Source organism: Pedobacter sp. Leaf194 (assembly GCF_001423945.1).
In the GTDB taxonomy this organism is placed as follows: Bacteria; Bacteroidota; Bacteroidia; order Sphingobacteriales; family Sphingobacteriaceae; genus Pedobacter.
This window is the reverse complement of the sequence record NZ_LMPU01000008.1, coordinates 57,672-519,044: the sequence shown is the minus strand read 5'-3', so window position 1 is coordinate 519,044 and position 461,373 is coordinate 57,672. Positions and strand designations below refer to the sequence as shown.

Below are 461,373 nucleotides of genomic sequence, written 5' to 3'. Positions count from 1 at the left end.
TAATTTATTAAGATTAATTTTTACCGGGCAACAAAGTAACTTTTGTTTAGCAGAACCCGCGTAAGCATTTAATTTGGAAGGTGAAATTTATTTGGAAAGCAATTGCAGTAGCGCTTAGCTTTGGTTCGGTCCCGCTAATGTTCCAAGCACCGACGAAAAATCGGTGACTTTCCACGAATATCGGGTTTAGGTGGCAACTACAGAATATCAATTCCGCTCTAATATCCAGTTCTAATTTTTGGCTGTAGTCCTTTCGAGACACGAAGCCATCTTGATAGTGCGGTTCGTGGTCTTTAACGATTCTTAAAATAAATCTCAATAGCGAGCGCATTAAGATTGCTTCGTGCCTCGCAATAACGAATTCCTAATTATTTTCTTTTAAGCACCTCAAAAGTATAATCATACTTGTTTTTTTCATCCGCTTTGTGAGTTTCCGAACTTATCGTGTCCCATTCGCTTCTATCAATTTCAGGAAAGAAAGTGTCAGCATCGAAAGTGTGGTGGATTGTAGTTAAATATAAGGTATCGGTTTTCGGTAAAGCCTGACGATAAATCTCGGCGCCACCAACTATAAAAACTGGCTTCTCTTCGTTTTTAGTAGCTTCTATAGCCTCTTCCAAACTGGTTACAACTTCAACGCCATCAATTTTTAAGTTGCCGTCCCTTGTAATCACAATGTTCCGGCGGTTCGGTAGGGGCTTGCCAACAGAGTCGAACGTCTTGCGGCCCATTACCACGGTGTGACCAGAAGTGGTTTGTTTAAAAAACTTTAAATCAGCTGGCATATGCCACAAAAGCTGATTATTTTTTCCGATAGCGAAGTTCTCGCCCACGGCAACTGCGATAGCTACCGAAGGGCTGGTTTGTTCATTAGTCATTAGTTTATTAGTCATTGGTTCGATAGTTCATTAGTTCATTCGTTCAGTCGTTCATTGGTTCAATAGTTCATTAGTTCATTGGTCCGGTCGTTCATTGGTTCAATCGTTCATTAGTTCATTGGTCCGGTCGTTCATTGGTTCAATTGCGATCAGTTCATTTGTTTAATAATTTACTAGATCGTCAGTTCGATAGTCATTAGTTTATTAATGCAACAGTCATTTGTTTAATGAGCCATCCGTTTGCGGTTTTGTGGCCGTCGACTTTGTTCCGATATATTTTAAATAAGCATTAAGCTTAATGTGTATGATTTCAAGTCTGTTGAAAAGGTGGTTGTAAATTTCTTCGCTGACCAAACCTCTATGGCGCATTTTTCTCAAAAAAGATTTAGTTTCCAGAACCGAACCCCTGCTGTAATAACAGAAATTTTTATTTTCCTTGAAATGAAAACGCCCGTAACCTTCAGCAATGTTAGCGCTAATGGAATCTGCAGCTCTGCAGATTTGTTTCCCTACAGTTTCCTTAGCAAAAAAATCCCATCTTATCACAACATTCCAAATTTCATTTGATAAATCTTCAGCAAGCATGTATACCTCTAGATCTTCAATTCGATTATAACTCATAATTATTTTGTTTACACATTAATTATAAGGGATGACTTAAAATCGAGATTTCGCTAATTAAAGCTTTGAATAATATACTCCGTGAACCAATGACCAGTGAAACCAATGACCAGTGAAACCAATGAACTATTGAACAAATGAACTATTGAACAAATGAACAATTGAACAAATGCTAAACCGCAACTATTCCTTTAATATGTGGATGTGCCTCGTAGTTCTCCAACGTAAAGTCTTCAAATTTGAAATCGAAAATGCTTTTTACATCAGGATTGATCTTCATGGTTGGAAGTGGTTTCGGATCTCTGCTTAACTGCAAATTAGCCTGTTCTATGTGGTTGTTATACAAATGTGCATCTCCGAGAGTATGTACAAAATCGCCCGCTTCTAAACCACAAACCTGTGCAACCATCATCGTTAATAATGCATAAGATGCTATATTAAATGGCACGCCTAAAAAAATGTCAGCACTGCGTTGATATAGTTGACAACTTAATTTTCCATCGGCAACATAGAATTGAAAAAACGCATGGCAAGGTGGCAACGCCATGTTTTCAATCTCTGCAACGTTCCATGCAGAAACAATAATTCTACGCGAATCTGGATTATTTTTTATGGTATTGATGATATTTGTAATCTGATCGATGTGCTGCCCGTCTGGTGTTGGCCAGCTCCTCCACTGCGAACCGTAAACCGGCCCTAAATTTCCATCTACATCTGCCCACTCATCCCAAATTCTTACACCATTATCTTTAAGGTACTTGATGTTTGTATCGCCGGTTAAAAACCAGATTAATTCATGAATTATAGATTTCAAGTGCAGCTTCTTGGTGGTTACCATCGGGAAGCCCTCCTGCAGGTTAAATCGCATTTGATAGCCAAAAACGCTAATCGTTCCTGTTCCTGTACGGTCGTGCTTTTGTGCGCCATTATCCAGCACATGCTGCATTAAATCTAAATATTGTTTCATATATTCCTTAATCCCGAAGCCATCGGAACTTTCAAATTAAAAAATTAATTAACTACAAATATGTGAAAAATCTCCATCACGGAATCTTTTAGTTTTATAAATTAACTGATTTTTAAACAAGCCTGACTTTTGTATGTTTGCGCAGTGATGTCTCGATTGCAAAAAAGTCCTGATAGTCGCTCCTAATTAATACTAAAGAGATGTTATCCTTTCCGAACGCAAAAATTAATCTTGGCTTAAACATTACAGAAAAACGCGAAGATGGTTACCACAACCTGGAAACTATCTTTTATCCGGTTAATATTAAAGATTCGGTCGAAATTACCGACGCGGCTTTTACTTCATGCAAAATCCACGGTATCGCTGTTCCCGGAAATCCAGACGACAACTTGTGTTTAAAAGCATATAACTTAATTAAAAAAGATTTTGATATTCCTGCGCAGCAGATAGATTTACTGAAAAATATCCCTGTAGGAGCAGGCCTGGGCGGAGGTTCTGCCGATTGTGCTTTCTTAATTAAGTTGTTAAACAGCAAATTCAACCTCGGGTTATCTATAGAAACAATGCAAAACTATGCCCGGCAGCTCGGTGCCGATTGTGCTTTTTTTATTGAGAATAAACCTGTTTATGCATTTAATAAAGGAGATGAGTTCGAAAAGACTGATATCGACCTGTCATCCTGGTTTAAAGTTTTAGTTAAACCACCTGTGCACGTTAGCACTGCTGATGCATACGCACTTGTAAAACCTCAAAAGCCTTTGCAATCGATAAAAGAAATCATACATTTGTCGCCAACAACATGGAAAAATAAGGTTATCAACGATTTCGAGCCATCGGTTTTCGCAAAGTATCCCCAAATTCATCAAATAAAAACCAGTTTATACGATGCAGGCGCAACATTCGCTTTAATGAGTGGTAGCGGCTCGTCGGTTTTTGCAATTTTTAGCAAACCTGTTAATCTGCCGGAACTGGAAAAAGACAATTTAGTTTTTTACAACATTTAAACTGGGCTGAAAGTAAAAGCTGACAGGCGAAAGCAATTTCTCTGGCAACTTACACTGCCACCCGTACTGACTATAAAAAAAATGAATATAAATCTCATCCGCAAAAGCGGGAAATTTAATTTCGAAGCTGAAAACGAGAACGGCTTTACCGTAGAACTAGATGCTAAAGCTGCAATAGGCGGCGATGGGAAAGGTTTTAGGCCTATGGAAATGCTTTTAATTGGCCTTGGCGGTTGCAGCGGCATAGACATGGTAAATGTTCTAACTAAGCAAAAAGAACCACTCGCCGATATTAAAATTGCGATTAATGCTAGTCGTAAAGATGAAGAAATGCCGCCGATTTTCGACGTTATCGATATTCACTTTAATTTATTTGGCGATTTAAACGCATCCAAAGTAGAAAGGGCTTTGGAAATGACTTTTAACAAATATTGCTCTGTGTCGAATATTTTAGGGCGCTCCGCAAAAATTAATTTTACATACGAAATAAACAACAGCATTTAGCAGGTATCGAACAGCAAGACGCATTCTCAATATTCGATGCGCAAAAACTGTTGCTGATATTAAAATCTTGAAATTTAACAATGAAATCCAACAACTTTGAAACCATAGCCATACGCACGCAAACGGAACGCAGCCTGCACAAGGAGCATTCAGCGCCAATTTACCTAACATCAAGTTACAAATTTGATGATGCTGAAGAAATGCGTGCTTTATTTGCAAACGAGAAAGAGGGCAACGTTTACAGCCGTTACTCAAATCCAAATACCTCAGAATTTATAGAGAAAATGTGCCTGCTTGAAGGCGCCGAAGATGGTTTTGCCACTGCAACTGGTATGGCCGCCATCTTTACAACCTTTGGCGCTTTCTTAAAAGCTGGCGACCATATTGTTTCCAGCCGATCCGTTTTCGGTTCTACGCATCAACTTTTAACCAATGTTTTCTCTAAATGGGGCGTAACTTTCGATTACGCAGATTTAGATAAGCCTGAAGATTGGGAGGCTCTGATTAAGCCAAATACCAAAATGATTTTTGTAGAAACGCCATCAAATCCTGGAATCGACATTATCGACTTGGCTTTTCTTGGCGAGTTGGCGAAAAAGCATAATCAACTTTTAGTCGTTGATAACTGTTTTGCAACCCCGTACCTGCAACAGCCGATTAAATTAGGTGCACATCTGTCTATCCATTCGGCTACTAAATACATCGACGGACAAGGTAGAGTGTTGGGCGGAATTGTTTTAGGAACAAAAGCATTAATCGCAGAAGTTATTGGCTTTGCCCGGCACAGCGGACCGGCATTATCGCCTTTTAACGCCTGGATTTTATCAAAAAGCTTAGAAACTTTGGCTGTACGTATGGATCGCCATTGCGAAAGCGCTTTAAAGGTGGCCGCCTACCTGGAGAAACATCCAAAAATTAAGCTGGTAAAATACCCGTTTTTGCCGTCGCACCCACAATATGAAATTGCAAAAAAGCAAATGAAGCAAGGTGGTGGCATTGTAACTATCGTTGTTGAGGGTGGTGTAGAAGGCGCCCGGAAGTTTATGGATGGCCTACAAATGTTCTCTATCTCCGCAAACCTTGCTGATACACGCTCAATTGCAACGCATCCTGCTACCAGTACGCACAGCAAGTTAACAGAAGAAGAACGTAATATTGTTGGTATCGAGCAAGGTTCTATTCGTTTATCAATTGGTTTAGAGCATATTAATGATATTTTAGCCGACATTGAACAAGCCTTGAGTTAAACTTTTTTTATTGAGTTGCGAATATATTTGAGGAACACTATTACATTTCAGGTTTAAATAAGAATAATTTATGCGAAGCTTTTTATTGTTGCTGGTGAGTTTCTTTTTATTTTCCTGTAACCAAAGTGGCAAAGATTTATCAACTCTGCCGAAAAAAGGATTAAACATGGAGAAGATTGATTTCAAAGAAAGGCCACTGGAAATCTTGAAATCAAAAATAGATTCGACCGTAAACTACGATGCAGAGTTTATAAAAAAAGGATACTCAGAACCCTTCGATTATCCTGTAGGTTACAAGTTGGATTCCTGGAACGGAAAGGATTCGTTTTACGGAAAGGCATATTACAGTAAAGTAGAAGATAGCATTGCCTACTACCAAAATATATACTTTAATAGAATTGCTTTTTTATCGCATGACAATAAAACGGTAGCAATTTTAGCTGATGCAGAACTTAAATCTGACACGGTTTATAACGATTTAGTTAAACAACTGACAAAGCAATTTGGACCGCCGACTTTCAGGCCGCAGACTACAATGGATGTCTTCTATGAATGGTCTACTCCTGACAGGCGCATCCAGGTAGACTACTCGAAAGGTGGGTCAATGACTGCTGTTTCGGGTAAAGCCGTCGAATATTTAGAAACGTTTAACTTGCAAATGCTTATTTTTAACAAGGCTGAAGCGAAGCGTATCGATGAAATTCAGCAACGGAATTATGCAAAAACAAAAAACTATAAAATACTGGAAGGCGATTTTAAATTGTATAAAAATGACCCTCAAAAAAATATAGTTTTAATGGATAGCATTCTGAACGAAAAATTTAAATAACGACCGTTAGCCCAACGGGGTTTTCGGTGTCGATTTTCGATTTAAATCACTAACCTCAAGCTTTCTTAACCTACATCAATGCACAGGTTTAAAACCTGCAGTAAATTTGTATCATAAACAAGAAAGGAAATTTATGTCACAATTTATTTTGCACAAAGAAAACACCAGAGGCCATGCAAATCATGGTTGGTTAAACGCTCACCACTCCTTCAGCTTTGCAAATTATTACAATCCTGAAAGAATGCATTTTGGAGTTTTGCGGGTTTTAAATGATGACTTGATTGATGGTGGAATGGGTTTTGGAACACATCCACATGATAATATGGAAATCATTACGATTCCATTAGCTGGAGCCATAGCACATAAAGACAGCATGGGCAACTCGGCCGTAATTAAAAGTGGAGAAATTCAGGTAATGAGCGCCGGTACTGGTGTTAGCCATAGCGAATTCAATGCTTTGCCAGATCAACAATTGAATTTGTTGCAAATTTGGCTATTCCCTAACAAGAAAAATGTTACGCCGCGTTACGACCAGCAGAATTTAGACGTTGAGGCCATGCACAACAACTTCCAACAAATTTTATCGCCAAATCAGGATGATGCCGGCGTTTGGATTCACCAGGACGCATGGTTTTCATTAGGCAAATTTGATAACGGCTTTGAAACTGAATACAAAATTAAAAAAGCAGGAAACGGTGTTTACGCCTTCGTAATTAGTGGCGAAGTTACAATCGATGGACAAACATTAAGCAAAAGAGATGGTTTAGGTATCTGGGATGCCGAAAGCATCAGCTTTAAAGCAAATACTGCAGACGCTGAAGTTTTGTTAATGGATGTTCCAATGGAATTTTAAATTAAGCTATTGTAAATGGTTGCAGGTTAAAAGCTCAAAAGCTTAGCCTGCAACTTTTTATTTAAGCTTTTAACTCAAAAAAATATGCAAACTAAAATTCTTTATATCGGCAGGGATACGGAAATTACGATCGTTATGAAGCGCTTGCTCAATGCCAGACCAGAATGGAAAGGTATTTGCGTTTGTTCTGACGATGAGGCCATATCAATTTTAAAAATGCAGGATATAGATTTGGTACTTTTGGGTAATGGAATAACGCCAGAGTGTGAAAAGGTGCTAAAAGCGCATATAACAGGGCTCAAGCCTAATACAAAAGTTATTCAACATTACGGCGGAGGAAGCGGGTTACTTTACGGGGAAATAATGGGCGCTTTGAATTAAGCTTTCCTATGCTTACCGCCTTTAAAATTCTCTATAATCTTCAAGCCCAAGCTTGCAATAGTTTATTTAGCAGATTTTAACTCAATAGCATAAAAGTGCGACATTGATATCTGCGAAAATTTTGGTCTTTAAAACTTTAGCCCGGACTAATTTTCAAATACAAAAAATTTGAAAACACTGCTAGAGCAATGTTTTCAATAATTATGAAATATATTGTTGTATCCGAAGATTCAATCTTCCTGCAGTTTAAATTTCGAAATCCTTCAAATTTGGAAGGTAAGTTCCTTCGCTCTTAACTGATGTAATCCCTGTCCTCGTCGCTCAATTCCTTTTTACCCGAAACTGGTTGATGCTTCTCAATTTCTGCATCATAACTGCTGAGCGTTTTTCTTGGTCGCCCGGCAACAAAACCGATAATAAAACCAATAACAATGCAAACACCGATAACCAGGAGTTTAGAAACGGCAACTGTTGTTACCAGGAAGTTGAAATCGACAGCCTCTGTATTTACCATCAAAAATATGGTTAATAATGCCGTTAAAATGATAATGAAGATGGTTTTTCCGCTCATGGGTTAAAAGCTATAATTAAATGAAAATTCTAATATCGGATTTTGATTGTAAATTTTGTTAACGAAAACCAATCTCGCCCCGACATCAACAACAGGTTGATACCGTAAAATGTTTAAGCTACTGTTCAATTCTATACCATAAGTTTTTGGCTCAGTCAGTTTGGTTTCCAATCCAATATTTTCGTAGTGGCAAAATAAACCCGCCCTGAGGTTCCGCACATACGCAAGCGAGCCAAGCTCCCAATCGGGAAAAGCAAAGGGAAAACGATAGTTGAAAAGCATGCTGTTTTCTAGCTTGCTCCTGGCGAGGATATTATTATAGCCGTAAACGGTAGCTATTTCTGTGGCATACTGGTTAACTCCGTTTGCGCTCTGGTAATTGAAACTAGCCAAAAAAGAGTGGTTTTTTGCAAAACCAGGCAAGTAAAAAAAGCTTTCTAAAGCCATAATTTCCCCTCCAAGGTTCTTATCAAAAGGCTGGTGGTTGTAAGTAAACCTGAAAACCTGTGCCCATTTAGGCGCAATATCGCGTTCGCTTGTTCTTACGCTGTGGTTAAACGTTACATTATATTCCATCGGAAACTTCAGTTTTCGAACAAAATTACTTGGCATACTTTCAGCCATATACCGTTGGGTAAAACTGGTGGCTGCGTTTATCGTTAAAGCATAGTTCTGATTACGGACGTTGAATGATAATGGCACCGCTGCATTAAGTTTAACATAATTCTCCCGCCAATCGCCCTGCTGCGTGGTATTTTTAGCTCGATAGAACGTTCTTTTTGGTCTATTGCGGTATGCAACACTCAAAACCGGGTAAAGGGCTTTATAGCTAATATCTGCGGTGTATTCAAAACGGCTTAAATCTCGGTGGTATTTTGTGCCGGCATAAAAATCCATTGTGTTTAACAAATTATTTGATTGCAGTTCGAGACCAAAAACATATTCGTTATCAATAACCGGAATAATGCTATGAACATTGATTAGGTTTAAACCCTGGCGAAAGCGTTTTGAATGGAAGTTGCTATCTGGAATGTTTTCGAAAACGTTGCCGGTATGTTCTTGCTTTTCTGCCGCCGTAGAAAAATCAATAAACGTATTTTTACCAACAGCTTTTTCTGAGATCGGTTGCTCCGAAATCTCATAGCCATTTACCTTGTAATCATTAAAAATAATTTTGCCGCTTTCAGTTTGTGATGCGTTGAAGGCGCCGTATTTTGAATTGCTGAGTGCGCTGATTTTTTTCGATTTTAAATCCACACTGTACACATTATCGATACCGTTAAAATGCGCATTGAATACAACTTTGTCATTGATAAAAACGGGCCGGCTCAGTTGCTGTCTGCTGTTTGCAATCAGTCGTGTTTTTTTGCCGCCCGTTAACAGCCACAAACTTTTTCCTTTCTCGCTAACGCTGATGTAAGCAATTCGATTCCCTGTACTATCAAACCCCGGCGTTTGCAAAATTTCGTTTTCCGGGTTTGCGTAGGTTTTTAAAATTTTACCGGAAACCGCATCAATTTCCACAATGTTAAAGTGATTGCTGAGGTCGACTGTTGCGGCAACTATTTTTGTGCCATCTGCTGACAGGCTCGGTGAGAATAGGCGACTCTTACTTGTTAGCTTTTTAATTTTTTTTGTCTCGAAATTATAGGAACAAATTACACTGAAGCTCCGCTGCTTATACCGTGGGTCATAACGAATTTCATCCCAAACCAAAACGTTATTTTTGTAGCTGAACCAGGGCTGTTCCTGGTATCCAATTCCGAATAACTTTTCTTCTGTTTTATCTTGCCTGATGATGATGAGATGAGGCGCTTCCTGTTTGCTTTCTTTGAGGGCTAAAATTGCATTGTTCTTTATACGAACTGGTAGAAAATAGTTTGTTGCAACCTCCGTCTTTTTGTTTAAAGTTTCATAGTTTTCTGTGCGGAGATTCTGCCGCTGAACAGCCCAATCTTTCTTTAATTTTTCTTGTGTGGTGCGGAAATATTCTTTGGTGTTTTTGCCGGTAAATTTTCTTAAACTTTGAGCAAATGGGTATAACCGGAAAGGCCTCCTTCTGATGTCACCCAATAAGCTGTCCGAAATGAACCGTCCATATTTTTCTTTCATGTCGGCAACCATTAAATACCCGGTTTGGTAATAACCTGGAGTTACATCTTTGTTCGAACCAAAATACGCTTTGCTGTACGAAAATTTTTTTCCTTCTAAAAGTGAAGTCCGGAAAGGCATAATCCATCTTGGTTGTCTGCCCCGGCCAGAAGCTGTCAGAGCTGTTTCATTTACTACTGCATCTCCCTCAAAATACCAGGTTGGTATCGCAGCACCAAAGTAGGCGAAGTAAAATAGCTCCGGAAATGGATGCGCCTGCTTACCTGTCAATTTGTCAAACTGAGCAACATGTCTCAGTTCATGAACAGCGAGGTTGTTAAGCCAATCCTGACTGTCGAAGTTTTGTGGCGGGGTTGCGTAAAATTCAGATTTCTTAGGGGCGAGCTGAACAAAACCATTTGCAACCGTTCCGCGGTTCTGAAGCAGGAGCGGGATGGAAGTATTTTGTTGTCGCAAACCCAAGCCGATTTTAGGGTAGATTAATGGTAAAGTGTTAGCCATTCTTTGCGCTTCTTTCTCTAACTCTTGGGGATAAATGATTTTGAACCCGCCTGATTGAATATAGTTCCATCTTACACTAAGTGGGTTCTGCGCAGTGCTGAATATTTGGCCAAAAACTGATACCGAAACAAAACTTGATGTCAATATTATTAAGTACCTGATATACAATGTTATATTTATATTAAAGAGATTCATTAAATGTTATTGCTAAATTTTTTAGTTTTATTTTGATTTTATCACAAATTTCATGTAAAATTATTATTCAATATGTAATGCTTAAATAGTTGATTGTTAATGCTATATTTAACTTAATTTATTTGTGCATTCACCTAATTTCACAACTTTAAGTGCCCTTTATTTATACTGTCGACATTAAATTTTTGGCTTTCTAAGTACGATAATCTAAGGTTGTTAAATTACACTATTTAATCTAAATTTATGACTTAAATTTTTATCAAAAATGATTTTTGTGTACGGATTTCTTAGATTGTTGCCGTGAGTAATTCCTCACTTTGCTTTGCCTTTCTTGGCTCTAATATCCCTTTGTTCGATGAAATTTGACTCAGCAATTTCGAATATTGCGATGGAAGATCTGCTTGACTTTGCTTGGCTTTAAAAGGGGGTTAGCGCTGTAAAGTCTGTCTACAATTTGAACCATCTATTAGTGCCGAAGCAGATATTACAAAACTTAGCTCAGAGGGAGCTTTTATAGTCATGACAAAATGGCGTTGTGTTAGCTATTTTTCTTCCTTCCGATTCGGTGCTCAAAGTCAACCCGGAAAGATTCTTTTGTTGTCAAAATGAAAAGTGCATGATTTTAAACATTTAAAAAAATCAAAAACTAGGTGAAATTTTCTCTCTTAAACTTAGAAATGAAGTCGGGATTTTGCTTTACGAATAGGATTTTGCCCTGCAGATTTCTTTGAATTTTGCTCAGAAATATCAGTTTTTCTGTGCTAAATCTCTCAGATAATAGGTTTAGAATCGCATAAATGACTTCGAAAGTAAAAGATTTTTAAAATCCACAAATTTCTTGTTTGGATACAAAAATGCCCTTTCAGGCTATTTAAACAAGCTTTTGACAAGCATTGGCTCAGTAATGTTATAGATAACCAATTGTATCGAAATTTCGGTTTGGCAAGGTTCTAATTGCCTAAATCGTGTTGTGTTCAGGTAATTTTAGAACCGATTTGAGCTTCTTTTCGGGTCTTATTTTCGGTTCTGATGATCCGCATTTGCACTAGATTTAGTTGACTTCAAACTGAGATTTATTACTCTAATCGGCCAAGCATTTTCACGCAAAAAGTCATCAATTATTTGCTAAATATCGCTATATGTACACCACCAAAAAAGGTCTGAATTGTTTCGACTTTTAAAGATGATTTTTGCGGTTTTTATAGATTGGATAGAGAAAAACTGATGCTAAAATTATGACTGCTCCAAGATAAAATCCACCGGTCATTTGTTCTTTATCCTTGAAGAAAATGAAGGCTAGAAAGATGCCATAAACAGGCTCGAGATTGGTTACCAAAGCGGTTCTAAAAGCAGATAAAGTTCGCATAACAGACACGCCAGCAACGTAGGCAACAGACGTGCAGAGCGTCCCTAAAATTGCAATGTAAAACCAATCATTGGTACTTAGATTAAATGGCATATTTAGCAACGAACCATCATATAAACGGTAAAGCGTGATCCAGAAAAAACCGCCTACCAGTTCGTAGAATCCGATTATGGATGGTTCACTTTTTTGAACAAAAGTTGAGTTAATTGTTGAGAAAAGACTTGATGCAACTGCGGCAGATAAGCCAAAAATAATGCCTAAAGTGTACTGACTTTCAAACTTAAATATCATGTAAATTCCAGCAATAATAAGTAAGCCCACCAAAATATCACCCAAAAAAATTGGCTGCTTTTTTATGAGCGGTTCCAGTATTGCGGTAAATAATGTGAAGGAGGAAAGGCAAACAAGCGTAACAGAAACGGTTGAAACTTTGATGGCGTAGAAGAAAAATATCCAGTGAATGGCCACGATTCCGCCTGTTAAAAAGAACTGGATAAATTGCTTTTTTGTTATCTTGATGTTCTTCCCGGTTAAAAGAAACCAGGCAAATAATGTTACGCTGGCAATCAAAACCCGGTACCAAACCATTGGCACAGCATCAATCGATATTACCTTTCCGAGCACTCCTGTAAAGCCCCAAACAAAAACGGTAAGATGCAGAATTAAAAGGTTTTTTTTATTAGCGTCCATTACTATTTTGGGGCACGTTTAAGCAGGTAAAAGCCCAATAAGCCGAACACAATTGTTGGCGATAAAACGGCGATAAAAGGTGGCAAACCACCCTTTGTAGAAAACATTTGTGTAAATTGATTAAATACAATATATGCAAAGCTGATAAAGATGCCGATACCTAAAGAAACGCCGACACCGCCACGAACTTTTCTTGAAGAGAGTGCGACACCTATCAGGGTTAAAACGAACGCTGATAAGGGGTGAAGATAACGCTTATAACGTTCAAACTGAAGGTCGTTCATGATGCCGGTTCCCCGGATTTTTTCTTTTCTGATTTTCTCCGCCAATTCAGTAGTCGAAAGGTTTTGTACTACATTATCATAAGCCGAAAAATCGTCCGGGCGCATGTCCAGAATGGTATCCTTTAACTTTCCGCTACCATAAATCATGGTTTCTTTTAAACCATTAATTTTCCTTATCGAGTAATTGCTCAATTGCCATTTCCGCTTTGTTGAATCCCACTTAATGTTATCTGCAATAATCTTTTTAGTCAGAACATCGCCATTAAAATTATCCAATGAGAACCTGTAGCCATAATTCGTTTTATTGTCGAAACTTTGAATATATATGTAAGTTTTATCATCCAGTTTCATGTGGATGTTTGCCTTCGTAGAAGGATCATTGCGTTTTACATAGGTATTTTCGAAGCTGTTTTTTAATGTATTTGTATAAGGCAGTATGTATAAATTGGATACTAAATTGGCCGAAAAAATGATGCTTGCTGAGATAAAGTAAGGCCATAAAAACCGGTTAAAACTAACGCCACCGCTTAAAATAGGGACAATTTCAGTCTGGTCGGCCATTTTAGCCGTAAAAAAGATTACCGCAATAAAATTTATTAAAGGCGACAACATATTGATGTAAAAGGGAATAGAACCTGCATAATACTTGGTGATTACGCCCCATAGGCTCAAGCCACTTTTCAAGAAATCATCGAGCTTTTCCGATAAATCGAACACGATTATAATGATAACAAAGATAGCCAGGGTATACACAAAGGTTCCCAGGTATTTGCCAATTATATAGCGGTCAATAATTTTTATGTTGCCCTTAATTAAATTCATTTTATAGCTTATTGCCCAAAACTTTTACCATTTGGTTTTTCCAGTCGTAGAATTCGCCGCTAATAATTTTTGCTCTTGCTTCCTGCACCAGCCAAAGATAAAAGTGTAAGTTATGCAAGGTAGCAATTTGTGCGCCAAGCATCTCTTTGCTATGAACGAGATGTCGCAAATATGCCTTACTGGTTACTAAATCTACGTGTAAATCGCTGTCTGCTTCAATTGGAGAAAAATCATTTTCCCACTTTTTGTTTCGGATGTTTATGATGCCATTCTTCGTAAACAGCATGCCGTTTCGGGCATTTCTTGTTGGCATTACACAATCGAACATATCAACACCAAGGGCAATATTCTCCAGAATATTAATCGGAGTGCCTACGCCCATTAAATAACGTGGTTTTTCGTAGGGCAAAATGTCGCAAACAATTTCAGTCATTGCATACATCTCTTCTGCCGGTTCTCCAACAGATAAACCGCCAATTGCATTACCATCTCTGCCCATGCTGGCAATAAATTCTGCAGATTTTATCCTCAAATCCTTATATACGGAGCCCTGGACTATTGGAAATAAGGTTTGCTCAAAACCATATTTCGGTTCGGTGCTGTCGAAGTGTGTGCAACACCGCTTTAACCAACGGTGAGTCATCTTTATTGATTCTGCAGCATAGGTGTAATCGCATGGATATGGTGTGCATTCATCAAATGCCATTATAATATCAGCGCCAATGGTACGCTGAATATCCATAGCGTATTCGGGTGTAAACAAATGTTTGGAACCGTCTATATGAGAGTTAAAGGTAACGCCTTCTTCTTTAATTTTGCGAACTTTACTGAGTGAGTATACCTGATAACCGCCACTATCAGTTAAAATTGGCCTGTCCCATCCTATAAATTTATGTAAGCCGCCAGCTTGTTCCAAAGTTTCGAGTCCGGGCCTTAAATAAAGGTGATAAGTGTTGCCAAGTATAATCTGCGCATCTATATCTTGCACAAGCTCCCGCTGGTGAACCGCTTTTACTGTTCCCGCTGTTCCAACAGGCATAAAAATAGGCGTTTGTATATCTCCATGGGCAGTGGTAACTGTTCCGGCCCTGGCTTTAGAAAGCGGATCGTTCGCCTGTAAAGTAAATTTCATATGGTGTGTGTCTCGTCACAAAAATCAGCCAAAAGTAAGAAAATATGAGGGTTTATTTATGTTTAATTTTTTATCAACATAAAACTGTATTACAGATTAAAAATGAGAAATTTGCGCCTGTTTATTTTAACGTTGTGATATTGAACCTGCTCGAAATCTGTCTGATTTCTTTTTTAACTTTTTGTTTGCTCGTACAGCTTTATTATGTGCTGTTTGTGCACTTAAAGCTTGCTAATACCAAAATAGAAAGCGTGCCCGAGCTTGCAAAATCTCCGCTTAGTGTTATCATTTGTGCGAGAAATGAAATTACAAATCTCGAACAATTTTTGCCCTCAATCCTGGCGCAAAACTATCCTGAATTTGAGGTAGTTGTTGTGAACGACAGGTCTTGGGATGGTACGGAAGCTTTCCTAGAAAAACTTGAAAAAGAACACAGTAACCTCAAAATAGTAAAAATTTTAGACAACGATAAGTTTATTGCTGGTAAGAAATTCGCTGTTACAATGGGAATTAAGGCTGCAAAACATGATTGGCTTGTTTTTACAGATGCAGATTGCAGACCCGAAAGTACAAATTGGCTGATGTGCATGCAGCAGCCTGATAATGAAAAGACTGAAATTGTGCTAGGGTACTCACCGTATTTTAAGAAGAAAAGCTTATTAAATGCATTAATCCGGTTCGAAACTTTTTTTACGGCTGTTAACTACCTCGCTTTCGCCTTAAAGGGTATGCCGTATATGGGTGTAGGCCGAAATATGGCTTATAAAAAATCTCTGTTCTTTGCGAAAAAGGGCTTTGCCGCACACATGCATATACCTTCAGGTGATGACGATTTATTTGTGAATGCCCACGCAAATGCTGAAAATACCGAAATTAGAATTAACAAAAATAGCCATGTTTGGAGCGAACCCAATAGAAGCTGGGCTGGGTATCTACGCCAGAAAAAACGTCATTTTGGCGCCGGAAAATTCTATAAATCCAAACACAAGTTTATTTTGAGTGTTCAAATCATATTTCAATTCCTTTTCTATGTTAGTTTAGCGGCTTGTCTGTTTGTCAGTTTAGAAACGAGATATATCGCTGCAGGAATCTTTGTTTTGAGCGTCATCATCAAATGTCTGGTTTATCCCAAATTGCTTAGCCGGTTAAATTATAGCGATTTACGTTGGTGGTTCCCATTTTTAGATATACTTTTGTTCTTCTTTTTGATGTTGAATGGCTTTTTATCCGTGTTTGGGAATAAAAAAGTTAACTGGAAGTAAATACAATTGTAATAACCATGTCTGAAGTAAAACCTGATATCCTGTTAAAATATTTTCCTAATTTATCAGAAAAGCAAATTTCCCAGTTCGCTCAATTATTTGATTTATATAGTTTCTGGAATTCACAAATCAATGTAATATCCAGAAAAGATATCGAAGAACTCTACGAACGTCACGTTTTGCACTCCTTGGGCATTGCCAAAGTTTGTTCGTTTAAAGCAGGAGAAACTGTTCTGGACGTGGGTACCGGTGGCGGATTTCCAGGTATTCCGCTAGCCATTTTATTTCCTGAAACGGATTTTTACCTTGTAGATTCGATTGGGAAGAAAATCAAAGTTGTAAAAGAGGTTGCATCGGCACTTGGACTCGAGAATTTGAAAGCCGACCATCTAAGGGCTGAGCAAATAAAAGAGAAGTTTAATTTCATAGTTTCGCGAGCAGTTACGCGTTTGGGCGAGTTTTACCCGTGGATTCAAGGAAAGTTCAAAAAGGAATCTCTAAATGCAATTCCAAATGGAATTCTTTATTTAAAGGGAGGCGACCTGGCAGAAGAGATTAAAGAATCAAAACTGAAAGCAGAACTCTATCCGCTTTCAGCTTACTTTGAAGAAGATTTTTTTGAAACTAAGTATGTGGTTTACGTTCCTCAATAACTAGATGATGGTTAGGTACCCTTTTTTTGCATCATTTGGTTGCTTATCTTTTTTAGTAATCAACACAACATAAACATATTTTCCGGCCGGTATCGTTCTGTCTTTTAACATTTGAATGTTTGATAGTTTACCATCCCAGTCATTCACATAATTAAAGGTTGCGTATATGCGCTTGCCAGATGAACTCAATATCTGAACAGATTTTCGTCCGGAACTCATTTCCCTTGTTTTATTATTGCGTTTGAATATAAATCTAGTACACCATAAGTTTTAGTAAAAGCCATAGTTGATAGCCCTAACATGCCAAAGATTATTGGCAATACGAATAACATTTTGAGTTTAACCCATCCTGCTGTTTTATTTTGATTTAACATGGATATTCTTTTTTTTAAGAGTGATGAATTAAATATTTGGTTTGTAAGCGTTAAGTTTTGAAGATTAATTGATCGTTTAATGAGAAACATGGCATAGTCGTATTTTTTCATCTCTGAATCGGTTACCTCCAGGTCGGCCAAATACTCATGAATAAGCTTTATATCCTTTTTCAATAGATAAACGACTGGATTAAACCAGTTTATTGCACCGATAAGCTCATAGAATAGGATGTCGAAGCTATGGCCTTGTTTAATATGGGCCATCTCATGTTTTCTTATAGTGCTTTGGTTTTCTAATTCGGGATCGATAAATAGCAGGTTGAAAAAGGAAAATGCAGCATTTGATTTTTCAAGATGCATGATTCTGATGCCGTTTTTAATTCCGTATTCATTCAAGCCTTTAATTTTCATTATAGAAATGAACCCTTTTGTTAGCCTGAATATGAATAATAAGGTAACAACCAGATAAGCCGTAAAAATGAAAGAATTTAAAGTAAAAGCAGATTCGACAATTTGCGGATGTTGAATCATTGTGACATTTGTAGTAATCTCCTGCTGGGTATAAGCAGTGTTCTCAACCACATTTATTACTTCTTTGCTCCAAATTCCCACTTTAAAAAATGGCATTAAAAAGGAAATAAGTGTCGAAAAAATCAAATAGTATCTATTTAGACTGTAGAATGTGTCCTTATTCAGGAAAATTTTGAAGAAGCAATAAAATATAATTAAATATAAGTTTGCTTCGAGTAGATAAAATAACCAGCTCATAAGTTTTGATTGAGATACTATGCCAATTGATTTATTTGCTAAACTCTACTATCTAGTGTTACGATTTGTTAATTAGCCATTGCAACCTTTGTACGGGCATCTCTAATTTCTTTCGTAATTGCATCTTTAACCTGCAGCGAAATTTTTGCCGATGCCGATTTTGCGTCAGAGGACTTTGTAGCTTTATCACCATGCTTATCGGTTGGCTCAGGCGCTACCTTCGTCTTTTCAGTTATCTTGTATCCCTTTACGATAACTGGAGTGAGTTGACCGTTAGATTTTAAAGGTTGCGCCTTTGATGGCCCGCTTTTACCAGGGTATCCATTTACAACACGTTCTGTTAAATCGGTATTTTTGGCATCGCCTGGTTCTGCCGGCGGCGGTGGCGGCGGTAATTTAACACCTTTTGTTTTCTTGCTTACCGGAGGTGCAACGGGCGGCGGTGGGGGCGGAGCCAATTTCACGCCCTTAACTTTTTTACTTACCGGAGGTGCAACGGGTGGCGGTGGGGGCGGAGCCAATTTCACGCCCTTAACTTTTCTACTTACCGGCGGTGCAACAGGCGGCGGTGGAGGTGGGGGTAATTTGGTGCCTTTTGCTTTATTAGCCGGTTGTATCGGTTCCGAAATCACAATTTCTTTTACAGCTGACTTTTTAGCCTTTTGAACGGGTTCGGCAATTCGAATTTCTTTTGCTTTAACCCTTTTCGTAGTATCCTGCAGAAAACTCGACACGTTGCCTTTTGGATATAAATCTACTACTCCATAATCTTTTGTAAAAGCCATTGTTGAGGCGCAAAGCATGCCACTCACAACAGGCAGTATTAGTAGCACCCTGAGCCTGGCCCATTTTGCTGATTTCTTTTGATTTAGCATGGTTATTCTTCGTTTTAAAATGGATGAATTAAATATTTGGTTAGTAAGCTGCAAAGTTTGTTCGCCATAGGAGTTTTGAATTAGAAATAGCGCATAATCATACTTCTGTATGCCTTCCTTAGTTGCATCTTCATCGGCGAGATATTCGTGGATAAGCTTTATATCCTTGCGCAGCAAATGAACAATTGGGTTAAACCAGCTGAAGCTCCTTACCAGTTCGAAAAATATAATATCAAAACTGTGTTTCTGCCGGATATGAGCCATTTCGTGGGTTAAAATTGTATTTTTATTAGGCAATGCCGGGTCGATAAATAGCATATTAAAAAAAGAGAAGGCCGTTTTGGTGTTTGCCAATTCAACTATTGTGACACCGTTTTCAACAACCTTATTTGGTTTTTTCAGTAGTTTAAAAATGTGCCTGAACCCCCAAACTATTCTTGAAATAAATATTAAAGCGATGGAAGCATAGATAAACAGCAATATGTTTTCAGTACTTAGCAGGGGTTTCTCTACTACAATTTGCTGGTAAACCGGTTCTTCTATTATCACCATCTCTTTTATCAAAAAACCCAATTGAAAAAACGGAATTACGAAAGCTAAAAACGTACTCAGCAAGAGGTAATATCTGTTGAGCGAGTAGAATGTTTCATTGTGCAACAGTATCCGGTAAAACCCGTAAAAAATAATCAGGTATACGTTTGCTTCGAGTAGGTAGTATAGCAGGTTCATCACTTATCTTTTTTAAGTTTTTCGGCAAGTTGAATAAGTTCATTTAATTCTTCGGCGCTCATACTTTTCTCGTTTACCAGAAAGGAAACTAAGCTTTCATACGAATTCTCGAAATAGTTGGTCATTACTTTGTTCAACGCAAAACGTTTATAATCGGCCTCGTTTATTATTGGGAAGTATATATATGTGTTTCCCACTGCCTTATGATCTACAAAGCCTTTACTTTCCAGCACCCTGATTACCGTTGAAACGGTATTATAAGCGGGTTTTGGTTCGGCCATTTTTTCAATAACATCTTTCACCAGGGCTTCTTTCATTTCCCAAAGGATAAGCATGACTTGTTCTTCCGCTTTTGTGAGCTCTTTTATCATAGTAACTATTTTTATAGTTCGGTTATATGAAGTTACTACTATATTTATAGTTTGCAAACTATTTTCATAGTTTATTTAATAACTAATTGATTAACAACGTAATAATTTTATTTCTGACAATGTGAACGCATAAAAAAAACCTGCCCGGGGGGGCAGGTTTGATTGTTGAGGTATTTTATCTGGTATTGAATACTAAAATTTCTGAGATTTTCCCGGGCTATCAATCATTATCATTTTATCTTTCAATGATTGCTGTATACCACTTTGCTTATCAATGCTTTTAACAACCTCCAGTACTGCATTGGCTGCGTTGCTGAAGAATTGTTTAGTAATGGTAGAGTATTCATCTGTAGCTTTATGATAATCTTTATGATCTTCTACGCCAAAATATAAAAACGGGATGTTTTTTGCATTGAAAGCGCCCTGGTCACTTTGGTTTGTCCAGTCATCATGACCAAGTTTGGGGTCGTCATGGCCTAAAATAACTTTGATATCCTTTCTTGTGGTATCAACATATTTCTTAAGGTTAGGATACTTGAACGTTCCTGCCACGTAAAGTTCGCCCTTATCGCTGTGGCTTATCATGTCCATATTTAAATCAACTGCAATGGTATTAATATTAACCGGTGGATTTGCCACGAACGCTTTTGCACCTTGTAAGCCCATTTCTTCAGCATCAAAGGCAGCAAAAATAATGGTATTGTTCGGCTTGTTTTTGGCAAAATACTCCGCGATTTTTAATAACCCGGCTGTACCCGAAGCATTATCATCGGCGCCGTTAAAAACCTGGTCTTTCACTACACCTAAGTGGTCGTAATGCGCTGAAACCACAACAACATTTGTGCTCTTGCCTGGTAGGTAGCCAATTATATTTGTACCGTTTACTTTTGCACCACCCCGGGCGTTAAAGTTAAATTCCTGGGCATAATTTACATTTTGCGGGTAAGATTTTAAGCCTAATTTCTGAAATCGATCAACGATGTAAGCTCTGGCCATTTCAGCACCCTTAGTGCCGGTTTTTCGGCCCTGATAGGCATCAGAAGATAATATTTCGACATCTTTTAATAGCTGGTTGTCCAACTTATTTGAACTATCAGCGTGCTGGTTTTTAACTGTTGAACAGCCACCTAGCATTATGGCTAAGGAAACGATATATAGGATTTTCATATTTTTTATTTTCGCCACAATGTATTTTAAACAAATGATAACTTGTTATTTGCTTATAAAATCGCCATGGCGTGATTTTAAATTATGCTTAAAGATATTAATTCTTGGGATATTGAAAGGAAAACGTTGTTCCATTTGCTGTATTGCGTACATAAACCTGATGGTAATGGTTCTGGTTTTTCATCGGAAATAATGGACAGCAGGACTGAAAACCTCCAAAAGCTGTTCCTCTCATTTTCGAAAAAGAATGATGCGGATTATGCTTCCTTTTTCGACGAAACTACGCCGCAACCTCTCTTAAATCTACTGCAACAACTCTCGAAACTCCTTGTTCTACCATGGTAACGCCATAAATTATGTCGGTACTGGCAATAGTTCTTTTATTATGAGACACGATAATAAATTGCGACTGGTCTGAAAACTTTCTGATGATGTTGTTGAATTTATCGATATTGGTATCATCCAGGGGCGCATCAACCTCATCAAAAATACAAAACGGAGCCGGTTTTAGTAGATAAAGCGAGAAAAGCAGGGCGGTTGCCGTGAGCGTTTTTTCGCCTCCGGATAACTGGTTGATGGAAAGCGGTCTTTTTCCTTTAGGCCGTGCAACGATGTCAATATCCGCCTCCAAAGGATTGTTTACATCGGATAAGATTAAATCGCAGCTATCTTCTTCGTTAAAGAGTGACCTAAAAACAACGATGAAATGTGATCGGGCCTGCGTAAAGGCCTCCATAAACTTGTCTTTTGCGGTGTTATCAATCTCTTTGATGGTTTGTAACAAGTCGGTTTTTGCGGCGGTAAGATCTTTTTTCTGGTCCTGGATAAAGGTATAACGCTCTTCCATTTCTCTAAAAGCTTCCATTGCCATAGAATTTATTGCGCCGAACTCCTCGAGCTGGCGCTTCATTTTTTCTACTTTTTGGCGTATTTCGAACTCTGTTTCCGATGCCTCTGACGCTACTTCGGTTTCTAAAAGGTCATTAATATCGATATTAAATTCTACAGCCAACCGCTCTTTTAGCGAGTTCAAATCAATTTTTAGCGCATTCTTTTTGTCTTTAAGTTCGGTTAAAAGGAAGTCAGTTTCTTCCCTTCTTTTTCGCATCGCACTCAACATATTCTCCGCCTCATTGATGTCGCCTTTACGCTGAAAATACTCTTTTTCTACCTCAGCGAGGCCTTTTTCTAAGTCTTCCCGTTGTTGGTACATCTCTAAAAGTGTATCATCACTTAGATCGGTATGTTGTAGCGTTTCGGTAATTTGGGTAAGCGTTAGCTGCAGTTCTTTTTCATTTTCGGTAACGCGTTTATTAAGTGCCTCTTCCTGTACAAAACGGTAATCTAAATCTTTTTCTAAACCCGACAATTTGTTCTGCTGTTGGTGGAAACGAATGTTATCCTGGTTATATTTTCCGGCTGATTCATTTACCTGCTCTGCCAGTTCCTGATAATTTAGTTGCTGTTCTTGCAGGTTTACATGTTCTTGCTGTTGTTTTTTCTGCAATTCGATCAGTGCAGGCAGCTTTTCGCTGAGTGATTTTTCAATTGAAACAATCTTTTGCGCAATGTCAGTTTTTCGGTTTTCGCTGGTCGTAATAAATTCCTGGTATTGGTCGCGGCGTGTTTGAACGGAAATTTGTTCGTTTACAAGACGGTTTAATTCTTGTTGGAGCGCATTAATCTGATTAATTTGTGAAGCTTCCTTTAAATTGAAAATATTATCTGTTTCTGCAGAAATGGCTGTATCGTATTGATTAATAAGGGATTCTGACGTTTTCATCTCTTTCGCTAAGTTTTCTAAATTCTTTGCCCGGCCTATTCTTTTTCCCTCAAACAATCCAACTGAACCGCCAGCTAAGGTAAATCTGGTTTGTGCATATTTTCCGTTTTTCGCCAGGATGGTTATGCCTTCTGTTGGTGTAGTTTTGAAAAGGTGTTCTTGCTCAGTAATGGCGATATACACGTTTTGCAAAAGTAGGCTGCAAAGACTTTGGTATTTTTTATCAACCTCGGTAACCGATAGTGCAGGAATTAAGCCGTCGTACTGGCCTGCCGTAGCATTTTTATCGGGAATGTTTTCCAAAACAAAAAAGTTAGCCCTTCCACGACTAGCATCTGTCAGCAAATTAATCGCCTGTACTGCATCTGCATATTTATCAACAACATAGTGATTCATAACAGGTTCCAGATAATTTTCAATGGCAATCCGATAATCCTCATCACAAAAGAGAATATCAGATAGGAGCAAAGCGTTTTTTGAAAAGGCACTATTCTTTTTCAGGAAACGGATAGATTCTGGAAAACCTTCCAAACTATCTACAAGCGACTTTGTAAGGTTGTATTCGTTTTGTTTAGCATCTTTTTTTCTGTTCTCTGCAGTGAGTCGCTCTTTGTTTGCATTTAAATTAATTTCCGATGCCGTCAACTTTTCTTTCAACAACTCTTCGGCTTCTTTGAGTTGTTTAATTTTATGCTGTCTTTCTGCAACCTGAATGTTTAACTCGGCCAAAGCGTGGTCGAAAGCTTTTAATTCGGAGGTCTTTGTTTCGGTATCGTCAATATTTCTATTGCTTTCCTGTAGCAAAGCGTCCTTTTGGATGTTTAAAATGTCGATTTCCTTTTGCGACTGGTAAACCTGACTTTGAATTTCATTTACCGATTTCGAAAGATTATCGATGCGGTTTTTCTCAATTTGTTGTTGTTCGCGAAGCGAATCAAGTGAAGACTTAAGCAATTTCAAATCAGACTCAATTTTATTGAAGACGTCTGTTTCGGTTAAAATTTCTTCGTTTAAGCGCTTTATGTTGTATTTTATGTGGTTTAGCTGATTTCTATCTTTCTCGAGTTCGCCAGATAAACGTGTTTCTTTCTCCTGCAGAAAGCGCATTTGCTCATTTTTAACTTTCTTTTCGCTTTCATAGGTTCGAATCTTCGAAACCAGTTCGTTAGTCGCTTTTTGTTGTATCGAAAGATTCTTTTCCTGGTTAATGCTTTCGAATTTTAATTTTTGTATCTGTGCTTCCTGCGTATCAATGTTTGCACTTAACTCGGTTCTTAAAACCTGCTGACTTTGTTCCTGACTTTCCAGGGCGTTCAAATCGGTTCTAAAAAACGCAATGCGATGGGTTGCCAGCTGAACGCTCAATGCTCTATACTGCTCTTTCAGCTTATAATAGCGCTCGGCTTTCCGGGCTTGATTTTCGAGTGTTTTCAGATTCTTTTCGATTTCAAAAAGCAAGTCTTCCACACGTTCCAAGTCGGTTTCTGTGTCTTTTAACTTGTTAAATGTCTGTTTCTTACGTAATTTATACTTCGAAATGCCCGAGGCTTCTTCAAACAAAGAACGCCGGCTATGTTCTTTGTTCGTGATAATCTCATCAACCATTTTAAGTTCGATAATAGAATAACTATCCGAGCCAATTCCGGTATCGAGAAATAAATCTGTAATGTCTTTTAATCTGCATTGCACATCGTTTAAGCGATATTCGCTATCGCCGTTCCGGTACAATTTCCTGGTAACGGTAACTTGTGAATAGGCCGTTGGAAGGATGTTTTTTGTGTTGTCGAAACTTAAGGAAACCTCTGCTAACTGCGCTTGCTTGCGGTTTTTGGTGCCGTTAAAGATGATGTTTTCCATCTTTTCGGAACGTAAGGCTTTTGTGCTTTGCTCACCTAAAACCCAACGCATGGCATCAATTATATTGGATTTGCCGCAACCATTCGGTCCAACAATAGCGGTAACTCCCTCATTAAAATTGATGGTGACTTTGTCGCCAAAGCTCTTAAATCCTTTAATTTCTAACCGGGTAAGTTGCATGGTTTTTTAACACGGGAACCGAACTCAATATTAAGGATAATTTTGGGGTTTTTCAAACGCAAGTTCTACGTTTAATCGTAAAGGAATGAAAGCTTTTTGCGAAGAAATTGAGGCGTTTTGCCACAGAGGAGCGGAGTTTTTTCGGAGTAGCGAACAAAGAGCCTCACCCTATGAAAGTTTGTGGTTAGGCAAATTTGGAAGCTGCCCTCTCCTGAAAGAGAGGGTTTTGCGGGGACCGCTTCGAACCTAATGGTTTAGAGCCTCACCCTGTGAAAGTTTGTGGTTTGGCAAATTTGGTAGCTGCCCTCTCCTGAAAGAGAGGGTTTATTGGGGAATGCTTCGAACCAATGGTTTAGAGCCTCACCCTATGAAAGTTTGTGGTTAGGCAAATTTCGTAGCTGCCCTCTCCTGAAAGAGAGGGTTTAATTGGTAGTGCTTCGAACCTAATGGTTTAGAGCCTCACCCTATGAAAGTTTGTGGTTTGGCAAATTTGGTAGCTACCCTCTCCTGAAAGAGAGGGTTTTGCAGATATTGCTTTGAACTTTAATGGTTAAAATCACCGCGTGTTGTTTCCCTCTCCTCTGGAGGGATTGCAGAGGAACATGATATATTTCTACCATCAATAGGGCGAGGCCCCTCTTACCTAACAATCATTAACTTAGCAAACTTAAGCAGCAACTGCTTGTTGCCCAACCCTTGAAAAAACACAGTCGCTTTAACGTCCGGTAAATTACCTTCGAGACTAATAATTTTGCCAAAGCCGAATTTTTCATGTTCTACTTCCATACCGCCTTGAAATTCGTGCGGCTGCGAAGGTGCAAAACCAGGTGTTGGAACGTGGGCTTTGGCCAAAAGCGAGGTCGTTTTCGGACGGGGCGGTGGGGCAGAGGCAGTACCTGCAGGTTTCGGCTTACTAAAGAAATCACGTGGTTGTGAAGTCCAGGTTTTGCGTTCATCATCAAAGTTGCCTTCAAACACATTGCTCTTGGCAGGTTTAACATCTAACTCTAAAAATTTAGGGTTAATTTCATTAATAAAACGACTCGGTTCGCAATTCGTTAGCGTCCCCCAACGATAGCGTGAGGTTGCGTAAGTTATCGTCAGCTTTACTTCTGCCCGAGTAATAGCAACATAAAATAACCGGCGTTCCTCTTCCAAATCAGCACGCGAATTAACCGACATCTGAGATGGGAAAAGATTTTCCTCCAAACCTACAATAAACACATTTTTAAACTCTAAACCTTTAGCAGAGTGGATGGTCATCAAAGAAACTGTATCTTTATTTTTATCGCCATCCTTATCATCATTGGTTAAAAGCGCAACATCCTGCATAAAAATGTCGAGGCCTTTTTCTTCTATATCTTCACGCTCCGCAAACTCTTTTATACCGTTTAACAACTCCTGAATGTTTTCATATCTTGCCCGGCCCTCCACACTATCGTCAGTATATAGTTCCTTCAAAATACCCGCATGTTGGGCAATAAACAGCGCAGAATCGTATGCATCAAGCTTTTTAGCTTCTGCCTGAAAGCTTTGAACCATCATCGAAAAATCGTTTAGCTGGTTCGCTAAACGTCCGTCAACATATTGATGGGCATTGGAAATTACATCCCACATGGTAATGTTGTTCTGGTCGGCAGCAACAATTATTTTATCTATTGATGTATCTCCAATTCCCCGCTTCGGATAGTTAATTACCCTCTTTATTGCCTCCTCATCTTTCGGATTAAATGTTAGGCGGAAATACGCAATCAAATCTTTTATCTCTTTGCGCTGGTAAAAAGACGTGCCGCCATAAATTCTGTAAGGAACATTAAGTTTGCGCAAACCTTCTTCCATCGCCCTGCTTTGCGCATTTGTGCGGTACAAAATTGCAAAATCATGGTATTGGTAACCCTTCAAACTGCGCTCCTGAATAATCGATTCTGCAACTAACTTACCTTCTTCGTTATCAGTAAAGGCTCGCGATACTTTAATTCTATCACCCTCAACATTTTCAGAAAATACATTTTTTTCCAGCTGATTTTTGTTGTTGGCAATGATGCTGCTTGCGGCATCAACAATATTTTGGGTAGAACGGTAATTCTGCTCTAATTTATAAACTTTCAGGTCGGGATAATCGCGTTCAAAATTTAAAATGTTTTGAATATTAGCCCCACGAAACGCATAAATACTTTGTGCATCATCGCCCACCACACAAATGTTCTGGTAAGCAGCAGCCAGTTTTTTTACAATCGTATATTGCGAAAAGTTAGTATCCTGATACTCATCAACCATTAAATACCTAAATTTTTGTTGGTATTTGTTCAAAACATCAGGGTGTTCTTTAAGTAAAATATTCGTTTTGAACAGTAAATCATCAAAATCCATCGCACCTGCTCTAAAACAGCGCTTGGCATATTGTTCATAAATCTGCCCCAGCAACGGGCGTTTATTCTGAATATCTTCTGCCTGAATTTGGTCGTTTGCCTGATATTCGCCCCAGGAAATCAGGTTGTTTTTAGCAGATGAAATTCGGCCATACACAAAATTAGCCGCATATAATTTATCATCTAATTGCATTTCTTTCAAAATGGCACGGATAACGCTCTTGCTATCGTCGGTATCGTAAATGGTAAAGTTGTTTGGATAACCAATTTTTTCAGCCTCAACACGTAAAATTTTTGCAAAAACAGAGTGAAATGTGCCCATCCAGATATTCTTCGCCTCGGCGCCAACAACTTTAGAAATACGCTCACGCATATCCTTACTCGCCTTGTTGGTAAAGGTTAAAACCAAAATGTTGAACGGATCTGTACCGGTTTGAATCAGGTGTGCAACACGGTAGGTAATTACGCGTGTTTTACCCGAACCAGCACCCGCAACAATCATTACCGGTCCTTTTGTATTCTCTACTGCTGCTCTTTGTTGTGGGTTTAATCCTTCTAAATAGTCCAAATCGGCTCCTGTTTTTTTGAGGCTCAAAAATAACAATTCAAAAGTTTTTTATTGAATTTGTGGAGAAATAGAACGCTGTTTTTTTTGAAAAGCGAAACCTTTGTATCAGTACATAGCCGGTCCTTTGCTTCGCTCATACGGCTGCAGGCCTTAGGCTCAGGGCCGGTATCCGCTGCGCCAAGGTTTAAAGAAATTAGTTTCCTGCTACTTACAGCGGTTGGGTTCGGCGCCTCTACAATTCATTGCTGTGCCTAACCGAAAAGCCCAAAGGCGTAAACGTTTTTTTTAAGCATACTCCATGTGGTTACTTTAGCGGTTGCAACCGCTGGGCAGTGTCTAATCATTTCTCTGCCAAAATTTCACTTTATCTGTTTAGGAATAGAAATTGATATATAGTTATCATCATGGAAGAGAAAAAAATTAACAAAAAAATCGAATTTACAGATATTCCGGAAGGAACAAGCACCGATATTTATGCAAATTTAAAAGAGAAATTAGAAAGCGTAGAAAAGTTTCCTGGCGTGTATAACTTCAAATTTATAATTACCGGCGGACGCGAAAAGATAGATGAATTACGCACCATTTTACCTTATGACGAATTTATCGAACAGCCCTCAAAAACCGGCAAATATGTTTCTATAACTGTAAAAAAACAAATGCAAAATGCAGATGAAGTGATTGCTATTTACAAATCGGCTGGAAACATTTCGGGCATAATGACACTTTAATTTTAAGTTTCTAAGTGGCGAAACAGGAGATTCAAAGCAATTAAAAGTCTGGGTGTTTCTTATTTCGCCACAATGAACTTTTTTACGGCATTAAACCGTCCGGAATCGGAAGATATTTTGAAGAAGTAAATTCCAGGTACAAATGTGGTGGTATTAATTTCCAAAGTATGTTTGCCGGTATTAAAATATTCGTTTACAACCGTTTTAGCTAAACGTCCCATTAAATCGTAAATCTGCACATTAATTTTATCTGCCTCAGGCAAAACAATATCAATAGATGTTTGGGTAGATGCCGGGTTCGGGTAATTTTGCGAAACAACAAACAATAAGAATTTATCAAAAATTGCCTTGTTAATTGCATCAAAAATCACGTAACTTATTAATCTATAGCCTCTCGCATTTGGATGGTAAGGATCCTGATATAGCGAAAAGTCTCGTCTCATTGCTGCGTTAACATCCGCAAGGTATAATTTGTATTCTGTTACCAATCGTCTGTAAACAGCATTAATCTGTCTGATAGTGGTATTAACAGCCACCAGGCTTGTATTCGTTCTATCGTCTACATTTTGAAGCGTACAGATTATCGGCACCAAATTTTGCTTTAAACTTGTGGTAATCAGCAAGCGCATATTCGATTCAGTTTCTGCCACGCTGCCTCTCCCGGCGGCAATTGAAAGCGCATCGTTTATGCCCATATCTATCACGATGAAACCGGTTCGATCCTTAATCGCTTTGTCAATCCGCAGTAAACCCTGAAGCGTTGTTTGTCCGCCGATACCTTGATTGGTAATGTTTATAACTTTGCCAGTATAACAGTTTGTAAAATTGCTTTCAAGCATTGTTTGGAAACCAAGCCCTTTAACGCCTTCAACAGTACTGGCTCCAAAAGTTACAATGTTAATGCTGTCTTTAGCATAATATTGCGCAGCCTCCGGACAACTAACTTTTACGTTAGTTTGAGAAAAAACCAAAACTGGTGTTAAAAATGAAAACAGCAGCAGAATATGCGATACAATTGCGCTTAATTTCATTGATAACTTTCTTACTTTGAGGTTTCTATGTTGTGTTTAAAGGGCGCAATTTAATAAAAAATCGAAACAAAACTTCCCGGGGAAATATTTATTTTCAATATTCATCAGTTAAATTACATAAACCAAAATTCTAAAACCTGTAGCTTTACTAATACAGTTGTATAATCCGTATTTATACCATCTGATTTTGTTCATTTACACGCGAATATGTAAAGGCTTTTCTTGTAAAACCCTATATTTGCCCAAATTCATTTGTTATGCAAGAGATTAAAAATTATGTAGAAACACATAAGCAACGTTTTTTAGACGAGTTGTTCGAATTACTGCGTTTCCCATCGGTAAGTGCCGACCCAAAGTATAAAGCCGATGTATTAAAAACTGCAGATTTTGTGGCCCAAAAGCTTAAAGATGCGGGCGCTGAGAATGTGGAGATTTGTACAACTGCGGGTTATCCTATTGTTTACGGTGAAAAAATTATAGACAGTTCGTTACCAACCGTTTTAATATATGGTCATTACGATGTTCAGCCTGCAGACCCGTTAGAGCTGTGGCATACACCGCCCTTTGAACCAACCGTTCGCGACGGAAAGATTTATGCTCGGGGCGCCTGCGATGACAAAGGACAGTTTTACATGCATGTAAAAGCATTTGAGCTGATGATGCAAACAAATACTTTGGCCTGTAACGTTAAGTTTATGATTGAAGGCGAGGAGGAAGTTGGATCTGCAAACCTGGGTATTTTCGTAAAAGATAATGCGGAGCGTTTGAAGGCTGATGTTGTCTTGATTTCTGATACTTCAATGATTAGCATGGACAACCCATCGATTGAAACTGGTTTACGTGGGCTTGCATACATGGAAGTAGAAGTTGTTGGTCCGAACCGCGATTTACATTCTGGAGTGTATGGGGGGGCAGTAGCAAATCCGGCAACCATTTTGTGTAAAATGATAGCATCGTTACACGATGAAAATAATCACATCACCATTCCGGCTTTTTACGATAAGGTTATCGAACTGACGGATGAAGAGAAGAAAGCTTTAAATTCTGCTCCTTATAATGAAGACGAATATAAAAAGGATTTAAACATTGAAGAAGTTTGGGGTGAAAAAGGTTACTCAACATTGGAGCGGACTGGTACTCGTCCAACTTTAGAGGTGAACGGAATATGGAGCGGTTACATTGGCGAAGGTGCCAAAACCGTATTGCCTAGTAAAGCGAATGCAAAAATTTCAATGCGTTTGGTGCCAAATCAAAGCTCAGAAGAAATTGCTGAAATCTTTACAAAACATTTTGAAAGTATAGCGCCTAAAAATGTAAAAGTGAAAGTTATGCCACATCATGGTGGGGAGCCTGTTGTAACGCCAACGGATAGTGTTGCGTACCGTGCTGCGGAAAAGGCGATTGAAGATAGCTTCGGCAAAAAAGCCATCCCAACTCGCGGCGGTGGCAGTATTCCTATCGTAGCCTTGTTTGAAGATGTGTTAGGGATTAAATCGGTTCTTTTCGGTTTTGGTTTAGATAGTGACGCTTTGCACTCTCCAAACGAAAAATACGACATCTATAATTACTATAAAGGGATAGAAACCTTGCCACTCTTCCATAAATATTTTGCGGCTTTGAGTAAGTAATTTCTGGATGATTCTTATAAGATCTGCAAGTGGGATGAACCGCTTGCAGATTTTTTTTTGAAGATGCTTCTTTGGGTTGAAGTTTTGTTTTTTAATTAAAACTATTGCTATTAAGCAAGCTAATCAACTCTGGAGAGATTGAAAAAGTCAAATCAATCCCCGAAAATCAATTAAATCAGCGGCTACTCTTTTTGAATTCTCCTCAGATTACGCTCATTACGCAGATTACTATTTTGTTACTATAATTCGAAATCAATTTGCTGAGATCAATTTGATCTTCCGGATACCTTTTTGAATTATCCCGCTAATTTTCTTAAATTGTCGACATGAAATACATATGCTCATATCTTTTACTTTTTGTAGCGGCTACTTCCTTTGCTCAAAGTACTAAAACGATTAATCAGTCTGGAAACCCTATTTTTAAGGGATGGTACGCCGACCCCGAGGCGGCAATTTTCAATAATCAATACTGGGTTTACCCAACATATTCTGCCAGATACCGCGAGCAGGTTTTCTTGGATGCTTTCTCATCTAAGGATTTGGTGGAATGGAAAAAACACCCTTATGTATTAGATACCGCGGCAATAAAATGGGCAAATAAAGCAATGTGGGCGCCTGCAATTGTAGAAAAAGACAAAAAATACTTTTTGTTTTTCGGCGCTAATGATATTCAAAGCGACCAGGAAGTTGGCGGAATTGGCGTGGCCGTTGCAGACAAGCCTGAAGGCCCGTTTAAAGATCACCTGGGAAAACCACTGGTGGATAAGTTTCATAATGGTGCGCAACCGATCGATCAGTTCGTTTTCAAAGATAAAGATGGGCAGTATTATCTAATTTACGGAGGATGGCGCCATTGTAATATAGCAAAACTGAATAATGATTTTACGGGTTTCCTACCATTTGACGATGGTACGATTTTCAAAGAGATAACACCGGATAAGTATGTTGAAGGCCCTTACATGTTTATCAGAAATGGTAAATATTACTTTATGTGGAGCGAGGGCGGCTGGACTGGGCCCGACTACTCTGTAGCCTATGCAGTTGGCGATTCTCCATTCGGACCATTTAAAAGAGTAGATAAAATTTTGAAGCAGGATGCAACAATCGCAACGGGTGCAGGCCATCATTCCATTATAATCAATAAGAAGAAAGATAAATATTATATTGTTTATCACCGCCGGCCTTTAGGTGATAAAGATGGTAACCATCGCGAAACCTGCATTGATGAGCTCAATTTCGATAAAAATGGAAACATCCTTCCTGTAAAAATTACGACAGAAGGTGTAAAAGCTCAGAAAGTAAAATAACCAATACTCAGCCGGATTTTAATTTCCGGCTGATTCTAATTTGCTTCGATTATTGGCTCCGCTTTTTTCGCATTCAACAAGCTGAAAGTGTATGCACATAACAATAACATGCATGCCAGACCGAGCCAAAGCCAGTTATAACCAAAGTGCCTTGCAATGAAAAATCCGGCCAGCGGTCCTATAACTTGCGCAAATGACCAACTTAAGGTATACCCGGCAGCATACAGGCCGCGGTTATGTTCGTTGCTTCTGCTAATTACAATCGTGTTTATGAAGGGCAAGGCAAACATTTCACCACCGGTAAAAATTACGATGGTAAGCACTGCTGCGGCAAGGTGATAACTAACCGGCGCACTTAAAATTAAATAAGATGCGGCAAATAATATCGAGCCGATAACGATAAAGTACATTGGCGAGCGTTTCTTCTCAATCTGGTTAATCATTATCATTTCAAAGAGTGCAATTATAGCTCCATTTAATCCGATAATTATTCCAATTTCAAACTCATCTATGTGCCACTGTTCCTTGAAAAATACTGGAACTACCCTAAACATCAGGAATGCACAGGTGATAAAAACTGTTGTGAGCAGAATGAATTTCACATAGAAAATATCCTGCCATGGTTTTTTAATCACCATGCTGTTTGCCCTTGCTTTGGCCTGTTTAATGAAATCTTTAACTTTTGGTAAAAACGAAAGGATTAGTACGCCAACTATTATACTTACTCCGCCTTCAACGATAAATAACAACTTATAATTTATTGATGCAATAATCCCGGCAAGGCTAATCCCTACAGACCAGCCAATATTTACTGCGAGCCGGTTTAGCGAATAGGAGCGGGTTATGGTATCTGGCCCGGCATAATGCGCAACTGCTGTAAAGTTAGCCGGTCGAAATGCTTCGGAAAAGAAGCTGATTACAACGGCTAAAATACATAAGGTAGAAAAGTGGGTTATGGTCGAAAATAGAATGAATAGCAAGCCACCGATAATAGAAGATAAGATTTGAACAGGTCTGAAGCCGATGATATCTGTAAGTTTACCGCCTATTGCCGAGCCAAGAATTGAGCCTACACCAAACAGCGTAATAATTAGCCCGGCGTCCATTTCCGACCGATGCAGACTTTGCGTCACATACAAACCCATAAATGGAACGGCCATACTGCCGCAACGATTAAACATCATCACAATACTTAAAAGCCAGGTTTCCCTACTTAATCCACTAAAAGATGTTCTATAAGTATTATAAATGAGTTTAAGCATGCCAGCGTCTTGATTTGCGAAATTACCAAAAACAAAAAGACTTTACTCAACGGCAGTTGATAAAAAACTAACTGATAGGAACCTCAAACATTCATTTTTTTTATCAAATTTGTGCCTGAAATCAATTTAATGCCGCCAGTAAAAAAGAAACCAACCGTGAGAAAAAGCCCGGTGCGAAAGAAAAAGTCAAAAGCTTTTTCAACGCAATGGAAGGTGGCCATTGCCGGGTTAATCTTGATTTTATGCTCTCCGTTTTATTACGGCTACGTTGTAAAAGGATTTGTTGCAAGCTGGCGTTGGGTTAAAGATTGGGGACAAGACCCCAATTATCGGGTTTACGAGAGCTTCAATATCAAAATCCCAAAAAAATACTCAATTCATGGTATTGATGTCTCTTATTATCAGGGTAAAATAAACTGGCAAAAAGTTAAATCGATGAAAGATGATGATGTGAGCATTCGTTTTGCATTTATCAAGGCCACTGAAGGGCTCTTACTTGTTGATCCATATTTTCAGCGAAACTGGCGGGAGGCACCTAAGGCCGGAATAATTTGTGGGGCTTATCACTTTTTCAGACCTAAACGCGATGGAAAAAGCCAGGCGAAGTTTTTTCTTCAGGTTGTAAATGTGGAGAAAGGAGATTTGCCGCCTGTTGTCGACATTGAAACGCTTGATGGTGTTTCACCCTTGAAAATGAGGGCCGAGCTTGCTGATTTTCTAAATTATGTGGAAGTAAAAACTAAAGTTCGCCCAATAATTTATACTGGTTTAAAATTTTACGAAGATTATCTTCAGGATAATTTTGATGAGTATCCACTTTGGATTGCGCATTATTAGCAGCCTAAACTTAGGTTAGATCGTAGCCGATGGAAGTTTTGGCAACATTCTGACAAGGCCAAAATCAATGGAATAGGCCATGTTGTAGATTTTAATGCATTTAACGGAGATAGCACTGCACTAGCTGAAATGCTCGTACGCTAAGTTGAATTTTTTAAATTGTAATAATTCACTAGCCAAAGCACTCAATACTTAAGTAATGACACCGGCACTAACATAAGTTTTATGCGCAGCAACCAATAATCAATTTCCAATAAACTAATGATTGCTAAGCGAATAAACTAATGAACTAATCCCTAATGAACTAATGCCCAATGAACTAATGAACTAATGAACCAATGCCCAATGAACTATCGGCCAATGAACTAATGAACCAGTGCCCAATGAACAAAATAAACCAACACTAAACCACCCAGCTTTCGCATTTTTCCAGAAAGAATTCGTCTGCTTCTGCGCCGATTCCTGGTGTGTCTTGTACATCAAGAAAATAGCCGTTATAAGTTAACCCATCTATAACCGGATCTACTAAATGGCCAAGTAGGGCGGTGTCTAAATCAAAAAATACAATGTTAGGGCTTGCAAGCGCGAAATGGAGGTTAGCACTCAAGGCGATGCGGCTCTCAAGCATACTTCCAATCATACACTTTACGCCTGTCTGCAAGGCCTCCTCATGAATTTTTTGCGCTTCTAAAATTCCGCCCGATTTTGAAAATTTAATATTTAAATAAGAAGTAGATTGACTGTTAATTAATTTTCTGGCATCGTGATGGTTGTAACAGCTCTCATCAGCCATCAGTTTAATGGGAGAATTCACGTTCAGTTCGGGTAGCTTGTCATCGTACCACGTTCTCATAGGCTGTTCACAAAATTCGATATTATATTGCTCCAGCTGTCCTAAAGCAAATAATGCATCGTCAAAATTCCATCCTTGGTTGGCATCCAGCCGTAAAATTGTGTCTGCACCAACAGCCTCACGAATACATTTAACCCGCTCGATGTCTTCATGAACTTGCTTACCAAGTTTTATTTTTAAAATTCTACAGCCTTTGTCTTTGTAAGTCATTGCGGTTTTAGCCATACCCTCAGGTGTGTCTATCCCAATGGTCATATCAGTTTCTATTGTGCGCTTGTTTCCACCTAAAAATTTATATAGTGGCAAACTAGCATCTTTAGCGGCAATATCGAACAAAGCCATATCAAAAGCACTTTTAATCGTGTTATTATGGTCGGCATATCCGAGGAGGTCATTCATCCTTTCCGGAATTTCCAAAGGATTTTTACCCTTCAAAATCGCTGCAAAATCCTTAGCCATGGCAATGCAGGTTTCCTGCGTTTCTCCAACAATCATCGGGAAGGCTGAGCATTCACCAATACCGTGAATGCCGCTATCAGTATGAATTCTAATCAGCACATTTTGCGCAAAATGCATCGTCCCTGTGGCAATAACAAAGGGTTCCATAGGGATACTAAAGCGAAAAATTTCGGTATGTGTAATTTTCATTTTACAATTTCAATTTTAGAACTAAAGTATAAAAACAAAACTAAAACAGATTAGCATTGTAGATATTTTATAGCTTTATTGTTTCATTATTCATATCATATTTCCATGTCAAACGTACATTCAGAACCGAACAGTTTAATAAATGCTTCGTCGCCATATTTACTGCAACATGCCTATAACCCGGTGCATTGGCACGAGTGGGGGCAGGAGGCTCTAGAAAAAGCAAAGGCAGAAAATAAATTAATTTTGGTAAGTATAGGTTACTCGGCTTGCCATTGGTGCCATGTTATGGAACGTGAATGTTTCGAAAATCATGAGGTTGCCGAAGTTATGAACAGACATTTTATCTGCGTTAAAGTGGATAGGGAAGAGCGCCCGGATATTGACCAGATTTACATGTATGCCATACAGTTAATGACTGGAAGTGGCGGCTGGCCGCTTAATTGCATTTGCCTGCCCGACCAACGACCAATATATGGCGGCACTTATTTCCGTAAAAACGATTGGATAAATATTCTTGAAAACGTAGCCGACCTTTGGGCGAAGGAACCGGAAAAGGCAATTGAATATGCTGAACGCCTGACATCAGGCATCCGCGACAGCGAAAAAATAATAGCTGTAGATGTAAAGGAGGTTTACACACAGGAGCACTTAACGGAGATAGTAGAACCCTGGAAGCGGCATTTCGACATTAGTTTTGGCGGCTACAACCGTGCACCTAAATTTCCCTTGCCAAATAACTGGCTTTTTTTACTGCGCTATGGTTTCCTTAAAGATGACGAATCTGTGTTTACTGCCGTCTGCCAGACGCTTGAAGAAATGAGTCGCGGAGGAATTTACGACCAGATAGGAGGCGGTTTTGCCCGCTACTCCGTTGACGACAAATGGCATGTGCCGCATTTCGAAAAAATGCTTTACGACAATGCGCAGCTGGTAAGCTTGTATGCTGAAGCTTATCAATGTACCAAGTTTGATTCCTTTAAACAAACACTAGTTGAAACCATCGACTGGGTTTTCAATGAAATGACTTCAGCTGAAGGGTTGTTTTATTCGGCACTTGATGCGGATAGTGAAGGGGTTGAAGGTAAATTTTATGTGTGGAACAAGGCCGAATTTGATGATGTTTTAGGTGATGATGCCTCATTAATTGGCGAATATTATAATGTTACCGAAGATGGCAACTGGGAAGAGGAGCAGACAAATATCCTCAGGAAAACCATCCTCGATGATGATTTAATTGCAAAGTATGGCATCGATGCTGAGGCACTTTACGATAAGGTAAAATCAGCAAAGGCAAAGCTACTAGAGAAAAGAACTAAAAGAATCAGGCCCGGCCTTGATGATAAGTGCTTAACTGCCTGGAATGCAATGATGATAAAAGGCTTGGCGGATGCTGCCACGGTACTAAATCATGATCTGTATTATCGGGGTGCAGCAAAAGCAGCAGATTTTTTACTCAATAATTTAAAAGCACCCAATGGTGGGTTGTATCGAAACTATAAAAATGGAAAGGCTTCTATTACAGGATTTTTGGATGATTATGCCTTTTTAATTGACGCGTTAATTGCGCTGTACGAATATGATTTTGATGAAAGATGGTTGGAGGAAGCGAAAGACTTTGCAGATTATGTGCTGGCTAATTTCTCGGATACAGATTCGCCTATGTTTTTTTATACCTCTGCAGAGAGTGAAAGTTTAATAGCCCGCAAGCACGAAATAATGGATAATGTAATTCCGGCGGCAAATTCTGTAATGGCTCAAAACCTAAAAAAATTGGGTTTGCTTTTCGATTTGCAAAATTACCATGAAAAAGCGTCAGAAATGCTTGCCGCTGTACATCAGAAGATAAAAACCTATGGCTCTGCTTATTCCAATTGGGCGGTTCAGCTGCTTAATGAGGTTTATGGATTGAATGAAATTGCCTTAACAGGTTTAGAAACCGACCTGGTTAAGCTTGAACTGAGCAATTATTATATTCCAAATAAAATTACATTAGGCGGAACAAAAAGTAACTTACCCTTGTTAAAAGGTAAGCAAAGCGATGAAACAAAAGTTTATATTTGCCGAAATAAAGTATGCCAGTTGCCGGTTAAAACTGTTGAGGAAGCATTAGAGTATTTACAATAAAAAAATCTGAATGAATATTTCACCAAACTCAGTAGTTGCATTAACTTATGAACTGCACACTACTAACGAAGAAGGACAACAAGTTTTTGTTGAAAAAGCTGATGAGCAAAATCCTTTAGTATTTTTATATGGCGTTGGCATGATGTTGCCTAAATTCGAAGAACATTTAACTGGTTTAAAAACCGGCGATGAGTATGGTTTCGAATTATCTGCTGCTGATGGTTATGGAGAATTAGATCCTGGTGCTTTCGCCGACTTACCAAAATCGATGTTTACCGAAGCTGGTGGCGAAGTTCCAAACGTTGGAGACGTTATTCCTTTGCAAGATAACCAGGGAAACCAGTTTAGAGCAGGTGTGACTGCCGTTCACGATGAAACTGTAGCCGTTGATTTAAACCACCCGATGGCTGGTAAAAACTTAATGTTTGCCGGAACTATTCTTAACGTTCGCGAAGCAACACAAGATGAGTTGGCACATGGTCATGCACATGGTGCTGATGGTCATTCAGGTCATTAGTTAGCATTTGCGACAAAATATAATGAGCCTCAGATTAGTTTCTGAGGCTTTTTTATTTTCAATACTTTATTGCTTTCCTTTACGATGGTTTGCGTTTTCTTAATGCCCGCTTTTTTTAATCAAGAATAAAACATGCATTAATACAAACTAACATCACCTTTAAAAATCGAACTTCAATTTAATGCCACCATTGGTTAGATTAAGTTTATCGGTAGAAAACGTTTTCATCGGCAGCCGCAAAAACGGCTCGACCGCAAAGTTATTCTTCTTTGAAATTTTTTGCTTGTAACCTAAAGAGAAGTTGTAAAAGCCAATCAATTTGTCGGTAGCGTTCGTTTCTGTCGGTGCTTCCGAAACTCTTTCTGTAACGATAAGCATTTTTTGTTCTGTAATGCCAAAAGTATTTGCCACTGCTGTATTCCGGGCACTGCTAACCACATAATTATTGTTTTGTTTATTGTTGGTAATGGCAAGTGCCGATACCCCAATGCCGGTATAGAGTTTACTGCTTATGTTATATTTCAATTCTAAAGGAATATTAATCCCCCGCACATTTGCATTAATAGATTCCAAACTTTTGGATGCGCTAACATATGCAACCGCCTTCGCAGCCGACGGCGCATTTGCAGCGCCATCATTCAGGCTTTCGCTACTGGCTGAAGGATTTGTTGTCGTGCTTAACGCTCCATAGGCAATTCCAGAACTTATCGATAATTTGTCGGCAAGATTGTAAGATAACGAAAACCCATAATTCATATTTACTTTATTATCGTTCCCAATTGATGGCGCAACAAAAAGGCCAGGCTCCCACTTTGTTAAGGCTTTATTTTTCGAGGTCTTGGCAATATTGTCGCGATGGCTGTCTTGTTCTAAAAGTTGTTCGAAAGTCAGTTTAGACTGCGGAATTTTTTTCTTCTCCGGATTGATTAGAACTAGTTTGACCTTAGAACTGGATTCAATTTTTTCTGAGTAAATAGTACCCGACAATGTTGACTGACTTGCTACCTCATTTCCGGTAACATTATTATCGGATATTTTCGTTTGGTATCCTTCGAGCTCATGATCTGTTTTTCTTACAGTCAGCAGTTTATCATCATCTGAATTATTGTTTTCGATAAGGTCCGGTTTCCGCGACCTAGTTAAATTGTTTTCCTCCACCCGAGCCGAAGCCTTAGTTAAATCGCCGGTGGCAACCTTTTCTAACGATTTTTCTACTTGCGGATTCCTTAGTTTTTTAGGGAAGGATTTAGAAGTTTTTACGATTTGATTCGTGTGATTGGAATTTTCCTTACGCAGGACAAAGAAAGCCGTAACAACCAAAATTATTGCAGCCGCAGACCATAGCGGCCAGTAAACGATACCTCTTTTCTTTTTTTCTTCGGGCACATTAAAACGCTCCCAAGCACCAGGGGTGTAGGTTTCTTCATGCGCCTGAAGGTTATGTTTTATATGGTCAATTAATTCTTTATCCATTTTTCTCATACGAATTAACCAGTGTTTTCAAATACAAGGTTCGCAGCTTATTTTTTGCCCGGGTCAAATATACTCTACTCGAACTTTCGGGTATATTCATCATTTTCGAAATTTCATCATGGGCAAATCCTTCAATTTCATAAAGGTTAAAAACCAGTCTCTGCGTATCTGGCAGGTTATTTAACAACTTTAAAATATCCTGAACATCTAAATCAGACGTTACCGAAACCGTGCTAACCGGATGTTCACTTTCTGATAAATCATCAACATATGATTGATTTTTTAGTGTACGGAGTTTGTCAATTGCCGTTCTCGAAGCAATTTTGGCAATCCAACCCTTAAAGGTTTTATGTAAATCTGCAGGATTATTTGGCGGTTGAAAGCCTTCAATATTTTTAAAAATTTTTATGAAACAATCATTAACAAGCTCTTCGCCATCATAACTATTGTTAACATATCGCAAAACAATACCCATCAGGTAGCCGTAAAATGATTTGTACATCATTTCTTTACAGCTGTTATCGTTCTTCTGGCAGCCTTTTATAATTTCCTCAATGCTGAGTATTTTTTTTATCAACCTTTGCGAACTTAATAGAGATTAGCTTATTGCGATGCAAATTTAATGAAAATGACACCATCTGATTTAAAGATGGTGCCAAATTCGTTTCATATGTAGGTGTTATTTGTTCGTAAGTATCGATAGTCCGAATTTTGTGCTATCTGTTTTGCTCTTCAGGCCCTTTGCCCATAAGGTGTAAATTTTTCCAGCCTCAATTTTGGTAGCAGGCAAAGTGGCCGTTACATTATTGCTTTCTTTAATTTGGAAGGTATAGGCAGCTGCAGGATCGATTGAAATGAAAGGAGAAGTTTCTTTATAAGCTTTTCCGGTTACTAAAGCAGTAGCATTTCCTTCTACTGCTAAATCCAATGCTGGTGCATCAGGACTTAAATTGATGAACCTAATCTTTGCTTTTCCTGTTGCAGGCGCAGTTAAATCATCCTGAATTACCAGAATTTTTGGCGATGGCAACACATCGATAACAAATGCAGAGTAGAAAAAACCCGACTGTAAATTTACGTTAGTGGTTGAAAGGTATTTTACCGAATCTTTCTTCGCAATGCCGAATAAGCGTGTGCCTGGGTAGGCGCCAAAGTAACCTAAATCATTTGTGTACTTAAATTCTCTATTGTTGGCCCTTTGATTATCTACAATAAAATCTAAAGCACCTGTACCTGGCGATGCATGAACAAAACCAATTCCGGCAACCGTTATAGAATTCGAATCGCCCCAATCTTTTTTGCAGGCAGAAAGAAATAAGGTAACAGCAAGGAGCGCAAATATAGTTTTAGCAGTTGTTTTAAAGTTTTTCAAAGTAGTTTTCATTTTAATGTAAATCAATTTTCGAATAAAACTGGTAAATGGCCATTAACAATTTTTGGATAAAACGGGCATGGCTTTAGAAACGCTACATTAAAATTCAAAATTTATCTATTCTACGATAATTTTACTTTCGTAAACGATTATGCTTGCCACTTTTCTGCCGTTTAATACGGCAGGGGCAAATTCTAGATCTTCCGCTCTAAGCTTAGCAAGATCTACCACGTCGATTTTATTGTAATTGAGGGATGCAATTTTTGTTTCAAACTTGATGAGCTTGCCAGTTTCATCCAAATTAAAAATATAAAACAAATCATAATTGCCTAACGACCTCCTCAGCTCATACGGAACTTTAAATACGTTAAGTAAGTAGTACATGGCATAATTTACGCCACCTATTTTTATGGGGTAAATTACTTTGTCTCCAGTTTTTAATGAATCAATATAATAAGATAAATGTTTATCCCTTAAATTGAATTCAACCTTTTTAGTTGTATAATTATAAACTTGCTCCAAGCTGTCTTTAGCATTGAAAAAGCTCCATCTTCCGTAGCGTAAGTCGTCTTTGTATAAACCAGAGGCAATAATTTTTCGCTCCGAAATTATTTCAGCTGCACCATTTCTAACGTACCTTTTAGATTTTAATTCAGTAGCATGTTCAATGGTACCTCTAATTATTTTGTAATAAGTTCTGGTAGAATCGCTTTTTTGTGCGTTTGCCGAAAAGCATATTAATAACAAGAAGAGTAAGTGGAGCGTTTTCAAGGGATTGAGATTAGTTATATAAAGAAAAAGCGTTTTGATGTAATATCAAAACGCTTTTCAAAATATATTTCGCCAAATGTTTTAAGCGTACATTTCCTCGCGGAGTTTTGCAACATCAGCATTGTTAATGTATTCATCATATGCCATTAGTTTATCTATTGTACCTTTTGGGGTAATCTCGATAATTCTGTTTGCAACAGTTTCTGTTAACTGGTGATCTCGTGAAGTGAATAAGATTGCACCTTTAAAATCTTTCATACCATTATTTAACGCTTCAATAGATTCCAAATCAAGGTGATTCGTTGGTTCATCAAACATCAACAAATTTGCCTGCTGCAACATCATTCTAGAGAACATACAACGCATTTTTTCGCCCCCTGAGAGTACTTTTACATTCTTCAGTACTTCCTCGCCAGAAAATAACATCCGGCCTAAAAAGCTCCGTACAAATTGCTCATCGGCATCTGTACCTGAATATTCCCTCAACCAATCAACCAAATTTTCGTCCTTGCCGGCAAAATATTCTGAGTTATCATTCGGAATATCAGCCGTACTAATGGTAACACCCCATTTAAATTCGCCTTTATCTGCAGGCGTTCTACCAGTTAAAACATCGTAAAATGCTGCCGTTGCTAAGCTATTTTGAGACAAAATTGCAATTTTATCGCCTTTGTTTACCATAAAGGTAACCTTGTCGAACAAAATTCCATCATTGCCAGATTTGCCCAGGTTTTCTACCTGTAAAATCTGGTCGCCCGCCTCACGGCCGGTATTGTTAAAAATAATTGCCGGGTATTTACGGCTCGAGGCCTTAATTTCAGTAATGTCGATTTTATCAAGGGCTTTTTTACGTGAAGTTGCCTGCTTGGATTTCGATGCATTCGCACTAAATCTGCGTATAAATTCCTGTAGCTCCTTCACTTTATCCTCCATCTTTTTATTCTGGTCGCTACGTTGTTTCAACGCTAACTGACTAGATTCGTACCAGAATGTGTAGTTACCCGTGTAAATACTCATTTTCGCGAAGTCGATATCCACAATATGCGTACACACTGCATCTAAAAAGTGCCTGTCGTGACTAACAACCAATACAATATTCTGGTAATCGGCCAAAAAGTTTTCCAGCCATGCAATCGTTTCAATGTCCAAATCGTTGGTTGGCTCATCCAGTAACAAAATATCCGGATTACCAAACAAAGCCTGGGCCAATAACACCCTTACTTTTTGCGTATTATCAAGCTCTTTTAACAGTTTGTAATGATTATCTTCTGTAATACCCAGGTTGCTAAGCATGGTAGCAGCATTACTTTCCATGTTCCAGCCGTCCATTTCAGCGAAAAGATTTTCAAGTTCTCCGGCACGTTCACCATCTTTCTCCGTAAAATCTTCTTTCATGTAGATGGCGTCTTTTTCTTTCATAATCGCGTAAAGCTCCTTATGGCCAATCATCACCGTTTCTAATACCGAAAACTCATCAAATTCGTAATGGTTTTGCTTTAAAACAGCCATCCTTTCGCCAGGCGTAAAAGCCACACTGCCAGAAGTTTGATTCACCTCACCCGATAAAATTTTTAGGAATGTAGACTTACCTGCGCCATTAGCTCCAATTACGCCATAGCAATTGCCTTGCGTAAATTTAAGGTTAACATCTTCAAATAAAGTGCGTTTGCCGTATCGTAATGATAAATTAGAAACTGAAATCATATTAAATAGAAATAAGCCGCAAAGATAGGCAAAAAGGTTGAGGGTAGAAAGATAGAAGCGAAAACCTGTACCATTAAGAATTTGAAAATGAGCGGTTCTGTTTCATTGTTTTTGTAGTCCCGCTTTCAATTCAATCTTTTTAGTGAAGGTTGGCGGAAGCACGCAAGTAACTGCCTCAAAAAGTATTTCATTTCAATCGGGTTTATTTAACAAAGTATCCTCAAGGCACGCAGCTTAAAAACCCAGGCACATTGTTGGCAAAAACCACTTTGTATCTTTCATTAGCGCCATTGGTTAAAACCAAGGCAATGAACTGGCTATTTGCTTATCCAACTTCCTATTCATTGCGTCTGCTTCAGCAGACGAATAATGTTCATTTAAAAAATTAGCAATTAGCCTGTTCATCGACGCCTGCATCATCACAATGAAAATGTTCATTTCAACACCAAGAAATTTAAGCACAAAATATCGAGACATAAAAAAGTCAAAAGCCTGATGTTTTAGCAACTTTGATTTGGGCATTTAGCTTTATCTTTCACCTTTTCGCTACTTTTACACCATGAGCAATTATGAAATCTTATCACAAGTTATAAAAGAACGCCGCAGTATTTTTCCGGCCAGTTATATAAAGAAAGAAATCCCGGTTGAGGTGATAAAACAGATTCTGGAAACTGCAAATTATGCCCCGACGCATAAACTAACACAACCCTGGCGTTTTACGGTTATAAGAAAAGGTGGCTTGGCCAGGCTCGGCGAAGCGCTAGGTAACTTGTACAAACAGCATGTGTCTCCACAACAGTTTCTGCAAAAAAAGTTCGATAGCTTTGGCGAAAAAACAAGTCAGGCAGATTGTATAATTGCCATCAATATGCAGTTAAGCGGTAAAATACCAGAGTGGGAAGAATTGGCAGCTGTATCGTGTGCCGTTCAAAATATGGCTTTAACCGCAGAAAGTTTAAAGGTTGGTGCTTATTGGAGCTCACCTCCTCTAATCGATAATTTAGGTGGGTTTTTAAATTTAGGTGAAAGCGAAAGATGTATCGGGCTTTTTTACATGGGCTATCACAACGAAAAACCTTGGCAGCCAAATCGCACGCCAATAGAAGAAAAAGTAAAGTGGATAGAAGAGTAGTCTCATAATAGCTCATATTTGCTTCTGCTAGAATTAAAGGCTCGTGCGCTTAGTAATCCAATTCAAAAACCATTCATCATTATTCCAGGTATTTGCCATAACATATGTCTAACTTAAAATCTCAACTTTTCCAGCTTTGCGCAACTTTCATTCAGAATAGGATAGAGAACATTGAATATGCCCTTCTACAAGCCCGGCAGGCATCAAACGATGATACAAAAAGCAGTGCTGGCGATAAGTATGAAACTACCCGCGAAATGATGCAGCAGGAAATGGATAGAAATAGTAAGCTACTATATGAAGCCGGACAACAAAAAATTGCGTTGCAACAGCTGGAAAATGTCGAGGCTGCTGGAGAGGTTAAAAACGGTAGTTTGGTTTTAACAACAAGCGGAAATTTTTACATTAGCATTAGCGCAGGCGAATTAAAGCTAGATAATCAGATTTTTTTCGCAGTATCACAAGCGTCGCCAATTGGCAAGGCTTTTATTGGCAAGCACGTAGGCGAACAATTCAGCTTTAACGGGAAAGTTTATCTATTGAAAGAAATTTTATAACCCTATTTACTTAAGGCCAATTCTAGATGCGAAAGCGGGCACCACATATGGTTTAAGTTCAGTAAAAGGGATAAATATTACAATCTGGCCCTGGGCATAACTGGCAATTTCGTAAGGATTGTACATAAAAGCGAGGCCGTTGCTATTGAAATAGAAGTTGTTATTTGGCTTCAAAAAATCATCAAACAGCACGGTGCTTATCTTTTCTCCCGGCTTAATATTATACTGCTTGCGAAGATTTTTTTCTAGTATAGATTGAAGCGTATTAGAATCTATTTTTACTACATCGCTTAACACCATCTGTTTTTTATTTTCCACATCCAGACAATACATTGTGCTGCTGTAATTTCCATGAGCGCCACCCGTATAAGCATCTGCAAGAAAATCGATAACCACAAAGCCACGATCATTGTAAACAATAGTTTGCTGGCTGTCGTCCGTGTAGTTCATCCATCCCAGAAAACCACGGTCAGAATTATTTTTTTCTTCTTCAACAACCTCATTCCTGTAATCATCGAAATATGTATCCGCAATTTCCCTGAAAGCAATCTCTCTGCTTACATTTCCTTTTTTAATTCCCGAAATTCGTTTAAGCTGATTGTCCAGCCAGCTACCTTGTTCGGTGTTCGCCTTTGCTTTTAAGTATTCAAATCCTATTTCTGCAACCGGTGATTTTGGCTTATCAGCAAATGCCTTTACCGAGTCCTTGAAAATACCCGTCGTAAATTCATAACTCCCTTCGGGATATTTTTCTTCCAATAAAACAGGATAGGTTTTGGCCTTATCACCACTCATCCAATTCCCTTTAAAGCCATTTCCCGTCCATTTAAACGATAACTTAGCCTGGTTTCCATTCTCATTAAAATAGTAATCGTTAAAACTATGCTCTGAGAAAACAAGACTGTCCTTGCCAATCAGGGTGTCAACCATTAGGTTTAACCATGAGCCATTGTAGTAGTAATTGCCATCTACTTCGCCGTTAAGCTTTTGCAAATGCATGACAACGGTTTTGCCCGCAATTGTACCTTCCAGCCGCTTATAAAAGTTTTCGGTTAACGCAGCATTTGGCTTTTTCGTATTAACTGATTTTTCAGTTTTGGTGCTCTTGCCGTCGCGATTATTGCAGGCGGCAAAAAACAGAAGCAAGAAAAGTGAGGCCAGGATCGGGTTTTTCATAAAATTGGGAGTTCGCTTAGTATTTTACACTTAAACCTATGATTTTGTTTTATTAAAGCTCTTATTAATGCTATAATAGAGGTTTCTTGCTGTATACCTTCCCGGGTCAATAATTCTCCTAACAGTAAATAAAGGGAAATTTTCGTCTCTTGCTGTCGATAAAATAAAGGCGGCTTTAAAGCCGTGTTCTTTCAGCTTATGCAATGCTGAAGATTTAAAAACACCATAAGGAAAAGCAAAGTATTCAACCTTCTTACCAGTTATTTCTTCAAGTTTTTTAGTGGGTTCGTCTATCTGTTTTGTCCAGTCATCATCATTAAACTGAGCGAAATTTTTATGGTCATAAGTGTGACTTGCAATCGTATTTCCTTCGTCAGATAGTTGCTTAATCTGTGCTTTAGTCATGTAGTTAATTCTGCCTTTTCTACCGATTGAGACCGTCATGATAAAATAAACACCTTTGAAGCCGTATTTTTTTAATGTTGCGGCGCCAGTGGTAAATTGATCCTCATCCGTATCATCAAACGTGATCATGATGGGTTTTTGAGGCAATTTAGCGCCATAAACCAGGTAATTGAAGAGTTGAGGAGGTAAGATGCTGTGGTAGCCGCTATCTGCCAGCATTTTTATGTGGTCTTTAAATTTATCCGGACTAATAATATCATCGTGCGCTCTTTTGCTGTCGCTGGCAATGTTGTTTCTAATTTGATGGTAGCACAAAACCGGGACTTCGCGTCGGGCCAATATCGTTTTATTGTCTGCCGGTTTAGCATGCACCTGGGTCGAATCTGCAATGTTGACTTTCGTTAGGACATTGTCTGAGCCATTGCTTTTCGCAGCCCTGCCGGAGCACGCGGTTAAAAAAATTCCAAAAAGTGCAATTGAGATTAGGGTATGAGGCTTTGATTTTAGATCTAGGTTCAAGTTTTTGAGTATTTATTTAATTAAAGATACTGCGTTTTCAGCTAAAATATAGTCTTTCTCATAAGTATCCCATTCGGCTTTGCTGATGCCGGATTTTAGCGCATTGCGCTTGAAAAAATCGTAATCTGTTAACTCGTTTTTCGTTGTTAAGCAGGTATTTAAGAACTTAAACATTCGTTTCTCGCCAATCATCTGTTCCAAACCTCTCAATAAAAATGGCCCATAAGTATACCGGTAGGTTCCTGAAATGCTGTTCATATCCTTGATCTGATTCAATGGAATTGCTTTAAAATCTTTGAGTTGTTTAGCCCTGCTTTGAAAATATTTGGCGGCAAAGGGTTTACCGAATTTTTCTTCGGCGGCCTTAACCGAAAGGTACTCGGCGGTTGATTCCAGAAAAAACCAGAATAAAGTAGCGTTTGGCTGTAACACGTTGCCGAAATAATAATGCCCGATCTCATGGGCAATGAAAGGATAATTAGTAGAATCTTTCAGTTTTGAATGTTCCTCATCAACCATATCGCCGAGCTTTAGACCAGCAAATGCAATTACAGGAAAGGAAACAAAGCCCCAGCTGCGACCCTTGTTAAATTTTTCTACAGGCGAATGTTCTATAAATACATTTTTTGTATCGTAAGGAATTTTTAATGATTTAGAATAGTACGCCTTAATCTCAGCAATATTGTGCTCAAATACAGCCAGTTGCTTATCACTCATTGCTGTATTTAAAAACAGCGCATTATTCGTTTTTTGTATGCCATAATCGCCTGCAAAAAGCAGTGGCGCAACGGCAATCGCAGATTTAAAGCTGGCAACCGGCCCAGTTTTTGGCAAATCGCCATTTACGAAAATGGTTTTCGAATCTTTGCTCGTTACTTCAATATTAAAAGTCATTTGCTCAATTTGCCTGTCATTTTTGATATCGTAAATGATTGGATACCATTTGGATTGGTCAGTAGCTCGAAGGGTTTTCCCATTGAAAGCAATTAGCCCTTTAAAATCAACAAAGTTTAATGTATCGGTATAAATTGGAAACGCTCCTGTATAACTTATATGCAGCTTTTTCGGGTTTTGCAATACATCATTTCCGTTTTGCGGAATGTATGTTAACCCTTCGCCACGCATTTTACCATTATAAAAGCCGTCGTAACTGATAGTGTTGTTAAGTGAATCTTTAATTGCTTTTACATTGAAACCCTTGTTTAATAGAATTTGATAGTCTTTTCCCAAATCGGGAATGTTGCTCAAAACAAAATCGCAGGTAATTTGCCCTGTTGCCATTACAACCTCAACTTTTCCACTTAAATGTGGCCCTTGTGCTTTAAGCAAAAAGGAAGCGGAAACTAAAATTAAAAGCGTTAAAATTTTTTTCATGAAGTTTATTCTGGAAAGTTAAAAAAACAAAACCCCGATAAATATCGAGGTTTTGCGGTGTTTTAAAAACTATTTTTTATGCTGTTGCTTAACGTTTTAGGGCTCCAGTAACCGCTTGCAATAATTCTGCGAATTGTGAAAAGCGGATCGTTTTCATCGCGTTTAGTCGATAATTGGTATGCCATTCTAAAACCACGTTTCTTTAGTTCTGGTATTCCTTCTGCATTCCATAAACCGAATGGATAAGCAAATTCGGTCATCTGTTTGCCTGTTATTTCTTCCAGTTTTTTAGTCGGCTTATCTAACTGTTCTTCCCAATCTTTTCCAGCGTATTTTTTGAAGTTTTTGTGGTCATAAGTATGCGAACCAATCACATTTCCTTCATCAGAAAGTTGCTTAATTTGCTCCTTATTCATATAGTTAACGAACTTTCCTTTTCTGCCGATAGAAACAGTCATGATAAAATAAACTGCTTTATAACCGAGTTTATTTAGTGTTGGGCGAACAATTGTAAACTGATCTTCATCAGTATCATCAAAAGTTAGCATAATTGGCTTACTTGGTAACGCGGCACCGGTATTTAAGTATGCATAAAGCTGGTCTGGCAAAATGGTATGGTAACCGCTATCAGCAAGCATCTTCATCTGATCTTTAAAATTCTGAATTTCAACGATATAATCCTTACCTACTTTACCATCTGTAGGTTTCCAGTTTCTTACCTGATGATAGCATAAAATCGGAACCTGCTTTCTTGCTAAAATTGTTTTCGCATCTGCCACTTTAATTTTAGACACATCTATTTTGCTAACCGCTGTTTGTCCGTTTTGGGCAGTTAGCGCTGTAGAATCTGTGGTATTTTCGCCATTGGGCTGCGATTTAGATTGGCAGCCTGCAAATAAAATTAAACAAGCCGAAAAAATCGTTAAAAAATTGAATTTCATAAATAAGTATTTCGTACAAAACTAAAAATTCTATCAAAAATTAATAGCTAAATATATCCTTGTTGATAACTATTTCAGGCGATGGTTTTTTTGATAAACTATCGCATTTATTACATGTTTAATGCACCTCATTGCAGTTAATTGAATAATTTAGTCAGCTCAAAAATCAGGCATTAATGAATAAATTTTACAAACTCGTTTTATGTGCACAACTTTTATCGTTTGCAGTTGCCGCACAAACCAAAACCTTTACAATAACTGAAAACGTAGCAGCACAACCGAAAGCAAATTACCAGCTCGCATCGAGGTTTTCGCCGAATAAGTTAAAGAAAATGGTTTACTCAACTTCGGTAGATCCCCACTGGCTGAAACTTAGTAACAGGTTTTGGTATACGTTCGAAAGTCCGAAAGGCAAATTCTGGTATTTAGTAGATCCGGCAGTGAAATCAAAAAAGCTGATGTTTGATAACGCTCAGCTTGCCGCTGAGATTACGCTGATTGTTCGCGATCCTTTTGATGCGGAACATTTGCCACTCGAGAATTTGAAATTTGCTGCTGATGAAAAAAGCATCACCTTTGAAGTAAAGAGCACCATTGAAGAGCTTAAAAAGGATAGAAAGGATAAAAAAGCTGCAGATTCGATGCAGAAGAAAATTTATTCGTTTAAATATGATTTAGCAACCGCCAAGGTCAGCGAGATTCCAAATTTTAGCAAGCCAAAACCAAAGCCAATGTGGGGCTCAGTCGCTCCAGATTCTTCGGCAATTGTCTTTTCACGCAATTACAATTTGTATTGGATGGATAAGGAAAATTATAAAAAGGCTGTTAAAAATGAAGACGACAGCACCATTGTAGAGCATCAGCTAACGAAAGATGGCGTTAAGTTTTTTTCTTACGGAAGCGATGGTGATGGCGAAAATAATGTTGAAAACGAGAAAAATAATAAAAAACGTAGAGGCGCTTATGTTTTATGGTCGCCAAATTCAAAATATTTTGTTTTAGACAGAACCGATTCCCGTAAGGTAAAAGATTTATGGGTTATAAACAGTGTAACGCCAGGCCGCCCCACTTTAGAAACTTACAAATACCAAATGCCAGGAGAAGCGGAAGCACCTCAGGATGAAGTTTTGCTTTTTGATTTTGCAGCTAAATCTTACAAAAAACTAAATGTTTCGGCTTTTAAAGATCAAAGTATTTCTGTCTGGAGTAAACCATCCCTGGCTAAAGATAGAGATAATGAGTTTCGTCCATCGGTTTGGCTGGGAAATGACAGCAAATTTTACTTTTCACGCACCAGCCGTGATTTAAAACGAATCGACATTGGTACCGTCGAAATTGCTACGGGCAAAGTTACGCCTTTAATTGATGAACGCTTTAATACCTACGTTGAAGTAAACAGGCCGGGTCTGGTTAATGATGGTAAAGAATTAATTCACTGGAGCGAACGCGATGGATGGGCGCATTTTTACTTGTTTGATGGTGATGGTAAACTTAAAAATCAGATTACCAAAGGTTCATTCCATTGCGAAAGCATTGTAAATATCGACGAGAAAAATCGAGTATTGTATTTCACCGCCAACGGTCGGGAAGGGAAGGAAGACCCATATTACCTGCATTTATACAGCATCAACTTTGATGGCTCAAACATGAAATTGCTTAACGCCGGCGATTTCGACCATGCATCGAGCCTGAACGACAACAATACTTTTTTTGTTGATAATTATTCGCGGGTTAACACAGCGCCAAAATCAACCGTTTACGATAGAAACGGTAAGAAAGTAATGGACCTTGAAACAACCGATTTGTCTTTATTGATGGCATCGGGCTACAAATTCCCTGAACCTTTTAAAGTGAAAGCAGATGATGGCGTAACCGATTTATATGGTGTAATGTATAAGCCATTTGATTTCGACCCGACCAAAAAGTACCCGATTATTGAGTATGTTTATCCTGGTCCACAAACAGAAGCTGTAAATAAAGCTTTTAGCAAAAGCATGGATCGTACCGAACGTTTGGCTCAGTTCGGTTACATTGTAATCACTGTTGGCAACCGGGGCGGTAATCCATCCCGCTCTAAATTTTACCATACCTATGGCTACGGAAACCTACGCGATTATGGATTGGCAGATAAGAAAACGGCTGTAGAACAACTTGCGGCAAAGTATCCGTTTATTGATGATAATAAAGTCGGCATTACCGGTCACTCTGGCGGTGGTTTTATGTCTACAGCAGCCATGTTGGTTTATCCGGATTTCTTTAAAGCTGCGGTTAGTAATTCGGGAAACCATGATAACAGTATTTACAACCGCTGGTGGAGCGAAAAACATCATGGCGTTAAAGAAATTATTAGTCCGAAAGGGGATACCACCTTTAAATATAATATTGAAAAGAACCCGGATTTAGCTAAAAACTTAAAAGGGCATTTACTTTTGATGACCGGCGATGTGGATAATAATGTTCACCCGGCAAACACGATACGTGTGGCGAATGCTTTAATTAAAGCAGGAAAACGTTTTGATATGCTTATTGTGCCAGGGCAGCGCCATGCTTATGGCGATTTAACTGAATATGCTTTCTGGAAACTTGCCGACCATTTTAATAAATACCTAATCGGTGATTTCTCTGACCCAAGCGATGTGGATTTAGTTGAAATGGATAGAGATATTGAGCAGAATGGAAAGTAACTAAAAGTTTTGATGCCTGACTAAAGGCAATTGTTTACAATGGCTTGCATTTATGCGGGCCATTGTCGTTTTATATAGCTACAGCGAAATCTTTATTTCCGGTAAGCGGAAAACTGAATATTCCTTATCGGTGGGTAATAGCTGATCAGGATAAATATGATCACATCGGAAATAGACAAATCGAATTGGTGATGTAAATCCAAATCCTTAAAAATTTCATAAATTACAAGTCAAATCAAATTTTATGAAGAAAAGCTTATTTTACCTATCTGCGCTCGCTGTTTGTTTTTCTGCATGCAAAGAATCTGCAGAAACTACGGCTAATGGTCCTGATTCCTCCGCCATTAAGGCTATAAACGACTCAAGCATCACGAAATATCTATCGGTTATTGCCGCTGATAGTTTGACAGGCAGAAAGCCATTTACGGCTGGCGAAACGAAAACAATAAATTATTTAAAATCAGAATTTGAGAAATTGGGCTTAAACCCAGGCAATGGCGATAGCTTTTTCCAGGAAGTGCCAATGGTAGAGATTAAGTCTACCCCTGATGACAGGATGATTGTAAAGGCGGGTTCGAAAGAACACTTTTTAAACTACCTTACCGAATTTGTAGCCGGTTCACGTCGCGTGCAGGATGAAGTGAGCATTAAAAATTCGCCTTTGGTTTTTGCGGGCTACGGAATTGTTGCACCAGAATACGGTTGGAACGATTACAAGAATCTGAATGTGAAAGGTAAAACAGTTGTGGTTTTGATAAATGACCCTGGTTTTGCCGACTCGACTTTGTTTAAGGGGAAGAACATGACTTACTACGGGCGCTGGACTTACAAATTTGAAGAAGCATCAAGACAGGGCGCCGCGGGTGTTCTAATTATCCACGATACAGAGCCTGCAGCTTATCCGTGGACGGTGGTGCGCAGCGGCTGGTCTAAATCAAAACTTCAGTTGCAATCGGAAGATAATGGCATGAACAGAACCGTTGTGGAAGGTTGGATCGGCTTGGATGTGGCGAAAAAACTATTCGCATTGGGCGGACAATCTTTCGACGCCCTGGTTACAAAGGCCCGTAGAAAAGATTTTAAGGCAGTAGATTTGAAATTGACAACCTCATTAACAGTGAAAAACAAAATTAAAAAATCAATTACCTACAATGTGCTGGCTTCCATTCCAGGAAATAAGCTTAAAGATGAAGCGATTATTTATTCTGCGCACTGGGACCATTTAGGCGTTGGCGAAAAAGTTCAGGGCGATTCAATTTACAACGGAGCGGTTGACAATGCGACGGGTGTAGCTTCCTTATTTGAGATTGCTTCGGCTTTTAAAAAATTGCCGAAGAACCCAGCCAGAACAATCCTGTTTATTTCCTACACAGCAGAGGAGCAAGGTTTGCTCGGTTCTGAATATTACGCCAAACATCCCGCTTTTCCATTGGCGAAAACTGTTGCCAATATTAATATGGACATGATGGGGCTTGCCGGAAAAACAAAAGATATTGTCGTTTATGGCTACGGACAATCAGAGTTGGAAGATTATGCCGCAGTTTCTGCCAGGAAACAGAATCGGGTATTGGTTCCAGATCCAGTTCCATCGTCAGGTTTATATTATCGCTCCGACCATTTTAATCTGGCAAAGGTTGGAGTTCCTTCATTATTTACCGGTTCCGGCCTGGATAACATCGTTAATGGAAGGGCTTGGGGACTAAAGCAGGTAGCCGATTTTACCAAAAACCGTTACCACTCGCCGCAAGATAATTTTGATGCAAAAACATGGGATTTATCTGGCATCGTTGAAGATGTTCGCCTGCTTTTTGATATGGGTTATCGGTTAAGCAATGAAAGCACATACCCGAAATGGAAAGATGGCTCGGAGTTCAAAAAGATAAGAGAAAAGGAATAATTTCGATTTGCTAAAAGGGCTTCGCAAAGACAGGCAATCATTTTGGCCGAGGTGCAGAACCCGCGAACCCAAAGTTTGTGTGCGCTTAAAAAGTTTCGTCTGGTAAACCCTAAGTACTGCTCAAATGCTTTTAAATGATAAAGCCACAGATTTGCAGATTGATTAAGCAACTGCAAATCTGTGGCTTGTAACCAGAATTTCTAATGCTTAGAAGTGGAACATCACTCCTAATTTTGGCGCAAAAGTATCAGCCTCTAAACCGAAAGAGTTTGTAGTAACTTTATTTCCGGTTGCTTCATTTTTAGTCTGGAAGTTTTGGTAACCTAAACCATTAACGGAAACTTCGATGCCGATTCTTTTAGTAGGAAAGAAAGCAAAACCTGGTGCTACATTAACACCGATAGACGTAGTAGATCCAACTTTAGCACCTGTATCACCATTTGGGGCAACTACTTTGTTAGAACCGAAAGCCATAGGAACCGATAACTGGCCGAAAAACTTGAATTGATCTGATAAACCAACATAATAACGACCGAAAGGCGCAACTACGAAAGCTTCATTCTGATTTAAACCACTTACTTGTTTGTCGTATCTATAGCCAACGCCTGTACCAATAGCAAAATTATCAGCTACAAAAAAACCAGCACTTGGAATAATATTGAAGCTAACATCTGATTTCGCAGCACCTTCAACTTTTGAAGAGTTGAAGCCAACACTACCACCTAAAATCAATTTTCCTTTTTCTGTTTGTGCCTTTGCACCATAAACTAAACCCGCAACGGCTACTAACGATAATAATAGTTTTTTCATTTTTTTTAATATTTATTTGTTTAAAAATTAGTCAGATTTTACTTTTTTAATTTCTGACTATATTAGCCTAAAAGTCAACACTTGTGCCAAAAAACTTTATTTAAGTCATTAAAAAATCAGTTTAAGGTTAAGTTCCTTATTAGTAAACAGATAAAAATTTGGTGTTAAATCAATATTATTTTATGGTGACTAAAAATTAATCGAGCGATTAATTTTATCAGTATGCCAGATTGGCAATTGCAGTTTTTGGGCATTGTTGTCAGTCATTTTTACTGAAAAACTGACGCATTTTAGGGGTAGGTGAGAAGGAGAGATGGAACATTAAAGACCATCTCTAATTTTAAATTCGGGTCTGTACCGAGGTTAATTAAATTATACTTTGCAGGCCGACAGCAAGTTTTCGAGTTTCTTTTTTATAATTCCAACTGCGGCTTCATCAGTCAGGTTGCCTTTTTCATCGAATTTATTTTGTGCCTGGGCAACAAGAACTTCAGGTTGTAAAACCGGATTCATGTTCAAGAAAGTAAATACCGGCAGAAATGCGGCTTGCATTCTTACTGTTCCCCACATACCCTGTGTAGCGCCCATTACGGCCACCGGCTTGTGCATTAGCGGAGAATCTTTACCGCGGCTGGCCCAATCTATCGCGTTTTTTAGTCCGCCGGGGATAGAATAATTGTATTCTGGAGAAACTATTATGAACGCACTGGCTTTTGCAAGCTCATATCGAAATCTGACAACGCTTTCCGGGCGTTCTGCTACCTCAGGAATGTCTATATCTGCATTGTAAACCGGAATGTCATCGAATGAAATAATTTCGAAATCAACATCTTGTGGGAGCAAAGTGCCAGCTAATTTTAATAGCATTGCATTATATGAGCCTTTTCTCAGGCTGCCACATAAACCAACAATTTTTTTATTTTCCATTTAGAATAAACCAGCACATAGTGAAAATGTTTGGCCTGGTAGGGATTGTGACTTAGCTAATGGCGTTTTTCAACATTCGGGATTCATTTTATTTCAATCTTCATGGTTTTGTAACCGAGATTACCTGCCATGTCTGAACCCTCAATCCAGACGGTGTAACTTCCTTTCTTATCTGCAGAAAAGAAGGAAAAGCTGGCAAGTCCGGCTTCATTCGTCAACACGTTAGGGTTCCAGTATATAGTTGACCGAAAATCGGGTGTTGCACTATACCTGGTTATAGCAGTATATTTCGGGCTATAGAAAGTTTTGTTATCGCCATATTTTAAGTTAAAAAAAAAGAGGCCGTTTGTTAACAGCCTCTTTACAAATCATTTATTTGAACTTATGCGTTTTGATTAAGGAAAACGAAGTTGTGATCAAACATATCCAGTTTAATCTTACTATCCTTCTCAACTTTTCCGGCAAGTATTTCTTTAGATAACTCATTTAAAATACGTTTTTGAATCACCCTTTTCAAAGGCCTTGCACCAAATTGAGGATCGTAACCCAACTGTGCCAGCCAATCTAAGGCTTCATCACTAGCATCCATTTCAATACCCATTTCCGCAAGTGTTTGCTGTACCTGTTTAAATTGCAAAGCAACAATATCTCTAATTTCGTTGCGGTTTAGCGGTGTAAACATTATCAGTTCATCAATTCGATTTAAAAACTCGGGCCGAATTGTTTGCTTCAATACCTCGAACAGTTCGTTTTTGGTTTTCGCGATTACTTCGTCTCTGTTTTCATCACGCAAATCTTTAAAGTTATCCTGAATTAAGTGTGCACCAATGTTCGAGGTCATGATGATGATTGTATTTTTGAAATTCACCGTTCTACCTTTGTTATCAGTTAAGCGGCCATCGTCTAAAACCTGCAATAAAATATTAAAAACATCCGGATGCGCTTTTTCAATCTCATCAAGCAGAACAACAGAATATGGTTTACGCCTAACGGCTTCGGTCAATTGTCCGCCTTCATCGTAGCCCACGTATCCTGGAGGCGCACCAATCAGGCGTGAAACTGCATGGCGTTCCTGGTATTCACTCATGTCGATTCTGGTTAGCGCATTTTCATCGTTAAATAAAAACTCAGCCAGTGCTTTTGCCAGCTCGGTTTTACCCACGCCGGTTGTACCTAAAAAGATGAAGGAACCGATTGGTTTCCGCTTATCCTGCAAGCCTGCACGAGAGCGACGGATGGCATCTGAAATGGCCTCTATAGCTTCATCCTGACCAGCAACCCGCTGATGCAATTCTGCCTCCAGGTTGAGCAGTTTTTCTCTTTCACTGGCGATCAGTTTTGTAACAGGAATGCCAGTCCAGCGGCCCACTACGCCTGCAATATCATCGGCAGTTACTTCCTCTTTCAGCATTCTGCTATCGCTCTGCTGATTTTCCAAATCTACTTTGAGCTTTTCAAAAGTGTCTTGAGCCTCTTTAATTTTTCCATACCTGATTTCGGCAACCTTGCCATAATCTCCGGCTCTTTCAGCCTGTTCAGCTTCAAGTTTATACTGCTCAATAAGCTCCATTTGCCTGTTCAGGCTATCAACTAAACTCTTTTCGCTTTGCCATTTTGCTTTCAACTCATCGCGTTCTGCTGAGAGGTTCGCAATATCCTCTGAAAGTTCTTTTACTTTTTTATCGTCCTTTTCCCGTTTGATCGCTTCACGTTCAATTTCAAGCCGCATAATTTCACGGTCAAGAGCGTCAACATTTTCCGGTACGCTGTCCATTTCCATGCGCAGTTTTGAAGCAGCTTCATCCATCAAATCTATAGCCTTATCCGGCAAGAAGCGGTCAGAAATGTACCGCTGACTCATCTCAACTGCCGCGATTATAGCTTCGTCTTTAATCCTAACTTTGTGGTGGGTTTCATAGCGTTCTTTTAGCCCACGAAGAATAGAAATCGCATCCTGAGTATCAGGCTCTTCAACCATTACCTTTTGGAAACGGCGTTCGAGCGCTTTGTCTTTCTCTAAATATTTTTGGTACTCATCTAGCGTAGTTGCGCCTATAGCACGCAATTCGCCACGGGCTAAGGCAGGCTTTAAAATATTTGCGGCGTCCATGGCACCTTCTCCACCGCCAGCGCCAACTAAAGTGTGTATTTCATCGATAAACAGCACAATATCGCCATCACTTTGCGTAACCTCTTTTACTACGGCTTTTAAACGTTCTTCAAATTCACCTTTATATTTCGCACCGGCAATTAAAGCCCCCATATCCAATGAATAAACGGTTTTGCTCTTCAAATTTTCAGGTACATCACCTTTAATAATTCTAAAGGCAATTCCCTCTGCAATCGCCGTTTTACCAACGCCAGGTTCGCCAATTAGTATTGGATTGTTCTTAGTTCTACGAGATAAAATCTGAATAACACGGCGGATTTCTTCATCACGTCCGATTACCGGATCTAACTTACCACTCTCGGCATACTCATTTAAATTACGTGCATATTTTCCTAAAGCCTGATACGTTGCCTCCGCATTTTGGTCCGTTACGCGATTATCGCCGCGTAGCTCGGTAATTGCTTTTTTAAGGTCTTTTTCGTTAACGCCCTGTTCTTTCAATAATTTTGATGTACTATCATTAACGGCTAAAATACCTAACAGCAAGTGTTCCACAGATACAAACTCATCTTTAAACTCTTTTAAAAATGACTGTGCCTTTTGAAGTACATTATTTGTGTTTGATGACAAATAGACATTACTTCCGCTTACTTTCGGGAACCTCGAAATTTCTGTATCTAGATTTTGACTTAATAAATTAAGGTTAACATTCAGTTTCTTTAACACATAAGAAACCACGTTTTCATCAACAGTAAGCAAACCTTTAAGCAGGTGTGCCGTTTCAATAGCCTGTTGCTGGTTGCCTTGGGCTATCTCAGAAGCCTGTTGAATTGCTTCCTGGGCTTTTATTGTATAATTGTTGAAGTTCATATAACGGTTTTAATCAAAACAGATGCCATAGCAGTTTTACTTTTACGATCGGAAATTTTGTCTGCCCAAAACATTACAGACTGACTAAAATACTGATAACTAGTAATTTGTGCTGAAAATTTGTCGTATTTTTTGGATGCGGGGGTATTCAAAATGAAAATCATTTATTGAAGGTGGCAAAGATCAATTCCAATGTATAAACTCCTGCATCCTGTAACGAAAAAAAGATAATGCACAAAAAAAAGCATCTGCCAGAAGGCAAATGCTTTTTTTTATGATCGATTTGGAACAGTTTAACGGTTTCTTGAAAACTAACCGTATGTTTATCCCAAAATCTCTTTTAATTTTTCTGTTTGGTGATCGGCAAGTTTTTGCAGCGGACCGGAGGCTAGCATTTTCATCATCATATTTAAGTCTGCAGAGATGATGTGTTTCGCAGTAGTAGTCCCGTTTCCATTGTCTTCAACTGTCCATTTCAATTCTACTTCAAAGGGTGCTTTTTCTGTAGGAATGGCGGTTAACTCCTGGTTTTCTACGCGATTGGAAATTTTAATAGCTAGTTTAGCCATGTTTTGGATGGTAAAACGGGCTTCATCTTCAGTAGATTCCCAATTGTAAATATTTTCGGGCATCAGTTGCTGATGGTTGTTCATGTTTGAGAGAAAAGTATAAACCTCCGAAACAGGTTTATTTACTTCTACAGCGCTTTCGATAATCGTCATTATGTATTTTATTAGAGTTATTCTAAATTCAAATCTAAGATTCGGGACTTTCTACTTGTCCCCATTCTGATGGATTTAATCGCCACTTGCTCAGCAATTCCATATCGCTTTTGGCAATAATGCTGTGCTCGGCAGCGTAATCAATCAGCGCCCCGTAATTTGATAAGGTTAAGTAACGGCATTTTGCTGAGGTAAAGTTTTCATCTGCCTTTTCAAAGCCGTAAGTAAAAATTGCGGCTAAACCGGCAACCGATAAACCGGCCGCTCGAAGCGCTTCAACTGCTTGTAAGCTGCTTTTTCCGGTAGAAATCAAATCTTCGATAACCACCACACGCTGCCCTTCTACAACTTCTCCTTCAATAAGGCTCCCGGTGCCGTGTTCTTTGGCTTTAGCCCTTACATAGATAAAAGGTAAACCCAATTCCTGCGCTACCAAAACGCCTTGAGGAATTCCGGCAGTTGCCACACCAGCAATAACATCAACCGAACCAAATTCTTCCTGGATGGCTTGTGCTAGTTTCTGACGAATGTAAGTTCTAACCTGTGGGTGAGAAAGTGTAATCCGGTTATCGCAATAAATTGGCGACTTCCAACCAGATGCCCATGTAAAAGGATTATTAGGTTGTAATTTAATTGCCTTTATTTGTAATAAAAATTCCGCTACCTTTAATTCAATATCACTTTTATTATACATGGCCCAAAAATACAGAATTTATATCAACGATAACACCCTCTTTATATCAGATGTTTTGCCAGAACAAAAGGAAAAAATTCAACAGCTTGAATTTCAGGATTTTGATTTGCAGACATTTTACAAAAAATTAAAAAATGGGTCGAAGAAGAGCTACATTTTTTTAACTAAAAACCCGAAGGAAACCTTTAAAAAGCTAAAAAAGAATTGTGAAATTATTAAGGCTGCGGGTGGCTTAGTGGAAAGTATTAATGGTAACTATCTTTTTATTTTTAGAAACAAGAAGTGGGATTTGCCTAAAGGAAAGCTTGAAGATGGTGAGAATATGAAAGAAACCGCCGTTAGAGAAGTAGAAGAGGAATGTGGAATTAAGGTTGCCAAGCGAGAGGAAAAGCTTTGTAAAACCTATCACGTTTACCCGATGGGTTCGAAAATGGTAATCAAAAAAACCAACTGGTACAAAATGAAGGTAAAAGGCGAACCTAAGTTGATTCCTCAAAAAGAAGAAGGAATTGATGAGGCCGTTTGGTTGGATAAAAATCACATCGGACCCGTTGTAAAAAACACTTTTCCATCAATTATGGATGTGTTAAGGGCCGGAGGAATTTTGTAAAAAACAAGGGTATTTTATAACCTTGGTGGCTTCAATTTCTTTCACAGCTATTGCAATTGTGGCAAAAAAATAGTGATTCTTAACTCGACGGCTAATTTTCGTAGTCAAGTTCATCAACAATTTTTTTCACCCTGTTCAGGTATCTTCCATAGTAAAACCATGCCCACATTTCAGTAATTGCCCCGATAACTAAAATCGAGATGAAACAGTTTAAAATTAGGTAAACAGGTGAAAGTTTAGTCAGGATTCTTGCAAAAACAGTCGATCGCTCAATGAAAAGATAAACAGCAATAAAGGCTAGCCCTATAAAAGCGATAATATAAGTAAGTGCTTTATAGAGTTCTATGTTTAATTTCATTTCGTAGAAAAACCAAAGTATACTCTTTCGACTATCCATCGTCATATCATAAGAGTTTTTATAAAACCGATAAAATTTGAAAAAGTAATAGGCCGTAAAACCGCAAATAACCGCGTAAAAAGTTAGGTACACGGTCGTCATGATTGCGGCAAAGCCGAAAAGATAGGGGATAGCGGCCATCAAAACCAGTGCAATTATCTGGTAATTAAACTCGTGTTTCATTTTTCTTCTGATAATGTCGACAGGCGTTCTGGCTTGCTTTATTTTAAGCATGTCTACAGAAATAGCAGTGTCTTCGATGCCATCAGCACCCCAATCATTTTTTATATCGTCAAAATTCATAACCGTTTTTCTTAATAATGAGTTGTAATTTTTCTTTCGTTCTATTGAGTTTAACCCTGGCATTTACCTCGCTAATCCCGAGGTTTTCAGCGATTTCTTTGTGTGATAAATTTTCGAGAAAAAGAAATATTAATGCTTTCTCTACTGCGTTTAATTCATGAACGGCTTTGTATAAATAAGCAAGTCTCTCTTCCTTGTGCTCGCCCTCATTAGTGTCGATAACATCGATATTATCATCTAAGGGCGTTTTATCTACTTTCCGGTTTTCTTTTTTAAAATAAACTAAAGCCGTATTTAGTGCTACGCGATACATCCAGGTAGAAAATTTGCTGTTGCCCTTAAAGGTTGGGTAAGCTTTCCAAAGCTGCATCACGATTTCCTGAAATAAGTCTCGTTGTTGCTCAGCATCATCCATATACATTTTCGCAACTTTATGTACAATTGCTTTATGCTGATTAATCAAGGCGAGAAATTTCGTTTCAATCTCTTTCATTTAGATCTGGTTGGGCTAAATGAAAGAAGTTTCTGAACAAACCGGCAAGTCTTCATATCGAGAAATATGCTTTCATAAATAATCGTTTACATTATAGGTATTCGATTTTTGAAAACGTTACAGACTTTTTTAAAAGAAAAAGGGAATTTTAGGTTTATTATAGAAAACGAAGTGCTTCTTTGGGTACAAAGGGACTAACATCCCCATGGTTTCTTAAAATATCTCTTACAATAGTAGAGCTGATTGCTGAGTATTCAGGCTTGCTCAAAAGTAAAATCGTTTCTACTTCAGGCATCATGGTTTGGTTAATTTGTGCGATGGCTCTTTCGTATTCAAAATCAGAAGCTGAACGAATGCCACGAACCATATAGGTTGCGCTTATTTTTCTGCAAAAATCAACTGTCAAGCCTTCATAGGTTCTAATTTCGATATTTTTATAGCCTTCGAAAACTGTTTCTAAAATTTGAAGTCGCTGTTCGGCAGTAAGAAAATTTTGCTTGGAACTGTTTAGTCCGATGCCGATAACAATCTTGTCGAAAAGTGGAGTAGCACGTTGTAAAATGTTTACATGGGCGATTGTGATTGGGTCAAATGAACCTGGAAACAGTGCTATTTTCATAACTCAAATATAAATTTTTAAGCTGAAAGGAAAAAGTTTAAAGTATAGAGCTTCACACCCGTCATTGCAGCAAACGACGAATCTTTAATGCTCGCTCGGAAAAATAATAGCGGAGTGAACTTATTAATATGTCGTTTTTCTTAATTGCTTTTGTAGAAAAAATACGAAAAAAAGATTGTAATCCTTAGCACCGAAAAACCGTTTTACTGGGTTTGTCTCGGCCTTTATAACCTAAAATCTATGCGATTTTCGGTTAACTAAATTCGAAAAAGCTAAACGATGAATTGCCATACTTCCTGGTATCGGTAAATCCAGGCTGGCTGTTAAGTTTCATGTTACTTTGATGTTCAACAACTAATAAACCGTTGGGTTTTAATAGCGCCTGTGTAGCAACCATTACAGGTATTTGCGGGATGTTAGGCATGTTGTAGGGCGGATCGGCGAAGATCAAATCGTAAGACCCTGTCATTTGCGTTAAGACCTTAAAAACATCACCTTTACGAACTTCTACCTGATCAAACTCAAGCTTTTTTGCGGTAGTTTTAACCCAGTTTACACATCCGTAATCCATATCAATTGCCAGGATTTTTTCAGCATGTCTGGAGGCAAATTCAAAGGTTAAATTGCCTGTTCCACAGAATAAATCCAGAACTGAGCAATTTTCGAAATCGAATTTGTTATTTAAAATGTTAAAAAGCGCCTCTTTTGCCATATCGGTAGTCGGGCGGACAGGCAGATTTGCGGGTGGCTGCAAACGAATTCCTTTTAGTTTTCCTCCAATTATTCGCATAAATCTAAAGCAAGTAAGCCGCTGAAATAGTGTTTAGGCATGTCGGCCAGTAAGTCACTGCTTTGTTTTCCAGCCGGAAGAAAGAAATAAAGGTTATTGAAGTATTTTAAAAGGGTGTTGTAATAATCATCATCCTCATTAATTATGCCTTGCAGATAAACAGAAACTGATTCATTTAAACCCAGTTGTTCGATAATCAGCAATAAAAAATAGTTGAATTCTTCGGCTGTTTCTGCGCTGTAATGATTTTGAAAGATGACCTTTTTGTCTTTTACAAATAATACGTTAAACGTCGAAGCAGTAAAATCAATCAATAATGCATCTTCAGACAAATTTCCAAATAAAGCAAACAAGGGAGATGATTGCGGGTAAAACCGAGTATCTTTAGGCAGTTTATCTTCTACTTTTTCACTGATTGAGAATAGGGTGTTGAAGCCTAGTTCAGTATGATGTTGAGTGTAAAACTTACCTTCCGAACCCAGAAACTTGGAATAAACTGATTGATTGTCGGCATCGAACCATTCGTGGGGAATAAAAATAAAATTTGAAGTGTACACTGCCGCCTTGATTGCACCATATTTTTGAGTTAGATGGGCATCTGTTTCAAAGGCTACTTTCAAATCCTGTTCTATATCTCCGGAATGCTGTTTGTCGAAAATCACATTCACTTGCCCACGCTCTTTGTTTACAACTGCATACGAAAAGCTATCGTTCGTTATTTTCAGTAGCAAGTGGCAATTAATTGATTCAGCAGTTTTAAAATTCGGGTCGATTAGTAAAAGGCTGTTATTAGTCATTGAAACAAAAATAGAGTTTTTTAGAGATTAACTACAACTGAAATGACAGAAAACAAAAAAAACGGATGAAACGTGTTTTACACAAATGTTTAAACGGTGTTCTGCGGATCGTCTGGCAATTTTTCGATTTTTATTTACAGATGCAGATGTTTTGCCACACAAAGACGGAATTTAATTGAAACTGATATTATTTTTTGTTTTATTACGCTCAAAACACGGTCTGTTTATAATTGTCGTCCAGTATTTTTGACACAGAAACACAAAATTTACAGAATCTGATATGTTTTGTTTCTTGATGTAGGCATGCTTTATTGGTGAATGTTAGATAGTATTCTGCCATACAATGCGGACTCTGTTAATTTCCTTATCGTATTTTCTGTGGGGGTGATATGGTAAAATCTTTTTACCAAAATCAAACCTTTGCATTATCTGAAATTCGAAATATTCAGCTTAAATTCGGAACATGAGTTATAAGCCTACTTATAAAGCTGCAAACACTGTTGCGGCTAAAATAGAGCAACATTTTATTAAGCTGCATGCTAATGCGGCTGCCCAGGGTGAGGTTGATTTGGCAACGCAGCCAGATAGAAAGACCATCGAGGCTTTGATAGATGTTGCTTTCTGGAGTAGTTTACGCAAAGAGGAGGGACATTCGCCCCGTATTTCGGTTGCTTTTTTACCGCCTTCGCAAACCTCTAAACCACTAAAATTTGCCAAACCACTGCCCCTTAACGCCAACACACTTACTAAAATTGCACCCGGCGTAGAACGCTCGGGAATTCACCTGGGCGTTTGGGAAGAAGATGGAGAGCTTTACATTTGGGGTACAACTTTAAATATTCCGAACTTTTGTTTTGTAGTTGATGTTTCTGAACCCGGCCTCATCGTAATTAAGCACCGCAGAATTTATGGGATTGGTAAATACACGAATGTTGCTGTTTTAAAAGGCGAGCAGATAAGAATCGTTGATGATACATCTTGTACAAATCGAGATTGTCCGCCGATTTTGAAGGCATTATTAGATTTAACCGTTTTGGCAAGCTGGAACGACCCGATAAATATTTTGATTCAGTTTTCGGTTTCTATGCGTAGCCATGGGCGGGGCGGGGCGTTGCTAATTGTACCCAAGGGCGATGAAAAGTGGGAAGATTCTATCATCCATCCTATACAGTATTTGGTTGAACCTCCCTTTTGCGGGCTATCAAATCTGGCAAAGCAGAGCGGCAACCAAAGCGAAATTTTCTCTCAGGGTGCTTTACGCCGAGAGGTAGAACATTTAGCAGGATTAACTGCTGTTGATGGCGCTACAATTATTAATGAACAGTTCGATTTAATCGCTTTTGGAGCCAAAATTGGTCGGGCGAAAGGCAAGCCAACTGTAGAACAAATTGCGTTTTCAGAACCAATTGTTGGTGGAGAAGATAAGATTTTGTATCCTGGTCAGCTGGGTGGAACAAGGCATTTTTCTGTTGCCCAATTCGTTAATGACCAACCTCAGGCAATTGGTTTAGTAGCCTCGCAGGATGGCCATTTTACAATTTTTAGCTGGAGTAAGCAGCAAAATATGGTGATGGCGCACAGAATCGAAACGTTATTATTGTAAGCTGTGATCCGTAATTTGTAGAGCAGATTTAGACGGAAGGGAGATAATCTTCTTCAAACATATTGTATTCGAAGCCAGGATGTTTGCATTTTTGCGGGTAAGACTTTAAAAATAGCTTATATCTTTGCCATCTAAACCGTATTGTAGCGTTATACTTTTTTGTAAGGAAGCCGATAACATTCGTGTTCCGTTCGCAAAAAAGATTTAGCGAAAAGACGGGCTGCCGAAACCTATTTGTAACGTAGTTGGTTTTCCAAATCTTAAGGCAAATACTTTTTAAAATTATTTTTCAATAAAACGATTCAACAATTCATGTATATCGACAAAAGTGAACTTATTGCCCAGGCTTACGCACACACGCCGACCAAAGAGCAATTGCTTTTTTGCGAACGGATGTCGAGGTTTTTGCAGGAAAGTGATGAGTACCGCTGTTTTGTGCTGAAAGGCTATGCCGGAACCGGTAAAACAACATCGGTGGCGGCATTGGTTAAGGTGTTAAATAAGTTTAATTTACGGAGCGAATTGTTGGCCCCAACAGGCCGGGCGGCAAAGGTAATGAGTCAGTATTCTTACCGCAAGGCATTAACCATACATAAAAGAATTTATAGGAAACGCTCAGCGGCATCGCCGGAAATGCAATTTCAGATAGCGCCAAATCTGGCTGAGCATACGCTTTTTATTATTGATGAGGCCTCGATGATTGCTGATGAATTTAATGAAACGGGTTCGTCTATATTGCGGGATTTGCTTGAATTTGTTTACAATACCAAGAACTGTTTTTTGCTTTTTGTGGGCGACACGGCGCAGTTACCGCCGGTTGGAAGTTTAGAGAGTCCGGCTTTGAACGAAAAATATTTGCAGGATAAATTTGCTTTAAGCGTGAGCTCTGTAGAGTTGAAAGAAGTGGTTCGGCAGGAGAAAAAATCGGGTATTTTGGCAAATGCGACAATGTTAAGAACGCAGATTTCTAAAAATCCTGAAAATCCTTTACCCAGGTTTTTGACTAAAAATTATAAAGACATTTACAATATGGCGGGCGCAAGGTTGGTTGAAGGCCTTGAATATGCTTACCGAAAATTTGGTATAGAAAATACGCTGGTGGTGTGCCGCTCCAATAAATCGGCAAACGTTTACAACCAGCAAATCCGGGCAAGGCTGCTTTATCGGGAAGAAGAACTTACGGGCGGCGACCAGATTATGGTGGTTCGAAATAACTATTTTTGGCTACCCGAAAATGAAGAGACTGCCTTTATTGCGAACGGCGACATGGCCAAAGTGATTCGGGTTCGCGGCGAAGAAGAACGCTATGGTTTCCGCTTTGCGGATGCCACATTGGAGTTTTTGGATTTCCCGGCGGCCGGCCAAATCAGTTGCAAAGTGATGCTTGATACCTTAAATCTTGAATCGGCAAACCTACCTTATGAACAAAATAAGAAGCTTTTTGATGGTTTAAACGAAGATTACGAACACATTGCCAACAAACGCGAACGCATGCTGGCCATAAAAGCCGACCCTTTTTACAATGCACTGCAAATTAAATTTGCTTATGCGGTTACTTGCCATAAGGCGCAGGGCGGGCAGTGGGATGCTGTTTTTGCCGACCAGGGTTATCTAACCGAAGAGATGATCGATTTGGATTTTCTACGTTGGTTGTACACCGCTGTAACCCGGGCAAAAAAGGAACTTTACCTGGTAAATTTTGCTCCGCAATTGTTCGCAAAAACTGCGCAGGAAGATTATTTTTAGAAGCTCGCCGCGAAGTTCAAGTTTGGATTGATGCGCATTTGAAATACACAGAAATAAAAGAAAATTCTGGTTCAAAGCCGAGTTCAATTTGCTAACAGCTTAATAATGCGTTTAACAAAAGCAGCAAGTTCTAGTGTTTAATCCCTTACTGCGCATCAGCATTTATTTAACGAAGTAAACAAAATTACAAGCTGTAAATGAGCTTTAATTCTTACATTGATTTTTTAACTAATTTGATATGAAATTTGCATTTAGCCTAAAAAACAAGTTGAAAGTAGCTTTCTTACTTTTTTGTATTATGTGTTGCACTCTACTCATCCGTTTTCTGGAGGATAAAAGTGTAAGCAAAATAAACGAATCTTTCATCTCGATGTACAATGACAGGCTGGTGCCCGCCACCGACTTGTACTTTATTGCCGAAAACCTCTACCACAAAAATGACATCATTCAAAATGCGTTGGCTGATAATGAACACTTATTAAAAAGCGTTTCGCGAATTGATAAACACAATCGTAAAATTGATTCGGTTGTTAATAAATTTGAGCTGACTTTGCTGGTAAAACAGGAAAAAACATTTTTGGAAGATTTAAAAAAGGCGTTAAAAATGCAGCGGGAAATAGAACGTAAAATTCTTGGTTTATCAGTTGACAACGCAAAAGAAACCTACAAAGTAATTGGAAGGAGCACTTCTGCGCAAACTTTGAATAAACTTTCCGCACTAATCAAAATTCAATCAAAGGTGGGTGATGAGTTGATTAAAGATTCAAAAATCTTCGTTTCGGGCACTAAAATTTACTCTACTTTTCAAGGAATTTTGGCTGTAATTATAGGCATCATGATTGTATCCATCATTTCGGCCTCAAATATTGTTAAAATCCAAAATGATAAATTCAACTTAAATTAAAAGATATGGATTTGAATACAGGCTTTTAAAAAGGAATGTAAGCTTAGTTGTACTTACATTCCCGATACCTTGAAACAACAATTATTCTGCGTCGTTGTCGGTTAATAGCCGGATGGAATCATCAGAAAGGACAATTAAACGCTCTTTGTAAAGCGAGCCAATTGTTTTTTTAAACGCACTTTTGCTAATTTGGAAACGATGATAGATTTCTTCCGGAGAACTTTTGTCGCCAAGCTCAATTACTCCACCTTCCTTTTTCAAAGCGGCTAAAATAGTCTCTTTCGAATCTAAAATATGACCGTAACCGCTCGGTTGCAAGGTTAAATCAATCTTACCTTCTAAACGGATTTTCTTAATCCAGCCCCTTCGCTGTTCCCCAATCTGAATGTTGTCAAAAACCTCGTTGTGATACAACAAACCGATGTAGGCATTATTTATTATTGCATTAAATCCTAAATCGGTTTCTTCGGTAATCAACAGGCTTACCTCGTCTCCTTCTTCAAAATCAAAGTTTTCCTCTTCAACAAAATCATACAATTTTGACGATGCCAGGAGTCTGTCGTTATTTTCATCCAGATACAAATACACCACATATTTGTAGCCTTTTTGCATCGGTCTCTTTTGTTCTTTCGTAGGCACATAAACATCCTTGTCGATGCCTAAATCCATGAAAACGCCCTCGTCGCCATCAGAAACAACTTTTAGGAACGCAAAATCGCCTACTTCGGCATATGCTTTCTGGGTTGTGCCGGTTAAGCGGCCATCTTTTTGAATGTAAACGAAAACGCTCACATTGTCGCCAATTTCTAAACCTTTTGGTACGTATTGGTAGGGCAAGATAACCAACTTATCGCCATCAGTTAAATTCAAACCGGCCTCAGTTTTACTTAATACCCTTAATTCGTTATACTTTCCTATTTCAATCATAATTTGGGCACCATTTTCTTCAATGGTTGTGCTGCAAAGGTAGCAATGTTTGTGTGGAATACGTTTTTAAATCTGCCGGAAATATTCAGGCTATCAATCGGCAATAGCTGCTCAAGTTATTATCATCAACATATATAAAAGTAAAAACCGATAATTGATTTAAAATTACCATGTCCCTTGTGGCTATACATCTGCACGTAAACCACAACATTACGTTTCTCAAAATTTAAATAAACAGTAGACTATTCAAATAAATGGGTTAAATTTGCGTTTTACAAAGCTCAGCGCAAAACATGGCAAAACCCAAAGAAGCTAAAAAACCGAGTGTTTTTAGCTTGCTTGCATCATACAAAGGCTTAATTTTCCTGTTGGTTTTTTTTGCATTATTAAGCAATGGAATTAATTTATTGCTACCCAAAATTATCGCCCACGGAATTGATTCATACACAAACAAAACGTTTAATTTAAATTCGATATTGGTTGAGTTTTCGTTGGCTATTGTGTTGGTTTTCATCTTCACATATCTGCAAAGCATTGTGCAAACCTACGCTTCAGAACGTGTGGCAAAAGATTTGCGTACAAAGCTTTCCGACCAGATTTCGCGACAGAGCCATGCTTATGTGATTCAGGCAAATCCGTCTAAATTACTCACAAACCTTACTTCTGATGCTGATTCTATTAAACTGTTTGTTTCGCAGGCAATCGTTTCCTTAGCTTCATCTTTATTTTTAATTGTAGGCGCCAGCATCTTGTTGCTTATGATAAACTGGAAACTTGCGCTTTGTGTTATTGCCATAGTACCAATTATTGGTGGTGCATTTTTCTTTGTATTGAAAAAAGTAAGGGTGCTTTTCATCAAAAGCCGTGAAGTTATCGATTGGTTAAACAAAGTAATAAGTGAAAGCATTTTAGGTGCTGCATTAATAAGGGTAATCAATTCGCAACAGCTCGAGTACAATAAATTCCTTGATGCAAATGCAAAGGCCCGCGATTTGGGTTTATCAATTCTACGCTTATTTGCCGGGTTAATTCCAATTATCGTTTTCGTAGCCAACTTATCAGGATTAACAATTTTGGTGCTTGGTGGTCATTTTGTTATTAACGGTACAATGACGTTGGGTGAGTTTGCTGCCTTTAACAGTTATCTCGCTTTAATTATTTTTCCGATTTTGGTCATCGGTTTTATGAGCAATGTGATTGCACAAGCCACCGCATCTTACCAAAGAATAGAAGCGGTTTTAAATGCCCCGGAAATTAAACATCCCGGAAAGTTGGATGATGAACTTATTGGAGATGTTGAAGCTAAAAACATATCGCTGTCGATCGGGCAAAAGCCAATTTTAAAAGACATTTCCTTTTCGGCAAAAGCCGGTTCAAAAACGGCAATAATCGGTCCGACGGCAGCTGGGAAAACCCAATTGCTTTACATTTTAACCGGCTTGATTAAGCCTACCAGTGGCGAAACGACATTCGACGGGAAGGAGCTTAATCAATACAACCAGGAAAATTTTCACAAACAGGTTGGTTTTGTTTTTCAGGATAGTATTATGTTTAACATGAGCATTCGGGAAAATATTGCCTTCAGCGATGCTGTTACGGATGAATCTTTAGCGAAAGCCATTCAAACTGCTGAGCTTAAAGATTTCGTAGATAACCTGCCGGATAAATTAAACACCATTGTATCCGAGCGTGGAAATAGCCTTTCGGGCGGGCAAAAGCAACGTATTATGTTGGCAAGGGCATTGGCCGTAAATCCGAAAATTTTATTACTCGATGACTTTACCGCACGTGTGGATACCAACACGGAGAAGAGAATTCTGGAAAACATACAACAAAATTATCCGGGTTTAACATTGTTATCAGTAACCCAAAAAATAGCATCTGTTGAAAATTACGATAAAGTTATTTTGTTGATGCAAGGCGAAATCGTTGCCGGGGGAACACATCAGGAATTGCTGAAAAGCAGTCCTGAATACGTTCAAATTTACAATTCACAACAGAGCACCAGCAATTATGAACTACAATCTTAACCAGCTACAATCAAAGCAGGAAAAGCAATCTACTTACCAGGCGCTTAAAAGATTGCTTAAATTCATTTCTGGCGAGCACAAAAACCTTTGGCTGGCTTTAGTAGCTATTTTAGTTAATTCCGGGCTGCTGTTACTGGGGCCACTGCTGGTTGGCCACACCATCGATGCCTATATTCGCACCGGGCAGTTTCATGGCGTTTTAGTTTTCGGCGGAATACTTTTGGTAATGTATATGATTGCAATGATTACCGGCTACACGCAAACAAAATTAATGGGCGGAATTGGTCAGCGAATGTTGTTTACCCTGCGGAATGCGATTTTTAACAAACTGCAGGAATTGCCGGTTTCCTTTTTTAACGAGAACAAGGCCGGCGACTTAATATCTAGAGTAAATAACGATACTGACAAGCTTAACCAGTTTTTTTCGCAATCATTAATGCAGTTTGTGAGCAGCATTATAACCATGATAGGTGCTGGAATTTTCTTACTATCCATTAATTTTGAACTCGGCGCTGCGGCGCTTTCACCTGCGGCCGTTATCGTGATTTTTACCATGGCCTTATCTCCGTGGGTTAAGCGTAAAAATGCCAAAAACTTAAAAAGCGTTGGCGGAATGAGTGCAGAGATTCAGGAAAGCCTGAACAATTTTAAGGTCATCATCGCTTTTAATCGCCGCGATTATTTTAGAAAGCGATTCGATGAAGCGAATCAGGAGAATTATAAAACTGCTATTGGTGCCGGATTGGCGAATAATATTTTTGTTCCGGTTTACGGTTTGCTTTCCAGCGCAGCGCAATTAATTGTATTACTTTTTGGCATTTACTTAATTTCTATTGGAAGTTTTTCTCTTGGCCTGTTGGTAAGTTACATTTCATATTGTACTAATTTTTATAACCCTTTGAGGCAGTTGGCTGCCTTATGGACTAGTTTTCAGGTAGCGATGGCGAGTTGGGACCGGATTTCTCAAATTTTAAACCTCGAAACAAATCTTAGTCTGACAGAAAACGATAACGCCCTGGGCTCAGATGCATTGCTTGAGTTTAAAAGTGTTCACTTCTCTTATGATGATTCAAAGGAAATCCTTCACAACGTTAATCTGAGATTTGAAAAAGGTAAAACATATGCTTTAATTGGTCCTACTGGGGGCGGGAAAACTACCACAGCCTCTTTAATCTCGCGTTTGTACGATACGACCAAAGGAACTGTTTTGCTGAACGGGAAGGATATCCGTTCCTTTACGGCTACGGAGCGCACGCAAAAGATTGGCTTCATTTTGCAGGAACCATTTTTATTTACCGGCACGGTAAAAGAGAATATTCTTTACGGAAACAGCCAATACAAAGATGTAACTGATAACGAATTGAAAAAAATTATACAGGATGCGAACCTCGGGGCACTACTGGCAATTTTTGATGAAGGATTAGATACGCCGATTACTTCAGGATCTGACAGCATCAGTTTGGGGCAGAAGCAATTAATTGCCTTTATGAGGGCGGTTTTGCGTAATCCGGAATTGTTGATTTTAGATGAGGCCACAGCAAATATCGACACCATTACCGAGCAACTTTTAGGCAGCATTTTAAATAAATTATCAAAAGACACGACTTTGGTAATTATTGCCCATCGCTTAAATACCATCGAAAATGCCGATGAAATTTATTTTGTGAACGAAGGTGAAGTACAAAAAGCAGGAACGCTAAATGATGCACTGGATATGTTATTAAAAGGCAAAAGGGTAAGTTAAAATATCATCATTTTTTTGCTAAGGGTTGTTTCTACACTTGAGCAGAAGCGAAATTATTTGAAACCGCGATTGCGTTAAGGCTGGCGGCACAAAAACAACTACACAAAATTTTTACTTGCAATCCAGAGGATTAATCGCCACTTTGTAAACGAAATATCAGCCCATGAAAAAATTATTCTTTCTTTCGATGTTCTGCATCAAGTGCCTTTTCAGTTTAGCGCAGACGCCAACCTTTGTACAGGATAGTTTGAAACTTATCTCTTCGCAATTTAAATTTACTGAAGGTGCTTCTGTTGATAAAGAAGGCAATGTTTTTTTTACCGACCAGCCCAACGATAAAATCTGGAAATATGGTACGGATGGAAAACTAAGTTTATATATGGAAAAATCGGGGAGGGCGAACGGAACTTATTTTGACAAGAAAGGAAATCTGATTGTTTGCGCCGATGAAAATAACCAAATCTGGTCTATCGATAAAAACAAAAAAATATCCATTCTATTCACTGATATTGATGGAAAGAAAGTTAATGGTCCGAATGATATTTGGATAGATAAAAAGGGCGGCATTTACTTCACCGACCCATACTATCAGCGAGATTACTGGACCAGAACGGCTCCTCAAATTGTTGGCGAAAAAGTTTACTATCTTCCGCAAGGAAAGAAAACTCCGCATGCCGTTGCAGATGGTTTTAAGCGGCCGAATGGAATTCTAGGTACGCCAGATGGCAAATATCTTTATGTTGCAGATCGGGTTGCTGATGTAACTTACCGCTACAAAATTAATGAAGATGCTTCACTTAATGAGCGGGAACTTTTACTTAAACAAGGTTCGGATGGGATGACGCTAGATAGCGAGGGAAATATCTACATCACCGGAAAAGGTGTTGATATTTACAGCAAAAGCGGAGCACATATTGGTCACATCGATGTACCTGAAAATTGGTGTGGAAATATTTGTTTTGGTGGGAAAAACAAGAATATTCTCTTCATAACAGCTTCAAAATCGCTTTATTCGATAAAAACGACTGCAAAAGGAGTAGAGTAAATAAGCAGGCTTTGGCGAAATGCCCTCAATGCGTTGCACACTTAATGAGGACATTTCTTTGCTGCCTTTTTTAGCCAAGTTTTCTACCAGTATTAATCACATTTACGCCATTAAAGCGGGTTGTTGCACTACCGTGTGATACGGCACTTGCTTGTCCGGGCTGGCCTTTGCCGTCAGAAAACGTGCCGCCCAAACGATAATCATTTTTGTCGCAGCGCTGAACGCATGAATTCCAGAATTCCTGAGTATTTGCCTGATAAGCCGCATCTTTAAACATGCCTACAATTTTTCCTTCTTTAATTTCGTAGGCGAGTTGCGCACTAAACTGGAAATTATAGCGCTGCTGATCAATCGAGTAAGAGTTCCTTCCGAACATATAAATGCCTTTTTCTACATTTTTTACCATTTCAGCTGCGCTTAAAGCAGCGTTACCTGGCGCCAGCGAAACATTTGGCATCCGCTGAAACTGAATGCTATCCCAGCTATCGGCATAGCAACAACCTTGCGAGGCCTTTAAGCCCAAAATATGTGCCTGATCGCGAATCGTTTGGTAGTTAACCAAAATTCCATCCTTAATGATATCCCAATTGCCACACTTGACGCCTTCATCATCGTATCCGACAGCACCCAGAGAGCCTCGTTCCGTTTTATCGGCGAGAATATTAACTTCTTTACTCCCGAAATTAAATTTCTTCGACTCCCATTTATCAAGCGTTAAAAAACTTGTTCCTGCATAGTTTGCCTCATAACCTAAAACCCGGTCTAATTCCGTAGGGTGGCCAACAGATTCGTGTATGGTCAGGAATAGGTGTGAAGGGTCTAACACCAGGTCATATTTTCCTGGCGCTATAGGTTTGGCTTTCAGTTTTTCATCAACATGCACAGCGGCTTCCCGCACGTCTTCCAAAATGTCGTAACGCTTTTTGTACATCGTAACCGGGCCACCTTTAATTTTTTCTGAATCTTTAGGTGTTAGGTATTCGTAACCCATGCCCATTGGAGCACTTAAAGCATTTCGTGTTTCGAACTTGCCACTTGCAGCATCGGTTTTAGTTAAAGTAAAGGTTGGCCAAATCCGATGGATGTCCTGGTCGATGTAAGAACCATCGGTGGATGCGAAATACTTTTGCTCGTTAATCATGAAAAGATTTGAGTTGATGAATTTTGCGCCACCTTTCATTGCCTCACTGTTTACTTTCAGCAGCAAATCTACTTTATCCTTAATCGGCACTTCAAAAGCGTTAACTTCTAAAGGTGTTTTCCAGCTAACCTCTCCAAATCCCTTTTGCGGAGCTAATTGAACTGGCTCTTCCATAAGCTTCGAGTTGCCTTTTGCAATTGCAACGGCTGCTTCCGCGGCTTTGGCAATGCTCGCATTGTCCAGGTTGTTTGTTGCGGCGAAACCCCAGCTTCCATCGGCAATAACGCGAACGCCCAAGCCGTATGATTCTGAATTGGAAATGTTCTCGACCCTGGTTTCTCTTGTGGCAACAACCTGATTTAAATACCTTCCAATGCGTACATCAGCATAGGTTGCGCCTTTGCTTTTTGCGGCGTTAAGGGCAACATCGGCCATCTTTTTCTTAAAAGCTACATCAACAGGTGTTAAAGATTCTTCAACAGAAATAATTTTGCCGAATGCCGGCATATTGGGTATCATGGTGGCGCCAAGGCCAACACCTGTCATATATAAAAAATCTCTTCTTCTCAATTTTTGAAATTTTGGAGTTAAAAAAACAGCGGTGATGTAATCGCCGCTGTTTAAATTAGTTAAATAGCATCTGATAAGGATGTGAAAGTAAAATCGCGGATTTTCATCGGCGGGATTAAACCGCTTGCAGTTCTTACAGGTTTACCCATTGCTTCAACATTATTAAGCATTATTACAGGACTTTCGTTAAACCTGAAGTTTTTAATCGGGAATTTTATTTCACCATTCTCAATATAAAAAGTACCATCACGGGTTAGGCCGGTAAGTAACAATGTTTGTGGGTCAACCGAACGTATATACCAGAAACGGGTTACCAGAATTCCTTTTTCTGTACTCTTGATAAGTTCGGCCAGCGATTGATTGCCGCCTTCAATGATTACACCACGGCTAAACGGAAGTGGCTCAACATTTTTTTGTGCGGCCCAATATCTCGAATAGGAGAGATTTTTAACCACACCTTTTTCAACCCATTGTGTTCTTTTTACAGGTAAACCATCTCCAGACCAAGTCGAGGATGGAATTTCTGGATTTAACGGGTCTGAATAAATATTTACGTTATCAGAAAATAGTTGTTCGCCTAAACGCGTACCACCGCCTTTCTTACTCATAAAACTTCTGCCTTCATCAGCACTGCGGGCATCAAAACCTCTAAACATGTTACCCAGAATATCACTTGCAGCAAGCGGCTCTAAAATGACCGTATATTTTCCGGGCTCAATAGCTTTTGCTCCTGCCGAACCATTGGCTTTGCTTGCCGCAATTTTACTGAGTGCAAGAGTATCCATCTTCGAAAGATCGTTGAAATCCTGCTCCACATAGCCCGAACCCGTTCCCTGCTTATTTCTCACTGTTACAGAAAAAGAAACATTTGTGCCTTTGTTGTAAGCGAATAAACCTTTTGAGTTCATCACGGCGTTGAAACTTGTAGAATTTTCTAAAAAGCCTGCAGCATCTAAGCCAGCTGCCTTTGATACGCTTAAACTTTTGCCTACCATTTCTGCCCTGGTATCTGGCGTCATCGCAGCGGTATTCTCATTAAATGTTTTCGATTCGGCGAAAGTTTGCGGCCCTAACAGCGGCATAAATTCCGGATTTTCCGGTGCAAGCATTGCCAGTTCTTCTGCTCTTCGTACAACTTTTTCGAGCGATGCATCATCAAATTCGTTAATTGTTGCAGAGCCAGTTTTTTTACCATAGGTTGAGCTAACACCCAAACTCATGGTGCTAATTTGGCCAGCTGTGGAAACGGCGTTACGAGCATAACGAATGTTTCCACCATCAGAACCTCTTAAACTTACCTCACAAAACTCGGCCTTTGAAAAGCCAACTACCTTTTTTAATATCGCCTGGGCTTCTTCTTTACTTAATATAGCCATAATTATATTTTTCTTGCTGTATTGATAACATTAACACCATTAAACCTCGCAGTAGAACTACCGTGAGAAACTGCACTACTTTGCGACGGCTGACCTTTTCCATCGTTAAATGAGCCGCCTAAACGGTAGTCACCATCGTCGCAAACGGCATTGCACGAATTCCAGAACTCCTGTGTATTGGCCTGATAGGCCACATCGTTCAGCATGCCCACAATCTTTCCATTTTTAATTTCATAGAAAATTTGTCCGCCGAACTGGAAATTATAACGTTGCTGATCGATTGAAAAACTGCCGTCACCAATAATGTATACGCCCTTTTCAACATTTTTAATCATATCGTCAACACTCAGTTTCTCTTTTCCTGGCTGTAACGATACGTTTGCCATGCGTTGAAACTGAACATCATCCCAACCCTGGGAATAACAGCAGCCTTGAGATTCATTTAAACCGATGATGTGTGCCTGATCCCGAATGGCCTGATAGTTAACCAAAACACCATCTTTAATTAAATCCCACTTTTTGCATTTTACGCCTTCATCATCATAACCAACAGCACCTAGTGAGCCAACCTGCGTTTTATCGGCTACAATGTTAACTTTATCACTGCCGAATTTGAATTTTTTTGATTCCCATTTATCTAAGGTTAAAAAACTCGTGCCTGCGTAGTTTGCTTCGTAACCCAAAACACGATCCAGCTCAGTGGGGTGACCAACAGATTCGTGAATTGTTAACCAGAGGTGAGACGGATCCAGAACCAAATCATATTTCCCCGGCTCAACGGATTTCGCTTTTATCTTTTCTGAAGCTACGCGGGCCGCTTCCTTAACATCTTCAAGCATATCGTAGCGACCTTTATAACGGGTAACGATGCCAGAAACTTTATCTTCCGGGCGTGCATGCATATACTCGTAACCCTTTCCCATTGGAGAACTAAGCGAATTACGGGTTTTGAATTGTCCGGAAGCCCTGTCTATCCTCGTAACATTAAAATTTGGATAGATACGATGCACATCCTGATCGATATATGAACCATCTGTCGATGCGAAATACTTTTGTTCATTTACTGCAAATATTACCGAATTGACAAAGTTGGCGCCGTTTTGCATGGCTATATCATTCACGTTCAACAGCAAATCTACCTTCTCTTTAACAGGAACTTCAAAGGCATTAATCTCGATAGGTGTTTTCCAGCTTACTTCGCCGTAACCTCTTTGAGGTGCCAGTTGAACCGGCTCGCCCTGAATTTTCGAATTGGCTTTTGCAACGGCAACCGCCTGTTCGGCAGCTTTGGCAACAGCATCTTTGGTTACATTGTTTGTTGCAGCGAAACCCCAGCATCCATTGGCTAATACGCGTATGCCTACGCCGTACGATTCAGTATTTGCTACGCCCTGTACCCGCTTTTCGCGGGTTGCAACGAACTGATTAAGGTAGCGGCCGATACGAATATCCGCATAAGTTGCTCCCTTAGATTTTGCGGCGTTCAGGGCAACATCAGCAAGTTCTTTTTTAATTTTTACATCAACTCCATCCAGCGCCTGCAGAGGGTCTATCGGAGTTCCGAATGCGGAAAGGTTGGGTAGCATCAAAGCAGACATACCCATTCCGGATAAATAGAGGAAATCTTTTCTTTTCAATTGGTTCAGTTTAGGGGTTTACGTTTCCAAGATAGCCATTTATGAGTTAATTTGGCACGCTGGTTTATAACATTTTAGTTTCAAACACTATTTAGCGTCGAGAATTCTCGCTTCGAACCATAAAAAAGCGGAGGCGAGTAAAAATCCTACAAAAAACCACCAGATTGATAGTTCTTCTTCGACATTAACAGCTGATTGTTTGATTTTTGATTCCTTAATTTTCGCTTTAGCTACAAACTGGCGGGTTGCCAATATTTTTTGCTGAATTTTTAATGCCTGCCAATCTGTTTTTTGGTATATGAAAAACGGTTCTGCAGACTGATTTACCACTAAATTATGCCATCCATTTTTTGTTGGATAAAAAACCGCCTCCCATTCGAAAGGGAGTTCGATATTTTGCAAGGGAGTCAAGCGGATACTATCAATGTTTAATGAAGGAATTTTTCCTGACGTCGGGATGTCGACAATTAATCTGGCTTTTTCATTTACAACAGGAAACTGTGGTAGAATTTTCAGAGATTGATTTTCATTTCTCTTTTTTACAGCGGCAGATAATATTGTAGACCAATATGTGGTAAAGTCGTTTTTTTTACCCGTTAGCAGCCAGTTAAAGGTAGATGGTAGTGAAGACACTAACACTTTCCCGGCGCCTTTAATTGTACTGTTCACCAAAACTTTGCCACCGCCATCGGTAAGCAAGGGCAGATCATTCTGGGTACTCCTTAAAAATAATTTTTGTTCTAAGGGTAAGCTGCTAAACTTGTGTTTTTCGTCTTTTAGCATCACTTTAAGCTCCTTTTCTTTCGTGTTCGACACTTCAAATCTGCCAAATTTACTACTTGCCGGTGTTAATGCTTTTAAGCTTGAAACCCTAATGAATAATCCCATCCCACCAGTTACAGCCGCATCAATAGCACTTCGTTCGCCTGCATTCATGGCTGCAAGTTCCTCTTCATCAATGATTAAAATATCAAATTTTTTAATGGAGTTTGTACTGATCTTGTTCAGGTTGATGCTATCCATAGCCAGAAATTCTGAACTGTATTTATCTTTACTTATCTGGCTTCTGAAAGCTAAAGGATAATGATTATCGTAAAGCCATTTTTTTAAAAACTTATACTCAAAGTCGGGAAAGGAAGCAAGTATCAATACCTTAAAAGGCAATTGCTCATCAACTAAAAAAGGAACGGGTTCTTTGGCAAGCGTATCTTTTCCGTCGAAAGAAATAAGGTTATAAACTGCTTTTCCGATTTGTTTTGGTTGGGTAGAAAATGAAAAGCTTTTACTGGATTTACCTTCAACAGAGATGGAATCAATTGAACTTCCCATTCCTTTAAACAAAAGTTTTACTTTTTCTTCGCTCTTGTTTTGATAAATTCCCTGAACCAATAATTGTTGCGTTGATTTTATTTGAGCCGGCCAGCTGGCAGAAATTATTCCAGTTATCCCTTCTGAAGGATGGAAGTTTAATTCGTACTCATGTAAGTTGCGCAATTCATGTTTTGATAATCCCTCGCCGTAGATGTTAAGTTTCCTAACATCTTTATGGTTTGCGAGGAAATAGGAGAGGTCGGGAATCGGCACTGCATTGTTAACTTTTGCATTTGATGCCCCTAGCACATATTTTGCTCCCCGAATTTTTGCCAGTTCATCTAAATCGGCGCCTTTGGTGAGCAAAATAATTTCGTTCGCATTGTTTTTAAAACCCGACTTATACTTAACCGGAATGATTAGCAAAGCAAAACAACTTACAGCAATTATACTGGCAAAAATCCTCCACAACAGTCTGGCCTTGCTTGCTCTTTTGATTTCTTTGTAGAGGAGGAAAATCAATAACAGTAACGATAATATGAGAACGGCATATTTAAATTCCATAACTATCGCCCTGTTTTATTTAGGTTATTAAAGTAATTTTGGTACAGTGTTGCTGCGGGCAGCGAAGTTTGTATTTGCGGTTTAGGCGAATCGCCTTTAATCATTTTTTGAATGGCCTGCTGAACAACATCGATGTCTTTTTGATGCAAAATCTTGTTAAGTGATAGTCGCCTTAAACTTGTTAATGCATTTAGGTAAGTTGCAGGATTATCGGCCGCGGCGCCAATCATATATTTTTCCGTCTCGCTTAACAAATATCTGTCACCTTCGGAAAACTTCTTGCCGGCTTTTCGACTTTCAAGTAAAGCTAAAGTAGTTTTCAAATTGGTTGTTCGTTGGTCTTTTTGCGCTGCAGACATGTTTTGAACAGGTTGCGTGATTTTATCAAGTTCGCCGCTTAATCGTTTTTCAGGTTTTAATGAAGCAGTTTTGACCGTAGTTTTAGCCACATAAGCCCTCGATTTTTGTTGCAAATCTTTCAGCATTCGCAACGCTTTATATTCGTATGGCAATGCTTCCTGTGGTTTATAGGTTCTCAGGCGCAACTCAGAATTCCACATTTCTGTTAAAACAGCCTTTAATTGGGCTTTCATTTCCGGCTCGAAAAAGGTTGCATCCTCCGCAATATCATGTTTGTGGGCATATTTATCCATTATTGCGGTCACATCGCCGAATTTTTCCTCCTCGCCACTGTGTTCTGCATGGTCATCATGGTCGCCTCCAATTTCTGTTTCATTTTCTTCCCCTAAAAACTGGCCGTAGCGCAGCCTCAAGAGTTTTTGATCGATTCCCAGTTCATTGCTTCGGTTTTTAAATGCGTCAGCAGCGAGCGAAGATTGCGCTTTTAATAACTTTTCAGTATCAATAATGATTTGCCGCTGACTCCTGAAATATTCAGGAACCAGATTAACGCCATTTGTCATTCCGGCCATGCTCATCAATTCAGTTGTATCAACTATGGAAACGAAATAAACATCAGAACGGCTCGATTGACCATGATTATCCATCGCTTTAACGAAAAAGTAGAGCTCATCACCGGGTTTCATTCCCAGGCTTTTCAAATCGATTTCCCTGTTTAATACCTTGTTTTTCTCGTTGTTAAAACGCGTATTGAAGCTCAATTTTTTTTCGGTGAAACTTACACCTTCACCTTTTCCACTTGCCATCGTAGCAGAGATAAAGGCGTCGTTGACGCCATAGTCATCCGTCAAAACGGTATTTAGATTAAATTTTTGAGGTTGCCCAACATCTATTGTTGTGTGTTGTTTTGACCGTGTTATTTTAATAATTACCGGCAAATCGGCAACTGCTTCGAGCTGGTACAAATCTGACTTTTTACCATCAATTTCCAACTGGTAAAAACCCGTTTTATCGAGAGTTTTAGAAAAAAGCCAGGTTGTTCGTTCTTTATTACTGGCCTTGAGGGAAACTGATTCTTTATCGTTAAACGTGATTTTTAGGCGCTCGACTGCAATGTTCGTTTCAATCTTCCAGTTTATTTTTGCTCCGGTTTCTGCCTTTATCGAAAACTGCTTTTGTTTACGTTCGGGTTTGCCTGTATAAGCCGGAGGAATTATGGTTGCGCTGAAATCTGAAATTTCCGGAAGGGTATTTTCCTTTATTGCAGGCAATGGGCGCAGAGCGTGCGACCCGGATTTATTGTTTTCTTTAATTTTGGGGATTTTTGCAATTGCGAAGCTGATTATTAATGCTGTCGCCAAAAGCGCTAAACCAGCGTACAGCTTTTTAACAGGCTCTTGTGGTGAACTAATTTCCGTAATTCTCTTTTCGATTTTTGAGCGTTGAAGTTGCTCAAGCAATGATAAACTGTCTGGGTTTTGAATTAACAAATCGGCGCTTTCTTCCAGTTCGGGGTATTTATTGTTGGCATAACGGCAAAACTCTTGCTGGCTGGTTTTCCATATTGGCTTGCGAAGCAAAGCAATAATTAACGCTAAAGGTAAAATGATGCAACAAACCAGCGGCGGCATGTGTAAAACGTAAATCAAAACCGCCGACAAGAGGAGGGCGACGGCCAAACTAATCACAAAAAGCCTAACTAAGTGTAACCATATCCACTTCATTCTTAGGTCGTAAATCCATTTTTGTCCTTCAGTTTTTATCATAAACATTTGCTTTTTTTCTGAATGATAAAATGCGTTCGGCGAGCAGAATAATAAATGCTGCGAGCCAAAATATGTGCGAAATTGATTCGTCCTGGTTTGCTTTTAAAGCAATTGCGCTTTCATTAGTTTGAGTGAATTTTCTTTGCTTTGGAGCAATTTGGCGCTGATCTGCCGCGTTTTCTTCGAAGCCAAACTCCCCGGCGCTTTTATCTACAATAACCATTGGCATTAATGCTTTAACAAAGACCTCGTTCCAAACCAATTGATTCCATTGTGGGTTAAAGCGGGTGTACAGGTGGAAAACCTTTAGTTTCTCCGTCTCTTGTAGCGACAAAATTGAATTGCCAAAACCATCAGTCCATTTTTTATCAAATGTTGTCGTCGCCTCAATTCGTTTATACAATGCAACCTTAATCCCATTTATATTTATAAAAGAACGCTCAGCAATTACTTTGCCTTTTGCGTATTCAAATAAAGTTCCGTTGGTATCAATTGCTGATTTAAAATTTGCTGAAACCGGTTCTTCAGAAAGCCAAAAGCCAATATCTGCTTTCCCCGCCGGGTTAAATATGATTTTTCTTCCGGAGAAGCCTGCAATTGCGTTCAACGCTGCTAGTAAATATTGTTTGTCTGCGTGGCCGGGAGTTTCATACACAGCTACCCTAAACGGCGATGAAACATCATTAACTGCTGTATAAATGGTGCTCGATGGAGTTGATACGGCCTGAAACTTCTTACCTGCATAATCGGTAATCCAGTTACTTGTTGTATCCGCACGATTGAGCGTTTTTAAAACCAGTTTATAGGAAACCGCTGGCAACTCATTTCCAAAATTTTTCAAACGGTTGTCGGTAAAAAGATAAACTGAACTTTGAGCTGGGACCAGAGCATTTAACTGATTTAACAGCGAGTTATGGTTCAGTAAATTCCCGGTCGGCGTGTAGGTTTTCGAAGTATCTTTTAGATCGATCAGATTAAATCCTAAGTTGAAATCATGAATCTGGTATCCAAGCTTCGTTAAAGAATCAATCGTTTTGCGATTGGTTTTAAATACCTTTGAAAAATTCGACCGTTCTATCAATATCCAGCCTGAATTTTTCGTTGATAAATTGTTTTTTTTAAAGGGCTGTGCAATGATAATCGCTAGCAGCGCTAACAGTAAACAGCGTAGTATAAATAGCAGCCAATCGTTTATTTTATAACTTTTCGAACTTGCACGAGCACTTTCTCCCAGTAAGGCAATACTGCCAATTTTCAGCGTTTTGCCTTGCTTAACATTCCACAAATGAATAATTATGGGAATTAGTACACTTGCAAGTGCCAGTAAACCTATGGGATATAAAAACTGCACAATTAAATTCTAAGTTTACTTCGTTGTTTTAAAAAATCTGTTAAAGCCAGGTCTAAAGGTTCGTCTGTACAAATGGTTCTATACGCGATTCTTCTGTCCAACATTTTTATCCGCGTTTCTTCCAGGTGGTTTGCAAGCTTGGTTTTATAAGCCAATCTTGCTTTTGTTTGGTCAATTTGAATGGTTTCGCCCGTCTCCAAATCTTCGAAAGTGCTGAAGCCTTTAAAGTCTAAATCGAGTTCGTTTCTTGCCACCACGTGGAACACAACAATTTCATGCCTCAGTGTATTCAGGGTATCCAGCAGGTCTAATATTTCGTCATTTTGCTGATAAAAATCTGTAACAAAAACCAGTAATTCCCTTTTCTGACCTCCTGTAAAAAGCTCTTTATAAAATATGGGCTTGGTAAAGGCACCATCTGGCCTTATCGTTTCCAGTTGATAAAACAATCTTGCCAGATGTTGAAAATCCTGCTTCGGCGTCATGGAGAAAATTCCAGCATGCTGAAAAACATATAGTCCGATAGCATCACCTTGTAAATTTGCCAGATAGGCAAGTGATGCGGCGAGGTATTTTGCGTAATCAATTTTGTTAAAATCTCCGTCGCTGTGGTTCATTGATGCACTGGCATCAATTAAAATGCGAACCGAAATATTTGTTTCAACTTCCGATTCACGGATGTAATACCGGTCAGAACGGGCGAACATTTTCCAGTCCAGCGAGCGTAAATCATCTCCGGGCTGGTAACTTCTGTATTGGCTAAACTCCAATCCGGCACCTTTAATTGTGCTTTTGTTGATGCCGCTCATAAACCCGTCTATCGTCATTTTTGCCGATAAACTCAGTTCCTTAATTGCCATCAACACCTTCGGATCGAGTAGTTTACTCATTATATATTGGCTTTTGGTTTTGAAATCGCTTTAATCAACTCCTCGGTAACCCTATCTGCTGATACATTCTCAGCCTCAGCCTTAAAATTCATTAGCACCCTGTGGCGTAGCACCGGATAAGCCATTGTTTGTAAATCTTCTAACACAACGGCATATCTTCCCTTAAACAAAGCCCTTGCCTTTGCGGTTAAAATTAGCGCTTGTCCCGCTCGCGGGCCAGCGCCCCACCTTACCCATTCTTTTACAAAAGCCACCGGCGTCGTATCTGGCCTGGTTGCTCTGATTAGATTACTAACATAGGTTATTAAATCATCGCTAATGCTTATTTCTCTTGTAATTGCCTGCAGTTCTTTTATTTCTTCGGCACCAATTACCGGGTTTACCGCTGCTTTGCCAGCGCCGGTTGTGCTGCTTAAAATCTTCGCCTCCTCTTGCGCTGTTGGGTAGCCAATTTTTATGTAAAGCAAAAAGCGGTCTAACTGAGCTTCAGGTAGGGGATATGTTCCAGCCTGTTCGATTGGATTTTGTGTTGCGAGAATAAAAAATGGGCGGTCGAGCGGGTAAGTTTGTCCGCCATATGTAACTTCAAACTCCTGCATGGCCTCTAAAAGTGCAGATTGCGTTTTAGGTGGCGTTCGGTTAACTTCATCTGCCAGAACAATGTTTGCGAACAATGGTCCTTTATTAAATTTAAAAAAGCGTTTACCTGTAACGTGGTCTTCTTCTAAAATTTCCGTCCCGACAATATCTGTAGGCATTAAATCAGGCGTAAACTGAATTCTGCGGAAGGATAAATCCAAAGCCTGCGACATGGTTTTTACCATCAGCGTTTTAGCCAGACCAGGTACACCTTCTAAAAGGCAATGTCCGCCCGCCATCAACGCAATCAACATTTCTTCAATAATTACATCCTGGCCAACGATAACTTTTTGTATTTCGCTTTTTAATGAGGAAATCTTCTCGATCAATATTTTTAAGCTGCTTTCTGAACGTTCCAAAACGACTGATTTTTTAAGTTAGTGAGATATTGTGCCTCAATATAGGCTTAAAGGCAGATATTTTTTAGCCGACGCTGAAGAATATCAAAAACTTTACATGATAATCGTGATAAAAAATCGAAATCATAAAAATTGACACTAATTTAGTGCTGTGCAAAGATCTAAATTCACATTTGCGAGATTAAAATATAATTCCGGAGACTGGGAAACCGATCAACGCATGCCTTCAAATATTTTAAATTCACTTTTGGAATACACAACTATTCCGCTGGATGAAGAAGAAAAGGTTATTGAACTGGGTAGCCGGGAGCTTTTTAAATACCCTTTCTGCTATTTAAGCGGACATAAATTGGTACAATTTACCCAACAGGAAGCCGTTAATTTCAAAACTTACGTTTATAATGGTGGTTTTGTATTTGTCGACGATTGTAACCATGATATTGATGGTTTGTTTGCCCGGTCTTTCGAAACACAAATGAGCAATTTATTTGGGGCAACCGCACTGAAAAAAATCCCGAACAATCATGGCATTTACAATTCATTCTTTAAATTTGAGAAAGGTCCGCCGACGACCTCATTTGAATTAAATGGATGGGGCGACGATTTGGTACATGATTACCTGAAGGCGATAACGGTAAATAACAGAATCGGGGTTTTATACAGCAACAAAGATTACGGTTGCGAATGGGACTATGATTTTAGAAATAAACGCTTTCTAGCCGAAGATAATACCAAATTCGGCGTCAATATTATTTTATATGCCATGGGTGTAAACAGTTAACACAATTAAAAATTAAATATTTTGAAATCTATCCTTACTAAAATCTTTTTTGCAACAGTAATTTTTACGATGCTGCATAGCAGTTTGTTCGCCGCTAAAAATCAGTATTATTATCAACTTAAAGTTTACCATTTAAAAACTGCCGCTCAGGAAGCAATGGTCGACACTTACTTGAAAGACGCTTTTTTACCGGCCGTTCACCGGGCAGGAATTAATAGCGTTGGTGTTTTTAAACCCATTGCGAAAGATACCCTAGAACAGCTCGTATATGTTTTCATCCCTTTTAAAAAGATGGATGATTTCCTTAAACTCAATGAAACATTAACAAAAGATAAACAATACCTGGAAGCGGGTTCTGCATTTTTGAGTGCCGCATATAATACGCCACCTTACAACAGATTAGAATCCATTATTTTAAAAGCCTTTTCGGCAATGCCTGAGTTTGCAATACCAAAGTTAACCACGCCAAAAAGCGAGAGGGTTTATGAATTGAGGAGTTATGAATCTGCCACAGAAAGCCTTGCATCGAATAAAATAGATATGTTTAACGACCACGAGGTGGCCATTTTTACCAAATTAAATTTTAATGCGGTTTTTTACGGCCAGGTAATTTCTGGAAGCAAAATGCCAAATCTAATGTATTTAACTACATTTAATAATAAGGCTGACCGAGATAAACATTGGACGGCTTTTGGAGAAGACTATAAAAAGATTAGTGGCTTGCCACAATATCAACACAACGTTTCAAAAAATGTGACACTTTTTATTTATCCGACAGACTATTCCGATTTGTAATTGATTTTTTTCAAAAATCTAAGCCATTTTTTGTATATTTGTAGCCTGTTTACGCCGCTTTTGAAGGTTGGCAAACAAAATGACTGGGGCCGTTCTTGGATTTGACAGGGTGGCGAAGGTTATGTTAGCATGCAGTGCGTTGTACGGAGAGCACTTAAAGTGAACGTTCAAATTTTAGTTGGCGAAAATACTTACGCCTTAGCTGCCTAGTTTAGAACTAGCATAGCTTTTGTCCCTCTAACTGCTGCATTGTTGGGTTAGAATCCGGGGCATCGAAACAACAAAGCTGGCCTTAAGGAGATACGACTTAAGGTGAGATAAAGTATCTAAGGATTTAAATAAGGTCGGTTTTCAGCCCGTTTATTTCCCGAAAATCAATTGAAAAATAAGCATGTAGAAGGTATAATTTATCTCACAACTGGACAAGGGTTCGACTCCCTTCGGCTCCACTGGAAACAGTAACAAAAAACATCAAAAAAAATTAAAAACCTGCAAATCAACGACTTGCAGGTTTTTTGTTTTTGGTATTGAGTGTCTTTTAGGCCAAAATATCGCATATGCGAGGTGCGTAAAGAGGTGCGTCAGCCTCTAATAGCCGGTAATCGCGGTGCAATGTTGTGCATGGTCGGGAGAAAAAGAAACCCTTATGTTTATGTATTTCACAATTAATTAAGAATTATTGATCCTAATTGGTATTAACTGAAGAAATTATTGGCTGTTGCATTTTACAATTTAACTGTAGAACAGATTCTCAATTATTTTAGAGCAGTAATTGCCTGCGTGATACCTTCTCCGGCAGTTGTAAAATAAGCCGGGCCAGCTAGCAACGTTATTTTTTGAATTGGTTTGAAGTTTGCCATCTTCTTCGCTTTTAAAAACACCTGGGTTCTGTAGGCATTAACAGCGCCGGTTACCCCATAGCCCGCAACTTCCGCAGTAGGAGAATCAATTCCCGCATCTTTAAGGTCAGTTGCGAATGCATATTTAGTAACTCCTAATCGCAATGCTTCCTCCATACCCACGCTAGCCACTTGCTTCATTAACTCGGGTGTAAATTTATTTCGATCGCCTAGGCCGATTAGCAATAGTTTTTTTGCTCCGATAGTTCCGGCTGGTGGCGTAATTTATAAGGTTTCCAAAGAATGGCCTGCAAATTTGCCTGATTTACGGATTTCAGTGATCAGCCCGTTCAGGCTTTTATCAAGATGAACCATTCCATTTACCGCTTCCGGCAGTGCTGGTGGAGAGTTGAAAATATCGCCTTCGGTATATTCAAAAACGCAGGCGATTTGTAGTGGCGTAATCTCGGTAGAAGGACCTTGAACCATCCCTTCAATGGAAATTCCATCTACAGCACCCCAAATTTTTGAGGTATTGGCCTTTGTAGTCGGTACGGAAGTTTGAGCCAGAGAAAATTGTACCATGCCCAATATCAGAACTAAGAACAAGCTGATGCGGGCTGTAATGCTAATTTTTGTCGTTTTCATAATCAATAGTTTAAATGGGGTTTGAAATTATATTTTAGGTTGAATAAAGATTTTTTCTGTTGGAAATTTTTCAATTTCTCCGTCTTTTAATCCGAAGTTAGTCACCACTACATCTTCAGGATTTCCAGCTAGCCATTTACTTAAATCAATAGATTGATAGGTTCCTCTGTCAAAGCCAATCAGGATTTTACAACTTGTATCTCCTGTATTTTTGATTATAGTGCCCTGCACCCATCGGCACATAGCCCACATCGCCGGCGTTAAATCGTTCGGTTATCACTGTGGATTCGGCCAGGAAAACCGACATCTCTGCCTGACCGGAAATGTAATATTGCCATTGGTCTGCATTTGGATGCCAATGCATTTCTCTTAGCGCACCAGGTTGCAATTCGATAATCGAACCCGAAATGGTACTGCTAATTGGGATGCCAATAGATGCTGGAAAATCAGTAACAGATGCACCTCTCGTATTTCCTACATCATTCTTGCGTGGTTCTTTTTTTTCCAGTTCATATTTAAAACTTAGTGGCGTTGTTTTCATAGTCGTAATTTTTTACTGGTCCCTGTTTTTTCTACTGTAAATCTAACTTGAAAACCTATTATTTTCATTTGCAGTTCGGTGAATGGGCGAAAGTAATCGTTGACATGAGCTGAAATAGATTTGAGAACTTGTTAAGGTTATTTAATGATTGGGTTTGTCAACTTAGGTCATGGTGGGTTTACAAAGGATTTCTTAGTAGAAAAATCAATACAGCGGAATCTATGATTGAAGAATTGTTCAGCGCTAAAAGATTTTTAGTTCTCAACAAACTACACCTTAGATGCAAACACTCGTGGACTCATGGAATACATAATCAATCCGAAAAATGTAAAGTAAAAAACTTGTTCTATCTTTAATCCGTTTAAAAAACATATATGAGCATCACCCACATTCACGAATGATTTAAACAATAGATTAAACGAATACCTGAAACAGGAAGGATGTATGAAAAATAACTTCTAGAACGATTATGAAAGAAAATATTTTCGAAAGAATAAAAACTTTTATTTTGAAAGAATCTGCTGTTGATATGGATATAACCAGAGATACAAAAATAGAAGATGATCTTGGTATTTATGGGGATGATGCGGATGATTTCATCATTGCATTTGGTAGAGAATTTGACGTTGATATCAAGCACTTTCCCCTAGGAAATTATTTCAGCGGTGAGGGAGATGTTATCCTTCCGTCAATCATCAGGTTTTTTACTAATGGAAAGAAAAGAGAGAGGAAAATTTTACAGTCGGTCATCTAGAAAAAGCATTAATCTCGGGTAAATTAGATGAGCATGTTATTAATATGTGATGCTTATATAATAAACTAGATAAAGTTCTAATATTCGATGCTTGTCTAGCTTCTATTCGAATGATAAGTATATCATTTCAGTTACCTTTTATGTGGTTCTCATCTATGATAGGAATTTATTCAAAATTCTACTCGTATCTTTTTCTAGTTAAGGCGGACTTAATTTTTCCATACTATACTTTTAGGTTATAAGATTAGCTATTTATGATTGATGTTGAGAATTTAAGTGCACACACGACACGCGTGTGCCAGGGAGGGGGTTCATTGCGCTCGAATATATATGTCTGAGACAATATCCTGTTTAACCATCTAATTAACTACTGGACTAAAAACAATATCAAACGTAAATACATAATCCAATTGCTTCCCGTCATTTTGAATTGGGAGCAGCAATTTCACTCTCTTGCCGACCAATGTCTTTGCGCCATTAGGATTCGAATATGGAAGCAGGTGCTTAGTTCTCCACCCGCCATAGTACCCTAGACTGTAAAAAACGTTATCAGTTGGGGTAGCAAAATCTGAAATTTTAGAACCACCTGCTATTGATGTCGGAGGGTAGTCCCCACTTCTAATGATATACTCCACCCCAACGTGCATTATTTTTCCTTTAGTGTTCGAGAAATCAATATAACAAGCCTCGTTCCAGTTAACTTTTATATTTTTCTCCGCCTTGTTAGTCAATTCAAAGGGTATCGATTGACCATTGTCAGTAAAAACAATATCGATCAAGCTATCCGTATAATTGCTTTTATAGAACACAATCTTTGATGGCTTAACACTGTCGATTTTTATAGTTCCTTTGCTTTCACCCTCAATGTCGACAGAGGATAGCTTAAGTACGTAACTACCTCTCTGCGCCAAAGCAAATAGTGGCAGAACTGACAGTAAGGTCAAAATATATGTTTTCATCGTTTCTTGTTTATTTTTGTACTATACTAAAATCTCTTCATTTTCCTGAAGCTTCAAATCGTTATCCTCGTATCCTGGATTGAGTGAATGGTAATTATTCCGGCCTTCAAATTAATTAGTTATGTTACTTACAACATCTCTGCTTAAATCTTTTGATTTAAAATATTGATAACAACTAACTCGTCTTTTCCGAAGTATTTCTACCGCCTTATCTGCTCTTACATCTCTCTTTTAGAGACAATCTCTTAAACTTTCTCCCTAATGTTCAGTCATTTATTGTTAATTGTAATTATAAGCAAATAATAATCTGCATCAGTAAGAATTATACTAATATGTATATCACACAAAAACAACCAAGGTAAATGTAGAACAACTAATTTAAATTTTGCCGATACTAGTGATGACCTTCCATGTGATACGATTGAAATGATGATATGTCCGGGTACCAATAAGGCCGGAAGAAAGCAAGGGTTCGATAGGTATTTTCCATCAGCGTGACCTTAATTTTCTAAAATCTGAAATAGCTACGATCAATGTTCTGTTAAGCCATTGATTAGCCTAGTTGTGAAAAATAAATTCTATAATTGAATTGCCTCGGAATTTGACTGAGGAATACAATAGGGAGGTCTCGTTAGTAGGGATGGGCTTAATGTTTGTTCGCACCGATGTAATGACACTGGGCTTTGTCTAATATGTACAAGCGGAAATGAAACTAATCGAAGAAAAGGTGGCTAAACGGCTGCACTAGCATCACCCACTACTCGACAATAATTTCTTTCTCCTCAGACTTACAATCCTCAACGATGATGCTACCTTCAGAACAATAGACCAATACTTCGCAGTTGTCGTCTTTGTCGATTAGCTTAACTTTAGTGTTTACCCGGCAAAGCTTATCTGAAAGTATATCCGCTACCTCTATAACTTGCTGCTTTAGCTTTTCAAGTTCATTTTGTCTTAATTCAAAGGCGGCTGCATCTTGCAGATATTGTTCGGCCTGGTCAGCGGTGATGAACTCTTTGGTAGAATGATCATCAAATTCTATTTCCGATATTTCTTTTTCTATTACATCAACTTCTTTGTTTAGCCTTTCGAAGTTATCAAAAAGTTCTTGTATGGTCAGGTTTTGCATTGCAATACAACCCGTGGAAAGGAATAAAGTTTGGTTAAGGAATTGGGGGTTAGCGGCAAGCTAAGTAAATTGAAATTAAATAATGCCCATTAGCTCGTTCGATAACGCAATAAAAATATTTATCTCAACACTGTAAAGACCGAACAATCATTAAACTTTTAAGCATCGAAGTTGCAATGGGTGGGACCAGGTATCCCTAATGGTATTTTGATTTAACAATCTGGTTACATTGAATTTTTTTATCTGATTTTTGAGGATTGTAAAAGATTTTAAATTACCTTTGGTGTATAGGTAAACACAATAAAATAAGCGAGTTATGCATGTTTTTACAGGTACAGATACACGAATAATTGACATGGACGGTACAATCATTATCGTTCAGGGCGTAAAGTCGAAACCGGATGTTTACAGAGTCATGATTGATGGCATATTCTGCGGGTTTCTTGAAAGTGTACACGACGTGCTTATTCCCACGCCGGGCAGTAAAATCAAAAGTATTTACATCGATAGAATTTCCCGGTTGAAAAATACAGGTTCTAAAAATGTGCAAGCCAGCGCATAAGCTATCTATAGTTCAACACAACACTCCATCTCCATTTCTCCAGATAAGCTGATCCCCTATTTTTTATAACACGGTTCATCAATTTGTCGATTTCAATTGCAATCGAAAACGCCTATCCAAACGGGAAATTTCCATTACTTTTATTGCAGTGAATGCCTATCCAGGCCAACAAATAATGGCTACTATATATTTTTAGCAGTTGAATTTGCGTGTGCTCAAACTAAATCCGGTTATACTGGTTATGTATATGTTCAATAAGGTGTTATGAAGAATCCATTTATCAAGTCGACAAGTTTGAACCCGCAAGAGGTATTAGCAGATAAGTTAAAGCGCTATCAGCAGGATAAATCTAAGCCGGGACTATCAAAAAAATCGTTCAAAGATTTGATGAATACCTTCATTGACGGTTATAAGTCAATTCGAAAATCTAAAAATACCGATAGTCAATAATTAGTCGCTTTTATCTTCATAATCTGAAAATAGTTATTTTAAAATGAACGTTGCCCAGGCATAATTCAGAAAAAATTGAGGCAGTTAGCAGAACGACAGTGCTGACGCTCAAAGTGTTTACAACTTACCTCATCAATGAAAAAATTTCTTTTAATACTTACATTCTTCGGCCTTTGTAGTGCTGGTGTATTTGCTCAAAAAAAACCAGCCTATTCGTTATTTAAGGCTGTACCGAAAGATAGTTTGAGGGAAATGGAAACAGACCGCCCCGATGTAACCGAAACGCCGCAAACTGTTGATGCGGGTCATTTTCAAGTAGAAACCGATCTCTTTAGATTTCAAAGGCAAGGTAAAGAAACCGGTAAAACAGATGAGTATTTTTTTAATCAGGCAAATTTGAAACTCGGGCTTACAGGTTCTACAGCGATTCAGGTAACGCTAGAGAGTTACGTTTTACAAAAGGAGTTTGATGGCGCCGGCAACATGGAGCAGCAACACGGTTTTGGCGATATAACCTTGAGGATAAAGCAAAATCTGATTGGCAATAACGACGGGAAATTTGCTATTGCTTTGCTTCCTTATCTGAAATTCCCGACATCCAGGGCTGATGACGAGAGCCAATATGAAGGTGGAATAATTATTCCTATGCAGGTTAAGTTTAACAAACAGTGGACATTAGGCTTTCAGGTAGAAGCCGACCGGCTTCAGGATGAGGAAGGCATGGGCCACCACAATGAAATTTTACAAACCGTTGCATTGTCCAATCACTTAAGTAAAAAACTGGAAGCCATTGTAGAAACTTATTATACTTATGAGTTTAAAGAAAAGCACATGAAAAACTTTTTGAACGCAGCGCTCCAATATGAAATTGCCAAGGATATGCTTTTAGATGGAGGTGTGAATTATGGCCTTCAGCACGAAGCAAAAAAGAGCTATTTCGTCGGCTTATCCTTCAGGCTTTAATTGATTTCGAGTTGAACGGTTTCTAAATATTACACTAGTTATTCAAGGCAATTTCAGTCAGGCGAATTCTATGGCGACTATTCCTGCTTCACGCATAATCCCTCAACGTCCAATTCACGGCGCTGAATTAAACCATGAAAAAGCCTCACTCATCTTCACATTTAATTTAAAAGGGTGCGGGGTTTTTAACATCGCCTGCTTAAACGTACCTTTACCCCGTCGGTTTTCAGTTTAAGAAATGTTGCAGTTGATAGGATTGCGTTATCCGGTTTTCTGCACCTAATGTTGAACCTTGAAAGCAAAACCGGCTCATTCATCCACTCAAAAATTTACTTTATATGGCTTGGTTAAAAAGCTTTTTCATCTTTGTTATCGTCTGTAGCTGTTATTTAAATGCTGTTGCACAAAGGCAGGAAATTTTACTGGATCAGGACTGGAAGTTTGCCAAAGGAAGTTTTGTTGATGCATTTACCACTAAATTCAATGATGCTTCATGGGAAACGGTCAGTGTTCCGCACGATTGGGCCATAAGCGGCCCTTTCGATAAAGAAATTGATAAACAGGTTATTGCAATAACTCAAAACGGGGAAAGCAAGCCAACTGAAAAAACAGGCAGAACGGGTGCATTACCATACATTGGAGAAGGTTGGTACCGCAAAAAACTCAATCTACCTACCATCAGTGCTAACCAAGAAGTGCTTTTGCAGATTGATGGAGCGATGAGCGAACCAAAGGTTTATTTAAACGGTAAGCTTGTTGGCCAATGGAATTACGGTTATAATTATTTCTATATCGACATAACGGATCACCTGAATAAGACTGGCAATCAACTGGCCATTCACCTTCAGAACAAGCCACAATCATCTCGATGGTATCCCGGTGCTGGTTTATACCGGAACATTCACGTAATTATCAAAGATAAGAAAAGTGTTGACCAATGGGGGATTACAGTAACCACGCCAGTTGTTAACACGGCATTTGCAAAGGTAAATGTTAAAACGAAATTAACCGGCTCGAACTTGCGTTTAGTTACGCAGATTATGGATGCTGCGGGTAGAGTGGTCGCCTTGGATACAGCGAAAACAATTTTCGGAAATGAAGCGGATCAAAATATACAATTGTCAAATCCAAAGCTTTGGAGCCCGGAAAGCCCATACCTCTACACGTCAGTTTCGAAGGTTTATGAGGGCAACGTACTGAAAGATGTAGTGAAAACAAGGTTTGGCGTCAGGTCAATCAGTTATGATGCAGGTCGCGGTTTTAGTCTTAATGGCAAAGTTAGAAAATTCAAGGGCGTTTGTTTGCACCATGATCTTGGTCCGCTCGGCACAGCCATAAATGTTGCTGCATTAAGAAGACAGTTAACTATTTTAAAAGATATGGGTTGCGATGCCATCCGCAGTTCCCATAATATGCCGTCGCCAGAACAGCTGGAATTGTGTGATGAAATGGGCTTTATGTTCCTTGCAGAAAGTTTCGACGAGTGGGCTAAAACAAAAGTAGAAAATGGTTATCATTTATACTTTGATACCGACGCTGAAAAAGATATCGTAAACCTGGTTAGCGCAACTAAAAACCATCCATGCATTGTTATGTGGAGTGCCGGCAACGAGGTTCCAGATCAGTTTGGTGCGGAAGGGGTAAAGAGGGCGAAGTGGTTGCAGGAAATTTTCCATCGTGAAGACCCTACACGTCCTGTAACAGTGGGTATGGATCAGGTTAAGGCAACCATGCAATCTGGTTTTGGCGCTTTGCTGGATATACCGGGATTAAATTATCGGGTTCATCTTTACGAAGAAGCGAATCAGGCCTTTCCGCAGGGATTTATTTTGGGCTCAGAAACAGCATCAACAGTTAGCTCAAGGGGTATTTATAAGTTTCCGGTAGTTAAAGGCTTCGATAAACAATATGCTGATTTCCAATCTTCTTCTTACGATATGGAATATTGTAGCTGGTCTAACCTGCCCGATGATGATTTTGTGATGCAGGATGACAAGCCCTGGATAATCGGAGAATTTGTTTGGACAGGCTTCGACTATTTGGGGGAACCTACGCCCTATGACAGCAGCTGGCCAGCAAGGAGCTCTTACTTTGGGATTTCCGATTTAGCCGGATTACCAAAAGATCGATATTATCTGTATAGAAGCAGATGGAATAAAACCTCGCCCACATTGCATATTCTTCCACATTGGAACTGGGAAGGACGGGAAGGGCAGACCACACCGGTTTTTGTTTACACAAGCTATGAAAGTGCCGAACTTTTTTTGAACGGTAAAAGCCTCGGTGTAAGAAGGAAAGATAAAACATCGCCACAAAACCGCTATCGTTTGATGTGGATGGATGTTAAGTACGAACCCGGAACGCTGAAAGTTGTGGCCTTAGATAGCAATGGAAAGGCAGTGCAGGAAGCACAGGTTTCCACAGCTGGAAAACCGCATCAAATCGTTTTGCAGGCAGACAGGAAGGAGCTTACAGGAGACGGAAAAGACTTATCATTTGTAACGGTTTCGGTGCTTGACAAAGCCGGAAACCTTTGCCCTACCGCGACTGATGAATTGCAATTTGATGTTAAAGGTGCCGGCAGGTTTCAAGCAGTTTGTAATGGTGATGCCACCTCACTCGAATCATTCGTAAAACCAAAAATGAAATTGTTTAGTGGTAAGCTTGTGGTAATTGTTCAGTCGGATGGAAAAGCCGGTGAAATCATTCTAAACGTTACCGGCAAAAACTTAAAATCTGGGAAAATCAACATTGTTTCTCGTTAAGCCGCAGGCGCAGGTTTGCTACAGTAAAAACGATATCGTTTTACAGTAAATTTTGTAATGTTAATTTTTACGCATCCTGAATAACAATTGCCGCTTTTTCAAATCCATGGCACAACGGCTTTTTTTGCTTACCTGAAGTTTTTATTCGCTATCGGCGGAGCAAATTCCTGTTAAGGTATACATGTCAAGCCAAACCTTCATAATTCGCACGGTCTAATCTGGCAATGATAGCCATTTGATCTGCCTCTTTTCCCGAACTAAAAAATTCCCGTTCAGGTTTAATATCAACTCTTGCAGCTGTGAAGGTTAGCGACGATAAATTTGTTGGTAAGGTTTGCGATGCAGCCGGGAAATCATCAGGCTTAATTTTACTCAAGAGGTTAAAGTAAGTTAATATTATGTTCATATAAGGGCGATATGTTTGCACCATTCTAAGGGACCCAGGAATATAACTAATACGGTTTACCACCGATAACTAATTATTTTAACTAATGAAAAAACCTCTACTGCTAACGCGGAAGTTTGCGCTATGTGCTTTAATAGCCACAGTTTTTACCGCCGGGCTTGCAATACCGTCTACCTCCTGTGCAAATTCTAAAGATGGACCGTCGCCAATCAATAATCAGCAATCGGGCACAATCAGCGGAAAAGTTGTTGATGAAAAAAATGAGCCTTTACCTGGTGCAAGCATTGTTATCAGGGAATTAAATAAGATTGTTCAGAGCAATCCGGATGGCACGTTTAAGATTGATGTTCCGGTGGGTACATACAATGTTCAGGTCAGTTTTATATCCTATACAACAGTAATTTTAAGTAAAATCGTTGTAAAAAACGCCGAGATTACGCCATTGAATGTTACCTTAAAGGGAGAAACCGGCAGTCTTAACGAAGTACTCGTTGTAGGCTTCGGTACGCAAAAGCGTGAAAACGCGACAGGAGCCGTAGACCAGATTACGTCGAAACGGCTAGAAAACAGACCAATAACAAACCTTACGCAAGGACTTCAGGGTTTGCTTCCCAACCTGAATTTGAAAATGCTTGATGGTAAGCCTACACAATCGCCAAGCTACAACATTCGTGGTACAACTTCAATTGGGCAAGGTGGAAATGCGCTCGTTTTGATAGATGGTTTTGAGGGCGATCCATCGCTTTTAAACCCTAACGATGTTGAAAGTGTTACAATTCTGAAAGATGCTGCATCTGCCGCAATTTATGGCGCAAGAGGCGTGTTCGGGGTGGTTTTAATCACCACCAAAAAGGCAGAAAAAGGCCGCACTAACATAACTTATTCATCGAACTATGCAATAAAAAGTCCGTTACAGGTGCCCGACTTCGTAACAGACGGTTACACCTGGGCAAAAATGTTTGCAGAAGCTTTTGTAAACGGTGACGGTGCTTTTCCGCAAAACGCCAATAAAACCCAGAAGTTTTCGCAAGCTTATCTTGATGAATTTAAGAAAAGGGCAGAATCTGGCCAGCCGTATAACCAGATAGAGGTAAACCCAACTACCGGCGAGTATACCTATTACGGCAGCACAGATTATTATTCAGAGTTGTATAAGAAAAATACTGCAGCCACCGAAAACAACCTCTCTGTTAGTGGAGGAAGCGATAAAGTTTCCTTCCTGGTGTCGGGCAGATATCTTAATCAGGATGGGTTATTTAAATACAACAGCGATGATTACGATATGAAAAACATTCGTGCCCGCGGTTCTGTGCAAGTATTTCCATGGTTAAGTATTGAAAACAATGCAGATTATTCTGTTATGAACTACCACAATCCAATCAATGTGGGAGAGGGTGGTGGCATCTGGCGGAACATTGCTGACGAAGGAAAACCAACCATGCCGATTTTTAACCCTGATGGGTCTTTAACTTTCGCTGCGGCTTACACGGTTGGCGATTTTATCTACGGCAAAAACGGTATAGATACTCGTCGCCAGGTGTTTAGAAACATTACCGGCCTGCGAACTAATTTTTTCAACAATAAATTTAGGGTAAATGCCGATTTTACGTTTAGGAACACCAATAACAATATCGAGCAAAAACGTGTGCAGGTTCCCTACAGTAACACCCGTGGCGTTACCGCTTATGTAGGTACTACAACAAATGACTTGCTTTTTGATAATCGTGAAACCCAATATTTGGCAACGAACATCTACGCTGAGTACGAAAACCGTTTCGGAAACGACCATTACCTGAAAGCGATGGCGGGTTACAACTACGAACAATCTACCTACAACCGAATTGCGGTGCAACGCAACGGAATCATTTTTGAAGATGCTAAAGATTTAAACCTGGCACTCGGACAGTCTATTAGTACCGGCGGTGGCTATGAGCAATGGGCAATTTTGGGCGGCTTTTCCAGATTAAATTACTCTTACAAAGATAGATACCTTTTAGAAGTTAATGCCAGATATGACGGATCTTCCAAATTTCCATCAAATCAACGTTATGGCTTCTTCCCCTCTGTTTCAGCAGGCTGGAGAATTAACAAGGAGTCTTTTTGGAACGTATCTGATAAATTAATTTCTGACTTTAAGTTAAGAGGCTCTTACGGTTCTCTTGGAAATGGAAACATTGCTTCTTACGCCTTTCAGGAAATTTTTAACATTAACCAATCAGGTGTTATTTTGAACGGCGTAAGGCCTCAAACCACACGAATTCCGGCTGTGCTACCCGATGGCTTAACCTGGGAAACCTCTACAACCACCAATTTTGGCTTGGATTTAACCATGCTTTCCGGTCGGTTAAGCTTTACCGGCGATGCTTACGTTCGTAAAACAACGGATATGTTTACCTTCGGATTGACACCGCCCGCGGTATTCGGCGCCGATGTGCCTAAAGGAAACTATGCAGATTTAACTACACGTGGCTGGGAAGTTTCCGTAAGCTGGAACGACAAAATCGGCCAGTCTGAAAAACCTTTCAGGTATAATGTGAGGCTAACTTTATCTGATAATAAAACCAAAATCGACAAATATAATAACCCCGATAAGTTGTTAAGCGATTACTATGAAGGCCAAACACTTGGCGAAATTTGGGGCTACGAAACTGAAGGATTTTTTATAGATGATGCTGATATTGCCTCACATGCAAAGCAGGATCCTCAAATGAGGGCATCACCAACAGGAAAATGGTTTCCGGGTGATATCAAATTGAAAGATCTGAATGGTGATGGTTTTATTAACGTTGGCGAAAACAAAGTTGGCAAATCAGGCGATAGAAGAATTATTGGAAACTCGGCTCCAAGGTATTTGTATGGAGTAAACCTGGGTGCAGATTGGCATAACTTCTCTTTTTCAGTGTTCTTTCAAGGCGTTGGAAAACAGCAATGGTACCCGAGTACAGAAACCGAAATGTTTTGGGGCCAGTACAACAGGCCATACAACAACATCCCAACCTTCCATTTGGGCAACATGTGGACGCCCCAAAATACCGATGCTTATTTCCCGAGAACCATGTCAAGGGCAGCTTCAAGCAATACCAACAGAACCCTCGGCGTTGCACAAACCCGTTATCTGCAAAATGTTGCTTATGTAAGGATGAAAAACCTCCAGGTTGGCTACAATCTGCCTTCAAAATGGATAAACCGAATCGGGATGAGAAGCGCAAAGGTGTTTTTTTCGGGCGAAAATTTATTCACTTACTCGCCAATGTACAAAATTGTTAAGCATACAATCGATGTGGAAAATGCCGTGCCTTCCGATCAGGATTTAAACTCGGGCAGTACTAATGGCGACGGATACAATTATCCGCTGATGAAAAGCTACTCTTTCGGTGTAAACGTTGGATTTTAAAATATTGACAAAAGAATCAAAATGAAAAAATTATATATATGGCTTGGCATGGCTTGCGTAGGTTTTGCCGCCTGTAAAAAACTCGATCAAAAACCGGAATCAACAGCCACAAAAGAAGCAGTTTTTGGAACCGAGAACGGATTAAAACTTTACACTAATTCGTTTTATAACATGGATTTCCTGCCGAAGAATTCCACAAGTCAGGATGCCATGTCTGATTACCTTGCTGTTAAGGCGGTACCCGATTTTGTTCGTGATGGTGGCTTTGCCGCCAACAACAGCTCTGGCTGGACATGGAGAGATTTGAGAAACATCAATTACTTCATTCAAAATTGCAACGACCCTGCGGTTCCGGTTGCAGTGCGCAACAACTATCTCGGCATTGCAAGGTATTTCCGGGCTTATTTTTATATGGAGAAGGTAAAGCGGTTTGGAGATGTGCCATGGATTGGCAAGCCCCTGGATATTGATGATCCTGCTTTAAACGCGGGTCGAGATACGCGATCGCTTGTGATGGATTCTGTACTCGCAGACATAAACTTTGCCTGTGCAAACATCAGCAGCACCAACGATGCCAGCCGCACAACGGTTACCAAATGGGTTGCATATGCTTATAAATCAAGATTATGCCTTTTTGAAGGAACATTTAGAAAATACCATACCGATTTGAACCTTAGCGCCACTGCAAATAAATGGCTTGATGATGCAGCTACGGCAGCAGATGAAATCATTAAAAAAGGTGGTTACTCACTAAATACTGCCGGTGGCGCAGGTGTATCTTATCGCCAGGTTTTTACCAGCAATACGCCGGTGGCAAACGAAGTACTGCAATCAGCCGTAGCCGATTTAAATTTAGGCGTGCTTAACGAAGCCAACTGGTGGTGGACGAGTGGAACTTATGGCGCAAAGGCCAGCTTTACCCGCACATTTATCAACACCTATCTTAAACTTGATGGCACTCCCTTTACAAATGACCCTGCCTATAAAACAATGCTGTTTAAAGATGAAGTGAAAAACCGTGATTTACGCCTTAAACAAACTATTCGCTTAGGCGATTACAAACGTATAACGAGCGGCCAACAGGTTCCTGCACCGCCGGTTTTTTCGTATACTTTTACGGGTTATCAACCTATTAAGTGGGCTCTGGATGATACCTATTACGACGCCGGCGCTTTAAACACGAATGCGGTTTCATTATTTCGTTATGCAGAAGTGCTGTTAAACTATGCTGAAGCTAAAGCAGAATTGGGTACATTAACGGATGCCGATTGGGTCCTCACCATTGGGGCACTGCGCTCGAGGGCAGGTATTACAGGTGGTTTAACCGCTAAGCCTACAACGCTTGATCCATACCTGGTAGCTAACTACTTTCCAGAGATTTCTGATGCCTCACTGCTCGAAATCAGACGGGAAAGGGGTATAGAATTGAGTTTGGAAGGCTTACGTTTCTCTGATTTATTGAGGTGGAAACGTGGTCCGCTTATGGAGCAGGAATGGAATGGCTTTTATGTTCCGGCACTTGCTACCCCGTTGGACTTGAACGAAGATGGCATTTTAGATGTCGCCTTTTATCAGGGCACGCGGCCAAGCCCTGCAGTTGCAGGTGTAACTTACGTAGATGTTTCAGCGAATAGTGGAACGGCAGTAAATTCGCAATTGCTAAAAAACGGCACTTCTGGCGAACTAACATGGATGAAAGAAATTCCAAGAAAATGGAACGACCGAAACTACTACTATCCAATTCCGCTTGCTGATTTACAACGAAACCCGAACCTGAAGCAAAACAAAGGCTGGTAGAAAGTAAACCCAATTATTGAAATGAACAAAAACAATTAATGAAAGCCTCGTTCCAATAATTTGCGCTACCAAGCCTGCATTAAAATAATACCATCTATGAAAAACAACAAATGAGCCTCCACCTTTCGGAGGCTCATTTTTCTTTGTTCATCAAATTTTTTCAAATTGTGTCGCGTTTCGCTAATTCGCACCGTTCAACTAAATAAAAAACATCATGAAAAGAGCGCTTTTGATTTTATTAACGATTTCAACGATTATTTACGCTTCCTGCAAAAAAAACATTGATGGGCCAGGTGAGATATATGGTAAATGGCGGCTAACGGAAACCTTAAACGACCCAGGTGATGGAAGCGGGCGATACGAGAAAGTGAAAGGACCTGCTAAATATTTAACACTTGATAAAGCCGGAAGGTTTGAAGGCGATGCAGTGCCCGAGTTGCAGACTTTTAAAGTTTTGGATTCTATTCGTTTGGAGGTTACATTAACAACGCTTTCCAAGCCCATTACTTATTATTACAAAGTCACTGCTACTACGCTTGTCTTAAATCCGCCATGTTTTGAAGGCTGCGGTTTGAAATTTGTAAGGCAGTAATCTTTTTTTGATGGAATAAGAGGCGTTTCAAGTTAATAATCAATAAGGAGACAGTCAAAAACCCAACACATCCAAAGTTAAACAGAGGTTAAGTTGATGGTTAATATTAACCTATTGATAATTTAATCTTATATTGATGTTGAGTTAACTTCGTCCCATGAAATTCCCGCTTTATCTCTATTATGAAATCCTGATACGTCTTGAAGAATTTGTTCCCAACATTGGAGATTACATGTCTGCGACAGAAAAAGAAAATGATTGCCTAATAAAAACAACTACAGGACAATTGCTCGTTCCAAAGGCTATATTGATGAAGCAGTTCGACGACCCAAACTTTATCTCCAAATCGGAGATGGTGCAGTTAGGCCAAAACTTTCAGCTGGGTGGGCGGTTATACAACAAGCTTTAATGTAAATAACTTACAGCTCAATTATTAGCGCATAAAAAAACTGATTTTACATTTTCAACAATTCTTGAAAACTTAACCTCCAGGTTGTTTTAAGTTAAGATGCCTTTGCCAGTTTTGCAGCATAAAACCACCATATGCAAAACACAACAAATACTACTTCAGATTTGCAACAGTTTATCCTAAAGTTTGAACCGAGTAAATTCAAACTCATGTCTTACGGAATCGAAATACGTGGGCTTTATGATTTGCATGGCAGCATGTTGCGGGCCAGGGATATTATCGAAAACCTCGGACTAAACCTAAAAGTAAATCATAATGCGGAAATGCTTAGCTATCGCGGGTTCGAGGTAAATATCGTTTAGCGGAAAAGCTTAACATGCATTGAACTATGTTTAACCTTAAATTTACAACAGCTATTTAACTTTGTTTTGGCCTTTGCTCGTTAGGCCCTTATTTGGTTATTAACGGATTGGTACAATTGTATCAGTCCGTTTTTTTTTGATTTGAAATCTGTAAAAATGTTCAAATGTTCAGCAAGTTTAGGTTCAAAATTTAAAAGCCTAGTAAGCATATCAAAATCGAGGAGATAATTTCAAACGATTGAAACTGACTTATAAGTTAGTTGTGGCTTTGCCAACATTTTGAGGTTCATTTTGCCGAATATTTTTGCTATAATGACTCAAACAAACCAAATATTCCGTGATATGAGTTTTCGATACGCATGGTGTTTGAGCCCCAACAAGCTTTTATTCCTCATTTTTACAGTGCTTTCTTTTTTCTACGCCCAAGCCGGTGCGCAGATTCCGGTTAAGATAGACGATAGCACTCCACATCAGCTATTTTCCTTTAACGAAATCGACATGCTCGAAGATGTTTCCGGAAAATTGACTTTTGGCGAAATTCTCACAAGTCAGGTACAAGGTAAATTTAAGCCCAACACCAACCGGATTCCGAAAAATGAACATCCGAGTTCAGCGTACTGGTACAAGTTTAGGATAGGACACAATGCTGCTTCGTCAAATAAATGGATGCTTGAATTTTTCGATCAGTCGATAACAAACTTGCAACTCTACATTCCCGATGGTTTCAACAGCTACCAGGTAAAACATTTTGGTACCGATTATAATTTTTCGGAGCGGGTTTACGCCCATAAAAACTTCACCTACGATTTGGAAAACAAATCAAACGATTTGTTAACCTATTACATTCGCGTTAAATCGCCCAACCCAGTGAGCGCAATTATTGTGCTTCGGGAGTTAAAATGGTTTGTTGGTTACGCGGTTAGCGAATATTTTATTTTTGGCCTTTTCTACGGCATGATTATCGTTTTTTGCCTCTACAACTTATTAATGTTTTTTGCTGTAAAGCGCAGGCAATATCTTTTCTATGTTTTGTATAACCTGGGTATTGGCCTCTACGAAATGTGTAACGATGGAATTGCCTTTCAATACCTTTGGCCAAACCATCCTTCGGCAAACATTTACGGTTTTGGCGTTGCCCTTTTTATAAGTAGCATTTTTGGAATGCTGTTTACGGTAAATTTTTTATATCTAAAATCCAAAGCACCGGGTTTTTACAGGGCGGTTCTTGTATTTATCGGTCTTCGTACCCTTTTCTTTCTGGCCTGTATTTACGATACCAGACTTTTCAATTTAAAGGTTATTGAGCTTTTGCCACTGATGTTGGTGTTTTCCGCTGGCGTTTATGTTTACCGTAAGGGTTTTAAACCAGCGCTCTTTTTAGTTATTGGCTATGGCTTTCTCCTTTCGGGATTTATAGTTAAAATATTGCTTCTGTTAAAGTGGATACCTTATGGAACGCTTGTTTATTATAGTTTAAGCATCTGTTTTGTAATTGAAATGGTACTTGTATCCTTCGCCATTGGGAGCAGCATCCGCAGCCTGCGTAAAAAGAAAACCACGGCACAAAAACGTATCATCGAACAATTGCGTATAAATGAAAAACTTACGCAAACATTAAATCATGAGTTAACGGCCATGGTAGAAGAGCGCACAGCGGAAATTAAACAAAAAGCCGAAATTATTGAAAAGCAAAATATCGACATCTCACTGATGAACTCTCTGCTTAAGAAAGACAATCTTGAACTTAACCTGAATATTGAAAAGGCAACCAGGGCCAGGCTGACCGCGAAGGTGCCAGATTTTGAGGAATTCAGCCGCATTTATCCCGATAAGGAGAGCTGCTTCAAATTTATTGCAGATCTAAAATGGCAGAAAGGCTTTAGCTGTAAAAAGTGTAATAACGAGAGTTTCCTTGCAGGGCAAACTTTATTTAGCAGAAGGTGTACGCGTTGTGGTTATGACGAATCAGTTATTACAGGAACGGTATTTCAAAATGGACGAATCCCAATTACGAAAGCGTTATATATGCTGTTTTTAGTGTACAGTTCAAAGGGAACGATTTCATCTTACAAGCTTGCTCAAATTTTGGATATACGGCAAAGCACCTGCTGGACTTATAACTCCAGGATGCAGAGGTTGTTTCATGAGCGTAAGGAAGAGCTTAAAAAAGCAGGTGAAGCAGGGTGGAGCCGCTTGGTTCTAGATTAGGCTTCGGGATAAGTATGCTTACCCAAGCTGAATCAAAAACTCTTTTTTTAAATTTTTCTTTTGTTTATAAAGCGTATTAGTTGTAAAAACTGAAAGCGCCTGCAGCGGATGCTGAAGCATTTTTATCATAAAGCGCTTGTTTACGAAACGTATTAACAATTATCGTAACTACTTATATATTAGATATTTACGTAATTTTTTATTTGGTATTTGAAAAGAAATGGAATAGGTTTGTATTCACTAATCAAATTTAACCAAGCAAAATATGAGAAAAAGACTTACGTTTCTTATCACATTGGTTTGCTTTACATTTTCACTCTGTTTTTCTCAGGAGATGAACGTAAGGGGAACCGTTAAAGACAAATCCGGAATCGGAATTCCGGGCATATCTGTTAAAGTGAAAGATACCCGAACAGCGGTATCTACGGGTGGCGACGGAAGTTTTTCCATAGCTGTTCCGCAAAATGCAGCACTGGTTTTTTCGGCTGTAGGTTATGCAAGTCAGGAGATTCCGGTTGGCTCTAAAACAACGCTTTCTGTTACGTTGCAGGAAGAATCCAAAAACCTTACTGACGTAGTTGTTATCGGCTACGGCACAACAACCAAAAGAGACGCAACAGGAGCCATTTCCAGTGTAAAAGCTACGCAGCTTGAAAATGAGAATCCTCAAAGTATTGCCGATGTTTTAAAGGGAAATATTCCCGGTTTATCAGTCGGCTTAAGCTCAAGCGCCAAAGGCGGCGGCGATTTACTGGTTCGCGGAAAATCTACATTAAGCGCCGGAACATCACCGTTAATTGTGCTCGATGGTGTCATTTATAATGGTCAGCTTGCGGATATTAATCCGAATGATATCGAAGCCATTGATGTGCTCAAGGATGCAAGTTCGCTTGCAGTTTATGGTGCAAAAGCAGCAACCGGCGTTATTGCCATAACCACCAAAAAGGGGCGTGGTGAATCGCCTACGATAACCTTCAATACTAATGTGGGGCTTGCGCAGCTTGCTAAAAATATGCGCCCTTACGATGGTGAAGGCTTTTTGGCATGGCGTGGTGATGTGTTGAGAAGTGGTGCAACAACACCTGAATATTTGTACAACGACCCTAGAAATTTACCGTCAGGCGTAACTTTAACGCAGTGGCTAAACGGCCAAACGGGTGATCCGGTTGATTTGTGGTTAAACAGACTTGGTCTTGTAGCCAATGAAAAAGCGAATTACCTGGCCGGCAAAACAACAAACTGGTATGATGATATTTTTAGAATTGGTTTCCGTCAGGACCACACCTTATCGCTTAGCGGTAAGAAACAGGAAATTACCTACTATATGTCGCTCAATTATCAAAAAAACCAAAATGTTATCCAGGGCGGAGATTATACAGCCATCCGCGGCCGGATTAACCTGGAAGGAGAGGCTGCGAAGTGGTTAACATTGGGGATGAACGTACAATTTGCCGATAGAGATGAAGCCAGAACCGGCGACGGATCAACCGAAGCAGACTGGACTCAGATTCTTAACTTATCGCCCTACGGTGATAAATATCTGCCAAATGGCGAATTAAGACGTATTCCGACAGATGATAGTGGATTGAATGCGAGAAACCCGTTTTTGAGCATGACCTACAACGAAAGGATGAATAAGCAAAACACTATTTTTGCAAGTCTTTACGGCAGGGTGAAATTGCCATTGGGTATCACTTATCAGTTAAATTTCAGTCCGGGTCTCGATTTTTACCGCACTTTTGATTACCGTTCGTCGAGAAATCCTGATGTTGTTACCCCTGGTGGTTCAGCCACACGTGCAAACGAAACACGATACAACTGGCAGATAGATAATCTTGTTAAATGGAATAAAACTTTCGCCAACATTCATAATGTTGATGTAACGCTACTTGCCAACGCCGAGAAATACCAAACCTGGTGGACTCAGGCTTCAAACGAAGGCTTCGTACCAAATGATGTGCTTAGCTATCACAACCTTTCCAGCGGTATAAAACCAGTTACAAATAGTGAAGATAAGGTTTACACTGGCGATGCCTTGATGGCCAGGTTAAATTACAGCTTATTGAGCAGGTATATTTTAACGCTTTCTGTACGTAGAGATGGTTATTCCGTTTTTGGTGTGAACTTTAAGCGTGCAACATTTCCGGCGGCAGCCTTTGCCTGGGTGTTTACTGATGAAAGCTTCATGAAAAACCAAAAATGGTTAGGTTATGGCAAGCTTCGCCTGTCATATGGCATAAACGGTAACCGGGATTTGCGTAATCCGGATAATGGCACGGTAGATCCTTATGCAGCACTTGCTCAGCTGGCAAGTGGAAAATACCAAACCGTAAACGGCAGTGGCGCTGCTTCTGATGTGAATACTGTTCAAATTGGCGCTAAGCTTGCAAACTCTAATTTGAAATGGGAAGAAACTACTGCTCTTAACGTTGGTTTGGATTTCTCTATCCTTAACGATAGAATCAGCGGCTCTGTTGATGCTTACAACAAAAAAACGAGCGATTTGCTTGTAAGACAAACATTGCCGAATGTAAGCGGATACTCTTCAGTTTACTCGAACCTTGCCCGGATTAATAATCGCGGTGGGGAGCTTAACCTGAATACCAAAAATCTGGTGGATGGAAACATCCGCTGGAACACGAATTTTAACTTCTCTTTTAACAGGAACAAGATTGTTGCACTGGCTTTGCCAACAGATGACCCCGGAAACGGCTGGTTTATTGGAAAAGATATCGACGTAATCTGGGATTATAATATTCAGGGCGTATGGCAACAAAATGAAATGGCTGAGGCTGCCAAATTTACTAAAGCGGCCATTAAACCAGGTGATTTTAAACTGGAAGATGTTGATGGAGATTATGCTTACTCGGATGCGGACAAGAAATTTTTAGGTTACCGTACGCCACGTTACTTTTTCGCCATGCGAAACGAGTTTAACATTTTCAAAAACTTCGATTTTTCATTTCAGTTACTTGCAAACTGGGGGCAGCTAAAGCAATATAATTCGGCTAAAAACCAACCGGGTAGTGTCGGCTTTGCACGTTCAACTTCCTATGTGCTTCCTTACTGGTCGCCAGCTAACCCAATTAATGATTATGCAAGGTTAAATTCAGGTTCGAGCGGAACAAGCTACAATGTTTACTGGGATAATTCATTCATCAGGCTTAATACGGTGGCGGTATCCTATTCTGTTCCTTCCAACTTGCTTACCAAACTTCGTGTTAAGAGTGCGAAAATATATGCAAACGTAAATAATGCAGGCTACTACGCACCTAAATGGACTTTCTGGGACCCACAAAATAATGGCCCAACGCCACGCTACTATACACTAGGCCTTAACGTTACGCTTTAATTTTTTAGCATCATGAAAAGAAAAAATCAAAATATAATTGTTTTATCAGCCTTTGCTTTAATGCTAGGCTGCGCAGGCTGCAAAAAAGCCTACCTCGATTCGGAGCAGCTGTCTGCATATTCTCCGGAAAATCTAAATAGCGTAACCGCAATGAAGGCGGCGCTTAACGGCCTCGGACTAGCAACCAGGAGGGAGTTCTTTGGCGATTCTGCCCCGTTGTTAACCGAATCAATTTTTTCGGACGTAGCAGTTGATGGTACGACCGATAAAAATACCCCTGCACAGGATCTTATTTCACGTATTACCCCAGATGCCAACCTGAATAGTGATGACTTTACCAAAATTGGCTGGTATTGGGATAATGAATTCATTGCTGTAAGGCAAGCCAACACAATTATTTCGAATATCGATAAGCCAAGCTATGCCTCTGATGCAGAGAAAAATGCAATTTTGGGTGCAGCTTATTTTTACCGGGCATTTTATTATTACAGGTTAGTACACCAGTTCGGCGATGTGCCTTTGCTTTTGAAAGATGTCGATGGTCCGAAAGCAGACTTCTACTCCACAAAAAGAGAAGTGATTCTTGCCAAAATGAAAACTGATTTGGAATTTGCTCAAACCTGGGTTTTGGATGGCGGGAATAAAGGAGATGTAACTAAAGGTGCAGTAAGTCACCTGTTAACCAAGGTTAACCTTGCGCTGGGTAAGTTCGACGATGCAATAACATCTGCAAGCAACGTGATTAATGGCGGAAAGTATGGAATGATGACAGCACGTTTTGGAAGCACAGCATCAGATTTAACCAAAAACGTTGTCTGGGATTTACACCGGATGGATAATAAAGCAATTGCTGCGAACCGTGAAGCTTTGTTCCTTGTTATAGACAGGGAAGCCTTCGCCGGCTTTACGGCGCTGGGTTCTCAGCTGATGCGAAATACTGTTCCTGCCTGGCATTTTGCCAATGTAAAAACGCCATCCGGCGCAACGGCAATAGTTGATGCGGTTACTGCAGAAATTCCTTTAACCAGAATGTACGGCCGCGGAATCGGAAGGTATCGCGGAACGCCTTATAGTACAAAATACATCTGGACAGATAATACCGATTACCGCCATGCAAAAGGCATGTGGATGGATATGACCGATCTGGTTTACAACAACCCTGCGTTAAAAACATCAACCAATGCCGCCGACCGTGCTTTATATGGCCAGCCTTTGCAAATGTATTCTGATGCAAACATTAAGCAACGTTTTACAAATGGCGCATTAGACACCATTCGTCACTGGTTCGGATGGCCACATTACAAAGTATTCATCAATTCGACTAATGCCTTGGCAAACGACCCATACTGGACTCCGCCACGCGGAACAAATACGGACTGGTATGTTTTCCGCCTGGCCGAAACCTATTTGCTACGTGCAGAAGCTTATTATTGGAAAGGCGATTTAGGCCTGGCAATGGCTGATTTAAACGTAGTACGGGCAAGGGCTAACGCAACTTTGTTAACCAATGCTTCGCAGATAACCATCGGGACAATTCTTGATGAGCGTGCCCGCGAATTGTACTGGGAAGAGCCACGCAAAACTGAACTTACGCGAATTGCCTATATTTTTGCCCAAACAGGAAAGCCTGCTTACAATGGTAAAAGCTATAGTCTGGCAACTTTTTCTGATAACAATTTCATGTATGACCGCGTTATGGAGAAAAACGATTTCTATAAAAATCAGGTGCCAACACTACAGGGCGTAAACTATAGAATTGCGCCATATCACGTATTATGGCCGGTACCTGCAAGTGCACAGCGCTTCAATACAGAAGGCCGGATAAATCAAAACAAAGGTTATGCAGGCTACGACCAAAATGTACCTGCACTCGATAAATTACCGTAACTGGTAGAAAGCGCTTACCATGTTTGTTAAATACATGGGTGGGTTAGTTGTTAGTGAGCAGCCCTTTAAATAGGGCTGCTTCCTTTAAGTTTACTTCGCTTTTTAATTAGAATGATAACTTTACCAGTCGTTAAAAACATTTCTCTATGAAGATATTAACTGCAGTTTTTTTGCTTTTAGTGATGCATTCCGTAGCAAGCTTTGGAACAACATACAAGGTGAAATCGGTTACTGAGTTTGAGCAGGTGTCAAAAAAACTTCAGCCGGGTGATGAAATTATCATACTGAAAGGCACCTACGAAAACTGGGCGGTAAACATTGATGCAAAAGGCACCGTATCAAAACCAATTGTAATTAGAGGCGAGGCGGAACAAGCTACCATCTTTTCTGGCATTCAAAATCAATGCATTTTCAAAATAACGGGTGCATATATCATGCTTAAAAACCTCCGGTTTGATAAAAATAAACTCGTTCGCGAAGATGGAAATTCCGGAACGCTTATAGAACTTAGCGAAAGCAATCATTGTTCGGTTGAGCACTGTTCTCTCATCGATAACGAATCCAAGGTTCAGTTTTTACCGCTTGTAATTATTTCGGGTAATGGTGCCCATAACTCGGTTGAAACTTGCGAGTTTCGCTCAAACATTAACAGCATCGATTTACAGGTTAAAATAACTGCAAAGTCAGTTCCACAGAACACGGTGATTAAAAACAACGTTTTCAGTAATAAGGCAAAAGTGAGCTGGCCAAATGGCAATGGTGGAGAATGTGTCCAGATTGGTCAGGACCCCATTTTGCTTGGCAACCAGGAAGCCTTTAGCCTCGTTTCAAAAAACAAATTTATTAACTGTAATGCCGAAAATGAGGTAATTAGTAATAAAAGCAGTAAGAACATTTATTTAAAGAATTACTTTGAAAATAATGACGGCGAATTGGTTATGAGAGGCGGGCATGACTGCTTAATTACTGGCAATGTTTTCAGGGGTGGAACGGGTGGCATTCGCGTGAATGGCACCGGGCATAAAATTACAAATAACGATATCCGAGGTATTAAGACGGCCATTCGCCTAATGTATGGCATGTCTGCAGGTAAAAATGAAACGGGTTTTTATGTGGCCGCAAGCGGATGTTCGATATCAAATAACAAAATTACCAACGCCCAAACGGGAATTCTTGAGGGCGATGGCAAGAACATAAACTGGACCGGGAAATTCGATGTTAAAAGATATCCGTCGCGGGTGCTTCAGGATGTTGCTCCGTTTGATAATACGCTTTCAAACAATAAGTTTTCCGGAGTAACTGTTCCAGTTTCTAAACAATAGCATTTTACAGACTGCTAAGTAACTTGATAATTTCAATCCGAAGAACTAAGGCCAGGATACAGACCATTTATCAAAGCTTCCAGATTTTTTATCTTCATCAGCTTCGCCTTTATCAGTGGGCGTATTACCGCTTTTGATATCTTCATTTTTCTGTGCTAAAGCTTCTATTAGCTCTTGTTCTAATGAGCTGTTTTCCTTTTTCGTATCCTTGTCTTTATCAAATGAATCGTTTTCAGTATTGTTCATATTAGTTTCTATTTAGTTTACGTTCACAACAAATCAACCCCGACAACAACTTTCACATACCTTCATTGAGATCTTTTCGGAAGCATTTTGTGCTCTTTCGTGACGACTACATTTGAAACCAATCTCTGGGCAGGTTGGTTTAGCCGTTATATACGTGAAATGAAGGTGTTAAAGTCCTGTCTTGATTGCGTAATAATCTTCCTGGAGCATTTATACGCATAATACCAAAGTAGCTTAAGTGTAAAGCCTGAAAAAACTGCCCGGTAATCGATTTATACTTGAAATTTCCTTAAACAGTGAACATTGAACTGTGCATGAGTCGATTTCTACGCTAGGTAATTTCGGTATTTAGCCCTGCCAAATGGGTATTTTTCAAGTCAACAAAGTCGATTCTAGACTGGTTGTTTAAAGGAATGGCATTTGGCCAGATTCATTTTCGCATGGCTGGTAAGTTGTATAAAGGGGTTTTGCAACAAGCGGCAGCCTTTTAAAAACTTGTGGCCGGTAAAGAGAAAGTGATTTATAGTTTATTCAATTTAATGAGAAGATTTAGCTAATGACAGAACCTATGGAAGATTTCAATTCGTATTTCAGCAGTGCTTTTTTAGGCAAAAAAATATTAATTACCGGCGGTAGTACCGGCATTGGAAGGGCTACGGCAATACTACTCGGCTCTTTAGGTGCCCAATGTATGATTTGTGGCCGGCACCAGGAGCAGGTAGATGAAACCCTGGCGGCCATCGAAGCGAAAAACCGATCCAATAGCATGGGTGTAGTTGTCGATTTATCCTCCAAGGAGGGTATCACCGCATTATTTGCCGCGGCAGACGAACAACTTGGCGGGCTCGATATTTTAATAAATAATGCTGCCCTGGGTTATGGAAGCATACTTGAAGGAGGGTATGAAGACTGGCAGTACATTTTGCACACCAATCTCTTAGCCTACATGGCATGCTGTCGGGAATCTATTGCACGTTTTGAGCAAAAGCGATCCGGACACATTATCAATGTAGGTTCGATGAGTGCTGATGTTAGAGAAGAAAACAGTTCCGTGTATGTAGCTACAAAATCTGCAATTCAAGGCTTTTCTGAATCGCTTAGAAAGGAAATAAACCCGCTGGGAATAAAACTTTCGCTCATTGAGCCTGGAGCTGTTGATACGGATATGCAAGAAGCCAGTATCGATGAAAAGCGTGAACAAATAAAAAATCATGAAATGTTGCGGGCAGAAGATATCGCCTGGGCAATTGCTTTTTGTATTGCCCAACCTCCAGCCTGCGATGTGGTAGACTTAAAAATACGCCCACGCTTGCAAATCATCTAAATTTTACAGACGTTTATGAGCGGCGAGGCAAATACAGCATTGTTTATCGGCAGTTATGCCATGGCAGAGCAAGATTCAATATTTCAGTATAATTTTAATAAGCAGAATGGTACGATTAAGTTTTTAGCCTCAGTTGGTGGCATCGAAAATCCATCATATATTACCTTGAGTCCGTCTTCTCAATTGTTGTTTGCGGTTAGCGAGCGTAAAGAAGGCAATCATTCGCAAGTGGCAAGTTTCAACATCAGCCATGCAAATAAACCGGAATTGCTAAGTCAGGTAAGCTTTGAAGGTGCTGGTGCATGCCATATTTCTATTCAAGATTACGGAAATTTTGCCATCACCGCCAATTACGGTGGCACTTTGGCGGTGTTGCCGTTTGATACAAACGGAAAGTTGTGGCAGGCCATACAGTTGTTCAAATATGAAGGATTTGGTGCTTACCAGGAACGGCAGGAGCAACCGCATATTCACAGTTCGATCTTCACCCCCGACCAAAAAACCCTTTTCGTTGCAGACCTAGGCACCGACAGGATTTACACTTATCATTATGAGAACGCTGATGTTCAGCCTTTTCAACCTACAGCAAACGCCTACGTTAGCCTGCCGGCTGGCGTTGGACCGAGGCAAATGGCTTTCCATCCTGGCGGAAGTTGGTTTTACGTTCTTTGCGAGTTCACCGGCGACCTTTTTGTTTTTCAGGAAAAAAACCTGGATAAGTGGCTATACCGGTATAACATAGGTATTAGCGAAATAAAAAATGGTGCAGAGGCTGGCGACATAAAAATTGACCAGGCTGGCAAATATCTCTACGCAAGCAACCGCGGCGATGTAAACGAAATTGTGATATTTTCAATTGATCAGAAAAGCGGTGCGCTCCAGGAGACACAAAGAATCCCTTCTGGTGGTAAAAGTCCGCGTTGTCTGGCATTAGACCCTTCGGGAAGATACCTGCTCTCCGCAAACGAGCAAGGCAATTCGGTCACCTCGTTTCAAATTATACCCGAAAATGGCAAATTGACTTATTTGGGCGTGGTAGCTGAAATAAGTTCGCCAACATGCCTGCAGTTTCTGGAAGAAAGTACTCGTAGTAGCCCTAATGATTAAATATTAACGTTAAAATTAATAGCATGAGCAAAAAGATGAAAGCAGCACTGAAAAAGCCGGATGGAACTTTCGATGTGCAGGAAGTAGATAGAGTGGAAATACCAGCGCAAGACTGGGTGCTGGCAAAAATTAAAGTCTCCGGAATTTGTGGAACCGACCTCAGGCATTGGAAGAAACATGAACCTGAACTGGAATGTAAGATTATGGGCCATGAGCTCGCCGCAGAGGTAGTGGAAGTTGGTAGTGCTGTAAAAAATGTTAAACCAAGCGATAGAGTAGTTGTAGAAACGCTATTGGGCGATGGTGATTGCGATTGGTGCCGCGTGCAACAATATAACCTTTGTCCGAATTTGTATAAAGTTAGAATGGAAACAATATCAAGGTCTTTTGCAGAATACCTGATTGGCCCGGCTACAAAGTTTCACATCCTTCCAGACAACGTGAGCGATGAGGAAGCAACGCTTCTCGACACTTTTGCAGTAAGTTTGCATGCGCAGCAGTTAAGCGGACTAAGCCTAAACAATAAAGTGGCCGTTATTGGCGGTGGTCCGATTGGTTTGGCTCAGTTACAGCTTGCAAAAGCATCAGGTGCAGATGTAGTTTTGTTCGACGTTGTGCCCAGTGCACTAGAAATGGCAACAGCGCTTGGGGCAGATGAAGTCGTAAATATCGAGCAGGAAGATGCACTTTCACGTTTAAAAACATTTACGCTGGGAAGAGGTGCCGACATTACATTTGAGTGTGCAGGTGGGCCCTCTATGCCAATAACATTACCACAGGCGCTATCTTTCACTAGGATTGGTGGCAAAGTGGTCATCGTTGGTGGTTTCGAAAACGGCGACGTTTCCATTTCGATGGATTGGCAGCAAGTACAGAAATCAGGGATCACAATAATCCCAAGCGCCAGTTACGGGTTCTGGGGAATTTATCCGGAAATGACCATTTGCCTGGACCTTTTGGCGAAAGGCAAAATCAACGCGAAGAAAATGATTACCCATACCTTCTCTTTAGATGAAATTAACAAAGCATTTGAAACCGCACAAAACAAGAAGGAAACCGGAGCCGTGTTTGTTGCCTTAACCATGTAAATGAGCAAGGAATGTAAAGCTTGATAAAATTTTCAAACACACTGGTCATCCGCTGATCAGTGTGTTACCCTTTACTGACTACCAGCTTATTTTAACCTTTTCATTTCCGGAAATGTTGTATTCGAGCATGTCTGAATTGCTCTTTACCGGCGAAACTTTTTCTTTCCTCACCAAAACTTCGAACCGGCTTTGCGCTGTTTCTTCAGTTTCCTGGAACAGAATGATTACTCTGCAGCTCAATCGGTTATCACCGCCGGTGTTGAAGGAGATAGATTTTTGACGATTTTGAAATTTCTGAATTGGATAGTCGCAAAAAAGAATGAACGATTCATTTTTAATCCTGAAATATTGGTTAGGAATTACCCCAAATGCAATGCCCGCTCCGTAAACCTCCTGTCCAACTTCCCCCGATTCTTCCCAGCCATCATGTAGATCTTCAAGCGCAATCCAAAGCTTTGGATCAATTTCTCCCGTTTTAATCTCCTTTGCCAGCATATCTGGCTTTAACATCGGTGGATAATAGTATGCCACACGGCCAACCATATGCCTGATAAACTCTGCTATAAGCAACCTTATGGAAGGAAGAATTTCTAAACCTTCCACTTCATCTATATAATCGTGCAGTGCGGAATAGACCTCCTGCTCTTCATAGGCGGCGGTGTAAGGAGCATCCTTAAGTGGAAAAACCCCGAAAAACGTAGGGAAGTTTTTAGCATTGCCATAATCACATTCCCAAAGCTGAACGTTATCAAAAAGGGCGGCTAAACACACGTAGCTTAATTCGAGAAAGGTTTTATCCTGAGTTTCTTTATACAGCCTAATCATGGCACCAGCCGAAAATGCGGTGTTATTTGCCTGGTAAAATAGCTCGAAACTCTTGCCCTGCAATTTGGCTGCGGCTTTCCTGGCCTCATCAAAAAACCTTTTCTCACCCGTGATTTTCCACATCCTTAACATCAAATCAGCATACGTGCCAGGCACATCTTTTTCGCCACCCTCACCATCAGCAGTTTCTGCCTCAATTATATCCAAAGTATCCATTTGGTAAAATACCGGCCACTCATAATTAAACTTTTTCGCCACCTTCATAGCGTATTCAACCGACTTGAATAAGATATCCTTTACATTTTTATCACCCCGCTCGCTAAGTCGGGCCAGATTCATCAAGGGATGATGAAGGTACCAGGCGTCCATCACCCTTGGTTTTTTTTGTTCCTCGGAGTGATCCAAGTTCTTCTCTGCCGCTGGCAACCACCTTACAATGGTGCCCATATCTTCCTGGTAAAAATCCTCCAGGCCAGCTCGCAGCTCATCCACCAGCACGTGGTTTTTTTCTCCCTTCCAATCGAGGTATTCGAGCATTGGCATTAGTACAGCCAGCTGAACCATCACCTCTGGTGGAGTTTTATAATCTGCCACATAAGCGCTTAAATAACTGTGGCCGCCCGCGAAAGTCCAGCAACCTTTATGGTAAGTGAGGTCTTTAAGCCCATTTTCTACCGTATCAAGCCAGTTGTGGTAAAAACGTTCGGGACGGGGAAGTTTAATGTAAATGTCTGCAAGCCGGTTTAAATATTCGGTTGCAATGTTAACCGGGTTATCTGGTTGCTGGTCTGACAGGCTTATGAAAGCATCGCTGAAAGTGTAAGTTTTACCCTTTTCTAAAGGTTCAGTTGTTGCTGGTAACGAAAAACCGATTTCCGGCCATGTACCTCCAACCGTCGCGCCTGCGCTACATTTTGCCGTTTCACAATAGGGATTTAATGCGGTAAGATTTTGAAAATAGAACACAGAGCCCGAATCGGAATCGTTAAAAAATAATATACCCGAACGCGTACCTCGTTGCTGTGTATGGATTTTGCAATCCTGATTAATGTTACCCTTTTCGTCGAAACTAAGGATATCTTTCGGCCAGTAGGGAATGAACAGCGGAATTTTTGGAGTTGCGCATACCGTATATCTAAAATACGGTGCTTCATCGTCATAGTGTACAGTTACTTCATGGATAATGGTAGAACAGGCTAACATGATCCTGACCTCATTTTCCTTGTGATCAATTTTTTTAATGCTGATTTTGCCTGAGGGTGAAAAAGCTGTACGGAAACCGATGCGTTTTCCATTAGGCCATTCTTTTACCAGCCAAAGTGTATCACTTGTTAAATACACAGATAAGGCGAGTGCCTTAGAAATCTCTGCTGCTGGTTCGAGTTGTTTTAGTTCTGACTGGGCATTTGCCGCCCAAATTGAAATTGGTTTCATCAGGATGTAAATATGATTAACAAAATGCCGGTAACCAGCCGAAGGCTTTTAACCGACAAACCTTATCAAGTTGTTACTCGAAATAATTGATAACATTTTAGCCTTTTTATAGGCTATGAAAATAACATTATGGTTGGCGATAAAGTTTTGTGTTGACGCGAGACCCTAGTCAATCGCTAAAGATGACTACCCATTAAAATCTTCATTAATGTTGGTAATTAGTGAGTTACTTTCACTTACAAAGCCTGCTACGATGGCAAATACGCCCATTAAAACGTGTGGCCAAAACACCTGCTGGTAAAAATCAAAAAGCCAGGGCGAAATTGCGAGTGTGAGGCCGAGCGCCATATCCATATCGAGATGGAAAGCCATTGGGAGCCTTTTCCAAACGCCGACTTCATAGTTTGTGAAAAGAGAGATGATTAAAGTACTTAAAGCTGCGATGAAAAAACATGCGGCTGCTGGCGTTACGCTTGCAAATCCCAACAAAAAAGGCATCTCAAACATCACAGTTGTCCACACGTAATCGATTATTCCATGTAATTTTCTAGGTATGATACTCATAGTAAAAGTTGAAGTTTTTAATATTTTTTTTTTCGCATTTGATAAGAAATGCATTCAACATCAGCTTCTGGCTAAAATCATTTTTTGTCTAATTGTTGCGTGCTAACGGTCTCAACCGGATTCTGCTCGCTGGGCACAACATTGTCTCCATCCTCTTTTAGTCCGCCAAGTTGTCCACCGCTTACGTCCTCCTCTTCCTCACTAAAGGCTTGTAAGCCAATATTTGCGTTCTTAACTTCTTCGTGGTCGTCTGCACTTTGTTGATCCTTTTTCATATTCATGGCATCTTAATTTACTAATTAGAAAAACCTGATAAATGCCGTCATGTTTTAGCAGTTAGAACATCAGGTATTTATGCTGTGGTATCCGCGTATTTTAGTCGCTGCTTGCATGCGCTAAATTCTGGTTTGTTTTGAACCCAGGTTATTTCGAAGCAAGAAGTGCAATCTTCAGGCTTTCGAAAGCGTCTTCTACCGTTATTTTTAGTTGGTGATCCTGATTTTCGATTTTTTTTGTGATGTCTAGAATGATTGACTGAACACACTTTCCGTAAACTTCCCCTTGGTTTGATTAATTTCAAAAGTGCCTGAAACCATCTCGTCTACATCATAGGTTATTCCGCCACAATTAATCGAATTGTGTTCTTCAGGAACATCGGTATCACCCCAACCTTCTGGCCTCGAAACATCTCTTAACGAACTCAACGGACTTTCAACTGTGGCGTTCCAGCCCGGAATAGCACTCAATTTATTTTTAGTTTCGTCATTAACTAAAGCTTTTAAAGATCCTTTCATCGGCATCCAGCCTTCAATTTCTATCCTTGCAAGGTCAAAGGCCAGCTGTATCGTTGTTTGTTCAAATAAACCCGGACCAGAAAAGGCATGGTAATAGCTCGCAATCAAGCCCTCATCATATAAAACTAAAGCAGCTACGCGGTCGGTTTGCTGTTCATTCCGAGAACTTGAGGAACCATAAACTTCCTTATATTGCTGGTTTCCAATTGCATTAACGATGTCAAAGAAATGCACCCCGTGCTCTACCAGTATGCCGCCTGACAGCGCTTTGTTCCAAAACCAGTGGCCTGCCGGTAGGGCTTCATCTTGGGCATAATTATTTACAACGACTTGTCTGAGCTTGCCAAATGCATTATTCCGGCTTAATTCCATGAAAGACTGGATAATAGGATTGTAACGGATCATGTGGTCAACCGTTATTACCTTGCCGGTTTCTTTTTGAGTTTCTATAATTTGGTTGCCACCCTCTTCGGTAATTGCAACAGGTTTTTCGAGCAGCACATGTTTGCCCGCTTTCATTGCCTCGCAGGCCATTTCAGCGTGTAGCCCCGGTGGCGTAACAATGCTTACAATATCAATTTCAGGATCGTTTATTAATTCTCTCCAATTCGAATAAATTCTGCAGCTGTTAGCGCTCTCGAAACCTTTTCCAGATTCGGCAATTGCGATAACTTCTACTTCATCAAGCTTTGACCACCAATAATGTAAAAACCTGCCGAAGCCGCCATATCCAATAATTCCAATCTTGTATTTTCTCATCTTGTATTATTTTTGTAAACACCGATTTTATGCGTTACTTAAATAACATTGTCTGGAAAACCAAGGTTTAAAAAAGATTTAGATTATTAATTTTAGGCCGTGTTTGCTTGAAACATCCGATGGATATTTTTTTGAAGCAATTAAGCGAACGCTTTTTCTATAAGCCCGAATAGTAATCGTAGCCCTGCTCTGCCCAATAATCATGTGGGCGACTGTTGCTGAATGACATTAACCCGATTCTTTTCAAATTCTTGATGCCATACTTAACTGGAATGATTAATCTTAACGGTGCCCCGTGTGCGGCAGTTATTGGTTGTCCGTTCATTTCGTAAGCCAAAATGGTTTGCGGATGCAACACGCTGTCACGCTCCAAACCAACGTAATAAGCACCATTGGGCGTTTCGAGACCCATATAGTTGTTTTCTGCAAGACCATCAAGCTTAAAATGTGTTAAAAAATCGCTAAGTCGAACGCCTCCCCAATGTTGTATCTGATCCCAGCCTTCAACACATTTAAAATCAAAAATGAGCTCGGTTTTAGGCAAAGCTTTTATTTCTTCAATGCCTATTTTAATTGATTGCAACGGCGAGATTTTTACTTCGAGTTTCCAGTTTTTTTCGTCAAAACTTTCGTCGTCTTCTATGCCGATAAGGCTATTTATACGAACTTTTTTTGCTGCCCTTTCTTTTGGATAAGTTTTTGCCAGGTGGCCATTGCTAAAAAAGTTGCGAAAGAAAAGTTCGGTTTTATTTAAAGCCCTTCTCAATGGTGCTTTTGCGCCTCCGGTAACGCCAGGTATTTCTTCGGGCGAGTGCAGCAGCCACTTCCAGCCTGCGAATGCACCACCGCCCAAGGCAAGAAATGTTGTAAAGGAAATAAAATTCCGGCGCTTTATTTTCTGCTCAACAGTAAGCGGCATCTTTACCTTTTCTTTAATGGGTTTTTCCATCTTCAGTATTATTTTCTTCTGTAATTTTTGAACCATGATCCACAACTTCAAAGCCCGAAATAACCGAGCGGAAATTGTTCCATCCTGCAAGCGCAACCTGAACAATATGTATTAAAAAGAACAATACATATCCAATAGTGAGCGTAAAATGAATTATTCTTGCGAAGTGGTAGCCCCCGCAAAGCCAGCAAAGCCAATAAAATTGCACTGGTTTGTAAATGGCGAGTCCGGTTATAACAGAACCAAAACCCATAACTATAATTGCGCTGTATGCAATTCTTTGTGCTGCATTGTATTTATTTTGCGGCGGTACAGTTTTTCTAATATGCAAATCATGCAGCAAAACCAGCCACGCTTCTTTAAATGATTTTTTCTGCGGAATAAGTTCTCGCCACGCACCAGAAAAAATGGTGTAAATGATGTAAAGCAAGCCATTGATGAAAAAGAACCACATAAACAGGAAGTGATAAGCCATGCCTTCTGCCAAACGCTGTGGTACGTGAAAATAGTTGTAAAACCATTCCGGAAAAAACTTAATAAAGGTAACGCCGAATATCGAAATTCCATAGGCATCGTTCGCCCAGTAGATAAAAATCCCACTCCAAATCATAACAGAAAGCACCGGGAAATTTACCCAATGAGTCCATCGCATTAAAAAAGCATGTTTTTCCTTGATTTCTTTCATTGGTTTTTATTAGATGTACGGAATTTTATCTCTGGATTGCCACCGCAGACAGTTCAGGAAATTAATTGTTTGCTTAAACATCAGCGCCATTTTACGCCTTAGTCGCAGCCTTGGCAAACTCCTTACAAAAAACAAAATATATTGTAAGGTATTCAAGTTTGGTGCGACTAAAAGGGTTAAGCATTATATTTATACAATGTAATCAAAAAAATGGCTCAAGAAAAACAAGACTTCATTGCGGGCGATAAAAATATTAGCGATCCTGTAAATTGGGTTGACACCTATGCTGATTACCTTTATCATTTTGCGGTTTCAAAACTGAGGGACGAGGAAATTGCCAGAGATATAGTGCAGGATACTTTTTTAGCTGCATTGCAGCAACTAAAGGTTTTTAGGGGAGAAAGTAGCGAGAAAACATGGCTAACGGCGATATTGAGGAATAAGATTGCAGATTTTTACCGGAAACAGGCTTCGAAAGGCTTACGTGAAATAGCGCATTCTGAAAGAGAACAACAGGATTTCTTCGATAATGAAAACGGGCATTGGAATGCTTTACATGCGCCGAAAGCTTTCGGTGTTGAAACAGACAACCCTTTGATGATGAAGGAACTCGGCGCCATATTAGATGGTTGCCTTAAAAAATTGCCTCCATTATGGTTCTCGGTTTTTTCCATGAAACATATGGATGATTCAGCATCGGAAAAAATTTGCCTTGAATTAAAAATTACAGATGCCAATTTTTGGGTAATTATGCATCGCACAAAACTAAACCTGAGGGCATGCCTTCAAAAATATTGGAACTGATGATGACCGGAACACTTAAAAAAATAATGTACAATTGCCGGCAGGCAACTTTTTTAATAGAGAAAAAAATGTTTGGGAAAATTTCTGCCGCAGAAAATCTACAGTTGCAGATACACCTTGCCGGATGTTCTGTTTGCAAAACGTACCAACACCAAAGCATGTTGGTTAATCGCTTGATTGCTGGTTTTGAGGCTAATAATCTCAAGCTTGATGACCAGTTTAAAATAAGTCTGAAGGAGCGAATTGAAAGCGAAATGAATAAAAATTAAAGGATTTGTAAGGAGTTTTGATGTACGGCGACTAAGCTGGAAACAAAAACTCAGTAACATGAAAAATCAATTCCTAAAAGCTACCATGAAGCTTTTCTTCTCAGCTCTGGTTGTTTTATCCGTTTCTTTACCAAGTTTTGCTTATGGTCCACAGCAAGAAAAAATGTCGAAGATGAGCAAAGACAAAGTGGAGAAGAAGAAAATGGAGAAAGGCAAAATGTCGAAAATGAAAGCAGATTCGAGCAAAAAAAACAAACGCAGGGAAATCTGCGATGTCGAAAGATAAAATGTCGAAAAGTAAAATGTAAAACAGGCGTGGGATTGAAAAATAATCCCCCGCTAATTTTTAAAATATATTATGAAAAGAATTGTACTAATTATTACGCTTTTTACCGCAACGGTATTAAATGCAAATGCTCAAAAGGGATTATCGGCCGGAATAAATGCCCCGGCTTTTAGTGGTGTAGATCAAAATGGTAAAAAGATTACGCTAAAATCCTTGCTAAAGGAGCATAAATCTGTCGTGGTGTTTTTCTACCGTGGTCAGTGGTGTCCATATTGCAATAAACACGTTAAGGAACTACAGGATTCGTTGCAAATGCTTACCGCTAAAAATGCTTATGTTATTGGTGTTACGCCAGAAACGAGTGAAAATATTGCGAAAACAATAAAGAAAACCAGTGCAGGCTTTTCGATTATTCAAGATAAAAACGACGAGATTATGAAAGCCTACGGCGTAAATTTTACGATGGACGACGCAACATTTTCAAAGTACAAAGGCTACGGTATCGATTTAGAAGCGAACAATGGCAACACGCGGCACACGCTTCCTGTCCCTGCAACCTACATCATTAATCGTACTGGCAAGATAAAATTTGTGCATTTTGACCCTAATTATCAGAAGAGAGCATCTATACAATCTTTATTAAAAGAGCTTTAACAGTTAACACCTTGAGAAATCGCGGGTTACGAACGATTAATGTTTTTGGCCTTTATTAATTTTGAAGAGATGTAATATTTGTGGAAAAAGGGCGTCGATTGTTTCTTCGACGCCGTTTTTTGAGCCTGGCAGCGTTAAAATAAGTGTTCCGCCAATAAAACCTGCAACGCCTCTTGATAACATGGCAAATGGCATACGTTCCTGGCCATAACGCCTCGCGGTTTCCATAATTCCATCAATTTTTTTGTCGAGAAGTGGTAGGATGGCTTCGGGCGTAACATCGCGTGGCGATAAACCTGTTCCCCCGCTAAAAATTAAAAGTTGATGTTCAGCGCCAGCCAGCGCATTTGCCTGCTTTCGAATTTCTTCAACTTCATCAGCAACAATTACATACTTAAGGGTATCAATCCCGAACTGATCGAGTCGTGCAATTACGGCTTTGCCCGATTGGTCTTCGCTTCGTTTTTCAAAAACAGAATCAGAGCAAACTACAACGGCAGCTTTAAGTTCTGGAAACTTTTTATGCTTCAAATCCGATTTTCCTCCAGACTTTTCCAGCAGTTTTACATTTCTTATTTCGATGCCTTTGTCAATCGGCTTTAGCATATCGTACATCGTTAATGCAGTAACCGAAGCGCCATGCATCGCCTCAACCTCAACTCCGGTTTTATAAATGGTATGCACTTCAACGAAAATTTGTATTTCTAAGCCGTTGATTTCGAATGTAATGCCTGTGTATTCTATAGGCAGGGGATGGCAATCTGGAATAACATCACTTGTTTTTTTTACCGCGAACAAGCCGGCCGCCCGGGCAAATTCGAACACATCGCCCTTAGGCACGGTTCTGTTAACAACCGCATCAATTGTTTCCTGTTTAGAAACGGATAAAGCTGCACTTGCAATTGCTTTGCGTAAGGTATTGGATTTTTTAGTGATGTTTACCATATTAAATGTTTTCCTTCCATTGATGCGATGAATCTGCAAAGATCTCTTTTCCCCAAATCGGCAGTTCGGCCTTAATTCTTTCTACAAGCTCGTTACAGGCATCAATTGCAGGTTTTCTGTGTTTTGATGAGGTGAATACAAAAAGGCAAATTTCGCCGGCCGTAATTTCGCCCAAACTGTGGTGTATGTGCATGCAACTGAGCGGATATTTGCTAAAAATTTCCTCCCTGATTTCGTGCATCTTATTTAAGGCCAGTGCTTCGTACGCGGTGTAATCTATTGCAGAAACCAGCTTTCCGTCTATTTCGTCCATCCGCACCTGGCCCATAAAAATGCTGTGACCACCAATACCTGTTTTAGAGCCGTGATTGGCGATACTCTTCGCAATGAAATCGGGCGTTATTGGCCCGGCTACAAATATGTTTTTAATTTTTTTTTCGCTCATCTTACTGGTTTAAAAAATAATTCCGCCATTTGGCAATGCCGCCTTTTAGGCTGAATATGTTTTTTGTTCCTTTATATTTTTGATGTAGGATTTCTGCTGCGCCTATACTGCGTACACCATGTTGGCAAATTAAAACAATGTTTTCTTCATTGATAACGGATGTTGCAAAGCTTTCGAACTCTGACATCGGTATTTGCCTGTACACACTAGTATTTAACCGCGGAAATTCGTGTCGCTCGCGAACATCGATTACCAAAGTTGAGGGACGAGTACGCAAAGCATTCATCTCATCCACATCGATCTCAATATAATTTTCGGTTAACTTAGGTTTGTGCACTTCGATAAAATCGGCTTCGGAGTTCATCTTTCTATATTCATCGGAGGGTGAAATCGTAATTTCATATTGTTGTTGAGTGAGCATGTTGTAATGAACCAGTCGGTTCGCCAGAGGTTTCCCAATTCCGGTAATTATTTTGATGATTTCGCCGGCAGCCATGGTGCCGATAACACCAGGAACTATGCCAAGAACCCCGTTTTCTGCACAATTTGGAATTTCTCCAGCCTTTGGCGGTACTGGGAATAAATCGCGGTAATTGGTATTAATTCCTCGTTCATCATCTAAGTTAAAAACAGCTAACTGCCCTTCAAAACCCGAAACAGCTGCAAACACCAAAGGCTTTTTTAATGCTGTGCAGGAATCGTTTATAATGTATCTGGATTCGAAATTATCCGTTCCATCAAATACTAAATCATATTTACTTATAATTTCCAGTGCATTTAATTTGTCGATTGAAATGGGGTAGAAATCAACTTTTACATCGGGGTTAAGTTGCTTAATCCGGTTGGCTGCTACATCAACCTTCAATAATCCGACATCCGCCAGGCCAAACAATACCTGCCGGTGAAGGTTGGAAATTTCTACAACATCATGGTCTGCAATGCCAATACAACCCACGCCGGCCGCGGCCAGATACTGCAGGGCAGGGCAACCCAAACCACCTGCACCAACGACCAGTATTTTTGCTTTGCTAAGCTTTTTCTGTGCCTCGTTGCCGAAACCCTTCAAAATAATTTGCCTTTGATATCTGTCTGTATTCATTTTAACCTCCCGAAAATGGTGGCATTATCGCAATGCAGTCGTGGTTTTTAAGTTGAGCATTTTGCTGGACAATGTTTTTATTTAAAGCCAGTTTGTATTTCATTTCTTTCAGGGCTGGATATTTTTTCTCCAGATATTGTTGCAGTTCATCAGTATTGCCAACGCCTTCAATTTCGATGGTTTGATTATCCATCAATTCCGAAATTTTTCCAAAGCTGATTATTTCTATATGCATTTTTTCTATTTTCAAATCAAGATTACGGTTACAACATCGCCGGCATTAAAACTTTCTTGTGCTTCGCGAAGCTCAATTAAACAATTTGCTATGGCAAACGAACTTAAGCGATAGGATTCTTGTGCAGCCAGGGGCGTTGCTTTACCATCGCGATAATTTCCTTTTAAGAAATGAGTTAGGCCACCGGGTTTTTTGTAATCATGAGTTAACACTGCTTTAATTTCCTTCAAATGAACTGCCTTACCCGAAAGCTTTTTTATCGCCGGTACCAGGTAGTTATAATAGCAATTTAGCACCGAAGACGGATTTCCGGGTAAACCAAAAACAATTTTCTGCGCTTGCCTGCCGAAAAATAAAGGTTTGCCCGGCTTTTGTTTCACTTTATGAAATAGTTGTTCTACTCCACAAGCTACCGAAGCCTGGAGAACAAAATCATAATCGCCCACGCTTACACCGCCGGTCAGCAATACAACATCACTAGCTTGTAAAGCTTTTTCAAACACATCAGTAAGTTTTTCTAAAGAATCTTCGGCATTTAAAATTTCGATATCCGTAATGCCTTCGTTCTTCAACGCAGCCGAAAGCGAGTAAGAGTTCGATTCGTAAACCTGACCGAATTTTAGTGGTCGTCCGGGTTTTTGCAACTCATTACCTGTTAGAATTATGGAAATTTTCGGCATTGGGAAAACCGTTACTTCATAAATTCCGATACCTGCTAAAAATGCCAATGCCGCTGGGCTGAGCACATTCCCTTTTTCAATGGCGAGTTCACCTGCTTTAATTTCTGCACCAACCGGCCGAACATTGGCGCCAGATGTGAGTTTTTCATCATTTACCTGGATTTTATTTCCAGTTTTGATAACTTTTTCCTGCATGATAACCGTGTCTGCGCCCTCAGGGAGTGGAGCTCCCGTAAAAATCCGGATGGCCTCGCCAGGTTTTAAAGACAGCATTTTTTCCGTTCCGGCGGCCATTTCTCCAACCAAATCGAGTTCAATTTTTGTACTTTCAAAGCTAATAGCGTAGCCATCCATAGACGATTGCCTGAAAGCCGGAATGTCATAAGCCCCGTACACATCTTCTGCAAGAACATGATTTGAAGCCTGACTGAGGGCTTTCACAATTGGTTTTAAATGCGGCGTATGCTCATTAATAAGCTTTTTTGCTTCTTCAACACTTATCATTTATCCTCCGATTGTGATCATGCTACGGTTTTTAATTGCTTCTGTATCAAGGTTTTCAAAATTCGCAACTAATTGTCCGCCGAGTTCTTTTTTCTTGCTCCATATTGAAGACATGATTAATGGAAGCACATCTTCTTTGTTTCTCAATGCGTGGAGCAAATCGGTTTCCCCATCGGAGAAAAGGCAGTTTTTTAACTTTCCATCGGCAGTTAAACGCATGCGGTTGCAAGTGCTGCAAAATGGGGCAGTCATGGTGCTTATTATTGCGAAAGAACCCTCGTGACCAGGAATCATAAAATGTTTCGCGGTATCGTTAGGAGAAGATTCTACAGGTAAAACCACAAAGCTTTTTTCTACAACGTCTAAAATTTCCTGCAATGAAAACATCTTGTTGCTTGTCCACTTATTTCCTGTAAAAGGCATAAATTCTATAAACCTAATCTGAATTGGATTATGTTTAGTCCAATTGATAAAGTCTTTAATTTCACCATCATTGAGGCCTTTCATCACTACCATGTTTATTTTTACGACTATTTTGTGCTGTAATAATAATTCTATATTGCTTCTTACCTGATGGAAAACATCGCGTCTGGTAATCATAAAGAATTTTTCAGGCTGGAGGGTATCCAGGCTGATATTTACCGTTTTAATGCCTGCTTCAATTAGCACTGGCAACATTTCTGCAATGCGGGTTCCGTTGGTGGTTATTACAAGCTCAACAGGAAGTTTTCCGAGTGCCGAGATTATTTCCGCGGCATCTTTTCGCACAAGTGGTTCTCCGCCGGTTAAACGAATCTTTTTTACCCCTTGTTCTACAAAAATCTTTGCAAGTGCAAGCACCTCAGCAGGCTGCATTAATCTTGAGGCTGGCGTAAAATCATATTCTTCTTCCGGCATGCAATAAAAACAGCGGAAATTGCAATTATCAGTTAATGATATCCGCAAATAATCATGCACTCTTCCAAACGAATCTGCTATCATTTATTGTTGATTAAATTGTTATAATCTGTTTCTGTATCAATGTCAACCGCACCTAAATCGAAAGGAATTGTAACAATATCATTCAGATTACGTTTTATTATACTTTTTGCACCATCCGAACCTTTTAAGTTGAGCAGTTCTTCGAAGTGTGTTCTATCAAATAAAGTAGGCGTTCCCTTTGTATGCAAATAGGCAGAAGCAATAATGCTACTATCGGTTTGCTGCTTTGTACTAACTAACTGCTCAAATATTGCTGCGTTCAGGTAAACCTGGTCGGCAACGGCCAAAATTACACTTTCGAGTTCAGCATTAGCCTTCAACGCCTCCTGTAAGCCAATTGAAATACTGGAAGACATTCCGTTTTCCCAGTTTTCATTCAATACAAATATAACGTCAGTTTCTATGGTCGCCGCCTTAATTTCGTTTTCGTAAGCACCAAGTACAACAATTATTGGCCTGAATTGTGTTTTCAGTGCTTCAGAAATGACATTATTCAGCAAAGTATTTCTGCCAAAAGTAAGCAGTTGTTTGGGTTTACCGAGCCGGGCAGAATTACCTGCCGCCAATATAATGATTGCTACACCCATTAATTCTGTTTCAAATCATAGATATGAATCGGACTTTTCTTCTCTTTGAGCATTCCTGCCGAAGCGCCTGTAAGCACTGCCTTAATTTCAGCAATAATGGAAATCGCGATTTCTTCGGCAGTTTCTGCGCCTATGTCTAATCCAATTGGTCCATGTACCCTAAATTCCTCTTCAACTTTATTAAGTTCCTCAAGCATTCTGATTAGCTTCTTTTTTGGGCCGAGCGTGCCAATGTACGGTGCATTAGTTTCCAGAAGTAACTTTAAAAGCGCTAAATCATAATTATAATTGTGCGTCATAAGTACGAAAGCGGTTTGTCCGTCCATTTCTATTTGTGGTAAAAGTTGCTCTGGTTTGACCACTAAAACTTGTTTTGCTTTAGGGAATCTTTGAGTTGAGCAATGTGTCTGTCGTCCGTCGGCTACAATCACTTCCCATCCTAATATATTCCCCATTTCGGCTAATGGTTGTGCATCGTTTCCTGCACCTGCAATAATAAGCTGAACAGGAGGAGGGACAAATTCAAGAAAGGCATCAAACTCATTTCCAGCGATTGAATAATTTTCGAACCGTGATATCTGTAGTTTCAAGACATCAAATGAATCATTTTTTACGGCTCCCGAAATTTCGGCAGGCAGTTTTTCCAGGCACCCATTTTCTCTAAATAATAGTGCAGTTCCCGGCTGCTCTTTTTGTTCAATGGAAAATAATGTCGCTACTACACAATTTTCCCTTCTACCGTTTGCGGCTTTCAAAACTTCGATGGGATTTATAGCCTCTTCGTTAAAAATTGGTTCGAAAAGAATGTGTACAATGCCATTGCAGCCCAGTTGAACACCAAATTTCGCATCATCTTCATCGGTTGTGTCGTAAGTAACGAGTTTATTTTTTCCCTGATGGATTGCAGACAATGCTTTCCGAAGTGCGTCGCCTTCCAAACATCCACCGCTTATTGCACCGGTTAAATTGCCATCGTCGGTGATAAGCATTCTTGCTCCCGGACGCCTGTAAGATGAACCTTCGACCTTTACAACGGTAGCCAGGGCCGCTTTTCGGTTTTCTTTAATGGCGTTTTTATTAGCGAGAATGATGTCTGCAATTTCTTTCATAGGGTAGTGTAAACGGGAAAAATAAATGCTCCGGTTAAAATTAACGTAAATAGTGCCGAAATCAAAGGTTGTTGTCTAATTTGTATCGATATAACAGGTTGCTTTATTGTAGTGTTTTAAATTCAATGCACTCCCGAATATAACACAACTAAAACTGGAATAGCCGGCCCAAAGTTAAAGCAAGAAAAAAAAGATTGTACCGCATGCTTTATTTTCCTTACAGATTTTACCTTTGCAAGGAAGCATATCTCAAATCTCCTCAATAATTCAACATGAAAAACCATTTCTCCTCTGCGATTATTACGCTATTCCTTATTTTGGGCACGGTTTCTATTGCCGTTGCACAAGAAAAAGGCAAAGTAAAAATTAGTGGGGCGCTTTCAAAACCGCTTTCTTTAGATCAGGCCGATTTAAAAAAAATGCCAAGAATAACGGTTATCAGGAAGGATAAAAATAATAAAGAACACCAATATTCAGGAGTTTTGCTCTCTGCGTTACTATCTGCAGCCGGGGCAAGCACAGGAAAGGAACTTCATGGGGAAAACCTGAAAAAATATGTTATCGCAACGGCCAGTGATGGTTATCAGGTTGTTTTTGCGCTTGCCGAGTTAGATTCTGACTTCACCGATAATAAAATTATACTCGCTGATACGATTGATGATGTGCCGCTCGAAACTTCTGAGGGACCCTTTAAAATTGTAGTGCAAAATGATAAAAGGGCGGCCAGGTGCATGAGGCAGGTTGTTAGCATGAAAATAGCCATCGCGAAATAACATAACCACAAATTTTATTGCCATGATAAAATTAAAATATCTTTGTTTCAGTATTTTTACGCTGGCTTTAATTACTGCAAGTTTTGATTCAGCTGCTCAGAAACTGCGTATCGCGGTAGCTGCTAATGCGCAGGGCGTAATTAAAAAATTGCAAGCCGATTTTAGAAAAAGAACCGGCATAGAAACTGAAGCAATTACTGGCGCATCGGGAAAACTAACGGCCCAAATTATGAATGGAGCACCTTACGAGGTCTTTTTATCAGCTGATAATGAATTTCCGAAGAAACTGTACAGTGAGGGATTGGGCGTTGCGAAGCCTAAAATTTATGCGTTAGGTAGTTTAATAGTTTGTGGTTTTGCCGGCGGCGATTTTAAAAAATGGCAAACAATGTTGGCGACTGAAGGGGTGAAAACAATTGCCATAGCAAACCCAAAAACTGCACCATATGGCAAGGCTGCAGCAGAAGCTTTAAAATATTACGGTTTGGACAACAAGGTTAATAAAAAGCTCGTATTCGGAGAAAGTATTGCTCAGGTAAATAACTACCTGCAAACGAAGGTTGCCGACATCGCTTTTACAACAGAATCGTTTCTATACGAAAAAACTGGTAAATCCGGGTTTCAATGGGCGAGGGTTGAGGCCAAAAGTTACAATGTAATTGAGCAGGGAGTTATCTTACTAAAATCAAGCGAAAAATCGGGCAATAGTCATGCAAAGAAATTTTACGATTATCTATCCTCAGCATCCGCACGAAAAATCATTTCGAATAATGGTTATCACCTTCCAAAATAATAACAGTTAACAGATGGAAATGGAGCCGATTTGGCTGAGCATTAAGCTTGCCACGATAACAACAATTTTTTTACTTTTTATCGGGATACCAGTTGCTTACTGGCTGTCGCGTAAACAAAATATTTTTAAGCTGATTATTGAGGCATTTATAACCATGCCGCTGGTTTTGCCACCATCAGTACTTGGTTTTTATCTGCTAATCGCGTTTAGTCCGAACAATGCATTCGGCATCTGGTTGCATCAGCATTTCAACCTGCAGCTCGTTTTCTCTTTTAAAGGCCTTATACTGGCATCGATTATTTATAGCCTTCCATTTATGGTCAGTCCGCTAAAGGCAGCCTTTTCTCACCTGCCAAAATCTATGTCAGAAGCGTCTTATGTTATGGGCAAATCCAAAATGAAAACCTTTTTTTACGTGCTTTTGCCAAACATTAAACCCGCTGTATTTACTGCCGCGGTACTTACTTTTGCGCACACGCTGGGAGAATTTGGCGTTGTTTTAATGATAGGTGGAAACATTCCGGGAGAAACAAAAGTAGCTTCTATAGCAATTTACGATGCCGTTGAAACGTTGGATTACAGCGCAGCCAACGCTTATGCGCTTATTCTTTTTGCAATAACTTTTATCATTGTAATTGGTGTTTTTGTGCTCAACAGAAATGCTGTTAAAAGTCCCTTCGAATGATAAATATTAATATCGAAAAACAGATCGGCGGTAGGTATGGTGGTTTCAGGCTTAAGGTAGATACGGCTTTCCGGCTAAATACCATTACACAAATCTCTGGCCCTTCAGGGATAGGCAAAACAACCTTATTAAAAATTATTGCCGGTTTAACCACCCCGGATAACGGAACGCTTTCAGTTGATGAAGAAGTTTGGTTTGATAAAGAAAAACAATTCTCGAAAAGAGTTCAGGAACGTGAGGTTGGTTTTGTATTTCAGGATTATGCGCTTTTCTCGAATATGACGGTTGAGCAGCATCTTAAATTTGGTACGAATGATGCCTCATACATGAGTAGTTTACTTGAACTTGGTGAAATGAACCAGTTCAGAAAGCGGTATCCAAAACAACTTTCCGGCGGGCAGCAACAACGTTTGGCCATACTCAGGGCCTTATCTACAAAACCCCGTTTTTTATTGTTGGATGAACCTTTTACAGCGCTTGATTCTGAATTGAAATTACGGATTACAACGCGGTTGAAAAGCCTGTTCGAGGAACAAAAAACGACGGTCATTTTGGTAAGTCATTTGCCCAATGAGTTCGGTAAAGGCGACTGCCATGTGTTTGCACTTTCCGGAAGCTAAGGTGATATAAGTTATGCTCAACAAAAAACAACTCTGAAAAAAGCGCTGAAATTTGAGCTTTTGCAAATAGAATAGCTTTCCTTTCAATCGGTATTTTATGCAAATTCTGCTATCTTTGCGGCTCAATTAAATATACTCATTTAGTGGTTAATGTAAATAATATTTCAGTTTCGTTTGGCGGAACTACGCTCTTCAGCGACGTAACTTTTTCTATAAACGAAAATGATAAAATTGCCCTGATGGGTAAAAACGGGGCAGGCAAATCAACCATGCTAAAAATTATTGCCGGTGCTACCAAACCAACTTCCGGCAATGTTACCGGCCCGAAAGAAGCTGTAATTGCCTATCTGCCTCAGCATTTGCTTACACAAGATAATGTTACTGTTTTTGAGGAAACAATGAAGGCATTTGAAGAGGTAAACCTGATGCAGAAAGCATTAGACGAACTGAATGAACAGCTTACCATCCGTACCGATTATGAAACGGACGACTACATGAAGCTTATTGAACGGGTATCGGAACTGAGTGAGAAATTTTACTCGATTGAGGAAATAAATTATGATGCAGAGGTAGAAAAAGTATTGAAAGGCCTAGGTTTCGAACGAAAAGATTTTACCAGGCAAACTTCCGAGTTTTCTGGAGGTTGGCGCATGAGGATTGAACTCGCAAAAATTCTGCTAAAAAAGCCCGATTTGATTTTACTTGATGAGCCAACCAACCATATGGATATCGAAAGTATACAATGGCTGGAAGATTTTCTCGTTAATTCGGCAAAAGCGGTTATGGTTATCTCACACGACCGTGCTTTTGTAGATAACATTACTAACCGCACCATAGAAGTTACTATGGGCAGAATTTATGATTACAAAGCGAAATACAGCCATTATCTTCAACTACGTGCAGATCGCAGATTACACCAGTTAAAGGCCTATGAAGAGCAGCAACGTTTTATTGCAGATAATCAGGAATTTATAGACAGATTCAGAGGTACTTATTCCAAAACTTTGCAAGTACAATCGCGGGTAAAGATGCTGGAAAAACTTGAGGTAATCGAAATTGATGAAGTGGATACATCGGCATTGCGTTTAAAATTTCCACCATCTCCACGCTCTGGTCAATATCCGGTAATGGTAGAAGAACTTACAAAAACGTATGGCAACCATACGGTTTTTGAGAAAGCATCGATGGTAATTGAGAGAGGGGAAAAAGTAGCTTTTGTGGGTAAGAACGGCGAAGGAAAATCGACAATGATAAAAGCCATAATGGGCGAAATTGACTTTGAAGGAGGATTGAAAGTTGGTCACAATGCTAAAATCGGCTATTTCGCTCAAAATCAAGCTGCTTTACTCGATGAAAGTTTGACGGTTTTCGAAACCATAGACCAAATTCCACTAAGCGATGGCACGATTAAAATTAAGGATTTGTTAGGTGCTTTTATGTTTAGCGGCGATGATACAACCAAGAAAGTAAAGGTGTTATCTGGTGGCGAAAAAACACGTTTGGCAATGATAAAGTTGCTGTTAGAACCCGTTAATGTGTTAATTCTGGATGAGCCGACGAACCATTTAGACATGAAAACTAAAGATATTATTAAGGATGCACTGAAAGATTTCGACGGTACACTGATTCTTGTTTCGCACGATAGGGATTTCCTTGATGGCCTGGCTCAAAAAGTATTTGAATTTGGAAATAAACGCGTTCGCGAACATTTCGAAGACATTAAAGGTTTTCTCGCTTATAAAAAGATGAATAGCCTTAAAGAAATTGAGCAAAGTTAGGTGTAAAGGCGGAAATTAATGTAACGACAATAACAATCGTTTATGGTGATTCGACTATTGTGGTTTCTCTATGCCGAGAAGAAAATATTCCAGAATAATAGGACTGTTAAATTAAATTTTAATTTTTTCCCGGAATAATCCTTCTAACTGCATGGCGTTAAAAGCGGCATAGGCTTTCTCATCGTTATCAAAATACAGGTACACATATTTGTTTTCTTTCAGCTGCTTACTGGCAAAATCCAGCCAGGTGTAGAGGCTTTGCAAATCGTAGCTTCCCTGGTACTTTTGGCCACTGCCATGCAATCTTATGTAAGTGAAATCAGCGGTGACGGCAAGTGGCGATTGATGTCCGGCCAAATGATAAATACAAAATGCACAATTATAAGCCTTGAGTGTATCATATACCTGATTGTTGTACCACGAAGTATCGCGAAATTCAAATGCATACCGATAACCTGCTGGCAACAAATTCAGAAATCTTTCTAAGCGTTCGATATTCAACTTCCATTTTGGTGGTAGCTGGAAAAGGATTCGGCCTAATTTTTCTCCAAGTACAGCGCATGATGCCACGAACCTTTCCAGGTCTACACGGTTTACATTCAGCTTTTTCATGTGCGTGAAAAACCGATTTGCCTTAACTGAGAAAATGAAATTTTTTGGAACAATTTCCCGCCATTTAATAAAATTTTCTAAGGTTGGCTGGCGATAGAATGAATTGTTTAATTCTACCGATGTAAAGTTTTGGGTATAGAAAGCAAGTTGCCCATCTTTGGTAACTTCCGGTGGATAAAATGTTTCCTGCCAGTGTGGGTAATTCCATCCAGAAGTGCCAACAAAATTCTTCCCTCTTTTCATTTTTGTTAAGCGGCAAAATAAATCAGTTGCGTTGTAGTTTAGGAACCGAAAGAATATGTTGTGGTGAAAACCTTGGAAGATTGTTTTTATATTCCTTTCTTATAATGTTGTTAATGGTATCAAGAAATTTCGAGAAAAACACCGGTTTAACCAGGTAGTGGTCGCCTCCCGCCTGGAAGGCATCCAATGCGAATTGATTGCAACCTGTAATAAAAACAATGTATTTCACTTTTGGTCTGAGGCTTACCGCAACATCCAGCCCTGAACTATTGCCCATTCTTATATCTAAAAACAAGAAATCTATATCTTCAAAACTATCAAAATCATCTATTGCCCTAACTGGGTTGAGGTAAAATTTTATTAATGCCAGTTTCGGTATTTCTTTTAGGTAGTTAGACAACAAAAATATAAAATTAGGGTCGTCATCAACGATTATACACCTGTAGTTTTTTCTACTTTGTTTCATAGCTAAGGTTCTGTGTATGTAGCAATTGGTTTATGTTATCTTGCAAACTGCCCGTCTGTTGCACACTTGAAGCGAGCTCGCTGATGATAGCAAGGTGTTTCTCGATCTGTCGTCTGAAAATTCTTTCTTTAATGCCCGAAATCGGATACATTAAGTCTTCGCTATACTTTAAAATTGTTTTATCGCCCAGTTGCGATGTTTGATAACTTACCAACGAAAAAACTTTGTTGCCCTGATTTACATCAAATTTGATGTAGGTGAACAATTCAATTGGCTTTATACGAAGAATTTTCCCGAAGAAATTTCCTCTTCCATCAGCATGATGCTCAATTGTACTTTATATTAGATGTTAGTTATCCAAAGTTTCCAAGGCTTCGTTATTAAACCTGTCTGCAACGAAGTGGTAGGCAACATCTGCATTTTCTTTAACAAACTCAGTAAAACCGGCAACTGGTTTTAACCTCGATGGACTCAGCAGTTCAGACAATTCGTTCTCCCTGTTTAAGATGAGATCGGTTAAGATTTCGGCTGATAGCGTACCGAAAATCATTCCGTTTCCGTTGAAACCTGTGGCAACATAAATGTTTTCTTCAGCGCCGGGGAGTTTACCAATGTATGGAAGCCCATCTACTGGCACGTAATATTGCGAAGACCATTTATAACTGATGGAATCGACGGCGAAATTTTGCCTCACATAAGTTTCCAATGCGGCAAATGCCTGCTCCGGGTCGTCGTGTCCGGTTTTATGGTCTTCACCTCCAACCAGAAGATATTTTTGGTCTTCAATTTCATGCGTCCGGAAATAATGGTAAGGTTCCTTCATATCGTATGAAAGACAAGCCGGATAATTTCCATCCGACAACTGCACAGCGAGTACATAGCTTCGGTAAGGTGCGTTCCGGAGCGATAAAATATTTATGCCCGGCGGAATGTGAGTTGCCCAAACGATATTCCTGGCGCTAAATGATTTATCTGCAGCTTTTACCTGGTGAATACCATCCAAAAATTTGGTATCAGAAACAAAGGTGTTTTCTAAAATTTGCCCGCCCAGCGCCTCAAAAGCCCTGGCAAGGCCATTGATGTATTTTAGCGGATGAAATTGCGCCTGATTACTAAATTTTACCGAATAGTCAAATGCTATCCCAACTCCATTGGTATCGGCTTCTTCAACTTCAGTACCGGCTTCTACCGAAGATGCAAGTATTTCTTTAAGTTGCTTAGTCTCCTTTTCATCCTGCGAAAATAAATAGCCATCACGAAAACTAAAGTCCGCATCAATTCCCAAACTATCAATATTTCCTTTAATTGCCAAAATCACACGTTTTCCGGCAGCTGCAATTAGTTTCGAGGCATCTTTGCCAAAGTCGCTATCTATTTCCGGGTAGGTAGCATCAAAAAAGGTATTTAAGTGTGCGCTAGTGCCTCCGGTAGTTCCAAAGCCAAGATTTTTAGCTTCGATGAGCAGACATTTTTTACCTTCACGCTGTAGGTTGAGTGCTGTGGTAATCCCAGTTATTCCGCCCCCAATAATAATAACATCAAAAATATCCGTCCCTAAAAGGCTGGAATTAGTAGTGATGCTTTGTTTTTCGGCTGTTTGCCAAATACTTTCTTTCGTGCCATCACGGCGAATGGATTGTAGATGCGTAGCTTCCATAATTATTTTACTGAATGTTTAAGTGAAGGGGCTTCTGGGTTATAGTATTTCGTTGCAGCGAACGGAGTGTTGTTCAAGCAGGGTTAAGCCTTCATTATTTCCCTGCATAGCTGCCAAATCGTAAGCGGTCTGGCCGCGGTTGTCTGCAATTGTTGTGTCGGCTCCGGCGGTCAGCAAAAAGCTTAACACGTCATTTCGGCCAAACATACTGGCAAACATCAATGCGGTGCCACCATTTCCGTGTTGTAGATTAAGGTCGGCTTTGTTGGCAACCAAAAGCTTTGCAATTGGGAGGTAACCCTTAAAACTAGCGCCCATTAAAGCGGTATTGCCTCCAAGGTCGGCTGCATTTATATCTGCGCCGGCTGATAATAAAAGTTCAGCCGCGTTGAGCTGGTTATTGTAGCATGCAATAATTAAAGGGGTGTATCCTTTTTCATCACGAAAATTGATTTCGACACCCCGTTCTATCAGTTCTTGAATAACTTCTATTTCGCCGAGCCTTGCAGCAGGGATTATCAGTTGATTGATGTTTTCCATAGTTAAGATAATGTTTTTGTTAAACCCGACTTTAAGTCCTTTAGTTTTACCAATTTTTTATTCGGCGCAATGGCGAAGCGTGGTGGTTATTTGTTGTTTAATTTACTTGCCGGTTTCCAGGTTTGGTGCATCAACCGGTTTTGATTCTGGCGAACCTTTCTGCCTTAAAAATATCGTAAGGATAACAATTGAAGCAACAGACAGAAACTCGCTTTGCCAGTTTTGAAAGGTTTCAAACCAAAAGTTTGCCTGGCCTAGGTAAGTCGACATATTTACAGAGGGCTTATGTTTAAGCATCAGTTCTACATTGTTGTCTTGCCAGCTTCCATAAAAATGAAGCACCCAGCTGGTAATGAAAAGCAAAGCGAACACTATTGAAAGGGAATTTGAATACAGTTTAAGTACCCAGCCGCCTTTTCTTACAGGCCACGGTGCCGCCGAATGAGCTTTCGGTTCGCGGTCTACGTCTTCAGCCTCATCAATTTTTTTAGATTCTGCAGAGCCAATTTGGCTGAGGGAAATAGTAAGCATTACATAGAGCGCCATTTGAAGAAATTCACTTTCAAAATTTTCGAATGTTGCCGAAATAAAATGACCGCTCGACAGGTATTTCGGTAAAGAAATCGCTTTTGCGCCAAGTTCTTCAAGCTCATTATTATGTTCGTTCCAACCTGTTAAAGCCTGGGCGGCGAGTGTGAGCAGAAATATCCCGATAAAGAATACCGAAAGACTATTGCGGTAGAGCCAGGTTTTACCTGTTCGTTTTAGTGCGCCCATCGTTAAGTTCTTAGGTTATCGTAAAGCAGTTCTGCACAGCGTTCAACACTTGCCTTTACAATATCTTCCTGGTCGCCGTTAAAATTCATTCGCTCAGAAAAAATGTGCTCCAGGTGTTTGCAGGCATAAATGAACATAGTGCCGACTGGTTTTTGTTCGGTTTCGCTACCTCCGGGACAAGTAAGTCCGGTGATGCCAACATAGATATCTGCTGGGATACGTTTATCGAGACCATAAGCTATGGCTCTGGTAACTTCCATTGATTCGGGGGTAAACCTATCGATAAGTTCGTGAGGAACATCTAAAAGACTTTCCTTAATTGCCGCATCGTAGCAAGCAATTCCGCCTTTTAGAAATTTTCCGGCATCATCTATCAGCGAAAATTCTGATGTTATCCGGCCGGCGGTAGCACTTTCGGCGAAGGCTACGGTTAGTTTGTTTTCTATGAGTAGCCTGCCCACCAAATGTAGTTTTTCCTTATTCATAATGGATGGGGTTTTTTGTTAAATGATAGTTCAACATAAACATTTTGTACAAAGGGATGTTTGTAGCCACTGCTAAAACCTTTAGTTGTAAATGGATTTTAAGTATTTACACGGCGGGGTAGGTATAAGTACCGTATTAATTCCCGTAGAAAAGTAAAACCATTAATGAAAAAAGGAGTTTTTTCTATAAACGATTAACAAAGAAAAGCACAGGCTTAAGCGGAATCAAGTTTGAGATGACGCCGGAGCCGTTCTGAAATAATCTTCCTAACAAAATATACCATGAAAAAACAAGAGACAGGTGCACCGAAGCTAAGCACCAAAACTAATGAAGCGACAATATCACCGTTAAAAGAACTTTTTATAGATGGTATTCGCGATTTATTCTGGGCGGAGAATCACCTCGTAAAAGCACTTCCAAAAATGATTTCTGCTACCACTTCACCAGAGCTGGCTGCCGCACTCGAAGCTCATTTAACAGAAACTAAAGGGCATGTTACCAGGCTCGAAGAAATTTTTACATTGCTTAACGAGCCAGCAATCGCTAAAAAGTGCGATGCAATGGAAGGCTTAACCAAAGAAGGTGAAGGTATTATAGAAGAAACCGACGCAGGAACAGCCACGAGAGATGTTGGAATTATTTTAGCTTGTCAAAAGGTAGAGCATTATGAAATTGCATCCTATAACGGACTTTTTCAGCTCGCCGGCACCTTAGCCTTAACTGAAGTGGCAGATATTCTAGAGCAGACCCTTGCTGAAGAAAAAACTGCGGATAGCAAGCTTTCTGACATTGCAGGAAATGAAATTAATTACAAGGCGAGCGAAGAAGTATAAGCAAATAACAATATGGCAAAAAAGAAAATAACCAACAACGGCGATGCTGTGCAGTTGGAGAATGAAAAAACCAGAAAATTAGAAGCCTTTGTAGCGGATGGTCCGGGCGAAAAGCTGACGACTAATCATGGCGTAAAAATAAATGATGATCAAAATTCGCTGAAAGCTGGCGACCGAGGTGCGAGTTTGCTTGAAGATTTTATCCTCAGAGAAAAAATCACCCATTTCGACCATGAACGTATTCCGGAGCGTGTTGTACATGCAAGGGGTTCTGGCGCACACGGCGTTTTTAAAGTGTATGAGGATTTGTCTGACTTAACCCGGGCAGCCTTTCTTTGTGATCCCGGCATAGAAACGCCTGTTTTTGTGCGTTTCTCTACAGTTGCAGGTTCCAGAGGTTCAACAGATTTGGCCAGGGATGTACGGGGTTTTGCAGTTAAGTTTTATACGCAGGAAGGGAATTTTGATTTAGTAGGTAACAATATGCCTGTATTCTTTATTCAGGATGCCATTAAATTCCCCGATCTTGTGCATGCCGTTAAGCCTGAACCTGATAATGAAATTCCGCAGGCAGCTTCTGCTCACGATACCTTCTGGGATTTTATTTCACAATTACCTGAGTCGTCACACATGATTATGTGGTTGATGAGCGATAGAGCTTTACCCAGGAGTTACCGCATGATGGAAGGTTTTGGCGTTCATACTTTCCGTTTAATTAACGCCAAAGGAGAGTCAAATTTTGTTAAGTTTCATTGGAAACCATTACTAGGTGTACACTCCGTAGCCTGGGATGAAGCACAAAATATTTCGGGTAAAGATCCTGATTTTCATAGGAGAGACTTATGGGATGCTATTGAGGCTGGTGCTTTTCCGGAATGGGAACTCGGCGTACAAATTGTGCCCGAAGAAGATGAGTTTAAATTCGATTTTGATTTGCTCGACCCGACGAAAATTATCCCTGAAGAGTTGGTGCCTGTGCAACGCATTGGTAAAATGACACTCAACAGAAACCCCGATAACTTTTTTGCCGAAACCGAGCAGGTTGCTTTCCACATTGGTCATGTTGTGCCGGGCATCGATTTTACAAACGATCCGCTATTGCAGGGCCGTTTGTTTTCATATACGGATACCCAACTTATTCGTCTTGGTGGACCAAACTTCCATGAAATTCCGATTAACCGCCCTGTTGTGCCGGTAAACAACAACCAGCGGGATGGCTACATGCGCCAAACCATTAACCGGGGAAAAACCAGTTATGGCCCTAATGGCATTGCATCTAATATGCCCCAGCAAACTACTGCAGCTGATGGTGGTTTTGTTAGCTATAATGAACGGATAGATGCCAGGAAAGTTCGGGCACGTAGCCGGAGCTTTTTCGACCATTTTTCACAGGCACGCCTGTTTTTAAACAGCCAGTCTGAGGCTGAAAAAAACCATTTAATCGATGCATTTAGTTTTGAACTCGGAAAAGTAAAGATGATTCCCATCAGGCAACGGATGCTGGGCTTACTTGCCAAGGTAGATAAGGCGCTGGCTGCGGCTGTAGCCTACGCACTTGGATTGCACGTTCAGGATATCCCGATGGAAGAATTAAACAACAGTGTGCCTGCTGATGCTAATATTGATGATTATACCCCGATACAAAAGGAGGGAAGTATAGCGATATCGGCGCCATTAAGCATGGCAAATACAGTAAAAGATACCATATCTACCCGAAAAATAGCCATTTTAGCTGCCGATGGTGTAAGTGGAAAAGCTTTGAACAATGTTAAAGATGCATTAGTAGCAAAAGGTGCAATTGTGCACATTATTGCTCCGAAGCTTGGTGAAATAATATCGGAAGAAGATCAAAAAATACAGGTAGATGAGAGCTTCTTAACGGCGGCTTCAGTACTTTATGATGCGGTTTATTTACCTGGCGGAATAAATAGCTCGGCTACTTTAGAAGCAGATGCGAATGCGGTACATTTTTTAAACGAAGCATTTAAACACTGTAAAGCCATTGCCGCCGATGAATCTGCGATGCAGGTTTTGGAGGCAACTTACTTCTATAAAAAACTTCCTGCCGATTATACGGAGGAAACGGTTTTGAAGGAGGGCATACTGGTAACTGATACCGTGTCGAAAATTATGACGTTGTTTGAGCGCATGATAGCTGCACACCGGTTTTGGGATCGCGAAGTGCCAAGGAAAATTCCTGCTTAATCTATAAAATAAAACCCGGGTTGATGCCCGGGTTTTATCTTTTAATATATTCAGCTGGTAATAGAGTTAACCTATATATTTCAGGTTCTCGTTGTTTTTTTCTGCTGCTTCGATGGGTGTATAATCCGATAAGATTAACGCTTTACCTTTTTTTACACAAACATCATGTTCAAAATGAACAGAGGCTTTGCCATCAACAGTTCTTACCGTCCAGCCATCTTTTTCTATAAACACATCTTTTTTGCCCAGGTTTATCATGGGTTCGATCGCTAACACCAGATTTTCTTTCAACAATAAACCCGAACCTCGCTTGCCGTAGTTAGGCACCTGAGGATCTTCATGCATGCTTTTCCCTAGTCCGTGGCCAACAAAATCCCGAACAACGCTAAACCCTTGTTTCTCATTGTGGTTTTGTATCGCAAAGCCAATATCGCCTAAGCGCTTGCCTACAACAGCTTCGTTAATGCCAACAAATAATGATTCTTTGGTTGTCTTTACGAGATTCAGAATCTCATCGCTTGCATCGCCAATTACAAAAGTATAAGCATGATCACCATGGTACTCGTTTTTTATCACACCAACATCAACGGTAAGAATATCGCCGTCTTTTAATTCTTCTTTACCAGGAAAACCGTGTACAACAACATCATTTAAAGAGGTAATAATGTGGTGAGGAAAACCTTGATAGTTATAGAATGATGGCACAGCGCCATTGTCCAAAATGAACTCATTAGCCAATTTATCAATTGCTATGGTTGTTAATCCCGGTCGTAAAATTTTTGCGATCTCCGAAAGTGTTTCGCTTACCAAAAGTGCACTGATTCGCATCAGCTCTACTTGTTCGTCAGTTTTATAAAAAATCATTGGCGCAAAATTACAAATAAGTTTTTCATTCTGAGAAATGAAGAAGCCAATAGCCTTACAAAACGGAGATTTGTATTAGAAAGTAACGAACTTTACGCCTAAACTTAACCAACGAGATGGTAGCGGGATGGCCCCAATCTCGACATAACTGGCGTCGAAAATATTCTGAGCGTCCAGGTAAATGGTAAAATGTTTAATGCCCTGACTAACCCTCGCGTCGCTAACCCAATAAGAAGGGCCCGTAATTCGCTGATTAAAACGTGTGGCCAGCAAAATAGAAAAACCCCGACAGCTGAAATCTACAGTGTTTGTAACCTGATGCTTTAACGATGATAACTGATATTTATAGGCTTTGCCCGCCTCCATGTCCTTAAACTTCGAATCGAGGTAAGCATAAGCTACACTTAAATTTATTACTGAATTTTCTGAAACGCTTAGGTTGTAATTGCCCCTTAAATTTAAACCATTTGTGGCCATTGTGCCAACATTGTTTGCCTCGAATGGATCGGTGGTAGCAACCCTGGTGTAGTCAATAAACCTATCAATGTTTCTGTAAAAAAGACTGGATGTAAAATTGAAATTACCCTTAAAGTACTTAAACCCAATTTCACTTTGAAATGCCTTTTCCGGCTCAACGTTAGCATTTCCTATATTTCCCGGCCGTTGGTTTAAATAAAGGTCTGTAAAAGAAGGAATGCGCTGACTTGTACCTATGTTTCCAACAATTTTAAACGCCTCGCTAAGAGTATAACTAGCATCTAAACCAGGGTAAAGCTGCCATTTATAAGCAGAGTTGTAATTCAGGTAGGTGCCTGCATTTACATTTAAATTGCTTAATAAATCCATCCGGTATTGTGCAAATATTCCAACATTTTCACGTTCGTGTTTCCCAATATTCGATGAGTTTATTTCCTCACTTCTCACTTCGGCACCAAGCGCCAGTTCGCCATTATCACTTTTATATGTACTGGTAATTTCTGCCGCGATGGTATTTGTGCTGTGTTTGCTCACGCCGGCATTCGGGTTTACGTTGCCAAAATAACGGTAATCATCAAAATTATATCTATAGCTTAATCGTGGCATTAAAGTCCATTTTGGCGATAATCTGTGTACCGATTGTAGTGCAGCAAGCGTAGTTTGTACTTTTTCCACTGAATTTTTATCACCAGGAGCAGCATAGAAGCCATTTGCGCCAAATTCGTTTTGGGTATAGCCAAGCGAGGCATTTAACTCATTTGAACCATCAAACTGAAAACCGCCCTGATATAATATTTTGGCGTTTTCGAATTGTGTATTAAAACGGTAACCATTGCTTTTATCGTAGGAACTGAAAATTGAATGCTGGTTATTTTTTTTCGCCAAGACTGCGCCGATTTGAATGCCGGCGTTATAAAATGTCTTCCCCGAACCTTCGTTGTCTTTTTCGAAATTTGAGCCGGCATGGGTATCCAAAAGCAATCCCGATTTTACAGGCTTTTTCGTAATAATGTTTATGGCACCTGTTAAACTATTAATACCATAAATTCTTGCAGCAGGTCCGCGGATGATTTCAATTCTTTCGATGGCCTCAATCGGGATTGGCAGGTTTAAGGTATTGTGAGCGGTTTGCGAATCGATTATTTTCGTTCCGTTTAGCAGCACAACGGTTTGCTCAAAACTACCACCGTCTATGCTAACATCGGCCTGGCCACCAAAAGGCCCCCGCTGTCTTAAATCTACTCCGTTTGCATACTGTAAAACTTCCTGAATGCTCCGGGCAGGAAGTTTTGCTATAGTTGCTTTATCAATCGTATAAACGTTTCGGTTTTGCTTCGATATTGGCGTACTGAAACCGTTTTCATTTATCACAACTTCTTTCATGGTGATAACAGTATCTTGCTTTTGTTGTGCCGCCAGGCTCGTACTCATCAATACCATCAGTGCGAGGTAGATTTTTCTCATGCTAAAATTTTTCTCAAAAGTAGTATATTGCCGTACTACTAATGTATACCAGTTCTGATAAAATGGATAGTCCGGTTCAAATTCCTTTTAATAGTTTCGTTACCATTGATAAAGCTGATGCCAACCCGGTTTATTTGCAAATTACTTTTAGTTTTATTAAGGCGATACAGTTAGGTTTATTGCCAGAGGGCACCAAATTACCCGGAACCAGAATTCTATGTAAGCTGATAAAGATTAACCGCAATACGCTCATCAAAGCGTTTCATGAACTGGAAGCGCAGGGATTTATCGAGATTTTTCCAAGCAGGGGCGTGTTCGTTTTGTCTAGCCAAAAACACGACAAAAGCGCTGGTGTGCTAAATCTTTCAAGGAAGATCGTTTCCTCACAAGCGAACGAATTGAGTTTTGTACGCTCAGCTTTGCTGGAAAACCCGACAGAAATCAGTGATTTGCCTTTGCAATTTAATGATGGTATGCCCGACCAAAGTTTGATGCTTTACGATACACTCGCCCGCCTGTATGTTTCGAAACTAAAACATCACAATCCGAAAAATAATAATTCCCAGCTGATACATGTTAATTTCAAAAAACAGCTATCAAATTTTTTGAACCTTTCCCGCAACCTGCGGATTTCTGCAGAGAACTTGTTCAGCACGAACAGCCATGAAATCTGCCTGTATTTGATTTTCAAAATACTAATTTCGCCGGGAGATAAGGTTGTAGTTGCTGCGCCAAGTTACTATTTATCGAACATGACCATATCAGATAGTGGCGCAGAAATTATTTCTGTTCCCGTTGATGATGACGGACTAAAAATTGAATCGTTAAGACAAATTTGTGCCGGCCAGCAAATCAAAATACTTTATCTTACCTCGGTTTACCATTACCCAACAACTGTGTCCTTAAATGCTAAAAGGCGAATTCAGCTATTGGAACTGGCTGAAGAATTTAGCCTAATCATCGTGGAGGATGATTACGAATTCGACTTTCATTTTGATAACAATCCCGTCTTGCCTTTAGCAGCTTTAAACACAAACAGCAATGTGATTTATGTAGGCTCCCTGGCACGTTCCCTGCCGGCAGGCTTCGGTTACGGCTTTGTTTCCGCACCCGAATCTTTTATTATCGAGTTAGAAAAGCATCACAAAATTTTATCGGCTGGTGTGGATAACATAAAGGAGCAAGTGCTTACAAGCTGGATAGAAAATGGTGAGATTCACCGCGTTCTAAAGAAGAGTAAGAAAATTTACAGGCAAAGGAGGGATTGGTTTGCAGGTTTACTCACCGAGCAGTTAGGAGCACACATTATGTTTATCACGCCATCCCGTGGATTGGCTTTTTGGATAGAGTGGGCAGACCACCCCAATTTGGCTAAGCTGAAAAAAAAATGCGCAGAAAATGGCCTTTTCCTCCCGAAAATAAGTTTGTACCAGAATAGAAATTTAACGGCTACAAGATTGGGTTTCGGTAACTTCGATTATGCCGAGATGAAAGCAGCAATAAACATACTGGCAAATTCAGTTGACAGTTTGGATAACTAGCCGGAATTAGTTTTGGCTTGCTAAAATATGGCCTAATGTTTGCAAATCGTAATCATTTCTTGAAATGTGTAATACTTGCTTAACAAATGGCGATTATATTTGTTGAGGTATAGTAATAATTAAAAGATATGATAGCAGCAAAAGGATATGCAGCACAAAGTGCTGAAACGGATTTAGCCCCCTGGAATTTTGAACGCCGAGAGGTTGGGCCGCATGATGTACAATTCGAGATACTTTTTTGTGGCGTTTGCCATTCGGATTTGCATCAGATTAAAAACGACTGGTTCCCGGGGATTTTTCCGATGGTTCCAGGCCATGAGATCGTTGGTCGCGTGGTAAAAGTGGGCGACCACGTTAAAAATTTTAAAGTTGGCGATTTAGCTGGAACCGGTTGTATGGTAGATTCTTGCCAGGTTTGCGAAAATTGCAAGCAGGATTTGGAGCAATACTGCCTGGAAGGAAATACACAGACATACAACGGTTTGGAAAGAGATGGTAAAACCCCAACTTATGGTGGCTATTCTGATAGCATTGTTGTTAGAGAAGAATTTGTTCTTAAAATCGCTGATAATTTAAATTTAGCAGCAGTTGCACCTTTATTGTGTGCGGGCATTACAACTTATTCGCCGTTACGCCATTGGAAAGTTGGTAAAGGACACAAGTTGGCCGTGTTAGGTTTAGGCGGCTTAGGGCACATGGCGGTTAAATTCGGCGTTGCTTTTGGCGCTGATGTTACTGTTTTAAGCACTTCGCCGAGTAAAGAGGAAGATGCTAAAAAATTAGGCGCACACCATTTTGTGGTCACTACTGACCCTGCTCAAATAAAAGAAGCTAAAGGCACTTTCGACTTTATTTTGGATACCGTTTCTGCAGAACACGATTTCAATATGTATTTGTCGTTGTTAAGAACCAACGGAACGCATATATGCGTGGGTGTACCACCAAAACCGGCAGAGATTGCTGCGTTTAGCTTATTAGGTGGCAGAAAAAGCCTTGCAGGTTCTGGCATTGGCGGCATTAAAGAAACCCAGGAAATGCTGGATTTCTGTGCGGAGAATGATATTGTTTCGGAGATCGAAATGATTGATATGAAAGACATCCATACGGCCTATGAAAGAATGCAAAAAGGTGATGTTCGCTATCGTTTCGTTATCGACATGGCAACTTTATAACTCGTTTTACAGTTATTCTTAAGTTTTTTACCGAAACCCTCGAAACATAGTTTTCGAGGGTTTTATTATTTAAAATTTTGTAATTAAAACGTTTTAGTTAAATTAGTTTACTAAAATTTAATTATGAGATATCTTTTTACTTTTCTTGCGGCTTTGCTTTTTAGCGCAACCTTTGCGCAAAGCAGATGGACAACCGAGCAGGCAAATGCCTGGTATAAAAAACAGCCCTGGATGACGGGTTGCAACTATCAGCCCGCTACAGCAATTAATCAACTCGAAATGTTTCAGGCTGCAACTTTCGACCCGGCTACAATTGATAAAGAATTGGGTTGGGCCCAGGAATTAGGATTTAATACCATGCGTGTATTTTTGCATCACATCGCCTGGACCTCTGACAAAGAAGGATTTAAGAAAAGGCTGAATCAATATCTCGATATTTCATCAAAACATAAAATTAAAACGATACTTGTGTTTTTTGATGATTGCTGGAACGATAAATATGCCGCCGGAAAACAACCCGAACCAAAAGCCGGTGTGCACAATAGTGGCTGGGTTAGAGACCCTGGCACTGATATTAGAAATAACCCCGACAGTTTGAAAATGTTGGAAGCCTATGTAAAAGACATTTTAAATGCTCATAAAACCGATGATAGAATTGTGATGTGGGATTTGTACAATGAGCCCGGGAACAGTAATTACGTGGATAAAAGCTTAAACCTTTTACAACTAACCTTTGATTGGGCAAAGGCTGTTAATCCCGCTCAGCCACTTACGGCCGGCATCTGGAGTTTCGGTTCAAATTTCGACAAGCTAAACAAATTTCAACTCGAAAATTCTGACATCATAACGTACCACCATTACGGGTATATAGACACCCATCAGAAAAAAATCCAGGAGCTGAGAAGCTACAACAAACCGCTCGTTTGTACAGAATACATGGCTCGTAAAAATGGAAGCCTTTTTCAAACCATTTTGCCCATGTTGAAAACTGAAAAAGTTGGTGCCATCAACTGGGGTTTTGTATCGGGCAAAACCAATACAATTTTTGCCTGGGATACACCAATTCCAGGTGGAAAAGAGCCCGAACTATGGTTCCATGACATATATCGAAAAGATAAAACCCCATTCAGCGAAAATGAAGTTAAAACCATCAGGTTATTAAATCAAAGAGAGTAACAAACTTTAAAAAATTGCCTCATGATAATCTTGAGGCAATTTTTATTTACTGTTCTCATCTTTTATACCTTTCAGCAGTGCATAAACTGCCATCGAATGGCCATGGCCGAGATTGTATTCTTCCTTAAGCCAATTTACAATTTCGCTGGCCTTAACTGTTGCTTTAAGTTTTCCGGCTTCGGTAAAACCCTTCTCATCTGCTTTACTTTTTAACTGCTCAGGGCCTAGTCCTGTTTTTTCTTTAATGGTTTTTAAATATCCCTGGAATGACATCGTCTTAATTAGTTTATGAATTAGCAGCCTTAAAAATAACCAGAAGTCGCCGTTACGGGCGATGCTAAACAAGTCAAAAAGCGGTTGCATTTAGGACAAAAAAACCCGTTACAATTTTGCAACGGGTTTCTCTTCAAATTAAGAAATTTATAAGGCTTTAATTTTAATATTTCTCCACTGACTAGAGCCTGGGTGCTCTTGCAAAGCAATTTTTCCTTTGGCTACCTTCGCAAAGTTTGAAAATGCTTTGTCTTTAAACTTGCTGTTTTCAACAAGTTTATTCCATTCTTCGCTTCCAATTTGCCCGTCAAAAGTTTTAACACCGTTTAAATAGAAGGTTAAATGGCCTTTGTTTTGAATTAATCTTACTTTATTCCATTCGCCTACTGGCTTCGGTTTTGAAACTGTTGCATCGCCAGACATGTCGTAAAGGCAACCTGCCAGGTGATTTTGTTTTTTGTTATCGTCAGCATCAATATTATCCAACACCTGCATTTCTGGTCCTGTTAAATAAGTTGCCCTAAATTTTGGGTCTTCCTGGATATCGAAAATAATTCCGCTGTTACCACCTTTTGATATCTTCCATTCCAGGTTAAGTTCATAGTTTTCATAGGCTTCGTTTGTTACAATGTCGCCTCCACCATTTCTTGGTTTGCTAGGGTCGAACACGATAGCTCCATTCTGCACCGTCCATTTCGAGCCTACGGTATCACGAAGGTAGGTATGCCAACCTTTGGTGGTGCTGCCGTCAAACAGTAATTTCCAACCTTGTCTCACTTCCTTTTTTGATAAAGTGTTAGGCGTTTGGGCCATACCTGCAGTACAAAATATTGTAAACAGCGAGAAAATTATTAATGCTCTTTTCATTTGATTTCAATTTTTATTTCGAAAGTAACAAATAGTTTTTGAATTTATTTATTTCTAATAAATTGCGTTTAAACTGTTACAAATCGTTTTAGTAATGGATAAATCTGAGCTTGGAGGCCGGAGATTTGGTCTTTCTGAAAAGGGTAGTAGCTGATGAAAATTAAACGTTTTCTTTTTGCAATAAAGCGGGAATTGTTTTCAGAATCAATTTAATGTCGTTAACGAAGCTTTGATTTTTTGCGTAAGTATTATCGAGCATTAGACGTTCTTCTTCACTCATATCGCCTTTACCACGCTTTTCAACCTGCCATAATCCGGTTATGCCTGCAGGTGCTGCAAACCTGAGTACATATTTATCAGTTGTTAATTTTTCTGCTTCGTATAGCGGAAGCGGGCGGTTACCCACAATACTCATATCGCCGATAATTACATTCCAGAGTTGAGGAAGTTCGTCGATACTGGTATTTCGTATAAAATTGCCCACTTTGGTAATTCTCGGGTCGTTTTTTATTTTGAAAAATGCAGATCCTGAACTTGCCATTTTAGCGTATTTGAAGTCTTTCTCGCACCACTGTATATTATCTGCGTAAAGCGGATACTGGCATTTCCCCTCTGCTGCACACTGGCTGCATAAACTTTCTTTAACAACGTTGTCACTTTCTTTTTTGCCCGAATCGATGTCATATTGATTTAAATGCATCAAATCTTTTATGCGCTGGTCTGCATTAACAAACATCGACCTGAATTTATAAAATTTAAAGACCTTAAATCCGGTTCCGGCACGTAAAGAATAGTAAAATACTGGTCCTTTAGATTCAAATTTTATCAGGATATAAATAATCAGAAAGAGGGGCGAGAGCAAAAATAATGCGAGGCCGGCAAAAAACACATCAAAGGCCCGTTTCGCAAAGGCTATGTTTTTTATTGGCGGTACATCAGGTTTAATATTGCCCTTTAATTGTGCCCAGCTATCAATTAAAAAAGTGACCCGCTTCTGAATTTTCGATGCCTTCAGTGGAAGTCTGAACACATCAGAAACACCGGCCGAAAGTGCCAGGGTGCGCAAATTTGGGTTAAAGTAATTTACCACTAAAAAAAACGGCACTAAAGGAAGTTGTTTCTTTTTGAGCGTTTCTACCAGCGCAAGTCCGGCAGGCGCCATAATTTCGCTGTAAGAAATAATCGCAACGATGTTAAGATTTTCTTCGAGCCAGGTTGAAGCCATCTTCATTCCATTCTCGAAATGTACAAGTTCACTTTTTCCAAAATCGCATTGCGCAAAAATTTCTGCAAATGCGTTTTCAAAACCTACAAGGGCAATAATTGGTTGTCCTGGGGAAGCATTAAGTTCTTCACTCATATATTAAGCGCTCAGTTTGCCCATTCTCCTTAAAACAACTCTAATTCTGGCTTCTAACTCGGCAGGGTTAAACGGTTTTACGATAAAATCGTCTGCCCCTGCATCTAAACATTTAATCCGTTTGTCCGAACTTTCTTCACCCGAAAGGATTACAATTGGCACGGAGTTGAAGAAATCGCTCACTTTAACTTGCTCAATTAGCTGGAGGCCATTAAGTTTTGGCGTGTTTAAGTCTGCAATAATCAAATCAGGAATATTCCCGTTTTGCAAAAAAGACAAGGCGTCCATTCCGTTCGATCGCATTTCGATGTCGTATGTTGAACTCAAAATCTCCTCGAGGATGGCTTGCATAAAAACGTCATCTTCAACAATTAAAATCTTGATTTTTCGTGTGCCTGACAAATTCATTTTTTGGAACGTTGTTTAAACAATAGCTATTATAACGTAAAAAGCGCCTGTTAAGTTTTTTAATAACGGATTATGTTTATTTTTTTGTGACCTAAAATGTCCGCGATAGCTGTTCATTATCGGAAAATGATGCAACCGTATAGCAAAAGTTTTGAAGCAGAAAGTTATGTTGAAAAGGCCCAATGCCTGGCAAGCGTAACTTTCGGAGTATTGTTTTCAGAATAGGGACAAAAATAGGGTTCATTTACTGTTTGGGATTTAACAAAAACCAAGTTCTATCTCTAAAATTACAAATGTATTTCTACACTTGTAATGCTGCCAGTTGAGGCAAAAAATTTAGAAAGCAAAAACAGGTGATGATATTTGTGCAATGATATAAAAAAGCTTGCTAAATACAAATCTATTTTCCTTAATAATAAGTATAAAATTTTTTTTTTTGACGAAATGCCTATTCATAATCCTTGATGCAACACTAACCAACCTTTATTTACGTTTTTTTAGACGAAATGGCCAAAAAACTTATTTAATATCGATTAGATGGGCCGAAAGTTATTCTCAGTTTATAAATTTAGATATTAAACACATATCTTTAAATTTCTTTTAACGCATTTGGATATTTGACTTGTGTTATTTGAAAGCATAACGATCATCACTAAATGTAAACTCTCTTCGAGGCCAGTCCTCGAACTATTAAATTATCATTGAAAATATGAGTGTGTCCCTGTTGCCAATTAACCAAGATCAATTAAACCGTCTTTTTCCTTATCACCTGATTATCAGTCAAGACCTGGTTGTAGAATCTTATGGAATCGGCCTGGAATCTTTCATTTTACAAAACATAAACCAACCGCTTTTCGAGCTGTTTTCGATAAATAATATCCATAGCACTCAAAACGAGGCCGAAGTTTTCAGATCATTTGTTGGCCGGCAGATAGAATTAATTTCAAAAGGAGATTCTACCTTATTGCTTTCGGGTTTTTTAGAGTATTTTGACAACGAAAAAACCTTTTTATTTGCAGGTAATAGTTGTAAAGATCTGGAACTTATCAACAGGCAAAAGCAAGCCTCGAAAGACCAAAAAGAGCAGCTCTTAATTTTATCTCAGATTGCTGAGGTAAATACAAATACCGTTATTATAACCGATAACAACGATATAATTACCTGGGTGAATCAAAGTTTCACCAATATGACGGGCTACACTTTTGACGAGGCCGTTGGTAAAAAAGCGGAGCATTTGCTGCATGGGCCGTTAACCAGTCAGGATACTTTAAATTATTTAAACGCCTGCGTTACCCGTGGCGAGGCCTTCAATGCCGACATTTACAACTACTCAAAATCCGGAATGCCGTATTGGGCAAGAATTAAAGGCCAGCCAATCCACAACCACAATCAGGAACTTACCGGCTTTTTTGCACTCATAGAAGACATTACAAACGAGAAAGAAGCTCAGGAACGACTCAAAGACTCAGAAAACCGGTTTAGGATAGCTTTAGAAAAAATAGGAAATGTTTGGGAACATGATTTTGTTACCGGAAAAACCTTTTTTTCAAAAACAAATAATGATTTCTGGGGATATACAGGCAATGAATTTGAGCAGGGCGACTCTAACTGGTGGGACAGGGTGCATAAAGATGATTTCCACCTGTTACTTTCGAATTTTAAACAATACAGACGCGGACAAATAGATTCGCACAATGAAGAATATCGTATTCTACATAAAAACGGCGACATAAAATGGGTGTTGGATCGTGGCGTTGTTATCGAGAAGGATGAGCAAGGCAGGCCGTTGCGTGTTGTGGGCACACACACAGACATAACGCCTATAAAGCAAACCGAGCAGGAACTGGAACAACGCGTTAAACAATTTAAATCGCTATCCGAAAATATTCCGGGTGTTATTTACGAATACGAATACCGGGCAGACGGGTCAGATGGTTTGCGTTATATAAGTCCGGCAATTAAACGGGTTTTTGGTATTACTCCGGATGAATTCTGGAATCAGAAATACATTGCGCCTTTGGATCAGGAGCGCATTAATATAAAGCAACAGCACAGTAGAAATACGCTTGAACCCTTTTATGATGAATCAGAAATCACCATTCCAGGTTTAAGCACCCGCTGGTATGCAGTACATTCCTCATATTCGTATACCGACCAGAATGATGCGAAAATTTTTACCGGCTTCATGGCTGATATAACAGAGCGGAAAAGTATTGAGGAATCTTTAAGAATCAACGAAGAAAAATATAGGAGCATATTAGCAAATATGAAGCTGGGCTTGCTCGAGGTTGATAACGACGGCAAAATTACTTACGCAAACAATAGTTTTTGCTACATGAGTGGTTATTCGATGCCTGAATTAATTGGCAAAAAATCTGCCGAGTTGTTTTTATTCGGCGATAATGCGAATTTGGAGCGGGACAAGCAAAAGATACGGGAAAAAGGCCTTGCAGATGCTTATGAGGTAGAAACAAGGGACAAGAACGGCGATACAAAATGGTGGCTCATAAGTGGCGCCCCACGTTATAACGATAAGGCAGAACTTGTAGGCTCGATAGGCATACATCTCGATATTACTGACCAAAAGACGCAGGAAACCGACCTGGTAGAAGCGAGGATAGAAGCAGAACAATCGGCACATTCAAAAGAGATATTTCTGGCAAATATGAGCCATGAGATTAGAACCCCGATGAATGCGATTATGAGTATGGCCAACCAGCTGGCAAAAACCAATCTCGAGCCACAACAGGAGTTTTACCTGGAAACCATACATACAGCTTCAAAAAGTTTACTGGTCATCATTAATGATGTGCTCGACCTTTCAAAAATCGATGCAGGAAAACTGAGTTTAGAAAATATCGGCTTTAATTTTATCGATGTACTGCAAAATGCGATGCAGGTAATAACGCATAAAGGCGAAGAAAAAGGGCTGGACTTAAATAACTTTCATTTCGACGGAAACATTGCACCTGTTTTAATTGGCGACCCTTACCGCCTCAATCAGGTGTTACTGAATTTAATGACAAACGCAGTAAAATTTACAGAAAAGGGTTCGGTAGATTTGATTTGTAGGGTTATTGCCGATAAACCAGGGTCTCAGGTTATACATGTATCGGTAGTTGATACGGGGATTGGTATGGACGCCGCCTTTGTGGAGCACCTTTTCGATAAATTTAGTCAGGAAAATGAATCTGTTAGCCGCAAGTATGGCGGCACAGGCTTGGGCATGAGCATTTGCAGAGAGCTTATTGAGCAAATGGGCGGAGAAATATTTGTAGAGAGCACGAAAGGAGTTGGTTCAACCATTTCGTTTGTTTTGGAACTGCAGAAAGGTGAGTCGGATGACATGCCGGAGAAAGCGGAGACCACGTTTAGCGAAGAGTTTTTAGTTGGTAAGAAAATTTTGGTTACTGATGACAACGACCTGAACCGGCTTGTTGCCTCTATTCTTTTGCTCGATTATGGTGCGACAGTTATGGTGGCAGAAAATGGAGAAATTGCTTTAGACATGGTTTCGCGGGAAAACTTCGATGTAATACTTATGGACATCCAAATGCCGGTGATGAATGGCTACGAAACCACAAAAAAACTGCGACAATCGGGTAATAATATTCCAATTATTGCATTAACGGCTTCTGCAATTAAAGGCGAGCGTGAAAAATGCATTGCTGCGGGCATGAACGATTACATTACGAAGCCGATTAACGAAGAACAGTTTCTAAAAACCATCGACAAATGGATTTTACCCGGCGGTGAACAGCAACCTAACAAAGTAGAAATGGAACAGGCACCAACACAACAGAATGAGACGCTCTACGATTTAGCAGGTTTAAGAACCATTAGTAAGGGTAGGGAACCATTTGTAAGAAAGATGGTAGATATGTTTTGCGAGCAAACACCTTTAACGGTGAAGGAAATGATTGATGCTTACCACGCAAACGATTTGGAGCAAATGGGTGCAATCGCACACAAACTGAAATCAAATATCGATAACCTGAACATTAGCCCGTTACAAAAGGTTATTCGTGATATAGAGCATGTGGGAAGAGAAAAGATTGATGATATTTCATTGCCTGCATCATTAAAACAAACAGATTTAGTTATACAGCAGGTTATCGCAAAACTAAGGGAAGAATTTCCTGATGAAGATGAAAACTAAAGAAAATGCTAAATGGGGAATTGATATTTTCATTTAGCATTTTAGCAATGTTGATATTACTCTGAATAAATTACTTTTCCTTTTTCTGAAAGATAATTTTTTACGCTTTCAAGGGCAGTGCTTCTACTTGCCCTAATTGCAGATTTTAAAGTTTCAATGCTTACCCCAAGTCTTGCGGCCCAATAGTTTCTATCCTGTTCTTCTGCTACGTAAATAAATTCATCATCGTGGTTTAGCGTGATTTTCTGGCTCATCATAATAAATTGGTTAATCTATTCTAGATAACATCGTGAAATCTCGTTTAGTTTCGAGCTTTCAGAAAAAAATTAAAAATATTTTCTTTAGTTGCCTTGTTATACTAAAACGATTTAATAGCTTTATTGTAAATCAAATATCCGTGTTATGAATATCAAATTTCCTTTTCTCAAAATTCTTGCCTTAGCTATCTTACTGTCCTCATGCAATTCAGAAAGCAAAAAAACAGGAGCAGATGGTGTCTCACATGATGCAAAAAAAATTGTTACGCTTGCCGCTGATTCATTTAATAGTGAAATTGATGGCGTAAAAGTTGGTTTATATACGCTGGAAAATGCCAACCATGCGAAAGCTGTTTTTACGAATTATGGAGGCCGTTTAATTAGTTTGCTTGTTCCTGACAAAAATGGGAATCTGACTGATGTTGTTGTTGGCTTTGGAAGCCTCAGCGGTTACGAAAAATCGACAGAGCCCTATTTTGGAGCGACTATTGGAAGATTTGGCAACCGAATTGCAAAGGGTAAATTTACGCTTGATGGCAAGGAATATAAGTTATTTACAAATAATGGCGCAAATACATTACATGGTGGCAAGAAGGGTTACCAGTATGTTGCTTGGGATGCTAAACAACTAAATGATCATGCAGTAGAATTTCATTACTACTCTAAAGACATGGAAGAAGGTTTTCCTGGCAATTTGGATGTGAAGGTGACCTACAGTTTAACAGATGATAACGAATTGAAAATTGATTATCTGGCAACAACAGATAAAAACACAGTGGTGAATTTAACAAACCACGCATTCTTTAATTTAAATGGAGAAGGCAGTGGAGACATCCTAAACCATAAGGTAAAAATTTATGCCGACGGCTACACACCGGTGGATTCTTCGTTGATTCCGACCGGAAAAATTGAAAAAGTTGCAGGAACGCCTTTCGATTTCACTAAAGAAAAAGCAATTGGTTTAGCTATAAACGAACAAAACGACCAGTTGAAAAATGGTAAAGGGTACGATCATAATTTCGTTTTAAATAAAACAGCTGCAGCAGGGATGTTTCACGCAGCCACGGCAACAGGCGATAAGTCGGGCATTGTTATGGACGTGTATACTCAAGAACCAGGCTTGCAGTTTTACAGTGGTAACTTCATGCAAGCTAAAAACACTTTTAAAACTGGCGCTAAAGACGATTTCAGAACCGCTTTTTGTATGGAAACACAACACTTTCCAGATTCGCCAAACCAGCCGCAGTTTCCAACAACCACATTAAAGCCAAAGCAGATTTATAAAACAAGTTCTATTTACAAGTTTTCGAAATAGGAGCTTAATGCAAAATTAAAGGCTATCAAAACATTTTGATAGCCTTTTTTATTATTTGCCTGATAAAATTGCATCAATTTTTGCAAGCTCCGCATCGCTGAACACAATGTTATCCAGCGCTTTGATAGAATCCGTGATTTGTTCAGGTTTACTGGCGCCAATTAATACCGATGTTACCCGTTCATCTTTAAGCAGCCAAGCGATTGCCATGTGTGCAAGCTTTTGATTTCTTGTAGCAGCAACTTCATTAAGCCTGGCAATTATTGCCAGCTTTTCGCTTGTTAAATTGCTTTCGTTTAAAAAAACGCCGCTCGTAGCCACGCGTGAATCAGCCGGTATTCCATGGAGATATTTATCGGTAAGCAAGCCTTGAGCTAAAGGCGAAAAGGGGATGCAGCCAACACCATTTTCTGCCAACACATCCATTAATCCATCTTCGACCCAGCGTTCGAACATTGAATATTTTGGCTGATGAATTAAACAGGATGTTCCCATCTCTTCAAGCATTTTAAATGCTTTTTGTGCATCGCTTGCCTCATAATTTGAAATGCCAACGTACAATGCCTTTCCCTGCTGCACCATCAAACTCAGCGTAGCCATTGTTTCTTCTAATGGAGTTTCCGGGTCGGGGCGATGGTGGTAAAAAATGTCGACATAGTCGATTTTCATTCTTTTCAGACTCTGATCGAGACTCGAAACCAGGTATTTTTTTGAACCCCATTCGCCATAAGGACCATCCCACATTTTGTAGCCTGCTTTTGAGGAAATAATCATCTCATCACGATAGCTTTTAAAATTCTCGTGTAAAATTTTTCCAAAAGTTTCTTCTGCAGAACCCGGAGGCGGCCCATAGTTATTCGCTAAATCGAAATGTGTTATGCCTCTGCTAAAAGCAGTTTCTATAAGTTTTTTGCTGTTCTCAAATACATTTACATGCCCGAAATTGTGCCACAAACCTAGCGATAGGGCAGGCAATTTTAGTCCGCTTTTTCCGCACCTGCGATAAGTCATTGATTCGTAGCGTCCCGATAAATCTATAGTGCTCATTTACTCTATGTTTTTTTTTACTTATTCCTTTTTCAAATTAAAGAAAATTTGAACGATAAATTTAATAAGTCGCTACTTACAATACTAAAATTTGAGGATTCGATGTTAATTCGTTGAGTTTAGCGTGAAGCTGAAGCTTGCTTACATTTCAATTCGATAACCGTAATTTCTGGCCAGATACCTACCCGCCCTGAAAAACCGAGAAAACCAAATCCACGATTAATGTTTAAATATCTATCGTTTTCAGTCTTTAAGCCAGCCCAGTGTTTGTAGCGATATTTCACCGGGCTCCATTTTATGCCGAAAGCTTCGATTCCAAACTGCATGCCATGTGTGTGTCCGGCTAGTGTTAATTGTATTTTCGATGGAAATTCTTTCACCTGCGCATCCCAATGCGATGGATCATGAGAAAGCAAAATTTTGAAGTCATTTGGTTCGGTATTCGAAAGTGCTTTCTTTAAATCTCCCCGTTCACCGAAACCGATGCCCCAGTTCTCTACACCTGCTAGGATAATCTTCTGACCGTTTTTAGTAAGTTCTACATGCTCATCAAGTAAGAGTTTAAATCCTAAATCGGCATGGTAAGCCTTTAGCTGCTGAAGATTTTTCACCTTATCTGCTTCTGTGGGCCATTTAATATAGTCGCCATAATCGTGATTGCCTAAAACTGAGTATTGCCCAAACGGCGCTTTAATTTGTGAAAAGTGCCCAATGTAAGGCACAATTTCTGATGAGGCGTTGTTCACTAAATCGCCCGTAAAAACGAATAAATCACTTTTTTGTGCATTAATTAAATCAATGCCTTTTTGTACCGCTTTTGGGTTGGTAAAACTTCCTGCATGCACATCCGATATCTGCGTAAGGGTAAAACCATCGAAGCTTTTTGGTAAATCATCAAAGTATAGTGTGTGTTTTATCACCCTGTAAGCATATTTACCACGCGTGATACCGTATATAAAGAGTAGAACTGTGAAACTAAACATCACCAAAGAAAAGTCTACCCAGGCGGTACTTCTGGCCAGCCAATTAAAACCGGCTGTTTGGAAATTTGAGGTAATCGCCAGCACGGTTCTGTAAATGTCCCCGATAAAGAGAAATATGGCAAAAATTAATTCGGCAACAAATACAACGAGGAACAAGTGGATAACAATTTGGAAGTATTTATCCATTCCGCCGCTTCCACGCACCCTTCTAATGGTTATCGCTAATGCCGCCACCAATAGAGCGATAAAAATCCAGAACACAGGTGTAAGAAGTTTGGAGTGGATTATGGTTTCAAGACCTGATAAAATGTAGGCGTTTATGAGTACAAAAAATGCGACAAATACTAGTATTGGCAGGATATTAAATCTCCGTTTCATCAAAAATTATTTTTGGTAAAAGTAAATTTAAAAGACAGGATAATTGGGCAGATGGTTTTGTAACCGATTTTTTTTACTGTTGCTTGATTATTTTAGGCTTTTTTTTTCCGCCTTGGTCCATTTTATCATCAGGGTACGGAGTTCATCCAGGGTAAAAGGCTTCGCTAAAAAATCTTTCATTCCTGCATTTAAACAGGTGTTTTTATCACTTTCCATGGCATTGGCTGTGCACCCGATTATAATTGGAGCCGGTAGGTTTTTAATTTCATAATGTCTCAGAATCTCAAGCGTTGCCGTTATGCCGTCCATTTCGGGCATTTGCATGTCCATCAAAACGATATTAAAATGCGATTCCTGAGCCTGCTTCACCGCTTCAATGCCGTTGCTCACGACCGCGAAATTATATCCGGATTTTTGCAGCATCTTTGATGTTATAACCTGGTTGAAGATATTATCTTCAGCAATTAAAATTTTTATTCCCGCATCCGGTATGATCTTTTTGTTTCTTATTGAATTACTTTTAACCGCCTCGTTCTCATTATAACTTTCAACCGGAATACGCAAAGTAAATTTAGAGCCTTTATCAATTTCGCTCGAGGCAGAAATATTGCCACCCATCATTTCGGCCAGTTTTCTACAGATTACGAGTCCTAAGCCGGCACCACCAAATTTGCGGGTTAGCGATGGGTTTATTTGAGAGAACGGTAGAAATAGCTTTTGCATGTCGTCTTTATTAATGCCAATGCCCGTGTCTGTTACCGTTGATGTTAGCAGTGCTTTTCCGTTAATGCTTTCGTACTTAACTTCTAAATTGATTTGACCACGTTCCGTAAATTTTATAGCGTTGCTTAAGAGGTTGATAAGTATCTGCTTGTATTTAATTTCATCAGTTATAATGGTTGAAGGCAAGTCGTTATCAATCGTAATTGAACAATGCAAACCCTTATTTTTTACCAACGGTTTAGTAATATTTTCAACGTCGGTTAATGATTTTCTTAAGTTAAACGGATGCCTGTGAATCTCCATTTTATTCGCCTCAATTCTGGAAATATCGAGCAAATCGTTCACAATGTCTACCATTATGCTATTGCTGGCCTGTAGCGTATTTAGCAATTGCGTTTGTTCATCATCAAGGGTAGTCATTTTTAAAAGTTCCGAAGCGCCGATTATGCCGTTAAGGGGCGTTCTAATCTCGTGACTCATATTCGCAAGGAAAATTGATTTCGCTGCGGTAGCTTCCTCTGCGGTATCTTTGGCAACAATCAGTTCCTGTTGCGAAGTTTCCAATCTTTGCTGAATTTTTAGAAGCAGGAGCCGTTCATAGTCGAGCACATTCCTGTATGCTAAAAGCATGAAAATCATCATAAAAGAGATGTTCAGAAAAGCAAAAATCAGATCCAGGTTTCTTGCCGAATCGCTGGGATAGGGCGTAATCAAAGTCGGAAAAAGGCTTTCAAGCAATATGCAGGAGCCAGCCGTAGTTATAAACAGCACAATAAACCAGGTTCTGAATTTATTACTCAGTGACAATACCGCAACGCTTAAGTAGAAAATCAGGAAAATCGGTGTAGAACCAACCGACCCTCCATTTAAAAACCAGGCGGGAAGCATGGTAACGCAATTAAAAATGAAGTAGAAAAACCGCCCACCCTCCGAAACTTTATCCTGCAGGGCATAATAATAAAACGTAGCGTGTACCAGGATGAAGAAAAAGATTGATAAATCGTTTAATAAAGTGAGGCCAATTATCAGGTTAAAAATTATGCTCGAAATAGATACGATAATTATGCAGAGGCACAACAAAGCAAATAACTTCGATTCAATGCTAATTTTACGGTTTCGAATATTAAACAAGTTAACACGCTGGAACATCAGGACTTTTTTCCTTAAATATAGGTATTTATAGCAAAATTATTTATTGGTAAAGGACGGGCTTTGGCAAAAAGCAGGCTGTTTTAATTATTACATTCTTTTATTAGCTTTGTAGGATATATGCTATCAAAAAAGACTAAATATGCCATTAAAGCACTAGTTGCACTTGGTAAAAACGTAGAGAAACCACCTATGCAAATCTCAAAGATTGCCGAGGAGGAGCATATTCCGAAAAAATTCCTCGAGCAAATTCTCCTTGATTTACGCAATGCAGGTTTCCTTTACAGTAAAAAAGGAGCGGGCGGGGGCTATAGCTTAAATAAAAAGCCAGAAGAAATTCTACTAGTACAGGTAATGCGGGTAACCGACGGGCCAATTGCGATGGTACCCTGCGCCAGCTTAAACTTTTACCACAAATGTGATGAATGTGTTGACGAGAAAACATGTGGCATTAGGAGTGCATTTATCGATGTTAGAGATGCAACCCTTAAAGTTTTAAGCGAAACCAGCATTGCTGATGTTATTGGTAGGGAAGACAGCCTCAAGCTAACAATCGATACCCTTTAACAAATTCCAAAGTTTTTACTGCTTTAAAATTAAATTCCGCCCAAACCTGGCTGGCTCATGCCTTTCCAGCTTAACTTGCTCTGCACTACTAAAATGCCAGCCTTTCACTTCCCTGCGCAGTAATTTCCAGCGCCTGTAGGTCTGCATCTTAGCATTAGATATATCTTTTTTAAGAAAAATTACTACTATTCCTATATACTTTATATATTTGGCAGATGAATAACAATTTTATTGCTGTTAAAACCGACGCCCGGATGATGTACTCTTGTTCCAAAACAAAGTAGAAGAGGGGTATTCTGATGATTTATAGGTATAAAATTGGATGCTTCTCATTTAAAAAGAGAAGCATTTTTTGAATAAAAGCTAACAACATATATGCAGAGTTTCAGAACAGAACTCGAAAATCCAATTGTCGAGCAGGACATTATAGATTTAGAGAATAAAATTAAAGCTTTTCGCGATGGAACCATTCACGACGAGAAATTCAGAAGTTTACGCCTTGCTCGTGGGGTTTATGGCCAAAGACAACCCGGGGTGCAAATGATTCGCATTAAACTACCTTTCGGAAAGCTAACTTTTAAACAGTTGTTGCGCATTGCAGACATTGCCGACGAATACGGTAGTGGTAATTTGCATTTAACAACCCGTCAGGATATTCAGTTGCATTATGTGAGTTTAGACAGAACGCCCGAACTTTGGGCTAAACTGGAGCAGGATGACATTACCCTTCGGGAGGCATGCGGAAACACCGTAAGAAATGTAACCGCATCGCCAAATGCTGGAATTGATATAGATGAACCCTTTGATGTTTCGCCTTATGCGCAGGCAGTATTCAAATACTTTTTACGAAATCCAATTTGCCAGGAGATGGGAAGGAAAATTAAAATCTCTTTCTCTTCCAGCGATAAGGATACCGCTTTTAGTTACATTCATGACTTGGGTTTTATTCCGAAAATTAATGAGCAGGGAGAAAGAGGCTTTAAAGTGTTGTTTGCCGGCGGTTTGGGTGCTCAACCATTTTTAGCGAGTCCTATTCACGAATTCTTACAGGAAGATCAGTTAATTCCCTTTACAGAATCCGTTCTTCGTGTTTTCGACCGTTACGGCGAACGAACCAACAGAAATAAAGCCCGCTTAAAGTATTTGGTTCAGAAATTAGGTTTAGAAGAAGTGTTGCGGTTGGTAGCCGAAGAGCGAACCGCAAATAAGGTGAAAAGCTTTGTGATTGATAGAAACACGGTTTCGCAACCGGAATTGCTAATAAACCATAGCTATTCACCAGTAGAAATCCTGAATGAGGCGCACTATAAACATTGGTCGGCGACTAACGTTGTTCCGCAAAAACAGGAAGGGTTCTATTCCGTATATGTGAAAATTCAGGTTGGAGATATAAAAACCGATAAGGCCCGTGCATTTGTTGATGCGATTAAGCCTTACGTTGCAGACGAAATAAGAATTACTCAAAACCAAGGGTTGTTGCTAAAGTTTGTTCGCAAAGAGGCTTTGCCATCTCTGTATGTGGCTTTAAATAAAATAGGTTTTACAACCGCTGGTTTCGATAGTTTAGCTGATATTACTACATGTCCGGGAACGGATACCTGTAACCTGGGAATCTCTAACTCAATGACTTTAGCTGAAGTGTTGGAAGAGGTAATTTATAACGATTTCCCTGAGTTTATTTATGAAAAGAATATCAAAATAAAAATAAGTGGTTGTATGAATTCCTGCGGCCAACATGGTTTAGCAGAAATTGGTTTTCATGGAAGTTCAGTAAAAGCAGACGGAAAAGTTGTGCCTGCAGTGCAGGTAATGCTTGGCGGTGGTACTGTTGGAAATGGCGTAGGCCGCGTGGCCGAACGCGTTATTAAAGTGCCATCGAAACGGGCCACCAGTGTTTTGCACTATATTTTGAACGACTTTAAAGCGAATAATGTAGGCAACGAGAATTTTCACCAATATTATGATAAAAAAGGGAAGGATCATTTTTATCAACTCTTAAAACCATTGGCCGATTTAACCAATCTTCAGGAAGAAGAATTTGTTGATTGGGGCCATGTAGAGCAATTTGCAACGGCAATTGGTGTTGGTGAATGTGCCGGTGTTGTAATCGATTTGGTGGCAACTTTACTTTTAGAAGCCGAAGAGAAATTTGGTTGGGCCGAACAAAATTTAGAAAAAGGCGCTTACGCCGATGCAATTTACCATACCTACAGCACCTTTGTTAGCGCTGCAAAATCGCTGCTCTTAGATAAAGGCGTAAACAGCAGCACGCAGGTTGGCGTAATAAGGGAATTTGATATTCACTATGTGGAAACAGGAGCGTTTAATCTGCCAACAAATTTTTCAGACTTAGTTTTACAGATTAACAAAAATGAGCCAACAGCAGATTTTGCCAACCAATATGTTAATCAGGCTGCGGAATTTTTGAAACAAATTAAGGAAACAAGGACAGTAAAGTAAGAAATGAAAGAATTGGTAAATGATATGTTGAATGATTGTGCGGGTCCGAAAATCGCTGGTAAAAACAATCCCTAATTTGAAATTCATTCATTCAAAAAATTAAAGTTATGATTAATCAAGATAAAGAGTCGAAAATAACGCTTTTAGGTGCTGGTCCTGGCGACCCGGATTTATTAACTTTAAAAGGTGTTAAAGCCTTGCGGACTGCAGATGTTGTACTGTATGATGCGTTAACAAATGAGGCATTGCTGGAACACGCACCTGCAAATGCCATAAAAGTTTACGTTGGTAAACGTTCTGGTGAACACTCGTATCCGCAGGAAACAATCAATAAACTGATGATTGATTATGCTTTAAACTATGGTCACGTTGTGCGCTTAAAAGGGGGAGACCCATTCGTTTTCGGTCGCGGCTATGAGGAATTGGATTATGCTGCATCATACAGTATACCTGTAGATGTTATTCCCGGAATTTCAAGTTCAATCGGCGTTCCGGCCTTGCAGCAAATTCCGGTAACACACCGTGGCTTAAGCGAAAGTTTTTGGGTGATTACAGGAACAACCACGTCTGGCGAAGTTTCTAACGACATTTATCAGGCAGCGCAATCAAACGCTACGGTTTTAATTTTAATGGGACTAAAAAAGCTTTCCAAAATTGTCGAAATTTTTAAAGCCGCTGGCAAACATAATTTGCCGGCAGCCGTGGTACAAAACGGGTCATCTTCCGAAGAAAAACTAATTGTTGGCGTAGTAGAGTCTATTGAGAAATTGGTGGAAAAGGAAAATGTTAAACCACCTGCGCTCTTAATTTTTGGCGAAGTCGTTTCTCTTCACCCATCATTTAAAAGCTTAGCCAAACACTATGCAAGTATCGCCTAAACAACCCGATAGTGATATACCTTACGTTGAAGAGCAGGGGAACCAGCTTTTTCCGGTTTTTATAAAGCTGAACAAGCTCCGTACATTATTAATCGGCGCAGGCAATATTGGTCTCGAAAAATTAACTGCGATTGTAAATAACAGTAACCAGGCGAAAATTACTATTGTTGCAGAGGCAGTTTCAGCTGAAGTTCATGCGCTTGTTTCGGCTAATCCGCAGATAAAAGTGAAGCAAAAAAGTTTTGATGTTTTTGATTTAGAGGAGATTGACATCGTTTTTGCCGCAACGAACAACAATATTTTAAATGAAGAAATTAGAAAAGTTACGCATGAAAAAGGTTTGCTGATTAACGTGGCCGATAAGCCTGATTTGTGCGATTTTTATTTAGGCTCAATCGTTCAAAAGGGCGATTTAAAAATTGCCATCTCTACAAACGGTAAATCGCCAACGATAGCAAAGCGACTGAAACAGATTTTGAACGAAGGGATTCCGGCAGAATTGGATGAAACGTTGCAAAACATGAATGCGCTTCGGCAGACACTAAATGGCGACTTCTCTGCAAAAGTAAAAAAGCTAAATAAGGTTACGCAAAGCCTTATAAATCCGCAGAAAAGCTTTGCGGAGCGTAACATAAAATGGTTAATCTGGCTCGCTGCGGTCTTGTTAATTGGCGCAATCGGCTTCTCGCTGTGGAATACAGAACCCGAGTTTCAGACTTTTTTAATCAATATCGACCCATTATTTTACTGGTTTTTGGGTGCAGGTTTTGTATTTGCATTGATAGATGGCGCAATCGGGATGTCGTATGGCGTAACAACCGCGTCATTTTCACTCGCAATGGGTCTGCCGCCCGCTTCTGCAAGCATGGCCATTCACATATCAGAAGTTATGAGTAATGGAATTGCTGGCTGGATGCATTACAGAATGGGCAATGTAAACTGGAAATTATTTAAAATTCTGATTCTGCCGGCCATTTTAGGAGCGGTTTTAGGTGCCTATATTTTATCATCTCTGGAGCATTACAGCGCTTATGTAAAACCTGTAGTGGCTGTTTACACGCTATTTTTAGGAGGTGTAATTTTAACGAAAGCTTTCAACATCAAAAGAAAAAAAGCAGAACAAAAAATAAAGAAAATCGGATTGCTGGGATTTGTTGGCGGTTTTATCGATGCCGCATTTGGTGGCGGATGGGGCTCAATTGTACTTTCCAGCCTAATTGCCGGAGGGCGGCACCCGCTCTTTTCTTTGGGGACAGTTAAGATAAGCAGATTTTTTATTGCCACCTTAAGTTCGCTAACATTTTTTACGATGCTTGGAGGCAAACACTGGGAGGCCGTACTAGGTTTGATAATTGGCAGCGCCATCGCGTCGCCAATTGCGGCAAGGGTTTCAAATAAGATATCAGCAAAAACCATTATGGTTGCGGTAGGCATCATCGTTATGCTGGTAAGTTTGAGAAGTGTTGTACTATTTATTTTAAAACTGATTTAGTGATGATTTTAGCAGAACTGAAGGCACAACTGGCAGGCTTAAGTGTTGTGGATAAGCTCAAATATCTTGCAGATAAATTTGCAGATAGTGTGATATTTTCAACCAGTTTTGGTTGGGAAGACCAAGCTATTACACATTTAATTTTTTCCAATAACATTCCGATTAAGGTATTCACGCTCGAAACGGGTCGCCTTTTGCCAGAAACTTATTATGTTTGGAACAGAACGCTGGAAATATACAACAAGCCGATCCATGGTTATTATCCGAAAAATGAATTATTAGAGGATTTGGTTAACACTAAAGGTCCGAATAGCTTCTACGAATCGGTTGAAAACAGAAAGGAATGTTGTTATATCCGCAAAATTGAACCATTAAAAAGAGCATTGCAGGGCAATGAGATTTGGGTAACCGGAATTAGGGCTGAGCAAAGCCAAAACCGCGAAGATATGCACGATTTGGAGTGGGATGAGGGTAACCGGTTAGTAAAGTTTCATCCGATCTTTGAATGGACTTTAGAAGATGTTAAGGCTTACATTAAGGAAAATAACATCGTTTATAATAGTTTACACGATAAAGGGTTTCCAAGTATTGGTTGTGCACCTTGCACCAGAGCGGTACAACCAGGTGAAGATTTTAGAGCCGGGAGATGGTGGTGGGAAGACCAAAGTAAAAAAGAATGTGGCTTACATAACACAGCAGAAAAAGCTGTAGCAAATAAAGGATAAAATAAAAATTCCGTTTGCCGCAATTTTAGAATAATTTCTTAAAAAAACAGCGGATATCGACTAATGAATAACGACAAAAAATGAGTACATATAATTTTGATTACCTGGACGAACTGGAAGCCGAAGCAATTCATATTTTACGTGAAGTTGCCGGCCAATTTGAGAAACCTGCCCTGTTATTTTCAGGCGGGAAAGATTCCATTACGCTGGTTCGTTTGGCAGAAAAAGCATTTCGGCCGGGAAAGTTTCCATTTCCGTTAGTGCACATCGATACTGGCCATAACTTTCAGGAAACCATCGAATACCGGGATAAAATGATTGAACGAATTGGCGAAAAATTAATTGTCGGTTCCGTTCAGGATTCTATCGACCAGGGTAAAGTTGTAGAACAAAAAGGTAAAAATGCGAGTAGAAATGCTCTTCAAACGGTAACACTGCTGGATACAATTGCCAAATACGAGTTTGATGCCTGTATTGGAGGCGCACGCAGGGATGAGGAAAAGGCAAGGGCAAAAGAGCGCATTTTCTCCGTTCGTGATGAATTTGGGCAGTGGGATCCAAAACGCCAGCGCCCTGAGCTTTGGAATATTTACAACGGCAAGATTCATAAGGGAGAAAATGTTCGTGTATTCCCGATCAGCAACTGGACTGAACTTGATGTCTGGAATTACATCCGCAGAGAAAATATAGAGTTGCCCAGCATTTATTTTTCGCATGAACGCGATGTAATTTTAAGAAACGGACAATTGATGGCTGCATCGCCATTTTTAAATATGGATGATGAAGATTTGGTTTTTCAAAAACAAGTGCGTTTTCGTACCGTTGGCGACATGTCTTGCACAGCGGCTGTAGAATCTGAGGCAATTTTGATTGATGATATTATTTCAGAAATCAGTGCTTCGAAAATTTCTGAACGCGGCGCCAGGATGGATGATAAGGTTTCGGAGGCTGCAATGGAAGACAGGAAAAAAGGCGGATATTTTTAACAAACGATTTTTGCTTTTAAGCAAGAAATGGAGAACGAAAAACGACAAACGAACAACGAGAAGAAATGAACATATTAAAATTTTTCACGGCAGGTAGTGTAGATGATGGTAAGAGTACCTTAATTGGCCGCCTGCTATATGATACAGATTCCATTTTAGCTGATCAGTTAGAAGCCTTGCAAAGCTCTAACCGAAAGAATGATGACGGAACAATAGATTTAGCCATTTTAACAGATGGGTTACGAGCAGAGCGTGAACAGGGAATTACCATTGATGTAGCCTACAAATATTTTCAAACCGATAAGCGAAAATTTATCATTGCAGACACTCCGGGGCACATTCAGTATACCAGAAATATGGTTACCGGGGCGTCGACAGCAAATCTTGCCATCATTCTAATTGATGCCAGGAATGGTGTTGTGGAGCAAACTATTCGCCACTCATATCTGGTTTCTCTCTTAGGAATTAAACATATCGTGGTTTGCATAAACAAAATGGATATGGTTGATTATAGCGAGAATGTTTACCAGGCAATTATTGATAAGTACAAAATTTTAGCAAAGCAACTACAACTTAACGATGTAAACTACATTCCCGTTAGTGCATTAAAGGGCGATAATATTGCTCAAAACTCTGAGCGTATGGATTGGTATGAAGGTGAAAGTTTACTGCACTTTTTGGAGCAGGTAGATACCGATAATCTGGACAAATCTCAGCTTGCCCGAATGCCGGTACAGTGGGTTATTCGTCCGCAAACGGCAGAACTACACGATTACCGTGGTTATGCCGGCCGCGTTTTAAGCGGAACCTTTAAGCTTAATGATAAAGTAACCGTTCTGCCATCAGGTGCGAGTTCGATAATCAAAAAAATCGAGTTTTTTGACCAAACTCCGGAGGCGGCGCATGCCGGACAATCAGTTACGCTTCATTTAAAAGATGATGTAGATATTAGCCGCGGGGATACGATTGTAAATGCTGCGGCTTTACCGCAAGAATCTAAACTAATTGAAGCCGATTTATGCTGGATGGACGGACGGGCTTTGGATACATCGATTACCTATCTAATTCAGCACAATAGCAAAGTAACCAAATGTAAAATCAGCGAAATTTTGCACAAGGTAGACATCAATACTTTAGAAAAACACCCTGCAGATGAATTTAAGTTAAATGACATTGGGCGTGTAATTGTTAAAACGGCTGACGCTTTAGCTTTCGATTTGTATGACGATAACCGGGCAAATGGCTCGGCAATTTTAGTTGATAGCAGAACCAATTTAACCGTTGGCGCTTTGATGTTTAGGGCAGCAGTAGAATAAAAGATAAATATAACCAAATATTATAGTGAAAGCTCTAAAAAGGAGCGAAAGCAATTTCAGCGGGGCATCGGTAACGATAGTCCCGTTTTTTCTTTTAACAAAATTTTATTTATGGAATTGATGGAAAACTATCATCGTATTTTTATATTTAGATAACGTAAATTTTAAAAATTAAATGATGAAGAAGAAATTCGCCTACCTTGTTTTTGCCATTGTTCCATTCGTTTACGCATGCAGTTCTTCAGATAAAAAGACGGAAACCACAAAGGCAGATTCAGTTATAAACCAAACCTGTTATGCATCTGCTTTTGAAAAAGACAGTGCAGCCATGATTGTAAAAACAATGGCTTCCGGCAAAGTTACCGGTTCATTGCTAATAAAATATGGAGATAAACCTCAGAATAATGGAGGGTTGGATGGCAAGTTTCATGGTGATACATTACTCGTTGATTACCGTTTTAATACAGGTGGCGATACCACCAAAGCGTTTACAAATCCGTTGGCTTTTTTGAAAAAAGACGGCAAATTGATAATGGGCGTAGCACAGATTGAAACTACATTAGGTCGTTCATATTTTGTAAAAGGCAAGCCAATTAACTACGAGGCAGGGAAGTTTACCTTCGTGGAAGTACCTTGTAAATAACCTTAAAATCAGCTTATCCGCATTGATGTCTTAGCTTTCCACTGAGACATTTTTGTTTGCGCATTATTAAAGGAAGTGTGACTTCTTGCAGCTACTGGGCAGGTATTTTAGCTTGCTTGAGTCAGCCAAAAGTTACTTCTACTTCCTGGCAACAAAAATATTTTAAAATAAATTACTACAATTTCTATAGACTTTATATATTTGTGTAGTTAACAAGTGTAATAAACGAGCTAATATTTTCTCTCATGATTTTAAGTAAAGTAGAAAAAGCGAACATTGAACCAAAGATTACGTTGATAGGTGCTGGTCCTGGCGACCCGGATTTATTCAGCTTAAAAGGTGTTAAGGCATTAAAAACAGCCGATGTTGTTTTGTATGATGCAAATGTGAACGAAGCTTTACTGTGTTATGCGCCAGAATATATTCCAAAAGTTTATGTTGGTAAACGTACAGACGATGAAGATTTTTCGCAGGATGCGGTTAACAAACTGATTATTGACTACGCTTTAAACTATGGTCATGTGGTGCGTTTAAAAAGTGGTGACCCGTTTTTCTTTGCCAAAGGTTATGAAGAAATTGATGCCGCAGAATCTTATAGTATTCCTACAGAGATTATCCCGGGGATTTCGAGTGCAACCGGTGCGCCAAGTTTGCAGAAAATCCCAATGATTTATAAAGACTTAAGCGAGAGCTTCTGGGCAGTGACCGGGACAAACTCAAAGGGAGAAATTTCTGAAGATTTATACATTGCTGCCAAAACAAAGGCTACAATTGTAGTTTTGAACGGCATTGAAAAAGTTAAAGAAATAGCCGCAATTTTTCAGAATGAAAACAAAGGTTTATTGCCCATTGCAGTGATTCAGAATGGTTCCGCACCTGATGAAAAAACTGCTGTTGGTATTGTTGATACCATTGCGGAGCTTGTTGCAGACAAAAAAATACAGGCACCCGCTTTATTGGTATTCGGAGATGTCGTTTCATTACATCCGAAGTTCCAACCTATCAGGGATTTTTACGAAATTATTGCTGAAGAGTTCTAAAGTAATCATTATAAATTTGTTTTGTTGTTTGAACCGCTGGCGAAAGCTCAGCGGTTTTTTCGTTTCAATAATCCACAGAGTTCACACCTGTTTTAGCAGAAATAAAATCACTTAGGTTATGCAATTTGCTGGAAACAGGCTGTAGTTAAATAAGCCTGATTAAAGTGGAAATATCCCGATTTTTCTTCGGGAATTGCAACGAAAAGCAGGGTTGCAATCGGCCAAAAACTACAAACTTTCACTTCCAAAAAATCACCAGTTAATTAGGAAATGGACAGATACCAGGCTGCGATAATCTTCTAAACCTGCGGAAAAATCTATCTACAAAAATAAATTTCCCATTATTTCTAAATCAGAAAACAATTACTAACTTAACAGAGTTATCTACACCAAATATTTGATGGAAATTATACATATAAGCGCCGAGTGTTACCCTGTTGCGAAAGTTGGTGGTTTAGCTGACGTGGTAGGGGCCTTACCAAAATACCAGAATAAAATCGGCCATATTGCCAAAGTGGTTGTTCCTGCCTATGATACTAAATTTGTGCGGGAAAGTGAATTTGAAGTGGCTTATGATGCCTGGTCTAATTACGGTAACCATCATTTTTCTTACCGCGTATTGCGGGAGAAAACCAATAAACTTGGTTTCGATTTATATATTGTTCATATTCAGGGATTAACAGACAGACCAAATGTTTACGGCTATGATGATGATACCGAACGTTTTGTTGCCTTCCAAATTGCCACTTTAGATTGGATTGCACAATGGGAACATCGTCCGGATGTAATCCACTGCCACGACCACCATACCGGATTAATCCCTTTTATGGTTTCGAACTGTTTGAAGTACAATAGTTTGATTAAAGTACCTACAATTTTAACGATTCATAACGCTCAATATCAAGGCCAGTTTGGCTGGGAAAAATTGTATTATTTGCCGGCTTTCGATTTATGGAAGGGTGGTTTGTTAGGTTGGGAAGATGCAATAAATCCACTCGCATCGGCCATTAAATGTGCATGGAAAGTAACCACTGTTTCGCCAAGCTATTTAGAGGAGATGATGAACAATGCCCGCGGCCTTGAAAGTTTGCTTAGGCAGGAGCGATGGAAATGTGTGGGCATATTAAATGGAATAGACAGCGAAGTTTGGGACCCTGCGACAGACCCCATGCTCGGAAAAAGTTACAATTTAAAAACAGTAGAAGCCGGAAAAACCGCAAACAAAAAGGCTTTGTGCGATGTTTTTCAATTAGACGCATCCAAACCACTGTTCACTTTTATTGGAAGATTGGTTGATGAGAAGGGTGCCGATTTGTTGCCTGACATATTTTACACTGCGCTTCAACAACATGGCGACAACATAAATGTGTTGGTTCTAGGTTCTGGAGAGAATTGGGTTGAGGGGCGATTAAATCAATTGAAAGATATTTTTGGAGGGCGGTATAATGCGTACATTGGCTACAACGAACAGGTTTCGCACGAAATTTATGCAGGCGCCGATTTTCTACTTATGCCATCGAGGGTGGAGCCTTGTGGCCTGAACCAGCTTTATGCATTGCGATATGGCACCGTACCGATTGTGCGGCGTGTTGGTGGGTTAAAAGACACAGTAATTGACATTGGGGATGGCGGCTTCGGTTTGTGCCACGACCAAACCAGCATTTGGGATGTTACACATGCCATTAATCGTGCTGTTGATTTATATAATGATAAAAAAGCTTTTAAAGCAGTGCGTAAAACCATGATGAAGATTGACCATTCGTGGGATAGGGCAGCAACGAATTACATAGAATTATACCAAATATTAAAATAAGCTTAAACATGACTGACAAAGTTTTAGGCGTTATCCTTGGCGGTGGCCAGGGCTCTAGATTATCGCCATTAACACAAACACGTTCTAAACCGGCAGTTCCGATTGCTGGTAAATATCGGTTGGTAGACATTCCAATTTCAAATTGCCTGAATTCTGGCATCCACCGTATGTTTGTGTTAACACAGTTTAATTCAGCATCCCTAAATAAACACATTAAAAACACTTATCACTTTAGCCACTTTAGTACGGCTTTTGTTGATATTCTTGCGGCCGAGCAAACGGTGCAAAACGCAGGCTGGTTCCAGGGAACTGCCGATGCAGTGCGCCAATGTATGCACCACATTGTTTCTCACGAGTTTGATTACATCCTGATTTTATCTGGTGACCAGTTGTATCAAATGGATTTTCAGGAAATGATCCAAAAACACATTGATGCAAATGCAGAAATTACCATTGCAACAATTCCGGTTACGGCAAAAGATGCTACCGACTTCGGTATTTTAAAAGCCGATGAAGAAAACATGATTACTTCTTTTATTGAGAAGCCGAAAACAGGGTTAGAGGATTGGGTGTCTGACACGGGAGCGGAAATGCAGAGCGAAGGACGGAATTTCCTTGCATCTATGGGTATTTATGTTTTCAACAGGGAGTATTTAATCAATATTCTGAATGAAAACGAAGAAGAAAAGGATTTCGGTAAAGAAATTTTGCCAAGGGCGATTACTGAGAGTCGTGTTTTAAGTTATCAATATGAAGGATATTGGACAGATATCGGTAACATTTCGTCTTTCTTCGAAGCCAATTTAGGCTTAACGGATGAAATTCCGAAATTCAATATGTTTGATAGCAACCACACAATTTTTACCCGTGCAAGGATGTTGCCGCCGTCGAAAATTTCGGGTACAACGCTAGAGAAAGCAATTATTGCCGAGGGTTGTATTGTACAGGCAAGTAGAATTGAACATGCCGTACTAGGCATCAGAGCCCGCATTGGAAAACATACCGTGGTAACCAATACTTATGTGATGGGTAGCGATCGTTACCAAACTTTGGAAGAAATTCAGACGGAAACAACCAAAGGCAATTCACTTATTGGCATCGGCGACCGCTGCTACATTAACAACGCGATTATTGATAAAAACTGTCGCATCGGAAATGATGTGAAAATTAATGGCGGCCCGCATTTGGAAGATGGCGATTTTGAACTTTATGCTGTTAAAGACGGAATCGTTGTAGTTAAAAAGGGTGCGGTTTTACCAAGTGGAACTGTAATTTAAAATCACAAGTTAGTATTCAAATTATTGAGCCAGTTTAAATTCGTTTAAACTGGCTTTTTTTTTGCCCAGGTTAAGCGAGGCGTAGTCTGATTACACCTAGAGAAACCGTTTCCGTAGAATTTTTGTTTAGCACCATTGTTCAGCTAGATTAGATGGTAAAATCGTTACTAACTCGAAATTTTAGCATTGACCTTTAGGCTTAAGCTGACACGATTTCTCTAACGCTTAGGTCATACAATTTCATTTCCTTTAACCAAATTAATCCCGCTCTATCCATCAACTTTTATCCAATATGGCTTAGCAGCCGTTTGTGTTTGCGAAGTACTTGTTTAAATCGTTAAAAATCCCCTTTTCCGCCAACATTTTTCGCATAAGCTTGTTAGTAGATAAACATTAAATGAGCTTATGGCCGAACAACACCTTTATCAAACAGGAATAATAGGAAACTGTGCTTTTCTGGCACATGTAAATAAAAATACAGATATCTCGTGGCTTTGCTGGCCACGTTTTGATAGTCCTTTCGTTTTCGGGAGCTTGCTGGACAAACAAAAAGGCGGTGAATTTTCAATTTTACCTCAGGGAGAATTCTCATCAACTCAATATTATATTGAAAATACCAACGTTTTAAGAACCGAAATTACCGCGGAAGACGGCAAATATCGCATTACAGATTTTGCTCCAAGATTCCATTTATACGAGCGGTATTTTAAGCCATTGATGTTTATCAGAAAGATTGAACCCCTGCAAGGCAACCCACGAATCACCATAAAATGTGAGCCCGTTTGCGATTACGGGAAAGGTAAAATGCGATCGAGCAGGGGCAGCAACCACATTGATTATATCGGTTGCGACGAAAACATAAGGTTAAGTACAAATGTATCTACTAGTTACATCTTAGATGAAAAAGCATTTGTATTAAACGAGGCAAAATACCTCATTATGACTTACGGACAAAATCTTGAAGCGCCCGTGGTAAGTACCGCAGAAACCTTTCTTCGGGAAACAGTGGCATACTGGAGGTTGTGGATTAAGCATTCATCTATAGCAGGTTTCTATCAACCTTTTGTGATTCGTTCTGCTCTGGTTTTGAAAATTCACCAGTATGAGGATACCGGGGCAATTATTGCCGCAAGTACAACCAGTTTGCCAGAATCGCCGGGCAGTACCCGAAACTGGGATTACCGCTATTGCTGGCTGCGTGATTCTCACTATGTGCTTACCTCTTTAAACCATATTGGGCACTTTGAAGAGATGGAGAAGTATTTTAATTACCTGTCTGATATTTCCCATGCTGAGGATACGAGATACCAACCGTTGTATGGCATAGCCGGAGAACGTGAAATCACGGAACGCACCTTGGACCATTTAGAAGGTTACAAAGGTGAGCAACCTATCAGGGTCGGAAATCAAGCCTACGAACATATACAAAACGATATTTACGGACAAGTTTTAATTTCAATGTTGCCGCTATATACCGACCATCGTTTCGTTTTTTCGGAGCGCAGCGATTCTGTGAAATGGATTGAAAGTGTATTATCTAAAATAGAGCGTACAATTGATGAAAAAGATGCTGGTATCTGGGAATTCCGGAATATTGCCAATGTGCATTGCTACAGCAATCTTTTTCAGTGGGCTGGTGCACAGGCGGCTTTAAAAATGGCAAAAACTATCGGTAATCAGAATTTTGAGGATAGAGCTCAGGTTCTAATTGACAAGGCTGCCGCCCATATCGAAGCTTGTTATGATCCGGAACGTAAGGTTTATACCAATGCCGTTGGTAGTCCGCATTTAGATGCGAGTACTTTGCAGTTGATTATGATGAACTACCTGGACCCTGCATCAGACCGTGCTAAAGACCATTTAGCTGCCTTGGAGCGAGAATTAAAAACTGAAGACGGGTTATTTTACAGGTACCTGCATGCTGATGATTTCGGAAAGCCAAAAACTACTTTCTTGATTTGTGCTTTCTGGTATGTTGAGGCTTTGGCTTGCGTTGGCAGAACTGACGAGGCAATTAAGGAGTTTGAAAATATTATCAAATATTGTAACCACTTGCTACTTTTCAGCGAAGATGTTGACGCCAAAACCGGAAGTCAATGGGGGAATTTCCCGCAGGCTTACAGTCATGTTGGTTTAATGAATGCTGCATATCGCATCGCCATCAAGTTGGACAGGCCAATATTTTTGTAGAATATCTCCCGCGGCTTACGGTGATTTTCGCTGATTTACTTCTGCGTTTATTACCGAAATCCGCGGGAAATTTAGTGAGCCTTATAAATTTGTTAGACCGGAACAGCTTTATCATGTTTAATGATTTCCGGCAAATTAATTGATTTCCGCTAGAGTAATTCCTAATTCATTACATTAAACACACTCATTGTATTTAAATCACCCTCGTTCTACAAATTCTTCTTTGACTAGGCTCCAAAGTAATTTTCTAACTTCTTTAAAATCATTAAGATAATATTTAGCTTCTGATAAATTATTACCTACTTTCACCGTTACTGCATCTTCCGGTAAAGCCCTAAAAATATCTTCGTCAGTGTGGTCATCGCCAAGCGCCATTATAAAATCAGGATTTTTATCATACAACCAGTTTAAAGCCGCTTTTCCTTTATTCACCTCAATATTTTTGAATTCTATCACCTTACTTCCGGGCATCAGCTGTAAACCCTTATCTGCGGCCAAAATCTTCATATGGCTAACGATTTCGCTGGCCCTCAATTCGCCCAAACCTTCTTCTGCCTTACGGTAATGCCAAACAAGTGAATAACTTTTCTCTTCTATGAACGAACCTGGAGTTCTATCTGTATAGGTCTCAAGCAGCGAGCGGATTTCACCCTTCCACTGGTCTGTTAATAGTGGTAAACAATTCCACTTTTCTCCCTGTGCTTTTTGCCATGCGCCATGTTCGGCAATCATATCTACTTTTAGGTGGCCAAACCATTTTTCGAGCGTTTCATTCCTTCTCCCACTAATTATAACTACCGTATTTGCGTTGTCAAGGGTCAGATTTTCAATCAAATCATATAATTCATCATCAGGTGATGCATCGTCTATGTTGCCGGTAAAATCTACCAACGTTCCATCATAATCAAGAAACAATACCCTGTTTTTGGATTCAGCATATTTTGCGGCGATAATTTCGTTTACGGCATTTACTGCATGTTTGGTTTGTAATGATTTTTGAGAATCTTTCACTTCGTTTAGTCTTAAAATAAAATTATTTTCCCAATGCTTTACATTGAATTTTTCTACAATAGCCCGCATGGCTTTCATACGGGTTTGTTGTTCTTCGAGAGGCATTTTTAAGGCGGTAACTATTGCTTCCATAATATCGCCCAGGTTATTCGGGTTTACCAGCAAAGCGTCGGTAAGTTCTTTCGATGCACCTGCCATTTCACTTAAAATCAGGACCCCATCTTCATTGTTTCTGCTCGCTACATATTCTTTACTCACCAGATTCATTCCATCACGCATGGGGGTAACCAGACAGATGTCTGCCGAGGCATAGAGTGCAGATAAAAATTCTATCGGAAAAGAGCGGTAAAAATAGTTAACGGGAATCCAGTCCATAGAGCGGTACCGTGCATTCAGGTTCCCAACAAACTGGTCAATATGCTCTCTAAGCTCGTTGTATTGTGGTACGGTATCTCTCGAAGGTACTACTATCATGAACATTTCGATTTTACCGATGAATTCCGGATGTATCTGCAGAAGCAATTCAAGCGCTTTTAATCTTTCGAGAATTCCTTTACTGTAATCCAGCCTATCAATGGAAAGAATAATTTTTGTTTCTTCTTTTCCCTGCCGGAAATTTGCGATTTCCCTTTGTACTTCATCTGTTGCCGTTAATGAAGAAAACTTATCAAAGTCGATACCCATTGGAAAAGCCTCGATTACAATCTGCCTTTCATTGCTGTTCAACACATTTGATGAGGAGTTAACCGGTAAAAGCCGTGTTGCTGTACTGATAAAATGGCGAACATCATCGTAGGTATGTAAACCGATTAAATCAGCACCGATCAATCCATTCAGCAGTTCTTCACGCCAGGGGATTAGCCTAAAAATTTCATAAGAGGGGAACGGAATATGCTGGAAAAAGCCGATGGTTGAGTTGGGTAACTTTTCTCGTAAAATACCCGGAAGCAGCAGTAACTGGTAATCCTGTATCCAGATTTTATCCCTTCTGTTGAGCACCTGCATAGCGCTCCTGGCAAATTTTTCGTTAACTGATTTATAACAATCCCAATAACTTTGCTCGTAATGTGCATAGGTAACGAGGTAATGAAAAACCGGCCACAACACCTCATTGGAAAAGCCTTCGTAGTAAAGATTAATTTCTTCTTGAGTTAGAAAAACGGGATATAGATTAAGTTCTCCTAGTTTTTCGATTACCTCTTCTTGTCTATCCAGAGGAACCTCTATTCCTGGCCAACCCACCCAAATTGAATTGCCATTTTTATACACGTCTCCCAGTCCGGTTGCAAGGCCGCCCTCACTCGGAATGAACGTATATTCATTGTTTTCTTCGATGATTTTAACGGGAAGTCTGTTCGATATTATAACTGTCTTCATGCTCATATTTGATGTATCCACATAAATAAAAGCCATTTAAACATAATTTGTTTGGATTTTGTTTCAAATCAAACATTGAGATGATTTTCCTGTAAACTATGATCACACCATAATTTAGGTACAGGGAGGGTTAAAATTGATGAAGATAGCTGTTTGTTTAATATCGCTTCAGACGTAATTAAACAATAGGGAAAATGTGGTTTGCTCATCAGGAGTCGAAATCACTTCGATACTTCCGCGGTGCATTTTCATAATATTACGACTGATGGTTAAGCCAATACCCGAACCATTTTTACGAGTGGTGTAGAAGGGAACAAAAATCTTTTCCAAATCTTCTGTTTCAATACCCTTCCCGTTGTCTGTAACATCAATATAAAGTTTCGTGTTTTCCAGGCGATGGCTTACCGTGATATGTGGTTTTTTTTGCTCTTCTACAGAATAAATGCTGTTTGTAATCAAATTAATCAACACCTGTTCTATTAATTTTAAATCGAGTTGAACGGTGATTTTTGACGATGTTTGCTCCACATCCAATACGACATTTTTAACTTTGGCAAAGGGTTGCATCAAAACTTTAATGTGTTTCAAAATCTCGCCAATTGTATGCGCTTCGAGACTCGGCGTTGGCAGCTCCGCAATTAAACGGTAATCTTTTACAAAATCCAATAAGCCTGTAGAACGCCGTTTGATGGTTTGGAGGGCAGTTTTCAAATCTTGCATTTCATCCAAATCCAGGTTCTCTTTATTGGTTACCATACTGTTTATCGTATCAGACAAAGAACTAATCGGTGTTATCGAATTTAGAATTTCATGAGAAATAACTCCGATTAACCGATTCCAGGCTTCGGTTTCCTTTTGCTCTATTTCATCTTTGATATTTTGAAAGCTAACAATGGTGTAGTTCTTTCCATATAGATTCAAAGGAATCACTTCTGTTGATAACTGAATCAGCTTTTCCTGGATTTTTAATTCCAAAAACCGCTTCCCACCTGATGAGATTTGTTCTACTTCATAAGCGAAGTTTGGTAAATGTTGCTTAAGACGATGCCAATACTTATAGGCAGGAACGCTCAGCAAATTCGACGCAGCCTGATTGAAAAAGGCAATTTCTTCGTTATCCTGAGCCGTTTTGGTATTGTTAATCACAATCACACCCACAGGAACTTGCTCCAAAATGGTTTTAATAAGCTGAAACATTGCTTCTTGTTCCATTCTTATCTGCTTATGTACCTGCAAAACCTCCCCGAAAGATTCATATAATTCAGGAAAACTTCCTTTTGTTGTTTTATTTTTAAAATTTAGGGTGTGGTCTCTTGTTTTAACCGCCAAAATAAAGCGCTTTATGTCTGACCGAATTTCATTTATGTAGTAGTAAAGCGAGATTATTGCTCCAAGCAGAATTAAACTTATACCGATAATCGTAAACCACAATTGTGTGTGCTTAACAAGGTAAAACAGCAGGTAGCCAAGTAAATTGATAATGACCAGCCGGGTTATTAAACGAAAAGTAAAGCGTTCGTAGAACATATTTTTAAAGCTAAAAAGCCAAAAGCGTAAAAATCAAAGCTTTCGGCTATATTCTTTCAATTTAAGCTCAAATTCCAAATTTTTCAATTCTTCTATACAGGGCTGCCCTTGTTAAACCGAGCTCAGCGGCTGCTTTTGAAATGTTGCCTTTGTGTTTATCGATGGCTTTTTGAACCATCATTTTTTCCATTTCGCCAAGTGCCATTTCATCCGGCATTGCGTTTTGGGCAAATCGCTGCGGACTTAGTTGCAAATCCTCTTCAGAAATTTCCTTTCCGTCGCTCATAATCACCGCACGTTCCAGCACATGCTGCAACTCCCGAACGTTGCCAGGCCATTTATAGCTTAATAAAACTTCTTCAGCTTTGTGGTTTAAACTTCGGATTTCTTTATGATATTTAGCGCTAAAAACCTGCATAAAATGATTTGCCAAAAGCAATATGTCTGTTCCTCTTTTCCGTAAGGGTGGCAGTACAAGTTCTACGGTGTTTATGCGGAATAATAAATCCTGGCGAAAAGTGTTTTTAGCCACCATCTCATTCAACGGCATATTTGTAGCCGTAATCAATCTTACATTTACTTTGCGTTCTTTGCTTTCACCGAGGCGGATAACCGTTCGGTTTTGCAAAACACTTAGCAATTTAGCCTGGAGAGGCAGGGTTAAATTCCCGATCTCATCTAAAAATATTGTTCCACCATCAGCCAGTTCAAAACGTCCGGGTTTGTCTTCTTTAGCATCTGTAAAAGCACCTTTAGCATAGCCAAACAATTCACTTTCGAAAAGATTTTCATTTAACGAACCCAAATCTACATGCATAAACACCTGGTTTTTGCGCTGCGAATTACCATGGATTTCATAGGCGAAAACCTGCTTTCCAGTTCCATTTTCCCCTAAAATTAAAACGTTTGCATCCGTTGGAGCCACTTTCAACAAAGTGTTTTGCAATTGTTTTATACCATCGGCCTCGCCAACAATATGTTCAAAGCCGCGGGTCATGTCTTTATGCAAGGAGGTATGGATTTTCTCTAGTTTCTTAACCTTTTTGGTCGATTCGCGAAGCTTTGAAGCCGCGGAAATCGTTGCAAAAAGCTTTTCATTTTCCCACGGTTTTAATATAAAATCAGTGGCGCCTTTTTTTATCGCTTTTACTGCAAGCTCAACATTCCCGAAGGCCGTCATCAAAATAACAACATAATCTTTATCGATTGATAAGATATGTTCGAGCCAGTATAATCCTTCCCGTCCATCACTTGCCCCTTTCTGGTAATTCATATCCAACAGGATAATATCTACCTCGTTCTTGCTTAGTAAGATGTTAATCTCCTTGGGCGATTTGCAGGTGATTACCTGTTTTACCTGTTGTTTCAAGAACAAGCGTGCACTTAAAAGGATGTCGTCGTCATCGTCGATGATTAATACTGTAGCGTTTAACATGATTTTAAATTTTAAAAAGCCTCACCCTATTAAAGGAAGAAGGATTTGTTCTTTTGTTCTGTCCCTAATTGAAGAGAGAGAAACAAAGGTAAAAGGTTGAACATTTTATTTTATATCCATTTCGTTTCTCTGCGCTTCGCCCCCTCTCTTCGAGGAGAGGGGATAAAGGGGTGAGGTTCTTTCACCAAATTTAAGAAAACTGTCCGCTCCCGCACATAAACTGTCCGATAATGAACATACTTAAAATAAAAAATCAAATAAAACTCTGTTTATCAGATACTTAAGTGTTGTAATTTGTTTTGGCACAAGCTTGGTTAATATGCAAACCGAACAGTACAACCGAACAATGGACAAGAAAATTGAGAAGAAAAGATTTAGCAAAAAAGCGATGATAATAATCGGTGGAGCAATTGCTTTTATATCGGTTGTAATCTATGGCTACACCTTATCACTAAAGAAAAGCTATAGTGCCGATGCCGACAAGCTTACCATAAGTAAAGTGAATTATGGCGATTTTGAAGATGTCGTTTTGTTGAATGCGAGTGTTGTTCCGCTCACTTCGGTAATTGTAAGTTCATCAGAAGGCGGAACGGTTGCCGAAATTTTAACTGAAAATGGTGCTTCTGTTATAAAAGGTACACCTTTACTACGAATCTCTAATTCAAATGCTATGTTGAGTTATACTTCGAGCCAGACGGCAGCCACCGAGCAGATTAACCAATTGCGTAAATCACGGTTGGACCTCGAACAAAATCAAAGAGTTCTAAATCAGGATGTTTTGGATGTAGAAAATAGTCTGCGGACTGCTGCCCGTCAGTATCGATTAGATAGCGCTCTTTTCGCAAAAAAGGTAATTACACTGCAGGAGTTTAACAAGTCGAGCCAGGATTATGAATATTACCAGGGAAAAATTAAAATTGTTCGCCAGGCAGTAAAGCAAGAAAACCAAAGTAGAAAAATGCAGCTTTCACAAATCGACCAATCTATGGGGCAAATGAACGAGAGTTTGGAAATGATTCGTAAAAATATCGAGAATATGACCATCAAAGCACCTGTTTCTGGTAAGCTTTCATCGTATGATCCGGTTATTGGAAAATCTTACAACTCAAATGAAATGATTGGGAAAATCGATGTTTTGCAGGGCTATAAATTGCAGGCGGGTGTAGACGAATATTACATTAACAGGGTTAAAGAAGGACAAACATCAACTTGTGAATTTAATGGTAAAACCTATAATCTGATGGTGAGCAAAGTTATTCCAGAGGTTACGGCTGGACAATTTCAGGTGGAAATGGTTTTTAAAGGCGCGGCGCCTGATGGTTTACGCCGTGGATTGTCGCTTCAAACTAAACTAAGTTTATCTGATAACAGCAAATCATTACTGCTAGCACAAGGCCAGTTTTTCCAAAGTACCGGTGGTTCGTGGGTATTTGTGGTAAACAATGGCAAAGCAGTTAAGAAAAATATCAAAATTGGACGAAAAAATTACTTGTATTATGAAATATTGGATGGTTTGCAGAAAGGTGATGAAGTTATCACCTCATCTTATGACCAATTTAATCAATATGATCAGGTAGAAATCAGTAAATAGCTTAAATAATATGAGTCGAATTTTAACAACATGCCTTTTAATTTGCTTTGCATTTTTAGGTTATTCGCAAGGCATTTTTAAAAAAGAAGCCAATTGGATGGATACAAAAAATGGCATCACATATGAAATGAATATTTACAGTAAACCGGTTAAAAGTAATAGTTCAACCTTGGCCAAGGTAAAATTTACTATTGTTGGGGACGTTTCCCTGCTGGAGAAAATCGAGTTGCTTCAGGAAAATAAATTGAAGTTTAACATGGAGCTAAAAGCAGAAAACACAGACATCAAATTACAACCCGGCGTTTATAAATTTAAAATTTATCATAAAAAACTTGGAGAGAAGGATTTCGAAGTAGAATTAAAAAATGCGCAAACCAATAACATCAAACTTACCATCAAATAAATTACTTCATGATTAATATAGAAAACTTAGAAAAGGTTTACAAAACTGAAGAAGTAGAAACCACGGCATTAAACGGAATAAATCTTCATGTTAAACAAGGTGAATTTGTTTCCATTATGGGGCCATCGGGCTGCGGAAAATCGACCTTGTTAAACGTAATGGGTTTATTAGATAAGCCTGAAAGTGGCAGCTACAAGTTCATCGATACCGAGCTTTTAACTTTAAACGACAGAGAACGTTCCAATTTTCGTAAAAGAAACATGGGATTCGTTTTTCAAAATTTCAACTTAATTGATGAGCTCACCGTTTTTGAAAACATCGAATTGCCACTCATATACAATAAAATAGCTGCCGGTGAGCGTAAGAAACTGGTTAACGAGATTATTGAGAGGATGAATATTGTAAACCGTAGCGGGCATTTTCCTCAACAGCTTTCTGGTGGGCAGCAACAGCGTGTTGCCGTCGCAAGGGCGTTGGTTACCAAACCCAAATTAGTTTTGGCCGATGAGCCAACCGGTAACCTGGATAGCTCGCACGGTAATGAAGTAATGGAGTTGCTTTGCGAGCTAAACGAAACCGGTACCACCATCGTAATGGTTACGCACTCCAGTCACGATGCGAGTTTCTCGAATAGAATCATTAACCTGAAGGACGGGCATGTAATTTCTGAGAAGATAAATAAAAGCAGAAACGAGGAATTAATTTAAGAACATAAACTCTATCCAACACATAATCCCTGTTTCGTAAGTGTTCAACCTTAAAAAATTAGTTTTAGTTTAATGATAGCCAGACCGAATCTTTCTGGATTGAAAGATTCGGGTAAGGCGCCTTAAAAGCTGAAAACTAAGGCAATAAGGGGAATCAAAAACAATGGAACTGGAAGCTAGAGGCGATTGCATGTTCTTAATACCTGAAAATAAATAACCGATACTACGATGTTCAAAATAAACTTAAAAATTGCTTTGCGAAACCTTTGGAAAAACAAAGGGTTTGCATTAATTAATGTAGGTGGATTGGCAATTGGCTTAGCCAGCTGTATGGTGCTGCTTTTGTACGTTGCCTATGAATGGAGCTATGATAAGCAATTTAAAGACAACGATAAAACATATGTAGTTTATCAAAGTGTTGTAGCAAATGGAAAGACTTTTAGCTGGAGCTGGACACCAAACGTTATGGCTGAAGATTTGCAGCAAAACTTTCCTGGCGTTAAATATGCTTCGCACTCAACCTATCCGCGGCAGAATTTGGTAACCGTTGGAGATAACAAAATAAAAAGTAAAGTCGTATTTGCTGATCAGAATTTTCTTAAAATACTGGATTACAAATTTATTAAAGGCAATCCTAAAAAAGCCTTAACGGATGTAAATACAATCATTCTTACAAAATCTTTTGCACAAAAATTATTTGGAAATGAAGACCCGATTAATAAAACCGTAAAGCTCGAAAACCAGGATGTTTTGAAAGTTGAAGCGGTGATAGAAGATGCGCCGGCAAACAGCAGTATAATTTTTGAGTGCATTATGCCTTGGGATTTATTTTTGAAAAGGGAAACCTGGGCGAAACAGAATAACTGGGGTAATAATATGTGCCTTACCCTTGTGCAGTTGAAAGATAATGCTGCCTTTGCTAAAGCCAATGCCGATATAAAAGATATTTACAAAAACCACGACAAGGAAATTAGCGCCAAGGCCTTGCTTCATCCACTAACGAAATGGCACCTGTATGGCGATTTCGAGAATGGCAGATCTGTAGGTGGTAAGATAGACCAGTTAAAAATATTTTTGCTGTTAGCCTTTTGCATACTCCTCATTGCCTGTGTAAATTTTATGAATCTATCCACAGCACGTTCAGAACGCAGAGCAAAGGAGGTTGGAGTTCGCAAAGCAATTGGTTCAACAAGGCAATCGCTCATCAGTCAGTTCTTTTTAGAATCTCTTCTTATAACATTTATTTCCACCGTTTTTGCTTTTATCCTGGTAGAAGTTAGTTTGCCATACTTTAATGGTTTGCTTGATATTAAATTAACAATTGACTACCAGAATAGTCTGTTTTGGGTTGTATTATTTGCTTTGATGGTTTTTACAGGCTTCGTGGCGGGGAGCTATCCCGCATTATATTTGTCGTCTTTCGAACCTATAAAAGTGTTAAAAGGTTTCAGTACAAAAACCGATTCATCGGTTTCGGTGAGAAAGGTACTGGTTGTGTTTCAATTTGTTTTCGCTGCCTGCTTAATTGTTTCCACGGTCGTTATTTACCAACAACTTAATTACATCAAAAATAAGCCCATTGGTTACAACCAATCAAACCTGGTTCAAATTGAAGTGCAGGGCAAAATGCGTGATAAAGGTAAAATTGAATTACTTAAAACACAGTTGATAAAATCTGGCGCTGCGGTAAACGCAACAACCTTTAGTTCGGAGTTTACGGAGGGTGGCAACAACACTACGGGCATATCCTGGGCTGGGAAAAACCCTAACGAACTGGTCTCATTTAACCACAGAGGAATAGGTTATGATTTTACCGAAACAGTTGGAACAAAGATAATTCGCGGTAGGGAATTCTCGTCGAAATTTTTGAACGACAGCAGTAGTGTAATGCTCAATGAGGCAGCCGTTAAGATGATGGGCTTAAAAAATCCATTGGGCGCCGTTATTACATTCTGGGGCAATAAGTTTACAAACGTAGGTGTAGTAGAAGATTTTGTGGTAGAAAGTGCCTATCAAAAAGTAGCGCCAATGATTTTCTATTTAAATAACCATGATAATACCAATGTAATCATTGCAAGGTTGAATCCTGATAAAAACATAAGTTCTTCTTTAGAAAAAATGGACGAACTGGTGAGCCAGATTGAACCAAATTATCCTGTAAACCGTAAATTTTTAAATGAATCTTTTGAACTAAAATTTCAAAACGAAAAACTTTTAGGTACGCTCTCAAACTGGTTTGGTGGCTTCGCAATTTTCATTTCATGTTTGGGCTTATTAGGACTTGCTTTATTTATGGCAGAACAACGTAAAAAGGAAATTAGTATTCGTAAAGTTCTCGGTGCCAGCACAGGCAACATTCTTACCCTGCTAAATAAAGATTTTATTAAACTGGTCGCCATTGCAAATGTGATTGCTTTCCCGGTTTCCTATATTATCATCAACAAATGGCTTTCTGGATATGAATACCGCGTATCAATTTCTGCAATGCCTTTTATAATAGCCATTGGATTGTCTGTTTTGATAGCCATATTAACCGTAAGTATTCAATCGGTTAAAGTAGCAAAGGCAAACCCGGTAGACGCACTTAAATATGAATGATTAGCCCCACCCAACCTCCCCGGAGGGTAGGAGTTGCAAAATTTTACACCTTTAAGCGAAGAAATAATGTCAGTAAAAATAAATTTTTTAACCATAAACAAAAATTCTTCCCTTCCCGGGAGGATTTAGGAGGTGCTCTATGTTCAAATTAAATCTAAAAATCGCTTTGCGCAATCTCTGGAGAAACATAGGTGTCACCACAATTAATGTTGGTGGCTTAGCTATTGCTTTGGCCGCGTTTATTCTGGTGGCAATGTATTTTACTTATGAAACCAGTTTTGATAAAACGAACCCGCATTACAAAGACATTTATCTTGTAGGACGCATTTATCCCGATTTCAAAACCAACTACACTTCGCCGCCATTGGCAAAAGCCATTAAACAAAATTTTCCTGATGTAGAAAATGCGGGCATTACAAAAAGAGGTTTTTTCGAGTTCACGATGAAAAACGGTAAGAATACACTATTTGCCAAAAATTTTATGCAGATGGATTACAATGCCGCTAAAATTCTCGATTTAAAACCCAACGCTGGTCTTGAAAAACCTGCCGGAAATGGCGACAGACTTTCCTATCTAAGTGAAGAAAATATGAAAGTTCTCTTCCCTGATAAAAAAGACAACAAGCCGGAAATGGTAGGAGTGGGTTCGAGCAGTCTTGGCATCACCAGCAAAATAAACGGAACAATCGCTAACAACCTGCATTCGAACACTACTTTTGATGGCGTTTCAATCGGTAATGAAATTGGCAGTGGCGAGAATTATGGTTATAATAATTACACAACTTATATACAGGTAAAACCCGGTACCGATGTTGCAAACCTTGAACAGAAAATTACCGGATTATATAGAAAAGAGCTACTGAAAGGTGAAACAGACAAAAAGACAATTGAAGAAATTAAAGGTGTTTCTACTTTTTTAGACCCATTAGCAAATCTACATTTGAGGCCGAAAGCCGGAAACGATTCGCCTTACAAAATTTTGATGGCGCTTTCTATTCTCGGAATTCTAATTCTCGTTATCGCTTGTATCAATTTTACAAATTTAAATATAGCCCAGGCAGCAAAAAGAGCAAAAGAGGTCGGTGTAAAAAAAGTGATGGGTGCTTACCGTTTGCAGCTTACCACACAGTTTCTAACAGAAATATTTATTCAGTGCTTCGTGGCTACGGCCTTTGGGTTAATAATTGCAGAACTTGCACTACCTTATTTCAATAACCTATTTCAAATTAATTTAGCCATCTGGAGTGTCGAAAATAATTTGTTTTGGCAATTACCCCTCGTTCTCGCATCGATAACACTTATCGCCGGAACTTATCCTGCCCTTGTTTTATCGGGTTTTAAACCTGCTCTGGTACTAAAAGGGAACTTTTCAACCAGTAAACAAAGTTCGTGGCTGCGCAACGGTTTGTTGGTTTTTCAGTTTAGCATTGCTGTAATTTTTATCATCAGTTTGCTGTTTATCAATTCGCAATTAAAGTACATGCGAACCCAGGATGTAGGTTTTACAGCGAATCAGGTGGTTTACATTAAAAATATTTCCTATTTCAATAAACCGGAGAAGTTTGCGCCTGTTCGGGATAAAATTCTAAAAATTGACGGAATAAAGTCGGCTACTGTGGCAACCGATATTCCGGATGGGGCAGAAAATGGTACAAATGGTTACACATTTGAAGGTATCCAATCTAATCTTGATTTTGTAGATGTGGATTTTGATTACTTCGAAACACTTGGCATCAGGTTGAAAGCAGGTCGGTTCTTCTCACCGTCTTTTAGCACCGATATCATAAATTCTGCAGTGATTAACGAGAGTGCCGTTGCAAACTATAATATGCAAAACCCTGTCGGAAAAACAATTAAAGGATGCAATACCGACTACAAAATTGTTGGCGTAATTAAAGATTTTAAAGCGCAGGGTTTCGAAAGCGCTGTTCAGCCCACCATTTATACCATTAAAAACCCATGTGGAAATTCCAAAACTCAAATCATGCTCAAAATTGAGGAAGGTAAAATGGGCGACGCATTGGCGGCATTAAAAACGCAGTGGTCGCAAATCAATCCAAAGGATGGAGAAGACTTTAGGTACGAGTTTTTGGATGAGCTCTATGGTAAACTCTTCAAAAAGCAGGAACAGTTGCAGTCGGTGTTTTTTGCCGCGGCGTTGCTAACCATTTTTATTGCTGTTCTGGGCTTGTTTGCCTTTGCAAAGTACATCACAAATGGAAAGATTAAAGAAATTGCGGTGCGCAAAATATTGGGTGCCAGTGATGTTCAAATCTTTAAACTGATTAACAGTTCGTTTTTCATCATGGTACTCCTCGCCAACATAATTTCCTGGCCGGTAGCTTATATACTTATTAAAAAATGGCTGGAAACCTTTGCCTACCGGATAGATTTATCGGTATTGCCATTTCTGGTCAGTGCCTTGTTCACAATTTTGTTAACCGTAGTTACTGTGAGCATTCAGGCAAAAAAAGCGGTTAAAGCTAACCCTGTAGATGCACTTAAATATGAATAAAGGGCTGATGTTTATGGAAGAAGGCGTAAGCTTTTAACGCCATAGCCCTGAAATGTACGCCCCCAATCTTATACCTTATGTTTAAATTAAACTTAAAAATCGCTTTGCGAAACCTGTGGAAGAATAAAACCTCGTCTTTCATCAATGTAATCGGTTTGGCTATCGGCCTTGCGGCCTGTTTAATGTTGCTGTTATATGTTTCTTACGAATGGAATTTTGATAAGCAAGCGAAAAACTGGCGAAATGTTTATGTAGCCATGACGAACGTTCCTGGTGAGCACAATAAAATCACCGCAACCTTTAATGGTACAACAACGGCTTTGGGCCCGCTTTTAAAAGAAAAACTCCCCGAAGTGAAATATGTTGCCCGCATGGATTACGGCAAAAAAAGCCTTATAGCGAATGGGCAAAACAGTTATAAAAAAGATTCGAAGTTTGCAGAAGCCGATATTCTTCACATGTACGATTATCAGTTCATTTCCGGAGACCCAAAAACGGCTCTGCAAAACCCACTCTCTGTAATTTTAACCGAGAGCACAGCAAAAACCCTGTTTGGAACCATCGATGTGTTGAATAAATCCGTTCGTTATCAGGATAAAAATGATTTGACAATAACAGGGGTGATTAAAGATTTGCCTGAAAACAGTTCTAACAAGTTTGATTTCTTAATGCCTTGGTCTTTCTACGAAATTTTAGATGAAAGCGCAAAAAGCATAAACTGGAATAATTACAGTTTCGTAACTATGGTTACCCTTAATGCAGATGCCGATATTGACCTGGTGAATCGTAAAGTGGAGGCTTTGGTAAAAGCGAATACACCGCAAAATCCTCAATCGCAGCCGCATTTTTTGTATCAGGCAAGCAAATTACATTTGTTCGGCAAATTTGAAAATGGTAAGCCTGCCGGAGGAGATATCGAACAAATATGGCTTTTTATGGGCCTCGCTTTCGGCATATTGTTAATTGCCTGCATCAACTTTATGAATATGGCTACTGCAAAATCAGAAAAGCGAGCAAAAGAGGTGGGCATTAAAAAAACAATTGGCGCCAATCGTACCTCTTTAATTCTTCAATTTTTAACCGAATCGATGGTGTTAACTTTTATAGCGGTAATACTGGCCATCGCGTTGCTGGAACTGTGTTTACCAACTTTTAATCAGCTTTTAAACATTAATTTAGGCATTTCTTATTTTAATTCTGCCAGCTGGGCAGGTATTTTAGGGATTGTAATCGCAACCGGTTTAATTGCCGGTAGTTATCCTGCTTTCTATTTGTCTTCTTTTAACCCAATTCAAACATTAAAAAGGAAAATAAAATCAAAAGGTTTTTTAACAGTCAGTTTAAGGCAGATTTTGGTTATTGGCCAGTTTTGTTTCGCGATAATCCTCATCGTTTCAACGCTCGTTATTTATCGGCAAATTCAATACATTAAAAATAAGCCTGTGGGTTTTGATGTAAATGCTTTGGTTGAGATTCCGCAAGAGGGTGAATTAAAAACGAAGTTCGATTTATTCAAAACAGAAATGCTAAAATCCGGAGCCATTACGTCCATGTATCAATCGTCGGTTAGTCTTTCTCACCGGGGCCGTAATTTTATGGATATAAAGTGGGAAGGAATGACGAGGCCAGAAAATACAGTGATGTTTAACCAGGTGGCTACCACTTACGATTTTATTAAAACTAATGGAATTAAATTGTTGCAGGGCAGGGATTTCTCGAAAAACTTTGCTTCTGATACCAGTGGCCTGATGGTGAGTGCATCTGCAGTAAAAGTATTCGGCTACAAGAACCCGATCGGTAAAAAGGTTTCGTTGTTCGGTTCCAACGCATACATAATCGGTGTTTTTGATGATTACGTTTGGGATTCACCCTACAAATCGAACAATCCACAAGTAGTGTTCCTGAATCCTAAGCAAACGGGCACAATAACCATGCGTTTAAACAATGCCAACAGTTTACAGAACAATATCGAAACCATCAACAGGATAACAAAAGCCTTCAATCCGGCTTATCCAACGGAGGTTTCTTTTATCAGTTCGCTGTATCTGGATAAGTATAAATCAGAGAAAAACCTCGGCATCCTGTCTAACCTTTTCGGCGGATTAGCGATTTTTGTATCCTGTTTGGGGCTATTCGGCTTGGTAGCCTACAGCGCCGAACAGCGCACTAAAGAATTTGGCGTTCGTAAGGTACTTGGGGCTTCGGTAAGTAATTTGATGCAGTTGCTTTCAGTTTCATTCATCAAAATGATTCTTGCGGCAATTATTGTCGCCGTTCCAATTAGCTATTTTGCGATGAAAAAGTGGCTCAGTAATTTCGAGTTTCACACCGAGATAAGTTGGTGGATAATTCCTGCAGCAGCACTTGGAACGTTGCTAATGGCCATAATTGCTGTGAGTTTTCAGGCTTACAAAACAGCAAAAGCTAATCCTGTTGATGCACTGAAATATGAATAAATAGCCCCACCCAACCTTCCCCAGAGGGGAGGAGTTGGCGCAGGCTTATCATTATAACATCACACTACGACTACTGAAATAAATTTTTAACCACAAACGAAATCCGCCCATCAGTGGAGGATTTAGGAGGAGCTTATGTTTAAACTTAACTTAAAAATCGCCTGGCGCAACCTTTGGAAAAACAAGGGTTATACATTCATCAATGTTCTCGGCTTATCAATCGGGATGGCTAGTTGTATTCTCATTTTTATTTTTATCCGTTATCAAATGAGTTTTGATGAAGGCTTTAAAGATGAAGACAGGATTTATCGCGTAGTTTCTACATTCGATTATGCTGATGGAAATCAATTTTACACTCAGGGCGTTCCGTTGCCACTAACGCCGGCAATGAGAAACGATTTTTCGCCATACATAGATAAAATTTCGGCAATTGAGCAAAGCGCCGGACTGATAAAAATTGCAGATGAGACCGGGAAAGAAAAGCTCAAAGTAATAGAAAGTGTGTTCTATGTTGAACCCGATTTCTTCGAAGTTTTTAATTACAAATGGCTGGCTGGTAACTACAATTCACTTGCCGATCCAAATAATGCCGTGCTTTCTAAAGAAATGGCCACTAAGTTCTTCGGCGATTGGAAGTTAGCCACAGGAAAAAGCCTTAATTTCGATGGTAAAACAAGCTATACTGTTAGTGGTGTAATTGATGATGTTGCCGAGAATAACTCGGTGCCTCTCAAGGTTATGCTTTCATACAAATCCTTCAAAAGTAGAAACCTAAGCAGATGGGGTTCGGTGGGCTCAAACTCCGAAAGTTATTTCAAACTCAAACCACAGGTAAAAATCGAAACGCTGGAAGGTCCGCTGAAATCGTTTCTTAAAAAATACTATGTAGAAGCAGCTCCAGGTAAGGAGGGGCATTTTTTTCAAGCTTTAAGTGATATTCACTACAATGAAAAGTACGGCAGTTTTTCTGGCAGAATTATGCCCAAAAAGCAACTTTGGGGTTTGGCCGTTATCGGTTTCTTCCTGATGATTACCGCATCAATAAATTTTATAAATCTCGCTACTGCACAGGCGGTAAGTCGTTCAAAAGAAGTTGGTGTTCGCAAAGTTATGGGTAGCCAGAGAGGCCAGTTAGTAGTGCAATTTTTAACTGAAACCTTAACAATTGTGCTTATTTCACTATTAATTGGAAGCGTATTAACAGAAATCGCTTTGCCGGGGATGCAGCGTTTATTCGATTCGAAAATTTCGTTCAGTATTTTTCAACACCCGATTATTTTGGTTTTCATGCTCATGCTGGTGGTTTTCGTGAGTTTACTTGCGGGTTTTTATCCCGCGGTTGTAATGTCAGGGTTTAATCCTGCGCTGGCCATAAAAAACAAAGTTTCGGCTAATACTGGCGGCTTAGGTTTACGAAAAGTGCTTGTGGTTGTTCAGTTCGCCATCACTGTTACGCTAATTATTGGCACGCTGATTATTCTTCAGCAAATGAAATACATCCGCGAGCAACCTCTTGGCTTTAATCCGACAGCAGTTGCGATGGTCGACCTACCGAATGATAGCTTGACGACGCAACGCTTCGCTACTTTTAAAACGCAGTTAAAGCAAATTTCGGGTGTTGAAGGAGTTAGTTTGTGCAGAACAGCACCATCTTCGCAAAATAATAACGGTAATACTTTTGCTTACAATGGTGGGAGAGATGCTGATTTCCAGGTGAATACAAAAAACGCTGATGAGGATTATTTAAAAACGTTTGATTTGAAACTTGTTGCAGGCAGAAACCTGGTAAAATCCGACACAACGAACGAATATTTGGTAAATGAAACTTTGCTTAAAAAACTTAATGTGCGCAACCCTAACGATGCGATTGGAAAAATGATTTCTTTGGGTGGCATGAAGGCGCCGATTGTTGGCGTTATCAAAGATTTTAAAAACAAGAGCTTACACGAAAATATCGACCCGATTTTAATAGGTTCCTTAAAACCAAGATTTTTTTATGCCGCCATTAAATTAAATGCTAAACAGATGTTGGCAACAATGAAAAACGTTGAACAGATTTGGAAGAATACTTTTCCTGAATCTGTTTACAACGAATCTTTTCTAAATGAAGAAATCAACAACTATTACCAGGGCGAAAAAATCATGGGAACGCTTTTTAAAGTTTTTGCAGGCGTAATCATTTTCATATCTTTTATTGGCTTATTCGGGTTGATTTCGTTCGTGGCAACACAAAGAACAAAAGAAGTTGCCATTAGGAAAGTGCTGGGTGCCTCAACCATCGAACTGGTAAAAATGCTCAACGGTTCATTTCTGGTAATGGTTTTTATCGCCAATTTAGTTGCCTGGCCATTGGCCTATCTTTTCGTTTCCAAATGGCTTTCCGGTTTTGCTTATCGAATCGATATCAGCATCTGGCCCTTTGCTCTGGCGATGGTCATTTCCATGGCAATTACGTTAATAACGGTATCCATCCGCTCTTATAAAGCTGCAGTTGCAAATACAATTGACGCACTTAAATATGAATAAAGCTGAAAAGATAAAGCTGAGCGCTTAAAGCTGAAAGAGTGAACCTTAATGCGATATTCGATACTAGAACTTGCTACCAAATACCTGATATTAATAAAATGATAGAACTTAAAAACATAGAAAAATACTACTCGAGCAAAGGCGTTAAGCATTATGTGCTGCGCCATGTAACCACAACCGTGAAACAAGGTGAATTTGTTTCCATTATGGGGCCATCAGGAGCGGGAAAATCTACTTTACTCAACATTTTGGGCATGCTCGAAGAACCCACATACGGCGCTTACGAATTTATGGGGGAAGATGTAGCAAGCTTAAATGAGCGAAAACGAATCGAACTCTACCGAAATCATATTGGCTTCGTGTTTCAGGCTTATCATTTAATTGATGAAATGACAGTTTACGAAAACATCGAGGCACCGTTACTTTACAAGAAAGTTGGGGGTTCTGAACGGAAAAGCCGCATTGCAGACTTACTGGACAGGTTCAACATGGTTGCTAAAAAGGATTTGTTTCCAAATCAGCTTTCTGGTGGCCAACAACAGCTCGTTGGCATCGCAAGAGCCCTGGCGGCGCAACCTTCAATTATTTTAGCTGACGAGCCAACTGGTAATTTACAATCGGCACAGGCTGAGGAAATTATGCAGCTTTTTCAAAAGTTAAATAAGGAGGAAGGCATAACAATTATTCAGGTGACTCATTCAGAAAAATGTGCGGAATATGGAAATCGTATTTTACATATTGCAGATGGTGTGGTTAAGGATGATGTGCAAATTTGAGTTGTAAGCGATGTGCTTCGAGGAATACATTTCAACTGAGCAAATTTTTATTTTACGCTTTTGTACAACTTTCTGCGCACAAATAAATCTTAACTTTGCTGCATGCAGAAATCTTTTTTAGATGGAATGGGTAGGGAAGTGATAGTAGATTTTCCGCCAAAGCGGATAATATCTTTAGTACCATCGCAAACAGAGTTATTATTTGATTTGGGTATGGACAAGGAAATTATCGGTCTTACGAAATTTTGCATCCATCCGATTGAGAAATTTGCGGAGCGCACAAAAGTTGGCGGAACAAAAAAGCTTAATATCGATTTAATAAAGGATTTAAAGCCAGATTTAATTATTGGCAACAAAGAAGAAAACACGCAAAGCGATATTGAAGAACTGGCAACACTTTTTCCGGTGTGGATGAGCGATATTTTCACGCTTGATGATGCAATGAAAACCATAACGGAAATTGGCAGCCTTGTAGATCGGGCACCAGAAGCCGCATATCTTAATCATTTAGTTGCTGCCGGCTTTAACGATCTTAAAACACTCGCCCTTCAAAACGGAATTAATAAAAAAGTAGCATACCTCATCTGGCGAAAACCTTTTATGGCCGCTGGTAAAAATACTTTCATTGATGATGTATTGCTAACCAATGGGTTGAATAATGTAATACATCAGCAGCGCTATCCAGAGGTGGATTTAGATCAGCTTAAGGTGCTTAACTGCGATTTTATTTTACTCTCATCAGAACCTTATCCTTTTAAAGAAAAACACATCGAGGAAATACAAAATGCAATTCCAACAGCGAAAGTGATTCTTGTTGATGGTGAGATGTTTAGCTGGTATGGTAGTCGCCTGGTGAAGGCTGTTCAATACTTTTTCGAATTTCAAAAGCAACTTTACTAGCCGATACCTCTTAATTTATTTTAGATTTGTATCATCAGCTAAAAATGTTTAAATCTCCTTATGAAAAAACTCATCATTTTATCGCTTTTTGTTGCCAGTATGTCTGGCTGTACATCATTCAAAGATTCGAATAGAGCAAAGCATGTTACCGCAACCGGTAAAATCCAAAAAATCGGAATGACAACTTATCAGTACGGAACACACTTGTTAAAAGGTGATCAGAAAACTTATGCGCTAAAATCTGGCTCAATAAATCTTGATTTATACCTCGACCGCACAGTTACCATTAAAGGTACAAAGGTTAAAGGATATCCATTAGCTGGTGGACCAGAATTTGTTGAGGTAACATTAGTAAAATACTAAAAAATTAATTTCGCTTAGCCTTAGTTACTTAGCGTTTTATTTCAAAAATATTTTACAAAATTTGGTAATTCCTTTTTGAAGTTTCATTCTAATTTCTATCTTTGCAGTCCTTAATACATCCTAACTGCGGAAGTGGCGTAATTGGTAGCCGCACCAGACTTAGGATCTGGCGCTTCACGGCGTGGGGGTTCGAGTCCCTTCTTCCGCACAATAAGATAAAGGCCGTTTCGATTTAAACATCGGAACGGTTTTGTTTTTTAAAACGTTGATTCAAAAGAAATGAATATTACACAGGAAAAAACCGGCAACTTAAATGCTGTTGTAAAAATCAAAATTGCACCTGCAGATTATACCGGCAAAGTAGATAAAGCAATAAAAGATCAAGCTAAAAAAGCACAATTACCTGGTTTTCGTAAAGGAATGGTGCCGGCGTCTCACATCAAGAGAATGTATGGTAAGAGTATTTTGGTAGAGGAAGTGAATAACTTGTTGAATGATACGCTATCTAATTACATTGCAGAGCAAAAACTGGAAATTTTGGGTCAGCCACTACCTAAAATAGACGACCAAAAGGAATTTAAATGGGATAATACCGATGATTTTGAATTTGACTATGAATTAGGTCTGGCTCCGGCTTTTGACGTTAACATCTCATCGAAAGATAAATTTACCCAATACGTTATCAAAGCTGATAACGAAACCTTAGAAGAGCGTATAAAAAATATCCGTCGTAGCTATGGCAAAATGTCCAACCCAGAGGTGTCAGCTGAAGGTGATGTGCTCTATGCAGATTTAGTTCAGCTGGGTAATGACGGTTCAATTTTCGAAGGAGGCATTAGCAATTCAGCAACACTTCGTTTAGACCAGGTTAACGATAAAAAAATTCTTAAAACTTTAGTAGGTTTAAAAAAGGATGATGTTGTAACTATAGATATTCAGAAAGCTTTCGGCGATGCATCAGTTATTGCAAAGGCTTTAAATATTTCTGAAGAAGATGCAGCAGAATTGAAGTCGAATTTCCAGTTAACAGTTAAAAATGTAAACCGTTTAGAGGAATCAGACCTAAACCAGGAGTTTTTTGATAAACTTTTTGGTGAAGGTACCGTTACCGACGAAGCTGGTTTTAGAGCAAAAATTACAGAAGAGGTTGAAAGCATGTTTAAACAAGATGCTGAACGTAAGCTATCAAACGATATTTATGAGCAACTTTTAGAAAAACACAATTTTGAATTACCTGATGAATTTTTACGCCGCTGGTTAAAAGCCACCAATGAAAAATTAACAGATGAGGAATTGGCAGAAGGTTATGATGATTTCGCTAAAAACTTAAAGTGGACGCTAATCGAGAACAAAATCATTAAAGATAACAGCATCGAAATTAAATATGAAGATGTTGTTGCGGCTGCAAAGGCAAAACTAGATGCTCAGTTTAGAATGTACAGCCCAAGTCCGCTTCCTGAAGATCAACTTGCGCAATATGCAGTTCAGTTCTTGCAGGAAAAGGAAAATGCAAACCGTACTTTCGAAGAGGTAAAAGCCCTTAAAACTTTCGAACAAATTAAATCAATTGTAACTTTGGAAGACCAAACTATTGATTACGATAAGTTTATCGCTTTAGACAAAAAATAACAATTTGGCTGACCAATTGTCAGTCTCTTTAATACTTTTAAAATGTGGAGCAACTCAATGAGTTGCTCTTATTTTATCCAAACTTTTTCTGATATTTTTAGTTATTTATATTCTTAAAGTGCTGGTTGATATAGAATTACAAATTTTTTAACGTTCGCCTTCTCAATTTGTTTTATCTTTAAAAAGCAAGATTTTCATTTCTGGTTGTGATTTGCCCTACATAATCAGATATTTAAATAAATTGGCATGGAAATTAACCAGCTATAGAAAATAATAGTTAAAATTACAGTCGATTGGTTTTAGAACACTAGGTTTTAAAGCCAAACGCTTAACCCTAATCAAAATATGAACATAGATTCACAAGAATTCAGAAAATTTGCCGTTAAACATCAGGGTATTGGCGGTTTGCATGTAGATAAATTTATTGCTCAGGCTAACATGAACCCACAGAACATGACGCCATATATTATTGAAGAACGCCAGCTAAATGTTGCACAAATGGATGTTTTTTCGAGATTAATGATGGATCGTATCATCTTTTTAGGTGATGCTATTTATGATCAGAATGCAAATATCATTCAGGCTCAGTTGTTGTTTTTGCAATCAACAGATGCAGATAGAGACATTCAGATTTACATTAACTCGCCAGGCGGTTCTGTATATGCAGGTTTAGGCATTTACGACACGATGCAATACATTCAGCCAGATGTTGCAACAATCTGTACCGGTATGGCAGCATCAATGGGAGCGGTTTTACTGGTTGCCGGCGCAAAAGGCAAACGTGCAGCGTTACCACACTCAAGAGTAATGATTCACCAACCATCAGGAGGTGCACAAGGCGTTGCATCTGATATGGAGATTAACTTGAGAGAGATGTTAAAATTAAAAAAAGAACTATACGATATTATTTCTGAGCATTCAGGACAAGATTACGACTGGGTTGAAAAAGCTTCAGACCGTGATTACTGGATGACTGCCAATGAGGCAAAAGGATTTGGTATGGTAGACGAAGTATTATCGAGAAACTCGAAAAAAGATGGCGAAACAAAATAAAGAATCCCGTTGCTCATTTTGCCATTCTGGCAAGCATGAAACTTTGATGTTAATTGAGGGCATGGATGCGTTTATCTGCGATAAATGTGTTACCCAGGCCAATCAATTGCTTGCTCAGGAATTAGGTACGAAGAACAGCAAAGGCATTCAATCAACTTTAACCTTACTAAAGCCGCTTGAAATTAAGCAGCATTTAGATCAATATGTAATTGGTCAGGATGATGCTAAAAAGGTGTTGTCGGTTGCGGTTTACAATCACTACAAACGTTTAAATCAAAAAATTGATAAAGACGAGATAGAGATTGAAAAGTCGAATATCATGTTGGTTGGCGAAACCGGAACAGGAAAAACGCTTTTGGCTAAAACCATCGCGAAAATTTTGCACGTTCCTTTTTGCATCTGCGATGCTACCGTTTTAACTGAAGCAGGTTATGTTGGTGAAGATGTTGAAAGTATCCTAACCCGTTTATTGCAGGCGGCAGACTATGACGTAGCCTCAGCCGAACGTGGTATTGTTTACATTGATGAGGTTGATAAGGTTGCCCGTAAAAGTGATAACCCATCAATCACCCGCGACGTATCTGGCGAAGGTGTGCAGCAGGCTTTACTAAAGATTTTGGAAGGTACGATAGTTAATGTTCCACCTCAGGGCGGCCGTAAACATCCGGATCAGAAAATGATTCCGGTTAATACCAACAACATCTTGTTTATCTGCGGGGGTGCTTTTGATGGCATCGAGCGTAAAATTGCAAACCGACTGCGTACTCAGGCTGTTGGTTACAAGGTGAAAAAGGATGATACAGTGTTAGACCTTAAAAACTTGTACAAGTACATCACCCCACAGGATTTAAAATCTTTTGGTTTAATTCCGGAGTTAATTGGTCGTATTCCGGTGCTTTCGCATTTAAATCCACTGGATAAAGAAACGCTTAGAAATATCTTAACCGCACCAAAAAACGCCTTGACAAAACAATATGAAAAGTTGTTTGATTATGAGGATGTAAAACTGGTTTTCGATGAGGATGTTTTAGATTTCATCGTTGATAAAGCAATGGAGTATAAGCTTGGGGCTCGTGGTTTGCGGTCAATTTGCGAGGCGATAATGCTCGATGCGATGTTTGATACGCCGACACAAAAAGATGTAAAGGAGTTACACATCAATCTCGATTATGCAATTGAGAAGTTTGAAAAGGCCGACTTTAAAAAGTTACAAGCCGCATAAAGAAAGAATCAAAATCCTCCCGAAAAAACCGGGGGGATTTTTTTTAACCATTATGTTTAGTTTTCTTGAGCGCTCTTTTTGTTAGGATGCCCTTAACAATTTGCTTAAATGGAATTTGTTAATTTGAAAATAAAGCCTTATATTATTGAAAGGAATAAAAATATATGAACGAAGAAAAAGACGTAAAAAAAGACGAGGCCATTGTAGAGAATTCAAAAAAAGTGAAAGAGGTTGAAAGCCCGGTTAAAGCCGGACTAAAATCGAAAGAAGAAATTGTTAAAAACTGGCTGCCCAGATATACCGGCAGGCCATTGGATCAGTTTGGAGATTATATTCTGTTAACCAATTTCAGTAAATATGTAAGCATGTTTTCTGAATGGAATGACAATGCGCCGATTATGGGTCTAGACAAACCTATGCAAAGTGTTACAGCAAACGGCATAACCATAATAAACTTCGGTATGGGAAGTCCGCTGGCGGCAACAATGATGGATTTGCTTACAGCCATTAAACCGAAAGCAGTTTTGTTTTTGGGGAAATGTGGCGGACTGAAAAAGAAAAATCAACTGGGCGATTTAATTCTTCCAATTGCCGCGATAAGGGGAGAAGGAACATCAAATGATTACCTTCCTGCTGAAGTACCGGCCTTGCCTGCCTTCGCGTTGCAGAAAGCAATTTCAACAACAATTCGCGATCATGGACGTGATTACTGGACAGGAACTTGTTATACCACAAACAGAAGAGTTTGGGAACACGATAAGGAATTTAAAAGGTATTTGAAAACATTAAGAGCAATGGCTGTTGATATGGAAACTGCCACTGTGTTCACTACTGCGTTTGCCAACAAAATTCCTGCTGGCGCTTTGTTGCTCGTTTCCGATCAACCGATGATTCCGGAAGGTGTAAAAACAGCAGAAAGCGATAGTTCGGTGACTGAAAAGTACGTAGAAACACATTTAAGAATTGGAATTGATTCTTTGAAGCAATTGATTAACAACGGTTTAACTGTTAAACACTTGTTGTTTTAGTACCAGTTGGGAATTGGCTTTAATTGAAGCAGCAAGCCGCTAACTGGATAGAGCGAGTAGAGGTCAGCAAGTGCTGATCTTTTTTTTGGTTTAAATTTAATTTCCAGGAGTTGGCAGGTAACCGTGAAGTACTAAATCTTCAGTACCTTCGATTCGGTAGTTGCAGCCATTATGAAGCAATACAACCCTGTCAGCAACGGCTAATATAGATTTATAATAGTGGTCGGTTATTAGAAAACCTTTAACCAGTTTTAACTTATTGATATGACACTTTAATTCATCAATTAACATCGGCGCTAATTGTGAAAATGGCTCATCTAAAAGGATAAAATCTGCATCGCTGTAAATTATTATCAATGCCTCCAGCAAACGGCTTTCACCACCAGAAAAATCTTGAAATTTTTTCCCTAAATTTCCAGCCACGAAATTAACTTTAAGTAGCTCACCTTTACGTTCTTTGCTGAATATTCCAATAGCTGCAGCAACTGTAAGTTTATTAGGAATAAAATTGTGTTGTGGCAAATAAGCTATCTTTCCCGATAAATAGCCTTTAGAAATTTGTTTATCATTAAGTTTTAAGTATTTAAAATCAGCTTTGGTAGTACCAAAAATGATTTCAAGAAGTGTCGATTTTCCGCTGCCATTTCTGCCAAGTAAACCAACAACTTCGCCAACCTTGCAATTGATGAACACACCGTTTAAAATTGCCCGTGTATCAAATTGCTTGGTAACACTGTCAATAAAAAGTTCCTGCATAGTAAAGAGAAGGCTATAACTAAAAATAGAATGATGATGTCATAAAGAATCAAGCTGCTGAGGATTTTTCGAAAACTAAATCCCATATTTCGATAAAAATACCTGTGTTTCTTCAGGAAGAACCGTTCGATAGCTATCGAAAATGTCCATCCTACAGGTTTCATAAAAATGGTCATTACGAAGCCGCCCGGTTTCTTATAACCATCGATGACAAAGAAAAAGCCTGCCAATAAACTTATCAGAATATTCCACAACAGCATCGGTTTGTAGATTATCATTAAGTTTTTGAAATTACTTGTGGGCATTTCTAAATATATAGAAAAATATCAAATGGCATTTAACAAAAAAAGTCAACCCATTGGTTGACTTTTATATGTCTTGAATATTTGAGGAATAATTTACCCTAAATAAGATTTTAATATTTTGCTCCTCGATGTATGACGCAGGCGTTGAAGCGCTTTATCTTTAATCTGTCTAACACGTTCGCGTGTTAAGTTAAATTTCTCACCAATTTCTTCTAATGAAAGCGGATGATTTGAACCTAAACCAAAGAATAAAACGATAATTTCCCTTTCCCGCTCAGTTAGCGTAGATAAAGAACGTTTAATTTCTTCTGATAAGGATTCGTTAATTAATGAACTATCAGTGTTTGGTTCATGATTTTCCAATACATCCAACAGCGTATTTTCTTCACCTTGAACAAATGGCGCATCCATTGATACGTGGCGACCTGAATTGCTTAACGTGTCAGAAATTTTATCAACTGTTGTTTCTAATATATCTGCCAGTTCTTCCGGAGAAGGCTCGCGTTCGTATTCTTGCTCTAATTTAGAGAAGGCTTTACTGATTTTACTTAATGAACCAACCTGGTTTAAAGGCAAACGTACAATACGGCTTTGCTCAGCAATTGCTTGCAAAATCGACTGACGAATCCACCAAACTGCGTAAGAAATAAATTTGAAACCTTTGGTTTCATCAAAACGTTTTGCCGCTTTAATTAAACCTAGGTTACCTTCGTTAATTAAATCTCCTAAAGTTAAGCCCTGATTTTGATATTGCTTTGCAACAGATACTACGAAACGTAAGTTGGTTTTAGTTAATCGCTCTAATGCAGCTTGATCGCCTTCACGAATCTTTCTTGCTAAAATTACCTCTTCCTCTGCTGTTATTAAATCTACTTTACCAATTTCGTGTAGGTACTTATCTAACGACTGACTTTCACGGTTGGTAATGGATTGCGTTATCTTGAGTTGTCTCATTTATACGTTTTGTGTGCTCTTAAATTATTGAAGTGTGCAAAGTTACGAAATTGTATAGCAATCCGAAAGGATAAAATACTGAAAATGTTGCTGTTTGCACACGTTTTTTATAGTTTTACTTACAACAAAAATCATTCCAATAATGTTTTTGGCAGTTCTCATGCCCGTTAGTGACTTATAACTGATAAGTAATAAAAATTTATTGATTTACAATAAATTATACTTGCAAAACAACAATTAAATTTTTATGTTTGGTTATTCAATATTATAAAATTATGACTTTTATAAAATTTCTTATTTGGAAGATCAAAAACACGAGCTCGAACTATTGGATGGTGCTGTTATTGAAAATTTTTATTAGAATATTTGGCATATTAACCTTTCTCAGTCTGCTAACCGGCATCAGTTTTTTTGATTTAACTGACCGATATAATTCAATTGGCTCGATATTCTATGTAATGTTTTTTGTGTTTCTCGATAGCATTGTAAAGGTATCGCCTCAGTTTTCTCTTTCAGAGAAGCTTGTTAAACCCCTTAACGCTTTAAAATGGCTTCCTTTGCTTACAGTTATATACCTGATATATTTGAAAATCGCAATTAATAAAGCTGCACTTTATTCTGTTGACTTTAGCAGTCCTGCTTTTCTTTTTAAAGAAATTTGGCCCCGCGTCATAATCCCGAATCTTGGTTTTATTATTATAACTTTAGTTATTTTTTATACCTCGGGAATCTTAAACAGGAATAAAAAGCTAAAAGAGGAAAACGATTTAACGATTTAACTTTACCTTCAAAGCTGCTCATGCCAATAATAATAAATTTAGATGTAATGCTTGCCCGTCGCAAAATGTCGCTTACTCAATTAAGTGAACAGGTTGGCATCACAATGTCTAACTTATCTATATTAAAAACGGGTAAAGCAAAAGCCATTCGGTTAGAAACGCTGGAAGCCATCTGCAAGGTTCTGGATTGCCAGCCCGGCGATATTCTGGAATTTCGCTCGCTTTAACTTACTAGGTTTAGAAAGGGCAGGAGTGTGAGGGGAGAAACTTCGTAAGTTTTGTCCTACTACCCATCCAACTTGCCAGGAAATTTTTTGCCACAGAAACAGATAAGCCACAGAAAAATTAATGGGTTTTAAAAATTGTGTGCTTTAAACAGGATTGTGTTAAATAAACCCGATAGAAATGAAAAGCCCCAATTTTCAATTGGGCTTGTAATGGAAAGCGGGACTATCGAAACCGAAGCACACAGGAACCTGCTTTTCAGATAATAGGAATTGGGGCTAATATTCCACAGCATAACAAAACCTGCGGTGCGCTAACTAAACAAAAAAACCTTCCAGTTCGCACTGAAAGGTTTTTATACTTTATAATTTCTGCTTTAAGCTTAAGCTATGCTTGTCCGGCCAATACTTTAGTTACTAAATCGGCTGCCTCTTTTAATGCAATTGCCGAATAAACTTTAAGGCCTGATTCGTCAATTAATTTCTTAGCTTCTTCTGCGTTTGTGCCTTGTAAACGACAGATAATTGGCACAGGGATATTGCCGATTTCGTTGTAAGCATCGATAACACCTTGGGCAACACGGTCGCAACGAACAATACCGCCAAAAATATTTATTAAGATGGCTTTAACGTTAGGGTCTTTTAAAATGATGTTGAAAGCCGCTTTAACGGTTTGTGCATTTGCAGTTCCACCAACGTCTAAAAAGTTAGCAGGCTCGCCACCAGCTAATTTAATAATATCCATTGTGGCCATTGCTAAACCAGCGCCATTAACCATACAACCAACGTTTCCATCAAGGTTAACGAAGTTTAAATTACTTGCGCTTGCTTCAACTTCCATTGGATCTTCTTCCGTAACATCACGCATTGCAGCGTAATCAGCGTGACGGAATAAGGCGTTTTCATCTAAATTAACTTTCGCATCAACAGCGATAACTTTATCATCAGATGTTTTTAAAACGGGATTAATTTCGAACATTGAAGAATCAGTTGCTTCGTATGCTTTGTACAAGGCAGTTACAAACTTCACCATTTCTTTGTGCGCAGCACCACTAACACCTAAATTGAAAGCAATTTTACGGGCCTGGAAACCTTGTAAGCCAACTTTAGGATCTATTTCTTCTTTGAAAATTAAGTGCGGCGTATGCTCAGCAACTTCTTCAATATCCATACCACCTTCGGTACTGTACATGATGATGTTACGGCCGGCAGCACGATCCAACAAAACAGAAATGTAAAATTCCTTAGTTTCAGATGCTCCCGGATAATACACATCCTGTGCAACCAAAACTTTACTCACTAATTTACCTTCAGGTCCGGTTTGAGGTGTAACTAGTTGCATACCAATAATATCGGTAGCACGTTGCTTAACTTCATCAAGGTTTTTGGCTAATTTAACACCACCACCTTTACCGCGGCCACCAGCGTGGATTTGAGCCTTAATTACAACCCAATCAGAGTTATAATCAGTTTTTAATTGCTTTGCAGCCTCTACAGCCTGCTCTGGAGTATCGGCAACAATTCCTTCTTGAACGTTAACACCGAAACTTTTTAATATTTGTTTACCCTGGTATTCGTGAATATTCATTTGCTACAAAATTTGCCCAAAGCTACAATTTCAAAGCCTTTAAACAAATAGAAATCACCGATTTTTTCTAGAAAATGAACGTTTTGTGTTTATCGGTAAAAGCAGTCCCGCTATCCTTCCTGCCGATAGAAAAAATCGGCATCCATACTATCGGGTTTATTTTTGAAGTTTGTACGCCCTGGCAAACCAATTTCCCTCATTTAGCTAATATTAGCTTCCTGCAATTGGCGAACCGAAAATACCTACAGCCATTTCTGCCCATATTAAAAACAACGCCAGTAGAATCACTAGAAATAAAACCGTTCTCAAAGTGCCTGTATGTACCTTGCGAATTACAAATTCGATTGCGAAACCCGCACTTAACAAGAGGATTCCGGCTGCAATAAAATCTTTAAAATCCCAGTTTACTTCGTTGGTAAATTGCATTGCGATTAACGGAATGCTTAAGATTAATGCAGTAACGACAAAAATGATGGTTACTCTCAGTTTTGATGAATTGATTTCTAATTGATTTTTCATGATGTTAAAAGTTAATATTTGTTTTTATGATTATGTTGTTTTTTTATTTGTTAATGTTAAAATACTGCGCTGTATTCCAATCCTGCAGATTCCATGATACCCAGGTTACTTGTTGGTAACGCTCTTTAAAAAAGCCAATCCGTTGGTTCAGTTTACTTTGATTTGCCAAAAGTGTTGCTGGTTTGGCAATTTCCATCCCATAATCGCTTCTCGATTCTGTATGCTGCAGTTTCATTCTGTTTTTATCTAGAACCGGCAATGTTTTGTCTGATAATGAGAGCAAATAATCGGCATCAACTGAGATGGATTCGGCATGTGAAAGGTTATATTTTACAATAAAAATATCCCAGTTGATTATACTAAAAGCAAGCAGCAACACAAACCATATTGTACCATTAACCTTAACCAAATAAAAGAACGTTTTTTGTTTAGCAACCTTAATGTAAACACTAGCTAAACCAATAATGCAGAGTAATGAAAATATGCAAACCCCAATTCGTTTGTAGGTTAGCCCGTAAAATTCGATGTAATAGCCAGCTCTAATTAAAACAGAGATAACCAAAATCGCATTTTGTATCATCCAGGCGAAGGCGAGGAGTTGCAATGTTTTGTTTTTGCTGTAAAAATTTAGGTTTCCCCTAAAAAAGTAGATAATAATTGCCATGGCCAAAGCAATACTGAAAATTAACGAATTTGTGCCATCATGCAAATCTGCAGAGAAATTGCCTACAGGTTTATAACCGAACCAAAGGGTTGTAATATCAATTAAATTTAAAAAGAGCAATAGTAAATTTAAAGCGGCGAATGAGATTAGCCCAATAATAAATTCAGTTTTTAACGCCAGCTTTTTAGTTAACAAGCTGCCACTAAAAACCTTTGCGGCTTCAAACCAAAGGGTTTTTTGGTTTGCACGGTTTCTAATTCGTACCAGTTGCTCTTTGCATTTAATTTCAATTTCTTGCAGGCTTTTATCAAAAAACGCGATTAGTAGGCCGGCTGTTACCGCCAAGCCAAAGCAGAAGTGCATAAACCGGCCGAAGCTTAAATCTTCAAAAATGAAGCCGAAAACATGCTCAAAAAAATCGCCAATATTAATCAGTGCTGCCTCAGCATAATGGGCAAATACACTGCTTGCAGCCGAATATAAGCAAGCAAATACCACCACAATAACGGCAGGAATAAAAACATACTTAACAATTTTGAAAGCCGGTTTTAAGTTGAAATTTCCAACGCTAATTGCGCTTAAATTCCTTAAAACGTTAAAAGGTGCAGTAAACATTTGCAGAATTGCCGCCATAATGGCCATAAAAACAGTCCTTAATTTTTGGTGATGGCTAAAACCTACACAAACAAGCAGACTTATATAGTACGAAACCTGTGTTAATGCTGAATTGTTTACCACAACCAAAACCGCAGAAAAAAGATGTGCAAATGCAAAAATGTAAAGCTTTTTACCCTTAACAACATCTGGATTAAGATATGTTATCCCGATTAAGTAAATGCTGTAAATAAGCAGGTTAAGGGCCAATCTTTCCTGCCAAAATAACAAGCTAAAGAGCAGTCCTCCGATTATTGCGGAAAGGATGAGGAAATTAGATTTATTTTTCATTTTTATTAGTTTAAAAGTGCTTTGTATTTCAAAGTATATTATCAAAAAAAATTTTATAGTTTTTTAATCATTTTTTCAAGTGCATCAAGGTGCGCTTTAAAAGCCTGTTTTCCTAAATCGGTAATAGAGTAGGTTGTACTGGTTTTTCGGCCGATGAAGCCTTTGTGTACTTTGATAAATTCGGCCTGCTCTAGTGTATTTAGGTGCGATGCCAGGTTACCATCAGTTAGTTCAAGCATTTGCTTTAAATCGTTAAAGGCAATCTCATTATTCACCACAAGTACAGACATTACACCCAGCCGAATCCGGCTGTCGAATATTTTATTTAAATCTGCTATCGGGTTTTTCATCTATTTGGCTCTTTCGTATTTAAAATACATTAAAAGACCATAAACAACGTGTAAAGCGCCAAAACCAATCGCCCAGAAAATTAGTCCGTAACCTACATTAAACATGCAGATTAAGCCTAATAAAACTTCCAGGTAGCCCAGGTACCGAATATCGCTGTAGGTATATTTACTTGCATTGATAAGTCCCAATCCGTAAAATATTAAACAGGTTGGTGCAATTATGCTGTAAGTATTTGGGTGGTTAAACAACAATGCGAAGATAAACAAACCGCCCGTTACAACAGGGAAGAAAAGATTTACAATCAGAGATTTTGAAGTTTTATCCCAAATGGGTAAATTATTTCGCTGGCTCTGCCTGTAGGTAAATAGAATTCCGCCTGCCAACGCTACAAACAGGATAATGAGCGCAAGCTTTATCAGGTTATATTCTAAATCAATTTCGCCCTGAACACCCATGCTGTAACCACGTCCGGTTAAAAACTTTTCTATCTCCTCATTGGCAAAATAAGCGCCTATCAAGGCAATTACACCTGCAAATACACCAGATAAACCACTTAACGAAATAAATCGGGAAGACCTATCCATCATTTGTCTGATATCTTTCAATGCATCTAATTGTTCTTCTTGAGTGCTCATTTTAAAAGTGCTTTGTTTTTCAAAGTTAGATAAGAAAATGATATTTACAAATTTTATTTTTATTTTCTATCTGGCGATGGCATTACAGTATTTCTTTTTAAAGAAGCGGTTTTTTACGGGAAACAATTTCCCTTGTGTATTGGTTAAGCTTTTTTATTAAATTTGAACCATGCTAAAAGCTACTGGACTAAGAAAATCGTATGGAAATTTACAAATATTAAAGGGTGTAAATTTCGAGGTGCAAAAAGGAGAAATTGTTAGTATTATTGGTCCTTCTGGTGCAGGGAAGAGTACGTTGCTGCATATTTTAGGTACGCTTGATAAACCCGATGACGGAACTGTGGAACTTAAGGGAACGGTGATAAACAAGTTAAACGGTGAAATGTTGAGCGCTTTCCGCAACCAAAATATAGGTTTCGTTTTTCAGTTTCATCATTTGCTCCCCGAGTTTAGCGCAATTGAAAATATTTGTATTCCGGCATTTATTGCCAAAACGAACAAGAAGCAGGCAGAAGCCAGGGCGCTTGAGTTGCTTGATTTGTTTGGTTTAAAAGACCGGGCAAACCACAAACCCAATCAACTATCGGGCGGCGAACAACAGCGTGTTGCCATTGCCAGAGCTTTAATCAATAATCCTTCAATAATTCTTGCCGATGAACCTTCGGGAAATTTAGATTCGGAAAACGCGGCGGCACTCCACCAGCTTTTTGTTAACCTGCGTGATAACTTCCAACAAACTTTTGTAATTGTCACGCACAATGAGCACCTGGCGAAAACCAGCGACAGAATTGTGACTATGAAAGATGGGCTAATCGTTTAAATCAAGAATTGATAAAATAGCTGGCAGAACATTTTTTAAAATCCTTTCCTGATAATCTATTAAAAAAAATTTTTTGAAAATACTCATCACAGGCGGAAACAACGCTAAAGCGTTAAAGCTATTAAAAGCTTTCCCCAGCCACTTTATATTATTTGCAGATTATGGCGATGTGCCGGGAATGCTGACAGAAAATTATGCGTTTTCTAGTTTAGGCATACTTAATACAGACAGCCTAGCCCACATTTTGTTAAATTTTTGCATCACCGAATCCATAGACAGCATTATTCCTTTACATCATTTTGAAATAGAACCGATAGCCAAATCGGCGGTTCTTTTTGGTGAATACGGAATTGAAGTGCTTTTGCCGCCATTTGAAGATTTGAACAGGTTTCTGGACTCAGGAAATGAATCTACCAACGATTTTAGCGTTTTCGTAAAAGGCGATTGTATTTTCTCATCAGCGGAGCGGCCTGATTTCAACAATTCGGATACGCTGAACGGTGTTTTTAAGATGGATAGTATTAAAGAACCCAAACTTTTTATCATTTAATAATGGATTCATATCAGTTTGCTAAAGATAAACAAATCGTATTTTTTGAGCTTGAAGACGTTTTGTTTCCATCAAAAGATTATCTGTTGCAGGTATATTACTTGTTTGCTCAATTTATGGAGTACAGCGAACAAAAAAACGCACAATCAATTTTAGATTTTATGCGGCTCGAGTATAAAAACGCGGGGGCAAACAACCTTTTTGAAAAGACTGCCCAACAATTTGAGCTTTCCAATACTTACAAACATAACTTCGACCTGCTGCACAAAAATGCCCGCCTGCCGTTGAAGTTATTACTGTATAAAAATATGCTCTTGTTTCTGCAGGAACTTGTGGTTAACAGAAAACAAATTGCCATAGTAACAGCGGGCGATCCGGAACAACAATTGAACAAAATTAAGCAAACAGAGTGGAATGGCTTGGAAAAATACCTTACCGTTTACTTTGCAGATGAACTCAATCAAACGAAAGCAGAAATTTTTCAGAACATCCTAAACAACAACAATTTATTGGTAAAGGACGCGTTAGTTGTTGGTGCAAATAAATTTGATGAGCAACAATCTAAATTAATTAATTTGCCGTATATTGTGTCACTAGAAATTTACAAATAAATATGATTAAAAAGTTTAGAGCGCAAAAGTTATTATTGTGCACTTTGATTGCTTTGCTTGGGTTTGCAACAGCATGTAAAAAATCTTCAGTTAATCCAGATGGTGCAAGCACTAGTCCTGCAAGTCCGGGCACCAGAGATGAATTAACCAAAGATTCAATTTATTTATATGCCCAGCAAACCTACTTCTGGAATACGGGCATGCCGAGTTATGCATCTTTTAACCCGCGACAGTATAATTCTAACGACGCTATTTTAGCTGCTATAAAGGCATTGCCATCTACAGGTGGAAAAGACAAATACTCTTTTATTGATAATGGAACCGTTGCTACTCAATTAGGCGGGGTAAGCGGCGATTTTGGATTTTCGATTTTCTTTAACTCAGCTAACGATTTAAGGATTAAATATGTTTATGCAACTTCACCAGCTGCTACACAGGGTTTAAAGAGGGGTTATCAGATTACAAAGATTAATGGTAGCACCAACATTAACACTTCCGATGCGGCAATTAATTCAATAGTTGATGCGATTTTCGGCAGTGCAGCTACAGTCTCTTTAACGGTAGTAAAACCTGATGGAACATCTCAGGATGTCGTTGTTACACGTGCTTCCTACAACATCAATCCGATTCTGTTCACAAATACTTACACAGTAGGTGCTAAAAAGGTTGGTTATATTGTATTCAACAGCTTTACAACAAATTCTACGTCGTTGCTAGATGCCGCTTTTACAAAGTTCGCTGCAGATGGGGTAACGGAATTAGTAGTTGATTTGCGATATAACGGTGGGGGTTCTGTTGGTACATCAGAAGCTTTTACAAATTTAGTTGCACCGGTTAATCAGAATGGAAAGGTAATGTATACCACGTATTGGACTCAATCCATGCAGGATGGAAATGCGACAATTCTTCAAAACCAAAAATTTTATGCTAAAGGCAATGATGGTGTAACAAGGCTGTATTCATATTTCGATTATTCATATAAACCAACTGCTGCTGCCGGCAACCAGGAAGTTTTCGCAAAGCGTGGAACACTTAACAACTTATCGAGAGTGTATTTTATCGTAACCGCTTCTACAGCTTCGGCGAGTGAATTACTGATTAATAACCTAAAACCGGTTATGGATGTTAAATTAATAGGTAAGAAGACTTATGGCAAACCGGTAGGTTTCTTCTCCATTCATATCGACAAAAGCGATTTATACATTCCACAGTTTCAAACCAAAAATCAGTTGAATCAAGGCGACTATTTCGATGGCATGACCGTTGATAAAGATATTGCTGATGACGTTACGAAAGACTTCGGCGACCCATCTGAAAGACTTTTGGCCCAGGCTTTAAATTATTCTGCAAACGGTGTTTTTACGTCTTACTTAAAAGATAATACACTGAGTAGCACAACCGGTTTGTCAAGAACCCAGGTTGATGATTTAACAGGGAAAATGGATCATGAATTTAAAGGAATGGTTGAAACCAGAAAATTGAAATTAAATAAGTAAACCAAATAATTAGTTTAGGCCGGTAGCTAACTACTACCGGCTTTTTTTATGTCAGTATTTTACAAAATCTGTTCTGTGAGTTGTTTTTTTTCTAAAATTTCGATAAGCTTGTTTAACATTAATCGTTAAAGAGATATCATGCCAATAGAAATTGTCGAAAAGGAACATATAAGCTACTTAAATATTATCAACGCAAAGGAAGACCATAGTTTAGAACTCAGAACAAAACTTGATGAAGCCCAACGACTTGGAAACGAATTCAAGGCTAAAGCAGTGATCACTTTTAACACTACAATTGGCCCAAAACGTGTTGACACGACTGTATGGGCGGTTACAGAAAAGTACATTCAACTCAAAAATAATATCCATATTCCAATTACTAGTTTAATAGATATCGATTTTTAGGTTGCGTTTTTAAGGAAATAAATCATCCCGAATTTATTAACCTTAGCCTAAAATTTGATGAGTACGCTCCATAAAATTGCCTTAACTTTCATAAAATCTGTTGGTCCGGTAAGTGCCAAAAACCTGCTGGCTTATTGCGGCAGTGCAGAAGCCATTTTTTCTGCCACCAGAAAGCAGTTACTACAAATCCCTGGCATTGGGGAAAAAACTGTTGAGGCCATTTTAAAAACCGATGCCTTAAAAAGGGCCGGGGAGGAACTTTTATTTGTCGAAAAACATGGAATAGACGTCCTTTTCTTTTCTGATGAGCAATATCCAAAGCGCCTGAAGAATTGTTTCGATTCGCCAATACTTCTTTATTTCAACGGGGAAGCAGATTTGAACCGCCAGCGCATTATTAGCATCGTCGGAACCAGGAATGCGACGGAATATGGCCGGAATCTTTGTAAACAACTTTGCCAGGTTTTAGCGCCATACAACGTTTTAATTGTTAGTGGCTTAGCTTACGGTATTGATGTTGCTACGCATAAAGAATGTATCGCGAATGATATTACCACAGTTGGTGTTCTGGGGCACGGACTGGATAGATTGTATCCTCAGGTTCACAAGCCGGTTTCCCAAAAAATGGTTTTAAATGGAGGGCTCCTTTCAGAATTTCCAACACTAACCAACCCCGACAGGCAGAACTTCCCCCAACGAAACCGCATTATTGCTGGCATTGCTGATGCCACAATTGTTGTTGAAGCATCTATTAAGGGTGGCGCCCTGATTACTGCAGAGATTGCAAATTCTTACAACAAAGATGTTTACGCTTTTCCTGGCCGAACAAATGATGTATTTTCTGAAGGCTGCAATTTCTTGATTAAGACTAACCGTGCGGGACTTATCAATAATGCTAACGACTTGATTTATTATTTGGGGTGGGATGATGAGGTGAAAGAAAAAAAGAAGCATAGTCAAACTACATTACAAATAAATTTAACAACTAATGAACAGAAAGTGGTTGAGGCACTACAGAAAGGACAACTTGCGATTGATGAGCTTGCAGTTGAGATAAATGTTCAGCAAAGTAAATTGGCAATTGTTATTTTAACTTTAGAAATGCAGGGCATTATCGTTTCGTTGCCCGGCAAGGTTTATAAGCTTGCGTAGCATTTTTTCAACTTTGACAGGCCATAACTCTTTCGGTCTAAACTTGGATTTTCCATCTATGGTGTTTTGACATATCTAGATAAACTCAGCTAAAAGCGCTGTGATATCAGCAACTTCAAAAAGATCGCTGCACACCCAATTATCAATCTATAAGCCCTATCATTTTGATAGATTAAGGAATATAATTCTAAATATTTATAATATATAAAATTTTGTTTCGAATAAAATATTGATTATAAAATAGTTAATGCCTTTGCGTAATTTTGCATCATGTGGTACAATAATATTTTAGAAACCATTGGTAATACACCATTGGTAAAATTAAATACAATTACGAAAGGCGTTCCGGGCACAATCCTGGCAAAGATAGAAACAACTAATCCCGGAAATTCAATTAAAGACCGTATGGCGGTTAAAATGATTGAAGATGCCGAGCGTAGTGGTAAGTTAAAACCGGGCGGAACCATTATCGAAGGCACATCTGGCAATACCGGCATGGGCTTAGCGATGGCTGCAATTATTAAAGGCTACAAATGTATTTTCACTACAACTGATAAGCAATCGAAGGAGAAAGTTGATGCGTTACGTGCTTTTGGCGCTGAGGTTATTGTTTGCCCAACAAATGTTGAGCCTGAAGACCCAAGGTCGTATTATTCTGTATCTTCCCGTTTAGAACGTGAAGTTCCGAACTCCTGGAAACCAAATCAATATGACAATTTAGCCAACACTGCCGCACATTATGAGCAAACCGGACCTGAAATTTGGGAACAAACTGAAGGGAAAATTACACACCTGGTTGTTGGCGTTGGTACCGGCGGCACAATTTCCGGAACAGGGAAATACCTAAAAGAGAAAAATCCAAACATACAGGTTTGGGGAATTGATACTTATGGTTCAGTGTTTAAAAAGTACAAAGAAACAGGTATTTTTGATAAAGACGAGATTTATCCTTACATCACCGAAGGTATTGGCGAAGATTTTTTGCCAGCCAATGTGAATTTTGATGTAATTGATTTGTTTGAAAAAGTGACTGATAAAGATGCCGCTTTAATGACCCGGGATATCGCCCGTAAGGAAGGCATTTTCGTTGGTAACTCTGCCGGAGCAGCAATTGGTGGCCTTATACAGTTGAAAGACAAATTAAAGCCTGATGATGTTGTTGTGGTTATTTTTCACGACCATGGTAGCCGTTACATGGGCAAAATGTACAATGAAGATTGGTTACGCGAACGTGGTTTTTTACAGGATGAAAAGCTTACTGCAAAATCAATCTTAGCTAAAAAAGAAAGCACCGAAATTGTAACCCTTGATAATACCAAAACTGTTTTGGAGGCGATAAACACCATTAAGTCGATGAACATTTCGCAAATTCCAGTAACCCAACAAGGCATGATTGTGGGTAAAATTGCCGAAAGCGATATTCTCTCTGCCTTACTGGAAAACCCGGGATTAAAATCGGCGCCAATTTCTGAAATTATGACCGCTACTTTTCCTTTCGTTGATTTGAATACATCGATTGATAAAATTTCATCACTAATCAATAAAGAAAACTCAGCAGTTTTGGTTGAAGATGAAACAGGAAAAATTGAGATTATTACTCAGTACGATATTATAAATGCAATATCGGGTTAGAGATTTCTAACACATTCGACATTGCGAGGTACTAAGCATGCGCTGGCCTTTCATAATAGCGAATGTTTCAAGATTCCTTCCTGACTAGCAATGGTGAGGATTTAAACTAAAAAACGCCCGAGAATTACCCGGGCGTTTTTTGCATTATACTTTTTTGCTTTAATCTTTAATCTTTAGCCTTTTACCTTCTTAATGGCTAGGTGCATCTGCATTTACACGCTTAATTTGCGCTCCTAATGCACGTAAACGCGTATCAATATCTTGATAGCCACGCTCAATTTGTTCAATGTTATAAATTGTAGATTTACCTTCGGCAGAAAGTGCTGCAATGAGCAACGAAACGCCTGCCCTGATGTCGGGTGAGGTCATGCTGATCCCGCGAAGCTTATATTTTTTATCAATTCCGTTAACGGTGGCGCGGTGTGGGTCGCAAAGAATAATTTGTGCACCCATATCAATTAATTTATCAACGAAGAATAATCGGCTTTCGAACATTTTCTGATGAATTAAAACGTTTCCTTTTGCTTGAGTAGCCACAACCAAAACAATGCTCAATAAATCAGGTGTAAAGCCCGGCCAAGGCGAATCAGCAATTGTTAAAATCGAACCATCAATAAAAGTATCAATTTCATAATGCTTTTGCGAAGGAACATAAATATCATCTCCTCTGCGTTCGAGCTTAATGCCCAACTTTTTAAAAACCTCAGGAATTACCCCAAGTTCATCGTAGCAAACATTTTTAATTGTAATTTCAGATTCTGTCATCGCTGCCATACCAATGAAAGAGCCAATCTCAATCATATCAGGCAACATGCGGTGTTCGGTTCCACCCAAAACCGTAACGCCCTCTATAGTGAGCAAATTAGATCCGATTCCGGAGATTTTTGCACCCATGCGGTTAAGCATTTTGCAAAGTTGCTGCAGGTACGGCTCGCATGCGGCGTTGTAAATAGTTGTGGTTCCTTTAGCCAAAACAGCAGCCATTACGATATTTGCTGTTCCGGTTACCGATGCCTCGTCTAGAAGGATATAAGCACCCTGAAGGTTCGTTGCATCAACGTTAAAAAAGGCTTTTTTGCTATCATAAACAAATTTGGCACCGAGTTTTTCAAAACCAATAAAATGCGTATCTAATCTTCTGCGGCCAATTTTGTCACCTCCGGGTTTAGGAATTGCCGCTTTTCCGAAGCGGGCAAGAAGTGGACCAACAATCATTATCGAACCTCGTAAACCACCACCTTTAGCTTTGAAAGTATCAGATTCGAAGAAGTTTAAATCAATGTTTTTTGCTTCGAATGTATAGGTGTCTTTGTTAATACGTTCAACTGTAACGCCCAAATCGCCAAGCAATTCAATCAGTTTATTAACATCTTTAATGTCAGGTATGTTGCTGATTGTTATTTTTTCTTCAGTAAGCAAAACTGCCGAAAGAATCTGTAAAGCTTCGTTCTTGGCGCCTTGAGGAGTAATTTCGCCCTTTAATTTAATTCCGCCTGTTATTTCAAATGCGTTCATATATTTTTTTGTATTGGTGGATAGGATCAAGTTATAATATCAAATATTAAGTATCAAAAAAAGAGAATCAAGTATCAAATACTGGTAATTAGTGTAAGCGAAGGTGTTCAAGATTAGGTTTTAAACCAACTTATATCAACTCAGCTCTAAAACTTTTCAGCCTTATCCGATGATTTTCAATTTAATATTTTGGTTTATTATTGTTATTTCGTCCGCGGTTATTGTTGTTATTATTGTTTTGACGGTTTTTGCCTCCGTTACTGTTATTGTTGTTATTGCGGCCCCGGCTATTGTTATTACTGCTCTGACGAGGATTTTGGGCTCTAAATTCAACTTTAGCCAAATTTACACCTTCATCAAGTGATAGCAAACCACCAGAAAGATATTTCAAGTCTTTAATAATCGTATCATCGCTCACATTGTCCTTATTCCAGGTTACGTAGGCCATTTTCATGAAGTTTGCAATACCCTGAACCATCGATTTCTTATGCTCTGGATTTTCCTCCCGCATCGCCTTTTCAATTAAATTTTCAACCGTTTTACCATAATGTTTATAGGTAATTCGTTGTTGAGGATAGGGTAGTGGCTCTGGTTTTTTAAAGGCGTTTTCGGGCAAAGGCTTCGGGTAAGGGCTTTCCACATCAATCTGATATCCAGAAATAATGTGTAAATGGTCCCAAAGTTTATGCTTAAAATCTGCAACATCACGTAAATGTGGCTGCAAAAATCCCATCAGGTCAATAACCGCCTGGGCGTATTTATTACGTTCTTCAATGGTCGGCAATTCGCAAATATACTTCACCATGTTTTGAACATTGCGGCCATATTCAGACAAAATCAAATGGCTACGCGTAGTATTATAATCAAAATTCATGTACAGATAATTTAATGGAAAATCTTCCGGCGATACGAATTATGAAATAACCAAAGGAGATTAGGTTATGAATTCACCGAAATGTCTATTGCCGGACTTTCGTTATGTAAAGTTCAAATATAGTTAAAATTACGATTTTAGGGTTACGATTTTAGATTTTATTTGGAAATGAAGGGTTGGTGGTTCTTTTGGTTTTTCAGCCCTGCTTTACATTACAAGCCCAATGAAAAATTGGGGCTTTTCATTCCAATCAGGTTTATCTAAGAAAGGGATGTACATTTTTGGAATCTAAGCGCAGAGAAAAACCTTTAAAAACTGAAAAGAATTTCTCCACTTCGGTCGAAATGACGATTTATTCTTCGGTGTTTCCGTGCCATAACCTTAAATTTCATCGCTATTTTTTGGATAATCGAAAAAAACCATTTCGCCGGTTCCCCTGCTCACCATCTTCCACGAATCAAAAGGGAAAGACATCAGTACCATTCCTGCTGTAGGGATATTGTAAAGTTCCGCATCGCTTAATTCGTTGGCCAAATCAGTAAAGCCCGGGTTGTGTCCAAACATGATTACAGTTTCGGCATCATCATCTAAATCGTTTATAACTTTCAAAAGCGCAGTGGTATTTGCCTCGTAAATTAATTCCTCATATCGAATGTTATCGAATTGATAAGCCTCAGCGAAAAACTTCGCGGTAGATTTTGCTCGCTTAGCCGGGCTACTTACCATCAAATCGAATTTAAAGCCCCGGTTTAGTAAACGCTCTGCCATTTCAGGCGCATTTTCCAAACCACGTTTGTTAAGCGGCCTGTCGAAATCCCTTAAGTTTGCGTCGCCCCAATCCGATTTTCCGTGACGAACCAATAATAACTGCTTAGCCATTTAGTTTCTCTTTAATTTTATTTACAATCGTTTCCGGATTAATCAAATCCATACAGGCTTCAACACCACACATACATGGTTTGTTTCCATAAATAGAATTTGGCCTGTTTGGATGGTCAATTTGTATACAATCGCTTTCGAGCTGTCCGTAGCCCAAAAAACCAGCATAAGGATGAGTTGGCCCCCAAACAGAAATGACAGGAACACCAACCAACGAAGCCATGTGCATACCTGAAGAGTCCATGCTTAACATTAAATCCAGGTTAGAAATGATTGCCAACTCTTCGGTTAAGTTATAATTTCCTATTAAATTATACGTGTCTGCATAAATTTTGGCCCATTGTTCAGCAATTGCCGTTTCTGTTTTTCCACCTCCAAAAATTAGCAGCTCATATCCTAAAGAAGCTAACATAGATATCACTTTCTCCATTTTTTCTAAAGGATATACTTTAAAAATGTGCTGTGCGAAAGGGGAGATGCCCAGTTTCTTTTTCGTTTCATCCTTAAATAAGTACTCAGCTTCTATCGGTAATTTCTTCGGCTTTTTTTTAAGCTTATGGCTCAGATTAACCTCAAAACCTAACTTTCGAAAAACATCGGCATAACGTTCTACAGTTTTACGCAAAGGTTTAAAAGCTTTATTTTTTGATCGTGTCAGGGCTTTCTTTTCTGCTCTGCCTTTATCAATTCGCCTAATTTTGATTCCTGCTAAGCGAAAGAAGGTAGAAATTATCCGGCTCCGCAAATTATCATGTAAATCAGCAATTGCGGTTGGTTTAAACTCTTGAAGTTCTCGGTAAATTTTGTACAGGCCGGCAATTCCTTTGTGCATGGCATTTGGGTAAATGGCATGGAAGGTTAGGTTTTCAATGCCCTCGAAAAATGGTTTGAAGGCATCTCGACTAACCATAACAAGTTCTACAGATGGGTTTTGTGCAGAAAATTCCTTTAAAACAGTCGCCACCATTGCCACATCGCCCATAGCCGAAAAACGTAAAACGATAATTTTTTCTGTTGATGACATGTTTTATTTATGCTTACTTGCGTAGCAAATTGTTTTATGAGGAATTGCCCTTTCGCCGCAATAATAACGCTGTAACTAAACTTTGTTATACAAAACCGGATTTAAGCTCGGGTCGTTATACATTTTCATTTGCTTATACACTTTCATGTATTTTTTGCCGGCCTCAATATCAGCCAGCAATTCATTTATACTGGTGGATAAGTCATCGCGTTGCGATAATAAAATATCGAGTTTGGTTTGGCATTGCTGGCGGTGTTCAGGCGATGCGCTTTCCCGCTCAGCCTCTTCATGCATGTGGTAAATTTTCAAAGCCAAAATCGATAGCCTGTCTATTGCCCATGCCGGACTTTCCGTATTTATTTTCGCATCCGGTAAAGGCACAATTCCTTGGTAAAGATTAAGGAAATAGCCGTCGATGAATTCTACCATATCCGTACGAACCTGGTTCTGAGCATCGATACGTCTCTTCCAGCTCAGTCCCTCAACCGGGTCTATTTGTGGATTGCGAACTACATCTTCCATGTGCCATTGAGCGGTATCAATCCAGTTTTTAAGGTAAAAAAGATGCTCCAAACTTTCGGCAGCGTAGGGGTTTTCTACGGGATGGTCGATTTCATCAAACTGATGATAATCTGCAATTACTTGATTAAATATGCGGTTGGCAATTTCACTTATCATGGGGCAAAGTTAGTTTTTTACTACAGATTTTCGCAGAGGGATGCAGAATTCGCCAGAACACATTCTTTGATGGCCCATGTCTTCGTTCATCATCTTAAAAAGCTGTTATCTTTAAAAAAAGTATTGTCGTGGTCTTAAGATAGTTAACGCAAAGCGATACTCTTTTTTTCGAAATGTTCGGTTATTTCTACTAGAGAGCATGCGTTTAAACATTTGGTAGCGCTTAACCCTCCTTTTCGGGCAACTAATATTCCATAACGCGTGTCATGGAAACCGTCTGTCCGGTGCGCATCAGGATTTACGGAAAGCAAAACGCCCTTTTCCAAGGCGTAGCGATGCCAGCGCCAATCTAAATCCAAACGAAGTGGGTTTGCATTAATTTCTATAACCACATTATTTGCAGCGCAGGCATCTATTACCTTTCTGTAATCGATGGGGTAGCCTGCACGACTCAACAATAAGCGGCCGGTTGGGTGACCTAAAATCGTTGTGTAAGGATTTTCTATTGCTTTTATTAACCGCGTTGTTGCTTTCAATTCATCCATTCGTAAATTACTGTGGACGGATGCAACCACAAAGTCGAAAGTTTTCAGCACGTCAGCCGAATAGTCTAGAGAACCATCACTTAAAATATCGCTTTCAATTCCTTTAAATATTTTGAAGGGCGCTAGTTTGTTATTTAGCTCGTCAATTTCCTGATGTTGCCCAAAAACCCTTTGTTCGTTTAACCCTTTTGCATAAACCGCAGTTTTTGAATGGTCGCAGATGCCAAAATATTCCAGGTTCAGAACGTCTTTACAATAAACAGCCATTTGTTCGAGGGTATGAACACCATCGCTCCAGGTAGAATGGTTATGTAAACTGCCTTTCAAATCTTCGTAGGTGATTAATGTTGGCAGTTTATTCGTTTTCGCCAGCTCAATTTCGTCTAGTCCCTCCCTTAACTCGGGCTCAATGAACGCTAAGCCAGCTGCGCTGTAAATAGCCTCTTCGCTTGCAAAACTACCCTGGCCGGCCAATTTTAGCACTTCCTCTACATGTTCATTATTGCCTGTTTGTTTAAACCATTCCAAATAGAAAGCGGCTTCATCCACCACGAAAATCTTGATTCTTAAGCCTGTATTGGTTGTCGTAATCAACGCATCTTCGCCAACGATTAATGAAAGCGGCTCAAAAGAAGTTAGTTTGTTTTTAACGTCCGATGCATTTTCAGCGCCTATCACAAACTCCAGTTCATCGATAATCTCACAGGCACGCCTGTACTGTCCGGCGAAAGCTAAAAGCGGTTGTTGTTCAGTTTTGTTTAACCATTCAGAAATCTGAGCATATAACATATCTGCAAAAGCCTCAACCTGTGCATAAAGAAACCTTCCGTTTGCCGCCAGTTTAAACTCAATCGCATTTTTAATTTCTTCCTGGGTTTTTAAGCCAAAACCTTTAGCTTCGATTAGTCGGTTTTCATTACAGGCATAATAAAGTTCTCCAATGCTTTCAATGCCAAGTGTTCGCCAAATAATAAATATCTTTTTCGGGCCAATTCCCTTAATGCCAAGCATTTCTACCACACCATCTGGTGTTTTATTAATATTATCATTTAGTTCCGTAAGTTCACCGGTTTCCAGTAACTCAACAATTTTGGCTGCCAAACTTTTACCAATTCCATCAATCTTATCAATTTCATCATTCGGTTTGTCTTTTAATGCAAATGGTAATTTATCAATTTTGAAATATGCGTTTGCTATCGATTTGATTTTGAAAGGATTTTCTTCATGCAATTCCATTAACTGCGATAAGAGGCGTAAAGTACGGGCGATGGTTTTATTCTCCATAAGCTGTAAAATTATAAAATAAAGCGCTAAAACTTTGAGGAACATTGTTTTTTCAAACAGAATTTATCAAAGCTTGTTGAGTAGGTATGAATTCTATGAAAATCGCCATCCTGCTCTTAAGCACCAGTTTAGTTGCTTGCCAGTCGTCTCAAAATTCTCAACACAAAAGTGATTCCGTAGCGAGCATTGAATCTGGCCCAGGTAAAATCGTTGATTCCCGTTTTCTCATCGTTCCCGGGCGTTCGGTGGGCGACATTTCATTGGGCGAAGATGTGGAAATAGTGGGTAAAATGCTCGGAAAGCCGGACGTTAGCGATGCGGCAATGGGAAAGGCCTGGGGAATTTGGTATCGTACTGATTCTTCAATTAAACAAAAAGAAGAAATAGCAATTTATTCGGCTTACCGTGATACAAGCATGCGTGTCAAAGCTGTTAAACAAATCAGAATTACATCTGCTGAATATAAAACCCAGGATGGTTATCGGATTGGAATGGCAGAATCGGAAACAAAACAAACGTTCCCAGGGATGGAGAAGGTTTCCGCTTATTTAAACGAACAAAAAGACACAGTAACGGTTTTCGATTCTAAACAGGATGGAATTGGCATCGAGTTTCTGAGCGGCAAGAGTGTTGCCCTCACCGTTCATCCAGCAAACCAACCGATTAACGCTACGTATTTAACTTTGCACCCGGAGTGGAAGGCATTAAAGCAAAAGTAAAATAGATGATGATATTGCTTTCATCATCTATTTTACATTCAATCGCTATTTTATAACTGCCTCAAAAGGCATTCTGGCCTGGATGCCTGAACTTGCAATAACTTTTTTCATCTGTTGGTATAACATAAAATTATCGCCAAGCTCTTGTTTTGTATAGTAAGTTTTTATTCTGTCTGTGCTTTCTTCCAGCAACGATTTCAGTGGGTCGATAACGTCTGGGTATTCCACAACTTTATAGTCTCTAAGCTTCGCTTTTTTGGCTGCAGATTTAATGGCATCATTAAAACTTCCTATTCTATCAGCCAAACCGATTTGAACTGCGTCGGTGCCAATCCAAACGTGGCCACCGCCGATACTGTCGATGTAACTCTTGCTTTTCTTTCTTCCATCCGCAACGCGGCTAACAAAACCACTGTAGATTCTATTTAATTCGTTTTGAATAATAAATCTTTCTCCCTCCGTCATCGGGCGGTTAGTTGCCATAATATCTGCATACTTACCGGTTTTCACACCATCGAAAGTAATTCCTAATTTGTTGGTCATAAGATTCTGAAAGTTTGGAATGATGCCAAACACACCGATTGAACCTGTAATTGTATTTGGTTGAACAAAAATACTATCAGCAGCACAGCCGATGTAGTAACCGCCAGACGCAGCAACATCCCCGAAAGACGCAATTACCGGCTTTTCTTTCTTGGTTAAAACGATCTCTCTCCAAATTACGTCTGATGCCAGGGCGCTGCCGCCCGGCGAGTTTACGCGTAAAACAATCGCCTTGATGTCATCATCCAAACGGGCTTTGCGAATGGCTCTCGAGATTCGTTCTGAGCCAATTTGATTATCAGAACCTTCGCCGCCGGTAATTTCGCCATTAGCGTAAATTACTGCAACTTTATCTTTGCCAGAACCAGTGGCACTGTTATTCTTCGCATAATCGTTAACAGACACAGAACTTATGTTTTGCTTCTTGGTTTTACCGGATATCGCCTTCAGCTCCTCAAGAATTTCATCCTTATATTTAAGTCCATCAATCATCTTAAAATTTACAGCATCTTTTGGTTCCCTGATTTTGTAATTATCAGCAATGCTGTACAAACTATCTTTCTGAATGTCGCGGGTTTGGCCGATATCTGTTAAAAAAGTATTGTACAAACCACCAACATAAGCTGTAACCTGTTTACGATTATAATCGCTCATTTTATCCAAAATGTAAGGCTCTACTGCACTTTTGTAATTGCCAACGCGAATTACCTGCATCTCTACGCCAACTTTTTCAAGCGTTCCTTTAAAGAATGTAAGTTCAGAGCTAAACCCTTTAAACTCCAGCGCACCTTCAGGATTTAAATAAACTTTATCTGCAGCCGAAGCCAGATAATAAGCTCCCTGGGTATAAACTTCGCTGTAAGCCAATATTTTTTTATGAGATTTTTTGAAGTCGATTAATGCATTCCGAACTTCCCTCATGGTAGCAAAGCCTGCATTGGGGCTGCTAACACTTAAGTAAATGCACTTGATATTGTCGTCGGTTTTTGCACGTTGTATCGATTTTAAAAGGTCGTTTAATCCAATACCATCTTTTTCTTCGCCACCAACTATGGGTAAATTTCCGAAGGGATTTTTAGGTGTGCGCTCGGTTATTGGCTGATCCAGATTTAAAAACAGCACCGAATTTGCGCCAACGGTAACCGTTTTGTCGTCATCAATGGAAGAGATAGCTGCAGCAATGATTACAAAGCAGATGAAAAATACCACAATTATGGATAGGAAAAATCCTAACATTGAAGCAAATAAATACTTAAAAAATTCTCTCATTTAAATGTTTTAATTTTGTGCCGTAAAGATATAAAAATACGAGGCTTAATATGGCATTAGAGTACACAATTGCATATTTGTTACTAGGCGGAAATTTGGGCAACCGACAGGAAAATCTGGCCCTTGCCTTAAGGTTGTTAAATAGCGAGGCGGGCGAACTGACTGCGGTATCATCCATTTATGAAACAGCAGCCTGGGGCAAGGAAGACCAGCCCGATTTTCTAAATCAGGCGGTTGCCTTAAAAACAAATTTAAGTGCCTTGATGCTTTTGAATGTGGCATTAGAAATTGAGGAAAAACTTGGTAGAATCAGAAAAGAGAAGTGGGGCGAACGGTTAATAGATATCGACTTAATCTTGTTTGGAGATGAAATTATTAATATTGAAGGAAAACTTCAGGTGCCTCATCCAGAGATGCAAAACCGTAAATTCGTTATGAAACCACTTGCTGAAATTGCGCCTGAGGTAATGCATCCTGTTTTAAAGCAAACGATTTTACAAATTGCTGAAAATATTTCTGATACTTTGGAGGTAAACAAATTGTAAATACCTAAGTTTGGGTATGCAAGATAACAGAGATAATCATCCCTTAGATTTATCCTATCTTACAGAAATAGTAGGTCATGATCCTGAATTTATGATCGAAGTTTTTGAAACCTTCACAGAACAGACGCCGTTTTACATGGCAGAACTTGAAGATGCCTTAGCTAAAAAAGACTGGAAAAGGGTAGCGGAGTGCGCCCACAAAATAAAGCCCACATTTACTTACGTTGGTCGTGGAGATGTGAAAGATTTTGTTCAATTGATAGAAAATGGAGCTCGGAAACAAGAAAATCTACCGCATGTAGCTGAACAAATTGCGAGTTTGAACTCATTGATAGACAAGATCTATCAGCAGATTGAAAGAACTATCGTAGAGGTGAAACTGAAATACAAGTTGTGACTTAATTTGCTACTTCTTTGTTTTCGCCCCGGAAGTGAAGGATTGACAAACCGATATAGAGTACCAATATTAATGGGATTGCAGCAAACTTCAACACGCCGATTAAAACTGCCGACAGTAGCAGGAATAAGAACTTAATTTTGTTTTTACGCCAGCTAAAATCGCTGAACTTTAAGGAAAATATTTTTATTTCGCTGATTAGCAGGAAACTGGTAAGTGCCACAATCGCGATAAGTAAAATCGTTGAGCCGATAACGTGAGGATAATCGACTGCAATAAAAGGCAATGAGCAGATAAAAAGTGTGTTCATTGGCGTGTTTAAGCCAATAAAATCTTCAGTTTGCCGCACATCATTATTAAATTTTGCTAAACGTAAGGCAGAAAATACGGTGACTATGAATCCTAAGTAAGGCAGGTATTCAGAAGAATAATCGCTTGTTTTAAGCAGCTGAAACATAACCACGCCTGGTAAACAACCAAAACTTACCATGTCGGCCAGAGAGTCTAAATCTTTGCCGATTGCTGATTTTACATTTAAAAGCCGGGCAACCATTCCATCAAAAAAATCAAAAATGCCTGAGATAACAACGAAATATGCTGCAATCTGTAAATCACCCTTAAATGCAAAAACGATTCCGATGCAGCCAGAAAAAAGGTTTGCACAGGTAATCGAATTAGGGATATGCCTTTTCATAAAATTTATGGTGTGTGGTTAAGGTAAAGTTCTGCAAAATTAAACCGTAAGTGTGTAAAGCTGAAGTTGTCCGATACGGAAACCTTCAGCCTTACATCTTTTACCTTTAGCCTTATTCTAGCTATTCATCGAAATTAAAAATTCTTCGTTGCTCTTAGTGCCTTTTATTTGTGCCTGTACAAATTCCATTGCTTCCTGGCTGTTCATGTCGGCCAAATGGTTACGTAAAATCCAAACCCGCTGTAAAATATCTCTGTCCAGTAACAAATCATCGCGGCGTGTGCTCGATGCTGTAATATCGATTGCAGGGAAAATACGTTTGTTCGATAATTTACGGTCTAACTGTAACTCCATGTTACCGGTACCTTTAAATTCTTCGAAGATAACTTCATCCATTTTAGAACCGGTATCGGTCAAAGCGGTTGCTAAAATGGTTAAAGATCCACCATTTTCAATATTACGGGCTGCACCGAAGAAACGCTTTGGTTTGTGTAATGCGTTGGCATCAACACCACCCGATAGAATTTTACCAGATGCCGGCGCAGTTGTATTGTAAGCACGGGCCAAACGGGTAATAGAATCCAGGAGAATTACCACATCATGTCCGCTTTCTACCAAGCGCTTGGATTTTTCCAAAACAATATTGGCTATTTTTACGTGGCGCTCGGCCGGCTCATCAAATGTAGATGCAATAACTTCTGCTCTTACACTGCGGGCCATATCGGTAACCTCTTCAGGGCGTTCATCAATTAAAAGAATAATTAAGTAAACTTCCGGATGGTTTTTAGCGATTGCGTTTGCAACTTCCTTCAAGAGGTTAGTTTTACCCGTTTTAGGTTGTGCAACAATTAATCCACGCTGACCTTTACCAATCGGTGTAAATAAATCCATTATACGGGTAGAATAGTTGCTGTTATCCGTAAATAAATTTAATTTTTCGGTCGGGAAAAGTGGTGTTAAGTAATCGAAAGGAACCCTGTCGCGAACTTCAGCAGGAATGCGGCCATTAATGGTTTCTACGCGAACCAAAGGAAAGTATTTTTCGCCTTCTTTTGGCGGGCGAATGCTTCCCTTTACGGTGTCGCCGGTTTTTAAACCGAAAAGTTTTATCTGCGACTGAGATACATAAATATCGTCAGGAGAGGTTAAATAATTGTAATCTGCAGAGCGGAGAAAACCATAACCATCAGGCATAATTTCTAAAACGCCTTCGTTTGTAATTACATTATCGAAATCCAGATTGGAGTAGCTGTTTTCATTTTTATGATGGTTGCCACCTCCAGGTTGTTTCTGCTGGCGATTATCATCGCGTTGTCCCTTTTCCTGTTTTTCTCTTTGTTCTTGTTTTTGTTTCGGAGCAGCTGGAATTACTTCTGCTGATTCCTCTATCAATGCAGAAATTGGCTTACTGCCGCCATCTTCCGATTCAATAATTCTGTCTGGCTGCCTTTCTGGTTGTTGCTGGTGTTGCGGCTCATCAAATAGAGTTACCGATTCTCTTTTTCTTTCAATCGGAGCGGAGGCTTCATCTTTACTTAGCCTAACTCTTTTTTTAGCCGGTTTTTCTGATGTTGCGGCAGCAGGAGCAGCTGATGCAGCAACTTTTGGTGTTTTTTCGGCCTTTGCCGTTTTGGTTTTTGCAACAGGTGCAACTGCAACTGGCTCAGGTTCGCTATATGGGTCGGCACCCGACTTAGCTGCGTTTATTATTTCTTGCTGGTGTAACAGTACTTCAACAAGGTCTATTTTTCTAAGGGATTCGGCACCTTCAATGCCATAAGATTTTGCAAGTTCACGTAATTCTGGTGTGAGCTTATCATTTAATTCTGTTTTGCTAAACATTCTAAATATATATGTTTCAAGAAATTTTTCATTTGTTTATAACAGACGTTTTCTGCTACAAATCTGCACAGGCCTAAATTTGTGTTTGCGTTGGCCCGGCGGTTTTATTTGTGTATAAATTCTTAAGGCTATAAAACAAATGAGTTATTCTTAGATGCACTCAAAATGGTTTCATAATTGTTTACGAGCTGAATAAAAACGATAAATCGCTTTCAAAAAATGGTAACAAAAAACAAGTCTTGATAAATTTTTTCTGGGATATTCAGATAAACGGTTGAGAAATTATGTTGCAATTGTATGTATTTGAAACGTAATCCGCAAGAAAAAGTTTAAATTGTTTATAAAAAAGATAAATGTGAACATATTTTTGTTGGTCAAAAGCACTTAAAAACCTCATATTTGCAGCAAATAAGGCCTTATATGACTAAGCAACAACTTTTTGAGCAGATACAAAAAAAACGTTCATTTTTATGTGTCGGACTTGATTCTTCGCTGGATAAAATTCCTCAGCACCTGCTCAAATACGAAAATCCAATTCTCGAATTTAATAAACAAATTATTGATGCTACGAAAGATTTATGTGTTGCTTACAAACCAAACACTGCTTTTTACGAGTGTTATGGCAAAAAAGGCTGGGAAACTTTAATTGAAACCTGGAAGTATATTCCCGAGAACATTTTTTCCATCGCAGATGCTAAGCGAGGCGATATTGGCAACACCTCGGCCATGTATGCCGAAACGTTTTTTAATGAAAAGTCGTCAGAAATGAGTTTCGACTCGGTTACGGTTGCACCTTACATGGGCAGCGATTCGGTTACACCATTCTTAAATTTTAGCAATAAATGGGTAATTCTACTCGCTTTAACCTCAAATCCAGGTCATGCTGATTTCCAGATGCAAGAAATAGGTGGCGAGAAACTTTTTGAGCAAGTACTTAAAACATCGCAACAATGGGCTACAGATGAGCAGATGATGTATGTTGTGGGCGCAACGCGTGGCTCTGCCTTTGCCGATGTGCGTAAATTTGCTCCAAACCATTTTTTGTTGGTTCCGGGTGTTGGTGCCCAGGGTGGCGATTTGCAGGAAGTCTGCAAGTTTGGCCTGAATTCGCAATGCGGCTTGCTTGTAAATTCATCTCGAGGAATTATTTATGCAAGCAAGGGAGAGGATTTTGCAGAGCGGGCCAGGGAAGAGGCTTTGAAGTTGCAACAAGAAATGGCGCAAATATTAGTTCAAGCAAGCTTAGTTTAGTCGGAGATTTCGAATTTACCAGTTAAAGTTAGCGACAATACTTCTTAACGCCATCAAAGCTGTAGGTGAGCTGAAAATAAAATGCCGTTCTGTTAATTTGTGTTTTCTGAATAAAACTTCCAACCAACCATGAATACCAAAGTAGACTTAAAACTTATATTTGCTTTAACCGGTGTTGCTTTAATTTGGGGCACAACCTATTTGGGCATTCGTGTTGCCGTAGAAAGTATTCCGGCTTGGTACGTAACCGCTATCCGTCAAACCGTTGCATCTATAATTATTCTTGTTATTTTGATAAAACAAAAAGAGCTAAAGTGGATTGGCTGGAATAGTTTTAAAAGACAAATTCTACTTTCAATTTTGATGGTTGTTATTGCCAACGGAATGACGACCGTTGCAGAAAAAACAATCCCAAGCGGGCTAACATCCTTGATAAACGCAACTTCGCCGCTACTCGTTTTTCTCGGTTGTGTTTTTCTTGGCATCCAAAAGCCAACACTGAAAGGTTTTATTGGCGTTTTTATCGGTTTTCTAGGTATTGTATTCATTTTTCGAGATGGAATTAGCGATTTACTTGAGCCGGGCTACCGAAACGGAATTTTATCATTAGTAATTGCAGTTTCGGGGTGGACAATCGGAACAATTTATTCTAAAAAACATAGCGGAAAGCCTCAGTACATATTTCTAAATCTATTCTATCAATTCGTTTTCTCAGCGATAGTCCAGTTTGGATTGGCGCTTGTTTTTTCTGGCGAAGCCGATACAAGCAAATGGAAGCCAGAAAGCATATTTGCTGCGGTTTACCTCGCGATATTTGGTTCGGTTTTGGGCTATTTCTGTTACCATTATGCATTAAAAAAAGTTTCGGCTTCAGAAGTTTCCATCCTTACTTATTTTAATACAATTATTGCAATATTTCTGGGTTGGTTAATTTTGAAGGAACACGTTGGTATCGATTTAATTGTCGCAACAATTTTAATTATCGCCGGCGTATTCATCACCAATTATAAAAAGAAAGCAGAAGTGGTATAATTCTATCGGTTGATTCAGTCAAGATTTCACATACTGGAAGCATCTTCATAAAACCTTTAGGAATATTTTCTATATTCAGGAATGTATATTTCTGAAGATTTTCTTCATTACTGTGGCAGTTCAGGTCGTTCGATAACAACAGCTTAAAAACTGTTGAGGGCGAAAACCTGACAATCATTCAGCAAGGTTTTCTGAATAAAAATGCGGGTCCGGATTTTTGCAATGGTAAAATTTTACTTGAAACCACAATTTGGGCGGGTAACATAGAAATTCACATCAAATCATCAGATTGGTTAAAGCATAATCACCAAGCCGACGCCAGCTATGAAAATGTAATTCTGCATGTAGTTTATGATAACGATGTTGAGATTAAAAGAAGAGATGGCTCTGTTTTACCAGTACTCGAATTAAAAAACCGTATCGCGGAAACGTTGATTCAGAAATATGAGAAGCTGTTCATCAATCTGAATGATTTTCCTTGTATTGCGCAAATCCAACACGTCGATAAAATATTTATCGATGCTTGGTTATCCCGAACACTAATTGAAAGATTTGAACAAAAAAGCTATGCCGTAATCGAAACATTAAATGAATTAAATGGAAACTGGGACGAAACATTCTATCGTTTTCTGGCCCGTAACTTTGGTTTCAAGGTAAACGCACTACCTTTCGAACTCCTTGCAAAAGCCGTTCCGCAACAAATTTACGGAAAGCATAAAGATAATGTATTACAGATTGAAGCCCTTGTTTTTGGTTCGGCCGGTTTTTTAAAAGATGAGTTAAAGGATGAATATCCAGCGAAATTAAAAAAGGAGTTTCAGTTTTTACAACAGAAATATAACATACAAGCAATAGATGTTTCGCTGTGGAAATTTTTGCGAATGCGGCCACAAAATTTTCCAACGATGCGTTTAGCGCAATTTGCGGCATTAATTGTAAAGGCAAATCATTTGTTTTCAAAAGTGATGGAAATCAGTAACATATCAGAGCTCAGAGCCTTATTTGAAAATTTACCGGTTAACGATTATTGGAAAAAGCATTACCATTTTAGAAAAGACGCAGTGGTTGTCAGCAACCAGCCTGGTAAACCATCGGTAGATAATATTTTGTTAAACACGGTTGCGCTTTTCTTATTTGCATACGGCAAGAATACTGGAACGCAATTTTACGTTAGCAGGGCGATAAAATTGTTGGAAAGCTTACCGCCAGAGGAAAATGCAATTGCCGACAAGTTTACTTCAGCAGGTGTAAAAATTGATAATGCTTTTGCATCTCAGGGAATTTTACAGTTAAAAAAACAGTATTGCGATGCGAAAAAATGTTTATCTTGTGGTATTGGCATCAAAATTTTGAGGCAAACCTAATTGCTAATTTGTCAAACTTTCTACCTTTTATTCGGTTTTGTCAATATGGAATTTCCACACGAACTTAGAGAACTTTACCCCGATAAAATTATCGAAGTAAGAGGCAATGCAGATGCGCTTACCGTGATATTAAACAATAACGTAGATATTGAAAAGTTTAAGGATGAGCTTAAGAAAAAGTTTACGGGCTTAGCAGACCAGCAGCTTCTTTTCATCAAACATGAGGACAGACAAGATTTTGAAAAGTTGGTGCTCGAGTAACGAATTGCTATTCGTTTGAACATTAACCAAAAAATTTTGTTAAATTAGTATTGGTAAATTAAAAGGATTTAATCCTCCAATTTATCACTTAAGATAAAAACCTAAAAAGATAACGATGTTCCAACGAATAATAACCTATTTTGAGCAGCAGAGTTTCGGTGTATCTACTTACCTGGCGAGCAAGCTTAACATGAGCACAGCCAAGGTTCGTTTGTTTTTTATTTATTCTTCATTTCTCGCTGTAGGTTTCCCGATACTGTTTTATTTTCTTGCCGCCGTTGTTCTGGACATCAGAACATATATGAAAAAAATCAGGCTGAGAATTTGGGAATAATTCTAACTGTAAAGTATTAAACTTCTCATTAAAAATTTTTGAATACAACACTAATCTACCCTCAAAATTTCTGCAATTTCCAGAAAACCTTTTTCTTCAGCCAAATCTGCTGGCAATTTTCCGCCCTCCATACGTAAGCTTACCTCTGCGCCATGTTCTAAAAGCAAAATTATTAATTCGATATTACCAAGTTGTGCTGCGGTATGTAATGGTGCCAAACCCGCTTTCTGGCAAACATTTGGATAGGCGCCGCTATCTAAAAGCATTTTGGTGATGTTTATATTATTTGCAGCAACAGCCGAATGTATCGGAAAAACATTGAATCCGTTTCTGGAGGCTAAATTAACATCTGCACCTTTAAGCACTAAGAATCTGGCCAGCTCTTCATGTCCGAAATAACAGGCCAGTCCTAATGGTGTAAAGCCATCATCAGAAAATTTATTAATGTCGTCAGGGTTTTGAAAAATAAGTAATGTAGCGGTGTCAAACTTTCCAACGGCACAAGCTTCAAACAAAGTTATACTGTCGCAGAACTCAGCTATTAAATTGGCAATATCCGGTCTTTTATAGTAGCAAGCCAATAATAAAGGTGAAACATTATGTGAAGTCTCAGTACCTGCCAAAGCAGGGCTGTTTATCAAAATTGTTTTTACTGCCTCTAAATTTCCTGCCTCAATCTGTTCTTCGAGTTGCGCTGTACTCATAGTATTGATTTGTTTTCAAATATTCGTTTTAAATTAACAAAAAAAATATGGAGTGTGAAACTTCAGGTCTAAATATATCTTTTCAGGGTATATTATTGCTTTAGGTGTTGCCGTTATAGTGGTACGATTTAAAAAAATCCCGTTTCACCTTTCAGGTAAAACGGGATAAACCTAAAACAAAATCCGTTTCATTTGACAAAACGTAGCAACTTGTGCATTGTTAAATTATAGACGATTTTTTCTTGTCAAGGTTTAATTTGTGCATAATATTTTAAGTAATTTAAGGCGAATTACATCCCGTGATTGATTTCACCAATGTAATGCAATCTTCCATCCATTGTTTGTTTTATAGAAGACGAGGCGGGAGAAAGATAAAATTGTTCGCAATGGCAACAATTTTATCTAAGTTTGTTGTTTAATATCATAGAATAGAAAATGGCGGTAAGGGGAAACCAGTTTAAAACCAATACATTTAGAGATAAAGGCGCTGAAAATGCACCTGGCAGAGCGTCTTCGGGTCGTCAGGCCAAAGAGAAAAGAGAATATTTGCCGAGTTTCGACTTGCAGGATGGCCGTGCAATAAAGATTGTAGGTTTGTTTTTTGTTATACTTTCTCTATATTTTTTAATTGCCTTCACATCTTATTTATTCACTTGGCAAGATGATCAGAGTTACGTAATTGATGCAAATGGAGGTTGGAGTAATCTATTTAAAACCGCCGAAGAACTAAAGGATGCTGGCGTTATTATCCCGGTTGTACAAAACTGGTTGGGCAAATTTGGTGCATTATTATCTCACCAGTTTATTTACGAATGGTTTGGTATTGCCTCATTTCTATTTGTACTTGCCTTTTTTATTATAGGTTACCGGTTATTGTTTAAGGTAAAAATTCTTTCCATTTCCAAAACGCTGGGATACAGCTTTTTTTTCCTGCTTTTTATCTCGTTAACTTTAGGTTTCGCACACAGTTTCTGGTCAGATTCGCCACATTATGTTGAGGGTGAATTTGGTTACTGGAGCAATAAACTATTAGCGGCGCAGATTGGCGCTGCGGGTGTTGCCGGTTTAATTGCCTTTGCGGGCTTAACCATCCTCATCATCGCCTATAACATTGATTTCAAGCTGCCGCAACGTAAGGAAAAAGAAGTTTACCTCGATAACGAAACGCCTGATTTTGTGAATGAAGTGCGTGAAAGATTCGCTCAAAATAAGGAAGTTGAAGAAGTTAATGAGCCGATAGAATTTCCGGTACGGGAGAAGGCACCTTTCAATAATGAGCGTAGTAAGCAAAATGTGGTAATACAGCCAAGTCGTTACGAAGGGAAAGAAGATGATAATGAAATAATTGCGCCTGTAACCTTGTCGCCTATGGCTACAAATTTACCGCTGGTTACAACAGCGGCTGTTGCGGCTACAATGCCCTTAACCGTAGAGCCAACGATTGAAGAGGAAAAGGAACCTTCCTTTATCATTGAAAAAACCGAAGAAGAAAAAAAATCGGATGATTTGGTGGAGCAGTTTGGTAATTATGATGAGAAGCTGGACTTATCCGGCTACAAGTATCCTACAGTCGATTTGCTGGAAAATTATGGCACCAATAAAATTTCGGTAAATGCGGAGGAACTGGAAGCAAATAAAAATAAAATTGTAGAAACGCTTAATCACTACAATATCGAGATAGATAAGATTAAGGCTACCATTGGTCCAACGGTTACGCTTTATGAAATCATCCCGGCTCCCGGGGTTCGAATTTCAAAAATCAAAAATCTGGAGGATGACATTGCTCTTTCGCTCGCAGCTTTAGGTATTCGTATTATAGCGCCAATGCCAGGCAAGGGAACAATTGGTATAGAAGTACCTAATCAGCACCCTGAAATGGTGCCCATGCGTAGCATTTTAAATACCGAAAAGTGGACTTCAAATACCATGGACTTGCCAATTGCGCTAGGGAAAACCATCAGTAACGAAGTTTTTATTGCCGATTTGGCCAAAATGCCTCACTTACTGGTTGCAGGTGCAACGGGGCAGGGTAAATCGGTTGGTATTAATGCTATTCTGGTATCTCTACTGTTTAAAAAACATCCGGCGCAATTAAAATTTGTGCTTGTCGACCCTAAAAAGGTTGAACTTACCTTGTTTAACAGAATTGAGCGCCATTTTCTCGCTAAACTTCCGGGAGAAGCAGACGCCATCATTACCGATACTAAGAAGGTGGTTAATACATTGAATTCGCTTTGTATCGAGATGGATCAGCGATACGATTTGTTGAAGGATGCACAGGTTAGGAACCTCAAAGAATATAATGATAAGTTTATCAAGCGTAAGCTTAATCCAAACAATGGGCATAGGTTTTTACCTTTTATTGTTCTCGTAGTAGATGAGTTTGCCGACTTGATGATGACTGCCGGCAAAGAGGTTGAAGCACCGATAGCACGTTTGGCACAACTGGCACGGGCCATTGGAATTCACCTGGTTCTAGCTACACAGAGGCCATCGGTTAACATTATTACAGGTACAATTAAAGCCAATTTCCCAGCGAGGTTAGCATTCAGGGTTTTATCGAAGATTGATTCGCGTACTATTCTGGATAGTGGTGGTGCAGACCAGTTGATTGGTCGCGGAGATATGCTTTTATCCACAGGTAGCGACTTAATCAGGCTACAGTGTGCTTTCGTTGATACACCAGAGGTGGATAGAATTTCTGAATTTATCGGCAATCAGCGTGGTTATGCTGATGCCTATCAGCTGCCAGAATACATTGATGAGGCAGGAGAAGGAAGTAAGGCAGATTTTGACCCGAATGAACGTGATAAATTCTTTGAAGATGCTGCAAGGCTGATTGTGATGCATCAGCAAGGCTCTACTTCGCTCATCCAGCGTAAACTTAAGCTAGGTTATAATCGTGCGGGTAGAATTATCGACCAGCTGGAAGCTGCAGGTATAGTTGGCCCGTTTGAAGGGAGTAAGGCCCGTGAGGTTTTATACCCTGATGAATATTCTTTGGAACAGTTCTTGAATAGTATGAACAGTAAAGATTAGATTAAACCAATGCAAGGAAATCTAATCTAAAGTTTCAAAAGAAAATTTAAAAAACACGAGATGAAGAAATTAATTTCAGCATTAATGGTTGTAGTTGCTTTTACAACGTCAACTTATGCTCAAACTGATGCGAAAGCGAAAGCTATCCTGGCTGATGTAAGTAAAAAATACAAGTCGTATAATATCGTTAAAACCGATTTCACATTTACGCTGGATAATCCAAAAGCTAAAGTGAAAGAAACACAACAAGGTACTTTGTACGTTAAGGCGAACTCAAATAAATATAAAGTTGCCATGACGAATCAGGAGTTGTTTAGTGATGGTAAAAGCCAATGGACCTATTTAAAAAAGGATAAAGAGGTTCAGGTGAGTAACGTGGATAATAGTGGCGATGCCATTAATCCGGCTAAGATTTTTACTGTTTACGAAAAAGGCTTTAAGTACATTTATACCGGCGAGACAAAGATTGGTGCAAAAACTTATCAAATGATAGATTTGACACCGGTTGATGCTAAAAAATCGATTTTCAAAGTTCGTTTGAGCATAGATAAAGCGGCTAAGCAGATTGCAAACGTGGTTTTATTTGATAAAAACGGAAATAAGTATACTTACAATGTGAAAACTTTTTCACCTAACGTAAACGTACCAGAAACAACATTTGCCTTCGATGCAAAAAAATATCCTGGCGTTGAGGTTGTAGATTTGAGGTAATTTTCCGCCTTGCGGAATAGTAACAAAAGGTTCAGTTGGAAACAGCTGAACCTTTTTTATTAGCAACACGGTTGATGTGTATCATATTACCAGGCGTTGCTGCAATACTCAATTAGGCCTGACGGCATTGTTAGCAGCAATTCTTCTAAAAATCGAAGGTAGGTGAACGGATGAAAGTTCAATGTTTATCGTAAAGGCGGGCTACACCATTGGCCTAAAAAAACAACTTTGTAGTTATGAATGCTGCATATTTTCTCTAAGTTTGTTTCAATGTCGTTGCCAATAACAAACCATACTTTAGAAAAATTAGAGCAATTGCTTTTTGCTATGGGCTTCAAGGTTCGCTATGAAAAAGGAAACTTTAAAACAGGCTCTTGCCTGATTGAGCATAATAAGGTTATTGTGGTAAATAAATTTTCAAATCTGGAGGGAAAAATTGCAGCCTTAGTTGTGTTGGTTAAGCAAACCAATCCTGATACAAATCTGTTAGATGAAAAACAACGTCAGTTTTATCATTCATTAAAACAAACAGCGCTATTTTAACCCAGCTACAAAACCATATTACATGTACAGAAAGGAAAATTTTTTACAATGAAAGTTACGTTTTTAGGCACGGGTACGTCGCAGGGCGTTCCGGTAATTGCATGTAATTGTGAGGTGTGCACATCGGGCGATAAAAAAAATAACCGGTTAAGGACTTCAATTTTAATTCAAACTGACGATAAGAACATTGTGATAGATAGCGGGCCGGATTTTCGCTACCAGCTACTGCGCGAGAAGGTGAAAGATTTGGATGCCGTTTTATTTACTCACGAGCATAAAGATCATATAGCGGGTTTAGATGATATTCGTCCGTTTAACTACCTTTTGCATAAGGTTATTGATGTTTACGCGACAGAACGTGTGCAGACGGCTTTGAAACGTGAGTTTTATTACATCTTTGCTGATACCAAATACCATGGTTTACCGCAGATTAAGCTCCATACGATTTACAATGGTGATGCATTTACAATAGGAGAGAACACAATTCTCCCATTCGAAGTGATGCATCACTTGCTGCCCATTACCGGCTATAGAATTGGCGATTTCACTTACATTACAGATGCCAAAACCGTCTCCGACGCAAGTTTTAATGTGATAAAGGGCTCCAGGATATTGGTGATTAATGCATTACAGAATGAACCGCACATTTCTCACTTCACGTTAAATGAGGCGAAAGCTTTTGCAGAAAAGGTCGGTGCAGAAACTACTTATCTAACACACATCAGTCACAATTTAGGCTTGCATAATGAAGTAGAAAATAATTTGCCATCGAATATACGGCTGGCTTATGATGGTTTGAAAATTGAATTATAAATCCTGTTTCGAAAATCTAAAATTAAATTATATTTGCACTCCACTTACTCGGGTGGCGAAATTGGTAGACGCACCAGCTTGAGGGGCTGGCGCCCGTACGGGTGTGGGAGTTCGAATCTCCTCTCGAGTACTTAACGAAGATTTCGTTAATTTTTTAGAGGCCTGCTCATAAATGAGCAGGCCTTTTTCGTTGACTTTCAGTAAGTTATGTTCGAATGCTGGATTAATATAGGGTGTTCTAAACACGCCATTACTGTAAGCCAACGAATCTTTGAACACTGCTCTAACAATAGAATGCTTCTGAAAGATATTTCCTTTTTCATATATGCCTAACAGGTTTCTCAAATTCGGTAATACTTTTTGAATGATTTCCTGAGATGATATATTTGTTGAGGATTTAGGCTTCAGTGAATTTTCTAACACTGCTTTTTCCTCATTTAATTTTTTAAACCACGTTTTGTAAGTAGAACTTTCAATTTCATTATTCATAAATTTTTCTTCCAGGCCGCTGATTTTGAGATTTAAATTTTTTAAATCGGCGATCATGTTTTGAAGCAATTCTCGTTTTTCCTTAATTGGGTTCTTTAGCATTGCTTCTGCACCGAGATTTAAAATTTTAATTTGCACCTCATCAAAACTTAGCTCTCTCAATAGTGTGTCAAATTGTTCGTGAAGAACCTGGCCAGGAATATTGATGTTCGTGTGCTCAAGACATCTGTAATACAAGTAATATTGTTTTTTGCCTTTTGACCATCCAGCAGTCATGCTTTTTCCACACCAGCATTTTAATACCCCTCTTAATGGAAATTCCTCATCTGTTCTCACTTTCATAGGTCGTTTGTTACTTAATAATTTTTGCACAAGCCAATACTCAGCTTCGGTTATAATTGGCTCATGATTACCCTTGATAAATTTCTCAGGTAAGTCTTTATATGCAGGAACTTTTACTAAACCTGCATATAAACAATTATGAAGGATATCGTAAACAGCATTATGATTGGTATATCGAAATCCCATATCCCTTATGCTTTTTAAGATGATATAAGGAGCAACGCCTAACAAATAATCGCGAAATACTTTTTCAATTATTGGAGATTTCACGTAGTCAATTCCAATTTTGTTTCTTTTTGTCCCATCCAGAATATTTTTGTATCCGATCGGAGCCCTACCTAAATATCGTCCGTTTTCTCTGGCATTTCGCATACCTTGCCGAGTTCTGTTGCGGATGGTAAATAATTCTTTGTTAGCAATCATGTAATCGAATGCGCGTTTCATAAAGACGTCAGGATCGGAAGTATCCAGATCAATCCTTTCATTAGTCGAAACAACCTTGACTCCAAAGTTTTTTTCAAGCTCCGCTATCTTCATTAGCGCTTCAGGAAGGTTGCGACTGAACCTATCGTGGTCAAGCACAACTAAATAATCGCATTTACTTTTATATTTTTTTAAAAACAACTCCAAGGCTCTATAATCTGGTCGATCGAAAGTATAGCTGCTCTCACCATTATCCTTAAATAATTCGATAAGTTCTACTTTATTCCTTTCGCAATAACTGCGAATTGTAGATTCTTGATATTCTAAAGATTTTGACTGATCTTTAGTGCTAAGACGCATATAACCGATAGCTTTCATAACTCTTCTTTTATGGTAATTTCAACGATAATCTCTACTAATAAAGATAGCAAAATCCGCTCATGTTCACCAATTTTGCGTTCACTATTATCAAAAAGTTCCTTTAACTGTTCAGGTAAAAAATCAGATGCCCTAGCTTTTTTTAGGTTTCTGATTTCAGAAGTCTTGTCTAGGTGTTCGTTTTTGGTTTTCGTTTTCTTGTACTTTTGGTAGACCATTCTTTATCCGTATTTCTTTCAAAATTCTAATGTTCAAACTTTGTACATCGGTAGTTTACGGTACTACGGTAGTATAAAATGTGTTTTGAGTGAGATTGATTATACTAATAAATAATAAGACATCAAGGATTGAAGGCAAAAGGTAGTTAGCCGTGGCCTGCTTTTTTCTGCTTTGCAATGGTATTGATTCACTGAAGTAGAATCTTCTAAAAAACTTTAACTATATGTTCGCCGCTTCCCTAGAGTCGACCATACGTAAATCTAACTTTCATACTGATTTCGAAGACACGATTCACAGGGTGGAGGCTTACTATGAAAAATATGGTGAAGAAAATCTGTTTCCTTAGCGGTATACGTTATCGTTAAAGTTTTTATCTTAATTCAATATTGAAACTACGCATGCATCACATCTGTATAGTAAATTAAATTTTTCAAATAATCGCAGCGGGGTTAGGTGGATAAACCAGAATAGAATGACCCCTTTGCGCCAATTTTTATAGTTTATAAGTTCATTGATTAGTAGTCAGTTATGAGAAAAATATTTTTGGATATTGGGGGTCAACGGGCAGCGATTTATCCAATGAGTTTTTGATAATTTAGATTACAAAAAAACGAAGGTATACGTGTAAGGCGGCATTTCTAATTCCTGTATACCTGCATAATTGCTTCGTCTCTTCCTTCTACATAGTTTTTGATCGAATACTTTACATGAATATCAGGCTTTAAAGGCCCCTTCATTCCTTTCCAAAGCTCCCAATACCTTGTAGAATAGGCAATCACTATTTTAGATTTAGGCAGGCTAAAGCCCCTTACTTCACCATAATGGTTGATATTGCCGCTGGTAGCCTCGCCAATAAAAATGGCATTAGAATTTCTTTTTAGGTCAACAGCATTCATTACTGCTGATGAGAAAGTTTGTTTGCCAATCAGAACAAAGAACTTTCCTTTACTGTTGAGATAGCTGTTTTTGATCTTTTCGATAAAGGGACTTAAAATTCCAGAGTTGCCACCGCTATTATACCGCAGATCGAGTATTATTTTCTCTGGTTGATGTTGAGCTATATAAGTAAACAGCTCGCCATTAAATTTTGCAAAAGGATTGTCCTGCTCATCCCGGCAATTATTATAATTGAAATAAACCGTTTTCCTGTCTGAATCATAGTTGAACCAATAATTTCCTTTCTTCTTGTTGGCTAGCATATCACTTTGGGCAAAAGTCAATTCTATATTCGAAATATCATTCCCCTCAACGGCTGCTAACTTAATTTTGGTCTGCTTTCCATTTTTATCAACCAGGGTAAATTCGGCTTCGCTATTATCTTCAATGATACCCAAACCCTTTAAAAAGGAAGGGTTATTAATGAAATGGAGAAAATGATCCTCGAAGTAAGACTTATTTTCAGTTTGAATGACTTCTTTAAATAATGAAATTACACTATTGATGCTATGATTATTAATTGCAATTAATTTGGCCTGTAAAAAGGCTGAATTTGCCCGATCTATGCCAATTATGAAAACCCCTTCCTTGAAAAGTTCAAATTTGATGGGAAGTATCTGGGTAAATTTAGGTTCAACAAAGGTGTGCTCATCACCAATGCCCACCGTTAGCTTAAAAAGTTCTGTAGCAAAAGTGTCGTAATTTAATGTATCAGCCTTGTTGATAATAGAGTTCACTTTTGTTTCGAAAGCCGGGCTTGTGATCTTTGCAAAAAGATTGGTATGCTTAACAGGTAAGGTTTTTTTTAAATACTCTAAATCTTCTATGAAATCGGCTTTTGATAAAGTTTGTGAAAAACAAGTACTTCCGATGAAAGAACATAGAACAAAAATCATGATTTTTTTCATATTGACTTATTAGCTGTTATTAACTAGGTTGTAGTATCTCTTTAAAAGACACCACATTCTTTAGGATGTTGCAATTAAATTAAAATTAATTAGCGTTTTCTTTTGCTGATTATCATAACTCATTCCATTATTCAAATCAGAATTTTAGTTTTTGATGATGAGTTTTTGATAATTTGGATTACAAAAAAACGAAGGTATTCGTGTAAGCCATTATCATTATTCCACCGTGGCTGTTGCACAACTCCTGGGAAGTAATAAAGCCTTAAAATAGGGAGCGGCAACTACCTAAGAGTTGCATATATATGTTATCTGAAAAGGATGTTTTCGTATTTATGAGATTCTTAGTGCTTCTAACTACATAAGAATCGCTTCTATAAAGTGACGGATTAGTTGTGCAACAGCCACCACCGTTTTTTGATAATTGGAAGAAAGAGAAATATGTAATGGCAATATTTCTCTTGCTCTGCAGTGTATTAGAAACCCTAGTTAAATTATCAAAGATGACTTAAACCTTGGTTTTGCAGCTTTGCGTCGGTGCTTGCTCCACAAAGGTTTTAAATATTAAATTGAATTGTTCAGAAAAATCCGAAAAGGCGTACCAGTTAATGCAATAGCGTGACCGTAAATTTGAGGTATTCCCCTTTATAAGACCAACAACTTCCAGTGCTTTTAGATGCTTTGCAACTGAAGATTCTTCAATTGGTAAATCGTTTATTATACCTTCAGTACAACTTTCCTGCCTGGCAAGCCGGATCATTATAGTTATTCGGGCTGGGTGTGCCAATGCCCGCATAAACTTTGCAAGTTGCTTTTCTACTGGCTCATAATCACTGGGTTTAACATCCATTTGCTTTAGTGATTTATTTGGCTAGTCGCAATCCATCTGCAAATTCACTTGGCAACAGGCTATTTTCAATCATTTTTGCTGAGGATTCGACATCATAATCAAACCTTCTAAATTCTACCTGTATGCTATTTTTATCTGATATAGAGCTGTCCGAAGCAATGGTAATTATCACATAGCAGCCTCTTGGATCTCCGTCTTTAGGCTTTCCTACCGACCCGAGGTTAACTACATGATTGAACTTATTATCATTATCCTTTAAAATACGATGGTAAGGCTTATGAGAATGACCAACAAAGAGCATGTCTGCACCTGCTTCCTGCATCATATCTAAAACATACTTTTCATCCGTATCTATTAAAATATATTCATCTATACTTCTAGTGCTGCCATGCGCAAAAACAAGATTGAGTGTTTCGGATTGTAGCTTATATTCCAATTTAATGTGCGCAGGCAGTGTCTTCAGGTAATCTCTGTTATCCTGGCTGATTAAATGATAAGCGTAATTTTTACCTGGCTCCTGGAGACTATTTGGGGTTGTGATTAATTTTTCAACCTTCTGATCATGATTGCCTTTTAAAGTTCCGATTCCACGTCTACGGATCTCCTGGATAACTTCGTTTGGATAAATGTGGTATCCCACCAAATCACCGAGACAATAAGCAGCATCGGGTTTTTGGTCATCCATATCGTCTAGCATTGCTTTAAATGCCGGTAGATTGGCGTGTATATCTGAAAAAAGTGCAATTTTCATATGCTATCCTAGTCTTAACATATCAGCGTATTCATTTGGAAGTGGACTATTCTCTACGGCTTTAGCTGCCTTTTCTATGTCATAGTCAAAGCGAATAAACTCCACTTTAATGCTTTCTTTGTCGGTTACTCTACTATCAGGGTTGATGGTTAAAATAACATAACCACCCCTTGGGTCGCTATCTTTTGGTTTACCTACTGAGCCAATATTAATGGCATGCCTGAAATGATCTCCACCTTCATTCCCCGAGTTTAAAATCCGGTGATAAGGCTTATGGGTATGGCCAAAACACATAATATCTGCATCTGCCTGTTCCATGATCCGGAGCATGCTTTTTTCATCACGGTCTTCAAAAAGGTATTCATTTACCTTACGGGGACTACCGTGTACAAAAAGAATATTGCGCTTATCATGGTTCAACTGGTATTCCAGTCTAATATGAGCAGGAAGGGTTCTTAAATAAGCACGCTGCTCGTCCTTTACCACTTCATTGGTGTAGGAGATAGAAACCTTACCTAATGCTTTTTCTTCATCTGTTTTATAGGCACAACCGCAATCATCGCTAGACCTGCCAATGCCCCAGTCATAATTTCCTGCGATAGTTGGTATGCCTCGTCTGCGAATTTTATCGATTACCTCGTTTGGCCAGATGTTATATCCAACTAAATCTCCAAGGCAATAAATTGCGTCCGTATTTCTGGTTTCAACGTCTTTGAAAAAGGCTTCCAGGGCAGGAAGATTTGCATGGATATCTGAAAAAAGTGCAATTCTCATTATTGTATGGTGTTTAAGGTCTTTGTTGGATAGTATTTTTTGCGGAAGTAAAAAGCGAGGTTGACCAGAGCGATCAGTGCAGGAACTTCTACTAAAGGGCCGATAACACCGGCAAATGCCTGTCCCGAATTGATTCCGAAAACACCAATAGCAACCGCTATGGCCAGTTCAAAATTGTTTCCTGTTGCCGTAAAAGCAATTGATGTACTTCTTGAATAGTCTGCACCGAAGTAACGGCCAGCAAAAAAGCTGATCACAAACATGATCGAGAAATAAATAATAAGGGGTATAGCAATTCTCACAACATCCATAGGAATCTGTACAATGAGCTCTCCTTTCAGGCTAAACATAATTACAATTGTAAATAGTAAGGCGATAAGCGTAATTGGAGAAATCAGAGGGATAAATTTCGTATTAAACCACTCTTCACCTTTCAGTTTAATAAGTCCGTACCTACTGATGATCCCCATTGCAAAGGGAAGCCCCAGGTAGATTCCTACGCTTTTGGCAATCTCAGAAATAGTAATGTTTACTTCAAGACTTTTAAGACCAAAGAAAGGTGGTAAAACGGTAATAAAGATATATGCAAATACACTGTAGAGCAATACCTGAAAGATACTGTTTAGCGCAATCAAACCTGCTGCATATTCCCTATTACCCTCTGCAAGCTCGTTCCAGACTACCACCATAGCAATACATCGTGCCAGGCCAATAAGGATCAGCCCAACCATATATTCCGGATAATCTCTTAGAAAAGTGATTGCTAAAAAAAACATTAGAAGTGGGCCAATTACCCAATTCAGAACCAGGGATACGCTTAAGACTTTAGTGTCTTTAAACACTTGTACCATCTTTTCATATTTCACCTTGGCTAGTGGCGGATACATCATTAAGATCAGTCCGATAGCTAAAGGGATGTTTGTGGTTCCGCTGGAAAACGAATTGATGAATCCGGAGGAAGACGGAAGAAAATAACCGGTAGCTACACCGATACCCATCGCTAGAAAAATCCATAATGTAAGGTACCGGTCTAAAAAGCTTAATTTTCTTCTTTCGGCTATAGGTGCGCAGTTGTTTGCAGACATGGTTATGATTTATTTAGCAGCAACCGCCACCTGGTGTACACGTGGATCCGGAAGCAGCAAGATTCTGCAATTGTACTTTTTGTTTTACTTCAGGGACACCACATAGTTCCGGCGCAAGGCATGCTGTTGTCTTAGCAATTAGTAAGAAGTTTTTACCATCGTAACCAAGGTCGTATTTACCAATTGTCTGAGCCTGGTATTCCACTTCGATTTCTAGATCTTCCATCCCTAATACTTTTTCAGAAAGTGATATAATGTTTAGCAGCTTGCCTGCTTTCAAACGATGCTCAAAATCGTTGGCATCCCAAAGTTGAAAGTTGGCCACTTTTTCATGACGTACTGTACCGCCACAATCAATAAAGTCTTTTGTAACAACACCAACTTCGGTTACATGGAAATGTTCAGGAACCGGTGTACCGTTTTCTAATTGAAAGTTTACGCTTTCAGCCTGCGCCAAGTGGGCTTTTATTTCTGATAGTTTCATAATTAAAGATTTAAGTATTATTATATTGCAATTAAACGATTGATTTTATTAAAAAAAGCTAGCAGCAGCTAGCTTCTAGCTTATATGATCCAAGGAAAGCACCTATTTGGGTTTCCAGCAATTTCCATGTTTCCGGGTTTATACAGTAGCAAACGCTAACCCCTTCGATGGTACCCTGGATAATTCCGACAGACTTTAATTCCCTTAAATGCTGAGATATTGTAGCCTGGGCAAGACCCAGTTCTTCTACAAGATCTCCACATATACAAGTATTGGAAACTAGTATTCTTTGCAAAATAGCAATACGGGCAGGGTGAGCCATTGCTTTTAATAGCTGAGCAAGCTGGTTCTGCTCGGAGGTAAACATTTCGGTTTTTGTAAGTCCCATAATATATATTGTAATATTACGATATATAGTTGAGAACAGCAAATTATTAAGCGTTTCTGATATAAAGGGTTCCTGTAAATCCTACTCTAGTTCTTAAGTCAATATGATCGAACTTAATTTCGTGGAGCGTAGATGATGATACAAGCCCCTATTAGAGCAACTGATGCACCAATTATATCATATTTATCAGGTTTAAATCCGTCTATTTTCCATGCCCATATTAAAGCCAAAACAATGAACACACCTCCATAAGTTGCATATACCCGTCCAAAATTAGCGGTCTGCCAAGTAGCAACAATACCGTAAAGCGCAAGAATTAACCCACCTAATATTCCGTACCAGAATGGTTTATCTTCTTTCAACCATAGCCATATCAAATAGCCACCTCCAATTTCAAAAACTCCAGCTATAATAAAAAAGAATAAAGATCTTATAATTTCCATGATGCTAAATTAAGCATTAAAGCTTTTTTGATTTTGAATAAACATCTATATAGTCCTATTATTACTCTCTCCCTGGATGAGTAAGCTAGATATCAGATGAGTATTTTTACTACCTTTGCACTGGATGAAATATTTTGCTTTACTTTTTAGCATATACTGTGCCCTTCTTACTATCCTGCCTTGTCAGGACAGGGAGGACGTTGCTGCCCAAGTAACTCATGTCATCATCCAAAAAAGCCATGCTCCAAGTGAGCGGTGCAACCAGGAATCTTGTCCGCCATTTTGTAACTGCAGCTGCTGCTCTAGTGCTAGGCAGGTCTCTTCCAAGGCGGTTTTAACCGTTTTCACAAAAGCTATTGATTCTACCTATCCAGGGCTAACTGCTCCGGAAACTCTTTCCCAGACTATCTCAATTTGGCAACCCCCACAGTTAGGTTAATACGTCTTATTTAATTTATTGCCAATTGTGAATCACAATGGCTATTTCACTACGTATTATCTTTTACTTTTATGTTTGAAAAAATAATCTCGTTCTCTATAAAGAACAAGGTGACTATTGGAATTATGACGTTATTGCTGATTTTAGCAGGCGTTTATTCAGCCTATCACCTCCCGGTGGATGCACAACCTGATATCACCAATAATCAGGTGCAAGTTATCACTCAATCCCCAAATCTTGGTGCTCAGGAAGTGGAGCAGTTCATTACTGCGCCAATTGAACTTGCCATGGCCAATATTGCAGGTATCATCGAAAAGCGCTCTATATCCAGGTCAGGAATTTCTGTTATTACCTTGGTATTTGGTGACAATGTAGACATCTACTGGGCTAGGACACAGGTCAACGCACAGCTAAAGGAAGCTGAGAATACGATACCTGAAGGATTAGGTGAGCCTATGCTTGCTCCAATTACCACTGGGCTCGGAGAGATCTATCAGTATGTTATTCATGCTAAAAAAGGGTATGAAAAAAAGTATACTGCCATGGAGCTTCGTACCATTCAGGACTGGCTCGTTCGGACGCAGCTTGCAGGTACTATTGGCGTTGCTGAAGTTAGCGGATGGGGCGGATACGTGAAGCAGTATGAGGTTGCCCTTGACAATGACAAGCTGAATGCCTTAGGGCTAACCATTCCTGATGTATATACAGCCCTTGAAAAAAACAATGAAAATTCAGGTGGTTCTTATATTGAGCAGCAAAGCAATGCTTATTTTATCAGGGGGCTTGGTCAGGTTGAGAACTTAGACGATATCCGTAAAATTGTGGTAAAGAATACCAGCGGATCCCCGATCTTAATTCGTGATGTGGCAACTGTTCAGTTTGGAAGTGCCACCCGTTATGGAGCCGTAACAAGAAACGGTGAAGGGGAAGTTGTTGCCGGTGTGACCCTGATGCTCAAAGGAGAAAATTTTAGTGAAGTCATCCAGAACGTAAAAGACCGAATGGTACAGGTTCAGAAATCTTTGCCGGAAGGGGTAGTGATTGAACCTTTTATTGACCGGACAGAGCTGGTTGGCCGTGCCATTGATACGGTAAAACGCAATTTACTTGAAGGTGCCTTGATTGTGGTGTTTGTACTGGTGCTGCTTTTAGGTAACCTCAGGGCCGGACTTGTCGTCGCCTCGGTTATTCCACTAGCGATGCTTTTTGCCTTCTCGATGATGCAGCTCTTTGGCGTATCAGGAAACCTGATGAGTTTAGGCGCAATAGATTTTGGATTAATTGTAGATGGGGCAGTAATCATTGTAGAAAGTGTCGTCCACCATATTACCACTGGAAAATACAAAAAGCAAGGAATCGAAAAGTTGACTTCGGATCAAATGGATACAGAAGTCACTGAAAGCGCAAGTAAGCTAATGAAGTCAGCCGCTTTTGGTCAGATTATTATTTTGATCGTATACCTGCCTTTATTATCTCTTATAGGTATAGAAGGAAAAATGTTTAGGCCAATGGCCCAAACCGTAGCTTTTGCAATCCTTGGTGCCTTTATTCTTTCTTTGACTTATGTGCCTATGGCAAGTGCCTTGTTTTTAAGCAAGAAAACTTCTTACAAACGCAACATTTCAGACCGGATTATTGAATTTTTGCAAAGGGTATACCAGCGGACATTGGTTGCAGTTTTAAAAGTAAAAGTTATGGTTGTTACTGCAGTTTTTATTCTTTTTGCTGTTTCTATATGGCTGTTTTCAGGGATGGGCGGAGAGTTTATTCCTACCTTGGAAGAAGGAGATCTAACTGTCGAAATTTCAATGATGCAGGGTACTTCGCTATCAGAGGTCGTAAAGACCTTTGGGAAAGCGGAAAAATTACTAAAAGATAAATTTCCTGAAATCAAGCAGGCCGTTACGCGGATCGGGAGTTCAGAGATTCCAACTGATCCCATGCCAATGGAAAGGGGGGATATGATGCTGGCCATGAAACCTAAAGGAGAATGGAAAAGTGCAGAGAATAGATCAGAGATGATGGAAAAGATGGAAGAGGCATTAAGTGAAATTCCAGGGATAAATGTAGAAATCTCCCAGCCTATGCAGATGCGCTTTAATGAGCTGATGACCGGGATCCGTCAAGACGTAGCGATTAAAATTTACGGAGAAGATCTTGATGTACTTGCTATCCAGGCCGAAAAGATCGCTAAGATGATTTCTCCTGTTGCCGGAGTTTCAACGCCCTATATTGAAAAAGTTTCCGGACTTCCACAAATTCAGGTGGCTTATAACAGGGATAAGATGGCCCAATATGGACTGAATATAAGTGATCTGAATATGATCTTGAAAACCGCTTTTGCCGGAAGTGTTACAGGGGTTGTGTTTGAAGGAGAGAAACGGTTTGATTTGGTAGTTAGGTTAGACCGAAACCTAAGGGAAAACATTTCAGGCGTAGAAAACCTTCTGATACCACTTCCTTCAGGAAATAAAGTGCCCTTAAGTCAAATTGCTGATATAGGGTTCAAAGATGCCCCTGCACAGGTTTCCCGTGAGGATGGAAAACGAAGGATCTATGTTGGATTCAACGTGGTGGGACGAGATGTAGAAACTACGGTCAAGGAAATACAATCAAAACTGAATTCCGAGATTAAGCTTCCCAGTGGTTACTATATTACCTACGGCGGGCAGTTTCAAAACCTGCAGGCTGCTAAAGGCCGACTGGCTATTGCCGTTCCTGCAGCCCTGTTATTTATCCTGGTTCTTTTATATGTTACTTTCCGTTCTGTAAAGGAAAGCCTATTAATTTTTACGGCGGTACCGCTGGCCTCCATGGGTGGAATTGCTGCCCTTATTATCACCGGGCTTCCATTTAGTATTTCAGCAGGTGTTGGCTTTATTGCCCTGTTTGGTGTTGCTGTGTTAAACGGGATCGTTTTAATCGGCTATTTTAACCAATTGAAAGAAGAAGGGGTTGATGATATTTACCAAAGGGTATTAGAGGGTACCAAGACTAGGCTTCGTCCCGTGCTAATGACCGCCTCAGTTGCATCTTTAGGATTTCTGCCCATGGCCTTATCAACCAGCGCAGGGGCAGAGGTACAGCGCCCACTTGCAACTGTTGTAATTGGGGGACTCATTACAGCGACCTTTTTAACACTTTTTGTCCTGCCCTGCCTTTATTTGCTCTTTAACCGAAAAGAGTTATCAAAAGCAAAGTTACCCAAGGCAGTTGTAATCCTTTTTGTAGTGTGTGGTCTGATGTTTTTACAACAAAATCAAGCACAGGCGCAGAGCAGTTTGCCTTTAACTCTGGACAGTGCCATTTCTATGGCGGTAAAAAATAATTTGCGACTACGCTCAGCCGGGCTATCGGTGGAACAGGCACGTGCCCTTCAAAGATCGGGAACTGACCTTTCTAAAACCGAGATCCTGGTTACCCAGGATCCAACCAGCGGAGGCAACATGGATAATTCCATTGGTATTACTCAAAATATTGCCTGGCCAGGACTATACAAAAACCAGCGTAAGCTGCTCAGTCAGCAAACCCTTCTCGCCAGTAGCACCAGCAACATTACCAGAGCGGAAGTTATCAGGGAAGTTCGGGAGGCCTGGTATGCTTATCTGTTGAATCAGGAAAGCCTTCGAGTTTTAAATTTTCAGGACAGCCTTTACAAGGGATTTGTAAACAAGGCGGAAGTCCGGGTTAAAACCGGCGAGACGTCTAACCTGGAACTGATCAGTGCAAGAAGCCAATTTCAACAGGTTCAGGCCTTAAAACGTGGAGTTTTGGCAAACTTAGCAAACAATGAATCTATTTTAAAGCAGTTGCTCAATACTTCTGCTCCATTAGTCTTTGTCCAGGACAAACCACTTGTGTTTCCCGTTTCTTTAGACAGCTTAGCCCTCAGTAAGAATGCACAGGTTAGTGCTGGCTTGCAGAGCGCAGAAGTTGCCAAGGCAAGGATCGCAGTAGAGAAATCCAAAGGAATGCCGGATTTTACATTAGGATACAGCCAGCAGCTCCTTATTTCCGGATTTAATCCTGCAGACATTTCAAGGAACTACTTCCCTGGAACCAGAATTGCCGGGATCCAGGTTGGTGTTGCCCTGCCTATTTTTAATCGGGCAAATCGGGCAAGGGTAAAGTCTGAGCAGCTGTCCTCAGAGATCGCACAAACTGACCTGCTCAATACAAAGTCCAGATTAATGATGGAATATAGCCAGGAGGTTCAGCACTACCAGCAATACCTGCAGGCCGTAAATTATTATCAGGACCAGGGACTTAAACAAGCGGACGAGCAACTAAGGATTTCCCAGGTATCCTTTGATCTTGGGGAGATTGGCTATATAGAATATATACAAAACGTTTCCTCAGCAGTCCAAACCAGACTTTCTTACATAGAAGCCTTAAGCCAGTTAAACCAGTCCGCCATTCAAATCCAATTTATTAAAGGAGAATAACCATGAACTTACATTTAAAAATATATAGATCAATTGTCGTAATTTCCTGCGTAGCCATGCTTTTATCTTGCTCGGGATCCTCAGAGAAAAAAGAAGTTGATACCAAAGAAGCATCTGCAGAAACAGAAGAAAAGCCCGAAGGGCTTTCTCTCAACCAAAAGCAAATGGATGCTGTTGGAATAGAAATTGGTCTGGTCGAAAAGAAAAACTTAGATGCCATTGTAAAAGCCAATGGCCAGCTTGCCGTACCACCACAAAATAAGGCTGATGTAAGCATTCTTTCAGGAGGAATCATTAACCACATTTATGTTTTAGAAGGGCAACAGGTAAAACGCGGGCAAACTCTGGCTACCATTGCAAACCAGGAGCTGATTAAAATTCAGCAGGATTACCTCGCTGCAAAAAATAACTTTACCTATATCCAGGCTGAATATGAAAGGCAGACCCAGTTAAAAGCAGCAGGTGCCGGTACCGGAAAATCTTTTCAATCTTCCCAGGCTACTTACAATGCAGAACGCTCCCGTCTCACTTCTTACCAGAGCCAGCTGAGGCAACTTGGCATAAGTCCTGGGAAAGTTTCCGATGGAAATATTGTTTCTCAATTTCCTGTTGTTTCTCCAATCAGCGGGACGGTAGGACATGTTATCGCCAATACAGGTGCTTTTGTTGAACCAGGCACATCTATCATGGAAGTGGTAGACAATTCAAAGATTCATTGCGACCTTACCGTTTTTGAAAAAGACCTGATGCAGGTAAAAGTCGGGCAAAAAGTGGTTTTTCAATTGACCAATCAAAACAATAAATTGATTACAGGCACCATAAACGGAATCAATAAGTCCTTTGAGAATGAAAGTAAAGGCGTAGTTGTTCACGCGGTAATCAATAACAGCGAACATCAGAATTTGATACCCGGCATGTACGTCACTGCGCTGATCAGTACAGGTAGTCAGTTAACTTCTGCTGTTCCAGTCGACGCGGTTGTTCGTTCCCAGGGCAAACAATACATTTTTATTGTAACCGAAGAAGCGGGAGAAAACGGCAAAGAGAAAAATGTAACCTTCAAAAAATTGGAAGTTACCACAGGTGTGAGTGAACTGGGTTATATAGAAATCAAACCGTTAGATCCTTTGCCTGAAAATGCTAAGATTGCCTTAAAGGGCGCCTTTTACCTGGAATCAAAATCAGCCGGTGGCGCCGAGGAAGAATAGCGATGAAAGACTTAGAGCATATTCTATTAGAAAAGAAGATCAATCCGACTGCCATGCGTTTAGTGGTGCTGGACTTTTTGCTGAAACAATCTAGTGCAGTTAGTCTTACTGATGTGGAGGTATCGCTGGATAGAACAGACCGGGTTACTTTATACCGGAGCATAAAGACATTTGAAGATCATGGACTGGTTCACCGGATTGAAGACGGAAGTGGTACCGCGAAATTTGCGATTTGTCAACCCTCTTGTACCGTTGATGGGCACCATGATTTACACATACATTTTTATTGCACCAATTGCCAGGAGACTTACTGTTTACCTCAAACCCAGATCCCGGAAGTCAAATTGCCGGAAGGTTACCAGGGGCAGCAGATGAGCCTGGTAGTTAAAGGCATTTGCAGCGAATGTAAAAATCAATGCAATACAATTGCAGCTCATTGATCTGTAAATTTGATAGAAATGACGATGGAAAATATAAATGGCGATGATTACCGGTTGAAAGAATTAACTCCACAGGTCAGGGAAAAGGCATTAGCCCTTGCTTCTGGATATAAAAATAATGGAATGGATTCAAATGAAGCGTTGCAAAAAGGAATTGCAGAGGCTGAGGAATGGTTTACTGAATTAGAAGGCTAACAAAATGGAAAATAATAATAACCTGGAAAATAAAGTTGTAGAAACAGAAGAAAATATGGATCCCCTGTTAAAAAGCAGTAAGGAAGTACATCCATTGAGTGATGATGAGCAAGAAGACGATGAAGAAGTGCTGGATTTGAGCAAAGTCGAGGAAGAAGAAACCATTCTTAGCCACTGGCCACTACTCACGGCCTTGCTTATTCTACTGGTAATGCTAACCCTGGAATTTGGGTTTAAGTTCCAGCCAGCCTTTCCCCTGAACCTGATTATTTATGCCATTGCCTTTTTACTGGCAGGGTATAATGTGCTGGGCATGGCTTTTAGAAAAGCGAAACACTTTGATTTCTTTAATGAATTCTTTCTAATGAGTGTGGCTACAATCGGAGCTTTTAGTATTGGTTCATACAGCGAAGGGGTGGCCGTAATGGTTTTTTACTCGATAGGAGAATGGTTCCAGGATGCAGCTGTCAATAAAGCTAAAAAAAGTATTAAGGCTTTGCTGGACATTAGACCTGATCAGGTTACCGTGCTTAGAAACGGAAATCCTGAAGTTATTGACCCTAAGAAAATCGTTTTGGATGAGCTGATTCAGGTAAAATCAGGAGAAAAGGTAGCCCTTGATGGTATTCTTGATTCTGACTCGGCAACCTTTAATACTGCAGCCCTGACCGGAGAAAGTAAACCCGACACCAAGAGAAAAGGTGAACAGGTGCTTGCCGGAATGATCAACCTGGATAAAGTATCCCAGGTACAGGTCAAATCCTTATTCAAAGACAGCAAGCTGAGTAAGATCCTTGAGATGGTACAGGATGCAACAGCTAGGAAATCGCAGACGCAGTTATTCATCAGCCGGTTTGCAAAGATCTATACGCCCATTGTTTTTGCATTGGCGCTTATTGTCTGCTTTGCCCCTTGTCTTTTTGTAGAGACTTACGACTTTCACCAATGGTTTTATCGCGCGCTAGTCTTTCTGGTAATCAGTTGCCCTTGTGCACTTGTAGTTTCTATACCCCTGGGATACTTTGGTGGCATTGGCCTTGCATCACGAAATGGGATACTATTTAAGGGTTCCAACTTTTTGGATGTGATGACCAAAATCAATACTGTGATTATGGACAAGACCGGAACCCTGACTAAAGGAGTATTTAAAGTTCAGGAAGTCATTACCCAGGACTTTGATCAAAATGAACTGATCAGACTAGCCTCTGCGATTGAAGCCAATTCTACTCACCCTATTGCAAAGGCCGTTGTAGAATATGCCGGTGATAAAGCCGCAGGTTTGAAAGCTGAAAATGTTGAGGAAATATCAGGACATGGTTTAAAAGGAACTATAGAAGGAAAAGTAATTTTTGCGGGGAATGCAAAGCTGCTTAAAAAATTCAACATTGCTTATCCCTCAGACGTAGATGCACTTGTTGATACGATCGTCGTGATTGCCGTGAATGACAAATATGCAGGGTACATTACCATTGCCGATGAAATAAAAGAAGACGCTAAACAAGCCATCCAGCAGATGCACGATCTTAAGATCCAGACGGTAATGTTATCCGGAGATAAACAGGCTGTTGTAGATAAAGTGGCTAAGGCCCTTGGCATTGACCAGGCATTCGGGGATTTATTGCCCGAAGGAAAAGTTGAAAAAGTACAGGGTTTCAAAGATGCAGGTAACAGGATCGCTTTTGTTGGTGATGGGGTTAATGATGCACCTGTAGTTGCTTTGGCTGATGCAGGGATTGCAATGGGTGGACTTGGAAGTGATGCCACGATTGAAACTGCGGACATTGTTATTCAAAATGATCAACCTTCAAAAATTACGACGGCCATTAAAATTGGTAAAATCACGAGCCAGATCGTTTGGCAAAATATAACCATTGCTATGGTCGTAAAAGTTATCGTCTTGATCCTTGGAGCAGGTGGGATTGCGAACCTTTGGGAAGCGGTTATTGCCGATGTTGGGGTTGCCCTTTTGGCGATACTCAATGCCGTAAGGATTCAAAAGATGAAATTGTAAATATATAATGTATAAAAAGCCGGGTTAGCCCGGCTTTTTTATTATTTGCAGGTCTTACTACATTGGCCATTTGTCTTACATTGCTTACTGCAATAATCCATGCAGTTGGGCTTAGTGCAAGTTTTAGCACATTTCGGTACAATGGTTCATCTTATTGTTACAGCAAGGAGTGTTGGCGTAAGAAATAGAAAATATAGATAATAGCATCACCATGGTGATGAAAAGAAACTTTTTCATGATTGTTTTTTTAAATTTTAATAATAATTAAGGTATATCGGTTATACCAGTCAATAGACGAATTATTAAAATTTAGGCGGGTGCCAGCCGTTTTCAGGATAGTCAGAAGTCGTACCCATAGTGGTTTGATAGATCATTTTATTTGCCATTATCGCAAATCGCTGTGAAATGAAAGTTTGCGGGGCTTTAATAAAACCGCATTGGTTGCAAGGAAGCATTCGATTACAAAGACCAATGACACAGCCCTTTTTCTGGTTTTGGTTCTCCCCTTGCTTACAATCTAATTTTCCACAGCAGCTTGCTTTTATTGTAAAAGACATAGAATTAGCCACTCCTCAAATGGAGGAAAAAAACATTAAATACACCACAAGAAAGTAGGCCATCAACTTCATTAGAGTATAAACGTGTTTTTATCCTATTAAGTCTATATGATGCAGATTATTTATCTATAATCAGTTCATATTAATTGCTGCAACTTTGTAAGTAAATTATATAAGTTTTTTTGAGAATTTTGTAAGTTCAACAATAGAAGTATTAGCTATCTTTGTAGTTAGTAAGAGATTAAAATTTTATTTCATATAAATGAAAATCAATTCATCCATACAGTTTAAAGCAGCCTTTTTAACTTTTGTATTCTTGTTGAATACCTTAGTTGGCTTTGCCTGTGCGGTTGGGATGGATATGGGCTTTAATACAAAGCACCACGAAGACCAAAAATTTATTAGTTCCGTAAAGCACATTCACAAGAACGGCAAACATCATGATCATGCAAAACATAGTCATGATCAAAACCCTGGTGATCATCATGCCTCCAAAAGTCAAAAAGATAACTGTTGCAAAGAACAAGTAGACAAAATAACAAAAGCCGATAAGCTGACCCAACCTGGGTTTAATTATAGTCTGTTATCCTCTTCATTTTTTCTTTTGCCTTCGACAGTTTATCGAATTGGTCAGGCGGTTACTTTTCCAGTAAATGTTCCTAATACCTATTTTGTCCGGCATTGCCGTCCGCCAATTCCTGACGTACGTATTGCCATACAAAGTTTCCAAATTTGATTTAATAGTTTGATCATTTTCTGATGGTATTCACCATTCCAGCTAAGTAATTATTCTATTAAAATCAACAAAATGAAAAAGATATTTCTAATGGTTGCTATTATTGCAACTTCCTTTGTGCAATATGGATTTGCACAAACTGACCATGCTAATCATCAAACGCAAGCTGTTGCGCTTCTTCCTTTATATTATAATATTAAAGATGCCTTAGTAAGTGGCGATGCAAAACTTGCAGCCTCAAAATCCCAGGAATTTGTTAAAGCAGTAAACAGCACTGATGCGGAAGTAATTGATGAAACTAGTAAGAAAGGCTTATTGGAACATGCTGGTAAACTTGCCAAAAGCAAAGATCTTAAAAGTGAGCGTGGGCATTTTGCAGGTCTTTCAACCAGTATGATCGCCCTGGCCAAAGCATCAAAATTATCGGCTGAACCTGTTTACCAAATGTATTGCCCAATGAAAAAAAGTAATTGGCTAAGCAGCGAAAAAGCAGTTAAGAATCCATATTACGGCAGCGCCATGCTGACCTGCGGAAATGTGGTTGAAACTATAAAATAACTATTGTCTATTGCCCCAAGCTATTCGCTTGGGGCTTTCTTACTATCTAAAAAATATGAAAACAGCAATATTAGGTATGGCACTGGCCATGCTATTATTCTCCGCTTGTAATGGTGGGATTAAAGATACTGGCAATACCGGTAAAGCAATTGATACCGGACAAACAGGATCGACCACAAAAACAGTCGAAGCAGTCAGCCCTACAAAAAGGATTGTAACAGAATATCTAAGCTTGAAAAATGCATTAACCAAAGACGACGATAAGACTGCTGTGCAGGCGGGTAAAAGCCTGGTTGAGGCCATCTCAGTAGTTGACAAAGCTTCGCTAAGTGCAGAACAATCTAAAGTCTTTACCGATATCGCCGATGATGTAAAAGAACATGCTGAGCATATCGGAGCCAATGCAGGGAACATCAAACACCAGCTGGAACACTTCGAAACCTTAAGCCAGGAAATTTACGATCTGGTTAAGGCGGGTGGCAGCGCAGGTCAGAAGCTTTATTATGATAATTGTCCGATGTACAATAATGGAAAAGGCGGTAACTGGCTTAGCGAGACCAAAGAAATACAAAACCCATATCTTGGTAATGAAATGCCCACCTGTGGAAGTATTAAGGAAGAACTAAACTAATTATGGGCAAGGTACGACATGGTCTTTTGTTATTAGCAGGGGTGCTGGTACTTATTCAGTTCATTCGGCCTGCCCGTAATATCAGCATGAAAGATTACCCTGCCGATATCAGCCGGATATACCCAATGGAAGGTAAAATACAGGGGATCTTAAGAACCTCCTGTTATGACTGCCATAGCAATAACACCAATTATCCCTGGTACGCCCAGATACAGCCTAGTGGATGGTGGCTTGACTCGCATGTTAAAAAGGGGAAAGAGGAACTCAATTTTAATGAGTTTGGCAATTATTCCTTTCGTAGGCAGCAGAGCAAGCTAAAAGCAATATCTAATAGTATAAAAGACGGGACAATGCCCATAAGCTCTTATACCCTGATCCACAAAAATGCCAGACTTTCAAAAGCCGAACAAGACTTAATCCTGAACTGGATAGAAGAAACGAAAGACAGTCTTTCAAAAAATTAATAGAGATGAAAAAATTAATAGTATATATTTTATTGATGGGTTTGTATGGGTTCGCATCTGCGCACGATGGACACGCCATATCATTGCAGCAGAAGCAAGAGCCGGTAGTCTATACCTGCCCTATGCACCCTGAAATCCTGAGCAAGACACCAGGCAATTGCTCAAAATGCGGCATGAAGCTGGTTATTCAAAAGAAAAAAAGCGTTCCCGCCAAAAAGGCGGTGCCAGGTAAAAAAACTCAGCCTGTAAAAAAAGAGGGTATGGGTAAGATGAACATGTCGCCGCAAAAGGCAGCTGTTGAAACACCTTCTTTAGGTGAAACCTATACTTGTCCCATGCATCCGGAGATTCATGCTTCTAAATCAGGTAACTGCCCAAAATGCGGAATGAAACTGGTAAAGGAAGCGCCCAAGACAGCTCCCACTAAGCACAATGGAATGGATATGCCCATGAAAGAAGATGCTAAAAAGTCGGATACAATGGAAGGTATGCAAATGGGAGATGAGAATGCCACAATGGAGAATATCAAAAAGGCAAAAGCACAATTAGGGCCTATAAAAACCATTACAAGTAGTACGCCACCCCGCACTGTTCGCTATGATCTGTACATAGCCGACACGACGGTAACTTATGGAAAGAAATCTAAGCGGGCAATTGCCGTAAACGGGCAAATTCCTATGCCTACGCTAACTTTTACCCAAGGCGATACTGCCCTGATCTATGTGCACAATAACCTGGATGAAGAAACCTCTCTTCACTGGCATGGACTTTTCCTGCCTAATAAAATGGATGGCGTACCATTTCTGACCCAAATGCCAATTATGCCACATACCACTTATATCTATAAATTCCCGATTGTTCAGCATGGTACCCACTGGTACCATAGCCATAGTATGCTTCAGGAACAAATAGGTATGTACGGAGCTTTCATTATGAATAAAAGAAAGGAATGGGACATTCCGACCATCCCACTTGTATTAAGTGAGTGGACGGATATGAAACCAGAAGAAGTACATCGCAGCCTTAAGAATGCCACCGACTGGTTTGCCATCCAAAAAGGGACTACACAGAGTTATGGTGAGGCCATCAAAACCGGACATTTTAAGACTAAGGTAAACAATGAATGGAAACGAATGACGGCCATGGATGTCAGCGATGTATATTATGATAACTTTCTGATTAACGGAAAGAACCAAAATGAACAGCCTCAGTTTAAGGCCGGTGATAAGGTCAGGTTGCGCATTGCAAATGGTGGAGCTTCTGATTATTTCTGGTTAAATTATTCCGGAGGAAAGATTACTGTTGTGGCTACTGACGGAAATGATGTGGAGCCGGTTGAAGTGGACAGGCTAATCATTGCCACTTCTGAAACTTATGATGTCGTGGTAACGATCCCTGAAAACAAAAAATACGAATTTTTAGTCACCCCGGAAGATCGCACTAGCTCAGCATCCCTTTGGCTTGGAAGTGGGGAAAAAGTTTTTGCTCAGAAACTTGATAGACCAAAATATTTTGCCGGCATGAAAATGATGAATGATATGATGGACATGCAGGGCAATATGATTGAAATGGAAGGCATGAAAATGCAGAACCAGGTCATGGACATGAATACAGTCATGTATCCTGAAATAACCGGCGTGGAAAATCCAAAAGCAAACAATAAAAAGACAGATGCCCCAGGCATGCAGATGCCTAATGATAAAAGCATGGCTGGAATGAATATGGCTGATGGAAATCCCGATATGGTAACCCTGAATTACAATATGCTTCGTGATCCGAAGAAAACGACGCTACCAAAAGGGCCATGGAAAGAATTGAAATTTGATTTGACAGGGAATATGAACCGCTATGTGTGGACACTGGATAATAAGACTGTTTCAGAAAGCGATAAGATCCTGATCAAAAAAGGGGAAAATGTACGCATCATTATGTTCAACAACAGCATGATGCGCCACCCTATGCACCTGCATGGCCACGATTTCAGGGTAGTTAATGGACAGGGTGAAAATGCGCCCATGAAAAATGTCCTTGACATTATGCCAATGGAAAGGGATACAATTGAGTTTGCAGCTAGTGAAAATGGAGGCGACTGGTTTTTCCACTGCCATATCCTTTATCATATGATGAGTGGTATGGGCAGGGTCTTTAGTTATGAAAATTCACCACCTAATCCAGAACTGCCGGACACTAAGCTTGCCTGGAAAAAACTTTCTGCTGATGATAGGAAATATCACCCAATGGCAAGTATTGGCCTTGAAAGTAATGGTAGTGACGGAGAACTAATGTTTTCCAATACCCGTTACCGCTTATCCACAGAGTGGAGGGTTGGTTTAAAATCAGAACATGGGATTGAGAGCGAAACTTACTTCGGGCGCTATATTGGCAGGATGCAGTGGCTGATGCCGTTCGTTGGTTTTGACTATCATTATAACCGGATGAACAATGAAAGGGAAAATAATCTATTTGGGCAACTCAGCAATCAAAAGAACAGAAAGGCAGCTGTGATCGGTGCGCAGTATATTCTTCCGATGTTAGTCACTGCGGAGGCAAGACTAGACAGTAAAGGCAAATTGCGCTTCCAGCTGATGCGTGAAGATGTTCCGTTAACCAGTAGGTTACGATTTAACTTTATGGCTAATACCGACAGGGAATATATGGCTGGTTTTAGGTATATCGTTACCAAATACTTTTCTCTATCTACCCATTATGACAGCGATATGGGTTATGGAGCTGGACTTACCATCACCTATTAATTATAAGTATTATGAAGCATATCTATCAAATAAGTGGAATGAGCTGCCAGGGTTGCAGCAAAAAAGTATCCCTTGCGCTAAATGGAATTGAAGGGGTTTCTGCAGTAGTTACCTTAATGCCGCCTGAGACAACTGTGACCATGGAAAAGCACGTGCCTGTAGAAACCTTGCAGCAAGCCTTATCAGATGCCGGAGATTATAAAATCGTAATGCCAGGGGATCACCAGATCGATAAGACACATGATCATAACGCAGCCTCTATTAAAGTTGATCTTGCAGCAGCTGATCAAAAGGGGAAAACAGTAAAATCAGGATCAGGAAAATATTACTGCCCCATGCATTGCCAGGGAGAGAAAACTTATGATAAACCTGGTGATTGCGCAGTCTGCGGAATGGATTTGGTGCAGCAGCCTGTCTTAAAACAGGTTGCGCAATACTCCTGTCCTATGCATCCGGAGATCATTCGTGACCAGCCTGGCGCTTGTCCGATCTGCGGAATGGATCTGGTGCAAATTGCAGGTAATAACTCTAGTGAGGAAGATGACCAGACTTATGAGCGGTTACTGCGAAAATTTAAGATAGCAGCCCTTTTTACCGTTCCCATCTTTTTAATTTCTATGTCAGAGATGATCCCTGGAAATCCCTTATTTAAAATATTGGAACTTAGGTACTGGAACTGGGTGCAATTTGTTTTATCAATTCCAGTCGTCTTTTATGCAACCTGGATGTTTTTTGAAAGGGCATGGCGGTCAGTGGTGACCTGGAACCTGAATATGTTTACCTTAATAGGAATCGGGGCGGGGGTAGCCTGGCTGTTTAGTTTACTAGCCTTATTATCCCCAGGCATTTTTCCAGATCAGTTCAAAACCCATTCAGGCACAGTGTATGTATATTTTGAAGCGACAGCAGTCATTTTAACGCTAGTGCTACTAGGCCAGCTTTTAGAGGCACGGGCACATGGCAAGACAAACAGTGCAATCAGGGAACTTTTGAAACTGGCACCAAACCAGGCCACCAGGATCATCGGCGACAAAGAAGAAACGGTGGCCATTGATGATATTCAAAAAGGAGATCTGCTTCGGGTAAAGCCAGGCGAAAAGGTGCCGGTTGATGGAAGTATCAAAATGGGAGAAGTCACCATTGATGAATCCATGATTTCCGGAGAACCTATTCCTGTAAATAAAAAGCCAGGTGATCAGGTAAGTTCCGGAACGATCAATGGAAATAAAACGTTTACGATGCTGGCTGAAAAAGTGGGATCAGAGACCCTACTTTCCCAGATCATTGAAATGGTAAATTCTGCCAGCCGTTCAAAAGCGCCCATTCAAAAGTTAGCCGATAAGATATCGGGGTACTTCGTCCCTGTTGTTGTATTTATTGCAGTGGCGACTTTTATCGTTTGGGCAATATATGGTCCGGAGCCTTCTTATGTTTATGCATTTGTAAATGCAATCGCGGTGCTGATCATTGCCTGTCCATGTGCGCTTGGCCTTGCTACCCCAATGTCGGTCATGGTGGGCGTTGGAAAAGGTGCAAAGTCAGGCGTACTGATTAAAAATGCTGAGTCCTTAGAAAAACTGAATGCCATTGACATTGTAGTGATCGATAAGACCGGTACTGTTACCGAAGGTAAGCCTTCCGTTGAAAAGGTGGTCAGTGCAGATTCTAAATTTACTGAAACAGATATTCTTCAAAAAATAATATCGTTAAACAGCAGCAGCGAGCATCCACTTGCTCAAGCTACTTTACGTTATGGGGAACAGAAGCAGATTGCAAAGCTCCCAGTCGTAAATTTTGAAGCAGTTACCGGAAAAGGGGTTATTGGGGCTGTAGGAGAAGTAAACCTGTCTCTTGGTAATGAAAAGTTAATGGAACAGGTAAAGGCAACTATTAGTCCTGAATTACTTAAGCAGGTCAAGGCAGAGCAGCAACAAGGTAAGACGGTATCTTATTTGGCAGTTGGTGATCATGCAGCCGGGTTTGTGGTTATTTATGATAAGATCAAAGAATCAAGCAAGGAAGCAATTAGTAAACTGCAAAAAGAAGGATTAAAGGTATTCATGTTTACCGGAGACAATGAAGATACGGCCAAAGCAGTGAGCGAAACTTTAAACCTTGATGGATATAAAGCGCAAATGCTGCCTGAGGACAAATTGAACGAAATTAAACGATTACAGCAGGAAGGAAAGAAGGTAGCCATGGCTGGTGATGGTATCAATGACGCGCCAGCATTGTCGCAGGCAGATATTGGAATCGCTATGGGTACCGGAACCGATGTGGCTATTGAAAGCGCTGCAATAACGCTGGTAAAAGGGGATCTGAATGGGATTGCTAAAGCGAGACTTTTGAGCGATAGAGTTATGGAAAACATTAAGGGAAACCTATTCTTTGCCCTGGGGTATAATGTATTGGGTATTCCTATTGCAGCAGGTGTTTTGTATCCATTTTTTGGTATTTTACTTTCGCCAATGATTGCGGCTCTGGCCATGAGTTTTAGTTCAGTATCTGTTATCTTAAATTCTCTAAGACTAAGAAACGTAAGGCTTGATTGATTTTAATCAAGCCTTAAAACTAAACTGGCTCATTTTTAATTAAGCGTTGAATGGCGGGGTTTTCTTGCTCCACACTATTTCAAACTGATTTTTGTTAGCTTTTTAACATAAACCAATAAAGTAATAATTGAATAACAATTAGTTTATTATGCTTTTTTGGATAAGTGCGAAAAATTAAGCTCTTTTGTCGACTTGATCAATAGACTTTGAAACGACTCTTATTGCTTATATGCATAACCACCATGTATACGAGCCTTTACGCACAAAAACAGCATAACCATGGGGTGTTCTGGGGACGGCTTATTTTGGCAGACACGATTAATAGTAAAGTTAAGTGGGAACTTTACTTGCAGAAAAGAACCCAGTCGGTCGGTACGGGCAATATTTTTAAAGCTTCTCATTTCATTAGCGTATGGCCTTGGTTGAATTATAAATTTACGCCTAATACTAAAGTATCGATATCACCGATTGCCTATTTCGACTCGCATGTATTCTATGATAATCCTGATGATGTCAAATCAGAGGGCGTAAAAGAATATCGGGTTTCGGCGCGTTTAGAGAACGAACAAAAGCTTAAGTTTTTCAATTATTCCAACAGATATAGTTTGGAATACCGAATGCGTGACCTAGCTTACAATGGGAATTATCAACCCAACTGGCGTGTTCGATACCAAATCAGGCTGGAGAAGCCATTTCTTGATGTCCTTTCAAAAGACAAACCATTGTCTGTCTTTGTGTCCGATGAGGTATTTATTCAGTTTGGAAAAGCGGTTAAGAATAACCCCAATATATTTGATCAGAACCGGATCAGCGTTGGTGCAGGTTATGAAGTGCTTAAGAACGTAAAGCTAAGCGCTAGTTACCTAAATATTATTCAGCAAAGGATTTCAGGCAAAGACATAGACAATGCACACGCCCTTTGGGTAGTCCTTGCATTTGAGAACCTGTTTTCTCAATTTAAGAAAAGGCCTGGCACTAGGAAATAACCTTACCAATATCCAGCTTACCTCATGTGGTACAAAAACCAGTTCTATTTAATTTAGGAGTAATATTATCCACATATACAGAGGCACATTTTATTTTATCATTATTCCCTACTTTCCTGATAATCGATTGTGAGCAAATGCCGATGCCTTTAAGCAAAGTAACCGTTCCCGATAAGCATTAAATATCTCTTTTTCTTTTTGCTGATTATCATAAACCCATTCCATTATTCAAATCAGAATTTTAGTTTTCGATGATGAGTTTTTGATAATTTGGTTTACAAAAAAACGAAGGTTTAAGTGTAAATCAACTGTAACTTCTCCAACTTAAATAGTATGATTAGTTTCATCGTCTATTATTCAAAAATACTAAAACCTTATTGTTAAATTCTGGAACCTTTTCTACAGGCACGTAGTGTGAAGCACCTTTGAAAATGAAAAGCTCTGAATGGCTGATACTAGCTGCAATATACTTAGTATGTTTTTCTAAAATCATGTCCTTCTCCCCAGCCATTACTAAAACGGGCAATTTAATTTTGTTTAAATCCTCGGTTGAAATATGTGGTTCGGTTAAAAGCATAGTAAATAGCTTAACCTGATAAGCAGATTTTTCATCTGTTTTAGACTTCAAATTCTCAATAGCCTTCTCAACTTCTTTTATCGTACCAGCGGAAACGGCTTTGTTTGGATCTGTGCAGGCTCCAGTTATAGCCAGTTTCTTTACATAATCGGGGTATTTTGAAGCCATAATCAGTCCAGTATTTCCACCATCGCTCCAACCTAAGATGTTTGCTTTGAGAATATGTAAAGAGTCAAGTAGTGTTTTCATATCTCCAGCATACAAATCATATGAAAGAGGTTCGGAAATATTGTCTGAACTTTTACCTTGTCCTCGTGTATCTACAGCAATTACCTTATACGATTTAGAGAATTCCTTAATTTGCTTCTTGAAAACATTAATCGATTGGCTGTTACCGTGTAGCAACAATAATGGATCTCCTTCGCCATAGGTTTCATAATATAGTTCGGCATCTCTGACTTTCACTTTCCCTGAGGCAGCGGTATTGTTCCCATAATCAATTGGGTGGTAAGCGCTGGGATTATAATTTGCCTTAATTTTTGCTTGACTGATATCGACGCCATCAAACAAAACCTGAACATCGTCAATCCACATTTTACCCGACCCGTATAATAGAGGAAACAGATAAATTTTGGCAGCTTCTTTTTGAAGCGGCAGTTTAAGGCTGTATTGTTTCCAATCTTCTGTTCCGTAAATTCTTTTGGCTAGCAGATTAGTAAATTGCAATTTATCATTATCCTCATCGTCAATTCTGAATGGGAAATCTGCATGACCAGTAACATTTTCCAATTTCAGATAAAATCTAATCTCCACTTCCTTGCCATCAAATTTTGCAGGGATAATAATATTAGACATGCCGGATTTTGAATCGACATCTTTATCAATGTTCGCTATATATAGGGAATATTTCCCAGAATGTTTTTGATTAGAATCAATTGCCACCTTGTATCCACTTTTTGTTGTACCCGTTTGCCAATCACCGGAAGATTTAGATCCGGAAGTTTTCCTTTCGAAGCCAAGGTTAAACTCATTTCTATCATTCTGTAATCCAGTTGGAGAATTCTGACCGGATACGCAAAAAGGCCCACAAGTAAAGATAATAGCAAGAATGAAATATTTCATTAATATGATTAGTATGAATTGAAGGTAATTATTAAAATAAAAACTATTCTTTAATTAACACTCTTTAACAAAGTCACCAGGAAATACTGACGTCTATATAACCAAGGAGCTGGAGGCTTAGTATTAATTTTAATCAGTTAATGATTACACAAAAACGAAGGTATTCGTGTAAGCCATTATCATTATTCCACCGTTTTTTGATAGAAATTGAGATGAGTATTTGATAAACAGTTATAGAACTATTGTGTCTTTTCTAGCAGGCCAGCGATGAAGTAAAGTCTACAGTTGTTTCCTTTCAACCATCAAGAAAAAGGAAGAATACAAGTTATCCTATGAGAGATTTTTGGCTATATTGTAATCACCTACATTTATTGAAATGAAAAACGACAAAACATCACAAAACTACACGTTAAACAGACGTAATTTTGTTACTGGAATTATCCCGGTGATAGCTGGCGCAACAATACCATCCTGGGCTTCGGCGAAGGAGATTCAACAAACCAGAGAAGACAATGACTTTCCAGGACTTATTACGCGAGAGAAAAAGCCATTAAATATGGAGTTTCCATTTCCTACGTTAAAAAACAGGATTACTCCAAATAACCAGTTCTTCATCAGGAGTCATTTTAATATTCCCAATATTGATGCTACAAATTGGGAATTAGAGATTGGCGGCAACACCAATCATGTCATAAAGATCAATCTGAGCGAACTTAAAAAGCTTCCTGCAAAAAAGGTAATGGCTACTATAGAATGTGCCGGAAACGGACGTGCTAACCTCGCCCCAAAAGTGAAGGGTTTAGGATGGGAACAAGGTGGGATCAGCAATGCTGAATGGACAGGAGTACCTTTATCCGTATTGTTAAAGAAGGCTGGCATAAAGGTGGGTACGGTAGACATTATTTTGGAAGGGAATGATGAGGGGATGATTACAGAAGAGCCGAAATCACCAGGAAAAATCAAATTCGCCCGAAGCATTCCGTTAAATATAGCAATGCAGGATCACATCATCATCGCCTATGAAATGAATGGAAAACCATTGAGTGCTGAACATGGTTTCCCGGCAAGGGCAATTATTCCAGGATGGTATGGTATGGCATCTGTGAAATGGCTGATGAAAATTACTGCATCTGAAAAGCCGTTTGATGGCTATTGGCAGACGATTGAATATGCTTACTGGAAGCGTGTTGAAGGACTACCTACCTTGACGCCCGTAACCACTACATTGGTTAAGTCTGAAATATCAAGGCCGGTATTGTTTGAAGCGGTGCCGGCTGGAAAACCTTATCAAGTAAGGGGTGCAGGATGGTCAGGTGATAGTAACCTATCGAAAGTAGAAATAAGCACGGATAAAGGAAATTCATGGCAACCAGCAAAATTAATTGGTCCTGCTATCCCTTTCGCCTGGCAGCTATTTGAATTTGAATGGGTGGTTCCTGCTAAGACTGGAAGATATAGTTTAATGGCTAGAGCGACAGATCAAAATGGCAAAACGCAACCCATGGAGCATGATTTAGACAGAAGAACTTACATGGTTAATTTTATCTCGCCAATTGATGTAGATGTAATATAGCTCAATAAGAACAAATTTCAGGATCTTGCGGTTATCGCATAAGGCTTGTTTGGCATAAACAGTTTATCACAATTAATATTCTACATCAAACCATGATCAGATTCACGTCTATACTTCTACTATTTGCTAGTTTCTCTGCACGAGCACAACATGAACACATGCAAATGGCAACTAAAAAAAATGTCTTCCTTGGGCAAATGGCTCATATGATGATGAAGATGGATGAAATATCAGCTACCACATCTGCAGACAGAGATTTCATACAAATGATGATCCCACATCACCAGGGTGCTATTGATATGGCAGAAGAAGAGATTAAGACCGGAAAAAATAAAGAAATGATTCAGCTAGCTAAAAGTATCAAAGCTGAGCAACAAACCCAGATTCAGCAAATGCGACTCCTGCTCAGCCATCCTGAAGGATTTATCGCTACAGGCAACCAACATCAAAACGCCAACCAGAAGATGATGAAAGTGATGATGGAACAAATGCCTGAAGAAAAACAATTGTCTGATACTGATCTGTCCTTTGCAAGGATAATGCTTCCTCACCATCAGGCTGCCATCGACATGGCTAAAGTTGAGTTGCGGTATGGAAAAAATAAAAATGTAAAAAGACTGGCCGAGAATATTATCTCAGATGAACAGATAGAAATCCAACAAATGAAGACATTTACAAACTCCCATTAACATATGAAAAAGATATCCTTGTTTACGCTATTAATATTCAGTTTTGCCCTACAATCAAAAGCACAATCAATCTATGCCCAAGACAGGGTTTATACAGGCAATCAGATATCTAATACGGTTTCTGTCTTAGATCCCTCAACACAAACGCTATTAGGAAATATTGTTCTTGGTAAACCCCAACCTGATATCTTAAGTCCTCTATATAAGGGACAGGCCCTGGTTCATGGCCTGGGTTATTCCCCTAAAAGGCAATTACTAGCAGCGGTTTCCATTGGATCAAATTCAGTAACCTTTATTTCAACAGCAAAAAATAAAGTTTTAAAAACTGTTTATATCGGACGTTCACCGCATGAGGCAACCTTTAACCCTTCAGGATCACAGGCATGGATATCGGTAAGAGGAGAATCGTATATCAGCGTAATTGATGCAAATAAACTGATTGAAATCAAGCAAATTCCAGTAGCCGACGGCCCGGGAATGGTTGCTTTTACTCCAGATGGAAAATGGGCTTATATTTGTTCCAGCTTTACTGCAGAAGTGGATGTAGTGAATGCAACTTCTTATGCTATTGTAAAGCGTATTCCAGTAGTTAGTCCATTTTCTCCAAATATATTCTGTAGTCCTGATGGGAAATGGATTGCATTGACACATAAGGATGTAGGGAAGATCACTGTCATCAGCACGGAGACAAATACGATACATACAGTACTAAATACAGGTCCAATTACCAACCATGTCACTTTTACTTTAGTTAATGATTCACCTGTGATGCTGGCAACCATTGGCGGAGAAAACAGCTTAAAAGTATTTAGTGTTTCACAAGATTTCAAGCTTACTGATAGCGTTGCGACAGGATCATTGCCACATGGCGTCTGGACTTCGGCAGATGGTAAATTTGCATATGTCGGATTAGAAAATGATGACCAGGTACAAGTGGTTGATCTGGTAAAAATGGCCGTTGTAAAAACCATTGCTATTGGACAATGTCCGCAAGCATTGTTGTACGCCGCTAATGCCAGCCCTGCAAATGCCTCAAAAGAAAATTTAACCCCGCTTAATCTTGCAGACAAAAGTCAGGTGATTAAATTGATGAATAAGGATAATTCAATGTCATCAGGCATGCTAAACGTAAGAAGCGTAGGCTTGACTGATCTTGTCCAACAGGACTTTAAAAAACTCGAGCCAAATACTTCGTATACTTTAGCGTTAACCAACTCCTCAAATGATACGTTTAACGCAGATTATGTCATCAATTCTTTTAAGACCGATGAAAAAGGAGCTTTTAGCGGTCAATCCTCGGGGATAATTAAGAGTGTAGGAACAGGTGGCGCCGATTATAAACATGTGGTTCTTATTGATGATCTTTCAAAAAAGCTGGTGATGATCAGTAACTAATGTATTTTAAACCAAAGATATAACTGCCCATAATGCAGCACTTGAAATTACTATCCATAAAATTACGCCTTGTAACAGTGGCATTATCCCCACTGCTTTCAAGATAGTAAATGAGAGTCCGCTTCCTATCAGGAACAAGGTTAAAGTTAAGCCTGCTTTTGCTAATGCTACAAAGTAGGGCGCAAAAGGCTTAATAAAAGGTAAGTAGGTGTTGGCGATCATTGCCAGGATAAATAGCCCTATAAAATAGGGTATACTAACTTTGCTATTGTTGCTTTTGAACAGGAAAGATGTACCAAACGCTACGGGAACAATCCATAGTGCTCTGGCTAACTTAACAGTTGTGGCTATCTGTAGTGCTTGTTCACCATATTTACTGGCTGCCCCAACAACAGAACTGGTATCGTGAATAGCAATGGCACACCACATACCAAATTGTGACTGTGACAAGTTAAGCGCATGTCCGATAGCGGGGAAAAGAAATAAGGCCACCGAGTTGAGTATAAAAACAGTACCCATTGCAACGGAGATCTGTTTTTCTTCTGCGTTCATTACAGGCGACAATGCAGCAATAGCACTTCCACCACAGATCGCCGTTCCAGCTGATATCAAAAAAGATGTTTTACGTTCTATTTTAAATACTTTTCCCAGGATAAAACCAATGATAAGCACTCCGAAAATAGAAACTACGGTAAACAGTACGCCTTCTTTTCCTGCTTTCATTGCACTGAATACATTCATTCCAAATCCTAGCCCGACAACAGAAATTTTTAGCAGCAGGTTTGTGGCCTTGTGATTTAAATGCAGATAGGGATGTTCCATTAGTTGCGCCAATACTAATCCTAGCAATAAGGCTAAAGGAGGCGACATAAATGGAAAGAGGCACAGCAAAACTGCCAGGATGAAGATAATTTTACGGGTGTTTAAATTTAAGTTTAGCAGGTTACCCGCCTTTATTTTAGAAGAATTTGAATTGTCTTTGATTTGTGTCATAATTTTGATTGTCTTTATTTTCTAATTCAAAGATCCATAACTAATAAACCCCGATCAAATCATTAAAACTTATCTTCCATAACTTCATGTTATAGAAGATAAGTTTTTAGACATTATTTATTCCCAACCCCATTTTTTGAAAATGAGATGTCCTTTATCGGATTGCATAAACTTGATAAAATCCTCAGTTTCCGACTTATGCGTACCAGTGCTACCCCTCACTACAGGTGTACCTCTATAGACTGTTTGTGTAACAGGAATCCTAACCATTGAGGTGAGGTCTGGTAAACGGTTATGCCAGGAGCCAAATGTTATCCAGGCATCATATTGAGGATCATTTTTCCATGCAGCAATACCCAATGCCGAATTTGCAAATGTACCTGCTATACGCTGCTGTATGTTTGCAATCAGATCTTGTCGACCTGCCAAATCTTCCCAAAGCCCCATTTGCCCAGCCCCATTCACATCAAGAATTTTCACACCTGGTTTACAGAGATCGCCCAGATTTTTGATGTTTTTAGGATTGCCGGGCCGTACCAGGATCGCTGCCGCACGTTTATATAACTCTGTCCGAGAGTTCGCCACTATCATGTTTGGGTGGTCAGACATGAATTTTGAAAGCATGTATTCTGCTCCTCCAAAGAACAGATCTGCATGTTTCATTGCATCCGGCATCCATTCATTATCTGGCCCGGCAGTGACTTTAATTACGATATCATGCTGCTTTCCAAAAACCTTCGCACATTCATTGATCGGTCCGAGCGGCCCACCGGGACCATAGACATATAAAGTATCGTTTGGGATTTGTGCATTCCCAATGGTCACTACAGCAACGACTGACAATATGGTTAAAAATATATTTTTCATTGTGTTTATGTTTAAGGTAAATCAAAACCAAACTTTTTGTAGATGGCAGCAGCCTGCGGACTGATCAAAAAATCCATAAAATCTTTTGCAGCGGCCGGATGTGGCGCATCTTTTAACTGTCCCGCTATATATTGCGCATGGATATTCTCTTTTTCAGGAATTTCAATGAGCTCAACAGGATGGCCAATCATTTTCTGATAGTAGGCCTCAGTATACCATACTGGAGCGGCGTCACTTTCGTTGTATAGGATCCTCATTGGTGATTGGCGATGATGGATCATGGTAAGATAAGTAGTCTTATCTTTAACTTTATCTTCCATGATGGTAGATTTTAATGTTTCCCCTCCAGCTTTCACATAGGCTTCTTCAATACGTTTACCGATCCCTTCATTCTCTGGATTGGGCATACTGATCCTCAGCTCTTTATTTGCTAAATCTTTGAGTGACTTCAATGCCTTCGGATTTCCCTTTTGGACCATGATTGCCAACCTGTTTCTAGCATATAAAGTCGTTTTGCTAAACCATTCAGGGGTCATGTCTATCCGGTTCTTACCAGCTGTATAAACATCCGGCTTTAAGGTAATTCTCATGTTGCCCACCACAATGCTACCGGTTTTTATTTGTTGGGCTAAAATGCCTGGGGGAAGCGTTTCGGCAAATACCCGCTGATAATGTGGATATGACTTTTTAAAGGCTGCAATTAATTCGTCAATGCACATAAACTGGTTACCGGCAAAGAAAACCACCAGTTGGGGATCATTAATGTCTCCAAAAAGATCAGGCACATTGTCTACTCCAGGTACTGTGAACTGAACTTTACTTTCAGGTGGAGTATTCCAGGGCGGATCAAAGCGATGATCCTGGGCCTTAACATTTCCACAAAGCAATAAAAATGCAACTGTGGCTAAAAAGGTGTGATTTATATATTTCATGATTTTCTAATTATTTGGTTTAAGGATGTACAACTGCCCATCCCTGATATTGACGGATGATGATTTCACCATTGCCGCTGGGTACATAACTGATAAAATCAAATAAGGTATTTTTTTCGATTTTCCTTTCTCTGACGGTATTTTCACATTGTGCAAGAATTACTCCTCTGGATTGCAGTTCTAACAATGTTTTTTCAAAAGATCCGTTCTTCTGGTAAACAGCTACGCCATCTCCAAAGGCAATAAGTTCTGCATTGATTTTCCCTTTTAACCTGGGATCGTCGAGTGCATTTTTTAGGTTTCGAAGTGTTCCTGCAATCTTTTTCTCATCACCGTTATTGATTACATACAGTGCCTTATAATTTTTCAGGGTGGCTTTTGCCCCTGTAAAATTAGCAGGTGTAGCTTGGGCAAAAGTGGCCGAGGTTGCTGCGATCAGCAAAAATAATGTACAGATTAAGGTTATTTTTTTCATGATTTTAGATTTTGATGATTTATTTAGTTGTTAGTTTTACTTGTTTTTCGGAGGTTACAATTGGTGCAAATGGACCATACTTATGTTGATTTTCAGAAAATTTGTCGGCATATGGTCCGTATGGCGCATCAAAAGGTTTTTTTAACAAATCAGGGTAATCTTTTCCCTGATCTTTATGTGGTCTTGGCTGTGAGTTCACAAAAGCAGCGAGATCCCAGGCCTCCTCATCACTTAACTGCGCATCTCCATATCTGGCACCATATGGCATATTGTTCTTTACGAACCCCGCAAAGTTACTGAGTCTATACATCCCTGCGCCATCATTGTAGCTGTGTTTGCCCCATAATGGCGGATAAACATAAGTTAGTTTGTCTTCATCGAGTATTCCCTCACCATTTGCACCATGACAACTTTGACATTTACTGGTATATAAAATCGCTCCATGTTTGACATTCGCTGCCCTATCCAGGAATTTTAATTTTTCGGTTCCCGTTCCAAACACTTTCTCCCCTTTTTTTACACCTGTTCCAAGCCATTTCATATAAGCCAGCATTGCCTGTATCTCTTTACTAGATTCGTCTGGTACTTTGCCTGCAAGACTTCGATTGAAGCACTCTGCAATACGTGCCGATGCAGGTTCAACCTTTCCTGATCTGCCACTCATTTTAGGAAAACTGGAAATAAAACCAGCATAATTATTTCCGAACAGTTTGGTTCCACCCTCGAGGTGACAATTCTGACAATTCATACCATTTGTAATACGGGCTATGGATCCATTTGGCCCAAAATATTTGCTCGTATGTGCTATTAATTCTTTGCCATACCTGATCATCTGGCCGTACTTGGTGTCCGCCGGAATCGTATTTTCATCAGGCGCTTTCCAGGCATCAGCAGGTACAACCTGGCTTTTGACGTTAACAGCAGCTATACCGGTTTCCACATCCTGTTTGGTTTTTGCTGTCACTACATCTGGCTGCCCATTAAAAAATAAAGTGCAGATGAAAATGGTTCCACAAGCAACAAATAGAAACGCAATGATAGCCGTTGTCCTGGCTGTATATATAAGTGCTTGTCTGATTTCTTTTTCTGTTGATTCCTTATTCATAACCAATATTTTTCTGTTACAAATGTGCATTTATTCTACTCATCAGAAAAAGCATAAAAAGTTATTGATGATAACGTAAGGTTATGATGTCAGTACCCGTTGAAACAAATTGTTTGTATCTTAGGTTATCTACTAAAACCGTGTATGATAGATTTCCGTTTACAAGTATTTTATGCTGTCGCTAAAAGGCTGAATTTTACAAAGGCCTCGGCAGAGTTATTTATCAGTCAGCCTGCTGTAACCAAACACATTAAAGAATTAGAGCAGGAGTTCAAAATGTCATTATTTGAACGCAGTGGAAACAAAAAAATCAGCCTCACCCCAGCCGGCGAATTATTGTTGCATTACGCAGAACAGATTTTTGGAACTTACCGGGAACTGGAATATGATATGAATCTACTTACTAAACAGCATAAAGGAATATTGAGGATTGGTGCCAGCAGTACTGTGGCACAATATATCATTCCACCTGTATTGGCACAGTTTCACAATAAGTTTAAGGATATACAAATTCAACTGGTTACCGGAAACACAGAAGATGTAGAGCAGCGTTTGATTGCTAAGGAAATAGATTTTGGAATCATTGAAGGCATCTCCCGGAACCCACAGATTAAATACGAACAATATCTAAAAGACGAGCTGGTGCTGGTGTGTTCTGGTCACAATTATGCCATGAAAAAGGAAATGATCAAACCGAATGAGTTGAAGGATTATGATTTATTACTTCGTGAACCTGGTTCTGGTACACTAGATGTTATTGCATATGCTTTAAAAGCACACCAGATAAAGGTGGGGGACTTAAATATAGAAATGCAGTTAGGTAGTACCGAAAGCATTAAATCCTATTTGATTCACAGCAAATGCCTGGCTTTTTTATCTATCCACTCCATATTGAAAGAGCTCAAGAATAATGAATGCCGCATCATAGATATCAAGGATATGGTTATCGAAAGGCCGTTTCATTTCATTCAGCTTCATGGTCAGCAGGACGCTCTGGCGGAACTATTTATGCGCTTCGCTAAAAGCTACAACTATAATGTATAGTGTTACCGAAATTTCGAGGCAATATCAGCCAGCTAAAGTGCTGCTGCTCTTTGTTTCTGAAGCTCCTGGAGGTGACGATAAACATTTTTACCTGGGAAATACTAATCTGTTTCGAACAATTTATCTTGCATTTAGTGAGGTATTTGGCGATTTTAAATCTGTAGAAGATTTTTTGCAGTTCTTTAAAGGCACGGGATGCTTTTTGGAACATCTAACTTGTACACCTATTGATAAATCGTCAGTTAAAATCAGAAAAAACCAGAGGCAGGGGGGAATAGAGCAATTAGCTCATAAAATCAGAACATATCAACCCCGATTAATCATGATCCTAATGAAAAGCATTGAACAAGAGGTTAAAGAATCTATTGACCTATCAGGCTTATCGTTTATCGAAGAAATTGCAGTTACCTGCTATCCTGCCGGCACTGAATCAAACAGGCTTACTTGCATCCGGGATACCAGGGTTATCATCTCCAAACTGGCATCGATATTGACATAACATGCAAATATATTGCTGTAATATACCGATACAGAACAAGATGAAAATTCAAGATCAGGAAAACACCAAACAGCATGCAGGAGACCATTTGGCTAATGAAAGAACATTTTTGGCCTGGATCAGAACCAGTATTGGTATCATGGGATTTGGCTTCGTGGTGATGAAATTCTCGCTATTTATCAAGCAGATCAGTGCCGCACTGGGGAGTAAAGTGCCCCTGCACCAAACCGGAGATTCCCGCATTATCGGGATTTTTCTAGTTGCCCTGGGAGCAATTACTATCATTTGTTCTTACTTAAGATATAATTCAACGAAAGAACAATTGAATCAGGGGGTGTATTACCATTCAACACTTTTTGTTAAAGTTTTAACCGCTTTAGTTTTCATAGCTAGTATACTTTTACTGCTCTACCTTATTAAAACAACATAGGCAGTTAAATCATCTGTACTTGATGCTTTAGAAAAGAGAGGAAGGAAAGCGGTCGATATAGCGTTGTTTTTTGATATAAATTGCTGATTGCATTGGTCAAGGATCTTATAAAAATTTCACCTCTTTATGATAATCCACAGGAACAGGATAAGTCAATATTTTATGTTCCCGTAAATATTTTGGGTACCGCAATACGCTGTGAAGAATATATACCTGAATGGCCACTGAAAAAATAGGCTGTAAAACAGGCTACCGCAAAAAACATGGTGTATTCACTACCAAAAAGTTCTATACCCATAATCGTACAGGCAAGGGGTGTATTCGTTGCACCAGCAAAAACAGCAATAAATCCAAGGGCAGCAAACAAACTAACTGGAGCATTTAATAAGGTCGAAAGTGCATTGCCTAATGTTGCGCCAATATAAAACAAAGGCGTTACCTCACCACCTTTAAATCCAGTTCCTAATGTTAAAGTTGTGTAAATGGTCTTCCATAACCAGCTCCAAGTATCTGCTCCACCAGGCTGAAAAGCAGAGGGAATTGTAACGGCTCCTTGGTATTCGCTATCCACGCCCAAACTTAAGTAATCCGGTTTCCCGATGGCGTAAGTCAAGCCTATAATAATCAGACCACCGATAACAGGAATAAGCCACTGGATCTTACATACTTTAGAAAAAAAGGCCTTGATCTCATGCACCATTACAGCAAACAGGTAGCTGGCCAGACCAAACAATGTGGATGCTAGAATAACCTTACTAAGCAGGAGTAGGTTTACCGGCAGGTATTCAGATAGAAAGTAGGCACTTTTCTCTATGAGATCGATGTGATAAGCGGTATGATGGATGCCCCAGGCAGAGACAGTAAGATCACCAAGCACGCTGGCAATTAATGCGGGAAGTAAAGCCTTGTACTCTATTCTTCCAATGGCCAGAACTTCCATTGCAAATATGGCACCGGTGAGCGGTGTTCCGAACACCGCCCCAAACCCGGCTGCAATTCCCGCGGTAAGGAGCATCTTGGTGTCTACCTCATTTAGCTTAAACCAGCGGCTAAACATTCCTGCGATGCTTCCTCCGATTTGTACCGCGGTTCCCTCTCTTCCAGCCGATCCGCCAAACAAATGGGTAATCACTGTAGTTATTAAGATTACTGGCGCCATCTGCCTGGGCACTCCACCACCCGGCCTATGGATTTCATCCATGATCAGGTTATTTCCTTTTTCTGAGGACCTACCAACTGACTGATAAATCAGGTGGATCACAATACCTGCTAAAGGTAGCAGAAAAATGAGACAGGTATGCTGAAAGCGAAAGTGAATGGCCCAGCCTAGCAGCCAAAGGAACAAGGCAACCATACTTCCTATTGCAATGGCAACAGGAAGTATAAGCAGCGTCCATCGAACCGCATATTTAAAAACCGAAAGGTGTTCAAATAAAAATTTATTATGTTTCATTGTAGGTTAGCGGCTGATTTATAATTTTTTATAAAAAGTATTGATTCCTGCAAATGATGCCCTATCACCAAGTTCTTCTTCTATCCGAAGCAACTGGTTAAATTTAGATACCCTTTCAGAGCGGCAGCCACTTCCTGTTTTGATGTGCCCCGCACCGGTAGCGACAACCAGATCCGCAATTGTCGTGTCTTCAGTTTCACCACTGCGGTGAGAAATAAAGCAATTGTAACCGTTTTTTTGGGCTAGTTCTACGGCCTTTAGCGTTTCGGAAACTGTACCGATCTGGTTCAATTTAATCAGTACGCTGTTTGCAATGCCCTGGTCGATTCCCTGCTGGATAATACTCGGGTTGGTGCAGAATATATCATCTCCAACCAATTCCACTTTGTCTCCCAAAAGGCTGGTCAGCTTTTTCCATCCCTCCCAATCGTTTTCGCCCAACCCGTCTTCCAACAGGATAATTGGGTACTCTTTTAACCATCCTTCCCAAAAGCCAATCATTTCATCTGTTGTGATCCGTTCTTTAGAACTTTTATAAAATTCATATTTTCCATTATTCCACATTTCGCTGGTCGCTGGGTCAAGACAAAGGGAAATATCCTTGCCTGGAGCAAAACCGGCAATATGTATCGCTTCCATGATGATTTGGACGGCTTCCTCATTAGAACTCAGATTTGGCGCAAACCCACCTTCGTCACCAACTCCGGTATAATAGCCTTTCGCTTTTAGCAGACTTCTCAAGGAATGAAAAACAGCTTCGCCCATACGGATACTTTCCTTAAACGAGGGGGCGTTATGAGGGGCAATCATAAATTCCTGAAAATCGATGTTGTTATCAGAATGCCTTCCCCCATTAATGACATTCATGCACGGTACGGGCATTACGTAACCTTCCCTTTCCACTAGCTGCCTATACAAGGGAATCCCTTTTGCAACGGCCGAAGCCCGGGCGAAGGCGATTGAGGCCGCAAGCATCGCATTTGCGCCGAGCCTTGATTTATTCTCGGTTCCATCCAGACCAATTATATGATCATCGAAGGCCTGCTGACCCTCAAAGGATAAGCCGGTGACTGATTTGCCGACTTCGACGTTAATCCCTTTTACTGCTTTTTCCACGCCTTTACCATTATAGCGCTCTGGATCACCATCTCTAAGCTCTACGGCTTCTTTTTCACCCGTACTTGCCCCGGATGGAGAAATACCCCTTGCTGTTGTTCCGTTAAGAGTGACTTCTACTTCTACTGTCGGATTGCCCCTGGAATCCAAAATTTCACGGGCATGAATTTTAGTTAATTTCATAGTTTTTTGTTTTATATTGATTTTTAGTATTTCGGTTGCTTACAAATAATTGAGTTTCTCAAAAGATCAAAACCAGTGTTCCCCCAATGATCAGTAGGGCACCAAAGAATACTTTCAGGGTAAGAGCTTCTTTCAGGAACACCATTGCAAGTATAATAGTTAGGGCAACACTCAACTTATCAACAGGGGCGACCTGGGACACTTTCCCGATCTGCAAAGCCTTGTAGTAGAATATCCAGGACAAGCCGGTGGCAAGGCCAGATAAAAAAAGAAATAGCAGGTTATGCTTTGACAGTTCCGTAATTCCTTTAAGTTCGCCTCTGGCCATTACGATCCCCCAGGCTACAATCAGTATTACCACCGTTCGTATGGCAGTAGCCAAATCAGAATTGACATTGGTTACGCCGACTTTTGCAAAGATGGCCGTAAGGGAAGCAAAGAAAGCTGATAATAGCGCGTAGATCCACCACATAGTTTTATGTTAATTTTCCGTTATTGAATAATTCCAAAGTAAATGAGTACAAGAACCGTTGCTCCGGCAATGATCCGGTAAATGCCGAACCAGCGGAAAGAATGCTTTTGAAGATAGGTGATGAAAGAGCGGATGGCCATCCATACATCCCACCCGCACCTGCTTTACTTAAATGAATGATCGTAGTTAGATTCGGTTCATGGGAAGGGCGTAGACGCTTAACGGTGTTTTTAATCAGTCCTGAAGCAATCTGATCTGCACTAGCAACTAGTAGCGCAATGGTAATAAGAACCTGCCAAATTTTTTTGCAGAAATTCTGGAAGAGGCAATAAATAATGAAGGCATAAAAAGGAAGCCAAAAACGCTTATCACTGGCCCAGTACATGATCGTATCCCAGAATGCATTATGGTGCTGATTTATCCACAAGAACCATTCAGTTTCAACCGGCAGGACCATTGCTAACACTGATCTCACTTTGGCAGACAGACAAAGTAAGACAAGCGCAATTAAGATAGCTGCCAGCAATAAGAGTTGAGAATTTATTTTTAATTTTTTCACCTACAATACTTTGACCGGCAGATTTTATTACCTGCTGGAATTTCTATTGTAGGCGCCATCAGCTTTTGAAAAAAGCGGTTGAATCGGAAGGACACCATTTCCGTATTGCAAATATAATACTAATAAAATGATGTGCAAAATCTTAAAGTAGGTGTTGAGAATTTAATTTATCACTATTCCTCCTTATTTGAATACGAGAACCAGTTTCTTATTCTTCTACCGTTTAAACAAGCATCATATCACGGGATTAAAGCTTTTCTTAAACAAAATGAAACCGCCTGGAAATAAACATGTTATCTATATAGGAATTTTTTTTATAACCCTAAAAAATTAAAGTTATGGGATACCATGAATGGAAAAACTGTATTGATGCATGCTTAAAGTGTGCTTCAATTTGCAATCATTGTGCAAGTTCATGCACTCAGGAAGAAGACGTGAAAATGATGGCGCGGTGTATTGAGCTTGATATGCAATGTGCAGCCATCTGCTACTCTGCCGCTCAATTGATGAGTATGGGTAGCTCTTTTGCTCAAGACATTTGCCGTATTTGCGCAGATATTTGCCAGCAATGCGGAGATGAGTGTAGTAATCATCATACCCAGCATTGTCAGGAATGTGCAGATGCTTGTAAGGCTTGTGCGGAAGAATGCAGAAGAATGACAGGAGTAGCTGCTTAAGATGCCAATCACCGTGAGCATTAATTGATTAAGGGCAGCATTCTAGTTGCCCTTTCATTTTTATAAATAGGCAAATTTATTCCATTCATTTTATTTTCATTATTCCCTCATTATCTCATAATCGATTGTGAGCAAATGCCGATGCCTTTAAGCAAAGTAAACCGTTCCAGATAAGCATTAAATATCTCTTTTTCTTTTTGCTGATTATCATAAACCCATTCCATTATTCAAATCAGAATTTTAGTTTTTGATGATGAGTTTTTGATAATTTGGATTACAAAAAAACGAAGGTTTATGTGTAATTTGACAAATATCATTCACAATTATTTTTAGATGCGCTGAATGTATTACAATAAACAGTTACACAAAATATATTACATTAAACCACTTAGTGTATGAGGTTTTTCTGTAATTTCTAGTCGCACCATAAACAGAGAAAGTACAGCCTTCGCTTGCTTCCTTTAAGCAGTTGGTAAACACATCCGTTACAGGAATAATCTAATAAGTTGTCCTTGGATTGTAGGTTGGTTTCAAATCACCCAAAGCACTGCACAAAATTTGCACTGAAAATACCGTCCTTTCCCTAGAGTCGAGCGGCAACTTGTCGAACTTTTATGATGATTGCGAAGATGTGGTAAATTTCGAAAAGTCTCAAAAAGTGATAAAATAATCTCAATTGTATTACCATAATACTAGTCGTAAATGTTTATTGCTTAGTTATGTGAATTTGTTAGGATTGACTTGAAAGAGTTCCGCGAATAAATATTACTTGCAAAAATCCTTCGTTTTTTGGGATGGTTCAGCAGATTAAGTTGTTACAAGGGTTAAAGCTTATAATTGAAATAGAAAGATAGTAACAAATAGGTAACGAAGCGTATTTTGATGTTAAGGGATTTCTTGAAATATCTTGATAAATACATGTTTGTGGATGTGATTGACATGAGACTAGAAGACTTAGAATCTTTTACTCTATTAGACCAGATCAATTCCGACTAGTTTTTTTATTATCGCGGCAATCTTTGCCGATATATCCTTAAGTGGCAGCAGCAGATGATAATCATGACAAATTTTAAAGCAACTGCCTGACACAAAAACTTTCGTTATTATAATTGCCATTAGCTTCAAGGAAGATTCGCAAGCCTTTACAAAATCCTATAAGAGGTCAGCATGCTACTAGATTTCGAAGCATTTGTGTGTCATGTACGGCAGTTCTCCTTCCATAACTGTTTAGTTCGTGAATAGCCCCACAAAAGAATTTCCAATGATCTGCAACCTTGATTTAGAAACATTTTCCCGCGCAATGTATTTCACTATAGGAAGACTTCTTTTTATATCTGCCCGTGTGGCACTTACTGCATTGAAAAGGCTTAAAAATATTGACGTTTTCGTAAAGTTATTGGAAGAATGGCTAGGAGAAAAATCTCAGATATCCAAAAGAACCAAACACTACCTACTGCGAACAATAACACTTCGGTGTCAGGAGCATCAACACACCGGTGAAATCCTGTTGCTTTGTTAGTTTTGAGGATAAAGAAAGTTGGGAAATTCCTGCACTAATCATGTCATTTCCGACAGTTATATAATCCGTAATTGTCTCAATTATAGCGCGTTTCTGAGGAAACTGCATTCGCCCGTAAAAGGGTATTGAATGCAAATTCATTGTCCTGGGTAACCAGGACAAATAGTTCGTTGTCTGTATACTCAATAAAGTCAGCCATTATGAATTTTGCAGCTGCAAGATAAGCATTTAGAAGCGAAATTGTATAAATATCAGCGAATGACGGGCTTAGGTGGTGTTATGTTTTTGTTAAGGGGTTTAATAAGAGTAAAAAACGCAATCATTCCTTGATTTTATTCCCGGAAAGCTATTTTTCTGTCACAATATTTTGGATTGTCCCCTTGGTTTTCTAAATCGTTTACTACTATCTTAAATCTCATAAAATACGACATATTTTTTATAAGTTAGCTTAAATTTAAAAGAATTGCTAAAATAATTAGTATTTTAGCGCGCTTATGAACGACGTATTTAAAAACAGTTTGGTGCAGCTAGAAATGTTGGGTGATGAAAATCATTCAACTGGCTTGGTACGTGTTCAGAATGCTAAAGATACAGATCCTTCAATTTTTAGTATTGAAGAAATAATTGCGCTGGAAAATGCATCCGGCTATAAGGTGGATTATATTTATTTCCGAAAATTTACTGACAGGCCATCTATACCACAAGTCTATATTTATGATTTTACCGAGCAAAAAGATGTTGTAGAAAACGACATTATCCTGCTACATCAGAGACTTTATAGCTCCGGTTCTGTGCCGATGTTTTTTGTCATCACGAATCAAGACGTTAGGATATTCAATTGCTTTGAAAAGCCAGCCAAAGGCAATAATTTAATTTATAAGCCGCTAACAACGATTAGCCTGGCTTCACGAATTAGCGATGCCATAAACAATCAGTATTCCGAAGACTCTAAAAAATTTCAGGCATTTTCAGGCCGTTCGTTTGATAACGGTTCCTTTTGGGAAAATTCATCCTATAGTTCGGAGTTTGAATTTAGTAACAGTGCTTATGAGAAACTATTATCTGAGCTTAAGCAGGCTTTAAAAGACATTGTGGATCGCAAAATTTTGCCAGAGGCTTTTGCAAAGAAGTTAATGGTGATGTCCATTTTGATAAAGTACCTGGAAGAAAGAACGGATGAGTTTAATAATTCAGTTTTTCCAAAAAGAGACGAAGAGAGGGTGTCAATTGTCAATGGCCGAAAAGTAAAAATAAAGTATGATACTAATTTCTTTGAAAAATTTGCCCCTGAAGCTACATGCTTTTCAGATATCCTAAAAACCAAAGGAGCAGCATTAGAACTATTTGACTATTTAGCAGGTCATTTTCATGGTGGAGTATTTAGCTTAACAGATGAAGAACGCTCTGAGCTAAAAAATACTGACCTAACACGTTTTTCGTTATTTCTAGAAGGTAATTTGCAAGGGGTTCAATTTGTTTTTTGGCGGCTATATTCATTCAATGATCTTCCTGTTGAACTGATTAGCAATATATATGAGGAATTTCTGGAAAAAAAGCCAGGCGTTGTTTATACACCTCCTTATTTGGTTAATTTTCTTTTAGATGAATCAATGCCCTTTTCCGACCTTAATACCAATTTTAAGATACTTGACCCAGCTTGTGGGTCGGGTGTATTTTTGGTGGGAGCTTATAGGAGGTTAATATATCGCTGGAGAAAAGCTAATAACTGGAATCGTCCGAATTTAGCAAAACTAAAAGCGCTTTTAAAGGACAACATATTTGGTTGCGATAAGGATAAAGATGCGGTAAACCTGTCAATTTTTAGTTTGAGTTTAGCTTTATGCGACGAATTAACACCACTTCAAATATGGGATAATTTAGAATTTGATAGCTTAGATCAAGAGAATCTGCTACATGATGATTTTTTCAACCTTTTATTGACTAAGAAGATTAATGAGCATCAGTTTGATTTGGTTATCGGAAATCCTCCTTTCGAAGCTAAATTAACAGAGCCAGCAAAAAAAGTAGAAAAGATTGCGTTGAAATTTAGGAAAACCAATTATCCCCTACAGGAAAAACCTAACCTAAAGCTTCCTGATAATCAAATTGCTTTACTTTTTCTTGAACAAGCTATTAATATTTGTAAACCGGGTAAACTGGTATGCTTAATCGAACCATCTGGGCCTTTTCTATATAATAATAACTCCTTTTATTTCCGTCAACATCTATTCGGACTATATAACATACCTCAGATAATTGATTTCACTCACATTAGTAGGGTACTTTTTGGTAAAAATGGCGATGTTGCTACTGCGGCAATCTTTGTCAAGAACGAACCTCCAAGGGGTAAAGGATTACTACATATCACAGTAAGGCGAACGAAGACCAATAAAGAAAAGATCTATTTTGAATTAGATACTTACGATTTTCATTTTGTCCCTCGTAAACTTGCACTTAATGACTCATTGATTTGGAAATCAAATTTTTTGGGCGGTAGTAGAGTTCATCAATTAATTACTCGCCTGTCAAAACTCGATACCTTAGATGCCTACATAAAGAAAAGAGGCTGGATTTATGAAGAAGGATTTATGGTAGGAGGCAAAAATGCATATAAAAGAGCTGCCCATTTAACTGGAAAAAGAACGCTCCCAGCAGAAGCATTTACCGAAACAGGGATTGATGATTCAAAAATTCACAATCTTCAAACGGAACTATTCTACAGGGATCGAAATCCCTTGCTTTTTAAAGCACCGCACCTTTTGATAAAAGAGATAATATCTAATGATAAAATTCCTGTTGCACTGAGGTTGGACGATTTAACTTTTCAAAGCAGAATAGTCGGCATTCATGCCTCGGCAGAAGAGGTTGAGGATTTACGAAATCTTGAAAAAAATATTTTAACTAGAGATATTTACCCTTTCTACATAGCGGGAACCAGTGGGCAATACTTGGTAAACAAGTCCTCTGCCATAATGAAAACAGACTTGGACACGCTACCATATCCTGAAGATTCAGACGAGCTTAGGTTGGATGAATACGAACAAATAATTTTAAATGATTTTTGGGCTTATCTTTTAGAATTTAGAAGGAATGGAGAGAATGCCACAATAGCCGTAAACGATGTCTCTGATGTCCAATTAGCTGAATATGGCAGAGTTTTCACTGATGTTTTGAGTTCCATTTATCCAGCATTAGAGCCTTATGAGCCGTTTATTACTCAATCTTATGTGTGCTACCCATTTTATTTTAAGAATAAACCGACTATCCAATTTGATGACAAGGAAAAAGCGGAGGCTGACATAGAAAAACTAGTTTATAAAGTGGCAGGAAAAAACCTAAGACTCATTAGGGTTATTAGGTTGTATGAAGGTAATGTTATCTATCTGATCAAGCCCAAAAAGCTTAGATATTGGTTGCCTTCAGTTGCATTACGAGATGCTGATGAAACATTTGCAGACTTAAGAAAACAAGGATTCTAATGCTTTCAGAAAATCCAATTAACTCAATTAGCGGAAATATATCGTTTGGCATCGAGCTCGACGATTCTATCAAAGCCGTTATTGACTTTTTGAGGATAAATTTGTTAAAGTTTGCTTCGAACGGTAAGAACCATAAGTTGTTGCCTGAAGAAAGCACCAATCAATTACTATGTGGTTTTCTAAATAAAGAGGCAAAAAAACACCCTTTTCGTTTTCAGCCAGAATTTATAGAAGAACTTACAAGTGGCCGTAGCCCCAAAGTGGATTTCGGCACACTTTCAGACGAAGAAAAGATAGTGATCTCGGATCGCGAATATGGAGAAGACGACAGTTTTTTTTCATTTGAGGCGAAGCGTTTACCTACTCCCGGTAGCGGCAGGGAAAAAGAGTATGTTACTGGTGAGGGAGCAAAAGTTTCAGGAGGGATTGAGAGGTTTAAAAAGAAACTACATGGGTCGAAAATTAAGTATGCGGCAATAGTAGGTTACGTACAAAAAGAGGATTTTAATCACTGGTTTCTAAAGATCAACGGCTGGATTGATGAGCTTTCAGCAGTTGATACCACAGGATTGTGGACGGTTAATGACAGAATCAATTGTGATGATTTAAATGTATCGGTTTTTATAGAATTATTCTCTGAACACTCTCGAATTAATACAGATGGAGAGCAGGCTGGTATTGAATTATATCATTTTTGGATAGACCTTATCGAGCCAGTTTAGGGAAACACGGTTTAACAATAATTACGAACCGCTTTCCGGAATCAAAACGATAGTCATTGAATTAAGCACGTTATTAGGTTCAGGATATCCATAAACAATATGGCGATCCTTATCAAAAAACACATGTGAGATGCCTTGAAAGCAGTTGATATCGACAGGATATTTCGCATTCATATTATGGTACATTACTAAACCATCACCCCAGGCTTCTTCATAATCATCATCCTGAATATTCTTGATCACGCGATGCGGTGTAATTGAGTTAGGATCGTCATTAAAAACATCCATTGCTCTAAGCATTTTAGTATCAGGTGAGCCAAGTCCAGCCAACTGCCCCATCCGGTTAAAAGTAGTAAGTGTGGCGTTATTGGAAAATAAAACTGCACTTATATTTTCCGAATCCGGCAGATTAAAAAAGCCCGATTCAATTTTTTTACCTTTCCATTCGTGCCATTCTATTGGATCAAAACCCTGGCTAATGCCATCTTTTGTATCCATTATGCCCAATGTAATATTCCCGTTCTCGCTTGTCTTAAAAGATGGCCTAATGCCGTATAAATAGTATATTAAAGAGTTTCTCGACCAGGTCATCGATCCAAGTTGCTCCATCGTCGACGACTGATGAAAATCATGTATAGCAATGACTAAGGGCTTCCCTGTAACGTGGTCTTGCTCCCAATACCGTTTGCGAAGTTTACTGATGAGCGAGCTGCCGAATTTTATGGGCATGTAATCTAAACTCAGTAAAAATGCTTCTTTTAAATTACTAGGATTTGGTTCGTCAAATTGTTCGCTTTTGTTTACGGTAACCGCCTCTATAGCAAATTCATTTCCCCAATAAGACACCAAAAAATCAGGGGCTTTATAGCTATTGTTCAGGTCGAATCCAGCAGAATAAAAATAAGTGTAAAGGTATAATTCCCATAATCTGCCGTCAAAGCCGGTCGTTTGAAAATCCTTAATATAATTACCATCCACATCTACAAAGCTGTAGATAATCTCGTTGATTAGATTTTTAGCACCTTCATGACCACGCGTGTCCAGTATCTTGTAATACGGGTGCAATTTCTCATCGGGAACCTGTGGTACTAAAAACTCTTGAGGCAATTTCTTTTCATCACCTTGCTCATAAACCGTTTGTCCATCGTTTTCATATTTATCGAATGCGGCCATCATTTCGGCTTCAGCTTCCTCTTTGGTTTCGTAAGATGTACCAAAGTCCCAGGCTCTAAAAATTTTACGCTTATCCCGCGCCAATATCATATAGTTAAATTCGCCGTCGTCATCGATCACAATTGTACCCAGCATTTTTGTATCAAATGCTTCAAACCATGCAATCTCTCGGAACGAGAGAAGTAGGTAAGGAATGCGAACGTAACAGTAGGCATTAAATCGTCTTAACGTGATTGACTTAATTTCTGACATACACATTCACTATTATTACTTCATAACTATTGTTAAAATCTTCAGGAGGCTATAGAATTAGAAATCGGGTAAGACTTTGTGACAGAACACTCATTGGGCTTCTGCGATGTTTTTATAATCAGCACAAGTTTCACAAAGACCGTTTTCATCAACTTCGTCGAAGTCTTCACCGCAGTCATTGCAAGTAAAATCGCGAACGATTATATGTTCATAGCCATGTATAGTACCCTTGCGATCCCGCTCTACATGCAGCAAAAATTTGTAATGACAACCTGTACATTGTGTTTTTTCATTTTCTTTGATATGTACCATCTCGTCACAATTTGGGCAAGTAATAAAATCTGCACCACAATGGTCGCAGTATGCTGTTTCAACTTCGGAAAATGGCTCTTCCGAATCATACACAGGTATATCGTTGAAAAGCAACAATTGGCTTGGGTCATTTGAGTTATTTCCTTTGAATGGATCAAACAATCTGGTTGGATTAGAAAATTGTACAGAGGGATATTCTGAATCGCAAACTTGACAATGAATAGATCGATCAGCGGCTTCTATAGCACGGAGCTCATCCTGTGTCAGGAATTCCTTTTCAAGGTTGTTAATTAGAGGCACCAATGATGGATAATAAGCCGTACCACTTCTTGCGAGTATTGGAGCTAAATCAGGATGAATTGTATGCTTGTCGGGCAAAGCAGCAAAATCACCAAAGTTACTAGTTATAAAATATGACTCGATAGCACCATCTTCTTGCAAAGCATACTGAACAGCAGCATGTTCAATCTTTTTTGAAGTATCTAAAAAGTCTGTTATGCTAAGTAAAATTAGTGCATCTGACATGCTATTTGATTTATCGCCCCGAAACGGTGCCTGTTTGCGTTGCGCCATTTGAGTTGCTTCAATACGATGTTTATCCGAAACTGCAATTGGCTCAGTCCGTTCCTCAATAAATTTTTTTACCCGTTCTATATGCCGTACGTGCAATGCAATCTTCTTTTCTGTTTCTTCATCTACAGCTTTGGTTAATAGATCAATTTGCTCTTTGTTTTGCCCGATAAATGCTCCTATAGTTCGCAATTGATCCTTGTAGCTTTTTGCTTTGCTTTTAATTAGGCCAATTTGTATTGCAGCATCGTCTTGGTGCCTGGCCCATTCCTCTTTGATGATTTCATTTGTAAAGATTATCAAACTACCGTCCGATACCCGTTTTTCAAGTATCTCAAATACTTTAAAATGCAATTCAAGATAGTTGTTAGAAAAGATATCAAAGCCATTTGCTAGATAAATCCAGGTGTTCGAATCGAAAAATACAAATTTTGGAGCCATTAGTAAGGTTTGTTGGACTAAACAAAGATAACACTTACAAGAATGTTCATCAGTATATTTGACAATGATTGATATTAGTTATCCCTATTTTATTTTTGGTTCACCAGATTCCATCGATATTGATGTACTTGTAGATCACCCAGGAGCGACCGGCTCGGATGCAGATAAGTTAATTGTATCGTTGTTAAAGGAAAAATATCCTACCATTAAAGATTGGAACCTCAGTTTGATAAAAATTATGGAGGGGAGGATTATATGTACAATGCAACGACGAGGCTCAGAGGATGCAGTCCATAATAGCCTTTTCTACACATATCGGCATCATGAACAGAAATATGAGAATCCTTTAACTGCACCAGTGAAACGTCACATGCTTTTAGCTGTGTATGGATGTGTTCGAAACCTACTAGCTATTAATGCAGCAACAAGTGAAAAGCAATTTTATAAGCAGGTAATTAGTCCGGTTCTTAAGGAAGGTAATTGGCAAAAAGAGGTGGCTCTGTTAGATTTGCTACAATATGAAAAACCACCCTTTGATGACGAGAAAAGAACGTTAGGGTTAAATAAAAGCCTAGCTTTTGATCTTGGGCAAACAATTTCTCTTTTGAACGGGAATGAGCTTTATACAAAAGGCGATATAATCCAGCATCATCCTGAGTTAGCACCTATTATTTTAAGGCAACCTTCGAATGTCAGCCAAGCTTTTAGACCAAAGATAGCAAACTTGCAAAGTCTTATAGGTTTAATGGATATAAATCAATCTGAAGATTTTGTAATTAGTTGCGATGACGAGATCATAAACACTCGGTTTGGGTCAGTGATTAAATAACCATAATTCTTCCAAGATAAATTACCTGGGGTAATTAACCACATGTTTTTAGATTTAAAGACAACTAAAATTTAAACTATGTCCGATAAAAACGAATTCGACTGGGAGGAATACGAAGCTATCACCAAATATATTTATGGTGCGCTCGGTGAGCAGTATGGTATCAAGGTCAAAGATTATGGTCGCAATTGTAAAATCAAAGGAAAATCCGGCGTATATCACCAAGTTGATGTTTTAACCGAGCAGTTACAAGGTGGGCAACCATTGCTTACAGCGATCGAATGCAAATACTGGAATAAAAAAGTAAACAAGGATATCGTTATGAAGCTGTCCAAAACCATGGAAGATTCCGGAATTGCGAATGGAGTCGTTGTTTGTAGAGCGGGTTTCACAAGAGATACATTAACCTTTGCTGAACATGAGGGAATAAAACTTGTTCAACTTTGGGAAGCCGGAGAAAATGATGCGGACTTCAAAAAAACGGTCGAAATTGGAATACTGGATATCAATATTAACGCAGTCCTCTCACGTGGAGTGGTCACTAGCATCGATCTCGGCAGCAAAACCATCGCTGTCACTAGCGAAGATGAAATGGTCGACTTGCACTATGTCAAATTGCACGATGCTAGTGGAAACACGATTTCATTAAGTGAATTCCTGAAAGAGTTTTCTAAAGAAGTACAAAGAAGAGGGGAGCTTTTAAAAACAACGACGATAGAATATCCGCTAAACCGCAAATTGTTTTGGAAACAATCGAACAGCGAAATCGCTTTCGAAAAAATAGCTATCACAGGATTTTTTTCAGAGACGGATCAGAGTTCCAAAAGGTCGTTCCTTTTAACAGATCAGGTATGGATGATAATGAATGAGATATTCGATAAAAGGAAGTTAACCATATCAAAGAGTGGATTAATATGGCATCTGCCTTAGGAAAGCTAAGGTTATTTCTTTGTTCCGAACTACCCATTGGTCGATTTGTAGCAAGAATTAATGTAGCACCAGTAAAACGGCAAAAAGAATTTGAGGGACACCTACATCTTATGCGCCAGGTCTTAGCGGGGAAATAATTCATGATCATTATTCCCCATCGATTAAATTTAATGCATTAAGGCTCCGCTCCGTTGCTAACATTGCATCCAGTTTTTTTAACATTTCCTTATGTGGCTGGTGTTCTTCCAATTCCCAGCTACAAATCGTAGCTCCGTCAACACTGAGAATTTTGCCCATTTGCTTTTGGCTAAGTCCGTTAAAGTACCTATAGGCTTTCAATCTCCCTGGAAGTGTAGTCATATCAACTTCAATCGGCAAATATCCCAAAAACTTGATAATACGGGGAAAAAACTGAACTTGAGGCACACTCTTGTTCATTTCCCAATTTGTAATACTATCTTCGCAGACCCCACAAATTTTCGCCACATCCTTTTGAAGTAGCTTTAATTCCATTCGTTTCTTTCTTATGTGCTCCCCTATGGAGATAGGGGTATCAAGGTAAGAAAAAGGCATCGGCTTTCCGGTTCGGCTCTCATAACGCGTACAAGGCAACGCATCTATGAGGGTGCGTTGAATTTTTGTAGCGGGCCAGAAGATATGTTAGTGCCATGTCTACCATTTTCCGGCCTACATTGGTATATTTTGTTACCATCTCGGCAATAGCGCAGTTTTGGCAAATTCCTAATAATTCCATTCTGTGTGTAATGTATATTTCTACTAATTTGACTACTGTATTTCAATTCATGATAGCCACCTAAATGGGTTAAACAATTAAGTCCTAGCTACCAATTCCTCGTTAAAACCGTAACAAATACGTAACGGAGCAAAATTTCGCAGTTTCAAAAAATAGTTCGTAAATTGCTTCTGTAAGTCAGAAAAGCATATTTTGCCTCATATAAGGGCGGTCAGGCTAGAAGACTCATAATCTTTGAGCGACATTAGATTCGCAAGCGCGCGATGTGGAAATGGTCTGGTGTAATTGCTGATATTGCAGCAATATGTTTTCTTTGCTCTGGAAATTTAATTTCCTACCAGATTATACGGTTCCGATTATTATACTGATTGGCATCATAACAACAGTTATAAAGCAAATATTGAGTTTTTTTATTGTGGGAATAAAAAAAGATTTGCGGAAAATACTTGCCAGGCATTCCCATAATTTCACCACAAATGCAAATGCCCGTTTTCATACAGCATTTGGAGAAGAGTTTTGGGCCGAAATCACGAAAAAAACTACCGAAGGACGAAGTCGCAAACTTCTTTCGCTCGAGAGAGTACCAACGTTGGTTGGTAGCAAGATGTCTTTTTGTATACAAAAATATCTTGTTGCCCTTTCGGTCAAGGCCCAACACTCGGAACTCGGTTGTGCTAATGTCAACTTTAAATATCTCAATTAATTGCCGGTGAATAGCGTTTGACCTAAAGCATTTTAAGTCACTTACCATGTCTTGATTACAACTGCAATATCATATTCAGTCAAGGCTAAACTTAGACTGGTTAATGTTTACAGTCTTAAGGGTATTGTCAATGCATTTGAACTGAGGGCGGCATAATTAATGGCTCCATTATTTCCAACTTTATATTTAGGGATTACTGAAGCTTTACCAACGACGAAGCTGGTCATTTGCTTAATTCGCAAGCATGAATGGTGGTTGGATTTTTTTCGACAAACGCAGGAGCTTAAATCCACGTTATTTTGGCTTTAAGTATTTGTTTAAGGCGTTCCATCGGCGATGACTTCTAATGAAACACATCAATCCACCGAAATGGGTCGAAAAAAAGCAAGTAACCAAGAGGATTTATTAATAAACCCGCTTATTATTAGAATAAATCAAAGAACTTTTGAACGGCTGTCGAAAATATTGCAGGATAGCGGCTGCAGAAGCATGGGAGAAGTGGCCAGGAAAATACTGACTCAGGAAAAGATAAATTGTTTTTACCGTGATGAATCATTGTCTGGGCCTATGGAAGAACTTGCTTTGATTCGAAAAGAGATTAAAGCCATCGGAGTCAACATTAATCAGCAGACCAGGTACTTCAATGCAAGTAAATCTGGGTCGGAGAAAACTTTTTATGCGATGCGTACAGGTCCTTTGTATAAGGAAGTAGATGTCAAAATAGATATCTTGTTGGCAGTTATTTCAAAATTAGCAGCTAAATGGTTGCCAGAATCGTAAGCGGTAAGTCAATACGTGGAATGCTCAGTTACAATGAGCAGAAAGTAAGTGAGGGGAATGCGACAATTTTATTGGCGAGTGGTTTTGCCACAGATATAGAAAACTTAAATCTGTTCCAGAAAATTGGAAGATTTAACCAACTGACAAAACTTAACACCAGATCTAAAACAAATGCCATGCATATTTCTCTAAGTTTTCATAAAGACGATAAATTAGACAACGAGCGCTTCCAGCAAATTGCCGCCGAATACATGGAGAGAATTGGTCTCGGCGATCAGCCATTCATTGCATACCGACACTTCGATACCGATCACCCACACCTGCATATCGCTACAACCTCGATACGAAGGAATGGTGAACGTGTCAAAACGCAGTCAATTGGTAGTAGTCTTTCAGAGCCCGCAAGGATTGAGCTCGAAAAGAAGTATAATCTAGTGCAGGCGAAGGGCAGGTCATTAAAAAATGATCCCTATCTCCGCGTGGCGGAATATGGCTCAAAACCGACCAAAAGGCAGATTGCAAATATTACACAGTCAGTAGTAAGGGATTATACTTTTACCTCTTTCCAGGAATATAAGGCGGTGCTTTCCCTTTTCAAAGTCCTTGCAAACAGGGGAGAGGAGAATACGCAAATGTTCAAAAATAATGGTCTGCTTTATTCCATTATGGATAATAATGGAAATCCCGTTGGCGTCCCAATTAAAGCAAGTTCTATTTATAAGGGCGTAACCATTCAGGCCCTGGAAAAATGTTACGATCTCAACAAAGAAAAACGAAAAACTAAAAAGGATGACCTGAAGCGCAGGATAGATAATGTGATTCAAAAATATCATCTGATTAGTACAAAAACATTTCAAAATGAATTGGCGGCTGAGCAAATCGCGCTTATCTATCGACGGAACAATGAAGGCTTATTATACGGACTAACATTTGTTGATCATAAAAACCTGACCGTATTTAATGGAAGCGCTCTTGGAAAAGAATACAGTGCTGCTTCAATATCACACATGATATCTGGTCAGGATGAGCTCAAAACTTATCTCAAAAAACCGCTGTCGATGAACATTTCGCTTCAAGCCGAACGATCATCAGCTCCCCTGAACGCTACAATACTAGAAAGCCTATCTATTAAGGACGAACCCGATCCCATTATGAAAACGCACAGGAAAAGAAAGAAGAAAAAAGGTAAGAACCCGACTCAAAACTTAGGCCTATGAACACCGGAGAAGATGTTCAGGGATTGCGAAAAATTATTGATTTGACGCGTTTGGTAAGCCTGCTGATTCTGACAATACATATTTATCTGGCCTGCTACCAGGCATTTGAAAGCATTGACTGGACGTCAGCAGTTACGACAAAAATCATGGGCAAGATCGCTGGCACCAAACTTTTTGAAAACCTGTATAATCCGAAGCTAGCCGCCTTACTGCTACTTATCATTTCCCTGATTGGTGCTAAAGGAAAAAAGGAAGAAGCAATTGATGTCAGGCTTATGGTTACCCTTTTGATAGCAGGCGCGACTGTGTATTTTACTTCAACGTTTGCTTTGTATTTACCTTTTCCAAAAATGTATTGCGCGTTAGCCTACATACTCACCACCAGTGCCGGTTATCTCATGGTACTTGCCGGTGGCATCAGGCTATCTCGGATAATTAAGCAAAGCCTGAAAAAAGATATTTTTAATGAAGAGAATGAAACCTTTCCACAGGAGGAAAGATTGCTTGACAATGAGTATTCGGTTAACCTGCCGGCAAAATACAGATTGGGCAAAGAAGTTAGAAACAGCTATATAAATATTATCAATCCATTCCGGGGACTGTTAGTGGCGGGAACACCTGGGGCAGGGAAGTCTTATTTTGTCATTCGCCACATTATTGACCAGCATATAAAAAAGGGTTTCTCAATGTTTATCTATGACTTTAAATTCGATGACCTGAGTAAAATTGCCTACAATAAATTGCTGCGTAACTATGATAGCTACAAAATCAAACCTAGCTTTTTTGTGATAAACTTCGATGATTTGAGCTGCTCTCACCGCTGCAATCCACTGGATCCCCTGGCTATGGATGATATAACAGATGCAACAGAAGCCTCGCGAACCATAATGATGGGACTCAACAGGGACTGGATAAAAAAACAAGGGGATTTTTTTGTGGAGTCGCCAATAAACTTCCTTACCGCATGCATATGGTACCTGCGCAGGTTCGAGGGTGGGCGCTTTTGTACACTGCCACATGTCATCGAACTTATGCAAAGCGATTATGACAGACTGTTTGCAGTACTCAAAACGCAGGATGAAATCCTGGTCTTAATCAACCCCTTCATTTCTGCCTATAACAACAATGCCATGGCGCAACTAGAAGGGCAGATAGCATCAGCAAAAATTGGACTGGCAAGACTTTCTTCGCCCCAGTTGTATTATGTCCTCAGCGGGAATGATTTCACCCTTGACATTAACAATCCCTTGGAGCCTAAAATTGTTTGTGTAGGCAATAATCCCCAAAAACTTCAGGTATATGGTGCAGTGCTCTCTTTATATATTTCCCGGATGATAAAACTGGTGAACAGGAAGAACCAGTTTAAGAGCAGCCTTATATTTGATGAATTTCCGACCATTTACTTTAATAACATGGATTCCCTGATCGCGACCGCGAGAAGTAACAAGGTTGCAACATGCCTCGCTGTTCAGGATTTTAGTCAGCTGAAAAAAGACTATGGCGCCGAGGAGGCCGATGTGATCACAGGTATTATCGGCAACATAATATCCGGACAGGTGACAGGCTCAACTGCAAAAACCTTGTCTGAAAACTTTGGTAAAATCGCACAGCATAAAGATTCACTGAGCATCAATTCTTCCGATACTTCGATCACCAAAGCCATGCAGATGGATTATGCGATCCCTGCAAGTAAGATAGCTGCCCTGAGTTCCGGTGAATTCGTAGGCATGGTTGCAGATAATCCTGAAGAGCGCATTAAGCTGAAAATGTTTCACGCAGAAATCCAGAATGACCATGCAGCAATTGAGTTAGAAGAAAAGGGTTATCAGGAAATCCCTCTCGTAAGGAACTTAAGTCCACTCGACGTAGAGGAAAATTACAAACGCATCAAACAGGACATTTCCGATTTATTAAGAACCGAATGCGAAAAGCAAAATATCGGTCAGGATATGCAGAATTCATCAAACAGCAAAAAACAACAAAAAAACCATGGAGAAGACCAGCAACAATCGGTTTCCTTTTGAAGATTTGCTCATTGCTTATTTTGATTTACTTCATTGCGTCACGACAAATCAACTGACCTTGATTCTTAAAATGCTAAATGTCAACGATAATGTTGTTTAATCAGATTCTTACCTCAATCGTAATAGTATTCGTTTTAGCTACGATTCATTCGGTGCTTCAGCAAATATCGTCCATTGACGCGGAGAAGTTATTCTCTTTACTAAACTTAACTTTCAAGAAGATGCAGTCATGGTGCAATTGAATTTTTGTGACTTCATAAATCCGTTATGTCTATATAGCCACTCACCCTTCCAATTAAGGTATCAACTTCTGCTTGCGTGTATTCGTCGGTGTAAATCTGGAAACAAACATCCCATTTAAGTCTTTTTATAATCATACCAGAATAATAATTATCCATCATGATATGATAAATATTGCCGTCACGGCCATTAGAAGAAGTTAACTTCACGACTTTATGCTCGTTTCCAAAACCAGCTATGAATATTACATCATTGCTTCGCATAGAAAAACAAGTTTTTCGTCACTTATTGAACTGCCATCCACCCTGAAAAAGTCGCCACCGCGTTTCTGGATATACCCTTTGAAAACCCCATCAGACATAATTCTAAATAAGGACAGGTCGCCCTTTACTTGTGAAACGACTAGAACCCTATCTTTAAATAATAAAATCCGCTCTGGTGTTGATGCTTTACTTATCATGTCACGAACACTAGTATTGCTAAAATAATAGCAAATAAGTTTCTGAACAACAGACCGCCATGCCTGTTGAGTCTAATTTTTTTAGTCACTCTTGAAGTAATTCGGCTGTCCCTTTGGCCGGGCTATCCACGATATCTTTTGTTCCAAAAGGATGCTGTTGCTATCCCTGACAGGGATGTAGCAATCTTGTAATCTTAGTCTGACAGTGTTTATTTTTCAACTTCTACACCTTTTACGTTAATGGTTAGCCTGAAAAATTTCTCATCACTTTGAACGTCGAACTGAGCATCTTTTGCATATATCAGGGATATCCGTTGCCGGATATTTTCAAGTCCTTTTCCAAATCCAGTTTTCTTTTTATTTTGATTTATCAAGTTCCGGGAAGTAATGGTAAGTGTATCCTCGATTAGTTTTAAGCTAAGTGTTGCAGGAATGTTTTGATCCGTATGAAGCCCATGCTTAAAAAGATTTTCCGCAACTGTTAATAAAATCAAAGGAATGAACTTCACAGCTCTTAATTCATCCTCGTATGTAAACTGAATATTCAATTCATCTTCGAACCTGGTCTGATGAAGCTTGATTAAATTTTCTACCTGGTCAATCTCTTCTCCTAATGTGATCAATTCATCTGTGTTTTCACAATCAATGCTAAACCTCATTACTTCCGAGAGTGTCATAACTGCTTCCGCGGAACGTGGCGAGCTCATATAGATATCCGTGTAGATTGCGCTTAGGGTGTTAAATAGTAGATGGGGATTTATTTGTGCTTTCAAATATGCATTAGTTGCATAGCTAAGCTTAACCTCTGTTTCTTTTTGGGTTAGCATAGAATTATATCTGTCCTGTTCCAATTGTGCCTTTGTCAAAATTGCCCGGTTATACGCTTTGAAAAGATAATAGAAGGCAGAAAAGCCCATGAATTGTAAGGCCCTCCACAATACCCCAAATGCGTAGCGGCTATTGAAAATGATTTTATCAAAGAGCAGCCATGAGGTATGTTTGTTTATATAATAGTCCACGAAATAGTTAACGAATAAATAGCACGAATAAATTGCCAACAACGATAATGGCAACTTCCAAATCCAGACGATTCTTTTTTTAAATACCAGTGGGTAAATCAAATCCCCACATAGGTAGAACAATGCGATGTTTAACGCATAATGCACAATATAAATACCAGGACTTCCGAAAACACCGGACGCCAAGCCAACTACCGTGATTTCAATCGGGATAAAAAGCAACCAGCTTCTTATATGGATTTTGTAGCTGTCTAGTTTCGCTAAAAATTTCTTCATGTAGGCGAGATTCACACTGGTGTAACCACCACTATCCGCGGTGTAATAACTTATATTGAAGGTAAATAACAGGCTAGTTTCAAGAAAAAAAAGCATGAAACAAAGCCCTAAAAAGTTGGTCAAAAGAACAGTATTCGTTTATAGATCAGCACCACAGCAAGAGCGTCTGAGCACAGACCCTACAGCAACAAGTATTATTATCCTTTCCACCGGTACCCATGTGGTCAATGGGAAATAAGGATAATTAAAGATTATGTTCGGCCGGACATCAACGTTTTTTCTTCTAAAAATTTAATCAAACCATCCTTATAAAAATTGCCCATCTGTACCTGGTAGCCGCTTCCTAAGTTTATCGTGTTACCAACAATTTTTTCGATTTTTTTTGCATTGATCACGTGAGAACGGTGCACCCGGTAAAATAGATCCGAACAAAGCAATTCTTCTACTTCTTTCAAGGTCAGGTATACCAGTTGCTCACATTGAGTTGTGACCATATTTACATAATTTTTTGCACCTTCAAAATATAAAATATCCTGCTTATGCACTCTGGTGAGCTTTCCTTTTTCGCCGGTTTTTATAAACACAATATTTTTTCCTCCTTTTTCGGTATCAGCGAAATCAACATCAATGACATCCATTAGCACTTTTGTAAATTTGGATAGCTTAATTGGTTTCACAAGAAACTGAGTTACCCGTAAGTCAAATGCATCAATTGTATACTGTTGATATGCGCTTGTAAATATTATCGCTTTTGACTTAGACTTTAGTTGAGTAGCCAATTCAATTCCATCGATGTGGGGCATCTCAATATCAAGGAATATGATGTCGATCTTGTCTTCTGAATAAATGTTTGAAAGGGCTTTGATTGGATCCGTAAAGGTCTTTACGAGTTCTAGTAATGGGATAGTTGCAATGTACCCAGTGAGTAGGGTGATGGCGTGCTTTTCATCATCGATGATAACACATCTTAACTTACTTTTCATAAGCTGTTGAGAGTTTGGTTAATAGATGGACGATTTAGATCATAGAAATAAATTAAAGTTCAGACGGGAATGATTAAAAGAGGGTAATATTATTTATTATAAGTTTTTTGCAGTTCAATATCAATTGGTACATCAGGAAAGAAATCCTTTACAGAACAACCTAGAATGAAAGCAATTTTATTCAAATGATTTATGTTGTATTTATTGGGCTGATTTGGACTTTCAACGTTTCCAACAAATTTAGCGCTTAAACCCATTTGAATAGACAGGCTCGCTTGGCTAACTTCTTTTAAGAGCCTAATTTCTCGTACCTTATCGATCACGAATTGTTCGATTACCGACGCCTTACCCATTTGAACGAAGTAAAGAATAAAGTTTTTAGGGGTCGACCCAGTATAGTGAGGTTTTTTGCATTTTTTTACCTATATTTACTCAATCAAAGGGAGAAAGTTGCTCCTAAAACTTAAGTGGTATTATTCAAGAGTCTCGATTGCAAATTCTCACACTTGCCAATTGAAAGAGACAATAGACTAATGCCCATGACTATATTTTGCGTACTTTCGTACACACTATAGAGTTGTGGGCTCTATTGTATATCGTTTCATAGGTCGTGAGAAACCTGCAATCCGGTATTTAGAGCCCTGCTATAGTGCTCTTTTTACAAGACTCGTATAACCAATACGGGTATGAATCAAATACATTGCATCTGGAAAAATCTTGAATCATTAATTCTTTTTGATTGGGATTGCTTTGCGCTTGATTTCCCGAATTTTCTCAACATTCAACCCTCGGTTCCGCTAACTTGTCCTTTCGACAGGTTATATGCACTGAAGCCTAAAAATCCCGTCTAGCTAAACCGCTAGAAAACGGAACAGTTATATCTAGATTGTAAATTTGGTATTGGTTCGCCTGTTCCGTTTCTTCTTCCATTCCCTTATGGTTTTAAATATTTAAATCAACTAACTTAAAATTTTATGAAAAAATCGATGATATTGATCGTCGTGGCCACGCTTTGCCTTTTTTTAAAGGTGAGTGTTCAAGGGCAGACGGTAAAGAAAAATACATTCCAAGAAGTTATACCATTACTTATTGGGGATAAGGTTCCTGATCTATTCTTTGATCAGGCTTTGAATGTCCAGCACGGAAACTTGAAATTTTCGGATTACAAGGGCAAAGCCCTTATTCTTGACTTCTGGGGTACCTGGTGCGGTGCCTGTATCTCAGCTTTTCCACATGTTATAGAAATCCAACGAAATTTCAGTGACCATATGCAGGTGTTACTGGTAGCGGATTCTGGCCGGGACGACTTTTCTACGGTCGAAAATTTCCTTCAAAAAAGGAAGGAGAATCGTGAAGAAATTTTGCTGCCTGTCGTGGTGACCAAGCAGACTAAAAAGCTGTTTGAGCATTACCACTATCCGCATTATGTATGGATTGGTGCCGATCGCCGTGTTAAAGCGATTACGGATTCCGAGTCGCTTGAAGAGGGAAGCATCAGGCGACTTATCGCCGGGCTAGATATTAATATACCTGTAAAACAGCCTTAAGATGAGATATATAAATACAATGGAAAAGGCCAAACGGCTCCTGATATTATATGTTGGCGGAATTTTATTGCTGCTGCTTTCAGGCCTTAACGCTTTAGGTCAGGAAATACCGAAAAGAAAAATACTTGGCACCCTGAAGGGGAACGTAGTACTTGCTGATAAGGTTAATGCCATCACTACCACAGTCCGGGCTAGCGGGGGAATGACACTTGCGAATATGGAAGGCAATTTCTCGGTGGCAATACTGAGATTTCCCGATACGCTGAAGGTGAGTGCAACTGGCTTTGTTTCAGTTGAAAGGGTGATTAAAGGTCTGTCGGACTTGGAAAAACCGCTAACAGTCAAACTTGTTCCCGCTGTAACAGAACTGGGGACCGTGGAAATAAACACAGGCTACCAATCCGTCAAAGGAAATGAAATTAATGGTTCTGTTTCTGTAATTGACAATAAGATGCTTAGCGCACGGACGGGCACAAACATTCTCGACAGGTTGCTCGGGCAAAGTTCCGGGCTGCTTTTGAATGTGGGGAAGGCGAATGGAAACCCACAAAATAAAACCGGGATATCCATCCGGGGTTTGGGAACGATCAATGGTCCTTTGGATCCCCTTATTGTTCTTGATGGATTTATTTATGAAGGAGATATCAACAACATAAATCCCTTGGATATAGAAAGCGCTACAATATTAAAGGATGCCTCTGCCGCCTCGATTTACGGTGCGCGGGCTGGCAATGGGGTTATCGTACTTACTTCTTTCAAGGGAAAGCAGAACCAGAAGGTAATCGTTTCCTTCAACGCCAATGCGACCTTGAGGACCATGCCAGATTTGTTTTCTTCTCCTCAGATCACACCAGCCGACTATGTTGATGTCGAAAAATTTCTTTTCTCCAAAGGTTATTTTGATAGCCGCATAAACATTCCCTACCAGGCACTGACGCCTGCCGTCGAAATTTTGCTGGCGCAGCGCAGAGGGACATTAACAGCCACCGAGGCAAACTCTTCACTCGAGCAACTGAAAACCCAGGATGCCCGCCAGAACTATCTTGACGAATTTTATCGCCATGCCCTTACCATGCAGTATGGCTTGAACTTGAGGGGAGGATCGGAAAAGAATAGCTACTATCTGTCAGGAAGTTATGATAATGCTAGGGGCGAAACGAACGCTAAATCCCACCGGCTGAACTTACTGTTTAATCAGGAATTCAAATTTTCACAAAAATTTAGCGTTGCAACTAATTTCAGGATTTCCTCACTATCAACCACATCAGGTGCCCCGGCATACAATTCTCTGACGAGCGGAGGAAGGCTACCTGCATATTTATCGTTTCGGGATACCAATGGACGGGTTTTACCACTCGCATTTTCTTACCGCCAATCATTTGTTGATACCTTGGGAAATGGGCGGCTGCTGGATTGGAAGTATTATCCGACAGAAGAATACAAACAAAATATATCATCAAGGTCACAGCGGGAGATATTTGGAAGCGTAATTTTACGGCAAAGGATTTTTGATTTCCTGAGTGCTGATTTAAGTTATCAATATCAAAGGCAAGATGGCAAAGGGACAACAAACGCCAGCGTGGAAAGTTACCAGGCAAGGAACCTGATCAATAGTTTCACGCAGTTAAACCGCTCCACGGGCGTACTGCGTTACCTGCTTCCGTATGGCGGTATACTGACCACCAGCAATGATGAAACCAACTCGCAAACTGGTAGGTTCCAGCTGAATCTGGATAAGAATATCGGCAGGCATTCCATTAATGCCATTGCCGGGTTCGAAGCACGCATGGCACAGACCCGCGGGAGTGGGAATGTAATTTATGGTTACTTGGAGGATCCACTCACGTATACAAATGTTGACTTTATTTCCAGTTATCCGAACTTCATTACCGGAAGCACCGCGCAAATTCCTTCAGCGGGCAATAATCTAAGTAACACCCAATATCGATTTCTGAGCTTTTATGCAAATGCAGGCTACACTTTCAAAGGAAAATACAGGCTTTCCGGGAGCGTGCGCAAAGACGGTTCGAATATATTTGGAGCTAATACAAATGATCAGTGGAATCCGCTCTGGTCGGCAGGGCTTGGCTGGTCACTATCCGACGAATCATTTTACAACATTCACTGGCTACCAGAATTAACGCTCACAGCAACTTATGGGTATAGTGGGAATGTGGATTTGCTGAAAACCGCTTCTGCAGTTGCCAATTATGCCACCAGTGCCGTGACAGGCTTGCCCTTTGCCAGGATAAGGGCAATCAATAATCCGGATTTAAGCTGGGAACAGTTATCACAGTTTAACATAAAAGCTGATTTCGCGCTTCGAAAAAACAGATTGCGAGGAAGTATTGGGTATTTCAGAAAGCATGGCAGTGACCTCTACGGCCCAGCCCCATATGATTACACCACATGGGGCGGTGCAGCAACTGTGCTAAAAAATGTGGCGGATATGGAAGGGTATGGCATTGATGCCGAACTGCATTCATTAAATATAAGTTCGACCAGCTTAAAATGGAATACAGATTTTTATTTCAATTCTAACCAGACCAGAACGCTAAAATACTTTTATGCCTCTACTAATGCAACAATACTCAATCTGGTGAATGGTGGCAACGGGATAAGTCCCATAGTCGGAAAGCCACTGTATGCCGTTGCTGCATATAAATGGGGCGGGCTGGATGCGAATGGTAATCCGCAAGGCTACCTTAATGGAAATCTGAGCACAGATTACAATGCTATTTTCGCCGAGGCCAGTAGGACAGGAGACAACGTGGCTTTTGTTGGTCCAACCAGCCCGGTTTATTTCGGCTCCCTAGTCAACACTTTCCAATACAAAAACTTTGTCCTTTCTTTTAATTTCAGTTACAAGCTTGGCTATTACACCACCAAGTCTACTATCAGTTATGCATCGTTAGTAAATTCAGGGATTGGTCATGCGGACTACGCCTTAAGGTGGCAGCAGCCAGGGGATGAACTTAAAACAAACGTTCCATCCTTTCAATACCCCCTTAACAGCTCAAGGGACGCATTTTATGTTGGCTCTGAAGTTAACGTGATAAGTGCAAACCAGATTCGTCTGGATTACGTCAATCTCAGCTATCAGCTTCCAGCACAAAAATGGAAGTTTCCATTCAGAACGCTTGATCTATACCTTAACGCTGCTGATTTGGGGGTGATATGGAGGGAAAATAAATTAGGAATAGATCCTGATTACCCTAAAACTTTTGGTATATCCAAAGCCTATACCCTGGGCATAAGGGGTAGCTTTTAAATTTAAACAACAAAAGAGATGAAAATTAAAATACCTATAATTTCTGTCGGAGTGGCCATTTTGGTACTCGCCAGCATATCCTGCAAAAAATTCCTGGAAGTAAAGTCAGATGCAAAACTGGTTATCCCCAAAACTCTTGGAGACTTGCAGGCAATAATGGATGATGCCGATAAAATGAACTTTCAGCGCTCGCCTTCATATGGGGAAACCTCTGCCGATGACTATTTTATTCCCGAAAGTGGCCTGAATGCCTTGAACCAGTTCTCAAGGGATCTTTATTTTTGGACAAAAGTCGATTACCGATACCAGAATGACTGGTCCGAAGCTTACCTGCCGGTATATAATGCAAATCTCTGCCTGGAAACGCTCTCCGGGGTTGAGCGCAACACAGTCAATGCCCAGGCCTGGGATAATATTAAAGGCTCGGCACTCTTTTTTAGAAGCTTTTATTTTTTTGCACTGACAACTCAGTTCGGGCTGGGTTATGACAGTCAAAAATCAGCACAGGACCTTGGAATTGTCCTTAGGCTTCAGAGCGATTTTAATGTCCCCTCGCAGCGTGCAAGTGTGCAGGCGTGCCTTGAACGTGTGATAAGTGATGCAGTAGAAGCTGCAGGCGCTCTCCCAAATCAACAAATTAATACCTTAAGGCCTTGCAAAGCAGCAGCATTTGCGCTTTTATCACGCGTGTTTTTATATATGAGAGATTACGAGAAAGCTTCCTTGTACGCGGATCAGGCGCTTAAAATTCAATCGGCGCTCATGAATTTTAATTCCGACAACGACATCCTCGGCCTGGATACCAATGTACCGTTCAAAAGGTTCAACAAAGAAACCATATTTTATTCCGAGATGACCTCAAGTTTTGGTGTCCATTTTCCAAATACAGCCAGGATTGACACGGCACTTTATTCCTCATATGACCTGAATGATTTACGCAGACGCGCTTACTTTAGGGTCAATGGCGCTTACCAGCAGTTTAAAGGTACCTATGCATCATCAGCATTTACTCTGTTTAGCGGACTTGCAACAGATGAAATGTACCTTAACCGTGCAGAAGGCAAGGCCTGGGCAGGGGATATTTCTGGAGCAATGAACGATTTGAACCTGCTACTTAAGTCCAGATGGAAAAATACGGTATCCTACGTTTCGATTACAGCCAGCGGAAAAGAAGATGCGCTACAAAAGATCCGTGTAGAGCGGAGGAAGGAGCTTTTAATGCGGAACATCAGGTGGCAAGATCTTAAAAGATTAAATAAAGAGGGAAATAATATTGTTCCACTTCGAAATTATCAGGGGAAGATTTACAGGCTGGAAGCTAATGTCCCATTTTATGCTTTGCCACTTCCAATTGATATTGTTGAACAGACAGGAATCGCGCAAAATTAGTAGTAGTGATAGTAGTTAAAATAGGTTAATGAGGTGAAGGGCAAGGCTGGATGGCCTTGCCTTCATTTTTGCAACACGCCTTTAGCGCTGATGGGAAATCAGCTTATTTGGTCCTGTTTTCCAAAGTCATCGATGGATCATCAGAGCTGGTGATATAAGCTGACGAAGTTCCGCTGTTGTAGCTTGAAACAAGATTTAGGCTGGACTTCAGTGTTGGGGTTGGCGTTGAGGGATTGTCCACGAAATTTTCGTCCACGATAATTTCACAGGCAGCCTGGTTAACGTTGTTACACAAATCCTCAGGTGGTGCAATGCTCCAGTTGCTTTCATCTTCAACCTGAGCCTGGGTGTAAGTATTTGGGCCATGGTAATAAAAGGTTCGGCTTGCAACAGCCTTGCCGCCATTGTTCACATACTTAAAAGCGGACTGTGAGAAAACAATTGCCAATCCGAAGACAAAGGCCAGTAGGCCTGTTTTAATTTTTAAATTTTTCATCTTAATGAATGCTTTTTACCTTGAAAAAGCTAAAGTTTTGTTTAAAATTTATTTTTTTATCAATTACCGGCAGTTACTGTGCTTCGCTGCTGACCGTTTATTCTTGCCTATGCTCCATTTCCTCCTTTCTTTATGTTTATTTTATAGAGCGCAATCAGGTTAATGCCCAGGAAAACCATGTTGAAAATGAGGTGGCTTCTCCAGCTTAAAAATGCAAGTATGCCCCCGCAGCTACATGGCATTTTTGCGAAGTGGCCAATAAGAACCAGAAAGACATAAGCTGTAAATGCAGTCAGTAAAGCTGCCGATAACCATAAACCTAAGCCCTTGGTCCTCTCTATCGCCAGCAAGAGACCTGCAAGAATTTCCAAAGTCGGAAGTAAGATTACCAAGGCCGAATTGATACTGGTCCCAAATGGCTGAAGCGAAAGCTGACGCCTGAAATCAGTCAGGTCCAGGACTTTTGAGCCCGCAGTGTACACCCACAAAATTATAAGTGCATATATGCCCAATTTCAACAAGTAGCCTGCATGGTCATTTTTAATATTAGTGCTTTCCATGAATCAAAGTTGAGGTCTTGTCGACTCCTTCAATGCGGACATGGCGGATAAAACATCGAATATCGATTACATCAATGCTCGCATGCAGGAAATTGACTTCTCAAGGTTTACGGTAGCCGCTTAAGGTATGGGAATGAACCCCTACCGCTGCTGCGATATCGTTTATTGATGCGATCTGGAATATTTTAGGCTCTATATTGATAAGATCTGCTAAACGTTCATGCCCCTCATCAAATCTTAAATGGAATATAAAGGTTAATAATTCCGTCAACTGATTTCGATGCAGTCTATCAATCAACTGATGGTACTCCGGGAAAAGCTTATACAGATTATACTCATGCTTAAGCGGAAGAGCCTTTAGCAGACAGGCATCGATTGTTGTGGTAGTTTTTAGATAATCGTTTTTGTCAGGCTCAGCAATGGCGGGGACAAATGAATCATCAAAGCAAAACCTGATAACGTGTTGACCTGGCTCTTTAAGCCCCTGAAGCTTTATCTTAATTGTGCCCTGCATTAAAAAGACCAAGGGATTGTCTAAGAAAAATTCTTCAGCTATCAGTTGGTTCTTTTCAAAATGGAATTCTGTCAAGGCCACATCCAGGTAGGCCAGTAGTGCGGAACTAACTGGAAATATTTTTTCCAGATAATTAAAAAGCTGGTTGTTGTTCATTTTTTTTAGCGCAAAGGAAGCTTTCTGTGTTCCTTTGTCAAGTGGCTAAAACAGCCACCGCTAACCACCATTTGGTACTGTAAAAAATCTGGGTATCCCTATGAAAGTTCAACCAAGTTTATGATCACAATTAGGTTAGTAACGCTCCCTTGCGATGGCCAGCATCTTTGAGACTTTTTCCATAACCTTTTTGATATCTTCGGCATGATGAAGATAGTAGGCATTTTTAAAGCTTTTTTCAGAAATCCCGCTTTTTTCATGGCTCTCCAGATGAGCAATAGCGTACTGATGTATTTTCTTCGCGCGCTGTTCCGTGATGATGCCGCATTCAACATTTAAGTAGATGTAAAAGGCCAGCTGCTTCACTGTTAGTGATACCTTATAGTTTGCCTCCAGCAGTCCTGAATTTACCCATTCTGTACTTAAGAGGTCGATTTCCTTTAAAAAAAGGCGCTCAGACTCCAGATGTTCTAGGATTAATCTTGAAAGCGGAGGAACTAGGCGGGAATACTGGATATCTTTTTCAAAAACAGTTTGCTCGGTTTCTTTTTTTACAATTAGCAGAAATTTATATTTTTCAGAGATCTCTAGTGCGCTTTCCAGCTCAGTGCTCATCCGGTCAATCAGGAATTCCAGAAACTGAAGCTTGTTGAAGTTGTGACGGGTTAATAAATCTACAAGTGACTGATCTGAATCAAGGCGTTCCAGGTCTTTATGAATCAGTCCGGAAAGAAATTGGATATAACCAATATCCTCGTAAGAAAAATGTTCTCTGTCCGATAGGGAAAGAGCGGATGTAAGTATCGCACAAAGTTCGGGACTAATGTGCTTCTCTTCGAGCTTATTATCAATTAATTCTGCCACCTGTTGCGAGCCTTGTTCTCTTTGTAAACTCGTGTTGCAAAGCCTCGCGCTGAAATCGAATTCCCGCGGGAAATTATATTTTAAGAATTCGAGCAATTCATCCAGTACGCCGCACAGTCCCGGGTCAGCCGACGGTTTTTCTTGACTGGCATGCGAAGATTCGCCGCTTGTTTCCATAGCTGCCAGAAGCCTGGACAAACTATGCTGGTGAAATTGGATGAATGCTGCCAGGGACAGATCCCGCTGAGGTACAAAGAATAGATAGATTCTTTTTAAACGGTCCGATTCAGCAGTAAATTCCTTCTGAAGGTTGTGCTTCTGCTTAACCGATTGGTTTTTCGCTGACTGTTCTGTACAAAGGTTCCAGAGATATTCAAGTTCAAAATTCATGTCGTTGATTTAAGCGTCGCCTTGAATTTAAACGCTAGTTCATCATTATCGAAAATAATTACACCGGAGTGCGTTACAGTCGGACCAAGAAGACTGATAGCGGTGATGAAGTTAAAGGGCGCTCTATTTGATTTGACGACAAGCTGTGGGGTGGCAAAAAGGGCCACCCTCATGAAACTTGACAACAGCCCAACTTCAGGCTTTTTTTGTACAGTTTATTTTTTATCAATCTTAAACCCTTGTTTATGAATAAGATCGACGCTCTACTCGACATCCTACGCAAAATTTATGAAATCTTAAGGTACTTACAACTGCAGCAATCAGCCGGTGCTGTCTCCGCCGATGCACCCCAGATGACCAGGCAGGAAGTCAAGGAATATCTTCAGATTAGTGAAAGTACTTACAAGAGAAAGGTGAAGCAAGGCGTACTGACCCCAATCAAAATGCCCGGTGGAGATAGGTTTTACCGCTATCAGCTGGAAGATGAGCTCAAGGAAAGCGTCCGTCGCGGTCGGATATGATATCTGCTTCTATCCACTTTTGAGCGCAAACAGGTCAAAAGCGCAACGGTTTAGTTCAATATCAGCCCATTTAAGTTCAAAATAGTCCGATTGAATTTTATCAGAGTAGGTTTGAAGACAAATAAATCAGATAATTATGATACAGGAAGTTAGCAACAGACTCCTCAGGCAATTGGAAGATGAAATCGCTTCAATTTCGAGTCAGGAAAACAATCCTTTTGTGAAGATGAGAAAGGGTTTAAAGGTCTCACGCGATTCGCTTGAAAAATTAAGGATGTTTTTTATCGAAAACGAATCTTTAAGTGAAGCCGAAGAAATACACTTTTTTAAGGTCATCAAGCCCGCATTTTACAAATGGAAAATATTTCATTCGGAACTCTATTTAATCGAGACCAATATGCCCTCTGGAGGTGCCGAGCTTCAGCAGGTTTTCCTGGAAGGCGAACTCCGAGTGGTTGAAAGATTTCTGCTCTGTCACCCCTTTCAGTACCAGTATTATAGAATGGATCTATCAGAACTTGACAGATTCTATTTTTTAAGGAAAGCCGATTTTTCAGAATCACTTTTACCTGAGCAGCCGGAATTGGAACCGATATTTTCTTCTCCGGGAGATTATTTATTTGCTAAGTTCCGAGCTTTCGATATGCTCAAGGAATGGCTCATTGAACGCATCAATTTTGTTAAACGCCATCCGCTAGTAAGCTTTAATCCTGGAGAAATGAAATCTGACCTTCGATGGACAGGAGATAAAATACACCTGGCTGAGCTTGGCTATGCATTACATTTAAGTGGGCAGCTTAATAATGGACAGGCTGGGCTGGCCCAGGTTTTTAGATGGCTTGAAGAGCACCTCGCTATTTCAATAGGCGTTCCTGCAAAGCGATTCTCGGAAATCAGAGCAAGGAAACGCCTGAGCAGGACACAGTTTGTCGACTCTTTAAAAGATGCACTGCTGAAAAAAATGGATCAGGATGACAAGTAACAGAGGGCTAGCCATCCTAATCCCCGTTGGACACGGCCATATGTGTCCCAAATGAAATTGGTGCGGCCCTGTGAAGGGCCACACTAGTTTAAAAATCCGTATCGAGTTCCTGTGAAATCTCCTTTTGAACTAAGTTGAAAGTCACTAGCATCTTGTCGTTAAGGGTTTTAATACCCGCATTCTCTGGCATTTCATGTTTGCCCTGAATTTGCAAGATTACTTACGGGCATACTCTGGGATTGAAAATCAGTATAGCTCCTATATCCCGATGACTGCCCATATGATATTGTGGCACCTCCATTTTGATTTTATATTTATTGTCTTTTACAATGATTGATCTCAGCGCATTGAAATAGTATTTGTGTGTACTTGGGCTTGAACCCAGTGCGCTTAAGGCCGTCATATCGCTGATGTCATAAAAGTTATTGATGCTGCAAATCCCAGACTCAAGATCATATTTGAGGTACCCGTTTTATTGCTTGTGAAGGTTTTCTGGATTGCCAGCTTCGCAAGGGAGTATAGTTTTGCTTTGGCGGTATTTCGGTAGCTCAACCACACTTCTACATAAACAACATTATCTTTTTATGGCAGATAATCGCCAAGCGAGACGGTATCTGTTACTTTGCTGCCGTTGGAAAATGTCTCCCAGGTGATCGCGTCGTGGGCATAAGAGCTTAAGGCTATTGAGCAAAGTAATAAGCCTGAGCGCATTAATTTATAGATATTCATAACTAAGTCTTCTCGGAATATATTTTATTTATCAGTAGTACCTCCATTTACCTAAATACTGTTTTGCGCTTTACGAACCTTTGCTATACCCATCTGCAAAGTAGCAGTGGTTAAAAGAAATTCTCATGCTTCAAAGTTATTCATGGTCAGCCTTTTTTGCTTGCGTAGGAGCAACGTATTTCCTTTGGTATGCAGGCGTTGCATTAACGGTGTATCGAAAGGAATGTTTATCATTTTTCAGACTTTCCAGGGGTATGCCATCAGGTGTTGTTCCGGTCACATCGTATGGTCAGCAGGATGTCCCGCACTTTCAAGAACCACAGCCAGTGCAGCCTTCGGTTATGGGCTTATCAAAGACCCCTCAGGGACTGCGATCTTCATCAATTTCTGAAGTCTCATTTGCACCAGAAACAAATGGGGAGGTTGGGCTCAAATCAGACATCATTGCCGAACTCAAAGAGATTTTTACCCTCCTTGCAGAAAACGACGGAGATAAGGGAGATTTTCTCGGACTGCTTGAAGCGATGAAGCTCCGCTATCCGCCAATGGCTTCCCATCCGGCATGTGCGCAGATCAATAGCTTCATTAAAGCCCACGCACCATTTTTACTATCCAAACAAGAACTAGAGAATATATGGGACTAAATCCAATTGAATAAAAATTTAAATATATTGAAATGAAAACTAAAATGAAAAGTATTAAAGGAAATATTGTTTCGAAATCTACAATGTTGTCTTGTGTCTGGATAATGCAAAGTTGCCTGTTCACGATTTCCTGTTTTGCACAGGATGGAAACGCAGGTATTCAGGAAGCCGCTGACAAAGTAAAGGGCTACTTTGATACAGGGTGCGATTTGATGTATGCAATTGGTGCCGTGGTTGGCATCATAGGCGCAGTAAAAGTTTTTAATAAGTGGAACGCAGGTGAACCCGATACCAATAAGGTTGCGGCCGCCTGGTTTGGCAGCTGCATATTTCTGGTCGTAGTCGCAACCGTACTCCAATCATTTTTTGGCCTTTAAAATTTAACTTATGTCTGCTATATATCAAGTCAATAAAGGCGTTTCACGCCCGATTGTTTTTAAGGGCCTTATCGCGCAGTACATTGCTTACTTGGCAATCGGGCTTGTTGCTATGTTGCTTCTTTTTGTTGTGCTGTACGTGGCAGGGCTGCCAATAATAGTGCTTTTGCCAATCATACTTGTACTTGGACTTATACTTTTCATAGCTGTTTATCGCCTTTCAGCGACATTCGGTGAACATGGGCTTATGAAATTTTTCGCTTCAGCCAATGTTCCTGCATGCCTGGTGTTTCGTTCCCGCAGGTTGTTCACTGGAATGAAATTTACAATGGAAAGTAAATTTTTAAGGGAGGGAAGGTCATGATTGAAGCTGCTGAGATATTTCCGGTTTATGCTGTTGAGGATGATTCCATGCTCTCGGTAAATGGCGATATTACTATTGCTTACCGCCTGCACTTACCAGAGGTTTTCACCCTGTCGCAAAATGATTATGATGCGCTGCATCATGCATGGGTGAAGGCAATCCGTACCCTGCCCGAAAATGCGATAGTCCATAAACAGGACTGGTTTTGTGCTGAGGCTTTCGAAGCTGACTTCGATAAAGCCGGCGAAGAACTGCTTATGCGCTCGAGTGAACGGTTTTTCCGCGAGCGGCCATTTTTTAGCCATGAGTGCTATCTTTTTCTTACGCTTAAGTCGACTTCCCGCCGGCCCTCAAGTTCCGCATACTGCAACCTGTTGCGCAAAACTATTGTACCGGCACAGGTTTTATGTGAAGCGCTAAAGGCTTGCTTTGAGCAACAGTGTTCACAGTTTGTAAGGATATTATCGGATTCAGGTTTTATTTCTGGTCTGCGGCTCACCGACGATGAGCTCGCCGGTACAGCCAATAAGCCTGGGATTATTGAACGTTATTGTTTTCTGTTGGCCAGAAACCAGCCATCCCAGATTAAGGATATTCATTTCAAGGGAGGAATAAAAATAGGAGATAAGCCGCTCAGCTTGTTCACGATGGCCGATAGTGATCACCTGCCCTCATTGTGCGGATCAAGGGTAAATTATGATGCCTACTCTACAGACAACTCGAAATTTTCGCTTGGCTTTTCCTCTCCTCTCGGTGTATTGCTTGCCTGCAACCACATTTATAACCAGTATGTCTTTATTGACGATGCGCACGCGGTGATAAAAAAACTTGAGGCAAAAAAACTCCGTCTGCAATCATTATCGGCATATTCACGGGAGAATGCTATCTCCAGGGAATTGGTAAATGATTACCTGAACGAAGCAGTTGCGCTCGGTCACATGCCACTTAAGGCGCACTTCAATGTTCTGACATGGGGTGAGGGGGCTAATGGCGAAACTGCGCAAAATCTGGTAGGCTCGGCGATGTCAGTGATGGACACCATCGCAAAACTCGAAAGTGATGGCGCTGCACAAATCTGGTATGCAGGCATTCCAGGGAATGCGGCAGATTTTCCCATGAATGATACTTTCAACACCTTTGCCCAGGTTGCTTCCTGCTTTTTCAACCAGGAATCTGCATACAGGGATTCTATTTCGCCATTTGGAATGCGCCTGGGCGACCGCATTTCGGGAAAGCCCGTCCATACCGATATTTCAGATGAGCCAATGGATAAAGGTTACATCACCAACCGCAATAAGTTTATACTTGGTCCCTCAGGCTCGGGTAAGTCTTTTTTTACAAACCATATGGTTCACAGCTATTACCACCAGGGAACTCACGTGTTACTTGTAGATGTCGGTCACAGCTATAAAGGATTGTGTGAAATGTTGGGCGGATATTATTTCTCTTATTCAGAAAGTGCACCAATCGAGTTTAATCCTTTTTTTCTAGGAAAAGGAGAAGTGCTGGATACCGAAAAAAAAGAGAGCCTAAAAACCCTTTTACTGGCATTATGGAAAAAGGATGATGAAAGCTTCAGGCGTTCAGAGTATGTTGCCCTTTCAAATGCCCTGGGCGGTTATTACCAGCATCTATCCCTGCACACAGAAATATTTCCCTGCTTTAACTCCTTTTACGACTTCCTTTCAACCCAATATGCCCAAATCCTGGAAAATGACGGCGTGCGGGACCGGGATTTCGATATGCAGAATTTTTTGTACGTCCTTGCCCCATATTACCGTGGAGGGGAATTTGATTATCTGCTAAACGCCACTTCACAGCTCGATTTACTTAATGAGCGGTTTATTGTTTTCGAGCTTGATAATATCAAGGATCACCCGATTTTATTTCCCGCTGTAACGCTCATCATTATGGAGGTTTTTATCTCAAAGATGAGAAAACTCAAGGGCATTCGCAAAATGATCCTCATCGAAGAGTGCTGGAAGGCAATCGCCAAGGAAGGTATGGCGGAATATATTAAATACCTGTTCAAAACAGTCAGAAAGTTCTTTGGGGAAGCCGTTGTCGTTACGCAGGATGTTGAAGATATCATTTCTTCTCCGATTGTAAAGCAGGCAATTATCAATAATGCAGATTGCAAAATCCTGCTCGACCAAAGCAAGTACCAGAATAAATTTGACATGATTCAGGAACTTTTGGGGCTGACCGATAAAGAGCGGGCACTCATCCTTTCAATGAACCGCGCCAATGACCCATCAAAAAAATACAAAGAAGTCTTCATCTCCCTGGGCGGGCAGTATTCAAAAGTATACCGCACCGAAGTTTCCCTGGAGGAATACCTCACTTACTCAACTGAAGAGAAAGAAAAGCTACTCGTACAACAATATGCACAGCGATACGGAAGCATCAGTAAGGGTATCGCCATACTAGCCGAAGAACTTCGCCAGAGAAAGAACTGATTTAAAAAACGTCGACATGAAAAAACTATCACTGATTTTTCTGTTTTGCAGCGCTGTGGTAATGGCCTGTAAAACAGATCGGGTGCGGAAGTTCGCATCTGGAAATTTTGTCAACCACTCCCGAGGTCAGCTTAGTCTGGCCGATGATACGCTATCCATTTCTTCGCAAGAAGGGAACAACTTCAAGGTCCATCGCCGTACCGGCTTTAACCTGATGAACAATGGAAAGCCAGGTCGCAGACAATTTGCGGAGGAACACTGGTTGCTTGTCTATGACCAGCCTACCTGTGCGATGACTGAACTGAGACATGGAAGGACACTCATCTTTTATCCGGATTCCGGCGCTCTTTTAATTGGAAGGCGGAAATATGTAAAACAAGACTAATCACGCAAATTTTAGTTATCAGGGATTTTTAAAAATGAAATTATGAAAAGACATTTTCTGGCCCCGGGCCAGCTAGGCTCTAAAATCAAAAAAATTATGAAAAGTTATATGGTAATTCTTCCCTTAAGCACCATGACGCTCTGCGTTACGCTACCCAAAGGCGCTACCGCTCAGATTGCTGTGCTCGAGGTGATACAGGCAGGGGTAAAGAAGGTAATCAAGGCAGTTGATCTGAAAATGCAACGCCTGCAGAACGAAACAATATGGTTGCAGAATGCTCAAAAAGTACTTGAAAATCAGCTTTCAAAACTTAAGCTTACTGAGATAGCCGATTGGTCGGAGAAGCAAAAGAATTTATATCAGGAGTATTACGCCTCGTTATGGAAGGTAAAGTCGGTGATTGCGTACTACAAGCGCGTCCACGAGGTTGTTTCTACACAAGGAAATATCCTTGATGAATACCGTTGGGCGTGGGCGCTGTTTGAAAAGGACAAGCATTTTACCCAGGAGGAGCTGCTGACGATGCAAAAAGTTTATTCAGGAATTCTGGATGAAGGCATAAAAAACCTAGATGAACTGCTTTTAGCAGTCAGTTCACTCAAAACGCAGATGGAAGATTCCGCACGTCTTGAGATTATTGCTGATGTGGCGCAGAAAATGGAGGCGAATTATGCAGATCTAAAACGCTACAACGCAGAAAATGCGAGTCTTTCACTAAAGCGTGCCTCCTCTTTGGAAGATGCCGCAAAAATACGGGAGTTATATGGACTTTAGAAAAGCATTACCGGCATTGAAAGCATGTGTAGTTTTTCCGCTTTTGCTTTTTTCCATGTCAGGGCTAAAGGCGCAGACCTGGACAGAATTTACCCAGCAAAAAAAGACGCAGAAACGTTACTTCATTGAGCAGCTTATCGCATTGAAAATCTATGCCGGGTACTTAGATAAGGGCTACAGAATTGCGGGGGACGGTATTGAATTTATTAAGGGGTTCAAAGACGGCGAGTTCGGACTCCATGAGCTTTTTTTCGGTTCGCTAAAAGCAGTTAATCCGCTAATCTCGGGGCACCCCAAGTTGGCTTCTTTGCTCACCATGGAGCAGGAGATCTTTCGGATTTCAAACAGAAATTATGGGGATGTTGCATTCGGGCCGCCTGAAATAGAATTTATTGAAAGCGTAAAGCACGATTTAAAAATAAATGTAGAAACAGCTCTTCAAACGCTGTCTGCGCTGCTTGAAGCAGGGAAACTAGAAATGAGTGAAGAGGAACGCTTTAAAAACTTTCAAACCATGTACGACAGGATTTTGGAAAGTTACCGTTCCGCTACCGATTTTGACACCTCTGTCAAACTTTTGCGGGCTCAAAAAAACCAGGCGCTTAGAGAATTTAAAAAAAATGGAGGATTTTAAATGAAACCTATTTTAATAATTTATCAGGGGATGTTGCTGTTTTTTTTCTTCGGGTTTTCGTTGCGAGCCGCCGCTCAAAGTGTCGAAGTGGAACAACTGCTAATCAACGTTGAAAAACTTTCCCAGCTTAAGAATATCCTTTCAGATATGAAAAGGGGTTACACAATTTTATCGCGGGGTTACTCGGCCGTTAAAAATGTTTCCCAGGGAAATTTTTCCCTTCATGAAGTTTTCATCGACGGACTTTCGCTCGTAAATCCTGCGGTAAAAAAGTACAAGCGAGTCGCGGAGATAATTTCGATGCAAAATAATTTGATGTCCACCTACCGCTCGTCCTTTCAGCGCTTTTCGCATTCCGGACGCTTCAGCATGGATGAGCTGGACTACTTTACGAACGTTTATTCACAACTGTTTTCATCAAGCATTGAGAATCTCGATGAGCTGCTGATGGTGGTCACCTCCTCACAACTTCGCATGGATGACGGTCAGCGGATGCGGGCAATAGACCGCATCCACGAAAATGTGCGAGACAAGGTACTTTTTCTACAGGAATTCAATGAGCAGGCAGAACTGCTTAAAGTCCAGAGGAGCCGCGAGCAGTCATCAGTCCAAAGACTAAAATTACTTTACGATAAACCATAAAGGATTAGATATGAAAAAAAAATGTCATCCCATTTGCATGGGATTGGGGCTAGCCATTGCCCTATTTTGCCTGCCCTCGCTCAGCTATTCACAAGCTATCTCTCAGACGCTTACTGGAATGCAGCCGGTGCTTGACCGGGTTTATGCAGAGATGTTGCCGCTTTGTTCCCGTCTCATTGGTGTGTCTAGGGGGATTGCAGGCTTCGCCGCCCTTTGGTACATCTCCTCGCGGGTGTGGAGGCAACTTGCATCAGCAGAATCCGTCGATGTATACCCACTACTGCGCCCGTTTGCCATAGGAATGTGCATTGTTATGTTTCCCTCGGTAATTTCCATAATCAATGGCGTGCTCCAGCCGACCGTTTCCGCAACCAGTGCCATGGTCTCGGATTCTAATAGAGCAATAGAGGCCCTACTAAAAGTTAAAGAAACTGCGATAAAAGAAAGTAAATACTGGCAAATGTATATAGGTGACACCGGACAAGGGGACAGGGAAAAATGGTACAAATATTCCCACCCAAAAGATCCGGAAGGAAATGGTGAAACTTTTCTGGACGGCATAGGAAATGACCTTCAGTTTTATATGGAAAAACAAAGTTACAATTTCCGGAACTCCATTAAAGGTTGGCTGAAAGAAGTGCTCGAAGTGTTGTATGCCGCATCAGCACTCTGCATTAATACGCTCCGTACTTTTTTTCTAATTGTCCTGGCCATTCTTGGGCCTTTGGTCCTTGGCTTTAGTGTATTTGACGGATTTCAGCAGACCCTAACGGTCTGGCTTGCCAGGTATGTGAATATTTTTCTTTGGTTGCCTATCGCCAACATCTTCGGCAGCATTTTGGGCAAGATTCAGGAAAATATGATAAAACTTGATATCTCTCAGATTGAAGCCGCAGGCGATACTTTTTTTTCCTCAACTGATACCGCCTACCTGATCTTCCTCATTATTGGTATCGTGGGCTATTTTTCAGTGCCGAACGTAGCAAACTATGTCGTTCACGCAGGTGGCGGGAATGCGATTCTTTCCAGAATGAACGCATTAGTGATCTCAACTTCATCGGCCGGTATGAATTCTATCTCTGCGGGAGGCGGAATGGCAGTTGATGCATTTGGAGATGCAGCAAGAAAACAGTCCCAGGGTTATGCGGCTGGAGCGCAGGGAGATTATTTCAAGGATGGTGGACCATCGGCAAGCTACCAGAAAGAGCGCCTGTCGGGTAAATCTCAATAACATAAAATCACTACCATGTTCAATAAACTTAAAAACATCGATTCTGCGTTTCGCCACATTAAAACTTTCTCTTCATTGATGGTTGTGGCCTGTATACTGATAAGTATCGGCGCGGTTTGGCAGGCATTCAGAATGGTAAGCCAGGTACAGGGCCGTATTTACATACTGGCAGGCGGGAAAGCCCTAGAAGCAATCTCGGCAGAAAGAAAAGACAATGTAGCAGTAGAACTAAAAGATCATATTAAAATGTTCCATCACTATTTTTTCTCACTCGATCCGGATGAAAAAGTAATTGCCACCAACATCGCTGCTGCACTCAACCTCGCTGATGAAAGTGCAAAGAAAGCTTACGATAACCTTAAAGAGCAGGGCTATTACAAGGGATTGATTTCAGCTAATGTTTCGCAGGTGATTACCGTGGACAGTATAACTGTGGATCTGAGCACTACCCCGTACCTGTTTCGAGCCTACGCGACGCAGACACTTATCCGCTCATCTTCACGGCTTAGCCGAAGACTGATAACCCGCGGTTCTGTTCGTAATGTTTCCCGATCGGATAACAACCCGCACGGTTTTCTAATCCAGAACTGGGAGACGCTTGAAAACAATGATTTACCATTAAAACCTTAACATGAAAACTGAAGCACGATCACCTCATCAGTCAGAAAATATTACTAGCAAGGCACTTAAGGCTACGCTCATCCACATATTGCGAAAAACGGCGGATGCCATCAATGCAAACCTAACAAGGCTTCCCAGGATTTGGCTTAAGATTTGGCTGCTGGTGATATCAGCAGTTTTTGGTCTCTACTGCATTAGTTTGCTCACAGGTTTTTTATAAAAAATAGTACTTATGGAAAGAAAATTAAAAGACAAAAGGATAGTGCTTCTGGCGCTTCCATTAATTATCCTGCCTTTTTTGGCCCTAGGATTTTTTGCCCTAGACGGCGGCAAAGCAAAAGATTCAAATCAGGTATCATCAGGTATAAATCCCTCCTTACCCTCGGCAAAGTTCAAAAACGATGACCCAGTAGATAAAATGGGATTTTATGAATCCAGTAGTAAGGATTCGTTAAGGAAATTGGGCGAGCGGAGGCTTGCCGAAAATATTGGAAAGCTTCAACCAGTGGGGGACGTAGAACTCAAAAGCCGGGATATCGATGACCGGTTAAGAAGGATTGCCGCGGAGCTTGAAAGTACCGGGGCGGAGCCAAATCTTTCAAAGCAGGCGAGCCAGAAAAAAGAAGGCTTCGGGATGAAAAACGATGTCGATCGGCTTGAGTTATTGATGAAAACGATGCAGGCACCCAAAGGTGAAGATGAAGAATTAAAGCAGCTCACGACCTTAATGGAAAAAATTGCCGAGGTTCAAAATCCGCAAGCTGTAAAGCTTTCAACACAAAATGGTGACGCCACCAGTCCCGGGACTTTGTTCTCTGCCATCCGCGGGCTGGTTTTAGATAAGCAGGTCTTACAACAGGGTTCTTCCATGCAGGTAAAACTTTTGGACAGTGCTTTGCTTAACGGAGTCATGATCCCTTCCGGGACAATGTTATTTGGACTTTGCCAACTGACCAATCAGCGTCTCCTGTTGGATATTAAGACCATAAGAATAGAAAACCGGATTATCCCGGTAGATCTAACCCTCTACGGTCTTGATGGCATAAAGGGAATTTTTGCCCCCGATGCTGTCCTAGCCGGCGCATTAAATAACGGTACAGACAACGCTGTGCGTGGCATGAATGTCATCACGATGGACGGCTCAATGGCTGGACAAGTCGCGGGCGCAGGCATAGACGCAGCAAAAAGCCTCTTTTCGAAAAAAGTTAAACGCGTAAAAATTAAAATTAAAACCGGGCTGGAGGTACTCATCCGAAATAACGGCGATAAGCGGAAGGCGGGTAATGATTAGCCGTCACAAAGCGCAGCAAATCGCAGACGTATCTGAGCAAATTCAACAACTCGGTCTCTTTGATAAATCGCTGGTCCCTTTTGTCTCAAAATTATACGATGCCCCATGGGAAGAGCCGACCCTATTACTGGATAAGCAGCTCGCTGGTAAACAGGTTAAAATAGAACTGATCCTCTCCAGCAATCCAGAAATGAAAATCAGTTTGGCCTCCTACGCCCTTATAATTGAGCAACCGGTCATCAATCATGGAGCCATGGAAAATAATGGCGTGCATTCTGCGGTGCTAGAAGGACGCATGAAAGTATTGAACTGGAAGAATTATGGGCGGGCAGAGGTTGAAGACTATCGCCTGTTTGCATCTCAGCAACAAGCAATGGATCGGGTGCTTAGCGAACTAGCTAAGTTTCGCGGAAGAGGCGATGATAGTGGGCTATCTGAGGATTCAAGGGTAGAAGGAATCGCTATGAGGCTTGAAAAATCCTACTTAACCGGTACTCCACTCGACCATATTGTCCAGGGACACGCAAGAAAATCTCAGGGATATGACAGCAAAATTTTTTTTCCACCATGGGTAGACTTCCGGGATGTGGAAAAGCACGGCCAAAGTTTAAAAACACTTGAACAGTTTAGCTGGCAATGTTATTTACAACAATTTAATAATCCAAATATTATGAACCAAAAGAATCTAGAATCATTGAAAACCGAACTCTCTTCACTTGGGTTCCCCGAGCATTTGCATGAAAAGATGGAAATGCAAATGAAAAATAATGTGCCCGAGTTTGAGCTTAATGACCGAATGACGGGAACAAAAGGACAGGTTGACTTCCAACTCTTTTTCAGGCAGTCTTCTCAGTCAGATTTTTATTACCTTAATAAATTTGAAGTAATGCTTACCGAAGGTAAGGGACTTGAAAAAGACCAGTCCTATCTTATTATTGCTCCATCCATCGATCAGGGAAAGAACACAGTAATAAAATATGATAATGCTGCGCAGGCGATTGATGTTTTTAAAAAGCAGACCGGCAAGGCGGAACTGGCAATCGGTACCTCAGAGCAAAACAGCAATAGGATGGCTGCCATGGACGAGGGCAAGATTTCTTTTGTCGACAAAGATTTTTCACGGATACTCAGAAACCCACCCGTAGGGCAGACGTTCTGGTTAGACAGGGGTAAGGGATTTTCTGCCTCACAAGCACTTAACCTGATAGAAGGTAGGGCGGTGTATCGCGATGATATGTTGTCGAAGGAGGGTGCGGCCTATAAAGCATGGATGAAGCTTGACCTGGATGGTCCAAGGGATAAGTATATGAATTTTAATGTCAACCAATATCACGACCCTTCCTATGGCTTTGATCTTAAAGAGGTATTGGAAAGGTTCCCATTTAAAGAATTAGCGAACGAAAAATTGAGCGAGAAGCTGGAGTCAAGTCTCAAAAATGGTGACCGTGCAGCAGTTTCTATCGAAAAAGATGGTAACCTTTTAGCGCTTAAAATTGAAGCAGTTCCACGTTATAGCCAATTGAATGTTTTCAATCTTGAGGGTAAAAGCGAAAAGCGTGAACAGTTCTTGAAAGAACAGATAAATGAGAAAATATCCGATAAGTCCAACACAAAAGCGAAGGTCGCCGGCAAGGAGCAAAGTGTCGGACTTTAAAATCTTTTCTTACATTAGACATAAAAAAAACTATTAATAAACTTATTGGCGAAAGCCTGATAACAAAAACAAGAAAAATGGACAAATTTTCAAAATTAAAAGAACTGGTTTCAGCTGTGGAGACTGATGTAACCAAGTTTCATGATGCCAATAATGGTGCTGCTGGTACCAGAGTTCGCAAGGCAATGCAGGAACTGAAGGTTCTAGCGCAGGAAATACGCGCTGAAGTAACAGAAAAGAAAAATTCTGCAAAGTAACAAAACGAATTAAGCTTGCAAGCCGTGGTCACTTCGATCACGGCTTTTTTAGCTAGCAGGTTTTAAAAAAAAATTACCGCTCCTAGTACACAGACTAAAAATTTCCTTGAGTGGTTCATAAATTATGATTGAGAACCTCATTTTCCTTTTGTATGCTTATGAGGCTTCAGTGATGGCGTGTTACCTGGTGTTTCCTTGTTGTCATGCTGACGTTTATCCGGTTTTCCGGTAGATACAGCGGTTCTTTTTGGACCTGGTTTGATTCCCATAACGTTCTGTTTTTAAGTGAATTAATCGCTAAAGATAACAAATATTTTAAAACCGAAAATCATGAAGTTTTGAACATTCGTACTTTCTTTACTTTTAGAATCCTCCTGGTATACTTTTGTTGAGAGATTATTTTTACTACACGATTCAAAGTCAATGAATTAAAGATATTCATTGACTTTGAGTTATGAGTGAAGCTGTTGCGGATCTCTACACTTATGGATTTCATCATTTGTACCCTGATATTGCTATGAAGTCAACGATTGTCAGTCGAAGGATAGATCATATTTATTAAGCAGAGAATATTATTTTCCAGGTATAATATTTAGTTGACTCACTCTAAATAGCCCGAAACCTCCGTTCAATTCGCCGAAATCAAAAATTAGGGTGATTGTGAATTTTACTGTTAAAGCTTTCTTGATTTTAATAATATTATGTCGGAGACTTCAATTAATCCGGTACAAATTTAGGTTCAACAACCGGCACGCAGAAGAAATTCCGGCATAAACCCGCCTGTGGCAATCCCCGCATTCCCATTTATTCCGTTGCTTCTTCATGCTTTGGCGGTCGTAAAACCTGTGGCGGCACCATAATTAAATTAAAATATTATGGAAAATGCATTGTATCAGCTAGCCGAAATCGAAATCAGCTACAAACCAAAGTTTAAAGCTTCTCAAAGACCGGAAATCGACTGTTCGCTTAGAGCTTACCATGTTCTGCTCAGTAACTGGAACCTGGATAGAATTGAGCTTTTAGAAGAATTCAAAATTTTGTTGCTTAACCGGAGGAATGAGGTGCTTGGCATGGTGAATATCTCTCAAGGGGGAATTTCTGGGACAGTTGCAGATGCAAAGATTATCTTTGCGATTGCGCTCAAAGCTTGTGCAAGTGGCATCATTCTTTCCCATAACCATCCTTCGGGAGAATCGGATGCCAGTGAGGCTGATATTGCCCTTACCCGACGACTCGTTGAGGTGGGCAAGCTGCTAGAAATCAAGCTGCTTGATCATATCATAGTTTGCCCTGATACTTACCTAAGCTTTAAAGATGAAGGGATAATGTAGTTTTTAGCTTCTGTGAGCGATTCACAGAAGCTAATTTTTCGTTCTATTTATCTCTCAAGCCCCGGGCCCGAGCTTAGGCTATGCACGAAAATCTGTTTGGCAAATCCCGGACTTCAGTTAGTGCTTTAAAGTGTATCAATCCGGTATGACGCTATGAGGATATCTAGCACAGATTAAGTTAAACAAGTCTCATTTTTTGTAAAGGTTATACCGTGACATTTTACAAGAAATGGAGGTAGCCAGCTTGTCGGATTTATCGAAGTACCGGATGTAGACCCGTTTTTCTCTACTGTTGCTGATTACCTTTTTTCTAAGTTTATCGCCTCTGAAAGGCTTCAAGAATTAATCAAAAAGGAAATCGAAATGCAAAAAGGTGGGGAAGATGCTTCGCTAAAGAATGCATTTAAAGAATTAAAATGGACAGGGGAGGCCGTCAACATGGTGGAACTGGTTTATGGTGTTTACGAAACTGGTCAGGTAAATGGGGGCAAAATCAGCTTATCCGAACTCATGGAGTTTTTTGGGCAAGCTCTTCCGGTAAATATCTCTGGCTATTTCAAGCGCTTTGCAGATATTAAAAGGCGCAAATCAATGAGCAAAACACGCTACTTGGATGAAATGCAACAGCTTGTCGCCAAACGAATTGAGGATAGTGACGCTTGGAACCCTGATGACCAAAAAAGAAAATATGGCTTTTAGGTCCCATATTTCCATTAATAGAATGAAAAAATGGAACAGGCCAACGCTGATAATCACATTTTATACTGGGTGATAGCCTTTTAACGCAATTTACTGTAAGTAAAGTCTTTTGAAAAGATTACTGTTCATTTGCCGCTTTGTTCATGGATTTCTGAAAAAAATATATAAATATGCATTATCTTTTTTTTTCACAAAGTTAAGTTGATGGGTCGGCATCTAAAGCTTGCTGAAAAATAATAGCTAAGGTGCGTGAAGAAAATTATAAATCTCTTTTTAAGTTATGTCAGATATACGAGATAGGCCAGCAGATTATTATATCGATGGCAGTGGTATTACCGAAGACTTTGAACTTCATCTTAAACCAAAGCACAATAAGCGGATATTGTTTTCAGCACCTTTTGGCGCTGGAAAAACTTACTTTCTAAAACAATTTTTTGATACTACTACAGAGTACATTAGCATCAAACTCTATCCAGTTGACTATAGTGTTTCTAGTAATGAAGATATCTTTGAACTGATAAAGCATGATTTACTGACCTATCTGATGGAGAATTTCGGTGAAGAAATCGCCCTTGATAAACAGGATGTCGATTTGCTGGTTGCTGGCAAGATGTGGTTAGATGCTAAACTTGACGTTTTTCCATTTCTACCTGCCTTGTCTAAATTACTCCCAGGTTCGCAGTTAGAATCTGAACTGATTGTTGAGCTAAAAAATGCTTTCAACCAGATTGCTAAACATAAAAACGGTTTATCGATAAATGAACAGGAGATTATCATTAAGTATCTTGCTGAGGAGAAGCTACGTTCCGGCTCAATTAGAGAAATTGATGGCCTTACTGGCCGAATTCGTGAATTCCTGAAAAGGATAAGAAAGGCTAGGGGTGGGAAGGAAATTGTTTTAATCATCGATGATATGGATAGGCTAGATCCAGATCATATTTTTCGGTTATTCAATATTTTTTCGGCACATCACGAGGGCGAAACTGAAGAAAATAAGTTTGGATTTAATAAAGTGATTTTTGTATGCGATATTGCCAATATACACCACATCTTTGTTCATAAATATGGTCCTTCAGTTGATTTTCAGGGTTATATAAATAAATTTTACTCCTCTGAAATTTATAAGTTTGATTTTAGGTTTTACTTAAGCGAAAATGCTGCATCATTTTTTATTAAAAATATAATTCATCGTATGGGTGGTGATATCGAAGGTTCACCAAATTCTATATATAATATTTCTCGGATAGAACCCGAGTTTGCAAAGGTTTTGCAATACATGATTAAAGGGCTTATTACTATTGAATCCATTAAGGTCCGAAATTTTACTAAGCTTAGGACTTATGAAATGCCAACAGGGGTTTTTGAAATTTTAAACGGGAGAAGGTTTTATGACAGGGATTTCCCATTTTTAATCATGATTCATGTTTTGAGGCAGTTTTATCCGAGAGTGGAGGATCTGACTCCAGAGCTTTTGAGGTTATCCAAAGAATTTAATTCTGATTATGAACAATCCGAGGCAGATAGCTACAACGACCCACATTCTAAACTGCTTATCCAGTGGTCTGTGCCATTTATTGTGGGTGATTATGTTGTTCTGAAGAATTTGGAGAACTCTAATAACATCCATTTTGAAATTAGCAATGAACATAACACGATCTTGAGAGGTGCACTCATTTCCTCAGTCGAAGGAGGTTACCGAATGACTAATCTTTTTAAAAATTCGTTGGATGATAAATTCTATGTTAAACGGCCCAATCCTTACTGGTTTATGCATCAAGCGCTTCTAAATACTTTGAGAAATGGTATTGTTCGAGATACTGACTGATTTGGTGGTAGATTACCTATGTTGAGCTTGGAAATACCTGCTCAGGCACAATGATGCGCATTGGTACTATAAAACTTTAAGCAACAAAACAATATATTACAAGTAGTGGCTGCAAGCAAGGTTTTCGTTGTTGTGAAAGGTGGACGCTAGCTGCTGCCAAAATCTGAGCGAAATATTCACATCAGGAAGCGGACGGGGCTGGGATCGAGCTATATGGGTATTTATTCAATATGCTATATTAAGAAAAACTTATGTCGAAAATTATCTAAATAACGATTCGAATATCCCCACCATATAAATAACGATTTTTTGGGCTCTAGGTTTACATTTAAATCAACTAGATAAATTTTTTATTAAATAATTTGCTTAAAAAAGTTCAGATTTCTCATTTGTGAAATTGAGCAAGGTCACAATCAAATCCTTACCCAGATCTGGTATTTTATCCAACGGTTCAGCCATTTTGCCATCACTCAATCTATATGTTGTAACTTCCTTATGCACAAGATTAACAAGTAATGAGGCTAAAGAAAACACCTTTGGCCCAATCGGTGCGACGACGACTCTATAGTTAGTACTTATCAAATAGTTGATTAATGTTTCCATCGTACTAAGGAGAGGTGAAATATTTGCCAAATCATAGTAGATAATATTTTCAGGTTTGGTAATTTTAATCAACTTTTCATTATTTTTTCTGACCTTTTCAAAGAACTCACTACTACTGACCTTGCCAGTAATAAACAAATACATATCCTTATCATCATTTTGAAAATATTCATGTAAACCCAGAGCCTTGTCTTCTTCATAGCCTAATCCAATTAAAAGTGCAATTTTTTTGTCTGTTGATTGGATTGGATCAAAAAGCGGTATAGGCTGATTAAAGAAGAGTGGCTTACTTTTACCCGGGTCAATGTACTTGGCCTGAGTATAACTAAAATATATTTCCACCTCATCAAAATGGGAAGAAAAGTCCTTAAAATACTTCAAAATGGATGCATACATTATTGTTGTCATGCATGAATAATCAAAAAGAATTTTTAAGCGCGTCTTTTTTGATCCCAAAAAAAGATCATGATAAATGTTTGTATAATCAATAATATTATTGGTATCAGCAGGAAAAAACCTAAATCCTTGACTGAAAAACAGCTCATCCGCTCTTTTTTTTGATGGTGCTATCCTATCACTAAAGGAAAAACAAATCTTCTTTGCAGCATCATTTATGGACCAGTCTAGTTGAGAGATAATATGGATACATCTGCTTTCAAATCCTGATGCACAGAATATAAAATCAAATGCCAGATTTGAAATGCATTTTCTCTCTATTTGTTTTACAAAATTTACATTCATTAGTCCAGGCTTAACTGATTGTTTTTGTGGTTTGTCAATATATTATTCAGCTTAACGCTACTATAAAGCCTCAGTGGAAGCTTAAAGTTTGGGTGTAATAAATACGATAAGCGATAACGCGTCGAACTGTCATTAACGATATCATTTGCATTTTTGTCAATTTTCACGAATGCACCTAGACTAATCCCTAGCTCAAGCAAACTCAAAATTGGTTTTGGGACAATATCTTCCTTGAAAAAAAAGCTGTTCGCAGGGTGTAGCTTAAAGAAACCATAATTAATCTCAGTTTCAAAATATTGGCCAACTTTGTTGATTAGCCATTCCAAATCAATCACGCTCCGGTTGAATTCTACCGATGTGGGATAAGTGTTTAGCATAGCTCTGAATCTACTTGAAACACCTTTGACAACATTTGCTTGCTCCTCTGGCGCAAACGTTAGGTTGTCAATGTCTCGATACTTTTCCGTCTTAATTAATAAGTCATTGATAATATTAATGATAAATCTCGGATTACCTTCACAAACCTTAAATATCGTTTCTTTACCGTAATAGATCGGATACTCTTTTCTTGATCTTCCTTTTATGATTTTAGAACTTTTAAACTTGCTAAATATTAGACGGTTAATCGCAATCTCTTTACCTTTTCTTATGAAGGAATCATAATTGCCTTGATTGTTAGGCTCAGGGTCATCAGGATCAATTTTACGCTTCTTCAATTGAAAGTTAAGACCTGTGTCATGGGCCGCCAATTCCTTAAATACGTGCCAGGTCAAGGAATTTCTTTGACCTTCATTAGCCGTCCTATCAATTTCAAAATTGAATTCCTTAAGTGCATAAATCGAATAATCAAGTGAACCAAAAATCCTGGTAAAATCAATTTCAACGTATTTTTTTAAATTATTTTTCTCACGATAGGCAAATATCCTTTCTTTCGCTATTTCCTCACAAAATAAAGAATATCTTGATTCTTCAGATGATGAAAATGGCCACATTTTCACAACCTCGTAGTCGTGGAATACTTGTGCGATATCGGTTTTAAATTCTGTCAAAGGACTAGCACTTAGCTTAAAAACAATATTTGGTGGGGCTATTCTTAATTTTTTGATTATGCTATCGAAGAAATCCCTAGATACCAGTTCTAGTTCATCAAAGCAGAGTGCCCATTTGAGCTCTTTGCCTTCGTTAAAAATGTTTTCGAATGCTGTAATTCCATTTTTAATAGAACTCAAAAAATCGGCAAAATGAAATTGCTCAAATACGATATTTTCGTTTGGATTATATTTTTTATTGAAAACAAATTGGTTGACTTTTTCAATCAACCTCTCTCGTCTGCTTCCCAAGGCAAGCTTGATACTAGATAGGGTCGCAGCACATTCTTCAATTGACCAAAGTTCCAAAAGCTTTTCGGAAAATTCAAATTCCCTGGTCTTCCTATCATTATTTTCCATATAGGCATATTCAATATGATTTTTAATTCCTTGGCAAAAATTTGAAAAAATATTTGTTGTGTTCAATGCCATGGAAATAAAATCAACCAACTGCACATCGTTTTTTATTGTGGAGGTTACGCTTTTTAACTGGTCTTTCCATAACTCATCTGACGGAATATAAATTGCAATAAAGGGAACATTTTCCTTCAAACTCAAATCCCTAGCTGTCTTCGGCCTCCAATTTTTAATTGCAGGGGTGGTTAGCATCTTAAACATGGTTGTTTTTCCACACCCTCTGGGTCCAAGAACAAACGTATGATTGTTTTTCGCTATTGAAAAGAAATCATCGTTTGAGACGAAAGTTTCTGCCACCTCCTCCTGAGTGCTATTTTTAGCGTTGAAGTTATCAAATAATGCGCTATCAATTTTCATTATTTTGGCAATTTAAAGTGAACAAATGTTGGTTCATTGAAGCTTGTAGGAGAAATAAGAATGTTTTTAGATTTTAACAACCCTTTTAACTTCTCAATATCTGAAGGGATTACATAGTTAAGGTCAGGAAAATCATTGAGCAAATCAGTCCATTCACAATAACGTTCTCCACTCTGTTGAAACCACAATAGGATTTCATTTGCTGTGGTTTTTAAATCAACAAGTGCGCCGAAACCAACCCTTGACTCAAAATAATTATTTTTAACCCCTTGCATCCAGCCCTTTGTAGGTATGAAAAACCAAGTATCAATAATTCCCTTTCCGATTTTACCGCCATCAGTTTCAAAGGAAATAATATGAAATGCATTCATCGCACCTTGTAATAACTGTGTCTTAAATGCAGAGAAACTTCCTGAAGAGAAAATAACAGGAGGGTTGCTGCCCCCTTGCGCATATCTAATTCGTGGATCGTGTTTATGGCCGTGAATAATCATATCAAAATTGAACTTATCCAATAGTGCAATCAACTCATCTCCATTATGCATAAAGTCTTTACTTCCACTCCCAAAATGTGAATGCTCAATTGGATTATGATGACACATCGCAATATTTAGTTTTTCATCATCAATTTTTGCTAACTCAACCTCAAGCTCATTAATTGCTTCTTGAGATATCAAACCGTTTTTCGCTGATTCCACATCAACATGATTATGAACCGTGTTGATAACAACAACCCTGATATGTTCTTGTTCTAGAATAATATAACCTTTCTCCCAAAAAAAATCGTTTTGCTTAGGATCTTGAAAAGGAAAATCCTTGGACAAATTTTTAATGTGATGAAAGGCTCCAAGTCCAAAATTATTTCTGGAATCAACATCATGATTTCCAATGTTTGGTATGATTATTTGAGCCTTTAGTAATTTACCAAGCTCCTTCGTGATATTCCAACCAAGCTTTAGCCCTTCAGAATCACATTTATTGGCAAAATCTCCTGGGGCTAATAAAATGTCAACATTTATATCTGGATTCTCTTTTAAAAATTTCTTAAATGACTTATTAGGATCTTGAAAGAGAGCGACCTCAACGTCTGTTAAAATATAAGATTCTTGGGTCTTATCATTGTTATCCAGATTGTGACAGTGTAGGTCACTAATAATACCAATTTTAAATTGCATTGAGGCGTGTTATGAGGGTTGTTAATTTCAGGATAATATAAAATTCATTTTCAATATTTACTAAAGTAAATGAAAATAATTGTGCTTTCGGGTGAAATTAGATTTTTCCCGCAAATGATAATTTTCATCAAGTTCATACTTGGATTCAATGTCTAGTCTATTGAGTTGCTCAAACACGTATTCGAGATATGCTTCATCATAAACCTCAGCATATTGAAGAATCGTGTCGCCCCACCATTCATTAACCATCGGTTCGATAAGTCCATAGCCAAATTTTAAAGCAAAGTCATTAAGTGCAATAGGGGGAACCCCTAAATGAATAATCTGATTTCTAACCTTTCCAAATTGATTAAACAACTCCAGACCTTTAATTTTGTATCCCGTACTTGCCCAAAGTCTCTCTGGAAGATCATTGAAAGCAATCGTTTGACCTTTTTCTAATAGGTCAAGAAAACCTAATCGGTTGTTAGTGGAAATCGTTGATTTTGGAATATTTGAAAAAATTAACAGTGGATGCTCTTCCGCGATCTTCGCCTTAATAATTAATTCTGTACCGTGACCAATGTGAACAATAGCCATAGCATGACTATAAGGATTCATCATTTCATTAAAGGTTGCATTAACTAGACCCTTGCCTAACATATGAAGGCCAAAGTCTATCATGTGATTTACCAGTTCCTCTTTAGTTTCTTTTGTCATATTTCAAGTCACATTGATTGCAAATAACAAACTAAGATAGTAATTTTTAAAAATGGTCGAAGAAGTTCTTTGTTTGCGATTGCGTATAGAGAACATAATATTGCTCGTAGAGCAATTGAGCGGAGACTTCTGTAGGTATCAAACTTAAGAAGTTAAACAAATGTCTCACGAAGTGAACAGTAGGAAAGATTTAAACTAAAGCAAGCTGAGGAGATAGTGATATTATAACACAAGCAGTTACTTGTATTCAAAAAGGAGTTGCAGATATAAAACCTAATGCTTAAATTTGTGTTAATACAAAAGGAGGTAATGCAATGAGTGATAAAGATATCGATTTACTGATTGAGTTAGCTAATGCTAAACTTAATAAAGGTGTTTCTGGAAAAGAAGCATTGGATTCTTTTGTAAATGCGGGTATATTAAATACTGCAGGTACTTATACAGAACCGTATAGGGAACTTGAAGAAATAGCTCAATAATTACTTTTCTATGTATGACATCCGCCCCAATTTAGTTATTGGATTTCATGGATGTGATAAATCAATTGCCGATAAGCTTATTACCAATCAAGCCGTAATTGAAAAAAGCGAAAAACCTTATGACTGGTTAGGACATGGAATGTACTTCTGGGAAAATAACCTGGAGCGTGCAAGACAATGGGCTGAGGATAAACAGCGAAGGGGCGAAATTAAGGAAGCTGGCGTTGTTGGTGCAGTGTTGCAACTTGGTAATTGCCTAGATTTTTTGGATAGCAAGTATTTAAACCTCTTAGCGGTTTATTATAAATTAATGGTCGCTAACTTAATTGTCCTTTAATGCTTCCGCTAATGACAGCTGATGTTGCAATTCAAGCGCGCTGACAGTTTCCTGGTTCAATTTTAGCAAGGCTTCTAGTTCGCTGAACGATTTGTTTATGTGGAAAGAAGCCAGCAGATCCGTAATCACTTCTTTTACCCGCTCTGCCAGCAAAAAATAGAACAGTATCAAAACGACAAAAAATATATAATGGCTCAATATTCCATGATTTTTAGTCAGCGTCCCATGACCAGTCAATAAAGACCACATAAAATCAGCAAGCACAGGAACAGCAATCAGTGGCGCTAGGAAAGCTACCTTGGAAGTCATAAGCACTCGTCGCCTGACTAGTTCCAGCTTCGCCAGGCGAACCTCAAAACGGCTATCGAGAGGGGAAGTCCGGTTAGAAAGCATTTGCTCAATTCTTTCCAGTGACTTTCCATAAGCAATATTGACCGTGCTGAGCTCCTCTGTCAGCACAGATTCAGCGGCGTTAAGTTTTTCCTGCTCGAAGACAATTGACTCCTGTTCAGCAATCAGCTTCTCCATTAACTCCAAATCATCGGGTATCCCCCGGGAAAGCTTCTGTTCTGCAGCAATAATGCGGTTGTCAATCTGCTTAAACTGGATCTTTAAACCCTGAAGACGCTCTTCGCAGCCGGTTTTGTGCTTAAGATAGTCTCTTTTTGCCGACCTTAGGTCAAGCATGTATTCAAAGCGGATAAGCTGCTCTTCATTCGCTTCAAGCCTTAAAAAAAACTGTTTCAGCAACTCCAGTTTTTCCTCCGGCGGAATGTTTTTATTCGATATTGCTTCATTCAAAGTTTTTAAATCTGCTCTGTTAAGGGGACTCGCTGGCGTGTGCATATAAATAAAATTGTTTAAAAATATGAAAAATAAAAATGAGCTTTGATGAAGATTTTTCAATCGTTTACAGTTCATGTAAGGGTGGAAGCCCAGGTAATCATCACGGAATTGACTGAACTTCCTCAATAAATCGACTCACAACGAAATAACTAGCGCCATTGGGAAAATGTCGTTAATTGCAGGAGGGATAAAACATGCGATTATTTGAATAGTCGAATTACCCTAAAACCCTGTGGTACTTTTGAAATCCATGTGCATAAAAGAAGTTAGTTCACCTAGCTCTAGCCTCTTCAGCAACGCCGCCAAGTATTCTAATATAAGTTGCAAAGTCGAGGTTTTATACTCGCCCGCAAGCGAATTAATAATTTTTAGCATAACAGAAAGAGGCCTTTAGAAATTTTATCGGAAACCTGAAATCATCACTTGACAACCATTGCCGGATAGAAAACATTGATGGAAGTATCTTTATCTCTCCAGGACTTTGCCGCTAATTAGTTTTTTATGTGGTTCAAATCATAAGCTTTGAGCTTCTTCGATCTAATCTAGATCACAGCCTAATCATGGCATATTCGCGTCTGACACCGGATTTCTGCGGGTCTTCATTTTATTTTTCACAATTATTAAATCCTTATTCTTTCAACCGTATATTTGCGAACTAATTTTTTTAGTAATTTGGCAATAAGCATGGCAGGAAAAAATAAGTTGGTTTCTCCTTTTATTAAGTGGGTTGGCGGTAAAAGACAGCTAATTGATAAGATATCGCCTCATTTGCCAAAGCAGCTTAGTGCTTATACGTATATCGAACCCTTTATTGGTGGAGGTGCTGTTCTTTTTCACCTTCAGCCTAAAAAAGCAATAATAAATGACTTTAATGCAGAGCTCATCAACGTTTACCTTACGATAAGAGATGATGTCGAGGCGTTGATTGCCCATTTGAAAAGCCACGAAAATACATCGGATTATTTTTACACAATTCGCTCATTAGACAGGCTTGAAGGCTTTAAGCAAAAAGGGCTAATCGATCGCGCATCGAGATTTATCTTCCTGAATAAAACCTGTTTCAACGGGCTCTACCGCGTCAATCGGGCCGGCGAGTTTAATACCCCATTTGGCCGGTACAAGAATCCAAATATTGTCAATGAGCCTACTTTGAGAGCGGTTAGCCGATATTTGAATGAAAGTGAGGTTTCCATTTTTAATGGGGATTATGCCCAGGTGCTTGATCTGGCTGATCGGAAATCGTTCGTCTACCTCGACCCGCCGTATCATCCGCTATCAGAAAGCTCAAATTTTACCGGCTACATCGAGGGTGGCTGGAACGAATCACATCAGATTCGTTTAAAAGAAGCGTGCGATGACCTAACCGATAGAGGGATAAAGTTTCTATTGTCTAATTCTTCTGCACCATTCATTTTAGATTTATACCAGAATTACAGTACCACTTTAGTCAAAGCGAACCGGGCAATAAATTCCAATGGCGCGGGGCGTGGGAAAGTCGATGAAGTTTTAATTCGTAATTATGAGCTCTAGAAACGATGTTGCATGGGAAAAAATATTCCGTAAGTATAATATACTGCAAAGTGTGACTAGTGAGGGCCACATCTTTATCTCCTCCACTGCAATCAATGAATTTAGGGAAGCACGGTTAATGACCAAGTTTGACCACGCTTCCCAGCTGCCCGCACTTTTCTCATCAAACAACTTATCCATTCTGCCCGTCTCTAGGGGTGGATATATAATTGGCACCTTTGAGACTTTTGAAAAATTCAACAAAGACGAGGTAGACCTTACTTCTATTTCTTTTCCGCAGAACCTGGAAAGCCTGGATTACAAATCGATTTCAAGTGAGTCTACGGCAATCAACTGTGCATTCGTCTCAGGCATACTACAGGATTTCACAGGCGAACAAAATCTCATCCCAACCGTAAACGGGCGCATGAGCTCTTCTTCGTTCGAGTTTGTAATCAATGATGCCAAGGGCAACTTCACTGTTGGGGTAGCAAATTCGCAGGTGGAAATCGATGGGGGATATGAAGGAGAAAATTCGCTGATTTTAATCGAAGCTAAAAATTACATCTCCGACGATTTTCTAGTGCGCCAGATGTATTACCCTTTCAGACTCTGGAGTGGAAAAATTGCTAAAAATGTCAGGAACATCTTCCTAACATATACTAATGGGGTATTTCATTTGAGGGAATACGGGTTTCAGGATGAAAAACACTACAATTCAATATTCTTGATGCAACATAAAAAGTATGCCGTTTTAGAAGACGGCGCTTTTAATGTCGAATATCTTCAACAGTTGCTTGAAGAGCTTAAACCCATCATCGAGCCGCCAATTCCGTTCCCTCAAGCAAATAGTTTTTCACGTATCGTGAACCTTGGTGAGCTCTTTAAGGAGCATGAATGTTTAAGTAAGGAACGCATTACAGAAAACTATGATTTTGATTCCAGACAGACGGATTACTATTTAAATGCGGGAAAATACCTCGGATTGTTTGAAATAGGCAGGGACGAAGCGACAGGGCAACTTGGAGGCTTTCTTTCGGTCAGAGGACTGGAAATTTTCGATACCGATTTACTTGACAGACAAAAAGAATTTACTAAACTTATTCTGTCTCACCGCGCTTTCGCGGATTCCCTTAAACTGTACCTTGAATCCGGCGCTGAGCCGAAAAAAACCGCTATCGTGGCAATAATGAAAGCCTCCGGATTATATATGGTACGGTCTGATGCGACCTATTTCAGAAGGGCATCAACAATCTTGGGCTGGTTGAACTGGATCCTTGGGCAACTCGAAGATTAGCCCCGCCCGTGAAAATTGATCACGGTTTCAATCATTGTTCATATCGTCTATTCTTGCTTAACTGTTAGCCTTCGGGAGCGCATTTCAGCAGAAACGCAGGGTCGACCTGCCATTCACCTATAGTATCTTGCTAACTCGAAAATAAATCGATCATTGGTGCATCCGGGCGGGCAAGTTGCTCATAGGCCTGAGTGACTTTACCCTTCAGGCCGGTATCCGCTGCTATCCCTGATGCAGCAACTGGTCGAATCATAGTTATTTATTTTTCAAGCAAACGGATAAAAAGGCTGCGAATCTCGCATGCCCCCGCTTGCTGCGTACGCATAATGGATCCGCTCGCGATTCCACCCTCCGGGACTTATAGTACTCCGCCGCTCGGGGCATTGCGGAAGTTCTGGCTTTCTTTTTTTCCGTTTTTTCTTTTGAAAAATTTCTTGCGAAGGGCGGTCGAAAAGAGATCAACTAAATAATTTTTTTCACTAAAAAAATCCGAAAATGGAAATTACAGGAAGATTGACCGCTGATGCAGTAGTCAGAACAGTAAAACAGGACAAAAAAGTAGTGGGTTTCACCATCGCACTAAACGAAAGCTACCGCTCGGGCGAGAAGCGCAAACAAATCACAACCTACATCGAATGTGCCTACTGGCGCAATGAAGGGATAGCAGAATACCTTAAAAAAGGAAATGTGGTGCAAGTCTATGGCCGCATTGGCGTCAATGCCTACCTCTTTGGTAATAACGAAGCGAAAGCCACCCTTACTTTCCACGTCTCGGAAATCAAACTTTTTGGTGGGTTATCCAGTGCGAACAACAATACCCAAAATATCGCGGCAGTCCAAACCAGTCAAAGCGAAAAAATTGACAGCAACGCTGATATCGAAGGTGATCTGCCTTTCTAACATTTCAATTCATCCACTCAAAAACAAAAACAATGGCACATAACTTAAATTATAACAGCAATACAGGCAGGCACAGTTTTTTCTCGGTAAAAGAAAAAGCATGGCACGGACTCGGCACAGTCGTGCAAGACTACCCAACCTCGGCCGAAGCAATGAAGTTTGCGGGACTTGATTATACCGTAGAGAAAAGGCCGCTCTTTACCTGCGATGGCACCCAAATGCTAATCGGGCAGGAATTGCAAGGACAGGGGATAGGATTTGACGGGACAAAAGACATCTCTATACCCAGCCACTCCGCCACAGTACGCACCGATAACGATGCTGTATTGGGCGTGGTGGGCAAAGATTACCACGTGGTGCAAAACACCGATGCCTTTTCATTTTTTGACAGCATCGTGGGCGGTGGAGAAGGTATTTTATACGAAACCGCAGGCGCACTCGGCAAAGGGGAACGTATTTTTATTACCGCCAAACTCCCTTCCCATATCCGCGTAGGCAAAGACGACCTGATAGAACAGTATTTATTCCTGACAACCTCTCATGATGGGTTCGGCAGCATTACAGCGGCATTCACCCCCGTGCGCATCGTGTGCAACAATACCCTCAATGCCGCAATGAAAACTTCCCGCAACGCCATCCGGATTCGCCATTCTTCGGGCGCATCAGACCGCCTGTCCCACGCGCATACCCTCATGGGCATTTCCTCCAGGCTTGGCGAAGAAATGGAGCAGCTTTTCAACCATTGGGCCAAAGTGCGTATAAGTGATCCCGAACTAAAAAAACTGATTCAGTTAGCGATGGCGCCAAATAGGGAAGTACTGGATAAACTCGAAAAAGGCATCGAAGATGAGGCATCCGCATGTTACCGAAATATTGTAGAAGAGGTGTTCAGCTATGCGATGGGCAATCCATCGCAGGAACTGGAAACCACCAAAGGAACGATCTTCGGTGCATACAATGCCGTAACGGGCTATTTTCAGAATGTACGCAGATTCAGGGACGATGAGGCAAAATTTCGCTCCATCACCGAAGGAACCGCAAGGTTAAGGGCGCAGACCGCCTTCGATCTCTGCGCCGCTTTTTCCAAAAACAATTAAATCCATAGCCATTCAATTTATTCACCCCGGGGCAGGTTTCCTGCCCCATAAAAATAATTACCATGAGCATTTTAGCTGAAAATACCGAGCGCAAAGCGATTCTTGGAATTGCAAAACTCCTCCGCCATTTTTCCCGTTTTGATTTCCTTTTGCTGTGCGCCGAGGATGCGCAGGCATTAAGGCAGGCAGAAAACCTGCTGAAAGGCATTGTCGAAACCAATGGCTACACCACCCGCTTTTCAAAAACACGTGGCACAGGGATTCTGAAATTTAAACCTTAAATTGTGAAAATGAATTTTTCATGGTACTTGACAGTCTCTATCCAGTAGGCGAATGGAAATTCAGCATCTCCCCAAAGGCAACTGAGATGTACCTTTCTGTCTTGTTGCACAATGAGGGACAGGGAAGAAACGTTCCATGGTTTTTTCGGGTCTGTGCATGCCTGCTTTGGTAAATGTCCATGCAGACCTATCCCTATACAGGCTTTGCCTTAACTTAGAGGATTCACACTTTGACCAGTAAAAATGGATTATTGGTTCAATTAGAATTTTTAGCCTCAAGGCGTTCATCAGGCAGGAAGCCTCGCGTCCGTCGGACACTCGGCTGGGCTATTACATTTCAATGGTATGAAACTGCCTGATGCAAATTAAGGCTCAATACAATTATTGTCTTTTAAGACGAATTTGTCCTAGATGTAACAAAAGAAATAGATATGGTCAAGAAATGGCATTAAAACAGTACTATGTTATATAAAAAGCTGTTTTTCTGGGATGGTATCTCTTTTTTTTTTATTAAGCTTAGATTATTTTCCTTTAAATAATCTAAATTTGAATTTTAAATTAATCAAATTTTCTAGCCGAAATGATAACGTGCGTTGTTATAGATGATGAACAGTCTTCAATAGATGATATTACTATTTTAATTGAAAATCTTCCAATGTTTAAAATAGTGAAATCATTTACAAATCCTTTAGAGGCTCTAAATTATTTTAAATCGAATGAGCTAGATTTAGTGTTTATTGACGTGGATATGCCACTATTAAATGGCGTTGAATTATCTAAGTTGATTCGCTCTAAAACAAAAAAGCTTGTTTTCACAACGTCTCATTCCAAATATGCTCTTGATGCTTTTAAAGTGAGTGCTGACGATTTTTTACTAAAACCTTTTAGCTTTGCGGAAGTCTTGAAAACAACGGAAAAACTTTTTCCAGAATCGGCATTACATACGGCAGGCAAGTCAAAATCTCTGGATGATTTTCTGTACATTAAAAACAAAGAGGCAAATTTAAAACTAATTAAAGTAGACTTTGATGATATCGTGGCGATTGAAAGTCTTTTGAATTATGTAAGAATACATACCCTGAAAAATAAACTTGTGACACATATTAGTCTTAAGGAAGCTAAGGAAGTCTTTCGAGACAGACCAGAATTTGTTCAACTTCACCGTAGTTTTATTATCTCTAAAAAGCACATTTCAATTATTGATGGAAATACGCTAACGATGAGTTCAGGGGCGAAATTTACGATTGGAGACAGTTACCGAGACATTTTAAGTGAGTTTGTGTCAAAAAAAATGTTTAAACCCATTTCGAAAAAATAGAAATGGGTTTAAACATCAGTGGTTTTGTAATAAGCCAGTTAAAGTACTTGTTAAGGTGCCCATCGTTGGGTCGCAGGCTGCGGTACTTCCAGTTGTGAATTTGCCTGCCGAACGCTTAGATTTGAATGTAAACATAACCCTTTTCTGAATTTTTATAAGTTTCATAACGTTTATTTTCCGAAACTTAAAAAGCGTCAAAATCAGAAAGAAAAAATTTGGATGGATAGGCTTAGAAATGATATGAAAGGGGGTATTTTTTAGATTATGAAGATGCTTTTAGTTTTTTGGAAGGGATACAGGTTACATATATTATTGTGGGCGATTTACATCATTTATGAGTCAGTTTTAATTGGGGTTTTCTACCAGAAGTTTGGAAAATTTGAGAACTATGCGTCCCACTTTAGCCTAAATATAGCCCTGTTTTATGTTCATTCTTGGGTTCTTAGTAAGGTTAAATTTTTAAAAAATAAAGATTATCTGTTAATCTTACTGATTGCTGCAATCGAAATCGTTGCATATATCCCACTATTAGCTCAATTCAACCAATGGCTTACAGATTTCAACCAGCCCACACCTGGTAGCGCATTGGGTATTGACCACCGTTTTATTTTAGGGGCGATTTATCGGTCGCTCTATTTTATTTTATTTTCAACAGGTTTTTGGTTTCTGAATCGATTTTTAAAAGAGAAGCAGCTGACTCAAAAATTGGAAAAAGGGCGTTTAGAAGCCATTATTGGACAGCAATCTACTAAAGCTGAACTAGCTATTGCTGAAAATGCATTTATAAGGGCTCAGATAAATCCGCATCTTCTATTCAACACGCTAAATTTTGTTCACAGAAGAATAAAGACGACTGACTCAGAAGCGGGTGAGCTGATCCTTTTATTGGCGAAAATGATGCGATACTCGATTGGACTAAATCAAACAGAACAAACTTCCCCACTTATCGATGAAATCCTTCAGGTTGAAAATCTTATTAATTTATTCCAAATTAAGGAAAGTTATTCTTTAAGCATTCATTTTGATTACCAAGAAAATTTGTTAAATCAACGAGTTATTCCACTAGCACTTTTAACGTTGAGCGAGAACGTTTTCAAACATGGTGTTTTGGATGACCATAGAAATCCTGCTAGCATTTCAATATCCTTAGTAAAAAACACCATAATAATAAAAACTATAAATAAGATTATAAAAAAATCTGATGCCCTGAGTACCAACACCGGGTTGAAGAATCTAAACTTCAGGCTTGTCCATGTATATGGTGATACATTTAATTATTCACATTCAGAAATTGATGGCACATTTTATACAACACTTGAGCTTCCCACGATTGAAACCCCACCAACTGACATTACGTTCTCTAAAATTGCTCAACAGTCCTAAAAGATTGTTGAAAAATGCTTAACGCATATTCTTGTATAAAAAAATATCCGATGCTGTTTTCAGTGTTTACTTAGCGGTTGTCATGAAACTACCACGAACGAACCGTTAATTAAGTCTAATTTGCGTTTTTTCACACATCAAGGTAATCAAAGCGATACCCGACATTTGTAAAAAAACTTCCGATCTGGGATTGATCCAGGAAGGTTAACGTTGCTTCCTCTGGTTCATTACCGCATAGTTGATACTCAATACTTGCATATCTCAATTAGTATAACAAAATATTTCAATAATTATTTGTTGAAAAATAGTTAGAACGGCAACATTATTTTTTTAAGCTTAATCCCCAATAATAACCTTATCATAACATAAATCCTACTTTCTATATAAAATGCTATTATCTGTGTGAATTCGTTTCCACTTTAGTATAATAAAAATATAATTAAACGCTCAAATGATATCATCAAGGTTTTATTCAAATAACTCCACATGGGTAACATTCAGAATCTTACAAATTTTAAATATACAAGCAAATTCATTTACAGTTAAGAAGATCATCGAAAGTCACCCCGATTTTTCAAGTTTACTGTCAATAAGTGATACCCTCCAAGAATTTAAAGTTAAGAGTACAGCGTTTCTCGTAAAGAAAGAAGAATTTAACTCCAAAGGCTTATCTTTTCCTTTCATTGCTCATCTTCCGGAAAATGGAGGGGAATTTGTGATTGTAAATAAAATCGTTGACGAGAATGTTCATCTTGAAAATCAAAAAAATGGAAAATTTGAGATTCCCCAATTTGAATTTATTAATAAGTGGGAAGGAGTTTCTTTATATCCTACAATTTCAGAGAAAAGTGCAGAGAGAGATTATCGCGTTAACCAAGTAAAGAATTTATTCTATTACAGTAAGTTTGTTGGTTTGATGATTCTGCTGACAAATATTTTTTATTTGCTTATAGCTGATAAATTTTTTTTTTACGATAATAATTTAGCACTGGGATTAAAACTAGGAGGAATAGTAATTACTTCAGTTTTACTATTTAAAAGTGTATCCTTCAATAATCCATTAGTAAATATGGCTTGCGGTATTTTAAAAAATGGCAACTGTGATTCAGTTTTAACAAGCCCCGCTTCAAGGCTAACTTCTTGGCTATCTTGGAGTGAAGTAGGCTTTTATTATTTTTTTGGAACCTTTTTATGTCTGGTAATAAACCCTGAGCTAGAACTTATTGTTAAACTAATAAATTTGCTTAGTCTTCCTTACACAGTTTATTCGATCAGATATCAGTTTAAGAATAAGTCTTGGTGTATTTTATGCTGTGGGGTGCAAATCGTCCTTTGGCTCGAAGCGTGGAATTTCTCATTATCGAGCCATGCAGCTACTCAATTAAATCTAAGAATTTTTCTAGAAGTTCTTTGGTCATTCTCAATTCCTGTTGTTTTTTGGTCAGGACTTAAATTAATCTCTATCAAATCGCAAGAAGTAGTTTCATTAACAAAGCAACTTAATAAAATTAAGTTCAATACTCCACTATTCATTGATGCAATAAGTAAGGAACCTAAAAATGTAGTTGATCAAGCAATTTTCCCTATAGTTATCGGAAATTCAAAGGCGCAAACCACAGTAACAATCGTGAGCAACCCATACTGTCGACCTTGTGCAGAGGCTCACATCTGGCTCAGCAATTGGCTTGAAGGCAGAAATGATATTAAAATAGAGATCATTTTTGCGGTAACTGATAATAAAAATGATGTGAGGAATATCGTTGCAAAACATATGATTGCTTTGAGTCGAATGAAAGATCCAGAGGTGATGAGGGCCGCTATTGACGAGTGGTATAAGAAACAAACTAACAATTATGAAAATTGGATAAACAGGTATCCGGTTAATTATGAATTAGACGCAAATGAAGTTATTAAAGCACATCGAAAATGGTGTAATAGTGCAAATATTACTTCTACGCCAACAATTTTAATAAACGGACAGAAGCTACCAGAACCCTTTATTTTAAGTGATATTAAGTATTTGATAAATTAAAATCTTCATTTATGTTGCCAAAAATTGTACATCAGATCGTTGGGGAAAAAAAAAATTATGTTGTCCAAAGATGCTTAGCTTCATGGGAAGCACTGTTTGAGGAGGGTTTTGAGATAAAAATTTGGACAGATAAATCCATTGAAGTTTTTATCAAAAAGAACTTTCCTTTTGCACTTGAGTCGATAAAAAGGGCAAGAAACCATGCCGAAGCGTCTGATATTTTTAGGTATTTGGTTGTATTTCACTATGGTGGTCACTATGTCGATTGGGATATTCAGCTATTAAACAAAAGCTCATTCCTGGATTTGTGTGCTTCTAAACCAAACGGATATTTATTGGTTGATAACACTGACGGTAGTTTAGCCTCAGAATGTTTTGCAGCGTGTGCAGGAGAAGATTTCTTGTTTTATTTGGCAAAAGATATCGTTCAGCTTTTTGTAAATGGAGAGAGAGATCTCTTAAATACTCTAAATTATTCTGGTCCATTTCGTATGCGCGATGTTCTTCAGAAATATCAAAATTCGAGGCAGGATATCACTCCTATCAAGGACGTATTCTTGTACGACTACCATGAAATAAAAACGATGCCAGAAAGACTTGATATAAGGCCAATGATCCATTATTGGCTTCATTCGTGGCTTCCTAATAAAAACATTTGTACAAGTGCGGTCATGCCTGTTGCAACTAGGCATAATCAAATAACGAGCATGTAGTTAAAAATTCATGCGAACGCAACATAGCCCGTTCCGAAAAGGCTATTCAACCTAAAAAAAATGTTATGAAACTAAATGAAATTTCTCAAAGTCAAATCTTCTCCCGTGATGAATTAAAAGCTATAAGAGGTGGCGACGGTTACTATGGGGATGTAGATGGCTATATGGCTTGTCGTGATTCTAACCAAGACCTTCTAGCGGGAATTAATGTTACTAATTGCGACGTAGAAAATTGGGACTATTATTGCCAAAACTACGGTAGCTATGACAAGAATAAGTCGAATTGTAATGTGATCGGCTCTTAAAAAAAATGATGGCTCGGTTTCATACCAGAGTCATCATTATTTACTTTATTAAAATGAAACTAATGAAACTGGTTGTGAACAGACACATTTTATTTATAATAATAATGACACTTGCGATTGTGAACCACTCTATGGGGCAAGGAAACGTCACACTAAGTATTCAAGACAACGTCGAAGGCAAACTAAAAACATCGTTAAATTTTATTATAGAATCCAAACTGTTTGAGCCACTTGTCGAAAAGCCATCAAAACTCAGCGCTTCTCTAAACGCAGTTGGAAATTTGAATATTACAGGGCTAAAAAAGGTAACAGTAGTCACATGCGCTTTATCAAATCAACTCCCTTTTCAAGTCTTGATGTCACCAGGAGATTCTTTAGGGCTGGTGATATCATCAAACGGTGATAGCAAAAATAGATTGAGTTTCACTTTTACAGGTAAAAATGCAATTCGTTACAATTTTAAATCTTTAAGAGATTCCTTATTGATGACTAAAAAATTGAAAAATGTCAATTCAGCAGAGGCTCTTTTTAAGGCAGTGGACAGTATCGATGCAAAAAATAACAAACTCATAGATACTTATTTCGAAATTGAAAAAGATCAATTTTTGTATGATTATTTATATGCCATTAATAAGGCCAGGGCTTTTGTTGTAATCTATAACGAAGCAAAAAACAACCGTATATCTTTCGAACCAAAAGATTTCAATATTATAAACAAATATTTCCCTAAAACCGAGAAGCATCTTGAAGAGTTACTTGTAACAACAAATGATTACGTATACTCAATGAAATTGGCCAGTCAGATTCTATCTGATCGGAAACCTAACGAAAACACACTTTTGAGAAAAACAAAGGTTATAGATTCAGCATTTCGATCACCGTTGAAAAATATTTTATTAGCCAACTCTTATTATAAATATTCAAATAGTTCCTCCTCTAATGAAAAAGGTATTGAAATTGGAAATAACTGGTATCGAAAATATAAAGACAAACTTGGCGACAGTAGCTACAATAATTTTATAGATCAAGGATATTATATTGCTAATCTGATAAACAAAAACCTGCCGGATTCAATCTTAAATCTTAGTTTTTTTTCCAGTGAAAACAAACCCATCAAATTGAGGGAAATTTTATCTAAATATAACAATTCTGCGATAGTACTTGATCACTGGGCTACTTGGTGCGGCCCATGCATATTCGAGTTCAAGGCAGGAAACGAAAATGTCAGACAGGCACAGGTTAAGGGGGTAAAGTTCATCTATATATCTCTTGATTTGGATAGCAAGGTGTCTCAGATGAATAAGTTGATTAAAGAGTATGATTTGGATTCTTATCGGCTTGATAAAAAATCCACAAGTGCTTATTCAAAATATTTTAACATCGGGGAAATTCCGAGATATATTTCCCTCAACAGCCTTGGGGAAGTTAAGAACATAAATTTACCCCGGCCAAGTTCCCGTGAGTTTCCTCAGGCAATGAAAACATTATCTTCTGAAACTAAGTAAGCCTTGAAAAGCTTTTTTAAGGTAAATGGGTCTCAGCTAATTTAAGACAATAGATTTGAATTCCTCTATCGAACTTCCCTTATAATGAATTGAAAAAATATCTGATATGGTTGCTGCCATTGTTAACGATATTTTGATTCGATTAAGAAATTGGGAACAATCATTTATTGAGCTTTAACGATTAACCAATTACTACAAAAGACTAACAGTGAAAAAAATTCCCTTCTATAAACAGGCTAACCAAAAGGATTGTGGCCCGACTTGCTTAAAAATGATTTCAGCTTTTCATGGAAAAATAATTTCAACAGAAAAACTAAGGCAAGAATCTGGGATTAGCAGAGATGGAGTTTCTCTTTTGGGTATTAGTGAAGCAGCTGAAAAACTTGGTTTTAGAACAACAGGCGCTAAGATTACAGTTGCACAACTTAAGGAAATTGAGTTACCGGTCATACTCCATTGGCAACAAAGTCATTTTGTTGTATTGGAACGAATACAAAAAAATAATTTTATTATAATAGATCCGGCAAAAGGCAGGTTGCATTACAGTGAAACAGAATTTTTGAGTTACTGGATATCAATAAGCGGAAGTGTCTTCCAAGAGGGTATAGTCTTAACTTTGAGCCCAACACCTGATTTTTATAATCAGCCAAGTGAAGAAGTAAAACACTTGGAGCTAAGTTACCTTTTTAAATACTTACTGCAATATAGACAGCTCATTTTACAACTTTTTGCAGGACTAGCTATTGGCAGTCTATTACAACTTGTTCTTCCATTCTTAACCCAGTCTATCGTTGACATAGGAATTAATACGAGAGATATAAACTTTATATACATTATCCTAATTGCTCAAACAATGCTTTTCATGGGAAGGATGAGTGTTGATTTTTTGCGTTCATGGATACTCCTACATATTAGTGCCAGGCTCAACATCTCCATTTTAACAGATTTTCTCTTTAAGCTAATGAAATTACCAATAAGTTATTTTGATACTAAAATGACCGGAGATATAATGCAAAGAATGAATGATCAAAAGCGTATCGAAAGTTTTTTGACAGGCCCGACTTTAGGAATTCTCTTTTCGTTTCTCAATTTAATTGTTTTTACAGTTGTACTCGTCTATTATAATACTGACATATTTCTAATCTTCTTGTTAAGTAGTATACTATATAGCTTATGGATTCTTTTCTTTCTAAAGAAGAGACGAACTCTAGATTTTAAACGGTTTGATATTTCATCAAAAAACCAAAGTACTATTGTTCAACTTATTGCTGGTATGCAAGAAATTAAATTGAATAATTGTGAGCAACAGAAAAGATGGGAGTGGGAACGAATTCAAGCTAGGCTTTTCCGTTTCAATATTAAGACTCTCGCCTTGGGGCAATATCAACAAGCGGGAACATTTTTTATAAATGAAGGCAAAAACATTCTGATCACATTTTTAGTTGCAAAATCAGTAATTGATGGCGAATTAACACTTGGAGGGATGATGGCAGTCCAATATATCGTGGGCCAACTAAACAGCCCTATAGAACAGATGCTAACTTTCTTGCAGCAGTTACAGGATGCCAAAATCTCTCTCGAACGCCTAAATGAAATCCGTGAAATGGATGATGAGGAATCATCCGACAAAACATTTAGCAAGACTTTACCAACGGACAAAACAATAAGTATAGATAATTTATCATTTACTTATCCTGGGACAGGAAATAGCCCTGTACTTTCAAACATTGATCTAAAGATCCCAGAAGGGAAAACGACCGCAATCGTAGGCATGAGCGGAAGTGGTAAGACTACACTCATAAAAATTTTGTTAAGATTCTACGAGCCGCAAATAGGCGAGATCAAAGTTGGGCAAAGCAATTTGTCAGGTATTAGTTATAAGTTTTGGAGAGGTAAATGTGGAATAGTAATGCAAGAAGGTTTCATCTTTTCTGATAATATCGCACGAAATATTGCTGTCGGAGATGAATATCCTGATTTATCTAAATTAACGCACGCCATAAAAGTTGCAAATATAACTGATTTCATCCAAAGCCTGCCGTTGGGCCTAAACACTATTATTGGCGCAGAGGGAAATGGTATAAGTCAGGGTCAAAAGCAAAGAATTTTGATTGCTAGATCGGTTTATAAGAATCCAGATTATATTTTTTTCGACGAAGCGACAAATGCACTAGACTCCAATAATGAATTGATTATCATGGAGAATTTACAGAGCTTTTTTTCCGGTAGAACTGTTGTCGTTGTTGCACATCGCTTAAGTACGGTAAAAAATGCTGATAATATTATTGTTTTAGATAAAGGTAGAATTATTGAACAGGGCTCACACATCGAGCTCACTGAAGCAAAAGGTAGTTATTTTAGATTAGTGAAAAATCAATTAGAGCTTGGCTCATAATTAGAATTATGGCATTTAATAGAAAGCCTGACAAGTTCAGCAACTTAATCGACGAAAGAGTTCAATACCCACTTGGCGAGAGCTTGGAATGGCGCCAAACCGAAGAACTGGAGGAAATTATTACCGCTGTTCCTAATTGGATATTAAGGCGCGGGATGATGCTTTTATTTACAGTTTTAGTCGGCTTTTTCATTCTTTCCTCAGTCATTCAATATCCTGATGTTATTAAAACAGACTTGGTTATCAACAGTTTAAATTCGCCTAAAACTGTATTGGCGCGACAAAATGGAAAGCTTGCACGACTCCTTGTCGTTGAGGGGCAAAACGTTAACGCTGACCAACCAATTGCCTATCTTGAAAGTATTGCCTCGCCAGTCGATGTATTTAGGCTGAATCAAATTCTTTTAGGTTTTGAATCAGCTTTGGAAAACTCAAAGGCGGATGAATTAATAATACCTGAAAATCTGAAATTAGGAGAGCTGCAAAGTAGTTTTCAAAACTTTTATAATCAATATTTGGAATACAGATCTACTCAAAGTGATGGCTACTATATTAACAGACTTAATTTTTTAAAGAAGGAATTAGAAGTGGTAAATTCACAAAAAAAACAAATTATTACCGAACAATCAATCCAAAAAAAGCAGTATCTGAATCAAAAAGAAGAATATGAAGCTTACTTAAAGCTTTATAACAACAGGGTAATTTCCAGAAGCGAATTCGTTCAACAGGAGAATAAATTTCTTGCCTCACAATACCCACTTCAACAAAGTGAAAATTCTTTGTTGAATAATGATGGAAGTTTGACAATTAAAAGAAAAGAATTATTGGAACTCCAACGTACTATTTCTGAAAACAAATCAAAATTCTTTCAGGCTCTCCATCAAATTCTCTCAGACGTTAACTTGTGGATTACTAGCCATGTGCTAACTGCTCCGGTAAAAGGCAAAATAAATTTTGCGGGCATCGTTCAGGAAAATCAAAATGTAACTGTAGGACAAGAATTATTTATCATCAACCCTGGCAATACAAATTTTTTTGGTATGATTCAAATTCCACAATATAGCATGGGGAAGATTAATAAGGGCGAAAAAACTTTGATTAAAATGAAAAGTTATCCCTATGAACAATATGGCATGATTAGAGGACATATTGATTACATCTCCGAAGTTGCTTATAAGGACAGCGTATTTCTAGCAAAGGTGTATTTTGAAGAATTCGAAAACAAAGATAAGAGTAGGAAAATTATACTAAAAAACGGCATGCACGCCGATGCCGAAATAATTACAGATAATAGCTCATTACTACGACGTTTCTACAGAAATCTCTTGAAAGTCATTAACAGATAGGTAGTATCATGTCCTAAAGTATTCTTAGATAACTGCGGTTCTGTAACTAATGCTCCAATCAGCATGGCAGAACATCAGATACTTACTAGCTACCAGTAAGCTAAAAGGATGTTAACAACAAGCGATTGTTTTTGCTAATCTTGGTCTAATGCTGTATGCGGTAATTATTGTGTAAAGCTCATAAATTGAAGCAATAATGTAAGTATCTATTCCCATAGTTTTTGGACAAATGGAATTGCAAATCCTATTGAAGTATAGAAAAAAAATTCTATCCAACCGTACCCGAAAAATATACCATTGAATTTAGTATGTGTGTAAATGTTATCACCCGTGAAAGTAGCCGAGTCATATTTATCAGTAAAATGAACAGACGGCCAAAAGGCGGGCGTATATTCATCACTTTTAAATAAATAAAATTTTCGCAATGTAAAGTGTTTGGTCTTCCAACCATTAATAATTTCAGTTTTTTCTGTTCTCCCAAAAATCATTTCACCTCGTATGTCAGCAAGATTTACTATTAGTGCTACAGAATTGATTATTAGCCAAATCTTTATTAATCTTTTCTGATTACTTGAATATGAAAATTTTTTCATGGTTAAAGCTAATAATAAAACAATAACAATAAGGTCACCCATTTGTTATGCGATTTATATTGGGAATAGCTCAATTTCGTCGTTTAGAACCATTCGGACTGGATTAAACCAATCTGGTTGACCCCGTTCCATCAGGCCTATAATGGCAAGATTATTTATTATTTTTAATTCAAGTTTTATTTCCGGCGGTACGAGGTTTGCGAGTTGCGGTTTGTCCAATTAATGATTGAAACAAATTTAATTTCTGGTGAGACGGGTCAATCAGGTGCAGTCTATTTTGCGCATTTGTAAATTTGCGAGTTGGGTCGAATATTTGGTTATCATCTTTACCAGAAAACCCAAACCGCTCTCATTCATATTTGCCAAGTTTTTGTGTTCTAAATTTTTAGTACAACGGTTGCGACTTTTCCGAAAAACTAAATTTTTATATAAATCCCTTGCTCTTTAAGTCATCGACAATTGGCCCAAGAACCTGTAAGAAAGCACTTAAGTGTTCAAAGTATTCCTCCGAGAGGGTACCGCCTAAAATAGCTAACAATCTGATTGTTAGCTATTTATCTTTCTTGAATTGTTGCATTTTAGTATTATCTCGCTTATTTTTCAGCTTTCTAATTTTTTAATATTTTGATCTTCAAGCGCTTATAAATCTATGTTTTTTAGGTTTTTTAAATTAGTTTTTTCTATGGTTTTGATAGACAACTAATTAAGATTTCTGTTGTTCTTACTCAAAATTAGATGAATACTAATAACCTTAGGCATCAACTTTAGAACACTTTTGTTTCATTTTTGGAGTTGAATTTTAAAATTTCATACATAATCTTGCGTATCGAGCCTATAAAGTTACAGTCTTCGATGGCGTTAATTTCAATTTCTGTCAATGTCGGTTTTCTTAACGCTCTTCTTATTTGTGTAACATTCGTTTTCCTATTGCAGCCATTACTTAACATCTCATTTGTTGATTTTATCACCAGTAGCTTTTTTATACCTGCTTTTTTAAGATTATTTTGTAGGAGCTCATTAAAATAACAAGAAGTAAATACTCCTTGGTCCCATGTTTAGTAATCTTTAAATATCATCTTAACCAAAAAATGCTTTTGTAGGGTATCGGATCTTCTATACAATTTGTAGAAATTGAATCTGCCAGACTTAAATACCTTCAATACATTTTCAATATATACTTTGTCGAGCAATAGGTTATTAGACATACTTTCGATGAGATTTTTTTCAGTTTTAAACTCTTCTCTGCATCTATGATATACGGAAACTGAAATTTGGTCAGCTATGAATTTTTGGTCTAACTTTATAGTCTTTTCTTTTAGATGTCGAAGCTGCCTTGTTTTTTCTTTGTGTTTCTTGTTTTCGTCTTTTAATAGTTCATCTGATAAGCTTTGACAGCATCGTTGGAAATAATGATGGGATAAAATACGAAACCGCAGGAGCATTGGGAAAAGGAGAACGGATCTCTATTGGATAAACCAGAGTAATATTGACCCCGTCTCACCAGCAATAGATGCATTGTAGGTTTTTGATTATCAGAATATTTGTAAATTAGCGAGAAGGGGTGAAATTTATTGGTATGTCCAATATGATAGAAGATCTCTAATAATAATTCAAATATTCAAGTGAGCGGAAAAAGCCTTATGAACAAATTCAAAATCTAAATGGTATTTTGACTTAAACAAAAGGTGTTTCGACTAAATCCATCTTTCAATCATTTTTAACCTTTGTATCACATAAAATTACAAGTGTAGCAAAATGGAAAAAGTTAAGATTTACAAATCAGGAAGCCTTCCTACCACAAAACCACCAGAGATCAGTTTCACAGGTGAAGTTTTAATCAACAATTATTTTGAGTGCGAAAACCCAAGCAAACTAATTGTTGCCACTGTTTCCTTCAAACCTGGTTCACGCAGCCCCTGGAAAATAAACCCTCTTGGCCAAACGCTTATCATAATTAGTGGTATCGGTTGGGCACAATGCGGAGGTGAGGATGTATTTGAAATTAAAGCAGGAGACATCGTTCAATTTCCGGAAGGGAAGAGACATTGGGATGGCGCAACGCCTAGTCAAACACTTACTTACATCGCTATTCATGAATCTAAAAATGGAAACGCCGTGCGGTTTTTAGAAAAAGTAACGGATGAAGAGTATTCAAAAGGACATACTCTTCTCAATCAAAATCCTAACAAGTAATTTATTAAAAACAAAAGATAAGGCTCATGAAAGCAATCAGAATTAGTGAATTCGGACTACCGAAAGTAATGGAATTAAAAGAAATAGACAGGCCTATTCCTGAATCGGACGAAATTTTGGTGAAAGTTTATGCAAGCGGCATAAATCCTGTAGATCTTGTGGTACGTGCTGGTAGTAATGCTGCGTTAAGCTATAATCTCAATTTACCGATGACGCTTGGTTGGGACACAGCAGGAGTTATAGAAGAATTGGGAAATGAAGTGACCGGTTTTCAAAAGGGAGATGCCGTTTATGGGGTGCCAAATTTTCCCGGCGAGGGAAGTTATGCAGAATATGTTGCTGCAAAAGCATCACGATTTGCACTTAAACCATATAATATTTGTTTTAATGATGCAGCAGGAATTCCATTGGCTGCGCTTACTGCATGGACTGCGATGTTTGAATTTGGAAAATTAAAAATGGGACAACGTATTTTAATTCAAGGTGCATCAGGAAGTGTGGGTGGTTTTGCGGTTCAGTTTGCAAAATCAATAGGAGCCTATGTAATAGGAACTGCATCAGCAGATAGCTTTAATTATCTTAGAGAAATTGGCGCAGATGAATTGATTGATTACAAAACACAGAAATTTCAAGACTTAGTGAAGGAAGTTGATGTTGTTTTAGAGGTTTCATCGGTTCGCGATAACAATGAACGCATAAAATCTGTAAAAGTTTTAAAAAATAGTGGTATTTTGGTGAGTGTAAATACTGATTTTGCGTTTAATGAAGAAGTAATCCATGCACTTGACAAGAAGAATTGTAAAGGCGAACTTTCCGCCAACCAGGCAAGAACAGATTGGTTGGAAGAAATCGGTAGACTAATAGAATCAGGAAAGGTAAAAGTTCCACAAGGTAAAATATTTGCACTAAATGAGGCAGTTGAAGCTCATAATTTGATAGAAAGTAAATCTGTTAACGGAAAGTTAATATTGCAGGTAAGAGAACAAAGTTAATGAAGCGTATTAGAACCATCAGTGAATTCCACGAATATACAAATCTGCCAAAACCAGTCCATCCGCTGATTAGCGTAATAAATGTCGCAGATGCACTCCCGGATTCACACAGTAGTAACTCAGAGCTTTTGGTATTGGATTTTTATTCAATCGCTGTGAAAAGAATGCACAATGTAAAAGTAAAATACGGACAGCAACCGTTTGATTTTAATGAAGGTGTTATGTCTTTTATGTCGCCCAAGCAAGTGTTTAGCATAACCGCTGACAACAAAGATGAAGTTGTGAAAAAATCAGGTTGGGGTATTTACATCCATCCTGATTTTATCTGGAATACATCTTTGGCAAAGACGATCAATAATTATAATTTTTGGGATTATACACTAAATGAAGCTCTTTTTCTTTCCGAAAAGGAGGAGGCAACCATCAACCATATCATTCAAGATATTAGAAAGGAAATCCATTCCAACATTGACAAATTCAGCAAACATATTATTATCTCGCAGATTGAAACTCTTTTGAATTACGCGGATAGATTTTACAGCCGTCAGTTTATTACTAGAGAAAAAAGTAACCATCAAATATTGGAAGATTTTGAGATTTTAATAAACGATTATTTTAGCCGGGAAAATTTAATTGATGTAGGTTTGCCAACAGTTCAGTACATTGCCCAACAACTGAATGTTTCCCCGAAATATCTTTCCAGTTTATTTCAAATGCTGACCGGACAAACTACGCAGCAACTTATACATAGTAAACTGATTGAGAAAGCGAAGGAAAAATTATCTACATCACGACTTACGATTAGTGAAATCTCCTATTCACTGGGATTCGAACATATCCAGTCATTCAGCAAACTGTTTAAAACAAAAACAAATCTTTCGCCAAAAGAATTCAGGCAGGCGTTTAACTGAATAAAAAGACAACATCTTATGCAAAAACCAATTTAATACAACGCTGTTTACTGTCCGTGTGCAAGGGATTAAATTTATGGCTGCTAACTAAGTTAAGATTTTAGCCAACCGAGAGAAGAGGTCAATAAGTCATATACTTCCAGCATGCTGTATGCTTAAATCTATAGCATTTCTTGCATTTTTTTTACTTAGATATATCATTAAAAAGCTATCTTTCTTGAAAGGCACTTTTTTTCTGTTATCGGTGAGAAAAATTTATAGCTGAAAAAAACATGGATAGTTCAAATTTTAATCCCGTTTTCAACACAGTAACGAACTTGGAATGTCAATAATTATCGGATTTGAGACTGATATAAAAATCATTAGTTCGAAATCGTGACCAAGGGTCTGGGAGACCTGCTCGATAGGAGACCAACCTATATCATGAGGGATTGAACGAGATTTACAATTTTTGACTATCGATATTGACAAGCATCCAATTGAGCCATAACACGATTGCCACAGAAAATGCCTCCGGCACAGACCCAGGTGAATCTGAGGTATGCGCCACAAGCTTTCCTCTAAGCAAGACGCAATCCGGAATTGATGGTGGCTTAGGAAAATTTTTTTAGAAAACCAAAAGCTTGAATATTTGTTTGTTTAATACTATATATAATTATTTCGGCCGCTGTACAGGAATACCAAAAAATCGAGCTTGCCAAGAAAAAGCCAATTGATAATACAAGTATGTTGGAAAGTAATAAAACGATACTGAAAAAGGCGAACCAGGCCGTTGCTGAAGGTGATTATGAGGAGTTTCTCCGATATTGTACCCATGACACTATTTGGACATTAATTGGGGACAGGGTTCTCAACGGGAAAGAGGAAGTGCGGAATTGGATGTTGGACAGTTATAAGCAACCCCCGGTGAATAATGTAGAGAATCTGATCGGTGAAAACGATTACCTGACAGTGATTGGCCATATCACAGCATTGAACCAAGATGGGATAACAGAAAGGTTTTCATATTGCGACGTCTGGAGATTTCGTGAAGGAAAAATGGCTGAGTTAAGGGCATTTATAATCAGATCTGATGTACACGGGGATGAGTTGTAATTAGGGAGTCAGCACTGATCAAATAGGGACATTGATGAGCTATCGGAATCGTTTGCGGGCTTGTGGGGTCAGATCGAGTGACGTTGTCTGAATGTACAAAATTTTTGAACGGTTTGCCGCTGCAATGTTAAAACTCTGTCAATTATTTTCATCATTATCATCCTGCTGCAAATTGCGGATGAAAGACCTTCGATCCTTTCACCAGCTCAAGAAATTTTTAAGAAAGAGAGTATAGTAATCAAGAACTTAAACAATAATACGATCACGAATGGTTCATTCCTTTTTAATGATAGGTCAGTCAAATATGGCGGGACGTGGTTTTCTTGAGGACGTTGATCCGATCTTTGATGAGCATATAAAGATGCTTCGAAACGGAAGATGGCAAACAATGGTGGAGCCCATAAATTATGACCGTCCAACAGCGGGAATAGGTCTTGCAGCTTCTTTTGCCTCAGCTTGGCGTTTAAAAAATGGATCAGATGAGATTGGTTTAATTCCTTGTGCAGATGGGGGAACGTCTTTGGATGATTGGGGTATTCAGGGTGAACTTTTTGAAAACGCTATAATGCAGGTAGAATTGGCCCGAAGAAATAGCGTCCTGAAAGGTGTTCTTTGGCATCAGGGCGAAAATGATTCAGCTTCTGAAAATGCATGTTGTTATCTCGAAAAGTTTTCCTTGATAGTGAAATCAATCCGAAATAGGCTAGATGCTCCAAATCTTTCCTTTATTTTGGGTGGACTTGGCGATTTTTTAACCGAGGGAGTTTATGGATCATATTTTTCAGCGTTTTCGATTGTTAATAAATCCTTGCGCGATTTTGCAGATGCAGATCCTGACTGTTATTTTGTGCCTGCTTCTGGGCTTACTGCCAATCCGGACCTCATACATTTTGATGCCAAGTCACAGAGGAGGTTTGGCATCAGGTATTTTGAGGCTTATGATGAGCTTAGAAATGCCAGGCATAACAACATCAGACAGTAAGCCTTTTAAGCTCGGGCGTTACAGTCACGCTTTAGCAAGTCGTGCCGCCAGGCTTTTGTCTGAAAAGTTGGTTATCTATGTATCTGCAGTCTGATTTATCGTCAATTGGAAAACCGCCATAGGGCAGCTATCAAACCTATCGGATAAAATATAATTCTATAAGATGAAAGAAAACAAGGAGAAATATCTGAATTTTAGAATACCTGTTCCACCTGGCTGCGAAGAAATTTTTTCCCATTTTTATTTTGCTGCAAACATGACTGGAAAGGTAGTTACCAAAACCTTACTCCCCTCATACCAGACCATTTTGATTTTTAGTTTTGGAACCCCGGCTATCCTCTGTTTCTCCGAAATAAGTAAGATGGAAACTGGGAAATGTCTGCTTTTAGGCCCCATAAAACAATCTTTTGTTTACTCACTGCCGCCAAATTCAAGGATATTGGTTGCAAATCTTAAAGATGACGCGTTTTACCGATTTTTCGGCAATGCTTTGCTTGCGGAACATATGCCCGTTAGTCCTGATGATTTGTTGAACAACAATTGTTTTACTGCATTGTGGATACAACTCGACAAAATAGGTAACATCCACCAACAGATTGATTATATTGTTAACTTTTGCAAACCTTATCTGAAACAGAGAAACGAAATTATTGTCAAACTTACAACCTTCAGTGATGGGGCGTTAGACCCAATCAAAACTGTTGCAAATCTTCATAATCAGACAGAAAGAAATATCCAACTCAACCATAAAAAATGTTTTGGGTATACAGCAAAAGAAATTAACCGTTATCAAAGGTTTTTAAAAGCTATTGAACTATTACAGGCTATAGCTTCGGCTTCTGCCAAAGTAGATTGGTCAGAAATAATCAACCAATGTAGCTACTATGACCAAAGTCAACTTATTCGCGATTTCAGACATTACATCAAAATCACCCCTACCGGATATCTCAAAGTTCAACAAGACATTTGCAATCCCAAGGCAGAATAGGCATATTTCGTTTTCTTACAATTCTGACAGGAATCGTTTATCTAGTTTTGTGCTGTAAAACTAATAAATGATATACCATGAAATATTTAATCATTTTTGCCCATCCGGATCCACAGAGCTTAAACGGCCATCTGGAACGAACACTTTTCGGATATTTAGGTAACAAAGGTCAGGAAATAGTTGTTAGGGATCTTTATCAACTCAATTTCAATCCGGTACTCTCAGTAGAAGATATCCAGGGACAACGAGAGGGAAAAGTTGCAGAGGACGTCAAACTCGAACAGGAATTTATTTCCTGGGCAGATCATATCACATTTATCTATCCCATATGGTGGACAGGAATGCCGGCAATTCTGAAAGGTTTCATAGACCGTGTCTTTAGTTACGGTTTTGCCTATCGTTATGACCAGGGAAAACAAAAAGGTTTGCTCACTGGTAAACAGACAACCATAATCAATACCCATGGAAAATCACAATCCGAATATGAAGAGATTGGAATGGACAAAGCTTTATCGTTAACATCTGACAGAGGCATATTTTCCTATTGCGGTCTTGAAATCAACCGGCACTTCTTTTTTGACAGAGCGGATAGACCAGCACCGCAAAGCGTAGAAAACTGGAAATCACAAATACTATCCACCTACACATGAGATTATCATGACAAATAAAGGAACCCGAAAATAGGTTTAAGTTTTGTTTCTGTCTTGGCAATTGCAGTAGAAATTTTGCCGCTGAAATATTCATTAACAAAAAACCTCAAAGATGGTCGTTCTGATCACGCTTTACCGGGAACTACCGGATACTCAAAAGTTCTTCAATTCGGTAGCGATATTCCTGATGGAACAGTATAAAATTCCATGGAATTACTCCTTTCACATCTATTAAAAATTAAACTTACAATAATGAAACTTCAAAATCCGATTATTTCAATTAGTCCAATTTTATTAAAAGTACCAAACCGTTTGGCGGTATTGGAAATTAAAGTTACAGCGCCCGCAAGCGGTGGAGATCTCCCGGTGATCTTATTGTCCCATGGTCATGGGGCTTCAAATTTTCTTTCATCCTACCGTGGTTATGCACCACTCGTTGATTATTACGCATCTCAGGGATTTGTCGTAATACAGCCAACCCATCAGGATTCAAAAACATTAGCGCTTGAAACCAATGGACCGGAAGGTGCCTTATTCTGGAAATCGAGAGCAGAAGATTTAATTTTTATCATTGATAACCTCAGACAAATCTTATCAGGTATTAAAGATCTTAATGAGCGTACGGATATAAATAATATTGCAGCCGTTGGACATTCGATGGGCGGACATACCGTTGCGATGCTGGCAGGTATGCAGGTATATGACCCCGTTTCTTGCAAATTTGTAGGGATTGCAGAACCACGAATCAATGCATTTGTAATGTTTGGTACACCGGGCAACGGGGAAGATATCGCCGAATGGGCATCCGAACGCTACCCAATACTTAAGGGAACGGAATTTTCTAAAATGCAGCGCGAGGTTCTTGTAGTAGCGGGAGACCACGATAGCAGCAATTTATTTTCCACCAGGGATGATTGGCGAATGGATGCTTATCACGCAAGTCCCGGGCCCAAAACTTTGTTAACTGTTTTTGGTTCTGGACATATGTTGGGTGGGATTTCAGGTTATGATGCTTTGGAAACGGCTCAAACGAATGATGAAAATCCCGGAACGGTAAAGTTTGTAGGCGAAATCACATCGGACTACATTCGTACAAGATTCTATCCGGAAAATAAAAGTTGGGAGAATACCACTAATGCATTGTTAAAAAACGAAGATCCGAAAGGCAAAATTGATTCTAAACCGTCGTTTGCTGTGTAAATTGGTTAATAGTATATAACAGTGAAGCATAAAAACATAAACTTCATCATTGTATCCCATCCTCCCATCGTCACATGAGAAATCGTTTCTGCTTTGCCGTAGGCAATTGTTTTGACGTGGACAAGGGGAGAAGTAGCAAAATAATTCTTAATCTTATCACTATTGTCTATCAGGTTGAGGGTTTGCTTCTCCAGATGTCTCAGAGAAAAAGGTTTTTCCAGATATGTATCAGCCCCTCTTTCGAGGCCTTATATTTTTGACTGCATGGTGTTTTTTGCAGTTAAGAGTTGTGTCGAATATAGAGGTGATGCACATTGGTAAACTCATTGTCGCAAGGTTAGTTCAAAGAATCGGATATAACCTTTTACTCACATTTGGGTTTTCTGATCTTAAGTTCCAAAATGACTTGATTAATCCTAGCGGGATCTCCAGTCGAATTCATTGGTTCGTCCTTGTCATTGAAAAAAAGCAAAACTACTCTCATTCATATTTGCCAAATTTTTGTGTTCTAAATGTTTAGTAAAATGGTTGCCACTTTCACGAAAACTATATTTTTATATAAACCTTTTGTTCTTTAAGTCATCAACAATTGGCCCAATGACCTGTAAGAAAGCACTTAAGTGTTCAAAGTATTCCTCCGAGAGGATACCGATGAATTCAATACTTAATCCCTTTTAAGGTTGTTTGCCAGTTATGAAGGATCATAAAATTGAAACTGCAGCGCGGCTTGGCGGCTTATGGGCACGCAACCACATTAAAGGACTGTTGCTAGGGATGGTTGTTGGGTTCTCACTGACCGCCATTTATGTTTTGGAACGCAAGAAGAAAAAAAGCCAGAACAAGAATAAATTTAACCAGCCAAATCTGAATATGGAAAGATATGTATTTGATCTCGCAACTGACCAGGGCATTAAACATGCTGTCGTGGAAAGCGGTGGCGAATGTTTTTCCGTAACCCTGGATGGAAAATATATTGGTAACATGTGGCGTGAGTGTTGAAGATTGACAGAAAGGGAGATCGGGTTACTTTTGTTTCTGGCAAAGTTTCTGGAGAATTTGACGCTCATCTTGGTCGGTTTACCCTTTATCATCTTCAAGATACTTATTTTAATGATCTACCAGAACCGTATTTCTGGAGAGCTCCGACAGATAATGATTTTGGAAACGGAATGCCTGACAAGCTCGGAATCTGGCGATATGCCCATGTAGACAAGTTGTTAAAGAGTGTTTCGATTGGCAATCAGGATGAACATGGCCTATCGATAAAGGTTGTAAGCAGCCTTCAGGCTATAGGTGCCCTTTACACTTTACAGTACCAAATTTTGAATGATGGCTCAATCTCTGTAAATGCCTCAATGGACCTAGTTAACAGAGGGATGCCAGAGTTGCCGAGATTCGGCATGCGGACCCAACTGGACCAGCGTTATCGGCACCTGAGTTATTACGGACGCGGCCCCTATGAAAATTACAGGGATAGAAATACTGCGGCATTTTTTGGGCGTATACTCGGACTTAGTCGAAAATCAGTATTTTGATGGATATGTGCGTCCCCAGGAAAGCGGAAACAAGACTGATGTGCGTTGGATTCGCCTAACGGACAGTCTTGGCTCTGGAGTGGAAATTACAGGACTGCAACCGTTGAACTTTAGTTCAATAAACCATTCCGCAGAGGATCTTGACCCAGGGTCGACCAAAAAACAGCAGCATCCAGCTGATCTCCCCAAGCGAAAAAACATATATCTTATTCTCGATTGGAATCAGCGAGGCCTGGGTGGAGACGATAGTTGAGGAGCACTTCCACATGAAAAATATCGATTGACCGACAAAGAGTACAGTTACGGATATGTGATCAGGTTATTGAGTAATAAAGTAAATTAAGCCAATACTTTATAATAGAGTAATCTTAAAAAACGATCACCTTTTTGAATAAATTTAATAATAAATTAAAAGGCGGAATTGCAGGTAAGATTTCTAGCGGAATGGTGACAACTTTGGATTGGAATATCCAAAATCTGGCATGATTATCTCTTTTTGATATTTATATCAGGCAAGATAGGTTATTTGACAAGAACCATATTCCCAAACTAAGAGAACCTGTACGGAATGCTGCGGTTTCCATTTGATAGCTCTAGCTGTGATTCACGCATTCCGGTCAGAACAGATTTTTTATTGAACCAAGTAAAATCCGCACAAAGATAAATAGTTATGTAATACTTAAGATATACATACCCTGCTTACTTCTCAAATCGAACTTGCAATGGAAAGGTAATTTAAGGGCCAATTAAAAATTTAATGTAAAGCCAGAGGCAAAGCGCAAGGCAGTTTGAAATTCGGGTTAATTTTTTTAACCAACCAAAACAATATTTTCTTGCTATCCTACAATTGCCTTGATGCCGGGGCTACCTTGTGCTTCAACCCACATCGGTTATCCTCGCTGGTAACACCCTATACTTGTTTTTATCCTTTATCTCAGGAAAATCCTTCACAATGCCTTTTTGCTTGAGCAGTTCTAAAAGTTTTCCATTATCTGCATTCACCTCCAGTCTTGGAAAAAGTCCAGGCTTAGTTTCCTCATACCTTCCTCCAGTGGCACGGAGCAAGCCCCTCAATTATTCCTTACTATACTTTTGAGCATACAGGTTTAAAACTTTAACTTTATTAGCCATGTTATGGCTTAGGCTGAGGATTGATTTAATTAGCTCATAGCGGGGCCTCTGCAAACTGATGTCTTAGCATTATGCTGATTAAATGGGCAGCAATCGGTGCGGCGTTCACCGCTTCAATTGGGATGAGTTCAACGATTCTGGGTTTTTGTTTTTCGGTGATGCCGCTATTGATGAGTTTGATCCATTCTAAAGCGCTCAGCTGGTATAACATGATAGCTATTCTCTGGATAATTGCAAGAGTTCTTATCTTCAGGTAATTCTTTTAGCTGCTGAAAATTATTTGAAGATAAATTTACAGCTCTTCCCTATGTGAAACGGCATTATCATCTAATTTTACATTTTTAACATTTTTAAACACAATTTCTTTTTTGCTGGATTTGGGTAAATTAATATGCTCCATTTTCAAATCTAGTAGATCATCAAAAACAAATGCAGGACGAAAATCTTCATGGTCTAATTTTATTTTGATATCTCTGAACTCTATGCCTTTAACATGACGGACATAAAAGGCCCAAGCAGGCAGTTCTCCGAACATATCAAACTCAGGATAATTCTTTATTTTCTCGGGCACTTGTTCTATCCGGTTTAAAGGGATGTAGGCTATCCCTTTGGATGAACGGCCAGGATAGGTTATTTCTAGATTTTCTATAATTACATTTTCTATATAGTGCCCTGGTATCCCCACAATGGAAGCGGGAAATGGATTGTGGGAATATGGAACTTCTGGTCCTCTCATATCGTAATTAATGTCAGGACGACCGAAAGGTATTTGCACCTTAATGTCTTTAATCAGCACATTTTTTATCCTTCCTGGCTTTTCTCCTGCTCTATGGCCTAGGCGGATGAAAATACCGTTACCTGTGTTTTTTGCCTTAATATTTTGAACTTTTATATTTTCTATAATTCCGCCATCCACACTCTCGATCGCTATTGCAGAACGAAAGGTGTCGAATATCTTGATGTGCTCTATCGTTACATTTTTGAAGCCTCCGTAGGAAGCTGTGCCGAATTTAATTGCACTTGCGCTAGATCTAATGGTGCAATTAGCGATATAGATGTTATCGTTAAAATAGCCCGGATAATAAGATTTTAGACAAAGACCATCATCTGCAGAATTGACATCACAGTTTGTAATTCTTACATTGGTGCAATCTGTTATATCCATACCATCATTATTCCAAAATGCTCTGTTTGTTAAGTTAATTCTGTTTATTGTCAAATCGTTACATAGTTCGAAAGAAAGTCCCCAACCCGCACTACTTTTGATGTCTATCCCTTCGATCTTAACTTTTTTACATTGGGAAAAACTAAATAGTTTAGGGCGAACGGTTTCACTGGGCCGCATGCTCAGAACATTGTAATTGGGGTCGACCTGAACTTGGGCATGATGTAAGCTATCAATAGTAAGGGCTAAAGCTCTGCCTTGACCGTCGATTGTGCCTTTCCCATAAAGCGTGATATTGGTTGCATTATGTGCTAAAATTAATCCTAAATGCGTATTGTCGTCTTTTTTTGGTGAGTCTGGTCTGCCTTCAGAACTCACGCTTTGGTAATCTTTTGGATCTGTGCTCCCCAATACAATACTTCCTTCGGAAAGATAAAGATCAACGTTACTTTTCAATTCGATACTGCCGGTTAGAAACTGTCCTTTCGGGAAAAAAACGCGTCCGCCTGATTTCGTTATACTGGCCGCATCGATGGCTTTTTGAATAGCCAGTGTGTTGAGGGTTTTACCATCACCTACGGCGCCGTAGGTCACCACATTAAATATCTTTTTTTCCTCGTCATTTTCTTTAGCTACATCTTTTGCGGCTAAAGAAAATGATGCAACCAGGATATTGATTATGAATGTTATTATTTTTAGTTTATTTCTCATTAGGTCTTTGTAAATTAAGAAGAGCATTGCCCCAAATACGTTTTCGATTTTGGTGCTCCATATTTAAAGATATAGGCGTGTTCTAAAAACCGAACTTCTTGCCAAAAACAATATTTTATTTTTTATCTATTTCTTGTGCATACCTGGAGATGATACTCAATGTGCTTTTGTCGGTGTTAAATATAGAGTTTAATCCCTGAGCTTCACCAAAAGGATCGCCTGTAAAAGAATTATCGCCAGCTTTCCACATATAGTCTTTTTGTTTTCCACGACCTTCTCCGCCCCAGCCCCAAAAATTTAGACCACCTATTGGCTTTTTATCTCTAATTCGGTTTTTCATAAAATCTAACACAAATCTGTAATAGCTGTCACGTTCATTTGTAGAACTGTCGGCGGAAAATCTTTCTCGATCCCGAACAAAACCAAATTCTTCTAACACCGTTGGCTTATTTAACTTATTTGCCAGCTCAATATGCTCATCAATGTATTTTGCGGTGTTGGCTTTTGCACTGGCTAACATTTCTGGCTTATCTGCTTGATACCATCCCCAGTTTTTTGGCCACATATGGAAAGTCATGTAATCTATATATTCACTATTGTGCGCTTGCAAGGTGTTATCAAGGCTATTTAATGTGCCTTTACTGCCTTCACTACCCGTTGTTACCAACTGATTAGGAGCCTGATTATGAATGTATTTTGCGGTTTCATCAATCCATTTGGCAAAAATTTTCATCTTCTCTACCATATTTCCGGCGCCAGATGGACGGGGCTCGTTAGCCAGCTCCCAAGCCATAATCGCTGTCTCATCTCTGTATGCTTTTTTAGTATATATATTGACCCTGTTGGTAATCATCTTGATGTATTTACGATAAATCTCTTGCGCCTTAACATTGGTGTAAAAAGTTGCAGAAAACTTCATCGCGTCATCCCAGGTATCTGTTTTTTTCGTACTTGGGTCAATTACGCTTTGCCCAGTAGTCCACGAGACATATTGTCCCATACCTCCAGACCAATCCCAATAATTGTTTAAAATAAGAATTGCTCGCATGTCTCTCTTATGCATCTCTGCCAGTAAAAAATCCAGTCCTTGCAAGAGAGTTTCGTTGTATTTACCGTTTTTATATTGAAAAGGAGGGCTTAGGGGCAAACCGTAATCAGATTCTTCAGAAGCGGCAACCACACGCAGGTTTTTTACGCCTAATTTTTGTAAATGGTTTAATTCTCTGATCAAACGCGGTCTATTTCCATAATCCGCATTTGCAGCAATGTATGCTCCGTACCAGAAATTTGTTCCCACAAAATGATAGATTTTTTTTTCTATGATGAAATTTTTATCCTTAACCTGAACAAAATGCTTTTGTGTTTTGCAGGCATTGACCAATACTATTATCGTTAAAGAAGCTAAGCAAAGCTGTGATCTTATTATCCTCATTATTCTGTTTTTATTTATAACGTTGCTGCCTGAAAAGATCGCAGTCTTATCTGTTTTAGTACTTATTAAACTTGCACCCCTTGGTCTATTATCATACGAAAAAAGTTTTAGGACCTTTTTTAGATTTCTATGGAAATGCCAGATTCTTAATGAAAAAAGAACATTTGTTTAATGTAATTCCAACCAAATGGAGCGACGTTAAAACATCCTCCGCATAACTTCGGGGGATGTTTTGTTATTGTCAAAAGTAAATGGTTCACTGGTTCCAGGATAAAGCTTATTTATATGCTGTTAGTAAATTCACCGCTAATGATGTCTTTGGTTAGCTTTTCAAAAATACTTTTAAACCCTTTAAGATGCTGATACTATTTCATCAATTAGTATATAAATTATAACCGGAGTTACTTTCTAGAGGGCAGTTTTTCACAAATGAAATTAATGGAATGCGAATAAGCTGTCCTATCCGTCAAATTCATTAACGAAGATAATGGACTAGGGTTTCACGATGAGCTAAATGGACCGCTAGAAAGAGAATTGCTTTTTTAAAGAGTTGTCTGGCATTTGAATCAAGGATCTGTTTTAGGCTGGTTTGAAGAAAATCTTTTGGGTATAAATTGAATCTATTTTAAAGAATACTTTAGACTTATTGTTTTGCATAAAAGAGCTTCTATATAATACAGATTAACGTTATTAGCCATCATTGCCTGGTAGTTTATCTGCAGCTATTCTATTTCTATGGAATTTATATAAATATCCTAGTGCCGGTAAAGCTTTCTCTAAAATCTTTGGGCGTACAATCTTTTTTGTTTTTGAAAGTTCTGTTGAAATTGGAAATGTTATTAAAGCCACATTTGTAGGCAATTTCCGCAATGGTGTGGGTGGTGTCGATCAGCATCCTGCTGGCATTCCCAATTCTTATTTCATTTAAGCTGTCAATAAAAGTGTTGCCTGTTCTTTTTTTCATAAATCTACTGAAAGAAGTTTCAGGCATATTGGCTATTTTCGCTACTTCAAATAAAGTAATTTGTTTGCCATAGTGTGCATTCATATACTCAAAAGCTTTTTCTATTCTTCTGCTGTTATAATTTAACTGGTCATTGTTGAAGCTCGAATTCGATAAAGACCTAATATTTCTTGATATAGATAAATCATGTAATATCGATAGAAGCTCCAGCACAGAATCAAAACCCTGTTTTTTATTTAAATATATAATTCTAGATTTTAATCTTTCTATGGTTTCCTGAGAAAATAAGATTCCTTTTTTTGATTGTTCGAACATATTTCTGATAAAACTCAGTTGATTCTTTCTTAATAAAGAGTCATCAAAAAGATCTTTATGGAACTGGATGGTTATTTCAGTTATTTCTTTGTCTTTACACTCATTCGTAAACCAGGCATGAGATAGATTTGGACCAACCAAAACCAACTCCATGTCCTCAATCACTTCAATATGGTCACCGACAATTCTCTTTGCACCGCCAGCATTCAAAATTAAATTGAGCTCAAATTCTTCGTGGTAGTGGAGCGGAAAATCAAATCCCGTTTTGACCCTCGAGAATAATGTAAAACAATCGCTCTGCGTGAGAGGGGTGATTTCTTTAACAATCTGGTTGCTCATGACGGTTAGTGGAAATTTATGTTTGGTAAATATAAATAGTTTATCTGTTATATTAATACTAGTAATAAATATTTAGAAATATCGGCCTAATGACACTTAATAGATAATAATGATTTTTAATTGGTATAAAATGGTATAATAGTATTAATCGAAAAGCGATTTATTGCATAGTTTTGAATTAATAACCAATAGATAAATCTTATGAGAAAAAATTATTATGCAATTGCATCCATTTTGTTTCTATGTTTTTGTTTTATATCTGACGCAAAAGCGCAAGAAAGAAGCATCACAGGGCAGGTGAAGGATGCTAGCGGAGAAACATTGCCCGGAGCAAGTGTGCTTATTAAAAACTCAAAGAACAGCACATTAACGGATGCAGATGGTAAATTTAAAATCAGTGTTCCTAATGGAGCTACAACTCTCGTTGTAAGTTTTGTAGGTATGAATTCCAAAGAAGTCCTGATTGGCGGTCAAACTCAAATCAATGTAATTTTGCAATCATCATCTCAGGAGTTGAGTGATGTGGTGGTCGTGGGCTACGGAACGGCCAAACGTTCGGATGTAACCGGAGCTACCGCTAGTGTCAGTAATAAACAATTAACTGCTGTAGCGACAACAGATCCGGTACAAGCCCTGCAGGGCAGGTTGGCTGGGGTAGAAGTGACTTCTAATTCTGGACAGCCAGGTGCTGGTACACGTATTCGAATCAGAGGTATTGGAACAATTAATAACAGTGATCCTTTGTATGTTGTTGACGGTTTTCAAACTAGTGGTATTGGAAACTTATCACCTGATGATATAGAATCGATGGATATTTTGAAAGATGCTTCTGCAACCGCAATTTATGGTTCCCGCGGCGCCAACGGTGTAGTATTAGTTACAACCAAAAAGGGAAAAATCGGTAAACCAGAAGTTAATTTTAATTCCTACGTAGGAGTCCAGCAAGTCTATAAAAAATTAAATTTGATTAGCGGTGCCGGTTACGCAAAACTGATTACACAAGCCTATGCAAACGAGAACCAGCCATTGGATCCAAAATTTGTTACTCCATTTCAAAATGCAATTCAATCCAATGCTGTTGGTACAGATTGGCAAGATGCTGTTTTACAAAATGGTTTGATGCAGAATTATTATTTAAGTTATGCCGGTGGTTCTGAAAATAATAAATATCTGTTTAGTGGCAACTACTTTAAACAGGATGGTACTATCAAAAATTCTGGCTTTCAGAAATATAATATTCGTTTAAATGATGAATTTAAATTTAATAACTGGTTAAAGGGTGGTGTAATTGCTACTTATACAAGATCGGCTCAAGATAATTATAATCGACTGGTGCTTAGGAATGCAGCACTGATAGATCCCATAACACCAGTTACCGGGCCAGATGGTAATTATGTTTATTCGCTTTCGGAAGTACCGAATCCAGTTAGAGCTGCTGATGAACAGAGTGGGAATAATACCTATTCCAATAACCTTTTAGGTAATCTATTTGTGTCCGCTCAGATTATTAAATCCCTAACCTTCAGGTCAGAATTTGGAGTTAGCTTTAATAACGTTCAAAATAAAAACTTTTTACCACAGTATTATATAGGATCTCAGGATCAAAATAATACAAGCGCTTTAACCGAGTCACGATCGGAGAATGTGAGCTGGACATTAAGTAATTATCTGAATTACAAAAAAGTATTTAATAAGAAACATTCATTTGATGCAATATTAGGACAGGAAGTTCAAAAGGTAAGAGGAAATGGTATTTCCATTACAGCATTTGACGTACCTGCTGATGTTAGTTTGAGGTACATTTCAGCGGCAAGAAATACATCCGCAAATGTGAGTAGCTCAGCTGGAGAAAATACTTTATTGTCATTTTTTGGCCGATTGAATTATGCCTTCAATGATAAGTATTTAATAACTGCAACTTTAAGATTTGATCAATCATCAAAATTCTTACCTGAAACCCGTTTAGGGACCTTTCCATCGTTTTCATTCGCATGGAGGGCTAGTCAAGAGGAATTCTTAAAAAACTGGAAAGATTTATCTAATTTGAAATTCAGAGTCGGTTATGGAGAAGTTGGTAATCAAAATAGTGCTGATAACTACGGATTCGCTTCTGTTGTAACAAATAATCAGAATTACTCTTTCAACAACGTTGCCCAACCAGGAAGTATACCCACTCAGTTGGCAAATACAAAAATTAAATGGGAAAATACCAAAAGCACCAACTTTGGCTTGGATGCTGATTTTTTTGACTATAAATTATCTCTTACAGCGGATTACTTTATCAAAAAAACCAGTGATATGATTGCGCTTCTACCTGTTCCAGATTATTTAGGGTTTGCACCTCCAAGAGCAAATGTCGGTAGCATGGAAAACAAGGGTATTGAATTGTCTATATCTTATAAAGATAAAATTGGCGATTTTGGATATAACTTAGGCGCTAATTTTACGAAGATTAGAAATAAAATAACAAGCTTAGGCGGGGGAAATCCAATTGCAAGCGGTAATGTTTTATCCCAACTTGGTAATACCACAATCACCAAAGTGGGTTCTCCACTGGCATCTTATTTCGGTTTAAAAACAGATGGTATTTTCCACAGTCAAGGGGAGGTGAGCAATTACAAAACGCCTTCTGGGAACTTAATTCAGCCAAATGCTAAGCCTGGAGATGTAAAATATGTAGATTTTAATGGCGATGGCGTGATCAACGGTAGTGATAATCAGATTCTTGGTGATGCAACAAGTCCGGACTTTAGCTACGGATTTAATGGAAACTTCACCTACAAGCAATTTGATTTAGGAATTTTCTTTCAAGGCGTACAAGGGCAGGAGTTAGTAAACGGTTTGAGCTTTGCTTTAAACAAGTCCAGTAATTTTGCAGCTACATGGAATAACTTTTATGCTGATAGGGCAAATGCATGGACGCCAGCAAACACCAACACCAATGAGCCTCGTGTTACCTCAAGAGATTTAAATAAAAACGATCAGTTTAGCGATCGGTACGTGGAAGATGGAAGTTATTTAAGAATAAAAAACATTCAATTAGGCTATAATTTCTCCGCTAATATTATGAGTAAATTAAAACTTAACGGTCTAAGGGTTTATGCTGCAGTAGATAACCTGGCAACTTTTACAAAATACAGGGGATTTGATCCAGAAATTTCTTCAAATGGATACTTTGATAATCCTTTAGCATATGGTGTTGATTTTGGGAATTATCCTCAACCACGTACTTTCAGATTTGGCATCAATGTTCAATTATAATTTTTAATAAGATGAATAAGAGAAAATATAGTTATTTATTGTCACTGGTTGTGACCGTAATTTTAGTAAATACAAGTGGCTGTAAAAAGTTTTTAACCGAAGAACCGCTAGGTGCTTCTACAGATGTGACCTTATTTAAAGATCCGAAAAATGCAGTGCTCGCCGTAAATGCAATTTATGACACAGCTTCATGGGATGAAGGACCACAATGGGGTAACGGTCCTTATCTAGGTAATATGTACCATTGGATGTTTGGCGATGTATTGTCGGATGATGCCGAAAAAGGAAGTACAGTTAGTGACCTTACAGCGCTAACTGAAATGAAAGAATGGCGTACATCGGGAAATAACGCCATCATGCAAACCTTATGGTCGCATTGTTTTACAGGAGTTTCCAGAGCTAATATCGTTATCAATGGCGTTGATGGAGGTACTATTGATGCCAATTTGAAAAAAAGATTCAAAGGCGAAGCGTTGTTCTTAAGAGCGTATTTTTATTTCTATTTAGCCAGAGTATTTGGAGGTGTTCCGCTTTTCGAAAATTCTGTTGCATTAGATAAGTTTGGTAAGGTTCCTAGAAACTCGCTTGCAGAAACTTATGCATTTATTGAAAAAGATTTAAAAGCGGCGATTGATCTGCTGCCTGAAAAAAATCAATATGCTACTGCGGATTTAGGCAGAGCTACTAAGGGGGCTGCCACAGCATATTTGGCAAGAGTGATTATGTATCAATTGGGCACGGATAACACCGCTAAACATACGTGGAAAGATGTTTATGATGTGACTAAAACTGTAATGAACTCTAATCAATACAGCTTAATCCAAAATTTCGCAGCTATAGAAGAAGATGAAGGCGAAAATAGTTCAGAATCTATTTTTGAATTGCAATTTACGGCCTCACCAGACAGCTATGGTCCGATTAAAACAGGCACAGCAACGAATGTTTTTCAGAACAACAGGAAAACGTTTGGTTATGGTTTTAACAACCCTACGCAGAACTTAGTGAATGAGTTTGAACCTAATGATCCTCGCTTGCCTGCGACAGTAATTAAAAACGGCGATATCGTACTTGGTATATCAAATGTTATTGATCTTTCTGAAAATGCGACGGGATATTTGAATAGAAAGGCAGCCATAGTTAAACCCGTGCAACTTAAAGGTAGTGGGCAAAATATTCGTATGATGTTGTATAGTGATGTACTTCTAATGAATGCGGAAGCCGCTGCTCATTTAAATATTAATAACGAAGCTGTTGATATTTTAAATAAAATTAGAGCCAGGGCAAGGTTGTCTACAAAACCTAAAGGTACAGTTTTAGGTAATTCTGAAATTTATCAGCCAAATGTACTTCCTGCAGGAACTTTACCTGATGTTTCTGCCTCACTAAATGGACAGCCGCTTCTTGATGCAATTTATCATGAGCGCCGTGTGGAACTTGCAATGTATTCTATTCATTATTGGGATATGATCAGAACTGGTAAATATATGAATAGCTTAACCGCAGAGAACAGAGCCAGAGCAATGACTCATTCGATTACTCAAGGAATGGTTAATCCCTATCCGGTATTGCCTTTGCCAGTGAGTGAATCGCAGAATTGGGGTTTAGCACAAAACCCAGGCTATTGATATTAAAGAAAAATTAAAATTGGTTTAGTTTAGTTTGGTTGTTATGGTCTGGACGGCGTCCAGACCATTCATTATCCTAAGTTAATTTTATTGATACGATCTGAATTGGAAGAATCTGGAGTAAATGTTTTATAAGTTTGAATTAAAAAAAAGTCGCTGTTTAATCTAGAAAGAAATACCTAATGAAAATTAAAAATTTATTGATTACAGTTTTTTTTGCCGTGATTACTAATCTTTCATTTGCTCAGAAAAATGAACCTATAGATCATAAGGCAACTTTAGAAACTAGAAATCTTTACAGTAATCTCCAGAAATTGGCTGCTAAAGGCGTAATGTTTGGCCATCAAGATGACCTGGCATATGGGGTTGAGTGGAAAACATCGGACGGGAAAAGAAGCGATGTATATGACGTGGTAAAAGATTATCCTGCAGTTTTTGGTTGGGATTTAGGTAAAATAGAATATAATGCCGATAAAAATTTAGACGGTATTCCTTTTGATAAAATCCGGGCCTATATAAAGCAAGTTTATGATATGGGTGGTGTGAATACCATTAGCTGGCATGTAGATAATCCGGTTACTAAAGGTTCGGCATGGGATAATACCAGCGCGGTTTCTGCTGTTTTACCTGGTGGAAAAGAATTTGAAACCTATCAAAAATGGCTGAAAAATGTAGCTAATTTTATTAAAACATTAAAGGGAAGTGATGGTAAACAAATCCCAATCCTTTTTAGACCCTATCACGAACTAAATGGTGGCTGGTTTTGGTGGGGAAAAGATTCTGCCACTAAAGAGGAGTACATGGAGTTATTTAAGTACACGGTCAATTATTTAAAGGATACTGTAGGGTTGCATAACCTCATTTACATGTATAATACTAATAGCTTTCAAACTGCTGAAGAGTATGCAGAACGCTATCCTGGTGATAAATATGTGGATATGGTAAGTTTCGATAATTATCAGTTCAGTAAGCCAAATCCAACGCAGACAGATTTAAAAGATTCTAAAGAAAAGTTTAGAAAACAAATTAGAAATGGATTAAGCATTTTAGATTCTTTTGCAAAAGCACATCACAAAATTCCCGCTTTTGCAGAAACAGGATTTGAAACGGTGGCAGACAAAGACTGGTGGACCAGTGCGCTATTGGATGTGATAAAAGACTTTAAAATTTCTTATGTTTTGGTTTGGAGAAATCACGGCTGGATGGAAAAAGAAAAGAAATTTCATTATTTCGGACCTTACTCAGGACATCCATCCTCGCCAGATTTTATCAGGTTTTATCAGGCACCCAATACGTTATTTATGAAAGATGTCGCTAAACAAAACCTTTACAAATAAACTGAATAGTACAAATTTCTTAAATTTTAATATGGTTGAAAAATTAAGTTTCAAAGAAAAAGTTGGTTATGGTTTTGGAGATTTTGCATCTTCCATGTTTTGGAAAATATTCTCAGTATACCTGCTTTTTTTTTATACAGATGTTTTTGGTATTTCTGCGGCAGTTGTGGGTACTATGTTTTTAATTACGCGCATCTGGGATACGGGACTGGATCCTGTTATTGGAATCCTTTCGGACCGCACCAGTACGAAATGGGGTAAATTTCGTCCTTATTTATTATTTGTAGCAGTGCCTTTTGGTATTGTTGGTGTGTTAACTTTCACTACACCTGCATTGAGTTTATCGGGGAAGGTTATTTATGCATATGTTACTTACACACTTATGATGATGGTATACTCAGCCATAAACGTTCCATATGCCTCGTTAATGGGTGTTATGACCTCCAATATTAAAGAGCGTACCACACTTTCCACCTATAGATTTGTATTCGCATTTGCTGGAAGTATTTTAGTACTGGCAACGGCAGAACCTCTGGTGACCGCACTCAGTAAAACGGGTTCTGGCATACCGGGCATTCAACAAGGTTGGCAATTTTCGATGATGATTTATGCTGTGATTGCAGTTGTTCTTTTCTATTTTACTTTTGCCTGGACCCGTGAACGAATCAGCCCACCTAAAGAACAAAAAACATCATTAAAAGATGATTTAAAGAATTTAGCCCAAAATAAGCCTTGGTTTATACTCTTAGGAGCTGGAATTTCCACACTCATATTCAACTCATTAAGAGATGGTTCCACAATATTTTATTTTAAATATTATTTCCAGAATCAACAGGCGTTTGAGCTACCACTTGTAAGAATTATTATTAATTACAGTACCCTCTACCTGGTATTAGGCCAGGCGGCAAATATTGTGGGCGTAATATTAGCCAAAACTGTTTCTGACAAAATTGGTAAAAAAAACACCTTTATGTATGCAATGGTCATTGCCTGTGTACTAAGCGCAATTTTCTTCTTTTTTAAAGAGGATAATCTATTGCTGATATTCGGTTTTCAATTCTTAATCAGTATTTGTGCGGGAATAATTTTTCCTTTACTATGGTCTATGTATGCAGATATTGCAGACTATTCTGAATGGAAAACCGGAAGAAGGGCGACAGGTCTAATTTTCTCCTCTTCTTCTATGTCCCAAAAACTAGGATGGACACTTGGTGGCGCTTTAACAGGTTGGCTCTTGGCTCTCTATGGATTTAAAGCTAATGTCATGCAAACTGAACAGGCACAAACGGGCATAAGAATGATGATGAGCCTTATTCCAGCAGCGGGAGCACTTCTTTCCGCAATATTTATTGCCTTTTATAAGCTCAGCGACTCTTTTATGATCACTGTAAGCGATGAATTATCACAAAGGCGTAATAAAGAAGCGGACCATGTTTAAATGCCATGAATACATCCTGGGGTTAATTAGCTCTTTGCAACTCGATATTTTAGGCGTAACCGCTAATGAGGTTTAAGTTAGATTCCCTAAAAAATATTTTTTTAAGCAAAAAAAAGTAAGTAATACCTTTCCAGAAACCGCAATAGCATTATTAAAATTCAATTTAAGATAGATCAACAAAAAATCAAATAAAATAAGATGACAAATTTTAAAGACCGCCTGGCAAAGCTACAACAGAATCATCAGGCACTCATCAATCAAAAAAATGAAAAGGAGGAATTAGGGAACGGGATTTTTGATAGATATAAAAATCCTGTCATTACCGCTGCACATATTCCACTGGATTGGAGATATGATTTCGAAGAGAAAAGTAATCCTTTTCTAATGGAGCGAATAGGAGTTAATGCAACCTTTAATGCAGGTGCCATAAAATTTGAACAGAAATACATATTAGTTTTACGCGTTGAAGGCTCAGATAGAAAATCTTTTTTTGCCGTTGCTGAAAGTGAAAATGGTATTGATAACTTCAAATTCTGGGCTTCCCCAATCGTATTTGATAGTTATGATCATGCCGACACAAATGTCTACGATATGCGCTTAACTCATCATGCTGATGGCTATATATATGGCTTATTCTGTACAGAGAAGAAAGATCCAAACGCTTTGGCTGGAGATCAGACAGCTGCGGTAGCGCAGTGTGGTATCATTAGAACCAAAGATTTGAAAAAGTGGGAGCGCTTACCAGATTTAAAAACACCTTCTCCTCAACAAAGAAACGTAGTATTACATCCTGAATTTGTCGATGGCCAATATGCTTTTTACACCCGCCCTCAAGATTCTTTTATAGAAGCTGGTAAAGGCGGCGGCATTGGTTTTGGACTTTCCAAAACAATGGAAAATGCTGAGGTAGCTGTTGAGCACATTTTATACGGCAAAGAGTATCATACTGTTTATGAAGCAAAAAACGGACAGGGGCCTACGCCAATTAAAACTAAAAAAGGTTGGTTGCATTTGGCTCATGGCGTTAGAAATACAGCAGCCGGATTACGCTATGTTTTATACATGTTTATAACAGATTTACATGATCTTACTAAAGTAATACACAAACCAGGTGGATATTTTATTGCACCGGAAGGTGTGGAGAGGATAGGTGATGTGTCTAATGTAGTTTTTACAAACGGTTGGATTGCAGATGATAACGGCGATGTGTTTATATATTACGCATCCTCCGATACCCGTATGCATGTTGCGACATCCACAATTTCACAACTGTTGGATTATTGCCTCAATACACCAGAAGACGGTTTGAGTTCCGCCAATTCGGTCAAGGCAATCAATAATTTGATTACCAAAAATAAGCAAACTATAGAATTAGAGAAATCACAAACGTTAGATGTCCAAATTCTCAGTAGTGGTGATTAATTGGAATTTAATCTATGAATTTAACAGATGATGCATAAAGAATTGACCAGTGAATTTGAAGCCGAGTTAAAATCAATTTTTACTTATTGGGAAACCTACACTGTTGATAATATCAACGGTGGTTTCTTTGGCGCAATTGATCATAACAATATAATCATTGAGAATGCACCAAAAGGGGCGGTTCTAAACGCTCGGATTCTATGGTCTTTTTCTGCAGGTTATAATTTTAATCAAGATCTAAACTACTTAAAATTAGCGGAAAGAAGTTTTAATTACCTGTGTGATCATTTCATAGATAAAGAAATGGGGGGAGTTTATTGGTCTTTGGATGCTTTTGGAAAACCTTTAGATACTAAAAAGCAGATTTATGCCATTTCTTTTGCAATCTATGGCTTAACAGAATTTTACAAAGCATCCAAACATCAACAAGCCCTGAGGATGGCAATTTCTCTTTTTAATGATATCGAAAAGCATAGTTTTGACCTCGAAAACGGCGGCTATCTGGAGGCTTTAACCCGCGATTGGAAAGATATAGAAGATCTGCGTTTGAGTGATAAGGATGCTAACGAAAAGAAAACAATGAATACCCATCTCCACATTTTGGAAGCCTACACCAATTTGTATAGACACTGGAGCGATGAGCAATTAAAATCTAAAATAATTAATCTTTTACAGCTATTTGATCAGCATATTTTAAATCAAAGGACCAAACATTTAATTCTTTTTTTTGATGTTAAATGGAAATCTGATTACGACATCATTTCCTACGGCCACGATATTGAGGCATCCTGGTTAATGCTGGAAGCTGCCCAAATTATTGGTGAGCAAAAGTTAATTCACCAGTTTGAACAGTTAGCGCTAGAAATTGCAAATGCCGCTATTGATGGAATTGATCAAACTGGTTCCATGATTTATGAACTGGATCTACTTGAGAATAAGAAGGTATCCGAGAAACATTGGTGGGTGCAAGCCGAAGCAATGGTCGGATTTTTAAATGCTTTTCAAATTAGTAAGGACCAGAAATTTCTTAATAGCTTTTTATCCATTTGGGATTTTACAAAAAGGTATATCATAGATTATGAAAATGGTGAATGGTTTTGGGGTATAAATAAAGACTTATCATTAATGCAGGGTGAAGATAAGGCAGGTTTTTGGAAATGCCCTTACCATAATAGCAGAGCCTGTATTGAAGTGATTACCCGGTTAGAAAAAATAAATTAATACCCGATGAAAACCTTATACTTACTACTCTCATTACTCAGTATTGCATTTTTTGGCTATTCCCAAAATCCTGTTATTCCTGGTTATTATGCTGATCCAAGCATTAAAAAATTTAATGGTAAATACTATTTGTATGTTACAACAGATGGCTATGGAGAGTTCGGTAATGACGGGCAAACTTTAGTTTGGGTTTCTGATGATTTGGTGGTTTGGAAAGCAGAGAAAGTGGAAGGATTACCAAACGAAACTGTCTGGGCGCCAGCAGTGAGTAAAGGTAAAGACGGTAAATACTATCTCTACAGACAAAATTCAGTAGACTATTCCGGCTACGCTTACAAAGGAGATACACCGACTGGCCCTTTTAAACAAATGAATCATATTGGAGGCTTCGATTTAGAGCCCTTTATAGACCCTGTTTCGGGTAAGACCTTTGTGATTTCTGCTTCCAAAGAACTTTTCGAGATGAATAATGATCTAAAATCACCGGATTACTTAGTCAAGGTGGAGAAGAAAATACCTTTAAAAGGAACACTCTTTGATTTTACAGAAGCGCCTTACATGCTGCACAAAGATGGGTTATATTACCTGATGTGGGCAGGGGGAAGGTGCTGGCAAAGGAGTTACAACATTAAATATGCGGTATCAAAAAATATTGATGGGCCATACACATCCATAGATAATGGTATCGTGTTGGCGACCAATGAAGCAGAAGGCATTTTAGGCCCTGGGCATAATTCTGTAATTGAACTTAATGGCAGATGGTTTATCTTCTACCACCGCCAGGATCCAGATTCATCAAATCCTTGCTCATTCAGGTTTACCTGCATGAGCGAGATTACTTTTGATAGAAATGGAAAAATTCAACTCACACAGTTAATAAATGATTTACCCAAAACTTTAGGCATTAAGCCTAAGATGATAAACTTCGCACTTAACGCTGAAACTTTTGCTAACACAGAGCGACTTACCCACAGGGCGATGTATGCCGTAGACGGTAAAAACGATACCCGATGGACAACTGAAGTAAATCAAAAAGGTCAGCTTTCTATTAATTTAGGCGCAGAAAGGCAGATTAAACAAATAGAGATAGATTTCGAGTACCCTGATAAGTGGCATACCTTTAAACTGGAGTATTCCAAAGATAACCAGAACTGGACAACCATCGCCGATCATACCCAACAAGCAGTTCAAGCCTATCCAAATATGTTTAACGAGGTCGATATTAAAGCCAATTTCATCAGACTTTCTATCAACAACTCAGAAGATCGAACCGCCTCTGTCTGGGAAATTAAAGTATGGGGCAATCCTTAAAATTTTTAAGCGTAAAAATTAAATAAAGTACCCAATAATCTTTTTTCATTAAAAGATTATACATAAAAATAGCTAGGGATTGAAGCAAATAGAACCAAAATATAGAATTGTTTATACATGCTATCTAATCGCTAATAAATAAAAATATGAAGACGATCATCACTTGTTTTATTGTACTTCTGGCTTTTAAAAGCACTGCGCAGACTTATAATGTTAAAGATTACGGTGCAGTAGCCGATGGAAAAACGATCAATACCATTGCTATTCAAAAAGCAATTGATGACTGTTCATCAAAAGGTGGCGGAATGGTTTATATTCCTTCAGGCGAATTTTTAAGCGGAACAATTTCCCTAAAGAACAACGTAGATTTTCATTTAGCAATTGGCGCAGTTTTAAAGGGAAGCGCAAATATCAAAGACTACAAAAGCTATGAGAAAGAAACCTACGGCATAAATTATTATGGACTTTTTTATACCCATGATGCTCAGAATGTGGCTATTACTGGGATGGGGAAAATTGACGGTAACGATAAAGTTTTTTTTGATTGGGGTAAAGCAAAAAAAATAGATTCCACTACCAATAGCTACACCCGCCAAAAACAAAACTATAGAAAGGTGGAAAGCGGTGGCTTAGGTGATGGCCCCGTGACACCAATTGAACCACGACCACGCCAAATGGTCATATTTTCCCAATGCAAAAAAGTTAATGTAAAGGATATAACACTCGCCAATTCTACTTTCTGGACCCTCCATATTGCAGATTGTGATGGCGTTCTGATCGATGGAATCAGATTGTGGACTAATCTTTTAGTACCAAATGCAGATGGAATTGATGTAACCAGCAGCTCCAATGTAATTATTAGTAATTCAGATATCAGAGCGGGTGATGATGCAATAGCCATTGTTGGATATGACCATCATTTTGAAATTCCTGGTTTTAAAAGAAATAAAAAAGACTGTGAAAATGTTGTTATAACAAATTGTAATCTGCAGTCCAATTCAAGCGCAATAAGGATTGGGTTTTTAGATCAAAATAACGTACGGAATATTCAAATTAGCAATATAAATATTACCAATTCTAACCGCGGAATTGGAATTTTTTTAAGAGATCAGGGGAATATAGAAAATATTACTGTGTCGAATGTTTACATTCAGACTAAACTGAATACTGGCGACTGGTGGGGGAATGGTGAGCCGATACACATCTCCGCGATTAGAGGTAACCCTGAAGCCAAATTGGGGCAGATAAAAAATGTGAATTTTAATAACATCATTTGTGAAGGTGAAAATGGGATGCTTATTTACGGAACAAATGAGAGCATTATAAAAGACCTCTCTTTTGAGAAAATCACCTTTAAAATTACCAACAGTAAACTAAATGGCGTGGCAGGAGGAAACATAGATTTAAGAGGTCAATCGGATCCCGAGAAACAGATTTTTGCCCACGATATTCCTGGTCTATATGCCCAAAAAGTAGAAGGCTTAAAAATCAAGGATTTTAAATTGGAATGGCCATTAAGTATGCCAGCGTTTTTTACAAATGCAATTGTTGTAAACGATTTTAAAAATCTGTCAATAACGGACTTTAATGGTAAAGCTTCCCCCTCAAATACAATGTTGAAAGCGATAAGCTTAAAAAACGGTGAGGGATTTTTTACGGACTTAAACAGTAAGGTAGTGATTAAAAATAACGTGAAATAAATACATTATGGGAAAATATTTTGCATTTGCTTTTTGTTTATTGATTTTTAATTGTTCCGCTCAGCAGGTTGTACCAGTGAATAAAAATGCCACCAAAGAAGCTAAAGAGCTGTTGCAATACTTGTATCGAATCAAGGATAAAAAGACACTCTACGGCATGCATAATATTATTGGAGGCATGTCCACTTCTACCGATAGTATTTACAAAATAACTGGTTCTTACCCTGCGATATGGGGGGGAGATTTTGGCTTTGCTGACGAAAAACATGATATCGATAATATTAAGTACCGCCCTCTATTGGTCCCGGAAATTGAAAAACAGTATGCCAGAGGATCAATTATTGTACTTTCCTATCATCAAGCGAATCCATTTTTGGGTGAACCAACACCCTTTGAAGGTGGTATCATTAGTAAATTAACGGATGCACAATGGAAAGAACTTACTACTCCAGGCACAGCTTTGTATAAAAAATGGTGTGCACAAATGGATATAATTGCTGTGTATTTTAAACAACTTCAAGCGGCAAAGATTCCAGTAATATTTAGACCTTATCATGAGATGAATGGTGGGTGGTTTTGGTGGGGACATCGCAAAGGTGCTGATGGTTTTAAAGCGTTATGGAATCAGCTCTACAATTACTATACGATCCACCACCAATTAAATAATATTCTTTGGGCCTGGACACCTGATAAGCCTTTGGAAGATGTTGCAGATTATTATCCAAATACAAATACAGTGGATATTTTGGGCTGCGATATATATCCTCAAAAAAACAAAGCCATCGTCTATCCGCAGGAATGGTTTGATAGAATGTTAAAACTGGCTAATGGAAAACCTTTGGCCTTAACCGAGCATAGTGTTTTGCCTAACCAAGAAATACTAAAAAATCAACCCTGGGCCTGGATGATGAGTTGGGGGAAAATGGTTTTTGATCAAAATTCAAGAGAAAAAATCCGCGATTTTTCAGATTTTAAACAAGTGATTATGCTCAATAAGCTTCCTATTAAAATTAGAGAACATAAAAAAAAATAAGACATGAATAGAAGGATTAAAATATTTTGTTTTGCTTATCTGGTATTTTCAGTAAATATGGTTTTTGCTCAAAATACTTATTTAAATAATCTGAAGTCCCCAATAATTTTTAAGGGTGATGAAAAAACAGCTTACAGAGATCCAGCCGTTTTGTTTGAAAATAGTATGGTGTATCTTTTTTTTACTTTAATTCGTACCGAAGATGGGCATGTATATTCTTACACCGCCATGAGTAAATCTAAAGATCTAAAAAGATGGTCCCCAATAAAAATCATTACCCCACGAGACATGTCCTTAGATTTTTGTAGTCCTGGAAACGTGATTAAAGTGAAAAATGAATGGGTGCTATGTTTACAGACCTATCCGCGTCCCGACTACAAAGTAAGCGAAATGCCTAGGTTTGGAAACGGTGATGCCCGATTATACTTAATGCGGAGTAAGGATTTGGAAAATTGGAGTACGCCTGAACTCATGAAGGTAAAAGGGCCAGAAGTATCTTTCAAAGAGATGGGAAGAATGATTGACCCTTACTTGCTTGAAGACGAAAACCAACCAGGTAAATACTGGTGCTTTTATAAACAGAATGGCGTTAGTATGTCATATAGTTATGATTTGCATAAATGGGATTTTTTCGGTCACACCGAATCCGGAGAGAATGCATGCGTACTTTATGAAAACAAGGAGTACATCTTAATTCATTCTCCCAAGAATGGAATAGCGATTAAAAAGTCAAAAGATTTAAAAACCTGGAAAGATTGGGGAAGTCTAATTACACTTGGTCAAAAAGATTGGGATTGGGCAAAAGGACGGATAACTGCTGGTACAGTCATCAATCTTAAAAATAATAGCAGATTCGGTAAATATCTAATGTTTTTCCACGGTTCAGGACCGAAGACCGAAGAGGAAGGTGATTTTGATAAAAATGCATCAATCGCACTAGCTTGGAGTGATGATTTAATGAACTGGAAATGGCCAAATAAAAAATAGTATGGAACCAGGTACGCTTCACAAGTATTGTTATATTCTTATTATCGCTTTTAGTATAAGTACAAGTGCATCTGCTCAAAATCCTGACCAATCCATTATAAATTTATGGACTAAAAAGGATTTAAAATTTGATAGTCCAAAAACCGGGAATCCACTATTGCCTGGCTATTTTGCCGATCCCACAATTATAGAAAGCAAGGGAACCTATTATATATACGCCACCAGCGATATGCCCAGCTGGAATGATATTACAAGAATGGCTGTTTGGTCATCTAAAGATTTTGTAAACTGGAAATGCGATTACCTCAACTGGCCAACTAAAGAGGCTTGTAAAAGCAATACGGGGACGCCATCTGGAGTCTGGGCACCAAGTGTGATTAAAGCATTAAATGGAAAGTTTTATATGTACGTTACCGTTGGCCAAGAGATCTGGGTGGGCGTTGCGGAAAACCCTATGGGTCCATGGAAAAATGCAAAAGCAGACAACAGCCCATTAATAAGGCACAAAGAGTATTATTATGTAGAAACAATTGATGCAGAATGCTTTTTGGATGATAATGGAAAAGCTTATTTATACTGGGGCTCCTCGGATAGCGGAAGAGACATTGAAGGCAGATGTTTGGCTGTTCGGCTAAATCCAGATATGGCTTCTTTTGCCGAGATGCCCAGAGAGGTAACACCTCCACATTACTTTGAAGCTCCACACCTGTTAAAAAAGAATGGAGAATATTATATTTCTTATTCCTGGGGCAAAACCTGGGATGAAACTTATCAAATTCGTTATGCTACAGGACCAACGCCATATGGTCCCTGGAAAGAGGGGATGGTCAGGCCAATTTTAAGCACAGATGATCGGGATAATAAAATCAAATCAACAGGTCATCACACCATCTTAAAATTTAAGAATAAATATTACATCGTTTACCACCGCTTTAACACTTTGGATAAGTATGATATTTCCCAAAAGCTGCGACAGGTGGCGGTTGATGAGTTGAATTTTAATTCTGATGGATCGCTACAAAGAGTAATCACTACACATAAAGGTATTGGCACACTTCAGCCAGTCAAAATAAAGCCTAACCTAGCTTATGGCATATTAGTGACGAGCTCTTCCGATCTAGATACCGGCGTTACCAGCGCAAAATTTGCAGTAGATGAAAACAACGATACCCTTTGGATTGGCGGAAGAGCAGCACAAGAGTGGTTGCAATTAGATTTGGGGACTGTAATATCATTTAACGAAATTCAAATTTTTACTGAATTTCCAATTAAGGCTTATCAATACAAAACGGAAGTTTCACAGGATAATAAAAATTGGAAATTGGTGGATAATCAATGGACAAATACCAAAATTGGTTCGCCCATGATAGCTCAACAAGAATGTACAGCGCGATACATCCGCATCACTTTAAGAAATGAAACACAAAATATTAGACCAGGCATATGGGAGGTTAAGGTTTACTAATTAGATCGTTTTACAAAAAAAAAATATGTTTAAAATTAAATTATTATGGTGCCTTTGTCTGTTGTTTTGGATTTCAAATGCAAAATCCCAAAATTTAAAGTTGGTTTCAAGCAACAATAGCCAGTTGCAATATATGGGTAGAGTGTTGCAAACAGACTCTAGCACACAATTTTTCTGGTGCGGTACCAGTGTTACCATAAAGGTAAAGAATACTCAAAATGTTAAAGTCCTGCTCTCAGAGAATATTGACCTAAATTATTATAATGTTGTTATTGACGGAAAATACCTCAAAAAAATAAAGACACTAAAAGGGAAAAAGGTTTATCAGCTAGCAGAAGGCTTGTCTGCTAAACCACACTCAATAGAACTATTTAAAGTAACCAATACCGATGAAAGGATATCCAATTTCTATGGCTTCATAGTCGATCAGGGCGCTACAATTCTGAAGCAAAAGATAAAACAGCCCATCAAAATGGAGTATTTTGGTGATTCCATTACAGCAGGGCATGGGATAGAAGTGCCAGATGGTATGCCAGATAACGGATTACCAGAATATTTTAATAATTACCTGACTTATGCAGCAATTACTTCCAGATGTTTCCAAGCCCAATATCATAATACTTCTAAAAGCGGAATTGGTATAACGGTAAGCTGGGATAGGGCCATTATGCCGGAAATTTATGATAGGTTAAATCCAAATGATTCCTTAAGTAAGTGGGATTTCTCAAAATATCAACCGGATATTGTTGTGGTTAATCTTTTTCAAAATGACTACTCTTTAGTAAATATGCCTTTGCATGCGCAGTTTAAAAAAAGGTTTGGAAATGTAAAACCCAATGAAGAATTTTTGATTAAAGCTTACATTGATTTTATAGTCTCATTAAGGAATGTTTACCCGAAGGCTAAAATTATATGTGCATTAGGTAATATGGATGTCGTAAAAAAAGATTCACCGTGGCCAGGATATATAAATTCTGCTGTTGCTAGTTTAAAAGATTCCAAAATTTATGTTAAAATCTTTAAAATAAAAAACACTACGGGACACCCCCGTATTCAGGAACAAGAAGCAATGGCTGATGAACTGATTCGCTTTATTAAAGATAATAAAATTGATAAATAATTATTTTCCTTTAAAATAAAAGTAAATTTTGCCATAATTGGCTTTAATTTTTTATAATTCACCTTTCCTGATCCTAATGTTGTTAAATCCATTTACTGAAGCCCATTTTGAAAAAAACATCGTGAAATGGAAAAATGGCCAGCAACAGTATTAAAATCATATCTAAACAGAATTTACATGCACATGCCATTTCTAAGGTCATCCGTTATATAATAGCTCTCAAACCTAATTCAAGTCCTCTTAATTCTGCAAGCCCTTTCATACGGCCAATTGCCGAATAGCCTGGATAACATTGATGATTAAAATCATCCAGGATTTTGTGTCCATGGTCGGGTCGCATCGGAATAGAAACATCTGTTCTCCCCTTTAGAAATCTAAGTTTTTGCTCTTCGATGATGGCAGACATAATTGCGGCCATATTATTATCTCCATCTAAGTGGTCCGCTTCAAAAAAACTTCCATCTTTTTCTTTTTTAACATTTCTTAAATGTAAGAAATGAATATTGGAACCAAATTTTCTTATTATTTCTGTTAAATTGTTTACTGGATTTGCACCCAGCGAGCCTGTGCAAAAAGTGATTCCATTGCTCGGGGAGGGTACGGCTGAAATGATTCGAGCGATATCGCTTTCGTTGCAAACAATTCGAGGCAATCCAAGTATTGGAAACGGAGGATCATCCGGATGTATGCACATTTTTATACCTAATTTCTCTGCTGTAGGAATTATAGCGGTTAGAAAATAGATCAGATTTTCTCTTAACTTTTCCGCGTCAATATTTTCATATCGCCTTAAATGTGATTTGAATTCGGAGATACTAAAAACTTCATCCGTCCCTGGTAAGCCCGCCATGATGGTGTTCTGCAAAACCGTTTTCTCTTGCTCACTCATTTTGTTAAAACAGGCACTTGCTGCTTCCTTTTCTACCGCTGTAAATTCATTTTCAGCACCTGCTCTTTTCAGGATGAAAAGATCAAAAGCAGCTAAAGAGGCTGCATCATATCGCAAGGCACTTGCTCCGTTTGCAAGTATGTAATTTAAATCAGTTCTCGTCCAATCTAAAACAGGCATGAAGTTATAACAAACTACTTTCAATCCACATGCAGCAACGTTTGTTAAGGATTCTAAATACTTTTGGATCCATTCCGCTCGGTCTGGTGCTGCGGTTTTTATAGATTCATGAATATTTATACTCTCAATTACAGACCAGGTTAAACCAGATTCCTCGATCATTCTTTTTCGATTGTAAATCTCCTTTGTACCCCATACTTCCCCGCATGGTATATCGTGTAGCGCGGTTACGATTCCAGTTGCGCCGGTTTGTCTTATATATTGGAGATTTACCTCGTCTTCGGGGCCAAACCATCGAAACGTCTGTTCAAGTTTTTTTATGTTATTCATTATTTATTTTTCCAAATTTCAATTATTGGTGCATCATTACTGCCTTTAGCTTCAATAACAACCTTTTTTTCCTTATCCAAATCATCACCCATCTGTCTGGTTTCCCTTATAATCACAAAAGTTATTGGTTTGGTTGAATTATTCTTTAAAATCTTGGTTATGTCTAAAATATGCTCTTTTTTAGTGCCACTGAATCCAATCTCCCCAACGATAGTGGCTTCTGTACCAACTGACCTGATCAGGCTTTCCTTGGAATCCAGTAAAGGGGCATTATTCCAGGTGAGTTGCTCCGCATTAATCGGCCGTTCTGGAATGGCGTAAACGTGGGTCAAAAATATTTCATTGTCAGTTGAATTTTTTCCAACGACTTTTAAGAATGCGCGTTCTCCTTTTAAAACTGGAGCGGTTGGGAACTCGATATAGCTAATTTTGTTTTTCAAAGGTTCTGCTGCATTGAGTTGAACCTCAAGTTTATTAACGCTTCCATTTGAAGGAATAGAAATTTTGCTTGCCGTGCCAGTAGCGGCTGGCTTAATGATCATCTTTTTCAAATTTGAGCTAGGAATAGTTAACAACAATACAGATTGTTTATCTAGCTCTACCTTTATTTTTCCGTCTTTGTCTGTCGGATAAATACCCATGATTTCACCAAAATAATTGGGACTAACACATTCTGCACTGACAGGGGTACCTACTGGAACATTCAAGGCAGAAAGATCTATGTTTAGTTTGTTTTTATATTCTCCGCGCTGAACCAGCCACATGTAATAGTTCCCTGTTTGTGAATCAAAAGAAGTAATTGCGTCTAGATTTTCATCAATAATATTTGAGGATGTTTTATACATTGGCCTTTCCTCTTTAAAGCCTTTTGCAAAAAGCCTAACGACCTCGCCCGTGCGTTGAATACCTGAAATGTCATAGTTCTTTTCATCGCTTGGCCCGTCACCCTGGGCAAAGCCCTTGATCTCTCTAACCTTTATAACTCCTGCATCTTGCGTTAAAAAGCGTATTTTATCCGTATTAACTACCTTTTTAAAATTCAGATATAGCTGTGCAAATTTATTGTCTTTTATAACCCCACCCTCAATATCATTCCATGTTCCATGTTCCAGATATTGTAGTTTAAAGTTCTTTATTCTATCTGGAGCAGTGTAAACCCCGCCATCTGAACCAGTATAGATAATTACACTTTTAAGATTTACTGTTTTAGATAAATTTATTATTAGCCATTTATCCTTTGAGGTAGTGTCCGATTTCCAGAGCGATGCATTGGTTTTTACACCGTCCGTTATCATTTGGGCATTACTCTTATTATAACTGGTCACTGAACCTCCCTGTAATATATTTTTGTAAGCATCTTCAACAATTCTTTGTCCTTGCCAGGTAAAATGATGTCCAGATTTAACACCTTGTGAATAAACATCAGACGAGGTGTTTGAGAATTTAAAAGCCCACATGCCATAGGCGCCATTTTTTGTATTGTTGGTGTAAATTCCTGCCCACTCCGTAAATAGACTTGGAGAATCCATGGTTTCTTCCTTATCAATTAAATAAGCGTTCATCCACCTGCCTATTTCTGTATACACAATCGGAAGTGAAAAATTTTTCGGATGGTTTTCCGTAATTATTTTCCGTATATCAGTTACCCTGTTCAAATATCCGGCAGCAGGTGAATTATAAGAGTGCGTTGAGAATATTTCTATAAGGTCTCTGTCAATCGTATTTCCATGATAATCGGTCCTTATATTTTTAGCTACAGCCGCCCACCACTCTGGATTATTTCCAGCCGTTACTGGGCCCACCATTTTCGGCCTTAAGTTTTTTCTATATCCTTTATTAACATCCTCAACTGCACAGTGGATCGCATCAGAAACAATCTGCATTCCCGAAATCCATTGATTTAGATTCATTCCTGAATTCTTATGGTTAGGTTCATTCTGCATCGCAAACATTGTAACATCTCCTTTTTTGGCCATATAATATGCTAAGGCGTAAAACCGTTGCCATTGTTGCCATTTATTACTCCATTTATCGTTAAAATCAGTATTCCCAATTTGTATAACCGGGTCAATATTCAACCTTTTCAATTCGCTTAAAACGTAATCCAGGATCATTGGGTTGGTATTGGCTGTTTTTTCGGTATTTGCATATAAGGGCAATAAAACATCCCATTTAAGATATTTATTTGATTCGGGGTTTTGCCTAAGTATACCTTTTCGTTTGTCAAAGTCCGTCACTGTATTCAGATTCGGATCTACTTCCACTGCTTTTGTGGGTACATAGGAATTAAGCGTGGTCCAGACTCTTAAGCTATTTACACCAGAATATTCAATCCACCCTGAAGCATTGCTTCCTGGCATATAATAGCCCTGGTTATAGCCAACATACTTCATCGTATTTCCAATTTGCTGGTTTTCAACTTTTATAAAAACCGATTGGTCGTCTTTTTTAATAACTTTTTTTGCTAACGCGGTATCATTTATCACTGGTGCAGGATTGTTTGTTTCACTTCCATATATTTCAAACTCCATAATACTTATTGGTTCCCCGTCGTCACAAATAAAGCGGATTCTAAAGGTATTTATAGAGTTAAGAAAGTTGAATTCTACCTTGGTAAGTCTGTTTTCATGGACTTCTGTATTTGGAATGTCGGTCCAGTTTGCATCATCCCAATATTGAATTTTGAAATTTTTAGCCGACCAGAAACCTTCCGCTTGAGAGGACTCCTCTACCGTGCGCTCTTGTGGTGGAATTCCAGTGTAAATCACAACCTTCTTAATATTGCAGTATTTTTCAAAATCAACCTCCATAATATGTGGTGGTTTAACATTTTCCGACATCCATTTGGAATGCCTGTTAATTTTTCCATCAACAGCATTTTTTGCTGGATATAATGGATTTTCAGAATTTACAGTAATTTTTCTTCCTAAAGCTAAGTTCTTATCTTGACTGAAGACATTACACGAAATCATCAAAATAGCAATCAATATGATTTTAAAAGGGCTCATTCTTTCTCCTAATTAAATTTAGTGTGGTGGTTATTATTAAAGTCTGTTGATTTTTAATCCGTTTAAAATCGTTTTTCCCTTAACTGGACTAAAAGTGATATTGATACCGCTATTTGTATCAATTATATATTTTCTTTTGAATGCCACCGCAAAGCCGTGTTCGCTCGTTAAATCCAATTTACGCTCTACCTGTTCATCATTTATAGAAACATCAAATATGCGCTCACCCTTATCTATTTTGTCAGGTTCTGCGAAACATAATTCTACCTCGTAGCGCCCGGGAGCAACGTCTATTCGGTAAGCCTTTAGCCCATTGAGGTAGGAATAAAATAGAGGCGTATCATCTGTATGGGTAATTAAAGACTTAATGCTCATCATGGCTTTCTCTCCGGAAATAAAGCCATAACTGCCCTTTACATAAGCCTGGTCTTCTACCCATATATTATCACTATCGTCTAGGTACTGGGTGGTTGATCCAACATTTATTGCCAAACTTTTAAATAATGCAGTGTTTAAAGGGACATCTGTTAGTTGGTAGTACAATTTTATCTCATCCGCATAGGTCAATCCATTCTTTTTTCCTGTAGCACGCAGGGTGTTTTCTCCTGCTTTCAATTGAATCCTACACGTATATTTTTTTACTGCTGAGGCTTGACTCAGGTTTATTTTCTCTCCGTTTAAAGAAAGGTTCACATTTTCTAAATTTGAATAGATATCAATAGTTGAAGTTTTATTTTTTTTACCTGCTCGTTTTAACCAGTCACGCGTAGCAATATATACCATAGGTTCAGGATTCCAGTTCGCCTTATAAAGGTAATAAACGTCTTTTTTCTTTCTGTCCCAGGTAACCATTCCTTTATGATTTAAATGTGAGATGCTTCCACCAACATTTGGCTGGGAAAAATCAAATTCATTCCATATTGCTGTTCCAGCTAAATATGGCCTCTGATTGATCTGCTCGAGATAAGCTTCATGATATAGTCTTTGATAGGCTCCGCTAAAATCCAGACGTTGAACAGTTTCTCCATTGAGTTGATTGTCACTTTCGGCTCCGTATTCGCTTATGAAAATGACTTCATTCGGATGCTTTTTATGCTTTTCATCCAATAATGTCCCAAACTCCTCAAATTTCCCGCTATACCAACCATTATATATGTTCCATCCTGCTACCTGTGGAATACCTGCCATATGGTACTTCTCATAGTCTTCACTCATGTGCATCGCCATCGTACTATATCTGCTGCTGTCCTCAGCCCTTACCGTGCTGTCCATCGTTTTTTGGAAAATTCTTACTTTTGCTAAATACGCAGTATCATTTTGAGTGCTAATACGTTCATTGCCAGGACTCCATAATAAAACTTCATTCATAGATCCCCATAGAATAATAGATGGATGGTTGTAATGTTGTCTGATCATTTCCCTGGCCATATTTTGGCTGTTTGTGGTGAATTCACTTTGGGTACTAATGTTATTGACCACTGGAATTTCTTCCCAGATAAGCAGTCCAAGCACATCTGCAAGTCTTAATACCTCTGGATCCTGTGGGTAATGTGCCAGTCTAAGGAAGTTACAGCCCATACCTTTGATTATCTTCATATCCCGGTAATGATCTTCATTAGTCAGCGCAGATCCTTTCCCTTTTAAATCCTGATGTCTGTTAGTTCCCTTGAGTTGATATTTTTCTCCGTTTAAACTAAATCCATTCGTTGTACTGAATGAAAAAAACCTGAAACCCAACGGGGTATTGATTTCATCAGTCACGTGACCGTTTTCAACGATCTTACTAACAACTTTATATAGATATGGATGGTCTGGACTCCATAGCTTTGGACTTTTAACTCCTCCCAAATCCATATTTATTTCTAAAGAATTTTCTTTTTCTATTCCTTGAGTATTTTTTTTCTTTAATACAAGTTTTCCTTCAGCATCATAAACCTCGTTTATGATTTCAATTATTTTTTTTACCCGGGAATCATTTTTAATGATAGTCCTGAGGTTAATGGTAGCATTTTCTTTACTCACCTTTGGTGTGTTGATATATACGCCAGTAGAGCCATGATCTGCAAAACTGAAATGAACTTCATTAGTTTCGATGATCCAACAATCTCTGTAAATTCCCCCGTACATTGCATATCCAACAGAAAGCGGTGGAATGGTGAAATCAGTTGCATTATTTACCTGAATGGCTAATACATTCTTGGAGCCATCGGTTTTTATAAAAGGGGTAATGTCAAAGTTAAATGCCGTATATCCGCCTTTGTGCCTGCCAACGAAATTATTATTTATCCAAACATCAGTAACCTGATTGGATCCTTCAAAAAAGATGAAAGTGCGCCGGAATTTGTCAGGCTGATTTAACTGGAGTTCTTTTCTATACCAACTAATCCCTCTGTAATAGGTGGCCTCATCGGTGAAGGGATCCGATGCATTCCAGGTATGCGGAAGATCGATGCGTGCCCAATTTCCGGGATTAAAGCCAGCTGTCTGCACAAATTCATGACCACCTTTTTTAAATTTCCAGTTATCATTTATCGAAAATTGTTTTCTGGGTTGCTTATTGCTCTGCGCTTCAGCGGACCCGACATAAAAAATAGTAAGGAAAAAAAGTATAGGGTAGATTAGTCTCATTTAATTTGCTTAGTTTTCAGAAGGGAAAATTACAATACATCAAGATTTTATTTACCCGACAGATGGGTCAATGTTACCCGACTAATGTAGCCCCAGCTTTTAAGTATTATTTACTGTCTCGATCCGAAACAGTACTTAACTGTCCAATATGCAGTGTGCTTTTGAAATAATCATCATGTATTATTTCGATTATTCAAACTAATTTAGTTAGCAGTATTACTGACTTGAGCAGTTTAGCATGCAGGGCGAAATTCTCTCTAAATCTGTTGTATAATTAATGACTGGGAGCAGTATAGAAACGTTTATAAATAAAGTTATGTCAAGATTAATCTTCTTAGTGTTATTTGGTATGTTCTTTTTTTTTAATGGCAGCGCGAAGATCATTATGCCAGGGATTTTTGCTGACAATATGGTTCTTCAGCAGAAAAGCCAGGTAGCCATCTGGGGTAAAGGGAAAACTGGGGCACAACTTACCATCATTACTTCCTGGGATAATAAAACCTACAGCGCCAAGATAAATAGCGATGGACTATGGCGAACTAAAATTTTGACACCCGCTGCTGGTGGACCTTTTTGGATATCGATTAGCGATGGTGAAAAAATTACACTTAAAAATATTTTAATCGGGGAGGTTTGGCTCTGTTCAGGTCAATCAAATATGGAAATGGCTTTGCGGGGAAACTCATCACCAATACTTAATTCAAGTGAGATCATCTTAAATGCTGACAATAAAAATTTAAGATTATTTACAGTGGGTAGAGCAGTGTCACTGAAGCCTGAATTCGAAATAAAGGGCGATTGGGTAACTTCGGATTCAGAGAGTGCAAGGAATTTTAGTGCTTTAGCGTTTCAGTTTGGTCAAATCCTTCAAAAGAAACTTAATGTTCCAGTTGGTATAATTGTATCGAGCATCGGAGGAACTATGATCGAATCCTGGATGAGCAAAGAAAGTCTGGAAGTCATTAAGCCGTCTCTAATTCCGGTGAGTCTGGATACGGTTAAAGCGCCCCATAAGTTGGCTACAACTTTATTTAATGGCATGATTGCTCCTTTGTCAGGGTTTTCCATAAAAGGTTTCGTGTGGTATCAGGGTGAATCCAATAGGCATGAACCAGCCCTCTACGCAAAGCTTTTCCCATCAATGATTGAAAACTGGAGAAAGAACTGGGGGCTCGGAGAACTTCCTTTTTATTATGTACAGATAGCACCATTTGGTTCATCAGATAAAACCAGAAGCGGACCCAAGCTCAGGGAAGCCCAATTAAAAACTAGTCAATCCGTAGCGAATACCGGAATGGTCTGTGCGTTAGATGTAGGTATGGAAAATGATATCCATTTTATGGATAAAACTAAACTCGCCCAACGCTTAAGCTACTGGGCGCTTGGAGATACCTATGGTATAAAAGGCATAAATTTTCGATCACCGGAATTTAAATCTTTAAAAATTGATGGGAATAAAGCGATCGTAAGTTTTAATTATGCACCCTATTTGACCTCATACAGAAAAGAAATGCAATTATTTGAAATAGCAGGAGAAGATAGAGTCTTTTATCAGGCAAAAGCAGAAATCAAAGCAAATGAGGTTTTACTAACCAGTGAAAAGGTGAAAAAACCAGTTTCGGTCAGATACGCATTTAAGGAGTGGGTAATGGGGGAGTTATTTAATAATGATGGTATTCCGGCATCATCATTCAGGACCGATGATTGGTAAATAATAAGGGATGAAAAGAAAATTCATTGTAAATCTAAACCTTTGTTTAGTGCTTTGTGCTAACCTAGCAATTGCTCAGACAGGGAAAATACTTCAGTTGTGGCCTGGCAAAGTTCCTGGCGAAACTGAAGCCAAACATGCTGCACAAATATATAAGGCAAATACGAGCGGGGTTAATATCGAAAGAATCAGTAATATCACCGATCCTATTCTTAGGGTTTATAAGCCATTGAAAAATGCCAATGGTGCAGCCGTCATTATTTGCCCAGGAGGAGGGAACAAATACCTTGCAATAAATCTTGAAGGAACTGAAATAGCAGAATGGCTGGTGGCCAAAGGTTATCTTGCCCTTGTTTTGGAATATCGTGTTCCGCTAAAAAATCAGGGTTCTTTTCAAGATATACAACGCGCAGTAAGATTGATAAGAAGTAATGCGTATGACTGGAAGCTTAAATCTGATAGAATTGGTGTGATGGGCTTCTCTGCCGGAGGGAATCTTGCAGCCCAGGCAACTACAGGATTTAAGATAAAATCGTACTTAGGAGAAGATAATATTGATTCAATCTCCTGCCGACCAAATTTTTCAATTCTGATTTATCCAGGCTCCCTCACAGGTAGCGATAAGAAATTGATGTCAGAACTGCTGCCTAGTGAGGAAACACCACCTGTATTTATTTTTGCAGCCTCTGATGATCAGTATGGAATTCCATTTCAATTTTCACAAGAATTACGAAATAAGAAACTTCCCTTTGAATTACACGTGGTACCTAAGGGTGGCCATGGATATGGTATTCGAAAAGGAAATCCTGCAGCAGAGTCATGGCCAGGACTTTTAGATAAGTGGTTGACTGGTTTATGAACTAACAATTAATAATATGACAGAAAAATTTTCATTAAGGAACAAAGTTATTATCGTAACAGGTGGTACCGGAATTATTGGCTACTCTTTCATTAAAGCAATTTCACAGGCAGGCGGAATAGTTGGGGTTCTGGGGAGAAATGAGGATGCAGCAGAAAAAAGAGTGGCGGAAATTACCGCATCTGGAGGAGCGGCGATTGCGCTTATTGCAGATGTTCTTGATGAGCGTTCTCTGGAGAACGTCAAAGACAAAATATTAGATAAATATGGGCGCATAGATGGGCTTGTAAATGGTGCTGGTGGCAATATTCCAGAAGCAGTTTTAAAGCCTGATGAAGATATTTTTTCGTTAAATGTTGCAGGAATGCAGAAAGCTATGGACTTAAATCTATGGGGAACTTTACTGCCAACACAGGTTTTTGGGAAGGAGATAGCTAAATCAGAAAAAGGAAGCATCGTGAACATTTCCTCAATGAGCGCTAAAAAGGCCATAACAAAAGTTTTGGGCTACAGTATGGGAAAGGCTGCAATTGATTGTTATACCCAATGGTTTGCTGTAGAACTTGCGAATCGCTATGGCGATCGAATCAGAATGAATGCGATCGCTCCAGGTTTTTTTTTAACCGATCAAAATAGAGGTTTACTGACAAATCCGGATGGCGGATATACAGAAAGAGGAAATCTCGTTATTAAACAAACACCTTTTAAAAGGTTCGGGCATCCCGATGAAATTACAGGAGCATTGTTATGGCTACTAAGTGACAATTCCTCTTTCGTAACCGGAACGGTAATTAATGTTGATGGAGGTTTTTTTGTTAACAGTGGTGTGTAGTAACTCATTAAGTTCATCACAATTGGACTATTTAAAATTTTCAAAATGAAGTTAAAAGCAGGTGTTGGGATAAATTCGAAATTGTGTGTCGGATGTGATGATTTGTTTTTTTTATTTTCTCAAGCATTGAGTCCTCATTTGATTATGCATAACTTAGATATGGGAATTAGAATGTCTTCTCTGGCAGCTGTGCGGTTTCTTCAGCATGATTTAATTCTCGTTCAGTTTAATGATCCAAATGTTGGCGTTTACCATACCTTTTATCATAATTCAAACGGAGGTTCCGTATTTTATCCATCCAAGAAAAATCTCGATTCGTTTTCTATTCTTTTCTCCAACGAAGTGATTACTCATCTGCGATTAACAGTACATCAAGATGGTTGGCTTTATGCAATCGTTAAAGTTTCTACAAGCGAAAATTGTAGCAAAACAAAAAACTTAAACCTGAAACCTTCTCATTTACTCAGAACCAAAGATTTAATCAAATGGGAGATGTTGAATGAAATTCACACCGAATTCGAAGAGCAGTTTGATTTTATGATTCATTCTTTACATATAGACGGTGGTTATGGATTTTATACAATGCCGCAAAATGGGATTGCCAATAGCCAGGTTTGTCTTGCCTTTGCAACCAGCCCATTTATAGAAACGGTCCACATCGAGCAGGAATTGATTTATCAGCAATATCTTCCCGCTAAAAACAAAAATAACGTTTACTATGGTCCTACGCCAGTAAGAATTAAAGAAGGCTGGCTTAATATGGTACAAGAAATAGTCGAAACCTCAGCGGGGGTATCCTTAATGGCGAAAATCTTCTGGTCCGATTCACAGTTGCTTTTTAAAGTCATCCAGCAACCAAAAACTTATTTGCTCTGCAAGGGGCAGAAAGACTGGAGGAAGCATTCGCAAATGCTTCCCGGATGTAGTATGTGGGAAGTTAATCCGTCTGGCGAACTGGTAATTTATATGGTTAATTTTTCAGGCCAAATGGAGCTATCAGTGACCAAACTCGATGACTTAATTGATAATATTCGGTTACAATATCTTTAGCAATTATGAATTTGCTATTTTTAAAATTCAATTACCTAATTCTATCCTGCTGTGAGAAATTTTTTGCTTCTGATATCCATTTGTTTCTCTTTAACTTTAGGAAAAGCTTACGCCCAAAGTCCAAAATTATATTTTAAGCACTTTACCATCAATGATGGACTCTCTCAAAATACGGTATTCTGTATGGTTCAGGATAAGAGTGATTTTATATGGGTGGGCACCGAAGATGGCCTCAATAGGTTCGATGGTTACGATTTTACAATTTATAAGCATGAAAACAGGAATCGACTTTCCTTAAGCAACAGTAAAATCAATGCCCTGTTGGAGGACAACGCCGAGCAATTGTGGATCGGAACTGCAGACGGTTTAAATGTATATAATCGATCAAAAAGTAATTTTTCTAGAATAAAATTAAGTGGAGGCTTTCAGAAAGAGCTAGATAATTATATTACATCATTGCTTCAGGATACAAAAAATAATCTTTGGGTGGGAACTTTGGGTGGTCTGAAGCTATACAATCCAAAAACTTTAAAAACGGAATCTTTTTATTTAAAGTCTCCATATGATGCTTCTGGCTTAAATAAGGTCAGAACTGTTTATCAGGATAAACATGGATTATTGTGGGTCAGTATCGGTAATGATCTTAGGTGTTTTGATACTGCAAAAAGAATTTTTTTACCGCTCCCGGATGTCCTTGAGCAAAACGTAACCCTACGAAAAGGAATGGTAAGAATAATTTCTGAAGATAGCGGAGGTAAATATTGGATTGGTACCGAATCAGAGGGACTTTTTTGTTATGATCCATGGACTGCAGAATGCAAGAATTTTAGAAGTTCTGAAGGACAGAATTACAGCTTGCTCTCCAATGTTATACGTGATATTTATTTTAAAACAGATAATGAGCTCTGGGTAGGCACCAGGGAGGGCCTCAGCATTTTAGATACCAGAACAAATAATTTTTTCAGCTATAAGTACAATCGCTACGATTCAAGAACAATAAGTCATAATTCTGTTAGGCATATTATGAAAGATAGATCCGGAAATGTCTGGCTTGGTACTTTCTCAGGGGGAATAAATATTTACAGTCCTACAAATGCAAATTTTATAAATATCGGCGAACAGCTAGCAGAGACCCCGGGATTAAATTTTCCTGTTGTCGGAGCAATTCTCACTGCACCAGATGGCGCTCTATGGATAGGTACTGAGGGAGGAGGATTAAATTTTATAGACCGTAAAAAGGGAATTTACAAAACTTTGTTGCAGGAAGGAAAAAGGTACAATATTATTAAGTCTTTGCTCAAAGATAGAAGCGGAAAAATATGGCTTGGTACTTTTGATGGTTTAGCACAATACGATCCTGATAAAGGGATCTTTAAAGACTTTAAATTTTCTTTTCCTGATCTCAGAACTGGAAATAGACAGGTTTTTGCACTTGCCGAAAATGAAAAAGGCTTGTGGGTTGGAACTGATGGAAAGGGTTTGGTGCTGATTGATAAACTTGGAGAAACCCATGTTTTCTCAAAAAAATCAAAAGATGAAAATAGCATTAGTGGAAACACTGTATTTTCAATTCTCAGCGATAATGACCTATCCCTGTGGTTAGGTACCGATAAAGGCTTAAATCACCTGAGCGCAAAAGGGAAGTTTATTCATTATGAATATAATCCAGACCATATTAGTGGTATTAATAACAATGCTGTAGCCACAATTTTCCGGGATTCAAGATCCGTTTTATGGCTGGGCACTAAAGGTGGAGGCATTAATATTTTCGATCAAATTTCTAAAAAATTTTATGCCATTACCGAAAAAGACGGACTTGCAAATAATATCGTTCACGGTATCAGAGAGGATAATGCCGGTAATATATGGGTAAGTACAAATAAAGGTCTCTCAAAAGTTGTACTCCGCGGATTTGCACTTCCGCTAACAGCTAAAATGTATGAGATAATTAACTACAACATTTCTGATGGCCTACAGAGTAATCAATTTTCCAGCAATGCTGTTGCACAGGAGCCGGATGGAGAACTCTTATTTGGTGGAATTGGTGGAATCACCACTTTTTTTCCAAATAAGATAATTAGAAATACCTATAAGCCAAAAGTAGTCATAACAGAACTCCTGATAAAAAATAAGCCTATTGACCTTAATTCTTCGGATTCACCTTTAAAAAGTTCTCTGGAAACCACGGATGAAATTTTGCTTACGCACGAACAGGCATACATTTCATTGAAATTTGCAGCCCTAAATTTTATCAATCCTGGTAACAATAGATACGCTTATAAACTGGAAGGTTTTGAGGATGATGAATGGCATTATGTAGACAGACAACGGATTGCGACCTACACCAATTTGGATGCAGGAAATTACATTTTTAAAGTTAAAGCAGCCAATAATGATGGCGTATGGAATGAGCATGTAAAGTCATTAAAGATTACCATTCTGGCACCCTGGTGGAAAACTTGGTGGGCATATATCTCTTATGGCTTAATTGTGTTTTTGCTGTTATATTTTTATTATAACTATTCCCTTAGGAATGCAGAACTGAAAAACAAATTACTATTAGAATCCACAGTAAGAGAAAAGGATAAGGAAATTTATCAAAGGAAGCTCAGTTTTTTTACTAATATATCTCATGAAATTAAAACGCCGCTAACCCTGATATTAGCGCCTTTAGAAAATCTTCTCGACCTCAATACGGGTAATAATAGAGTTCAGAATCAGTTGATGCTCATGAAAAGAAATGGCGAGCGCCTGGTTCGGCTAATCAACCAGCTCCTGGACTTTAGAAAGTTTGAGAGCGGTAGCATGGAGTTACATGCAGCAGAAGGAAATATGATTCGATTTATACGGGAAGTTGTTTTCGCATTTGATTCATATGCAAGACACCTCGAGATAGATCTTAAAATCGTGTCAGCCAAAAAAAGTATAAGGGTATGGTTTGACAGAGATAAGTTTGAGAAGATTATGTATAATCTGCTCTCCAATGCGCTCAAATTTACCCGCCCTGGCGGAAATATAGCTATTGAGATTCAAGAGGTTTTAACCCATGACCAACAAAGTGCATTGGAGATTAAAGTGATCGATGACGGAATCGGTATCCCCGAAAAGAATATCTCAAAGATATTTGATCAATTTACACACTATGACGAGGATGGGAATAACAGATATGGAACAGGAATTGGACTGGCTTTTACCAAGGGCCTTATTGAATTACATCACGGTCACATTACCGTGGAAAGTTTAGAATCCAAAGAAGGGAAAAACGGACGCACCTGTTTCACAATTACCTTGCCTATTGGGAAAACACATTTAAAGGAGCAGGAAATGATCCCAGATTATAAGGATAGTGAAAATATCGAAGCTTACCATTTAAATACAGAACAAATTTCGCAGCCAGCCAATGAAATTCAGCAGGAAAGAAAAGAAGGAATACTGCTAGCAAACGGAGCTGAAAAACCATTAATGGTAATTGTAGAAGATAACCTGGACGTTATGGATTTCTTAAGCTCGCATTTTGAAGTGAATTTTCGTATAACTAAATGCTTTAATGGCAAGGATGGCGTAGCGAAAGCAATTGAGCTCATTCCTGATATTATCATCAGCGATGTGATGATGCCAGAAATGAGTGGTACGGTTCTTTGTAGTACAATTAAGCAGGATAATAGAACAAGCCACATACCAATTATACTACTTACCGCAAGAACGCCACTAATTTATAAAATTGAGGGTCTGGAAACCGGGGCAGACGATTATATCACCAAACCATTTAGCATAAAGGTTGTAGAAACCAGGGTATGGAATCTTTTAGAATCAAGACGACTGTTAAGAGAACGATACAGAAAGGAAATAACCCTGCAACCTACAAATATCGCGATAACGTCTCCAGATGAAGTTTTTTTGGATAAAGTGATGAACTTTATTGAGAAAAATATGGCAGAGACTACCTTGAATGTAGAAGAACTCGGTAAGGAAGTTTTTATGAGCAGAGTCACCCTTTATAGAAAGATTAAGGCACTCACAAATCAGACGACAATTGAATTTATCAGAATGGTCAGGCTTAAAAAGGCATCTCAATTCCTGGAGACGGGGCAGTATGGCATTAGCGAGGTCGGCTATTTAGTTGGTTTTACCGATATCGATTATTTCAGGAAATGTTTTAAAGAACAATTCAATCAGACACCAAGTGAGTTCATTAAAAAAACATCAGCGAATAAAAAATAAATTCACTGTGAATAATTTGTCCGGTGTTTTTGTTCAAAACCACCCGAGGAAAGATTGACCACAAAGGATAAGTTTGTCTTTGATAAGCACCTAATTATTCATCATGATCAAAAATCGATTCCTGCTATTTTTAGTATTATTCCAATTTGCCTACGTTCCAGTTTTTGCGCAGGTGTCAATAGTCCGAGATTCCACCCTCCATATCTATATCCTTATGGGGCAGTCTAATATGGCTGGGCGTGGTGTTATAACGCCTGAATTTCAGAAGATCGAAAACCCTAAAGTTTTGGTTTGGCAAAAGGATGGGACTTGGGGGGTTGCAAAACACCCGCTTCATTATGATAAACCTTCTGTTGCTGGGGTTGGACCAGGTCTTTCATTTGGAATCGAAATGGAAAATGCAAATCCTTATGGTAAAATAGGGTTAATTCCCTGCGCGGTAGGTGGTACTTCCATAGAGAAATGGACACCAGGAGCTTATGATGTGGCAACCAAAACCCATCCATTTGATGACGCGGTTCAACGAATTCAAATGGCAATGCAATATGGTGTCATTAAGGGGATTATTTGGCATCAAGGGGAGTCAAATAGTAGTCCGGATCGGTATGTTGACTATTTACCAAAGCTGAATACGCTCATTTTAGAAATTAGAAAATTAGTAGGGAAGCAGGTGCCGGTTGTTATCGGTGAACTGGGAAGGTATAAGGATGTGTATGCAGGATTTAATTCGCAAATAGCCAAAGCACCGGAATTCATCTCAAATTCGGTTACAGTCAGTTCTGTTGGGCTCAAAGATAAAGGTGACCAAACGCATTTCGATTCAGCTTCCGCTGAAGAGTATGGAAGACGATTTGCAAAAGCAATGCTTAAAATTCAAGCAAATCCTCACCCAGTAAAATCAATAAAGTAAAATCAGATAACCCATCTTGTGATTCAGATACTACTCATAAGTTCGTAAGCCCTTATTATGAAAGATTTATCAGGTGTTTTTGTGTAAAATGTCCTTTCGCAAAATACATTTTGATAATCATATTTGAAGTCTGCCGCATTTTTTAGCAATACGGAATGCGGGGTGACTTGAAAATTCCTGAAGAAAATTTTTTAGACAACCAGTACCTTTTTAATTTCTAACCAATTAAACTTTATTTATGATTCAATTTTTACGAAATTGTCTTTTCCCTCGTTTGCTACTGCTGTTTCTGCTTGGGAGCTCTTTTCCATTTGGCAATGCCTTCTCGCAAACCACCATCACAGTAAGCGGAACCGTTACAGATCAGACTGGAGAAAACATTCCCGGGGCATCTGTCAAAGTCAAAGGTACTCAGATATCGACTCAAACGAATAATAGTGGGCAATATACCATAAAGGTACCTTCAGGGCAATCTGTGTTGGTGTTCAGTTACGTCGGTTATTATAACCAGGAACAAAAAGTAGGTTCAAACAGGAATATCAACATTTCCCTGAAAGAAAATTATGAGAACCTCAACGATGTTGTGATTGTCGGCTACGGTACCCAGAAAAAGAGAGAAATTACCGGCTCTATAGGATCCATAAAAGCAGATCAGATCGACCAATTTGCAGGCGGATCCTTGAACACCAGTTTGCAGGGTAAAATTGCTGGTTTACAAATTACCACAAACTCAGGAGAACCAGGTGCAGGAGCTAATATTACTCTTCGTGGAGCTTCCTCAATAAATGGCTCCAGTCAGCCTCTTTTTATTATTGATGGCATCCCGGTAAATAATGATTCTTACCAGTCGCTAAATGACGGTGCATCCTTTAGTCCGCTTAATGATATAAATCCTTCGGATATTGCATCGATAGAAGTTTTAAAGGATGCAGCCACGGCCTCAATTTACGGATCACGTGCTTCGAATGGGGTAATTATCATTACCACTAAAAAAGGATTGAGTGGCTCGCCAGTAATAAATTTCAACTTAAATTCAAGCTGGACGGAGTTAACCAGAAAGGTAGCAACTTTGAACGCTGTTCAATTCAGGGATGCTTTTATTGAAGCGATTTATAATTCTACTGGCGCACTTACCACAAAAGTTTCAGTTATAGATTCATTAAACCCTATTTACAGGGATTCCTATAACTGGCAGGATATTATGTATCGTCAGGCTTTTCAAACAAAATATGATGTAAGCGTGAGTGGTGCGTCAAAAGAAAAAAATGTAGATTATTTTATTAGCGCAGGTTACCGCAATCTTCAACCCGTAGTCACAGAAACAAAGTACAACCAGGTATTTGGCTCAGCCAGGTTGAATTACAAAATTACAAAGGCTATAAAAGGTTCTACAAACTTTAACCTATCCAATTATGGTTACAATAGGCAAGATAACAATATTATCAGCCGATACCTGGGCACCCTACCCGTGTATGGACCATATGATCCAATAACAGGAGAAATTGTTCCCTTGTTTGAAGGAAGCAAAACTAATCCTTTAGCACAGGCACTGTATGCAAAAAATGAGATTAAAAGATGGCGACTACTTGCCAAGCAGGAACTCGGCTTAGAGATTTCAAAAGGCCTGGAATTCCGAACCAATATCTCCCTGGACTACAGTAATACTAACTCAAGCTACTTTTCGCCACCAATTTTGAGTACCAACGCCTCGTCTAAATCCGTTTTCAGCGATTTTAGGCCGGAGCTTAGGACCTCTTTTACAAATGAAAATTATTTAACCTATAAACTGAAAATAAAAAAGGACCATAACTTAGATTTACTGCTTGGACAATCCTATCAGTTATTTAAATCCAATAGTACTTATGTGCGGGGAATTGATAATATTGATAATCAAATAACATCAATAAACGGTTCCTCAAAAATCATCAGCTTCAGTCAGTCAGAACAGGAAAATTTGCTCTTATCATTTTTTGGTAAAGCAAATTATAATTACAAAGGAAAGTATTTATTTTCCGTTTTGGTTAGACAGGATGGTTCATCCAGATTTGGAGATAATAACAGAACGGCTTACTTCCCTGCTTTCTCCGCTGGTTGGTTATTTTCTCAAGAAAGCTTCATGAAAGATTATGATTGGTTGAATGAGGGGAAAATAAGAGCCAGTTATGGTATAACCGGTAATCAGAATATTGGCAATTACGCGGCGCAAGGCGCCTTAGTGAGAGCTGGAACTTATCTAAATCAAACGGCCATAGTGGCCGATGGGTTACCAAATCCAGATTTGAAATGGGAGACAACAAAGCAATTGGATTTAGGTCTTGACTTGGCATTTCTTAAAGGAAGGATAAATTTTACTGCAGATTATTATGATAAGAGAACAAAGGATTTGCTTTTTGATGTTCAGATACCTGCGCAGACTGGTTATAGTTCTCTGCCTTTTAACTTTGGTGGCATTGCAAATAAGGGATTTGAATTTGCAATTGATGCGGTAATTATTCCATCTGCCTTTAAATGGTCTACCTCATTCACTTTCGGATTGAACAGAAACACGGTTACAAATTTACCAGATAACCAGGATTATCGTCCTAATGCCTTTAATCTCGCCAGAATCGGACAGGCGGTAGGGGTCTTTTATGGTTATAAAGCGCTGGGTGTATATGCAAGGGATGAAGATAACATCTATATTGGCCCGAATGGAACTAAATCCCAGTATAGAATGGGCTCCTCAATTGGTGCAGTCTATAAAGGTGGCGATGTAATCTATGAAGATCTTAATGGAGACGGTGTTATTAACATTGATGATCAGCAAATAATCGGAAATCCAACCCCAAAATCTTTCGGAGGTTTACAAAATACTTTTTCTTATAAAGGGTTTCAATTAAGTTTCTTTTTCAATTATGTGCTCGGCAATGATATTTTTAATAACCTCATTAGAAGCATAGATGGAAGTCAATTTGATACCAATTATTCAACTAACCAATTGAGAAGGTGGAGAAAGCAAGGCGATGTAACCGATATTCCTCGTTTAGTAAAAGGAGATCCAATGCAAAATTATGCGGTTAGTAGCAGGTTTCTTGAAGACGGTTCTTTTATTCGTCTCCAGAATGTTTCCCTAGGTTATTCCCTCCCTCAAAAATTTATTAAAGGGCTTGGGGTGTCGGCCGTTAATTTTGGCGTAAGCGCACAAAATCTTTTGACATTTGGTAGCTACACAGGCTATGATCCTGAAGTGAGTTCAGGTAATAACCCCCTTGGCTTTGGCGTGGATAATGGCGCTTTCCCCAAAACAAGATCTTATAATTTATCGCTCAACGTAAAATTCTAATCACATGAAAAGTATATTTAAATATTCTCTATTAATATTGACTGCCCTAACCTGTATTTCTTGTAAGAAGGCGCTTCAAAAAGATCCGGTAACGGAATATTCGAGCAATAATTTTTGGAAAGAACCAGCTCAGGCAAGTGCTGCGCTCTCTGGTGCATACTTAAGACTTCAAACAGCACTCAATACAGAGTTTAGTTACTATGGAGATGGACGTGCAGACCTCTTAACCCTTGTTCAGGAAAATAATACTCAATCTATTGCTGTGGTAAAAAACCGGTTAGATCCAAGCCAGGCATTCACCGATTGGGGTGGTTTTTACAGGGTCATTAATCAATCAAACCTGATAATTAAGAATGTTAAGGAGATGAACTCCAAAGGTCTGTATGTCAATAAAACCACCGAGTACAACAGGGTTTTGGGACAAGCCCTGGGTTTGAGAGCCATGTGTTATTTTTACATGACAAGGGTTTGGGGAAATGTGCCTCTAATTGTTGAACCGACAGAAAATAATGGGGACATAAATTCTTTTAAAATACCCAGAACAGACACATTGCAAGTCTACAAACAGGTATCAGCTGATTTAACGCAAGCGAGAAACCTATTACCCGCATCTTATTCTGACATCCAACAAACCAGGGCAACCTTAACTAGAGGAGGTATTGATGCGATTCTGACCGATTATTACATGTGGCGAAACAACATTGATAGTGCATTAATTACTTCGAAAAGGATTACGGATAATTCTACGCAATATAGATTAGCTACACTGGCTAATCCAGCGATAAATTATTTTGCTTTGCCTCAGGCAGATATTGATAATACGGAGTATGCAAGTATGTTTACCAATGGCTTTGGGCCAGAGTCCATTTTTGAGATTGCATATTCCTACGAAGAAAATACAACTTCTGGGCTGTTGGCGCTATTTGCGGGTGGTATTGGCGTCGCTCAGTTTTATGCGAGCACCGATTTTACATCATCCTTTACAGGAAGTGATCTTCGTGCTTTGGTAAATTTCAAAAGTGAAGTGCAAATTTTTAAGAATTTTCCCAAAGGTTCCTTTGACCGTACAACAGACAACGATAAAAATATAATCCTATATCGACTGGCAGACATATTATTAATGCGAGCTGAAGCTTTCGTGCAAAAGGGGGATAATGCTTCTGCATTTGCGCTGCTAAAACAAGTTCGGGAGCGCGCATTCGGGCCAATTTCCACAACGGCTGTTCCCAATCCAAATAATGATCCAATAAATGGCCCCACCGGAAGTGTAGAGCAAGCAAAATTTATCTCATCAAACAAAAAAGCTGCGCAGAACATAATTCTTAATGAAAGAAAAAAAGAGCTTTGTTTTGAAGGAAAACGTTTTTACGATCTGATTAGAACAGGTAAGGCAATTGAAGTCATGGGGCCTATAAATGGTTTGCTCACTGCACCAAATATTCTTTGGCCAATTAACCTGAATGTTATCAGACAGAATCCATTAATTGAACAAAACAGCTTCTACAAATAATATACAATGAAAAAGTTCGAAAAAATATTATTAGCGATTGTAGTCGCTTCAGTGACTATAACTGGGTGTAAAAAATTTGCACTCTTAACCAGCGAAGATTCAGAATCGACTTCAGCAGGATTAAATCTGAAAGAAAAAACAATCTGGCAATTTATATCCGAGGATAATTTTCACGCCAACGATTTAACTAAAATCGGCTTATATGGCAAGGCAATTGAACGGGCTGGTTTAAAAGATTTGCTAAATGGAGAAGGAGAATATACTGTAATCATTCCTACAGAGACATCTTTGCTGGCATTTATCAACAGCATGGGCTATACATCAGTGGACCAAACACCAGTTTCTGTTTTAAAGAATATTTTACAGAATACCATCATTTCTAAGAAAGTGTTTTCTTTTGACTTAAATATCGACCAAACAATCGGTTACCCAACCTTGAGTATGGACTCACTATTTCTATCCAGAAGTGTAAATGCGACCAGTAATTATGTCTTAACGGTTAACGCTGCTCCAAGTATAATCTCTCAGGTTTCAGTTGTTAGAAGCCAAAATTTAGATTTTAAAAATGGGGTAGGGCACGTTATAGATAATTTTACTTTCTATAAACCCAAATTACAGACCTCTGATATACCTAACTTAGCCAATGTCAGCATTAACTCGGATACGATTGCGGTCTCTAAAGATTCCTATATTAATAATGGTTCAGGTACAAATAAAGGTTCAAATTACGGAAACTTAACCTACATGTATGTGAAGTTTAGTTCATCAGACCAAAACTTAACAAGACGGGCATTGTGCCAATTCCCGGTTAAAAAACCAACTTTCAATGAACGCGTCGGATCCATTAAACTAGGCATATACATAAATAGGATAGATGGCGCGGGTAGTTTGTCTGTAACTGAAGATCAAAATATAAACTGGACGGAAAGTACCGTAAACTGGAATAATGCGCCAGTTGCGGGAACGACCTCATTAGCAGATATCGCACTACCCGCAACTGGAGGTGCATTCTTATGGTATACCGCAGAAATTACGACTCCCTATCTTAATGCCATACAAACTAATAAGACATTCATTAATTTAGGGGTCAGTACCAGAAGTACACCGCTGTCAGTAATAACCACAAAAGAACTCGCAGCAAATCGCGGCGCTTATATTGTATTGACAAGTTCTCCTGTAACCATTCTGAAAAATCCAGTAAATACAGGTATAGATGTCGACAGCAAATTTGGCTCAAAAAAAATAACGACTGCTGAATTAAAGTTTGAGGGAACCGAATCAAAAAATGTAATTTATACCATTACATCCTTGCCTGCAAATGGTTTTTTAGCAATAAGCGGCATTCCCGCCGCCGTGGGCTCTTCTTTTACACAAGAACAGATCGAAAAAGGAGCCATAAAATACTTGTTCAATGGTACTGGAAATACAGATGTTTTTTCCCTGGAAGCTAAAGATTTTCAAGGTGGTTTTTACGCAAGCCTGATTAATGTAAATGTTCAGGTAAAATAAAGCTATAAGCCGCCTACTAATTAAAAAAGACAAAATGGTTTAGACCATTTGTCTTTTTTAATTTAGAATATCAATTGACATCCATTATCTTGATAGGTTTGGAAGTAGTTGATGGCGTTATCTGAAGCCTGTCATTTTTTCTCAGTGCGAATCGGTAAGTATCCTTTGTTATTTCAGTCAATGAAACAGCGCGACCATTAACGGTGGCTTTAAAGCCTTTTATATTTGCTTTCACTACACACGGGCTGCCGGCTAAACTTTTGACGGATATGAACTCGATTTGATCTGAGCAAAATTTGGCGCTGACTTCAAATCCGCCTTCGGCAATCCACTTATGAAAGTTAACGGCTTTCCAACTGTTTGGAACGGCAGGGAAAATCCTGATTTTGTTTCCCCAGGACTGAAGTAACATATCCTGAATAGATTTTCCAGCAGAAAGAGGTGTTTCAAAACAGGGTCCTTTCTCTTTATACAACCCATTTGGTAGTAAAAATTCATTAAGCCTGCTCAAATATTTAATTGCCTGGTTGCCTTCACCAATGGAAGCAGCTATAGATGCAGCTCCGGTAAAACTGTAGCCTTGTAATTTTTCACTTTCTTTCATCCAGGTATCAAGCGAACGTTCAATAATAGCTTTATTGCCTGGGGTATCTATGTTAAACACGTAAAGCGGATAAATCATCAGTAGGTGAGAATAATGACGGTGCGCTTGCAGGTATGGCATTTTATCGCCAATCATAAAACCAGTTTCATCAATAGGGTAATCAGCTAATTTATTGAGAATGTCTGCCCAAATATGTTTTTGTTGCCTGTCAAGGTTTAACAGATCCGCACACTCAAGAAGAGTACCCAATCCCCATCGCATCAGCGCTAAATCTATATTTGTATTTCTTGCCTCTCCGGCTTCTCCAACAGATTTACCTGGATATTCTGGTGAATATCCAACCGGCAGATAATAATTTCCATCACTATCCTTTTTGAGTAAATGAATGTAGTAGGCCATGCTCCTTTTAAGGAGAGGATAGCATTTATCTCGCAGAAATGTTTGATCCATGTTGTGTCTGTACATCAACCAGACATTATGCATAGCCCAAGGTAGATTGGAATGTAGGTTTTTATACCTTTTATCATCATTTGCACTACCCTTTAAATCCTGCGCTGTTGCCAAAGGCAAATATGCAGCGTCTTTTCTCCACGCTATGGGGAAAACATTTTTAATAAGTTGGCTGGCATTTCTGGCTAGTGAGTTAGGAAGCGAGTAGGCGAGATCCACATGGTTTGATGTATTCATCATCCAATAGCATAACTGTACATTTAAATCCCAAGTAATATATGGCCAGGGTGTATCTTGTAACCAGGGACCGGAAGTATCCATTATTGGCCCGTTAGCTCTATTTGCAGATCCTATTTTATAGAGCTGTAACCAGTAGAGGCGCTCCATTTTTTTATCAGAAATACTGAGAAAACTTTTTTTATAAAAGTTATTCCACCAAATTTTGTGTCTAATAAAAGCCTCGCCGATATCAGTTGTTTTATGCGATAGCATTTTCATTACCTGCGCCTGCGCATTCATTTGCGGATAGGACTGTTTTATAGTCATCACCAACAGCGTTGTGTTTGAAGAAATTTGTTTTTTTCTCATTCCGACAACATATTGTCCGCCCGCGAGCAAATTCTGCGTGCAGGTAAAAATAGGGCCGATTTCTTTTATTATGCTTGAAGGATTTGGCTGGTAGACATTTAGTAATCCATTATATTGATTTCCGTAAGCATCAGCATACTTTGTTATAATTTCTTTTTTATCTGGGAATAAAATCCTTCTGGTCGATTTTGCCTCCTGTGGAATCCACTTAATGGTGTAGGATTCCATACCTTTGCAATCCAGTTTGGTATAAATGGCATCGCTTTCTGCAGATACAAAATGATGCAGCTTTATCACTCCGGCAGTTGTTGTAATATCCCCATATAAATCTGCAGTGTACAGTCTTTGTCTGAATGAGGTTGTTTTTATTTTTCCTTTCGTGGTCAGTTCGAAATGTCCAATCATTAGTCTTGGCCTCGAATACGCGGCCCATCCAGCAGACTCATTACGATGGTCCTGCACATCTGTGCGAAAAATTTGTATGTTAATTGTTTTCTCTGAGCCCAGGGTCCCATAAACCATAGAGCCGATAAATCCGTTTCCAAAGTAGGGCGCCTCCTCCCAGCGCTCTGGCATTTTGTCGAAAACTAAATCGTGTTTAGATAAAAATTTAGCCCAATTGATCTCCTCCTTGATGGAAGAATCGGCATTGGCAGATAACGAAAATGCGCAGAAAAAAGAAACAATCATCAGTACTCTAACGGGATGTATCATATTTTTATTTTTTTGGAAATAAATCGATATCGGCCAGATAAAACTTTAAGCTTAGCGGTTTTATCCTTCATCTGAATCAAACGAATGTGGGGATTTTTACCGACTGGTTCATCGGATTCGGTAATGGACTGATAATCATTTGCCGGAATAATTACAGTCGCTGTACTATTAAAAGGTACGATGAGTTCAAAATAAAAATCAGCTTTTTGATATTTCCATTTGCTGAGTATCCTCCCATAAGGACTATCATAATAGCCAGTTGCCCAAATCAAGCCTGTTGCCGGATCGGGTTGAGGGGAGAGGATGAAGTTTTTAAACCCAGGTGAACGCTCATCCTCTTGAATGCCTAATACAGATTCAATAAACCAGGCACCAATCTGGCCGCCGGAGGATGGCATTTGTACACCTTTTCCTTTCCAGTTTTCCATCAAAACGCCGTTTCTGACGAGCGTATTCCAGCTCGGATAGTCTTGCTTATTAACCAGCTCATTTGCAATTCTAGAATCCCTGTTTTTTGCGAGCTGATGTAAAAGAAATGAAGATGCCACAAACCCTGTCCCAATGTGACCATCATGTGCTATTATCGCTTTAATTAAACTTAGATTCACTTTTTTTTCATTCAAGGTGTCCACCATCCCCAATGCCAGAGGCAATACGATTGCCGTTTGATTTTTGGAATCTGTACCATACAGACCAGTTGTGGCGTTAAAATATTTAGTATTAAATCGGTGCTTAATCGTATCAGCCATATTGTTGTAGAATCGGTCCTGCTTTGTATCCCCCATTAAGCTTGCTGTTTTTGCGACGACCCTGGCGTAAAGATAAAACGCGGGCATAGCCGTCTGTGGGGCAGATACCGCAAATTGTGTCATCGTATAAGGATTTTGCCAATCTCCTGCACCATTCCAGATCATCATTTTTTCCCTGGCAGCAGAGGCGTTCAAATTCTGGGAAAAATAAGGATATTCATTCCATATAGCTCCACCTCCCCTCAAGGTCATCTTTTGAAGAAAGTTAACATAACTCTTCATGGGTTGGTAGGCCTTCATCAGAAAATCTGAATCACCATAACGGTTGTAATAAAACCAGGGTAGGTACACTAATGCACCACTCCACCAGGGTGAATTCCAATCGTAAACCTGCCGGTTTACCAGCGGAACAACAGATCCCAGGTAACCTTGCTCATCCTGATTGTCCGCCATATCCTGCCACCAATTTTTATAAAAGGTTCTCACATCGAAAAGATAAGCACCCGCAGAAAACATATTTTGCGCATCTTGTGTCCAGCCTTGTTTTTCTCTACTTGGATCAGCCGGAAAATGAAAAGCATAACGCTGGTAGGTTTTTTTTGTCATCTGGTAAAGGTCATTTAAATAGTTGTTAGAACATTCAAAGCCTGAGGTAGATTTTAGTGCCGCATTAAATTGAATTATAGAAAGCTGTTTTAATTTTAAAGGCTCTGATAGTCCCTGAACCACCATTGACGTAGATCCGGCCGAAATGGTGAAATCTGGTGAAAGAATTGTTTTTCCATCTTTTGCAAGTATATAATCGAAATCAGGCAATTTAATCTGGTCGGTTCCAAAACTTTTTATCGTTACGTGCTGGTTCTTATGTCCAGTAAGCTGCAGTTGAGGTAAGCCCGCAGTTAAGGTTTTAAAAAAGAATTCATTTCCACTTAACGAATCCGGATAGGTGCGGCTTATTCGTTTTACTTTTGGTGTAATTTCCGCTGTTAACTTTCCAGACATACCTTCAGAAACCGCGACATTTGACCACTGGGAATCGTCAAACCCTCTTTTTCCCCAACCCACCGACTCTAGATTTCTGTTCTCTGCATAGCCGATCCACAGGTCATTCATTTGTATTTTGGAAACTTCCCACTTCCAGTCTTTATCGGAAACTATAGTTTGTTTTTTGCCATTTTTGAAAGTAAGCTCCAGCTGAACCATTACTTGGGGCATACCCTGACCGCCATGTCTTTTCCCAAATCCACGAGAGGGAGGACTAAAATATCCATTTGCCAAAATTGTACCAACGATATTTTCTCCAATACGCAGTTGTCTACTGATATCTTCTGCAACGTAGATAATCCTTTTAGCGTAATCGCTAAAAGGTGGGCCAAGTTTATCTCCACTGACCGCTTTGCCATTTATTTGAACTTCTGCCATTCCAAGGGCAGCATAATATATTTTCGCGCTGACAGGCTTTTCTTTCAAAATAAAAGTTTTACGCAAAATAGGTGCCGCTGTAATTGGACAGGATTTGCCTTTTTTGTTGTCAAATACTGATGGCATACCATCCACCATAAAAACAGCATGGCCTCTACTCCAATTGGTTCCTTGCTCTCTGGTAAATTTTTTCAACGCAACATTTTTTCCTCCGGAAATTACAATTAGCTGCCTGATTAAAAAGTCTGCCTTTCGGCTGGTATCCGCAGGGATTTTCAAGCGAATAAATCTTGCAATGGCATCTTTTGTTTTATAAGAAAGAGTTCCGCTTCGAAGATTATAATTTTTATTTAAAGGGTATTCAACTAATATTTTTGGTTTTTCGAAGAGTAAGGTATTGGATAATTCTAAACTCATTTTTTTTGGGAAGCTATGTTCATCTTCGCAAATGATCCTGACCTCATCAATCTGATATTCTTTTCCCAAATCTACATCTGCAAATCCCCCTTTTGATGGCATCTCTAAACCCTTTGGACTGAACTCCTTTGGTACAGACCACTGAGATGCTGTTATCCATTTTGCCTTCCAATCCCCTTGTTGAAGTAAACCCATCTCCCAAAAGGAAGCCTGGCTCCATAACGACCTGCGATCTTCGTTATTCCAAATGCGAACTTTCCAGTAATATCTGGTTGATGATTTCAGAAGCTTCCCCTGAAATGCAATTTGAAAACTTTCAGAGGAAATCACTTTGCCGCTATCCCAGATATCTCCTGTGTTTTTCTCAAGTTGCGCCTTTGAGGAAGAGACGACTATTTGATAAGCAGTTTGAAAACCACCAACTTTTTTTGACGCTGTTTTCCACCCTAGAAATGGTATTTGCTTATCGATATTTATTGGACTGGCTTGATATTCACACTCTAATGATTGAGGTCTTTGCGCCAGAGCGGAGGTTTGGAAAACTACTGTACAGCAATAAATTATTCTTAGTAGTATTATTTTCATTAACTAAAGGATCTTGGTTTGCAGAAACTCGGGAGCTATAAATTATGGAAGGGTAGGATGTCAAAAGTATATCCTACCCACTCCAAATTAGTAACCTGGGTTGTTTGCCATCGGCTTACCCAAGTTGGCATTTATAACATCCTGGGGAATTGGAAGTAACGCATCTCTTTCGGTAATTTTTGATGCTGAAATAACGTTATATTTTTTTACTCTTTCAATGTACTTTCCTGTTCTAACCAGGGTGTAGCGACGCTCTTCCTCGGAAAACAATTCCCTGGAACGCTCATCTAAAATGAAATCCAGTGTAACATCTCCAGCGCTGATTAATGGTGCGTGGGCTCGCGAACGTAAAGCATTTATCGCAATTGCCGCATTATTAAGGTCGGACAACTTAAAGTAAGCTTCTGCAAGCAACAGATAAGTTTCGGCCGAGCGGATATAACTTTGATCATTATAGGCGCGGTCTTCATTTACATTTACCGGGCTTGTATAGTCCCATTTGCGGGTGTTAGGCCAATTTGGATTATTTACTTTTTCATTTGAGCTCCGATCTAAAATATAGGTGCTCCCAAGGGGATATCCTGCTGGAATTCCTGCAGGATTGTTCACGACAAAAGAAAATCTCCAGGCAAAATCAGATCCCCGGTCATCGCCAGCAGGATAAATGCTCAATGCCCATTTAGTAGGTCCAAATCGGCCAATACCTCTTCCTCCATTCTCTGCGGCAACTAAAAATGGACTTTTCCCGCCTACAATCAGCGAATAGTATCGGTTAACCCAATATCTCCGCATCAAGTTTTGGGGTTCCCCCCCAACTACATTAAGTTCCGCCTGTAACACCCACAGTGCCTCCGTATTGCCCTGATTTCTATTGCTGTTTCCGTCTAAAAATAGGTCAGAAAAAGCCGTTCCAGGTTTGGCTGCGTTAACGCCGTAACGATTGGTAACCAGTTTATAGTTAACGTTAGTCGTCACCTTTAAAGCATAATCCCTTGCCAGTTCATTTTTTCCTTCGGCTAAATAAAGTTCTGAAAGATAGTGCTGAACGGCTCCTTTTAAAATTTTTCCCTGAAGGGTAGAGGTAACAGGTAAATATTGCTCTGCAAAAAGCCAATCTGCTTCCATCGATTTTCGAACATCGGCTAGTTTTGTTCGTTCCCAATCGGTTTTAATGGTTGTGCCAGATGACTCGGTAAGGTTAAGTGGAACATCTCCCCATAGATAAGTAAGATGGCGATAACACCAGGCTCTTATTGCCCGTGCCTCTGCAAGAGTACTGTTTTTATCTGCTTCTGTCCAGATTACAGCGGGGTTTTCTGCTCTGCCAATAATGGTATTGGCAGCATTTATTGTTTCGTAGAGCCATGCCCATTCAATCCGGTGTAAAGTGGCTCCCGGATTATTAAGTACTCCCCAATCATTAAAAATCCCTTCCGTTGTATTTCCAGTTCCGCCATAGTTACCATATGCATTATCTGTCCCAATAAATGCAGAAGTAGTCATCATATCGTTAATCGTTCCCAGCACGGCACCCGAACGAGATCTTCTAACTTCATCGTACAGTCCGTTGATGCCTGAATCAAATCCAGCTTTGTTAACGTATAGATTATCTGCCAAAATCTTACTAGGCGCATTTTCATCAAGCACACTTTTCTTGCAGCCAACAAAGCCGATGATTGTAAGGCTAAATAGAATGATGTTATATCTTTTCATAATATTTTTTTTTAAATTATAGACTAATGTTAAGTCCGAAAATAAATTCTTTCTGTAGCGGTATTCCTTCTTGATTGCTCAGTTCCGGATCGAGACCTTTCCATTTCGTTATTGTGAATAGGTTTCTTGCACTTGCATATATCTTTAGCCTTGAAATCTTCATCTGCTTTAATAAGGCAGATGAAAAATCATAAGCAAGAGATGCATCCTTTAGACGTGCATAGCTGTCGCTCTCGAAAATTCCGACATTATAAAGATTTGATCCAAGTGAATTAGACCAGTACTCATTACTTGGGTTTGTAGGAGACCACCAATTTTTAAGATAAGTATTATTTCGCACACCATTTTGAACATTGTCCGAGTAGATGTCATTTCTTCTACTTGTTCCCTTGACGCCCTGTATAAATAAATAGAGCGAAATATTTTTGTATTTAAAATTATTGCCGATTCCATAAATAAAGTCGGGCTGTCTGCTGCCAATAATCGTCCTGTCGTTATTCACCGTAATTTTTCCATCGCCGTTAATATCTGCCACCTTAGCATAGCCAGGTAAGGTATTTGGCTGTGGCGATTTAGTTAAATCATCACCGCTTTGCCACACCCCATCGAACTTATAAGCGAAGTTTACATCAATCGGTTGCCCTAAAAACCAACCATTTAAGGTATCATTTTTACCATCACCGTATAACTCTTTTATTTTGTTGCGATTAATTGAGAAATTAAGATTACTCGTCCATGTAAAATCTTTCGCCTTCACGTTTACCGTGTTTACACCAAACTCGAACCCCTTATTAGAGGTTTTGCCTAAGTTTTGAACAATGTTAGATATCCCGTGAACCGAAGATATCGCTCTTCGTAGCAACAAGTCTTTCGTGTTTTTGGAATAAAACTCAACTGAGCCATCGATTCTGCCATTTAATAAAGTGAAATCAGTACCAATATTCAGCCCCGTAGTCGTTTCCCATTTCAGGTTGGATGCACCTAAAGAAATGGGAATATATCCTGGTAAGGTTGTAGAGCCATCGACATAACTTCTGGTCCCTAACTGTGCTAGAGTGTTGTAAGCTGCTATGGCCTGGTTTCCATTACTACCATAGGATATCCTAAGCTTGAGTTTATCTATCACCTTGTTATCTTTCATAAAGTTTTCATCAGAAATATTCCAGCCAATTGCAACTGTAGGGAAGAAGGCAAATTTATTATCACTTCCAAATCCAGAGAAGCCATCTCTGCGGCCAGTAAGCGTTAGTAAATATTTGCTGTTGAATGAATAATTTATTCTGAGCATTTGGGATATGTTAACCTGTTTGGTAAAATCGGCATTTGAAGCTTGCGCATTTGCTACATTTGCCTGATAGAAGGTTAGGACATCGTTTGGAAATCCCATAGCACTCAAATTATCTGTTCTCGCAATTTCGTTCTGATAACTGTAAAGGCCAGTGACTGCAATCGTATGTTTACCAATAGTCTGGTTGTAGTTTAAAATGTTTTCGATCAACACATTTGAATTTCCAATGCCACTAATAGCCAGATTGCCTTTGGATTGTAAGCCAGACCTTGTATTTAATCCATAGTAGGTATTGATGTCTCTCCTGGTATATTCTACACCAGTGTTTATTCGGTAAGACAATCCTTTAATAAAGGGGATGTCAACGTTAAGGTAGTTGTTGGTAATTATCTTATAAGATTTATCTGTGTTTGCTGCAAGCGTTGGCGCTAATGGATTGCCAAAAAACAAATCTTGCGGCCAGGGATAAATAATAGGACTGCCATCTGGATTAAATGCCGTTGTCAATGGATTGAAACGATAAGCGCCTGCGCCACTTTCATCGCTGAATACCGCGGGCAGACCATCTCTATCACTATATGATAATTGATTATTAGAACTAAAGGTTAGCCATGGCGTTACATTCGTTTCTAAATTAACCCTGGTCGATAGCCTTTTGTAGTTATCATTCACCGCAACCCCCTTTGCATCCAAATACGTCGAAGAGACAAAATACCTGGAATTTTCATTCCCGCCACTTACACCCAGGGTATGCTGCATCCGTGTTCCCTGTCTGGTTGCCAGATCCAACCAGTCCGGGAAATTTTTCGAATCGTAAACTGCCTGCTCAGATGTTGTAATTGCGTTTGGCTCTCTAAGTTTCTTGAAATCGTAAAATTCTTCTGGTGTTAAAATCCTTGGCAGATTAGCGATGTTCTGTATTCCATAAAAACCATCATAAGAAATAACAGGTTTTCCTCTGGTTCCTTTCTTGGTGGTCACTATAATTACACCATTGGCACCACGGGAGCCATAAATGGCAGCGGCAGAAGCATCTTTCAAAACGTTTATTGATTCTATGTCTGTTGGATTAATATCCGATATTCCACCCGTGTAGGGTACGCCATCTAAAATGATGAATGGATTGCTATTTGCCGTTATCGAATTACGCCCTCTGATTCGAATACCTACCCCATCTCCTTCAGCCCCCCCGGAACCCTGAGATACCGAGATTCCTGGGATTGATCCTTGCAAGGCCTGGGCAAAGTTCGTGTTCGGTAGATCCTGTAGCCTTTTTTTGTCCACAGTTGCCACAGCTCCGGTAACATCGCTTTTCTTTTGGGTCCCGTAACCGACCACGACCACATCCGACAGTTTCTCCGCATTTTGACCTAGATAAACAGTTAAAACACCATTTTTTTCACTGGATATGGCGACTTCTTTTGTGATAAATCCAATCGAAGAAAAAATTAATATATCCCCACTGGATACATCAATGATTGAAAAAGTTCCTTTTGAGTCGCTAACCGCTTTTTTCATTGTGCCCTTTACTAAAATATTCACTCCCGGTATCGGACCCTGGTCTGATTGATCTATTACTTTTCCGGTAATACTTCTGTTTTGAGCAAATAGGGTTGTTTGTATTGCCATAATCGACATTACTAACAACATTTTGATAATCTTGTGGTAATTTTGTCTCATAAAAGTTTGTTGGTTAGTTGTAAAGAAAATAGTATTAATATGCTTCCTTCGATAAGAATAAATTTAGTGTTAGTAGTGGCATGTGGATAGGGGTGTTTTGTGCAATATTACCTGTCTAATGCATCATCCTGTATCGAATATTCTCAGGATTAGTTTTCTAAAATAGCTCCATCTTACATTCATAATTAATTCGCAAATTCATGTGCCGAAATCTTAAGTTTGTTAGATTTCTTTCATCAAATGATTTTGAATTGAGCTTGTAAGAAGGATTCACTTTTTATTATAAACGCTTTATTGTATTCACTTTCAGACTTATCGTAAATAAAACCATAGTTTTAGCTGACGCCGCTCTCGATTTATTATTATATTTCAAGCAAAGCGATATTATCTTAGAATAGTTTCATTGCGGAGCGGCTCTTACACGAGGAAAGTTTTTAATAATTAAAGCAAGGGCTTTAATTATTAATTAGCAAACTATATTAACTTCCATCCCGAGCAAAGAGCCCAACTTTACGATCTTGGAACTGATGTGTCCAATACCCACCGCGCAGTGATGGGCTGGACCAAAGCTATTCCAATTGTTAACAAATTTTCTTGCCCCAATCGAAAACTTGTACCTGGAATTTGTATTTCCAATCTCCAGAATTGGCCCGGCAACAGATTCCGCCTCTGCAACCAGTAACATCAATTTTCCATTTCTTTGTTCTACCACCGACAATAAAGTAACTGGTCCATTTTTTACCGACATTTCTACCGAAAGACCGTTTCCAACTTTACCGTGATAGATTCCCAAAGGTCGAATTTTGGTTTTTCCTTCGGAAATTGCCAAATGTCCAGGCCCATCATGTCCCATTAATACCACGTCTTCCTTAAAATCCATAGCGTAATATTCAGTGAAAGAGCCTCCCGCATTAAAACTGTCCAATATTTTCATTGCTTGAGCATTTTTAACTTCATATTCTCCGGCGACGGGTATATTATTGGCTGTAAGCAGAGAATTCCCGATGATGATAGAACTGATGGTATCTTCGTTATCAAAATTTCCAGTTCCTTTGTAGTAATAAGCCATAGAACCTAGTTTGTACTTTTTTACAAGCATATCCAGGGCTAGCGATGTTTTAGCTGCCCTGGCTAACTCCTGTTCAGAACAATCATGCTGAACATCAAATGTTGCTTTTATGTGTTCTACTCGATCCTGTATTTCAGCCAAGGAAACCTGCTTTCTTAAACTAGCCAGCTCATCAACTTCAATTAATTCGATGTGGCCACCAAAATGAGCATATTGCTGCGTTAGATCGCTGTAAATATCCAACATCCCACTATAGTAATGCCCCATACAACCTAATCGGTTATTAGCCATTATGTTTGCAACCCTGGCCGCTTCAATCCATTCCCTTATTTCAGTCCAGGCTTCTTCATCGTTTTTAATCATTCCAGTTATTTGATGGAATTTAATCCCTGTACGCGTGAAGACGTTTGCAATCTCGGGAACGGCGCAGGAGGAACAGTAGGAGAGCCACTCCCCGGTCATTTTTGCTCTGTCCAGCATACTGTTGAACGTTTGGTAGTCCATACTTTCTTCTGGCGCAAGATTTAAAATAATGACGGGTACTTTTGCTCGTTGTACAACCGGAAGCACCGTGGAGGATAAGGCATAAGTTGAAACATAAAGAAAAATAATATCCACACCTTCTGTCCTAAATCTATTCCCCGCTTGGAAAGCATATTCCGCATTGTCAACAAGGCCTAAATTGAGAACACTGTCATGTAACGCTGAAATATTATTTTCAACTATTTTTAAATAGCCTTCTAAACGTTCTTTTAAACCATCAAACTGAGACCAGTAGGTGTCTAGCCCGATTCCAAATAATCCGATTTTAAGTGATGAGTTCTGCATTTTTTTGTTATTTAAGTAAGATTTTTACTGGACCTAATAGTCCTGATTTTAAAAGCTGGTCTTTTTGGGTATAATGTTGGAAGGCAACAAAAGATAATCTGGTTCCTGGGCGCTTTTGTCCTTTCAATAGCCATTCAGGCCACTTTCCGTTTTTAACCCCGTCGTCTGGCAATGCCTGATCTCCAATTAGCCGGTTCGGCCAAAGGTTAGCCACAGCTATCTCTAAGATATTATCCCCGTTTTTTATATAATCTGTAATGTCCAGGGCGTTATCGGTCCACACCGTGCCCACTTCTTTTCCGTTGAGTCTTACAGTTGCCATATTTTTAACTTCACCCAAATCCAGCAAAAGGCGATGGCCTTTTATCGTTTCCGGTCCAGTAGAAAAGCTGAAGTTTTTGGTATAGTTAGCAATTCCCGAATAATACTTTATTCCCTTATCAGGATTTACTGCCCAGTCGTGAAGCTTATCAAAAACAGTTTTTTCCGGCCCGCCCCATTTTGGGTCAAAGGAAACCTCCCATGAACCGCTAAAGGTCAGGAGTTCTTTTTCTTTAGGAAAATTATCTTTATCTGAGATTTTATTTGATGGGGAATGTTTAGCAAAAACGATAAAGAAGCTTTCATAAGGATTGAAAGTCATCGGGATTGTAGTTTTTCCGTTAGCCTGTTGAAACTGAGGAAGGGCTCTGATTTCTCCGCTTACTGCATTCCAAAGCTGAGGTTTACCCTTTGCCGTTCTGAAAGTACACTCATCAATAATTTGTTTATTGGTTCTGTTTGCAACAAAATAGATATCGAAATCTTTTGAGGTTCTATGTCCATATCTAATACCGCCACTCTTGGTGGTAAAATCTTGGGATACTTTCATCGTTTCCAGGATCTTAGCCGTAGTTTGATATTTCGGGTACAAAATAGTATCCGCCTTAAAATTGATATCACCTCCCCAGATTATTTTTCCCTTTCCAACGTTAAGCTGTGTTTGGCTGCCTGGTATGTGACCTGTATTCCATATTTTCTGAACCAGACTTTTGATTTTAACATCCGAGTTCGGGAAGTCGGTCAGCCCGGGAGCTCTTTTGGGCGGTATGCCAACAACTGTTGCACCGCTTTTAATCAGTTCATAAATTTTTTGCAATAGCCTGGGGGTAATGGTATAGGAAAATGGCATAACCAGTATTTTATAACCTGCGCCACTGGGGAAAACAATCCGGCTATTAACCACTTTCGCCGCATACAATTGTGATGGTGCGCAGCCATCGAAACCATAACCTTTTTTATCCGGAAAATAAGGCTCCCCTTCAAAATCAGTATCCGGTGCTTTAAAAACATGGGGAGAACCCTCGGGACTAAGGTAAAGTACATCCGCCACGTTTCGGCCTTGTTGTAACAGAAACTGACTTCTGGAAACGTAATCATGGTAAGCGCCAACCATTGGCCACCAGGTCTGGTTCCTGTCCCAATGCACGCCGTATTGCCCCATGGTCATGCCTGGTTTTAAATTATCAGGCAAAGACTGATGCTGAAAAGTATGGAAGTACAGTTTATTTATTCCTGCCCCAAACGCCCAGTCGGTCTGATTTTTCATCGATCCAGGATATTGTGTAAAGCCCTCTTTTTTACCCGCTGTAAATGCTTCTGCTGGGACCAGACTTTGTCCTTTAATATGGGCAATTGAGGAGGCTTCATATGCACCAAAACTGGTATTGTAAAAACCGGGACTCCAGAATTCCGCCATCACCACATCTGCTATACTTCCAAGTTCCATATCCGCCGTCGGATTCATATCATAAGGCTCTATGGATAAACCAAGTCCATATTCTTTAGCGTATTTCTTAATATAACCAGCATGATTCTCTAAAACCAACTCCATAGCAGTTTGCCTTAAATCCCACAGAAAACGTTCGCTTATTTCTCTGCTTTCTACAATATTTCCTAAATACACCGGGTAAAAAGGTTGTGGGTCATAGCCTCTGCGCGTTTTAAACTCTTCCCTGAATTTTGGTGTCCAGTTCTGAGCGCCCATTTCCCAGCTATCCATGTGTAACATCGTTAGTCCACCAGCTGATGCTGTTCTGGGTTTACCCGCCCGCCCAATCAGTTTGCCTGCATAATTATCCAAATGAGATTTAATTGCTGCAGTGTCAAACTTATCAGCCTCAAAACCTAAACCAGGTACAGGTGCCGGTCTGGTAACCGCGCCATTGTTTCTTCTTCCAAAACGCATAATGGTCCAGTTTCCTGTCGGAGGATTCCAGTTTAAAACCCCGTCTTGCTGTAATAAATGAGTTAAATCTATTATGCCATTTTTTGGTATAGAGGTTCCTATGGGTGATTTTTGGAACGCTGCTACCGAAGGGAGAAACTGTTTAGTTCCCTTTACCGAGCTGTAAGGGGCCCGGTAATAAAGCGCTTTTTCATCTGCATCATCAATTTTTGGACCTGTATCTGGTGTTTGAAATGCTAAAACAGCTACATCTTCATAAAAATCACGCCATTGTTTTTCCAGCTCGGGTGTAAATGTACCTTTGCCGAAATAGGGCTTTTTGGGGTCCGGAATTGGAAGTTTTATGATTTCTTTAGTGCCTCCGCTTACCCTGGTTGTGCTCGCTACTAAGTGCTGCATAGACTGCGGGAGTTTTACCCATGGCCCGCCGCTTCCCGTCCAGCCTGGTCCAACACCTAAAGTCATTTCGATGCCCAGCCTTTCACATTCATCAACTGCGAAGGTGAACAGGTTTTGCCATTTTTCACTTAAAAAATCAATATTTCCACGCGGGATCCCTACGTTTACTTCCAAAAAGATAACGCTACCGATGCCCGATGTTTTCATTGCTTCCAAATCTTTTGTGATACCGGATTTAGAAATATTCCCATCCATGAAATACCAGTAGACGCCAGGCTTACTGGAGTTTGGCGGGTTTTTAAAGCCAGCGTTCAGACTATCAAAAGATCGTTTAGTCCAGCATCCCGAAAGGAAAAGGATCAGGCAAATTGCCAACGTACTTCCTTTTAAACAGAAATGTCTATCCTTCATAAAATCTATACAGGCATTAATGGGGATGAAAAAATAGGGTAACATAATTTTTTTTCATTTCTTTTGACTTGTTGACTAATATTTTTTGAGTTCTTGAAATAGTATCTGTGATTTTTTAGAATTATCATCTTGACTTCTTGAATTGTAAGCTTAAATGAATCCTTACATCCAAACCAAAAAACGTTCATCGCAAATCTTTTTTCTCTAATTCAAAGATTTACAACCAAAAATATAATTGCTTCGCAAAGGTGCTCATGTATTGATTTCCGTTTAAATCAAATCTGGGCAGCCAAACCTATCAGGCCACATGTAGCGTAGTTTAATTTAATATTATATTTTTAGCGGTTTATTTAGTTAGAATTTAGCAAAGGTAGTATCGAAACTATATGGTGAAATGACCTAAATGATATTTTTATTGTACATTATGATTTGAATGGCAGCATGATTAATTTTTACAAATATTTTCCTCCGGGTGAAAAAGGGCAGGAGTGGGGACTGAACATTTTGAATGTAGGCTGTACCCGCATACTCCCTAATTCTCATTATCCAGCGCAGTCTCATCCATCGCACCATAATTTTAAATGGGAAACTGGGCGAGTTTTGCAGGAATATGCTTTGGTGTACATTGTAAATGGAACGGGCTCTTTGGAAACTGAATCAGTTAACATGAACATTCTGGATGGCACCGTGTTCATGATATTTCCCAATGAAAGACATCGTTATAAACCAGATTTACAGACGGGGTGGGATGAATATTGGGTTAGTTTTAATGGAGATTATATTGAGAATCTCATGCAAAAGAAATTGTTCTCAAAAAAATATCCACTTTTTCAATTAGGTTTAAATGAAAAAATACTTGGTTTGTTCAATGAACTGGTCGAAGCTTCTGTGGAAGAAAGCAATGGATTTGAGTCTATTCTCTCAAGCGCCACCATCCATGCATTAGGGGTTTTACATGCATTTAATTTGCAGAAAGAAATAGAAAAAGACAGCCTGGCTTTGCTCGTAGTAAAAAAAGCAAAGATGCTCTTTAGAACGAACCTTTTGGAAGTCAGTGATCCTAAAGCTGTGGCTGTTCACTTAGGTGTGGGGTATTCCTGGTTTCGAAAAGTTTTTAAAGAAAACACTGGTAGATCGCCAGGCCAATATTTTATACAGTTGAAAATTCAAAAATCTAAGGAATTGCTGGCAAATCATCAGCTTTCAATAAAGGAAATTGCCTACATGTTAGGATTTAAATCGCCATTTTACTTTTCAAAATTATTCAAGAGAAAAACCGGACTCACTCCAGTTCAGTTTCGAAACCTTAGACTGAAGAAATACTGATGAAAAAGATGAGCTCATGCATCGTTAATTTTTGAAGATGGATTTAATTGAAATACTATCTAACAATTAAGGATCGATTTGCTACTAATCGATCTTAAGATACGCTGTTTCGCTTCTATTATCCTTTGTTATCAGGTTATTCTGTTGACAAAACTATTTCTGTAGTCAATTTATAGGGCTTATAAGTCTTTCTGTTGACCTGCGTAAATTATAGCGTTCCTAAATAACAAAAACTCCAAATACAGTCAAACATAAAGAAAGACTTTTTTTTGGGAGCAGCGGGCAGCCAGCATCCTCAAAGTACTCATCTTGATGAAGTGGATTATTCCATTTCACTCTATTTGCATTCAATAGGTGCATAAGCTAAATACAATCATTCAATATTCATCAAAGCAGTCTAGATTTAAGGACTTAAAAATAAAATGATGACGGCACTTTTATTGGAAATATCGATAAAAATCCGAGGTCAATTTTGTTAATGCGAGAAGCTCAAAATAATCGCTTCGTTGAAACTCATGCACTTTATTTAGATTCTAATTGATTATGGTAAAAGCTAAAATCAAAAGTTAGGTAAATATTGCATTGCTATTTGTTAAATTAATACCATGTTAAATAAGTGATATTCTTCTTGTGGTGGGGAGATATATAAGAGTCATATCTGAAATTTTTTGGTTGTGGATTTACGATCATTTACTGATGTTTAGAGTTGATTTTCGGAGTAGCCTGTTTTTGGTGTCTGGGGCGCTCTATAAGTTATTTATTTCCGTGAATGAGTCTGGGTTTGGTTTTGTATTTTTCGTTGGTTCATAGCTTTCGAATTATAGTCTTAGCGTTAAAATAATGATAACTAACATATTTGCAGTATGTTTTGTTATAAAAGTATTAGTAAAGCTCTTGTGCTCTGGTATATATTTGATTTCAATTAACCAAATATTATAACTAAAGAGTATGAGAAGAAATTTTTACTTAAAATTTTGTTGCCTACTATTTATCACAACTAGCTTTCTTAGTGTTCACGCTCAGGAAAGACAAGTTAGCGGGAAAATAGTTGATAAACAAAATCAGCCTATCGCGGGCGCTTCGGTAAGCGTCAAGGGCGAGAAAACAAATATGTTTACCGATATCAAAGGAGAATTTGCAATTCGAGTAAAAGCAGATAATTCAGTTCTGAGGGTCAGTTTTGTTGGATATGTCTCCAGGGAGATTAACTTAGCTAAGCGATCTTACATCGTATTAACCCTGGAAGAGTCCTCAGAGACTTTAAATGAAGTGGTTGCAATTGGCTACGGCACTCAGAAAAAGAGTGATTTGAATAGCTCGATTTCCACAATTACGGCGAAGGATATTCAAGAGATTCCTCAAGTTAGCGTTGATCAATTATTGCAGGGTAAAGCTGCCGGAGTTTACGTAAGTCAAAACTCGGGTGCCCCTGGTAGTAATACTTCGGTAAGAATCCGCGGTATTACCTCTTTAAGTGCGGCCAATGATCCCCTTTACGTTATCGACGGGATAGCGATCTCTGGAGATCCTAAGAATATCGCCACCAGTGGAAGAGCATTAGCTTTAGACAATAAAGGTGAACAAGGGGGAGGGAATGGTGGAACTACAGTTAGCCCTTTAAGCGCACTCAATCCGAGTGATATTGAATCCATACAAATATTAAAAGATGCATCCGCAACAGCCATATATGGTAGTCGGGGCTCCAACGGTGTCGTGCTTATAACAACTAAAAGAGGTCGGAACGGGCAGGGCGTAATTACTTATGAAGGTTACTATGGTATAAGACAACAAGGCCGCTTTTTGGATGTGATGAATTTACCTCAGTATGCCAGATATCAAAATGATCTTGCTGATGTATTAGGCGTTGCCCGTAGAGCTGAATTTGCCAACCCTCAACTATTAAGTAATGGTACGAACTGGCAAGATGAGATTTTTAGAACAGCAAAACAGCAAAACCATCAAATTTCACTTTCAGGGGCTAAGGATGGAACGGATTATTATATATCGGGTGCTTATATCAACCAGGAAGGTACAATTATTGGCGGCGATTATGATCGCTACTCCTTTAGAACAAATGTTAATGGCCAGGTTAGGGAGTGGTTTAAAACGGGTGTCTCGGTTTCTGGAAGTAGAAGTTTTGAAAACAGAGGTCTGAGCGATAATGGCGGTGTGGCAAATAATGCATTATTAAGTTCTCCAGATCGAGCGGTACGCAATACAGACGGATCTTTTACCGGTGGACAGATATTTGAATCAGGAACGCCCCCAAATCCACTTGCACAAGCTTTAACAATCACCAATACGCTTTTGAGAAGCGGATTGAATGGAAGTGCATATGCGGATATAACATTTGTAAAGGGCTTAACCCTGAGATCGGAATTGAATGGCGACTTTAGTTCTTCCGAAGCAAGGCAGTTTTTACCTACTTTTAATAATGGCCCCTTGGATATTAATTTAACCAATAAACTTACTGAATATTACTCGGGTAACACTTATTGGGCCTGGAAAGAATATTTAACCTACAAAAAAGTATTTGGTAAAAAGCACGATCTAACTGCTCTGGCAGGCTATGAGGTTAACCAGTCTTCGTGGAAAGGAACAAACTTGAGTAGAGCTAGTTTTTTAAGCAACGATTTGCAGTCACTCAACTTAGGGGATGCAAAAACAGCAACTAATAATGAATACAAAGATAGCCAGGCATTAGAGTCCTTCTTTGTAAGGGCAATTTATACTTTTGATAAACGATACAGTTTTACGGCAACCGTTAGGTCTGATAAATCATCAAAGTTTGCCCCTGGAAACCAGGTCGGTATATTCCCATCTATTGGTGCATCATGGAAAATATCTGAAGAATCTTTTGCTAAAAATCTGAAAGGTAAGGTTGATGATATTAGATTTAGAGTGAGCTATGGCGGTACAGGGAATCAAGCTATACCAAACTATTCCTATGGAGTGGCATTGGTTCCTTACGTCACTGGTTTAGGGAATGGCTATGCACTCGATAAAGTGGAAAACCCGTTGCTAAAATGGGAAACTCAAATTCAGGCTGATGCTGGTTTGGATTTTAGCGTATTTAACTCCAGATTAGATGTATCGGTCGATGTTTATAGAAAAACCTCAAAAGACTTCCTTTTTCAATCACAATTGCCTGCCTATCTACTTGGAAAAGTAGCTGAATATTCCAGTGCAGGCGTAATTAAAGCCCCATTTATAAACGGTGGTGAACTAAGAAATACAGGCTTCGAATTTAGCTTGACCAGTCGCAATATGGTGGGGGACTTCAAGTGGAGTACCAGTGCTAATATGTCATTTAATAAAAATAGAGTTATCGAACTGGCTCCAGGAACGCCTTACTTACCAGCAAGTATTGGAGTAGGATTTCTATCACTTCCAGTTTCGAGAACCTATGTAGGTGGACCAGTTGGACAGTTTTATGGCTACAGAGTTAAAGGAATTTTCAAAACTGACGAGCAGTTAAGGAACGCCCCAATACAGTTTGACAGGCCATTACAAAACAGAAGCGGGGGCACATGGTTGGGGGATATCCAGTTTGAAGATATTAATGGCGATGGGAAAATTGATGAGAATGACCAAACTTATTTGGGCGATCCCAATCCAAAATTTACTTACGGTATTACCAATAATTTCTCTTTTAAAAATTTCGATCTCACTGTTTTCTTAAATGGTTCCTACGGATCGAAGATTTTCAATGCCTTAAATTATAAAGTAAGTAGCCTGGCTGGATTATATTCCAATCAGTTGGCAAGTGTTGCTAACTATTGGAAACCAACGAATCCTGAATCAAACATTCCCGCACCAAAAAGTGGAGATAATCCAAATCTAAAAAACTCTGATAGATTTTTGGAAAGCGGATCTTTCCTGAGAATACAGAACATTAGTTTAGGATACAATTTTCCAACAAAATATCTGTCCAAAGTGAAATTAAGTGGATTAAAGGTTTATGTCAGCGCTCAGAATTTATATACTTTCACTAATTACACAGGTTTAGATCCAGAAATTGGGGCTATTGATCAAAACGTATTTTTATCGAATGTGGATATAGGTAGATACCCGAGTCCAAGGATTATCACTTTTGGTGTTAATGCAAAATTTTAAATTAGATAATGGATTTTAAAATGAGAAAGCAAATAAAATTTTTAACAACGATAGCAGTTTTATCGGTAATAACGATCTCAGGTTGCAAAAAGAGCTTCTTTGATAGGACACCTCAGAGTGCAATAACAATAGATAATTATTATAAATCAGTATCAGAAGTTCAGGCGACAACAAATGCGCTTTATAGTGTAACCTGGTTTGGCTGGTGTGGAAAATCTGGTTGGGCTATTACTGATTTGGCTGCTGGTAACGGCAAAGGTTCATCTTCAGATATCGTAAACTTCTTCAATTTTTCAGTTACCAGTGGTAACTCTCAACTGGAATCTGCATGGAATGCCTTATTTACTGTAGTCGCTCAGGCGAATGCTGTAATTAATACACTGCCAGTTAAGGTTGATCCTGGTGTGGACAAAGCTGTAGTAAATAATGCCTTAGGTGAGGCGCGTTTGTGGAGGGCTTTAGCCTACTTTCATTTGGTAAGAACTTTTGGCCCCGTTCCAATAATCGAGAATAGTGCTGATTATATTAAAGATTATCAGGTTAATACTGCCCCTATACCAGATATTTACAAGTTTATGGTGAATGACCTAAAATTTGCTGAAGCCAATTTAACGCCTATGATCAGGTCTGGTTATGGGACGGGCAGGCTTTCAAGTGGTTCTGCCTCTGCATTATTGTCCAAGGTTTACCTATATATGCAGGATTACACCAATGCCAGATTAGAAGCACAAAAAGTAATCAGCAGTGGGGAATTTAAGCTCTATGGAACGGACATTACCAGTAAAACCTATAACGACCTTTTCTTAACAGAAAATAATAATAATGAGGAATCGGTAATCGCTTTGCAATGGGCAAAGACGGGTAATTACGGAGAAGGAAATCCTCAGCAGGCTGCATTTGCTTTTAATGGCATTACTACTACAGGTGATGGTTACAGCTTATTGGCTCCAACTTATGATTTGCAGGATCTCTATCAATCTGGTGATAAGCGTAGAAAAGCAACAATCATGTTGCCTGGAGATTTCTACCCTGAAATTAATAAGGTAAACGGTGGTTATACTTTCCCTTTAACAGCTAACCCCGCGGATGTACATGCAGCGGTTAAAAAATATGTCGTGGGAAGCCCTGCAGATAATGGAGGATTTGGTGGTCGTCAGGCAGCAGCGAACAACACCTACATGATGCGATACTCCGAAGTTTATTTAATCCTAGCTGAAGCTATCATGAATGGGGCTTCCGCTAGTACGGACGGTGCTGCACTTAGTGCCATTAATAAAGTTAGAAACAGGGCTGGTCTGGGTGATTTAACGATAATTAACAGAAACTACACGGTACCAAATCCTGCTGCAGCAGTAGCCGGTGCTCCGGCTCAGACACCTGCCAGATTAATTGTCGATGATATTTTAAATGAGCGAAGGCGTGAATTAGCATTTGAGAATGATTTTTGGTTCGATTTAGGAAGATTGGATGGTTTTAATACCACAAATCATCCTAGAGCCATTGCTCTTATTGCTCAACAGGATAGAGGGGGAGCAAATAATGATGTTGTACCCAAAAGATATGGAAATGGTTATGTGACCATCACAAATAAAGATTTCTATTTCCTTTATCCAGCTGCAGAAACCAATGCAAATCCAAAACTTTTGCTTCCACCAGTGCCATACGCATTTAAATAATGAAAATTATGAGAAATATCTTAAAAAAACCTGCAAGCATATTATTGCTTCTGCCAATAATTATGGTGACTATATTTTCTTCTTGTAAGAAAGGAGAATCAGATGGAGCTAAAGCTTCACCGACAATTGAAAGAATCCGTATCATCGCTAGACTTGATACGATTAAATCTGTTACACATCGTTTTACCTTGGATCAAAATCAGATATATGATGATTATAGGCTAGTGCCGTTCGACTCAACTGTAGTAAGCGGAGCTTTGAATAATGTATACGCTATTGTTGGTACAAATTTAAAAACAACTTCCGCAGTTTCTTTTAATGGATTTCCAGTCTATTTTAATCCAACCTTAGTAACCGAAAATAGCGTAATAGTAAATACAGGGAAATTTACACCTTATGGTCCAGGGCAATCTGATGAGATTATCCTGACTACAAAATTCGGAACTGTTAAATTTAAGTTTCCAATAAAGCAACCTATCGCATCAATAACGGATTTCGCTCCTTTAGCTGCAGGAGCTAATGAAATTGTTACGATAAATGGAACAACCTTTGAAAACCTGATAGCAGTAAGATTCGGAACAATTAATGCAGAAATAGTAGGTACACCCACCAAAACGCAAATTAAAGTTAAAGTGCCGGCAGGCGTAGTTCAAGCAAATATCTTTGTGGAAACAGCAGGTGGAATTGCTAAGTCTGCGGGCGCTTTTGGATTTAAATACGTAGTGTTTGATGAGGCATTAGCGACCAGCTGGCAAACTAGTGCATTTAATACAGGAACAACTGTAATAAGTTTAGTTAATCCAAAAAGAGATTTGAAATCCCTGCAAACAAATTTTGGAGCAGGTTATGATGGTTTTAAAATATTTTATAACGGTGCAATAATCAATACTGCAACCTTAGGATTAACATCTATAAAACTTTCTATATATGGTGGGCCAGGCTCGACTGGTAAAAGAGTTTATTTAACCATCAATGGCAATTATAATGCAACAGCGCGAGTGCTACTCACACTTACTGCAGGAGTATATACAGATTTTACAGTACCTCTATCTTCCTTGGGTAGTCCTGGAACAATAACAGAAATTGTTCTGCAAGAGTACAGCGGTTTTGCACCAAGCGTTATTTATGTAGATGATATTGGCTTTATTTAAAAATATAGTTTTCCTAACGCAAGCATTCAGTTTTGCGTTAGGATTTTTTTTGATTTCAATAGTAATATAAAAACAATCATAATGAAAATCACAAATTACCTTCTTATTTTCAGTAAGTTTCTTGCAGTAATCCTGATCTGTTTTGTTGGATGTAAAAAAAGCACCGCAGTTGCAAGTGTTGAAGAAAAACCAGCTGTAGTACCAGTGGTTATTAAACCAGTAGAAGTGAATTTTGGTAATGGCGTTAATCTACAGCCCTCATATGCTAATAACGGTGTGGTTAAATTTGGCTGGGAATTGATGAAACAGTATACTAAAATAAAAACGGTACGTATAGAAATTGAACCTGATAAGGTTAGTCAGGGTAAATTGTGGATACAGCAGGCCCTAAGCAATGGGTACAGTGTTATTGCTACTTATCATAAATACACAGTTCTTGGTTCAGATGATGCAAATGAAGTTGTTGCTGCAGCAAATTGGTGGAAAACAAACTATGCTAGCTTATCTGCTTCTGGAGCATTTACCATTAACTTAATAAATGAATGGGGAAGCCATGGTATTACCGCAAAAAATTATGCTGAAACCTACAACAATGCGATTTCAATAATAAGAGGCGTATATACTGGAAAAATAATTATTGATTGCCCAGGGTATGGCCAAGAAACAACTACGGCTGCCCAGGCTATAAGTGGCACTGGTATAAGTGGCGTAAAAATTACAGATACAGATATTATTTTGTCAGCGCATGTTTATAGAAATGGATACAATCAGAATAAAGGACGTAACATAAATATCTCTGATATTGATGATCTGTATGCTACTGGAAGAGCCTGCATCATCGGTGAATTTGGCAATGAACCCGCTAATGGGCCAGTGGATTGGTCAGCTATTGTGACTCACGCAAAATCAAAAGGATTTAAAGTATTAGGATGGTGTTGGAATGGTGATGGAGGAACAATGAATATGGTCAGTCCAACATGGTATACTAATCCTAATCCAGCCGCATTTGTTCCAAACACGCCATATTTTGATGCAATTTATAATTTATTGTAGCGATTTATCCCATTGTTGGTTTATTGCAAAACACATTTTTGTCTTAACTAAATATATTATTAGATTATTTGGAAAACGACAATAATACATCTGAATTTGTATCTGGAAATTAAGCGTTCACTAAGCCAACTATTTTGAAAAACTTATTTTTAGCCCTTATCTTTTGGGTAATATTTCATGGCGCAACTGCTCAGGAAAAGTCACCAGTTCTACCAGCAATCAACATTTTAGCTGATCAATATTATGGTGTTCGGGCAGATTGGTATCTTAAAAATATTCCCTTTTTTGAATGTTCTGATAAAAAGCTTGAACAGGTTTACTATTACCGTTGGCGATTATTAAAAGCACACCTCAGAAATATTGGTGAGAAGGGATATGTTTTTACAGAATTTTTGAATGGAATGAGTTGGGATTTAAAACCCTATAATACCATCAATTGCGCAACCCCTTTTCATATCTATGAAGCCCGTTGGTTAAAAAATCATAACTATGTAGAAGATTATATCAATTACATGTATAAAAGTGGGGGCAATGACAGGCACTTCACCGAATCAATTGCAGACGCTTCATATGCTTACTATAAAGTAAATCCTGATATTGAATTTATCACTTCCCAACTAAAAGATATGTTGAGAATCTATGAAGCCTGGGATGATAAATATGATTCAACTAAACAATTATATTATATCGAGCCAATTAACGATGCAACAGAATATAGCATTTCTTCTATTGAAGCCAGTGGAGGTAAAGATGGTTTTAAAGGTGGTTTTGCTTTTCGACCATCCATAAATGCTTACATGTACGCCAATGCACTGGCCATTAAAAATATCGCATCGTTAGCTGGTAAAACCACTCTTGCCACATCTTTCGAGCAAAAGGCAAAACAAATTAAAAATATCTTCCAGGATAAGATGTGGAATAAAGAGCTTAACCATTTTACAGACCGTTACCAAAAAACAAACAAATTTGTAAAATATTGGGATTTTATCCCTGGCAGGGAATTGATAGGCTTTGTGCCATGGGTTTTCAATATGCCAGATGACAAGTCAGTGTTCAATCGGTCCTGGAAACAGCTGACCGACACAAATGCTTTCAACGGCAAATACGGATTGAGAACAGTGGAACCTTCCTACCAATATTACATGAAGCAATACCGTTATGATAAGGCAACGGGTTTGAAAGAATGTCAATGGAACGGTCCCAGTTGGCCATATCAGACTACTCAGGTGTTAATGGGAATGGCAAACTTGATCCATAATTATCATCAAAATATTATCACTTCTAAAGTTTATATACATGAATTGCAAAAATATGCGAATCAGCATTTTTACAAAGACTCCTTAAATATTCTAGAAAACTATAATCCTGATAAAAACGAATCTATAGTGTACATTGATGAAAGAAGCGAACATTACAATCATTCTGGTTTCACTAATTTGATTATTTCCGGTTTATGCGGAATTATACCTGCAGATGGAAATCAATTGAAGATACAGCCAATAGTGAGCGATGAGATTACTTATTTTAGTTTGCAAAACCTTGATTATCATGGACACGAGATTAATTTAATTTATGACAAAAGTGGAAAAAAATACTCTTCAGGAAAAGGTCTTTCTGTATTTGTTGATGGTAAACGACTGAAAGAAATAAAAAAAAATGTCTATCAAATTCCAAATGCACGGGTTCTCAGTAATATTAAAATACCAGTTAATCTCGCTGTCAATTTAGCAGGGAAAGACTTTCCAAAAGCGACCGCCTCTTTTACAAACAGTTTGTATAATCCCTTAATGGCAATCGACGGTAGAGTGTGGGATTTTGAAAACGTAAGAAATAGTTGGACAAACCTTGGCTCTGTAAATAAAGAAGATTGGCTGGAAATTAATTTTGAAAAAGATAGAATTATACAGGGCTTAAAAGTATTCTTTCGGCAAGAGCACAACCGTTTTGAAAAACCGAAATATTATGAGTTTTCTTATTGGGATAACGGAAACTGGAAAAAGTTAATCTTGGGAGAGAATAAAAGTAGAAGTGAATTGGATGATTCATATTCTTTCACCCCAATCACAACTATTAAAATTAGATTTAATGTATCAAATAAATTGGGTAAAGGAGATACATCGATTACAGAATTGGAAGTATACTAAATTATAAATACACACTCCCACAAATGCACTAACAACGTGACCGCCTATGATGTTTCTGGGCTGTGTCAACGGGCTGTTTATTATGCCATATATGAGTACTGAGCTCGCGCCAAAGGAACCTATGACAAATAGGTTATCATATGCTGTGAAATACTCACTATGGATTAAGCCTACAAGTGCAATGCCTACAAACGAGCCTAGAAAAGTCATTCGTTATGACCATGACCTCCCATAGTCAGGTAGCGGGAAATGATCATATCCCAAACGATTTCACGCACCCTCGCTTGATCCCCATAATGGATTATTCCGACGTACGTTGTATTTGATGCATAGGAAAAACCGATTTGCTGATTGAGCAGGTGGTCAGAAAAGGTTGCTACGAGAGAAGTGAAATAATAGGATCCTGGATGAGCCTTGAAAATAGCGTAAATCTGTTCGGTCATTTCTTCAGTGCTCAATGTAAGGGTTGGCAAGTCGCCATGAATTGTATTGCTAACCATAAACTTAGATTGGGTTGAGTTCAAGCCATTCGCTTACGCAAATGGTATAGGCAATAAAGGAAAGATTTGCCCTGTCCCAGTGTGCATTCAGACAGTAATCAGGCAAAGCTGCATTGAAGGTCAGGAACCGGTCGTAAATAAAGTTACCGCTAGGTATACTCTTACGCCGTGAATTATTAAACAGAAAATCACGCACCTTATTCATCAGTATTTCAATAGAGTTATCATGGCTGGCAATGTCTGTGCCCGCCAGATCAGAAACAAAAATCTGATATCTGTATTGCTCACTATCCAGAACCAAAGCCTTTTTTTCTTTATTATAATGACCTTTTGCTGCATAGCGCTGCGCCCCAAGAAAAAGGCCCAGTTCCAGCGGCATATTGAATCTAGCCAGCCCTGATTCGGCATCCAAATCAGCCTTGGAGATGTCATGAATGCCATACTTGCAGTCTTCAATGATGCGGACAATCTTACTGAAACGTACATCCCCACCGTCATCTTCTTCCCGCGCACATCTGGCGATGAAACCACAGTCATGGATTGTGAATACGATTGCCTCGAACATGTTGTGATAACCCTGATCAAAAGGGCAATTAATGAAGACGTTATTGAGGAAATCAGCGGGCTGTACCATTATTTGTTCCCTGTTTTTTTAATGGCCGCCTGAACTTTTTTAACCATGCTAACCGTAGCCCGTGGATTTCTTTTAACTTTTCTTTTTGCTGCGGTTTTCTGATCTGCTGTCACTGGCTTGGCTTTGACTGTCTTTGTCATTGCGGGTTTTGATGCCGTTTTTTTTATAGGTGTTTTTTTTAAAGCTCTGGCGGCTTCCTTTTGTAACGTTTCCAGTTTTTTGTCACTTCTGGCATCCCGGCCATCAAGATTTTTAATTGTACCCGGTGCCACTCCGAGTTTTTTCTCAAGACCCTTTACGGTAATATCTTTTCTGATTTTTCTGGCCATTGATTCTAATTTGCCCTAATATAAATATTTAGCTCCTGATTTACCTCTCACTCAGGCATTTTCCTACATGGTTGTAATTAGTCGTTTAGGAAGAGTGGATTATACACTGCTAATATACCCGTTTCGATCATCGCATCACCTCATCGGCTCTGATAGTCTGAAAGTGTTATTTTTGGCAGTCGGTAAATAATATACTTAGGCTACTTAGTTTTAAGTATTTTTTGAGGCTAAAGTGGCTAAACTAGAATAGATTGATCCGTCGCACCAGAAATTAAATTTAATATAGATTATTGCTTGTCTTTGTATCCATGTTTTCGCGCAGAGGGGTTAGTGGAATGGTTTTTCCAGTTTATCCACATTAGGGCAAAAATTAGAAACTTTTATTCTTGACATTTGCCAAGTTTTTGTGTTCTAAATTTTTAGTACAACGGTTGCCATTTTTCCGAAAAACTAGATTTTTATATAAATCCCTTGCTCTTTAAGTCATCGACAATTGGCCCAAGGACCTGTAAGAAAGCACTTAAGTGTTCAAAGTATTCCTCCGAGAGGGTACTTAATAACAATGAAAAGCCCTGTAAACTCACAATTTACAGGGCTTTTTTGCTTAAAAAAATAAGTTCTAAATTTCATCGTCAAGCATTGAAGGTTTTTACGTCACTCAAACTAATTGGCCTTTAAGTTGTTAACTTAACAAGCAATAATAATGTTATGATTAATATTTCGAAATACACAAATACGTATGTGCTGGAAGCTGTGAGGAAAGGAGATTATATTTGCCTTGACAACGGTAAGAGAGGAGAAGTTGTAGATATTCAGATATTGAAACACAATACGCAGAACGAATATTTCTATAAAATAAAAAACGACGGGATAATCTTAGTTATAAAATAACCAGTCAGATTTGTTAGGCGAAAGCAGGAAAAGCCATCAGCAATAAAAAATTCTAAAATTTATCGTAGTCGCGTGGCATTGGTTCTGCTGAATAATAGCAATAAACCATTGCGCAAATTGAAATAAAATAGAAAGAACCAAGAATTAGAAATAATGTGCTCATAATATAACTATTTGGTTAAAATACTATAACGTTAAGTTAATCAGAATTATTTTGTTAATGAGCATTAATTTCTAATGTACCACAATGATTACACAATATGGAAAGAAATATCGCACAGTAAGTACCTACCTGGCCTGAAACTTATCTCGATATTGTGAAGGAGTCATTCCAACAGTTTTCCTGAAAATCTTCCTAAATGCCTTCGGATCGTTATAGCCAGAATTATAAATAACTTCAGTCATCTGTTGTGCGGTTTGCTCTAATAGTTTTTTCGCAGCTTCAATCCTGGTTTGTTGCAGATATTCAATTGGGGTTATACCAATAACCTGTTTAAAACGCCTTACAATATTTCTCCGACTAGAAGGTATATCTTTAATCATTTCTTCAATCGTTGCTACATCCTGATAATTGCTTTCAATTTTCTGCTGTGCTGATGCCACAAGCTCGTCATTATGATGCCTAGTTGGTTGAAAAGAACTGAAGTAAGATTGGTTATGTCTGTCCATATCAATAGCAAAAACTTTCGCTGTTTTAATGGCCAAATCTTTTCCACAATGTATCTGCAACAAGTACAGTAACAGGTGAAAGGTTGAGGTTGCGCCACCACTGGTAAACAATCTGCCGTCTTGGGTAACCGTTTTATCAGGTTTTAAGCGTACAGCCGGAAATGCCGATGCGAAAGCGTTGCAGGCATCAACATGTGTCGTGGCGGCTTTACCGTCGAGTAGGCCGGTTGCACCTAATAAAAATGCACCAGTACAAAAAGTCGCCACTTCTGCGCCGGCATTATATTGTTTGATAATCCATGGTATAAAGCGTTGGTTGGCACCAATTGTATCCTTTATATTGTCTGTTGTGAATGATGGAATTAGTACTAAGTCATAGCACTCGCCATCGTCGATAGTTGCAGCATTATAATTGCCAAAGAAGCTATCCAGGCTTTTTTCTGCTGTTAGTAGACAGATATCAAAGGCCGATTGCGAATTATTTGTCGCCTGAAATTTATTTGCACTGTCGAAAACTTCCAAAATGGCAGCAACACTTAAAAGCTTGTAATGTTGAGGAATTATTATAGCAATTTTAATCATCCGGTTAGATTTAGTATCGTAAATATAATAATAATTGTCTTAAACGCCCCCTAAGGTTGACTTTTACGGCAACCGCTAGAGGCATTTTTACTGCTAACTTTAATCTCAGTTAAGCGAACAAGAATAATAGAAATGGAAAACGATCCTACGAGTAGTAAAATGTACGGCCTTATTGTGCTGCATGAAATGCATACAGACTTTTTGTTCCGGGCCCTGGAAGGAATTAGCGAAGAGGATGCTGAGCAAAGGTTGGGTACTAAAGCAAATCATATTGCCTGGATAACGGGAAGCATTGTTTATGGTAGATTCCAGTTGACAAAAATGTTGGGTGTTAACGTCGAAGCGTCAACCGGAGCATTTTTTGAAAACAATAAAGGAATTATTGCTGAGGCAAAATATCCCTCTATTGCAGATTTTGAAAATGATTGGAGAAAAATCTCACCGGTATTGCTGGAAGCCCTGACTAACGCGACTGATGCACAACTAGATGCGCCCTTCGAAATGCCGGAACTGGAAATGACAGTTTTCGACTTCATTTCTTTCACAACCTACCGGGAAGCGAGTTGCATAGGGCAGATAGCATTATGGCGCAGGCTATTAGGATATCCGGCAATGAATTATATGTAGTGTATGGAAAAATTATTTGAGGAAACGAAACAAACATTTGCCGATTTCCAGACTTTGTTTGCAAAATTTCGGGAAAGCCAGGTTAATCAGGTTCCTTTTGTGGGCAGTTGGACGGCCGGACAACTTGTTGAACATGTTAATTTATCAAATGCAGGTTTTGCAGAGGTTATGAATGGCGAAACCGAAAATACATTTCGAAAACCAGATGAAAAAGTTGAGGACATAAAACATGTCCTTTTAGATTTTGATTTAAAGCTAAACGCTCCAGATTTTATTGTTCCACCGGAAAAAGAATACGATAAAATTGTTCAGCTTGATAGACTTGCAGAAATTGAATCGGGTATTCTAAAGGTCGTGTCAACGCTCGATTTATCAGCAACATGCAAAGCTTTCGAACTACCGCAAATGGGCTATCTCACAAGGCAGGAAGCAGTATATTTTGTACTATTTCATACCCAGCGGCATACAAGGCAACTGGCAACGATATTTAGTAAACTTGCATAAAAAAATAGCCATCACCGAAAAAATAATTGGGTGCATTAGAAAAAAAACAATCCTTTTATTATTTTTAAATAACCAAACCAATCGTAAATTATGAAAATCGCAACTATTATTGTCCGGGTATTACTTGGCGCAATGTATCTTTTCGCATCTGTTAGCTACTTTCTAAAGTACATGCCAGAAAAACCGGTAATGTCGCCTGAACAGATGACATTTATGGCGGGCGTTTCGGCTTCCGTTTATTTAATGCCACTGATTAAAGTTACTGAACTAATATGTGGCATTTTACTTTTAATCGGCAGAACGGCACCCCTTGCTGCTCTGGTCATTTTCCCCGTTACTTTGAACATATTCTTTTATCACCTTTATCTGGGACCGCAACAGCTACCCATGGTTGCCGTTATGCTAATTTTTAACTTGTTTTTGTTTTATGCCTACCGTAACAGGTATCTTCCGATGGTTTCCGTTTAAAATTGGAGGTCGTTGTCGTTTTTTCTATTTATTATGTTTGCATAGAAAATGCAAATTGCTATCTTTAAAAACACTAAATAGAAATCGATTATGAGAAAATTTCAAGTTTTACTGCTGCTATTTGCAGCTATAAGTTTTAACGCAATTGCTCAAAGTAAGGATGCAGTTGTTGGGAAATGGTTAAATCCTTCCGGAGAAGGGCAAATAGAAATTTATAAAAAAGGCGATAAATATTTCGGCAAGCTGGCCTGGTTAAAGGAACCAAATATCAATGGCAAACCTAAAACAGATGTTAAAAACCCAACCGCAAGTTTACAAAACCGGCCTTTACTAAATTTGGAAATTTTGAAGGATTTTGTGTATGAAGACGGCAAATGGACAGATGGAACTATTTATGATCCTAAAAGTGGAAAAACTTACAGCTGTAATATTTCGCTCAAAGGCAACGATGTAATGAATGTTAGAGGTTACATCGGAATTTCGCTTTTGGGTCGTTCAGAAAGCTTTAGAAGGGTTAAATAAATTATTCTAAATATGAAGAAATTATTATGGTGCCTGATTATGGCACCTTTTTTTTGTGCTAGCCAAACCCAAACTTTTAGTGTTTTAAACGAAAATTCCAAAACCAGTTTACGGGGCTTGAGTGTGGTTGACAATCGCGTTACCTGGGTTAGTGGCAGTAATGGCGCTGTGGGAAAAACGGTAGACGGTGGTGCAACCTGGCAATGGATAAAACCAAAAGGTTACGAGAAACTAGATTTTCGAGATATCGAAGCCTTTAACGAGAAGGAGGCAATTATTGTTAATGCAGGTTCGCCTGCTTATGTATTAAAAACTGTTGATGGAGGTGAACACTGGATTGAAACCTATAAAAATGCCGACACAGCCATTTTTTTGGACTGTTTAGGATTTTGGGATAAAAATAAAGCGATAATTTTTGGCGACCCCATTAACAACCAAATGAAGCTTTTGAAAAGTGTAGATGCGGGAAAAAGCTGGCAGGATATTTCTTCCAATCTTCAGATTCCGCTCGCAAAAGGTGAGGCGGCCTTTGCTGCCAGTGGAACCACGATTAAAACTTTACCGGGAGGAAAAACATGGATTGCGAGTGGTGGAACCAAATCAAATATTTATTTCTCGGCAGACTACGGAACTTCCTGGCAACGATTTAAATGTCCGATTTTACAGGGCGAGAACAGTACAGGTCCGTTTTCTATTGATTTCTACGATGCCAAAAATGGTGTGGTTGTTGGTGGTAATTATGTAAAGGATAAAGAAAACAGCAACAACGTGTTGATTACTAACGACGGAGGTAAAAACTGGCTAGAGCCGAAGATTCCCGTTGCAGGATATCGCTCAGGAGTTGCATACATCAATAAGAACACTTTAGTTGCGACAGGAACTTCAGGAACAGATATTTCTATCGATGGTGGTAAAACCTGGAAACATATCTCAGATGTTAGTTTTAACTCCGTTCAGAAAGCAAAAAAAGGCAATATGGTTGTACTCGCCGGCAATAAAGGATTTATCTACAAACTTGAAATAAAGTAAGGGTTTTAAGGCCCTTACTTATATTTTTTCCACAAAGACCGGCGTTTCCGAAACTTCTACCTGAAGTTTTCCATTGGTAACGTTTACGGTTTTATGTGCCATTTCATCTTTTCCAACTTGCAGGGTATGAATAACTGCTTGCGTAGCCGAGCCCAAATCCAGTTGATAGGTTGAAGTTCTACCTTTCTGGTCTGGAATGGTTAATACATAAATTTCTTTTTTATCAAGCTTATACAAATCAACTATAGGCTGATTGCTTATTGTAGCCGAATAAAAATAGTTTCCGATAAGTTTTTTTGTTTGGAGCATGTAATCTGCCGATGGTCTTTTAGATAAATCATCATTGTGAAATCCTGAAGAGCTATATTGCGTAGGGTTATTAACACCTCCGGCGTCGTCAAGCATATAGAATATACATCTCGAGATTCCATGTCTGGCGTATAGAAGTGAAGTCCTTAAATTCCAGTCTGCCTGTGTAATAAACGAAGTTTTCGATCCAATTGCAATTGCAGACTGAGGGGTTTTACCAACGTCGTAACCGGTTTCCGTAACCCATACTTCCAGCCCGGGAGCGTTTTCCTTTGCCATTTTTATAAACTTATCAGCAACAGAACCAATTTCCGAAAGCTCCGGGGCTACGCCGGTAGTAGCGTTTCCGCCATTTAAAAAAGCATCGTTTGCGTACAAGTGGTAATTAATAACATCAAAGCACAAATCAATAGTTCCATCGGCCTTTAAGCCTCTGTTTTTTCTACACCATTCAACCATTTTAGCAACAAACTCGGGTTTTGCATCTCCCAGGCCGGCCATAACTACCTTCATGTTTGGGTCAGCCGTTTTTACGCCAACGTTTTTACCCATTTTTCCTTTGTTGCCATCGTAAAAAGCCGATAAGTTTGCAGCATATTCTTCAGCACTTTGTTGTGCCTTTTTCCCTGCCCACCATTTATCAGGCTCATTATTACATTCAACATATTTTACAAGGTCTAAGCCAATTTTTACTGAATTTAAATCATCTGCGTTCCATCTTGGGGCCGTATTAACCGAAACTAAAGCTGGATCTACATTTCGGTTAGAACCATATCTGGCTGCAAACTGAAAGCCCATTCTTGCCTGCTTAATGTACGATTCAGGATTGCTTTTATCGGCTCCAAAATTAACCGGCGTATTATCTCCGCCCCGCTGGTCGGCCGGATAAGTATTCATAAGCCATGGTGGAATATTTTTGATACAAACCAGCAGGCCAAGGTTATCTGCTTTCAACCTGCTGTATATCACGTCATAATAAGAGCCGCCAGAGTGCGTGGGATTAAAGGTGTATTTACCTTCGGTCGATTCCATTCGTTCCCAATCTAGGTAATGTCTAATCCCTCCGAAACAATTTATTGTTGCCATCCTAACCTCACTAATTCGATTAGACTGGTTTGGCTCTGTAAAGTCCCACTCAAAAGCATTAACACCCAAATAGTTTTTAAACGCAATATTAGACGTTACTTTACCCGGGTTTTGAGTAAGTTCAATTTCCTCTGCTGTTTTTGGGCCTTTTGAACAGGAGCAAAGAACCAGAAAAATGACGATCGTACTAAGGCTTTTTCTCATTATACTTTTGCTGTGTTAGGCGAGTTTACTTTTAAATAATTCCATTGTTCGTTGCCAGGCAAGCTTTGCTGCAGCCTCATTGTAGCGGGTGGGCGATGTGTTATTGTTAAAAGCGTGGTTTACACCGTCATATATAAAAATTTTATAATCAATGTTTGCAGCTTTTAATGCGGCTTCGTAAGCCGGAATCCCAGCATTTATGCGCTCGTCCAATCCGCCATAGTGCATCATTACGCTCGCTTTTATTTTGGGTACGTCAGCCGCTGGGGGTTGTGCGCCATAATAGGCGACAGATGCCTGCAGTTTTGGGTCATTTACAGCCAGTTTATTGGCCATGCCGCCGCCCCAGCAAAAGCCCATGCAACCAACTTTTCCATTGCCACCTTTAATTTTACGGAGGTACTCTAATCCCTTCAAATAGTTCTGTAGGTTTTTTTCCGGATCCAGTTTTCCGATCAATTCCCTTCCTTTATCTTCATCGGTCGGCGTGCCGCCCAGTGGTGATAGCGCATCTACACCAAGTGCAATAAAGCCTTCAGCAGCAACGCGTTTAGTAACATCGATAATATGTGGATTTAGGCCCCTATTCTCATGAATTACCAAAACCGCACCCAAGGCTTTTTTACCTTTTGGTTTCGCTAAAATCGCTTTCATTTCGCCCTCAACACCAGGATATGTTATTTCTTCTGATGTGATTTCATCACTTAAAAACTCAGCAGCAGCTACGTAATTATTTTCCAGCAAAGGCAAAACTGTTAACGCTAAGGCTGTACTTCCAGTCAGTATTGCGAGCTTTTTCATAAACTCTTTGCGGCTAAGCTGGCTATGTGTGTACTTATCGTACAGGTTGATGATTTTTTGATTCATGAGGGATGAGATTTATCGTAGCAGCTAAGATAACATTCTGAATCTGAAATTGAAACAATGTTAAAGTGCTAATATCCCGAGGTTTCTAAATTCATTTAATGCATTGAAAAGAAAGCTTTTATCCAATAAATAAGTCTACCTTGTAACAGGTATTGCAAACGGCAAAACCTTAATCCAAAACGATTGGAAAAAATCTTTAATAAACTCATTGATACTTTTATTGAAAACGAAATCGGCATAGCTGATGACTTTATAAATGCAAAACTCGCCGCTCATCTGAGAAATAATATATCAGAATTGTATAAAAATGAACAGTTCTTATCAGCAGGAACCGGAAATAGTATGGTCGTAAATCAGGACAAACTCGTTCGAAGTGATGTAATTTACTGGCTAGACCGAGAACATAATAATCAATATGAAAATGATTTTTTTGATTTGATGGATAGCTTTATCTTACACTTAAATCAAACTTGCTACACGGGCATTAACGGTTATGAGTTTCATTATACGCTATATGAGGAGGGTAGTTTCTATAAAAAACATTTAGATCAGTTTAAAAATAACGGCAGCCGGAAATATTCTATGGTTATGTACTTAAACGTTGACTGGAAACCCGGCGATGGGGGAGAACTTTGCATCTACCAAGATGGGGTTGCCCGTAATATCAGCCCGGAAAACGGGAAAAGCGTTTTTTTTAAAAGCGATGTTCTGGAACATGAAGTTTTAGCAACAAACGTTGCAAGACTTTCTATAACCGGTTGGCTGAAAGTAGATTAGTTTCTGAAAGCTTTAGGGGAACGACCCATTTGCCGTTTAAAAAAAATGTTGAAGTTAGCAGGATACTCAAAGCCAAGGCAATAACCAATTTGAGCAATATTCCATTCGGTGTGTCTTAAAAGGGCAATTGCTTCCGTAGTTATTCTTTTCGCGATATGATGCGACGTAGTTTTGCCGGTAACTTCTTTTACCGCATGGTTTAAGTGGTTTACATGAACCAAAAGCCTGTAAGCAAAATCGTGGGCTGTTCTTAATTCTAAAACGTGTTCAGTAGAACCGATTGGAAACTGGCGTTCTAAAAGCTCGATGAACTGTGTTGTTAAGCGTGCAGATGCATTATTTAGCTTGAAAACCTTATCTTCAGGAATAACTTTTAGGGCTTCATGGGCGATAAGCTGCACATAGTTTCGCAATAAGTCATATTTATAAACATAATCACCATCCATTTCCGAAATCATTTTTGAAAAGATCCTTTTGATAAATTCTTCTTTTTCCGCATTGATATGAACTACCGGATTGTCATTTATCTTATGCAATAGCGATTCCCTCAAACTTTCGTTTCTGTTATGGATAAAGTTTTCTGTAAAGAGGCAAAAGTAGCCGTTCGGCGTTGGAGATGTGCTTTCCCAGGCATAAGGTACATTCGGATTGGTGAAAAGAAGTGCTCTTTCCCTAATTTCAATCTGTTTATCTGAATAATGTAAGATGCCGTTTCCAATGATTAAAGAAATTTTATAGAAATCGCGTCTGCTGAAAGCCGAGGGCGTATTTGTACAAACTACAGCTCGGTTAAAAACGTTGAAGTGGCCAATATCATTAACTAAGCCTAAACTCGGTGTCGGGATTTCGGGGCGTGTTATTTTAAGCCTGTTGTAAAAATCCTGCAGCGTTTCTGGTGATGTTAAAGTGCTTGCGTTATCGGTTTTCGCTAACATGTCTTCATTTTCTTATTTTCAAATTTAAGGTTTAATCGTCATACCCTCGTGCATTTCCTCAGTTGGTGCTGCTACCAGTTTGTCGCCTTCTGCCAAATCGCCAAAAATCTCAACCTTATCATCGGTTTCCCTGCCTTTTTTAATTGCGACTTTTACCGCCTTATTTTGCTCAACTTTTAAAACATAGTAGCCCTCGCTTGTATCCAACAACGCTTTTTTCGGGATAATAAAGGTGCTGGCATTGGCTGGCAACGGGATGTTTATCTCCGCAACCATACCCGGTAACAGCACTTTAGAAGAATTTGGAACATCCATCTCTATTCTTTCAGAACGCAAGCGCAAATCAAGGGCACCAGATAATCGCTTAACTTTCGCCTTAAATGCCTGACTTGGAAGTGATTTTACCGTAAAGCTTACTTCATCGCCCTGTTTTAAATAGCCTGTATAAACTTCGGGTATTGAAACCGCAAGGCGCAAATTTTTCTGATCCTGAAGTGTTAGTAGCGGTAATTCAGACCCTTTACCCGATGGACCAACATATGCGCCGAGGTTTACGTTTCTTGCTGAAATAATTCCTGAGAAAGGTGCCCTGATTTCAAGATACCCTTGGATGGCTCCAACCTCCCGGTACGAAGCCTTTGCAGCTTCAAACTGCGCCATATCAGAATTTCTTTTTGCCAACGCCTGTTCCAAGTCGTTTTTAGAGATTGTTCCTGGCGTTTTACTCGTTTCGTACAAGCGGTTGTAATTTGCTTTACTTGCGGCATAAACTGCTTCCTGCGATTTCAACCGCGATTGCGCTGCAGCAACCTGCGAACCCATTTCCGGTGCTTCCAAAGTCATTAAAAGCTGGCCTTTCTTTACTTCTGAGCCGATATCTACCTTTAAGGTTTTTACAAAACTGCTGACCTTTGCATACAAATCTACCTGTTGCAACGCAATCAGTTCGCCCGGCAAATTTAATGCTGTTGATAATCTATCTTTTTTCAGCCCGAAAGTTGCAATGGTAGCTTCCTGTTGTTTTTCAGGGCGTTTCTTTTCAGCATTGCTGCAACTGTAAATCAGGCTTAGCATTAAAAAGCCAGTACCTAAAACGGCCGCTAAGAATATGTTTGTTTTCATGTATTGTTTGCTGTTATGCGTTTTCTTCTAAACCTTTTATATAATGTACACTGTCTTTGTCTTCAGGATCTAAAGACATGGAATCGGTAGTTTGTTTGCCCTGAACCCATGCAAATACCAATGGCAATATTATCAAAACTGCAAATGTTGAAGCCAGTAAGCCACCAATTACAGCCCTGCCAAGTGGAGAAACTGCTCCGCCACCTTCACCATGTCCGATGGCCATTGGTAACATACCGGCAATCATTGCAATACTCGTCATAATGATTGGCCTTAACCGCAAGGCTGCCGCCTCCCTTGCAGATTGCAAAGCATTTCCGTTGTGTTTCCTTAACTGTTCGGCATTGGTAATTAGTAACACCGCATTAGCAATAGAAACGCCTACCGACATAATAATGCCCATATAAGATTGTAGATTAAGCGTAGAACCCGTTATAGTTAGCAATAATAGGGAGCCTAAAATGACAGCAGGAACGGTAGCTAAAATAACTAAAGGGACTTTGAATGACTGGAAATTGGCTGCCAGCATTAAAAAGATCACCACGATGGCGACCAGCAATCCCGATTGTAAACTATCAAGTGTTTCGGTGAGCACTTTACTTAAGCCAATGGCCGAAACATTTAAACCGCGGGGCAATTCCCCAACATCTTTTATGGCTTTCTCAACATCTTTAGAGGCTGTTCCTAAATCTGTGTGGTAAAGGTTGGCCGTTACCGATAGGAAGGGCATTGCGCCAACATTGTCGTTTTCACCATAAGTTGTATCAGGAGTAATTTTGGCAACATCACTTAAAACAGGTCTGGTGGAGTTTTTCAACAGTGGAATTTCGCCAATATCGTCTCTGGTTGTCATCTGATTTAATGGTACCTGAACCTGAACACTGTAAGGCAATGCTGCCTTTTCGTCGAGCCAAATGTTTTTATCTGTGTAACGCGATGATGATGTTGACGCGATAAGCGAACGGGAAATATCAGCCATGTCTACGCCGATTTGTGCTGCTCTTGTCCGGTCTATATCAATATTTAACGATGGATATTTAATGGGTTGGGCAATTTGAACGTCACGCATGTAGGGTATTTCCTTTAACTCTGCCAGGATTTTATTCGCGTACTTTTCATTTAATTTTTTGTTTTTCCCTGCAATGCGAACTTCAACGGGCGTTGGCGAACCCTGGCTCAAAACCTTGTCCGTTAACTCAATTGGCTCAAATGAGAGCTTAACGTCTGGCAAAACGTTTTTAATTTTCGTCCTGAAAGCATCTTTGAAATCATCCATATCGCCTTCAAAATCTTTTAAACTCACCTGGAAAACAGCTTCGTGCGGGCCTGTCATAAACAAATATATTGGATTAACCGAAAACTGGGCCGGGTGTTGGCCCACGTAAACTGATGAAATGCCCACATGTTCAGGGCCAACCATTTTTTTAAGCTCCGCTAATACTGTATTCGCTTTTTCTTCGGTACGCTCCAGCCGGGTTCCATCGGGTGCACGTAACCTTAATTGAAACTGACTTGAGTTTACCCTCGGCAAAACGTCTCGCCCAATGTTAAACAATAGCAGTGCAGCTAAGCCAATAATTGCGAAAAGATAGATTAATACAACGGATTTTCGATGTGGAAATATACTGTCGAGAAAACGCATAAAACGATTTCTGAATTTATCAAAAAACCCGATTTTACCATCGTTTTCAAAGTCTTCACGGTCGGCTAAAATCTTTTTTTGGTTGAGGGTATCTCGTTCAGATTCAAGTGAAAGTCCGCTCGCTACAAAGTCTGCTTCATCGTGGGTAATCCCATGATGGTTTTGAGTTCCTTTTGCCGGATGCGCTTTCATTAGCCAGTTTGCCATTATCGGCACAAAGGTTTGAGACAACAGGAAAGAAACAATCATAGAGAAACCGATTGCCAGCGCCAGCGGCAAAAACAAAGCGCCGGGTATTCCAGTCATGGTAAATGCCGGTGCAAAAACGGCCAAAATGCAAAATAGAATTAACAATTTTGGGAAGGCAATTTCTTTACAGGCATCCCAAATGGCCAGGGCTTTTGGTTTTCCCATATCAAAATGCTGGTGAATGTTCTCAATTGTTACCGTAGATTCATCAACTAAAATCCCGATGGCTAAAGCCAACCCACTCAAAGTCATTATGTTAATGGTTTGGCCAAAAAGCTTTAAAAACAAAACGCCTGCAATAATCGAGGTTGGAATCGTTAAAATAACAATTAGGGCAGCACGTTTATCTCCAAGAAAAAGCAAAACCATCAGGCCCGTTAAAATAGCGCCAATCGCACCTTCACTTATCAAACTCTTTACCGCGTTAATTACATATACTGATTGGTCAAATTCGTAAGAAAGTTTTACGTCTTCTGGTAATGAAGACTGAATATTTGGTAGGTTCTTCTTAAGGTTTTTCACCACATCCCAAGTAGAGGCATCACCAGATTTTGCGATACTTAAATACACGGAACGCTTTCCGTTTATAAGCGCATAACCGGCAACTAAGTCGGCACCGTCTTTAACGGTTGCCACATCGCGAAGCTGTAAATTTTGAACTGCGCCTTTAAATAACGGTATGTTTTCAAAATCCTTAACCTTCTTTATGGTGTAGTTCGTTGGTGTGATGTAGTTTTTATCGCCGATTCTGATGTTACCTGATGGTGCTGTTTGATTGTTTAACCGAATGGCTTCAACAACCTGATCTACAGTTAGGTTGTGCGAACGTAAAAGTGAAGGATTAACGTTGATTTCGATGGTTCTGGGGCTGCCCCCAAATGGGGCAGGTGAGAGCAATCCCGGAATTGCAGAGAAACCGGGCCTGATGTACGTGTTGGCTAAATCCTGTAATTCGTTGTTTGTGCGGGTCGGGCTGCTTAAAACAAGCTGACCAACAGGAAGTGAAGAAGCATCAAACCGGATTACGAATGGAGGCTGCGAACCGGGCGGAAAAATTGCCTGTGCCCTTGTGGATAGCGCACTTAGTTCTGCAGCGGCCTGCGCCATATTCGTGCCTTCATAATAAGTCAGTTTCATCAGCATTAAACCTTGTGTGTTTTTGGTTTCGATGCTTTTTATACCATTGGCGAACAACAAAATATTAACGTATTGCTTGCCGAAATAAGCCTCCATTTGGTTTGGCGTGTAGCCACCGAAAGGGTGGGCAATGTAGATAACCGGCAAATTCATCTGAGGCAGAATATCAACTTTGATTTGGTTGATTGCGCCAATACCGAAGAAAAACAAGCCTGCTACTAAAACAAGTATTGAAATTGGTTTGCGTAATGCGAAACGTATTAGGTTCATTGTAGTGGCTGGTTAAAACTCGTTGATAAATAATTCGAAATTTCCTAAAGCGGCAGATTTCAGGAGCAGTGCCTGCCAAACATTTGTGTAGGCAATGTCTCTATCGGTTTCGGCCCGGTTAAGCGCAAAAAGTGTCTGCGCTAAATCGACAAGGTTGGTAAGGCCGTTTTTATAAAGCACATTCTTTTGTAAATAAGCATCTGATGCGGCTTTAACCTGGATGGGCGCTTCTTTGTAGTTATCTAACGCATTCGATAACTTAGACTCGGCCAAGGCAAGTTGCGCCTTTAATTGCTGGTCTGCAAGGTCGTACTCATCCTTTAGTGCTTCACTTGTAAATTGCTGCGCCCTAACCTGCGGATGATTTCTAAGTAGCGTTGTCAAATTCCAGGTCATTCCTATTCCAATCAAATAGTTTGCACGGGATGGATTTATGCCATCAAAGTAGCTTGTTGAATATGCTGTTTGATTTAAAAGATAATTCGAACTGAAACCAGACCCTCGACCTTGCATTACACCGAAAAACGAGAATACCGGATAATATAATTTTTTGAAATAATCTACCTGCCGATTGCTAACATCGATTCTATTTTGATAAAATTTAAGTACAGGGTGATTTGTATCAATATTACCTGAAAGTAGGTTGGCGGGTATTTTCGTTATTGCAGCGGTATCGATTACATAATTAGTTGCAATTGCACCCATCAAAACGCCCAACCGGTTTGCCTGTTCCTGCTCAACGTCTTTAGCCCGGGTTAATGCAATCTTTGCACTCGAAACCTCTGCTTTTGCGAACGAGGAATCTACGCCGGCGATTAAGCCATTCTTCGCCCTTATTATTGCAATATTTTGAAAGGTGAGTGCCCTTGATAAATTTTTTTCCTGCGATTTTGTTAAACGTTGCGACGCAAGTAAATTGAGGTAGGCGGCGGTGACCCTGATTTCGTGCTGAAATTTTTCTTGTTCCAAGTCACTTTTATCCCGTTGAAAAGCTGCATCCGCAACCTGAATACGTTGTCTAATCCGCCCAAAAGTAAAGAAATCCCAGTTTATGTTTGCAAGGTACAAGGCGCCAAAAGCGGCATTCCAGTTTTGTTTTTCCAGCGCAGGTCCTGAGGAGGCTGTCCCCAATCCTCCCAAACCATATTGCGGACCATTTTGCCCGTTAATTGTTCCATAATCTTGCTGGGCACTTATGGTAAAGTTTGGTAAATATTCTCGCCTGGTTTGTTTAATAATAGAATTTGATGCATTTGCATAATTATTCTTTGCTTCGATGGTGCCATAATTTGCTAAAGCCGTGGCAAGCGCTTCTTTTAGTGTTAAAACCTGGGCATTAACGGTGTATGCATTCAAGAATATCAATAATAAACCAAAGTAAGGAATGAACTTTCGAGGCATAGTGTGAATTTTACACCGCAAATGTAAATTATGATTGCAATATCGAAGTATTTAAAGCAAATCAATTGTTATGCAAATCAAATAATATTGTAATTGTTACTTAATATCGGTGAAATGCATTCATAATAAAAAATCCCCTGATTTCTCAGGGGATTTTCGTTCGATATTAAAATTAGCTAGTTATCTTCAGCTAATTTCTTAAAGTTATCCAGGATTGCCTGCCAACCACCACGCTGCATTTCCAGGGGGTTCGTAGTCTCAGGATCAAAGGTTTCGGCAATCCGCGTTTGCTCGCCATCCGCTTCAAAAACAATTTTTACTTGCCTTCCATCAGCCAATACATACTGAATTAATTTATGTTCTTCAACCGTTGTATATGTTCCACCGAATTCAAAACTCATGCTGCCATCGCGTGCGGCCATTGTTGTTGAAAAATTTCCACCCACCCGCAGGTCATTTGCCGCATTTGGCGCATGCCATTCCGGAGATGCGAATGCCCAGTTTTTTATGTGTTCAGGGTTGTTCCAATATTCCCACACCTTTTCTACAGGTGCATTTATTGCTGCTTCTATGGTTATTGGTGTTAGGTTTTCTGTTGCCATATCTCATTTATTTTTTCAATAAAGATATTTTAAGATTTTAGAATTCAAAAAGGGGAAACGAGACAAATTTCAGGGCAATTGAAACTAACCGGCTACAGGAATTTCAAAGTAGAAGGTAGAACCTTTATCTACTTCACTTTCAACACCAATAATTCCGTCGTGTCTGGCAATAATCTCGGCGCTGAGATAAAGGCCTATACCAAAGCCGGAAACCGTATGGTTTTTCCCCACACGATAATATCTGTCGAATAGTTTGTTCAAATCTTCCGAATCTATTCCAATTCCATAATCTGTAACACTTACAAATGCATTACCATTTTTTAGATGGCACTCAATATCTATTTTAGTGCCTGCAGAAGAATATTTTACAGCATTGCTTAATAAATTAGATATTACGCTCCCAATCTTATCCCGATCTGCCTTAACGGTTATCGGTTCGGCTATGTTTAGCACAAGCTCGTGCGAGAATTGAACAAGATCGCTTTCATCTATCAGCTCCTGCAGCAGCTCATCTAGTTGAAAATCGGTTTTTTCGATCAGTAATTTCCCCGATTCTAAACGGGAAACGTTTAAGAAGCCGTTTATCATCGTTGTCATTTTCTTCACCTGGTTGTAAGCACGATTTAGGGCATGCAGCGTATAAGTATCGTCGTTCTTTTTGGCTCTGGCTTGTAAAACCTGTATAAAGCCACTAATTGCGGTTAGTGGTGTTTTTAATTCATGACTAACCATGCCAATGAAATCGTTTTTACGGAGTTCGTCTTTCTTAAGTTCGGTAATGTCGAAGCTCGAACTGATATAGCCTGTAAAAGTTCCATCTGCGTGGAAACGCGGTGTTCCTTTCGCCAGCAGCCAGGTATACTCGCCGTCTTTGCCAAGTATTCTAAATTCTCCGGTAAATGGCTCCTGCTTATCAAATGCAGATAGATAAATATTAACATATCTGTCTTTATCTTCCGGATGAATAAGATCCGACCAACCAAACTCCCGCAACTCATCCATTACGCGTCCGGTTAAGCGGGTCCACGCTTTGTTAAAGTAAATCGCATTCCCTGTAACATCGCCAACGGCTATAAAAACATCTGTTGCTTCGGCCATAGTGCGGAAACGGTCTTCACTTTCTTCCAAAACCAGACGGTGTTCAACCTCTTCAGTAATGTCCATTATAACGCCTAAAAAACGGGCCGGCCTAAGTTTGGTTTCGCCTACACTTTTGCCAACAACTCTAATCCATTTTGTTTTATTTGTATTAGGTTGAATGATTGGGTATTGAACGTCAAACGGTTTTTGGGTGGCCAGTGCTTTAAGTCTGGCCCTTTCTATAATCTGCAAATATTCTGGCACAACGGTAGCCGTAACGTCCGTCCATGAAATTTCTCCACTTGAAGGCAAGCCGTAAAATTCTCTTGCTTTATTGGAGATATCGAACTTACCACTGCCTGGCACAACGTTATAAATTCCGAGGTTGCCCGAGTCAAGCGCCAAACGTAAACTTTCTTCTGTTTCCGCAAGCTCTTCGTTTTTAATGAATAAACTTTCCTGAGCCTCCTGCAATTCTTCATTTGTTGTTGCCAACTCTTCATTAGTGGCAGATAATTCTTCGTTTGATGCGGCAAGTTCTTCGGTTGTTGCCTGCAATTCGGCCTGGCTTTCCTCCAGGCGTTTCAAGTTCTCAACCTGATCGGTTATATTGATAACAGAGGCTAAAATGTATTCAACTTCGCCATCATTACCAAAAATCGGATCGTAAGAGAAGTCTACATAAATGAGTTTCAATTCGCCTGTGGGCAGCAAAATCTCCACAGAAACCTGCGGCATTGCCACCCTTTTGCCAGTGCTAAAAACATCAGCTAATAATTGCGGAAACTGCTGGTTTTGTAGTTCCGGAAAAACGTCGGTCAGTTTTTTTTCGTTAACACTGGTTAAATCCCGCTGCCAGATTTGTAGCATTTTCGGGTTAGGCAGTTCGATAATCAGTTCGGTACCCTTAAGCAACGTCATGGCAATATTTGCCGTTGCAATTATATTTTGGAGAAGAATTTTACTGGCCTCTAAATCCTTCGTTCGTTCGTCAATTCTTCGTTCGAGATCTAAATTTAAGCTTTGAAGTTCCTTTCTCGAACCTGCCAGGGCTTCATTAGTAGATCGTAGATCCTCTAAATTAGCCTGAAGCTCTTCGTTAGATGCTGCGAGCTCCTCATGGGTTTCAGAAAGCTTTCTGTTTAAAAGCTGTTCACGTTCGATATAATTATCAAACTCTTTATTTTTTTGTACCTGATCTGTGATGTTCTGGGTGATGACATGGAGTGATTGCCTTTTGCCATCTTCATCTTTAATTGGCTCAATTTCAACCTGCCACCAACTTTCTTCCACAACTGTAGCATCCTTTGATTGGATATCGTAACGAAGCGGTGGAAGTTCAGTTTTCTGACCTGTTTCTATGGCCTTCGTCAAGCCATTCATCAGGATATCGGGGCCATCATTTTTTTCGTTCCTAGGAAATGCCGTCCAAACAGATTCGCCAATAACATTGCGATCATTGAGATGTGTGGTCGTTTTGAAAGTGTCGTTATAGGCGGCAATTGTAAAATCGGGAATATCGGTATGAAGGATTATTCTTGGAACATTATCATTAAAAAGGGCTTTAAATAATGGCGACTTTAGAAAATTCATTCAGGCGTTTGAAGTTTTTTAAACGAATATAACAAGCTAGCTTAATTTTTTGTTTTCTGATCAGCAATTATTTGCTTTAAACATTTTAGTTGTGCGAAGTTGTTTCGTGTACGATTAACGTTCTGTCCAATCAAATCTTTCATCATAAATTGCGGTATAAAACAAAAGCCTTCAGAAATGAAGGCTTATTATGCTTTTTTGAAGTACTCGGGGCGGGAATCGAACCCGCACGCCTTTGAAAGCACAGGATTTTAAGTCCTGCGTGTCTACCAGTTCCACCACCCGAGCATTAATTAAGTCTTAAAAAAAAGGCTTAGTTAATGTGTAAAATAAATGCCTTCTGGTAGGAAGGCATCTGGAGCGAAAGACGAGATTCGAACTCGCGACCCCGACCTTGGCAAGGTCGTGCTCTACCAACTGAGCTACTTTCGCGTAATAATACAATCGCTGTATTCCCTTTGGGGTTGCAAATATAGAAAATTTAGTTTTGTTTCAAAAATAATTTGAAATAATTACGAAAACTGCGTATGGAAACTTAATGTAGCTACCAACATTATTAAAAATGTAAATCGTATGTTTATAACAATAACTTTTGAAAACTTTGTAACGCTTATGCTGTTCTAAAGTCTTGTTTATTTAAACCTTAATTATCGCAATATGACCCCAACCGAAATTTTCGGATATACGCCCGAACAACAATTTAATAAATCAGTTGCCTATTTTTCAATGGAATTCGCGATAGATCAATCGCTAAAAATTTACAGTGGCGGACTCGGTTTTTTGTCAGGTTCTCACCTCAGAAGCGCCTTCGAACTTAAACAAAACTTGCTTGGAATTGGCATTTTATGGAAATATGGCTATTACGACCAGGTTAAAGATAAGGATGGTAAAATGGTGCCCACTTTTATACAAAAAGATTATTCTTTCTTGAAAGATACCGGCATTGTATTTTCAGTGCCAGTTCATAGCGCTATGGTAAAAGTAAAAGCATATTTGCTACAACCAGAAACTTTCGGTTCGGCACCTCTCTTTTTATTAAGCACCGACTTAGAAGAAAACGATGAAGTGAGCAAAAGCATTACCCATAGATTATATGACCCGAACGAAGCAACGCGGGTTGCACAATCAATAATTCTTGGTATCGGCGGCGGCATGCTTCTCGATGAGCTAAACATTAATCCGGATTTTTACCACATGAATGAAGGACACGCGGTACCACTAAATTTTTACCTGTATTCGAAGTTTAAAAGTCTTGAGGAAATTAAAAAACGCGTTATTTTCACAACCCATACGCCCGAACTTGCTGGTAATGAAGAGCATGATTACAAACTCTTAAAGGATATGTCTTTCTTTTATCACTTGCAAGATCATGAAGTTAAGTTTATTCTTGGTTTAGAAGGTGATAAATTTAACTATACGCTGGCTGCGTTGAAGTGCTCGAAAAAAGCTAACGGTGTTTCTAAGCTTCATGGCGAAGTGGCAAGAGAAATGTGGGGTAGTTATACTGGTATTTGCGAAATTACCTCTATCACGAACGCTCAAAACTATAAATACTGGCAGGATTCTGTCTTGGATGAGAAATTCAAGGCCAAAGATGGCGCTGGAATAAAGACACGAAAAAAGGAACTGAAAAAGCAGCTTTTTAGCGAAGTTGCAAATCAAACCGGGAAATTATTTGATGAAAACGTTTTAACGATTGTATGGGCGAGACGATTTGCTGCCTACAAACGAGCAGACTTGTTAATGTACAATTGGGAACGCTTTTTAAAATTAATGAGCAATACCGAAATGCCTGTACAGGTAATCTGGGCCGGAAAGCCATACCCTGAAGATACAAAAGCCAATGAAATTTTTAATGAGATAATCGTGAAAACAAAATCGCTGGCAAATTGTGCGGTGCTTGTAGGCTACGAACTTGGTTTATCTGCCTTGCTGAAAAAAGGTTCGGATGTTTGGTTAAATAATCCGAAAATGTACCGCGAAGCATCAGGAACTAGTGGCATGACAGCCGCAATAAATGCATCAGTAAATCTTTCAATTCCTGATGGGTGGATACCGGAGTTTGCCGTTGATGATGAAAACTGTTTTATCATTGAGCCAGCAGCTAAAGGTTTGGCAGAACACGACACGGACGCTCAGGAAAATGAAAACCTGATGGATGTTATCGAAACAAAAGTTTTAACAACTTATTACAACAAGCCTGAAAAATGGAACGAAATGGTTTTAAAAGCTTTTAAGGATGTTGTGCCAGCATTTGAATCAGCCAGAATGGCTAAAGAGTACTACGAAAAAATGTATGTGTAAACTATCAATTCTTTAAAACAATCGCAAAGGTGGAACAGGTTTCCACCATTTGCTTATCCATTCGGATAACAAAAAGCTAATGGGCTGCAGTATACGCAAAGACATTGAACGTCTGAATTAGCATTTTTTTATTTCCCTTTCTTGTGCATGGGTTTTTGCGGGTAGCCATTAAAAATCTATGTGGTTTTTTCCAATAGCCCCGGGTGAAGCGATACCCTGCAGGGTTGAAGAATGAAACCCGAAGCGTTTAGCGGAACACGGGAACCTACGGAAGTTATAGAACTGCCGTTGCGCTACGAAAAATAATATCAGTAAATGTTTATAAAACCTTGCGAATAATAACCGGAAGGCTACGAATTGTAATTAAGCGCAAAAAAAAAGGAAAAAATTTATAATTTGAATTTTTTGTGCGGTTGATGTGAAGTTTCAATTAAGAGAATTTTATGATATTAACGTTGCATTGAACAATTGCTCGGAGCGGGAATAAAAAATAAAAGCGCTATGAAAGCAAGATTTTACACTGAAATAAATATTTTATGTTAGTCATTTTTGGAACTAAGGTTATCGGAAAAACATTAAGGTCAGGCACGTTCGTTTGTCCGCGGTGCAATATGGAAAGAACTTACTTGTTAAAACAGAATAAAAAATATTTTTCGGTGTTTTTTATCCCACTGATACCACTAAATAATGTTGGAGACACTTTGGAATGTACATTTTGTAAAACTGCTTATGTGCCGAATGCCAGCTTTTTAGGCAATACATATACTTCTTCAACTGCTGATATTGACAGCTTATCGAAACCACTTGCCGCTGTTGGCAAACGGTTAGGCGCATACATCATTGATATGATTTTTTTAATCATTTTAAATTTTCCACTTGCCTTTGTGGTTAAGTATTTGCCTGATTTGTTTCATAATAAGTTTTACCTGGTGTTTTTTCCGGTTTGGGTGATTTACTTTTTTATAATGGAGTTGTTTTTCAAAGGTACCATTGGCAAAAAACTTCTGGCCATACAAACCGTTTCCGATGATGATGAAAAGCCCATAACCGCAGTTCGTTATTTATTGAGAGGTTTTGTTAAAGCGATTCCGTTAATAAATGTTGTGCTTCTTTTTAACGACAAACATAAAGGTTTTCACGATTTTGTGGCGGGTACAATTGTTGTAGAAAAATAACTCTGAATAGGAGGCAAGGCAATTAATTAACTCGGTTGGTATGTTGGAGGTTGGCTTCACTACAGCTTATGATGATTTGAGCGGACGAATAACCTTGATTATGAACGACGAACAAAAACACCAAATAATGGGCGCAAACGTTTTTTTTACATCGAATTTTAGAGTTTTACTAAGTATAATCCTGATTGTGTTTGCCGCAAAAACTTCCGGCCAGACGTTAACTGATTTTAAAGCGCCAGCCGGGTTTAAAAAAGTACTAGAAACTCATGGCGATTTGGACAAAGATGGCGTAGAAGAAGTTGCATTTGCTTACAATTCTACTAAAAAAGACAGCACTGGTTTTAAAAGAGTCCTTTACATCTGCAAAACCATTAACGGATCATT

General features: G+C 39.1%; 388 protein-coding genes, 4 tRNA genes, 1 other RNA gene, 2 pseudogenes and 1 riboswitch (1 of these 396 cut by a window edge). Of the genes and pseudogenes, 221 read left to right on the top strand and 174 right to left on the bottom strand.

What is annotated here, in order from left to right; translation table 11 throughout:
• Nucleotides 1-368 precede the first annotated feature (368 nt).
• From ASG14_RS09910 to ASG14_RS09900, 3 genes are all read right to left on the bottom strand, one after another.
• On the bottom strand, nucleotides 369-893 hold the full coding sequence (locus tag ASG14_RS09910; protein WP_235528557.1) for a dihydrofolate reductase: 525 nt from the start codon (nucleotides 891-893) through the stop codon (nucleotides 369-371).
• Nucleotides 894-1,094: 201 nt separating this feature from the next.
• On the bottom strand, nucleotides 1,095-1,499 hold the full coding sequence (locus ASG14_RS09905) for a four helix bundle protein (RefSeq protein ID WP_056870888.1): 405 nt from the start codon (nucleotides 1,497-1,499) through the stop codon (nucleotides 1,095-1,097).
• 172 nt (nucleotides 1,500-1,671) lie between these two features.
• On the bottom strand, nucleotides 1,672-2,466 hold the full coding sequence (locus ASG14_RS09900) for a thymidylate synthase (RefSeq protein ID WP_056870887.1): 795 nt from the start codon (nucleotides 2,464-2,466) through the stop codon (nucleotides 1,672-1,674).
• A 200-nt stretch (nucleotides 2,467-2,666) separates the two neighbouring features.
• On the opposite strand from ASG14_RS09900, the gene ispE reads away from it, so the two are divergent.
• The 6 genes from ispE to ASG14_RS09865 all read left to right on the top strand — a co-directional run bounded on the left by ispE (nucleotide 2,667) and on the right by ASG14_RS09865 (nucleotide 7,284).
• Nucleotides 2,667-3,470 carry a 4-(cytidine 5'-diphospho)-2-C-methyl-D-erythritol kinase gene (gene ispE, locus ASG14_RS09895; protein ID WP_056870886.1) on the top strand — a complete coding sequence of 268 codons (804 nt, stop codon included), beginning with the start codon at nucleotides 2,667-2,669 and terminating at the stop codon, nucleotides 3,468-3,470.
• Nucleotides 3,471-3,551: 81 nt separating this feature from the next.
• Nucleotides 3,552-3,974, top strand: a complete 423-nt coding sequence (locus tag ASG14_RS09890) for an OsmC family protein (RefSeq protein ID WP_056870885.1) — start codon at nucleotides 3,552-3,554, stop codon at nucleotides 3,972-3,974.
• 80 nt (nucleotides 3,975-4,054) lie between these two features.
• Entirely contained in the window at nucleotides 4,055-5,221 is a 1,167-nt protein-coding gene (locus tag ASG14_RS09885) for a PLP-dependent aspartate aminotransferase family protein (protein ID WP_056870884.1), read from the top strand.
• A gap of 166 nt (nucleotides 5,222-5,387) precedes the next feature.
• The gene (locus ASG14_RS09875) at nucleotides 5,388-6,050 is read left to right on the top strand and encodes a hypothetical protein (RefSeq protein WP_056870882.1); all 663 of its coding nucleotides are present in this window, start codon (nucleotides 5,388-5,390) and stop codon (nucleotides 6,048-6,050) included.
• Between the two features lie 133 nt (nucleotides 6,051-6,183).
• A complete protein-coding gene (locus ASG14_RS09870) occupies nucleotides 6,184-6,903 on the top strand; it encodes a pirin family protein (RefSeq protein ID WP_056870881.1) in 720 nt (239 codons plus the stop codon).
• 84 nt (nucleotides 6,904-6,987) lie between these two features.
• The gene (locus tag ASG14_RS09865) at nucleotides 6,988-7,284 is read left to right on the top strand and encodes a hypothetical protein (RefSeq protein ID WP_056870880.1); all 297 of its coding nucleotides are present in this window, start codon (nucleotides 6,988-6,990) and stop codon (nucleotides 7,282-7,284) included.
• 292 nt (nucleotides 7,285-7,576) lie between these two features.
• Here the strand turns inward: ASG14_RS09865 and ASG14_RS09860 are convergent, their stop codons facing one another.
• From ASG14_RS09860 to tgt, 5 genes are all read right to left on the bottom strand, one after another.
• Nucleotides 7,577-7,855, bottom strand: coding sequence for a lipopolysaccharide assembly protein LapA domain-containing protein (locus ASG14_RS09860; protein ID WP_056870879.1), 279 nt, complete (start codon nucleotides 7,853-7,855; stop codon nucleotides 7,577-7,579).
• A 3-nt stretch (nucleotides 7,856-7,858) separates the two neighbouring features.
• On the bottom strand, nucleotides 7,859-10,468 hold the full coding sequence (locus ASG14_RS09855) for a hypothetical protein (protein ID WP_235528556.1): 2,610 nt from the start codon (nucleotides 10,466-10,468) through the stop codon (nucleotides 7,859-7,861).
• Nucleotides 10,469-11,840: 1,372 nt separating this feature from the next.
• Nucleotides 11,841-12,719, bottom strand: a complete 879-nt coding sequence (locus ASG14_RS09850) for a DMT family transporter (RefSeq protein ID WP_056870877.1) — start codon at nucleotides 12,717-12,719, stop codon at nucleotides 11,841-11,843.
• A gap of 2 nt (nucleotides 12,720-12,721) precedes the next feature.
• The gene (locus tag ASG14_RS09845; protein ID WP_082491498.1) at nucleotides 12,722-13,825 is read right to left on the bottom strand and encodes an LptF/LptG family permease; all 1,104 of its coding nucleotides are present in this window, start codon (nucleotides 13,823-13,825) and stop codon (nucleotides 12,722-12,724) included.
• 1 nt (nucleotide 13,826) lies between these two features.
• Nucleotides 13,827-14,957: a tRNA guanosine(34) transglycosylase Tgt gene (gene tgt / locus ASG14_RS09840; RefSeq protein WP_056870876.1), complete on the bottom strand. Its 1,131-nt coding sequence runs from the start codon at nucleotides 14,955-14,957 to the stop codon at nucleotides 13,827-13,829.
• Between the two features lie 185 nt (nucleotides 14,958-15,142).
• On the opposite strand from tgt, the gene ASG14_RS09835 reads away from it, so the two are divergent.
• Both ASG14_RS09835 and rsmG read left to right on the top strand, forming a co-directional pair.
• Nucleotides 15,143-16,219 (top strand): glycosyltransferase, encoded by a 1,077-nt coding sequence (locus tag ASG14_RS09835; protein ID WP_235528555.1) that lies wholly within the window; start codon nucleotides 15,143-15,145, stop codon nucleotides 16,217-16,219.
• 17 nt (nucleotides 16,220-16,236) lie between these two features.
• Nucleotides 16,237-16,872: a 16S rRNA (guanine(527)-N(7))-methyltransferase RsmG gene (gene rsmG / locus ASG14_RS09830; RefSeq protein ID WP_056870875.1), complete on the top strand. Its 636-nt coding sequence runs from the start codon at nucleotides 16,237-16,239 to the stop codon at nucleotides 16,870-16,872.
• Here the strand turns inward: rsmG and ASG14_RS09825 are convergent, their stop codons facing one another.
• The 7 genes from ASG14_RS09825 to ASG14_RS09795 form a co-directional block, all read right to left on the bottom strand.
• Nucleotides 16,873-17,091, bottom strand: coding sequence for a gliding motility-associated C-terminal domain-containing protein (locus ASG14_RS09825; RefSeq protein WP_056870874.1), 219 nt, complete (start codon nucleotides 17,089-17,091; stop codon nucleotides 16,873-16,875). It abuts the gene before it with no gap.
• Nucleotides 17,088-17,873 (bottom strand): M56 family metallopeptidase, encoded by a 786-nt coding sequence (locus ASG14_RS09820; protein WP_056870873.1) that lies wholly within the window; start codon nucleotides 17,871-17,873, stop codon nucleotides 17,088-17,090. The genes ASG14_RS09825 and ASG14_RS09820 overlap by 4 nt, the downstream gene beginning before the upstream one ends.
• Before the next feature lie 209 nt (nucleotides 17,874-18,082).
• Nucleotides 18,083-19,618 (bottom strand): M56 family metallopeptidase, encoded by a 1,536-nt coding sequence (locus ASG14_RS09815; protein ID WP_056870872.1) that lies wholly within the window; start codon nucleotides 19,616-19,618, stop codon nucleotides 18,083-18,085.
• Nucleotides 19,618-19,989 (bottom strand): BlaI/MecI/CopY family transcriptional regulator, encoded by a 372-nt coding sequence (locus tag ASG14_RS09810; protein ID WP_056870871.1) that lies wholly within the window; start codon nucleotides 19,987-19,989, stop codon nucleotides 19,618-19,620. The genes ASG14_RS09815 and ASG14_RS09810 overlap by 1 nt, the downstream gene beginning before the upstream one ends.
• Before the next feature lie 192 nt (nucleotides 19,990-20,181).
• Nucleotides 20,182-21,156: a M28 family peptidase gene (locus tag ASG14_RS09805; RefSeq protein WP_056870870.1), complete on the bottom strand. Its 975-nt coding sequence runs from the start codon at nucleotides 21,154-21,156 to the stop codon at nucleotides 20,182-20,184.
• 280 nt (nucleotides 21,157-21,436) lie between these two features.
• Complete coding sequence (gene smc / locus ASG14_RS09800) at nucleotides 21,437-24,976, bottom strand: chromosome segregation protein SMC (RefSeq protein WP_056870869.1); 3,540 nt, start codon at nucleotides 24,974-24,976, stop codon at nucleotides 21,437-21,439.
• 639 nt (nucleotides 24,977-25,615) lie between these two features.
• Nucleotides 25,616-27,913, bottom strand: coding sequence for an ATP-dependent helicase (locus ASG14_RS09795; RefSeq protein ID WP_056870979.1), 2,298 nt, complete (start codon nucleotides 27,911-27,913; stop codon nucleotides 25,616-25,618).
• A 404-nt stretch (nucleotides 27,914-28,317) separates the two neighbouring features.
• Between ASG14_RS09795 and ASG14_RS09790 the strand changes: the two genes are divergently transcribed.
• On the top strand, nucleotides 28,318-28,641 hold the full coding sequence (locus ASG14_RS09790; protein WP_056870868.1) for a DUF493 family protein: 324 nt from the start codon (nucleotides 28,318-28,320) through the stop codon (nucleotides 28,639-28,641).
• A gap of 59 nt (nucleotides 28,642-28,700) precedes the next feature.
• Here the strand turns inward: ASG14_RS09790 and ASG14_RS09785 are convergent, their stop codons facing one another.
• Nucleotides 28,701-29,672, bottom strand: a complete 972-nt coding sequence (locus ASG14_RS09785; RefSeq protein WP_056870867.1) for an SGNH/GDSL hydrolase family protein — start codon at nucleotides 29,670-29,672, stop codon at nucleotides 28,701-28,703.
• Between the two features lie 257 nt (nucleotides 29,673-29,929).
• Here ASG14_RS09785 and ASG14_RS09780 point away from each other — a divergent pair, with 257 nt between their 5' ends.
• The gene (locus tag ASG14_RS09780) at nucleotides 29,930-31,300 is read left to right on the top strand and encodes a dipeptidase (protein ID WP_056870866.1); all 1,371 of its coding nucleotides are present in this window, start codon (nucleotides 29,930-29,932) and stop codon (nucleotides 31,298-31,300) included.
• Between the two features lie 326 nt (nucleotides 31,301-31,626).
• A complete protein-coding gene (locus ASG14_RS09775; RefSeq protein WP_056870865.1) occupies nucleotides 31,627-32,607 on the top strand; it encodes a glycoside hydrolase family 43 protein in 981 nt (326 codons plus the stop codon).
• A gap of 35 nt (nucleotides 32,608-32,642) precedes the next feature.
• On the opposite strand, the gene ASG14_RS09770 is transcribed toward ASG14_RS09775, so the two are convergent.
• The gene (locus ASG14_RS09770) at nucleotides 32,643-33,869 is read right to left on the bottom strand and encodes an MFS transporter (RefSeq protein ID WP_056870864.1); all 1,227 of its coding nucleotides are present in this window, start codon (nucleotides 33,867-33,869) and stop codon (nucleotides 32,643-32,645) included.
• Between the two features lie 129 nt (nucleotides 33,870-33,998).
• On the opposite strand from ASG14_RS09770, the gene ASG14_RS09765 reads away from it, so the two are divergent.
• Nucleotides 33,999-34,706 (top strand): glycoside hydrolase family 25 protein, encoded by a 708-nt coding sequence (locus ASG14_RS09765; protein WP_235528554.1) that lies wholly within the window; start codon nucleotides 33,999-34,001, stop codon nucleotides 34,704-34,706.
• Nucleotides 34,707-35,109: 403 nt separating this feature from the next.
• Here ASG14_RS09765 and ASG14_RS09760 read toward each other — a convergent pair whose 3' ends face one another.
• Nucleotides 35,110-36,207: a mandelate racemase/muconate lactonizing enzyme family protein gene (locus ASG14_RS09760; protein ID WP_056870863.1), complete on the bottom strand. Its 1,098-nt coding sequence runs from the start codon at nucleotides 36,205-36,207 to the stop codon at nucleotides 35,110-35,112.
• A 105-nt stretch (nucleotides 36,208-36,312) separates the two neighbouring features.
• On the opposite strand from ASG14_RS09760, the gene ASG14_RS09755 reads away from it, so the two are divergent.
• The gene (locus ASG14_RS09755; protein WP_056870862.1) at nucleotides 36,313-38,334 is read left to right on the top strand and encodes a thioredoxin domain-containing protein; all 2,022 of its coding nucleotides are present in this window, start codon (nucleotides 36,313-36,315) and stop codon (nucleotides 38,332-38,334) included.
• Between the two features lie 10 nt (nucleotides 38,335-38,344).
• On the top strand, nucleotides 38,345-38,851 hold the full coding sequence (locus tag ASG14_RS09750) for a peptidylprolyl isomerase (protein WP_056870861.1): 507 nt from the start codon (nucleotides 38,345-38,347) through the stop codon (nucleotides 38,849-38,851).
• Between the two features lie 159 nt (nucleotides 38,852-39,010).
• Here ASG14_RS09750 and ASG14_RS09745 read toward each other — a convergent pair whose 3' ends face one another.
• The 6 genes from ASG14_RS09745 to ASG14_RS09720 form a co-directional block, all read right to left on the bottom strand.
• Nucleotides 39,011-40,324 carry a hypothetical protein gene (locus tag ASG14_RS09745; protein ID WP_157274892.1) on the bottom strand — a complete coding sequence of 438 codons (1,314 nt, stop codon included), beginning with the start codon at nucleotides 40,322-40,324 and terminating at the stop codon, nucleotides 39,011-39,013.
• On the bottom strand, nucleotides 40,317-40,901 hold the full coding sequence (locus ASG14_RS09740; protein ID WP_082491496.1) for an RNA polymerase sigma factor: 585 nt from the start codon (nucleotides 40,899-40,901) through the stop codon (nucleotides 40,317-40,319). Before ASG14_RS09740 ends, ASG14_RS09745 begins: the two co-directional genes overlap by 8 nt.
• A gap of 102 nt (nucleotides 40,902-41,003) precedes the next feature.
• Complete coding sequence (locus ASG14_RS09735) at nucleotides 41,004-41,708, bottom strand: DUF4397 domain-containing protein (RefSeq protein WP_056870859.1); 705 nt, start codon at nucleotides 41,706-41,708, stop codon at nucleotides 41,004-41,006.
• Between the two features lie 105 nt (nucleotides 41,709-41,813).
• On the bottom strand, nucleotides 41,814-42,467 hold the full coding sequence (locus ASG14_RS09730) for a hypothetical protein (protein WP_157274891.1): 654 nt from the start codon (nucleotides 42,465-42,467) through the stop codon (nucleotides 41,814-41,816).
• A gap of 81 nt (nucleotides 42,468-42,548) precedes the next feature.
• Nucleotides 42,549-44,171 carry an ABC-F family ATP-binding cassette domain-containing protein gene (locus ASG14_RS09725; RefSeq protein WP_056870857.1) on the bottom strand — a complete coding sequence of 541 codons (1,623 nt, stop codon included), beginning with the start codon at nucleotides 44,169-44,171 and terminating at the stop codon, nucleotides 42,549-42,551.
• A gap of 294 nt (nucleotides 44,172-44,465) precedes the next feature.
• Entirely contained in the window at nucleotides 44,466-44,609 is a 144-nt protein-coding gene (locus ASG14_RS09720; RefSeq protein WP_157274890.1) for a hypothetical protein, read from the bottom strand.
• Nucleotides 44,610-44,730: 121 nt separating this feature from the next.
• Here ASG14_RS09720 and ASG14_RS09715 point away from each other — a divergent pair, with 121 nt between their 5' ends.
• Nucleotides 44,731-45,303 (top strand): nitroreductase, encoded by a 573-nt coding sequence (locus ASG14_RS09715; RefSeq protein ID WP_056870855.1) that lies wholly within the window; start codon nucleotides 44,731-44,733, stop codon nucleotides 45,301-45,303.
• Between the two features lie 104 nt (nucleotides 45,304-45,407).
• Nucleotides 45,408-45,860, top strand: a complete 453-nt coding sequence (locus tag ASG14_RS09710; RefSeq protein ID WP_056870854.1) for a hypothetical protein — start codon at nucleotides 45,408-45,410, stop codon at nucleotides 45,858-45,860.
• Between the two features lie 6 nt (nucleotides 45,861-45,866).
• Here ASG14_RS09710 and ASG14_RS09705 read toward each other — a convergent pair whose 3' ends face one another.
• From ASG14_RS09705 to ASG14_RS09690, 4 genes are all read right to left on the bottom strand, one after another.
• Nucleotides 45,867-47,036 carry an RsiV family protein gene (locus ASG14_RS09705; protein WP_056870853.1) on the bottom strand — a complete coding sequence of 390 codons (1,170 nt, stop codon included), beginning with the start codon at nucleotides 47,034-47,036 and terminating at the stop codon, nucleotides 45,867-45,869.
• 36 nt (nucleotides 47,037-47,072) lie between these two features.
• A complete protein-coding gene (locus ASG14_RS09700; RefSeq protein WP_056870852.1) occupies nucleotides 47,073-47,960 on the bottom strand; it encodes a polysaccharide deacetylase family protein in 888 nt (295 codons plus the stop codon).
• A 12-nt stretch (nucleotides 47,961-47,972) separates the two neighbouring features.
• A complete protein-coding gene (locus ASG14_RS09695; RefSeq protein WP_056870851.1) occupies nucleotides 47,973-49,334 on the bottom strand; it encodes a M1 family aminopeptidase in 1,362 nt (453 codons plus the stop codon).
• A 62-nt stretch (nucleotides 49,335-49,396) separates the two neighbouring features.
• Nucleotides 49,397-50,275: a polysaccharide deacetylase family protein gene (locus ASG14_RS09690; RefSeq protein ID WP_056870850.1), complete on the bottom strand. Its 879-nt coding sequence runs from the start codon at nucleotides 50,273-50,275 to the stop codon at nucleotides 49,397-49,399.
• A 176-nt stretch (nucleotides 50,276-50,451) separates the two neighbouring features.
• Here ASG14_RS09690 and ASG14_RS09685 point away from each other — a divergent pair, with 176 nt between their 5' ends.
• Together ASG14_RS09685 and ASG14_RS09680 are read left to right on the top strand one after the other, a co-directional pair.
• Entirely contained in the window at nucleotides 50,452-52,959 is a 2,508-nt protein-coding gene (locus ASG14_RS09685; protein WP_056870849.1) for a DPP IV N-terminal domain-containing protein, read from the top strand.
• A 244-nt stretch (nucleotides 52,960-53,203) separates the two neighbouring features.
• A complete protein-coding gene (locus ASG14_RS09680) occupies nucleotides 53,204-54,856 on the top strand; it encodes a M28 family metallopeptidase (protein ID WP_056870848.1) in 1,653 nt (550 codons plus the stop codon).
• A gap of 207 nt (nucleotides 54,857-55,063) precedes the next feature.
• On the opposite strand, the gene ASG14_RS09675 is transcribed toward ASG14_RS09680, so the two are convergent.
• The 6 genes from ASG14_RS09675 to pyrE all read right to left on the bottom strand — a co-directional run bounded on the left by ASG14_RS09675 (nucleotide 55,064) and on the right by pyrE (nucleotide 60,989).
• On the bottom strand, nucleotides 55,064-55,666 hold the full coding sequence (locus ASG14_RS09675) for an outer membrane beta-barrel protein (protein ID WP_056870847.1): 603 nt from the start codon (nucleotides 55,664-55,666) through the stop codon (nucleotides 55,064-55,066).
• Between the two features lie 372 nt (nucleotides 55,667-56,038).
• Nucleotides 56,039-56,593, bottom strand: a complete 555-nt coding sequence (locus ASG14_RS09670) for an NADPH-dependent FMN reductase (protein WP_056870846.1) — start codon at nucleotides 56,591-56,593, stop codon at nucleotides 56,039-56,041.
• Nucleotides 56,594-56,676: 83 nt separating this feature from the next.
• Nucleotides 56,677-56,814 (bottom strand): hypothetical protein, encoded by a 138-nt coding sequence (locus ASG14_RS20250; protein ID WP_157274889.1) that lies wholly within the window; start codon nucleotides 56,812-56,814, stop codon nucleotides 56,677-56,679.
• Between the two features lie 161 nt (nucleotides 56,815-56,975).
• Nucleotides 56,976-59,573: an ATP-dependent chaperone ClpB gene (gene clpB / locus ASG14_RS09665; protein WP_056870845.1), complete on the bottom strand. Its 2,598-nt coding sequence runs from the start codon at nucleotides 59,571-59,573 to the stop codon at nucleotides 56,976-56,978.
• A 323-nt stretch (nucleotides 59,574-59,896) separates the two neighbouring features.
• Nucleotides 59,897-60,295 carry an SRPBCC family protein gene (locus ASG14_RS09660; RefSeq protein ID WP_056870844.1) on the bottom strand — a complete coding sequence of 133 codons (399 nt, stop codon included), beginning with the start codon at nucleotides 60,293-60,295 and terminating at the stop codon, nucleotides 59,897-59,899.
• A gap of 34 nt (nucleotides 60,296-60,329) precedes the next feature.
• Nucleotides 60,330-60,989 carry an orotate phosphoribosyltransferase gene (pyrE, locus tag ASG14_RS09655; protein WP_056870843.1) on the bottom strand — a complete coding sequence of 220 codons (660 nt, stop codon included), beginning with the start codon at nucleotides 60,987-60,989 and terminating at the stop codon, nucleotides 60,330-60,332.
• Between pyrE and ASG14_RS09650 the strand changes: the two genes are divergently transcribed.
• Entirely contained in the window at nucleotides 60,988-61,599 is a 612-nt protein-coding gene (locus ASG14_RS09650; RefSeq protein ID WP_056870842.1) for an NUDIX hydrolase, read from the top strand. The genes pyrE and ASG14_RS09650 overlap by 2 nt on opposite strands.
• A 91-nt stretch (nucleotides 61,600-61,690) precedes the next feature.
• Here the strand turns inward: ASG14_RS09650 and ASG14_RS09645 are convergent, their stop codons facing one another.
• The 5 genes from ASG14_RS09645 to ASG14_RS09625 form a co-directional block, all read right to left on the bottom strand.
• Nucleotides 61,691-62,299: a hypothetical protein gene (locus ASG14_RS09645; RefSeq protein WP_056870841.1), complete on the bottom strand. Its 609-nt coding sequence runs from the start codon at nucleotides 62,297-62,299 to the stop codon at nucleotides 61,691-61,693.
• The gene (locus ASG14_RS09640) at nucleotides 62,289-62,792 is read right to left on the bottom strand and encodes an RNA polymerase sigma factor (RefSeq protein ID WP_056870840.1); all 504 of its coding nucleotides are present in this window, start codon (nucleotides 62,790-62,792) and stop codon (nucleotides 62,289-62,291) included. The genes ASG14_RS09645 and ASG14_RS09640 overlap by 11 nt, the downstream gene beginning before the upstream one ends.
• A gap of 157 nt (nucleotides 62,793-62,949) precedes the next feature.
• On the bottom strand, nucleotides 62,950-63,411 hold the full coding sequence (gene coaD / locus ASG14_RS09635; protein WP_056870839.1) for a pantetheine-phosphate adenylyltransferase: 462 nt from the start codon (nucleotides 63,409-63,411) through the stop codon (nucleotides 62,950-62,952).
• Nucleotides 63,412-63,664: 253 nt separating this feature from the next.
• Nucleotides 63,665-64,201 (bottom strand): 16S rRNA (guanine(966)-N(2))-methyltransferase RsmD, encoded by a 537-nt coding sequence (gene rsmD / locus ASG14_RS09630; RefSeq protein WP_056870838.1) that lies wholly within the window; start codon nucleotides 64,199-64,201, stop codon nucleotides 63,665-63,667.
• Nucleotides 64,192-64,998, bottom strand: a complete 807-nt coding sequence (locus tag ASG14_RS09625) for a DUF3822 family protein (RefSeq protein WP_056870837.1) — start codon at nucleotides 64,996-64,998, stop codon at nucleotides 64,192-64,194. The genes rsmD and ASG14_RS09625 overlap by 10 nt, the downstream gene beginning before the upstream one ends.
• Nucleotides 64,999-65,461: 463 nt before the next feature.
• Between ASG14_RS09625 and ASG14_RS09620 the strand changes: the two genes are divergently transcribed.
• The 3 genes from ASG14_RS09620 (at nucleotide 65,462) to ASG14_RS09610 (ending at nucleotide 69,251) form a co-directional block, all read left to right on the top strand.
• A complete protein-coding gene (locus tag ASG14_RS09620) occupies nucleotides 65,462-66,601 on the top strand; it encodes a putative sensor domain DACNV-containing protein (protein WP_056870836.1) in 1,140 nt (379 codons plus the stop codon).
• Nucleotides 66,602-66,913: 312 nt separating this feature from the next.
• Nucleotides 66,914-68,347, top strand: a complete 1,434-nt coding sequence (locus ASG14_RS09615; protein WP_056870835.1) for an ATP-dependent RecD-like DNA helicase — start codon at nucleotides 66,914-66,916, stop codon at nucleotides 68,345-68,347.
• A 238-nt stretch (nucleotides 68,348-68,585) separates the two neighbouring features.
• Complete coding sequence (locus ASG14_RS09610) at nucleotides 68,586-69,251, top strand: MCP four helix bundle domain-containing protein (RefSeq protein WP_056870834.1); 666 nt, start codon at nucleotides 68,586-68,588, stop codon at nucleotides 69,249-69,251.
• A gap of 81 nt (nucleotides 69,252-69,332) precedes the next feature.
• Here the strand turns inward: ASG14_RS09610 and ASG14_RS09605 are convergent, their stop codons facing one another.
• Nucleotides 69,333-70,178, bottom strand: coding sequence for a S1 RNA-binding domain-containing protein (locus tag ASG14_RS09605; RefSeq protein WP_056870833.1), 846 nt, complete (start codon nucleotides 70,176-70,178; stop codon nucleotides 69,333-69,335).
• 293 nt (nucleotides 70,179-70,471) lie between these two features.
• On the opposite strand from ASG14_RS09605, the gene ASG14_RS09600 reads away from it, so the two are divergent.
• The 3 genes from ASG14_RS09600 (at nucleotide 70,472) to ASG14_RS09590 (ending at nucleotide 74,997) form a co-directional block, all read left to right on the top strand.
• Nucleotides 70,472-72,208, top strand: a complete 1,737-nt coding sequence (locus tag ASG14_RS09600; protein WP_056870832.1) for an ABC transporter ATP-binding protein — start codon at nucleotides 70,472-70,474, stop codon at nucleotides 72,206-72,208.
• Nucleotides 72,192-73,952 (top strand): ABC transporter ATP-binding protein, encoded by a 1,761-nt coding sequence (locus ASG14_RS09595; RefSeq protein WP_056870831.1) that lies wholly within the window; start codon nucleotides 72,192-72,194, stop codon nucleotides 73,950-73,952. The genes ASG14_RS09600 and ASG14_RS09595 overlap by 17 nt, the downstream gene beginning before the upstream one ends.
• Nucleotides 73,953-74,115: 163 nt before the next feature.
• Nucleotides 74,116-74,997, top strand: coding sequence for an SMP-30/gluconolactonase/LRE family protein (locus tag ASG14_RS09590; protein ID WP_056870830.1), 882 nt, complete (start codon nucleotides 74,116-74,118; stop codon nucleotides 74,995-74,997).
• Nucleotides 74,998-75,067: 70 nt separating this feature from the next.
• On the opposite strand, the gene ASG14_RS09585 is transcribed toward ASG14_RS09590, so the two are convergent.
• The 8 genes from ASG14_RS09585 to ASG14_RS09550 form a co-directional block, all read right to left on the bottom strand.
• Nucleotides 75,068-76,708 carry a TldD/PmbA family protein gene (locus tag ASG14_RS09585; RefSeq protein WP_056870829.1) on the bottom strand — a complete coding sequence of 547 codons (1,641 nt, stop codon included), beginning with the start codon at nucleotides 76,706-76,708 and terminating at the stop codon, nucleotides 75,068-75,070.
• Nucleotides 76,709-76,767: 59 nt separating this feature from the next.
• A complete protein-coding gene (locus tag ASG14_RS09580; protein WP_056870828.1) occupies nucleotides 76,768-78,084 on the bottom strand; it encodes a TldD/PmbA family protein in 1,317 nt (438 codons plus the stop codon).
• Nucleotides 78,085-78,086: 2 nt separating this feature from the next.
• Nucleotides 78,087-79,721 carry a TldD/PmbA family protein gene (locus ASG14_RS09575; protein WP_056870827.1) on the bottom strand — a complete coding sequence of 545 codons (1,635 nt, stop codon included), beginning with the start codon at nucleotides 79,719-79,721 and terminating at the stop codon, nucleotides 78,087-78,089.
• Between the two features lie 87 nt (nucleotides 79,722-79,808).
• Nucleotides 79,809-81,596 carry a hypothetical protein gene (locus tag ASG14_RS09570; RefSeq protein WP_056870826.1) on the bottom strand — a complete coding sequence of 596 codons (1,788 nt, stop codon included), beginning with the start codon at nucleotides 81,594-81,596 and terminating at the stop codon, nucleotides 79,809-79,811.
• A 2-nt stretch (nucleotides 81,597-81,598) separates the two neighbouring features.
• A complete protein-coding gene (locus ASG14_RS09565; RefSeq protein ID WP_157274888.1) occupies nucleotides 81,599-83,722 on the bottom strand; it encodes a hypothetical protein in 2,124 nt (707 codons plus the stop codon).
• Nucleotides 83,709-85,073 (bottom strand): BatA domain-containing protein, encoded by a 1,365-nt coding sequence (locus ASG14_RS09560; RefSeq protein ID WP_056870824.1) that lies wholly within the window; start codon nucleotides 85,071-85,073, stop codon nucleotides 83,709-83,711. The genes ASG14_RS09565 and ASG14_RS09560 overlap by 14 nt, the downstream gene beginning before the upstream one ends.
• Before the next feature lie 2 nt (nucleotides 85,074-85,075).
• The gene (locus ASG14_RS09555) at nucleotides 85,076-85,963 is read right to left on the bottom strand and encodes a DUF58 domain-containing protein (RefSeq protein WP_056870823.1); all 888 of its coding nucleotides are present in this window, start codon (nucleotides 85,961-85,963) and stop codon (nucleotides 85,076-85,078) included.
• The gene (locus ASG14_RS09550) at nucleotides 85,963-86,961 is read right to left on the bottom strand and encodes a MoxR family ATPase (RefSeq protein WP_056870822.1); all 999 of its coding nucleotides are present in this window, start codon (nucleotides 86,959-86,961) and stop codon (nucleotides 85,963-85,965) included. Before ASG14_RS09550 ends, ASG14_RS09555 begins: the two co-directional genes overlap by 1 nt.
• Before the next feature lie 151 nt (nucleotides 86,962-87,112).
• Between ASG14_RS09550 and ASG14_RS09545 the strand changes: the two genes are divergently transcribed.
• From ASG14_RS09545 to ssrA, 3 genes are all read left to right on the top strand, one after another.
• The gene (locus tag ASG14_RS09545) at nucleotides 87,113-87,742 is read left to right on the top strand and encodes a DUF4159 domain-containing protein (RefSeq protein ID WP_056870821.1); all 630 of its coding nucleotides are present in this window, start codon (nucleotides 87,113-87,115) and stop codon (nucleotides 87,740-87,742) included.
• A 21-nt stretch (nucleotides 87,743-87,763) separates the two neighbouring features.
• Nucleotides 87,764-88,537 carry an NIPSNAP family protein gene (locus ASG14_RS09540; RefSeq protein WP_235528553.1) on the top strand — a complete coding sequence of 258 codons (774 nt, stop codon included), beginning with the start codon at nucleotides 87,764-87,766 and terminating at the stop codon, nucleotides 88,535-88,537.
• Between the two features lie 85 nt (nucleotides 88,538-88,622).
• Nucleotides 88,623-88,989, top strand: a transfer-messenger RNA (tmRNA) gene (ssrA, locus tag ASG14_RS20040).
• 303 nt (nucleotides 88,990-89,292) lie between these two features.
• On the opposite strand, the gene ASG14_RS20525 is transcribed toward ssrA, so the two are convergent.
• The 3 genes from ASG14_RS20525 to ASG14_RS09530 all read right to left on the bottom strand — a co-directional run bounded on the left by ASG14_RS20525 (nucleotide 89,293) and on the right by ASG14_RS09530 (nucleotide 90,565).
• Nucleotides 89,293-89,640 (bottom strand): M17 family peptidase N-terminal domain-containing protein, encoded by a 348-nt coding sequence (locus ASG14_RS20525; protein WP_255352794.1) that lies wholly within the window; start codon nucleotides 89,638-89,640, stop codon nucleotides 89,293-89,295.
• A 21-nt stretch (nucleotides 89,641-89,661) separates the two neighbouring features.
• The gene (locus ASG14_RS20520; RefSeq protein WP_235528551.1) at nucleotides 89,662-90,024 is read right to left on the bottom strand and encodes a hypothetical protein; all 363 of its coding nucleotides are present in this window, start codon (nucleotides 90,022-90,024) and stop codon (nucleotides 89,662-89,664) included.
• Nucleotides 90,025-90,211: 187 nt separating this feature from the next.
• Entirely contained in the window at nucleotides 90,212-90,565 is a 354-nt protein-coding gene (locus ASG14_RS09530) for a cupin domain-containing protein (protein WP_056870819.1), read from the bottom strand.
• Nucleotides 90,566-91,034: 469 nt separating this feature from the next.
• Here ASG14_RS09530 and ASG14_RS09525 point away from each other — a divergent pair, with 469 nt between their 5' ends.
• Nucleotides 91,035-91,319 (top strand): DUF1493 family protein, encoded by a 285-nt coding sequence (locus ASG14_RS09525; RefSeq protein ID WP_056870818.1) that lies wholly within the window; start codon nucleotides 91,035-91,037, stop codon nucleotides 91,317-91,319.
• A 359-nt stretch (nucleotides 91,320-91,678) separates the two neighbouring features.
• On the opposite strand, the gene ASG14_RS09520 is transcribed toward ASG14_RS09525, so the two are convergent.
• Nucleotides 91,679-92,263: a hypothetical protein gene (locus ASG14_RS09520; protein WP_157274887.1), complete on the bottom strand. Its 585-nt coding sequence runs from the start codon at nucleotides 92,261-92,263 to the stop codon at nucleotides 91,679-91,681.
• Between the two features lie 772 nt (nucleotides 92,264-93,035).
• Nucleotides 93,036-93,407: a hypothetical protein gene (locus ASG14_RS09515; protein WP_056870816.1), complete on the bottom strand. Its 372-nt coding sequence runs from the start codon at nucleotides 93,405-93,407 to the stop codon at nucleotides 93,036-93,038.
• 316 nt (nucleotides 93,408-93,723) lie between these two features.
• Between ASG14_RS09515 and ASG14_RS09510 the strand changes: the two genes are divergently transcribed.
• From ASG14_RS09510 to ASG14_RS09495, 4 genes are all read left to right on the top strand, one after another.
• Nucleotides 93,724-93,969 (top strand): hypothetical protein, encoded by a 246-nt coding sequence (locus ASG14_RS09510; RefSeq protein ID WP_056870815.1) that lies wholly within the window; start codon nucleotides 93,724-93,726, stop codon nucleotides 93,967-93,969.
• Between the two features lie 264 nt (nucleotides 93,970-94,233).
• The gene (locus ASG14_RS09505; RefSeq protein ID WP_056870814.1) at nucleotides 94,234-94,419 is read left to right on the top strand and encodes a hypothetical protein; all 186 of its coding nucleotides are present in this window, start codon (nucleotides 94,234-94,236) and stop codon (nucleotides 94,417-94,419) included.
• A 135-nt stretch (nucleotides 94,420-94,554) separates the two neighbouring features.
• Nucleotides 94,555-95,382 (top strand): transporter, encoded by an 828-nt coding sequence (locus ASG14_RS09500; RefSeq protein WP_056870813.1) that lies wholly within the window; start codon nucleotides 94,555-94,557, stop codon nucleotides 95,380-95,382.
• Between the two features lie 338 nt (nucleotides 95,383-95,720).
• Nucleotides 95,721-98,147 carry a DUF4982 domain-containing protein gene (locus ASG14_RS09495; protein ID WP_056870812.1) on the top strand — a complete coding sequence of 809 codons (2,427 nt, stop codon included), beginning with the start codon at nucleotides 95,721-95,723 and terminating at the stop codon, nucleotides 98,145-98,147.
• Nucleotides 98,148-98,331: 184 nt separating this feature from the next.
• On the opposite strand, the gene ASG14_RS09490 is transcribed toward ASG14_RS09495, so the two are convergent.
• On the bottom strand, nucleotides 98,332-98,553 hold the full coding sequence (locus ASG14_RS09490; protein WP_056870811.1) for a hypothetical protein: 222 nt from the start codon (nucleotides 98,551-98,553) through the stop codon (nucleotides 98,332-98,334).
• 85 nt (nucleotides 98,554-98,638) lie between these two features.
• Here ASG14_RS09490 and ASG14_RS09485 point away from each other — a divergent pair, with 85 nt between their 5' ends.
• From ASG14_RS09485 to ASG14_RS09445, 9 genes are all read left to right on the top strand, one after another.
• Nucleotides 98,639-101,947, top strand: a complete 3,309-nt coding sequence (locus tag ASG14_RS09485; protein WP_082491494.1) for a TonB-dependent receptor — start codon at nucleotides 98,639-98,641, stop codon at nucleotides 101,945-101,947.
• Between the two features lie 21 nt (nucleotides 101,948-101,968).
• Nucleotides 101,969-103,744: a RagB/SusD family nutrient uptake outer membrane protein gene (locus tag ASG14_RS09480; RefSeq protein ID WP_056870810.1), complete on the top strand. Its 1,776-nt coding sequence runs from the start codon at nucleotides 101,969-101,971 to the stop codon at nucleotides 103,742-103,744.
• Between the two features lie 214 nt (nucleotides 103,745-103,958).
• On the top strand, nucleotides 103,959-104,336 hold the full coding sequence (locus ASG14_RS09475) for a hypothetical protein (RefSeq protein ID WP_056870809.1): 378 nt from the start codon (nucleotides 103,959-103,961) through the stop codon (nucleotides 104,334-104,336).
• Nucleotides 104,337-104,493: 157 nt separating this feature from the next.
• The gene (locus ASG14_RS09470; RefSeq protein WP_056870808.1) at nucleotides 104,494-104,745 is read left to right on the top strand and encodes a hypothetical protein; all 252 of its coding nucleotides are present in this window, start codon (nucleotides 104,494-104,496) and stop codon (nucleotides 104,743-104,745) included.
• A 134-nt stretch (nucleotides 104,746-104,879) separates the two neighbouring features.
• Nucleotides 104,880-105,107, top strand: a complete 228-nt coding sequence (locus ASG14_RS09465) for a hypothetical protein (RefSeq protein WP_056870807.1) — start codon at nucleotides 104,880-104,882, stop codon at nucleotides 105,105-105,107.
• A 342-nt stretch (nucleotides 105,108-105,449) separates the two neighbouring features.
• Entirely contained in the window at nucleotides 105,450-107,315 is a 1,866-nt protein-coding gene (locus tag ASG14_RS09460; protein ID WP_082491492.1) for a 7TM diverse intracellular signaling domain-containing protein, read from the top strand.
• 265 nt (nucleotides 107,316-107,580) lie between these two features.
• Nucleotides 107,581-110,667, top strand: coding sequence for a SusC/RagA family TonB-linked outer membrane protein (locus tag ASG14_RS09455; RefSeq protein ID WP_056870806.1), 3,087 nt, complete (start codon nucleotides 107,581-107,583; stop codon nucleotides 110,665-110,667).
• A gap of 12 nt (nucleotides 110,668-110,679) precedes the next feature.
• Nucleotides 110,680-112,554, top strand: coding sequence for a RagB/SusD family nutrient uptake outer membrane protein (locus tag ASG14_RS09450; RefSeq protein WP_056870805.1), 1,875 nt, complete (start codon nucleotides 110,680-110,682; stop codon nucleotides 112,552-112,554).
• 146 nt (nucleotides 112,555-112,700) lie between these two features.
• Nucleotides 112,701-113,876 carry a chondroitinase-B domain-containing protein gene (locus tag ASG14_RS09445; protein WP_056870804.1) on the top strand — a complete coding sequence of 392 codons (1,176 nt, stop codon included), beginning with the start codon at nucleotides 112,701-112,703 and terminating at the stop codon, nucleotides 113,874-113,876.
• Between the two features lie 45 nt (nucleotides 113,877-113,921).
• Here the strand turns inward: ASG14_RS09445 and ASG14_RS09440 are convergent, their stop codons facing one another.
• Nucleotides 113,922-114,122, bottom strand: coding sequence for a hypothetical protein (locus ASG14_RS09440; protein ID WP_056870803.1), 201 nt, complete (start codon nucleotides 114,120-114,122; stop codon nucleotides 113,922-113,924).
• 556 nt (nucleotides 114,123-114,678) lie between these two features.
• Here ASG14_RS09440 and ASG14_RS09435 point away from each other — a divergent pair.
• From ASG14_RS09435 to ASG14_RS09425, 3 genes are read left to right on the top strand one after another with little or no spacing between them, the layout of a single operon-like run.
• On the top strand, nucleotides 114,679-115,446 hold the full coding sequence (locus ASG14_RS09435) for an SDR family oxidoreductase (RefSeq protein WP_200940334.1): 768 nt from the start codon (nucleotides 114,679-114,681) through the stop codon (nucleotides 115,444-115,446).
• 15 nt (nucleotides 115,447-115,461) lie between these two features.
• Nucleotides 115,462-116,553, top strand: coding sequence for a lactonase family protein (locus tag ASG14_RS09430; RefSeq protein WP_056870802.1), 1,092 nt, complete (start codon nucleotides 115,462-115,464; stop codon nucleotides 116,551-116,553).
• Nucleotides 116,554-116,576: 23 nt separating this feature from the next.
• Nucleotides 116,577-117,641: a zinc-binding dehydrogenase gene (locus tag ASG14_RS09425; RefSeq protein ID WP_056870801.1), complete on the top strand. Its 1,065-nt coding sequence runs from the start codon at nucleotides 116,577-116,579 to the stop codon at nucleotides 117,639-117,641.
• A gap of 78 nt (nucleotides 117,642-117,719) precedes the next feature.
• On the opposite strand, the gene ASG14_RS09420 is transcribed toward ASG14_RS09425, so the two are convergent.
• From ASG14_RS09420 to ASG14_RS09395, 6 genes are all read right to left on the bottom strand, one after another.
• Nucleotides 117,720-119,900, bottom strand: coding sequence for a hypothetical protein (locus tag ASG14_RS09420; protein ID WP_056870800.1), 2,181 nt, complete (start codon nucleotides 119,898-119,900; stop codon nucleotides 117,720-117,722).
• A gap of 186 nt (nucleotides 119,901-120,086) precedes the next feature.
• Nucleotides 120,087-120,464 carry an SPW repeat protein gene (locus tag ASG14_RS09415; RefSeq protein ID WP_162238726.1) on the bottom strand — a complete coding sequence of 126 codons (378 nt, stop codon included), beginning with the start codon at nucleotides 120,462-120,464 and terminating at the stop codon, nucleotides 120,087-120,089.
• A gap of 77 nt (nucleotides 120,465-120,541) precedes the next feature.
• On the bottom strand, nucleotides 120,542-120,739 hold the full coding sequence (locus ASG14_RS09410) for a hypothetical protein (RefSeq protein ID WP_157274886.1): 198 nt from the start codon (nucleotides 120,737-120,739) through the stop codon (nucleotides 120,542-120,544).
• A 246-nt stretch (nucleotides 120,740-120,985) separates the two neighbouring features.
• On the bottom strand, nucleotides 120,986-122,017 hold the full coding sequence (locus tag ASG14_RS09405; protein ID WP_056870797.1) for a Gfo/Idh/MocA family protein: 1,032 nt from the start codon (nucleotides 122,015-122,017) through the stop codon (nucleotides 120,986-120,988).
• A gap of 157 nt (nucleotides 122,018-122,174) precedes the next feature.
• Nucleotides 122,175-122,966: a molybdopterin-dependent oxidoreductase gene (locus ASG14_RS09400; protein ID WP_056870796.1), complete on the bottom strand. Its 792-nt coding sequence runs from the start codon at nucleotides 122,964-122,966 to the stop codon at nucleotides 122,175-122,177.
• Complete coding sequence (locus ASG14_RS09395; protein ID WP_082491490.1) at nucleotides 122,950-123,651, bottom strand: cytochrome b/b6 domain-containing protein; 702 nt, start codon at nucleotides 123,649-123,651, stop codon at nucleotides 122,950-122,952. Before ASG14_RS09395 ends, ASG14_RS09400 begins: the two co-directional genes overlap by 17 nt.
• A gap of 210 nt (nucleotides 123,652-123,861) precedes the next feature.
• On the opposite strand from ASG14_RS09395, the gene ASG14_RS09390 reads away from it, so the two are divergent.
• From ASG14_RS09390 to ASG14_RS09375, 4 genes are all read left to right on the top strand, one after another.
• Nucleotides 123,862-124,455 carry a sigma-70 family RNA polymerase sigma factor gene (locus ASG14_RS09390; RefSeq protein ID WP_056870795.1) on the top strand — a complete coding sequence of 198 codons (594 nt, stop codon included), beginning with the start codon at nucleotides 123,862-123,864 and terminating at the stop codon, nucleotides 124,453-124,455.
• On the top strand, nucleotides 124,431-124,724 hold the full coding sequence (locus tag ASG14_RS09385; RefSeq protein ID WP_235528550.1) for a hypothetical protein: 294 nt from the start codon (nucleotides 124,431-124,433) through the stop codon (nucleotides 124,722-124,724). The genes ASG14_RS09390 and ASG14_RS09385 overlap by 25 nt, the downstream gene beginning before the upstream one ends.
• 58 nt (nucleotides 124,725-124,782) lie before the next feature.
• Nucleotides 124,783-125,010 carry a hypothetical protein gene (locus tag ASG14_RS09380; protein WP_056870794.1) on the top strand — a complete coding sequence of 76 codons (228 nt, stop codon included), beginning with the start codon at nucleotides 124,783-124,785 and terminating at the stop codon, nucleotides 125,008-125,010.
• 72 nt (nucleotides 125,011-125,082) lie between these two features.
• Nucleotides 125,083-125,664, top strand: a complete 582-nt coding sequence (locus ASG14_RS09375; RefSeq protein WP_056870793.1) for a peroxiredoxin-like family protein — start codon at nucleotides 125,083-125,085, stop codon at nucleotides 125,662-125,664.
• A 36-nt stretch (nucleotides 125,665-125,700) separates the two neighbouring features.
• Here ASG14_RS09375 and moaCB read toward each other — a convergent pair whose 3' ends face one another.
• From moaCB to ASG14_RS09335, 8 genes are read right to left on the bottom strand one after another with little or no spacing between them, the layout of a single operon-like run.
• The gene (gene moaCB, locus ASG14_RS09370; RefSeq protein WP_056870792.1) at nucleotides 125,701-126,609 is read right to left on the bottom strand and encodes a bifunctional molybdenum cofactor biosynthesis protein MoaC/MoaB; all 909 of its coding nucleotides are present in this window, start codon (nucleotides 126,607-126,609) and stop codon (nucleotides 125,701-125,703) included.
• 1 nt (nucleotide 126,610) lies between these two features.
• The gene (locus tag ASG14_RS09365; protein WP_056870791.1) at nucleotides 126,611-127,054 is read right to left on the bottom strand and encodes a molybdenum cofactor biosynthesis protein MoaE; all 444 of its coding nucleotides are present in this window, start codon (nucleotides 127,052-127,054) and stop codon (nucleotides 126,611-126,613) included.
• A gap of 1 nt (nucleotide 127,055) precedes the next feature.
• A complete protein-coding gene (locus ASG14_RS09360; RefSeq protein WP_056870790.1) occupies nucleotides 127,056-128,153 on the bottom strand; it encodes a ThiF family adenylyltransferase in 1,098 nt (365 codons plus the stop codon).
• A gap of 1 nt (nucleotide 128,154) precedes the next feature.
• Nucleotides 128,155-128,388 carry a MoaD/ThiS family protein gene (locus ASG14_RS09355; RefSeq protein WP_056870972.1) on the bottom strand — a complete coding sequence of 78 codons (234 nt, stop codon included), beginning with the start codon at nucleotides 128,386-128,388 and terminating at the stop codon, nucleotides 128,155-128,157.
• A gap of 11 nt (nucleotides 128,389-128,399) precedes the next feature.
• Complete coding sequence (gene glp / locus ASG14_RS09350) at nucleotides 128,400-129,572, bottom strand: gephyrin-like molybdotransferase Glp (RefSeq protein ID WP_056870789.1); 1,173 nt, start codon at nucleotides 129,570-129,572, stop codon at nucleotides 128,400-128,402.
• A complete protein-coding gene (gene moaA / locus ASG14_RS09345) occupies nucleotides 129,573-130,553 on the bottom strand; it encodes a GTP 3',8-cyclase MoaA (RefSeq protein ID WP_056870788.1) in 981 nt (326 codons plus the stop codon). It abuts the gene before it with no gap.
• Nucleotides 130,550-131,140: an NTP transferase domain-containing protein gene (locus tag ASG14_RS09340; RefSeq protein WP_056870787.1), complete on the bottom strand. Its 591-nt coding sequence runs from the start codon at nucleotides 131,138-131,140 to the stop codon at nucleotides 130,550-130,552. Before ASG14_RS09340 ends, moaA begins: the two co-directional genes overlap by 4 nt.
• Nucleotides 131,140-132,249: an XdhC family protein gene (locus ASG14_RS09335; protein WP_056870786.1), complete on the bottom strand. Its 1,110-nt coding sequence runs from the start codon at nucleotides 132,247-132,249 to the stop codon at nucleotides 131,140-131,142. Before ASG14_RS09335 ends, ASG14_RS09340 begins: the two co-directional genes overlap by 1 nt.
• A 272-nt stretch (nucleotides 132,250-132,521) precedes the next feature.
• Between ASG14_RS09335 and ASG14_RS09330 the strand changes: the two genes are divergently transcribed.
• From ASG14_RS09330 to ASG14_RS09310, 5 genes are all read left to right on the top strand, one after another.
• Entirely contained in the window at nucleotides 132,522-133,022 is a 501-nt protein-coding gene (locus ASG14_RS09330; protein ID WP_056870785.1) for a molybdopterin-dependent oxidoreductase, read from the top strand.
• Nucleotides 133,023-133,044: 22 nt separating this feature from the next.
• Nucleotides 133,045-133,815 carry a molybdate ABC transporter substrate-binding protein gene (gene modA, locus ASG14_RS09325; protein ID WP_056870784.1) on the top strand — a complete coding sequence of 257 codons (771 nt, stop codon included), beginning with the start codon at nucleotides 133,045-133,047 and terminating at the stop codon, nucleotides 133,813-133,815.
• Between the two features lie 19 nt (nucleotides 133,816-133,834).
• Nucleotides 133,835-134,500: a molybdate ABC transporter permease subunit gene (gene modB / locus ASG14_RS09320; protein WP_235528549.1), complete on the top strand. Its 666-nt coding sequence runs from the start codon at nucleotides 133,835-133,837 to the stop codon at nucleotides 134,498-134,500.
• A complete protein-coding gene (locus ASG14_RS09315; protein ID WP_056870782.1) occupies nucleotides 134,497-135,120 on the top strand; it encodes an ATP-binding cassette domain-containing protein in 624 nt (207 codons plus the stop codon). Before modB ends, ASG14_RS09315 begins: the two co-directional genes overlap by 4 nt.
• Nucleotides 135,121-135,263: 143 nt before the next feature.
• Complete coding sequence (locus tag ASG14_RS09310; RefSeq protein WP_056870781.1) at nucleotides 135,264-136,898, top strand: ABC-F family ATP-binding cassette domain-containing protein; 1,635 nt, start codon at nucleotides 135,264-135,266, stop codon at nucleotides 136,896-136,898.
• Nucleotides 136,899-137,009: 111 nt separating this feature from the next.
• Here ASG14_RS09310 and ASG14_RS09305 read toward each other — a convergent pair whose 3' ends face one another.
• From ASG14_RS09305 to ASG14_RS09275, 7 genes are all read right to left on the bottom strand, one after another.
• Entirely contained in the window at nucleotides 137,010-137,753 is a 744-nt protein-coding gene (locus ASG14_RS09305) for a DUF72 domain-containing protein (protein ID WP_056870780.1), read from the bottom strand.
• 22 nt (nucleotides 137,754-137,775) lie between these two features.
• Nucleotides 137,776-138,219, bottom strand: coding sequence for a LytTR family DNA-binding domain-containing protein (locus tag ASG14_RS09300; protein ID WP_056870779.1), 444 nt, complete (start codon nucleotides 138,217-138,219; stop codon nucleotides 137,776-137,778).
• Nucleotides 138,206-138,484, bottom strand: coding sequence for a hypothetical protein (locus ASG14_RS09295; protein ID WP_056870778.1), 279 nt, complete (start codon nucleotides 138,482-138,484; stop codon nucleotides 138,206-138,208). The genes ASG14_RS09300 and ASG14_RS09295 overlap by 14 nt, the downstream gene beginning before the upstream one ends.
• Nucleotides 138,485-138,568: 84 nt before the next feature.
• A complete protein-coding gene (locus tag ASG14_RS09290) occupies nucleotides 138,569-139,876 on the bottom strand; it encodes an FAD-binding oxidoreductase (RefSeq protein WP_056870777.1) in 1,308 nt (435 codons plus the stop codon).
• Nucleotides 139,877-139,915: 39 nt separating this feature from the next.
• Complete coding sequence (locus ASG14_RS09285) at nucleotides 139,916-140,416, bottom strand: ankyrin repeat domain-containing protein (RefSeq protein WP_056870776.1); 501 nt, start codon at nucleotides 140,414-140,416, stop codon at nucleotides 139,916-139,918.
• Nucleotides 140,417-140,518: 102 nt separating this feature from the next.
• On the bottom strand, nucleotides 140,519-141,193 hold the full coding sequence (locus ASG14_RS09280; RefSeq protein WP_056870775.1) for a DUF6766 family protein: 675 nt from the start codon (nucleotides 141,191-141,193) through the stop codon (nucleotides 140,519-140,521).
• A gap of 2 nt (nucleotides 141,194-141,195) precedes the next feature.
• Nucleotides 141,196-141,678, bottom strand: a complete 483-nt coding sequence (locus ASG14_RS09275) for a CinA family protein (protein WP_056870774.1) — start codon at nucleotides 141,676-141,678, stop codon at nucleotides 141,196-141,198.
• A gap of 282 nt (nucleotides 141,679-141,960) precedes the next feature.
• Here ASG14_RS09275 and ASG14_RS09270 point away from each other — a divergent pair, with 282 nt between their 5' ends.
• Together ASG14_RS09270 and ASG14_RS09265 are read left to right on the top strand one after the other, a co-directional pair.
• A complete protein-coding gene (locus ASG14_RS09270; protein WP_056870773.1) occupies nucleotides 141,961-142,512 on the top strand; it encodes a ferritin-like domain-containing protein in 552 nt (183 codons plus the stop codon).
• A gap of 12 nt (nucleotides 142,513-142,524) precedes the next feature.
• Nucleotides 142,525-144,717, top strand: a complete 2,193-nt coding sequence (locus ASG14_RS09265; RefSeq protein ID WP_056870772.1) for a catalase — start codon at nucleotides 142,525-142,527, stop codon at nucleotides 144,715-144,717.
• Between the two features lie 66 nt (nucleotides 144,718-144,783).
• Here the strand turns inward: ASG14_RS09265 and map are convergent, their stop codons facing one another.
• Nucleotides 144,784-145,581, bottom strand: coding sequence for a type I methionyl aminopeptidase (gene map / locus ASG14_RS09260; RefSeq protein ID WP_056870771.1), 798 nt, complete (start codon nucleotides 145,579-145,581; stop codon nucleotides 144,784-144,786).
• A 75-nt stretch (nucleotides 145,582-145,656) separates the two neighbouring features.
• Nucleotides 145,657-147,522, bottom strand: a complete 1,866-nt coding sequence (locus ASG14_RS09255) for a TonB-dependent siderophore receptor (RefSeq protein WP_056870770.1) — start codon at nucleotides 147,520-147,522, stop codon at nucleotides 145,657-145,659.
• A 41-nt stretch (nucleotides 147,523-147,563) separates the two neighbouring features.
• Here ASG14_RS09255 and ASG14_RS09250 point away from each other — a divergent pair, with 41 nt between their 5' ends.
• The 3 genes from ASG14_RS09250 (at nucleotide 147,564) to ASG14_RS09240 (ending at nucleotide 151,411) form a co-directional block, all read left to right on the top strand.
• The gene (locus ASG14_RS09250; RefSeq protein WP_235528548.1) at nucleotides 147,564-149,063 is read left to right on the top strand and encodes a PLP-dependent aminotransferase family protein; all 1,500 of its coding nucleotides are present in this window, start codon (nucleotides 147,564-147,566) and stop codon (nucleotides 149,061-149,063) included.
• A 128-nt stretch (nucleotides 149,064-149,191) separates the two neighbouring features.
• Entirely contained in the window at nucleotides 149,192-150,235 is a 1,044-nt protein-coding gene (locus ASG14_RS09245) for an NAD(P)-dependent alcohol dehydrogenase (RefSeq protein WP_056870769.1), read from the top strand.
• A gap of 123 nt (nucleotides 150,236-150,358) precedes the next feature.
• Nucleotides 150,359-151,411: a cellulase family glycosylhydrolase gene (locus ASG14_RS09240; RefSeq protein ID WP_056870768.1), complete on the top strand. Its 1,053-nt coding sequence runs from the start codon at nucleotides 150,359-150,361 to the stop codon at nucleotides 151,409-151,411.
• 42 nt (nucleotides 151,412-151,453) lie between these two features.
• Here the strand turns inward: ASG14_RS09240 and ASG14_RS09235 are convergent, their stop codons facing one another.
• From ASG14_RS09235 to ASG14_RS09220, 4 genes are all read right to left on the bottom strand, one after another.
• On the bottom strand, nucleotides 151,454-151,684 hold the full coding sequence (locus tag ASG14_RS09235; protein ID WP_056870970.1) for a DUF4287 domain-containing protein: 231 nt from the start codon (nucleotides 151,682-151,684) through the stop codon (nucleotides 151,454-151,456).
• A gap of 147 nt (nucleotides 151,685-151,831) precedes the next feature.
• Entirely contained in the window at nucleotides 151,832-152,551 is a 720-nt protein-coding gene (locus ASG14_RS09230; protein ID WP_056870767.1) for a DUF1080 domain-containing protein, read from the bottom strand.
• A 160-nt stretch (nucleotides 152,552-152,711) separates the two neighbouring features.
• Complete coding sequence (locus ASG14_RS09225; RefSeq protein WP_056870766.1) at nucleotides 152,712-153,911, bottom strand: sugar transferase; 1,200 nt, start codon at nucleotides 153,909-153,911, stop codon at nucleotides 152,712-152,714.
• Between the two features lie 3 nt (nucleotides 153,912-153,914).
• Nucleotides 153,915-154,319 carry a PleD family two-component system response regulator gene (locus ASG14_RS09220; protein ID WP_056870765.1) on the bottom strand — a complete coding sequence of 135 codons (405 nt, stop codon included), beginning with the start codon at nucleotides 154,317-154,319 and terminating at the stop codon, nucleotides 153,915-153,917.
• 709 nt (nucleotides 154,320-155,028) lie between these two features.
• Here ASG14_RS09220 and ASG14_RS09215 point away from each other — a divergent pair.
• Entirely contained in the window at nucleotides 155,029-158,478 is a 3,450-nt protein-coding gene (locus ASG14_RS09215) for a PAS domain S-box protein (RefSeq protein ID WP_056870764.1), read from the top strand.
• Between the two features lie 56 nt (nucleotides 158,479-158,534).
• Here ASG14_RS09215 and ASG14_RS09210 read toward each other — a convergent pair whose 3' ends face one another.
• Nucleotides 158,535-158,735: a DUF3606 domain-containing protein gene (locus ASG14_RS09210; RefSeq protein ID WP_082491488.1), complete on the bottom strand. Its 201-nt coding sequence runs from the start codon at nucleotides 158,733-158,735 to the stop codon at nucleotides 158,535-158,537.
• A gap of 145 nt (nucleotides 158,736-158,880) precedes the next feature.
• Between ASG14_RS09210 and ASG14_RS09205 the strand changes: the two genes are divergently transcribed.
• Complete coding sequence (locus ASG14_RS09205; RefSeq protein WP_056870762.1) at nucleotides 158,881-160,050, top strand: aldose epimerase family protein; 1,170 nt, start codon at nucleotides 158,881-158,883, stop codon at nucleotides 160,048-160,050.
• Nucleotides 160,051-160,101: 51 nt separating this feature from the next.
• Here ASG14_RS09205 and mgrA read toward each other — a convergent pair whose 3' ends face one another.
• The 3 genes from mgrA to ASG14_RS09190 all read right to left on the bottom strand — a co-directional run bounded on the left by mgrA (nucleotide 160,102) and on the right by ASG14_RS09190 (nucleotide 164,330).
• The gene (mgrA, locus tag ASG14_RS09200) at nucleotides 160,102-161,097 is read right to left on the bottom strand and encodes an L-glyceraldehyde 3-phosphate reductase (RefSeq protein ID WP_056870761.1); all 996 of its coding nucleotides are present in this window, start codon (nucleotides 161,095-161,097) and stop codon (nucleotides 160,102-160,104) included.
• A 119-nt stretch (nucleotides 161,098-161,216) separates the two neighbouring features.
• A complete protein-coding gene (locus ASG14_RS09195) occupies nucleotides 161,217-162,458 on the bottom strand; it encodes a metallophosphoesterase (protein WP_056870760.1) in 1,242 nt (413 codons plus the stop codon).
• Between the two features lie 87 nt (nucleotides 162,459-162,545).
• Complete coding sequence (locus ASG14_RS09190) at nucleotides 162,546-164,330, bottom strand: ATP-binding protein (RefSeq protein WP_056870759.1); 1,785 nt, start codon at nucleotides 164,328-164,330, stop codon at nucleotides 162,546-162,548.
• Nucleotides 164,331-164,450: 120 nt separating this feature from the next.
• Here ASG14_RS09190 and ASG14_RS09185 point away from each other — a divergent pair, with 120 nt between their 5' ends.
• The 12 genes from ASG14_RS09185 (at nucleotide 164,451) to ASG14_RS09130 (ending at nucleotide 179,717) form a co-directional block, all read left to right on the top strand.
• Nucleotides 164,451-164,897, top strand: coding sequence for an Rrf2 family transcriptional regulator (locus ASG14_RS09185; protein WP_056870758.1), 447 nt, complete (start codon nucleotides 164,451-164,453; stop codon nucleotides 164,895-164,897).
• Nucleotides 164,898-165,272: 375 nt separating this feature from the next.
• Nucleotides 165,273-167,357: a HEPN domain-containing protein gene (locus tag ASG14_RS09180; protein ID WP_056870757.1), complete on the top strand. Its 2,085-nt coding sequence runs from the start codon at nucleotides 165,273-165,275 to the stop codon at nucleotides 167,355-167,357.
• 107 nt (nucleotides 167,358-167,464) lie between these two features.
• On the top strand, nucleotides 167,465-168,235 hold the full coding sequence (cobA, locus tag ASG14_RS09175; RefSeq protein WP_056870756.1) for a uroporphyrinogen-III C-methyltransferase: 771 nt from the start codon (nucleotides 167,465-167,467) through the stop codon (nucleotides 168,233-168,235).
• Nucleotides 168,219-169,727 (top strand): TSUP family transporter, encoded by a 1,509-nt coding sequence (locus tag ASG14_RS09170; RefSeq protein WP_056870755.1) that lies wholly within the window; start codon nucleotides 168,219-168,221, stop codon nucleotides 169,725-169,727. The genes cobA (ASG14_RS09175) and ASG14_RS09170 overlap by 17 nt, the downstream gene beginning before the upstream one ends.
• A 2-nt stretch (nucleotides 169,728-169,729) precedes the next feature.
• Nucleotides 169,730-170,452 carry a phosphoadenylyl-sulfate reductase gene (locus ASG14_RS09165; protein WP_056870754.1) on the top strand — a complete coding sequence of 241 codons (723 nt, stop codon included), beginning with the start codon at nucleotides 169,730-169,732 and terminating at the stop codon, nucleotides 170,450-170,452.
• An 80-nt stretch (nucleotides 170,453-170,532) separates the two neighbouring features.
• Entirely contained in the window at nucleotides 170,533-171,438 is a 906-nt protein-coding gene (gene cysD / locus ASG14_RS09160) for a sulfate adenylyltransferase subunit CysD (RefSeq protein ID WP_056870753.1), read from the top strand.
• 65 nt (nucleotides 171,439-171,503) lie between these two features.
• Nucleotides 171,504-172,754: a sulfate adenylyltransferase subunit 1 gene (locus tag ASG14_RS09155; protein ID WP_056870752.1), complete on the top strand. Its 1,251-nt coding sequence runs from the start codon at nucleotides 171,504-171,506 to the stop codon at nucleotides 172,752-172,754.
• Between the two features lie 175 nt (nucleotides 172,755-172,929).
• Nucleotides 172,930-173,397 carry a hypothetical protein gene (locus ASG14_RS09150; protein ID WP_235528547.1) on the top strand — a complete coding sequence of 156 codons (468 nt, stop codon included), beginning with the start codon at nucleotides 172,930-172,932 and terminating at the stop codon, nucleotides 173,395-173,397.
• 245 nt (nucleotides 173,398-173,642) lie between these two features.
• Complete coding sequence (gene cobA, locus ASG14_RS09145; protein WP_056870750.1) at nucleotides 173,643-174,437, top strand: uroporphyrinogen-III C-methyltransferase; 795 nt, start codon at nucleotides 173,643-173,645, stop codon at nucleotides 174,435-174,437.
• Between the two features lie 400 nt (nucleotides 174,438-174,837).
• The gene (locus tag ASG14_RS09140) at nucleotides 174,838-176,250 is read left to right on the top strand and encodes a glycogen synthase (RefSeq protein ID WP_056870749.1); all 1,413 of its coding nucleotides are present in this window, start codon (nucleotides 174,838-174,840) and stop codon (nucleotides 176,248-176,250) included.
• 8 nt (nucleotides 176,251-176,258) lie between these two features.
• The gene (locus ASG14_RS09135; protein ID WP_056870748.1) at nucleotides 176,259-177,527 is read left to right on the top strand and encodes a glucose-1-phosphate adenylyltransferase; all 1,269 of its coding nucleotides are present in this window, start codon (nucleotides 176,259-176,261) and stop codon (nucleotides 177,525-177,527) included.
• A 405-nt stretch (nucleotides 177,528-177,932) separates the two neighbouring features.
• Nucleotides 177,933-179,717, top strand: a complete 1,785-nt coding sequence (locus ASG14_RS09130) for a glycoside hydrolase family 15 protein (RefSeq protein WP_056870747.1) — start codon at nucleotides 177,933-177,935, stop codon at nucleotides 179,715-179,717.
• Nucleotides 179,718-179,915: 198 nt separating this feature from the next.
• On the opposite strand, the gene ASG14_RS09125 is transcribed toward ASG14_RS09130, so the two are convergent.
• From ASG14_RS09125 to ASG14_RS09115, 3 genes are all read right to left on the bottom strand, one after another.
• Complete coding sequence (locus tag ASG14_RS09125) at nucleotides 179,916-182,105, bottom strand: bifunctional alpha,alpha-trehalose-phosphate synthase (UDP-forming)/trehalose-phosphatase (protein WP_235528546.1); 2,190 nt, start codon at nucleotides 182,103-182,105, stop codon at nucleotides 179,916-179,918.
• A 168-nt stretch (nucleotides 182,106-182,273) separates the two neighbouring features.
• The gene (locus ASG14_RS09120; RefSeq protein ID WP_056870745.1) at nucleotides 182,274-183,632 is read right to left on the bottom strand and encodes a PAS domain-containing sensor histidine kinase; all 1,359 of its coding nucleotides are present in this window, start codon (nucleotides 183,630-183,632) and stop codon (nucleotides 182,274-182,276) included.
• A gap of 67 nt (nucleotides 183,633-183,699) precedes the next feature.
• Nucleotides 183,700-185,067, bottom strand: coding sequence for a sigma-54 dependent transcriptional regulator (locus ASG14_RS09115; protein WP_056870744.1), 1,368 nt, complete (start codon nucleotides 185,065-185,067; stop codon nucleotides 183,700-183,702).
• 319 nt (nucleotides 185,068-185,386) lie between these two features.
• Between ASG14_RS09115 and ASG14_RS09110 the strand changes: the two genes are divergently transcribed.
• The 15 genes from ASG14_RS09110 to ASG14_RS09040 all read left to right on the top strand — a co-directional run bounded on the left by ASG14_RS09110 (nucleotide 185,387) and on the right by ASG14_RS09040 (nucleotide 204,834).
• Nucleotides 185,387-186,658, top strand: a complete 1,272-nt coding sequence (locus tag ASG14_RS09110) for an efflux RND transporter periplasmic adaptor subunit (RefSeq protein WP_056870743.1) — start codon at nucleotides 185,387-185,389, stop codon at nucleotides 186,656-186,658.
• A 10-nt stretch (nucleotides 186,659-186,668) separates the two neighbouring features.
• Complete coding sequence (locus tag ASG14_RS09105; protein WP_056870742.1) at nucleotides 186,669-187,061, top strand: hypothetical protein; 393 nt, start codon at nucleotides 186,669-186,671, stop codon at nucleotides 187,059-187,061.
• A gap of 8 nt (nucleotides 187,062-187,069) precedes the next feature.
• On the top strand, nucleotides 187,070-187,768 hold the full coding sequence (locus ASG14_RS09100) for an ABC transporter ATP-binding protein (protein WP_056870741.1): 699 nt from the start codon (nucleotides 187,070-187,072) through the stop codon (nucleotides 187,766-187,768).
• Between the two features lie 228 nt (nucleotides 187,769-187,996).
• Nucleotides 187,997-190,366, top strand: a complete 2,370-nt coding sequence (locus tag ASG14_RS09095) for an ABC transporter permease (RefSeq protein WP_056870740.1) — start codon at nucleotides 187,997-187,999, stop codon at nucleotides 190,364-190,366.
• A 139-nt stretch (nucleotides 190,367-190,505) separates the two neighbouring features.
• Nucleotides 190,506-192,881: an FtsX-like permease family protein gene (locus ASG14_RS09090; protein ID WP_056870739.1), complete on the top strand. Its 2,376-nt coding sequence runs from the start codon at nucleotides 190,506-190,508 to the stop codon at nucleotides 192,879-192,881.
• A gap of 77 nt (nucleotides 192,882-192,958) precedes the next feature.
• Entirely contained in the window at nucleotides 192,959-195,337 is a 2,379-nt protein-coding gene (locus ASG14_RS09085; protein WP_056870738.1) for an ABC transporter permease, read from the top strand.
• Nucleotides 195,338-195,472: 135 nt separating this feature from the next.
• Nucleotides 195,473-197,863 carry an ABC transporter permease gene (locus ASG14_RS09080; RefSeq protein WP_056870737.1) on the top strand — a complete coding sequence of 797 codons (2,391 nt, stop codon included), beginning with the start codon at nucleotides 195,473-195,475 and terminating at the stop codon, nucleotides 197,861-197,863.
• A gap of 98 nt (nucleotides 197,864-197,961) precedes the next feature.
• Nucleotides 197,962-198,639: an ABC transporter ATP-binding protein gene (locus tag ASG14_RS09075; protein ID WP_056870736.1), complete on the top strand. Its 678-nt coding sequence runs from the start codon at nucleotides 197,962-197,964 to the stop codon at nucleotides 198,637-198,639.
• A 102-nt stretch (nucleotides 198,640-198,741) separates the two neighbouring features.
• Complete coding sequence (locus tag ASG14_RS09070) at nucleotides 198,742-199,539, top strand: helical backbone metal receptor (RefSeq protein WP_056870735.1); 798 nt, start codon at nucleotides 198,742-198,744, stop codon at nucleotides 199,537-199,539.
• Between the two features lie 60 nt (nucleotides 199,540-199,599).
• The gene (locus ASG14_RS09065; protein ID WP_056870734.1) at nucleotides 199,600-199,902 is read left to right on the top strand and encodes a hypothetical protein; all 303 of its coding nucleotides are present in this window, start codon (nucleotides 199,600-199,602) and stop codon (nucleotides 199,900-199,902) included.
• Between the two features lie 126 nt (nucleotides 199,903-200,028).
• Nucleotides 200,029-200,110 (top strand) — tRNA-Leu (locus ASG14_RS09060).
• Between the two features lie 71 nt (nucleotides 200,111-200,181).
• A complete protein-coding gene (tig, locus tag ASG14_RS09055; protein ID WP_056870733.1) occupies nucleotides 200,182-201,531 on the top strand; it encodes a trigger factor in 1,350 nt (449 codons plus the stop codon).
• A 345-nt stretch (nucleotides 201,532-201,876) separates the two neighbouring features.
• A complete protein-coding gene (gene clpP, locus ASG14_RS09050; RefSeq protein ID WP_056870732.1) occupies nucleotides 201,877-202,584 on the top strand; it encodes an ATP-dependent Clp endopeptidase proteolytic subunit ClpP in 708 nt (235 codons plus the stop codon).
• Complete coding sequence (clpX, locus tag ASG14_RS09045) at nucleotides 202,568-203,806, top strand: ATP-dependent Clp protease ATP-binding subunit ClpX (RefSeq protein WP_056870731.1); 1,239 nt, start codon at nucleotides 202,568-202,570, stop codon at nucleotides 203,804-203,806. The genes clpP and clpX overlap by 17 nt, the downstream gene beginning before the upstream one ends.
• Nucleotides 203,807-203,970: 164 nt before the next feature.
• Entirely contained in the window at nucleotides 203,971-204,834 is an 864-nt protein-coding gene (locus ASG14_RS09040) for an AMP nucleosidase (RefSeq protein ID WP_056870730.1), read from the top strand.
• Nucleotides 204,835-204,930: 96 nt separating this feature from the next.
• On the opposite strand, the gene ASG14_RS09035 is transcribed toward ASG14_RS09040, so the two are convergent.
• On the bottom strand, nucleotides 204,931-205,590 hold the full coding sequence (locus tag ASG14_RS09035; protein WP_056870729.1) for an ATP-binding cassette domain-containing protein: 660 nt from the start codon (nucleotides 205,588-205,590) through the stop codon (nucleotides 204,931-204,933).
• Between the two features lie 398 nt (nucleotides 205,591-205,988).
• Nucleotides 205,989-206,849 (bottom strand): RNA polymerase sigma factor RpoD/SigA, encoded by an 861-nt coding sequence (locus ASG14_RS09030; protein WP_010601359.1) that lies wholly within the window; start codon nucleotides 206,847-206,849, stop codon nucleotides 205,989-205,991.
• A 799-nt stretch (nucleotides 206,850-207,648) separates the two neighbouring features.
• On the opposite strand from ASG14_RS09030, the gene ASG14_RS09020 reads away from it, so the two are divergent.
• Nucleotides 207,649-207,855, top strand: coding sequence for a helix-turn-helix transcriptional regulator (locus ASG14_RS09020; protein ID WP_056870727.1), 207 nt, complete (start codon nucleotides 207,649-207,651; stop codon nucleotides 207,853-207,855).
• 385 nt (nucleotides 207,856-208,240) lie between these two features.
• Here the strand turns inward: ASG14_RS09020 and sucC are convergent, their stop codons facing one another.
• From sucC to ASG14_RS08995, 5 genes are all read right to left on the bottom strand, one after another.
• Nucleotides 208,241-209,440 (bottom strand): ADP-forming succinate--CoA ligase subunit beta, encoded by a 1,200-nt coding sequence (gene sucC / locus ASG14_RS09015; RefSeq protein WP_056870726.1) that lies wholly within the window; start codon nucleotides 209,438-209,440, stop codon nucleotides 208,241-208,243.
• Between the two features lie 210 nt (nucleotides 209,441-209,650).
• Entirely contained in the window at nucleotides 209,651-209,959 is a 309-nt protein-coding gene (locus tag ASG14_RS09010) for a hypothetical protein (protein ID WP_056870725.1), read from the bottom strand.
• Nucleotides 209,960-210,002: 43 nt separating this feature from the next.
• On the bottom strand, nucleotides 210,003-211,568 hold the full coding sequence (locus ASG14_RS09005; RefSeq protein WP_056870724.1) for a DUF4173 domain-containing protein: 1,566 nt from the start codon (nucleotides 211,566-211,568) through the stop codon (nucleotides 210,003-210,005).
• 53 nt (nucleotides 211,569-211,621) lie between these two features.
• The gene (locus tag ASG14_RS09000) at nucleotides 211,622-211,918 is read right to left on the bottom strand and encodes a transcriptional regulator (RefSeq protein ID WP_056091885.1); all 297 of its coding nucleotides are present in this window, start codon (nucleotides 211,916-211,918) and stop codon (nucleotides 211,622-211,624) included.
• Complete coding sequence (locus ASG14_RS08995) at nucleotides 211,919-212,554, bottom strand: hypothetical protein (protein ID WP_056870723.1); 636 nt, start codon at nucleotides 212,552-212,554, stop codon at nucleotides 211,919-211,921.
• A gap of 169 nt (nucleotides 212,555-212,723) precedes the next feature.
• Between ASG14_RS08995 and ASG14_RS08990 the strand changes: the two genes are divergently transcribed.
• The 7 genes from ASG14_RS08990 to ASG14_RS08960 all read left to right on the top strand — a co-directional run bounded on the left by ASG14_RS08990 (nucleotide 212,724) and on the right by ASG14_RS08960 (nucleotide 219,220).
• Nucleotides 212,724-213,374: an ABC transporter ATP-binding protein gene (locus tag ASG14_RS08990; protein ID WP_056870722.1), complete on the top strand. Its 651-nt coding sequence runs from the start codon at nucleotides 212,724-212,726 to the stop codon at nucleotides 213,372-213,374.
• A gap of 73 nt (nucleotides 213,375-213,447) precedes the next feature.
• Nucleotides 213,448-213,924 carry a hypothetical protein gene (locus ASG14_RS08985; RefSeq protein ID WP_056870721.1) on the top strand — a complete coding sequence of 159 codons (477 nt, stop codon included), beginning with the start codon at nucleotides 213,448-213,450 and terminating at the stop codon, nucleotides 213,922-213,924.
• A 2-nt stretch (nucleotides 213,925-213,926) separates the two neighbouring features.
• Entirely contained in the window at nucleotides 213,927-214,535 is a 609-nt protein-coding gene (locus ASG14_RS08980) for an HAD hydrolase-like protein (RefSeq protein ID WP_056870720.1), read from the top strand.
• Nucleotides 214,536-214,537: 2 nt separating this feature from the next.
• Nucleotides 214,538-216,031, top strand: a complete 1,494-nt coding sequence (locus ASG14_RS08975) for a S41 family peptidase (RefSeq protein WP_056870719.1) — start codon at nucleotides 214,538-214,540, stop codon at nucleotides 216,029-216,031.
• A gap of 138 nt (nucleotides 216,032-216,169) precedes the next feature.
• Nucleotides 216,170-216,436: a hypothetical protein gene (locus tag ASG14_RS08970; RefSeq protein WP_056870718.1), complete on the top strand. Its 267-nt coding sequence runs from the start codon at nucleotides 216,170-216,172 to the stop codon at nucleotides 216,434-216,436.
• Nucleotides 216,437-216,493: 57 nt separating this feature from the next.
• Nucleotides 216,494-217,588 carry a DNA-processing protein DprA gene (gene dprA, locus ASG14_RS08965; RefSeq protein WP_056870717.1) on the top strand — a complete coding sequence of 365 codons (1,095 nt, stop codon included), beginning with the start codon at nucleotides 216,494-216,496 and terminating at the stop codon, nucleotides 217,586-217,588.
• A 270-nt stretch (nucleotides 217,589-217,858) separates the two neighbouring features.
• A complete protein-coding gene (locus ASG14_RS08960) occupies nucleotides 217,859-219,220 on the top strand; it encodes a pyridoxal-phosphate dependent enzyme (protein ID WP_056870716.1) in 1,362 nt (453 codons plus the stop codon).
• A 189-nt stretch (nucleotides 219,221-219,409) separates the two neighbouring features.
• Here the strand turns inward: ASG14_RS08960 and murA are convergent, their stop codons facing one another.
• The 6 genes from murA to ASG14_RS08930 form a co-directional block, all read right to left on the bottom strand.
• Nucleotides 219,410-220,735: a UDP-N-acetylglucosamine 1-carboxyvinyltransferase gene (murA, locus tag ASG14_RS08955; RefSeq protein ID WP_056870715.1), complete on the bottom strand. Its 1,326-nt coding sequence runs from the start codon at nucleotides 220,733-220,735 to the stop codon at nucleotides 219,410-219,412.
• A gap of 181 nt (nucleotides 220,736-220,916) precedes the next feature.
• Entirely contained in the window at nucleotides 220,917-221,609 is a 693-nt protein-coding gene (locus tag ASG14_RS08950; protein WP_056870714.1) for a DUF4290 domain-containing protein, read from the bottom strand.
• A 381-nt stretch (nucleotides 221,610-221,990) separates the two neighbouring features.
• Complete coding sequence (locus ASG14_RS08945; RefSeq protein WP_056870713.1) at nucleotides 221,991-222,488, bottom strand: histidine phosphatase family protein; 498 nt, start codon at nucleotides 222,486-222,488, stop codon at nucleotides 221,991-221,993.
• Nucleotides 222,481-223,512, bottom strand: coding sequence for a glycosyltransferase family 9 protein (locus tag ASG14_RS08940; protein WP_056870712.1), 1,032 nt, complete (start codon nucleotides 223,510-223,512; stop codon nucleotides 222,481-222,483). The genes ASG14_RS08945 and ASG14_RS08940 overlap by 8 nt, the downstream gene beginning before the upstream one ends.
• Before the next feature lie 75 nt (nucleotides 223,513-223,587).
• Nucleotides 223,588-224,190, bottom strand: a complete 603-nt coding sequence (locus tag ASG14_RS08935) for a DUF4254 domain-containing protein (RefSeq protein ID WP_056870711.1) — start codon at nucleotides 224,188-224,190, stop codon at nucleotides 223,588-223,590.
• A gap of 143 nt (nucleotides 224,191-224,333) precedes the next feature.
• Nucleotides 224,334-226,019, bottom strand: a complete 1,686-nt coding sequence (locus ASG14_RS08930; protein ID WP_056870969.1) for a DNA polymerase/3'-5' exonuclease PolX — start codon at nucleotides 226,017-226,019, stop codon at nucleotides 224,334-224,336.
• A gap of 95 nt (nucleotides 226,020-226,114) precedes the next feature.
• On the opposite strand from ASG14_RS08930, the gene ASG14_RS08925 reads away from it, so the two are divergent.
• On the top strand, nucleotides 226,115-226,738 hold the full coding sequence (locus ASG14_RS08925) for a hypothetical protein (RefSeq protein ID WP_157274885.1): 624 nt from the start codon (nucleotides 226,115-226,117) through the stop codon (nucleotides 226,736-226,738).
• A gap of 45 nt (nucleotides 226,739-226,783) precedes the next feature.
• Here the strand turns inward: ASG14_RS08925 and sppA are convergent, their stop codons facing one another.
• Nucleotides 226,784-228,550 carry a signal peptide peptidase SppA gene (sppA, locus tag ASG14_RS08920; protein WP_056870709.1) on the bottom strand — a complete coding sequence of 589 codons (1,767 nt, stop codon included), beginning with the start codon at nucleotides 228,548-228,550 and terminating at the stop codon, nucleotides 226,784-226,786.
• A gap of 50 nt (nucleotides 228,551-228,600) precedes the next feature.
• Here sppA and folK point away from each other — a divergent pair, with 50 nt between their 5' ends.
• Both folK and ASG14_RS08910 read left to right on the top strand, forming a co-directional pair.
• Nucleotides 228,601-229,095: a 2-amino-4-hydroxy-6-hydroxymethyldihydropteridine diphosphokinase gene (folK, locus tag ASG14_RS08915; protein ID WP_056870708.1), complete on the top strand. Its 495-nt coding sequence runs from the start codon at nucleotides 228,601-228,603 to the stop codon at nucleotides 229,093-229,095.
• Nucleotides 229,096-229,111: 16 nt separating this feature from the next.
• Nucleotides 229,112-229,492 (top strand): Hpt domain-containing protein, encoded by a 381-nt coding sequence (locus ASG14_RS08910; RefSeq protein ID WP_056870707.1) that lies wholly within the window; start codon nucleotides 229,112-229,114, stop codon nucleotides 229,490-229,492.
• Nucleotide 229,493: 1 nt separating this feature from the next.
• On the opposite strand, the gene pssA is transcribed toward ASG14_RS08910, so the two are convergent.
• Nucleotides 229,494-230,186, bottom strand: a complete 693-nt coding sequence (gene pssA, locus ASG14_RS08905) for a CDP-diacylglycerol--serine O-phosphatidyltransferase (RefSeq protein ID WP_056870706.1) — start codon at nucleotides 230,184-230,186, stop codon at nucleotides 229,494-229,496.
• A 117-nt stretch (nucleotides 230,187-230,303) separates the two neighbouring features.
• The gene (gene rho, locus ASG14_RS08900; protein ID WP_056870705.1) at nucleotides 230,304-232,028 is read right to left on the bottom strand and encodes a transcription termination factor Rho; all 1,725 of its coding nucleotides are present in this window, start codon (nucleotides 232,026-232,028) and stop codon (nucleotides 230,304-230,306) included.
• A gap of 420 nt (nucleotides 232,029-232,448) precedes the next feature.
• Here rho and pyrF point away from each other — a divergent pair, with 420 nt between their 5' ends.
• The 5 genes from pyrF to ASG14_RS08875 all read left to right on the top strand — a co-directional run bounded on the left by pyrF (nucleotide 232,449) and on the right by ASG14_RS08875 (nucleotide 236,270).
• The gene (gene pyrF / locus ASG14_RS08895; protein WP_056870704.1) at nucleotides 232,449-233,279 is read left to right on the top strand and encodes an orotidine-5'-phosphate decarboxylase; all 831 of its coding nucleotides are present in this window, start codon (nucleotides 232,449-232,451) and stop codon (nucleotides 233,277-233,279) included.
• Nucleotides 233,280-233,408: 129 nt separating this feature from the next.
• Nucleotides 233,409-234,311: a DMT family transporter gene (locus tag ASG14_RS08890; protein ID WP_056870703.1), complete on the top strand. Its 903-nt coding sequence runs from the start codon at nucleotides 233,409-233,411 to the stop codon at nucleotides 234,309-234,311.
• Nucleotides 234,312-234,421: 110 nt separating this feature from the next.
• Nucleotides 234,422-235,675 carry a DUF2851 family protein gene (locus ASG14_RS08885; protein ID WP_369817226.1) on the top strand — a complete coding sequence of 418 codons (1,254 nt, stop codon included), beginning with the start codon at nucleotides 234,422-234,424 and terminating at the stop codon, nucleotides 235,673-235,675.
• Between the two features lie 45 nt (nucleotides 235,676-235,720).
• Nucleotides 235,721-235,936 (top strand): hypothetical protein, encoded by a 216-nt coding sequence (locus ASG14_RS08880; RefSeq protein WP_056870702.1) that lies wholly within the window; start codon nucleotides 235,721-235,723, stop codon nucleotides 235,934-235,936.
• Nucleotides 235,937-236,051: 115 nt separating this feature from the next.
• A complete protein-coding gene (locus tag ASG14_RS08875; RefSeq protein WP_056870701.1) occupies nucleotides 236,052-236,270 on the top strand; it encodes a PspC family transcriptional regulator in 219 nt (72 codons plus the stop codon).
• Between the two features lie 50 nt (nucleotides 236,271-236,320).
• On the opposite strand, the gene ASG14_RS08870 is transcribed toward ASG14_RS08875, so the two are convergent.
• A complete protein-coding gene (locus ASG14_RS08870) occupies nucleotides 236,321-236,974 on the bottom strand; it encodes an ankyrin repeat domain-containing protein (RefSeq protein WP_056870700.1) in 654 nt (217 codons plus the stop codon).
• Nucleotides 236,975-237,409: 435 nt separating this feature from the next.
• Between ASG14_RS08870 and ASG14_RS08865 the strand changes: the two genes are divergently transcribed.
• The 5 genes from ASG14_RS08865 to ASG14_RS08845 all read left to right on the top strand — a co-directional run bounded on the left by ASG14_RS08865 (nucleotide 237,410) and on the right by ASG14_RS08845 (nucleotide 242,210).
• A complete protein-coding gene (locus ASG14_RS08865; RefSeq protein WP_056870699.1) occupies nucleotides 237,410-240,013 on the top strand; it encodes a DNA translocase FtsK in 2,604 nt (867 codons plus the stop codon).
• Between the two features lie 60 nt (nucleotides 240,014-240,073).
• Nucleotides 240,074-240,724, top strand: coding sequence for an outer membrane lipoprotein carrier protein LolA (locus tag ASG14_RS08860; protein ID WP_056870698.1), 651 nt, complete (start codon nucleotides 240,074-240,076; stop codon nucleotides 240,722-240,724).
• 270 nt (nucleotides 240,725-240,994) lie between these two features.
• Entirely contained in the window at nucleotides 240,995-241,267 is a 273-nt protein-coding gene (locus tag ASG14_RS08855) for a hypothetical protein (protein WP_056870697.1), read from the top strand.
• A gap of 48 nt (nucleotides 241,268-241,315) precedes the next feature.
• Nucleotides 241,316-242,080, top strand: a complete 765-nt coding sequence (locus tag ASG14_RS08850; protein WP_056870696.1) for an MBL fold metallo-hydrolase — start codon at nucleotides 241,316-241,318, stop codon at nucleotides 242,078-242,080.
• Between the two features lie 46 nt (nucleotides 242,081-242,126).
• Nucleotides 242,127-242,210, top strand: a tRNA-Leu gene (locus tag ASG14_RS08845).
• 722 nt (nucleotides 242,211-242,932) lie between these two features.
• On the opposite strand, the pseudogene ASG14_RS20695 reads toward ASG14_RS08845, so the two are convergent.
• The 10 genes and pseudogenes from ASG14_RS20695 to ASG14_RS08800 form a co-directional block, all read right to left on the bottom strand.
• A pseudogene (locus ASG14_RS20695) lies at nucleotides 242,933-243,694 on the bottom strand (recombinase family protein); the annotation flags it as partial.
• 14 nt (nucleotides 243,695-243,708) lie between these two features.
• On the bottom strand, nucleotides 243,709-243,930 hold the full coding sequence (locus ASG14_RS08840; protein ID WP_056870695.1) for a hypothetical protein: 222 nt from the start codon (nucleotides 243,928-243,930) through the stop codon (nucleotides 243,709-243,711).
• Nucleotides 243,931-244,569: 639 nt separating this feature from the next.
• Entirely contained in the window at nucleotides 244,570-245,775 is a 1,206-nt protein-coding gene (locus ASG14_RS08835; protein WP_056870694.1) for a S41 family peptidase, read from the bottom strand.
• A gap of 505 nt (nucleotides 245,776-246,280) precedes the next feature.
• A complete protein-coding gene (locus ASG14_RS08830) occupies nucleotides 246,281-246,622 on the bottom strand; it encodes a helix-turn-helix transcriptional regulator (protein WP_056870693.1) in 342 nt (113 codons plus the stop codon).
• Nucleotides 246,623-246,635: 13 nt separating this feature from the next.
• Entirely contained in the window at nucleotides 246,636-247,373 is a 738-nt protein-coding gene (locus ASG14_RS08825) for a metallophosphoesterase (protein ID WP_056870692.1), read from the bottom strand.
• Between the two features lie 3 nt (nucleotides 247,374-247,376).
• Entirely contained in the window at nucleotides 247,377-248,147 is a 771-nt protein-coding gene (locus ASG14_RS08820) for a metallophosphoesterase (RefSeq protein WP_056870691.1), read from the bottom strand.
• Nucleotides 248,147-249,232, bottom strand: a complete 1,086-nt coding sequence (gene arsB, locus ASG14_RS08815) for an ACR3 family arsenite efflux transporter (RefSeq protein ID WP_056870690.1) — start codon at nucleotides 249,230-249,232, stop codon at nucleotides 248,147-248,149. The genes ASG14_RS08820 and arsB overlap by 1 nt, the downstream gene beginning before the upstream one ends.
• Nucleotides 249,233-249,245: 13 nt before the next feature.
• Nucleotides 249,246-249,716 carry a DUF6428 family protein gene (locus tag ASG14_RS08810; protein ID WP_056870689.1) on the bottom strand — a complete coding sequence of 157 codons (471 nt, stop codon included), beginning with the start codon at nucleotides 249,714-249,716 and terminating at the stop codon, nucleotides 249,246-249,248.
• A 58-nt stretch (nucleotides 249,717-249,774) separates the two neighbouring features.
• Nucleotides 249,775-250,104, bottom strand: coding sequence for a helix-turn-helix transcriptional regulator (locus tag ASG14_RS08805; RefSeq protein WP_056870688.1), 330 nt, complete (start codon nucleotides 250,102-250,104; stop codon nucleotides 249,775-249,777).
• A 113-nt stretch (nucleotides 250,105-250,217) separates the two neighbouring features.
• Nucleotides 250,218-250,547, bottom strand: coding sequence for a YnfA family protein (locus tag ASG14_RS08800; RefSeq protein ID WP_056870687.1), 330 nt, complete (start codon nucleotides 250,545-250,547; stop codon nucleotides 250,218-250,220).
• 124 nt (nucleotides 250,548-250,671) lie between these two features.
• Between ASG14_RS08800 and ASG14_RS20690 the strand changes: the two genes are divergently transcribed.
• The 13 genes from ASG14_RS20690 (at nucleotide 250,672) to ASG14_RS08740 (ending at nucleotide 268,522) form a co-directional block, all read left to right on the top strand.
• Nucleotides 250,672-250,986: a DUF6660 family protein gene (locus ASG14_RS20690; RefSeq protein WP_369817225.1), complete on the top strand. Its 315-nt coding sequence runs from the start codon at nucleotides 250,672-250,674 to the stop codon at nucleotides 250,984-250,986.
• A 71-nt stretch (nucleotides 250,987-251,057) separates the two neighbouring features.
• Nucleotides 251,058-255,431, top strand: a complete 4,374-nt coding sequence (locus ASG14_RS08795; RefSeq protein ID WP_056870686.1) for a CusA/CzcA family heavy metal efflux RND transporter — start codon at nucleotides 251,058-251,060, stop codon at nucleotides 255,429-255,431.
• A gap of 2 nt (nucleotides 255,432-255,433) precedes the next feature.
• Entirely contained in the window at nucleotides 255,434-256,639 is a 1,206-nt protein-coding gene (locus ASG14_RS08790; protein ID WP_056870685.1) for an efflux RND transporter periplasmic adaptor subunit, read from the top strand.
• Nucleotides 256,640-256,692: 53 nt separating this feature from the next.
• Nucleotides 256,693-257,079: a Fur family transcriptional regulator gene (locus tag ASG14_RS08785; RefSeq protein ID WP_235528545.1), complete on the top strand. Its 387-nt coding sequence runs from the start codon at nucleotides 256,693-256,695 to the stop codon at nucleotides 257,077-257,079.
• Between the two features lie 24 nt (nucleotides 257,080-257,103).
• Complete coding sequence (locus ASG14_RS20245) at nucleotides 257,104-257,274, top strand: hypothetical protein (protein ID WP_157274884.1); 171 nt, start codon at nucleotides 257,104-257,106, stop codon at nucleotides 257,272-257,274.
• A 4-nt stretch (nucleotides 257,275-257,278) separates the two neighbouring features.
• Complete coding sequence (locus tag ASG14_RS08780; RefSeq protein WP_235528544.1) at nucleotides 257,279-259,285, top strand: heavy metal translocating P-type ATPase; 2,007 nt, start codon at nucleotides 257,279-257,281, stop codon at nucleotides 259,283-259,285.
• 819 nt (nucleotides 259,286-260,104) lie between these two features.
• Complete coding sequence (locus tag ASG14_RS08770; RefSeq protein ID WP_056870682.1) at nucleotides 260,105-260,578, top strand: hypothetical protein; 474 nt, start codon at nucleotides 260,105-260,107, stop codon at nucleotides 260,576-260,578.
• Between the two features lie 72 nt (nucleotides 260,579-260,650).
• Nucleotides 260,651-261,136 carry a DUF3347 domain-containing protein gene (locus ASG14_RS08765; RefSeq protein ID WP_235528543.1) on the top strand — a complete coding sequence of 162 codons (486 nt, stop codon included), beginning with the start codon at nucleotides 260,651-260,653 and terminating at the stop codon, nucleotides 261,134-261,136.
• Nucleotides 261,137-261,191: 55 nt separating this feature from the next.
• The gene (locus tag ASG14_RS08760) at nucleotides 261,192-261,767 is read left to right on the top strand and encodes a DUF3347 domain-containing protein (RefSeq protein ID WP_082491484.1); all 576 of its coding nucleotides are present in this window, start codon (nucleotides 261,192-261,194) and stop codon (nucleotides 261,765-261,767) included.
• 2 nt (nucleotides 261,768-261,769) lie between these two features.
• A complete protein-coding gene (locus ASG14_RS08755) occupies nucleotides 261,770-262,231 on the top strand; it encodes a heme-binding domain-containing protein (protein ID WP_056870680.1) in 462 nt (153 codons plus the stop codon).
• Between the two features lie 5 nt (nucleotides 262,232-262,236).
• Entirely contained in the window at nucleotides 262,237-264,984 is a 2,748-nt protein-coding gene (locus tag ASG14_RS08750) for a multicopper oxidase domain-containing protein (protein ID WP_157274883.1), read from the top strand.
• Between the two features lie 11 nt (nucleotides 264,985-264,995).
• Nucleotides 264,996-267,536: a heavy metal translocating P-type ATPase gene (locus ASG14_RS08745; RefSeq protein ID WP_056870679.1), complete on the top strand. Its 2,541-nt coding sequence runs from the start codon at nucleotides 264,996-264,998 to the stop codon at nucleotides 267,534-267,536.
• 242 nt (nucleotides 267,537-267,778) lie between these two features.
• A complete protein-coding gene (locus tag ASG14_RS08740; protein WP_056870678.1) occupies nucleotides 267,779-268,522 on the top strand; it encodes a DUF2490 domain-containing protein in 744 nt (247 codons plus the stop codon).
• Nucleotides 268,523-268,865: 343 nt separating this feature from the next.
• Here ASG14_RS08740 and ASG14_RS08735 read toward each other — a convergent pair whose 3' ends face one another.
• On the bottom strand, nucleotides 268,866-270,221 hold the full coding sequence (locus tag ASG14_RS08735) for an alpha/beta fold hydrolase (protein WP_056870677.1): 1,356 nt from the start codon (nucleotides 270,219-270,221) through the stop codon (nucleotides 268,866-268,868).
• A gap of 376 nt (nucleotides 270,222-270,597) precedes the next feature.
• Here ASG14_RS08735 and ASG14_RS08730 point away from each other — a divergent pair, with 376 nt between their 5' ends.
• From ASG14_RS08730 to ASG14_RS08720, 3 genes are all read left to right on the top strand, one after another.
• Nucleotides 270,598-271,794: a sulfite oxidase gene (locus tag ASG14_RS08730; protein ID WP_008245487.1), complete on the top strand. Its 1,197-nt coding sequence runs from the start codon at nucleotides 270,598-270,600 to the stop codon at nucleotides 271,792-271,794.
• A 92-nt stretch (nucleotides 271,795-271,886) separates the two neighbouring features.
• Nucleotides 271,887-272,483 carry a DUF305 domain-containing protein gene (locus tag ASG14_RS08725; protein ID WP_082489588.1) on the top strand — a complete coding sequence of 199 codons (597 nt, stop codon included), beginning with the start codon at nucleotides 271,887-271,889 and terminating at the stop codon, nucleotides 272,481-272,483.
• A 3-nt stretch (nucleotides 272,484-272,486) separates the two neighbouring features.
• Entirely contained in the window at nucleotides 272,487-273,878 is a 1,392-nt protein-coding gene (locus ASG14_RS08720; RefSeq protein ID WP_056095402.1) for a beta-propeller fold lactonase family protein, read from the top strand.
• Nucleotides 273,879-273,884: 6 nt separating this feature from the next.
• Here ASG14_RS08720 and ASG14_RS08715 read toward each other — a convergent pair whose 3' ends face one another.
• The 5 genes from ASG14_RS08715 to ASG14_RS08695 all read right to left on the bottom strand — a co-directional run bounded on the left by ASG14_RS08715 (nucleotide 273,885) and on the right by ASG14_RS08695 (nucleotide 278,250).
• A complete protein-coding gene (locus ASG14_RS08715; RefSeq protein WP_008245480.1) occupies nucleotides 273,885-274,871 on the bottom strand; it encodes a YeiH family protein in 987 nt (328 codons plus the stop codon).
• A 117-nt stretch (nucleotides 274,872-274,988) separates the two neighbouring features.
• Nucleotides 274,989-275,738: a substrate-binding domain-containing protein gene (locus ASG14_RS08710; RefSeq protein WP_008245473.1), complete on the bottom strand. Its 750-nt coding sequence runs from the start codon at nucleotides 275,736-275,738 to the stop codon at nucleotides 274,989-274,991.
• A gap of 11 nt (nucleotides 275,739-275,749) precedes the next feature.
• Nucleotides 275,750-276,670 carry a substrate-binding domain-containing protein gene (locus ASG14_RS08705; protein WP_056870676.1) on the bottom strand — a complete coding sequence of 307 codons (921 nt, stop codon included), beginning with the start codon at nucleotides 276,668-276,670 and terminating at the stop codon, nucleotides 275,750-275,752.
• A gap of 19 nt (nucleotides 276,671-276,689) precedes the next feature.
• A complete protein-coding gene (locus tag ASG14_RS08700; RefSeq protein WP_008245470.1) occupies nucleotides 276,690-277,145 on the bottom strand; it encodes a DsrE family protein in 456 nt (151 codons plus the stop codon).
• A gap of 19 nt (nucleotides 277,146-277,164) precedes the next feature.
• Nucleotides 277,165-278,250, bottom strand: a complete 1,086-nt coding sequence (locus tag ASG14_RS08695; RefSeq protein WP_082491480.1) for a c-type cytochrome — start codon at nucleotides 278,248-278,250, stop codon at nucleotides 277,165-277,167.
• A gap of 144 nt (nucleotides 278,251-278,394) precedes the next feature.
• On the opposite strand from ASG14_RS08695, the gene ASG14_RS08690 reads away from it, so the two are divergent.
• From ASG14_RS08690 to ASG14_RS08680, 3 genes are read left to right on the top strand one after another with little or no spacing between them, the layout of a single operon-like run.
• Nucleotides 278,395-279,294, top strand: a complete 900-nt coding sequence (locus ASG14_RS08690; protein WP_056095397.1) for a LysR family transcriptional regulator — start codon at nucleotides 278,395-278,397, stop codon at nucleotides 279,292-279,294.
• A complete protein-coding gene (locus ASG14_RS08685; RefSeq protein WP_056095394.1) occupies nucleotides 279,287-279,793 on the top strand; it encodes a hypothetical protein in 507 nt (168 codons plus the stop codon). Before ASG14_RS08690 ends, ASG14_RS08685 begins: the two co-directional genes overlap by 8 nt.
• A gap of 40 nt (nucleotides 279,794-279,833) precedes the next feature.
• The gene (locus ASG14_RS08680) at nucleotides 279,834-280,223 is read left to right on the top strand and encodes a YidH family protein (RefSeq protein WP_008245456.1); all 390 of its coding nucleotides are present in this window, start codon (nucleotides 279,834-279,836) and stop codon (nucleotides 280,221-280,223) included.
• A gap of 160 nt (nucleotides 280,224-280,383) precedes the next feature.
• On the opposite strand, the gene ASG14_RS08675 is transcribed toward ASG14_RS08680, so the two are convergent.
• From ASG14_RS08675 to ASG14_RS08660, 4 genes are read right to left on the bottom strand one after another with little or no spacing between them, the layout of a single operon-like run.
• Nucleotides 280,384-281,676, bottom strand: coding sequence for a voltage-gated chloride channel family protein (locus ASG14_RS08675; protein ID WP_008245455.1), 1,293 nt, complete (start codon nucleotides 281,674-281,676; stop codon nucleotides 280,384-280,386).
• A gap of 18 nt (nucleotides 281,677-281,694) precedes the next feature.
• Complete coding sequence (eno, locus tag ASG14_RS08670; RefSeq protein WP_008245454.1) at nucleotides 281,695-282,975, bottom strand: phosphopyruvate hydratase; 1,281 nt, start codon at nucleotides 282,973-282,975, stop codon at nucleotides 281,695-281,697.
• 58 nt (nucleotides 282,976-283,033) lie between these two features.
• A complete protein-coding gene (locus tag ASG14_RS08665; RefSeq protein ID WP_008245453.1) occupies nucleotides 283,034-283,447 on the bottom strand; it encodes an EamA family transporter in 414 nt (137 codons plus the stop codon).
• 4 nt (nucleotides 283,448-283,451) lie between these two features.
• Nucleotides 283,452-284,006: a hypothetical protein gene (locus ASG14_RS08660; RefSeq protein ID WP_124910972.1), complete on the bottom strand. Its 555-nt coding sequence runs from the start codon at nucleotides 284,004-284,006 to the stop codon at nucleotides 283,452-283,454.
• A gap of 42 nt (nucleotides 284,007-284,048) precedes the next feature.
• A riboswitch (Fluoride riboswitch) is annotated at nucleotides 284,049-284,117 on the bottom strand.
• A 227-nt stretch (nucleotides 284,118-284,344) separates the two neighbouring features.
• On the opposite strand from ASG14_RS08660, the gene ASG14_RS20685 reads away from it, so the two are divergent.
• From ASG14_RS20685 to ASG14_RS08645, 3 genes are all read left to right on the top strand, one after another.
• Nucleotides 284,345-284,683 (top strand): four-helix bundle copper-binding protein, encoded by a 339-nt coding sequence (locus ASG14_RS20685; protein ID WP_008245450.1) that lies wholly within the window; start codon nucleotides 284,345-284,347, stop codon nucleotides 284,681-284,683.
• Between the two features lie 2,013 nt (nucleotides 284,684-286,696).
• Nucleotides 286,697-289,681 carry a class I SAM-dependent DNA methyltransferase gene (locus tag ASG14_RS08650; RefSeq protein WP_056870675.1) on the top strand — a complete coding sequence of 995 codons (2,985 nt, stop codon included), beginning with the start codon at nucleotides 286,697-286,699 and terminating at the stop codon, nucleotides 289,679-289,681.
• Nucleotides 289,681-290,403, top strand: coding sequence for a hypothetical protein (locus tag ASG14_RS08645; protein ID WP_056870674.1), 723 nt, complete (start codon nucleotides 289,681-289,683; stop codon nucleotides 290,401-290,403). Before ASG14_RS08650 ends, ASG14_RS08645 begins: the two co-directional genes overlap by 1 nt.
• Before the next feature lie 21 nt (nucleotides 290,404-290,424).
• Here ASG14_RS08645 and ASG14_RS08640 read toward each other — a convergent pair whose 3' ends face one another.
• Nucleotides 290,425-291,828 carry a hypothetical protein gene (locus tag ASG14_RS08640; protein ID WP_157274882.1) on the bottom strand — a complete coding sequence of 468 codons (1,404 nt, stop codon included), beginning with the start codon at nucleotides 291,826-291,828 and terminating at the stop codon, nucleotides 290,425-290,427.
• Nucleotides 291,829-291,918: 90 nt separating this feature from the next.
• Entirely contained in the window at nucleotides 291,919-293,151 is a 1,233-nt protein-coding gene (locus tag ASG14_RS08635; protein ID WP_056870672.1) for a PIN domain-containing protein, read from the bottom strand.
• A gap of 64 nt (nucleotides 293,152-293,215) precedes the next feature.
• Between ASG14_RS08635 and ASG14_RS08630 the strand changes: the two genes are divergently transcribed.
• Together ASG14_RS08630 and ASG14_RS08625 are read left to right on the top strand one after the other, a co-directional pair.
• A complete protein-coding gene (locus ASG14_RS08630; RefSeq protein ID WP_056870671.1) occupies nucleotides 293,216-293,980 on the top strand; it encodes a hypothetical protein in 765 nt (254 codons plus the stop codon).
• Between the two features lie 78 nt (nucleotides 293,981-294,058).
• Nucleotides 294,059-294,910, top strand: a complete 852-nt coding sequence (locus ASG14_RS08625) for a restriction endonuclease (RefSeq protein WP_056870670.1) — start codon at nucleotides 294,059-294,061, stop codon at nucleotides 294,908-294,910.
• A gap of 147 nt (nucleotides 294,911-295,057) precedes the next feature.
• On the opposite strand, the gene ASG14_RS08620 is transcribed toward ASG14_RS08625, so the two are convergent.
• Nucleotides 295,058-295,483: a helix-turn-helix transcriptional regulator gene (locus ASG14_RS08620; protein WP_255352787.1), complete on the bottom strand. Its 426-nt coding sequence runs from the start codon at nucleotides 295,481-295,483 to the stop codon at nucleotides 295,058-295,060.
• Nucleotides 295,484-296,703: 1,220 nt separating this feature from the next.
• On the opposite strand from ASG14_RS08620, the gene ASG14_RS08610 reads away from it, so the two are divergent.
• Genes ASG14_RS08610 through mobC form a run of 3 tightly spaced genes read left to right on the top strand, consistent with a single transcriptional unit; the run spans nucleotide 296,704 to nucleotide 300,388 of the window.
• On the top strand, nucleotides 296,704-297,147 hold the full coding sequence (locus tag ASG14_RS08610; protein ID WP_255352786.1) for a mobilization protein: 444 nt from the start codon (nucleotides 296,704-296,706) through the stop codon (nucleotides 297,145-297,147).
• On the top strand, nucleotides 297,129-298,364 hold the full coding sequence (locus ASG14_RS08605; protein ID WP_056870668.1) for a relaxase/mobilization nuclease domain-containing protein: 1,236 nt from the start codon (nucleotides 297,129-297,131) through the stop codon (nucleotides 298,362-298,364). Before ASG14_RS08610 ends, ASG14_RS08605 begins: the two co-directional genes overlap by 19 nt.
• Nucleotides 298,361-300,388, top strand: coding sequence for a conjugal transfer protein MobC (gene mobC, locus ASG14_RS08600; protein ID WP_056870667.1), 2,028 nt, complete (start codon nucleotides 298,361-298,363; stop codon nucleotides 300,386-300,388). The genes ASG14_RS08605 and mobC overlap by 4 nt, the downstream gene beginning before the upstream one ends.
• A 254-nt stretch (nucleotides 300,389-300,642) precedes the next feature.
• Here the strand turns inward: mobC and ASG14_RS08595 are convergent, their stop codons facing one another.
• The 5 genes from ASG14_RS08595 to ASG14_RS20680 form a co-directional block, all read right to left on the bottom strand.
• Complete coding sequence (locus ASG14_RS08595; protein ID WP_056870666.1) at nucleotides 300,643-300,891, bottom strand: hypothetical protein; 249 nt, start codon at nucleotides 300,889-300,891, stop codon at nucleotides 300,643-300,645.
• Nucleotides 300,873-301,088 carry a hypothetical protein gene (locus tag ASG14_RS08590; RefSeq protein WP_056870665.1) on the bottom strand — a complete coding sequence of 72 codons (216 nt, stop codon included), beginning with the start codon at nucleotides 301,086-301,088 and terminating at the stop codon, nucleotides 300,873-300,875. Before ASG14_RS08590 ends, ASG14_RS08595 begins: the two co-directional genes overlap by 19 nt.
• A gap of 209 nt (nucleotides 301,089-301,297) precedes the next feature.
• Nucleotides 301,298-302,383 (bottom strand): sensor histidine kinase, encoded by a 1,086-nt coding sequence (locus ASG14_RS08585; RefSeq protein WP_162238725.1) that lies wholly within the window; start codon nucleotides 302,381-302,383, stop codon nucleotides 301,298-301,300.
• Between the two features lie 251 nt (nucleotides 302,384-302,634).
• Entirely contained in the window at nucleotides 302,635-303,366 is a 732-nt protein-coding gene (locus tag ASG14_RS08580; RefSeq protein WP_056870663.1) for a LytTR family DNA-binding domain-containing protein, read from the bottom strand.
• 89 nt (nucleotides 303,367-303,455) lie between these two features.
• Nucleotides 303,456-303,719 (bottom strand): helix-turn-helix domain-containing protein, encoded by a 264-nt coding sequence (locus ASG14_RS20680; protein WP_056870662.1) that lies wholly within the window; start codon nucleotides 303,717-303,719, stop codon nucleotides 303,456-303,458.
• Nucleotides 303,720-304,340: 621 nt separating this feature from the next.
• Between ASG14_RS20680 and ASG14_RS08570 the strand changes: the two genes are divergently transcribed.
• The 3 genes from ASG14_RS08570 to ASG14_RS08560 are packed head-to-tail and all read left to right on the top strand — an operon-like array spanning nucleotide 304,341 to nucleotide 309,573.
• Nucleotides 304,341-304,913 (top strand): TlpA disulfide reductase family protein, encoded by a 573-nt coding sequence (locus ASG14_RS08570; RefSeq protein ID WP_056870661.1) that lies wholly within the window; start codon nucleotides 304,341-304,343, stop codon nucleotides 304,911-304,913.
• 1 nt (nucleotide 304,914) lies between these two features.
• Entirely contained in the window at nucleotides 304,915-308,184 is a 3,270-nt protein-coding gene (locus ASG14_RS08565; protein WP_056870660.1) for a SusC/RagA family TonB-linked outer membrane protein, read from the top strand.
• An 18-nt stretch (nucleotides 308,185-308,202) separates the two neighbouring features.
• Nucleotides 308,203-309,573 (top strand): RagB/SusD family nutrient uptake outer membrane protein, encoded by a 1,371-nt coding sequence (locus ASG14_RS08560; protein ID WP_056870659.1) that lies wholly within the window; start codon nucleotides 308,203-308,205, stop codon nucleotides 309,571-309,573.
• 103 nt (nucleotides 309,574-309,676) lie between these two features.
• Here ASG14_RS08560 and ASG14_RS08555 read toward each other — a convergent pair whose 3' ends face one another.
• The 4 genes from ASG14_RS08555 to ASG14_RS08540 all read right to left on the bottom strand — a co-directional run bounded on the left by ASG14_RS08555 (nucleotide 309,677) and on the right by ASG14_RS08540 (nucleotide 312,553).
• A complete protein-coding gene (locus ASG14_RS08555; protein WP_056870658.1) occupies nucleotides 309,677-310,069 on the bottom strand; it encodes a hypothetical protein in 393 nt (130 codons plus the stop codon).
• 107 nt (nucleotides 310,070-310,176) lie between these two features.
• A complete protein-coding gene (locus tag ASG14_RS08550; RefSeq protein ID WP_056870657.1) occupies nucleotides 310,177-310,629 on the bottom strand; it encodes a MauE/DoxX family redox-associated membrane protein in 453 nt (150 codons plus the stop codon).
• A 100-nt stretch (nucleotides 310,630-310,729) separates the two neighbouring features.
• On the bottom strand, nucleotides 310,730-311,299 hold the full coding sequence (locus ASG14_RS08545) for a hypothetical protein (protein ID WP_056870656.1): 570 nt from the start codon (nucleotides 311,297-311,299) through the stop codon (nucleotides 310,730-310,732).
• Between the two features lie 135 nt (nucleotides 311,300-311,434).
• Nucleotides 311,435-312,553: a hypothetical protein gene (locus tag ASG14_RS08540; protein ID WP_056870655.1), complete on the bottom strand. Its 1,119-nt coding sequence runs from the start codon at nucleotides 312,551-312,553 to the stop codon at nucleotides 311,435-311,437.
• Nucleotides 312,554-312,798: 245 nt separating this feature from the next.
• On the opposite strand from ASG14_RS08540, the gene ASG14_RS08535 reads away from it, so the two are divergent.
• From ASG14_RS08535 to ASG14_RS08460, 15 genes are all read left to right on the top strand, one after another.
• Nucleotides 312,799-313,074: a hypothetical protein gene (locus ASG14_RS08535; RefSeq protein WP_056870654.1), complete on the top strand. Its 276-nt coding sequence runs from the start codon at nucleotides 312,799-312,801 to the stop codon at nucleotides 313,072-313,074.
• Nucleotides 313,075-313,210: 136 nt separating this feature from the next.
• Nucleotides 313,211-314,056, top strand: a complete 846-nt coding sequence (locus ASG14_RS08530; protein ID WP_056870653.1) for an RteC domain-containing protein — start codon at nucleotides 313,211-313,213, stop codon at nucleotides 314,054-314,056.
• Nucleotides 314,057-314,910: 854 nt separating this feature from the next.
• Nucleotides 314,911-315,429: a hypothetical protein gene (locus ASG14_RS08525; RefSeq protein WP_157274881.1), complete on the top strand. Its 519-nt coding sequence runs from the start codon at nucleotides 314,911-314,913 to the stop codon at nucleotides 315,427-315,429.
• 83 nt (nucleotides 315,430-315,512) lie between these two features.
• The gene (locus ASG14_RS08520; RefSeq protein WP_056870962.1) at nucleotides 315,513-315,806 is read left to right on the top strand and encodes a DUF4134 domain-containing protein; all 294 of its coding nucleotides are present in this window, start codon (nucleotides 315,513-315,515) and stop codon (nucleotides 315,804-315,806) included.
• A gap of 10 nt (nucleotides 315,807-315,816) precedes the next feature.
• On the top strand, nucleotides 315,817-316,170 hold the full coding sequence (locus ASG14_RS08515) for a DUF4133 domain-containing protein (RefSeq protein ID WP_056870651.1): 354 nt from the start codon (nucleotides 315,817-315,819) through the stop codon (nucleotides 316,168-316,170).
• Complete coding sequence (locus ASG14_RS08510; protein WP_056870650.1) at nucleotides 316,167-318,629, top strand: TraG family conjugative transposon ATPase; 2,463 nt, start codon at nucleotides 316,167-316,169, stop codon at nucleotides 318,627-318,629. The genes ASG14_RS08515 and ASG14_RS08510 overlap by 4 nt, the downstream gene beginning before the upstream one ends.
• 16 nt (nucleotides 318,630-318,645) lie before the next feature.
• Nucleotides 318,646-319,014 carry a hypothetical protein gene (locus ASG14_RS08505; RefSeq protein WP_157274880.1) on the top strand — a complete coding sequence of 123 codons (369 nt, stop codon included), beginning with the start codon at nucleotides 318,646-318,648 and terminating at the stop codon, nucleotides 319,012-319,014.
• Nucleotides 319,015-319,056: 42 nt separating this feature from the next.
• The gene (locus ASG14_RS08500; RefSeq protein ID WP_235528542.1) at nucleotides 319,057-319,788 is read left to right on the top strand and encodes a conjugal transfer protein TraI; all 732 of its coding nucleotides are present in this window, start codon (nucleotides 319,057-319,059) and stop codon (nucleotides 319,786-319,788) included.
• Nucleotides 319,778-320,422, top strand: coding sequence for a hypothetical protein (locus tag ASG14_RS08495; RefSeq protein ID WP_056870648.1), 645 nt, complete (start codon nucleotides 319,778-319,780; stop codon nucleotides 320,420-320,422). Before ASG14_RS08500 ends, ASG14_RS08495 begins: the two co-directional genes overlap by 11 nt.
• The gene (locus ASG14_RS08490) at nucleotides 320,423-321,064 is read left to right on the top strand and encodes a hypothetical protein (protein WP_056870647.1); all 642 of its coding nucleotides are present in this window, start codon (nucleotides 320,423-320,425) and stop codon (nucleotides 321,062-321,064) included.
• Nucleotides 321,065-321,074: 10 nt separating this feature from the next.
• On the top strand, nucleotides 321,075-322,295 hold the full coding sequence (gene traJ, locus ASG14_RS08485; RefSeq protein ID WP_056870646.1) for a conjugative transposon protein TraJ: 1,221 nt from the start codon (nucleotides 321,075-321,077) through the stop codon (nucleotides 322,293-322,295).
• Between the two features lie 15 nt (nucleotides 322,296-322,310).
• Nucleotides 322,311-322,925 carry a conjugative transposon protein TraK gene (gene traK, locus ASG14_RS08480; protein ID WP_056870645.1) on the top strand — a complete coding sequence of 205 codons (615 nt, stop codon included), beginning with the start codon at nucleotides 322,311-322,313 and terminating at the stop codon, nucleotides 322,923-322,925.
• A gap of 223 nt (nucleotides 322,926-323,148) precedes the next feature.
• Entirely contained in the window at nucleotides 323,149-324,207 is a 1,059-nt protein-coding gene (traM, locus tag ASG14_RS08470) for a conjugative transposon protein TraM (RefSeq protein WP_056870643.1), read from the top strand.
• Nucleotides 324,200-325,861: a hypothetical protein gene (locus tag ASG14_RS08465; RefSeq protein WP_056870642.1), complete on the top strand. Its 1,662-nt coding sequence runs from the start codon at nucleotides 324,200-324,202 to the stop codon at nucleotides 325,859-325,861. Before traM ends, ASG14_RS08465 begins: the two co-directional genes overlap by 8 nt.
• A 77-nt stretch (nucleotides 325,862-325,938) precedes the next feature.
• Nucleotides 325,939-326,118, top strand: coding sequence for a hypothetical protein (locus ASG14_RS08460; RefSeq protein ID WP_056870641.1), 180 nt, complete (start codon nucleotides 325,939-325,941; stop codon nucleotides 326,116-326,118).
• A 137-nt stretch (nucleotides 326,119-326,255) separates the two neighbouring features.
• On the opposite strand, the gene ASG14_RS20605 is transcribed toward ASG14_RS08460, so the two are convergent.
• A complete protein-coding gene (locus tag ASG14_RS20605) occupies nucleotides 326,256-326,387 on the bottom strand; it encodes a hypothetical protein (protein WP_255352785.1) in 132 nt (43 codons plus the stop codon).
• Between the two features lie 606 nt (nucleotides 326,388-326,993).
• On the opposite strand from ASG14_RS20605, the gene ASG14_RS08455 reads away from it, so the two are divergent.
• The 3 genes and pseudogenes from ASG14_RS08455 to ASG14_RS08445 all read left to right on the top strand — a co-directional run bounded on the left by ASG14_RS08455 (nucleotide 326,994) and on the right by ASG14_RS08445 (nucleotide 329,973).
• Entirely contained in the window at nucleotides 326,994-327,449 is a 456-nt protein-coding gene (locus ASG14_RS08455) for a JAB domain-containing protein (protein ID WP_056870640.1), read from the top strand.
• A 231-nt stretch (nucleotides 327,450-327,680) separates the two neighbouring features.
• A pseudogene (locus tag ASG14_RS08450) lies at nucleotides 327,681-328,148 on the top strand (RteC domain-containing protein); the annotation flags it as partial.
• A 280-nt stretch (nucleotides 328,149-328,428) separates the two neighbouring features.
• A complete protein-coding gene (locus ASG14_RS08445) occupies nucleotides 328,429-329,973 on the top strand; it encodes a P-loop NTPase fold protein (protein WP_056870638.1) in 1,545 nt (514 codons plus the stop codon).
• Nucleotides 329,974-330,339: 366 nt separating this feature from the next.
• On the opposite strand, the gene ASG14_RS08440 is transcribed toward ASG14_RS08445, so the two are convergent.
• Genes ASG14_RS08440 through ASG14_RS08425 form a run of 4 tightly spaced genes read right to left on the bottom strand, consistent with a single transcriptional unit; the run spans nucleotide 330,340 to nucleotide 335,053 of the window.
• Nucleotides 330,340-331,317 carry a hypothetical protein gene (locus tag ASG14_RS08440; protein WP_056870637.1) on the bottom strand — a complete coding sequence of 326 codons (978 nt, stop codon included), beginning with the start codon at nucleotides 331,315-331,317 and terminating at the stop codon, nucleotides 330,340-330,342.
• A complete protein-coding gene (locus tag ASG14_RS08435; RefSeq protein ID WP_056870636.1) occupies nucleotides 331,317-333,179 on the bottom strand; it encodes a hypothetical protein in 1,863 nt (620 codons plus the stop codon). The genes ASG14_RS08440 and ASG14_RS08435 overlap by 1 nt, the downstream gene beginning before the upstream one ends.
• Nucleotides 333,179-334,354 carry a metallophosphoesterase gene (locus ASG14_RS08430; protein WP_056870635.1) on the bottom strand — a complete coding sequence of 392 codons (1,176 nt, stop codon included), beginning with the start codon at nucleotides 334,352-334,354 and terminating at the stop codon, nucleotides 333,179-333,181. Before ASG14_RS08430 ends, ASG14_RS08435 begins: the two co-directional genes overlap by 1 nt.
• 60 nt (nucleotides 334,355-334,414) lie before the next feature.
• Nucleotides 334,415-335,053, bottom strand: a complete 639-nt coding sequence (locus tag ASG14_RS08425; protein ID WP_056870634.1) for a hypothetical protein — start codon at nucleotides 335,051-335,053, stop codon at nucleotides 334,415-334,417.
• 314 nt (nucleotides 335,054-335,367) lie between these two features.
• On the opposite strand from ASG14_RS08425, the gene ASG14_RS20410 reads away from it, so the two are divergent.
• Nucleotides 335,368-335,532, top strand: coding sequence for a hypothetical protein (locus ASG14_RS20410; protein ID WP_200940332.1), 165 nt, complete (start codon nucleotides 335,368-335,370; stop codon nucleotides 335,530-335,532).
• Nucleotides 335,533-335,542: 10 nt separating this feature from the next.
• Nucleotides 335,543-335,869, top strand: coding sequence for a hypothetical protein (locus tag ASG14_RS08420; protein ID WP_056870633.1), 327 nt, complete (start codon nucleotides 335,543-335,545; stop codon nucleotides 335,867-335,869).
• On the opposite strand, the gene ASG14_RS08415 is transcribed toward ASG14_RS08420, so the two are convergent.
• Complete coding sequence (locus tag ASG14_RS08415; protein WP_157274879.1) at nucleotides 335,855-336,775, bottom strand: hypothetical protein; 921 nt, start codon at nucleotides 336,773-336,775, stop codon at nucleotides 335,855-335,857. The genes ASG14_RS08420 and ASG14_RS08415 overlap by 15 nt on opposite strands.
• A gap of 624 nt (nucleotides 336,776-337,399) precedes the next feature.
• On the opposite strand from ASG14_RS08415, the gene ASG14_RS08410 reads away from it, so the two are divergent.
• Both ASG14_RS08410 and ASG14_RS08405 read left to right on the top strand, forming a co-directional pair.
• Nucleotides 337,400-338,245 carry a DNA adenine methylase gene (locus tag ASG14_RS08410; RefSeq protein WP_056870631.1) on the top strand — a complete coding sequence of 282 codons (846 nt, stop codon included), beginning with the start codon at nucleotides 337,400-337,402 and terminating at the stop codon, nucleotides 338,243-338,245.
• Nucleotides 338,235-339,521: a hypothetical protein gene (locus tag ASG14_RS08405; protein ID WP_056870630.1), complete on the top strand. Its 1,287-nt coding sequence runs from the start codon at nucleotides 338,235-338,237 to the stop codon at nucleotides 339,519-339,521. The genes ASG14_RS08410 and ASG14_RS08405 overlap by 11 nt, the downstream gene beginning before the upstream one ends.
• 130 nt (nucleotides 339,522-339,651) lie before the next feature.
• Here ASG14_RS08405 and ASG14_RS20600 read toward each other — a convergent pair whose 3' ends face one another.
• Nucleotides 339,652-339,774 carry a hypothetical protein gene (locus ASG14_RS20600; protein ID WP_255352784.1) on the bottom strand — a complete coding sequence of 41 codons (123 nt, stop codon included), beginning with the start codon at nucleotides 339,772-339,774 and terminating at the stop codon, nucleotides 339,652-339,654.
• 242 nt (nucleotides 339,775-340,016) lie between these two features.
• On the opposite strand from ASG14_RS20600, the gene ASG14_RS08400 reads away from it, so the two are divergent.
• From ASG14_RS08400 to ASG14_RS08385, 4 genes are all read left to right on the top strand, one after another.
• Entirely contained in the window at nucleotides 340,017-340,421 is a 405-nt protein-coding gene (locus tag ASG14_RS08400; RefSeq protein WP_056870629.1) for a single-stranded DNA-binding protein, read from the top strand.
• 32 nt (nucleotides 340,422-340,453) lie between these two features.
• Nucleotides 340,454-341,518 carry a DUF932 domain-containing protein gene (locus ASG14_RS08395; protein WP_056870628.1) on the top strand — a complete coding sequence of 355 codons (1,065 nt, stop codon included), beginning with the start codon at nucleotides 340,454-340,456 and terminating at the stop codon, nucleotides 341,516-341,518.
• A gap of 62 nt (nucleotides 341,519-341,580) precedes the next feature.
• The gene (locus ASG14_RS08390; RefSeq protein WP_056870627.1) at nucleotides 341,581-341,799 is read left to right on the top strand and encodes a hypothetical protein; all 219 of its coding nucleotides are present in this window, start codon (nucleotides 341,581-341,583) and stop codon (nucleotides 341,797-341,799) included.
• Nucleotides 341,800-342,379: 580 nt separating this feature from the next.
• Nucleotides 342,380-343,117 carry a LytTR family DNA-binding domain-containing protein gene (locus ASG14_RS08385; protein WP_056870626.1) on the top strand — a complete coding sequence of 246 codons (738 nt, stop codon included), beginning with the start codon at nucleotides 342,380-342,382 and terminating at the stop codon, nucleotides 343,115-343,117.
• 15 nt (nucleotides 343,118-343,132) lie between these two features.
• Here ASG14_RS08385 and ASG14_RS20240 read toward each other — a convergent pair whose 3' ends face one another.
• A complete protein-coding gene (locus ASG14_RS20240) occupies nucleotides 343,133-343,282 on the bottom strand; it encodes a hypothetical protein (RefSeq protein WP_157274877.1) in 150 nt (49 codons plus the stop codon).
• A gap of 99 nt (nucleotides 343,283-343,381) precedes the next feature.
• Between ASG14_RS20240 and ASG14_RS08380 the strand changes: the two genes are divergently transcribed.
• The 7 genes from ASG14_RS08380 to ASG14_RS08355 all read left to right on the top strand — a co-directional run bounded on the left by ASG14_RS08380 (nucleotide 343,382) and on the right by ASG14_RS08355 (nucleotide 352,796).
• Nucleotides 343,382-344,500, top strand: coding sequence for a sensor histidine kinase (locus ASG14_RS08380; RefSeq protein ID WP_056870625.1), 1,119 nt, complete (start codon nucleotides 343,382-343,384; stop codon nucleotides 344,498-344,500).
• A 451-nt stretch (nucleotides 344,501-344,951) separates the two neighbouring features.
• Nucleotides 344,952-346,532: a cysteine peptidase family C39 domain-containing protein gene (locus ASG14_RS08375; protein WP_056870624.1), complete on the top strand. Its 1,581-nt coding sequence runs from the start codon at nucleotides 344,952-344,954 to the stop codon at nucleotides 346,530-346,532.
• A gap of 11 nt (nucleotides 346,533-346,543) precedes the next feature.
• Nucleotides 346,544-347,245, top strand: coding sequence for a glycosyltransferase family 32 protein (locus ASG14_RS08370; protein WP_056870623.1), 702 nt, complete (start codon nucleotides 346,544-346,546; stop codon nucleotides 347,243-347,245).
• A 65-nt stretch (nucleotides 347,246-347,310) separates the two neighbouring features.
• The gene (locus ASG14_RS20235; RefSeq protein WP_157274876.1) at nucleotides 347,311-347,550 is read left to right on the top strand and encodes a hypothetical protein; all 240 of its coding nucleotides are present in this window, start codon (nucleotides 347,311-347,313) and stop codon (nucleotides 347,548-347,550) included.
• A 62-nt stretch (nucleotides 347,551-347,612) separates the two neighbouring features.
• Nucleotides 347,613-349,055 carry a thioredoxin-like domain-containing protein gene (locus ASG14_RS08365; RefSeq protein ID WP_056870622.1) on the top strand — a complete coding sequence of 481 codons (1,443 nt, stop codon included), beginning with the start codon at nucleotides 347,613-347,615 and terminating at the stop codon, nucleotides 349,053-349,055.
• A gap of 208 nt (nucleotides 349,056-349,263) precedes the next feature.
• Nucleotides 349,264-351,450, top strand: coding sequence for a peptidase domain-containing ABC transporter (locus ASG14_RS08360; RefSeq protein WP_056870621.1), 2,187 nt, complete (start codon nucleotides 349,264-349,266; stop codon nucleotides 351,448-351,450).
• Nucleotides 351,451-351,458: 8 nt separating this feature from the next.
• Nucleotides 351,459-352,796 (top strand): HlyD family secretion protein, encoded by a 1,338-nt coding sequence (locus tag ASG14_RS08355; protein ID WP_056870620.1) that lies wholly within the window; start codon nucleotides 351,459-351,461, stop codon nucleotides 352,794-352,796.
• Between the two features lie 206 nt (nucleotides 352,797-353,002).
• On the opposite strand, the gene ASG14_RS08350 is transcribed toward ASG14_RS08355, so the two are convergent.
• Nucleotides 353,003-353,431, bottom strand: coding sequence for a hypothetical protein (locus ASG14_RS08350; RefSeq protein ID WP_056870619.1), 429 nt, complete (start codon nucleotides 353,429-353,431; stop codon nucleotides 353,003-353,005).
• 1,713 nt (nucleotides 353,432-355,144) lie between these two features.
• Between ASG14_RS08350 and ASG14_RS08340 the strand changes: the two genes are divergently transcribed.
• From ASG14_RS08340 to ASG14_RS20675, 12 genes are all read left to right on the top strand, one after another.
• Nucleotides 355,145-355,582 carry a cupin domain-containing protein gene (locus ASG14_RS08340; RefSeq protein ID WP_056870617.1) on the top strand — a complete coding sequence of 146 codons (438 nt, stop codon included), beginning with the start codon at nucleotides 355,145-355,147 and terminating at the stop codon, nucleotides 355,580-355,582.
• Between the two features lie 26 nt (nucleotides 355,583-355,608).
• Entirely contained in the window at nucleotides 355,609-356,574 is a 966-nt protein-coding gene (locus ASG14_RS08335; protein ID WP_056870616.1) for an NADP-dependent oxidoreductase, read from the top strand.
• Nucleotides 356,574-357,485: an AraC family transcriptional regulator gene (locus ASG14_RS08330; protein ID WP_056870615.1), complete on the top strand. Its 912-nt coding sequence runs from the start codon at nucleotides 356,574-356,576 to the stop codon at nucleotides 357,483-357,485. Before ASG14_RS08335 ends, ASG14_RS08330 begins: the two co-directional genes overlap by 1 nt.
• A gap of 726 nt (nucleotides 357,486-358,211) precedes the next feature.
• Entirely contained in the window at nucleotides 358,212-358,580 is a 369-nt protein-coding gene (locus ASG14_RS08325; RefSeq protein ID WP_056870614.1) for a nuclear transport factor 2 family protein, read from the top strand.
• Nucleotides 358,581-358,848: 268 nt separating this feature from the next.
• Nucleotides 358,849-359,562: a sialate O-acetylesterase gene (locus ASG14_RS08320; RefSeq protein ID WP_082491473.1), complete on the top strand. Its 714-nt coding sequence runs from the start codon at nucleotides 358,849-358,851 to the stop codon at nucleotides 359,560-359,562.
• 163 nt (nucleotides 359,563-359,725) lie between these two features.
• A complete protein-coding gene (locus ASG14_RS08315) occupies nucleotides 359,726-360,550 on the top strand; it encodes an AraC family transcriptional regulator (protein ID WP_056870612.1) in 825 nt (274 codons plus the stop codon).
• 77 nt (nucleotides 360,551-360,627) lie between these two features.
• Nucleotides 360,628-361,200: an NAD(P)H-dependent oxidoreductase gene (locus tag ASG14_RS08310; RefSeq protein ID WP_056870611.1), complete on the top strand. Its 573-nt coding sequence runs from the start codon at nucleotides 360,628-360,630 to the stop codon at nucleotides 361,198-361,200.
• Nucleotides 361,201-361,254: 54 nt separating this feature from the next.
• Entirely contained in the window at nucleotides 361,255-361,401 is a 147-nt protein-coding gene (locus ASG14_RS20225) for a hypothetical protein (RefSeq protein WP_157274874.1), read from the top strand.
• A 51-nt stretch (nucleotides 361,402-361,452) separates the two neighbouring features.
• Complete coding sequence (locus ASG14_RS08305; RefSeq protein ID WP_082491472.1) at nucleotides 361,453-362,400, top strand: alpha/beta fold hydrolase; 948 nt, start codon at nucleotides 361,453-361,455, stop codon at nucleotides 362,398-362,400.
• Nucleotides 362,401-363,093: 693 nt separating this feature from the next.
• Nucleotides 363,094-363,399, top strand: coding sequence for a hypothetical protein (locus ASG14_RS08295; protein ID WP_056870608.1), 306 nt, complete (start codon nucleotides 363,094-363,096; stop codon nucleotides 363,397-363,399).
• Nucleotides 363,396-363,935, top strand: a complete 540-nt coding sequence (locus ASG14_RS08290) for a hypothetical protein (protein ID WP_056870607.1) — start codon at nucleotides 363,396-363,398, stop codon at nucleotides 363,933-363,935. The genes ASG14_RS08295 and ASG14_RS08290 overlap by 4 nt, the downstream gene beginning before the upstream one ends.
• Nucleotides 363,859-364,188: a hypothetical protein gene (locus ASG14_RS20675; protein ID WP_082491468.1), complete on the top strand. Its 330-nt coding sequence runs from the start codon at nucleotides 363,859-363,861 to the stop codon at nucleotides 364,186-364,188. The genes ASG14_RS08290 and ASG14_RS20675 overlap by 77 nt, the downstream gene beginning before the upstream one ends.
• A gap of 623 nt (nucleotides 364,189-364,811) precedes the next feature.
• Here ASG14_RS20675 and ASG14_RS08280 read toward each other — a convergent pair.
• The 4 genes from ASG14_RS08280 to ASG14_RS08265 form a co-directional block, all read right to left on the bottom strand.
• Nucleotides 364,812-365,000: a hypothetical protein gene (locus ASG14_RS08280; RefSeq protein WP_157274873.1), complete on the bottom strand. Its 189-nt coding sequence runs from the start codon at nucleotides 364,998-365,000 to the stop codon at nucleotides 364,812-364,814.
• A 358-nt stretch (nucleotides 365,001-365,358) separates the two neighbouring features.
• The gene (locus ASG14_RS08275) at nucleotides 365,359-366,942 is read right to left on the bottom strand and encodes a glycoside hydrolase family 28 protein (RefSeq protein ID WP_056870604.1); all 1,584 of its coding nucleotides are present in this window, start codon (nucleotides 366,940-366,942) and stop codon (nucleotides 365,359-365,361) included.
• Between the two features lie 115 nt (nucleotides 366,943-367,057).
• On the bottom strand, nucleotides 367,058-368,374 hold the full coding sequence (locus ASG14_RS08270; protein ID WP_056870603.1) for a hypothetical protein: 1,317 nt from the start codon (nucleotides 368,372-368,374) through the stop codon (nucleotides 367,058-367,060).
• A 742-nt stretch (nucleotides 368,375-369,116) separates the two neighbouring features.
• Nucleotides 369,117-369,992 (bottom strand): AraC family transcriptional regulator, encoded by an 876-nt coding sequence (locus tag ASG14_RS08265; protein ID WP_056870602.1) that lies wholly within the window; start codon nucleotides 369,990-369,992, stop codon nucleotides 369,117-369,119.
• 201 nt (nucleotides 369,993-370,193) lie between these two features.
• On the opposite strand from ASG14_RS08265, the gene ASG14_RS08260 reads away from it, so the two are divergent.
• From ASG14_RS08260 to ASG14_RS08205, 12 genes are all read left to right on the top strand, one after another.
• A complete protein-coding gene (locus tag ASG14_RS08260) occupies nucleotides 370,194-373,253 on the top strand; it encodes a TonB-dependent receptor (protein ID WP_056870601.1) in 3,060 nt (1,019 codons plus the stop codon).
• A gap of 11 nt (nucleotides 373,254-373,264) precedes the next feature.
• Nucleotides 373,265-374,878 (top strand): RagB/SusD family nutrient uptake outer membrane protein, encoded by a 1,614-nt coding sequence (locus ASG14_RS08255; RefSeq protein ID WP_056870600.1) that lies wholly within the window; start codon nucleotides 373,265-373,267, stop codon nucleotides 374,876-374,878.
• 182 nt (nucleotides 374,879-375,060) lie between these two features.
• Nucleotides 375,061-376,215, top strand: a complete 1,155-nt coding sequence (locus ASG14_RS08250) for a glycoside hydrolase family 26 protein (protein ID WP_056870599.1) — start codon at nucleotides 375,061-375,063, stop codon at nucleotides 376,213-376,215.
• Between the two features lie 31 nt (nucleotides 376,216-376,246).
• Complete coding sequence (locus ASG14_RS08245) at nucleotides 376,247-377,653, top strand: MFS transporter (RefSeq protein WP_056870960.1); 1,407 nt, start codon at nucleotides 376,247-376,249, stop codon at nucleotides 377,651-377,653.
• 198 nt (nucleotides 377,654-377,851) lie between these two features.
• Nucleotides 377,852-379,075 (top strand): glycosidase, encoded by a 1,224-nt coding sequence (locus ASG14_RS08240; protein WP_056870598.1) that lies wholly within the window; start codon nucleotides 377,852-377,854, stop codon nucleotides 379,073-379,075.
• A 27-nt stretch (nucleotides 379,076-379,102) separates the two neighbouring features.
• Complete coding sequence (locus ASG14_RS08235) at nucleotides 379,103-380,296, top strand: AGE family epimerase/isomerase (RefSeq protein ID WP_369817224.1); 1,194 nt, start codon at nucleotides 379,103-379,105, stop codon at nucleotides 380,294-380,296.
• A 6-nt stretch (nucleotides 380,297-380,302) separates the two neighbouring features.
• Nucleotides 380,303-381,607: a family 43 glycosylhydrolase gene (locus tag ASG14_RS08230; protein ID WP_056870597.1), complete on the top strand. Its 1,305-nt coding sequence runs from the start codon at nucleotides 380,303-380,305 to the stop codon at nucleotides 381,605-381,607.
• Between the two features lie 146 nt (nucleotides 381,608-381,753).
• Nucleotides 381,754-383,307, top strand: a complete 1,554-nt coding sequence (locus ASG14_RS08225) for a glycoside hydrolase family 28 protein (RefSeq protein ID WP_056870596.1) — start codon at nucleotides 381,754-381,756, stop codon at nucleotides 383,305-383,307.
• A 7-nt stretch (nucleotides 383,308-383,314) separates the two neighbouring features.
• The gene (locus ASG14_RS08220; protein WP_056870595.1) at nucleotides 383,315-384,340 is read left to right on the top strand and encodes a glycosyl hydrolase; all 1,026 of its coding nucleotides are present in this window, start codon (nucleotides 383,315-383,317) and stop codon (nucleotides 384,338-384,340) included.
• A gap of 3 nt (nucleotides 384,341-384,343) precedes the next feature.
• On the top strand, nucleotides 384,344-385,327 hold the full coding sequence (locus ASG14_RS08215) for a hypothetical protein (protein ID WP_056870594.1): 984 nt from the start codon (nucleotides 384,344-384,346) through the stop codon (nucleotides 385,325-385,327).
• 1 nt (nucleotide 385,328) lies between these two features.
• Nucleotides 385,329-386,792, top strand: coding sequence for a family 43 glycosylhydrolase (locus tag ASG14_RS08210; RefSeq protein WP_056870593.1), 1,464 nt, complete (start codon nucleotides 385,329-385,331; stop codon nucleotides 386,790-386,792).
• Between the two features lie 25 nt (nucleotides 386,793-386,817).
• On the top strand, nucleotides 386,818-387,912 hold the full coding sequence (locus tag ASG14_RS08205; RefSeq protein WP_056870592.1) for a GDSL-type esterase/lipase family protein: 1,095 nt from the start codon (nucleotides 386,818-386,820) through the stop codon (nucleotides 387,910-387,912).
• Nucleotides 387,913-388,117: 205 nt separating this feature from the next.
• Here ASG14_RS08205 and uxuA read toward each other — a convergent pair whose 3' ends face one another.
• Genes uxuA through ASG14_RS08190 form a run of 3 tightly spaced genes read right to left on the bottom strand, consistent with a single transcriptional unit; the run spans nucleotide 388,118 to nucleotide 394,947 of the window.
• Nucleotides 388,118-389,311, bottom strand: a complete 1,194-nt coding sequence (uxuA, locus tag ASG14_RS08200; protein WP_056870591.1) for a mannonate dehydratase — start codon at nucleotides 389,309-389,311, stop codon at nucleotides 388,118-388,120.
• The gene (locus ASG14_RS08195; RefSeq protein ID WP_056870590.1) at nucleotides 389,311-392,319 is read right to left on the bottom strand and encodes a discoidin domain-containing protein; all 3,009 of its coding nucleotides are present in this window, start codon (nucleotides 392,317-392,319) and stop codon (nucleotides 389,311-389,313) included. The genes uxuA and ASG14_RS08195 overlap by 1 nt, the downstream gene beginning before the upstream one ends.
• Before the next feature lie 36 nt (nucleotides 392,320-392,355).
• Nucleotides 392,356-394,947, bottom strand: coding sequence for a glycoside hydrolase family 2 (locus ASG14_RS08190; RefSeq protein ID WP_056870589.1), 2,592 nt, complete (start codon nucleotides 394,945-394,947; stop codon nucleotides 392,356-392,358).
• 316 nt (nucleotides 394,948-395,263) lie between these two features.
• On the opposite strand from ASG14_RS08190, the gene ASG14_RS08185 reads away from it, so the two are divergent.
• From ASG14_RS08185 to ASG14_RS08145, 9 genes are all read left to right on the top strand, one after another.
• The gene (locus ASG14_RS08185; RefSeq protein ID WP_056870958.1) at nucleotides 395,264-396,658 is read left to right on the top strand and encodes a sialate O-acetylesterase; all 1,395 of its coding nucleotides are present in this window, start codon (nucleotides 395,264-395,266) and stop codon (nucleotides 396,656-396,658) included.
• A 10-nt stretch (nucleotides 396,659-396,668) separates the two neighbouring features.
• Nucleotides 396,669-397,517: an alpha/beta hydrolase gene (locus ASG14_RS08180; protein ID WP_082491460.1), complete on the top strand. Its 849-nt coding sequence runs from the start codon at nucleotides 396,669-396,671 to the stop codon at nucleotides 397,515-397,517.
• 16 nt (nucleotides 397,518-397,533) lie between these two features.
• Nucleotides 397,534-398,349, top strand: a complete 816-nt coding sequence (locus ASG14_RS08175) for an SDR family oxidoreductase (RefSeq protein ID WP_056870588.1) — start codon at nucleotides 397,534-397,536, stop codon at nucleotides 398,347-398,349.
• 45 nt (nucleotides 398,350-398,394) lie between these two features.
• The gene (locus ASG14_RS08170) at nucleotides 398,395-399,399 is read left to right on the top strand and encodes a hypothetical protein (protein WP_056870587.1); all 1,005 of its coding nucleotides are present in this window, start codon (nucleotides 398,395-398,397) and stop codon (nucleotides 399,397-399,399) included.
• A 51-nt stretch (nucleotides 399,400-399,450) separates the two neighbouring features.
• Nucleotides 399,451-403,620, top strand: a complete 4,170-nt coding sequence (locus ASG14_RS08165) for a hybrid sensor histidine kinase/response regulator transcription factor (RefSeq protein ID WP_056870586.1) — start codon at nucleotides 399,451-399,453, stop codon at nucleotides 403,618-403,620.
• 103 nt (nucleotides 403,621-403,723) lie between these two features.
• Complete coding sequence (locus tag ASG14_RS08160; RefSeq protein ID WP_056870585.1) at nucleotides 403,724-404,530, top strand: sialate O-acetylesterase; 807 nt, start codon at nucleotides 403,724-403,726, stop codon at nucleotides 404,528-404,530.
• A 238-nt stretch (nucleotides 404,531-404,768) separates the two neighbouring features.
• On the top strand, nucleotides 404,769-407,852 hold the full coding sequence (locus ASG14_RS08155; RefSeq protein ID WP_082491458.1) for a TonB-dependent receptor: 3,084 nt from the start codon (nucleotides 404,769-404,771) through the stop codon (nucleotides 407,850-407,852).
• 4 nt (nucleotides 407,853-407,856) lie between these two features.
• Nucleotides 407,857-409,362, top strand: coding sequence for a RagB/SusD family nutrient uptake outer membrane protein (locus tag ASG14_RS08150; RefSeq protein ID WP_082491456.1), 1,506 nt, complete (start codon nucleotides 407,857-407,859; stop codon nucleotides 409,360-409,362).
• A 6-nt stretch (nucleotides 409,363-409,368) separates the two neighbouring features.
• Nucleotides 409,369-410,871 (top strand): DNRLRE domain-containing protein, encoded by a 1,503-nt coding sequence (locus ASG14_RS08145; RefSeq protein WP_056870582.1) that lies wholly within the window; start codon nucleotides 409,369-409,371, stop codon nucleotides 410,869-410,871.
• A gap of 70 nt (nucleotides 410,872-410,941) precedes the next feature.
• On the opposite strand, the gene ASG14_RS08140 is transcribed toward ASG14_RS08145, so the two are convergent.
• The 6 genes from ASG14_RS08140 to ASG14_RS08115 all read right to left on the bottom strand — a co-directional run bounded on the left by ASG14_RS08140 (nucleotide 410,942) and on the right by ASG14_RS08115 (nucleotide 426,060).
• Nucleotides 410,942-413,227 (bottom strand): glycoside hydrolase family 95-like protein, encoded by a 2,286-nt coding sequence (locus ASG14_RS08140; protein WP_056870581.1) that lies wholly within the window; start codon nucleotides 413,225-413,227, stop codon nucleotides 410,942-410,944.
• Nucleotides 413,224-416,400, bottom strand: coding sequence for an alpha-L-rhamnosidase N-terminal domain-containing protein (locus ASG14_RS08135; RefSeq protein WP_056870580.1), 3,177 nt, complete (start codon nucleotides 416,398-416,400; stop codon nucleotides 413,224-413,226). The genes ASG14_RS08140 and ASG14_RS08135 overlap by 4 nt, the downstream gene beginning before the upstream one ends.
• An 87-nt stretch (nucleotides 416,401-416,487) precedes the next feature.
• Nucleotides 416,488-418,113 (bottom strand): RagB/SusD family nutrient uptake outer membrane protein, encoded by a 1,626-nt coding sequence (locus tag ASG14_RS08130; protein WP_056870579.1) that lies wholly within the window; start codon nucleotides 418,111-418,113, stop codon nucleotides 416,488-416,490.
• Between the two features lie 16 nt (nucleotides 418,114-418,129).
• Nucleotides 418,130-421,081 carry a TonB-dependent receptor gene (locus ASG14_RS08125; RefSeq protein ID WP_056870578.1) on the bottom strand — a complete coding sequence of 984 codons (2,952 nt, stop codon included), beginning with the start codon at nucleotides 421,079-421,081 and terminating at the stop codon, nucleotides 418,130-418,132.
• A gap of 466 nt (nucleotides 421,082-421,547) precedes the next feature.
• Nucleotides 421,548-422,978: an arabinose isomerase gene (locus ASG14_RS08120; RefSeq protein ID WP_056870577.1), complete on the bottom strand. Its 1,431-nt coding sequence runs from the start codon at nucleotides 422,976-422,978 to the stop codon at nucleotides 421,548-421,550.
• A gap of 7 nt (nucleotides 422,979-422,985) precedes the next feature.
• A complete protein-coding gene (locus ASG14_RS08115; protein ID WP_200940331.1) occupies nucleotides 422,986-426,060 on the bottom strand; it encodes a glycosyl hydrolase in 3,075 nt (1,024 codons plus the stop codon).
• 396 nt (nucleotides 426,061-426,456) lie between these two features.
• Here ASG14_RS08115 and ASG14_RS08110 point away from each other — a divergent pair, with 396 nt between their 5' ends.
• From ASG14_RS08110 to ASG14_RS08085, 6 genes are all read left to right on the top strand, one after another.
• The gene (locus ASG14_RS08110; RefSeq protein ID WP_056870575.1) at nucleotides 426,457-427,341 is read left to right on the top strand and encodes an AraC family transcriptional regulator; all 885 of its coding nucleotides are present in this window, start codon (nucleotides 426,457-426,459) and stop codon (nucleotides 427,339-427,341) included.
• Nucleotides 427,342-428,289: 948 nt separating this feature from the next.
• Nucleotides 428,290-431,457 carry a TonB-dependent receptor gene (locus ASG14_RS08105; RefSeq protein ID WP_056870574.1) on the top strand — a complete coding sequence of 1,056 codons (3,168 nt, stop codon included), beginning with the start codon at nucleotides 428,290-428,292 and terminating at the stop codon, nucleotides 431,455-431,457.
• Between the two features lie 20 nt (nucleotides 431,458-431,477).
• Complete coding sequence (locus ASG14_RS08100) at nucleotides 431,478-433,133, top strand: RagB/SusD family nutrient uptake outer membrane protein (RefSeq protein WP_056870956.1); 1,656 nt, start codon at nucleotides 431,478-431,480, stop codon at nucleotides 433,131-433,133.
• Nucleotides 433,134-433,141: 8 nt separating this feature from the next.
• The gene (locus tag ASG14_RS08095; RefSeq protein WP_162238722.1) at nucleotides 433,142-434,284 is read left to right on the top strand and encodes an IPT/TIG domain-containing protein; all 1,143 of its coding nucleotides are present in this window, start codon (nucleotides 433,142-433,144) and stop codon (nucleotides 434,282-434,284) included.
• 81 nt (nucleotides 434,285-434,365) lie between these two features.
• Nucleotides 434,366-435,337 carry a hypothetical protein gene (locus ASG14_RS08090; protein ID WP_056870572.1) on the top strand — a complete coding sequence of 324 codons (972 nt, stop codon included), beginning with the start codon at nucleotides 434,366-434,368 and terminating at the stop codon, nucleotides 435,335-435,337.
• 134 nt (nucleotides 435,338-435,471) lie between these two features.
• Nucleotides 435,472-437,481, top strand: a complete 2,010-nt coding sequence (locus tag ASG14_RS08085) for a discoidin domain-containing protein (protein ID WP_056870571.1) — start codon at nucleotides 435,472-435,474, stop codon at nucleotides 437,479-437,481.
• Here ASG14_RS08085 and ASG14_RS20020 read toward each other — a convergent pair.
• From ASG14_RS20020 to ASG14_RS08070, 3 genes are all read right to left on the bottom strand, one after another.
• Nucleotides 437,428-437,691 carry an HPP family protein gene (locus ASG14_RS20020; protein WP_082491455.1) on the bottom strand — a complete coding sequence of 88 codons (264 nt, stop codon included), beginning with the start codon at nucleotides 437,689-437,691 and terminating at the stop codon, nucleotides 437,428-437,430. The genes ASG14_RS08085 and ASG14_RS20020 overlap by 54 nt on opposite strands.
• Nucleotides 437,692-437,985: 294 nt before the next feature.
• Nucleotides 437,986-438,615 carry a hypothetical protein gene (locus ASG14_RS08075; RefSeq protein ID WP_082491450.1) on the bottom strand — a complete coding sequence of 210 codons (630 nt, stop codon included), beginning with the start codon at nucleotides 438,613-438,615 and terminating at the stop codon, nucleotides 437,986-437,988.
• Nucleotides 438,615-438,944, bottom strand: coding sequence for a hypothetical protein (locus ASG14_RS08070; protein ID WP_056870568.1), 330 nt, complete (start codon nucleotides 438,942-438,944; stop codon nucleotides 438,615-438,617). Before ASG14_RS08070 ends, ASG14_RS08075 begins: the two co-directional genes overlap by 1 nt.
• 708 nt (nucleotides 438,945-439,652) lie before the next feature.
• Here ASG14_RS08070 and ASG14_RS08065 point away from each other — a divergent pair.
• Nucleotides 439,653-439,835, top strand: a complete 183-nt coding sequence (locus ASG14_RS08065) for a hypothetical protein (RefSeq protein WP_056870567.1) — start codon at nucleotides 439,653-439,655, stop codon at nucleotides 439,833-439,835.
• Nucleotides 439,836-440,123: 288 nt separating this feature from the next.
• On the opposite strand, the gene ASG14_RS08060 is transcribed toward ASG14_RS08065, so the two are convergent.
• Nucleotides 440,124-441,086 carry a GlxA family transcriptional regulator gene (locus tag ASG14_RS08060; protein ID WP_056870566.1) on the bottom strand — a complete coding sequence of 321 codons (963 nt, stop codon included), beginning with the start codon at nucleotides 441,084-441,086 and terminating at the stop codon, nucleotides 440,124-440,126.
• Nucleotides 441,087-441,218: 132 nt separating this feature from the next.
• Between ASG14_RS08060 and ASG14_RS08055 the strand changes: the two genes are divergently transcribed.
• From ASG14_RS08055 to ASG14_RS08035, 5 genes are all read left to right on the top strand, one after another.
• Nucleotides 441,219-441,713: a DinB family protein gene (locus ASG14_RS08055; RefSeq protein WP_056870565.1), complete on the top strand. Its 495-nt coding sequence runs from the start codon at nucleotides 441,219-441,221 to the stop codon at nucleotides 441,711-441,713.
• 3 nt (nucleotides 441,714-441,716) lie between these two features.
• Nucleotides 441,717-442,217, top strand: coding sequence for a DinB family protein (locus ASG14_RS08050; protein ID WP_056870564.1), 501 nt, complete (start codon nucleotides 441,717-441,719; stop codon nucleotides 442,215-442,217).
• Nucleotides 442,218-442,307: 90 nt separating this feature from the next.
• On the top strand, nucleotides 442,308-442,685 hold the full coding sequence (locus ASG14_RS08045) for a DoxX family membrane protein (protein ID WP_056870563.1): 378 nt from the start codon (nucleotides 442,308-442,310) through the stop codon (nucleotides 442,683-442,685).
• Nucleotides 442,686-442,775: 90 nt separating this feature from the next.
• Entirely contained in the window at nucleotides 442,776-443,207 is a 432-nt protein-coding gene (locus tag ASG14_RS08040) for a DUF2147 domain-containing protein (protein WP_056870562.1), read from the top strand.
• 12 nt (nucleotides 443,208-443,219) lie between these two features.
• Complete coding sequence (locus ASG14_RS08035; RefSeq protein ID WP_056870561.1) at nucleotides 443,220-444,236, top strand: YCF48-related protein; 1,017 nt, start codon at nucleotides 443,220-443,222, stop codon at nucleotides 444,234-444,236.
• An 18-nt stretch (nucleotides 444,237-444,254) separates the two neighbouring features.
• Here ASG14_RS08035 and ASG14_RS08030 read toward each other — a convergent pair whose 3' ends face one another.
• Nucleotides 444,255-445,835 (bottom strand): hypothetical protein, encoded by a 1,581-nt coding sequence (locus ASG14_RS08030; protein WP_056870560.1) that lies wholly within the window; start codon nucleotides 445,833-445,835, stop codon nucleotides 444,255-444,257.
• Nucleotides 445,836-445,850: 15 nt separating this feature from the next.
• Nucleotides 445,851-446,702: a dienelactone hydrolase family protein gene (locus tag ASG14_RS08025; protein WP_056870559.1), complete on the bottom strand. Its 852-nt coding sequence runs from the start codon at nucleotides 446,700-446,702 to the stop codon at nucleotides 445,851-445,853.
• A 183-nt stretch (nucleotides 446,703-446,885) separates the two neighbouring features.
• Here ASG14_RS08025 and ASG14_RS08020 point away from each other — a divergent pair, with 183 nt between their 5' ends.
• Entirely contained in the window at nucleotides 446,886-447,479 is a 594-nt protein-coding gene (locus ASG14_RS08020) for a 2OG-Fe(II) oxygenase (RefSeq protein WP_056870558.1), read from the top strand.
• Here ASG14_RS08020 and ASG14_RS08015 read toward each other — a convergent pair.
• The 8 genes from ASG14_RS08015 to ASG14_RS07980 form a co-directional block, all read right to left on the bottom strand.
• On the bottom strand, nucleotides 447,476-448,414 hold the full coding sequence (locus ASG14_RS08015) for an AraC family transcriptional regulator (RefSeq protein WP_056870557.1): 939 nt from the start codon (nucleotides 448,412-448,414) through the stop codon (nucleotides 447,476-447,478). The two genes, ASG14_RS08020 and ASG14_RS08015, sit on opposite strands and share 4 nt — an antisense overlap.
• Nucleotides 448,415-448,438: 24 nt before the next feature.
• Nucleotides 448,439-449,536 (bottom strand): efflux RND transporter periplasmic adaptor subunit, encoded by a 1,098-nt coding sequence (locus tag ASG14_RS08010; protein ID WP_056870556.1) that lies wholly within the window; start codon nucleotides 449,534-449,536, stop codon nucleotides 448,439-448,441.
• Nucleotides 449,537-449,549: 13 nt separating this feature from the next.
• Entirely contained in the window at nucleotides 449,550-452,834 is a 3,285-nt protein-coding gene (locus ASG14_RS08005) for an efflux RND transporter permease subunit (protein WP_056870555.1), read from the bottom strand.
• A gap of 12 nt (nucleotides 452,835-452,846) precedes the next feature.
• Complete coding sequence (locus ASG14_RS08000) at nucleotides 452,847-454,235, bottom strand: TolC family protein (protein ID WP_056870554.1); 1,389 nt, start codon at nucleotides 454,233-454,235, stop codon at nucleotides 452,847-452,849.
• A 176-nt stretch (nucleotides 454,236-454,411) separates the two neighbouring features.
• Nucleotides 454,412-454,837: an SRPBCC family protein gene (locus ASG14_RS07995; RefSeq protein ID WP_056870553.1), complete on the bottom strand. Its 426-nt coding sequence runs from the start codon at nucleotides 454,835-454,837 to the stop codon at nucleotides 454,412-454,414.
• An 84-nt stretch (nucleotides 454,838-454,921) separates the two neighbouring features.
• Nucleotides 454,922-457,510: a PAS domain S-box protein gene (locus tag ASG14_RS07990; RefSeq protein WP_056870552.1), complete on the bottom strand. Its 2,589-nt coding sequence runs from the start codon at nucleotides 457,508-457,510 to the stop codon at nucleotides 454,922-454,924.
• 204 nt (nucleotides 457,511-457,714) lie between these two features.
• Nucleotides 457,715-457,798 (bottom strand) — tRNA-Leu (locus tag ASG14_RS07985).
• A gap of 68 nt (nucleotides 457,799-457,866) precedes the next feature.
• Nucleotides 457,867-457,942: transfer RNA gene (locus ASG14_RS07980), tRNA-Gly, on the bottom strand.
• Between the two features lie 225 nt (nucleotides 457,943-458,167).
• On the opposite strand from ASG14_RS07980, the gene glgP reads away from it, so the two are divergent.
• The 3 genes from glgP to ASG14_RS07965 form a co-directional block, all read left to right on the top strand.
• A complete protein-coding gene (glgP, locus tag ASG14_RS07975) occupies nucleotides 458,168-459,814 on the top strand; it encodes an alpha-glucan family phosphorylase (protein ID WP_056870551.1) in 1,647 nt (548 codons plus the stop codon).
• Between the two features lie 536 nt (nucleotides 459,815-460,350).
• Complete coding sequence (locus ASG14_RS07970; RefSeq protein WP_056870550.1) at nucleotides 460,351-460,989, top strand: RDD family protein; 639 nt, start codon at nucleotides 460,351-460,353, stop codon at nucleotides 460,987-460,989.
• A gap of 40 nt (nucleotides 460,990-461,029) precedes the next feature.
• Nucleotides 461,030-461,373, top strand: partial view of a hypothetical protein gene (locus ASG14_RS07965; RefSeq protein WP_056870549.1) — the 5' end (the start) only. It continues 436 nt past the right edge of the window; the window shows 344 of its 780 coding nt (coding positions 1-344); it begins with the start codon at nucleotides 461,030-461,032; its stop codon lies beyond the right edge, outside the window.

Bases quoted from the DNA above. Each gene is read 5' to 3' on its own strand.
- ASG14_RS09910 (WP_235528557.1), bottom strand. From the start codon at position 893: ATGACTAATAAACTAATGACTAATGAACAAACCAGCCCTTCGGTAGCT.
- ASG14_RS09905 (WP_056870888.1), bottom strand. From the start codon at position 1,499: ATGAGTTATAATCGAATTGAAGATCTAGAGGTATACATGCTTGCTGAA.
- ASG14_RS09900 (WP_056870887.1), bottom strand. From the start codon at position 2,466: ATGAAACAATATTTAGATTTAATGCAGCATGTGCTGGATAATGGCGCA.
- ispE (WP_056870886.1), top strand. From the start codon at position 2,667: ATGTTATCCTTTCCGAACGCAAAAATTAATCTTGGCTTAAACATTACA.
- ASG14_RS09890 (WP_056870885.1), top strand. From the start codon at position 3,552: ATGAATATAAATCTCATCCGCAAAAGCGGGAAATTTAATTTCGAAGCT.
- ASG14_RS09885 (WP_056870884.1), top strand. From the start codon at position 4,055: ATGAAATCCAACAACTTTGAAACCATAGCCATACGCACGCAAACGGAA.
- ASG14_RS09875 (WP_056870882.1), top strand. From the start codon at position 5,388: ATGGAGAAGATTGATTTCAAAGAAAGGCCACTGGAAATCTTGAAATCA.
- ASG14_RS09870 (WP_056870881.1), top strand. From the start codon at position 6,184: ATGTCACAATTTATTTTGCACAAAGAAAACACCAGAGGCCATGCAAAT.
- ASG14_RS09865 (WP_056870880.1), top strand. From the start codon at position 6,988: ATGCAAACTAAAATTCTTTATATCGGCAGGGATACGGAAATTACGATC.
- ASG14_RS09860 (WP_056870879.1), bottom strand. From the start codon at position 7,855: ATGAGCGGAAAAACCATCTTCATTATCATTTTAACGGCATTATTAACC.
- ASG14_RS09855 (WP_235528556.1), bottom strand. From the start codon at position 10,468: ATGGCTAACACTTTACCATTAATCTACCCTAAAATCGGCTTGGGTTTG.
- ASG14_RS09850 (WP_056870877.1), bottom strand. From the start codon at position 12,719: ATGGACGCTAATAAAAAAAACCTTTTAATTCTGCATCTTACCGTTTTT.
- ASG14_RS09845 (WP_082491498.1), bottom strand. From the start codon at position 13,825: ATGAATTTAATTAAGGGCAACATAAAAATTATTGACCGCTATATAATT.
- tgt (WP_056870876.1), bottom strand. From the start codon at position 14,957: ATGAAATTTACTTTACAGGCGAACGATCCGCTTTCTAAAGCCAGGGCC.
- rsmG (WP_056870875.1), top strand. From the start codon at position 16,237: ATGTCTGAAGTAAAACCTGATATCCTGTTAAAATATTTTCCTAATTTA.
- ASG14_RS09825 (WP_056870874.1), bottom strand. From the start codon at position 17,091: ATGAGTTCCGGACGAAAATCTGTTCAGATATTGAGTTCATCTGGCAAG.
- ASG14_RS09820 (WP_056870873.1), bottom strand. From the start codon at position 17,873: ATGCCATTTTTTAAAGTGGGAATTTGGAGCAAAGAAGTAATAAATGTG.
- ASG14_RS09815 (WP_056870872.1), bottom strand. From the start codon at position 19,618: ATGAACCTGCTATACTACCTACTCGAAGCAAACGTATACCTGATTATT.
- ASG14_RS09810 (WP_056870871.1), bottom strand. From the start codon at position 19,989: ATGATAAAAGAGCTCACAAAAGCGGAAGAACAAGTCATGCTTATCCTT.
- ASG14_RS09805 (WP_056870870.1), bottom strand. From the start codon at position 21,156: ATGAAAATCCTATATATCGTTTCCTTAGCCATAATGCTAGGTGGCTGT.
- smc (WP_056870869.1), bottom strand. From the start codon at position 24,976: ATGCAACTTACCCGGTTAGAAATTAAAGGATTTAAGAGCTTTGGCGAC.
- ASG14_RS09790 (WP_056870868.1), top strand. From the start codon at position 28,318: ATGGAAGAGAAAAAAATTAACAAAAAAATCGAATTTACAGATATTCCG.
- ASG14_RS09785 (WP_056870867.1), bottom strand. From the start codon at position 29,672: ATGAAATTAAGCGCAATTGTATCGCATATTCTGCTGCTGTTTTCATTT.
- ASG14_RS09780 (WP_056870866.1), top strand. From the start codon at position 29,930: ATGCAAGAGATTAAAAATTATGTAGAAACACATAAGCAACGTTTTTTA.
- ASG14_RS09775 (WP_056870865.1), top strand. From the start codon at position 31,627: ATGAAATACATATGCTCATATCTTTTACTTTTTGTAGCGGCTACTTCC.
- ASG14_RS09770 (WP_056870864.1), bottom strand. From the start codon at position 33,869: ATGCTTAAACTCATTTATAATACTTATAGAACATCTTTTAGTGGATTA.
- ASG14_RS09765 (WP_235528554.1), top strand. From the start codon at position 33,999: ATGCCGCCAGTAAAAAAGAAACCAACCGTGAGAAAAAGCCCGGTGCGA.
- ASG14_RS09760 (WP_056870863.1), bottom strand. From the start codon at position 36,207: ATGAAAATTACACATACCGAAATTTTTCGCTTTAGTATCCCTATGGAA.
- ASG14_RS09755 (WP_056870862.1), top strand. From the start codon at position 36,313: ATGTCAAACGTACATTCAGAACCGAACAGTTTAATAAATGCTTCGTCG.
- ASG14_RS09750 (WP_056870861.1), top strand. From the start codon at position 38,345: ATGAATATTTCACCAAACTCAGTAGTTGCATTAACTTATGAACTGCAC.
- ASG14_RS09745 (WP_157274892.1), bottom strand. From the start codon at position 40,324: ATGGATAAAGAATTAATTGACCATATAAAACATAACCTTCAGGCGCAT.
- ASG14_RS09735 (WP_056870859.1), bottom strand. From the start codon at position 41,708: ATGAAAACTACTTTGAAAAACTTTAAAACAACTGCTAAAACTATATTT.
- ASG14_RS09725 (WP_056870857.1), bottom strand. From the start codon at position 44,171: ATGATTTCAGTTTCTAATTTATCATTACGATACGGCAAACGCACTTTA.
- ASG14_RS09720 (WP_157274890.1), bottom strand. From the start codon at position 44,609: ATGAACATTTTCATTGTGATGATGCAGGCGTCGATGAACAGGCTAATT.
- ASG14_RS09715 (WP_056870855.1), top strand. From the start codon at position 44,731: ATGAGCAATTATGAAATCTTATCACAAGTTATAAAAGAACGCCGCAGT.
- ASG14_RS09710 (WP_056870854.1), top strand. From the start codon at position 45,408: ATGTCTAACTTAAAATCTCAACTTTTCCAGCTTTGCGCAACTTTCATT.
- ASG14_RS09705 (WP_056870853.1), bottom strand. From the start codon at position 47,036: ATGAAAAACCCGATCCTGGCCTCACTTTTCTTGCTTCTGTTTTTTGCC.
- ASG14_RS09695 (WP_056870851.1), bottom strand. From the start codon at position 49,334: ATGAAAAAAATTTTAACGCTTTTAATTTTAGTTTCCGCTTCCTTTTTG.
- ASG14_RS09690 (WP_056870850.1), bottom strand. From the start codon at position 50,275: ATGAAATTCAATTTTTTAACGATTTTTTCGGCTTGTTTAATTTTATTT.
- ASG14_RS09685 (WP_056870849.1), top strand. From the start codon at position 50,452: ATGAATAAATTTTACAAACTCGTTTTATGTGCACAACTTTTATCGTTT.
- ASG14_RS09680 (WP_056870848.1), top strand. From the start codon at position 53,204: ATGAAGAAAAGCTTATTTTACCTATCTGCGCTCGCTGTTTGTTTTTCT.
- ASG14_RS09675 (WP_056870847.1), bottom strand. From the start codon at position 55,666: ATGAAAAAACTATTATTATCGTTAGTAGCCGTTGCGGGTTTAGTTTAT.
- ASG14_RS09670 (WP_056870846.1), bottom strand. From the start codon at position 56,593: ATGGAAAATAAAAAAATTGTTGGTTTATGTGGCAGCCTGAGAAAAGGC.
- clpB (WP_056870845.1), bottom strand. From the start codon at position 59,573: ATGAACTTCAACAATTATACAATAAAAGCCCAGGAAGCAATTCAACAG.
- ASG14_RS09660 (WP_056870844.1), bottom strand. From the start codon at position 60,295: ATGACGATTATCGAAAGCGCTGTAGAAGTAAATAAACCTGTTTCGGAG.
- ASG14_RS09650 (WP_056870842.1), top strand. From the start codon at position 60,988: ATGGCCCAAAAATACAGAATTTATATCAACGATAACACCCTCTTTATA.
- pyrE (WP_056870843.1), bottom strand. From the start codon at position 60,989: ATGTATAATAAAAGTGATATTGAATTAAAGGTAGCGGAATTTTTATTA.
- ASG14_RS09645 (WP_056870841.1), bottom strand. From the start codon at position 62,299: ATGAATTTTGACGATATAAAAAATGATTGGGGTGCTGATGGCATCGAA.
- ASG14_RS09640 (WP_056870840.1), bottom strand. From the start codon at position 62,792: ATGAAAGAGATTGAAACGAAATTTCTCGCCTTGATTAATCAGCATAAA.
- coaD (WP_056870839.1), bottom strand. From the start codon at position 63,411: ATGAAAATAGCACTGTTTCCAGGTTCATTTGACCCAATCACAATCGCC.
- rsmD (WP_056870838.1), bottom strand. From the start codon at position 64,201: ATGCGAATAATTGGAGGAAAACTAAAAGGAATTCGTTTGCAGCCACCC.
- ASG14_RS09625 (WP_056870837.1), bottom strand. From the start codon at position 64,998: ATGACTAATAACAGCCTTTTACTAATCGACCCGAATTTTAAAACTGCT.
- ASG14_RS09620 (WP_056870836.1), top strand. From the start codon at position 65,462: ATGAGTTATAAGCCTACTTATAAAGCTGCAAACACTGTTGCGGCTAAA.
- ASG14_RS09615 (WP_056870835.1), top strand. From the start codon at position 66,914: ATGTATATCGACAAAAGTGAACTTATTGCCCAGGCTTACGCACACACG.
- ASG14_RS09610 (WP_056870834.1), top strand. From the start codon at position 68,586: ATGAAATTTGCATTTAGCCTAAAAAACAAGTTGAAAGTAGCTTTCTTA.
- ASG14_RS09605 (WP_056870833.1), bottom strand. From the start codon at position 70,178: ATGATTGAAATAGGAAAGTATAACGAATTAAGGGTATTAAGTAAAACT.
- ASG14_RS09600 (WP_056870832.1), top strand. From the start codon at position 70,472: ATGGCAAAACCCAAAGAAGCTAAAAAACCGAGTGTTTTTAGCTTGCTT.
- ASG14_RS09595 (WP_056870831.1), top strand. From the start codon at position 72,192: ATGAACTACAATCTTAACCAGCTACAATCAAAGCAGGAAAAGCAATCT.
- ASG14_RS09590 (WP_056870830.1), top strand. From the start codon at position 74,116: ATGAAAAAATTATTCTTTCTTTCGATGTTCTGCATCAAGTGCCTTTTC.
- ASG14_RS09580 (WP_056870828.1), bottom strand. From the start codon at position 78,084: ATGGCTATATTAAGTAAAGAAGAAGCCCAGGCGATATTAAAAAAGGTA.
- ASG14_RS09570 (WP_056870826.1), bottom strand. From the start codon at position 81,596: ATGGAATTTAAATATGCCGTTCTCATATTATCGTTACTGTTATTGATT.
- ASG14_RS09565 (WP_157274888.1), bottom strand. From the start codon at position 83,722: ATGATAAAAACTGAAGGACAAAAATGGATTTACGACCTAAGAATGAAG.
- ASG14_RS09555 (WP_056870823.1), bottom strand. From the start codon at position 85,963: ATGAGTAAACTACTCGATCCGAAGGTGTTGATGGCAATTAAGGAACTG.
- ASG14_RS20520 (WP_235528551.1), bottom strand. From the start codon at position 90,024: ATGAAAACGACAAAAATTAGCATTACAGCCCGCATCAGCTTGTTCTTA.
- ASG14_RS09530 (WP_056870819.1), bottom strand. From the start codon at position 90,565: ATGAAAACAACGCCACTAAGTTTTAAATATGAACTGGAAAAAAAAGAA.
- ASG14_RS09525 (WP_056870818.1), top strand. From the start codon at position 91,035: ATGAAAGAAAATATTTTCGAAAGAATAAAAACTTTTATTTTGAAAGAA.
- ASG14_RS09515 (WP_056870816.1), bottom strand. From the start codon at position 93,407: ATGCAAAACCTGACCATACAAGAACTTTTTGATAACTTCGAAAGGCTA.
- ASG14_RS09510 (WP_056870815.1), top strand. From the start codon at position 93,724: ATGCATGTTTTTACAGGTACAGATACACGAATAATTGACATGGACGGT.
- ASG14_RS09505 (WP_056870814.1), top strand. From the start codon at position 94,234: ATGAAGAATCCATTTATCAAGTCGACAAGTTTGAACCCGCAAGAGGTA.
- ASG14_RS09500 (WP_056870813.1), top strand. From the start codon at position 94,555: ATGAAAAAATTTCTTTTAATACTTACATTCTTCGGCCTTTGTAGTGCT.
- ASG14_RS09495 (WP_056870812.1), top strand. From the start codon at position 95,721: ATGGCTTGGTTAAAAAGCTTTTTCATCTTTGTTATCGTCTGTAGCTGT.
- ASG14_RS09490 (WP_056870811.1), bottom strand. From the start codon at position 98,553: ATGAACATAATATTAACTTACTTTAACCTCTTGAGTAAAATTAAGCCT.
- ASG14_RS09485 (WP_082491494.1), top strand. From the start codon at position 98,639: ATGAAAAAACCTCTACTGCTAACGCGGAAGTTTGCGCTATGTGCTTTA.
- ASG14_RS09480 (WP_056870810.1), top strand. From the start codon at position 101,969: ATGAAAAAATTATATATATGGCTTGGCATGGCTTGCGTAGGTTTTGCC.
- ASG14_RS09475 (WP_056870809.1), top strand. From the start codon at position 103,959: ATGAAAAGAGCGCTTTTGATTTTATTAACGATTTCAACGATTATTTAC.
- ASG14_RS09470 (WP_056870808.1), top strand. From the start codon at position 104,494: ATGAAATTCCCGCTTTATCTCTATTATGAAATCCTGATACGTCTTGAA.
- ASG14_RS09465 (WP_056870807.1), top strand. From the start codon at position 104,880: ATGCAAAACACAACAAATACTACTTCAGATTTGCAACAGTTTATCCTA.
- ASG14_RS09460 (WP_082491492.1), top strand. From the start codon at position 105,450: ATGAGTTTTCGATACGCATGGTGTTTGAGCCCCAACAAGCTTTTATTC.
- ASG14_RS09455 (WP_056870806.1), top strand. From the start codon at position 107,581: ATGAGAAAAAGACTTACGTTTCTTATCACATTGGTTTGCTTTACATTT.
- ASG14_RS09450 (WP_056870805.1), top strand. From the start codon at position 110,680: ATGAAAAGAAAAAATCAAAATATAATTGTTTTATCAGCCTTTGCTTTA.
- ASG14_RS09445 (WP_056870804.1), top strand. From the start codon at position 112,701: ATGAAGATATTAACTGCAGTTTTTTTGCTTTTAGTGATGCATTCCGTA.
- ASG14_RS09440 (WP_056870803.1), bottom strand. From the start codon at position 114,122: ATGAACAATACTGAAAACGATTCATTTGATAAAGACAAGGATACGAAA.
- ASG14_RS09435 (WP_200940334.1), top strand. From the start codon at position 114,679: ATGACAGAACCTATGGAAGATTTCAATTCGTATTTCAGCAGTGCTTTT.
- ASG14_RS09430 (WP_056870802.1), top strand. From the start codon at position 115,462: ATGAGCGGCGAGGCAAATACAGCATTGTTTATCGGCAGTTATGCCATG.
- ASG14_RS09425 (WP_056870801.1), top strand. From the start codon at position 116,577: ATGAGCAAAAAGATGAAAGCAGCACTGAAAAAGCCGGATGGAACTTTC.
- ASG14_RS09420 (WP_056870800.1), bottom strand. From the start codon at position 119,900: ATGAAACCAATTTCAATTTGGGCGGCAAATGCCCAGTCAGAACTAAAA.
- ASG14_RS09415 (WP_162238726.1), bottom strand. From the start codon at position 120,464: ATGAGTATCATACCTAGAAAATTACATGGAATAATCGATTACGTGTGG.
- ASG14_RS09410 (WP_157274886.1), bottom strand. From the start codon at position 120,739: ATGAAAAAGGATCAACAAAGTGCAGACGACCACGAAGAAGTTAAGAAC.
- ASG14_RS09405 (WP_056870797.1), bottom strand. From the start codon at position 122,017: ATGAGAAAATACAAGATTGGAATTATTGGATATGGCGGCTTCGGCAGG.
- ASG14_RS09400 (WP_056870796.1), bottom strand. From the start codon at position 122,966: ATGGAAAAACCCATTAAAGAAAAGGTAAAGATGCCGCTTACTGTTGAG.
- ASG14_RS09395 (WP_082491490.1), bottom strand. From the start codon at position 123,651: ATGAAAGAAATCAAGGAAAAACATGCTTTTTTAATGCGATGGACTCAT.
- ASG14_RS09390 (WP_056870795.1), top strand. From the start codon at position 123,862: ATGGCTCAAGAAAAACAAGACTTCATTGCGGGCGATAAAAATATTAGC.
- ASG14_RS09385 (WP_235528550.1), top strand. From the start codon at position 124,431: ATGCCTTCAAAAATATTGGAACTGATGATGACCGGAACACTTAAAAAA.
- ASG14_RS09380 (WP_056870794.1), top strand. From the start codon at position 124,783: ATGAAAAATCAATTCCTAAAAGCTACCATGAAGCTTTTCTTCTCAGCT.
- ASG14_RS09375 (WP_056870793.1), top strand. From the start codon at position 125,083: ATGAAAAGAATTGTACTAATTATTACGCTTTTTACCGCAACGGTATTA.
- moaCB (WP_056870792.1), bottom strand. From the start codon at position 126,609: ATGGTAAACATCACTAAAAAATCCAATACCTTACGCAAAGCAATTGCA.
- ASG14_RS09365 (WP_056870791.1), bottom strand. From the start codon at position 127,054: ATGAGCGAAAAAAAAATTAAAAACATATTTGTAGCCGGGCCAATAACG.
- ASG14_RS09360 (WP_056870790.1), bottom strand. From the start codon at position 128,153: ATGAATACAGACAGATATCAAAGGCAAATTATTTTGAAGGGTTTCGGC.
- ASG14_RS09355 (WP_056870972.1), bottom strand. From the start codon at position 128,388: ATGCATATAGAAATAATCAGCTTTGGAAAAATTTCGGAATTGATGGAT.
- glp (WP_056870789.1), bottom strand. From the start codon at position 129,572: ATGATAAGTGTTGAAGAAGCAAAAAAGCTTATTAATGAGCATACGCCG.
- moaA (WP_056870788.1), bottom strand. From the start codon at position 130,553: ATGATAGCAGATTCGTTTGGAAGAGTGCATGATTATTTGCGGATATCA.
- ASG14_RS09340 (WP_056870787.1), bottom strand. From the start codon at position 131,140: ATGGGTGTAGCAATCATTATATTGGCGGCAGGTAATTCTGCCCGGCTC.
- ASG14_RS09335 (WP_056870786.1), bottom strand. From the start codon at position 132,249: ATGAAAGAAATTGCAGACATCATTCTCGCTAATAAAAACGCCATTAAA.
- ASG14_RS09330 (WP_056870785.1), top strand. From the start codon at position 132,522: ATGAAAAACCATTTCTCCTCTGCGATTATTACGCTATTCCTTATTTTG.
- modA (WP_056870784.1), top strand. From the start codon at position 133,045: ATGATAAAATTAAAATATCTTTGTTTCAGTATTTTTACGCTGGCTTTA.
- modB (WP_235528549.1), top strand. From the start codon at position 133,835: ATGGAGCCGATTTGGCTGAGCATTAAGCTTGCCACGATAACAACAATT.
- ASG14_RS09315 (WP_056870782.1), top strand. From the start codon at position 134,497: ATGATAAATATTAATATCGAAAAACAGATCGGCGGTAGGTATGGTGGT.
- ASG14_RS09305 (WP_056870780.1), bottom strand. From the start codon at position 137,753: ATGAAAAGAGGGAAGAATTTTGTTGGCACTTCTGGATGGAATTACCCA.
- ASG14_RS09300 (WP_056870779.1), bottom strand. From the start codon at position 138,219: ATGAAACAAAGTAGAAAAAACTACAGGTGTATAATCGTTGATGACGAC.
- ASG14_RS09290 (WP_056870777.1), bottom strand. From the start codon at position 139,876: ATGGAAGCTACGCATCTACAATCCATTCGCCGTGATGGCACGAAAGAA.
- ASG14_RS09285 (WP_056870776.1), bottom strand. From the start codon at position 140,416: ATGGAAAACATCAATCAACTGATAATCCCTGCTGCAAGGCTCGGCGAA.
- ASG14_RS09280 (WP_056870775.1), bottom strand. From the start codon at position 141,193: ATGGGCGCACTAAAACGAACAGGTAAAACCTGGCTCTACCGCAATAGT.
- ASG14_RS09275 (WP_056870774.1), bottom strand. From the start codon at position 141,678: ATGAATAAGGAAAAACTACATTTGGTGGGCAGGCTACTCATAGAAAAC.
- ASG14_RS09270 (WP_056870773.1), top strand. From the start codon at position 141,961: ATGAAAAAACAAGAGACAGGTGCACCGAAGCTAAGCACCAAAACTAAT.
- ASG14_RS09265 (WP_056870772.1), top strand. From the start codon at position 142,525: ATGGCAAAAAAGAAAATAACCAACAACGGCGATGCTGTGCAGTTGGAG.
- map (WP_056870771.1), bottom strand. From the start codon at position 145,581: ATGATTTTTTATAAAACTGACGAACAAGTAGAGCTGATGCGAATCAGT.
- ASG14_RS09255 (WP_056870770.1), bottom strand. From the start codon at position 147,522: ATGAGAAAAATCTACCTCGCACTGATGGTATTGATGAGTACGAGCCTG.
- ASG14_RS09250 (WP_235528548.1), top strand. From the start codon at position 147,564: ATGTATACCAGTTCTGATAAAATGGATAGTCCGGTTCAAATTCCTTTT.
- ASG14_RS09245 (WP_056870769.1), top strand. From the start codon at position 149,192: ATGATAGCAGCAAAAGGATATGCAGCACAAAGTGCTGAAACGGATTTA.
- ASG14_RS09240 (WP_056870768.1), top strand. From the start codon at position 150,359: ATGAGATATCTTTTTACTTTTCTTGCGGCTTTGCTTTTTAGCGCAACC.
- ASG14_RS09235 (WP_056870970.1), bottom strand. From the start codon at position 151,684: ATGTCATTCCAGGGATATTTAAAAACCATTAAAGAAAAAACAGGACTA.
- ASG14_RS09230 (WP_056870767.1), bottom strand. From the start codon at position 152,551: ATGAAAAGAGCATTAATAATTTTCTCGCTGTTTACAATATTTTGTACT.
- ASG14_RS09225 (WP_056870766.1), bottom strand. From the start codon at position 153,911: ATGAGTGAAGAACTTAATGCTTCCCCAGGACAACCAATTATTGCCCTT.
- ASG14_RS09220 (WP_056870765.1), bottom strand. From the start codon at position 154,319: ATGAATTTGTCAGGCACACGAAAAATCAAGATTTTAATTGTTGAAGAT.
- ASG14_RS09215 (WP_056870764.1), top strand. From the start codon at position 155,029: ATGAGTGTGTCCCTGTTGCCAATTAACCAAGATCAATTAAACCGTCTT.
- ASG14_RS09210 (WP_082491488.1), bottom strand. From the start codon at position 158,735: ATGATGAGCCAGAAAATCACGCTAAACCACGATGATGAATTTATTTAC.
- ASG14_RS09205 (WP_056870762.1), top strand. From the start codon at position 158,881: ATGAATATCAAATTTCCTTTTCTCAAAATTCTTGCCTTAGCTATCTTA.
- mgrA (WP_056870761.1), bottom strand. From the start codon at position 161,097: ATGAGCACTATAGATTTATCGGGACGCTACGAATCAATGACTTATCGC.
- ASG14_RS09195 (WP_056870760.1), bottom strand. From the start codon at position 162,458: ATGAAACGGAGATTTAATATCCTGCCAATACTAGTATTTGTCGCATTT.
- ASG14_RS09190 (WP_056870759.1), bottom strand. From the start codon at position 164,330: ATGTTCCAGCGTGTTAACTTGTTTAATATTCGAAACCGTAAAATTAGC.
- ASG14_RS09185 (WP_056870758.1), top strand. From the start codon at position 164,451: ATGCTATCAAAAAAGACTAAATATGCCATTAAAGCACTAGTTGCACTT.
- ASG14_RS09180 (WP_056870757.1), top strand. From the start codon at position 165,273: ATGCAGAGTTTCAGAACAGAACTCGAAAATCCAATTGTCGAGCAGGAC.
- cobA (WP_056870756.1), top strand. From the start codon at position 167,465: ATGATTAATCAAGATAAAGAGTCGAAAATAACGCTTTTAGGTGCTGGT.
- ASG14_RS09170 (WP_056870755.1), top strand. From the start codon at position 168,219: ATGCAAGTATCGCCTAAACAACCCGATAGTGATATACCTTACGTTGAA.
- ASG14_RS09165 (WP_056870754.1), top strand. From the start codon at position 169,730: ATGATTTTAGCAGAACTGAAGGCACAACTGGCAGGCTTAAGTGTTGTG.
- cysD (WP_056870753.1), top strand. From the start codon at position 170,533: ATGAGTACATATAATTTTGATTACCTGGACGAACTGGAAGCCGAAGCA.
- ASG14_RS09155 (WP_056870752.1), top strand. From the start codon at position 171,504: ATGAACATATTAAAATTTTTCACGGCAGGTAGTGTAGATGATGGTAAG.
- ASG14_RS09150 (WP_235528547.1), top strand. From the start codon at position 172,930: ATGATGAAGAAGAAATTCGCCTACCTTGTTTTTGCCATTGTTCCATTC.
- cobA (WP_056870750.1), top strand. From the start codon at position 173,643: ATGATTTTAAGTAAAGTAGAAAAAGCGAACATTGAACCAAAGATTACG.
- ASG14_RS09140 (WP_056870749.1), top strand. From the start codon at position 174,838: ATGGAAATTATACATATAAGCGCCGAGTGTTACCCTGTTGCGAAAGTT.
- ASG14_RS09135 (WP_056870748.1), top strand. From the start codon at position 176,259: ATGACTGACAAAGTTTTAGGCGTTATCCTTGGCGGTGGCCAGGGCTCT.
- ASG14_RS09130 (WP_056870747.1), top strand. From the start codon at position 177,933: ATGGCCGAACAACACCTTTATCAAACAGGAATAATAGGAAACTGTGCT.
- ASG14_RS09125 (WP_235528546.1), bottom strand. From the start codon at position 182,105: ATGAAGACAGTTATAATATCGAACAGACTTCCCGTTAAAATCATCGAA.
- ASG14_RS09120 (WP_056870745.1), bottom strand. From the start codon at position 183,632: ATGTTCTACGAACGCTTTACTTTTCGTTTAATAACCCGGCTGGTCATT.
- ASG14_RS09115 (WP_056870744.1), bottom strand. From the start codon at position 185,067: ATGTTAAACGCTACAGTATTAATCATCGACGATGACGACGACATCCTT.
- ASG14_RS09110 (WP_056870743.1), top strand. From the start codon at position 185,387: ATGCAAACCGAACAGTACAACCGAACAATGGACAAGAAAATTGAGAAG.
- ASG14_RS09105 (WP_056870742.1), top strand. From the start codon at position 186,669: ATGAGTCGAATTTTAACAACATGCCTTTTAATTTGCTTTGCATTTTTA.
- ASG14_RS09100 (WP_056870741.1), top strand. From the start codon at position 187,070: ATGATTAATATAGAAAACTTAGAAAAGGTTTACAAAACTGAAGAAGTA.
- ASG14_RS09095 (WP_056870740.1), top strand. From the start codon at position 187,997: ATGTTCAAAATAAACTTAAAAATTGCTTTGCGAAACCTTTGGAAAAAC.
- ASG14_RS09090 (WP_056870739.1), top strand. From the start codon at position 190,506: ATGTTCAAATTAAATCTAAAAATCGCTTTGCGCAATCTCTGGAGAAAC.
- ASG14_RS09085 (WP_056870738.1), top strand. From the start codon at position 192,959: ATGTTTAAATTAAACTTAAAAATCGCTTTGCGAAACCTGTGGAAGAAT.
- ASG14_RS09080 (WP_056870737.1), top strand. From the start codon at position 195,473: ATGTTTAAACTTAACTTAAAAATCGCCTGGCGCAACCTTTGGAAAAAC.
- ASG14_RS09075 (WP_056870736.1), top strand. From the start codon at position 197,962: ATGATAGAACTTAAAAACATAGAAAAATACTACTCGAGCAAAGGCGTT.
- ASG14_RS09070 (WP_056870735.1), top strand. From the start codon at position 198,742: ATGCAGAAATCTTTTTTAGATGGAATGGGTAGGGAAGTGATAGTAGAT.
- ASG14_RS09065 (WP_056870734.1), top strand. From the start codon at position 199,600: ATGAAAAAACTCATCATTTTATCGCTTTTTGTTGCCAGTATGTCTGGC.
- tig (WP_056870733.1), top strand. From the start codon at position 200,182: ATGAATATTACACAGGAAAAAACCGGCAACTTAAATGCTGTTGTAAAA.
- clpP (WP_056870732.1), top strand. From the start codon at position 201,877: ATGAACATAGATTCACAAGAATTCAGAAAATTTGCCGTTAAACATCAG.
- clpX (WP_056870731.1), top strand. From the start codon at position 202,568: ATGGCGAAACAAAATAAAGAATCCCGTTGCTCATTTTGCCATTCTGGC.
- ASG14_RS09040 (WP_056870730.1), top strand. From the start codon at position 203,971: ATGAACGAAGAAAAAGACGTAAAAAAAGACGAGGCCATTGTAGAGAAT.
- ASG14_RS09035 (WP_056870729.1), bottom strand. From the start codon at position 205,590: ATGCAGGAACTTTTTATTGACAGTGTTACCAAGCAATTTGATACACGG.
- ASG14_RS09030 (WP_010601359.1), bottom strand. From the start codon at position 206,849: ATGAGACAACTCAAGATAACGCAATCCATTACCAACCGTGAAAGTCAG.
- ASG14_RS09020 (WP_056870727.1), top strand. From the start codon at position 207,649: ATGCCAATAATAATAAATTTAGATGTAATGCTTGCCCGTCGCAAAATG.
- sucC (WP_056870726.1), bottom strand. From the start codon at position 209,440: ATGAATATTCACGAATACCAGGGTAAACAAATATTAAAAAGTTTCGGT.
- ASG14_RS09010 (WP_056870725.1), bottom strand. From the start codon at position 209,959: ATGAAAAATCAATTAGAAATCAATTCATCAAAACTGAGAGTAACCATC.
- ASG14_RS09005 (WP_056870724.1), bottom strand. From the start codon at position 211,568: ATGAAAAATAAATCTAATTTCCTCATCCTTTCCGCAATAATCGGAGGA.
- ASG14_RS09000 (WP_056091885.1), bottom strand. From the start codon at position 211,918: ATGAAAAACCCGATAGCAGATTTAAATAAAATATTCGACAGCCGGATT.
- ASG14_RS08995 (WP_056870723.1), bottom strand. From the start codon at position 212,554: ATGAGCACTCAAGAAGAACAATTAGATGCATTGAAAGATATCAGACAA.
- ASG14_RS08990 (WP_056870722.1), top strand. From the start codon at position 212,724: ATGCTAAAAGCTACTGGACTAAGAAAATCGTATGGAAATTTACAAATA.
- ASG14_RS08980 (WP_056870720.1), top strand. From the start codon at position 213,927: ATGGATTCATATCAGTTTGCTAAAGATAAACAAATCGTATTTTTTGAG.
- ASG14_RS08975 (WP_056870719.1), top strand. From the start codon at position 214,538: ATGATTAAAAAGTTTAGAGCGCAAAAGTTATTATTGTGCACTTTGATT.
- ASG14_RS08970 (WP_056870718.1), top strand. From the start codon at position 216,170: ATGCCAATAGAAATTGTCGAAAAGGAACATATAAGCTACTTAAATATT.
- dprA (WP_056870717.1), top strand. From the start codon at position 216,494: ATGAGTACGCTCCATAAAATTGCCTTAACTTTCATAAAATCTGTTGGT.
- ASG14_RS08960 (WP_056870716.1), top strand. From the start codon at position 217,859: ATGTGGTACAATAATATTTTAGAAACCATTGGTAATACACCATTGGTA.
- murA (WP_056870715.1), bottom strand. From the start codon at position 220,735: ATGAACGCATTTGAAATAACAGGCGGAATTAAATTAAAGGGCGAAATT.
- ASG14_RS08950 (WP_056870714.1), bottom strand. From the start codon at position 221,609: ATGAATTTTGATTATAATACTACGCGTAGCCATTTGATTTTGTCTGAA.
- ASG14_RS08945 (WP_056870713.1), bottom strand. From the start codon at position 222,488: ATGGCTAAGCAGTTATTATTGGTTCGTCACGGAAAATCGGATTGGGGC.
- ASG14_RS08940 (WP_056870712.1), bottom strand. From the start codon at position 223,512: ATGTCATCAACAGAAAAAATTATCGTTTTACGTTTTTCGGCTATGGGC.
- ASG14_RS08935 (WP_056870711.1), bottom strand. From the start codon at position 224,190: ATGATAAGTGAAATTGCCAACCGCATATTTAATCAAGTAATTGCAGAT.
- ASG14_RS08930 (WP_056870969.1), bottom strand. From the start codon at position 226,019: ATGGAGAATAAAACCATCGCCCGTACTTTACGCCTCTTATCGCAGTTA.
- ASG14_RS08925 (WP_157274885.1), top strand. From the start codon at position 226,115: ATGAAAATCGCCATCCTGCTCTTAAGCACCAGTTTAGTTGCTTGCCAG.
- sppA (WP_056870709.1), bottom strand. From the start codon at position 228,550: ATGAGAGAATTTTTTAAGTATTTATTTGCTTCAATGTTAGGATTTTTC.
- folK (WP_056870708.1), top strand. From the start codon at position 228,601: ATGGCATTAGAGTACACAATTGCATATTTGTTACTAGGCGGAAATTTG.
- ASG14_RS08910 (WP_056870707.1), top strand. From the start codon at position 229,112: ATGCAAGATAACAGAGATAATCATCCCTTAGATTTATCCTATCTTACA.
- pssA (WP_056870706.1), bottom strand. From the start codon at position 230,186: ATGAAAAGGCATATCCCTAATTCGATTACCTGTGCAAACCTTTTTTCT.
- rho (WP_056870705.1), bottom strand. From the start codon at position 232,028: ATGTTTAGCAAAACAGAATTAAATGATAAGCTCACACCAGAATTACGT.
- pyrF (WP_056870704.1), top strand. From the start codon at position 232,449: ATGACTAAGCAACAACTTTTTGAGCAGATACAAAAAAAACGTTCATTT.
- ASG14_RS08890 (WP_056870703.1), top strand. From the start codon at position 233,409: ATGAATACCAAAGTAGACTTAAAACTTATATTTGCTTTAACCGGTGTT.
- ASG14_RS08880 (WP_056870702.1), top strand. From the start codon at position 235,721: ATGGAATTTCCACACGAACTTAGAGAACTTTACCCCGATAAAATTATC.
- ASG14_RS08875 (WP_056870701.1), top strand. From the start codon at position 236,052: ATGTTCCAACGAATAATAACCTATTTTGAGCAGCAGAGTTTCGGTGTA.
- ASG14_RS08870 (WP_056870700.1), bottom strand. From the start codon at position 236,974: ATGAGTACAGCGCAACTCGAAGAACAGATTGAGGCAGGAAATTTAGAG.
- ASG14_RS08865 (WP_056870699.1), top strand. From the start codon at position 237,410: ATGGCGGTAAGGGGAAACCAGTTTAAAACCAATACATTTAGAGATAAA.
- ASG14_RS08860 (WP_056870698.1), top strand. From the start codon at position 240,074: ATGAAGAAATTAATTTCAGCATTAATGGTTGTAGTTGCTTTTACAACG.
- ASG14_RS08855 (WP_056870697.1), top strand. From the start codon at position 240,995: ATGTCGTTGCCAATAACAAACCATACTTTAGAAAAATTAGAGCAATTG.
- ASG14_RS08850 (WP_056870696.1), top strand. From the start codon at position 241,316: ATGAAAGTTACGTTTTTAGGCACGGGTACGTCGCAGGGCGTTCCGGTA.
- ASG14_RS08840 (WP_056870695.1), bottom strand. From the start codon at position 243,930: ATGGTCTACCAAAAGTACAAGAAAACGAAAACCAAAAACGAACACCTA.
- ASG14_RS08835 (WP_056870694.1), bottom strand. From the start codon at position 245,775: ATGAAAAAAATCATGATTTTTGTTCTATGTTCTTTCATCGGAAGTACT.
- ASG14_RS08830 (WP_056870693.1), bottom strand. From the start codon at position 246,622: ATGGATGTTAAACCCAGTGATTATGAGCCAGTAGAAAAGCAACTTGCA.
- ASG14_RS08825 (WP_056870692.1), bottom strand. From the start codon at position 247,373: ATGAAAATTGCACTTTTTTCAGATATACACGCCAATCTACCGGCATTT.
- ASG14_RS08820 (WP_056870691.1), bottom strand. From the start codon at position 248,147: ATGAGAATTGCACTTTTTTCAGATATCCATGCAAATCTTCCTGCCCTG.
- arsB (WP_056870690.1), bottom strand. From the start codon at position 249,232: ATGTCTGCAAACAACTGCGCACCTATAGCCGAAAGAAGAAAATTAAGC.
- ASG14_RS08810 (WP_056870689.1), bottom strand. From the start codon at position 249,716: ATGAAACTATCAGAAATAAAAGCCCACTTGGCGCAGGCTGAAAGCGTA.
- ASG14_RS08805 (WP_056870688.1), bottom strand. From the start codon at position 250,104: ATGGGACTTACAAAAACCGAAATGTTTACCTCCGAGCAGAACCAGCTT.
- ASG14_RS08800 (WP_056870687.1), bottom strand. From the start codon at position 250,547: ATGGAAATTATAAGATCTTTATTCTTTTTTATTATAGCTGGAGTTTTT.
- ASG14_RS20690 (WP_369817225.1), top strand. From the start codon at position 250,672: ATGAAATATTTTGCTTTACTTTTTAGCATATACTGTGCCCTTCTTACT.
- ASG14_RS08795 (WP_056870686.1), top strand. From the start codon at position 251,058: ATGTTTGAAAAAATAATCTCGTTCTCTATAAAGAACAAGGTGACTATT.
- ASG14_RS08790 (WP_056870685.1), top strand. From the start codon at position 255,434: ATGAACTTACATTTAAAAATATATAGATCAATTGTCGTAATTTCCTGC.
- ASG14_RS08785 (WP_235528545.1), top strand. From the start codon at position 256,693: ATGCGTTTAGTGGTGCTGGACTTTTTGCTGAAACAATCTAGTGCAGTT.
- ASG14_RS20245 (WP_157274884.1), top strand. From the start codon at position 257,104: ATGGAAAATATAAATGGCGATGATTACCGGTTGAAAGAATTAACTCCA.
- ASG14_RS08780 (WP_235528544.1), top strand. From the start codon at position 257,279: ATGGAAAATAATAATAACCTGGAAAATAAAGTTGTAGAAACAGAAGAA.
- ASG14_RS08770 (WP_056870682.1), top strand. From the start codon at position 260,105: ATGAAAATCAATTCATCCATACAGTTTAAAGCAGCCTTTTTAACTTTT.
- ASG14_RS08765 (WP_235528543.1), top strand. From the start codon at position 260,651: ATGAAAAAGATATTTCTAATGGTTGCTATTATTGCAACTTCCTTTGTG.
- ASG14_RS08760 (WP_082491484.1), top strand. From the start codon at position 261,192: ATGAAAACAGCAATATTAGGTATGGCACTGGCCATGCTATTATTCTCC.
- ASG14_RS08755 (WP_056870680.1), top strand. From the start codon at position 261,770: ATGGGCAAGGTACGACATGGTCTTTTGTTATTAGCAGGGGTGCTGGTA.
- ASG14_RS08750 (WP_157274883.1), top strand. From the start codon at position 262,237: ATGAAAAAATTAATAGTATATATTTTATTGATGGGTTTGTATGGGTTC.
- ASG14_RS08745 (WP_056870679.1), top strand. From the start codon at position 264,996: ATGAAGCATATCTATCAAATAAGTGGAATGAGCTGCCAGGGTTGCAGC.
- ASG14_RS08740 (WP_056870678.1), top strand. From the start codon at position 267,779: ATGTATACGAGCCTTTACGCACAAAAACAGCATAACCATGGGGTGTTC.
- ASG14_RS08735 (WP_056870677.1), bottom strand. From the start codon at position 270,221: ATGAAATATTTCATTCTTGCTATTATCTTTACTTGTGGGCCTTTTTGC.
- ASG14_RS08730 (WP_008245487.1), top strand. From the start codon at position 270,598: ATGAAAAACGACAAAACATCACAAAACTACACGTTAAACAGACGTAAT.
- ASG14_RS08725 (WP_082489588.1), top strand. From the start codon at position 271,887: ATGATCAGATTCACGTCTATACTTCTACTATTTGCTAGTTTCTCTGCA.
- ASG14_RS08720 (WP_056095402.1), top strand. From the start codon at position 272,487: ATGAAAAAGATATCCTTGTTTACGCTATTAATATTCAGTTTTGCCCTA.
- ASG14_RS08715 (WP_008245480.1), bottom strand. From the start codon at position 274,871: ATGACACAAATCAAAGACAATTCAAATTCTTCTAAAATAAAGGCGGGT.
- ASG14_RS08710 (WP_008245473.1), bottom strand. From the start codon at position 275,738: ATGAAAAATATATTTTTAACCATATTGTCAGTCGTTGCTGTAGTGACC.
- ASG14_RS08705 (WP_056870676.1), bottom strand. From the start codon at position 276,670: ATGAAATATATAAATCACACCTTTTTAGCCACAGTTGCATTTTTATTG.
- ASG14_RS08700 (WP_008245470.1), bottom strand. From the start codon at position 277,145: ATGAAAAAAATAACCTTAATCTGTACATTATTTTTGCTGATCGCAGCA.
- ASG14_RS08695 (WP_082491480.1), bottom strand. From the start codon at position 278,250: ATGAATAAGGAATCAACAGAAAAAGAAATCAGACAAGCACTTATATAT.
- ASG14_RS08690 (WP_056095397.1), top strand. From the start codon at position 278,395: ATGATAGATTTCCGTTTACAAGTATTTTATGCTGTCGCTAAAAGGCTG.
- ASG14_RS08685 (WP_056095394.1), top strand. From the start codon at position 279,287: ATGTATAGTGTTACCGAAATTTCGAGGCAATATCAGCCAGCTAAAGTG.
- ASG14_RS08680 (WP_008245456.1), top strand. From the start codon at position 279,834: ATGAAAATTCAAGATCAGGAAAACACCAAACAGCATGCAGGAGACCAT.
- ASG14_RS08675 (WP_008245455.1), bottom strand. From the start codon at position 281,676: ATGAAACATAATAAATTTTTATTTGAACACCTTTCGGTTTTTAAATAT.
- eno (WP_008245454.1), bottom strand. From the start codon at position 282,975: ATGAAATTAACTAAAATTCATGCCCGTGAAATTTTGGATTCCAGGGGC.
- ASG14_RS08665 (WP_008245453.1), bottom strand. From the start codon at position 283,447: ATGTGGTGGATCTACGCGCTATTATCAGCTTTCTTTGCTTCCCTTACG.
- ASG14_RS20685 (WP_008245450.1), top strand. From the start codon at position 284,345: ATGGGATACCATGAATGGAAAAACTGTATTGATGCATGCTTAAAGTGT.
- ASG14_RS08650 (WP_056870675.1), top strand. From the start codon at position 286,697: ATGAACGACGTATTTAAAAACAGTTTGGTGCAGCTAGAAATGTTGGGT.
- ASG14_RS08645 (WP_056870674.1), top strand. From the start codon at position 289,681: ATGCTTTCAGAAAATCCAATTAACTCAATTAGCGGAAATATATCGTTT.
- ASG14_RS08640 (WP_157274882.1), bottom strand. From the start codon at position 291,828: ATGTCAGAAATTAAGTCAATCACGTTAAGACGATTTAATGCCTACTGT.
- ASG14_RS08635 (WP_056870672.1), bottom strand. From the start codon at position 293,151: ATGGCTCCAAAATTTGTATTTTTCGATTCGAACACCTGGATTTATCTA.
- ASG14_RS08630 (WP_056870671.1), top strand. From the start codon at position 293,216: ATGATTGATATTAGTTATCCCTATTTTATTTTTGGTTCACCAGATTCC.
- ASG14_RS08625 (WP_056870670.1), top strand. From the start codon at position 294,059: ATGTCCGATAAAAACGAATTCGACTGGGAGGAATACGAAGCTATCACC.
- ASG14_RS08620 (WP_255352787.1), bottom strand. From the start codon at position 295,483: ATGCCTTTTTCTTACCTTGATACCCCTATCTCCATAGGGGAGCACATA.
- ASG14_RS08610 (WP_255352786.1), top strand. From the start codon at position 296,704: ATGACTTCTAATGAAACACATCAATCCACCGAAATGGGTCGAAAAAAA.
- ASG14_RS08605 (WP_056870668.1), top strand. From the start codon at position 297,129: ATGGTTGCCAGAATCGTAAGCGGTAAGTCAATACGTGGAATGCTCAGT.
- mobC (WP_056870667.1), top strand. From the start codon at position 298,361: ATGAACACCGGAGAAGATGTTCAGGGATTGCGAAAAATTATTGATTTG.
- ASG14_RS08595 (WP_056870666.1), bottom strand. From the start codon at position 300,891: ATGCGAAGCAATGATGTAATATTCATAGCTGGTTTTGGAAACGAGCAT.
- ASG14_RS08590 (WP_056870665.1), bottom strand. From the start codon at position 301,088: ATGATAAGTAAAGCATCAACACCAGAGCGGATTTTATTATTTAAAGAT.
- ASG14_RS08585 (WP_162238725.1), bottom strand. From the start codon at position 302,383: ATGAAGAAATTTTTAGCGAAACTAGACAGCTACAAAATCCATATAAGA.
- ASG14_RS08580 (WP_056870663.1), bottom strand. From the start codon at position 303,366: ATGAAAAGTAAGTTAAGATGTGTTATCATCGATGATGAAAAGCACGCC.
- ASG14_RS20680 (WP_056870662.1), bottom strand. From the start codon at position 303,719: ATGGGTAAGGCGTCGGTAATCGAACAATTCGTGATCGATAAGGTACGA.
- ASG14_RS08570 (WP_056870661.1), top strand. From the start codon at position 304,341: ATGAAAAAATCGATGATATTGATCGTCGTGGCCACGCTTTGCCTTTTT.
- ASG14_RS08565 (WP_056870660.1), top strand. From the start codon at position 304,915: ATGAGATATATAAATACAATGGAAAAGGCCAAACGGCTCCTGATATTA.
- ASG14_RS08560 (WP_056870659.1), top strand. From the start codon at position 308,203: ATGAAAATTAAAATACCTATAATTTCTGTCGGAGTGGCCATTTTGGTA.
- ASG14_RS08555 (WP_056870658.1), bottom strand. From the start codon at position 310,069: ATGAAAAATTTAAAAATTAAAACAGGCCTACTGGCCTTTGTCTTCGGA.
- ASG14_RS08550 (WP_056870657.1), bottom strand. From the start codon at position 310,629: ATGGAAAGCACTAATATTAAAAATGACCATGCAGGCTACTTGTTGAAA.
- ASG14_RS08545 (WP_056870656.1), bottom strand. From the start codon at position 311,299: ATGAACAACAACCAGCTTTTTAATTATCTGGAAAAAATATTTCCAGTT.
- ASG14_RS08540 (WP_056870655.1), bottom strand. From the start codon at position 312,553: ATGAATTTTGAACTTGAATATCTCTGGAACCTTTGTACAGAACAGTCA.
- ASG14_RS08535 (WP_056870654.1), top strand. From the start codon at position 312,799: ATGAATAAGATCGACGCTCTACTCGACATCCTACGCAAAATTTATGAA.
- ASG14_RS08530 (WP_056870653.1), top strand. From the start codon at position 313,211: ATGATACAGGAAGTTAGCAACAGACTCCTCAGGCAATTGGAAGATGAA.
- ASG14_RS08525 (WP_157274881.1), top strand. From the start codon at position 314,911: ATGCTTCAAAGTTATTCATGGTCAGCCTTTTTTGCTTGCGTAGGAGCA.
- ASG14_RS08520 (WP_056870962.1), top strand. From the start codon at position 315,513: ATGTTGTCTTGTGTCTGGATAATGCAAAGTTGCCTGTTCACGATTTCC.
- ASG14_RS08515 (WP_056870651.1), top strand. From the start codon at position 315,817: ATGTCTGCTATATATCAAGTCAATAAAGGCGTTTCACGCCCGATTGTT.
- ASG14_RS08510 (WP_056870650.1), top strand. From the start codon at position 316,167: ATGATTGAAGCTGCTGAGATATTTCCGGTTTATGCTGTTGAGGATGAT.
- ASG14_RS08505 (WP_157274880.1), top strand. From the start codon at position 318,646: ATGAAAAAACTATCACTGATTTTTCTGTTTTGCAGCGCTGTGGTAATG.
- ASG14_RS08500 (WP_235528542.1), top strand. From the start codon at position 319,057: ATGAAAAGACATTTTCTGGCCCCGGGCCAGCTAGGCTCTAAAATCAAA.
- ASG14_RS08495 (WP_056870648.1), top strand. From the start codon at position 319,778: ATGGACTTTAGAAAAGCATTACCGGCATTGAAAGCATGTGTAGTTTTT.
- ASG14_RS08490 (WP_056870647.1), top strand. From the start codon at position 320,423: ATGAAACCTATTTTAATAATTTATCAGGGGATGTTGCTGTTTTTTTTC.
- traJ (WP_056870646.1), top strand. From the start codon at position 321,075: ATGAAAAAAAAATGTCATCCCATTTGCATGGGATTGGGGCTAGCCATT.
- traK (WP_056870645.1), top strand. From the start codon at position 322,311: ATGTTCAATAAACTTAAAAACATCGATTCTGCGTTTCGCCACATTAAA.
- traM (WP_056870643.1), top strand. From the start codon at position 323,149: ATGGAAAGAAAATTAAAAGACAAAAGGATAGTGCTTCTGGCGCTTCCA.
- ASG14_RS08465 (WP_056870642.1), top strand. From the start codon at position 324,200: ATGATTAGCCGTCACAAAGCGCAGCAAATCGCAGACGTATCTGAGCAA.
- ASG14_RS08460 (WP_056870641.1), top strand. From the start codon at position 325,939: ATGGACAAATTTTCAAAATTAAAAGAACTGGTTTCAGCTGTGGAGACT.
- ASG14_RS20605 (WP_255352785.1), bottom strand. From the start codon at position 326,387: ATGGGAATCAAACCAGGTCCAAAAAGAACCGCTGTATCTACCGGAAAA.
- ASG14_RS08455 (WP_056870640.1), top strand. From the start codon at position 326,994: ATGGAAAATGCATTGTATCAGCTAGCCGAAATCGAAATCAGCTACAAA.
- ASG14_RS08445 (WP_056870638.1), top strand. From the start codon at position 328,429: ATGTCAGATATACGAGATAGGCCAGCAGATTATTATATCGATGGCAGT.
- ASG14_RS08440 (WP_056870637.1), bottom strand. From the start codon at position 331,317: ATGAATGTAAATTTTGTAAAACAAATAGAGAGAAAATGCATTTCAAAT.
- ASG14_RS08435 (WP_056870636.1), bottom strand. From the start codon at position 333,179: ATGAAAATTGATAGCGCATTATTTGATAACTTCAACGCTAAAAATAGC.
- ASG14_RS08430 (WP_056870635.1), bottom strand. From the start codon at position 334,354: ATGCAATTTAAAATTGGTATTATTAGTGACCTACACTGTCACAATCTG.
- ASG14_RS08425 (WP_056870634.1), bottom strand. From the start codon at position 335,053: ATGACAAAAGAAACTAAAGAGGAACTGGTAAATCACATGATAGACTTT.
- ASG14_RS20410 (WP_200940332.1), top strand. From the start codon at position 335,368: ATGAGTGATAAAGATATCGATTTACTGATTGAGTTAGCTAATGCTAAA.
- ASG14_RS08420 (WP_056870633.1), top strand. From the start codon at position 335,543: ATGTATGACATCCGCCCCAATTTAGTTATTGGATTTCATGGATGTGAT.
- ASG14_RS08410 (WP_056870631.1), top strand. From the start codon at position 337,400: ATGGCAGGAAAAAATAAGTTGGTTTCTCCTTTTATTAAGTGGGTTGGC.
- ASG14_RS08405 (WP_056870630.1), top strand. From the start codon at position 338,235: ATGAGCTCTAGAAACGATGTTGCATGGGAAAAAATATTCCGTAAGTAT.
- ASG14_RS20600 (WP_255352784.1), bottom strand. From the start codon at position 339,774: ATGATTCGACCAGTTGCTGCATCAGGGATAGCAGCGGATACCGGCCTG.
- ASG14_RS08400 (WP_056870629.1), top strand. From the start codon at position 340,017: ATGGAAATTACAGGAAGATTGACCGCTGATGCAGTAGTCAGAACAGTA.
- ASG14_RS08395 (WP_056870628.1), top strand. From the start codon at position 340,454: ATGGCACATAACTTAAATTATAACAGCAATACAGGCAGGCACAGTTTT.
- ASG14_RS08390 (WP_056870627.1), top strand. From the start codon at position 341,581: ATGAGCATTTTAGCTGAAAATACCGAGCGCAAAGCGATTCTTGGAATT.
- ASG14_RS08385 (WP_056870626.1), top strand. From the start codon at position 342,380: ATGATAACGTGCGTTGTTATAGATGATGAACAGTCTTCAATAGATGAT.
- ASG14_RS20240 (WP_157274877.1), bottom strand. From the start codon at position 343,282: ATGAAACTTATAAAAATTCAGAAAAGGGTTATGTTTACATTCAAATCT.
- ASG14_RS08380 (WP_056870625.1), top strand. From the start codon at position 343,382: ATGAAGATGCTTTTAGTTTTTTGGAAGGGATACAGGTTACATATATTA.
- ASG14_RS08375 (WP_056870624.1), top strand. From the start codon at position 344,952: ATGATATCATCAAGGTTTTATTCAAATAACTCCACATGGGTAACATTC.
- ASG14_RS08370 (WP_056870623.1), top strand. From the start codon at position 346,544: ATGTTGCCAAAAATTGTACATCAGATCGTTGGGGAAAAAAAAAATTAT.
- ASG14_RS20235 (WP_157274876.1), top strand. From the start codon at position 347,311: ATGAAACTAAATGAAATTTCTCAAAGTCAAATCTTCTCCCGTGATGAA.
- ASG14_RS08365 (WP_056870622.1), top strand. From the start codon at position 347,613: ATGAAACTGGTTGTGAACAGACACATTTTATTTATAATAATAATGACA.
- ASG14_RS08355 (WP_056870620.1), top strand. From the start codon at position 351,459: ATGGCATTTAATAGAAAGCCTGACAAGTTCAGCAACTTAATCGACGAA.
- ASG14_RS08350 (WP_056870619.1), bottom strand. From the start codon at position 353,431: ATGGGTGACCTTATTGTTATTGTTTTATTATTAGCTTTAACCATGAAA.
- ASG14_RS08340 (WP_056870617.1), top strand. From the start codon at position 355,145: ATGGAAAAAGTTAAGATTTACAAATCAGGAAGCCTTCCTACCACAAAA.
- ASG14_RS08335 (WP_056870616.1), top strand. From the start codon at position 355,609: ATGAAAGCAATCAGAATTAGTGAATTCGGACTACCGAAAGTAATGGAA.
- ASG14_RS08330 (WP_056870615.1), top strand. From the start codon at position 356,574: ATGAAGCGTATTAGAACCATCAGTGAATTCCACGAATATACAAATCTG.
- ASG14_RS08325 (WP_056870614.1), top strand. From the start codon at position 358,212: ATGTTGGAAAGTAATAAAACGATACTGAAAAAGGCGAACCAGGCCGTT.
- ASG14_RS08320 (WP_082491473.1), top strand. From the start codon at position 358,849: ATGGTTCATTCCTTTTTAATGATAGGTCAGTCAAATATGGCGGGACGT.
- ASG14_RS08315 (WP_056870612.1), top strand. From the start codon at position 359,726: ATGAAAGAAAACAAGGAGAAATATCTGAATTTTAGAATACCTGTTCCA.
- ASG14_RS08310 (WP_056870611.1), top strand. From the start codon at position 360,628: ATGAAATATTTAATCATTTTTGCCCATCCGGATCCACAGAGCTTAAAC.
- ASG14_RS08305 (WP_082491472.1), top strand. From the start codon at position 361,453: ATGAAACTTCAAAATCCGATTATTTCAATTAGTCCAATTTTATTAAAA.
- ASG14_RS08295 (WP_056870608.1), top strand. From the start codon at position 363,094: ATGAAGGATCATAAAATTGAAACTGCAGCGCGGCTTGGCGGCTTATGG.
- ASG14_RS20675 (WP_082491468.1), top strand. From the start codon at position 363,859: ATGAAAATTACAGGGATAGAAATACTGCGGCATTTTTTGGGCGTATAC.
- ASG14_RS08275 (WP_056870604.1), bottom strand. From the start codon at position 366,942: ATGAGAAATAAACTAAAAATAATAACATTCATAATCAATATCCTGGTT.
- ASG14_RS08270 (WP_056870603.1), bottom strand. From the start codon at position 368,374: ATGAGGATAATAAGATCACAGCTTTGCTTAGCTTCTTTAACGATAATA.
- ASG14_RS08265 (WP_056870602.1), bottom strand. From the start codon at position 369,992: ATGAGCAACCAGATTGTTAAAGAAATCACCCCTCTCACGCAGAGCGAT.
- ASG14_RS08260 (WP_056870601.1), top strand. From the start codon at position 370,194: ATGAGAAAAAATTATTATGCAATTGCATCCATTTTGTTTCTATGTTTT.
- ASG14_RS08255 (WP_056870600.1), top strand. From the start codon at position 373,265: ATGAATAAGAGAAAATATAGTTATTTATTGTCACTGGTTGTGACCGTA.
- ASG14_RS08250 (WP_056870599.1), top strand. From the start codon at position 375,061: ATGAAAATTAAAAATTTATTGATTACAGTTTTTTTTGCCGTGATTACT.
- ASG14_RS08245 (WP_056870960.1), top strand. From the start codon at position 376,247: ATGGTTGAAAAATTAAGTTTCAAAGAAAAAGTTGGTTATGGTTTTGGA.
- ASG14_RS08240 (WP_056870598.1), top strand. From the start codon at position 377,852: ATGACAAATTTTAAAGACCGCCTGGCAAAGCTACAACAGAATCATCAG.
- ASG14_RS08235 (WP_369817224.1), top strand. From the start codon at position 379,103: ATGATGCATAAAGAATTGACCAGTGAATTTGAAGCCGAGTTAAAATCA.
- ASG14_RS08230 (WP_056870597.1), top strand. From the start codon at position 380,303: ATGAAAACCTTATACTTACTACTCTCATTACTCAGTATTGCATTTTTT.
- ASG14_RS08225 (WP_056870596.1), top strand. From the start codon at position 381,754: ATGAAGACGATCATCACTTGTTTTATTGTACTTCTGGCTTTTAAAAGC.
- ASG14_RS08220 (WP_056870595.1), top strand. From the start codon at position 383,315: ATGGGAAAATATTTTGCATTTGCTTTTTGTTTATTGATTTTTAATTGT.
- ASG14_RS08215 (WP_056870594.1), top strand. From the start codon at position 384,344: ATGAATAGAAGGATTAAAATATTTTGTTTTGCTTATCTGGTATTTTCA.
- ASG14_RS08210 (WP_056870593.1), top strand. From the start codon at position 385,329: ATGGAACCAGGTACGCTTCACAAGTATTGTTATATTCTTATTATCGCT.
- ASG14_RS08205 (WP_056870592.1), top strand. From the start codon at position 386,818: ATGTTTAAAATTAAATTATTATGGTGCCTTTGTCTGTTGTTTTGGATT.
- uxuA (WP_056870591.1), bottom strand. From the start codon at position 389,311: ATGAATAACATAAAAAAACTTGAACAGACGTTTCGATGGTTTGGCCCC.
- ASG14_RS08195 (WP_056870590.1), bottom strand. From the start codon at position 392,319: ATGAGCCCTTTTAAAATCATATTGATTGCTATTTTGATGATTTCGTGT.
- ASG14_RS08190 (WP_056870589.1), bottom strand. From the start codon at position 394,947: ATGAGACTAATCTACCCTATACTTTTTTTCCTTACTATTTTTTATGTC.
- ASG14_RS08185 (WP_056870958.1), top strand. From the start codon at position 395,264: ATGTCAAGATTAATCTTCTTAGTGTTATTTGGTATGTTCTTTTTTTTT.
- ASG14_RS08180 (WP_082491460.1), top strand. From the start codon at position 396,669: ATGAAAAGAAAATTCATTGTAAATCTAAACCTTTGTTTAGTGCTTTGT.
- ASG14_RS08175 (WP_056870588.1), top strand. From the start codon at position 397,534: ATGACAGAAAAATTTTCATTAAGGAACAAAGTTATTATCGTAACAGGT.
- ASG14_RS08170 (WP_056870587.1), top strand. From the start codon at position 398,395: ATGAAGTTAAAAGCAGGTGTTGGGATAAATTCGAAATTGTGTGTCGGA.
- ASG14_RS08160 (WP_056870585.1), top strand. From the start codon at position 403,724: ATGATCAAAAATCGATTCCTGCTATTTTTAGTATTATTCCAATTTGCC.
- ASG14_RS08155 (WP_082491458.1), top strand. From the start codon at position 404,769: ATGATTCAATTTTTACGAAATTGTCTTTTCCCTCGTTTGCTACTGCTG.
- ASG14_RS08150 (WP_082491456.1), top strand. From the start codon at position 407,857: ATGAAAAGTATATTTAAATATTCTCTATTAATATTGACTGCCCTAACC.
- ASG14_RS08145 (WP_056870582.1), top strand. From the start codon at position 409,369: ATGAAAAAGTTCGAAAAAATATTATTAGCGATTGTAGTCGCTTCAGTG.
- ASG14_RS08140 (WP_056870581.1), bottom strand. From the start codon at position 413,227: ATGATACATCCCGTTAGAGTACTGATGATTGTTTCTTTTTTCTGCGCA.
- ASG14_RS08135 (WP_056870580.1), bottom strand. From the start codon at position 416,400: ATGAAAATAATACTACTAAGAATAATTTATTGCTGTACAGTAGTTTTC.
- ASG14_RS08130 (WP_056870579.1), bottom strand. From the start codon at position 418,113: ATGAAAAGATATAACATCATTCTATTTAGCCTTACAATCATCGGCTTT.
- ASG14_RS08125 (WP_056870578.1), bottom strand. From the start codon at position 421,081: ATGAGACAAAATTACCACAAGATTATCAAAATGTTGTTAGTAATGTCG.
- ASG14_RS08120 (WP_056870577.1), bottom strand. From the start codon at position 422,978: ATGCAGAACTCATCACTTAAAATCGGATTATTTGGAATCGGGCTAGAC.
- ASG14_RS08115 (WP_200940331.1), bottom strand. From the start codon at position 426,060: ATGTTACCCTATTTTTTCATCCCCATTAATGCCTGTATAGATTTTATG.
- ASG14_RS08110 (WP_056870575.1), top strand. From the start codon at position 426,457: ATGATTAATTTTTACAAATATTTTCCTCCGGGTGAAAAAGGGCAGGAG.
- ASG14_RS08105 (WP_056870574.1), top strand. From the start codon at position 428,290: ATGAGAAGAAATTTTTACTTAAAATTTTGTTGCCTACTATTTATCACA.
- ASG14_RS08100 (WP_056870956.1), top strand. From the start codon at position 431,478: ATGAGAAAGCAAATAAAATTTTTAACAACGATAGCAGTTTTATCGGTA.
- ASG14_RS08095 (WP_162238722.1), top strand. From the start codon at position 433,142: ATGAGAAATATCTTAAAAAAACCTGCAAGCATATTATTGCTTCTGCCA.
- ASG14_RS08090 (WP_056870572.1), top strand. From the start codon at position 434,366: ATGAAAATCACAAATTACCTTCTTATTTTCAGTAAGTTTCTTGCAGTA.
- ASG14_RS20020 (WP_082491455.1), bottom strand. From the start codon at position 437,691: ATGACTTTTCTAGGCTCGTTTGTAGGCATTGCACTTGTAGGCTTAATC.
- ASG14_RS08075 (WP_082491450.1), bottom strand. From the start codon at position 438,615: ATGGTACAGCCCGCTGATTTCCTCAATAACGTCTTCATTAATTGCCCT.
- ASG14_RS08070 (WP_056870568.1), bottom strand. From the start codon at position 438,944: ATGGCCAGAAAAATCAGAAAAGATATTACCGTAAAGGGTCTTGAGAAA.
- ASG14_RS08065 (WP_056870567.1), top strand. From the start codon at position 439,653: ATGATTAATATTTCGAAATACACAAATACGTATGTGCTGGAAGCTGTG.
- ASG14_RS08060 (WP_056870566.1), bottom strand. From the start codon at position 441,086: ATGATTAAAATTGCTATAATAATTCCTCAACATTACAAGCTTTTAAGT.
- ASG14_RS08055 (WP_056870565.1), top strand. From the start codon at position 441,219: ATGGAAAACGATCCTACGAGTAGTAAAATGTACGGCCTTATTGTGCTG.
- ASG14_RS08050 (WP_056870564.1), top strand. From the start codon at position 441,717: ATGGAAAAATTATTTGAGGAAACGAAACAAACATTTGCCGATTTCCAG.
- ASG14_RS08045 (WP_056870563.1), top strand. From the start codon at position 442,308: ATGAAAATCGCAACTATTATTGTCCGGGTATTACTTGGCGCAATGTAT.
- ASG14_RS08040 (WP_056870562.1), top strand. From the start codon at position 442,776: ATGAGAAAATTTCAAGTTTTACTGCTGCTATTTGCAGCTATAAGTTTT.
- ASG14_RS08035 (WP_056870561.1), top strand. From the start codon at position 443,220: ATGAAGAAATTATTATGGTGCCTGATTATGGCACCTTTTTTTTGTGCT.
- ASG14_RS08030 (WP_056870560.1), bottom strand. From the start codon at position 445,835: ATGAGAAAAAGCCTTAGTACGATCGTCATTTTTCTGGTTCTTTGCTCC.
- ASG14_RS08025 (WP_056870559.1), bottom strand. From the start codon at position 446,702: ATGAATCAAAAAATCATCAACCTGTACGATAAGTACACACATAGCCAG.
- ASG14_RS08015 (WP_056870557.1), bottom strand. From the start codon at position 448,414: ATGTTAGCGAAAACCGATAACGCAAGCACTTTAACATCACCAGAAACG.
- ASG14_RS08010 (WP_056870556.1), bottom strand. From the start codon at position 449,536: ATGAAAACAAACATATTCTTAGCGGCCGTTTTAGGTACTGGCTTTTTA.
- ASG14_RS08005 (WP_056870555.1), bottom strand. From the start codon at position 452,834: ATGAACCTAATACGTTTCGCATTACGCAAACCAATTTCAATACTTGTT.
- ASG14_RS08000 (WP_056870554.1), bottom strand. From the start codon at position 454,235: ATGCCTCGAAAGTTCATTCCTTACTTTGGTTTATTATTGATATTCTTG.
- ASG14_RS07995 (WP_056870553.1), bottom strand. From the start codon at position 454,837: ATGGCAACAGAAAACCTAACACCAATAACCATAGAAGCAGCAATAAAT.
- ASG14_RS07990 (WP_056870552.1), bottom strand. From the start codon at position 457,510: ATGAATTTTCTAAAGTCGCCATTATTTAAAGCCCTTTTTAATGATAAT.
- glgP (WP_056870551.1), top strand. From the start codon at position 458,168: ATGACCCCAACCGAAATTTTCGGATATACGCCCGAACAACAATTTAAT.
- ASG14_RS07970 (WP_056870550.1), top strand. From the start codon at position 460,351: ATGTTAGTCATTTTTGGAACTAAGGTTATCGGAAAAACATTAAGGTCA.